This window comes from Rhodoferax sp. RT5P35, assembly GCF_056521385.1.
In genome coordinates, this window is record NZ_JBWMAX010000006.1 from 1 (window position 1) to 351,661 (window position 351,661).

At 62.0% G+C, this 351,661-nt stretch carries 329 protein-coding genes, 8 tRNA genes and 3 pseudogenes; 180 read left to right on the forward strand and 160 right to left on the reverse strand.

The window, feature by feature from the left end:
* The 3 genes and pseudogenes from AC097L_RS10600 to trhA form a co-directional block, all read left to right on the forward strand.
* Nucleotides 1–119: pseudogene (locus AC097L_RS10600) on the forward strand (histidine/lysine/arginine/ornithine ABC transporter ATP-binding protein); the annotation flags it as partial.
* A 26-nt stretch (nucleotides 120–145) separates the two neighbouring features.
* Entirely contained in the window at nucleotides 146–532 is a 387-nt protein-coding gene (locus AC097L_RS10605; RefSeq protein WP_479586340.1) for an ACT domain-containing protein, read from the forward strand.
* Nucleotides 533–664: 132 nt separating this feature from the next.
* Nucleotides 665–1,300, forward strand: coding sequence for a PAQR family membrane homeostasis protein TrhA (gene trhA, locus AC097L_RS10610; RefSeq protein WP_479586341.1), 636 nt, complete (start codon nucleotides 665–667; stop codon nucleotides 1,298–1,300).
* Between the two features lie 55 nt (nucleotides 1,301–1,355).
* Here the strand turns inward: trhA and AC097L_RS10615 are convergent, their stop codons facing one another.
* From AC097L_RS10615 to speB, 8 genes are all read right to left on the reverse strand, one after another.
* Nucleotides 1,356–1,913: an NAD(P)-dependent oxidoreductase gene (locus tag AC097L_RS10615; RefSeq protein WP_479586342.1), complete on the reverse strand. Its 558-nt coding sequence runs from the start codon at nucleotides 1,911–1,913 to the stop codon at nucleotides 1,356–1,358.
* Between the two features lie 18 nt (nucleotides 1,914–1,931).
* Nucleotides 1,932–2,309, reverse strand: a complete 378-nt coding sequence (locus AC097L_RS10620) for a Rossmann-fold NAD(P)-binding domain-containing protein (protein WP_479586343.1) — start codon at nucleotides 2,307–2,309, stop codon at nucleotides 1,932–1,934.
* A gap of 20 nt (nucleotides 2,310–2,329) precedes the next feature.
* Complete coding sequence (locus AC097L_RS10625) at nucleotides 2,330–3,070, reverse strand: class II aldolase/adducin family protein (protein WP_479586344.1); 741 nt, start codon at nucleotides 3,068–3,070, stop codon at nucleotides 2,330–2,332.
* A gap of 169 nt (nucleotides 3,071–3,239) precedes the next feature.
* Nucleotides 3,240–4,766 carry an amino acid ABC transporter permease/ATP-binding protein gene (locus AC097L_RS10630; RefSeq protein ID WP_479586345.1) on the reverse strand — a complete coding sequence of 509 codons (1,527 nt, stop codon included), beginning with the start codon at nucleotides 4,764–4,766 and terminating at the stop codon, nucleotides 3,240–3,242.
* Nucleotides 4,767–4,792: 26 nt separating this feature from the next.
* Nucleotides 4,793–5,587 carry a transporter substrate-binding domain-containing protein gene (locus tag AC097L_RS10635; protein WP_479586346.1) on the reverse strand — a complete coding sequence of 265 codons (795 nt, stop codon included), beginning with the start codon at nucleotides 5,585–5,587 and terminating at the stop codon, nucleotides 4,793–4,795.
* Between the two features lie 42 nt (nucleotides 5,588–5,629).
* Nucleotides 5,630–6,688 carry an isopenicillin N synthase family dioxygenase gene (locus AC097L_RS10640; protein WP_479586347.1) on the reverse strand — a complete coding sequence of 353 codons (1,059 nt, stop codon included), beginning with the start codon at nucleotides 6,686–6,688 and terminating at the stop codon, nucleotides 5,630–5,632.
* A gap of 2 nt (nucleotides 6,689–6,690) precedes the next feature.
* Nucleotides 6,691–7,554 carry a sugar phosphate isomerase/epimerase family protein gene (locus AC097L_RS10645; protein WP_479586348.1) on the reverse strand — a complete coding sequence of 288 codons (864 nt, stop codon included), beginning with the start codon at nucleotides 7,552–7,554 and terminating at the stop codon, nucleotides 6,691–6,693.
* A gap of 14 nt (nucleotides 7,555–7,568) precedes the next feature.
* Nucleotides 7,569–8,480 (reverse strand): agmatinase, encoded by a 912-nt coding sequence (gene speB / locus AC097L_RS10650; RefSeq protein WP_479586710.1) that lies wholly within the window; start codon nucleotides 8,478–8,480, stop codon nucleotides 7,569–7,571.
* 176 nt (nucleotides 8,481–8,656) lie between these two features.
* Here speB and AC097L_RS10655 point away from each other — a divergent pair, with 176 nt between their 5' ends.
* The 10 genes and pseudogenes from AC097L_RS10655 (at nucleotide 8,657) to AC097L_RS10700 (ending at nucleotide 21,182) form a co-directional block, all read left to right on the forward strand.
* Nucleotides 8,657–9,580, forward strand: a complete 924-nt coding sequence (locus tag AC097L_RS10655; RefSeq protein ID WP_479586349.1) for a LysR family transcriptional regulator — start codon at nucleotides 8,657–8,659, stop codon at nucleotides 9,578–9,580.
* Between the two features lie 33 nt (nucleotides 9,581–9,613).
* Nucleotides 9,614–9,782 (forward strand): annotated as a pseudogene (locus AC097L_RS10660) (IS3-like element ISKpn18 family transposase); the annotation flags it as partial.
* Between the two features lie 284 nt (nucleotides 9,783–10,066).
* Complete coding sequence (arcD, locus tag AC097L_RS10665) at nucleotides 10,067–11,524, forward strand: arginine-ornithine antiporter (RefSeq protein WP_479586350.1); 1,458 nt, start codon at nucleotides 10,067–10,069, stop codon at nucleotides 11,522–11,524.
* Between the two features lie 16 nt (nucleotides 11,525–11,540).
* Nucleotides 11,541–12,767 carry an arginine deiminase gene (locus AC097L_RS10670; protein ID WP_479586351.1) on the forward strand — a complete coding sequence of 409 codons (1,227 nt, stop codon included), beginning with the start codon at nucleotides 11,541–11,543 and terminating at the stop codon, nucleotides 12,765–12,767.
* A 14-nt stretch (nucleotides 12,768–12,781) separates the two neighbouring features.
* On the forward strand, nucleotides 12,782–13,780 hold the full coding sequence (gene argF / locus AC097L_RS10675; RefSeq protein WP_479586352.1) for an ornithine carbamoyltransferase: 999 nt from the start codon (nucleotides 12,782–12,784) through the stop codon (nucleotides 13,778–13,780).
* A complete protein-coding gene (gene arcC / locus AC097L_RS10680; RefSeq protein ID WP_479586353.1) occupies nucleotides 13,777–14,730 on the forward strand; it encodes a carbamate kinase in 954 nt (317 codons plus the stop codon). Before argF ends, arcC begins: the two co-directional genes overlap by 4 nt.
* Before the next feature lie 85 nt (nucleotides 14,731–14,815).
* On the forward strand, nucleotides 14,816–16,204 hold the full coding sequence (locus AC097L_RS10685) for an efflux transporter outer membrane subunit (RefSeq protein ID WP_479586354.1): 1,389 nt from the start codon (nucleotides 14,816–14,818) through the stop codon (nucleotides 16,202–16,204).
* 143 nt (nucleotides 16,205–16,347) lie between these two features.
* On the forward strand, nucleotides 16,348–17,340 hold the full coding sequence (locus tag AC097L_RS10690) for an HlyD family secretion protein (protein ID WP_479586711.1): 993 nt from the start codon (nucleotides 16,348–16,350) through the stop codon (nucleotides 17,338–17,340).
* The gene (rbbA, locus tag AC097L_RS10695) at nucleotides 17,337–20,060 is read left to right on the forward strand and encodes a ribosome-associated ATPase/putative transporter RbbA (RefSeq protein WP_479586355.1); all 2,724 of its coding nucleotides are present in this window, start codon (nucleotides 17,337–17,339) and stop codon (nucleotides 20,058–20,060) included. Before AC097L_RS10690 ends, rbbA begins: the two co-directional genes overlap by 4 nt.
* Nucleotides 20,061–21,182: an ABC transporter permease gene (locus tag AC097L_RS10700; protein WP_479586356.1), complete on the forward strand. Its 1,122-nt coding sequence runs from the start codon at nucleotides 20,061–20,063 to the stop codon at nucleotides 21,180–21,182.
* A 23-nt stretch (nucleotides 21,183–21,205) separates the two neighbouring features.
* Here AC097L_RS10700 and AC097L_RS10705 read toward each other — a convergent pair whose 3' ends face one another.
* From AC097L_RS10705 to AC097L_RS10740, 8 genes are all read right to left on the reverse strand, one after another.
* Complete coding sequence (locus tag AC097L_RS10705) at nucleotides 21,206–22,033, reverse strand: universal stress protein (RefSeq protein ID WP_479586357.1); 828 nt, start codon at nucleotides 22,031–22,033, stop codon at nucleotides 21,206–21,208.
* A gap of 34 nt (nucleotides 22,034–22,067) precedes the next feature.
* The gene (locus AC097L_RS10710; RefSeq protein ID WP_479586358.1) at nucleotides 22,068–23,165 is read right to left on the reverse strand and encodes an Acg family FMN-binding oxidoreductase; all 1,098 of its coding nucleotides are present in this window, start codon (nucleotides 23,163–23,165) and stop codon (nucleotides 22,068–22,070) included.
* A 41-nt stretch (nucleotides 23,166–23,206) separates the two neighbouring features.
* Entirely contained in the window at nucleotides 23,207–24,241 is a 1,035-nt protein-coding gene (locus AC097L_RS10715; protein ID WP_479586359.1) for a zinc-dependent alcohol dehydrogenase, read from the reverse strand.
* 28 nt (nucleotides 24,242–24,269) lie between these two features.
* On the reverse strand, nucleotides 24,270–25,730 hold the full coding sequence (locus AC097L_RS10720) for an NAD(P)(+) transhydrogenase (Re/Si-specific) subunit beta (protein ID WP_479586360.1): 1,461 nt from the start codon (nucleotides 25,728–25,730) through the stop codon (nucleotides 24,270–24,272).
* Between the two features lie 10 nt (nucleotides 25,731–25,740).
* Entirely contained in the window at nucleotides 25,741–26,115 is a 375-nt protein-coding gene (locus tag AC097L_RS10725) for an NAD(P) transhydrogenase subunit alpha part 2 (protein ID WP_479586361.1), read from the reverse strand.
* 23 nt (nucleotides 26,116–26,138) lie between these two features.
* On the reverse strand, nucleotides 26,139–27,269 hold the full coding sequence (locus AC097L_RS10730) for an NAD(P) transhydrogenase subunit alpha (protein WP_479586362.1): 1,131 nt from the start codon (nucleotides 27,267–27,269) through the stop codon (nucleotides 26,139–26,141).
* Nucleotides 27,270–27,283: 14 nt separating this feature from the next.
* Nucleotides 27,284–28,666, reverse strand: coding sequence for an NAD-dependent succinate-semialdehyde dehydrogenase (locus AC097L_RS10735; protein WP_479586363.1), 1,383 nt, complete (start codon nucleotides 28,664–28,666; stop codon nucleotides 27,284–27,286).
* A gap of 89 nt (nucleotides 28,667–28,755) precedes the next feature.
* On the reverse strand, nucleotides 28,756–29,253 hold the full coding sequence (locus tag AC097L_RS10740) for an ornithine carbamoyltransferase (RefSeq protein ID WP_479586364.1): 498 nt from the start codon (nucleotides 29,251–29,253) through the stop codon (nucleotides 28,756–28,758).
* 231 nt (nucleotides 29,254–29,484) lie between these two features.
* Between AC097L_RS10740 and AC097L_RS10745 the strand changes: the two genes are divergently transcribed.
* Entirely contained in the window at nucleotides 29,485–30,201 is a 717-nt protein-coding gene (locus AC097L_RS10745; RefSeq protein WP_479586365.1) for a Crp/Fnr family transcriptional regulator, read from the forward strand.
* Here the strand turns inward: AC097L_RS10745 and AC097L_RS10750 are convergent.
* Entirely contained in the window at nucleotides 30,188–32,269 is a 2,082-nt protein-coding gene (locus AC097L_RS10750; protein ID WP_479586366.1) for a PAS domain S-box protein, read from the reverse strand. The two genes, AC097L_RS10745 and AC097L_RS10750, sit on opposite strands and share 14 nt — an antisense overlap.
* A 37-nt stretch (nucleotides 32,270–32,306) precedes the next feature.
* Nucleotides 32,307–33,035, reverse strand: coding sequence for a winged helix-turn-helix domain-containing protein (locus AC097L_RS10755; protein WP_479586367.1), 729 nt, complete (start codon nucleotides 33,033–33,035; stop codon nucleotides 32,307–32,309).
* 205 nt (nucleotides 33,036–33,240) lie between these two features.
* Here AC097L_RS10755 and AC097L_RS10760 point away from each other — a divergent pair, with 205 nt between their 5' ends.
* Both AC097L_RS10760 and AC097L_RS10765 read left to right on the forward strand, forming a co-directional pair.
* Nucleotides 33,241–33,894, forward strand: coding sequence for a BON domain-containing protein (locus AC097L_RS10760; RefSeq protein ID WP_479586368.1), 654 nt, complete (start codon nucleotides 33,241–33,243; stop codon nucleotides 33,892–33,894).
* A gap of 60 nt (nucleotides 33,895–33,954) precedes the next feature.
* Nucleotides 33,955–34,458 (forward strand): DUF1269 domain-containing protein, encoded by a 504-nt coding sequence (locus AC097L_RS10765; RefSeq protein ID WP_479586369.1) that lies wholly within the window; start codon nucleotides 33,955–33,957, stop codon nucleotides 34,456–34,458.
* A gap of 133 nt (nucleotides 34,459–34,591) precedes the next feature.
* On the opposite strand, the gene glmS is transcribed toward AC097L_RS10765, so the two are convergent.
* Nucleotides 34,592–36,472 carry a glutamine--fructose-6-phosphate transaminase (isomerizing) gene (gene glmS / locus AC097L_RS10770; RefSeq protein ID WP_479586370.1) on the reverse strand — a complete coding sequence of 627 codons (1,881 nt, stop codon included), beginning with the start codon at nucleotides 36,470–36,472 and terminating at the stop codon, nucleotides 34,592–34,594.
* 135 nt (nucleotides 36,473–36,607) lie between these two features.
* Between glmS and AC097L_RS10775 the strand changes: the two genes are divergently transcribed.
* From AC097L_RS10775 to glcF, 5 genes are all read left to right on the forward strand, one after another.
* On the forward strand, nucleotides 36,608–37,096 hold the full coding sequence (locus tag AC097L_RS10775; protein WP_479586371.1) for an Lrp/AsnC family transcriptional regulator: 489 nt from the start codon (nucleotides 36,608–36,610) through the stop codon (nucleotides 37,094–37,096).
* Nucleotides 37,097–37,156: 60 nt separating this feature from the next.
* Nucleotides 37,157–37,384 (forward strand): hypothetical protein, encoded by a 228-nt coding sequence (locus AC097L_RS10780; protein WP_479586372.1) that lies wholly within the window; start codon nucleotides 37,157–37,159, stop codon nucleotides 37,382–37,384.
* A 228-nt stretch (nucleotides 37,385–37,612) separates the two neighbouring features.
* On the forward strand, nucleotides 37,613–39,106 hold the full coding sequence (locus tag AC097L_RS10785) for an FAD-linked oxidase C-terminal domain-containing protein (RefSeq protein WP_479586373.1): 1,494 nt from the start codon (nucleotides 37,613–37,615) through the stop codon (nucleotides 39,104–39,106).
* Complete coding sequence (gene glcE / locus AC097L_RS10790) at nucleotides 39,106–40,185, forward strand: glycolate oxidase subunit GlcE (RefSeq protein WP_479586374.1); 1,080 nt, start codon at nucleotides 39,106–39,108, stop codon at nucleotides 40,183–40,185. The genes AC097L_RS10785 and glcE overlap by 1 nt, the downstream gene beginning before the upstream one ends.
* Before the next feature lie 2 nt (nucleotides 40,186–40,187).
* Nucleotides 40,188–41,420, forward strand: coding sequence for a glycolate oxidase subunit GlcF (glcF, locus tag AC097L_RS10795; protein ID WP_479586375.1), 1,233 nt, complete (start codon nucleotides 40,188–40,190; stop codon nucleotides 41,418–41,420).
* Between the two features lie 53 nt (nucleotides 41,421–41,473).
* Here glcF and AC097L_RS10800 read toward each other — a convergent pair whose 3' ends face one another.
* Complete coding sequence (locus AC097L_RS10800; protein WP_479586376.1) at nucleotides 41,474–41,878, reverse strand: OsmC family protein; 405 nt, start codon at nucleotides 41,876–41,878, stop codon at nucleotides 41,474–41,476.
* A 168-nt stretch (nucleotides 41,879–42,046) separates the two neighbouring features.
* Between AC097L_RS10800 and rpoH the strand changes: the two genes are divergently transcribed.
* Complete coding sequence (gene rpoH / locus AC097L_RS10805; protein WP_295952440.1) at nucleotides 42,047–42,988, forward strand: RNA polymerase sigma factor RpoH; 942 nt, start codon at nucleotides 42,047–42,049, stop codon at nucleotides 42,986–42,988.
* A 44-nt stretch (nucleotides 42,989–43,032) separates the two neighbouring features.
* Here the strand turns inward: rpoH and AC097L_RS10810 are convergent, their stop codons facing one another.
* From AC097L_RS10810 to AC097L_RS10835, 6 genes are read right to left on the reverse strand one after another with little or no spacing between them, the layout of a single operon-like run.
* Nucleotides 43,033–43,644 carry an SCO family protein gene (locus AC097L_RS10810; protein WP_479586377.1) on the reverse strand — a complete coding sequence of 204 codons (612 nt, stop codon included), beginning with the start codon at nucleotides 43,642–43,644 and terminating at the stop codon, nucleotides 43,033–43,035.
* Nucleotides 43,645–43,654: 10 nt separating this feature from the next.
* Nucleotides 43,655–43,798 (reverse strand): hypothetical protein, encoded by a 144-nt coding sequence (locus AC097L_RS10815; protein ID WP_479586378.1) that lies wholly within the window; start codon nucleotides 43,796–43,798, stop codon nucleotides 43,655–43,657.
* Nucleotides 43,799–43,800: 2 nt separating this feature from the next.
* Complete coding sequence (gene cyoE, locus AC097L_RS10820; protein WP_479586379.1) at nucleotides 43,801–44,712, reverse strand: heme o synthase; 912 nt, start codon at nucleotides 44,710–44,712, stop codon at nucleotides 43,801–43,803.
* Complete coding sequence (locus AC097L_RS10825) at nucleotides 44,709–45,875, reverse strand: COX15/CtaA family protein (protein WP_479586380.1); 1,167 nt, start codon at nucleotides 45,873–45,875, stop codon at nucleotides 44,709–44,711. The genes cyoE and AC097L_RS10825 overlap by 4 nt, the downstream gene beginning before the upstream one ends.
* Complete coding sequence (locus AC097L_RS10830; protein WP_479586381.1) at nucleotides 45,875–46,600, reverse strand: hypothetical protein; 726 nt, start codon at nucleotides 46,598–46,600, stop codon at nucleotides 45,875–45,877. The genes AC097L_RS10825 and AC097L_RS10830 overlap by 1 nt, the downstream gene beginning before the upstream one ends.
* Nucleotides 46,542–47,273 (reverse strand): SURF1 family protein, encoded by a 732-nt coding sequence (locus AC097L_RS10835; protein WP_479586382.1) that lies wholly within the window; start codon nucleotides 47,271–47,273, stop codon nucleotides 46,542–46,544. The genes AC097L_RS10830 and AC097L_RS10835 overlap by 59 nt, the downstream gene beginning before the upstream one ends.
* A gap of 15 nt (nucleotides 47,274–47,288) precedes the next feature.
* Here AC097L_RS10835 and AC097L_RS10840 point away from each other — a divergent pair, with 15 nt between their 5' ends.
* Nucleotides 47,289–47,522, forward strand: a complete 234-nt coding sequence (locus AC097L_RS10840) for a twin transmembrane helix small protein (RefSeq protein ID WP_295952424.1) — start codon at nucleotides 47,289–47,291, stop codon at nucleotides 47,520–47,522.
* A 59-nt stretch (nucleotides 47,523–47,581) separates the two neighbouring features.
* Here the strand turns inward: AC097L_RS10840 and AC097L_RS10845 are convergent, their stop codons facing one another.
* From AC097L_RS10845 to AC097L_RS10880, 8 genes are all read right to left on the reverse strand, one after another.
* The gene (locus AC097L_RS10845) at nucleotides 47,582–48,463 is read right to left on the reverse strand and encodes a cytochrome c oxidase subunit 3 (RefSeq protein WP_295952423.1); all 882 of its coding nucleotides are present in this window, start codon (nucleotides 48,461–48,463) and stop codon (nucleotides 47,582–47,584) included.
* Nucleotides 48,464–48,549: 86 nt separating this feature from the next.
* Nucleotides 48,550–48,750 carry a DUF2970 domain-containing protein gene (locus tag AC097L_RS10850; RefSeq protein WP_479586383.1) on the reverse strand — a complete coding sequence of 67 codons (201 nt, stop codon included), beginning with the start codon at nucleotides 48,748–48,750 and terminating at the stop codon, nucleotides 48,550–48,552.
* Nucleotides 48,747–49,367 (reverse strand): cytochrome c oxidase assembly protein, encoded by a 621-nt coding sequence (locus AC097L_RS10855; protein WP_479586384.1) that lies wholly within the window; start codon nucleotides 49,365–49,367, stop codon nucleotides 48,747–48,749. Before AC097L_RS10855 ends, AC097L_RS10850 begins: the two co-directional genes overlap by 4 nt.
* A 6-nt stretch (nucleotides 49,368–49,373) precedes the next feature.
* Entirely contained in the window at nucleotides 49,374–49,490 is a 117-nt protein-coding gene (locus AC097L_RS10860) for a cytochrome oxidase small assembly protein (RefSeq protein WP_479586385.1), read from the reverse strand.
* Between the two features lie 2 nt (nucleotides 49,491–49,492).
* Nucleotides 49,493–51,133 carry a cytochrome c oxidase subunit I gene (gene ctaD, locus AC097L_RS10865; RefSeq protein ID WP_479586386.1) on the reverse strand — a complete coding sequence of 547 codons (1,641 nt, stop codon included), beginning with the start codon at nucleotides 51,131–51,133 and terminating at the stop codon, nucleotides 49,493–49,495.
* A 41-nt stretch (nucleotides 51,134–51,174) separates the two neighbouring features.
* Nucleotides 51,175–52,362 carry a cytochrome c oxidase subunit II gene (gene coxB / locus AC097L_RS10870; RefSeq protein WP_479586387.1) on the reverse strand — a complete coding sequence of 396 codons (1,188 nt, stop codon included), beginning with the start codon at nucleotides 52,360–52,362 and terminating at the stop codon, nucleotides 51,175–51,177.
* A 70-nt stretch (nucleotides 52,363–52,432) separates the two neighbouring features.
* The gene (locus tag AC097L_RS10875; RefSeq protein ID WP_479586388.1) at nucleotides 52,433–52,909 is read right to left on the reverse strand and encodes a DUF2244 domain-containing protein; all 477 of its coding nucleotides are present in this window, start codon (nucleotides 52,907–52,909) and stop codon (nucleotides 52,433–52,435) included.
* A gap of 158 nt (nucleotides 52,910–53,067) precedes the next feature.
* Nucleotides 53,068–53,973 carry a class I SAM-dependent methyltransferase gene (locus tag AC097L_RS10880; RefSeq protein WP_479586389.1) on the reverse strand — a complete coding sequence of 302 codons (906 nt, stop codon included), beginning with the start codon at nucleotides 53,971–53,973 and terminating at the stop codon, nucleotides 53,068–53,070.
* A 27-nt stretch (nucleotides 53,974–54,000) separates the two neighbouring features.
* Here AC097L_RS10880 and AC097L_RS10885 point away from each other — a divergent pair, with 27 nt between their 5' ends.
* Nucleotides 54,001–54,702, forward strand: coding sequence for a double zinc ribbon domain-containing protein (locus tag AC097L_RS10885; protein ID WP_479586390.1), 702 nt, complete (start codon nucleotides 54,001–54,003; stop codon nucleotides 54,700–54,702).
* Here AC097L_RS10885 and ltaE read toward each other — a convergent pair.
* The gene (gene ltaE / locus AC097L_RS10890) at nucleotides 54,699–55,721 is read right to left on the reverse strand and encodes a low-specificity L-threonine aldolase (RefSeq protein WP_479586391.1); all 1,023 of its coding nucleotides are present in this window, start codon (nucleotides 55,719–55,721) and stop codon (nucleotides 54,699–54,701) included. The two genes, AC097L_RS10885 and ltaE, sit on opposite strands and share 4 nt — an antisense overlap.
* 78 nt (nucleotides 55,722–55,799) lie before the next feature.
* A complete protein-coding gene (locus tag AC097L_RS10895) occupies nucleotides 55,800–55,952 on the reverse strand; it encodes a hypothetical protein (RefSeq protein WP_479586392.1) in 153 nt (50 codons plus the stop codon).
* A gap of 110 nt (nucleotides 55,953–56,062) precedes the next feature.
* On the opposite strand from AC097L_RS10895, the gene AC097L_RS10900 reads away from it, so the two are divergent.
* Entirely contained in the window at nucleotides 56,063–56,524 is a 462-nt protein-coding gene (locus AC097L_RS10900) for a tRNA (cytidine(34)-2'-O)-methyltransferase (RefSeq protein ID WP_479586393.1), read from the forward strand.
* A 138-nt stretch (nucleotides 56,525–56,662) separates the two neighbouring features.
* Here AC097L_RS10900 and AC097L_RS10905 read toward each other — a convergent pair whose 3' ends face one another.
* Complete coding sequence (locus tag AC097L_RS10905; RefSeq protein ID WP_479586394.1) at nucleotides 56,663–57,289, reverse strand: ParA family protein; 627 nt, start codon at nucleotides 57,287–57,289, stop codon at nucleotides 56,663–56,665.
* Between the two features lie 50 nt (nucleotides 57,290–57,339).
* Here AC097L_RS10905 and kefF point away from each other — a divergent pair, with 50 nt between their 5' ends.
* Together kefF and kefC are read left to right on the forward strand one after the other, a co-directional pair.
* Nucleotides 57,340–57,972, forward strand: a complete 633-nt coding sequence (gene kefF / locus AC097L_RS10910) for a glutathione-regulated potassium-efflux system oxidoreductase KefF (protein WP_479586395.1) — start codon at nucleotides 57,340–57,342, stop codon at nucleotides 57,970–57,972.
* A gap of 6 nt (nucleotides 57,973–57,978) precedes the next feature.
* Nucleotides 57,979–59,805: a glutathione-regulated potassium-efflux system protein KefC gene (gene kefC / locus AC097L_RS10915; RefSeq protein ID WP_479586396.1), complete on the forward strand. Its 1,827-nt coding sequence runs from the start codon at nucleotides 57,979–57,981 to the stop codon at nucleotides 59,803–59,805.
* A 9-nt stretch (nucleotides 59,806–59,814) separates the two neighbouring features.
* Here kefC and AC097L_RS10920 read toward each other — a convergent pair whose 3' ends face one another.
* On the reverse strand, nucleotides 59,815–60,837 hold the full coding sequence (locus AC097L_RS10920) for a helix-turn-helix transcriptional regulator (protein ID WP_479586397.1): 1,023 nt from the start codon (nucleotides 60,835–60,837) through the stop codon (nucleotides 59,815–59,817).
* A gap of 421 nt (nucleotides 60,838–61,258) precedes the next feature.
* Between AC097L_RS10920 and AC097L_RS10925 the strand changes: the two genes are divergently transcribed.
* Entirely contained in the window at nucleotides 61,259–61,693 is a 435-nt protein-coding gene (locus AC097L_RS10925; RefSeq protein WP_479586398.1) for a DUF1841 family protein, read from the forward strand.
* 56 nt (nucleotides 61,694–61,749) lie between these two features.
* Here the strand turns inward: AC097L_RS10925 and AC097L_RS10930 are convergent, their stop codons facing one another.
* Nucleotides 61,750–62,424, reverse strand: coding sequence for a c-type cytochrome (locus tag AC097L_RS10930; protein WP_479586399.1), 675 nt, complete (start codon nucleotides 62,422–62,424; stop codon nucleotides 61,750–61,752).
* Nucleotides 62,425–62,555: 131 nt separating this feature from the next.
* Here AC097L_RS10930 and AC097L_RS10935 point away from each other — a divergent pair, with 131 nt between their 5' ends.
* From AC097L_RS10935 to AC097L_RS10950, 4 genes are read left to right on the forward strand one after another with little or no spacing between them, the layout of a single operon-like run.
* Nucleotides 62,556–63,410, forward strand: coding sequence for an AAA family ATPase (locus AC097L_RS10935; protein ID WP_479586400.1), 855 nt, complete (start codon nucleotides 62,556–62,558; stop codon nucleotides 63,408–63,410).
* Nucleotides 63,411–63,432: 22 nt separating this feature from the next.
* Nucleotides 63,433–64,623 (forward strand): vWA domain-containing protein, encoded by a 1,191-nt coding sequence (locus tag AC097L_RS10940; RefSeq protein ID WP_479586401.1) that lies wholly within the window; start codon nucleotides 63,433–63,435, stop codon nucleotides 64,621–64,623.
* 3 nt (nucleotides 64,624–64,626) lie between these two features.
* A complete protein-coding gene (locus AC097L_RS10945; RefSeq protein ID WP_479586402.1) occupies nucleotides 64,627–66,453 on the forward strand; it encodes an autotransporter assembly complex protein TamA in 1,827 nt (608 codons plus the stop codon).
* A complete protein-coding gene (locus AC097L_RS10950; RefSeq protein WP_479586403.1) occupies nucleotides 66,450–70,325 on the forward strand; it encodes a translocation/assembly module TamB domain-containing protein in 3,876 nt (1,291 codons plus the stop codon). The genes AC097L_RS10945 and AC097L_RS10950 overlap by 4 nt, the downstream gene beginning before the upstream one ends.
* A 40-nt stretch (nucleotides 70,326–70,365) precedes the next feature.
* Here the strand turns inward: AC097L_RS10950 and AC097L_RS10955 are convergent, their stop codons facing one another.
* A complete protein-coding gene (locus AC097L_RS10955) occupies nucleotides 70,366–71,250 on the reverse strand; it encodes an EamA family transporter (protein WP_479586404.1) in 885 nt (294 codons plus the stop codon).
* Between the two features lie 87 nt (nucleotides 71,251–71,337).
* Between AC097L_RS10955 and AC097L_RS10960 the strand changes: the two genes are divergently transcribed.
* The 5 genes from AC097L_RS10960 to AC097L_RS10980 all read left to right on the forward strand — a co-directional run bounded on the left by AC097L_RS10960 (nucleotide 71,338) and on the right by AC097L_RS10980 (nucleotide 74,660).
* Nucleotides 71,338–71,835: an Lrp/AsnC family transcriptional regulator gene (locus AC097L_RS10960; protein WP_479586405.1), complete on the forward strand. Its 498-nt coding sequence runs from the start codon at nucleotides 71,338–71,340 to the stop codon at nucleotides 71,833–71,835.
* A gap of 185 nt (nucleotides 71,836–72,020) precedes the next feature.
* The gene (locus tag AC097L_RS10965; protein ID WP_479586406.1) at nucleotides 72,021–73,262 is read left to right on the forward strand and encodes an MFS transporter; all 1,242 of its coding nucleotides are present in this window, start codon (nucleotides 72,021–72,023) and stop codon (nucleotides 73,260–73,262) included.
* Between the two features lie 42 nt (nucleotides 73,263–73,304).
* Nucleotides 73,305–73,379: transfer RNA gene (locus AC097L_RS10970), tRNA-Arg, on the forward strand.
* Between the two features lie 142 nt (nucleotides 73,380–73,521).
* Complete coding sequence (locus AC097L_RS10975) at nucleotides 73,522–73,992, forward strand: OsmC family protein (protein ID WP_479586407.1); 471 nt, start codon at nucleotides 73,522–73,524, stop codon at nucleotides 73,990–73,992.
* Between the two features lie 8 nt (nucleotides 73,993–74,000).
* Entirely contained in the window at nucleotides 74,001–74,660 is a 660-nt protein-coding gene (locus tag AC097L_RS10980) for an FMN-binding negative transcriptional regulator (protein WP_479586408.1), read from the forward strand.
* A 53-nt stretch (nucleotides 74,661–74,713) separates the two neighbouring features.
* Here the strand turns inward: AC097L_RS10980 and AC097L_RS10985 are convergent, their stop codons facing one another.
* From AC097L_RS10985 to AC097L_RS11010, 6 genes are all read right to left on the reverse strand, one after another.
* Entirely contained in the window at nucleotides 74,714–75,457 is a 744-nt protein-coding gene (locus AC097L_RS10985) for a lysophospholipid acyltransferase family protein (RefSeq protein ID WP_479586409.1), read from the reverse strand.
* Between the two features lie 66 nt (nucleotides 75,458–75,523).
* Nucleotides 75,524–76,825 carry a dihydroorotase gene (locus AC097L_RS10990; protein WP_479586410.1) on the reverse strand — a complete coding sequence of 434 codons (1,302 nt, stop codon included), beginning with the start codon at nucleotides 76,823–76,825 and terminating at the stop codon, nucleotides 75,524–75,526.
* Between the two features lie 73 nt (nucleotides 76,826–76,898).
* A complete protein-coding gene (locus tag AC097L_RS10995; RefSeq protein ID WP_479586411.1) occupies nucleotides 76,899–77,864 on the reverse strand; it encodes an aspartate carbamoyltransferase catalytic subunit in 966 nt (321 codons plus the stop codon).
* A gap of 245 nt (nucleotides 77,865–78,109) precedes the next feature.
* Nucleotides 78,110–78,610: a bifunctional pyr operon transcriptional regulator/uracil phosphoribosyltransferase PyrR gene (gene pyrR / locus AC097L_RS11000; RefSeq protein ID WP_479586412.1), complete on the reverse strand. Its 501-nt coding sequence runs from the start codon at nucleotides 78,608–78,610 to the stop codon at nucleotides 78,110–78,112.
* Nucleotides 78,607–79,014, reverse strand: a complete 408-nt coding sequence (ruvX, locus tag AC097L_RS11005; RefSeq protein WP_479586413.1) for a Holliday junction resolvase RuvX — start codon at nucleotides 79,012–79,014, stop codon at nucleotides 78,607–78,609. The genes pyrR and ruvX overlap by 4 nt, the downstream gene beginning before the upstream one ends.
* Nucleotides 79,015–79,177: 163 nt before the next feature.
* Nucleotides 79,178–79,777, reverse strand: coding sequence for a YqgE/AlgH family protein (locus tag AC097L_RS11010; protein WP_479586414.1), 600 nt, complete (start codon nucleotides 79,775–79,777; stop codon nucleotides 79,178–79,180).
* A gap of 301 nt (nucleotides 79,778–80,078) precedes the next feature.
* Between AC097L_RS11010 and AC097L_RS11015 the strand changes: the two genes are divergently transcribed.
* The 16 genes from AC097L_RS11015 to AC097L_RS11090 all read left to right on the forward strand — a co-directional run bounded on the left by AC097L_RS11015 (nucleotide 80,079) and on the right by AC097L_RS11090 (nucleotide 99,900).
* Nucleotides 80,079–81,338: a sarcosine oxidase subunit beta family protein gene (locus AC097L_RS11015; protein ID WP_479586415.1), complete on the forward strand. Its 1,260-nt coding sequence runs from the start codon at nucleotides 80,079–80,081 to the stop codon at nucleotides 81,336–81,338.
* Nucleotides 81,339–81,500: 162 nt separating this feature from the next.
* Nucleotides 81,501–81,809 (forward strand): sarcosine oxidase subunit delta, encoded by a 309-nt coding sequence (locus AC097L_RS11020; protein ID WP_479586416.1) that lies wholly within the window; start codon nucleotides 81,501–81,503, stop codon nucleotides 81,807–81,809.
* The gene (locus tag AC097L_RS11025) at nucleotides 81,806–84,811 is read left to right on the forward strand and encodes a sarcosine oxidase subunit alpha family protein (protein ID WP_479586417.1); all 3,006 of its coding nucleotides are present in this window, start codon (nucleotides 81,806–81,808) and stop codon (nucleotides 84,809–84,811) included. Before AC097L_RS11020 ends, AC097L_RS11025 begins: the two co-directional genes overlap by 4 nt.
* Nucleotides 84,804–85,457 carry a sarcosine oxidase subunit gamma gene (locus tag AC097L_RS11030; protein ID WP_479586418.1) on the forward strand — a complete coding sequence of 218 codons (654 nt, stop codon included), beginning with the start codon at nucleotides 84,804–84,806 and terminating at the stop codon, nucleotides 85,455–85,457. Before AC097L_RS11025 ends, AC097L_RS11030 begins: the two co-directional genes overlap by 8 nt.
* Before the next feature lie 11 nt (nucleotides 85,458–85,468).
* Nucleotides 85,469–86,743: a serine hydroxymethyltransferase gene (gene glyA, locus AC097L_RS11035; protein WP_479586419.1), complete on the forward strand. Its 1,275-nt coding sequence runs from the start codon at nucleotides 85,469–85,471 to the stop codon at nucleotides 86,741–86,743.
* A gap of 12 nt (nucleotides 86,744–86,755) precedes the next feature.
* Nucleotides 86,756–87,727, forward strand: coding sequence for a dipeptidase (locus tag AC097L_RS11040; RefSeq protein WP_479586420.1), 972 nt, complete (start codon nucleotides 86,756–86,758; stop codon nucleotides 87,725–87,727).
* 175 nt (nucleotides 87,728–87,902) lie between these two features.
* The gene (locus AC097L_RS11045; protein ID WP_348004993.1) at nucleotides 87,903–88,436 is read left to right on the forward strand and encodes a DUF5943 domain-containing protein; all 534 of its coding nucleotides are present in this window, start codon (nucleotides 87,903–87,905) and stop codon (nucleotides 88,434–88,436) included.
* Between the two features lie 20 nt (nucleotides 88,437–88,456).
* Nucleotides 88,457–90,517 carry an oxidoreductase gene (locus AC097L_RS11050; RefSeq protein WP_479586421.1) on the forward strand — a complete coding sequence of 687 codons (2,061 nt, stop codon included), beginning with the start codon at nucleotides 88,457–88,459 and terminating at the stop codon, nucleotides 90,515–90,517.
* Nucleotides 90,517–92,403, forward strand: a complete 1,887-nt coding sequence (locus AC097L_RS11055) for a (Fe-S)-binding protein (protein ID WP_479586422.1) — start codon at nucleotides 90,517–90,519, stop codon at nucleotides 92,401–92,403. Before AC097L_RS11050 ends, AC097L_RS11055 begins: the two co-directional genes overlap by 1 nt.
* The gene (locus tag AC097L_RS11060; RefSeq protein WP_479586423.1) at nucleotides 92,400–93,494 is read left to right on the forward strand and encodes an FAD-binding protein; all 1,095 of its coding nucleotides are present in this window, start codon (nucleotides 92,400–92,402) and stop codon (nucleotides 93,492–93,494) included. Before AC097L_RS11055 ends, AC097L_RS11060 begins: the two co-directional genes overlap by 4 nt.
* Nucleotides 93,491–94,243, forward strand: coding sequence for a hypothetical protein (locus AC097L_RS11065; protein WP_479586424.1), 753 nt, complete (start codon nucleotides 93,491–93,493; stop codon nucleotides 94,241–94,243). The genes AC097L_RS11060 and AC097L_RS11065 overlap by 4 nt, the downstream gene beginning before the upstream one ends.
* A gap of 13 nt (nucleotides 94,244–94,256) precedes the next feature.
* The gene (locus AC097L_RS11070) at nucleotides 94,257–95,522 is read left to right on the forward strand and encodes an aromatic ring-hydroxylating oxygenase subunit alpha (RefSeq protein WP_479586425.1); all 1,266 of its coding nucleotides are present in this window, start codon (nucleotides 94,257–94,259) and stop codon (nucleotides 95,520–95,522) included.
* A 9-nt stretch (nucleotides 95,523–95,531) separates the two neighbouring features.
* Nucleotides 95,532–96,650, forward strand: coding sequence for an FAD-binding oxidoreductase (locus tag AC097L_RS11075; RefSeq protein WP_479586426.1), 1,119 nt, complete (start codon nucleotides 95,532–95,534; stop codon nucleotides 96,648–96,650).
* A gap of 247 nt (nucleotides 96,651–96,897) precedes the next feature.
* Complete coding sequence (locus tag AC097L_RS11080) at nucleotides 96,898–97,935, forward strand: quaternary amine ABC transporter ATP-binding protein (RefSeq protein ID WP_479586427.1); 1,038 nt, start codon at nucleotides 96,898–96,900, stop codon at nucleotides 97,933–97,935.
* Nucleotides 97,928–98,800, forward strand: a complete 873-nt coding sequence (locus AC097L_RS11085) for an ABC transporter permease (protein WP_295956749.1) — start codon at nucleotides 97,928–97,930, stop codon at nucleotides 98,798–98,800. The genes AC097L_RS11080 and AC097L_RS11085 overlap by 8 nt, the downstream gene beginning before the upstream one ends.
* Before the next feature lie 11 nt (nucleotides 98,801–98,811).
* Complete coding sequence (locus AC097L_RS11090) at nucleotides 98,812–99,900, forward strand: GlxA family transcriptional regulator (protein ID WP_479586428.1); 1,089 nt, start codon at nucleotides 98,812–98,814, stop codon at nucleotides 99,898–99,900.
* A 144-nt stretch (nucleotides 99,901–100,044) separates the two neighbouring features.
* On the opposite strand, the pseudogene AC097L_RS11095 reads toward AC097L_RS11090, so the two are convergent.
* Both AC097L_RS11095 and purN read right to left on the reverse strand, forming a co-directional pair.
* A pseudogene (locus AC097L_RS11095) lies at nucleotides 100,045–100,579 on the reverse strand (IS1595 family transposase); the annotation flags it as partial.
* 130 nt (nucleotides 100,580–100,709) lie between these two features.
* Complete coding sequence (gene purN, locus AC097L_RS11100) at nucleotides 100,710–101,303, reverse strand: phosphoribosylglycinamide formyltransferase (protein ID WP_479586429.1); 594 nt, start codon at nucleotides 101,301–101,303, stop codon at nucleotides 100,710–100,712.
* Here purN and AC097L_RS11105 point away from each other — a divergent pair.
* Nucleotides 101,293–102,009, forward strand: coding sequence for a YceH family protein (locus AC097L_RS11105; protein ID WP_479586430.1), 717 nt, complete (start codon nucleotides 101,293–101,295; stop codon nucleotides 102,007–102,009). The two genes, purN and AC097L_RS11105, sit on opposite strands and share 11 nt — an antisense overlap.
* 182 nt (nucleotides 102,010–102,191) lie before the next feature.
* A complete protein-coding gene (locus AC097L_RS11110; RefSeq protein ID WP_479586431.1) occupies nucleotides 102,192–103,589 on the forward strand; it encodes an alpha/beta fold hydrolase in 1,398 nt (465 codons plus the stop codon).
* Between the two features lie 144 nt (nucleotides 103,590–103,733).
* Here AC097L_RS11110 and AC097L_RS11115 read toward each other — a convergent pair whose 3' ends face one another.
* On the reverse strand, nucleotides 103,734–104,291 hold the full coding sequence (locus AC097L_RS11115; protein WP_479586432.1) for an HNH endonuclease: 558 nt from the start codon (nucleotides 104,289–104,291) through the stop codon (nucleotides 103,734–103,736).
* Nucleotides 104,292–104,454: 163 nt separating this feature from the next.
* Between AC097L_RS11115 and AC097L_RS11120 the strand changes: the two genes are divergently transcribed.
* The 9 genes from AC097L_RS11120 (at nucleotide 104,455) to AC097L_RS11160 (ending at nucleotide 114,682) form a co-directional block, all read left to right on the forward strand.
* Nucleotides 104,455–105,492 (forward strand): bifunctional riboflavin kinase/FAD synthetase, encoded by a 1,038-nt coding sequence (locus AC097L_RS11120; RefSeq protein WP_479586433.1) that lies wholly within the window; start codon nucleotides 104,455–104,457, stop codon nucleotides 105,490–105,492.
* Nucleotides 105,493–105,579: 87 nt separating this feature from the next.
* Nucleotides 105,580–108,465 carry an isoleucine--tRNA ligase gene (gene ileS, locus AC097L_RS11125; protein ID WP_479586434.1) on the forward strand — a complete coding sequence of 962 codons (2,886 nt, stop codon included), beginning with the start codon at nucleotides 105,580–105,582 and terminating at the stop codon, nucleotides 108,463–108,465.
* Nucleotides 108,465–108,974 carry a signal peptidase II gene (gene lspA, locus AC097L_RS11130; RefSeq protein WP_479586435.1) on the forward strand — a complete coding sequence of 170 codons (510 nt, stop codon included), beginning with the start codon at nucleotides 108,465–108,467 and terminating at the stop codon, nucleotides 108,972–108,974. The genes ileS and lspA overlap by 1 nt, the downstream gene beginning before the upstream one ends.
* A 128-nt stretch (nucleotides 108,975–109,102) precedes the next feature.
* Nucleotides 109,103–110,104: a LacI family DNA-binding transcriptional regulator gene (locus AC097L_RS11135; protein WP_479586436.1), complete on the forward strand. Its 1,002-nt coding sequence runs from the start codon at nucleotides 109,103–109,105 to the stop codon at nucleotides 110,102–110,104.
* Nucleotides 110,105–110,147: 43 nt separating this feature from the next.
* Nucleotides 110,148–111,158, forward strand: a complete 1,011-nt coding sequence (locus tag AC097L_RS11140; protein WP_479586437.1) for an ABC transporter substrate-binding protein — start codon at nucleotides 110,148–110,150, stop codon at nucleotides 111,156–111,158.
* Between the two features lie 31 nt (nucleotides 111,159–111,189).
* Nucleotides 111,190–111,999: an ABC transporter permease subunit gene (locus AC097L_RS11145; RefSeq protein ID WP_479586438.1), complete on the forward strand. Its 810-nt coding sequence runs from the start codon at nucleotides 111,190–111,192 to the stop codon at nucleotides 111,997–111,999.
* Between the two features lie 4 nt (nucleotides 112,000–112,003).
* Nucleotides 112,004–112,813 (forward strand): ABC transporter permease, encoded by an 810-nt coding sequence (locus tag AC097L_RS11150; protein ID WP_479586439.1) that lies wholly within the window; start codon nucleotides 112,004–112,006, stop codon nucleotides 112,811–112,813.
* Nucleotides 112,803–113,861 (forward strand): ABC transporter ATP-binding protein, encoded by a 1,059-nt coding sequence (locus AC097L_RS11155; RefSeq protein ID WP_479586440.1) that lies wholly within the window; start codon nucleotides 112,803–112,805, stop codon nucleotides 113,859–113,861. Before AC097L_RS11150 ends, AC097L_RS11155 begins: the two co-directional genes overlap by 11 nt.
* Nucleotides 113,858–114,682, forward strand: coding sequence for a phosphodiesterase (locus AC097L_RS11160; RefSeq protein ID WP_479586441.1), 825 nt, complete (start codon nucleotides 113,858–113,860; stop codon nucleotides 114,680–114,682). The genes AC097L_RS11155 and AC097L_RS11160 overlap by 4 nt, the downstream gene beginning before the upstream one ends.
* 27 nt (nucleotides 114,683–114,709) lie before the next feature.
* On the opposite strand, the gene AC097L_RS11165 is transcribed toward AC097L_RS11160, so the two are convergent.
* From AC097L_RS11165 to AC097L_RS11210, 10 genes are all read right to left on the reverse strand, one after another.
* Complete coding sequence (locus tag AC097L_RS11165; protein WP_479586712.1) at nucleotides 114,710–116,371, reverse strand: bifunctional 3-(3-hydroxy-phenyl)propionate/3-hydroxycinnamic acid hydroxylase; 1,662 nt, start codon at nucleotides 116,369–116,371, stop codon at nucleotides 114,710–114,712.
* Nucleotides 116,372–116,373: 2 nt separating this feature from the next.
* Nucleotides 116,374–117,237, reverse strand: a complete 864-nt coding sequence (locus tag AC097L_RS11170; RefSeq protein ID WP_479586442.1) for a fumarylacetoacetate hydrolase family protein — start codon at nucleotides 117,235–117,237, stop codon at nucleotides 116,374–116,376.
* 58 nt (nucleotides 117,238–117,295) lie between these two features.
* Nucleotides 117,296–118,246, reverse strand: a complete 951-nt coding sequence (locus tag AC097L_RS11175; protein ID WP_479586443.1) for a VOC family protein — start codon at nucleotides 118,244–118,246, stop codon at nucleotides 117,296–117,298.
* The gene (locus tag AC097L_RS11180) at nucleotides 118,243–119,295 is read right to left on the reverse strand and encodes an amidohydrolase family protein (RefSeq protein ID WP_479586444.1); all 1,053 of its coding nucleotides are present in this window, start codon (nucleotides 119,293–119,295) and stop codon (nucleotides 118,243–118,245) included. Before AC097L_RS11180 ends, AC097L_RS11175 begins: the two co-directional genes overlap by 4 nt.
* Before the next feature lie 18 nt (nucleotides 119,296–119,313).
* Nucleotides 119,314–119,739, reverse strand: coding sequence for a GlcG/HbpS family heme-binding protein (locus AC097L_RS11185; RefSeq protein ID WP_479586445.1), 426 nt, complete (start codon nucleotides 119,737–119,739; stop codon nucleotides 119,314–119,316).
* A 123-nt stretch (nucleotides 119,740–119,862) separates the two neighbouring features.
* On the reverse strand, nucleotides 119,863–121,365 hold the full coding sequence (locus AC097L_RS11190; protein ID WP_479586446.1) for a carotenoid oxygenase family protein: 1,503 nt from the start codon (nucleotides 121,363–121,365) through the stop codon (nucleotides 119,863–119,865).
* Nucleotides 121,366–121,381: 16 nt separating this feature from the next.
* Nucleotides 121,382–122,842, reverse strand: coding sequence for an aldehyde dehydrogenase (locus AC097L_RS11195; RefSeq protein WP_479586447.1), 1,461 nt, complete (start codon nucleotides 122,840–122,842; stop codon nucleotides 121,382–121,384).
* A gap of 11 nt (nucleotides 122,843–122,853) precedes the next feature.
* A complete protein-coding gene (locus AC097L_RS11200) occupies nucleotides 122,854–123,513 on the reverse strand; it encodes a glutathione S-transferase family protein (RefSeq protein WP_479586448.1) in 660 nt (219 codons plus the stop codon).
* A 10-nt stretch (nucleotides 123,514–123,523) separates the two neighbouring features.
* Nucleotides 123,524–124,726, reverse strand: coding sequence for an MFS transporter (locus AC097L_RS11205; protein WP_479586449.1), 1,203 nt, complete (start codon nucleotides 124,724–124,726; stop codon nucleotides 123,524–123,526).
* Nucleotides 124,727–124,736: 10 nt separating this feature from the next.
* Nucleotides 124,737–125,810 (reverse strand): porin, encoded by a 1,074-nt coding sequence (locus AC097L_RS11210; RefSeq protein ID WP_479586450.1) that lies wholly within the window; start codon nucleotides 125,808–125,810, stop codon nucleotides 124,737–124,739.
* Nucleotides 125,811–125,866: 56 nt separating this feature from the next.
* Here AC097L_RS11210 and AC097L_RS11215 point away from each other — a divergent pair, with 56 nt between their 5' ends.
* From AC097L_RS11215 to AC097L_RS11255, 9 genes are all read left to right on the forward strand, one after another.
* Nucleotides 125,867–126,019, forward strand: a complete 153-nt coding sequence (locus AC097L_RS11215; RefSeq protein WP_479586451.1) for a hypothetical protein — start codon at nucleotides 125,867–125,869, stop codon at nucleotides 126,017–126,019.
* The gene (locus AC097L_RS11220) at nucleotides 125,995–126,903 is read left to right on the forward strand and encodes a LysR family transcriptional regulator (RefSeq protein WP_479586452.1); all 909 of its coding nucleotides are present in this window, start codon (nucleotides 125,995–125,997) and stop codon (nucleotides 126,901–126,903) included. The genes AC097L_RS11215 and AC097L_RS11220 overlap by 25 nt, the downstream gene beginning before the upstream one ends.
* A gap of 159 nt (nucleotides 126,904–127,062) precedes the next feature.
* A complete protein-coding gene (locus tag AC097L_RS11225; protein ID WP_479586453.1) occupies nucleotides 127,063–127,737 on the forward strand; it encodes a response regulator transcription factor in 675 nt (224 codons plus the stop codon).
* Complete coding sequence (locus AC097L_RS11230) at nucleotides 127,712–129,130, forward strand: sensor histidine kinase (protein WP_479586454.1); 1,419 nt, start codon at nucleotides 127,712–127,714, stop codon at nucleotides 129,128–129,130. The genes AC097L_RS11225 and AC097L_RS11230 overlap by 26 nt, the downstream gene beginning before the upstream one ends.
* Nucleotides 129,131–129,141: 11 nt before the next feature.
* The gene (locus AC097L_RS11235; protein WP_479586455.1) at nucleotides 129,142–129,963 is read left to right on the forward strand and encodes a MipA/OmpV family protein; all 822 of its coding nucleotides are present in this window, start codon (nucleotides 129,142–129,144) and stop codon (nucleotides 129,961–129,963) included.
* Between the two features lie 85 nt (nucleotides 129,964–130,048).
* Nucleotides 130,049–131,452 (forward strand): efflux transporter outer membrane subunit, encoded by a 1,404-nt coding sequence (locus AC097L_RS11240; RefSeq protein WP_479586456.1) that lies wholly within the window; start codon nucleotides 130,049–130,051, stop codon nucleotides 131,450–131,452.
* The gene (locus AC097L_RS11245; RefSeq protein ID WP_479586457.1) at nucleotides 131,449–132,573 is read left to right on the forward strand and encodes an efflux RND transporter periplasmic adaptor subunit; all 1,125 of its coding nucleotides are present in this window, start codon (nucleotides 131,449–131,451) and stop codon (nucleotides 132,571–132,573) included. The genes AC097L_RS11240 and AC097L_RS11245 overlap by 4 nt, the downstream gene beginning before the upstream one ends.
* Nucleotides 132,570–135,641, forward strand: a complete 3,072-nt coding sequence (locus tag AC097L_RS11250; RefSeq protein WP_479586458.1) for an efflux RND transporter permease subunit — start codon at nucleotides 132,570–132,572, stop codon at nucleotides 135,639–135,641. The genes AC097L_RS11245 and AC097L_RS11250 overlap by 4 nt, the downstream gene beginning before the upstream one ends.
* Before the next feature lie 230 nt (nucleotides 135,642–135,871).
* Entirely contained in the window at nucleotides 135,872–136,195 is a 324-nt protein-coding gene (locus tag AC097L_RS11255; protein WP_479586459.1) for a thioredoxin family protein, read from the forward strand.
* A gap of 191 nt (nucleotides 136,196–136,386) precedes the next feature.
* On the opposite strand, the gene acnB is transcribed toward AC097L_RS11255, so the two are convergent.
* The 4 genes from acnB to AC097L_RS11275 form a co-directional block, all read right to left on the reverse strand.
* A complete protein-coding gene (gene acnB / locus AC097L_RS11260; RefSeq protein WP_479586460.1) occupies nucleotides 136,387–138,990 on the reverse strand; it encodes a bifunctional aconitate hydratase 2/2-methylisocitrate dehydratase in 2,604 nt (867 codons plus the stop codon).
* Between the two features lie 47 nt (nucleotides 138,991–139,037).
* Nucleotides 139,038–139,640, reverse strand: coding sequence for a hypothetical protein (locus tag AC097L_RS11265; RefSeq protein ID WP_479586461.1), 603 nt, complete (start codon nucleotides 139,638–139,640; stop codon nucleotides 139,038–139,040).
* On the reverse strand, nucleotides 139,637–140,647 hold the full coding sequence (locus AC097L_RS11270; protein WP_479586462.1) for an HpcH/HpaI aldolase/citrate lyase family protein: 1,011 nt from the start codon (nucleotides 140,645–140,647) through the stop codon (nucleotides 139,637–139,639). Before AC097L_RS11270 ends, AC097L_RS11265 begins: the two co-directional genes overlap by 4 nt.
* A gap of 123 nt (nucleotides 140,648–140,770) precedes the next feature.
* Complete coding sequence (locus AC097L_RS11275) at nucleotides 140,771–141,757, reverse strand: malate dehydrogenase (RefSeq protein WP_479586463.1); 987 nt, start codon at nucleotides 141,755–141,757, stop codon at nucleotides 140,771–140,773.
* A 186-nt stretch (nucleotides 141,758–141,943) separates the two neighbouring features.
* On the opposite strand from AC097L_RS11275, the gene AC097L_RS11280 reads away from it, so the two are divergent.
* The 13 genes from AC097L_RS11280 to asd all read left to right on the forward strand — a co-directional run bounded on the left by AC097L_RS11280 (nucleotide 141,944) and on the right by asd (nucleotide 153,756).
* Nucleotides 141,944–142,768: a GntR family transcriptional regulator gene (locus AC097L_RS11280; RefSeq protein ID WP_479586464.1), complete on the forward strand. Its 825-nt coding sequence runs from the start codon at nucleotides 141,944–141,946 to the stop codon at nucleotides 142,766–142,768.
* 116 nt (nucleotides 142,769–142,884) lie between these two features.
* Entirely contained in the window at nucleotides 142,885–143,331 is a 447-nt protein-coding gene (sdhC, locus tag AC097L_RS11285) for a succinate dehydrogenase, cytochrome b556 subunit (RefSeq protein WP_479586465.1), read from the forward strand.
* 21 nt (nucleotides 143,332–143,352) lie between these two features.
* Nucleotides 143,353–143,721: a succinate dehydrogenase, hydrophobic membrane anchor protein gene (gene sdhD, locus AC097L_RS11290; RefSeq protein ID WP_479586466.1), complete on the forward strand. Its 369-nt coding sequence runs from the start codon at nucleotides 143,353–143,355 to the stop codon at nucleotides 143,719–143,721.
* Between the two features lie 27 nt (nucleotides 143,722–143,748).
* Entirely contained in the window at nucleotides 143,749–145,557 is a 1,809-nt protein-coding gene (sdhA, locus tag AC097L_RS11295; RefSeq protein WP_479586467.1) for a succinate dehydrogenase flavoprotein subunit, read from the forward strand.
* A 29-nt stretch (nucleotides 145,558–145,586) separates the two neighbouring features.
* Entirely contained in the window at nucleotides 145,587–146,291 is a 705-nt protein-coding gene (locus AC097L_RS11300; RefSeq protein ID WP_348005694.1) for a succinate dehydrogenase iron-sulfur subunit, read from the forward strand.
* Nucleotides 146,292–146,300: 9 nt separating this feature from the next.
* Entirely contained in the window at nucleotides 146,301–146,624 is a 324-nt protein-coding gene (locus AC097L_RS11305) for an FAD assembly factor SdhE (protein ID WP_479586468.1), read from the forward strand.
* A gap of 12 nt (nucleotides 146,625–146,636) precedes the next feature.
* Nucleotides 146,637–147,947, forward strand: coding sequence for a citrate synthase (gltA, locus tag AC097L_RS11310; RefSeq protein WP_479586469.1), 1,311 nt, complete (start codon nucleotides 146,637–146,639; stop codon nucleotides 147,945–147,947).
* 256 nt (nucleotides 147,948–148,203) lie between these two features.
* Nucleotides 148,204–149,124 (forward strand): LysR family transcriptional regulator, encoded by a 921-nt coding sequence (locus tag AC097L_RS11315; protein WP_479586713.1) that lies wholly within the window; start codon nucleotides 148,204–148,206, stop codon nucleotides 149,122–149,124.
* A gap of 26 nt (nucleotides 149,125–149,150) precedes the next feature.
* On the forward strand, nucleotides 149,151–150,572 hold the full coding sequence (gene leuC / locus AC097L_RS11320; protein ID WP_479586470.1) for a 3-isopropylmalate dehydratase large subunit: 1,422 nt from the start codon (nucleotides 149,151–149,153) through the stop codon (nucleotides 150,570–150,572).
* A gap of 20 nt (nucleotides 150,573–150,592) precedes the next feature.
* Nucleotides 150,593–150,721, forward strand: coding sequence for an entericidin A/B family lipoprotein (locus AC097L_RS11325; RefSeq protein WP_479586471.1), 129 nt, complete (start codon nucleotides 150,593–150,595; stop codon nucleotides 150,719–150,721).
* Nucleotides 150,721–151,377, forward strand: coding sequence for a 3-isopropylmalate dehydratase small subunit (leuD, locus tag AC097L_RS11330; protein ID WP_479586472.1), 657 nt, complete (start codon nucleotides 150,721–150,723; stop codon nucleotides 151,375–151,377). Before AC097L_RS11325 ends, leuD begins: the two co-directional genes overlap by 1 nt.
* Nucleotides 151,378–151,447: 70 nt before the next feature.
* Entirely contained in the window at nucleotides 151,448–152,542 is a 1,095-nt protein-coding gene (leuB, locus tag AC097L_RS11335; RefSeq protein WP_479586473.1) for a 3-isopropylmalate dehydrogenase, read from the forward strand.
* 77 nt (nucleotides 152,543–152,619) lie between these two features.
* Nucleotides 152,620–153,756: an aspartate-semialdehyde dehydrogenase gene (gene asd, locus AC097L_RS11340; RefSeq protein ID WP_479586474.1), complete on the forward strand. Its 1,137-nt coding sequence runs from the start codon at nucleotides 152,620–152,622 to the stop codon at nucleotides 153,754–153,756.
* Between the two features lie 132 nt (nucleotides 153,757–153,888).
* On the opposite strand, the gene AC097L_RS11345 is transcribed toward asd, so the two are convergent.
* Nucleotides 153,889–154,041 carry a hypothetical protein gene (locus AC097L_RS11345; RefSeq protein WP_479586475.1) on the reverse strand — a complete coding sequence of 51 codons (153 nt, stop codon included), beginning with the start codon at nucleotides 154,039–154,041 and terminating at the stop codon, nucleotides 153,889–153,891.
* Here AC097L_RS11345 and AC097L_RS11350 point away from each other — a divergent pair.
* The 6 genes from AC097L_RS11350 to accD are packed head-to-tail and all read left to right on the forward strand — an operon-like array spanning nucleotide 154,040 to nucleotide 161,029.
* Nucleotides 154,040–156,481: a FimV/HubP family polar landmark protein gene (locus AC097L_RS11350; RefSeq protein ID WP_479586476.1), complete on the forward strand. Its 2,442-nt coding sequence runs from the start codon at nucleotides 154,040–154,042 to the stop codon at nucleotides 156,479–156,481. The two genes, AC097L_RS11345 and AC097L_RS11350, sit on opposite strands and share 2 nt — an antisense overlap.
* Before the next feature lie 25 nt (nucleotides 156,482–156,506).
* Nucleotides 156,507–157,289, forward strand: coding sequence for a tRNA pseudouridine(38-40) synthase TruA (gene truA / locus AC097L_RS11355; protein ID WP_479586477.1), 783 nt, complete (start codon nucleotides 156,507–156,509; stop codon nucleotides 157,287–157,289).
* A 2-nt stretch (nucleotides 157,290–157,291) separates the two neighbouring features.
* Entirely contained in the window at nucleotides 157,292–158,017 is a 726-nt protein-coding gene (locus tag AC097L_RS11360; protein WP_479586478.1) for a phosphoribosylanthranilate isomerase, read from the forward strand.
* The gene (trpB, locus tag AC097L_RS11365; RefSeq protein ID WP_479586479.1) at nucleotides 157,995–159,284 is read left to right on the forward strand and encodes a tryptophan synthase subunit beta; all 1,290 of its coding nucleotides are present in this window, start codon (nucleotides 157,995–157,997) and stop codon (nucleotides 159,282–159,284) included. Before AC097L_RS11360 ends, trpB begins: the two co-directional genes overlap by 23 nt.
* The gene (trpA, locus tag AC097L_RS11370; RefSeq protein ID WP_479586480.1) at nucleotides 159,281–160,102 is read left to right on the forward strand and encodes a tryptophan synthase subunit alpha; all 822 of its coding nucleotides are present in this window, start codon (nucleotides 159,281–159,283) and stop codon (nucleotides 160,100–160,102) included. The genes trpB and trpA overlap by 4 nt, the downstream gene beginning before the upstream one ends.
* 54 nt (nucleotides 160,103–160,156) lie before the next feature.
* Nucleotides 160,157–161,029, forward strand: a complete 873-nt coding sequence (accD, locus tag AC097L_RS11375) for an acetyl-CoA carboxylase, carboxyltransferase subunit beta (protein ID WP_295955508.1) — start codon at nucleotides 160,157–160,159, stop codon at nucleotides 161,027–161,029.
* Between the two features lie 103 nt (nucleotides 161,030–161,132).
* Here the strand turns inward: accD and AC097L_RS11380 are convergent, their stop codons facing one another.
* Nucleotides 161,133–161,687: a YggT family protein gene (locus AC097L_RS11380; protein WP_479586481.1), complete on the reverse strand. Its 555-nt coding sequence runs from the start codon at nucleotides 161,685–161,687 to the stop codon at nucleotides 161,133–161,135.
* Nucleotides 161,688–161,748: 61 nt separating this feature from the next.
* Between AC097L_RS11380 and AC097L_RS11385 the strand changes: the two genes are divergently transcribed.
* Genes AC097L_RS11385 through AC097L_RS11395 form a run of 3 tightly spaced genes read left to right on the forward strand, consistent with a single transcriptional unit; the run spans nucleotide 161,749 to nucleotide 165,860 of the window.
* Nucleotides 161,749–162,396: an LON peptidase substrate-binding domain-containing protein gene (locus AC097L_RS11385; RefSeq protein ID WP_479586482.1), complete on the forward strand. Its 648-nt coding sequence runs from the start codon at nucleotides 161,749–161,751 to the stop codon at nucleotides 162,394–162,396.
* On the forward strand, nucleotides 162,396–164,339 hold the full coding sequence (locus tag AC097L_RS11390; RefSeq protein WP_479586483.1) for a polysaccharide biosynthesis protein: 1,944 nt from the start codon (nucleotides 162,396–162,398) through the stop codon (nucleotides 164,337–164,339). Before AC097L_RS11385 ends, AC097L_RS11390 begins: the two co-directional genes overlap by 1 nt.
* Nucleotides 164,340–164,354: 15 nt before the next feature.
* Nucleotides 164,355–165,860 (forward strand): lipopolysaccharide biosynthesis protein, encoded by a 1,506-nt coding sequence (locus AC097L_RS11395; protein ID WP_479586484.1) that lies wholly within the window; start codon nucleotides 164,355–164,357, stop codon nucleotides 165,858–165,860.
* On the opposite strand, the gene AC097L_RS11400 is transcribed toward AC097L_RS11395, so the two are convergent.
* A complete protein-coding gene (locus AC097L_RS11400; RefSeq protein ID WP_479586485.1) occupies nucleotides 165,853–166,965 on the reverse strand; it encodes a glycosyltransferase family A protein in 1,113 nt (370 codons plus the stop codon). The genes AC097L_RS11395 and AC097L_RS11400 overlap by 8 nt on opposite strands.
* Nucleotides 166,966–167,150: 185 nt before the next feature.
* Here AC097L_RS11400 and AC097L_RS11405 point away from each other — a divergent pair, with 185 nt between their 5' ends.
* From AC097L_RS11405 to lysS, 6 genes are all read left to right on the forward strand, one after another.
* Nucleotides 167,151–168,278, forward strand: coding sequence for a glycosyltransferase family 4 protein (locus AC097L_RS11405; protein ID WP_479586486.1), 1,128 nt, complete (start codon nucleotides 167,151–167,153; stop codon nucleotides 168,276–168,278).
* On the forward strand, nucleotides 168,275–169,240 hold the full coding sequence (locus AC097L_RS11410; RefSeq protein ID WP_479586487.1) for a GDP-mannose 4,6-dehydratase: 966 nt from the start codon (nucleotides 168,275–168,277) through the stop codon (nucleotides 169,238–169,240). The genes AC097L_RS11405 and AC097L_RS11410 overlap by 4 nt, the downstream gene beginning before the upstream one ends.
* Nucleotides 169,241–169,260: 20 nt before the next feature.
* Nucleotides 169,261–170,010, forward strand: coding sequence for a glycosyltransferase family 2 protein (locus AC097L_RS11415; RefSeq protein ID WP_479586488.1), 750 nt, complete (start codon nucleotides 169,261–169,263; stop codon nucleotides 170,008–170,010).
* Entirely contained in the window at nucleotides 169,989–170,960 is a 972-nt protein-coding gene (locus AC097L_RS11420; RefSeq protein ID WP_479586489.1) for a UDP-glucose 4-epimerase family protein, read from the forward strand. Before AC097L_RS11415 ends, AC097L_RS11420 begins: the two co-directional genes overlap by 22 nt.
* Nucleotides 170,957–171,517 (forward strand): sugar transferase, encoded by a 561-nt coding sequence (locus AC097L_RS11425; protein WP_479586490.1) that lies wholly within the window; start codon nucleotides 170,957–170,959, stop codon nucleotides 171,515–171,517. Before AC097L_RS11420 ends, AC097L_RS11425 begins: the two co-directional genes overlap by 4 nt.
* 157 nt (nucleotides 171,518–171,674) lie before the next feature.
* Nucleotides 171,675–173,219: a lysine--tRNA ligase gene (gene lysS, locus AC097L_RS11430; RefSeq protein ID WP_479586491.1), complete on the forward strand. Its 1,545-nt coding sequence runs from the start codon at nucleotides 171,675–171,677 to the stop codon at nucleotides 173,217–173,219.
* 69 nt (nucleotides 173,220–173,288) lie between these two features.
* Here lysS and nagZ read toward each other — a convergent pair whose 3' ends face one another.
* The 22 genes from nagZ to AC097L_RS11540 all read right to left on the reverse strand — a co-directional run bounded on the left by nagZ (nucleotide 173,289) and on the right by AC097L_RS11540 (nucleotide 192,848).
* Nucleotides 173,289–174,347 (reverse strand): beta-N-acetylhexosaminidase, encoded by a 1,059-nt coding sequence (gene nagZ / locus AC097L_RS11435; protein WP_479586492.1) that lies wholly within the window; start codon nucleotides 174,345–174,347, stop codon nucleotides 173,289–173,291.
* A gap of 90 nt (nucleotides 174,348–174,437) precedes the next feature.
* Nucleotides 174,438–174,836, reverse strand: a complete 399-nt coding sequence (gene acpS, locus AC097L_RS11440; protein WP_295955475.1) for a holo-ACP synthase — start codon at nucleotides 174,834–174,836, stop codon at nucleotides 174,438–174,440.
* Nucleotide 174,837: 1 nt separating this feature from the next.
* Nucleotides 174,838–175,605 carry a pyridoxine 5'-phosphate synthase gene (locus tag AC097L_RS11445; RefSeq protein ID WP_479586493.1) on the reverse strand — a complete coding sequence of 256 codons (768 nt, stop codon included), beginning with the start codon at nucleotides 175,603–175,605 and terminating at the stop codon, nucleotides 174,838–174,840.
* Complete coding sequence (gene recO, locus AC097L_RS11450) at nucleotides 175,602–176,351, reverse strand: DNA repair protein RecO (RefSeq protein WP_479586494.1); 750 nt, start codon at nucleotides 176,349–176,351, stop codon at nucleotides 175,602–175,604. Before recO ends, AC097L_RS11445 begins: the two co-directional genes overlap by 4 nt.
* A 52-nt stretch (nucleotides 176,352–176,403) precedes the next feature.
* Nucleotides 176,404–177,351, reverse strand: a complete 948-nt coding sequence (era, locus tag AC097L_RS11455; RefSeq protein ID WP_479586714.1) for a GTPase Era — start codon at nucleotides 177,349–177,351, stop codon at nucleotides 176,404–176,406.
* An 86-nt stretch (nucleotides 177,352–177,437) separates the two neighbouring features.
* Nucleotides 177,438–178,139, reverse strand: a complete 702-nt coding sequence (gene rnc / locus AC097L_RS11460) for a ribonuclease III (RefSeq protein ID WP_479586495.1) — start codon at nucleotides 178,137–178,139, stop codon at nucleotides 177,438–177,440.
* 1 nt (nucleotide 178,140) lies between these two features.
* On the reverse strand, nucleotides 178,141–178,494 hold the full coding sequence (locus AC097L_RS11465; protein ID WP_479586496.1) for a DUF4845 domain-containing protein: 354 nt from the start codon (nucleotides 178,492–178,494) through the stop codon (nucleotides 178,141–178,143).
* A 17-nt stretch (nucleotides 178,495–178,511) separates the two neighbouring features.
* Nucleotides 178,512–179,477: a signal peptidase I gene (gene lepB / locus AC097L_RS11470; RefSeq protein WP_479586497.1), complete on the reverse strand. Its 966-nt coding sequence runs from the start codon at nucleotides 179,475–179,477 to the stop codon at nucleotides 178,512–178,514.
* The gene (lepA, locus tag AC097L_RS11475) at nucleotides 179,477–181,285 is read right to left on the reverse strand and encodes a translation elongation factor 4 (protein ID WP_479586498.1); all 1,809 of its coding nucleotides are present in this window, start codon (nucleotides 181,283–181,285) and stop codon (nucleotides 179,477–179,479) included. The genes lepB and lepA overlap by 1 nt, the downstream gene beginning before the upstream one ends.
* A gap of 558 nt (nucleotides 181,286–181,843) precedes the next feature.
* Nucleotides 181,844–183,271, reverse strand: a complete 1,428-nt coding sequence (locus tag AC097L_RS11480) for a DegQ family serine endoprotease (protein ID WP_479586715.1) — start codon at nucleotides 183,269–183,271, stop codon at nucleotides 181,844–181,846.
* A gap of 85 nt (nucleotides 183,272–183,356) precedes the next feature.
* Nucleotides 183,357–184,382 (reverse strand): MucB/RseB C-terminal domain-containing protein, encoded by a 1,026-nt coding sequence (locus AC097L_RS11485; protein WP_479586499.1) that lies wholly within the window; start codon nucleotides 184,380–184,382, stop codon nucleotides 183,357–183,359.
* A 26-nt stretch (nucleotides 184,383–184,408) separates the two neighbouring features.
* On the reverse strand, nucleotides 184,409–185,068 hold the full coding sequence (locus AC097L_RS11490) for a sigma-E factor negative regulatory protein (protein WP_479586500.1): 660 nt from the start codon (nucleotides 185,066–185,068) through the stop codon (nucleotides 184,409–184,411).
* A 49-nt stretch (nucleotides 185,069–185,117) separates the two neighbouring features.
* A complete protein-coding gene (gene rpoE / locus AC097L_RS11495) occupies nucleotides 185,118–185,762 on the reverse strand; it encodes an RNA polymerase sigma factor RpoE (protein ID WP_479586501.1) in 645 nt (214 codons plus the stop codon).
* Nucleotides 185,759–186,217, reverse strand: a complete 459-nt coding sequence (locus AC097L_RS11500) for a hypothetical protein (RefSeq protein ID WP_479586502.1) — start codon at nucleotides 186,215–186,217, stop codon at nucleotides 185,759–185,761. The genes rpoE and AC097L_RS11500 overlap by 4 nt, the downstream gene beginning before the upstream one ends.
* 24 nt (nucleotides 186,218–186,241) lie before the next feature.
* On the reverse strand, nucleotides 186,242–187,486 hold the full coding sequence (fabF, locus tag AC097L_RS11505) for a beta-ketoacyl-ACP synthase II (RefSeq protein WP_479586503.1): 1,245 nt from the start codon (nucleotides 187,484–187,486) through the stop codon (nucleotides 186,242–186,244).
* Nucleotides 187,487–187,623: 137 nt separating this feature from the next.
* Nucleotides 187,624–187,863: an acyl carrier protein gene (gene acpP, locus AC097L_RS11510; RefSeq protein WP_295955453.1), complete on the reverse strand. Its 240-nt coding sequence runs from the start codon at nucleotides 187,861–187,863 to the stop codon at nucleotides 187,624–187,626.
* A gap of 132 nt (nucleotides 187,864–187,995) precedes the next feature.
* Nucleotides 187,996–188,742, reverse strand: coding sequence for a 3-oxoacyl-ACP reductase FabG (gene fabG, locus AC097L_RS11515; RefSeq protein ID WP_479586504.1), 747 nt, complete (start codon nucleotides 188,740–188,742; stop codon nucleotides 187,996–187,998).
* Nucleotides 188,739–189,713 carry an ACP S-malonyltransferase gene (gene fabD / locus AC097L_RS11520; RefSeq protein WP_479586505.1) on the reverse strand — a complete coding sequence of 325 codons (975 nt, stop codon included), beginning with the start codon at nucleotides 189,711–189,713 and terminating at the stop codon, nucleotides 188,739–188,741. Before fabD ends, fabG begins: the two co-directional genes overlap by 4 nt.
* 52 nt (nucleotides 189,714–189,765) lie before the next feature.
* The gene (locus tag AC097L_RS11525) at nucleotides 189,766–190,746 is read right to left on the reverse strand and encodes a beta-ketoacyl-ACP synthase III (protein WP_479586506.1); all 981 of its coding nucleotides are present in this window, start codon (nucleotides 190,744–190,746) and stop codon (nucleotides 189,766–189,768) included.
* On the reverse strand, nucleotides 190,743–191,795 hold the full coding sequence (plsX, locus tag AC097L_RS11530) for a phosphate acyltransferase PlsX (RefSeq protein ID WP_479586507.1): 1,053 nt from the start codon (nucleotides 191,793–191,795) through the stop codon (nucleotides 190,743–190,745). The genes AC097L_RS11525 and plsX overlap by 4 nt, the downstream gene beginning before the upstream one ends.
* 162 nt (nucleotides 191,796–191,957) lie before the next feature.
* Nucleotides 191,958–192,140, reverse strand: a complete 183-nt coding sequence (rpmF, locus tag AC097L_RS11535; protein ID WP_295955448.1) for a 50S ribosomal protein L32 — start codon at nucleotides 192,138–192,140, stop codon at nucleotides 191,958–191,960.
* Between the two features lie 159 nt (nucleotides 192,141–192,299).
* Nucleotides 192,300–192,848 (reverse strand): YceD family protein, encoded by a 549-nt coding sequence (locus AC097L_RS11540; RefSeq protein WP_479586508.1) that lies wholly within the window; start codon nucleotides 192,846–192,848, stop codon nucleotides 192,300–192,302.
* Nucleotides 192,849–192,873: 25 nt separating this feature from the next.
* Between AC097L_RS11540 and AC097L_RS11545 the strand changes: the two genes are divergently transcribed.
* Together AC097L_RS11545 and AC097L_RS11550 are read left to right on the forward strand one after the other, a co-directional pair.
* Nucleotides 192,874–193,479 (forward strand): Maf family nucleotide pyrophosphatase, encoded by a 606-nt coding sequence (locus tag AC097L_RS11545; RefSeq protein WP_479586509.1) that lies wholly within the window; start codon nucleotides 192,874–192,876, stop codon nucleotides 193,477–193,479.
* On the forward strand, nucleotides 193,476–194,237 hold the full coding sequence (locus tag AC097L_RS11550; RefSeq protein WP_479586510.1) for an SAM-dependent methyltransferase: 762 nt from the start codon (nucleotides 193,476–193,478) through the stop codon (nucleotides 194,235–194,237). The genes AC097L_RS11545 and AC097L_RS11550 overlap by 4 nt, the downstream gene beginning before the upstream one ends.
* A gap of 4 nt (nucleotides 194,238–194,241) precedes the next feature.
* Here AC097L_RS11550 and AC097L_RS11555 read toward each other — a convergent pair whose 3' ends face one another.
* The 5 genes from AC097L_RS11555 to ppc form a co-directional block, all read right to left on the reverse strand.
* Entirely contained in the window at nucleotides 194,242–195,258 is a 1,017-nt protein-coding gene (locus tag AC097L_RS11555) for a S49 family peptidase (protein WP_479586511.1), read from the reverse strand.
* A gap of 2 nt (nucleotides 195,259–195,260) precedes the next feature.
* Nucleotides 195,261–195,632, reverse strand: coding sequence for a Rieske (2Fe-2S) protein (locus AC097L_RS11560; RefSeq protein WP_479586716.1), 372 nt, complete (start codon nucleotides 195,630–195,632; stop codon nucleotides 195,261–195,263).
* 9 nt (nucleotides 195,633–195,641) lie between these two features.
* Nucleotides 195,642–196,307, reverse strand: coding sequence for an HAD family hydrolase (locus AC097L_RS11565; protein ID WP_479586512.1), 666 nt, complete (start codon nucleotides 196,305–196,307; stop codon nucleotides 195,642–195,644).
* Between the two features lie 146 nt (nucleotides 196,308–196,453).
* Nucleotides 196,454–197,899, reverse strand: a complete 1,446-nt coding sequence (locus tag AC097L_RS11570) for a mannose-1-phosphate guanylyltransferase/mannose-6-phosphate isomerase (RefSeq protein WP_479586513.1) — start codon at nucleotides 197,897–197,899, stop codon at nucleotides 196,454–196,456.
* Between the two features lie 106 nt (nucleotides 197,900–198,005).
* The gene (gene ppc, locus AC097L_RS11575) at nucleotides 198,006–200,906 is read right to left on the reverse strand and encodes a phosphoenolpyruvate carboxylase (RefSeq protein WP_479586514.1); all 2,901 of its coding nucleotides are present in this window, start codon (nucleotides 200,904–200,906) and stop codon (nucleotides 198,006–198,008) included.
* Nucleotides 200,907–200,974: 68 nt separating this feature from the next.
* Here ppc and hemC point away from each other — a divergent pair, with 68 nt between their 5' ends.
* From hemC to AC097L_RS11595, 4 genes are read left to right on the forward strand one after another with little or no spacing between them, the layout of a single operon-like run.
* Nucleotides 200,975–201,931: a hydroxymethylbilane synthase gene (gene hemC / locus AC097L_RS11580; RefSeq protein ID WP_479586515.1), complete on the forward strand. Its 957-nt coding sequence runs from the start codon at nucleotides 200,975–200,977 to the stop codon at nucleotides 201,929–201,931.
* Nucleotides 201,932–201,933: 2 nt separating this feature from the next.
* The gene (locus tag AC097L_RS11585; protein ID WP_479586516.1) at nucleotides 201,934–202,719 is read left to right on the forward strand and encodes a uroporphyrinogen-III synthase; all 786 of its coding nucleotides are present in this window, start codon (nucleotides 201,934–201,936) and stop codon (nucleotides 202,717–202,719) included.
* Nucleotides 202,716–203,753 (forward strand): uroporphyrinogen-III C-methyltransferase, encoded by a 1,038-nt coding sequence (locus tag AC097L_RS11590; protein ID WP_479586517.1) that lies wholly within the window; start codon nucleotides 202,716–202,718, stop codon nucleotides 203,751–203,753. Before AC097L_RS11585 ends, AC097L_RS11590 begins: the two co-directional genes overlap by 4 nt.
* 2 nt (nucleotides 203,754–203,755) lie before the next feature.
* Entirely contained in the window at nucleotides 203,756–205,039 is a 1,284-nt protein-coding gene (locus AC097L_RS11595; RefSeq protein ID WP_479586518.1) for a heme biosynthesis HemY N-terminal domain-containing protein, read from the forward strand.
* 295 nt (nucleotides 205,040–205,334) lie between these two features.
* On the opposite strand, the gene AC097L_RS11600 is transcribed toward AC097L_RS11595, so the two are convergent.
* Nucleotides 205,335–208,565 carry an Rne/Rng family ribonuclease gene (locus AC097L_RS11600; protein ID WP_479586519.1) on the reverse strand — a complete coding sequence of 1,077 codons (3,231 nt, stop codon included), beginning with the start codon at nucleotides 208,563–208,565 and terminating at the stop codon, nucleotides 205,335–205,337.
* 558 nt (nucleotides 208,566–209,123) lie between these two features.
* On the opposite strand from AC097L_RS11600, the gene AC097L_RS11605 reads away from it, so the two are divergent.
* The 7 genes from AC097L_RS11605 (at nucleotide 209,124) to AC097L_RS11635 (ending at nucleotide 215,613) form a co-directional block, all read left to right on the forward strand.
* Nucleotides 209,124–210,122: an RluA family pseudouridine synthase gene (locus AC097L_RS11605; RefSeq protein ID WP_479586520.1), complete on the forward strand. Its 999-nt coding sequence runs from the start codon at nucleotides 209,124–209,126 to the stop codon at nucleotides 210,120–210,122.
* Between the two features lie 71 nt (nucleotides 210,123–210,193).
* Entirely contained in the window at nucleotides 210,194–211,927 is a 1,734-nt protein-coding gene (pilB, locus tag AC097L_RS11610; RefSeq protein ID WP_479586521.1) for a type IV-A pilus assembly ATPase PilB, read from the forward strand.
* Nucleotides 211,928–211,954: 27 nt separating this feature from the next.
* The gene (locus tag AC097L_RS11615; protein WP_479586522.1) at nucleotides 211,955–213,172 is read left to right on the forward strand and encodes a type II secretion system F family protein; all 1,218 of its coding nucleotides are present in this window, start codon (nucleotides 211,955–211,957) and stop codon (nucleotides 213,170–213,172) included.
* Nucleotides 213,172–214,020: a prepilin peptidase gene (locus tag AC097L_RS11620; RefSeq protein ID WP_479586523.1), complete on the forward strand. Its 849-nt coding sequence runs from the start codon at nucleotides 213,172–213,174 to the stop codon at nucleotides 214,018–214,020. Before AC097L_RS11615 ends, AC097L_RS11620 begins: the two co-directional genes overlap by 1 nt.
* A 4-nt stretch (nucleotides 214,021–214,024) precedes the next feature.
* Nucleotides 214,025–214,633 carry a dephospho-CoA kinase gene (gene coaE / locus AC097L_RS11625; protein WP_479586524.1) on the forward strand — a complete coding sequence of 203 codons (609 nt, stop codon included), beginning with the start codon at nucleotides 214,025–214,027 and terminating at the stop codon, nucleotides 214,631–214,633.
* Nucleotides 214,634–214,654: 21 nt separating this feature from the next.
* On the forward strand, nucleotides 214,655–215,410 hold the full coding sequence (gene zapD, locus AC097L_RS11630) for a cell division protein ZapD (protein WP_479586525.1): 756 nt from the start codon (nucleotides 214,655–214,657) through the stop codon (nucleotides 215,408–215,410).
* A complete protein-coding gene (locus AC097L_RS11635) occupies nucleotides 215,407–215,613 on the forward strand; it encodes a DNA gyrase inhibitor YacG (protein ID WP_479586526.1) in 207 nt (68 codons plus the stop codon). The genes zapD and AC097L_RS11635 overlap by 4 nt, the downstream gene beginning before the upstream one ends.
* 51 nt (nucleotides 215,614–215,664) lie before the next feature.
* On the opposite strand, the gene AC097L_RS11640 is transcribed toward AC097L_RS11635, so the two are convergent.
* From AC097L_RS11640 to secA, 4 genes are all read right to left on the reverse strand, one after another.
* Nucleotides 215,665–216,132: an NUDIX domain-containing protein gene (locus tag AC097L_RS11640; RefSeq protein WP_479586717.1), complete on the reverse strand. Its 468-nt coding sequence runs from the start codon at nucleotides 216,130–216,132 to the stop codon at nucleotides 215,665–215,667.
* 93 nt (nucleotides 216,133–216,225) lie between these two features.
* Nucleotides 216,226–217,092 carry an ATP-binding protein gene (locus AC097L_RS11645; RefSeq protein WP_479586527.1) on the reverse strand — a complete coding sequence of 289 codons (867 nt, stop codon included), beginning with the start codon at nucleotides 217,090–217,092 and terminating at the stop codon, nucleotides 216,226–216,228.
* Nucleotides 217,089–218,318 (reverse strand): bifunctional glutamate N-acetyltransferase/amino-acid acetyltransferase ArgJ, encoded by a 1,230-nt coding sequence (argJ, locus tag AC097L_RS11650; protein WP_479586529.1) that lies wholly within the window; start codon nucleotides 218,316–218,318, stop codon nucleotides 217,089–217,091. Before argJ ends, AC097L_RS11645 begins: the two co-directional genes overlap by 4 nt.
* Before the next feature lie 69 nt (nucleotides 218,319–218,387).
* On the reverse strand, nucleotides 218,388–221,144 hold the full coding sequence (gene secA, locus AC097L_RS11655; RefSeq protein ID WP_479586530.1) for a preprotein translocase subunit SecA: 2,757 nt from the start codon (nucleotides 221,142–221,144) through the stop codon (nucleotides 218,388–218,390).
* A 192-nt stretch (nucleotides 221,145–221,336) separates the two neighbouring features.
* Between secA and AC097L_RS11660 the strand changes: the two genes are divergently transcribed.
* Nucleotides 221,337–221,660: a hypothetical protein gene (locus AC097L_RS11660; protein ID WP_479586531.1), complete on the forward strand. Its 324-nt coding sequence runs from the start codon at nucleotides 221,337–221,339 to the stop codon at nucleotides 221,658–221,660.
* A 53-nt stretch (nucleotides 221,661–221,713) separates the two neighbouring features.
* Here the strand turns inward: AC097L_RS11660 and AC097L_RS11665 are convergent.
* The 6 genes from AC097L_RS11665 to petA form a co-directional block, all read right to left on the reverse strand.
* Nucleotides 221,714–221,789 (reverse strand) — tRNA-Thr (locus AC097L_RS11665).
* Nucleotides 221,790–221,842: 53 nt separating this feature from the next.
* Entirely contained in the window at nucleotides 221,843–222,331 is a 489-nt protein-coding gene (locus AC097L_RS11670) for a ClpXP protease specificity-enhancing factor (protein WP_479586718.1), read from the reverse strand.
* Nucleotides 222,332–222,353: 22 nt separating this feature from the next.
* Nucleotides 222,354–222,965, reverse strand: a complete 612-nt coding sequence (locus tag AC097L_RS11675) for a glutathione S-transferase N-terminal domain-containing protein (protein ID WP_056177195.1) — start codon at nucleotides 222,963–222,965, stop codon at nucleotides 222,354–222,356.
* A 98-nt stretch (nucleotides 222,966–223,063) separates the two neighbouring features.
* A complete protein-coding gene (locus tag AC097L_RS11680) occupies nucleotides 223,064–223,834 on the reverse strand; it encodes a cytochrome c1 (RefSeq protein ID WP_479586532.1) in 771 nt (256 codons plus the stop codon).
* Between the two features lie 16 nt (nucleotides 223,835–223,850).
* On the reverse strand, nucleotides 223,851–225,260 hold the full coding sequence (locus AC097L_RS11685) for a cytochrome b (protein ID WP_479586534.1): 1,410 nt from the start codon (nucleotides 225,258–225,260) through the stop codon (nucleotides 223,851–223,853).
* Nucleotides 225,261–225,267: 7 nt separating this feature from the next.
* Complete coding sequence (gene petA, locus AC097L_RS11690; protein WP_479586535.1) at nucleotides 225,268–225,867, reverse strand: ubiquinol-cytochrome c reductase iron-sulfur subunit; 600 nt, start codon at nucleotides 225,865–225,867, stop codon at nucleotides 225,268–225,270.
* A 151-nt stretch (nucleotides 225,868–226,018) separates the two neighbouring features.
* Here petA and mscL point away from each other — a divergent pair, with 151 nt between their 5' ends.
* The gene (gene mscL, locus AC097L_RS11695; protein WP_479586536.1) at nucleotides 226,019–226,447 is read left to right on the forward strand and encodes a large conductance mechanosensitive channel protein MscL; all 429 of its coding nucleotides are present in this window, start codon (nucleotides 226,019–226,021) and stop codon (nucleotides 226,445–226,447) included.
* Between the two features lie 66 nt (nucleotides 226,448–226,513).
* Here the strand turns inward: mscL and pdxA are convergent, their stop codons facing one another.
* From pdxA to AC097L_RS11710, 3 genes are read right to left on the reverse strand one after another with little or no spacing between them, the layout of a single operon-like run.
* Nucleotides 226,514–227,551, reverse strand: a complete 1,038-nt coding sequence (gene pdxA / locus AC097L_RS11700) for a 4-hydroxythreonine-4-phosphate dehydrogenase PdxA (protein WP_479586537.1) — start codon at nucleotides 227,549–227,551, stop codon at nucleotides 226,514–226,516.
* Nucleotides 227,551–228,312: a Nif3-like dinuclear metal center hexameric protein gene (locus AC097L_RS11705; protein ID WP_479586538.1), complete on the reverse strand. Its 762-nt coding sequence runs from the start codon at nucleotides 228,310–228,312 to the stop codon at nucleotides 227,551–227,553. Before AC097L_RS11705 ends, pdxA begins: the two co-directional genes overlap by 1 nt.
* A gap of 11 nt (nucleotides 228,313–228,323) precedes the next feature.
* Nucleotides 228,324–229,646, reverse strand: coding sequence for an MFS transporter (locus AC097L_RS11710; RefSeq protein ID WP_479586539.1), 1,323 nt, complete (start codon nucleotides 229,644–229,646; stop codon nucleotides 228,324–228,326).
* A gap of 285 nt (nucleotides 229,647–229,931) precedes the next feature.
* On the opposite strand from AC097L_RS11710, the gene AC097L_RS11715 reads away from it, so the two are divergent.
* On the forward strand, nucleotides 229,932–231,077 hold the full coding sequence (locus AC097L_RS11715) for a S1C family serine protease (protein WP_479586719.1): 1,146 nt from the start codon (nucleotides 229,932–229,934) through the stop codon (nucleotides 231,075–231,077).
* A gap of 58 nt (nucleotides 231,078–231,135) precedes the next feature.
* On the opposite strand, the gene tatC is transcribed toward AC097L_RS11715, so the two are convergent.
* The 7 genes from tatC to hisI all read right to left on the reverse strand — a co-directional run bounded on the left by tatC (nucleotide 231,136) and on the right by hisI (nucleotide 234,353).
* A complete protein-coding gene (tatC, locus tag AC097L_RS11720; RefSeq protein ID WP_479586540.1) occupies nucleotides 231,136–231,930 on the reverse strand; it encodes a twin-arginine translocase subunit TatC in 795 nt (264 codons plus the stop codon).
* A gap of 64 nt (nucleotides 231,931–231,994) precedes the next feature.
* On the reverse strand, nucleotides 231,995–232,462 hold the full coding sequence (gene tatB, locus AC097L_RS11725) for a Sec-independent protein translocase protein TatB (RefSeq protein WP_479586541.1): 468 nt from the start codon (nucleotides 232,460–232,462) through the stop codon (nucleotides 231,995–231,997).
* A 15-nt stretch (nucleotides 232,463–232,477) separates the two neighbouring features.
* A complete protein-coding gene (gene tatA / locus AC097L_RS11730; RefSeq protein WP_479586542.1) occupies nucleotides 232,478–232,720 on the reverse strand; it encodes a Sec-independent protein translocase subunit TatA in 243 nt (80 codons plus the stop codon).
* Nucleotides 232,721–232,805: 85 nt separating this feature from the next.
* Nucleotides 232,806–233,174: a histidine triad nucleotide-binding protein gene (locus tag AC097L_RS11735; protein ID WP_479586543.1), complete on the reverse strand. Its 369-nt coding sequence runs from the start codon at nucleotides 233,172–233,174 to the stop codon at nucleotides 232,806–232,808.
* Nucleotides 233,171–233,566 (reverse strand): DUF4870 family protein, encoded by a 396-nt coding sequence (locus AC097L_RS11740; RefSeq protein ID WP_479586544.1) that lies wholly within the window; start codon nucleotides 233,564–233,566, stop codon nucleotides 233,171–233,173. Before AC097L_RS11740 ends, AC097L_RS11735 begins: the two co-directional genes overlap by 4 nt.
* Nucleotides 233,563–233,943 (reverse strand): phosphoribosyl-ATP diphosphatase, encoded by a 381-nt coding sequence (locus tag AC097L_RS11745; RefSeq protein WP_479586545.1) that lies wholly within the window; start codon nucleotides 233,941–233,943, stop codon nucleotides 233,563–233,565. The genes AC097L_RS11740 and AC097L_RS11745 overlap by 4 nt, the downstream gene beginning before the upstream one ends.
* A gap of 5 nt (nucleotides 233,944–233,948) precedes the next feature.
* Nucleotides 233,949–234,353, reverse strand: coding sequence for a phosphoribosyl-AMP cyclohydrolase (gene hisI, locus AC097L_RS11750; protein ID WP_479586547.1), 405 nt, complete (start codon nucleotides 234,351–234,353; stop codon nucleotides 233,949–233,951).
* Nucleotides 234,354–234,454: 101 nt separating this feature from the next.
* Here hisI and gmk point away from each other — a divergent pair, with 101 nt between their 5' ends.
* From gmk to AC097L_RS11765, 3 genes are all read left to right on the forward strand, one after another.
* On the forward strand, nucleotides 234,455–235,075 hold the full coding sequence (gmk, locus tag AC097L_RS11755) for a guanylate kinase (RefSeq protein ID WP_479586548.1): 621 nt from the start codon (nucleotides 234,455–234,457) through the stop codon (nucleotides 235,073–235,075).
* A 50-nt stretch (nucleotides 235,076–235,125) separates the two neighbouring features.
* Nucleotides 235,126–235,329: a DNA-directed RNA polymerase subunit omega gene (rpoZ, locus tag AC097L_RS11760; protein WP_295955342.1), complete on the forward strand. Its 204-nt coding sequence runs from the start codon at nucleotides 235,126–235,128 to the stop codon at nucleotides 235,327–235,329.
* Between the two features lie 96 nt (nucleotides 235,330–235,425).
* The gene (locus tag AC097L_RS11765) at nucleotides 235,426–237,699 is read left to right on the forward strand and encodes a RelA/SpoT family protein (protein ID WP_479586549.1); all 2,274 of its coding nucleotides are present in this window, start codon (nucleotides 235,426–235,428) and stop codon (nucleotides 237,697–237,699) included.
* On the opposite strand, the gene greB is transcribed toward AC097L_RS11765, so the two are convergent.
* The 3 genes from greB to AC097L_RS11780 form a co-directional block, all read right to left on the reverse strand.
* Complete coding sequence (gene greB / locus AC097L_RS11770; RefSeq protein ID WP_479586551.1) at nucleotides 237,696–238,271, reverse strand: transcription elongation factor GreB; 576 nt, start codon at nucleotides 238,269–238,271, stop codon at nucleotides 237,696–237,698. The two genes, AC097L_RS11765 and greB, sit on opposite strands and share 4 nt — an antisense overlap.
* 75 nt (nucleotides 238,272–238,346) lie before the next feature.
* Nucleotides 238,347–238,423 (reverse strand) — tRNA-Arg (locus AC097L_RS11775).
* 89 nt (nucleotides 238,424–238,512) lie between these two features.
* A tRNA-Arg gene (locus AC097L_RS11780) sits at nucleotides 238,513–238,589 on the reverse strand.
* Nucleotides 238,590–238,720: 131 nt separating this feature from the next.
* Here AC097L_RS11780 and AC097L_RS11785 point away from each other — a divergent pair.
* The 14 genes from AC097L_RS11785 (at nucleotide 238,721) to hemP (ending at nucleotide 253,181) form a co-directional block, all read left to right on the forward strand.
* Nucleotides 238,721–239,869 (forward strand): alpha-hydroxy acid oxidase, encoded by a 1,149-nt coding sequence (locus AC097L_RS11785; protein WP_479586553.1) that lies wholly within the window; start codon nucleotides 238,721–238,723, stop codon nucleotides 239,867–239,869.
* A gap of 75 nt (nucleotides 239,870–239,944) precedes the next feature.
* Nucleotides 239,945–240,877 (forward strand): exopolyphosphatase, encoded by a 933-nt coding sequence (locus tag AC097L_RS11790; RefSeq protein ID WP_479586555.1) that lies wholly within the window; start codon nucleotides 239,945–239,947, stop codon nucleotides 240,875–240,877.
* 115 nt (nucleotides 240,878–240,992) lie between these two features.
* A complete protein-coding gene (locus tag AC097L_RS11795; protein WP_479586557.1) occupies nucleotides 240,993–242,144 on the forward strand; it encodes an imelysin family protein in 1,152 nt (383 codons plus the stop codon).
* A gap of 4 nt (nucleotides 242,145–242,148) precedes the next feature.
* Nucleotides 242,149–243,585 (forward strand): di-heme oxidoreductase family protein, encoded by a 1,437-nt coding sequence (locus AC097L_RS11800; protein ID WP_479586559.1) that lies wholly within the window; start codon nucleotides 242,149–242,151, stop codon nucleotides 243,583–243,585.
* 13 nt (nucleotides 243,586–243,598) lie between these two features.
* The gene (locus tag AC097L_RS11805) at nucleotides 243,599–244,606 is read left to right on the forward strand and encodes an imelysin family protein (RefSeq protein WP_479586561.1); all 1,008 of its coding nucleotides are present in this window, start codon (nucleotides 243,599–243,601) and stop codon (nucleotides 244,604–244,606) included.
* Nucleotides 244,599–245,699, forward strand: a complete 1,101-nt coding sequence (locus tag AC097L_RS11810) for a DUF1513 domain-containing protein (protein WP_479586563.1) — start codon at nucleotides 244,599–244,601, stop codon at nucleotides 245,697–245,699. Before AC097L_RS11805 ends, AC097L_RS11810 begins: the two co-directional genes overlap by 8 nt.
* 455 nt (nucleotides 245,700–246,154) lie before the next feature.
* On the forward strand, nucleotides 246,155–248,386 hold the full coding sequence (locus tag AC097L_RS11815; protein ID WP_479586565.1) for a TonB-dependent receptor: 2,232 nt from the start codon (nucleotides 246,155–246,157) through the stop codon (nucleotides 248,384–248,386).
* Nucleotides 248,387–248,595: 209 nt separating this feature from the next.
* A complete protein-coding gene (locus AC097L_RS11820; protein WP_479586567.1) occupies nucleotides 248,596–249,279 on the forward strand; it encodes a Fe2+-dependent dioxygenase in 684 nt (227 codons plus the stop codon).
* Nucleotides 249,276–250,430, forward strand: coding sequence for an alpha-hydroxy acid oxidase (locus AC097L_RS11825; protein ID WP_479586569.1), 1,155 nt, complete (start codon nucleotides 249,276–249,278; stop codon nucleotides 250,428–250,430). Before AC097L_RS11820 ends, AC097L_RS11825 begins: the two co-directional genes overlap by 4 nt.
* 183 nt (nucleotides 250,431–250,613) lie before the next feature.
* Nucleotides 250,614–250,871, forward strand: a complete 258-nt coding sequence (locus AC097L_RS11830) for a (2Fe-2S)-binding protein (RefSeq protein ID WP_479586571.1) — start codon at nucleotides 250,614–250,616, stop codon at nucleotides 250,869–250,871.
* A 110-nt stretch (nucleotides 250,872–250,981) separates the two neighbouring features.
* Nucleotides 250,982–251,683: an energy transducer TonB gene (locus AC097L_RS11835; RefSeq protein ID WP_479586573.1), complete on the forward strand. Its 702-nt coding sequence runs from the start codon at nucleotides 250,982–250,984 to the stop codon at nucleotides 251,681–251,683.
* A 21-nt stretch (nucleotides 251,684–251,704) separates the two neighbouring features.
* Nucleotides 251,705–252,421, forward strand: a complete 717-nt coding sequence (locus AC097L_RS11840; protein WP_479586575.1) for a MotA/TolQ/ExbB proton channel family protein — start codon at nucleotides 251,705–251,707, stop codon at nucleotides 252,419–252,421.
* Nucleotides 252,422–252,424: 3 nt separating this feature from the next.
* Nucleotides 252,425–252,838 carry an ExbD/TolR family protein gene (locus AC097L_RS11845; protein ID WP_479586577.1) on the forward strand — a complete coding sequence of 138 codons (414 nt, stop codon included), beginning with the start codon at nucleotides 252,425–252,427 and terminating at the stop codon, nucleotides 252,836–252,838.
* A 118-nt stretch (nucleotides 252,839–252,956) separates the two neighbouring features.
* Nucleotides 252,957–253,181: a hemin uptake protein HemP gene (gene hemP, locus AC097L_RS11850; protein ID WP_479586579.1), complete on the forward strand. Its 225-nt coding sequence runs from the start codon at nucleotides 252,957–252,959 to the stop codon at nucleotides 253,179–253,181.
* Between the two features lie 282 nt (nucleotides 253,182–253,463).
* Here the strand turns inward: hemP and betC are convergent, their stop codons facing one another.
* Nucleotides 253,464–254,984, reverse strand: coding sequence for a choline-sulfatase (gene betC / locus AC097L_RS11855; protein ID WP_479586581.1), 1,521 nt, complete (start codon nucleotides 254,982–254,984; stop codon nucleotides 253,464–253,466).
* A 108-nt stretch (nucleotides 254,985–255,092) separates the two neighbouring features.
* On the opposite strand from betC, the gene AC097L_RS11860 reads away from it, so the two are divergent.
* The gene (locus tag AC097L_RS11860) at nucleotides 255,093–256,037 is read left to right on the forward strand and encodes a choline sulfate utilization transcriptional regulator (RefSeq protein WP_479586583.1); all 945 of its coding nucleotides are present in this window, start codon (nucleotides 255,093–255,095) and stop codon (nucleotides 256,035–256,037) included.
* 42 nt (nucleotides 256,038–256,079) lie between these two features.
* Here the strand turns inward: AC097L_RS11860 and AC097L_RS11865 are convergent, their stop codons facing one another.
* Nucleotides 256,080–256,487 carry a GlcG/HbpS family heme-binding protein gene (locus AC097L_RS11865; protein WP_295959794.1) on the reverse strand — a complete coding sequence of 136 codons (408 nt, stop codon included), beginning with the start codon at nucleotides 256,485–256,487 and terminating at the stop codon, nucleotides 256,080–256,082.
* 211 nt (nucleotides 256,488–256,698) lie between these two features.
* On the opposite strand from AC097L_RS11865, the gene AC097L_RS11870 reads away from it, so the two are divergent.
* Both AC097L_RS11870 and AC097L_RS11875 read left to right on the forward strand, forming a co-directional pair.
* Complete coding sequence (locus tag AC097L_RS11870) at nucleotides 256,699–257,400, forward strand: Bax inhibitor-1/YccA family protein (protein ID WP_479586585.1); 702 nt, start codon at nucleotides 256,699–256,701, stop codon at nucleotides 257,398–257,400.
* A gap of 120 nt (nucleotides 257,401–257,520) precedes the next feature.
* Nucleotides 257,521–257,895, forward strand: a complete 375-nt coding sequence (locus AC097L_RS11875; RefSeq protein ID WP_479586588.1) for a hypothetical protein — start codon at nucleotides 257,521–257,523, stop codon at nucleotides 257,893–257,895.
* On the opposite strand, the gene rlmD is transcribed toward AC097L_RS11875, so the two are convergent.
* The 9 genes from rlmD to folC all read right to left on the reverse strand — a co-directional run bounded on the left by rlmD (nucleotide 257,892) and on the right by folC (nucleotide 265,311).
* Nucleotides 257,892–259,319 carry a 23S rRNA (uracil(1939)-C(5))-methyltransferase RlmD gene (rlmD, locus tag AC097L_RS11880; RefSeq protein WP_479586590.1) on the reverse strand — a complete coding sequence of 476 codons (1,428 nt, stop codon included), beginning with the start codon at nucleotides 259,317–259,319 and terminating at the stop codon, nucleotides 257,892–257,894. The two genes, AC097L_RS11875 and rlmD, sit on opposite strands and share 4 nt — an antisense overlap.
* 84 nt (nucleotides 259,320–259,403) lie before the next feature.
* Nucleotides 259,404–259,480: transfer RNA gene (locus tag AC097L_RS11885), tRNA-Asp, on the reverse strand.
* A 57-nt stretch (nucleotides 259,481–259,537) separates the two neighbouring features.
* Nucleotides 259,538–259,613: transfer RNA gene (locus AC097L_RS11890), tRNA-Glu, on the reverse strand.
* 49 nt (nucleotides 259,614–259,662) lie between these two features.
* Nucleotides 259,663–259,738: transfer RNA gene (locus AC097L_RS11895), tRNA-Ala, on the reverse strand.
* 82 nt (nucleotides 259,739–259,820) lie between these two features.
* The gene (gene gltX / locus AC097L_RS11900) at nucleotides 259,821–261,203 is read right to left on the reverse strand and encodes a glutamate--tRNA ligase (protein ID WP_479586592.1); all 1,383 of its coding nucleotides are present in this window, start codon (nucleotides 261,201–261,203) and stop codon (nucleotides 259,821–259,823) included.
* A gap of 14 nt (nucleotides 261,204–261,217) precedes the next feature.
* Complete coding sequence (purF, locus tag AC097L_RS11905) at nucleotides 261,218–262,744, reverse strand: amidophosphoribosyltransferase (RefSeq protein WP_479586594.1); 1,527 nt, start codon at nucleotides 262,742–262,744, stop codon at nucleotides 261,218–261,220.
* Nucleotides 262,745–262,771: 27 nt separating this feature from the next.
* On the reverse strand, nucleotides 262,772–263,257 hold the full coding sequence (locus AC097L_RS11910; protein WP_479586596.1) for a CvpA family protein: 486 nt from the start codon (nucleotides 263,255–263,257) through the stop codon (nucleotides 262,772–262,774).
* Nucleotides 263,258–263,269: 12 nt separating this feature from the next.
* The gene (locus AC097L_RS11915; RefSeq protein WP_479586598.1) at nucleotides 263,270–264,013 is read right to left on the reverse strand and encodes an SPOR domain-containing protein; all 744 of its coding nucleotides are present in this window, start codon (nucleotides 264,011–264,013) and stop codon (nucleotides 263,270–263,272) included.
* A gap of 8 nt (nucleotides 264,014–264,021) precedes the next feature.
* Entirely contained in the window at nucleotides 264,022–265,311 is a 1,290-nt protein-coding gene (gene folC / locus AC097L_RS11920; RefSeq protein WP_479586600.1) for a bifunctional tetrahydrofolate synthase/dihydrofolate synthase, read from the reverse strand.
* A 31-nt stretch (nucleotides 265,312–265,342) separates the two neighbouring features.
* Between folC and AC097L_RS11925 the strand changes: the two genes are divergently transcribed.
* The 3 genes from AC097L_RS11925 (at nucleotide 265,343) to ppnP (ending at nucleotide 266,781) form a co-directional block, all read left to right on the forward strand.
* Nucleotides 265,343–265,696, forward strand: a complete 354-nt coding sequence (locus tag AC097L_RS11925; RefSeq protein ID WP_479586602.1) for an ArsC family reductase — start codon at nucleotides 265,343–265,345, stop codon at nucleotides 265,694–265,696.
* A 41-nt stretch (nucleotides 265,697–265,737) separates the two neighbouring features.
* On the forward strand, nucleotides 265,738–266,340 hold the full coding sequence (locus tag AC097L_RS11930) for a hypothetical protein (protein WP_479586604.1): 603 nt from the start codon (nucleotides 265,738–265,740) through the stop codon (nucleotides 266,338–266,340).
* Nucleotides 266,341–266,463: 123 nt separating this feature from the next.
* Nucleotides 266,464–266,781: a pyrimidine/purine nucleoside phosphorylase gene (gene ppnP, locus AC097L_RS11935; protein WP_479586608.1), complete on the forward strand. Its 318-nt coding sequence runs from the start codon at nucleotides 266,464–266,466 to the stop codon at nucleotides 266,779–266,781.
* A 128-nt stretch (nucleotides 266,782–266,909) separates the two neighbouring features.
* Here ppnP and murB read toward each other — a convergent pair whose 3' ends face one another.
* On the reverse strand, nucleotides 266,910–267,959 hold the full coding sequence (gene murB, locus AC097L_RS11940) for a UDP-N-acetylmuramate dehydrogenase (protein ID WP_479586611.1): 1,050 nt from the start codon (nucleotides 267,957–267,959) through the stop codon (nucleotides 266,910–266,912).
* A 74-nt stretch (nucleotides 267,960–268,033) separates the two neighbouring features.
* Here murB and AC097L_RS11945 point away from each other — a divergent pair, with 74 nt between their 5' ends.
* Genes AC097L_RS11945 through AC097L_RS11955 form a run of 3 tightly spaced genes read left to right on the forward strand, consistent with a single transcriptional unit; the run spans nucleotide 268,034 to nucleotide 270,194 of the window.
* Nucleotides 268,034–268,519: a YajQ family cyclic di-GMP-binding protein gene (locus AC097L_RS11945; RefSeq protein WP_479586615.1), complete on the forward strand. Its 486-nt coding sequence runs from the start codon at nucleotides 268,034–268,036 to the stop codon at nucleotides 268,517–268,519.
* Entirely contained in the window at nucleotides 268,519–269,160 is a 642-nt protein-coding gene (locus AC097L_RS11950; protein ID WP_479586617.1) for a retropepsin-like aspartic protease family protein, read from the forward strand. Before AC097L_RS11945 ends, AC097L_RS11950 begins: the two co-directional genes overlap by 1 nt.
* A 53-nt stretch (nucleotides 269,161–269,213) precedes the next feature.
* The gene (locus AC097L_RS11955) at nucleotides 269,214–270,194 is read left to right on the forward strand and encodes an HD-GYP domain-containing protein (RefSeq protein WP_479586619.1); all 981 of its coding nucleotides are present in this window, start codon (nucleotides 269,214–269,216) and stop codon (nucleotides 270,192–270,194) included.
* A gap of 1 nt (nucleotide 270,195) precedes the next feature.
* Here the strand turns inward: AC097L_RS11955 and plsY are convergent, their stop codons facing one another.
* From plsY to AC097L_RS11970, 3 genes are all read right to left on the reverse strand, one after another.
* Nucleotides 270,196–270,843 carry a glycerol-3-phosphate 1-O-acyltransferase PlsY gene (gene plsY, locus AC097L_RS11960; RefSeq protein ID WP_479586621.1) on the reverse strand — a complete coding sequence of 216 codons (648 nt, stop codon included), beginning with the start codon at nucleotides 270,841–270,843 and terminating at the stop codon, nucleotides 270,196–270,198.
* 48 nt (nucleotides 270,844–270,891) lie between these two features.
* A complete protein-coding gene (locus AC097L_RS11965) occupies nucleotides 270,892–271,383 on the reverse strand; it encodes an aminoacyl-tRNA deacylase (RefSeq protein WP_479586622.1) in 492 nt (163 codons plus the stop codon).
* A 78-nt stretch (nucleotides 271,384–271,461) separates the two neighbouring features.
* Nucleotides 271,462–272,523, reverse strand: coding sequence for an aldo/keto reductase (locus AC097L_RS11970; protein WP_479586625.1), 1,062 nt, complete (start codon nucleotides 272,521–272,523; stop codon nucleotides 271,462–271,464).
* A 74-nt stretch (nucleotides 272,524–272,597) separates the two neighbouring features.
* On the opposite strand from AC097L_RS11970, the gene AC097L_RS11975 reads away from it, so the two are divergent.
* From AC097L_RS11975 to AC097L_RS12015, 9 genes are all read left to right on the forward strand, one after another.
* Entirely contained in the window at nucleotides 272,598–273,512 is a 915-nt protein-coding gene (locus tag AC097L_RS11975) for an alpha/beta fold hydrolase (protein ID WP_479586628.1), read from the forward strand.
* Between the two features lie 143 nt (nucleotides 273,513–273,655).
* On the forward strand, nucleotides 273,656–275,212 hold the full coding sequence (locus AC097L_RS11980; protein WP_479586630.1) for a methyl-accepting chemotaxis protein: 1,557 nt from the start codon (nucleotides 273,656–273,658) through the stop codon (nucleotides 275,210–275,212).
* 79 nt (nucleotides 275,213–275,291) lie between these two features.
* Nucleotides 275,292–276,396, forward strand: a protein-coding gene (gene prfB, locus AC097L_RS11985) for a peptide chain release factor 2 (RefSeq protein WP_479586631.1) whose coding sequence is annotated in 2 segments (ribosomal slippage) — nucleotides 275,292–275,372 and nucleotides 275,374–276,396 — 1,104 coding nt in all. Because the reading frame shifts where the segments join, the coding sequence is not laid out codon by codon here.
* Complete coding sequence (locus AC097L_RS11990; protein WP_479586633.1) at nucleotides 276,396–277,085, forward strand: HAD family hydrolase; 690 nt, start codon at nucleotides 276,396–276,398, stop codon at nucleotides 277,083–277,085. The genes prfB and AC097L_RS11990 overlap by 1 nt, the downstream gene beginning before the upstream one ends.
* The gene (pepN, locus tag AC097L_RS11995) at nucleotides 277,075–279,780 is read left to right on the forward strand and encodes an aminopeptidase N (protein ID WP_479586635.1); all 2,706 of its coding nucleotides are present in this window, start codon (nucleotides 277,075–277,077) and stop codon (nucleotides 279,778–279,780) included. The genes AC097L_RS11990 and pepN overlap by 11 nt, the downstream gene beginning before the upstream one ends.
* 14 nt (nucleotides 279,781–279,794) lie before the next feature.
* On the forward strand, nucleotides 279,795–280,802 hold the full coding sequence (locus AC097L_RS12000) for a class 1 fructose-bisphosphatase (protein ID WP_479586637.1): 1,008 nt from the start codon (nucleotides 279,795–279,797) through the stop codon (nucleotides 280,800–280,802).
* 14 nt (nucleotides 280,803–280,816) lie between these two features.
* Nucleotides 280,817–280,892, forward strand: a tRNA-Thr gene (locus AC097L_RS12005).
* A gap of 154 nt (nucleotides 280,893–281,046) precedes the next feature.
* Nucleotides 281,047–282,033 (forward strand): hypothetical protein, encoded by a 987-nt coding sequence (locus AC097L_RS12010; protein ID WP_479586638.1) that lies wholly within the window; start codon nucleotides 281,047–281,049, stop codon nucleotides 282,031–282,033.
* Nucleotides 282,030–282,536: a hypothetical protein gene (locus AC097L_RS12015; protein WP_479586640.1), complete on the forward strand. Its 507-nt coding sequence runs from the start codon at nucleotides 282,030–282,032 to the stop codon at nucleotides 282,534–282,536. The genes AC097L_RS12010 and AC097L_RS12015 overlap by 4 nt, the downstream gene beginning before the upstream one ends.
* Before the next feature lie 44 nt (nucleotides 282,537–282,580).
* Here AC097L_RS12015 and AC097L_RS12020 read toward each other — a convergent pair whose 3' ends face one another.
* Entirely contained in the window at nucleotides 282,581–283,081 is a 501-nt protein-coding gene (locus AC097L_RS12020; RefSeq protein ID WP_479586643.1) for a DUF4145 domain-containing protein, read from the reverse strand.
* 1,377 nt (nucleotides 283,082–284,458) lie between these two features.
* Here AC097L_RS12020 and AC097L_RS12025 point away from each other — a divergent pair.
* Entirely contained in the window at nucleotides 284,459–287,161 is a 2,703-nt protein-coding gene (locus AC097L_RS12025) for a hypothetical protein (protein WP_479586645.1), read from the forward strand.
* Between the two features lie 574 nt (nucleotides 287,162–287,735).
* Here the strand turns inward: AC097L_RS12025 and AC097L_RS12030 are convergent.
* The 5 genes from AC097L_RS12030 to imuA form a co-directional block, all read right to left on the reverse strand.
* Nucleotides 287,736–288,578 (reverse strand): SOS response-associated peptidase family protein, encoded by an 843-nt coding sequence (locus tag AC097L_RS12030; protein WP_479586648.1) that lies wholly within the window; start codon nucleotides 288,576–288,578, stop codon nucleotides 287,736–287,738.
* Between the two features lie 148 nt (nucleotides 288,579–288,726).
* Nucleotides 288,727–289,569, reverse strand: a complete 843-nt coding sequence (locus AC097L_RS12035; RefSeq protein WP_479586650.1) for a DNA/RNA non-specific endonuclease — start codon at nucleotides 289,567–289,569, stop codon at nucleotides 288,727–288,729.
* 54 nt (nucleotides 289,570–289,623) lie between these two features.
* Nucleotides 289,624–292,788, reverse strand: a complete 3,165-nt coding sequence (locus AC097L_RS12040) for an error-prone DNA polymerase (RefSeq protein WP_479586654.1) — start codon at nucleotides 292,786–292,788, stop codon at nucleotides 289,624–289,626.
* 12 nt (nucleotides 292,789–292,800) lie between these two features.
* Entirely contained in the window at nucleotides 292,801–294,114 is a 1,314-nt protein-coding gene (locus AC097L_RS12045) for a Y-family DNA polymerase (protein WP_479586658.1), read from the reverse strand.
* Nucleotides 294,059–294,883, reverse strand: coding sequence for a translesion DNA synthesis-associated protein ImuA (gene imuA / locus AC097L_RS12050; RefSeq protein WP_479586661.1), 825 nt, complete (start codon nucleotides 294,881–294,883; stop codon nucleotides 294,059–294,061). Before imuA ends, AC097L_RS12045 begins: the two co-directional genes overlap by 56 nt.
* A 663-nt stretch (nucleotides 294,884–295,546) precedes the next feature.
* On the opposite strand from imuA, the gene AC097L_RS12055 reads away from it, so the two are divergent.
* The gene (locus AC097L_RS12055) at nucleotides 295,547–296,149 is read left to right on the forward strand and encodes a hypothetical protein (protein ID WP_479586664.1); all 603 of its coding nucleotides are present in this window, start codon (nucleotides 295,547–295,549) and stop codon (nucleotides 296,147–296,149) included.
* A gap of 83 nt (nucleotides 296,150–296,232) precedes the next feature.
* On the opposite strand, the gene AC097L_RS12060 is transcribed toward AC097L_RS12055, so the two are convergent.
* The gene (locus tag AC097L_RS12060) at nucleotides 296,233–297,837 is read right to left on the reverse strand and encodes a GIY-YIG nuclease family protein (protein ID WP_479586666.1); all 1,605 of its coding nucleotides are present in this window, start codon (nucleotides 297,835–297,837) and stop codon (nucleotides 296,233–296,235) included.
* A gap of 209 nt (nucleotides 297,838–298,046) precedes the next feature.
* On the reverse strand, nucleotides 298,047–298,445 hold the full coding sequence (locus tag AC097L_RS12065) for a hypothetical protein (protein WP_479586667.1): 399 nt from the start codon (nucleotides 298,443–298,445) through the stop codon (nucleotides 298,047–298,049).
* A 355-nt stretch (nucleotides 298,446–298,800) separates the two neighbouring features.
* Here AC097L_RS12065 and AC097L_RS12070 point away from each other — a divergent pair, with 355 nt between their 5' ends.
* The 4 genes from AC097L_RS12070 to AC097L_RS12085 all read left to right on the forward strand — a co-directional run bounded on the left by AC097L_RS12070 (nucleotide 298,801) and on the right by AC097L_RS12085 (nucleotide 307,115).
* Nucleotides 298,801–300,354 carry a class I SAM-dependent DNA methyltransferase gene (locus AC097L_RS12070; protein WP_479586668.1) on the forward strand — a complete coding sequence of 518 codons (1,554 nt, stop codon included), beginning with the start codon at nucleotides 298,801–298,803 and terminating at the stop codon, nucleotides 300,352–300,354.
* Entirely contained in the window at nucleotides 300,344–301,660 is a 1,317-nt protein-coding gene (locus tag AC097L_RS12075) for a restriction endonuclease subunit S (RefSeq protein ID WP_479586669.1), read from the forward strand. The genes AC097L_RS12070 and AC097L_RS12075 overlap by 11 nt, the downstream gene beginning before the upstream one ends.
* Nucleotides 301,660–303,687, forward strand: coding sequence for an RNA-binding domain-containing protein (locus AC097L_RS12080; protein ID WP_479586670.1), 2,028 nt, complete (start codon nucleotides 301,660–301,662; stop codon nucleotides 303,685–303,687). Before AC097L_RS12075 ends, AC097L_RS12080 begins: the two co-directional genes overlap by 1 nt.
* A 218-nt stretch (nucleotides 303,688–303,905) precedes the next feature.
* Nucleotides 303,906–307,115: a type I restriction endonuclease subunit R gene (locus AC097L_RS12085; protein WP_479586671.1), complete on the forward strand. Its 3,210-nt coding sequence runs from the start codon at nucleotides 303,906–303,908 to the stop codon at nucleotides 307,113–307,115.
* A gap of 173 nt (nucleotides 307,116–307,288) precedes the next feature.
* Here the strand turns inward: AC097L_RS12085 and AC097L_RS12090 are convergent, their stop codons facing one another.
* The 6 genes from AC097L_RS12090 to AC097L_RS12115 form a co-directional block, all read right to left on the reverse strand.
* A complete protein-coding gene (locus AC097L_RS12090) occupies nucleotides 307,289–307,654 on the reverse strand; it encodes a hypothetical protein (protein WP_479586672.1) in 366 nt (121 codons plus the stop codon).
* A gap of 464 nt (nucleotides 307,655–308,118) precedes the next feature.
* Complete coding sequence (locus AC097L_RS12095) at nucleotides 308,119–309,444, reverse strand: tyrosine-type recombinase/integrase (RefSeq protein WP_479586673.1); 1,326 nt, start codon at nucleotides 309,442–309,444, stop codon at nucleotides 308,119–308,121.
* Nucleotides 309,445–309,771: 327 nt separating this feature from the next.
* Nucleotides 309,772–310,368, reverse strand: coding sequence for a hypothetical protein (locus AC097L_RS12100; protein WP_479586674.1), 597 nt, complete (start codon nucleotides 310,366–310,368; stop codon nucleotides 309,772–309,774).
* 32 nt (nucleotides 310,369–310,400) lie between these two features.
* Complete coding sequence (locus AC097L_RS12105) at nucleotides 310,401–311,414, reverse strand: tyrosine-type recombinase/integrase (protein WP_479586675.1); 1,014 nt, start codon at nucleotides 311,412–311,414, stop codon at nucleotides 310,401–310,403.
* Nucleotides 311,411–312,562 carry a replication initiation factor domain-containing protein gene (locus tag AC097L_RS12110; protein ID WP_479586676.1) on the reverse strand — a complete coding sequence of 384 codons (1,152 nt, stop codon included), beginning with the start codon at nucleotides 312,560–312,562 and terminating at the stop codon, nucleotides 311,411–311,413. The genes AC097L_RS12105 and AC097L_RS12110 overlap by 4 nt, the downstream gene beginning before the upstream one ends.
* Before the next feature lie 216 nt (nucleotides 312,563–312,778).
* Entirely contained in the window at nucleotides 312,779–312,997 is a 219-nt protein-coding gene (locus AC097L_RS12115; RefSeq protein ID WP_479586677.1) for a hypothetical protein, read from the reverse strand.
* A gap of 529 nt (nucleotides 312,998–313,526) precedes the next feature.
* Here AC097L_RS12115 and rpmB point away from each other — a divergent pair.
* From rpmB to AC097L_RS12150, 7 genes are all read left to right on the forward strand, one after another.
* Nucleotides 313,527–313,760, forward strand: a complete 234-nt coding sequence (rpmB, locus tag AC097L_RS12120) for a 50S ribosomal protein L28 (RefSeq protein WP_295958977.1) — start codon at nucleotides 313,527–313,529, stop codon at nucleotides 313,758–313,760.
* 11 nt (nucleotides 313,761–313,771) lie between these two features.
* Nucleotides 313,772–313,942 (forward strand): 50S ribosomal protein L33, encoded by a 171-nt coding sequence (rpmG, locus tag AC097L_RS12125; protein WP_076198758.1) that lies wholly within the window; start codon nucleotides 313,772–313,774, stop codon nucleotides 313,940–313,942.
* Between the two features lie 124 nt (nucleotides 313,943–314,066).
* Nucleotides 314,067–314,921: a 3',5'-nucleoside bisphosphate phosphatase gene (locus tag AC097L_RS12130; RefSeq protein ID WP_479586678.1), complete on the forward strand. Its 855-nt coding sequence runs from the start codon at nucleotides 314,067–314,069 to the stop codon at nucleotides 314,919–314,921.
* The gene (locus AC097L_RS12135) at nucleotides 314,918–315,808 is read left to right on the forward strand and encodes a DMT family transporter (protein ID WP_479586679.1); all 891 of its coding nucleotides are present in this window, start codon (nucleotides 314,918–314,920) and stop codon (nucleotides 315,806–315,808) included. The genes AC097L_RS12130 and AC097L_RS12135 overlap by 4 nt, the downstream gene beginning before the upstream one ends.
* 12 nt (nucleotides 315,809–315,820) lie before the next feature.
* Nucleotides 315,821–316,456 (forward strand): L-threonylcarbamoyladenylate synthase, encoded by a 636-nt coding sequence (locus AC097L_RS12140; RefSeq protein ID WP_479586680.1) that lies wholly within the window; start codon nucleotides 315,821–315,823, stop codon nucleotides 316,454–316,456.
* A gap of 27 nt (nucleotides 316,457–316,483) precedes the next feature.
* On the forward strand, nucleotides 316,484–317,152 hold the full coding sequence (locus AC097L_RS12145) for a site-2 protease family protein (protein ID WP_479586681.1): 669 nt from the start codon (nucleotides 316,484–316,486) through the stop codon (nucleotides 317,150–317,152).
* Nucleotides 317,153–317,157: 5 nt separating this feature from the next.
* On the forward strand, nucleotides 317,158–318,453 hold the full coding sequence (locus tag AC097L_RS12150; RefSeq protein WP_479586682.1) for a tryptophan--tRNA ligase: 1,296 nt from the start codon (nucleotides 317,158–317,160) through the stop codon (nucleotides 318,451–318,453).
* On the opposite strand, the gene AC097L_RS12155 is transcribed toward AC097L_RS12150, so the two are convergent.
* The 7 genes from AC097L_RS12155 to AC097L_RS12185 form a co-directional block, all read right to left on the reverse strand.
* Nucleotides 318,450–319,244, reverse strand: coding sequence for an SDR family oxidoreductase (locus tag AC097L_RS12155; protein ID WP_479586683.1), 795 nt, complete (start codon nucleotides 319,242–319,244; stop codon nucleotides 318,450–318,452). The genes AC097L_RS12150 and AC097L_RS12155 overlap by 4 nt on opposite strands.
* A 15-nt stretch (nucleotides 319,245–319,259) precedes the next feature.
* Nucleotides 319,260–320,162, reverse strand: a complete 903-nt coding sequence (locus tag AC097L_RS12160; protein WP_479586720.1) for a DMT family transporter — start codon at nucleotides 320,160–320,162, stop codon at nucleotides 319,260–319,262.
* 203 nt (nucleotides 320,163–320,365) lie between these two features.
* Complete coding sequence (gene tfpB, locus AC097L_RS12165; protein WP_479586684.1) at nucleotides 320,366–322,156, reverse strand: type IV pilus assembly ATPase TfpB; 1,791 nt, start codon at nucleotides 322,154–322,156, stop codon at nucleotides 320,366–320,368.
* Nucleotides 322,157–322,319: 163 nt separating this feature from the next.
* Nucleotides 322,320–323,090, reverse strand: coding sequence for a class I SAM-dependent methyltransferase (locus AC097L_RS12170; RefSeq protein ID WP_479586685.1), 771 nt, complete (start codon nucleotides 323,088–323,090; stop codon nucleotides 322,320–322,322).
* On the reverse strand, nucleotides 323,090–323,602 hold the full coding sequence (locus AC097L_RS12175; protein WP_479586686.1) for a DNA-deoxyinosine glycosylase: 513 nt from the start codon (nucleotides 323,600–323,602) through the stop codon (nucleotides 323,090–323,092). Before AC097L_RS12175 ends, AC097L_RS12170 begins: the two co-directional genes overlap by 1 nt.
* Entirely contained in the window at nucleotides 323,599–324,450 is an 852-nt protein-coding gene (locus tag AC097L_RS12180) for a TatD family hydrolase (RefSeq protein WP_479586687.1), read from the reverse strand. The genes AC097L_RS12175 and AC097L_RS12180 overlap by 4 nt, the downstream gene beginning before the upstream one ends.
* Nucleotides 324,451–324,480: 30 nt before the next feature.
* The gene (locus AC097L_RS12185; RefSeq protein WP_479586688.1) at nucleotides 324,481–325,860 is read right to left on the reverse strand and encodes a GNAT family N-acetyltransferase; all 1,380 of its coding nucleotides are present in this window, start codon (nucleotides 325,858–325,860) and stop codon (nucleotides 324,481–324,483) included.
* 126 nt (nucleotides 325,861–325,986) lie between these two features.
* Between AC097L_RS12185 and AC097L_RS12190 the strand changes: the two genes are divergently transcribed.
* Nucleotides 325,987–327,024, forward strand: coding sequence for a hypothetical protein (locus AC097L_RS12190; protein WP_479586689.1), 1,038 nt, complete (start codon nucleotides 325,987–325,989; stop codon nucleotides 327,022–327,024).
* A 175-nt stretch (nucleotides 327,025–327,199) separates the two neighbouring features.
* Nucleotides 327,200–328,852: a GGDEF domain-containing protein gene (locus AC097L_RS12195; RefSeq protein WP_479586690.1), complete on the forward strand. Its 1,653-nt coding sequence runs from the start codon at nucleotides 327,200–327,202 to the stop codon at nucleotides 328,850–328,852.
* A gap of 74 nt (nucleotides 328,853–328,926) precedes the next feature.
* Here AC097L_RS12195 and AC097L_RS12200 read toward each other — a convergent pair whose 3' ends face one another.
* The 6 genes from AC097L_RS12200 to AC097L_RS12225 all read right to left on the reverse strand — a co-directional run bounded on the left by AC097L_RS12200 (nucleotide 328,927) and on the right by AC097L_RS12225 (nucleotide 338,008).
* Nucleotides 328,927–329,598, reverse strand: a complete 672-nt coding sequence (locus AC097L_RS12200) for a TVP38/TMEM64 family protein (protein ID WP_479586691.1) — start codon at nucleotides 329,596–329,598, stop codon at nucleotides 328,927–328,929.
* Nucleotides 329,595–333,494, reverse strand: coding sequence for a non-ribosomal peptide synthetase (locus tag AC097L_RS12205; protein WP_479586692.1), 3,900 nt, complete (start codon nucleotides 333,492–333,494; stop codon nucleotides 329,595–329,597). Before AC097L_RS12205 ends, AC097L_RS12200 begins: the two co-directional genes overlap by 4 nt.
* Complete coding sequence (locus AC097L_RS12210; RefSeq protein ID WP_479586693.1) at nucleotides 333,482–335,284, reverse strand: cyclic nucleotide-binding and patatin-like phospholipase domain-containing protein; 1,803 nt, start codon at nucleotides 335,282–335,284, stop codon at nucleotides 333,482–333,484. The genes AC097L_RS12205 and AC097L_RS12210 overlap by 13 nt, the downstream gene beginning before the upstream one ends.
* A gap of 204 nt (nucleotides 335,285–335,488) precedes the next feature.
* Nucleotides 335,489–336,169: a lipoprotein-releasing ABC transporter ATP-binding protein LolD gene (gene lolD / locus AC097L_RS12215; protein ID WP_479586694.1), complete on the reverse strand. Its 681-nt coding sequence runs from the start codon at nucleotides 336,167–336,169 to the stop codon at nucleotides 335,489–335,491.
* Nucleotides 336,162–337,418 (reverse strand): lipoprotein-releasing ABC transporter permease subunit, encoded by a 1,257-nt coding sequence (locus AC097L_RS12220; RefSeq protein ID WP_479586695.1) that lies wholly within the window; start codon nucleotides 337,416–337,418, stop codon nucleotides 336,162–336,164. Before AC097L_RS12220 ends, lolD begins: the two co-directional genes overlap by 8 nt.
* 281 nt (nucleotides 337,419–337,699) lie before the next feature.
* Nucleotides 337,700–338,008 carry a BON domain-containing protein gene (locus AC097L_RS12225; RefSeq protein ID WP_479586696.1) on the reverse strand — a complete coding sequence of 103 codons (309 nt, stop codon included), beginning with the start codon at nucleotides 338,006–338,008 and terminating at the stop codon, nucleotides 337,700–337,702.
* Nucleotides 338,009–338,370: 362 nt separating this feature from the next.
* On the opposite strand from AC097L_RS12225, the gene AC097L_RS12230 reads away from it, so the two are divergent.
* From AC097L_RS12230 to AC097L_RS12275, 10 genes are all read left to right on the forward strand, one after another.
* Nucleotides 338,371–339,252, forward strand: coding sequence for a cupin domain-containing protein (locus AC097L_RS12230; protein ID WP_479586697.1), 882 nt, complete (start codon nucleotides 338,371–338,373; stop codon nucleotides 339,250–339,252).
* A gap of 103 nt (nucleotides 339,253–339,355) precedes the next feature.
* On the forward strand, nucleotides 339,356–340,453 hold the full coding sequence (locus tag AC097L_RS12235; protein ID WP_479586698.1) for an alcohol dehydrogenase catalytic domain-containing protein: 1,098 nt from the start codon (nucleotides 339,356–339,358) through the stop codon (nucleotides 340,451–340,453).
* Complete coding sequence (locus AC097L_RS12240) at nucleotides 340,450–342,057, forward strand: FGGY-family carbohydrate kinase (RefSeq protein ID WP_479586699.1); 1,608 nt, start codon at nucleotides 340,450–340,452, stop codon at nucleotides 342,055–342,057. The genes AC097L_RS12235 and AC097L_RS12240 overlap by 4 nt, the downstream gene beginning before the upstream one ends.
* A gap of 53 nt (nucleotides 342,058–342,110) precedes the next feature.
* Nucleotides 342,111–343,469 carry an ABC transporter substrate-binding protein gene (locus AC097L_RS12245; RefSeq protein ID WP_479586700.1) on the forward strand — a complete coding sequence of 453 codons (1,359 nt, stop codon included), beginning with the start codon at nucleotides 342,111–342,113 and terminating at the stop codon, nucleotides 343,467–343,469.
* A 174-nt stretch (nucleotides 343,470–343,643) separates the two neighbouring features.
* Entirely contained in the window at nucleotides 343,644–344,579 is a 936-nt protein-coding gene (locus AC097L_RS12250) for a carbohydrate ABC transporter permease (RefSeq protein WP_479586701.1), read from the forward strand.
* Nucleotides 344,579–345,400: a carbohydrate ABC transporter permease gene (locus AC097L_RS12255; protein ID WP_479586702.1), complete on the forward strand. Its 822-nt coding sequence runs from the start codon at nucleotides 344,579–344,581 to the stop codon at nucleotides 345,398–345,400. Before AC097L_RS12250 ends, AC097L_RS12255 begins: the two co-directional genes overlap by 1 nt.
* Before the next feature lie 32 nt (nucleotides 345,401–345,432).
* Nucleotides 345,433–346,521, forward strand: coding sequence for an ABC transporter ATP-binding protein (locus AC097L_RS12260; RefSeq protein ID WP_479586703.1), 1,089 nt, complete (start codon nucleotides 345,433–345,435; stop codon nucleotides 346,519–346,521).
* Nucleotides 346,522–346,539: 18 nt separating this feature from the next.
* On the forward strand, nucleotides 346,540–347,265 hold the full coding sequence (locus AC097L_RS12265; protein ID WP_479586704.1) for an SDR family oxidoreductase: 726 nt from the start codon (nucleotides 346,540–346,542) through the stop codon (nucleotides 347,263–347,265).
* A 28-nt stretch (nucleotides 347,266–347,293) separates the two neighbouring features.
* On the forward strand, nucleotides 347,294–348,169 hold the full coding sequence (locus tag AC097L_RS12270) for a sugar phosphate isomerase/epimerase family protein (protein ID WP_479586705.1): 876 nt from the start codon (nucleotides 347,294–347,296) through the stop codon (nucleotides 348,167–348,169).
* A gap of 256 nt (nucleotides 348,170–348,425) precedes the next feature.
* A complete protein-coding gene (locus AC097L_RS12275) occupies nucleotides 348,426–348,632 on the forward strand; it encodes a hypothetical protein (RefSeq protein ID WP_479586706.1) in 207 nt (68 codons plus the stop codon).
* Nucleotides 348,633–348,658: 26 nt separating this feature from the next.
* On the opposite strand, the gene AC097L_RS12280 is transcribed toward AC097L_RS12275, so the two are convergent.
* On the reverse strand, nucleotides 348,659–348,991 hold the full coding sequence (locus AC097L_RS12280; protein ID WP_479586707.1) for a hypothetical protein: 333 nt from the start codon (nucleotides 348,989–348,991) through the stop codon (nucleotides 348,659–348,661).
* A 180-nt stretch (nucleotides 348,992–349,171) separates the two neighbouring features.
* Between AC097L_RS12280 and AC097L_RS12285 the strand changes: the two genes are divergently transcribed.
* From AC097L_RS12285 to AC097L_RS12295, 3 genes are all read left to right on the forward strand, one after another.
* Nucleotides 349,172–350,644, forward strand: a complete 1,473-nt coding sequence (locus AC097L_RS12285) for an aminotransferase-like domain-containing protein (RefSeq protein WP_479586721.1) — start codon at nucleotides 349,172–349,174, stop codon at nucleotides 350,642–350,644.
* Nucleotides 350,645–350,770: 126 nt separating this feature from the next.
* Complete coding sequence (locus AC097L_RS12290) at nucleotides 350,771–351,019, forward strand: AbrB/MazE/SpoVT family DNA-binding domain-containing protein (protein ID WP_479586708.1); 249 nt, start codon at nucleotides 350,771–350,773, stop codon at nucleotides 351,017–351,019.
* Between the two features lie 11 nt (nucleotides 351,020–351,030).
* Nucleotides 351,031–351,453, forward strand: a complete 423-nt coding sequence (locus AC097L_RS12295) for a type II toxin-antitoxin system VapC family toxin (protein ID WP_479586709.1) — start codon at nucleotides 351,031–351,033, stop codon at nucleotides 351,451–351,453.
* The last annotated feature ends 208 nt before the right edge of the window (nucleotides 351,454–351,661 follow it).

The window sequence follows — 351,661 nt, forward strand, 5'->3', positions numbered from 1 at the left end:
CCAACCACCTGATTTTTCTGCACAAGGGCTGCATCGAAGAGCAAGGCGTGCCCCGCGAGGTCCTGACCCAGCCCAAGAGCGAGCGGCTGCAGCAGTTTTTGTCGGGTAGCTTGAAGTGAGCGCCCTCAACTCAGCAATCGGTGATTTGCCGACGCTGCTGGCCAGCATGGAGCCAACGCTGAACCAAGGCTGCTATGCGTTCTGCAGCGTGGAACCGGGCTGCGCCATCACCCTCGCCGACGTGATCGCCACGGTGCGCGAGCCCGAAGGCCTGTCCATCGTGCTGACCGAGACCCGGGCCAAAGCGCTGCAACTGACGGTGCTGTTCCGCTGCGCCTGGATCACGCTGACGGTGCATTCCGATCTGCAGTCCGTCGGCCTGACCGCCGCCTTTGCCACCGCGCTCGGTGCCGCCGGCATCAGCTGCAATGTGGTCGCCGGTGCCTGCCACGACCACATCTTCGTGCCGCTGCACCGCGCCGACAATGCGATGCAGGTGCTGCGCCAATTGCAGCATAACGCTACACTTTAAATAGCATCTAGCGCAGGTGGAATATGCGCTAGCGGCCTGTTTTCTTTAAATTCTGGAAATACGCCACCAGACGCGGTGGGGGTATGGACCTGGTTTTACAGTTCTGTAACGTCTGGGTGAGAAAATCGTGGGATGACTGAGCGCCCCCAAACCCTTGGCGAAGAAATCGCCAACAGCGTGAGCCACGGTGTGGCCCTGCTGGCCGCCATCGTCGCAACCCCTTTCCTGATTTTCTCGGCCCGCGACCTATCGGCTGCCAGCCTGGTCGGTGCCATCGTCTTTGCCGCCACCATGGTGTTGCTGTACTTGACCTCGACGCTGTACCACGCCTTGCCCGTGGGCCGCGCCAAACGCGTTTTCATGAAGCTGGACCACGGCGCGATCTACCTGTTCATCGCTGGCAGCTACACGCCGTTTGCGCTTGGGGCCCTCAGCGGGCCCTGGGGCTGGACGTTGTTTGGCCTGGTCTGGTCGATGGCCGCCACGGGCATCTTGCTCAAGGCCTTTAACCGCCTATCGCACCCCTGGCTGTCCACCGGCCTGTACCTGGGCATGGGCTGGCTGGTGCTGATTGCCGCTGTGCCGCTGGTGCAGCGCGTGCCCTCCGCCGGGGTCATGCTGCTGGTGGCGGGCGGCCTGGCCTACACCTTGGGTGTGGTTTTCTTCATGCTGGACAACAAGCTGCGCTACGCCCACACGGTGTGGCACGGCTTTGTGGCGGCCGGCACGGCCTTTCACTTTTTTGCCGTGCTGGGCTACGCCGCTTAAGCATTTAAAGGCGCGGGTCCCGTACCGAGCAGGGTCATCTGGCGCTACCGCTAGCTCAGTACCCTGCGCTGCGGTCCACGGTGTTCAGCACGGGTTGGCCGCTGCGCACCCGCTGCAGGTTGTCGAGGATCTGGCCAACGATGACTTCCGGGTGGGCGCCGGAAGCCATGTGCGGCGTGACCACCACGCGCGGATGCGCCCACAGCGCACTGGATACCGGCAAGGGCTCGTGGGCAAACACATCGAGCACGGCGCCACGCAGATGGCCCTGGTCCAGCGCCTGCAGCAAATCATCCACCACCAGATGCTCGCCACGGCCGCAGTGCACCAGCGCCGCGCCGGGCTTCATGGTGTCGAACAGCTGGCGGCCCAGCAAGCTGCGGGTTGCGTCGGTCAGCGGCAGCAGACACACCAATACATCGGGCGCGCGCAAAAAAGGTTCCAGCGCCTCCGGCCCGGCATAGGTAGTTACGCCGTCGATGGCGTGGGCCGAGCGCGACCAACCGCTGACCGCAAAACCCTGGGCCCGCAGCACCTGGGCCAAATGGCTGCCCAGCGCACCCAGGCCCATCAGGCCGACATGGGTCTGGTGGGCGGCTTTTTGTACCGGCATCTTCCAGACGCGCTGCGCCTACTGCTGCTGCGCCTGGTCCATCGCGCGGTGGTAGTACAGCACGGCCCACAGCACGTATTCGGCCATGCCGGCGGCCAGACCGGGATCGACGATACGGCAGACCGGTACCCCCGGGCGCGGCGCGGCGGCACCCAGCACATGGTCCACACCCGCCGCGATGGACGAGGCCAGGCGCAGGTTCGGCAAACTGTGCATCAGCCCAGCGGGCGGGTACCAGCCTGCCACGGCCTCGACATCGGCAGGGTCCGGCATGTCGGGCCACAGACGCACCTGCAGACCGGGCATGCCAGAGAAGCGACGAGCCGCCTCTTCACAAAAGAGCGTGTACAGATCGCCCAGGTCGTCGGTTTCACTACAGATCAGCAGAGTCGGCATAAAGCGGAAATCAATCTCGGTTAATCGCGGTAAGACGGGTCGATGCGGTCCAACTTGCGCAGCCAGGCTTGCCACAGGATCTGGCGTTCGTGCTCCACGCTTTGCAGCTGTTCGCAGGCGTGCTGGCTCAGGTGCGGGGGGATCTCGGTCACCGGGCCTGCGGTGCTTGCCAACTGGCTGGCAGCCAACTGGATTTCGCAGGCGCGGTTCAGGTAGAACATGATGCAAAACGCATCGGCCACGGTGGCACCCACCGACAGCAGGCCGTGGTGGCGCAGCACCAGCGCAATGTGGTCGCCCAGCGCCTGCTGGATGCGCACCCGCTCGCCCAGGTCAAAGGCCACGCCCTCGTAGGCATGCACCCCTACCCGGCCATAAAACTCAGTGCTGATCTGGTTGAGCTGCAGCAGCCCGCCCTCGCAGGCCGCCACGGCCATGCCCGCCAGGGTGTGGGTGTGGATGACGCAATGGGCATCGGCGCGGCCACCGTGCACCGCGCTGTGCACGGTGAAGCCTGCCACGTTGTAGTCGGCACTGCCCGACACCACGCGGCCCTGCATGTCCACCACCAGCAGGTCGCTGGCGCGTACCTCCTCGAAAAGGCGGCCAAACGGGTTGATCAAAAAACGCTCAGGTCCCCCGTCGGGCGGCAGCCGGGCCGAGAAGTGGGTGTAGAGCGTGTCGTCCCAACCGAACAGCGCGGCCAGGCGGTAGGCGGCGGCCAGATCGCGGCGCAGGGTGGCTTCGTCAGAGCTTGTCATATGGATGAGTGGTCTATGGGTGCTGCGCCATGTGCTGGTTACCCATGGCATCAGTGGCGAGAACGATCTGTTCCAGAAATACCGCGGAACCGGCTTCGCCGGGCCACCGGTATTGCCCCCGGCAAGGGGGTTGGTGGCCACGCGAAGCGGGCAAGCCTGGGGGTGTGCTTCATACCAGTCCCATGAAGCGGCGCACACGTTGCGTGGTGGCATCAGGTGCGTCGGCTTGTTGAATGTGCTTGGGTGCGGCATCCAGCTGGATCAACCCATTCTCCATGAAGAGCACACGGTTGGAGATGGCCAGGGCGAAGTCCATTTCGTGCGTCACGATGACCATGGTCATACCCTCTTGGGCCAGGTCCTGGATGACCTTCAACACTTCGCCCACCAGCTCGGGGTCGAGGGCAGAAGTCGGCTCGTCGAACAGCATCACATCGGGTTCCATCGCCAGCGCACGGGCAATCGCCACGCGCTGCTGCTGGCCGCCAGACAACTGGTGTGGATACTTATGCTGGTGCGCTAGCAGGCCGACCTTGTCGAGCAGCTGCAGCGCTTGCGTCTGGCGCACGGCGGCATCTGCGGGCTGGGCGTGGTAGCGCGGGGCCAGCAGCACGTTGTCCAGCACGCTGAGGTGGGGAAACAGGTTGAAGTTCTGGAAGGCCATGCCGATGCGGCGTATGCCGCCGCGCACCCGGCTGCTGTCCAGCGGCTCGTGGGCGTGGATATAGCTTTCGCCAAACAGGATGATCTCGCCCTGGTCGATGAATTCCAGCCCGTTGATGGTGCGGATCAGCGAGGTTTTTCCCGAACCCGACGGGCCGATGATGGAAATCACCTCGCCCACACCCACCTGCAGATGGATGCCCTTGAGCACCTGGTGGCTGCCGTAGGCTTTGTGGATGTTGCGCAGCTCCAGGGCCGCAGGCTGGCCGGGGGCCGCAGCTACAGGGTGCAGGGCCACCAGACCGCCCAGGGAGATGCGCAGCGTGGCGCAGGCTGCATCGTCCAGCGTGGTGGGATGGCGCTTTTGCAGGTCCAGCTTTTTCTCAACCCAGCCGAGCAGCGTGCTGAAGATGGTGACCAGCAGCACGTAGTACACCGCCACGCCCAGCAGGGTTTCCATCACCAGAAAATTCTGCGAATACAGGCGCAGCCCGGTCATCAACAGTTCGGGCAACGAGATCACCGACACCAGCGAGGTCAGCTTGATGATGGTCACATACTCGTTGATCAGCGTCGGCAGCGCGATGCGAAAGGCCTGCGGCACCACGATCAGCCGCATGGCTCCGAAGCGGCCAAACGCCAACGCCCGGCCCGCCTCGCGCTGGCCGCGCGCCACCGACAGCAGACCACCGCGGTGGATCTCGGCCATGTAGGCGGCTTCGGTCAGCACCATGGCGACCAGGCCCGCAAAAAATGGCTCGCCGATGACGCTGCGGCTCATCGGAAATATCTGCGGCAGGTTAAACACAAACACCACCAGTACCAGCAGCGGCACGCTGCGGAACAGCCAGATGTAGGCCCCCGCCAGCGCGCTGATCCAGCGGGTGGTGGAGATGCGGGCGCAGGCTAGAAAAAATCCCAGCACCAAGCCCAGCACCCAGGACAGCGAGCCCAGCTCCACCACTGTCACACACGCCCGCCAAAAGATCCCCATGGAAAACAAGGACCAGAAATACGACCAATCTAATTCCATGTGGATGCTCCAGGAGGCGGGGCTAGTTACTTGGCGGCCACAGGCTCAAGTTCGTACTTGGTGATCAACGCGGCGTATTCGCCATTGGCCTGGGCTGCGGCCAAGGCCTTCTCCAGCGCCTGGTACAGCGCCGTGTTGCCCTTCTTCACGTAGATGCCCAGGGTTTGCGGGTACACCAAGGCGGGCGAACTGATGACAATGCGGGCCTTGCTGCGTTCGGCCAGCATTTTGGCGGCACCGGCGATTTCCAGCTGGGCCTGGATGTTTTTCGACAGCAGGGCCTGCGATGCCTCGGGGGCGGTGGGAAATTCGCTCACCGCCACGGCCGATTTGCCGTTGGGCAGGCAGTACTCGGCCGACAGCTTTTTCAGCGCGTTGACCCAGCTGGTACCGGTTTGCAGGCCGACCTTCAGGCCACACAGGTCTTGCTCGGTCTTGGGACTGACGCCGCCGTCTTTGGCCACCATGATGGAGGCACCGGTGCGGGCGTAGGCAATGGCATCGGCCTGGGCGGTGCGCTCCGGGGTGATGTACATGCCCGAGATCACGGCATCAAACTGGCCGCTGCCCAGACCCAGAATCAGGCTGGGGAACTTGGTGTCTACAAACGCAGGCTTGGCCTTGATGACGCGCCCCAGCATCTCGGACACATCGGGGTCAAAGCCCACCACCTTATCGCCCTGCCAGGATTCAAACGGAGGATAGGTGATTTCCATGCCGACCTTGAGCTGGCCGGGGGCCATGGTTTGGGCCATGGCCGCCACGGGCAAGATGGCGGCCAGGGCAGCACCGAGGAAAGAAATGCGGGTGATTTTCAGCATGGGAATAACTCCTAGAGGTGGATGGACGGGAAACAAAAATCTTCAAACGGTTGGTGCCGTGGTCTTCATGTGGCCAAAGCTGCCGGGCTTCAACGCGCCCTGGGGCAGCGCGATTTCGCCCGCTTCGACCTTGCGTTTCAGGTACTGGTAGGTCTGTTGCGCCTGGGCATACATGTGCTCGCCAATCGACAGCTCCTCATAACTGGCGATGGCTTCGGCACTGGCAAACTGCGGCAGCGGCCGGATACGGGTGTGGTAGTCGCAGGCAAAAAACAGCGGAAAGGAATAGCGCTCGTGCTGTACCTTGCGCACCCGGTGCGAGGTGGCGGGAAAAGCCCCGGCGGTCATCACCTCCAGCATGTCGCCGATGTTGATGACGAAGGCCTCCTCGCCGTCTTCTGCGTACGGTGGCGCATCGACCCACACACCCTGGTCGTTCATCACCTCCAGGCCGGGCTGGTCGGCCAGCAGCAGGGTGAAGCACTCGTAGTCGGTGTGCGCGCCGATGCCGGGGGCATCCACTGCCTCGGTGTCCACGGGGTAGTGGATCAGCCGCAGCTTGGACGGCGGGCAGGTCACCAGCGCCTCGAACGCGTCTTCGGGCTGGCCCAGCGACAGCGCAAAGCCGCGGAACAACTGCCGTCCCAGCGCAAACACGGCGGCGTAGTAGCGGGCCACGGCTTCTTTGAAGCCCGGCAGATCGGGCCACTTGTTGTTGCCGATGAGGGGCGTACCTGCCAGCACCAGAGGGTGGTCGTCGGGGGCATCGAAGCCAATGTCGAAGGCCTCCTTGTGGTCGGGGCGGCCTTTGGAATAGCGCTCCTCGCCCTCGGGCACATAGCCCTTGTGGCCCCAGGCATCGCCGATGTAGTAGCGCATTTTCCAGTCCATCTGCTGGTCAAACAGCGTGCGGCTGGCCTGGCGCAGCTCGGCCACCAATTCCGGCGCAATCCCGTGGCCGACGATGTAGAAAAAGCCCACCTCGCGGGCGGCATTACCCAAGGCATCCGCCACGGTCTGGCGCTGTGCCAGGTCGTCGCTGTACAGGCCGCTGATATTGATGACGGGCAAGGCGGTGAAATTTCGGGTTCCGGGTTGCATGCTCAGGCTCCTGCGAAAAAAGAAGTGGACTCGGACCAGCGCTCAAAATGCCGCCGCTCTTCTTGCGCCATCCAGCGGTTGACCTGCCAGAGGTCGGCCACCGGGCTTTGGGTGTAGGGCAGTTGATGCATGTAGCCGTCGGCACCGAACTCGGGGGTCAGGGTGCTGGTGGTAGTGCCCTGGGCGCGTTGTGCCGCCCAGATGGATTCCCAAATGCCCTGATGGAAAGCCAGCTCGACCGCGTATTCGGGGGCCGCCGGGTGCGGCACCTGCGGGCCCTGGGCGTAGCCCACGCGGGCCTGCACATGGTGGACACGCTCGATGAAGCTGCTGAGGTCGTCCAGCGGGTCGTCCAGCAACCTCTCGCACACGACCACCCAGTGGCTGATGTCGGCGGTATAGCGCAACTGCGGCAACTGGCGAACGATGTCCAGCGTGACCCAGGGGCTGTACAGCGCGCTGGCGCGGTGGGTCTCAAAAGTGCAGGCCATGCCAACGCTATCGGCCAGGGCCTGGGCCCGGCCCAGAAAGTCCACTTGCTGGGCCAGCGGCCAACGGTCGTTACCGGCCAGCAGGTTCACAAAGCGCGGCGACAGCTCGGCCGCCGCGTCGAAGGCCCGCGCCAGGTACTGCAAATGCACCTCGGGGCCGTCTTGCTGGCGCGGAATCACGTCGGCACCGGTGAACACGGTGGCGATGTAGCCCAGGGCTTCGGCCTGCAGGCTGTTACGCAAGGCCAGCCGCCCTGGCGCGTCGAAGGGCACACGGGCTTCCACACCCACACAACCGGCTTCACGCAGTTGGGCGGCGCATGTGGCCCAGTCGCCTTGCCAGCCCCAGAGAGATCTGAATATGTCGAGTTGCATGGTGAAGCTATCGGTTAGCGGTACGCCACGCCTGGCAGCACACACAGCATTTCATAAAGCAAGTTCGCGGCCAGTTGCGAAGTGTTGCCGCTCACGTCGTAGGGGGGCGACACCTCGACCAGGTCGCAGCCCACGATGTTCAGCCCGCGGCAGCCGCGTACGATTTCCAGCGCCTGGATGGAGGTCAGGCCGCCCACTTCGGGGGTACCGGTACCAGGGGCCCAAGCGGGGTCGATGCCGTCGATGTCGAAGGTCAGGTACACGGGGGTGTCGCCGATCTGGGCGCGCACCTCGGCCATCAGCGGGGCCAGCGACCGGTACCAGCACTGCTCGGCCTGCACCAAACGAAAGCCCTGGTCCACACCCCACTGGAAGTCGCCACTGGAATAGCCCTGGGCGCGCTGGCCGATTTGCACCACTTTTTTGCAGTCCAGCAGGCCCTCTTCCACCGCGCGGCGGAAGGTGGTGCCGTGGGCGATTTTTTCGCCAAACATGTCTTCGTTGGTATCGGTGTGGGCATCTACGTGTACCAGCGCCACCGGGCCATGCTTGCGCGCCACAGCCCGCAGGATGGGCAGGGTAATGGTGTGGTCGCCGCCCAGGGTCATGGGCACCACCGGGTAGGCCATCAGCCGGGTGTAGCTTTCCTCGATGATGCGCACCGACTCCAGCAGGTTGTAGGTGTTGATAGCCACGTCGCCCATGTCGGCCACGCTGAGCGAGTCGAACGGGGCCGCGCCGGTGGCCATGTTGTAGGGGCGGATCATCACGGATTCGGCGCGGATCTGGCGCGGGCCGAACCGGGTGCCAGCGCGCAGCGAGGTGCCGATGTCCAGCGGCACGCCGATGAAGGCGGCATCCAGGCCCTCGGCGCTGTCCATGGCGGGCAGCCGCATCATGGTGGTGCGACCGGCAAACCGGGGCATCTCGTTGCCGCTTTGGGGTTGGTGCAAAACTTTGGACACGCTGTAAGACCTTTCCGTGGGGCAACACGGCTGCGTGCTGCAATGGTCCGCACTTTAGCCACTACGGGTTGTGGAAAAATAGCAGTAAACAAATAATCAGTTGCCCGTTTCCATAACTAACAAGGCAAGGTTTACCTATGGCACAAGCTGCTGATCTCAAGCTGTTGCGCATTTTTGCGGCCGTGGCCCGCCACCAGGGTTTTGCCAAGGCGCAGCAGGAGCTGAACCTAACCACCTCGGCCATCAGCACCTACATGACGCAGCTGGAAGCCGATGTGGGCTTCTCGCTATGCCGGCGCGGGCGCGGTGGCTTCGCGCTGACCGCCAAAGGCGAGCTGCTGCTGTCGGAAACCCTGCGGATGCTGGGCGAGCTGGACAGCTTTGCGCTGTATACCCGGTCGCTCAAGGGCGAGCTGGGCGGCACGCTGAAGATGGGTGTGCTCGACACCACGGTGACCGATGTGTCGCTGCCGCTGGCCCAAGCCATCGGGGTGTTTTCCAGCCGCTTCCCCGGCATGCACCTGAGCCTGCTGATCCGCAGCCCCTACGAGCTGCAAAAAGGCGTGCTGGACAACGAGCTGGACATTGCCGTGGGTTTCTTTCCGGCCAAGGCCAACGGCCTGGTCTACCACCCGCTGTACCGTGAGCAGCAGTGGCTGTACTGCAGCGACCGGCACCCCTGCTTTGCGCAAAAGCACATCCTGCCCGCGGTGGTGTCGGAGCTGAACGTGGTGGGCCGCAGCTACTGGAGCCAGACCGAGCTGGGCCGCCACGGCTTCAAACGCAGCGTGGCCACGGTGGAAAGTATGGAAGCCCAGTTGATCCTGATTTTGTCGGGCGGCTATGTGGGCTACCTGCCCGAGCACTACGCCCAATCGTGGGTGGACCAAGGGCGTTTGAAGGTGCTGCTACCCGCCGAATTTGGTTACCAGTCGCAGTTCTCGCTGGCCCTGCGCAGGGGCCGCAGCCGCGAACTGCCACTGCAGGCCATGCGCGAATTGCTGCAGCCTGCGAAAGCGGTGGCACGGCAGTTGGGGTCCACCGGCAGATCCAAAACATGATGCAGCATGTTTTAGGCATCTTGCGCTTATTCCATAAGCACAAGAAGCTACATACAAAACATGGGCCGTAAAGGCAACTGTTGGGATAACGCGGTGATGGAACGCTTCTTCCTGCACCTCAAGATTGGAACGGGTCTGGCAGCGTAACCATGCCAACCTTGCCGAAGTACAGGCCGATATTGCCGACTACATCGTGGGCTTCTAAAACCTGTCAAGCTGCATTCCAAAGCAGAGCAGGCCATCGACTCCACGCACCGAGCCGCCAACCCAGACCTCATTGCAGCAGCGCCGCGATCCACACGACCAGCACAGCCGGCATCGCCGCCATGCAGGATGCCAAGAGCATGTCTCCGGTGACCTCCAGCCCACTGCACTTTCAAAATCAACGCGAAACCTTGACATAGATCAGTCTGCGCAATGGCGGCCTGGGCAACATTAGTACAGGTACCAAATCACCCCCATTACGTCAACGCGAGATATTCCCCCATGAACGCAATCGCAGCAAGCTCGATTCCACAGCCGCGCGCCGCAACGCACGCGCCAGGTACCCTGGGCCTCAGTCTGCTGGTAGCCCTGGTGGTGGGTTCCATCGTTGGCAGCGGCATCTTCGGGTTGCCGCAAAACATGGCGGCAGGCGCGGGTGCGGGGGCCATCTTGATAGGCTGGGGCATCACCGGCGTGGGCATGCTCACCCTGGCCCGCGTGTACCAAATCCTGTCGTTGCGCAAGCCGGAACTGGACAACGGCGTGTACGCCTATGCCCGGGCCTTGTCCGGCGAATACGTGGGCTTCAACTCGGCCTGGGGCTACTGGATCAGCGCCTGGATTGGCAACGTAGGCTATCTGGTGGCCGCCTTTGGCGCGCTGGGCTACTTCTTTCCGGTGCTGGGCGAGGGCAATACGCCTGCCGCCGTGCTGGCGGCGTCGGTCGCGCTGTGGGTGATCCATGCACTGGTGCTGCGCGGCATACAGGGTGCGGCGGTGCTGAACGCCGTGGTTACGCTGGCCAAGGTGATACCGCTGCTGCTGTTCATCGTGCTGGTGGCCATGGCTTTTCAGGTGGATACCTTCCGGCTCGACTTCTGGGGCGATGCCAAACTGGGCTCGGTGCTGGACCAGGTCAAGAGCACCATGCTGGTCACGGTGTGGGTATTCATCGGCATCGAAGGGGCCAGCGTCTACTCGGCCCGGGCCCGTGAACGCAAGGATGTGGGCCGCGCCACCGTCATCGGCTTCTTGCTATGCCTGCTGCTGCTGATGGCGGTATCGCTGCTGTCGCTGGGTATCACCACCCAGCCTGAATTGGCCGCACTGAAAAACCCGTCGATGGCCGGCGTGCTGGAGAAAGCGGTGGGCACCTGGGGCGCGGTAGCCATCACCCTGGGCTTGATCGTGTCCGTCGGCGGCGGCTTCCTGGCCTGGACACTGCTGGCGGCAGAGTCGCTGTTCACCCCGGCCGGCGGCGGTGTCATGCCGTCCTGGCTGGCGAAGCAAAACCCCAAAGGCGTCCCCGCCAATGCCCTGTGGCTGACCAACGGCATGGTGCAGCTGTTTTTGCTGGTTACGCTGTTCTGGAAGGCCTCCTACCTGGCGCTGATCTCGCTGTCTACGGCGATGATTCTGGTGCCGTATCTGTTCAGCGCCGTTTACGGCCTGCTGCTGGCGTGGCGCGGCGAGGGGCCGCGCGCCGCGCAGCACCGCAGCGACATCGCCGTCACCGGCCTGGCCATGGTGTATTGCCTCTGGCTGCTGTACGCCGCCGGGCTGAAGTATTTGCTGCTCAGCGCCCTGCTCTACGCACCGGGTGCGGTGCTGTACATCGTGGCCAAACGCCAGCGCTCCGAGCAGGCATTCACCCCCTGGGAATGGCTGGTGCTGGCGCTGCTGGTGGCGCTGGCCCTGGTTGCCGCCTATCTGCTCAGCATGGGCCAACTCAGCTTATAGATCTGGACAAAACACCATGACAACCCCTTCCAAAGGCTTGCACTCCGAAGTTGGCCGCCTGCGCAAAGTGCTGGTCTGCCGCCCCGGCCTGGCGCAAAAGCGCCTGACCCCCGCCAACTGCCACGACCTACTGTTTGACGATGTGCTGTGGGTGGCGCAGGCCCGCAACGACCACGATGCCTTCACCTCGGCCATGGCAGAGCGCGACGTGGAAGTGCTAGAGCTGCACGACCTGCTGGCCGATACGGTCGCCATTCCCGCCGCCCGCACCTGGCTACTGGACCGCAAGCTCAGCCCCGACTTTGTGGACGCTGAAACCGCCGCGCAATTGCGCCCCTGGCTGGAAGCGCTGCCACCCGCACTGCTGGCCCAGCACCTGATCGGCGGTGTGGCCCGGGCCGAGCTGCCATTTGAGCTGGACGGCCTGCTGGCCCGCTGCGCCAGCCCCGCCGACCTGCTGCTGCCACCACTGCCCAACACCTTGTTCACCCGCGACAACAGCTGCTGGATTGGCTCGGGCGTGGTGCTCAGCCCCATGTACTGGCCAGCCCGCCGCCAGGAAACGCTGCTGATGGCGGCGGTGTACCGCTTCCATCCCCTATTTGCAGGACGCGTCACCGAATGGTGGGGCGACCCTGACACAGACCACGGCCTGGCCTCGCTGGAAGGTGGCGATGTGATGCCGGTGGGCCACGGCGTGGTACTGGTCGGCATGGGCGAACGCAGCTCGCCACAGGGTGTCAGCCAATTGGCCCGGCGCCTGTTTGCGCAGGGTGCGGCCACCCATGTGCTGGCCGCGCAGTTGCCCAAATCGCGTGGCGCCATGCACCTGGATACCGTGTTCAGTTTTTGCGATGTGGACCTGGTGACGGTGTTTCCTGACGTGGTGAATGCCATCCGCGTGCACAGCCTGCGCCCCGGAAAAACCAAGGGCACGCTGGACGTGCGCACCGAGACCCAGCCGTTTCTGGAAGTGGTCGCCGCAGCCATCGGCCTGCCCCGGCTGCGCAGCGTCGCCACCGGCGGCGACAGCTACGAGGCCGAGCGCGAACAGTGGGACGACGGCAACAACCTGTTGGCGCTGGCCCCTGGCGTGGTCATGGCCTACAACCGCAACACCTACACCAACACCTTGCTGCGCAAGGCCGGGGTGGAAGTCATCACCGTACCCAGCGGCGAACTGGGGCGTGGGCGGGGCGGCAGCCACTGCATGTCCTGCCCGATCGAACGCGACCCTATCTAACCAGAGAACCCCCCATGGCCTTCAACCTCCGCAACCGCAGCCTGCTGACGCTGCAAGACTTCAGTCCCGACGACATCCGCTACTTGCTGGACCTGGCCGCCGACCTGAAACGCGCCAAGACGGCCGGCACGGAACACCCCCGGCTGCAGGGCAAAAACATTGCGCTGATCTTTGAAAAAGCCTCCACCCGCACCCGCTGTGCTTTTGAGGTGGCGGTACACGACCAGGGCGGCCACGTAACCTACATCGACTCGGTCGGCTCGCAAATGGGCCATAAGGAATCGCTGAAAGACACGGCCCGGGTGCTGGGCCGCATGTACGACGGCATCGAGTACCGGGGCTTTCACCAAAGCGTGGTGGAAGACCTGGCGCGCTTCTCCCACGTGCCGGTGTGGAACGGCCTGACCGACGAAGCCCACCCCACCCAGGTGTTGGCCGACCTGCTGACCATGCAGGAGTTTGGCGAAAAGCCGCTGCACGAACTGTCGTTCTGCTACCTGGGCGATGCCCGCTTCAACATGGGCTGTTCATTGCTGATTGGCGGCACGCAGATGGGCATGGACGTGCGCATCGCCGCCCCCAAAGAGCTGCAGCCGCCGGCCGCGCTGGTGGCGCAAATGCGTGAACTGGCCCGCAGCACCGGCGCCCGCATCAGCCTGGAGACCGACCCGCTCAAAGCCGTGGCGCTGGCCGATTTTGTCTATACCGATGTCTGGGTTTCCATGGGCGAGCCCGACGAGGTGTGGAAGAAACGCATCGACCAGCTGCTGCCCTACCAGGTCAATGCCGCGCTGATGCAGGCCACGCACAAGCCGCGCTCGCGCTTCATGCACTGCCTGCCCGCCTTCCACAACCTGGACACCGAGGTAGGCCGCCAAGTCCACGAGCGCTATGGCCTGAGCGAGATCGAGGTGACCGACGAAGTCTTCGAGTCCGATGCTTCCATCGTTTTCAGCCAGGCCGAAAACCGATTGCACACCATCAAGGCGGTTCTCGTGGCCACGCTGGCATGAAGATCGTCGTAGCCTTGGGCGGCAATGCGCTGCTGCGGCGCGGCCAGGCGCTGAGCGCCGACAACCAGTTGGCCAATATCCGCCGCGCCGCCACCCAGCTGGCCCGCATCGCCCACACGCACACACTGGTGCTGACCCACGGCAACGGACCGCAAGTGGGTTTGCTGGCGCTGCAGTCCGCCGCCTATACCGCTATGGACAGCGCCGTGGAAAGCTATCCGCTGGACGTGCTCGGGGCCGAGACCGAGGGCATGATAGGCTACCTGCTGGAGCAGGAGCTGGCCAACCTGCTGCCCGCCACGCGCGCCATCACCACGCTGCTGACGCGGGTGGAGGTCGATCCGCTCGACCCCGCCTTTGCCCATCCCAGCAAACCCATAGGCCCGGTGTACACCGCCAGCCAGGCGGCGCAGCTGGCAGCCGACAAGGGCTGGAAGATGGCCGCTGACGGCGACAGCATGCGGCGCGTGGTCGCGTCCCCCCAGCCGCTGCGCGTGCTGGGGCTGGACGCCATCCGCTGGCTGCTGGAACACGACGCGCTGGTGATTGCAGCGGGCGGCGGCGGCATCCCCGTCGCCAAGGGTGCCGACGGCCACAGCCTGCGGGGCATGGAGGCGGTCATCGACAAAGATTTGTGCAGCAGTCTGCTGGCGCGCGAACTCCATGCCGACTGCCTGGTGATCGCCACCGATGTGGCCGCCGTCTACCTCGACTGGGGCCAGCCCAACCAGCGCGCCCTGGGCAAAGTCACACCGCAAGAGTTGGCGCAGCACAGCTGGCCCGCCGGGTCGATGGGGCCCAAGGTGGCGGCCGCCTGCGCCTTCGTCGTCGCCACCGGGCGCCGCGCCGTGATCGGATCGCTGGACGATATCGAAGCCCTGCTGGCCGGCAGCGCAGGCACCCAGGTCCGCCCCGACCCGGTGGGAAAGCCGCCCCGCCGTGATTTATAGAAAAAATGCCTCTAGCGCAGTATCCACCTGCGCTATATGCCATATAAAACATAGCAAATATAAACTGCATAAACACGCCTTGCTGGTGGCGGCCTTGCTTCTGGCGGGCTGCGCGTCGATGGCGCCGCCGTATGCAAGGCCCGCATTAACGGTCGCCGGCCGCTATGGCCTCGACACCGCACCAGACGGCGCGCAAGCCGCAGCCACTGGCTGGCGCGACTACTTCCGCGAGCCCGCGCTGCAAAGTCTGATCGCCCAGGCGCTGGCCAATAACCGCGACCTGCGCGTCGCTGTGCTGCGGGTCGATGAAGCCCGCGCCGCCTACGGCATCCAGCGTGCAGATGCCTACCCCACCTTGGCAGCCCAGGCCAGCGCCAGCCGCTCGCGCACCCCGGCGGACCTGAGCTTTACCGGCAAGCCGCTGCTGGGCAGCCAATACCAGGTGGGGCTGGGCATGGCCAGTTGGGAGATCGATTTTTGGGGCCGGGTGCGCAGCCTGCAAGACGCCGCACTGCAGAGCTACCTGGCCACCGATGCGGCCCGCCAGGCGGCCACCATCGCCCTGGTCGCCCAGGTGGCGAACAGCTACTTGGCCCTGCGCGAGCTGGACGAGCGCATCGCCCTGGCCCGGCAAACCACCACCAGCCGGGCCGAGAGCCTGCGCATCTTCCAGCGCCGGGTAGCAGTGGGTGCGACCTCGCGGCTGAACCTGACGCAGGTGGAGACGCTCTTCACCCAGGCCCAGGCACTGGCGGTTCAGCTGCAACAAGCCCGCGCCAGCCAGATGCACGCGCTCACGCTGCTGGTGGGCACACATGGCGAGCTCACTTACACAGCCGGTTCACCCGGCATGGCGCTGGAGCTGCGTGCCGGCCTGCCGTCCGACCTGCTGCTGCTGCGCCCCGACATCCTGGCCGCCGAGCACCAGCTCCAGGCCGCCAACGCCAACATCGGTGCCGCACGCGCCGCCTTCTTTCCGCGCGTGGCTTTGACCAGCAGCTGGGGCACGGCCAGCGCCGAGTTGGACGGCCTGTTTGCCGGCGGCAGCCAGGCCTGGAGCTTCGCGCCCAGCATCTCGCTGCCGATATTCGATGCAGGCCGCCGCCGCAACAACCTGGCGCTGGTCGAAACCCGCCGTGACATGGCGCTGGCCCAGTACGACAAGGCCGTACAGAACGCCTTCCGCGACGTCTCCGATGCCTTGTCAGCCCGCCGCTGGCTCACCGAGCAGACCGCCATCGCCCAGAACGCCCTGGCCACCCAGACCGAGCGCGCCCGCCTGTCGCAAATGCGCTTTGACAACGGCGCTGCCGCCTACCTGGATGTGCTGGATGCCCAGCGCGACCTGCTGGCCGCCCAACAGCAGCTGGTGCAAACGCGCTACGCCCTGCTGACCAGCCGGGTCAGCCTGTATGAAGCCCTGGGTGGCGGCGCTTTGGAAAACACCACTCTCACAGAACACGGCACGCCATGAACACCGCCCTCACCGTTGCCGCCAGCCCGGCGCCCCCATCGCCCAAGTTGCCACCTCCGCCAGCCATCCAGAAATGGAAACCCTGGTTGGTGACCGTGGCCATCGCAGCCACGCTGGCAGCCGCCGGCTACTTTGCCTGGCAGATGCTGCACCCGCAGGGCCCCGGCCCGGGCTTTGTCAGCAGCAATGGCCGCATCGAAGCCACCGAGATCAATGTGGCGGCCAAGCTCGGCGGCCGCGTGCAAGACCTGCTGGTGGACGAAGGTGCGTTTGTGCAGGCCGGGCAAGTGCTGGGCCACATGCAAGTGCAGACGTTGGAGGCGCAGCGCGATGAAGCCCGGGCGCACCAGCAGCAGGCCGTGACCGGCATCGATACCGCTGTGGCCCAGGTTGCCATGCGCGCCAGCGACCGCCTAGCCGCACAGGCCGTGGTGGTGCAGCGGATGAGCGAATTCGACGCGGCGCAACTGCGTCTGCAACGCTCACAAATTCTGGCGCACGAAGGCGCCTCGTCCGAGCAGGAGCTGGACGACGACCGGGCCCGGGTGCGCAGCGCGCAGGCCGCGGTGGATGCCGCCCGCGCCCAGGTGGCCGCCGCCAGCGCCGCCATCGCTGCAGCCCAAACCCAGGTAACTGCCGCCCGCTCTGCGGTGCTGGCGGCCAGCGCCACCGTGGTGCGCATCCAGGCCGACATGGACGACAGCGCCTTGACGGCACCCCGTGCCGGCCGGGTGCAGTACCGCATCGCCCAGCCCGGTGAGGTCGTGGCGGCCGGCGGCAAGGTCATCAGCCTGGTCGACCTGGCCGATGTGTACATGACCTTCTTTGTGCCCGAGGCCAACGCCGGTCGGCTGGCACTGGGCAGCGAGGTGCATCTGGTGCTGGATGCCGCACCGCAGTATGTGATCCCCAGCAAGATCTCGTTTGTGGCCAGCACCGCCCAGTTCACCCCGAAAACGGTGGAGACCGCCAGCGAGCGGCAAAAACTGATGTTCCGCGTGAAGGCACAAATCGACCCCGCCTTGCTGCAAAAACACCTGCAGCAGGTGAAGACCGGTGTGCCGGGCATGGCCTGGATCAAAACCGACGCACAAGCAGCGTGGCCCGCGGAGCTGACCGTCAAGGTGCCGCAGTGACAGCAGCCCCGGTTGCGCAGCTGGCCAACGTTCATCTGCACTACGGCAAGACGCAGGCGCTGATCGACATCACACTGGACCTCCCCGCCGGGTGCATGGTGGGGTTGATCGGGCCGGACGGCGTGGGCAAGTCTAGCCTGCTGTCTTTGCTGGCCGGCGCCCGGGCGGTGCAACAAGGCCATGTGCAGGTGCTGGGTGGCGACATGGCCCGCACCGCGCACCGCAACAGCGTATGCCCGCGCATTGCCTATATGCCCCAGGGTCTGGGCAAGAACCTCTACCCCACCTTGTCGGTAGAGGAAAACCTGCAGTTCTTCGGCCGCCTGTTTGGCCACAACAGCGCCGAGCGGCGCCGCCGCATCGACAGCCTGACACGCAGCACCGGGCTGCAAGAATTTCTGTCGCGCCCAGCGGGCAAGCTGTCCGGCGGTATGAAGCAGAAGCTGGGCCTGTGCTGCGCGCTGATCCACGACCCCGACCTGCTGATTCTGGACGAGCCCACCACCGGTGTGGACCCGCTATCGCGCCGCCAGTTCTGGGATCTGATCGACGGCATCCGTGGCGACCGCCCGGGCATGAGCGTGGTGGTGGCCACCGCCTACATGGAAGAAGCCGACCGTTTTGACTGGCTGGTGGCCATGGACGCGGGCCGCATACTGGCCCAGGGCACGCCCGCAGAACTGCGTGCGCGCACTCATACCGAGACGCTGGAAGCCGCCTTTATCGCCCTCTTGCCCGAGGCCCAGCGGCATGGCCATCATGCCATCCACGTGCCCCCGCTGGTGGAATCGGCCCAACCCGAGATCGCCATTGAAGCCCAGGGTTTAAGCATGCGCTTCGGCGAATTTTTGGCCGTGGACCGGGTGGACTTTCGTATCCGGCGCGGGGAGATTTTTGGCTTTCTGGGCTCCAACGGCTGCGGCAAATCCACCACCATGAAGATGCTGACCGGCCTGCTTCCCGCCACCGCGGGACAGGCCTTGCTGTTTGGCAGCAAGGTGAACCCCAAGGACATCGCCACCCGCAGGCGCGTGGGCTATATGTCGCAAGCGTTCTCGCTGTACGCCGAGTTGACGGTCAGGCAGAACCTGGTGCTGCACGCGCGTTTGTTCCAAGTGGCCGAGGCCGAGATTCCCGACCGCGTAGACGCGATGGTGCAGCGCTTCAAGCTGCGCGAGGTCTTGAACAGCCTGCCGGAAAGCCTGCCGCTGGGCATACGCCAGCGCCTGTCGCTGGCGGTGGCCATGGTGCACAAGCCCGAGCTGCTGATCCTGGACGAGCCGACCTCCGGCGTGGACCCGGTGGCGCGCGATATGTTCTGGCAGCTGATGATCGACCTGGCCCGCAACGACCTGGTGACGATCTTCATCTCCACCCATTTCATGAACGAGGCCGAGCGCTGTGACCGCATTTCGCTGATGCACGCCGGCCGGGTGCTGGTGACCGACAGCCCGGCCGGGCTGGTGCGGCAGCGTGGCACTGAAAATCTGGAGCAGGCCTTCATTGCCTACCTGGAAGAAGCCACCCCTCCCGCCCCCAAGGCCGATGTTGCACCAGAGCCCGCGAAGACGGCTGGAGCGGCGGCCCGCACACGAGGCTTCAGTTTTGCACGCGCCTGGAGCTATACGCTGCGCGAGTCGCTGGAGCTGCAGCGCGACCCGGTGCGGGCCGCACTGGCGCTTCTGGGCACGGCATTTTTGATGCTCATCATGGGCTACGGCATCAATCTGGATGTGGAAAACCTGTCCTACGCCGTGATGGACCAGGACCAGACAGTGCTGAGCCAGAACTACGTGCTCAACCTGTCCGGTTCGCGCTATTTCATCGAGAAGCCGCCCATCACCAGCTATGCCGAACTGGACCAGCGCATGCGCAGCGGAGAGCTGTCGCTGGCCATTGAGATACCCCACGGCTTCGGTCGCGACATCGCGCGCGGCACGCCGGTGCAAATGGGTGCGTGGGTCGACGGTGCCATGCCCGCCCGGGCCGAAACCGTGCGCGGCTATGTGCAGGCCATGCACACCATGTGGCTGGCCGACATGGCAAGCCACCGGCTGGGTCAGTCGATGGCAGCGCCCGCCAGTATCGAAAGCCGCTACCGCTACAACCCCGATGTCAGAAGCCTGCCCGCCATGGTGCCAGCGGTGATTCCCATGCTGCTGATGATGATCCCGGCCATGCTGACGGCGTTGTCGGTGGTGCGCGAGAAAGAGATGGGCTCCATCATCAACCTCTACGTCACCCCGGTCACCCGCAGCGAGTTTTTGCTGGGCAAGCAGCTGCCCTACATAGCGCTGGCCATGTTCAACTTCCTCTTGATGGCAACGCTGGCGGTGACGGTGTTTGACGTGCCCATCAAAGGCAGCTTTGCCACGCTGACGGTCGCGGCACTGGTATTTGTGCTCAGCTCCACCGGCATTGGCCTGCTGGCCTCCACTTTCACCAAGAGCCAGATCGCCGCGATATTTGTGACCATGATCGGCACCATCATCCCCTGCGTGCAGTTTGCGGGCCTGACGAATCCCGTGTCCTCACTCGAGGGCATGGGTGCGGTGGTGGGGCACATCTATCCCGCCACGCACTTCTTGACGATCTGCCGGGGGGTGTTCAACAAGGCGCTGGATTTCTCCGGCCTGGGCCCATCGTTCTGGCCTTTGCTGATCGCCGTCCCCGTGATCCTGCTGATGTCCATAGGGCTGTTGAAAAAGCAGGCAAGCTGAATGCGCATCCCCAATATCTACCGCCTGGGCATCAAGGAATTGTGGAGTCTGGCGCGCGACCCGATGATGCTGGTGCTGATCGCCTACACCTTCACCCTGTCGATTTACGTGGCGGCCACAGCCATGCCGGAGAGCCTGCACAACGCACCGATTGCCATCGTGGACGAGGATGGATCGCCGCTGTCGGCGCGCATCATTTCCAGCTTGTACCCGCCGCACTTCAAGCCCCCTGCCATGGTGTCGCTCACCGAAGTGGACGCGGGCATGGACAGCGGCCAGTACACCTTTGTGCTGGACATTCCGCCCAACTTCCAGCGTGATGTGCTGGCCGGCCGCGCGCCCGCCTTGCAGCTGAATGTGGATGCCACGCTGATGAGCCAGGCGTTTACCGGCAACGGCTACATCCAGCAGATCATTACCAGCGAGGTCAACGAATTTGTGCAGCGCTACCGCAGCACCGCGGCAGCCCCGGTCGACCTGGTGCTGCACATGCGCTTCAACCCGAATCTGGAGCAGGCCTGGTTCGGCTCGCTGATGGAGATCATCAACAACGTCACCATGCTGTCCATCATCCTCACCGGTGCGGCACTGATACGCGAACGCGAGCACGGCACGCTGGAGCATCTGCTGGTGATGCCGGTCACGCCCACCGAAATCATGCTGGCCAAGGTCTGGTCCATGGGCCTGGTCGTGCTGTTGGCTGCGCTGATGGCGCTGGTATTTGTGGTGCAAGGCGCGTTGGGCGTGCCAATCGAAGGATCGGTGGCCTTGTTCATGCTGGTGGCGGCGCTGCACCTGTTTGCCACCACCTCACTGGGGATTTTCCTGGCCACTTTGGCGCGCTCCATGCCGCAGTTCGGTATGCTGCTGGTATTGGTGCTGCTGCCGTTGCAGATGCTGTCGGGCGGGGCCACCCCGCGTGAAAGCATGCCGGCACTGGTGCAAAACATCATGTTGCTGGCGCCCACCACCCACTTTGTGTCTGCCGGTCAGGCGATTCTGTACCGGGGCGCGGGCCTGGCGGTGGTATGGCCGCAGCTGCTGGCCATTCTGGTGATCGGCACCGTATTCTTTTTTGCCTCCCTGGCACGCTTTCGCAAGACGATCAGCCAGATGGCTTGAGTCAGACGTGCCGACTGGCGCTGTCAATGCGACAGCAATGCGCACCGGCCGGTTTGCAGCAGCAAAGACCGGGTGACACCGCCCAGCGCCCACTCCCGCAGCCGGCTGTGTCCGTAGCCCCCGGCAACCACCAGATCCGCCTCATATTCCCAGGCAATCGCGGACAACTGGGCTGCGTCATCCCCGGTGGCCAGAGGTGCCAGGGACTCGGCCACCACACCATGGCGGTGCAACCATGCCACCACATCCGCAAGCCGCGCCCGTGCGGCGACCAGCCCGGGCTCTGCAGCCAACTCCACGACCCGGACATCGGTGGCGGTTTTCAGCAAAGGCAATGCGTCATAGACCGCCCGGCGGGTTTCACGGGTGTCTTTCCAGCCGACGACGACACGTTTGAGCTGCGCCTGTTCTGCGGTGGGCGGCACCACCAGCACCGGGCGTCCTATCTGCATAATGAGATCTCCGGTATCCACGGTTCGGGACGGATCGAACAAATCGCTTTTGGCAACGCTGGTGATGAACAAGTCTGCGCTGCGCGCCTCACTTGCCAGGTAGTCGCTGAGCGAAACATAGCCAGTGGTGGACCGCCACTCGACCCAGGGCACGTGGCTCTGCAGCGCGCTGCGGAACTCTGCCTCGGCCTGGGCCATCTCTTTGGCAATCTCTAAGCGGTTTTCCTCAATCAGGTCGCCATAGACATAGCCATCGCCATACACCAACTGCATGGGTTGGCAGGCAGCGATACCCACCACACCAGAGCGGAATCGTTGGGCAAGATTCAAGGTGACTTGCAGTAGCTCTGCATTCGATCGCCCCAACTCCAAATGCACCATCAAAGTAGCGTAGGACATAGTGTCTCCTGTTGAAAAAATTTCTTGGCAGGACTTACGCAAGTCCTGGTTGAATGACTGCGTTGATCGGTCGCCGCAAGGACTGCAGCGTTGCGGCACCGTAGCCAAAGCGCACCACCAAGTCTGGGCGACCGGTGCCGATGCCCAGGTAAATTGCAAACTGGGGGCGCAACTCAGCCACCTCTACTGGCTGGTTAAGCATTGCATTGCGCATGCCCAGCGCAGTCGCCTGGAGCGCGAACCGCTCGTAGCAACGGCCCACTTCAACCCAATGCGCCTTGTCGCTAACATCAGAGACAAAGACCGCCAGGCCGGAAGAACTTCGCACCTGCTTGGCGTACTTGTCGTTTTCATGGTCGGCGGTCATGAAAAAAGGCATGAGCCGTGATCCCAGCCAGTGCGGTAGCGTGGGGTTGCCGGAAGCGGCTGAGAACAAGCCATCCCCTGTGACCAAAGCTTCGTTCGTATTGAAGCGCACCCAAGAGCCGAGCTCCGCCATAAAGGCTGGATTGCCCATCTGTTGGGTGTTGCCGCGGGTCACGTACTCCAAGATCTGCTCCATCTGTGGCCTGCTGGTGAACAGCAGGGGCCGCACCCCTGTGCCGGTTCCCGCTTGCTCCAGCAGCCTCAAATCCCCAGCAGACAGGGTACGACCGTCGTACTCGGCCCGGGTCGATTGGCGCAGGGGAATTGCCTCAAAAAGAGGTGTGCGCAGAGCACGCGTAGCCGTCAGATCGATACGAACCGCACCACTGGCCTCCTGAAACACCACCTCACCATGCAAGCCCACCGCCAGGGCGGCCTGCACCAGGTTTTCAGCAGCGCAGCCAAGGCTCACATAGAGATGATGGTCATCCGGGTCCACCGCTGGGCAGCGCCGCGACAGATCCGGCAAGATGGTGATGCTGCCTTCGCCCAGCTTGAATATCCAGCACTGGGTGTTATGGCTGGAGGGAGCCAGCGTGGCGTAGCGCACCAATTCATGCAACGAGAAACCGCCCGCCTGGGGCTGCACCTGCAAAGGCCTCCGGATATCTTGCACCGCGTTCGCATATCTGTCGTCACCACCGGCGCAGGCCAGCGTCGCGACGGCGGCCGTACCTGAGACAAGGAATGTGCGTCGCTTTGACATGCCATGCTCCGGGTCAACTATCCACCATCCGCCTGGCAGGGTCAGCGATGGGAAAAATCCAGCACCACCCGCGAAGGCACTTCACCGTGGGCCAGCCGTTTGAACACATCGTTGATGGCGGAAAGCGGTTGCAATTCGAAATCCGCCTTCACTTTGCCATCGGCGGCAAACGCCAAGGCTTCGGCCATGTCACGGCGGTTGCCGACGAACGAGCCGCGGATGGTGATGCAATTGGCCACCACATCAAACAAAGGTGTCGGGAACTCCCCCGGTGGCAGACCGACCAGCACACAGGTGCCAAACTTGCGCGTCATACCTACACCTTGTTTGAAAGCTGCCAGCGATGGCGCAGTGATCAGCACCCCGTGGGCACCACCGCCGGTGGCTTTGATCACCTCGGCAATCGCATCGCCGTGCAGGGCATTCACTGTGGCATTGGCGCCAAGCCGTTTCGCGTGGGCCAGCTTGCCGTCGTCGATGTCCACCGCACAGACGTGCAAGCCCATGGCCTTGGCGTACTGGATGCCCAGATGGCCCAAACCGCCGACACCGGAAATAACCACCCATTCGCCCGGCTTGGCCTGGGTCTCTTTGATGCCCTTGTAAGAGGTGATACCAGCGCAGATCAAGGGTGCTGCCTCCTGGGCCGTCAAGCCGGCCGGTATGTGGGCCACGTAATTGGGGTCGGCAAGGATGTACTCGGCAAAGCCACCGTTCTGGGTATAGCCGCCAAACTGGGCTTCGGCACACACCGGTTCACGGGCGGCAAGGCAGTATTCGCAATGGCCGCAGGCGGAATACAGCCAGGGCACGCCCACGCGGTCGCCCTCCTTCACCGCCGTCACACCCGCACCCAGCGCAACGACCAGGCCTATGCCTTCGTGGCCCGGGGTAAACGGCAGCGATGGCTTGACGGGCCAATCGCCGTTGCCAGCATGCAGGTCGGTGTGGCAGACACCGCAGGCCTCGGTCTTGACCAGGATCTGGCCCGGACCTGGGGTCGGTATCGGTACCTCCCTCAGGACCAGAGGTTTGCCGAATTGCTCTACGAAAGCGGCTTGCATGCTGCGTGTCATGGTGATCTCCTTGATGGATGGATGGAAACTAGGCCGCGGCGGCGAGACCCAGGCCTCGCACCGCTTCGATCATCTGGACCAGCACAGCCTGAGCATCGCCATAGACCATGTTGCAGTTGTCGCCGTAAAACAGCGTATTGGCGATGCCTGCGTAGCCCTTGCCCTCGCCGCGCTTGATGACAAAAACCTGCTTGGTCTGGTCTACATTGAGGATGGGCATGCCGAAGATGGGCGAAGCCTTGTCGGTGCGGGCGGCAGGGTTCACCACGTCGTTGGCGCCGATGACCAGCGCGACGTCGGTAGCCTTGAAATCGCCGTTGATGTCTTCCAGCTGAAGGATCATGTCGTAGGGCACGCCAGCCTCGGCCAGCAGCACGTCCATCTGGCCCGGCATGCGCCCCGCCACGGGGTGCACGGCAAACCGGACCGACACACCGCCGGCCTGCAGCAGTTTGACGAATTCGAACAGCTTGCCCTGGCCTTGGGCCACCGCCAGGCCGTAGCCCGGCACGATGATGACCGACGTGGCGTAACGCATGGCGATGCCTGCGTCACCGGCCTGCATGGGTTTGAGCTCGCCCTGGATCTTGCCGGGCTTGTGCTTGGTAACCTCGCCAAAATTACTGAACACCACGTTTGCTACGGAGCGGTTCATGGCTCGGCCCATGAGCAGTGTCAGCAACAACCCGGCCGCGCCGACCACCATACCGGCCACCATCAGTGCCGGGCTCTGCAGCACAAAGCCTTCGAGCCCCACCGCCAGGCCGGTGAAGGCATTGAAAATGGAGATCACCACCGGCATGTCCGCACCGCCGATGTGCAGCGTCATCAAAACACCCAGGGCCAACGCGCAGCCAAAGAACAGGTACACAAAAGCCGGTGTCACCTGCAGCAGCGGGGCTATGTCCGCACGGATAGTCGCGATATAGGTGCCGATGGCCAGAGTGAGTACCAGCATCAGCGCGTTGAACGCCTGCTGCCCCTTCAGCCGCAACGGCTGCTGGATCACACCGTCCAGCTTGGCCCAGGCGATAAGCGAGCCCGACAGCGATACCGAACCGATCAGTGCACCCAACAGCGTCACGACGAGGATGGTCAAACTGTGGGCCTTGTCTGCCAGCAACTCCGCGGCAGCGATGGCTGCGGCTGCACCACCGCCCATGCCGTTGTAGAGCGCCACCATCTGCGGCATAGCGGTCATGGCCACCGTACGCCCGCTCCACCAGGCGACACCGCCCCCGAGGCTCAGCGCGAGCAAGGCCAAAGCGATGTTGGTCACCAGATAGGGCTGGGCCGCGGCGCTAACGCCAAACGCATGCAGAAAGCTGGCGGCAATCGCCATGGCCATGCCCACGCCAGCAACAAAGATACCCGAAGCCGCCGTGACCGGAGATGCCATGCGGTGCAAGCCGTAGAGGAACAGGAAGGCCGCAGTGATGTCGGCCGCGACGATGCCGAGTTGGGCCAGCTGAAGAACAATGATGGGCATGGTGCTGGTCTCAATGCTTTTTCTTCACCGGCAGGCGTTTGACCTTGCTCTGGGCCGCGAGGCTTTTGACCTTGCCGTGGGCCGCGGTGTGGCCACTGGGCTTGAACATGGCCAGCATGCGGTCGGTTACCGCATAGCCGCCGGCCGCATTGCCTGCCCCCAACAGGACCGCCAAAAAGCCCAGCACTTGCTCTTGCACGGAGCTCGCATTCAGCAGCGCGTAGATGCCGCCGACGACCACAATCCCGTGCACGAAGTTCGAGCCCGACATCAAAGGGGTGTGCAGGATGGCCGGTACGCGACCGATGATTACCCAACCTGCAAAGGCTGCGAGCAGAAAGATATACACGGCGACGAAGCCAGAAATTCCAATGGAGAATTCCATGATGGTGTCCTTTTGCGACTCTTTTAGGCTGATGCCAATGCGCGTTGTGGAGTGCTCAGCGATTTGTCCTGGCCCGCATGCGTGAGCACCGTCTTGGCAAGAATTTCGTCGCTCCAGTCGATGACGATGACGTTGTCCTTGAGCATCAGTGCGAGCAGGTTGTACTGGTTCTTGGCGTACAGCGCGCTCGCGTCTTCGCCCAGCAAGGATGCGACGTTCAGCGGTGCCAGGATGCGCACCTGGCCGATCTGTACAGTCTCTCCTGGGCGGGTGTCCTCGCAGTTGCCCCCGCCTTCTGCCGACAGGTCGACGATCACAGCACCGGCCTTCATGCCGGCGACTTGGGCGCGGCTGATGAGTTTGGGAGAAGCTTTACCGGGAATAGCGGCCGTGGTGATGACCAGGTCCGCCTTCTGGATGTGCGCCGTCAAGACGTCCGCCACCTTGGCTTTTTCTTCAGCACTCAGTTCGCGGGCGTATCCGCCTTTGCCTGTTGCGTCCACCCCGGTATCGACAAAACTGGCCCCCAGGGACAGTGCTTGTTCCCGTGTCTCTGGGCGAACGTCATACCCCTCCACGATGGCACCGAGCCGGTGGGCGGTGGCAATTGCCTCCAGGCCAGCGACACCCAGGCCCATCACCAGCACATGGGCCGGCCCGAGGGAGCCCGCTGCGGTAGTGATCTTGGGCAGCACCCGCGCCAGCTGCGTGGCCCCCAGCTGCACCGCGTAATACCCCGCCAAGGCTGACTGGCTGGACAGTGCATCCATCGCCTGCGCCCGGCTGATCCGCGGCACCCGCTCCATCGCAAAGCAGGTGATCTTTTTGTCCAGCAGGCGCTGCACCAGCGCCTGCTGGTTATGCGCGTAGACGAAGGAGATGAGGATCGCGCCCTCTTGCATCGCATCCACCACCTCCAGCGCGGGGGGCTGCACGCACAGCACCACGTCCGCATCACGAACCATGGCGATACGGTCTTCCATGATGGCGACGTCTTCGAACGCGGCATCGTCCAGGTGGATGGCTGCACCGGCGCCGGCCTGCATGTGCAGCCTGGCACCCAGCTTACGTAGCTTGACCACTACAGAGGGCACCAGCGCCACACGGCGCTCGTGCGGCTGGGTTTCCTTCAGAACGGCAACGTTGACGTACATGGCACTCTTCGGAGTCAGGCTGGTGCGTCCAGCACGGCCGTGCGCACCAGCTTCTTGTTGACGAACTCCTGGATGCCCATGTTGCCTAGCTCACGGCCGTAGCCGGAATACTTGATGCCTCCAAAGGGCAACTCCGCGTCGGCCCAGTCGATGTTATTGATGAAAACCATGCCGGTGTCCACGCGGCTGGCCACGCGTTTGCCGCGCGCCAGGTCTTTTGTCCATACCGAGCCGCCCAGGCCAAAGTCAGAATCGTTGGCCAAGGCAATCGCTTCATCCTCGTTCTTGACGCGGTAAAAAGAGACCACGGGGCCAAAAAATTCGTCTCTGAACGCCGGATTGCCGGGTGCGATGTCTGTCAGGATCGTGGTCTCCATGAACGCCCCTGGGCGGGCTATGCGCTTGCCGCCCATCAACAGCTTGGCACCATGGGCCACGGCAACGTCCACCTGCTTGAGGAGTTGCAGCAACGCCTCTTCGGTGGACAAAGGGCCATGCGTGGTCTTTTCGTCCATCGGATCGCCTGGTACCAAGGCCTCCAGCGCCGTCTTGAATTGCGCAAGAAACTTGTCCGCCACCGAGTCCAGCACAATGAAGCGCTTCGCGGCGCAGCAAGTTTGCCCGGCGTTGTACATCCGCCCCCACACTGCCCAAGGGATGGTCTTGTCCAGGTCGGCATCGTCTAGCACGATGAAAGCATCGCTGCCGCCCAGCTCCATCGAGGTCTTCTTGAGGTTCTGCCCGGCGCGCGAGGCCACACTTTTTCCCGCTGCGACGCTGCCCGTCAGGGCCACGCCTTTGATGCGCGGATCGTCAATCACCAGGTCCGACTGTTCATGTGAAATCAGCAGATTGGTATACGCGCCCACGGGTGCGCCCGCATCGATCAAAAGCTTTTCGAAAGCCATCGCGCACTGCGGCACGCAGCCCGCATGCTTTACCACCAGCACGTTGCCGGCCATCAACTGTGGCCCCGCCACACGCGCCAGTTGGTAGTAAGGGAAGTTCCAGGGTTCCACGCAGAACAGTACGCCGAAAGGGCTGCTCTCCATGTGGGCTTCGCCGACCTTGGGGTTCAGCTGCACAGGCGCCAAAAAAGCCTCGGCATGCTGGGCGTAGTAGGCCAGGATGTCGCCGCTGAATTTGACCTCGGCGCGCGCCTCGCCGATGCGCTTGCCCATCTCCATTGTTGCTAGCTTGGCAAAATCATCCGCTTGCGCATGCAGCAGCGCGCCGGCCTTTGCCAGTATCTTCGCCCGCTCCGCATAGCTGGTGTGCTTCCAGGCCTGGAAGCAGGACTCTGCCTGTGCCAGCGATACCTCTAGTTGCGGGCTGCTGAGATGCTCAAAGCTCTTGAGAATCTTGCCCGTGTTGGGGTTGGTGCTTTGGTAGGTCATGGTCTGGCTTTCGTGAGGGTGTTGGATAAGCCATTGTTCGGCCGAGTAGCTCGGCTGGGCTTGATCTAGCGCAAGCTAAGCCCAGCCACTCAAATATCCTTGATGCTTTGCAGCAATGCCGCCTGCAACACAAACCGGTGCTTGTCCTCAAGGGAAGTAGCACCGCCCAGTAGCGCAACACACCGTGCAACAGGATGGTGCAGCGACGCAATGCAGTGGTACACCGGAATGCCTGCATGCTTACGCACCTGCTGTACCAAGGGCAATGCCAAGTTTTGGCACTCCACCGCGTCGTACAAACGCCCCATCAGCTGCGCGGTGCGCTGCACCTCCAGCGGAGTACTCAGCTCTGTGAGGCTGGGTCGTATATGCGCCACATGCGCACCCAGCTCCTCTGCGGCGTGGCGAAAGAAAGTCGCTTCTAATCCATGCTCGTCTTCGCAGAGCAAAGCAGTTTTTTTACCCCCTAGCAACGGCTGGACGCAGCCAGCTTCAAAAGCCTGTTGCAGCCGATGCGCATCCACCAATAGCGCTAAGTACAGCTGGTCGAAAGCCTGTGCGCTACGGTGTTTTGGCAAGTGGGTCATGGTGCTTTGCGTGCGGCAGGCAATAGCACCTGCACGCTGCAGGCAGCTTAGCGATTCGCTCTCTTACGGGCTTGATGCACATCAAGATCGACCGTGCCGCCGAAGTGATCTGACGTTGTTACACAGCGGACACCTACCCGCGACACAACGTTACCGAGTGACGCACACGGTTGTCACCAGATTGCCTATCGCCGCCTAGCATCCACCCTACAAACTACACAGGCGTTCGAAATGCATACCACCAGCCAAGAAATTGCCGAAACTCTGCAACTGCTCCACGATGTACTGGCCCCGCAACGCCGCGTAGTGCATGCAGGCGACCGGGCCTACCAGGCAGGCTCGCCATTCCTCAACTTGTACATCCTGCATGCAGGCATATTCAAAGTGGTGAATCTGACACCAGACGGCCGCGAACAGGTCGTTGGCCTGAAATTCCGAGGCGATTGGCTCGGCTTTGACGGCATTGCCCACGGTCGGTACTCGTGTGAAGCTGTCGCCATGGACACCGGCGAAGTCTGGGTCATTCCATACGAAAAGCTGATCCATGCCTGCGCTGCACACCCGGTGCTACTCACGGTACTGCACGAAGCCATGAGCCGCGTGATTGCCCATGACCGCGACTCACTCATGTCGGTGTGTACGCTGACAGCCGATGCACGCGTGGCAGATTTCCTGCGTTTCTGGGCCGAATCACTGGCCAACCGCGGCATGCGGGCTGACCAGATCACTTTGCGCATGACACGTGCCGAGATTGGCAACTGTCTGGGTCTGACGCTAGAAACGGTCAGCCGCGCTTTGTCCAAGTTGGCACGCGACAAAGTGATTGCGTTCTCCACGCAGGGTCGGCGGGACGTCAACATCCCAGACGTTGGTGCTCTTTCCGCATTCATACAGCGCTGTCTTATGCCGCTGCCCAAAATTCGACATGAAGCTGCTATGGCGCATTGACCACGCGAACAATTGCCTGCAAAAGCTCATCGCGGGTAAATGGCTTGCGCAGAAAATCCCAATGCGAAGGCGATGAACGGTCGGCATCCAGCAGCTCTGACGAAAAACCCGACATCAGCAGCACCGCCATACGGGGAAACCGATGCTGGGCCTGCGTTGCCAGTTGGGTACCCCGCAAACCCGCGCCAAGCGCAATATCCGTCAGCAGTACATCGAACACGGCATCTGCATGCAAAGCCAGCAGGGCTTGCTCGCCGCTTGCCTCGGTAGTTACTGCACAGCCCATAGCCTCCAGAAAGGTCCGCACTACGGATCGCACTTCTGAATCATCTTCGACCAACAGCACCTTCAGACCATCGGGCAGAGCCCGAGATATACCGGGCTCCAATAGGCTGGCGAAAGTGTCGTTCTTGGCCACGGGCAGATACAGTGTCACCACGGTACCGACCCCCATCGTGCTGTCGATGCTAATAACGCCCTTTGACTGTTTCACAAATCCATACACCGTACTGAGTCCCAAACCGGTACCCCTGCCAGCTTCCTTGGTGGTGAAAAATGGTTCAAACGCGCGCTCCTTGACTTCGTCGGGCATGCCACTGCCCGTATCAACTACCGAAATCGCCACGAAGCTCCGGTCTGGCGTACCCAAGTCATCGACTTCATTGCGCAACTCGCTAGGCAGGGCACTGCGCACCTCGGCACGAAAGCGCAATTCCCCTCCCATCGGCATCGCATCGCGGGCATTGATCGCGATATTGAGCAACGCGGATTCAAGTTGGCTGGGATCTGCCAGTACCGGCGGGCATACCACGTTGATGTTGACATGGATGCGTATGCGCTGGTCTAGTGTCCTTCGCAGCATGTCAGACAAAGCATGCAGCAGCTCGCCGACATCTACGGGCGCAGGCTGCAGAACCTGTCGACGCGAAAACGCCAGCAGCTTGCCCGTGAGCTCGGCCCCGCGCTTGCTCGCCCTTGTGGCAGCCGCTACCAGTTGCTGGCCGTAGCTGTCATGCGCGAGTGACGGCAGTTCCTCCAGTACTTGCAAATTCCCCAGAATGACCGTCAGAAGGTTGTTGAAATCATGGGCAATCCCGCCCGTGAGTTGACCCACGCTCTCCAAACGCTGCGCATGGTTGAGCGCCTCCTCCGTTAAAGCCCTCTGCAAACTGGTCGCGAGCAGATTAGCCAATGACTGCAAAAAGCCCACTTCGTCCTCGCCAAAATGGCGTGGGCCGCGCGCACCTACCGAAAGCACGCCAATCATGCGGCCCCGGTCCAACAGCGGCACCGCGAGCGCGCTGGTCATACCGGCATCCAGATATGCCTGCGGCACACCAAAGCGGGTCTCGCTACGGTAATCCTCCACAGTCACAGGGCCAGCCTGCAAGAGAACAAAACCGGGTGGCGTATCAACAACATTCGGCACGCGCTGCCCCACGGCTTCACCGTCCACCAGGCCGACACCGCTGGCGATACGGAATTCGAGCAAATTGCGCTCCAACACAAATACCGTGCCCGCATCCACCTGCAGAGCCTCCACCGCCATCGCGGGCAGATGGTCCAGCAGCACCTGCGGATCTCGGGCATCCACGGCAAGCCGCCCCAGTTGCGCCAGGTGTTCGCTGTAGCGTGCCCGCTGCAGTGCCTGTTTCACGCGCGGGTAGGCACCAATACCCCGCACCGCCACCACCACGAATGGCAGACCGTGGTCTTGCAGGGGACTCAGCGCGATCTCTACGATCACCTCACTGCCGTCCTTGCGTTTGGCAACCAACTCCATTTGGGTCCCCATGGGCCGCGCACGCGGAGCCTGTCCATACGCCTCACGGTAAGAGGCATGCCGCGGACGGATGCTGTCGGGCACCAGCGCATCCACGTTCAAACCGGCCAACTCCTCAGTGCTGTAACCCAACAGACTGGCCGCGGAAGGGTTGGCGAGCACGATACTGCCGGTTTGGTCTACCAGCAGCAGTGCGTCGGGGTAGGCGACAAATAGCGAACGAAAGACGGTGTGCTCGTCAATGCCGAAAGGCAAGGTAGAAGTCTGCAGAAATGCGGAGGTCATGGCGTTCAAGATAGGCTGATTTGGTGCGCGCGCAGACTCATCCGCTTGTCACCGGTGGAACCAAGATATAGCCGGCCCCGCGTACGGACTTGATGATCTGCGGGTCTTCTGCATGCGCCTCCAGCTTTTTGCGCAAGCGCCCCACCTGCACGTCGATCGTCCGGTCAAACGGCGCCGCTTCGCGGCCCCGGGTGTGTTCCAGCAGCACGTCGCGCGACAGTACACGCCCCGGACGCTGCGCAAAAACACACAGCAGATCAAATTCGCCACGGGTCAAGGCCACGTCCTGCCCCTGCAGCGACGTGAGCCGCCGAGCCACAGTATCCAGTTGCCATCCGGCAAACACGAATGTGGTGCGCGGCACAATTGACGGGGGTAGCGCGGGCGTTCCACCCAAATTTGTCCGCCGCAGAACCGCGTGGATACGCGCCAGCAATTCGCGCAAATCAAACGGTTTGGTCACATAGTCATCGGCACCCACCTCCAGGCCGACCACCTTGTCCACGGCATCCCCCCGGCCAGTCACGATCACCAGGCCACACTGCCAGTTTTCGCGCAGCTTGCGGGCAATTGAAACACCATCTTCCCCCGCAAGCCCCAGATCCAACAGCACCAGAGCGGGTGTATCGGCCTGCATGACCTGCATCAACGCGCGGCCACTGTGCACTTGCGTGACACGGTAGCCACGGCTCTGCAAATAGTTCGCCAACAACTGGGTAATGTCTACTTCGTCGTCGAGAACGGCGATATGCAAGGTGATGGGCATGCAGGGCGGCTCACTGAGAACAACACGCCAGCCCCTTTGCCGGTCCAGACAAGCATAGCAGCAAGCCAAAACCAATCGGGCTTGCATCGCCAGGCTCTTGGAGGCTTGGTGCCATCAAAGATGCGGCGCTTGATGCATATCAAGACCATCCGCGTACCCACCGCGCATGCTGCAGTCTTCATTCACCCCCCAGAGAAAGCCGAATATGAAAACCGACACACAACTGCAACAGGATGTTCTCGCAGAGCTGAAATGGGAGCCGTCGGTCAACGCGGCCCAGATCGGTGTTGAAGTGAAAGATGGTGTCGTGACCCTGGCAGGGCACGTGGGTAGTTACGCGGAGAAGTGGCACGCTGAACAGGCCAGCCAGCGTGTATCGGGCGTAAAAGCCCTGGCTGTCGAAATGGACGTGGCACTCCCCGGATCGAGTGCGCGAACCGATGCGGACATTGCACGCACCGCCGGAAAGGTTTTGCAATGGATCAGCTTTTTGCCAACAGACGCAGTGAAGGTGCTTGTAGAGGGCGGCTGGATCACGCTGTCTGGCGACGTGGACTGGGAGTACCAGCGCCAGGCGGCTACCAATGCCGTGCGCTATCTCATGGGAGTGACCGGTGTCAGTGACCAGATCACGCTCAAAGACAAGGTGTCTCTAGATACCGTGCAGTCGGAAATAGAAGCTGCTTTGCGACGGCGCGCCGAGAGCGATGCACACAACATTGGCGTAGAAGTGATTGGCAACGATGTGACCTTGACGGGCACCGTCCACAGTTGGTCGGAACGTGAACTGGCCACACATTCCGCATGGAGCGCACCTGGCGTGCAAAACGTGTGGGACAGGATGACGGTTGCTTATTGAGCCCGCCCCAGCCCCAAACATTCAGTTCCCCTGCCAAAGAACCAAACCCAAGGAAACACCATGCAAACAGAGACTTCACCCGCTTATATATTCGCGACCCATACCAAAGCAGAACAGGCCATTCAGTTATTGAGCCGATCAGGCTTTGACGTGAAGAAGTTGTCGCTCATAGGCAAGGGGTACCACAGCGAAGAGCATCCGCTCGGCTTTTATACCGCGGGTGACAAGATCAAGTCTTGGGGCGGTATCGGCGCCTTCTGGGGAGGTATCTGGGGCTTGCTGCTGGCTCCAGCCGTATTTTTTCTGCCCGGCATAGGGCTTGTCGCGATGGCAGGCCCGGTGGTTGCATTGTTGGTCGGATTTCTGGAGGGTGCCGTACTGGGAGGAGGCTTATCCGCCCTAGGTGCCGCGCTGACACAGATTGGTGTGTCCAAAGACAAGGTCATCAAATATGAAACCGCGCTAAAAGTAGACAACTACGTGCTTTTGGTGCACGGGAGCGCGGAAGATCGAGAAAAAGTCGGCTCCATACTTGAAGATTCAAAGGTATCGGAAGTCGCCTGAATTTCACAGCACGCTCTTCGCCAGTTGCCGGGCCGTGTGCCGCCGCATCACTTCGCTGCACGAAATGAGCGGCATCCAAGCCCTGCAAGCTCGCGCCTACGGCGGCAGTGCGGCTTGGCCGCACGCGTGCCCGTCATTCGACGGTCACGCTCTTTGCAAGGTTCCGTGGCTTGTCAACATCCGTGCCCCGCGCGCAGGCCGTGTGGTACGCGAGCAATTGCAGCGGCACCACGTGCAAGAGCGGCGACAGCGCGCCGTAATGCTCGGGCATTCGGATGACATGGATACCTTCGCTACTTTCGATGTGCGAGTCGGCATCGGCCAGCACGTAGAGCACGCCGCCGCGGGCGCGGACTTCTTGCAAATTACTCTTTAATTTCTCGATCAGAGTGTCATTGGGGGCCACGGCAACCACCGGCATTTCGCTGGTCACCAGGGCCAGGGGGCCGTGTTTGAGCTCACCTGCGGCATAGGCTTCGGCGTGGATGTAGGTGATTTCCTTGAGCTTAAGCGCGCCTTCCAGGGCAATGGGGTAGTGCAGGCCACGGCCCAGGAACAAGGCGTTTTCTTTGGGCGCGAAGTCTTCGGCCCAGGCGATGAGCTGTGGCTCCAGCGCCAGCACCGCTTGCAGGGCGGCGGGCAGGTGGCGCATGGCTTTGAGGTGCCCGGCTTCTTCTTCGGCGCTCAGGCGGCCCTTGGTTTTGGCCAGGGCCAAGGTCAGCAGGAACAGGCCCGCCAACTGGGTGGTAAAGGCCTTGGTAGAGGCCACGCCGATCTCAACCCCGGCGCGGGTGATGTAGGCCAGCTCGCACTCGCGCACCATCGCCGAGGTGGAGACGTTGCAGACCGTCAGCGTGTGCTGCATGCCCAGGCCTTGGGCGTGGCGCAGGGCGGCCAAGGTGTCAGCGGTTTCGCCGGACTGGGTGATGGTGACCACCAGCGTCCTGGGGTTGGGCACCGAGTCGCGGTAGCGGTATTCGCTGGCAATCTCCACCTGGGTGGGCACCTTGGCGATGGATTCCAGCCAGTATTTGGCGGTGCAGCCGCTGTAGTAGCTGGTGCCGCAGGCCAGTATGAGTACCGAGTCAATGTCGGCAAACACTTTGGCTGCGTTCCCTCCATTGGGGCCATCGAACAAGCCAGGCACGATGGATGTCACGCCTTCCAGCGTGTCGCCGATGGCGCGGGGTTGCTCGAAGATTTCCTTTTGCATATAGTGGCGGTACGGGCCCAGCTCGGCCGCGCCGCTGTGGGCGTGCACGGTTTTGACGCTGCGGATAACCGGCTTGTGGGCCTTGTCCACGATCCAGTATTTGCCCAGTTGCACGTCCACCACGTCGCCCTCTTCCAGGTAGACGATCTGGTCGGTCACGCCGGCCAGCGCCATTGCGTCGCTGGCCAAAAAGATCTCGCCCTGGCCCACGCCCAGGATCAAGGGCGAACCGGCACGGGCGCCGATGATGCGGTGCGGCTCGTCTTTGCTGAACACGGCAATCGCGTAGCCGCCGCGCAGTTGCAGCACGGTGGCTTTCACGGCTTCAAACAGGTCGCCGTTGTACAGGCTATCGACCAGGTGGGCGATGACTTCGGTGTCGGTCTGGCTGGTGAACACGTAGCCCTTGGCTTGCAGGGCGGCGCGGAGTTCGTCGTGGTTTTCGATGATGCCGTTGTGAACCAGGGCGATGCGGCCCGGTCGGTCGGCCGAGTCCTTGCCGGGGCCGTGGCTGAAATGAGGGTGGGCGTTGTGCACTGCGGGCGCGCCGTGGGTGGCCCAGCGGGTGTGGGCGATGCCTGTGCCGCCTTCGATGTGGTCCTCGGCCACCTGGGACATCAGCTCGGCCACGCGCGAGGTGCTGCGGGCGCGGCGCAGGGCACCGGTGTTTTGCGTGGTCTGGCCGTTGTCCTGGATGGCCACGCCGCAGGAGTCATAACCCCGGTACTCCAGCCGTTGCAGGCCCTGGACCAGAATAGGGACGATATTGCGGGTAGAGACTGCGCCAACGATGCCACACATAGAAAACTCCGAGGTTGTTGAGTGTGCGGATATTAAGCCGATGCTCAACAACAAAGGTTTCAATATCTCCCGTTATTTGTAGTTTAATTTCTCAATCACAAATACAAGAAATTAAATTTCACATATATTTTATTTATGGAACAAATAGACCTTGATAGCACCGACCTGCGCCTGCTGCACCAGTTGCAGCTGGATGCGTCGTTGAGCAACCTGGCCCTGGCCGAGCGAGTGCATGTGTCCGCCCCCACCTGCCTGCGGCGGGTCAAGCGGCTGGTAGAAGCGGGGCTGATCGAGCGGCAGGTGGCTATTTTGAGTGCCGACAAATTTGCGGTGCTGCAGGGCCACGGCCTCACGGCCATTGTCGAGATCACGCTAGACCGGCAGGACGAGGAACGCCTGGCCGCCTTCGAGTTGCGGGTGGCAGCCGATGAAGCCGTGCAGCAGTGCTACCGCGTGTCGCCCGGGCCTGATTTCTGCCTGGTGGTGTTTGCGCACGACATGCCGGGCTACCTGGCGCTGGCGCAGCGGTTATTTACCAGCGATGCCAATGTGCGCAACGTGAAGGCATTTTTCAGCCTGAAGCGCAGCAAATTTGCACCGTTTGTGCCGGTGCTCCCGGCGTGACCTGGGGCTTTACAGCCTGTGGCCACAGAGTCAGCCTGTATGCATTTACATTACCGCACCATGACGCATTACAAAACGATTTACAAATGCAGCCAATGCGGTGCCACCAGTTACCAGCCCGTGATTGGCCGCGATGCCAGCGGCGCCCTCATGCCGACCGGTGTGTACCGCTGCACCGGCTGCCGGGTCACCTTCACCGATGCCAAAGACTGGTGGGGCCACCCTGGTGCCACCACCGCAGCACCCGTGCACACCAACCCGCATGCAGGCACCTCACCGGGTAGTTGATTGCTATACATTTAAGCCAAAATTTCAGGCATAAAAATAGCTACTAGCGCATATTAAATATACGCTAGTAGCTATTTTTTTAGGAGTAAAATTTTGTTATTGGCAGTGGAGCAAACATGGCCAAAGAATACGGGCCCCCCGACATTTCTGCAAACTTTGCCACCAGAAATTTCAATGCCATCGCGCGTCCGGGCTGCTTATAGTGCTTGATCTACTGCACGCCCCACGATGAACACCCCACCCCCTGAAGACCGCACCCCGCTACTGGCCCGCCGCGCCCAGGTCGCCAGCGCCCTGGCCGCCGCCCTGCCCCGCCACGCCATCCTGTCTCGCACCGAGGACACCACACCCTACGAGTGCGATGGCCTCACCGCCTACCGCGCCCAGCCGCTGGTAGTGGTGCTGCCCGAAACCGAGGCCCAGGTGGCGGCAGTGCTGCAGATCTGCCACCGCATGGGCGTGCCTGTGGTGGCCCGGGGCGCGGGCACCGGCCTGTCCGGCGGGGCTATGCCGCACACCCTGGGCGTGACGCTGTCGCTGGCCAAGTTCAACCGCATCCTGCAGGTAGACCCGCTGGCCTGCACCGCCACCGTGCAGTGCGGCGTGCGCAACCTGGCCATCAGCGAAGCGGCAGCGCCCCACGGCCTGTACTACGCCCCCGACCCCAGCAGCCAAATCGCCTGCACGATAGGCGGCAACGTGGCCGAAAACTCCGGTGGCGTGCACTGCCTGAAGTACGGCCTCACCCTGCACAACGTGCTGCGGGTGCGCGGCTTTACCGTGGAAGGCGAGGCGGTGGAATTCGGCTCGGAAGCGCTGGACGTGCCCGGCCTGGACCTGCTGCCGCTCATCATCGGCAGCGAGGGCATGCTGGCCGTGACTACCGAGGTGACCGTCAAACTCATCCCCAAACCGCAAATCGCCCGCTGCATCATGGCCAGCTTTGACACGGTAGAGGCCGCAGGCAACGCAGTGGCCAGCGTGATCGCTGCGGGCATCATCCCCGCCGGGCTGGAGCTGATGGACAAACGCATGACCGCCGCCGTAGAAGACTTTGTGCACGCCGGTTACGACCTGGATGCCGCCGCCATCCTGCTGTGCGAAAGCGACGGCACTTTGGCCGAGGTGGAAGAAGAAATTGCCCACATGCGCAGCGTGCTGGAGGCCAATGACGCGTCTGGCATCGCCATCAGCCGCGACGAGGCCCAGCGCCTGAAGTTTTGGAGCGGCCGCAAAAACGCCTTTCCAGCCTCGGGCCGCATCAGCCCCGACTACATGTGCATGGATTCCACCATTCCGCGCAAAAAGCTGGCCGAAATCTTGCGCGCCATCGAGGCCATGGAACAGCAGTACGGCCTGGCCTGCGCCAACGTGTTCCACGCGGGCGACGGCAACCTGCACCCGCTGATCCTGTTTGATGCCAATGACCCCGACCAGATGCACCGCTGCGAGCTGTTTGGCGCCGACATTCTGGAAACCAGCGTGCGCCTGGGCGGCACCGTCACCGGCGAGCACGGCGTGGGGGTGGAAAAGCTCAACTCCATGTGCGTGCAGTTCAGCGCGCCCGAGCGGGAGCAGATGTTTGCCGTCAAGCGCGCCTTCGACCCGGTAGAGCTGCTGAATCCCGGCAAGGTCATCCCCACGCTGCAGCGCTGCGCCGAATACGGCAAGCTCACCGTGCTGCGCGGCATGCTGCCCTTCCCCCACCTGCCCAGATTCTGATGAACGACCCCATCCTACAGCGCCTGATCGACCAGGTGCGCAGCACCCACAAGCCCTTGGCCATCCAGGGCGGCAACACCAAGCATTTTTATGGCGAGATATCCCGCGGCGAGGTGCTGGACATACGGCCTTTGAGCGGCATCAGCAGCTATGAGCCCAGCGAACTGGTCGTCACCGTCCGGGCAGGCACGCGCCTGGCCGAGCTGGAAGCCCGGCTGGCCGAGAAGGGCCAGTGCCTGCCCTTCGAGCCGCCCCGCTTCGGCCCTGATGGCACAGTCGGCGGCATGGTCGCTGCAGGCCTGTCCGGCCCGTCCCGCGCCAGCGTGGGCTGCGTGCGCGACTACGTGCTGGGCACCACGGTGTTGAACGGCCAGGGAGAGGTACTGAGCTTTGGCGGCCAAGTCATCAAGAACGTGGCGGGCTACGACGTGTCGCGCGCCATGGCCGGGTCGCTGGGCGTGCTGGGAGTCATCTGCGAGGTGTCGTTGAAGGTACTACCCATCGCCACGGCCACCGCCACGCGGATATTTGCCATGGACGAAGCCGCCGCTTTGAAACAACTCAACGCCTGGGCCGGCCAGCCGCTGCCCATCCACGCCAGCGCCTGGCACCACGGCCAGTTGCACCTGCGGCTGGCGGGTGCGCAGGCCGCCGTGAATGCGGCCTGCGCCACATTAGGCGGCACGATAGTGGAGCCCGAAATCGCCGTTAGTTGGTGGGACAGTGTGCGCGATCACCAGCATGCGTTTTTCCGCCTGGACAGCAACCACTTGGCCAAGGGCGAGCACCTGTGGCGCATCTCGGTGCCCGCCACCACCCCGCCGCTGGACCTGCCGGGCGTGCAGTGCATCGAATGGGGCGGGGCGCAGCGCTGGCTGCGCGGCCAGGCTACCGCCAAACAGGTCCGCGCAGCAGCGGTCAGGGCCGGTGGCCACGCCACTCTGTTCCATGCCGCCGCGCCACGGGCACAGATTTTTACCCCGCTGTCGGAGCCGCTGCAGCGCATCCACAAAGGCCTGAAAACCGCCTTCGACCCCCGGGGAATCTTCAACCCTGGCCGTATGTACCCCGGGCTATAAAAATGCAAACCACCTTATCGCCCGAGTTCAAGAACACCGCCGATGGCCAGGCCGCCGAGGCCATACTGCGCAAATGCGTGCACTGCGGCTTTTGCACCGCCACCTGCCCCACCTACCAGCTGCTGGGCGACGAGCTGGACGGCCCGCGGGGCCGCATCTACCTGATGAAACAGGTGTTGGAAGGGGCCGAGGTGACCCGCAGCACCCAGCAGCACCTGGACCGCTGCCTGACCTGCCGCAACTGCGAATCCACCTGCCCCAGCGGCGTGGAGTACGGCGCGCTGGTAGATATCGGGCGGCGCATCGTCGATGCCCGGGTAGAGCGCCCCACCCTGGAAAAGGCCGCCCGCTGGCTGCTCAAGGAGGGCCTGACTTCGCCGCTGTTTGCCCCGGCCATGAAGACGGGCCAGGCCCTGCGCCCGCTACTGCCCCCGGTGCTGAAGAAAAAAGTGCCTGCTGCCCAGCCCGTCAAGCCCTGGCCCACCCGCACCCATGCCCGCAAGGTGCTGATGCTGACCGGCTGCGTGCAACCGGTCATGATGCCCAACATCAACAGCGCCACCGCCCGCGTGCTGGACGCCGCCGGTATCCAGACCCTGGTGGCCGAAAAGGCCGGTTGTTGTGGCGCACTGCGCAGCCACTTGGGCGACCACGCCGGTGGTCTGGAGGACATGCGCCGCAACATCGACGCCTGGTGGCCGCTGCTGCAAACCCATAAGCCGGAGGCCATCGTAATGAACGCATCCGGCTGCGGCGTGATGGTCAAAGACTACGGCCACGCCCTGGCCGCCGACCCGGCCTACGCCCACAAGGCCACCTTGATCAGCGCGCTGACCCGCGACCTGAGCGAACTGCTACCCGATTTGGTAGAGGCCCTGCGTGACAAGGTGAAGGTCGGTGACGTCACCCAACTCGCCTTCCACCCGCCCTGCACCCTGCAACACGGCCAAAAGCTGCGCGGCGGGGTCGAGGCGCACTTAGGCGCGCTGGGCTTCAAGGTACAGATAGCCGGATCAGAAAGCCATTTGTGCTGCGGCTCGGCGGGCACCTACTCGGTGCTACAGCCCACGCTGGCATACCAGCTGCGCGACCGCAAGCTACAAAACCTGGAGCCGCTGGGCGCGCAAGTGATCGTCTCGGCCAACATTGGCTGCATCCAGCACCTGCAAAGCGGTACAGCCACGCCGGTACGGCACTGGGTGGAGGTGCTGGACGAAGCTATCGTTTCACACTAAATCGGCCTCTAGCGCATATTCTGCCTACGCTAGATGCTATAGAAACCGTAGTATCAATCCACCAGCGCCGTGGTGACGCTGATGTCGCCTTCTAGCACCCGGTGGATCGGGCATTTATTGGCGATCTCCAGCAGTTTGGCACGGTCTTCGGGCGTGATGTCGCCTTCAATGTGCAGGCTGCGCTGGAGCTGGTAGCGCACCCGTCCGTCTTCGGTTTTGCCTTCCACGTGGCTAATGTCCACCCGCAGGTCGGTCACGGCCAGCTTGCGGCGGCGGATGTACAGCTCCAGCGTCAGCACGGTGCAGGCGGCCAAGGCCGAATCCAGCAGGTCGTGCGGATCGGGGGCCAGGTCGTCCGAACCCAGGGTTTTATCGACATCGGCATGCCAGGCGTGGCGGCCGTTGGTGAGGGTGGTGAGTGCGCCTTGGGCGCGGTGCAGGCGGGCTTGGATGGGCATGGGGGAATTCTGGTAGGTGGATGGGTAGAGGCACTGTACAACCCACTATTGAACTTCGCGCCCCATCGCCACTCCTAGTAATTACCCGTATTGCAAGTGCAATAAAGCGCACTTAGCACTCGGACCCATAGAGTGCTAATATTGATGCTTAGAGAAAAGGAATCTGGTATGAACCTTCAAACTGGAACGATGTCTTCCGCGCTGGCAGCCCCCAATCCCTGGGCGATGGTGCCGCCGCTAGGCAACCTCGACGCATATATTTCGGCAGTCAACCGCATGCCCATGCTCACCCTGGAGCAAGAGCAGCAGTTTGCCCGCCAACTCAAGAACGACCACGACGTCGATGCAGCAGGGAAGCTGGTGATGTCCCACCTGCGCTTGGTCGTCTCCGTGGCCCGCCAGTACCTGGGCTACGGCCTGCCGCACGGCGACCTGATCCAGGAAGGCAACGTTGGCCTGATGAAGGCCGTGAAGCGCTTCGACCCCGACCAAGGCGTGCGTCTGGTCAGCTACGCGCTGCACTGGATCAAGGCCGAGATGCACGAGTACATCCTGAAAAACTGCCGCATGGTCAAGGTAGCCACCACCAAGGCGCAGCGCAAGCTGTTCTTTAATCTGCGGTCCATGAAGCAGGGTTTCAAGTCCGACTCGGCGGCTATGGATGGTGCCACCCACCGCGAGACCCTGAGCGAGTCTGAAATCGAGTCGATGGCGACCCAGCTCAAGGTCAAGCGCGAAGACGTGATCGAGATGGAAACCCGCCTGTCGGGTGGCGACGTGATGTTGGACCCCGGCCCGAGCGACGACGGCGAAGACAGCTACGGCCCGATCGCCTACCTGGCCGATACGCACCAGGAGCCCACCGCCCTGCTAGAAGCCCGCGACCGCGACTACCTGGCGGGCGACGGTATCCAAAGCGCCCTGGAAGGTCTGGACGAGCGCAGCCGTCGGATTGTGGAAGAGCGCTGGCTGAAAGTGGCCGACGATGGCTCCGGCGGTATGACGCTGCACGATCTGGCCGCGGTCTACGGTGTCAGCGCCGAGCGGATTCGCCAGATCGAAACGGCGGCCATGAAGAAGATGAAAAAGTCGCTGGCTGAATACGCCTGATCGTTGGATTGGCCCGGTAAAAAAAGGACCTCACGGTCCTTTTTTTACGCCTTCTGTTTCAGTAAAAGCTTCAAATCCCCAGCCAGCGCCGCCGCGCCGCCGCCGTAGCGGGCATACAGGCGCAAGCGGCCCTGGGTGTCGTACACATAGCTGCCCGCGGAGTGGTCCATGGTGTAGCTGGTAGGCGTGGGGCCGTCCACTTTTTTGTAGTACGCCTTATAGTCTTTGGCCACTTTGGCCAACTGCTCGGGTGTGGGGATCAACGCCAAAAACGTGGGATCGAAATTGGCCATGTAGGCCTTGAGCACCGCAGGTGTGTCGCGGGCCGGGTCTACCGTGACGAAGATACCTTGCAGCTTGTCGCCATCGGCACCCAGGGATTTTTTAACCTCGGCCAACTCGGCCATGGTGGTGGGGCATACGTCGGGACACTGGGTGTAGCCAAAAAACACCACCACCAGCTTGCCCGCGAAGTCTTTGATGCTGCGCGTCTGGCCGTTGTGGTCGGTGAGCTGGAAGTCTTTGGCGTAGTCGGCCCCGGTCAGGTCAATCGCAGCAAACTTGGGCGCAGGTTCAGAACAGGCAACGAATAGGCCGCTAACGCATACAGTACCTACGCCAGCAGCTATAAGTTTAAGAGCATTTCGTTTGTGCATAGTTAATTTCTTAACGCCCCAGCATGCGCAAGAACGCACCCCCGCCAGAGATGCCGTGGAACCGGCTTTGCCGGGCCACCAGCATCGCCCCCTGCAAGGGGGTTGGCGAAAAGCGCTTGCGCTGTAGCCTGGGGGTGAGAGCAGTTGCTTGCATGGTCAAAACAGGTAGTGGTCTACCAAGAGTGCGGCGAACAGCACGCTGAGGTGGATAAGCGAGAAGCGGAAGGTTTTGCGCGCCAGTGCATCCGAGTAGTTGCGCCACAGCGCAAAGCCGTAGCCGCAAAAGCCCAGGCTCAGCACCATGGCTACGGCCAAGTACAGCCAGGAGCTCATGCCGTAGATAAAAGGCATCAGACAGCCCGCGAACAGCACCAGGGTGTACAAAAACACCTGCAAACGGGTGAATTCGTTGCCGTGCGTCACCGGCAGCATGGGCAGGCCGGACTTGCGGTAGTCCTCCACCCGGTACAAGGCCAGCGCCCAGAAGTGCGGCGGGGTCCACAGGAAAATGATCAAAAACAGGATCAGCGCCTCGGGGCCGACGTTGTCGGTCATGGCGGCCCAGCCCAGCACCGGCGGCATGGCACCGGATGCCCCGCCGATGACGATGTTTTGCGGTGTCAAGGGCTTCAAAATCATGGTGTAAACCACGGCGTAGCCCACAAAGGTGGCAAAGGTCAGCCACATGGTTAGCGGGTTAATCCACACGTACAGCAGTACCGAGCCGGCCAGGCACAGCAGGGCTGAAAACAGCAAGGTTTGCCAGTCTTGCAGCTCGTTGCGGGCCGTGGGCCGCCACGAGGTGCGCTTCATGCGCGAGTCGATGCCCTTCTCCACCAGGCAGTTGAAGGCCGCCGCCGCGCCGGCCACCAGCCAGATACCCAGGCAGGCGATCAGCCCCCGGCGCACTTCATCCCAGGTGGGCACGCCGGGCACGGCCAGCACCATGCCGATCAGCGCGCAGAACACGATGAGCTGGATCACGCGCGGCTTGGTCAGCGCGTTGAACTGCCGCAGACGCGACGGCAGGCTGGTCACGGACGGGGCGGTGGATTCAACAACACTCATGCAGACAATCTCGATTCTTGAGGGGGAACAGCCAGTACGGCCACACTGGCCGTGCGCTTGGCCGTGCGCTGGGCGCAAACGGTCCAGGTCAGCACCACCACCAGTGCGGCGGCACCACCGGTATGGCCCACGGCGGCCAGCAGCGGCCAACCCAGCACCACGTTGCTCAGACCGGTAGCGAACTGTAGCAAGGTCAGCCCGGCCAGCCAGCGGGCCTGGCGACGCGTGGCTGGGCTGCGGTACAGGCACCAGGCCACCCATGCCAGCACCGCCAGCACCAAGTAGGCCATCAGGCGGTGGACGTAGTGGATGGCAGTCAGCCCCGCAAAACTCAGATAGCTACCGTCCTGCATCCGCCCCAGGGGCCGCCAGACTTCAAACGCGTGCTGAAAGTCCATCACGGGCCACCAGCTACCCTGGCACAGCGGGAAGGTATTGCAGGCCAGCACCGCGTAGTTGGTACTGACCCAACCGCCGAGCACGATCTGCGCCGCCAGCAGCACGCAGGCCAGGCCCAGCCCCACACGGGCCATACGGCCCACTGGCACAGAGCGTGCGCCGGTGAAGCCCACCGCTTGTGCGCACAGCAGGGCCAACAAGACCAGGCCGCCGACCAGATGCAAGGTGACGATGGCGGGAAACAGCTTCATGGTGACGGTCAGCGCGCCAAAAGCGCCCTGTACGCACACCCATACCAAGGTGAAGGTGGGCCACCAGGGGTTGATGGAGGCGTCTTTTCTGCCCATCCACCGATACCACCAGCTGGCGATGGCCAGGGTCAAAATCAGTACACCCACCGAGGTGGCCAGGTAGCGGTGAACCATTTCGACCCAGGCTTTGCCGTGGGTGACAGGGCCGGTAGGCATGGCGGTTTGCGCCTGGGTGATCTCGGCGATGGCCCCCAGCGGGCTGGCGTTGCCGTAGCAGCCTGGCCAGTCGGGGCAACCCAGGCCGGAGTCGGTCAGGCGGGTGAAGGCACCGAACAACACCAGGTCAAAGGTCAGGAACAAGGTCAGCACCGTAAGCGCCTGCAAGCGCCGGGCGGGAGAGGCATTTTTATTGCGCAGCCACAACCACAGCAAGGGGACGCACGCAATCAACAGGCCAGTCAGCATGACGCGGACGGCGGGCGACAGGTCGTACAAGGCTTGTGGGGTATCCATCAGCGCCCCGCTTCGTCCCAGGAGGCGGAGGCACGCAGCAGGCGGTCCAGATCCCGCTTGGCTTTGGAAGCGCCCTCCAGGTCCAACCCGGCGGGGAAACGCATCATCCAGTTGCCCATCGGGTCCACCACGTACAAATGCTCTTGCAGCAGATGGCCGACGGCGGGCGACAGCCATTGGGACAATTGCAGCTCGCCCACGCGCAACACGGTGGCACCCCTGAGCGCAGGGCGCAGAGCATCGGGAATGGGCGCATCATCGGTGACCAGCCAGACCCAATCGACGCGGTCTTTTTCCTTGCCCAGGGTTTCACGCAGCTGGCGCTGCAGGTACAAATGCTTTTGGCAGACTGCGTCGCAGGCTCCGCCCGCCGCACTGACCAGCAGCCACTGGCCCTTCAAGGCACGCAGATTACCGGGTTTACCGTCGATCGACATGGCGGCCTGGTCGGGCAGCGGTCGTTGCGGATCGATAAGTTCGCCCAAATTGCTCTGGCCTTGCGGGCGCACCACGTAGTAAGTGAAGTACGAAGCAATCACCGGCGCAGCGCAGGTCAGCAACACGGCCAGCATCTTCCAGCGGCCCACCACTGTGCGGCGGGCCGCACCCGCCACCGCTTCTTGGGGCGTGGGCAGGTTGTGGACAGTGAGCCCCAGCGGGTGGTCTTCAGGTAGGCCGTTTTTGGACCGGAAGGATGTAGCGTCGGACAATTTGGAACCAGACATAAAGGATTGCGATCAGGGCGCAGAGCCCAAACCATTGGAATGCGTAGCCATAGTGTTTTTCAACACCCAGATTGGCAGGCGGCCAGTCGCGCTGCATGCGGCCCTCGGCAGGGCCAGACTGCAGCACCGACAGAGGCAGCAGGGCCAGCCCGGTCTCGGCGCTAAAGTCAGCCAAATCAAGATTTTGCCGGATGGGGCCCGCCTCGACCCCTTTGAATGCATAAAGCTTGGACGGCGGCGGGGCCATCCGCCCCTGCACTTCGACCTCGCCCGCCGGACTCTCCACCACGGGCAAGACAGTGCGGTCCAAAAAGTTACGCGCCACCCATCCGCGCTGCACCAGGATGGCGGTATTGCTGCCCGCCAGCTTCAAGGGGGTGACGACATAAAACCCGGTCAGATCGTGCATCTGGCGGTTGTCCAGAAACACGGTGTTTTGGGGCACCCACTGGCCGCGCAGGCGCACCTGGCGGTGCAACAGATCATCGGCTTTGGCGGGTGCTGCCAACTCGGCCAGACCCACAGCGGGGCGCGTGTTTTGCGACTGGATCGCCGCGTACAAGGCCTCTTTCTGGGCGGCACGCGACAGCTGCCAGCGCCCCAGCGAGAAAGTGGCCGCCAGGCCTATCAAAGCCCCTGCGGTCAACAAGGCAAAACGCAGCTTCGGGCTCACAGGATAATACTGGGCATGACTTATCTCGCCCTTGTCGCTTTTGCGGCCATCTTCGCCAGCCTGGGCGCCGCCCTGTACTTCATGCTCAAAGGGGGCGGCAAAACCGAGGACGAGCAGGCGGCCAAATCCGGGCGTATGGCCAAAGCGCTGGCATTTCGTATCGGATTCTCAATAGTGCTGTTCATCTGCATCCTGGTGGGCTGGAAGTTGGGGTATCTACACCCGACGGGTATTTCGGCAGGCCAATAAATCACACCAACAAAAAAGCGCCGAGTGGCGCTTTTTTAGGTTTGGCGAAAGCAAGTCCATCAGGTCCAGTAGACGATGACGTATAGACCCAGCCACACCACGTCCACAAAGTGCCAATACCAAGCAGCACCCTCAAAGCCAAAATGCTTGGCAGGGGTGAAATGGCCCTTCATCAAACGCAAGGTGATGAACAGCAACATCAACATGCCCACAAATACGTGGAAGCCGTGGAAGCCGGTCAGCATAAAGAAGGTAGAGCCGTAGACACCCGAAGTGAGCTTGAGGTTCATTTCGCTGTAGGCGTGGGCATATTCGTAGCCCTGCACAAACAAAAACACCGTACCCAGCAACACCGTGGCCCACATGAAGGCAATGGTTTTGCCTCGCTCGCCCTTGACGAGTGCGTGGTGGGCAATGGTCAGGGTAACACCCGATGACAGCAGCAAACCGGTATTGATCGTCGGCAGCCAGAACGGGGTCATGGTCTGGAACGGTTCAATGATGTTGGCGGGCGATGCCGTCACGCCAGCGGCGATGCTGGGCCATACCGCTTTGAAGTCGGGCCAGAGCAAGGCATTGTCTAGGCTGCCCAAAGCCGGTACCGAATGGCCGCGCGCCCACCACAGGGCGGTGAAGAATGCGCCGAAGAACATCACCTCGGAGAAGATAAACCAGCTCATGCTCCATCGGTACGACAAATCGATCTTGTAGCTGTACAGGCCGCCTTCGCTCTCGTTTATGGCATCGCGGAACCACTGGAACAGCACGCCCCACCAGAACAGCATGCCGCAGGCCAACGAATACTTGCCCCATTCCTCGCCGTTGACCCACTGGCCCGCACCCAGAATGACAAAGAACAGACCCAATGCGGCCAGTGCCGGATGGCGCGACGGACCAGGTACAAAGTAGTACGGTGTTGCAGCGTGTGCAGTTGAACTCATGTCAGCTCCTTGCTCTCTCAATTCTTATTAAACACAACTTATGCAGCGCATAGCGCGGCATAAGTATTAGAAAAAACCAGGCAAATTTACTTTGCCACCACCCAATTCACCAAAATAACCAAACCCACCACGATCAACAGCACCGCCACCAAACCCACCGCAATCACATGCAAGGGGCTGATTTTGGCCAGATCATCCTCAAAACCGCTTTGCTTGCGGATACCGACAAAAGACCACGCAACCGCCTTGACAGTCTGCAGCAGGCTGGCTTTGCCAGACGCACTCATGACCCCTGCCCGGTTTCCAGATGTTTGCTAGCGTCGACAGTGGAAGTGGGCGCAGGGGGTGTTTTACCGCCCACTTCGAAGAAGGTATAAGACAAGGTGATGGTCGTCACATCTTTCGACAGCTTGGGATCGATCACAAAGGCTACCGGCCATTCTTTCTTTTCACCCGGATCCAGCGTGTACTGGTTGAAGCAAAAGCATTCCAGCTTATTGAAATGCGCTGCAGCCTGGCGGGGTGCATAGCTAGGAATCGCCTGCGCCGCCATACGCCGGTTTTGCGTATTTTGGAATTCGTACATCACTGTTGCCAGCTCACCGGGATGCACTTGCAACGAGCGCTTGGCGGGCTTGAATTCCCACGGGCCGCGCGCATTGGCATCGAACTCGACGGTGATGGTGCGGCTTAAGTCCACCTGCGTATTGGCAGGCAAGCTGACATTTTTACCCGCCGAACCTACGCCGGGCACCTGGCGCTCGGCGATCGACAGGATGTTGATGCCCGTCATCTCGCAAATGGCCTTGTACAGCGGCACCAGCGCATAGCCAAACGCAAACATGGCTATGGTGATGACGGCCAGCTTGCCGACCATTTTGAAATTTTCGTGGCGAACAGTCATGCAAGCTTAATGGTGGCTTTGCAGATACATCTTGGCGAAGAAGCCAATAAAAAACACCACGGCGATAGACGCAAGGATCAACCCGGTACGCAGGTTGCTTTTCTTTTGCTGGGGCGTCAACATGCTCAGCCGATCACGCGGGTGGCGGTGATGTCCAGTTTGGGCGGTGTCTCGAAGGTGTGGAACGGTGCAGGCGAAGGCACTTCCCATTCCAAACCTTCTGCAGCTTCCCAAGGCTTGGCAGAAGCTTTTTCACCCTTACCCATCATCGCAGGCAGCACGATGAAAAAGAAGAAGTAGATCTGCGCAAAGCCGAAGAAGAACGCGCCCACCGAGGCCACCGCATTGAAGTCGGCAAACTGCATGGGGTAGTCGGCGTAACGGCGTGGCATACCGGCCAGGCCCAAGAAATGCATAGGGAAGAAGGTGACGTTGAACGAAATCAGCGACCACCAGAAATGGATCTTGCCGCGGCGTTCGTTGTACATCACACCGGTCCACTTAGGGCACCAGTAGTAGAAACCGGCGAACATGGCGTAGAGCGAACCCGCTACCAACACGTAGTGGAAATGCGCCACCACGTAGTAGGTGTCTTGCAGCTGGATATCAATCGGTGCCACGGCCAAAATCAAACCGGTGAAGCCGCCCATAGTGAACACGAAAATAAAGCCTACCGCGAACAGCATCGGGGTTTCAAAAGTCATGGAGCCCTGCCACATGGTGGCGATCCAGTTGAAGATCTTCACAGCGGTCGGCACAGCGATCAGCATCGTGGCATACATGAAAAACAGCTGGCCCGTGACCGGCATACCCGTGGTGAACATGTGGTGCGCCCACACAATAAAGCTCAAAATCGCAATCGACGAGGTGGCGTACACCATGGAGGCGTAGCCAAACAGCTTCTTGCGGGCAAACGCGGGCACGATGTGGCTGATGATGCCGAAAGCCGGCAAGATCATGATGTACACCTCAGGGTGGCCGAAGAACCAGAAAATGTGCTGGTACATCACCGGGTCGCCACCGGCGGCCGGGTTGAAGAAGCTGGTACCAAAGTGGCGGTCGGTCAGCGTCATGGTGATGGCACCGGCCAACACAGGCATCACGGCGATCAGCAGGTAGGCGGTAATCAGCCAGGTCCAGCAGAACATCGGCATTTTCATCAGGGTCATGCCAGGGGCGCGCATGTTCAGAATGGTCACGATGATGTTGATCGAACCCATGATCGACGAAGCACCCAGGATGTGCATGGCAAAAATACCCGCATCCATCGACGGGCCCATTTGCAGCGTCAGCGGTGCGTACAGCGTCCAGCCTGCAGCAGGTGCGCCGCCGGGCATAAAGAACGAGCTGACCAGGGTGGCTGCCGCTGGAATCATCAGCCAGAAGCTGAAGTTATTCATGCGGGCAAAAGCCATATCGGACGCGCCGATTTGCAGCGGAATCATCCAGTTCGCAAAACCCACGAAGGCCGGCATGATGGCGCCGAACACCATGATCAGGCCGTGCATGGTGGTGAGCTGGTTAAACAGCTCCGGGTTCACAAACTGCAGGCCGGGCTGGAACAGTTCGGCGCGGATGATCAGCGCCAGAATGCCGCCAATCACCAGCATCGTGAAGCTGAACAGCAGGTACAGCGTGCCAATGTCTTTGTGGTTGGTGGCAAACACCCAGCGCCGCCAGCCGGTGGGAGCGTGGTGGTGGTCGTCATGACCGTGTTCGTCTTGAGCGTGATGACCGTGATCATGGGGATGGAGAACTGCACTCATCTTGGCTTTCCTTGGGAATCTTGTACGTTAACGAGTGCAGCTTATTTGCCGCGCTGGGCCTGGATGTCGGCGGGCTGTACCAGTTGGCCGGTCTTGTTAGACCAGTTGTTCTTGGTGTAGCTGATGACAGCGGCAATGTCGGTATCGCTAAGTTGCTTCCAGGATGGCATGGTGCCGTTGTTCTGGCCATTCAGCAGCACATGGATTTGCACGTTCTTGTCGGCATCCAGCACCTTGGGCGAACCGTCCAGCGGCTTGATAGGTCCACCACCCTTGCCATTGGCCTGGTGGCAGGCGGCGCAGTTGGATGCATAGACCTTCTCGCCGCGCTTCATGATGTCGTCCAGCGTCCATATCTTGGCAGGATCATCGGCCTTGGCGGCCATTTTCTTTTTCTCGCCATCAACCCAGGCGGAATAGTCTTCGGCCGACACCACTTTCACGTGGATAGGCATGTAGGCGTGCTCTTTGCCGCACAGCTCGGCACACTGGCCGTAGTAGCTGCCGATTTTTTCGGCACGGAACCAGGTGTCGCGCACAAAGCCGGGAATTGCATCCTGCTTGATACCGAAAGCAGGCACCATGAAGGCGTGGATAACGTCGTCAGCGGTGGTGATGATGCGGACCTTTTTGTTGACCGGCACGACCAGGGCGTTGTCTACCTTGAGCAGGTAGTCATCGACCGTTTCGCCCGCCTTGGGGCCGCCGTTGTTGGACATGGCGCGCTGGGTGCTGTCAAGCGTAGATACAAAGCCGATGCCCTCACCCTCGCCCTTGATGTAGTCGTAGCCCCATTTCCACTGCATGCCGGTGGCCTTGATGGTCAGGTCGGCGTTGGTGGTGTCTTTCATGGCCACCACCACCTTGGTGGCGGGCAAGGCCATCAGGATCACAATAACGAACGGAACAATGGTCCAAATGATCTCCACCGTGACCGACTCGTGGAAGTTGGCGGCCTTGTAGCCCTTGGACTTGCGGTGCTTCCAGATGGAATAAAACATCACCCCAAACACCGCGATGAAGATCACGGTGCAAACGATCAACATGAACCAGTGCAGCCACTGCTGCTCTCTTGCAATATTGGTCACGGCCGGTGCCAGATTGGTCTGCAGCACCGCAGGCCCGCCGGGCAGATCATTGACCGCGTAAGCAGCGCTGCTGAGCCACGCGCCCGCCCAAACGCCGAGCGTGGGGAGCAGTGAAGCCAACTTATTAGGAATCATCTTCATCGTTTTCACTTATTCAACACCTCAATTGAACCAATCTTGTTGCGCCAGCATCTGCCCCAGGGGGCCTGTCTCATGCGCTACGCAACGCCATCCGGATTTCCCGTGCCAGAGCCGACCGTAGCTCCGGGCTCACATACCGCCCCACTTCCACCGAACGCCCCTGGCCCGACACCTCGATCAAGGACCGGTCCCCCGTTTTGGGCTCGATACGGACCCATTCACGGCGAAACTCTGCCCGCTCCAACCGACCTGCGTTCTCCAGCTCGACCACCAGCTGCGAGCCTTGCAGCGAAATTCTTTCGCCGTCGGTCGCGTGCCGGGAGTACACCAAAAATGCCGCCCCCACCGCCGCCAGCTCCAGCCAGGCAAACGGCAGCACCAGCTTGGCACCCTGCACCCAAAAAAACGTCGCAATGCCCATGGACACCACACAGATTGATGCGTACATCCAGCCCAACTGGGCCGGTGTGACCGAACAGTTGCGCTTCAGGAACCAGTGGATGTTCTGGCCCGAAACTGTGGCGAAGCGAAATACCAAGTTCGGCACGTTTGGCACTCACAAAAATGAGGCAGATGCCACGGCGGACGTGCCGTTTATGGGTCTGCCTAGATGCGTGGGAAGATGCCCGAATTCATTTTTCTTCGTGTGAATTGTAGCCTTGCTTTCCAGGGCCGAGCCCGGTGGGGGCCTTGAAACTCCCCCTGTCAAACCCCATGTCCTTTGCCCTGGTGCAGCATGTCGCGCATGTCGCGCAGCGAAACCGCGCTGTGGGCACTGACCCGCAGCTTTGGCTTGGGCTTGAGGGCATGGCCATAAATCAGCTCAAAGGTCAGCGGCAAACGGCCATTTTCAGCCGCGTCGGCCAGTTGCAAGGCCAGTTCACGCTCCAGTTTTTCACGCCATTGCCGCCCGCGCAGGCCGGTAAAACGCTGAGGATGCAGGTTGCGCCCCACCTCGCGCAGCTCTTGCAGCAGGCGCGCCGGGCTCTCGTAGGTCAGGCGGATTCGCTCCATGTCCATCACCGGTTCGGCAAACCCGGCGTGCACCAGCATGTCGCCCCAGTCGTGCATGTCGGTGAACTGGTGTCCGGGCAAGGGCCAGCCCAGGGCACTGTAGACGCTGCGCAGCTCTTGCACCGTGTCTGGCCCCAGGCACGAAAACATCACAAAGCCATCCACCGCCAACGCCCGATGCCATTGGGCGATCAGCGCCTGCGGGTCGGCGGCCGAATGCAACACCATATTGGCCCACAGCATCTGCACGCTACCGTCTGGCGGCAAGCCGATTTGCTGCGCCGGAGCCCGCCAGCCACTGGGCTTCCACCACGGCTTTGCTACAGATTGAATAGCTGCCTGCGCTTGTTCTGCATGCGCTTCGACCACAAAACAGGATGAATTCGGGTACCGCTCGGTCAGCTTGGCATGGGCCTGCAGGCCGCCGCGCGTGGGCTCCCAGTGGGCCCAAGCCTCGGGTTGCAGCTTGATCCACTGCAGGCGGTCTTCCATGCGCCGGGCGACTTCTTCGTGCAGCCAGGGGGATTGGGCCGTGCGTAGCTGCGCCCAGCGGGCGGCGGCGGCGGGGTCGATAGTGGGGGGGAGTTGGGTCGTCATACGATAAGCAACGAGTATATTGAGGCGATGTTTCGCGCGCTTTTTCACCGGGTGACAACCCTGCTCCCCAGCCAGTGTGCTGTGTGCCGCGCCTGGCCGAGCCAGCCCGTGTGCGGGGCCTGCGTGGCGCGCTTTGCCCAGCCGGTGCCGCGCTGCCGTGCCTGCGCCCTCCCGGTACCCGAGGGCGTGGCGCGGTGCGGTGCCTGCATCCTGCATCCACCCGCGCTGGATGCCTGCCTGGCGGCGGTGGCCTATGCCTACCCGTGGTCGATGTGCATTGCCCAGTTCAAATTCAACCAGCAGGTGGGCTGGGCGGGCACCCTGGCAGACTTGCTGCGCCACAGCCCCTGGGTGGAACCTGCCCTGGAGCAGTGCGATAGCGTGCTGCCCATGCCTTTGTCGTCTCAGCGCCTGCGCGAGCGCGGCTTCAACCAGGCGCTGGAGCTGGCCCGCCACCTGGCCCCGCATAAAACCCGGACGCAGCTGCTGCTGCGCACCCGCCACACCGCGCCCCAGCCCACTCTAAATCGGGCCGAGCGCTTGCGCAATGTGCGGGGTGCGTTTGCGCTGGAGCCGCTGCGGGCCGATGCCCTGCGCGGCCAGCGCGTGGTACTGGTGGACGACGTGATGACCAGCGGCGCGTCGCTATTTGCCGCAGCAGCCGTGCTGAAACAGGCTGGGGCCGTGCACGTCACCGGGCTGGTGGTGGCCAGAACGCCAGTGGATTAAAACGCCCGAATCACCTCGGCCACGCGCCGCACATCGGCCTCACTGACATCCAGGTGCGTTACCAGGCGCAGCTTGTAGAGGCCAATCGCCTGCACCTGGTGGGCCTGCAAGTGCGCCACCAGGGCCTCTGCCCGCTCGGGAGTGGTCTGCAAAAACACCATATTGGTGGGGCCCGCCTCCACCTGCAGGCCCGGCATGTCGGCCAACAAAGCCGCCAGCAGCCGGGCGTTGGCATGGTCGTCGGCCAGGCGTGCCACGTGGTGCTCCAGCGCATACAGGCCCGCCGCAGCCAGCACTCCGGCCTGGCGCATGCCGCCGCCCAGCATCTTGCGCCAGCGGCGGGCCTGGACGATGAAGTCCATGGCACCCAGCAAGACCGAGCCAACCGGCGCACCCAGCCCTTTGCTCAGGCAGATGCTGACCGAGTCAAACCCCGCCACCAGGCGCCGCTCGGCCTGCGCCAAACCCTCGCCCGCGTGCTGCGAGGCCACCACGGCGTTGAAAAACCGCGCCCCGTCCAGGTGGCACTGCAGGCCCCGGCTGTGGGCCAGCGCCACCGCCGCCTGCACGTAATCCTGCGGCAGCACCTTGCCGCCGATGGTGTTTTCCAGCGCCAGCAGACGGGTGCGGGCATGGTGAAAGTCATCCGGTTTGATGGCCGCGGCAATGCGCTCCAGCGGCAGGCTGCCGTCGCTGGCGTGGTCTAGCGGCTGGGATTGCACGCTGCCCAGCACCGCCGCGCCGCCCGCCTCCCATTTGTAGCAATGCGCCTCCTGGCCGACGATAAATTCGTCGCCGCGCTGGCAATGGGCCATCAACGCCAGCAAATTGCTTTGGGTGCCGGTGGGGCAGAACAGCCCGGCCTCGAAACCCAGGCGCTCGGCCAGCGTAGCCTGCAGCAGGTTCACGGTCGGGTCGTCGCCAAACACGTCGTCGCCCAGCGGCGCGCGGGCCATGGCGGCCTGCATGCCAGAGGTGGGACGGGTCACGGTATCGCTGCGTAGATCGATGATTTTCATACAAGCACACGAAGTAGAAACAGGCGCTATTAAAGCCTGCTTCACGCCATCCGGCTACTGCCGAAGTAGATAGCCAATTCAGGGTGCCGGCCCGGGCGTATCGTCGCCCGGAACTAATGGGGTAATAGGCTGCGGCACGCCGGCATCGGGCTCAACCGGCATCGCGCCAGGCTCAGGGCCGTCGGGCACATCCTCGTGCGGCTGGGGTGGTTTGTGGGTAGTGATGTACACGGCGACTCCTCGAAATTGGTTTCTCATCTTGCTCCGTGCAGTGGCACATGGCGTACAGACTAAGCCGCGTCGACAGGTGGGCGTCGCCCTACAACGGATAATCCAGCCCTATGTTTAACATCGTCCTGGTCGAACCCGAAATCCCGCCGAACACCGGCAACGTCATCCGCCTGGCGGCCAACACGGGCTGCAACTTGCACCTGGTTGAGCCGCTGGGTTTCTCGATGGACGATAAGCACATGCGCAGGGCTGGCCTCGATTACCACGAGTACGCCACCCTCACCCGCCACGCCGACTGGCCGAGTTTTCTGGCCACCGCCCAGCCCGACCCACAGCGCCTGTTTGCCCTGACCACGCGCGGCACCGGCAGCGTGCACGGCACGGCATTTGCCTCCGGCGACTGGCTGGTGTTTGGCTCGGAAACCAAGGGCCTGGCCGACAGCGTGCGCGCCGCCTTCGCCCCGCTGCAGTGTTTGAAGCTGCCCATGCGCCCCGGCCAGCGCAGCCTGAACCTGTCCAACGCCGTGGCCGTGACGGTATTTGAGGCCTGGCGGCAGTGCGGCTTTGGATAAGCGGCTCACCCCCAGGCTTCAGTGCTACGCATCTTTCGCCACCCCCCTTGCAGGGGGCGATGCCAGTGGCCCGGCAAAGCCGGTTCCGCGGCACCTCTGGGTTGCAGGCGTTCTCGTTGAGGCGAATGTAGTGAAAATTTACGCGTCTAGCCACTCGGCTAGCGGAGCCCATTGCTCCAGGTCTTTTTCAACCCGGCTCGGGGCCACGTCAAACAAAGTGAGCCCGCCTGCAGCCAGGTGGACGTAGTTTTGCGTGTCGCGCAGGTTGGTGATCACCGGCACCTCCAGCCCGTCCAGGTATTCGCGCAGGCGGTCGGCGGCAAAGGTGCGCTCGTCCACCCGCATACCGACCAGGCCAACCTGCATCTTGTCGATGCGGCGGTGCTCGGCTAGACGGTCCAGAAATTTGCGCGTGGCAAAGATATCGAACACGCTGGGCTGCAGCGGCACCACGATCTTGTCGGCCAGGCGCATCACATCCTTGAAGCGCTTGCCGTCCAGCCCGCCGGGCGTATCCAGCACTACCACGTTGCCTGCTTTGCCACCCTTGGGTGGCTTGGCGATGTCGTCCGCGTCCACGTCCCAGGCCTGGATGGGGTTGGCCGTTGCCGGGCGCAGGCCCAGCCACAAGTGGGACGACTGCTGCGGGTCGGCATCGCCCAACAACACGGTATGCCCCTGCGAGGCGTAATAGCCTGCAATCTGGGTAGACAGCGTGGACTTGCCGACTCCGCCTTTGGGACTGGCAACAACAACGATGGGCATAAATGGCTCCTAGTAGGGGGAAACGCGTAATTCTTTGCTATGTTAGCGGCATGCACGATCCCAGCGCCGCGACCCCACCGCCCCCCACACCACCAAAGATCTACCTGCTCGCCGCCCACCCTAACTGGCGCGCCTCGCGCGTCAACCAGCGCCTGCTGGCGGCTGCCCGCAGCTTGGCAGACGGCAACCCGCAGCTCGACGTGCAAGACCTGTACGCCAACTACCCCGACTACGCCATCGATGTGGCCGCCGAGCAGGCCCGCATGGAAGCCGCCGACCTGCTGGTGCTGGTGCACCCCATCCAGTGGTATTCGATGCCCGCCCTGCAAAAACTGTGGATGGACGAGGTGCTGACCTATGGCTGGGCCTTTGGCGCGGTGTCGGCCGAGACCGAGGAAGCCGCCCCTACTGGCGCGCCCGGCACCGCCCTGCGCGGCAAGGCTCTGTGGCTGGTGGTGACCACCGGCGGACAAGAAGACTCGTACCACCCCGACAGTTACAACCGCTACCCGTTCGATGCGTTCTTGCCGCCCTATGCCCAGACCGCCGCCCTGTGCGGCATGCGCTTTTTGCCGCCGCTGGTGCTGCACGGTGCCCACAGCGCGGGCAAACAAGAGGTGCTGGACCACATCGCCCTGTTCAGCCAACGGCTGCAAACCTATCCCCACTGGACCACACCGTAAAAACGCATGGAACACGCACCCTCCTGGCTGATCAACAGTTTCATCTACCTGAGCGCCGCCGTCATCGCCGTGCCGCTGAGCAAAGCCCTGGGCCTGGGCTCCATCATTGGCTACCTGGCAGCAGGCATCGCCATCGGCCCCTGGGGCCTGGGCCTGGTCACCGAGGTCCAAGACATCCTGCATTTCGCTGAATTCGGTGTGGTGTTGATGCTGTTTTTGATCGGCCTGGAACTGGAGCCCAAGCGCCTATGGAGCCTGCGCCACCCGATCTTTGGCTGGGGCACGGCCCAGGTGGTGGGCTGCGCGGTGGTGATTCTGCTGGGGGCCATGGCCGCGGGCGTGCCGTGGCGGATTGCGCTGGTGGCGGCGCTGGGCCTGGCCTTGTCCAGCACGGCGATCGCACTGCAGGTGTTTGGCGAGCGCAACCTGCTGCCCACGCGCAGCGGGCAGGCGGGGTTTTCCATTCTTTTGTTCCAGGACGTGGCGGCCATTCCTATTTTGGCGCTGCTACCCATGCTGGGCAGTATTTCTGAACAAAATGAGGCTCTAGCGCAGACAGCACCTGCACTACAAGCTCTTAAAACCATAGCAGTTATTGCGGGCATTGTGCTCGGCGGGCGTTTGCTGTTGCGGCCACTGTTCCGCTGGATTGCGCGCTCCAAAACGCCTGAGATCTTCACCGCCGCGTCTTTACTGCTGGTGGTGGGTATCGCCTCGCTGATGCTGTCGGTGGGCTTGTCGATGGCGCTGGGGGCCTTTTTGGCCGGGGTTCTGCTGGCCGAGAGCGAGTACCGCCGCGAGCTGGAGACCGACATCGAGCCCTTCAAAGGCCTGCTGCTGGGCCTGTTCTTCATCGCCGTGGGCATGAGCGTGGACTTTGGCGTGCTGCGCCAGTCGCCGGGCTTGATGGCGCTGACCGTGGCAGGCTTTTTACTCGCCAAGCTGCTGGTCATCTACACCATTGCCAAATGCATGGGCGTGCCCTTCCAGGAGCGACCGGTGTTTACCGTGCTGCTGGCGCAGGGCGGTGAATTTGCGTTCGTGGTGTTCCAGACCGCTACGGCGGCGCATATTTTTTCCAACCAGACATCGTCGCTGCTGATTGGTTCGGTCGCGGTGTCGATGCTGGTCAGCCCGATGTTGCTGCTGTCCATCGACAAACTGCTGCTGCCCCGGCTGGCGCAGCGCGGCGGCAAACAGCTGGAAGAAATTGCCGAGCAGCAGGAAGCGCCCATCATCATTGCCGGCTTTGGCCGCTACGGCCAGATCGTGGGCCGCACGCTGCAGGCGCAGGGACTGCGCGCCACGGTGCTAGACCACGATGCCGACATGGTGGAGACCATCCGCCAGTTTGGCTTTCGCGTGTTTTACGGCGATGCCACCCGGCTGGACCTGCTGCGCCTGTCAGGCGCTGCGACCGCCAAAGTTCTGGTGGTGGCGGTAGACGACAAAGCGCAAAGCCTGAAGATTGTGGATATTGCGCGAGAGCACTTCCCGAACCTGGAGATCGTGGCCCGCGCCCGCGATGTGCCCCACTGGAACGCCTTGCGCGACCGCGGCGTGCTTCGGGTGGAGCGCGAACTGTTCGAGTCCAGCCTGCGCAGCGCCCGCTCGGTGCTGGAGATTCTGGGCTACCCGCCCCACGAAGCGCGGCAACAGGCCATGCGCTTTCGCCAGCACAACATTGCCTTGTTTGAGCAGATGTACCCGCACCGCAAAGACCGCGCCAAGCTCATTGCCGTGGCCACCGAAGGCCGCCAACAGCTGGAAGAGCAAATGGCCCAGGAGCGCGCGCAGCAGGCGCAGCGGCGCCCCAAGGGCTGGGGGAAATAAGCGAAAAGCTCAGTCGAGCGCTGTCTCGTCCAGCACGCCGTCTTGGTCCAGCGGCGCGGCCGATTGGTAGATGGTGGCCATCTGCGCCACTTCGTCGGTCAGCGCCTGGCGCAAGCTCGCCGGACCCAGCACCTCGCACAGCGCACCGTACTGGAGAATTTTCTCCATCAGTTCGCGTGGGTCCATGTACGGCACGCGCAGCAAGTAGCTGCCGTCGTTTTGCTGCTTGCCCTGTTGCAGCGGGTGCCATTGCACGTTGGCTACGCTGCTGGCCTTCTCACGGCTGAACTGCAGCCGGGCCCAGCGCACGCGGCCGCTGGCAAAGACCCCGTAGTCCGGGCCAAACTGGGTATCCAGCCTGTCGTCACCCACCTCGATGGCACTGCTGGGCAGTACCTGCGCATCGGTAATGGCATCCACCGCAAAACTGCGTAGCTCGGCCTGCGGGTGGCACCAGGCTTCCAGGTGCCAGCTACCGCGAAAATGCACCAGCCGCTGCGGCGAAACCTCCCATTCTTCGAGAGTGGTTCCATTGCCCGCACAGGCCAGCGCCAAGCGGTTGCGCCGCACCAGGGCCAAACCGATGCGCTCAAAATAGCGCGGTGTGGCGGTTTCCTGCACCAGCCCCGCAATGCGCACGCGCTGCCGCAATTCTTGCAGCTGCGGGTCGTCACTGGTCAAAAGGGCATTCAGACGGTCGGCCACCGGCACCGGGTTGATGATCAAGCCCCCCGTATCCAGGCAGGCCAACAATTGCTGCATCGTCAACAGCGCATGGATTTCGGTGGAAGAAAACCACAGGCCCGGGAGTTCATGGGTGCTGGTGGGTGGTTCACCGGTGGATGCCAACCGGTAGCCGCCAGCCGCGCGACTCCATTCGATGGGCAGCTTCAGGCGGGTGCGCAGGTCGTCCAGATCGCGTTTCAAAGTGGCCCGCGAAACATCCAATTCAGCCTGCAGTGCAGCAAAGCTAATGACCTTGTGTTGGCGCAGAAGCTGGTCAATTTTGTAGAGGCGCCCGGTCTGGTCCATGTCTTAACCGAAAGTTGGTTCGGATTTTATGTAATAGGTGTAACCATTTGATTTCATAGCGCAGCAGAGAGCAAGGCACTTTTGCACAGACAGCACGTATCAAGTCCATAGCGCCAGCCCGGCACGACATTTCTGCGCATGCCTGGGCCATTTATTGGATCTATTTTGGACTTCTGTAAAAGAACCAATACTTCACCACTCACCCCTGCAAAGGCCAGCCAAAAGGAACCAACCGACCCTCGCCAAAAAAGAGTCCAAATGCGACAAGCCGAAGCATTCAGCATGCACAAGACACCCTTTTAAAAATAGCGTCCATTACGCAACAGCTTGCTACCAGGCGCCTCAGACAAAGCCGGGCGAGTGAAGTGGGCGATTTGGAAGAGACTCCAAACCGCCCGTTTCACCGTGGTAGGCTCATGGCATGTTCAATCCCTCGCAGGCCGATGTACGCCGTTTTTTCTGCTCTGTTTACGCCAAAGCGAAGTCCGGGCAAGCGCTGGAAGCTATTGAAACAATAGCAAGTCAATGGCTGGACGAGCACCCCGAATACCATGCCGACATGCTGGATGCAGAAGCCGCAGTAGCCCGCAATTACGATGCAGAAGCTAGCAAAACCAACCCATTTCTACACCTTTCGATGCATTTGTCGATCAGCGAGCAATGCTCGATCGACCAGCCACGCGGTATCCGCCAGTCGGTTGAGTTGCTGACGCGCCGCCGCGACTCACTGCACGACGCCCACCACGAAACCATGGATTGCCTGGGACAGATGCTGTGGGAAAGCCAACGCGCTGGCCGCCCCCCTGACGGCGCGGCTTACATCGACTGCGTACAGCGCCGGGCCACGCAAGACTGATGCTACCGACGTAAAAAAGCCCGCATGCAGCGGGCTTTTGCTTGGGGCAGGCGGGTTTAACGGAAGCGCGACTGCGGAACCACCTTCAACTCGCCGTCCAGCGAATGCACATAGCCGGCCAATGCCTTGAGTTCTGCATTCGAGAATTGTTTGGCCACGCCGCCCATGATGGCGTTGGAGCGGCCAACCAAGGGATTGCCTTCGATTTTGTACGACTTCAAAGCCACATACAGGTAATCCGCATGCTGGCCTGCGATCTTGGGATAGGTCGGATCAATAGGTTTGGAGAAGTTGTCGCCATGACAGGACACGCAAGCGCCTTTGGTCAACAGCGCAGCCACTTGGGCACTGGGCTCTACCGTAGGTTTGGCGGGCAAGGTGGCACCGGCCACCACGCCGCTGGCGCTGTAGTAAGCCGCCACATCGGCCATATCCTGGTCACTCAGGGAATCGGAAATGCCGCGCATGGTGGGGTGCTTGCGATCACCTTTTTTATAGGCGTTGAGCGCTGAAATGATGTATTTGGCACCTTGTCCCGATATTTTGGGAACTTTATGCACTTCCGGGAAACTAGCTTGGTAGCCAACGATGCTGTGGCAGCCCAGGCACATATCCACCTTGGCATGTCCGGCTTTGGCATCCCCCACGATGTCCTGGGCACTGGCCATATTGGCAATGCCTGCTAGCGAAACAGTAGCAAACGCTAACACCGTGGTCAATAATTTATTCATTTTTTCGCGCACAATCTGGGGAAAAATCAAGCCTGCATTCAGCCTTGTTTAGCAGGCTTGCCATCGACCGCAGATTATATGCGGCCCCATATTCATTCTTTGCTTTCATTCCTTGCTGCTGACCCACCACCATGAAGTTCCAAGGCTCCCATAATTACGTCGCCACCCAAGACCTGATGCTGGCCGTCAACGCCGCAGCCACCTTGAAACGCCCGTTGTTGGTCAAGGGTGAGCCCGGCACGGGTAAAACCATGCTGGCCGAAGAAGTGGCTGCCACACTGGGCATGCCGCTGCTGCAATGGCACATCAAATCCACCACCAAAGCGCAGCAGGGCCTGTATGAATACGACGCGGTCAGCCGCTTGCGCGATTCGCAACTGGCCGGAATCGAAGATTCGGCCCGGGTCAAAGATATCCACAACTACATTGTCAAAGGCGTGCTGTGGCAAGCATTTACCGCCGACGAACCGGTAGCGCTGCTGATCGACGAGATCGACAAGGCCGACATCGAGTTTCCCAACGACTTGCTGCGCGAAATCGACCGCATGGAGTTTTATTGCTACGAAACGCGTGAGCTCATCAAAGCCAAGAACCGCCCGCTGGTGTTCATTACTTCCAACAACGAAAAAGAACTGCCTGATGCGTTTTTGCGCCGCTGCTTTTTTCACTACATCAAATTCCCCGACGCCACCACAATGCAGCAAATTGTGGATGTGCACTTCCCCGGTCTGAAAAAAGAACTACTGGCTGCGGCCATGAAGACCTTCTACGACATCCGCAATCTGCCAGGCCTGAAGAAAAAGCCCTCCACTTCGGAGTTGCTGGACTGGCTCAAGCTGCTGGTGGCCGAAGACATTTCAGCCGATGCTTTGCACAGCCAGGACAACATGGTGGCCGTGCCGCCGCTGGTCGGCGCACTGCTGAAAAATGAGCAGGATGTAAGCCTGTTCGAAAAACTGGTGTTCATGCAGCGCCACCACCGATAGCCGCTATAGCTAGCCTGCAACGATGCTGATCGACTTCTTCTACACCCTGCGCTCCGCCAAGCTGCCGGTTTCGGTGAAGGAGTATCTGAGCCTGCTGGAAGCGCTCAAAGCCGGTGTAGTGGGGCCAAACAGCGCAGATAGCTACAAGATAGACGACTTTTACTATTTAAGCCGCTGTACGCTGGTCAAAGACGAAAAGCACTACGACAAGTTCGACCAAGCCTTCGCCACCTATTTCAAGGGGGTAGAAGCGGTGACCGACTTCACGCAAGATATTCCGATGGAATGGCTGCGCAAAAACCTGGAGCTCGAACTCAGTCCCGAAGAAAAAGCCAAGATCGAGAAAATGGGCTGGGACAAGCTCATGGAAACGCTCAAACAACGCTTTGAAGAGCAAAAAGAACGCCACGAGGGCGGCAGCAAGTGGATTGGTACCGGCGGCACTAGCCCGTTTGGAGCCAATGGCTACAACCCTGAAGGCATCCGCATCGGGCAGGACAAAAGCCGCAACAAAAGCGCAGTAAAAGTGTGGGACCAGCGGGCCTTCAAAGACTACGACGACAGCCAGGAACTCGGCACGCGCAACATCAAGGTGGCGCTGCGCCGCCTGCGCAAATTTGCCCGCGAAGGCCATGCCGACGAACTGGACCTGGCCGACACCATCCGCTCTACCGCTGCCAACGCCGGTTATCTCGATATCAAAATGGTGCCAGAACGGCACAACAACGTCAAAGTGCTGCTGCTGATGGACGTGGGCGGCAGCATGGACGAGCATGTGCAGCGGGTAGAGGAACTGTTCAGCGCCAGCAAAAGCGAGTTCAAGTATTTGGAGTTCTACTACTTCCACAACTGTGTATACGACTTCATGTGGAAACACAACCGCCGTCGCTACACCGAAAAATTTTCCACTTGGGATGTGATCCGCAAGTACAACAAGGATTACAAGCTGCTGTTCATCGGCGACGCGACCATGAGCCCTTATGAAATTCTGCAGCCCGGCGGCAGTGTGGAATACAGCAACGAAGAGGCCGGTGCGGTGTGGCTGCAGCGCCTGACCAACGCCTTCCCCAAATTTGCCTGGGTCAACCCCGAACCCCAAGGCCTGTGGGAATACCGCCAAAGCATCAGCATCGTCCAGCAACTGGTGGGCCAGCGCATGTTTCCCTTGACCCTGAAAGGTCTGGAAGAAACTATGCGGCTGCTGTCGAAATAAGCAATGCGCGGATTCAGCTTGCGGGTGCGGGTGTTGTGCTGGCTGTTGTTACTGCCCGGCATGCTATGGGCGCAAGCTCCCACCACGGCAGCGCCTCCATTTTCTTTCGACCTGCAAGTCGTGGCTCCAGACAAAATCCGTGATCTGCTGCTAAAACACCTGGAATTGCAGCGTTACCGCAGTCTGACGGACCTGGACAACACTGAATTGGCGCGGCTCATGCAAGCCGCTGAACGCAATGCCCATGACCTGCTGGCCACGCAAGGTTATTTTGCAGCCCAGGTCACACTCAAGCTGACCCTGACTCCCCAAAGCACCAGCGCCCCGCGCGACATCACCCTGACCGTTGAGCCAGGTGAGCCCGTGCGGATCAACACCGTGCAGATTGACTTCACCGGACCGGTTGCCAACGGTTCTGCTGATGCATCGCTGCGCAATACCATCCGCACCGACTGGCCGCTTGCCCCCGGCACACCCTTTACCCAGGATGCCTGGGACGATGCAAAAACCCAGGCCCTGCGCAACTTGACGGTGCAACGCTTTCCCACCGGCGAGATCAGCAGCAGCCTGGCCGACATTGACACCGACACGCAAACCGCCCAGCTCAATGTCAGCTTGGCATCCGGCCCGGCCTACCGGTTTGGCCCGCTGGACCTGCGCGGCCTGCAGCGTTACAACGCCGAGCTGGTCAGCCGCCTGGCCCAGCTTCCCACTGGGGCCGACTACAGCCAGGCGCAACTGCTGCAAACCCAGCAGCGGCTGGCCGACAGCGGCTATTTCGATTCGGTATTTTTAACCCTGGACACCAGCAGCGACCCGCAAGACGCACCCGTGGTGGCCCAGTTGCGCGAGGCCAAACTGCAAAAATTGGTGCTGGGCGTGGGCTTCAGCACCGACAGCGGCCCGCGCCTGTCGGCCGAGCACACCCACCACCAGCTGCCTTGGCTGCAGTGGCGCGCCATCTCCAAGCTCAGCATCGACAAAAACACCCAAACACTGGGCACCGAGCTCACCGGCCCGCCCGATGCCAGCAACTGGCGCTGGGTCACTTCGGCCCAGGTGCAGCACCAGGACCTGAGCGACACCATCACCAACAGCCAGCGCCTGCGGGCCGGCCGCACCCAGGGCAACGACCACATCGACCGCAACGTTTACCTGCAATACGACCACGCGCTGACCACCAGCGGCACCGACCCCACGGTGGCGTCCAGCGCCATCAGCGCCAACTACGCCTGGACACGGCGCGACTTTGACGACATCCGCACCCCCACCCAGGGCTACGGTGTGGCGGTGGAGCTCGGCGGCGGCTTTACGCTGGGGTCTGACCGCCAGCCCTACACCCGCACCCTGACGCGCTGGCTGGGCTACTTCCCGCTGGGCAAGTTGCTGCCCGGCGATGGCCTGTTTATGCGGGCGGGCCGCCTGGCGCTGCGGGCCGAAGCGGGTGCCGTGGTGGCCAAAGCCGATGCCAACGTACCCAGTACCCAACAGTTCCTGACCGGCGGCGACACCACCGTGCGCGGCTACGGCTACCAGGAAATCGGCGTGGCGGGCAGCAGCGGATCGGTGACTGCCGGACGCTACCTGGCATCGGGCAGCTTTGAATGGCAGAGGCCCATCGTCCTCAATGGCAAGCCCAGCGCCTGGGAGACGGCGTTGTTTGTCGATGCCGGTGCCGTGGCCAATACCGTCAAGGCCCTGGAAGCCAAGGTCGGCATCGGCGGCGGCGTGCGATGGCGTAGCCCGGTGGGTCCGGTGCAAATGGACATCGCCTACGGTGTCGCCACCCACAAGGCACGTCTGCACATGAGCGTAGGGTTCAGCTTTTGAGCGTCGAAAAAGCCCCCGCCGCCCAGCGGCGCTGGATGCCCTCGGGCAAACGCCTGCTGTGGTTGCTGTGTGCGCCCCTGCTGGTACTGGCCGCACTGGCCATGGCAGCCGGCGCGCTCTGGGCGTGGCTGGGCACCGACACCTCGCTGGCCAGCACCCTGGCCCGTGCCGCTGCTTACCTGCCTGCAGGCCACACGCTGGAAACCAGCGAGGTCACCGGCTCAGTCCGCCAGGGGGGCCATATCGGCAGTCTGGCCTACCGCAGCCCCGGCCTGGAAGTCGTTGCCCAAGACATCGCCGTGGACTGGCAGCTCGACCGCCTGCTGCAACGCGAACTGCGCCTGGGTCGGCTGCACATCGCCCAGCTCAGCATTGCGCAAACCCCGTCCACCGAACCTACCGTACTGCCGACTGAGATCGTGCTGCCCCTGCAGGTAGACCTGCCGTTCGAGATTGCCGAGCTGCACTGGCAAGGCCCACCGGCGCTGCTTTTGACCCAATTAGCCGGGCACTACCGCTATGACGGCACGCAGCACCAGCTCACCGTCAACGGTGTACAAGTCGCCTCAGGCCAATACGCAGGCCAGGCCACCCTGCTGGCCCGCAGCCCCCTCACGCTGCAAGCCCACGTGCAAGGCAGCGTGGACACCACCCTGCCCGGCAACACCCGCCCCACTACCGTGGCGGCAACCGCGTCGGCCAGCGGACACTTAGCAGAACTAGTGGGACAAGACGCGCTGTTGCAGATCCAGGCCCAGCTCACGCCCAGCACGTCCACTGCCCTGCAGGCCACGCTGGCCGCGCAAATCCACCCCTGGGCGGCGCAACCGGTGTACCAGGCCGACGCCACCTTCCAACAACTCAACCTGGCCGACCTGTGGCCCGACGCACCGCACACCTTGCTCAGCGGCAGCGCCCATGTGCAGCCTGATCCCTTGGCCACGGGCACCGCTTGGCGCGCCGAGGCCAAGCTTGACAACCGCCTCAGCGGCCCCTGGGACAAAAACCGCATCCCGTTGGACCACGCTGACACCCGACTACAGTACCAGCAAGGGGCCTGGGTCATTGAGTCGCTGAGCGCCCAGCTCAGCAAGAGCGAGGTACAGCTCCATGGCCGCTGGACTGGCGCGGGCTCCACCGACTGGACGGCCGAGGCCAAGCTCTTGCGCATTAACCCCGCCGCCCTGCACACCCGCATGGCCCCCGCCTTACTAGACGGGCGGGTGACCGCCAGCAGCACCGCCACGGCCATCCGCTTCGATGCCGCCCTGCAGCCATCAGCCAAAGCGCCGGAGATCAAAGCTTTGCAAGGCCTGCGTATCCAGACGGCCCAGGCCACGGGCCGCTGGGCCGCGGGCACCCTGAGCCTGTCGGCCCTGAAGCTGCAAACCGACGATGCCCTGCTGCAAGGCCAGTTGGACCTGACCCTCGCCAACCGCGCCGCCAAAGGCCAGTTGCACCTAAGCCTGCCCGGTGCGCAAGCCGATGTACAAGGCCAGATCAGCGCGTCGCAAGGTGCGGGCGAGTTTGCCTTGCATGTACCCGACGCAGGCAAAGCCACCCGTTGGCTGGCCCGCCTGCCCGGTGTGGCCGCCAGCCTGCCCGGCGATATCCTGGGCCAAGCCGAGCTGACAGGGCGCTGGACAGGCGGCTGGGCCAGTGCCCTCGCTACCAGCCCTGGTAAAGCGGGCACGCCCCCTTTCCAGCTCACGGCCCAACTCGCCGTACCGACGCTGGAAATGCGCCCCGCCACCGGCAACCCCATCAGTCTGCACAAACTGCAGCTGGATGCATCCGGTAGCCTGGGGGCGCTGGATGTCAGCCTGCAAGGCGAGCTGGCCACCGGCACCCAGCGCGCCAGCCTCAGCACCCGCGCCACCGGCGGGCTCGGCACGGCCAAGCACTGGCAGGCCCGCATCGCCAGCCTGGCCCTGGAGATGCAGGACAGCACCCGCCCCGGCCCCTGGACGCTGCAGTTGGACCAGGCCCTGGCACTCCAAGGCACCAGTACCTCGGTGGATGCCGCGGCAGGCAGCGCCAGCGTCAAAGGCCCGGTCCCGGGCAGTGTTCGCATCGCCTGGCAGCCGGTGGCCTGGTCGCACGACGGCTCCCGCACTCTGCTGCGCACCCAGGGCACGCTGCAAGGCCTGCCCATGGGCTGGCTGGAAACATTGGCCGCAGGTAATGGGCAGTTGGCCCAGCTCGGCCTCAAAGGCGATCTGCTGCTGGACGGCGACTGGAACGTGCAGGCTGCCCAAACCCTGCAAGTTAGCGCCAACCTGTACCAAAAAAGCGGTGATCTGCAACTGCTGACTGGCGACGACTCCGCCAACGGTCCTTCCAATACATCCAGCACCATCAGCGCAGGTATCCGCACCGCCCGCATCGGCCTGCGCACCGACGGCGACAAGCTCAGCGCCAGCCTGCGCTGGGACAGCGAACGCGCGGGCCAGGCCGAAGCCGAGTTGAGCACCCAGTTGCGCCAGACCGACGGCACCTGGATATGGCCCGCCGACGCGCCGCTCAATGGCACGGTGCGCGCGTCGCTGCCCCGGGTCGGCATCTGGTCGGTACTGGCCCCGCCCGGCTGGCGGCTGCGCGGCACGCTGGGGGCCAACGCCACGCTCAGCGGCACCCGCCTGGCACCGCTGTGGACCGGCACGCTGCAGGCCGACGACCTGGCGCTGCGCTCGGTGGTGGAAGGCATCGAACTGCGCGATGGCCGCCTGCGCGCCAGCCTGGACGGCCAGCGCCTGAACATCACCGAATTCAGCCTGCGCGGAGCCCCCACCGCCGCTAACACCACCACCGCCATCCCCAGCAACGATGGCGGCAGCCTCACCGCCACCGGCAACGTGCGTTGGAACAACACCGCCCCGGCAGGCATCCAGATGGACATCCAGGCGCAGGCCAAAACCCTGCGCATCTCCGCCCGGGCAGACCGCCGCCTGACCGTATCCGGCACCCTGCAAGCTACCCTGTTGCAAGGCAAACTGGCGCTACAAGGCGCACTCAAGGCCGACCAAGCCCTGTTCATCCTGCCCGACGAGTCCGCGCCCACCCTGGGCAGCGATGTGCTGGTGCGCAAACGGTCCACCACGCCATCCAGCACCGCCACACCACCCACCGCCGCACCCGTGGCGGCCAGCAACACCCCCGAGGTCAACCTTAACCTCGACCTGGGCGATGATTTCCACCTGGTGGGCCGGGGCCTGGACACCCGCCTCACCGGCAAGCTGGTTTTGCGTGCCGGCCCTACCCTGGCCGGGCCGCGCGTCACCGGCGAGCTGCGCACCGCGCGCGGCAGCTTTAAAGCCTATGGCCAGGCGCTGGACATCGAGGAAGGCATCCTGCGGTTCTACGGCCCCTATGACAACCCGTCGCTCGACGTGCTGGCCATCCGGCCCAACCTCAGCGTGCGCGTGGGCGTGCAGATCAACGGCACGGCGCTTTTGCCCAACATCCGCCTGTATTCCGACTCCGACCTGTCCGATGCCGAAAAACTGGCCTGGCTGGTGCTGGGCCGCAGCGCCGCCAATGGCGGGGCCGAAGCTGCCGTGCTGCAACAGGCTGCGTTGGCTCTGCTGGGCGGCAACGGCAAGGGCCTGTCGGGCGGGCTGGCCTCGGCCCTGGGCCTGGACGAGTTGTCCTTTAGTGGCAGCGCCAACAAGTCCGACGGCACCACCAGCGCCGCCGCCGTCACCTTCGGCAAGCGTCTGTCGCGCAACTTCTACGTGGCCTACGAGCACAGCCTGGCCGGTACGCTGGGCACGCTGTACATCTTCTACGACCTGAGCAAACGCTTCACCCTGCGCGGCCAAACCGGCCAGCAAAGCGCGATTGACCTGATCTTCACGCTGCAGTACGACTGAACACGGCGCTGGCGGGGTGTGCCGCCAAGTACGTGTTTCCTTAAGCAATTACCGCCGTTGGCACCTGGGTCGCGGGCCGCTTGGCCGTGCAAGCACTGCCCATCGACGCGGCCATGATGCAGCCAATGGCTAGCCACTGCCGGTAGTCCAGGTGCTCGTCCAGCAGGCCCATGGCCAGCACCGCAGCCACCGCGGGCTCCATGCTGATCATGATGCCGAAGGCTTCTTTGGGCAGCCGCTTCATGGCCACCATTTCCAAAGATATCGGTATAGCACTGGAGATCGCCGCAACACACACGCCGACCAGCAGTACCGTGGGCGACAGCAGTGCCGCACCGGCGTGCGCAATGCCCACCGGCACCACCACGATGGCCGCCACCAACAGGCCCAGCGACACCGAATGCCCGGCATGCAAGTGGCCGACGCGCTTGCCAAACACAATGTACAAGGCCCAGAGCACGGCGGCAGCCAGCGCAAACAACACACCCACCGGGTCCAGATCGGCACCCCCTATCCCCAGCGGCAGCAACATACCCAGGCCCAGGCCAGCCAGCGCCAGCCAGACAAAGTCCACCATCCGGCGCGACGCAGCGATCGCCAAGGTCAGTGGTCCGGCAAATTCAATGGCCACTGCCAGCCCAAAAGGCAAGGTCTGCAACGACATGTAGAACATCAGGTTCATCACACCCAGCGTGGCGCCATAGCAAACGATGGAAATAGCATCGGCGCGCGACAAATGCCAGCGCCAAGGCCGCCACAGCAGCAGCAACAGCAGGGCCGCAAAACCCACCCGCACCGCGGTCGTGCCCTGTGCGCCTACCAACGGGAAAAGCTGCTTGGCCCAGGACGTGCCAATGCCCAGCGCCGTCACCGCGCCCAGAACCGCCAAAAAAGGAATTGCCCGCTGGTACCGTGTTGTCGTCATGGGTGAAAATATAAATCGCACCAAGCCTGTATTTCGCTGCAAATTCAGGCCATAAACGCAACATTCGCTCACCACCTCTGCACCCACATGCCCGCTGCCCTAGCCCTCGACGCGTTCGACATCGCCATCCTGGACATCCTGCAAAAAGACAACAGCGTGCCGCAACGTGCGATTGCCGCGGCGGTGCACCTGTCGGCACCGGCGGTACAGCGGCGCATCCGGCGGCTGCAGGACAGCGGTGTGATCCGCGCCAACGTGGCGGTAATCGATGCGGCCAAGGTAGGCCTGCCGCTGACCATCATCATCGAGCTGCATCTCGAGAACGAACGCCCCGACCGTACCGCCGCCATGCGCGCCCGCATCGCCACGGAGCCCGCAGTACAGCAGTGCTACAGCGTGACCGGCGAGGCCGACTACCTGCTGATCGTCACCGTCGCCTCAATGGCCGACTACGAAGCGCTGACGCGGCGGCTGTTCGAAGGCGACGACAACGTACGCCGCTTCCGCACCTCGGTCACCCTGGGCTGGCTGAAGTCCGGCCTGCAGCTCCCCCTAGACAAGGCATCGCCGCATAATTTCGTATAAAAGTGCCGCTAGCGCATATAAAAACTGCATGTGTAGCTACTTTTTTAATAGCAAATAGCCATCTTCGGGCACCAGCACCGGGCAAAGCGCTATCGACCTGGTATTCACCTTACAGTGCGACTAAGCTCCAGGTCTTGCGCTCTGTCCCCTGGTCGCTCCATGGCAGAAAGGAAATGAGGCCGAACTTGAAACGTCCTTTACTGCGTGATGCGCTGAAGCAACTCTATGGAGACCGCAATTTCCGGCTGTACAGCATCGCCTCCATCACCTCCTGGCTGTGCTTTTTTGTGCAAAACCTAGCGACCAGCTGGCTCACCTGGAACCTATCGCACTCGGCTGGAACCCTGGGGTTGGTTACCTTTCTCGACACCGTGCCGTATTTTCTGTTTGGCCCCTGGGCCAGTGTTTTGGCAGACCGGCACGACAGGTTCAAGATGCTTTTTGTGGCGTATTTTTTTGCGCTGATCCAGGCCTTGCTGCTGGTGGTAGCGTCCTTCACCGGTTTGCTCAACGTGGCGCTACTTGCCACGCTGGCATTTCTGCATGGCACCGTACACGCCTTCAGCGTACCGGCGGCTTATGGCCTGCTGCCGCGCGCCGTAGAGCGACGCAACCTTTCTGCAGCTATCGCTTTCAGCTCGTCTTACCGCACGCTGGCGCTGTTCATGGGACCGGCACTTGCGGGGGTGTTGCTCGCCAATTTTCCGGTCTATGTATCGTTTTTGGTGAACGCCATCGCCTACTTGCTGTATCTGGTCGTTCTCAAACGCATGCGATTGCCGCCCGCCGAGCCAGTAGCCCCCTCCGGCAACAGTGTCTACCGCGACTACACCGAAGGGCTTCGTTACGCTGCGCGGCACCCGTTGATAGCCGTACTGCTGGTTTTGACCTTCTTCAACGATGGGCTGCGCGGCCTGACCGGACGGCTGATGCCCCTCTTTGCCGACCGGCTTTTCAGCGTGGGCACCCACGGCCTGGCTGTGCTGGCAGGAGCCACCGGCCTGGGCGCAGCGATTGCCTCTGTGTCGCTGTCCAAAAACCGGGATCCACACACCAGCTGGCGCATCACCCAGCTCGGCTTTGCTGCGGCCATCGTGACTACGGTCATTTTCGTCAGCAGCACCGCCCCATGGCTTGCGGTGGTCAGCCGCATCCTGTTCGGACTGGCCGCAGAGGCAGCGCTGACATCCAACCTGGTGCTATTACAAAGCAAGCTGGACGACCGCTTCAGGAGCCGCGTGATGGGCAACGCATTTTTGGTGTCGCAAACCGCGTCGCTCTCCCTGGTGGCCATCGGCCCCATCTCCGACCTGATCGGCCTGAACCAGATGGTGTACGGATTTGCAGGCCTGGCTTTTATCGCGCTCGCCATGTTCTGGATATTCTTTCGCCGTACAGACCGCGACTCCACGGATTGGCAAGCCTAGCGTGGCGAGAATGGCCCACACCAGGCCCTACAATCCGCGCTCCCCCTTGTAGTTCAATGGATAGAACGAGTGCCTCCTAAGTGCTAAATACAGGTTCGATTCCTGTCGAGGGGACCACATTCAATGGCCTCCTGGCCTTGCAAGCGCCCACGCAGATTTATAGAAAATCAGCACCTCGTGCTTATCCAGTGAGCGTAGCAAGCGCTTATTTCAATAGCAACGGCAAACTGCCGAAGCAAGCGACCTGGAACCCCTGTGCATGGCCGAATTCACCGCCACCGTGGTCTGGCAACGTGCCACCGACCCACCCGAGCCCTTTACCGACCAACGCTACAGCCGCCGCCATGCATGGCAATTTGACGGCGGCTTTACGATGCCCGCGTCGTCATCGCCGCATTCGGTGCCGCTGCCGTTCTCGGACCCGACCGCAGTAGATCCGGAAGAGGCGTTTATCGCGTCACTCTCCAGCTGCCACATGCTGTGGTTTTTGCACCTGGCGGCCAAGGCGGGCTGGGTGGTAGACCACTACGCCGATGCGGCGGTGGGCCAGATGGCGCGCAATGCAGAGGGCCGCATGGCCATGACCCAGGCGCTGCTACGCCCGCATGCGCAATTCGCGGAGAGCCGTGCGCCGACCCGCGCCGCGCTGGAAGCGCTGCACCACGCTGCGCACGAGGCCTGCTACATCGCCAACTCGGTCAAAACCGAAGTCTTGTGCGAACCTGTATGAAAGACGCCATGACCTACCTGCCCCAACACTTCGAAGAAACCGACCCCGCCACCCTGCACGCACTGGTGCGCGCCCACCCGCTGTCCACTTGGGTGGTGCCGCAGGCGGATGGCGAGTTGCTGGTCAACCACATCCCGTTCATGTTGGATGCCGACCGGGGACCCCACGGCACGCTGGTCGGCCATGTGGCGCGGGCCAACCCGGTGTGGCGGGCCTTGACTGCCGCCACCACCGCTGCCGCCGCCACAGTGGCGGTGTTCCAGGGGCCTGAGGCCTACATATCGCCGTCCTGGTACCTCAGCAAGCCGGTCCACGGCAAGGTGGTGCCGACCTGGAACTACGCCGTGGTGCATGCCCGCGGAACCGCCCGGATATTCGACGACCGGGCACAGCTGCGGGCCCTGGTGACGCGGCTCACCGCCCTGCACGAAGCGCCACAGGCCCAACCCTGGCAGGTGGCCGACGCGCCCGCCGACTACATCGACACCATGCTGGGAGCGATTATCGGCATCGAAATCCCGGTACAGCGCTGGGTGGGCAAATGGAAAGTCAGCCAAAACCGCACGCTGGAAGACCGCTTGGGTGTGGTGGCCGGACTACAAGCAAGAAGCACGGCAGAGACGGATGCCATGGCCGCACTGGTGCAGAGCGCAGCAGACTCCAAATAAACCCATGAAATAAGCCGCTAACGCATGTATTAAATACGCTATTAGCTATTTATTTAGGAGTGGTTGGAGCGCAGTTGCTCCACCGTATGCTGCAGGTCGTGCGCCCAGGCGCGGCGGTCGCGGCCCTCGGCGCGTTCGGGCGTGCCAAAGCACACTTCGGCACCCAGCGTGCTGGCCCCCAGCGTGCGCCAAATCGAGCCCAGCAGGGTCTGGTTGCCCACAAAACTGGGGGCAAAGTGCAAGGCACCGGTGTGTACATCCACGAAGCGCAAGGCCAGCGGCAGCACCGGCACATCGGCCGATAGCGCCGACTGCAGCAAATTCGCGTGGAAGGGCAGCATGCTGCGGCCATCGCCCGTCGTGCCCTCGGGAAACACGGCCACCACCTCGCCCGCGCGCAGGCGCTCGGTCATGTGGTGGACCACGCGCATCGCGTCGCGGCGGGATGCACGCTCGATGTACAGCGTGCCCGCGCCGGTGGCCAGGGTGCCCACGATAGGCCAGTGCTTGACATCCGATTTCGACACAAACCGGCAGTAGCCCGCCGCATGGATGACGGCAATGTCCAGCCACGAGATGTGGTTGGCCACCAGCAGCAAGGGACCCTGGGCCGGGGGCGTGCCCTGCACCCGCAGCGTGATGCCGAAGACCCGCAGCACCTGCAGCGACCAGGCTTGCACCCGCTGGCCGCGCGCCGCATCGTCCATCTGGGGAAAGTGGCGGCGGATGGTCCACCAGCCCACGGCGATATGCCACATCAGGTGCAGCAGCTTGGCCAGGACGCGAAAGATACGCATGAATATTTATAAGAAATAGGCCACGAGCGCTTATTGAACCTACGCTAGCAGCTATCTATTTGATAGTTAAACTGAAATAGCCTCGAACGCCACGTGTCCGGCCACTACCGCGCACCGCACCCGGCCTGGCAGCTCATAACCGGAGAACGGAGTGTGCTTGCCTTGGCTGCGCAAGGTGTCGGCAGCCACCGTCCAGCGGGCCGCGGGGTCGTACATGCAGATGTCGGCCACACCGCCCACCACCAACTGGCCCACACTGGCCTGCAAAGTGCCCAGGCTGGTGCCCAGCACGGCGGCGGGGGCGCTGGTGACGGTGGCCAGAGCGCGGTGCAGGGGCACGCCGTCGTCTTCGCTCCACTTCAAGGCCAGGCTGAGCAGCAGCTCCAGGCCGGTGGCGCCCGGCTCGGCTTCGGCGAACGGCAGGGCTTTGGCATCGGCCTCGACCGGGGTGTGGTCGGACACCAGGGCGTCGATGGTGCCGTCGGCCAAGGCGGCGCGCAGGGCATCGCGATCGCGTTGCTGGCGCAGCGGCGGGGTCAGGCGGGCGCGGCTGTCGAAGTAGCCGATGTCGGTGTCCGTCAAATGCAGCGAGTTGATGCTGACATCGCAGGTGACGCGCAGGCCGTCTTTTTTGGCCTGGCGCACCAGGGCGATGCCCGCGGCGCTGCTGATGCGGCACAGGTGGACGCGCGCGCCCGTGGTCTTCAGCAGCTCGAAGATGGTGTGCAGTGCAATGGTTTCTGCGGCCACCGGCACACCGGCCAGGCCCATGCGGGTGGCCAACGCACCGCTGGCGGCCACGCCTTTACCCAGGTACAGCTCTTGGGGCCGCAGCCAGACCGGGTAGTCGAACGTGGCGGCGTATTGCAGCGCGCGCTGCAGCACCTGGGTATTGCCCAGCGGCACCTCGGCCTGGCCAAAGCCGATGCAGCCCGCCCCGGTGAGCTCGACCATCTCGGTCAGCACTTCGCCTTGCAGGCCCCGGGTGAGCGCGCCCAGCGGGAACAGTCGTGCCTGGTGGTTCTTTTTGGCGCGGAACTTCAGCATCTGCACCAGGCCGGGCTCGTCCAGCACGGGGTCGGTGTCGGGCGGACAGACCAGGCTGGTCACGCCACCGGCGGCGGCAGCGGCCATTTCGGACTCCATCATGCCTTCGTGCTCGTAGCCGGGCTCGCGCAGCCGGGCGCACAGGTCCACCAGGCCGGGCAGCACGATGCAGCCAGACGCATCAACCACGCGGTCAGGCTGGAAGTCAGGCAGATCGCGGCCCATGGCGATGATGCGGCCCGTGGCGATGGCGATAGAGCCGGTGGTGTCCAGCCCGCTGGCCGGGTCGATGATGCGACCGTGTTGGATCAGGGTTTTCATATTTTTATACCAAATAAGGCTCTAGCGTATGCAGAATATGCACTAGCAGCTATGGATTAAATAGCAATCACGGTCAGGCCTCGTTGCCCGCAACGATGCCCATCACCGCCATGCGCACCGCGATGCCAAAGGTCACCTGGGGCAGGATCACGCTTTGCTTGCCGTCCACGACCGCCGAGTCGATTTCCACGCCGCGGTTGATCGGGCCGGGGTGCATGACGATGGCGTCGGGCTTGGCCAGGGCGAGCTTTTCGGGGGTCAGGCCGAAACTGCGGAAGAATTCCTGGCTGGACGGCAGCAGTGCGCCGCTCATGCGCTCGTTTTGCAGGCGCAGCATGATGACCACGTCGCAGTCCTTGATGCCCTCTTCCAGCGTGTGGCAGACGCGCACGCCCATCTGCGCCATGTCGGCGGGCACCAGGGTTTTGGGGCCGACCACGCGGACTTCGGCGCAGCCCAGGGTAGTGAGCGCGTGGATGTCGGAGCGGGCCACGCGGGAGTGCAGCACGTCGCCCACGATGGCCACGGTGAGGTTGCTGAAGTCCTTCTTGAAGTGCCGGATGGTGTACATGTCCAGCAGGCCCTGGGTCGGGTGAGCGTGGCGGCCATCGCCTGCATTCACCACGTGCACGTGGGGTGCAACGTGCTGGGCGATCAGGTAGGGCGCACCGGATTCGCTGTGCCGCACCACAAAGATGTCGGCGGCCATGGCGCTGAGGTTGGCGATGGTGTCCAGCAGCGACTCGCCCTTGGCCGCGCTGGAGCGGGCGATGTCCAGGTTGATCACGTCGGCGCTCAGGCGCTTGGCAGCAATGTCAAAAGTGGTGCGGGTACGGGTGGAGTTCTCGAAGAACAGGTTGAACACGCTCTTGCCGCGCAGCAAGGGCACTTTTTTCACCTCGCGGTCGTTCACGCTGACGAAATTGGCGGCGGTGTCCAGGATCTGCGTGAGGATGTCTTTCGGCAGGCCTTCGGTGGACAGCAGGTGGACCAGCTCGCCGTGCTTGTTGAGTTGGGGATTGTTGCGTTTGTAGAGCATGTTTAACCTAGAAAAAGCGGTTGGACGCGCCCGAGTGTGCCGCTGGGGGTGTGGCTGCGTAGGCGAGACAACGCAGCGGGCTGATGCCCGCAAGGCGGAACAACGACCGTAGACGCGGCTCCAGTGGTGCAATCGGGTGTGTAGCGCGGTTCACCCAAGAGGCGCGCAGCTAGATAGCGACAAATCTCAATAAACATAACGATTCTCCAGAAGGTAGCAAGCGGTCAACCGCTTTTTCTAGGTTACTAGCCCTCCACATTGAAACTGAAGGCACCCGTGGCGCTGCGGGCAAGGGCTAGCTGCTGGGTGGCGGGCAAGATGACGCGTGCCGCCGCAAAGTCGGGCTGGATGGGCAGCTCGCGCCCACCGCGGTCTACCAGCACTGCCAGCTTCACGGCAGACGGGCGGCCAAAGTCAAACAGCTCGTTGACCACGGCGCGGATGGTGCGGCCGGTGTAGAGCACGTCGTCCAAAAGAATAATTTCGGCCCCATTCACATCGAAGTCCAGCGCAGTTTGCCCGCCGCCGCCCGACACCATGCCGCGCTGCGAAAAGTCATCGCGGTGCATAGCGGATGAGATCACACCGGGTTTACCGGGGAGCTGCAGGTCGGCCTGCAAGCGCTCAGCCAGCCAGGCTCCGCCGGAGGTGATGCCGACCAGGCGGGTGTCGGGCTGCAGCAAGGCGCGCACGCCCTTCAATAGCTCAAGGTAGAGCGCTTCGGCATCAAGCATGAGTGTGCTCACGGAATACTCCTCAAAAATTGTTCCAGGATGATGCAGGCCGCTGCGGCATCTGCGTCTTTTGCGCCCATCTCCAGCGCTTCTGTGGTGCTATAGCGCTCATCTACTTCGAAAACCGGTAAATTGAAACGCCCGCGCAACTGCCGGGCAAACTTTTGTGCGCGCCGGGTGTTGTCGTGGGCCGCACCGTCGGGGTGGAACGGCACGCCGATCACCAAGGCATCGGGCTGCCATTCCTTGACACGGACGGCGATGGGGATGAAGCGGGCATCGCCCTCGGCGGTAATGGTGCCCTGCGGCGTAGCGGTGCGGGTCAGGCGGTTGCCTACGGCCACGCCAGTGCGTTTTTGGCCGTAGTCCAAGGCCAGGAAGGATTGCAAATTTGCGGGAATTTCAACCAAACTCATTCAAATAGCCCGCAACATGCGGACCCAAACCACTGCATGAAACAAGAACCGCTCGTTCCAAAAATACCGCAGAACCGGCTTTGCCGGGCTGCTGGTATTGCCCCCTGCAAGGGGGTGGGCGGCCACACGCAGTGGGCAAGCCTGGGGGTGTGCCTCAGTGCAGTCATGCGTGACCCGCTTCGGGGGACAGCATCCAAGACTGCAGGCCCAGCAACAGCAAGGCTTGGTCGTATCGCTCGGCCACCGGGGTGTCAAAGATGACACCCAGATCGGCTTCCACCGTAAGCCAGCTGTTTTCGCCCAGCTCGGCTTCGAGCTGGCCCTCGCCCCAGGCCGAATAGCCCAGGGACACCAGCACCCGGCGCGGCCCGGCCCCGGTGGACAGGGCTTCGAGCACGTCTTTGGAGGTGGTCATCTCCAGCCCGCCGGGGATGGCCATGGTGGAGGCATAAACAGATTCCGAGGGGTCGATGTCGCTGCTGATAAAGGCCTCGTGCAGCACAAAGCCGCGCTCGGTCTGTACCGGGCCGCCCTGAAACACCGGGCTCTCGCTCAGGTCGGCGCGGCGTAGCGGTAGTTCGACCTTGTCAAACAGGCTTTTGAGGCTGATATCGCTAGGTTTGTTGATCACCAGGCCCATGGCACCGCGCGGGCTGTGTTCACACAGATACACCACGCTTTTGGCGAAAGCTTCGTCCTCCAGACCGGGCATCGCGATCAAAAAGTGATGCGTCAGGTTCATGGGGGCAGTGTCGGTGGTCATCTTCAGATTTTAAGGGGTCCAAGAGCACCGCCAGGATGGGGGGGTCAACAGACAAATTCGACGCAATTTGTCCGAATGTCGAATTTGAACAAGTGTGCGTCTGCAAGGCGCAAGGTGACCCGTGGGTGGCGCTTAACAATGAATGCAGATACGCAACGATCCACCTCCCGGTAACAGACAGAACGCACGCCATTCAGAAACACCGCAGAGCTGGCTTTGCCAGGCTGCTGGTGTTGCCCCCTGCAAGGGGGTTGGCGAAAGATGCGCAGCACTGCAGCCTGGGGGTGTTACTGGACACACTATGCGCGGCCAAAACTACTCCCTCTGGAGCCTGCTCAAGCACGGCTTTAAAAACCACCAAACCTGGGAACCTGCCTGGGAACGGGTGGCCTTGAAACCTTCCTACGACGTGGTCATCGTCGGTGGTGGCGGGCACGGCCTGGCCACGGCCTACTATTTAGCCAAAAACCATCCCGAGGTCGGCAAAATAGCGGTGCTGGAAAAAGGCTACCTTGGCGGCGGCAACACCGCACGCAACACCACCATCGTGCGCTCCAACTACCTGTGGGACGAGTCCGCGGCGATATACGAACATTCACTCAAGCTGTGGGAAGGCCTGACCGAAGACCTGAACTTCAACGTCATGTTCAGCCAGCGCGGCGTGTTCAACCTGGGCCACACCCTGCAAGACATGCGCGATATCGAGCGCCGGGTGAATGCCAACGCCCTGCAAGGCGTGGACGCCCATGTGCTGAACGCTAAGGAAGTCAAAGAAAAAATCCCCCAGCTCGACTGCAGCCGCAGCCGCCGCTTCCCGGTGCTGGGTGCCAGCTGGCAGCCCCGTGCGGGTGTGGCCCACCACGATGCGGTGGCCAGGGGCTTTGCCCGCGCCGCCAGCCGCCTGGGTGTGGACCTGATCGAGGGCTGCGAAGTCACCGGCATGGACATTGAGGGCGGCCAGATCCGTGGCCTGCAAACCAACCTGGGAGCGGTCAAGACCGACCGTGTGGGTTGCGTGGCCGCCGGGCACTCCTCGGTGCTAGCCAAGATGGCCGGGCTGCGCATGCCGCTGGAAAGCCACCCGCTGCAGGCCTTTGTGTCCGAATCCATGCAGCGAGTGATCGACACCGTGGTCATGTCCAACGCGGTGCACGGCTACCTCAGCCAGTCCGACAAGGGCGAGCTGGTGATTGGCGCGGGCATCGACAGTTACCTGGGCTACGGCCAGCGCGGCAGCCCGCACGTGATCGAGCACACCGCCGCCGCCATCATCGAGCTGTTTCCGCAGTTCTCGCGCGTGCGCATGAACCGCCAGTGGGGCGGCATTGTGGACGTGACCCCCGATGCCTGCCCGATCATCTCCAAGACCGCTGTGCAAGGCCTGTTCTTTAACTGCGGCTGGGGCACGGGCGGCTTCAAGGCCACGCCGGGCTCCGGCCACGTGTTTGCCGACATGCTGGCCCAGGGCGAAGCAGGCCCGCTGTCCAAAGCTTTCTCGGTAGACCGTTTCCATTCTGGCCACCTTATTGACGAACACGGCGCCGCTGGCGTCGCACATTAGGTATGACTAACACCCCCAGGCTACAGCGCAAGCGCTTTTCGCCAACCCCCTTGCAGGGGGCAACACCAGCAGCCTGGCAAAGCCAGTTCTGCGGTGTTTCTGGAAAGAGTCAGTCTCATTTATTGCGTTGCATCATGCGCAACGCGCTGTGGAGTTAACAAGATGTTTCTTTTGCACTGCCCCCACTGCGGCGAAACGCGGGACGAAGAAGAGTTCAGCAACGCCGGTGAAGCCTATATCCCCCGCCCTGCCAAGCCCGAAGAAGTGGACGATGCCACCTGGGGCGACTATGTTTTTATGCGCCGCAACACCAAAGGCTGGTTTTGGGAGCAGTGGCAGCACACGGCAGCCTGCCGCAAGGTGTTTGCCGTGAAGCGCAACACCGCCACCTACGAAATTGCCGGGAGCTGGACGCTGGCCGAAGGCAAAGCACTGTTTCTGGCCGATCTGGCACAGGAGAAATCAGCATGAGCGGTTCCCGCGTACCCCAGACCACCGCGCGCATCGACACCACGCGCACGGTGAAGTTCACTTTCGATGGCCGCGAGTTCACCGGCCACCCCGGCGACACGCTGGCTTCTGCCCTACTGGCCGTTGGCGTGCGCCGCATGGCCCGCAGCTTCAAATATGGCCGTCCGCGCGGCATCATCGGCGCGGGTGCGGAAGAACCCAACTCGCTGGTGCAAATGGGCGTGGGCGCACTCACCACGCCCAACGTCAAGGCCACCCAGGCCGAGGTGTACGACGGTCTGAGCGCCCGCTCCACCTCGGGCTGGCCATCGCTGGACTTTGATTTGAAGTCGGTCATAGCGGGATTAGGCCAGGGCTCGCGCTTCATGCCTGCGGGCTTCTACAGCAAGACCTTCAAATGGCCGCAAAAGCTGTGGCCGCTGTATGAGACCGTGATCCGCAAGTTCGCCGGGTTTGGCGATGCACCCACCGAGCCCGATCCCGAAAAATACGACCACCTGCACCACCATGTGGACGTGCTGGTGGTGGGCGGCGGAGCCTGTGGCCTGCTGGCCGCGCTGCAAGCCGGGCGCGCCGGGCTCAAGACCTTGCTGGTGGACGAGCAAAACGAACTGGGCGGCTGGTTGCTGTCCGATCCCACGGCGCAAATCGACGGCCGTACAAGCGATGCCTATATCCGCTCAGTGCAAGCCGCCCTGGCCGATATGCCGCACGTCACCGCGCTACCCCGCACCACGGCGTTTGGCATGTACGAGCAAAACCTGGTGCAGGCCGTAGAACTGGTCCAAGACCACATTGCCCCCGCGCAGCGCCAGGCCCACCTGCCGCGCCACCGCATGCACAAGATCCGCGCCCACCACGTGGTGCTGGCCACCGGTGCCATCGAGCGCCCCCTGGTGTTTGGCAACAACGACCTGCCCGGCGTGATGACCGTGTCGGCCGGCCAGACCTTCCTGGTGCGCTACGGCGTGCGGGTTGGCCACCGCATAGTGATCTGCGGCACCAGCGACCTGGCCCACGACTGCGCCGAGGTGCTGGCCAAGGCCGGTGCCGTTGTCACCGTGGCCGATGTGCGCCACGGCGCGGTGGCACGTAATAGTAGCTACACCGTGATGGCGGGCCACGGCATTGCCGAAGTCACCGGTGGCAGCGAAGTCAAGGGCGTACGCCTGGTGCCCTTGCATGCTACCAAGGACGAGGTAGCAGGCACCGGCACGCACATCGCCTGCGACGTGGTGCTGAGCTCTGGCGGCTTGTCGCCCACCGTGCATTTGTTCTGCCACGACGGTAGCCGCCCCACCTGGGATGAAGCCGTTGCCGCGTTTGTGGTGCCGCGCACGGGCCGCAAGGGTGTGGCCTGCGTGGGTTCGGTGACTGGCGCTTTCGAGCTGTCCGACGCGCTGGCGCAAACCACGCATGCCATGCAACAGGTGCTAGCCACCTGCGGCAAGCGCGAATCGCTGCAGGTACCCGCCTGCATCCAGCCCAAGCGCCTGGCAGCACGCCCCATGTTCCGCCTGCCCGATGGCAAGCAAGAAGGTGCCGGTGCCAAGGCCTTCGTGGACTACCAGAACGACGTGAGCGCTGCCGACATTGAGCTGGCCGTACGCGAGAACTACCACTCCATCGAGCACGTCAAGCGCTACACCGCACTGGGTTTTGGCACCGACCAGGGCAAGCTGTCCAACGTGAACGGTTTCGTCATCACCGCCCGCGCCCTGAAGCGCCCGGTGAACCAGGTCGGCACCACCACCTACCGCCCGGCCTACACCCCGGTGAGCCTGGGCGCGCTGGCGGGCACCATGACCGAAGAGCTGTTTGACCCCAACCGTTACAGCGCCATCCACGCCTCCCACGTGGCGCGCAATGCTGCCCTGGAGCCGGTAGGCCAATGGCAACGCCCCTGGTACTTTGCCAAGCCCGGTGAAGACCTGCACGCCGCCGTGAACCGCGAATGCCTGGCCGCCCGCAACGGTGTGGCCGTGATGGACGCGTCCACCCTGGGCAAGATCCAGATCGACGGCCCGGATGCCCGCGAATTCCTGAACCGCATCTACGCTAACGCCTGGACGCAGCTGGCCGTGGGCAAGTGCCGCTACGGCCTGATGCTGGACGAAAACGGCATGGTGATGGACGACGGTGTCACCGCCTGCATCCAGCAAAACCAGTTCTACATGACCACCACCACCGGCGGTGCAGCCCGCGTGCTGAACTGGCTGGAGCGCTGGCACCAGACCGAGTGGCCAGACCTCAAGGTGTGGATGACCTCGGTGACCGACCACTGGTCCACCGTGGCCCTGGTCGGCCCCAAGGCCCGCGCCGTGCTGGCCAAGCTGTGCCCTGACATCGACCTGTCGCCCGAGAACTTCAAGTTCATGGACTGGCGGGCTGGGACCGTCAATGGCCTGCCTGCCCGCGTGTTCCGCATCAGCTTCTCCGGCGAACTGTCGTACGAATTGAACGTCGAATCCGGCTACGGCCACGCCCTGTGGGAGGCCGTGATGGCCGCCGGAGCCGAGTTCGACATTACCCCCTACGGCACGGAAACCATGCACGTGCTGCGGGCCGAAAAGGGCTTCATCATCGTCGGCCAGGACACCGATGGCTCCATGAGCCCGATGGACCTGGACATGGCCTGGGCTGTGGGCATGAAGAAGCCGTTCAGCTTCCTGGGCAAGCGCTCGCTGGCCCGCAGCGACACCGCCCGCGAAGGCCGCAAGCAACTCGTGGGCTTGTTGCCAGAAGATCCGAACACCGTGCTGGTCGAAGGCGCGCAAATCATGGAAAGCGCCACCGTAGGCAGCAGCAACCAGATGCTGGGCCACGTGACCTCCAGCTACCACAGCGCCTTCCTGGGCCGCTCCATCGCCATGGCGGTGGTGGCCGGTGGCCTGCAGCGCAAAGAGCAGACCCTGTACGTGCATGCCCACGGCAAGGTGACGCCGGTGAAGGTGGGCGGCAGCGTTTTTGTTGATGTGAAAGGTGACCGTCAAAATGTCTAAAGATTTGAACGCGATGCTGGAATCCCCCCTGCACGCCTTTGACCTACCCGCCCGTGTGGCAACCCCCACCGCCCAAAACCGGGTGGTACTGAGCGAACTGGGCAACATGGGCTACCTCGTGCTGCGGGGCAAGGCGGATGACGCGGCTTTCATGCAGGCCGTGGCCAGTGTGCTGGGCCAGGCCCTGCCGACCCAGCCGATGACCGTGCTGCCTACCACCGCCGGTGTAGTGCTGTGGGTGTCGCCCGACGAATGGCTGCTGGTGTGCAAACGCTCCACCCGCGACAGCCTGCTAGCCGCGCTGACCGCCGCCGTGCAAGACCTGTTCGCCCAGGTGGTGGACAACAGCGGTGGCCTGACCGCCATGCGCCTGAGCGGCCCCGACCACCTCCTGCTGCTGCGCCAGATGGGGCCCTATGACTACGAGAGCCTGGCCGTAGGCCGCTGCGCCAGCACAGTGGTGTCCAAAACCGGACTCACTGTGGCCCGTACCGACGAAGCGGGCGTGGTGCTGGTCTTCCGCCGCAGCTTTGCCGACTACACCTGGCGCCTGCTGGAACGCACCTCCCTGCCCTACCGCATGTGCATCACCAGCCCGGCGCAATGCGCCGATCCGGTTTTTACCCCCTTGTTTGAAACCGTTTAGGACTTTTTCCAATGACAACCGAAAGCTTCTTTTCCGTGGGTGTGGCCCAGGCCGACCCCGCCGTCAGCATCGCCATGGAACATGAACTGCAACGCCAGCGCGAACAGATAGAACTCATCGCCTCGGAAAACATCGTCTCCAAAGCCGTACTCGAAGCCCAGGGCTCGGTGCTGACCAACAAGTACGCCGAAGGCTACCCCGGCAAGCGCTACTACGGTGGCTGCGAGCACGTGGATGTGGTCGAAGCGCTGGCCATCGAACGCCTGTGCAAGCTGTTTGGCTGCGAATATGCCAATGTGCAGCCGCACTCCGGCGCGCAGGCCAACACGGCGGTGATGCTGGCGCTGGTACAGCCTGGCGACACGGTGCTGGGCATGTCGCTGTCGGCGGGCGGCCATTTGACACACGGTGCCAAACCGGCGCTGTCGGGCAAGTGGTTCAAGGCCGTGCAATACGGTGTGCGCCGTGCCGATTCGCTGATCGACTACGACGAAGTCGAAGCCCTGGCCGTGGAGCACCAGCCAAAACTCATCATTGCAGGCTTCTCGGCCTACCCCCGCACTATTGACTGGGCGCGTTTTCGCGCCATCGCCGACAAAGTAGGTGCTTACCTGATGGTGGACATGGCCCACGTGGCCGGTCTGGTCGCCACCGGCGTGTACCCCAGCCCGGTGCCGCATGCCCATGTGACCACCTCCACCACCCACAAAACTCTGCGCGGCCCCCGCGGTGGCGTAATCTTGACCAACGACGAGGCCTTGTCCAAGAAGTTCAATTCCGCCGTGTTCCCCGGCTCGCAAGGCGGCCCGCTGATGCACGTGATTGCTGCCAAGGCCGTGGCCTTTGGCGAAGCCCTGCAACCCGGCTTCAAGGCCTACACCGAGCAGGTGGTGGCCAACGCCAAGGCCCTGGGCGCGGTGCTCAAGGCCGGTGGCCTGGACCTAGTCACTGGCGGCACCGACAACCACCTGCTGCTGGTCGATCTGCGCCCCCTGGGCTTGAAAGGCAACACCACCGAAGTGGCGCTGGAGCGCGCAGGCATCACCTGCAACAAAAACGGCATACCGTTTGACGACGAGAAGCCCACCGTTACCTCGGGCATCCGCGTCGGCACGGCGGCAGGCACCACGCGCGGCTTTGGCGTGGCCGAGTTTGAAGAGGTGGGCCGCCTGATGCTGGAAGTTTTCAACAGCCTGAAAACCAAACCCGAAGGCGATGCCGCCCTGGAGGCCTCGGTCTACGCCAGGGTCAAAGCCCTCACCGCCCGTTTCCCCCTCTACGCTTAAAGGAGTAACGCCATGAGCACCCTTCACCAGGACTCCATTGTCATCGACGGTCTCATCATTGCCAACCTGAACCGCAGCGTATTTGAAGACATGAAAAAGGGCGGTTTGGCCGCTGCCAACTGCACCGTCTCCGTGTGGGACGACTTCCCGAAAACGGTGGACAACATCGCCCAGCTAAAACAGTTGATCCGCGACAACAGCGACCTAGTGACCCTGGCCCGCAACACGGCGGACATCGTCCAGGCGAAGGCCGATGGCAAGACCGGCATCGTGCTGGGCTTCCAGAACGCCCATGCCTTCGAGGACAACCTAGGCTACATCGAGGCTTTCCACGATATGGGTGTGCGCGTGGTCCAGCTTTGCTACAACACGCAGAACCTCGTGGGCACCGGCTGCTATGAGCGCGATGGCGGGATTTCCGGCTATGGCCGCGAGGTCATCGCAGAGATGAACCGCGTCGGCATCATGGTCGATCTGTCGCACGTGGGCAGCAAAACCTCGGAAGAGGCGATTCTGGCTTCCACCAAGCCCGTGGCTTACACCCACTGCCTGCCCCTGGGCCTAAAAGACCACCCGCGCAACAAGAGCGACGCCGAGCTGAAGTTCATCGCCGACCACGGTGGTTTCATCGGCGTGACCATGTTCTCGCCCTTCCTCAAGCGCGGCAACCAGTCGACGGTGCACGACTACGTCGAGGCCATCGACTACGTCATCAACATTGTGGGCGAAGACTGCGTCGGCCTGGGCTCTGATTTCACCCAAGGCCACGGCCATGAGTTCTTCGACATGCTGACGCATGACAAGGGCCGCTGGCGCCGCCTGACCACCTTTGGCGAGGTGATCAATCCCGAAGGCATTCGCACCATCGGCGACTTCCCCAACCTCACGGCCACGATGCAGCAAACTGGCTGGTCCAATGCGCGCATTGCCAAGGTGCTGGGTGCCAACTGGATGAAGTTCTTCGACCAGGTGTGGGGTGGGTAAGGCACACCCCCAGGCTACAGTGCTGCGCATCTTTCGCCAACCCCTTTGCAGGGGACAACACCAGCAGCCTGGCGTAGCCAGTTTTGCGGTGTTTCTGGGCGGCACGCGTTCTGGCTGTGACCTGGGTGGTGCGTAGTTGGCATTCAATTCTAAAAACACACTCCACGGAACGCTCATGCAACCCCAACTCCCCATCGAAGTCAACGAAACCACCGGCGTGTGGACCACTGACAAGCTGCCGATGATCTACGTGCCGCGGCACTTTTTCGTCAACAACCACGTGGAAACCGAAGCCGTGGTGGGCCGTGAGGTCTATGCCCCGGCGCTTTACAAAGCCGGTTACCGCTCCGCCTACTTTTGGTGCCAGCAAGAATCTGCCACCCATGGCCTGACCGGCATGGCGGTGTACGAGCACTACCTCAAGCGCCTGTCACAGCGCGGCTGGGGCCTGTTCAAGTTCGCTAGCGCCGATGCCACCACCGGCCATGCGCAGATCCAGCTGGACCATTCGGTGTTTGTGCTGGCGCAGGGTATTGCCGGTGTGCCGGTAGACCGCAGCAAGGTCTGCTACCTGTTTGCCGGCTGGTTCTCGGGTGCCATGGACTGGGTGCTGGAAACCAGCGGCTCGGCGGTGCGTACCACCAGCACCGAGACCCAATGCGCGGCGGAAGGCCATGCCCACTGCGTTTTTACCGTCAGCCCCCTTTAATCTTTCTGTAGAACACCGCCATGCGCTATCCGCATTTGTTTGAGCCCATCCGCCTGAACCAGGTGCTGTTGCGCAACCGCATCGTCAGTACCGCGCACGCCGAGGTGTACGCCGAGGGCGGTAACCCCACCGAGCGCTACATCCGTTACTACGAAGAAAAAGCCAAGGGCGGCGTGGGCCTGGCCATCTGCGGCGGCTCCAGCCCGGTGTCGCGCGACAGCCCCTGGTCGTGGTGGAGTTCGATCAATCTGGCGACCAACAAAGTCATCGAGCCACTAGCCACCCTGGCCGAAACCATGCACAAGCACGGTGCCAAGCTGATGATCCAGGCTACCCACATGGGGCGGCGCAATGCCTGGCACGGCTTTGACTGGCCCCACCTGGTCAGCCCTTCGGGCATCCGCGAGCCGGTGCACCGTGGCAACGCCAAAACGATCGAGATCGAAGAAATCCGCCGCATCGCCGCCGACTACGGCCGCGCCGCCAAGCGCGTCAAAGACGCAGGCCTGGACGGCATCGAGATATCCGCCGCGCACCAGCAACTGATCGACCAGTTCTGGAGCCCCCGCGTAAACCACCGTACCGACGAATACGGCGGCAGCCTGGAAAACCGCATGCGCTTCGGCTACGAGGTATTGCAAGCCGTGCGCGAACAGGTCGGTAGCGATTTCTGCGTCGGCCTGCGCATGTGTGGCGACGAGTTCCACGAAGACGGCATCAGCCACGAAATGGCCAAGGAAATCGCCCAGTCGCTGTCGGAGAGCGGCATGATCGACTTCCTCAGCGTGGTCGGCTCCGGTGCCGACACCCACAACACCCTGGTGAACTGCATGCCGCCGATGGCGCTGCCACCCGAACCTTTTGTACACCTGGCCGCCGGTATTAAATCTGTCTCCAAAGTGCCGGTGATGCACGCCCAGAGCATCCGCGACGCATCGCAGGCCGAGCGCATCCTGGCCACCGGCATGGTGGACATGGTGGGCATGACCCGCGCGCAGATTGCCGACCCGCACATGGTCATCAAGATCCGCGACGGCAAAGAAGACCAGATCAAGCAGTGCGTCGGTGCCAACTACTGCATCGACCGCCAGTACAACGGCCTGGATGTCCTGTGCATCCAGAATGCGGCAACCAGCCGCGAAGAGACCATGCCCCACGTGATCGAAAAAACCACGGGCGTGCGCCGCAAGGTGGTGGTGGTGGGCGCAGGCCCCGCTGGGCTGGAAGCGGCCCGTGTGGCCCGCGAGCGCGGCCACGACGTGGTGCTGTTCGAGAAAAACACCCTGGTCGGCGGGCAGGTCAATCTGGCCGCCAAACCGCCCAAGCGCGAACAAATGGCCGGCATCATCCGCTGGTTCGACATGGAAACCGTGCGCCTGGGCGTGGACCGCCGCCTCGGCGTGGCCGCCACCCAGGAGATGATCCTGGCGGAAAAACCCGACATCGTGGTGATGGCCACTGGCGGCGTGCCCCACACCGGACAAACCCCGGCCTGGGGTGCTGCCGAAGGGCTGTGCGTCAGCGGCTGGGACATCCTGTCGGGTGCCGTCGCACCGCTTGATAACGTGCTGGTCTACGACAGCATCAGCACCCATGCCGGCACCGGTGTGGCCGACTTCATCGCCGCCCGCGGCAAGCTGGTGGAGATCGTCACCCCCGACGTGAAAGTGGCCGACGACGTGGGCGGCACCACCTTCCCTATCTTCTACCGCCAGCTCTACGCCAACGGCGTGATCCAGACCCCCAACCACTGGTTGGAAAAGGTGTACCGGGATGGCGATAAATTGATCGCCGTGCTGAAAAATGAGTACACCGAGGCACTGGAAGAGCGTGCGGTCGATCAGGTGGTCATTGAGAACGGCATCCTGCCAAATGACGGCCTGTACTGGCAGCTCAAGCCCCTGTCGATGAACAAGGGCCAGACCGACATCGAAGCGCTGTACGACGCACTGCCCCAGCCCGGTTTGAGCCAAGCTACCGGCAACGGCAACTTCCTGCTGTACCGCGTGGGCGACTGCGTGTCTATGCACAACATCCACGCCGCCATCTACGATTCGCTGCGCCTGTGCAAGGACTTTTGATGTTGCCGCACCTCGTAAGCACGATCTTCTGGCTGGCCGTGCTGGCCCTGACATGGGGTATGGCCCGCCGGGCGCTTATATGGAAAACAGGCCGCCAGCGCAGTGTGGACCTGGGCGGACTGCTACAAATACCGAAGCGTTACTTTGTGGACCTGCACGACGTGGTGGCGCGCGAGCCGTTTGTGGCCCGCGCCCACGTGGGCGTGGCAGGTGGTGCGATTCTGGCGCTGGCGCTGGTGGCGTTGAACTACGGCCTGGGTCTGTACTGGCCGGTGCTGGATGGCATTCTGCTGCTCGCCGGGCTGATGATGCTGGCGGGTACGATCGCCATGGCCTCGCGCCGCCGCAATGCCCCGGCGCGCCTGTCCAAAGGCCCATGGAGCCGCCTGCCCTACTCGCTGATGTTGTTCGCAGTTGCCGTGGTGCTTGTCGGTGCCCTTGCATTGACGGGCACTGCGCTCGCCCCCTGGCTAGCGGGTTTGATCAGTCTGGCGTTTGCCGCTGGCGCTGCGGAGCTGGCGTTTGGCATCGGCCTGGGCGGCCCCATGAAGCACGCCGTCGCCGGTCTGCTGCACCTGGGCCTGCACCCCCGGCCCGAGCGCTTTAGTGCGGACAAACGCTTCGCCACCGCCCTGCAACCCCTCACCCTCACCCCCGATGACATGGGTGTGGGCAAGCCCGCCGACTTTGCCTGGAACAAGCTACTGTCCTTCGACGCCTGCGTGCAGTGCGGCAAGTGCGAAGCCGCCTGCCCCGCGTTTGCCGCCGGCCAGCCGCTGAACCCCAAGAAGCTGATCCAGGATCTAGTGGTCGGCATGAGCGCCAAGACGGACGCCAACTACGCTGGCAGCCCCTACCCCGGCCAAAAGGTGGGCGAACACGCGGGTGCCCCCCATCTGCCCATCGTCAATGGTCTGATCAATTCCGACACGCTCTGGTCCTGCACCACCTGCCGCGCCTGCGTGCAGGAGTGCCCGATGCTGATCGAGCACGTGGATGCCATCGTGGACATGCGCCGCCACATCACCCTGGTGACCGGCGTGGTGCCCAACAAGGGCATGGAAGCCCTGGCACAGCTGCGCGACACCGACACCGTGGGCGGCTTCCCGCTCGCCGCCCGCCACCACTGGGCGGCGGACCTGAACCTGCCGGTGCTGGGCGAGGGCGATACAACCGACTGGCTGGTACTGGTGGGCGAAGGTGGTTTCGACATGCGCTACCAGCGCAGCCTGCGGGCCTTCATCAAAACGCTACAAAAAGCAGAGCTACAAATCGCCATCCTGGGTGCGGCAGAGACCGATTGCGGCGATTTGGCGCGGCGGCTGGGCGACGAGGCTGGTTTCCAGCGCCTGTCCCAGCAGCTCATCGCCACACTCAAGACCCGCAAGTTCGCGCACATCGTCACGCCAGACCCGCACATCTTCCATTCGCTGAAGAACGAGTTCCCTGCCATGGGTGGCAGCTTCGACGTGTGGCACCACACCCAGCTGCTGGCTGATCTGCTGGCGAAGAAGACTTTGAAGCCCACCCGTGCAGGCAGCCTGGAAACCGTGACCTACCACGACCCCTGCTACCTGGGCCGCTATGGCCGCGAAGTGGACGCACCGCGTGCTGTGCTCAAAGGCATCGGCATCAAAGTGGTGGAGATGGAACGCAGCCGTGAACGGGGCCGCTGCTGCGGCGGCGGTGGCGGCGCGCCTTTCACCGACATCCCCGGCACCACCCGCATTCCAGACATCCGCATTGCCGACGCGAAGAGCACCGGCGCAGGCGTGGTGGCTGTCGCTTGCCCCAACTGCACTGCCATGCTCGAAGGCGTGGTCGGCCCCCGGCCCGAGGTATTGGACATTGCCGAGCTGATGGCCCACGCATTGGAGGTTGCATGAACACCGTCACCCGCCGCGTAGACCCACGCCGCCCCGCGATCATTACGCCTGCGGGCCTGCGCCGCATCATCCTCGGCAGCAGCGAGGGCGAGCGTCTGACCGCCAGCGCAGCCCACGGTCCTGCCGTCAAACCCGTGCGCAGCCCCGGCCCGTTTAGCCGCTGCACCCTGGTGGTGACCCACGCCGAGCGCGGCGCGCTGACCGACGGCGCGCGCCAGGCAATTGCCGCCGCCGCCATCCTGGCCACGCCAGACACCGAAGTCGTCGTGGCCGTGCTAGGTGCCTGCGGTGACGATGCCGCCGCCCTGGGCGCGGACAAGCTGCTGGTGCTGGACAGTTTCGACCCCAGCGCCTACCAGCCCAGCGCCTGCGTGCAATGGCTGCAAGGCCTGCACGCCACGCTGGCCCCGGCGCAGTGGCTGTTGGCCGACAGCGCCGCCGATGGTCAGCTGGGCCGCCGTTTCGCAGTATCCACAGGCCTGGGCCTGCAATGCGGCGTTGTGGAATTGGCGGCAGACAGTCTGCGCGTGCCCGCTGATGTGCAGCAAGACTGGCTGCGCCCCCACGCGCCCGTGTTGCTGCTGGCCAAGGGGGTTGCCAGCACCAAGCTGCCGTTTGTCGGCCTGGGCCTGCGCGCCTCCGCTCCCGCTTTGCCCACGGTGCCCGATGCCGGTATCGAAGACCTCGGCATGAAGGCCGGTGACCCGCAAACCCTGGCGCTGGAAGAGGCCGACTTCATCCTCGCCGCAGGCAATGGCGTGACCGACCTGCCCCTGTTCCACGCTTTGGCGTTGGAGGTGGGCGCGGCGGTGGGCGCATCGCGCGTGGCGGTGGACGATGGCCGCTTTGCCCGCACGCAGCAAATTGGTGCCACCGGCAAAACCGTCTCCGCCTCGGGCTACCTGGCCTTGGGCATCTCGGGCGCAGTACAGCATCTGCAGGGCATCAAGGACTGCCGCCACGTGATCGCGGTGAACCTCGATGCCTCGGCCCCGATCGCCCGCCGTGCCGACCTGACCGTGGTGGAAGACAGCGCGGTCTTGATGCAAGCCCTGCTCGGCTTGGTGAGAAAAGAAAAGGAGGGCGTATGAGCCAGATCACGGTATTGGTCGCTCCCCGCAGCCACCCCACCAGCCAGCGACTCACACGCTGCCAGGCCGATGCCATGGCGGCCACGTTGGCCCTCGGTTTGTCGAAGTCCGTGCGCCTGCTGTGTGCAGGCCAGATGCCCGACGCGGTGGCCCGCGACTACCTAGCCCTGGGCGCGCCCGTGGTGGAAGTACTGGCATGTGCCAGCGATGCCCCGCTGGTCGACGTTTTGCTGCCCGCCCTGCGCGGTGCGGCCTTGGTGCTGACCGGCACGCGCTCTGACGCGGACCAGGGCTCGGGCGTGCTGCCCTACGCCTTGGCGGCAGCCCTGGGGCGGCCCGTGGTGACCGACGTGCTGCATGTACAGGCCGACGGCACGGGCTGGATCGTCACCCAGGCGCTGCCCAAGGGCGCACGGCGGCGTTTGAAGGTACAGGCCCCGGCGGTGCTGGCCATCAGCGCGGCAGCGCCGTTGTCGCTGCGCCATTCGCTGGCCGACGCGGTGGCTGGCAAGATCGTCCGCTCCACAGCCGCCACCGTGGCCTCTGCAAACCCGTCCGGCACCCTGGTCCCCACCCGCAAGCGCCGCAAGCTGCTCGAAGCCAAAACCGTGCAATCCGGCCATGCCCGCATGCTGGGTGCCATCGAATCGCCCTCTACCGGCGGCGTGGTGATCCAGACCGGCAGTGCCGACACCAAAGCCCAAGCGGTATTGGATTACCTGCGCACCCATTCTCTTGTGACCTTTTGAGGAGACACCCCCCATGACCACCACGAACGTCACCCTATCTGCGCAAACCCTGCTGACCCGTGAATTGCTGGCCCGCCGCCGCCCCGGCTACAGCCTGGAAGCCCCGTTCTACCTCAGCGAAACCATCCTGCAGACCGATATGGAGCACATCTTCGGCAAGCACTGGATCTTCGTTGCGGTGGAGCCGCAGGTGCCCGAAGCCGGTGACTACATCACGGTGGATTTCGGCACCAATTCGATCCTGATCGTGCGCGACGACGATATGAACGTGCAAGCCTTCCACAACGTCTGCCGCCACCGCGGCTCGCGCCTGTGCGCCGAGCCCAAAGGCATCGTGGGCAACATCGTCTGCCCCTACCACCAGTGGACCTACGACCTGACCGGCAAGCTGATCCATGCCAAGCACATGGGCGACGACTTCGACCCCAGCGGCCTGGGCCTCAAACCTGTGCACATCCGCAACATGGCCGGGCTGCTGTTCATCTGCCTGGCCGAGAAGCCGCCCGAAGACTTCGCGCAGATGGCTGCCGAGATGACCCCCTACATCGCTCCACACCAGCTCAGTAATTGCAAGGTAGCCGCGCAGATCGACATCGTGGAAGACTGCAACTGGAAGCTGACGATGGAGAACAACCGCGAGTGCTACCACTGCATGAGCAACCACCCCGAGCTGACCATTTCGCTGTACGAATACGGTTTTGGCTACCAGCCCAACGAAGACAACAAGGCCGACCTGCAGCGCTTCCAGGACATCATGGCCGCCAACCACGAGCGTTGGGAAGGCATGGGCCTGCCCTCGGCCGAGATTGACACGTTGGACGACCGCATCACCGGTTTCCGCACCCAGCGCCTGCCGATCGACCGTTCGGGCCAGTCGCAAACCATGAATGCCGAAGTGGCCTCCAAGAAATTGCTAGCAGACTTCGTAGACCCCGCGCTGGGTGGACTGTCTTTTTGGACCCAACCCAACTCCTGGCACCATTTCATGAGCGACCACATAGTCAGCTTCACCGTGCTGCCGATTTCAGCCACCAAGACCCTGGTACGCACCACCTGGTGCGTACACAAAGATGCGGTGGAAGGTGTGGACTACACCATCGATAACCTCACCGCCGTGTGGAACGCCACCAACGACCAGGACCGCCGCTTGGTGGAAGAGTCACAGATCGGCATCTCCACCGGTGCCTACCAGCCCGGCCCGTACTCGCCCTTCACCGAAGGCCTGGTGGAAAAGTTCTGCAACTGGTACGTGAACCGCCTGAGCACTCTCACCCGCTAATTTACCGACATGCCCACCCATTTCGCCTCCCATTCCTACGCCCCCGACTTCGCAGCCCCGGTGTCGTCGCCCTGGAACTCCGACCAGGACGAAACCCTGCGCTGCGTGCACATCCGCCAGGAAACAGTTGACGTGAAGACCTTTGTGCTGGCCGCCAACGGCCCGCGCAACTTTCGCTACCTGCCCGGCCAGTTCCTCACCCTGGAGCTGGAGATTGGCGGCGAAAAGATCAACCGCTGCTACACCTTGTCCAGCACGCCCACCCGGCCCGACCTGGTGAGCATCACCGTCAAGCGCGTACCCGGCGGCGCGGTGTCCAACTGGCTGCACGATAACGTGCGGGTGGGCATGGAATTGGGCGCAATGGGGCCGTCTGGCGAGTTCAGCTGCTTCAAGTCCCCGGCTAAAAGCTATTTGTTCCTGTCCGGTGGCAGCGGCGTCACGCCGCTGATGTCCATGGCCCGCGCCCTGCACGACTTGGGCAGCGATGCCGACATCGTGTTTGTGCACTGTGCCCGTACCCCTGCCGACGTGCTGTTTGCCGAAGAGCTGACGCTGATGGCGCGCAACATGCCGCACTTTCGCATTGCCTTGGTCTGCGAACAGCACACGCCGGGTAGCAACTACGCCGGGCACCTAGGTCGGCTGGATTCGGCCCGCCTGGCCCACATCGCCCCTGACTTCATGCAGCGTGATGTCTACACCTGCGGCCCGGCCCCGTTCATGGCCGCGGTGCGCGGCCTGCTGACCAGCGCCGGGTTTGACATGCCGCGCTACCGCGAAGAAAGCTTTTCTTTTGAAACCCTGGTGGCCGATGCGGCACATGCTCCGGTTAATCCAGAGGTAACAAAAGAAAATATCGAAGTCAATTACAAAATTGATCTACAGAAAATGGGTAAGTCATTTACTTGCCCTTCCGATCAAACTGTATTACAGGCCTCGGTAGCCGCCGGATTCCGATTGCCGTCGTCGTGCAGCGGTGGTGCATGCGGCACTTGCAAAACCAAAAAAATATCCGGCACAGTAGAAATGAAACACGCTGGCGGTATTCGCCAGCGCGAAATAGACCAGGGCTGGTTTCTGCCCTGCTGCAGCAAGCCGACGAGCGACATCGTCATGGATCGCTAGCCAAAAACAACGCATCCCCGCACAAGACAGTGCAAGAAATCCCGCCTGGAATTCTTTTTTGGCGGGTTTTTTACATTTAATGGATTAATCACAACCTCATATTTCTGCAATACCAATGCCATCTTAAATCTCTTATGGATTCACCCTATGTTCTAAGTAAAACTTTAGCCAGAAAATGGTGGCACGTTGTTTGCTAATAATAAATATTTCAACGTACTTTGTTGTACCCCATTCTCGGAGACCTGCGATGTCCCAGCCCAAGATCAGTGTTAAAAATTTATACAAGATATTTGGAAGCAATATAGCCCCCGCCCAAAAAATGCTGGCCGAAGGGCGCAGCAAGGACGAGGTGTTTGCCACCACCGGCCACGTGGTCGGGGTCAACAAAGTCAGCTTTGATGTGGCCGCGGGCGAAATCTATGTGCTCATGGGCCTGTCGGGCTCGGGCAAATCCACGCTGATTCGGCTAATCAACCGCCTGGTGGAGCCGTCGTCGGGCTCCATCAACATCGACGGTGAAGACATCGCCAAGCTGCCTCAACCCGAACTAGTGAAGTGGCGACGCAAGCGCGTGGCCATGGTGTTCCAGTCGTTTGCCCTCATGCCGCACCGCAATGTGCTGGATAACGCTGCCTTCGGCCTGGAAATGGCCGGAACAGACCGCAAGACCCGCGAAGCACGCGCCATGGAAGTGCTGGGCCAGGTCGGCCTGCAAACCTACGCTGCCAAGTTCCCCTCGCAGTTGTCTGGTGGCATGCAGCAACGCGTAGGCCTGGCCCGCGCCCTGGCGGTCGATCCCGACATCTTGCTGATGGATGAAGCCTTCTCGGCGCTTGATCCACTCAAACGCGTGGAGATGCAAGGCCTGATGCTGGAGCTGCAAAAGAAGCAGCAGCGCACCGTGCTATTCGTGTCGCACGATCTGGAAGAAGCGCTGCGCATCGGCACCCGCATCGCCATCATGGAAGGCGGTAATCTGGTGCAAGAGGGCACAGCCCACCAAATCATCACCCAACCCGCCAACGACTATGTGCGCCGGTTCTTCGAAGGCGTGGACACCTCGCGCTACCTCACCGCCGCCGACCTGCTCGACCCGGCGCTGAATGGCCACTCCTACACCGGCGGGCCGCGCCTACCCTGGTCCACCACCCTGCCCGAGGCCATGAAGATCGTGCTCGGCGGCGACCAACCCGTTGGCGTGTTCAACGATGCCGAACAATGTTTAGGCTGCATTTCTGCCCGCAGCCTGCTCGTCAAAATTTCGCAAGAGGCCCGCCATGTCTGATCTGCTCACCCAAGTCACCGAAGCCACCCACGACATGCTACCCCTAGGCAAGTGGGTCAACGCCGGGGTCAAAAGCCTGCTGGACAACAGCGCCGCCGTGTTCGACTCCATCGGCGTGGTGGTCGAAGGCTTTGCCCAATCCATTGAGCAAGGCATGCTGGCCATTCCCTTCTGGCTGGTGATTCTGGTCGCTACCGTGGTCGGCTGGCGCCGCCTCGGCTGGAAGTTTGGCGTGTTTGTTGCTTTGGCTTTGATGCTGATTGTGGTGACCGGTTTCTGGCCGCAAACCATGGTGACCCTGGCGCTGACGCTGTCGGCCACCATCATCAGCCTGATTTTTGGAATTCCGCTGGGCATCTGGTGTGCCCGCAACAACCATGTGAACGCCAGCGTGCGCCCCATCCTCGACTTCATGCAAACCATGCCTGCTTTCGTCTACCTGATTCCCGCCGCCATGCTGTTTGGCCTGGGCCGCGTGCCCGGCACGATTGCGACCGTCATCTTCGCCATGCCGCCGGTGGTGCGCCTGACCAGCCTGGGCATCCGCCAGGTCAGCTCGGAGCAGGTCGAGGCGGGCAACGCTTTTGGCTGCACCGCCACGCAGTTGCTGTTCAAGGTCCAGTTGCCGATTGCCCTGCCCACCATCATGGCCGGGGTCAACCAGACCATCATGATGGCCTTGTCCATGGTCATCATTGCGTCCATGGTGGGCGCTGGTGGCTTGGGCAACGACGTGCTGGCCAGCATCCAACGGCTGGACATCGGCCTCGGGTTTGAGAGTGGGCTGGCGGTGGTTTTGCTGGCTATCATTCTGGACCGCCTGACTGAGAGTTTTGGTGTCGCCCGAAAAAGCCGCGAAAGCTAAGGAACCGTACTGTGCCCCGCATCTCCCCAGAATCCGCCCCGGTTGTCGCATTTGGAGCCAATGACTCCAGTGCCAAGGCACGTGCAATCCACGTCGGCTTCGTTCTGCTGCCCGAGTATTCGATGATTGCATTTGCCAACGCGGTGGAAACCCTGCGCATGGCCAACTACATCAGCCGCCAGACCCTGTACCGCTGGAGCGTGGTCAGCCCTGGCGACCAGGCAGCCGTGGCCAGCAATGGCCTGGCGATCAGCGCTGTGGGCGCTACAGCAGGATCTGCCGGGCTGACCGACTGCGACATGGTGTTTGTCTGCGGCGGGGTCAATGTGCGCCAGGCCACCGACGACAACGTGCGCCAGTTGCTGCGCCAATGTGCCGCCACCGGTGCCACCATGGGTTCGCTGTGTACCGGGGCGTTTGCGCTGGCCCATGCCGGGCTACTGGACGGCTACCGCTGCGCCATCCACTGGGAAAACCTGGCTGCCATCAGCGAAGAGTTCCCCAAGGTGCAGTTCTCCACCGAAGTCTTTATCGTTGACCGTGACCGTATCACCTGCTCCGGCGGCACTAGCCCGCTGCACCTGATGCTGCACCTGATGCGCGAACGCTTTGGTGCCAAGCTGGTGATGGACGTGTCCGAGCAGTTCATCATCGAGCGCCTGCGCGCCAGCAAAGACCGCCAGCGCATCCCCCAGCCCGAATGCATCGGCCCTGGCTACCAGCACCTCACTGAGGCCGCCGAGATCATGGCCGCCAACATCGAAGAACCGCTGCCGCTGGCCGAACTGGCTGCAGCCATCCACCTGTCGCTGCGCCAGCTGGAGCGGCTGTTCCACCGCTACTTCAGCATGAACCCGGCGCAGTACTACATGAACTTGCGCCTGCGCCGCGCCCAGGAGTTGTTGACGCACAGCAGCATGCCCATCATGCAGGTCACGGTGGCCTGCGGCTTCCAGTCGTCGTCACACTTCTGCAAGGCCTACCGCAGCCTGTTCGGCCAATCCCCGAGCGAAGAGCGCCGCAGCCACACAGCCGCCACCACCAAGCCGCGCGCCAGCACTTGGCCAGAGCGCCCCGGACCGGTCATGCGGATGGCCTGATGTTATTTGCTACACTATTCATAGCTATTAGTGTATGCAGAATATACGCTAGAAGCCATTTTTCCCTGATTAGCTACCTGCCTCAGACCACTGAAGATCGCACAGAGGAAACGGCTTGGTGGTGACAGCCGCGCGCATGAAGCGTGGTTTGCCGTCCATGTCGGTTTGCACCGCTGCCACAAAGGCCGATTTGTTCAAGGCACCCCGGCCGCCGTTGATGCTGCCAGCCCGCTCACCGCCCAGATACGCATCATCGATCTCCACGCGTCCATCCAGACGGCGTGGCTCCTCTCGCAGACGCATTGTCTCCAGTAGCTTGTGTTTGACTAGCCAGGCGGTCTTGTACGTCACGCCAAGCTGGCGCATGAGCTCCAAAGCGCTGATGGAGTTCTTGCTCTGCGTCAACAGGTACATGGCCAGGAACCAGATGGTCAGAGGCAGCTTGGTGTGCTCAAACACTGTACCGACGATGCTGGAGGACTGGTAGCCGCAGATCAAGCACTCCCACAGTTGGCGACCTGTGCCGTTACGGGTTTGAAACGAGCGGGAACACCCGCAATGCGCACAACGCCAGCCCTTGGGCCAACGCGAGGCGAACACAGCACTCTTCACTGCCGTATTGACTTTGGAAGTCGTGCATGGACAGGCCGGGCTGGAACTGGATGCGGTTCATCGACATGGGGCGCCTCGCGAGTAACTGTTAATAACTACAATATTTACGCATTCGGCCCAAATTGTAAGTCGGTCTGAGGCAGGTAGCTAATCAGGGAAAAATCGGGCTCTAGCGCATAATTTATCTACGCCAATAGCTACATTTTTGATAGTAAATCTGCAATGACACGCGGATACAGCAAATGTTCCTGGGTGAGCACCCGGGCAGCCAGCATCTGGGCGGTGTCGCCCGGCAGCACCGGCACCACGGCCTGGCCCAGGATGGGGCCGTGGTCCAGCTCGGCAGTCACCTGGTGCACGGTGGCCCCGGCGAAGCAGCAGCCCGCGTCCAGCGCCCGCTGGTAAGTGTTCAAACCTGCAAAAGCCGGTAACAGCGAGGGGTGGATGTTGACCATCCGCCCCGCGTAGCGTTCCACAAAGCCCGGCGTCAGGATGCGCATAAAGCCCGCAAGCACCAGTAGCGCCGGTTCATAGCGGTCTATCACCTGCGCCAGCTGGGCATCGAAAGCCGCGCGCGGGTCGGGCGCATCGGCAAAGGCCTTGTGCTCCACCACCTCGGTCGCCAGGCCCTGCGCCCGGGCCAGTTCCAGACCCCCGGCAGCCGCCTTGTTGCTGACCACCGCCACCACTTTGGCGCCAAAACGCCGTGCCCAGTCGTCGCGAATCGACGCGCGCACGATGGCCTCCATGTTGGAGCCACCGCCAGAGATCAAAATAACAATGTTCTTCATACTGACTGGAATTATCCCTTTGACTACCCTCCTCTCGCCCATCGAAGCCCGCGTATTGGCCACCTTGATGGAAAAAGCCCGCACGGTGCCCGACAGCTACCCCCTGTCCATGGTGGCGCTGCTCAGCGGCTGCAACCAGAAAACCAGCCGCGAGCCGACCATGAACCTGACCGAGGCCGAAGTCGCCGAGGCCCTGGGCAGCTTGAAAGATTTGACCCTGGTGCGTGAATCCAGCGGCAGCCGGGTCACCCGCTTCGAGCACAACTTTCAGCGCGGCATTGGCGTGCCCGAGCAATCCGCCGTGGTGCTGGGCCTGTTGATATTGCGCGGCCCGCAAACCGCAGGCGAGCTGCGCCTGAACACCGAGCGCTGGTACAAATTTGCCGACATTTCCTCGGTGGAAGGCTTTCTGGACGAAATGCTGGAGCGCAGCGAAGAAAAAGGCGGCCCGCTGGTCGTCAAGCTACCGCGAGCGCCCGGTGCGCGCGAACAGCGCTGGGCGCATCTGCTGTGCGGCCCGGTCGATCTGGCGGCGCTGGCCGCTACCGATGCCGATGCGGCCCAGCCCGGCGCCGGCGCGTCGATGCGGCTGGAGGCCCGCGTCCAGGTGCTGGAGACCGAACTCGCGCAATTGCGCACCACGGTGCTAAAACTCTGCGAAGAACTTGGCTTGACGCCACCGCTGCCGCAGCCCGGACAAGACTGATTCCGCCCGTCTGCCAAGAGTGCGGCGCGCTGTGGGTGGTCGGACGCGCTGACGGCATAAAAATGCGGCCGGAGCGGTCCCGTTCGGCCTGCGGTGGTGGTCTGACGTAATGTGGTCATATGCGCCAGGCATGCTCGCGGACTCGCCTGTTTACGGGCATTTTTTATTTCAGGAGAAGCACCATGACCACAATTCACTTGCAGCGCCGGCGCTTACTGTTAGCCGCCGCAGCGGCAACCGGCCTGATGCTGACCGGCTGCATCACCTCCACGCAGGATGCCGACCAGGAGGCATTGCCCCCCATCGTCTTCGTGCACGGTAACGGCGACACGGCAGCGCTGTGGCAGACCACCATGTGGCGCTTCGAGTCGAGCGGCTGGCCACGCGAGCGGCTGTACGCCATCGATCTGCCCTACCCCCAGAGCCGCGATGAAGACGCCAAGGCCCAGCCCGGCCGCACTTCGACCGCCGAGCACATGGCCTACCTCAAGGCCGAGGTGGACAAGCTGCTGCTGGCCACCGGCGCCCGCAAGGTGGTGCTGGTGGGTAATTCGCGCGGCGGCTATGCCATCCGCAACTACATCCAGAACGGCGGCGGCGACCGCACCGTGAGCCATGCCATCCTGGGCGGCACGCCCAACCATGGCGTGTGGGCGATTCCCGGCTACCGCGAAGGCAATGAATTCGCGGGCACTGGCCCCTTCCTCACCGGACTGAACGCTCCCAAGAATGCGGCGGGCGACGAGGTGACCGGCCCGGTGCAGTGGATGACCGTCCGCTCGGACAGCAACGACAAGTTCGCCCAGCCCGACGGCCTGTGGATCGGCCTGAAGGGCACGCCCACCAACGTCAGCTTCGCAGGCCCCGAGCTCAAAGGTGCCCGCAACGTGGTGATTCCGCGCATCGACCACCGGGAGACTTCGTTCTCGGCCGCCGCCTTTGCCGCAGCCTACCCGTTCATCACCGGCCAGGCACCCGCCGCCGCCATCGCCACAGAGGCGCGCGTGGCGCTGTCGGGCAAGGTCACCGGCCTCGGTCTGGACCCGCTGGATGCAACCAGCGGCAACTTCAGCAACAACCTGCCCCTGCCCGGTGCCCGGCTGGACGTATACGCCACCGATGCGACAACCGGTGCCCGCACGGGGGAAGCCCTGCTGCGCACCACCGTGGCGGCCGACGGGCTGTGGGGCCCGCTGGTGGTGCCCACCAGCGCACCGCTCGAATTCGCCATCGCCGCAACCGGCTATGCCACCACACATATTTACCGCAGCGGCTTTCCGCGCAGCAGCAACATCGTGCACCTGCGCGCCGAACGCATCGCCGATGCCGACAAGACGGCAGCCGCCGTGGTCAGCATGACGCGCCCGCGCGGCTACCTTGACCCGGCACGCGACCAGATGCTGTTCGACGGCGCACCGCCACCAGACGTACCCGCCGGTGCGGGCGTGTCATCGGCCAAGATCAAACCCGCAGGCACGGCACAACGCAGCGTGGCGGCGCAATTCAACGGCGAGCGGGTGGTGGGGCAGACCTGGCCGGTGGCCGGCGGCCACCTGGTATTTCTGGAGCTGACGTACTAGGAAAACCCGATGCGCCTGCGGCGCTTCTTCCTCAAGGGGGCAGCACCAGTGGCCCGGCGAAGCCAGGTCCATGGTGTTTATGGGTTGGTCCGCGCCGCTTGCGTGCGGCGTGGGTGCCGCAATTGAAAGTGAAACTGGCTGTCGCTACGCCAGTAAGCGCGACGACTTGGGCACATGGGCGATCAGAAAATCCATCTGGTCGGCCAGGATGCGGCGGTTGCGCAAAATAAAGTCTTCCCACAGGCTGGGCACGTAGGGCGTGTACAGCAGCGGCATGTGGGCCTGCTCGGGTGTGCGGTTGCTTTTGCGGTGGTTGCAGGCGCGGCAGGCGGTGACCACGTTCATCCAGGTATCCGCCCCTTTCTGGCCCAGCGGCTTGATGTGCTCGCGGGTCAGATCGTCTTCATGGAAATGGTTGCCGCAGTAGGCGCAGACATTGCGGTCGCGCACAAACAGCTTGGTGTTGGTCAGGCTGGGGCGCAGGTCGAACGGGTTGATATTGGGCACGCCGCGGGTGCCGATGATGCTGTTGACCGTGATGATGGACTGCTCGCCGGTGATGGCGTTGTGCCCGCCGTGGAACACCGCCACCTGCGCGCCCATCTCCCAGCGCACCTCTTCGGCAGCGTAGTGGACAACGGCCTGCTCCAGCGATATCCACGACTGGGGCAGCCCTTGGGCTGAGAGCTTCAAAACCTTCACGAAACGCCTCCTGGATCAAATGAACGACCACTTACCGGAAATGCACCCAAGGCTTTGATGCCTTGACTCTGTCTGCTAAGTCACAATATACCTTGTTCCATGCGTTATTACGTGACAGCGCTTATTCGACGGGCGCAATCCGCTATCAAAAAGATACCATTCCATGCAGGTTTTTCGCGGCTTCCAACATCCGGGCATTGCACCCCACTGTGCGCTCACCATCGGCAACTTTGACGGGGTACACCGTGGCCACCAGGCCATGCTGGCGCTGCTGATCAACGAAGCCCGCCACCGCGGCGTGCCCAGCGGGGTGATGACCTTCGAGCCACACCCGCGCGACTACTTTGCCCAGGCCCACGGCCAGCCCAATCTGGCCCCGGCCCGCATTGCCACCCTGCGCGACAAACTCACCGAACTGCACCGCTGCGGCGTGGACCAGACCGTGGTGCTGCCCTTTGATGCACCGTTTGCCGCCCAATCGCCCCAGGCCTTCATCGACGACGTGCTGGTGCGCGGCATGGGCGTGCGCTACGTGCTGGTGGGCGACGACTTCTGCTTTGGGGCCAAGCGCGCGGGCGACTACGCCATGCTAGACCGGGCCGGGCTGGCCCTGGGTTTTGACGTGGCCCGCATGAACAGCTACGAGGTGCACGGCACCCGCGTGTCCAGCTCGGCCGTGCGCGCTGCCCTGCAGACGGGCCGCATGGAGGACGTGACCCGCCTGCTGGGCCGCCCGTTCAGCATCAGCGGCCACGTGGTGCACGGGCGCAAGCTGGGGCGGCAACTGGGCGAATCGGCACCGGGCCGCCAGGATGGCTTTCGCACCCTGAATTTACGCTTTGCCCACTGGAAACCCGCTGCCAGCGGCATCTTTGCGGTGCTGGTGCACGGCCTGGGTGAAACCGCCCTGGTGGGCGTGGCCAACTTGGGCATCCGCCCCTCGCTGGACCCGAACGACATCAACGGCGGCCGCGTGCTGCTGGAAACCCATTGCCTGGACTGGCCCGCCAGTCTGGGTGCCGAGGGGGCCTACGGTAAAATTATCCGTGTGGAACTGCTGCACAAACTGCATGACGAATTGAAATACGACAGTCTGGATGCCCTGCAAATCGGCATCGCCAAAGACTGCGACGACGCACGCGCGTACTTCGCCAGCCAACACGCAGAAACCAGCCGCCAGACGACGCGCGACCGAATTTAGACGATCTCGTTGCTGTCAGCAGACAGCCCGCCTGATCTTGCAGCCTGCGCCTGTCGGCTGCCTCCCCAACGTGCCCCCATACATCCCATGACCCCATCCGAAGCTTCCACCGCTCCCGACTACCGCAGCACCCTGAACCTGCCCGACACCCCCTTCCCCATGCGCGGCGACCTGCCCAAGCGCGAGCCGGGCTGGGTCAAGGAATGGGAAGACAAGGGCCTGTACAAGCGCCTGCGCGATGCCCGCCTGGGCGCGCCCAAGTTTGTGCTGCATGATGGCCCGCCCTACGCCAACGGCAACATCCACATTGGCCACGCCGTCAACAAGATCCTGAAGGACATGATCGTCAAGGCGCGCCAGCTAAAAGGCATGGACGCGACATACGTGCCCGGCTGGGACTGCCACGGCCTGCCGATCGAAAACGCCATCGAGAAGCTGCATGGCCGCAATCTGAGCCGCGACGAAGTGCAGGTCAAGAGCCGCGCCTTTGCCGCCGAGCAGATTGCAGGGCAAATGACCGATTTCAAACGCCTGGGCGTGCTGGGCGAGTGGGACAACCCCTACCGCACCATGGACTACGCCAACGAGGCCAACGAAATCCGCGCCTTGAAACGCATCATGGAACGCGGCTTTGTGTACCGGGGCCTCAAACCCGTGTACTGGTGCTTCGACTGCGGCAGTTCGCTGGCCGAGTTCGAGATCGAATACGCTGACAAGAAGTCGCAAACGCTGGACGTGGCCTTTGAATGCGCCGAGCCCGAAAAGCTTTTGTCCGCCTTTTTTCCGGATAGCCCTGAGTCGGTAACAACTCAGAAAGCCGCAATGCGGTTAACGGGAAAAAGTATCTTCGCCGTCATCTGGACCACCACCGCCTGGACCATCCCCGCCAACCAGGCGCTGAACCTGAACCCGGCCCTGACCTACGCCCTGGTGCAAACCGAGCGCGGCATCCTGCTGCTGGCCGAAGATTTGGTCGAAAAAGCCACGGCCCGCTTCGGCCTGACCGGCACCGTGCTGGCCACCACCCTGGGCGAAAAGCTCGCCCTCATCAACTTCAAACACCCGTTGTATGACGTAAAGGATGACAAAGGGGAATACGGCTACCAGCGCCTGAGCCCCATCTTCCTGGCCGACTACGCCACGGCCGACGACGGCACCGGTATCGTCCACTCCTCGCCCGCCTACGGCGTAGAGGATTTCAACTCCTGCGTGGCCAACGGCATCAAGACAGACGACATCCTCAACCCCGTGCAGGGCAATGGCCGTTACGTCGACGATTTGCCGCTGTTCGGCGGGCTGAATATCTGGAAGGCCGCTCCGCTGGTCATCGAGAAACTGCGCGAGCACAACCGCCTGTTTGCCACCGAGACCATCACCCACAGCTACCCGCACTGCTGGCGCCACAAAACCCCGGTGATCTACCGGGCCGCCGCCCAGTGGTTCATCCGCATGGACGAAGGCGTGGGCGTGTTCACCAAGGACAAGGCACCCCAAACCCTGCGCAAGCTGGCGCTGAATGCCATCGAGGAAACCAGCTTCTACCCCGAGAATGGCAAGACCCGTCTGCGCGACATGATCGCGGGCCGTCCCGACTGGTGCATCAGCCGCCAGCGCAACTGGGGCGTGCCCCTGCCCTTCTTTATCCACACCGCCACGGGCGAGTTGCACCCGCGCACCATGGACATCATGGACCAAGCGGCGGCCATGGTGGAAGCGGAAGGCGTGGAGGCCTGGAGCAAGGCCACGGCCGAATCCATCATCGGCGCCGATGCGGCCGACTACAGCAAGGTCAACGACATCCTGGACGTGTGGTTTGACTCCGGCACCACCCATGAACACGTGCTGCGCGCCAGCCACAAAGAGCAATCCGCTTGGCCCGCCGACCTGTACCTGGAAGGCCATGACCAGCACCGCGGCTGGTTCCACAGCTCGCTGCTGACCTCCTGCGCCATGTACGACCACGCGCCATACAAGGGCCTGCTGACCCACGGCTTCACCGTCGACGGGCGCGGACGCAAGATGAGCAAGAGCGAGGGCAATGTGGTGGCGCCGCAAGAGGTCAGCGACAAGATGGGCGCGGAAATCATCCGCCTGTGGTGCGCGTCTACCGACTACTCGGGCGACCTGGCCATCGACGCGAAGATTTTGGCCCGCGTGGTGGACACCTACCGCCGGGTGCGCAACACGCTGAAGTTCCTGATGGCCAACGTCAGCGACTTCAACCCCGCCACCGATGCAGTGCCGTTTGACCAGTTGCTGGAAATCGACCGCTACGCCCTGGGCCGCGCCGCCCAGCTGCAGGCCGACATCCTGACGCATTACGAGGTGTACGAATTCCACCCCGTGGTGGCCAAGCTGCAGGTGTATTGCAGCGAAGATTTGGGTTCGTTCTACCTGGACGTGCTGAAAGACCGGCTCTACACCACGGCACCCAAGTCACTGGCCCGCCGCAGCGCCCAAACCGCGCTATGGCAAATCACCCACGCCATGCTGCGCTGGATGGCGCCGTTCCTCAGCTTCACGGCCGAAGAGGCCTGGAAGATCTTTGGCAGCAGCGAATCCATCTTCCTGGAAACCTACGCCGAGCTGCCTGCGCCAAACAGCGCGCTGCAAGCCAAGTGGAGCCGCATTCGCGAGATCCGCGACGCGGTCAACAAGGACATCGAGGTATTGCGCGCCGACGGCAAGGTGGGTGCATCGCTGCAGGCCAATGTGGACCTGACCGTGCCTGCCGACGACTTTGCCCTGCTGTCCAGCCTGGGGGCAGACCTGAAATTCGTCTTCATTACCTCTGCTATTAATTTAATAGCTGGAAGCGCATTCAACATAAGCGCCAGGGCCAGTTCTGACGTGAAATGCGAACGCTGCTGGCACTACACGCCAGATGTGGGCAGCGATGCCGTCCACCCAACGATCTGCGGCCGCTGCAGCAGCAACCTGTATGGAGCCGGTGAAACCCGGGCGTTTGCGTAATGGCGACCAAAAGCAAATCCACCTTTGGCAAGTCCAGCGCCAGCCTGATTCCCTGGCTGGGCCTGGCGCTGATCATTTTGATCGCCGACCAGTTCACCAAAGTGCTGATCATGGGCTACTACCAGTTGGGTGACAGCACCTATGTCACCAGCTTCTTCAACATCGTGCGGGCCCACAACACCGGTGCGGCGTTCTCGTTCCTGGCGGGCGAAACCGGCTGGCAGCGCTGGTTCTTCACCGGCATTGGGGTGGTGGCGGCGCTGTTCATCATTTACATGCTGCGCGCGCACGCCGGGCAAAAACTGTTCTCGTTTGCCATGGCCTGCATTTTGGGCGGTGCCATTGGCAACGTGGTGGACCGGCTGCTGCACGGCTACGTGGTGGACTTTTTAGACTTCCACTGGCGCGGCATGCACTTTGCCGCCTTTAATCTGGCCGATGCCGCCATCACCCTCGGGGCCATCTGCCTGATTTTGGACGAGTTGTTGCGGGTCAAGCGCGGCAAGTAAGCCCTCGCCCTGCTTCTGAAGCCCGCTGATGCGGGCTTTTTTTCGCACTGCGTTTGCGCCGACGCGCATGTCATCACGGTGTCACGCCCAGCTTGTCCAATGAAAACGTTTTCAATCAGGACAACAACGTGAGCATCCGAGAAGTAGCAAAGCAGGCTGGCGTATCCATGGCCACCGTGTCGCGGGTTTTCAACCGCCCCGACACGGTGAATGCCGTGACGCGCGCCCATGTGCTGCAGATGGCGCACACCCTGGCCTATCTGCCCAACGCTAGCGCCCGCAGCCTGCGCACCCAGCGCAGCCGGGTGATTGGCGTGGTGCTGCCCACCCTGCTGAACCCGGTGTTCGCCGAGTGCCTGGACGGCATTGCCAAGGCCGCCAGCGCCGCAGGCTACGCCATCCTGCCCATCACCACCGACTACCGGCTCGATAGCGAAGAACAGGCCGTACAGCAGTTGCTGGCTGGCAATGTGGACGGCATGTTGCTGGTGGTGTCCAACCCCGCCACATCCACCGCGCTGGCCCGGCTGCGCGCGGCCCATCTGCCCTATGTACTCGCCTACAACCAGCACCCAGACCACCCCTGCGTGTCGGTAAACAGCGAACGGGCGGTGCGCGAGCTGGTAGCGCATCTAGCCGCCCTCGGCCACCGCCGCATCACGCTGATCAGCGGGCAGCTGGCGGCATCTGACCGGGCCCAGCAACGCCAGCGTGGCTTTTGCGCCGGTATGCAGGCGCTGGGGATGGATGGCACGCAATGGCTGGAAGTGCCGTTTGTCGAAACCGCCGTGCAAAACATCTGTGCACTGCTGCAGCACAGCCCCCGCCCGACCGCCCTGGTCTGCTCGAACGACTTGCTGGCTATCCGCAGCATCCGCGCAGCCTACCTGGCGGGCTTGCGCGTGCCGCAGGACATCAGCGTCACCGGCTTCGACGGCATTGCGCTGGGCGAAGACCTGACGCCCATGCTCAGCACCATCACCCAACCGAATGCGGACATCGGCCGCCACAGCGTGCAGCTGCTGGTGGCCGCCATGGCCGCAGGTACCACGGTAGCGCCCGACACCAGTGTGCTGCTGGCCCATGGTTTTCGCACCGGCGAGTCCTGCGCCCCGGTGCTGCAGTCATAACAAGAAGCTACGTCCCCCACCCATTTACTTCAACGGAGTCTTTATGCGTAAACATTTCCAAACCCTGGCGCGTGCCGCGCTATTGGCCCTCGGCCTGGCCGGTGCCAGCGCCATGGCGCAAAACGCCATCTGCTACAACTGCCCGCCCGAATGGGCCGACTGGGCCAGCCAGATGAAGGCCATCAAAGCCAAGACCGGCATCACCGTGCCGCCGGACAACAAAAACTCCGGCCAGTCGCTGGCGCAAATGGTGGCCGAGAAAGCCAGCCCGGTGGCCGACGTGGGCTACCTGGGCGTGACCTTCGCCATCCAGGCGCAAAAAGAAGGCGTGGTCAGCCCCTACAAACCCGCTGGCTGGGCCGATATTCCCGATGGGCTGAAAGACCCGCAAGGCCACTGGTTCACCATCCATTCCGGCACCCTGGGCTTCATGGTGAATGTGGATGCACTCAAGGGCAAACCAGTGCCGCAGTCCTGGGCGGATTTGCTCAAGCCCGACTACAAGGGCCTGATCGGCTACCTGGACCCGGCCTCGGCTTTTGTGGGCTACGTGGGCGCGGTGGCGGTGAACCAGGCGCGCGGCGGCACATTGGAAAACTTCGGCCCCGGCATCGACTACTTCAAGGCACTGCAAAAGAACGAACCTATCGTGCCCAAGCAAACCGCCTATGCCCGCGTGCTGTCGGGTGAGATCGCCATCCTGCTGGACTACGACTTCAACGCCTACCGCGCCAAGTACAAAGACAAAGCCAACGTGCAGTTCGTCGTCCCCACCGAAGGCAGCCTGGTCGTGCCCTATGTGATGGGCCAGGTGGCCAATGCGCCGCACGCCGACAACGCCCACAAGGTGCTGGACTTTGTGCTGTCCGATGAAGGCCAGGCCATCTGGGCCAACGCCTACCTGCGGCCGGTGCGCGCCACGGCCATGCCCAAGGAGATCCAGGCCCGCTTCCTGCCCGCCAGCGAATACGCCCGTGCCAAGACTGTGGACTACGCCAAGATGGCCGCCGTGCAAAAAGCCTTCTCGGACCGCTACCTGAAAGACGTGCAGTAACACTGCACAGAGTCCGCAAAAGGTGCTCCGCATGACCTCCCCATCCCGCCTGCTGGGCGCCTGCGCGGCACCGGCCGTGGCCTTTTTTGCGGCTTTCTGGCTGCTGCCGGTGGTGCGCCTGTTCGCACTGCCGGCAGACAAAGGCTGGGCCACCTATTTCGCGGTGCTGACCGATGGCCGTTACCTGCGCAGCCTGCTAAATACGCTGGGCCTGTCGCTGGCCGTCACCCTGGTCACGCTGCTGCTCGGCGGCCTGGTCGGCATCACGCTGGCGCGCCAGCGCTTCAAAGCCAAGCCGCTGCTTCTGTCGCTGTTGACATTGCCGCTGTCCTTCCCCGGCGTGGTCATCGGTTTCTTCATCATCCTGCTGGGTGGCCGCCAGGGCCTGGTGGCCGATCTGACCGAATGGCTGGGTCTGGGCCGCACCACGTTTGCCTACGGGCTGACCGGCCTGTTCCTGGGCTATCTGTATTTCTCCCTGCCGCGCGCTATCGCCACCTACACCGCTGCCGCCAGCGCCATGGATGCGCAGTTGGAAGAGGCTGCGCGTTCGCTGGGCGCGTCCCGCTGGCAGGTGGCAAAAGATGTATGGATTCCTGAGCTGGCGCAGACCACGCTTGCGTGTGGCGCTATTGTTTTTGCTACGTCCATGGGCGCCTTCGGCACGGCCTTCACCTTGGCCAGCAAGTTTGAAGTGCTGCCGATCACGCTCTATAACGAGTTCACCAACTACGCCAACTTCGCGCTGGCCGCCAGCCTGTCGATCACGCTGGGCATCATCACCTGGCTCAGCCTGTTCCTGGCGCGGCATGCGGCTGGCCCGGCGGCGGCGGGAGCCTGACACCATGGCCCCAAAACACCCAGTCCCTCGCCAACTCCCCTTCCTGCTGCCAGCGCTGACCGCCTTGGTAAGCGTCTTCATGCTCGCGCCCATCGCCTTGTCGGTGCTGGCCGGCCTGGTCAACAACTACAGCACCGGCCTGGCCAGCGGCCTGACGCTGCGCTGGATAACCGAGGTGCTGGACGTGTACGGCGGCACCGTGGCGGCATCGCTGCTGCTGGCGCTGCTCAGCGTGGTTGGCTGCCTGCTGCTGGGCGTGCCCTGCGCCTATGCGCTGGCGCGCAGCACGTCCCGCTGGGCACGGCTGTTTGAAGAGCTGCTGACCCTGCCGGTGGCCGTGCCCGGCCTGGCCACCGCGCTGGCGCTGATCCTGGCTTACGGGCAGTTGCGCGAATTCCGCCAGAGCTTTGCCTTCATCCTGGTCGGGCACCTGGTGTTCACGCTACCGTTCATGGTGCGCACGGTCAGTGCAGCGTTTCGCCGCCATGAACTGCTGGCGCTGGAGGAAGCCGCACGCTCGCTGGGTGCCAGCTTCGGCCAGCGCTTCATCGGCGTGCTGGTACCCGCCGTGCTGCCCGCCATCGTTGCAGGGAGCCTGATGGTCTTCACCCTGTCGGTCGGCGAATTCAACCTGACGTGGATGCTGCACACGCCGCTGACGCGCACCCTGCCAGTGGGCCTGGCGGACAGCTATGCGTCGATGCGCATCGAAATCGGCTCGGCCTACACCCTGGTCTTTTTGCTGGTCATCTTGCCCGTGCTCTGGGGCCTGCAATGGCTGGGACATTTGATTGAGAAACACCATGGAACTTAGCCCCATGCGCGTCGATGTGATCGACTGCGCCAAAACCTATGCCGACGGCACGCGCGGCCTGCAGCCGACCACGCTGGCGATTGAGCCCGGCGAGGTGCTGGCCTTGCTCGGCCCCTCCGGCTGCGGCAAAACCACCTTGCTGCGCCTGATCGCCGGGCTGGAAACGCCGGACGCGGGCAGCCGCATCCTGTTCGGCGGCGAGGACGTAACCGCATTACCCATCGAGCGGCGCGGCATCGGCATGGTGTTCCAGCACTACGCGCTGTTTCCGCAGATGTCGGTGGCGGCCAACATCGGCTACGGCCTGCGGATTCGCGGCGTGGGCGCAGATGAACAGCGCAAAACCGTCGGCGAGCTGGTCGATCTGGTGCGGCTGAACGGCCTGGAAAACAAGCGCCCGGCCGAGCTCTCCGGTGGCCAACGCCAGCGCGTGGCCCTGGCCCGCGCAGTGGCGGTGCGCCCGCGCGTGCTGCTGCTGGACGAGCCGCTGACCGCGCTGGATGCCAAGCTGAAAGAGTCGCTGCGCGACGAGCTGGCCGAGCTGCTGCGCCGCCTGCACATCACTGCCATCCACGTGACCCACGACCAGCAAGAAGCGCTGGCGATTGCCGACCGCCTGGCGGTGATGCAGGCCGGGCGCATCGTGCAGGTGGGCCATGGCGAAACCCTGTACCGCCGCCCGGGGCATCCGTTTGTGGCGGCGTTTCTGGGCCGGGTCAATACGCTGCAGCGCGACACGCAGGCACTCATGCGCAACCTGTTACCACTGGGCGGTGTGCTGCTGGAATGCCCGCCAGCCCGTGCAGGCCAAAAGGCCTTGCTGGTGCGCCCGGAAGATATCCAGATTGGCCCGGTGCAGGCTGGCACCGGACAGGCCGTTGTGCAACGCCGCAGCTTTCTGGGCAACCGCTTGCAGCTCACCCTGGCGCTGGCCGACCAGGCCCCGCTGCAGGCCGAAGTGGCACGCGACCACCCGGCCAAGGTGGGGGACACTGTGGGCATCTGCATTGCCCCGGAGCGCCTGATGTCCTGCGAAGAAAACCTATGAACACCCTGCTGTTGCAACTCTCCGACCTGCACATCCGCGAACCCGGTCGCCTGGCCTATGGCCGGCTCGACACCGCGCCCTACCTGCAGCAGGCGGTAGACAGCATCCTGCGGCTGCCGCAACAGCCCGATGCGGTGGTCATCACCGGCGACCTGACCGACTTTGGCCGCCCCGTTGAGTACGCGCACCTGCGCAGCCTGCTGGCTCCGCTAGCTATGCCGATCTACCTGATGCCCGGCAACCACGACAACCGCGAACAGATGCGCGCCAGCTTTGCCGACCACGGCTATCTGGGTGGCAGCGGCTTCGTGCAGTTCAGCGTGGCCGTCGGCGACCTGCAGCTGATCGCGCTGGACACGGTGGTGCCCGGTGCCAGCCACGGTAGCCTGTGCGCCGAGCGGCTGCAGTGGCTGGCCGACACTCTGGACCAGCACCGCGACCGCCCGGTGGTCATCGCCATGCACCACCCGCCGTTTGCTACGCTGATCGGCCACATGGACAACATCGGCCTGCTGCAAGGCGCGACCGAGCTGAAAGCGCTGGTGGCGCGGCACCCGAATGTGGAGCGCATCCTCTGCGGCCATCTGCACCGCAGCATCCAGGTGCGCTTTGGCGGCAGCATCGCCATGACTGTTCCCTCGACCGCCCACCAAGTCTGCCTGGATCTGGCACCCGGTGCAGCCTCCGCCTGGGCGCTGGAGCCGCCCGGCTTTGCGCTGCATGCCCTGGGCGATGGCGGGCCACTGGTCAGCCACCAGGTGGCCAGCGGCCAGTTTGCCGGGCCGTACCCGTTCCACGACGGTGGGCAATTGATTGACTGAGTACATCGGCTGCATGGATGGAAAGGGCTATGCCGCAACAAGCTCGGCATGGGTTGGCACCGACCGGTAGCCTGCGGCACTGGCGGCCAAGCGCAACATGTCCGCAATGCCCTCGTAGGTTTGCGCCACGGCGTAGACATAGTGGTCGGGCCGCTCCAGCACGGCCAGGCAGCCAAATTGGGCAAACCAGCGCTGGAATACCCCGTCGGCCTCCACATAAGTCGTGCAATTGCCCTCTTCACCACCATCGGCCACCGCATCGGACAGGCCACAGATGCGCAAGCATCGCAGCGGCATACCGGCAGCCCAGGCCTGCGGCACCGTGGCCACCCCGGCTGCCAGCACCAGCCGCCAGCCAAGTCCGGCCAGGCTGTCCAGCCGGACCCGGCCAGTGCCCTGCACGATCCACGGTTGTGGCGCGATGGTGCCCCGGGCGGCGTGGGGTTGGGGCGACAGCAGCCCGGCTTGCAGCGCAGGCTGCACATCTTGCCGGGGCACGGACGGCACCACGCCGCCGCAGGCGGCAAGCAGCTCGGCATCGCGCTGCCGGGCCAGGGCCACATCCCGCTGGCCGATGATCTGGCCAATGGCCTTGATGCGGGTGGTCAGCGCGGTGACGTGCAGCTTGCGTTCCACGCCATAGCTCTCCAGCAGGCCAGCGGCCGCCTCGCCGCGCAGCACCGCGGCCAGCTTCCAGGCCAGGTTGCTCGCATCGCGGATGCCCTGGCACATGCCCTGGCCCAAAAATGGTGGCTGCTGGTGGGCGGCATCCCCGGCAATGAACACCCGCCCCACCTGCCAGCGCTCGGCCACCAGCGCATGGAAGCGGTAGGTGGCCTGGCGCCACAGGGTGCCGTCGTCCGGCGTGATCCAGCGCGACAAAAGGGCCCAGGTGCCCTCGGGCGTGGCCATGGCCTGGGGGTCCTCGCCAGGGTTCAGGGCTATCTCCCAACGCCGGTGGTTCTGCGGGCCGATCAGGTAGGTGCAGGGGCGCGTGGGTTCGCAGTACTGCACGCTGGTCTGGGGCAGCTTGGCCGCGCCCTGCGGGTTGACCTGCACATCCACCACCAGCCAGGGCTCGTCAAAACCCAGGTCTTCGAGCGGGATGCCAACGCTTTGGCGCACCCGGCTGGAAGCACCGTCACAGCCGACCACGTAGCGGACCTGCACCTGGCGGGTGCTGCCATCGGCTTGGCGCAGATACAGGCGGGCACCGGCGGCATCCTGCTCAAGCTGGTGCAGCTCGCATTCCAGCGCCACGTCGACCGACGGCAAAGCCTGCACATGCGCGCGCAATAACCGCTCCACCGGCGGCTGGCTGAACACCAGTGACGGCGCATAGCCCAGCGGGTACGGCGGCGCGACCGTGGTGAAGCGCTTGATGAGTTGGCCGTCCACGCCGTAGAACTCCGACGGAGTGAACGGCTCGGCGCAGGCCAACACCGCGTCGGCGAGGCCCAACTGCTGGAACACGCGCATGATTTCGTGGTCCAGCGCAAAGGCCCTGGGCAGGGGGTAGACCTCGCGCGACTTGTCGCACACAAAAACGCGCAGGCCTTGCGCGCCCAGCAGGGCCGCGGCCACCGCCCCCGAGGGGCCAAAGCCGACGATGGCCACATCGTAGATTTCGTAGATTTCGTAGGTTGCGTTGATTTCGGCTGCAGCCGCGTTATCGTCCAGCGGTGCCACCTTCAAGCCGCCTCGTCCTGGATGGGGTTGGACAGCACGCCCAGGCCTTCGATCTCAACGTCGATGGTGTCGCCGTGGCGCATCCACACCGGCGGGGTGCGGGCCTGCCCCACCCCGGCGGGCGTGCCCATGATGACCACATCGCCCGGCTCCAGCGTCATACATTCGGTCAGCAGCACCAGGGTTTCGGCCACGCCCCAGATCATGTCGGTGGTGTTGGCGCTTTGCATTACCTGGCCGTTCAGGCGGCTTTCGATGTGCAGGCCCACGGCACCGGCGGGTAGGGCATCGGCAGGCAGTAAAAACGGGCCAAAGGCACCGGTGCCGTCAAAGTTCTTACCTATCGTCCACTGCGGGGTTTTCTTTTGGTAGTCGCGCACCGACATATCGTTGAAGCAGGCATAGCCGAACACGCAGTCCAGCGCATGGGCCGGGGTCAGGTGCCGGGCTTTTTTGCCGATCACCACGGCCAGCTCGGCCTCGTAGTCAAAGCGCTCGGACACCCGGGGGCGGATGCCGGGTTCGCCATGGGCAATCAAGGACGTGGCCCCGCGTAAAAAGAACCAGGGGTAGTCGGGTTTTTCGCGCCCGCCTTCCTTGGCGTGGTCGTAGTAGTTCAGGCCCAGGCAGACGATCTTGCCGGGGCGGGGCACGGGCGCGGCGTAAGCGATGTCGGCCAGCGGCAGGCGTGGCGCGCCAGAGGCTATGGCGGCCTGGGCGGCGGCGTGCACATCCACGCCTTGCCACAGCGCGGCACCCAGGTCGGCAGGCACCTGTGGCTGGGCGGCGTGCAGGTCGATCACACCGTCGGCGACCACCACGCCCAGGCGGATGCTGCCCTGGTGGTGAAAACTCACTAATTTCATACAAACTCCAAAAAGTGGGGGACGTACACAGCGGTGCGTCCGGGGGGATAAAAAAATGTCAAAGAGGGGTGACAAAGGCAATTTGCCGCTGGGCCTGTTTCAGCCGGGGCGATGGGGGGGCGGAAATGCCCCACTGGTCCACCCGGCCGGTGGGCCATTTCCAGTCGTTGGGGCCGCCCGCCACATAGGTGTCGTCCACCTGCTCCACCTCGGCCGTGTACTCGATGACGAAGCCCGCCGGGCCGACAAAGTAGTTGAAGGCGTTGTCGCCCGGCCCGTGGCGACCAGGGCCCCACTCGATACCGTAGCCCGCGTCTTGCATGCGCCCGCCACCGCGCATCACGGCTTCCAGGCTGGGCATGGCAAAGGCGATGTGGTTCAGGCAGTCGTTGTCGGCATCGGCCAGGGCAATGCTGTGGTGGTCGCCACGCGGCTGCACCGGGATGCGCAAAAAAGCCATGATTCGGGTGCGGTCCGACAGCTTGCAGCCCAGCACGTTCTCGTAAAACGGCAGGGCCAGCGCCACGTCGTGGCTGTTCAGCACCGCGTGGGCCAGGCGGATGGGTGCATCGGGCTGGTCGGCGGTGTCGGCATGTCGCGCATCGCCCCACACACATTCCAAAATGCGGCCTTGCGGGTCGCGCACCACCACGGCTTCGCCACCGCCAGGGGTTTGCAGCGGCGCGCGGGCGGCCAGCAGGCTACCGCCGTGCGCCACTGCGTGGGCGGCAATCTGGTCCAGCGCCTGGGCCGAACGGGCGCGCAGGGTGATATTTTGCAACACCGGCGTGGCGCTGGCGTGCAGCGCCAGCAGGTGGTGGTCGGCCCCGGTGCCGCGCAGGTACACGCTACTGCCCTGGCGGGCCACCACGCGGAGGTGCCAGGTGTGGGTGTAGAACTGCTCGGCGGCGGCCACATCGGGCACGCCCATGGCGACGCTGCGCAGGCTGGTGACAAGGGGTTCTGGGGTTATCAGGGATTCGGGGGTTATCAGGGATTTGGGGGTCATGGGGCTTCCTGTGTGCAGGGGCTAGAAATGGGGGTGGGCAGCCCTAAAAACCGCTGGGCATTCGACTGCAGCAGCAGTTGCCGGGTGGCGGCATCCCAACCGGCCAGGTCCATGCTGTCCACCGGTCGGCTGTCCTGGAAGTGGAACGGGTAGTCGGTGCCCAGCATCAGCTGCGTGGCCCCAAACTGGTCCACCAGGTAGCGCAGGGTCGGTGTATCGAACACCAGGCTGTCATAAAACAGTTTGCGCGCCTGTGCGGTGGGCGATGTGGCGATGGCCTCCTGCAGGGCCGGAAACACCTTGCGGGCCTGCTCCAGCCGGGGCAGCAGCAGCCCCAGCGTGCCACCGCCGTGGCTGAAGGCCATGCGCAGACCAGGGCGGCGCACCACCAGGTTGCTGGTGATGACCGAGGCCGCGGCCAGCCCCACCTCGCTGGGGTAGGCCAGCGCCTGTTGCAGCACGGGTGGCCCGACCAGGCGGTCCATGCCGGCGGGGCGCAGGGCGTGCACAAACACGGCGGCACCCAGGGCTTCGCAGGCTTCAAAAAACGGGTCGAAGCGCAGGTCGCCGATGGGCACGCCGTTGACGTTGCTGCCAATTTCCACCCCCGCAAAGCCGGGGGTCGCCATCAGGCGGCGCAGGGCACGCAAGGCCAGGTCCATGTCTTGCAGGGGCACCGCCCCCAACCCGACCATGTGGCCCGACGCGGCGTTCACCATGTCGGCAATCTGCGCGTTCAAAAAGTCAATCAGCTGGGCGGCATCCGCCGGGGCCATCCAGTACGACAGCAGCTCGGGCATGGGCGAGATGGCCTGCAGGTCCAGGCCCATGGCTTCCAGGTCGGCCAGGCGTTTGCCGGTGTCCCAGCAGTGGTCGGACACGGTGCGGTAGACCTTGCCCGACACCATCACGCTGCGGTGGCAGGCGTGGGCGGGCACCATGGACGGCCAGTCCGAAGGGACCGCCGAGCCCAGGTAGCGCGGAAAGTTTTCCGGAATCACATGGGCATGCACGTCGATGCCGCAGCGGCATGGCAGGGAATGGGGCATCGGTGGTAACTCCCGCCTTCAACCGCTGAAAAGGCCTGCATCGCAGATGCCCGCCAGGCAGATGGCCTCGTCTTCGTCGCCGGTGCCGCCGCTGGCACCCACCGCCCCCAGCACCGCCCCCTGGCCATCTTTGATGAGCACTGCACCGGTTTGCGGCAAAAATTTGCCCCCGGCGGTGGCGGCCAGCGAGACAAAGAAGTTGGGGTTGGTCTGCGCCCGCTGGCCCAGCACCCGGCTGGAGACGCCCATGCCCACCGCGCCCCAGGCCTTGGCCTGGGCGATCTCGCAGCGGAACATGCTGGCGCCGTCTTCTCGGACATAGGCTTTGAGGTGGCCCGCGCCGTCCAGCACCGCGATGCCCATGGGTGGGTAGCCTGCGGCCTGGGAGGCCGCCAGGGCGGCGCGGAGGATGTGCAGCGCTTGTTCAAGGCTCAGGCTGGGCATACAAAGTCTTTCCGGGCTTGCACGGCAGTGCCAACCCATTTGCTATTTAATTTATAGCTACTAGCGCATGCGATATATGCGCTAGAGGCCGATTTCTTATATTTTTTACCGTTAGAGACCATGCTAGGCCTCCCAGCCCAGCGCCTGGGCGCTGACCCAGATGCCGTGAAAGCCCTCGTGCACCCGGCACGGAAACTTCACCACCGCCACCGGGCCGCGCTCGATGTGGGCGGCATCCAGAATGACCAGGTCGGTGCGGTTCTCGGCGCGGCGGCCCACCATGGTCAGCAGCCAGCCTTCGCCTTCGGGCGCGTTCGGGCCCTTGGGCACGAAGCAGGGTTCCTCGGGCGCGGCGTCGGGGCCGGCGTAGAAGAAGTTCAGCTGGCTCTTCAGCTCGTCGTAGTGCCCGAGGCAGGTGAACGGCGGGCCCTTGGGGCCCATGGGCAGCATCGGGCCGAGGTCGCGGTTGCTGGTGCCGAAGTAGAACTGGCTGGCGCGGCGCATGGCAAAGCGCGGGTCGATCACCGGCATCTCGCCCACGTGGTTGATCAGCCGCTGGATGCGGAAGCTGTCCGCCGGGTCGGCCAGGTCGAAGGACCAGCGTTCGCCGAACGGCGGTTTCTCCTTCGCCTCGGGGTTGTGGATGTCAGGGAACTGGCTGAGCCAGCCGGAGCCGGTGATGAAATGGTCGAGGTGCAACGTGGTGCCGCCTTCCCCATCTGTTTTTTCTTCCTCCCAGGCGTTGAAGGTATGGGTCTGCATGGCCACCACCGGGCAGGTGTACCAGCGGATGGCCTGCACGCCTTCCTTGCGCGGGATGATGCCAATCTGGGTCTGCTTGGTCGAATCCCAATGCCAATACGGCTCGCCGCGCTGCACCCGCTCCCAGTCGCAGACCATGGGGCAGATGGTGAAGGCGATGTAGTTCCGCGACACGTGGTAGTCATGCACCATGGAGCAGTACGGGGCCTCGAAGGTCTCGGTGCGGACCAGCTCCCCGGCGGGCGAGATGGTGTAGATCTCGATGTTGCGGCTGGCGTGGCCCGGTGTGTTGTAGCCGAAGGCGATGAGCTCGCCGGTCAGAGGGTCCAGCTTGGGGTGGGCGGTAAAGGTTTTGCTGGTGAGCTTGCCGCCAAAGTCCCACAGGCCCCGGGTTTCCAGCGTCTGCGGGTCCAGCTCCATGGGCCGTTGCGATTCCTTCAGCGCGTACAGCTTGCCGTGGTGCCACAGCACCGAGGTGTTGGCCGTGCCGTTGTCCTGGCCCGCGACGCTCGGGTCATCGGTAAACGGGTTGCGGTAGGCCCCAAACAGCGCGCGGCGGGCCTTGCGTTCCAGCGCCAACTTTTCGGTGCGCACATAGCGGGTCTTCAGGTCGGCATGGCCGTTCTCGAAGCGCACCATGTGGACCATGCCGTCGCCGTTCAGGAAGATGTCTTTGCCCAGCAGCGGCGGGTAGCTGGGGTCGGCACTGTTGCGGTAGTAGGCGCCGTTGAGTTCGGGCGGGATCACACCCTCCACTTCCAGGTCGTACACATCGGCTTCGATGCGCACGGGCGCGGAATAGCCGCGGTAGACCAGTTGGTCGGGGAACTTGAGGCCGGGGGTGTCTGTGGTTTCAGTGGTCATGGTCGGTCTGGACAAGTTAAAAAGGGTAGTGGCGCGGCGTGGTTTGCAGCGTGATCCAGCGCAGCTCGGTAAACGCCTCGATGCCGGCCTTGCCGCCAAAGCGGCCGTAGCCCGAATCTTTGGTGCCGCCGAAGGGCATTTGCGCCTCGTCGTGCACGGTGGGGCCGTTGATGTGGCAAATGCCCGACTGGATGCGCTGGGCCACGCCCCAGGCGCGGGCGATGTCGCGGCCAAACACGGCAGCCGACAGGCCGTAGGCGTTGTCGTTGGCGCAGGCCACGGCGGCATCTACACCGTCTACCCGTACCACCGGCTTCACCGGGCCAAAGCTTTCCTCGGCGTAGATGCGCATGGCCGGGGTCACGTGGTCGAGCAGCGTGGCCGGCATGATGAGCGAATCCGACCGGCCACCACACACCAGGGTGGCACCTTTGGCGAGTGCGTCGTCCACCAGGGCGTTGCAGCGCGCCACCGTGGCCCGGTCGACCACCGCGCCCAGCACCTTGGGGCCGCCCGAAGTGTCGCGCGGGTCCCCCATGGGCAGGCTCTCGGCCTTGGCTTTGAGCTGGGCCACAAACGCGTCGGCAATGCGCTCGTCCACGATGATGCGTTCGGTAGACATGCAGATTTGCCCCGAGTTGGCGAATGCGCCAAACGCGGCGGCGGCCACGGCGGCGTTGATGTCGGCATCGTCCAGCACCACCAACGGGGCCTTGCCGCCCAGCTCCAGCACGGCGGGCTTGAGGTGGCGTGCGCAGGTCTCGGCGATGATGCGGCCCACCCGGGTGGAGCCGGTGAAGTTGACGCGGCGCACTGCCGGGTGCGCCACCATGGCCTCCACCACGGCGGCGGCATCGGCCGGGGCGTTGGTCACGAAGTTCACCACGCCGGGCGGTAGGCCGGCAGCCTCCAGCGATTCGACGATCAGTGCATGGGTGGCCGGGCACAGTTCAGAACCCTTCAGCACCACCGTGTTGCCGCAGGCCAGCGGCACGGCCAGCGCTCGCACGCCCAGGATCACCGGCGCGTTCCACGGCGCGATGCCAAGCACCACGCCCGCGGGCACGCGCAGGCCCATGGCCAGGTTGCCGGGAGTGTCGGACGGAATGACTTCGCCGCCCACCTGGGTGGTTAGCGCCGCCGCCTCCAGCAGCATGCCCGCGCCCAGGTGCACATTGAACCCGGCCCACAGGCGGGACGCGCCGGTCTCGTGCGCCATGGCATCGGCGAAGGCCTCGGCGCGGGCTTCCATGGCTTCTGCGGCGCGCATCAGCAAGGCGCGGCGCGCGCCCGGCCCCATGGCAGACCAGGCAGGGAAGGCCTGGGCAGCAGCATCCACGGCAGCGCGGGCATCGGCGGGCGTGGCGGCGGGGGCACGGCTGGCCACGGTCTCCGACAAGGGGTTGCGGCGCTCGAACGTTGCGCCGCTGGTGGCCTGCAGGCGCTGGCCGGCTATGGTCATCAGTACTTCAATCATCTTCTTTCCATTCACACAAACATCTTCAACAGGCCCAGGGGCGTGGGTGGCCGGGGGATGGAGAACTTCACGTCCTTCCAGTCGGCTGCCGCCGGTCTTTCCAGGCAGCGCTGGTGCCAGGCTGCCATGTGGGGCCAGGCATCCAGCGCAATACCGCACTGGGGTGCCAGGTCCATCACCGTGGCCACGTTCAGGTCGGCTACGGTGAAGCGCGCACCCAGCAGATAGGGCTGCTGCGCCAGCTGCGCGTTCAGCACCTTGAAAGGCCGGGCCAGCTTGGCAATCGCCATCTGCGCCTGTTCCTCGTCGCGTGCACCTTCTGCAAACAGCGCGCGGTTGGCCGAGGCGAAGAGCAGCGGCTTTTCCACCTCGGTGGTGACCCAGAAGCTCCACTGCGTGGCCAGGGTTTCTTCGCGCAGACCCTCGGGGGCCAGCGGCCCGCCGTATTTGCGGGCCAGGTAGAGGTTGATGGACAGCGATTCGCAGAGCAGCAAGTCGCCATCGACCAGCGCCGGTACGCGGCCATTGGGGTTGATAGCCAGAAAAGCGGGCGTGTGCGTGCTGCCGTCCATGAAAGGGGTTTGCACGTGCTCGAAGGGCTGCCCCAACTCCTTGAGCATCCACAGCACGCGGTGGGCACGGGAGGCGGTGGAACCGTAAAGTGTCAGCATGCCGTCCACCTCAAACGTGTGCCGCCCGGATGCCTGCCGCTTGCTCGGCCTGGGCCGAGGCCGCAGGCAAATGGCGGCGCACCTGCAACATGCCCACTACGGCCACGGTGGCCACCACACAGGCCGCCCAGCCCAGGCCGGGGTAGCCCAGGCCCTGCACGATGGCACCGCCCAGCGCCGGGCCGATGCACGAGCCCACCATCATCATGGCCGGGGTGGCCGCTGCCGCCCGGCCACTCGGGTCCAGCCGCGACAGCAGGCCGAACAGGAAGTTGTGCGTGAAGATCACCATGAACACATACAGGCTGGCGGCGATGGCATAGGGCATGAAGGTCGCTGCGCTGGTCATGGTGAGGGCCAGCACCGCCTGCCCCACCGGACCGCCCATACCCACTGCCACCGGCGACCACTTTTTCTGCAGCAGCGCAGCCAGCACACCAGGAGTCAGGTTGACCAGGCCGAGCGCAATCAGCACGCCGTTGACGCGTTCGACGCCAAAGCCCCGTTCAGCCCCGATGCGCTCCAGAAATGCGAACACCATCGACTGGTTCAACGTCAGGCAAACCACCACACCGATGATGAACCACGACACGCCCGGCATGCGCAGGCCCGCCAGCGGCACCGCCGTGCCCAGCACACGCGCCGTATCCGGAATGGTGGGGAAGGCCAGCGCCATCACCACCGCCGTCAACCCCATCAGCCAGGCGATCACCGAGAACAAGATGGAGGCGTCCAGGCGCTGGATCAATTGCGGCATGCCGCCCAGAAAAAGCACGGCAAAGCAGCCCAGCAGGATGTTGACCACGGCGAACATGCGGTGCGGGTTGGCACTACGGCCGATGCTGCCGTGGGTAAAGGTGAGTGCACAGCCAACGCCCAGCCCCGCCACGGCGTGCAGCAATGCCAGGGCCTGGAAGCTGCTGGCGGCCACCGGCTGCTGGCTGGCGAAGAAGAAGGCCCCCGCCGCCAGTGCAAAGCCCGCCGTGGCAGCCGCCTTGCGCGGCACGCGGTTGAAGCGCGGCGCAAAGAACACGCTGGCCAGCACCACACCCAGCAGGAACACGGTGACCGTGACCCCGGCCTGGGGCGCGCTGTACTGGTAGTGCTGCATCAGCGCGCCAACCCACACGGGCAGCGCCACCATGTCGATCATGCCCACCACATGGGCCAGGGTCAGGACGGCTTTGCCGCCCAAGGTATCAGGGGTTCTCATGGCGAAACTCCTAAAAGCGGTGGCGGATGCCGGCCACATAGCTGTTGGCGGTGCCCACGCTGACCTTGTCGGCCATGGCGAAGGTGTAGAGGTCGGTGCGCTTCGACAGGTTGTAGACGTAGCCCACCGAGCTGGTGGTGCGCTTGGCCACCGTGGTGCCGCTGGTCTTGTCCTGGCCGAACGCGACCTGCAAGTCGCCGTTACCCAGCCGGGCAGACACACCCAGGTCAGGAATCTTGTCGGTGGTACCGGTGCGGGCGTTCTTGACCTGGGTGTACTGGCCGAACAAGCGCACCGGGCCGATGCTGTAGGCCGCGCCCAGCATGTTCATACTCTGGTCGCGGTTGGTGTTGAGCGGCGCAAACGGAGCGACCAGCAGCGTGGTCGAAGCGGGCGGTGCCGCATGGCCGACATGCTGCGTGGCCGCGCTGACCAGCAAGGGTCCGTTCTTGTAGACCAGGTGGGCCGCGTAGTTAGAAGAGCCACGGCCTTCGTCGGCGGACACCACCGCGCTGAATTCGAAACCGGCGACCAGGGGCGAGATGTAGCGCACCGAGCTGACCATCGCCGTATCGACCTCGGACACACCGCGCGTGCTGCCGTTGTACAGCTGCCGGAACGCTGGCGAGAAGGTGGAATTGGTGCCCATGGCATTGGTCAGCAGCATCGTCACCCACATCGGGTTGTCGTTGTTGCCCAGCCGTATCTCGCCAAAGCCCCCAGCCAGGCCGACGAAGGCTTGGCGGGACCACATCAGATCGCCCACCGAGCTGGGGTTGCCGTCGAAGCGGCCGGTGACACCGGTGTCGGTTCGGAAAAAGCTTTCCAGCAGAAATTTGGCGCTCAGCCCGCCGCCCAGGTCTTCGGTGCCGCGCAGGCCAAAGTAGCTGGTTTGCAAGCCACCGCTGTGCACGCCGTTCACACTGGTGATAGGGGTGCTGGCCGGGCCGGGAGCCTGGGTGGCAATACGCCCCACGGCGGCATCCACGGTGCCATACAGCTGTACCTGGGCCAGGGTAGCGGTACTGGCCATAGTGGCCAGGGCGGCGGCCATTGCGTGGCCCCAACGGTTTTCTTTGCGCATTGTTGTCTCCAGTTTTTATTTGTGGGTGTCTGCCCATGGGTGCAGAGGAGTACCGCTTGGCAGACCCGTATGACCCTGAACAGGAGCCGAAGATAGTGAAGACCCGCTTGTTAGAAAAACAGTTTGTTGCGATGATTTCCATCGTTTCCACCAATACCAAGGGCAAACCCTTGGCACTTGAAAAATGCGCCTGGACCGCTTTGACCTGAACCTGCTGGTGGTGTTGGATGCCCTGCTGGAAGAAAAAAATGTGACCCGTGCCTCGCTGCGCCTGCACATCGGGCAGTCGGCCGCCAGCGGCAGCCTGGCGCGGCTGCGCGAACACTTTGGCGACGAACTACTGGTGCAGGTAGGTCGCAAGCTGGTACTGACCCCGCTGGCCGAAAGCCTGGTGGAGCCGGTGCGCGACACCCTGCTGCTGGCCCGCACCACGATTGCGCGCAAGCCCGATTTCGACCCGGCAACGGCAGAACGGCGCTTCCTGATTGCCGCCTCTGATTACGTCACTACCGTGCTGATGGCCGAGGTGGTGCGCCGCGCCGCGGAGCAGGCACCCGGGATCGTGATCGACCTGCGCAGCCCGCTGCCAGATGTGTTTGAGTCCTTCGACCGGGGCAATATCGACCTGCTGGTCATGCCCCAGCAGTACATGGCGCGCTTTGCCACGCCCCAGGTCGAACTCTTCCAGGACACCCAGGTGTGCATGGTCTGGACGGATAACAGCCAAGTTGGCACCTCCCTAACGTTTGATGCCTATATGGCCATGGGCCACGTCACCACCCACCTGGGCGATGAGCGCAGTCTGGCGTTTGAGGAATGGTTTCTGCCCAGCTACGGCAAGCAGCGCCGCATAGAGCTGAGCGTAGACAACTTCAGCGTGCTGCCCCTGGTGGTGCTGGGCACCAACCGCATTGCCACGCTGCACCGCAAACAGGCCGAATACTTCTCGCGCATCTACCCGCTGCGCCTGGTCAACACCCCGTTCGAGATGCCGCCCGTGGTTGAGGTGATGTCCTGGCCCCGGCACCTGGACAGCGACCCCACCCACCAGTGGCTGCGGCAACTCATCTGTTTGTGCGCGCAAACGACCTGATATGACGCACTAGCGCGTCCAGGCCATGCGGGCTGTTGTCACCAGCGGTGAAAATTCCGTCCGGGAAAGTCGGCAGTAAGAGAGGCCTGCGCACAATACCGTGCATGCACTTCATCTTTCGCTCCAGCCCGCGTCTTACCCACCGCTCGGCCTGACACCATGGCCCGTATCGCACTCGTGGAAGACCATGAACGCCTGGCCCTGCTGGTGTGCAAGGCCCTGGCCAACGTCGGCATACTGGTCGATGCTTTTCCGCGCATCGAATCTGCCTGGCCGTCCCTGCGCGACGGCGACTACGAGGTGGCCGTAATCGACCGGGGCCTGCCGGACGGCGATGGCATGGACCTGGTGCGGCGGCTGCGCGCAGCCAAGCAGTCCACCCCCTGCCTGATGCTGACCGCCCGCGACGCTTTGCACGACCGCGTAGATGGCCTGGAGTCCGGCGCAGACGACTATCTGACCAAACCGTTTGCGATGGAAGAGCTGGTAGCCCGTGTCCGCGCACTCACGCGCCGCCCCAGCCAGCGGCTGGATGCCATCCACAGCTTTGGCGACATTCTGGTGCGACCCGATGGCGGCATGCTGGTATGCGCGCACGAAGTCATCACCCTGGCCCCGGCCGAGATGCAGATCATGCTGAGCCTGCTGCGTGTCGGCGGCAAAACGGCACGCCGCTCGACCCTGGAGCTGGCCGCCTGGGGGTTGTCCGAAGCCGTCACCCCAAACGCGCTGGACGTAGCCCTGCACCGGCTACGCCGCAAACTGCTGGCGATTGGCTCGGCGGTGCGCATCGTTAATACGCGGGGGCATGGCTATGCACTGGTCGAGGTGTAGCTGGTTTCGCAGCCTGCGCGGGCGCTTGCTGGCAGCCTACGTGGTCGGCGTGGTGATTGTGGCAGCCGTAATCAGCGGGCTGTTCATGCTGGTATTTGTTTGGCAGGACGACTTAACGGCGCGCCACCGCATGCTGCAAGACATCGCATCCCGCACCGCCAGCCATTTGCTGCGCGATACCCACGGCACGCCCAGCAGCATCGAGCAGCCGCCAGAACTCCAGTGGCTGTACAACGCATTTCCGCGCGATGTCGAATTCCGCGTGGTGGACGAACAAGGCCTGGTGGTGCTGCGGGTCTACCCCCACGAGCAGCTGCTGCCGGTCGATTTCCACCGGCAGCCCGAGGTCGGCACCATCGATCTGCAAGTCAACGGCGCGGCAGTGCAACTGGCTACAGTGCTGGTGCCCGACACGCCGCCTGGCCAACGCTACTACCTGCAAGCTGTTGCCAGCCAACGCATCATCGAACTGGTCCAGCTGACGGCCCGCAAGCCGGTGGGCGGCAGCCTGGTGCTGACGCTGCTGGTGTCCATACCCGTGTTGATCGGATTGATGCTGCTGGCGCTGAAAAGCCTGCTGCGTCCCCTGCGTGAAACCTCCGAGGCCGCAGCGCACATTGATCCACGCAATCTGTCGGCCCGCTTGCCCATCACCCATGTGCCGACCGAGCTGGTGCCGCTGATCAACGCCTTCAACCAGGCACTGGAGCGGCTGGAACAGGGTTTTCGGGTGCAGCAGCAATTCCTGGGTGCCGCCGCCCATGAGCTGAAAACCCCGCTGACCCTGATGCGCGGCCAGATCGAACTCGACGGTGTGGCTGACCGCGAGACCCTGCTGATGGACATCGACGTGATGGCCCGGCAAGTCCACCAGCTGCTGCATCTGGCCGAAGTCAGCGAGGCCCACAACTACCAGATCGGCACCATGGACGCCGTGGAGGTAGCCGTAGAAACCGTGGGCTTTCTGTCGCGCATGGCCGACCACCGCCAGGTGCAACTGGACCTGCAGCTCCCGGAGCAAGCCGTGCATTGGCAGGGCGATAAAAGCGCACTGTTTACGCTGCTGAAAAACCTGCTGGAAAACGCCATCCACCACTCGGCCGCCGGGGATGTAGTCACGCTGTCCGTCTACAGCACGGGCCTGAGCGTGCGCGACGAAGGCCCGGGCATCGCCGCCGAACACCGGCCCCACCTGTTCGAGCGCTTCTGGCGCGGCCCAAGCCCGGGTGCAGCCGTGCCGCAAGGCGCGGGCCTGGGCCTGTCGATCTGCCAGGAGATTGCCCTCGCCCATGGCTGGCAACTCCGCCTGTGCGACACCCCCACAGGCACCCTGTTTCGGCTGGAAACCAGCTACACACTTTCCCCTACCACCCCTTCCAGCACCACTGTTTGAAAGAAAACCCCATGCGCATTGCCTTGTTCCTCCGCCATACCGCCTTTCTGGCCGCCTCCACCGTCTGGGCAGCCAGCTGTACCAGCGCCCTGGCCCAGGACGTACCAGACACCGGCAACACACCCGACAGCTGGAAGTTCTCTGCCGGTTTAGGGCTCATCAGCCAGCCTAAATACCCTGGCAGCGGTGAAAGCAAAACCTCGGTGCTGCCCATATTGAGCGCCAACTACGGCCGCTACTTCATCGGTGGTGTACCCGGTGCGGGTGTTCCGGCCGGTGTGGGTGCCTACCTGGTGCAAGATGCCCACTGGCGGCTGGGCGTGGGCCTGGGGGCCAACCTGGACAAGCCGCGCAAGGAGTCCGACTCCGCGCGCCTGGCAGGCCTGGGCGACATCGACGGGACAGCATTGGCTAGCATGTTTGCCAGCTACAGCGACGCATGGTGGAAAGTGGGCGGCAATGTCATCACCGATATCGGCGGCAAAAACCAGGGCACACGCATCTCCATGGACCTGGAAGGCCGTTACAGCCCCATGCCGAAGCTGATGCTCACGGCAGGCCCCAGCCTGACCTGGGCAGACAGCAAGTACACACAGACCTTTTTTGGGGTGGATGCCGCCCAAAGCGCCCGTTCCGGGCTGGCCCGCTACACAGCCAAGGCCGGCCTCAATACGGTCAGCCTCAACCTGGGAGCCCACTACCAGCTGACCCAACAATGGGGCCTGGGCGCACGTTTCACCGCCAGCAGCCTGCGTGGCGATGCCGCCGACAGCCCGATCACCGAAAAAAAATCACCCACCAGCTTTGGCGTGTTTGCCAATTACCGTTTTTAACAACCCGGGCTTGCACAACACCCTCGGTGTGCCAGCGGGCGACACAGAAGGCGCAGCGTAGGCCCTCACAACATTCCGCCTGCCTATGCTTTTCGTGCCGCTTTTGCACTACCGCCCCGCCCTGCTGCTGTGCTGCGCAGGTTTGACGGCCTGCGCCTCCGTGGGCCCCACCTACCAGCCCCCTGCATCGCAACAGCTAGCCGTGCCTGGCCAATGGCAGGCTGTATTGCCGCATGGCGGTAACCCGGGCCAGTTGCTGGCCTGGTGGCAACGGCTCAACGACCCGGCTTTGACCGCCCTGCTACAGGCCGCAGAGACCCGCAACCCGTCATTGCAAAAAGCCAGTGCCAACATCGCCTCGGCCCGCGCCAGCGCCAGCACGGCGCGGGCATCGGGACTGCCTGCGGTGACCGGCGCGGCATCGGCCACCCGCAGCAACACCCTTGGGTCCGCGCAGACCAGCGTGACCGGTGGGCTGGATGCCAGTTGGGAGATTGACCTGTTCGGCAGTGTGCGCCGCTCCGCCGAGTCGGCCGACGCACTGCTGCAAGCCCGCCAGGCCGACTGGCACGAAGCGCGCGTCACCCTGGCCGCCGAAGTGGCTACCGATTACGTAACCTACCGTGCTTGCCAGCTGACGCTGCAGACGACCCAAATGAGTGCCCTCTCCAACCAGGCCACGGCGCGCATCACCCAGCGCTCTCTGCAGGCCGGTATGACGGCGCGGGCCGATGCCGACCTGGCCGATGCCAGTGCCGCCAGCGCCTCGGCCAGCGCGATTGCCCAGCAGGCCGAGTGCGATGTCACCCTCAAGGCCCTGGTGGCGCTGACCGGGCTGGCTGAGCCTGCGCTGCGCCAGCAGCTGGATGCGCAGCCTGCCCGGTTGCCGCTGCCCGACAGTCTGGCGGTGCAGACCCTGCCGGTCGACATGCTGAGCCAAAGGCCCGATCTGGTTTCGGCAGAGCGCGCGCTGGCCGCCGCCAGCGCCCAGATCGGCGTGGCTGAGGCCGACCGCTATCCGCGCCTGTCGCTGACAGGTTCGCTGTCACGCAGCCGCACCGCAGGGGTAAATACGACGCCCTGGTCTTTCGGCCCCAGCCTGTCGCTGCCGCTGCTCGATGGCGGCAGCAAACGCGCCGCAGTAGACAGCGCCCAGGCAGCCTATGACCTGGCGCTGGCTACCTACCAGCAATCTGTGCGCACGGCGGTGCAGGAGGTTGAGCAAAACCTGGTGCAGCAAGACAGCGCCGAGCGCCGCACCGCCGATGTACGCCGCAGCGCCGAGGGCTACCGCAGCTACGCCAACGCCGTGGAAACCAACTGGCGCGCCGGCGGCGACAGCCTGCTGAACCTTGAAGTCGCCCGGCGCAACGCGATTGCCGCCGAGCAAACCCTGATCACCGTGCAGCGCGACCAGCTGCTGTACGGCATTGCCTTGTACAAAGCCGTCGGCGGCGGCTGGTCGGTATCTGTTGGAGAAGTGAAGTGAAATTAGCAAAGATCAGCTTGATTGCAGCCGCCGTGCTGTTGGTCGTTGTGGGTGGCGTGTGGGTAGTCAAGTCGCGCGCCGCACCCGCTGCGACTGTGGCCCCGGCCGCCAATGCCGGCCTGACCGTCAGCGCCGTCACGCCGCAGCAAGCCACCTGGGGCCGCAGCCTGCAATTGTCTGGCGGGCTGTTTGCCTGGCAGACCGCCAGCATCGCCAGCGAAGAAGCCGGGCTGCGCCTGGCTGAAGTGTTGGTGGACGTCGGCAGCGTGGTCAAGCGCGGCCAGTTGCTGGCCCGCCTGAACGACGACAGCGTGCAGGCCGATCTGCGCTCACAGCAGGCCACGGTGGCCCAGGCCCGCGCCAAGCTGGCGCAGGCCAAGGCCGAAGCCGACCGCAGCCGGGCGGTGAAAGACAGCGGCGCTCTGTCGGACCAGCAGGTCACTTCCTACCTGATTGCCGAACAAACCGCCCAGGCCACCCTGGATGCCGCCCTGGCCACACTGGACAGCCAGCGTATCAAACTGGGCCACACGCGCATCCTGGCGGTGGACGACGGCATCATCTCCAGCCGCAGCGCTACGCTGGGCAATGTGGTGGCCTCGGGTACCGAACTGTTCCAGCTGGTGCGCCAGCGCCGCGTGGAGTGGCGCGCCGAGGTTACCGGACAGCAGATCAGCGCTTTGAGACCCGGCCAGACTGCCAAGATCACCCTGCCTGACGGCAGCCAGGTGGCAGGCCACCTGCGCCTGGTGGGCCCGACGCTGGACGCCGGCACCCGCAATGGCCTGGCCTATGTGGATGTGCCCGTGGGCAGCGCTGCCAGCGCCGGCATGTATGTGCGCGGCGAGATCGATACCGGCCAGGCACCCGCCCTCACCGTGCCCACCAGCACCGTGGTGCTGCGTGACGGCAATAGCTACGTTTTTGAGAAAGACGGTACCAGCAAGGTCGCCCAGCGCCAGGTGCAGACCGGGCGCCGCGTCGGTGACCGGGTGGAAATCACCAGCGGCATCGGTGCGCAGGCCCAGCTGGTGCTCAGCAGCGGTGCCTTCCTGAAAGACGGTGACCCGGTGCAGTGGACCAATGCACCCACGGCCAATACCGCAGAGGCCAAGCCATGAATGTTTCGAGCTGGTCGATACGCAATCCGGTTCCGGCAATCCTGCTGTTCATCATCCTCACCGGGGCCGGGCTGTTTGGCCTGCACAAGCTAGGCATCCAGAACTTTCCGGACCTCGATTTACCGACCATCGTGGTCTCGGCATCGCTGGAAGGCGCTGCACCGGCGCAGCTGGAAACCGAGGTGGCGCGCAAGATCGAGGACAAGCTGGCGTCGATTGCCGGGGTCGACCACGTCGCCACCACCATCACCGACGGCGCTGCCAGCATCAGCGTTAGCTTCGACATCGACAAAGACAGCGAGGTCGCACTCAACGAGGTGCGCAATGCCGTAGACAGTGCCCGTGCCGACCTGCCTACCGAGATGGCCGCGCCGGTAGTCTCCAAGCTCACCCGCTCCAATGGCGCGCTGCTGACGTACACCGTGGCGGGCGCGCACCTGAGCGAGTCCGACCTGTCCTGGTTTGTCGACAACGACATCAGCAAGGCTTTGCTGTCGGTCAAAGGCGTGGGCGGCGTCACCCGCATCGGTGGGCTGGAACGCGAGATGCATGTGACGCTGGATGCCGCACGCATGGCTGGCCTGGGGGTGACTGCGGGCAGCGTGTCCAGCCAGATCAAGGCGGTGCAGACCGATGCCTCGGGCGGGCGCGGCACCTTGGGTGGCAGCAACCAGTCGGTGCGCACGCTGGGCCGACTGGACCAGCCCGAGCAGCTGGCGGCGCTGGCGATTCCGGTCACCACCGCCAATGGCACACCGACCTCCACCAGCGTGCGGCTGGACCAGATTGCCACCGTCAGTGACACCGCGGAGGAACGCTTTGCCTTTGCCGCGTTGAACGGCAAGCCGGTGGTCGGCTTCCAGGTGCTGCGCCAGATCGGCAGCAGCGAAGTATCGGTGGCGGCTGCGGTACGGGAAGCAGCCAAAACCTTCAGCGCCAACCATCCGCAGGTACAGCTCACCGAAGTGATCGAAACCGTCAGCCCTACCCAGGATAACTACGACGGCTCCATGCACCTGCTGTACGAAGGTGCGGTGCTGGCGATCATTGTGGTGTGGCTATTTTTGCGCGACTGGCGGGCCACGTTTGTGTCTGCCGTGGCGCTGCCGCTGTCCATCATCCCGACCTTCATCGTGATGCATTTGCTGGGCTATTCGCTGAATCTGATCACGCTGCTGAGCCTGTCGCTGGTGGTGGGGGTGCTGGTGGACGATGCCATCGTCGAGGTGGAGAACATCGTGCGCCACCTGCGCATGGGCAAGACACCGAAGCAGGCAGCCATGGAAGCCGCAGACGAGATCGGCCTGGCCGTCATCGCCACCACCTTCACGCTGGTGGCGGTGTTCCTGCCCACGGCCTTCATGAGCGGCATACCGGGCAAGTTCTTCCGCCAGTTCGGTATCACCTGCTCGGTGGCGGTGCTGGCGTCTCTGCTGGTGGCCCGGCTGCTGACGCCGATGATGGCCGCCTACATCCTCAAGCCCAGCCCGGCGCACGAAGAAAAAGACGGCCCGCTGATGCGCCGTTACCTGGCCATGGTGCACTGGTGCCAGACGCACCGGCTCAGCACCATCGTGATGGCCGGCTTGTTCTTCATCGGCTCGATCAGCCTGGTGCCGCTGCTGTCGACCTCGTTCATCTCCGCGTCCGACAACGCGCAGACGACGATTTCGCTGAAGCTGCCGCCCGGCAGCACGCTGGACCAGACCCGCGCCGCCGCCGTACAGGCCCAGGCGCTGATCGCCAAAATGCCCGAGGTGACGCAGGTCTTCACCGTCATCGGCGACACCACCAGCGATGCCAGCAGCAGCACCGTCAACGAGGCCGCGCTGACCGTCAGCCTGACGCCGCGCACCAGCCGCGCACGCTCCCAGTCGGACATGGAAAACGCCATCCGCCAGGCGCTGCGCGCACTGCCCGGCACCCGTGTCGGCGTGATGGGCATGGGCAACGGCCAGTCGCTGGACATCACGCTGGCCAGCGACGACGCGGTGGCGTTGAACCAGGCCACCGCCGCGGTCATCAAAGACCTGCGCACCCTGCAGGGCATCGGCAACATCACCGACAGCTCCAGCCTGCAGCGCCCGGAAATCCATGTGCGGCCCGACCCGGTGCGCATGGCCGAACAGGGTGTGACCACTGACGCGCTGGCCAGCGTGGTGCGCATCGCCACCTACGGCGACTACGCCACGAATCTGGCCAAGTTCAACCTGCCGCAGCGGCAGATCGCCATCCGCGTGCGCTTTGACGACAGCGTGCGCTCCAACCTGGAAGCCATCGGCCAGCTGCGGGTGGACGGCCGCACGGCGGCCGTGCCGCTGGCCGCGGTGGCCGATCTGTCGCTGGGCGGCGGCCCGTCGCAGGTGGCCCGGCTGGACCGCATGCGCAATGTCACGCTGAGCATCGAGCTGGGCAAGCTGAGCACCGGCGATGTCAACAAGATGGTGCAGGCCCTGCCCAGCATCAAGAACCTGCCCAGCGGTGTTCAGCAGATCGCCACCGGCGACGCGCAGCGCATGGCCGAGCTTTTCACCAGCTTTGGCGGCGCGATGCTGGTCGGCATTCTGTGTATCTACGCGGTGCTGGTACTGCTGTTCCACGACTTCATGCAGCCGGCCACGATTCTGGCTGCCTTGCCCTTGTCGATCGGCGGCGCACTGATGGCGCTGCTGATCACCGGCAGCGGCTTTTCGATGTCGTCGGTGATCGGCCTGCTGATGCTGATGGGCATCGTCACCAAAAATTCGATCCTGCTGGTCGAATACGCCGTGGTGGCCTACCACCAGCAGGGCATGGGCCGCTACGAGGCGTTGGTGGATGCCTGCCACAAGCGGGCCCAGCCGATCCTGATGACGACCATTGCCATGGTGGCCGGCATGCTGCCGATCGCGCTGGGCTGGGGCACCGATTCCAGCTTCCGCGGACCGATGGCCATCGTGGTGATCGGCGGCCTGTTGACATCTACGATGCTGAGCCTGCTGGTGATTCCTGTGGTGTTCACCTATGTGGACGATCTGCTGCTGTGGCTGCGCAAGCATTTGCGGCGCAAGCACCACGCCGCTACTTAAATCATAGCTACCAGCGCATGTGGAATATGCGCTAGCGGCTTATTTTTTATAAATTTCCGCTTGTACCACGTCGACAAAGCGCGCGACCACCGGATTCGCTGCCGCAGTGCCGGTGGGCCAGCGCTGGCTGCGTGGCCGCCGCCCCGCGCTGTACCCGCTGCAGGCCCGGTTTCCGAAGCGCCGACTCCTACACTGGCAGCCTGAATCTCACCGCAACCCGAAAGGACACTATGCGCCCAACTTACAGCCAGGAAGCCCCAACCCGCGCCGACATCGAAACCCGCTCCGGCCCCCTGGTGCTGGAGTTTGGCGACGACTATTGCGGCATCTGCAAAGCCGCCCGGCCTGCCATCGACCTGGCACTCGCCACCCGGCCCGATGTGCGGCACCTCAAGATCGCCGATGGCCGAGGCCGCCCGCTGGGCCGCTCATTTGGTATCAAGCTGTGGCCGACGCTGGTGTTTTTGCAAGATGGGCATGAAGTGGCGCGGCTGGTGCGGCCCATGCAGGCGCAGCAAGTGGCCCAGGCCTTGCAGGCACTGGCACCACGTTAATGGTGGCACACGAATTGATGTTTGGGGGTGCTGCCACCCGACCGGTGCGCAGAAGTCCCGCGCCATCCCCGCCGAAGGTGTAAATGCAATGGCACTAACAGCAACGGCCTGCCGCTATCTTAACCATAGCGGCAGGCCGTTGCATTCCCACCAGAAGACGCAAACCCTCCGGTATCCCCGGGGTCCGTCGTTTAGACGGCGGCGGTGTCTTTCACTGTGTCGGCCAGGTCGGTGTAATCCTTCACCTTGTCGAAGTTCAGGTACTGGTAGATCTTCTCGCTGTCTTTGGTGAGCACGCCCATGTCGGCCATGTATTCGGCCTTGGTGGGGATGCGGCCCAGCTTGGAGCAGATGGCGGCCAGCTCAGCCGACCCCAAATACACATTGCTGTTCTTGCCAAGGCGGTTCGGGAAGTTGCGGGTGGAGGTAGAGAACACGGTAGCGCCCTCTTTCACCTGCGCCTGGTTGCCCATGCACAGGCTGCAGCCCGGCATTTCCATGCGCGCACCGGCGCTGCCCAGCACACCGTAATGGCCTTCTTCGCTGAGTTGCTTGGCATCCATCTTGGTGGGCGGTGCCATCCACAGCTTGACAGGGATGTCGCGCTTGTTTTCCAGCAGCTTGGAGGCGGCACGGAAGTGGCCGATGTTGGTCATGCAGGAGCCGATGAACACTTCATCGATCTTGCTGCCTTCGACTTCGGCCAGGGTCTTCACGTCGTCCGGATCGTTCGGGCAGGCCACGATAGGCTCGTGGATGTCGGCCAGGTCGATTTCGATCACGGCTGCGTATTCGGCATCGGCATCGCCGTGCATCAGCTCGGGGTTGGCCAGCCAGGCTTCCATCGCCTTGATGCGGCGGTTGATGGTGCGCACATCTGAATAACCGGTGGCGATCATCCACTTCAGCATGGTGATGTTGCTGTTGATGTACTCGATGATCGGTTCCTTGTTCAGGTGCACGGTGCAGCCGCCCGCGGAACGCTCGGCCGACGCATCGCTCAACTCAAATGCTTGCTCGACCTTCAGGTTCGGCAGGCCTTCGATTTCCAGGATGCGACCAGAGAAGATGTTGATCTTGCCTTGCTTGGCCACGGTCAGCAGACCCGCCTTGATGGCGTACAGAGGAATCGCGTTCACCAAATCCCGCAGGGTGATGCCAGGCTGCATTTCGCCCTTGAAACGCACCAGCACGCTCTCGGGCATGTCCAAAGGCATCACGCCCGTAGCGGCACCAAAGGCGACCAGACCGGAACCGGCGGGGAAGCTGATACCGATGGGGAAACGGGTGTGGCTGTCGCCGCCGGTGCCCACAGTGTCGGGCAGCAGCATGCGGTTCAGCCAGCTGTGGATGATGCCGTCACCGGGGCGCAGGGGCACGCCGCCACGGGTGCTCATGAAGTCGGGCAGCTCGTGGTGCATCTTCACGTCCACCGGCTTGGGGTAAGCCGCCGTATGGCAGAAGGACTGCATTACCAGGTCGGCGCTGAAGCCCAGGCAGGCCAGGTCTTTCAGCTCATCACGGGTCATGGGGCCGGTGGTGTCTTGCGAGCCAACCGAGGTCATCTTGGGTTCGCAGTAGGTGCCAGGACGCACGCCCTGGCCCGCAGGCAAGCCGCAAGCACGGCCGACCATCTTTTGCGCCAGGGTGAAGCCCTTCTTGGTGTCCACCGGGTTTTGTGGCAGGCGGAACAGGGTTGACACAGGCAGGCCCAGCGCTTCCCGCGCCTTGGCGGTCAGGCCACGGCCAATAATCAAGGGAATACGGCCACCGGCGCGCACTTCGTCGAACAGCACTTCGCTCTTGAGTGTGAATTCGGCGATGACTTTGCCGTCTTTCAGCGCTTTGCCTTCGTACGGCAGCAGTTCCACCACGTCGCCCATGGCCATCTGGCTCACGTCGAGTTCGATCGGCAGTGCGCCCGAATCTTCCATGGTGTTGTAGAAAATCGGAGCGATCTTGGAGCCCAGGCAGACACCGCCGAAGCGCTTGTTCGGCACGAACGGAATGTCTTCGCCGGTGAACCACAGCACCGAGTTGGTGGCCGACTTGCGACTGGAGCCGGTGCCGACCACGTCGCCCACATAGGCCACCAGGTTGCCCTCGGCGCGCAGGTCTTCCAGGAACTTGATGGGGCCGCGTTTGCCATCGTCTTCCGGGACGATGCCAGGACGGGCATTTTTGTGCATGGCCAGGGCGTGCAGCGGAATGTCGGGGCGGCTCCAGGCATCGGGCGCGGGCGACAGGTCGTCGGTGTTGATTTCACCGGCCACCTTGAAGATGCTGACGGTGATGCTCTTGGGCACTTCGGGGCGGCTGGTGAACCATTCGGCATCGGCCCAGCTTTGCAGCACCGCTTTGGCGTAGCTGTTGCCCTTTTCGGCTTTTTCCTGCACGTCATGGAACTGGTCAAACATCAACAGGGTTTTCTTCAAACCGGCAGCAGCGGCCTCGGCCACGGTGGCGGATGCGTCGTCCAGCAGGTCGATCATCGGGCTGATGTTGTAGCCGCCCAGCATGGTGCCCAGCAGTTCGGTGGCTTTTTCACGCGCCAACAGCGGGCATTTTTCGGTGCCGTGGGCCACGGCGGCCAGGTAGCTGGCTTTGACCTTGGCGGCATCGTCCACACCGGCGGGAATGCGGTGGGTGATCAGATTGAGCAGGTTGGCTTCTTCGCCTGCGGGCGGGTTCTTCAGCAGCTCGATCAGCTCAGCCGTCTGCTTGGCAGACAGGGGCAGCGGCGGAATGCCGAGGACGGCGCGCTCAGCAGCATGGGCGGCATAGGCTTGCAACATGGTTTTCTCCTGGTTCAAATAATCGTGGGGGCAGACGGAAGGTTTTTTTATTTGGCGGCAACTTCGGGCTGCGGTACGGCTTGCGGCTCAGGCTGAGATACTGCCTGCGCAGGCAGCGGAGCAGGGGCGTTAAGCACGCTTTGTGCCGGATTCAGCTTCAAGGACTCGGCCACGGCAACCTGCTGCGGGCTCATGCAATCGTCGGCCAGGCGCTGGCCCAGCTTTTGGTTCATCAGCATGGACTTATTGCCCAGCTGCAGCCACACGGCCCCGGCTTTCTGGTCTTCCAGGCGGATGGCACCGGTGCTGGTCTCCACCGGGAACATGCGGTACTTGAGGTTTTTGACCTGTACGTTGAAGTAGCCGGGGTATTTGGCATCGGCCACCAGCGTGACGGTGGTGCCCAGCTCACAGGGCACGGTGCCGACTTGCACGCGCTCGCCAATCGCCATTTCGGCGGGGGTCAGGGCAGCTTCGGCGGCTTCAATACCTGCGGCCACATTTTTGGCGGCACTTTTGAGCTGAACGCGGCTGCTGGTCGACTTGGGGGCAGCTTTGGCCGTGGCCTTGAGCGGTTTTTTGGGTACGTCTTGGGCCCACACCAAAGCGGGGGCCACAGCCAACAGGGCGGCAGAGAGGATCAGTTTCATACAGTTTCAGGGGTAAGAGTGAGGGCCGGTAGCTTGAAATACACCGCCATCTCGGGCGGCAAGGCACGCCCGGTCTGGTGGGCACGCTCAAGCACCTGCCAAAAATAACGGTAGCTGGCACGGTCGTGCAGCTGGCCCGCAAAAGAAATCGGGGCCCACTGGGCGACTACTGCGGCGGCAATGATGCGGGCGGCGGTTTCGACCTCGGCCTCGCCCGGCGTAAACGCAGCCAGAATGGGCCGAATCTGGCCGGGGTGGATGCTCCACATGCGGGTGAAACCCAGCGTGCGGGCCGCACATTCGGCAGCGGCCTGCAAGGCCTGGGTGTCGGCAAATTCGGTCACCACGCAGTGGGAAGGCACCTTGCCGTGGGCATGGCATGCTGAGGCAATCTCCAGCTTGGCGCGCACCACCAGAGGGTGGGTAAATTGGCCGGTAACGCCCATGGCATCGCCCGGGATGGCCCCGCCGTGACTGGACACAAAATCCATTAGCCCAAAGCTCAGGGACTGCACCCGTGGCTGGGCGGCAATTTCAAAAGCGCGCTGAACGGCGGCGGGCGACTCAATCAAAACATGTAGCGGCAGATGCAGAGCAGACGCGCGCTGGAGTGCTTTTTCGACCTGAATGATGTCGCGCACCGATTCGATCTTGGGCACCATGATGTGGGTCAGCCGGTGGCCCGCCTGGGCGGCGATGGCGGCCATGTCCTGCTCAAAAGCCGGGTGGTCTATCGCGTGGACCCGCACCGCAACACGCGCTTCGGGGGCGGAGGCCAGCGCCAACGCCACCACCATGGCGGCGTGCTCGGCCTCGCCGCCGACGGGCGCACCGTCTTCACAGTCTAGGGTCACGTCGAACACGCAGGCCCCGAATTCTTCAGTCATCTCGGCCTGCAATTGCAGGCTTTTGCGCATCCGCGCTTCCACACCGCTGTAGTGGTCACAGACCGGCAGGAAACACTGCGCAGCCTGGGCACCCAGCAGAACTTGGCGGGGATGCTGCATGGTGGTGCCGCCGCCGAGCCGCCCCAAGGCTGGCACAGCCTCCCCCTGGGGGGGTGGCGTAGCACCTGAGTCATCGACCACCCTCGATGCCGGGGCAGTGGCAAACCGGGAGGCCGACATCATTTAGAGCAGGTGGGCTACGCCGGCTTGCTCGTCTTGCAGCTCTTTCAGCGTGATGTTGATGCGCTCCTGGCTAAATGCATCCACTTCCAGGCCTTCCACCACCTTGTATTCGCCGCCTTCGCAGGTTACGGCAAAGCCGAACATGGTGTCCTTGGGAATGCCGTACTGGCCGTCCGACGGGATACCCATGGTGACCCACTTGCCATTGGTGCCCAGGGCCCAATCGCGCATGTGGTCGATGGCGGCATTTGCGGCCGAGGCGGCCGACGACACACCGCGTGCCGCGATGATGGCTGCGCCGCGCTTGCCCACCGTGGGCAGGAAGGTGTTGGCGTTCCATTCCTGGTCGTTGATCATGGACTTGACGCTCTCGCCGTGGATGGTGGCGAAACGGTAGTCGGCATACATGGTGGGCGAGTGGTTGCCCCAGACGGTGAGCTTTTCAATATCGGCCACAGCCTTGCCGGTCTTGGCAGCCACCTGGCTCAGTGCGCGGTTATGGTCCAGACGCAGCATGGCGGTGAAGTTCTTGCGTGGCAGGTCGGGCGCGCTCTTCATGGCAATGTAGGCATTGGTGTTGGCGGGGTTGCCGACCACCAGCACCTTGACATTGCGGCTGGCCACGGCGTTCAGGGCCTTGCCTTGGGCGGTGAAAATCTCGGCATTCACGGCCAGCAGTTCGGCGCGTTCCATGCCCGGGCCACGGGGGCGCGAACCGATCAGCAGCGCGTAGTCCACATCTTTAAAGGCGGTCATCGGGTCGCCGTGGGCTTCCATGCCGACCAGCAGCGGGAAGGCACAGTCTTGCAATTCCATCATCACGCCCTGCAGGGCTTGCTGGGGCTTTTCCATCGGCACTTCGAGCAATTGCAGAATCACCGGCTGGTCTTTGCCCAGCATTTCGCCGGAGGCGATACGGAACAGAATGGCGTAACCAATTTGACCAGCGGCACCGGTAACAGCAACGCGAACAGGCTTCTTGCTCATGGGGGAAAACTCCAGAAAGTTGTGAAAAAGGAGGTTGACATGTGCCAAGCCTGGGCCTGAGCACTGGAAATCAGCGCAGAGTTTACTCTCGAAAACCCGCATGCGCCAATTTGTCTTATGTCTTATATAAGATATGATCCAAGAGGTTTCAAGATGTAGTTTTTATGCCATCCACCCTGCTTGCCCATGGCCCACATTGCCCCCTCCTCTGCTGACTCCACTGCTGATTCTTTGCCCGCCACTACCGAGTCCGGTGCGGCCGCTGCATCGACCACCCCGGCCTTCAGCCCGCTATACCAGCAGATCAAGGGGCTGATCCTGCAGAGCCTGCAAGCGGGTGAATGGAAGCCCAGCGAAGCCATTCCCAGTGAAATGGACCTGGCAGTGCGCTTTCGCGTCAGCCAGGGCACGGTGCGCAAGGCGATTGACGCGCTGGCCGCTGACAATCTGCTGGTGCGCCGCCAGGGCAAGGGCACTTTTGTGGCTACCCACGCAGCACAGCACATGCCCTACCGGTTTTTGAAGCTCAAACCCGATGTGGGCAACGCCACCGACGAAGGCCCGGCCCAGCGCGACATCATCGACTGCAAGCGCCAGCGTGCCAGTGCCGATGTGGCCCGCGCCCTGGCTTTGCGGCCCGGCGACGCGGTGCTGCAGGTGCGCCGGGTGCTGTCATTCCAGGACAATGGCTTGTTTGTACCCACCATTCTGGAAGATCTGTGGCTGCCCGGTGGCCCCTTCAAAGGCCTGACGGCCGAGCGACTGGCGGGCTACCAGGGCGCGATGTATGCCTTGTTTGAAACCGAATTCAACGTGCACATGGTGCGGGCCGATGAAAAAATCCGCGCTGTGCACCCCGATGCCGAGCAGGCCCGCCTGCTCAAGGTGGCAGCCACCGCCCCGCTGTTGAGCGTGGAGCGCGTGGCCTACACCTACAACGATGTCCCTATGGAACTGCGCCGCGGCCTCTACACCACCCTGACGCACCACTACCACAACGAACTTAGTTGAACCAGAGTCGGGGCCAATATTGCCGTGACTTATTCCCTTATGCTGCATTGCAATAGAATTTTGCAAGCAGAATTCTTAAAAATTACAACGCAGTTACACACCACGAAAGCGAACCCATGACAGAGATTGCCTCCACCGCCCGCCCCAAACGGCCCGAATTTCGCAACATCCATGCGTTGAAAGACCTGCCCACCTACCGCATGGCCCCGGCGGCCTGGGTGTCTATCCTGCACCGCATCAGTGGTTTCATCATGTTTTTGCTGATGCCCTTCATCATCTGGATGTTCGACACCTCGGTCTCCAGCGAAATCTCGTTTGCCAAATTCAAACATGTGTTCAACCAAGGCGCCGGTTTTGTGCCTGGCTTCTTCTTCAAACTGGTCGCATTGGCACTGATTTGGGCTTACTTGCACCACTTTATTGCCGGCCTGCGCCACTTGTGGATGGACACCAGCCACGACGCGGTGACCAAAGAATTCGGTGCCTCGTCGGCCAAATTCACCTTGGCACTCAGCATCGGCCTGACCATCGTGCTGGCAGCCAAGCTGTTCGGCCTGTACTAAATTCCCTCGGAGCAATTCAAAATGTCGGTTAATTACGGATCCAAGCGCGTCGTCGTCGGCGCACATTACGGCTTGCGCGACTGGTTGGCGCAGCGCGTCACCGCAGGCATCATGGCCTTGTTCACGGTAGTGGTGCTGGCGCAGCTGCTGCTTTCCAAAGGACCCATCGGCTACGACCTGTGGGCAGGCATCTTTGCCGCGCAGTGGATGAAGATCGTCACCTTCTCGGTCATCATCGCCTTGCTGTACCACGTTTGGGTGGGCATGCGCGATATCTGGATGGACTACGTGACATCCATGGTCTGGCTGCGTCTACTGCTCCAAATTTTCACGATGGTTTGGCTGATCGGCTGCGCTGGCTGGGCCATCCAGGTCCTCTGGCGCCTCTAAAGCACATTCGACAAAAGCAACATAAAAATGACCTATACCAAAGCCCACATTTCCAAGCGTAAATTTGATGTCGTGATCGTCGGAGCCGGTGGCTCGGGCATGCGCGCCGCACTCGAACTTTCCAAAGCCGGCCTGAACGTGGCCTCGCTGTCCAAAGTGTTCCCCACCCGCAGCCACACCGTGGCAGCACAGGGCGGCGTAAGCGCCTCGCTGGGCAACATGAGCGAAGACAACTGGCACTACCATTTCTACGACACCATCAAGGGCTCCGACTGGCTCGGCGACCAAGATGCCATTGAGTTCATGTGCCGCGAAGCCCCCAAGGTGGTCTACGAACTGGAACACTTCGGCATGCCGTTTGACCGCAACCCCGACGGCACGATCTACCAGCGCCCCTTCGGTGGCCACACCGCCAACTACGGCGAAAAGCCGGTGCAACGCGCTTGCGCCGCTGCCGACCGTACCGGCCACGCCATGCTGCACACCCTGTACCAGCAAAACGTCAAGGCCAAGACCAACTTCTTCGTCGAATGGATGGCACTGGACCTGATCCGCGACGAGGCAGGCGATGTGGTCGGCGTGACCGCGCTGGAAATGGAAACCGGCGACCTGCACATCCTGCAAGCCAAGACCGTGCTGCTGGCCACCGGTGGCGCAGGCCGTATCTTTGACGCATCGACCAATGCCTACATCAACACCGGCGACGGCCTGGGCATGGCAGCGCGTGCCGGCATCGCCCTGCAAGACATGGAGTTCTGGCAGTTCCACCCCACCGGCGTGGCCGGTGCAGGCGTGCTACTGACCGAAGGCTGCCGCGGCGAAGGCGCGATTTTGCTCAACAGCAATGGCGAGCGCTTCATGGAGCGCTATGCGCCCACCATGAAAGACCTGGCCCCGCGCGATTTCGTGTCACGCTGCATGGACCAGGAAATCAAGGAAGGCCGTGGCTGTGGTCCCAACAAGGACTACATCCTGTTGAAGCTGGACCACCTGGGTGCCGACACCATCCACAAGCGCCTGCCTTCGGTGTATGAGATCGGCGTGAACTTCGCCAACGTTGACATCACCAAAGAGCCTATCCCCGTGGTACCTACCATCCATTACCAAATGGGTGGCGTGCCAACCAACATCCACGGCCAGGTGGTCGAACAAAAGGGCGATGTCAACAATTCAGTGGTCAACGGCCTGTACGCGGTAGGCGAATGCGCCTGCGTCAGCGTGCACGGCGCGAACCGCCTGGGCACCAACTCGTTGCTGGATTTGCTGGTATTCGGCAAAGCCGCGGGCCGCCACATCGTCGAATTCAACCAGAAGAACAAAGAGCACAAACCCCTGCCTGCCGACGCAGCCGACCGCACTTTGGAGCGCCTGAACCAGTTGGAAAGCTCTGCCGAAGGCAGCTACTGCCAAGACGTGGCCGCTGAAATCCGCACCACCATGCAATTGCATGCCGGTGTGTTCCGCACCCAGGCCAGCATGGACGAAGGCGTGGAAAAAATCGCCGCCATCCGCAAACGTGTGGCCAGCATCACGCTGAAAGACAAGTCCAAGATCTTCAATACCGCCCGAATTGAAGCCCTGGAAGTGGACAACCTGATCGAAGTGGCCCAGGCCACCATGGTCTCGGCTGCGGCCCGCCGCGAATGCCGCGGTGCCCACACCGTGTACGACTACGAACACCCGGCCGACCACGACCAATTCCCGCTGGGCCGCAACGACAAGGAGTGGATGAAACACACCCTGTGGTACAGCGACGAGAACCGCCTGAGCTACAAGCCCGTTAACCTCAAACCCCTGACGGTAGACAGCATTCCACCCAAAGTGCGTACGTTTTAAACCAGCTACTGCACGATTAGGAACCCAAAATGACCAAACGCACCTTCCAGATCTACCGCTACGACCCGGACACCGATGCCAAGCCGTACATGCAGACCATCGAGATCGAACTCGACGGCCATGAGCGTATGTTGCTGGACGCGCTGATCAAGCTCAAAGCCCAAGACCCCACCCTGTCGTTCCGCCGCTCCTGCCGCGAAGGCGTGTGCGGCTCGGATGCGATGAACATCAACGGCAAGAACGGTTTGGCTTGCCTCACCAATATGCTTACGCTGCCGGGCACCATCGTGCTCAAGCCGCTGCCGGGCCTGCCGGTGATCCGCGATCTGATCGTGGACATGACCGACTTCTTCAAGCAGTACAACTCGATCAAGCCCTACCTGGTGAACGAGAGCCTGCCGCCCGAGCGTGAACGCCTGCAAAGCCCCGAAGAGCGCGACGAGTTGAACGGCCTGTACGAATGCATTCTGTGCGCTAGCTGCTCCACCAGCTGCCCCAGCTTCTGGTGGAACCCGGACAAGTTTGTCGGCCCCGCCGGTCTGTTGCAGGCCTACCGCTTTATTGCCGACAGCCGCGACGACAGCACCGCTGCCCGCCTGGACAATCTGGAAGACCCGTACCGCCTGTTCCGCTGCCATACCATCATGAACTGCGTGGACGTGTGTCCCAAGGGCCTGAACCCCACCAAGGCTATCGGCAAGATCAAAGAGCTGATGGTGCGTCGCGCCATCTAAGGGCTGTTGGTGCAGCCACTTTCCCCCTCTACCGCAACGGCTGCTCTTGTCGCTGCTGCCGGTTCGGACTTGCTCGGCGAGCGGGCTCTGAGCAAACTGCGCTGGCGCTGCCGCCGCGGTTTGCTGGAAAACGACTTGTACATCGAACGCTTCTTTCAAAAGTTTGCCGACACGCTGACTGTCAGCCAGGGGCAAGCCATGTTGGATCTAATGGATTTGAGTGACAACGATTTGCTGGACCTACACTTGGCACGGAAACCGCTTGCCGATGTCGAACCCGCGCTGGACCGCAGTGACGTGCACGAAGTTTTGAGTATGTTGAGAAACCGCTGAAAGGGCAATGAAATGAAGTTAGCAGATAACAAAGCCACTCTGTCGTTTAGTAACGGCAGCCCGAGTGTGGATCTCCCCGTGTACTCGGGCAATGTGGGCCCGGATGTCGTGGACATCCGCAAGCTCTACGCCCAAACCGGCATGTTCACCTACGACCCGGGCTTTTTGTCCACCGCGTCGTGCCAGTCCGCCATCACCTACATCGACGGCGACAAGGGGGAACTGCTGTACCGCGGTTACCCCATCGAGCAACTGGCCACCGGCTGCGACTTCATGGAAACCTGCCACCTGCTGCTGTACGGTGAGCTGCCCAACGCGACCCAAAAAACCGACTTCACCAAGCTCGTGACCAACCACACCATGGTCAACGAGCAGATGCAGTTCTTCCTGCGCGGTTTCCGCCGTGATGCCCACCCCATGGCCATCATGACCGGCCTGGTGGGTGCGCTGTCGGCCTTCTACCATGACAGCACCGACATCACCAACCCGGCGCACCGCGAGATTTCCGCGATCCGCCTGATCGCCAAGATGCCCACGCTGGTGGCCATGGCCTACAAGTACACCATCGGCCAGCCGTACATGTACCCCAAGAACAACCTGAGCTACGCAGGCAACTTCTTGCACATGATGTTCGCCACGCCGTGCGAAGAATATGTGGTCAGCCCGGTGCTGGAACGCGCCCTGGACCGCATCTTCATCCTGCACGCCGACCACGAGCAAAACGCCTCCACCTCCACCGTGCGGCTGTGCGGCTCGTCCGGCACCAACCCGTTTGCGGCCATTGCCGCCGGTGTGGCCTGCCTGTGGGGCCCTGCCCATGGCGGCGCCAACGAAGCCTGCCTGAACATGCTGACCGACATCCAGAAGATGGGCGGCGTGTCCAAGGTCGGCGAGTTCATGGAAAAGGTCAAGGACAAGAACTCCGGCGTGAAGCTGATGGGTTTTGGCCACCGCGTGTACAAAAACTACGACCCGCGCGCCAAGCTCATGCAAGAGACCTGCAAGGAAGTGCTGGCCGAGCTGGGCTTAGAGAACGACCCGCTGTTCAAGCTGGCCATGGCGCTGGAAAAGATTGCCCTGGAAGACGACTACTTCGTCTCGCGCAAGCTCTACCCCAACGTCGATTTTTACTCCGGCATCGTGCAGCGCGCCATCGGCATCCCCACACCGCTGTTCACTGCCGTGTTCGCCCTGGCCCGCACCTCCGGCTGGATCGCCCAGTTGAACGAAATGATTGGCGACCCCGAGTACAAGATCGGCCGCCCACGCCAGCTTTTCACCGGCTCGGAGAAGCGCGACGTGTTGCCTATCGCTACGCGTTGAGCCACACGCTGATCTAATTCGCTAGACCGCTTCCCCCAAAACCCGCCGGACAGCCATGTCGGCGGGTTTTTGCATGTCCGCACGCAAATGCTATTAATTCAATAGCTGCTAGCGTAGGCAGTATTTGCGCTAAAGTCCTAAAACATATAAATTCATGCGCACACGTGGGCGATGACAGTCATCGCGAATCAAGACGACACAGACCCTCTAAAGGCGGGAAAATAACTATCCATCGCACACCGCGATGCCCACCCCGATGCAACCCACCGAACGCAACTTCGCCCGCCGCATGGACCTGACCTCGCTCCAGCTCTTTGTAGCCGTGTGCGAGCTGGGGAGCATTGGCCGTGCGGCGGAGCGCGAGTTCATTGCGGCCAGCGCCGTCAGCAAGCGCATCAGCGACCTGGAAGCTACCCTGGGCACTCCGCTGCTGGTGCGCCACACCCGCGGCGTGGACTTGACGCCGGCGGGCGAAAGCCTGCTGCACCACGCGCGCAGCATGCTCTACAGCCTGGAAAAAATGCAGGGCGAGCTCAGCGAATACGCCTTTGGCGTGCGCGGCCACGTGCGCATCCACGCTAGCATTTCCGCCGTGGTGCAGTTTTTGCCCGAAGACTTGGGTGCGTTTTGCCGCGAACACCCGCAGGTCAAGATCGACCTGGAAGAACATCTCAGCTCCGAAGTCGTCCGCGCAGTGCAAGAAGGCGCGGCCGATCTGGGCATCTGCAACACCGCCGGGGGCGTGGGCAGCCTGCAAACCCTGCCGTACCGGCAAGACAATTTGGTATTGATTGTGCCGGTAGCGCACGTTCTGTCTGCACAAGCAGCTATTCATTTTGATGAAACCCTGGATTTCGACCAGGTCGGCCTGCAGGCCAATAGTTCGATCTACCAGGCCATGCACCAGGCCGCCGCCGCCCAGGGCCGCAGCATCAAACTGCGCATCCACGTGGCCGGGCTGGATGCCATGTGCCGCATGATCGCCAACGGCCTGGGCATCGGCGTGATGCCGCAGCGGGCCTTCGAGCTGCTGCACAGCAGTGGCCAGCTCAGAGCCGTTCCGCTATCAGACCCATGGGCCACCCGCCAGATCGGGCTGGTGGCCCGCGATTTCTCGACCCTGCCCATCACCGCCCGGCTGCTGCTAGACCACCTTAGCGCCCGCCCAGAAGCATAAAATTGAATCCCACGAAAGAAGTAAAAATGGCACGCACCCTGTACGACAAAATCTGGGACGAACACGTCGTCCACTCCGAAGAAGACGGCACTGCCATCCTCTATATCGACCGCCACCTGGTCCACGAAGTCACCAGCCCGCAGGCCTTTGAAGGCTTGCGCCAGGCGGGCCGCAAGGTCTGGCGCATCAGCTCCATCGTCGCCACCGCCGACCACAACACGCCCACCACCGGCTGGGAACTGGGCTACGACGGCATTACCGACCAGGTGAGTAAAGAGCAGATCACCACGCTGGACGCGAACATCAAGGAATCCGGCGCGGCGGCGTACTTTCCGTTCTTGTCCAAACGCCAGGGCATCGTCCACGTCATTGGCCCAGAAAACGGTGCCACCCTACCCGGCATGACCGTAGTCTGCGGCGACTCGCACACCTCCACCCACGGCGCGTTTGGCGCGCTGGCGCACGGCATCGGCACCAGCGAAGTCGAGCACGTCATGGCCACGCAAACCCTGCTGGCCAAAAAGGCCAAGAACATGCTGGTGCGGGTGGAAGGCACCCTGCCCAAAGGCTGCAGCGGTAAGGACATCGTGCTGGCCATCATCGGCAAGATCGGTACCGCGGGCGGCACCGGCTACACCATCGAGTTCGGTGGCTCGGCCATCCGTGCCCTGAGCATGGAAGGCCGCATGACGGTCTGCAACATGGCCATCGAAGCCGGTGCCCGCGCCGGCCTGGTGGCGGTGGACGAAAAAACCGTGCATTACGTCAAGGGCCGCCTGTTGGCGCCCAAGGGAGCCGAGTTCGATGCCGCTGCGGCCTACTGGCGCACGCTGCACAGCGACCCCGGCGCGCATTTCGACGCGGTGGTCGATCTCGATGCCAGCCAGCTCATTCCGCAAGTCACCTGGGGCACCTCGCCCGAGATGGTGCTGGGCATCGACGGCCGCGTGCCCGATCCCGAGAAAGAAAAAGACAGCAACAAGCGCCTGGCCATCGAACGCGCGCTGACCTACATGAACTTAGCACCCGGCAAGGCGCTGAACGATATCTTCGTAGACAAAGTGTTCATCGGCTCCTGCACCAACAGCCGCATCGAAGACATGCGTGAAGCCGCCGCCGTGGTCAAAAACCTGGGCCAAAAAATCGCTAAGAACATCAAGCTGGCGTTGGTGGTGCCCGGCTCCGGTCTGGTCAAGGAACAGGCCGAGCGCGAAGGCCTGGACAAGATTTTCATCGCCGCCGGTTTTGAGTGGCGCGAACCCGGCTGCTCGATGTGCCTGGCCATGAATTCCGACAAGCTGGAGCCTGGCGAGCGCTGCGCCTCTACCAGCAACCGCAATTTCGAAGGCCGCCAAGGAGCCGGTGGCCGCACCCACCTGGTCAGCCCCGCCATGGCCGCCGCCGCCGCCGTGCACGGCCATTTTGTAGACATCCGCCAATTTTCTTAAACCATCCCTGAAAGACTCCCATGAAAAAATTTGCCACCCTGATCGCCATCGCATTTGCCCTGACCCTGGCCGGTTGCAACACCGTGCGCGGCGTGGGCCAGGACGTGCAAAAAGCGGGTGAAAAAATCGAAGGCGCGGCGACCAAATAATGCAAAAATTTACCGTTGTGCAGGGCCTGGTGGCCCCGATGGACCGTGAAAACGTGGACACCGATGCCATCATCCCCAAGCAGTTTCTGAAGTCGATCCGCAAGACCGGCTTTGGCCCGAATCTGTTTGACGAATGGCGCTACCTGGACGCGGGCTTCCCCGGCCAGGACCCCGCCACGCGCCGACCGAACCCCGACTTCGTGCTGAACCAGCCGCGCTACCAAGGCGCTTCGGTGCTGCTGGCGCGCAAGAACTTCGGCTGCGGCTCGTCGCGCGAACACGCGCCTTGGGCGCTCGACCAGTACGGATTTCGCGCCATCATCGCGCCCAGCTACGCCGACATCTTTTTCAACAACAGCTTCAAGAACGGCTTGCTGCCTATTCAACTGCCGGAAGCGCAAGTCGCCGCGCTGTTCGATGCCTGCCTGGCCTTCCCCGGCTACACGCTGACCATCGACCTGGAGCGCCAGGTGGTCATGATGCCGCAGGGCGAAGAGCTGCCATTCGAGGTGCAGGCTTTCCGCAAATACTGCCTGCTCAACGGTTTTGACGACATCGGCCTGACGCTGCTGCAGTCCGACAAGATCAAGGCCTTTGAAGCCGAGCGTCTGGCCACCAAGCCCTGGTTGGCGCACACTACGGTCGTGGGCGCTTAACTATACTTTTCATAGCTACTAGCGTAGATAGAACCTGCGCTAGAGGCCTATTTCTTATAAATTTTTAAATATGACGTCCCTTAAAATCGCAGTCTTGCCCGGTGACGGCATTGGCCCGGAAATCATGGCCGAGGCCATCAAGGTGCTGAACGTGCTGGAACTGCCGTTCGAGATGGAAACCGCCCTGGTCGGCGGTGCGGCCTACGACGCGTTTGGCCATCCGCTGCCCGATGCCACCTTGAAGCTGGCCAAAGAGTCCGATGCCGTGCTGTTCGGTGCCGTGGGCGACTGGAAATACGACACGCTGGACCGCCCGCTGCGCCCCGAGCAAGCCATTCTGGGCCTGCGCAAGAACCTGGGCCTGTTCGCCAACTTCCGCCCCGCCATCTGCTACGAGCAGCTGGTGGATGCGTCCAGCCTCAAGCCCGAGCTGGTGGCGGGTCTGGATATTCTGATCATCCGCGAGCTGACCGGTGACATCTACTTCGGCCAGCCGCGTGGCCGCCGCACCGCGGTGGACGGGCATTTCCCCGGCTCCGAAGAAGCCTTCGACACCATGCGCTACAGCCGCCCGGAGATCGAGCGCATCGCCCACGTCGCCTTCCAGGCCGCCCGCAAGCGAGACAAAAGGGTCACCAGCGTGGACAAGGCCAACGTGCTGGAAACCTTCCAGTTCTGGAAAGACGTGGTCACCGAGGTGGGCAAGGAATACCCCGATGTGGCGTTGGACCATATGTACGTGGACAACGCGGCCATGCAGTTGGTCAAAGCCCCGAAGAAGTTCGACGTGATCGTGACCGGGAACATGTTTGGCGACATCCTCAGCGATGCGGCGGCCATGCTTACCGGCTCCATCGGCATGCTGCCCTCGGCCAGCCTGAACGCGCACAACCAGGGCCTGTACGAGCCCAGCCATGGCAGCGCGCCGGACATCGCGGGCAAGGGCATCGCCAATCCACTGGCTACAATCCTGTCCGCTGCCATGATGTTACGTTTCTCACTCCAACAAGCCGACGCTGCCGACCGTATCGAGTCTGCGGTGCAATCCGTGCTTGCCCAGGGTTTGCGCACCGTGGACATCTATTCCGCAGGCACGGCGAAGGTGGGTACGCGGGAAATGGGCGACGCTGTGGTCGCTGCAATTACCAAGACAACCAAAGGCTGATCCAGCCCGGTTCGTCACGCCCTCCCCCGGCTCGACGAGCCAGGGCTAAAAAACTCATTTTTTAAAAGGGCGATGGTATGAAAGTAGGTAACTTAGTAGGTTTGGTAGGCTGGCGCGGCATGGTCGGCTCGGTGCTGATGGACCGCATGCAGGCAGAGGGCGACTTCGCCCTGATCGAGCCGATGTTCTTCTCCACCTCCAACGCCGGTGGCCCAGCCCCCGCAGAGGCCAAGAATGAACCCACGCTGCAAGACGCGTACAACATCGACGCGCTCAAGCGCTGCGACATCATCCTGACCGCCCAAGGCGGCGACTACACCAGCGAAGTCTTCCCCAAGCTGCGCGCTGCCGGCTGGAACGGCCACTGGATCGACGCTGCCAGCACCCTGCGCATGAACGACGATGCCGTCATCGTGCTCGACCCGGTGAATCTGCCGGTCATCCAAAACGCCTTGGCTAAGGGCGGCAAGAACTGGATCGGCGGCAACTGCACGGTGAGCTGCATGCTGATGGGCGTGGGCGCGCTGTACAAGGCCGGTCTGGTCGAATGGATGACGAGCATGACCTACCAGGCTGCATCTGGCGGCGGTGCCCAGCACATGCGCGAACTGCTGACACAGTTTGGCACGCTGAACGCCGAAGTCCGCACTCTGCTGGACGACCCCAAATCCGCCATCCTGGAAATCGACCGCAAGGTGCTGGCCAAGCAGCAGAACCTGAGCGCGGCGGAAATCGCCAACTTTGGCGCGCCCCTGGGCGGCTCGCTGATCCCCTGGATCGACAAAGACCTGGGAGACGGCTCCAGCAAGGAAGAATGGAAAGCCGGGGCCGAGACCAACAAGATCCTCGGCCAGGGCCCCAGTTTCGGCACGGCCATCACCCCAGTCGACGGCTTCTGCGTGCGCGTGGGTGCCATGCGCTGCCACAGCCAGGCGCTCACTTTCAAGCTGAAAAAGAACGTGCCCCTGGCCGATATCGAAGCCCTGATCGCCCAGGACAACGACTGGGTCCGCGTGGTGCCCAACACCCGCGAGGCGACGGTCAAAGACCTGACCCCCGTAACGGTGACCGGCACCATGGGCATCCCGGTGGGCCGCATCCGCAAGCTGGCCATGGGACCCGAGTACCTGGGTGCGTTCACGATTGGCGACCAGCTGCTGTGGGGCGCAGCCGAACCTTTGCGCCGCATGCTACGGATCTTGCTTGCTGCTTAACGCAGCTACCGACTGTTAACCGACATTTGGTAGTATGTAACCTGATGCAACGCCAGTGAAAACCGGTGTTGCAACCGTAAGAGCCTTACGTCATCTTGTCAGCCTAAGACATTGATGTTATGGTGATTTTTCCTATTTCAGTGTCGCAGTGCATGCCCGAATGATGAACAAAAATTGCCCGGTTGATAGCGCCAGAAGCTCTGTTTCTGCACCCCGCTGGAAGACGTCTGCCACCACGGCAGCTGTGGTGGCAACATTGGTAGGCTTGGCCAGCAGCAGTGCCATGGCGCTGTCCTTGGGCCGCATGACGGTGTTGTCCGGTTTGGGCGAACCTCTGCGCGCTGAAATTGAACTGCCTGACATCACCGCCGACGAGGCCAGTAGCCTCAAACCCGAGGTGGCCCCGGCGGAAGCCTTTCGTGCGGCTGGGCTGGAATACAACGCGGCACTGACCGACCTGCGCATCGTGCTGCAGCGGCGGGCCGACGGCAAATCATTTTTGCGGCTGAGCAGCAACCGCACTGTCACCGATCCCTTTATCGACCTGATTTTGCAGGTCAACTGGGCCTCAGGCCGGATCGTGCGCGACTACACCATCCTGTTGGACCCGCCTTCAACGCGCCCGGCCCCGGCAGCGGCGGCTATCGCACCGCAGATCACCGCGCCCGCTGCGCCAGCCCCGGCAGTTGCCCCACAGGCTGCAGCCACCGTGTCGCCCGCCCCGCCCGCTGTAGCCGCTCCTGCGCGCACCGCCCCAGCTAAACCCATCGCCCCCAGTGCAGCCGCCAAACCCGCTGCCAGCGATGCAAAACAGGTCACCGTGAAAGCGGGCGACACCGCCAGCAAAATTGCCAGCGCCAGCAAGCCCACGAGCGTGTCGCTGGACCAGATGCTGGTCGCCATGTTGCGCGCCAACCCGAATGCCTTCATCAACGGCAACGTGAACCGGGTGAAAGCCGGTGCGGTACTGAACCTGCCCGATGCCACCCAGGCAAGCAGCACTGCGCCCGTAGAAGCCACGCAGATCATCACGGCGCAAAGCCGCGACTTCAACGCCTTCCGAAACAAGCTGGCGACTGGTGTACCGGCGGTACAGGTAGCCGAAGCTGACCGCAAAGCCAGCGGCAAAGTGCAAGCCCAGGTCGATGAGAAAAAACCGTCCACTGCCGCACCCGACAAGCTGACGCTGTCCAAAGGCGCGCTCAAGAGCAAAACCGACGAAGACAAAATCGCCCGCGACAAAGCCGAACAAGAATCCAAGGCCCGTGTCGCCGAACTCGCCAAAAACATCACCGCACTGAACAAGTTGGGGGCGTCCACCGTGGTGCCGCCCGCACCGGCAGCCAGTGTGGCCAAAGCGCCGGTACCTGAACTGCCCGCGATACCCGTGGCCGTGCCCGCACCCGCAGTGGCGTCGGCCCCTGCACAACCCGCACCTGCACCCGCCGTACCCGCTGTGTCTGCGCCCGCGTCCGAACCGGCAGCGCCCGTAGCCGCTCCGGCATCCGCTGCCAGTGCACCATCCGCCTCCCCTGCCGAAGACTCTGGCAGCTGGACAGATACGCTGCGCGATAACCCGCTGGTGTGGGTTGCCGCGGGTTTGCTTGCTCTGCTGGGCGGCCTGGGCATCTACAGCGCCCGCAAACGCAAGCAATTGGCCAGTGCCGACAGCTCGTTTCTGGAAAGCCGCCTGCAGGCCGATTCGTTCTTTGGTGCCAGTGGGGGACAGCGCGTGGACACCCATGCCGACGATGCACCTGCATCCAGCATGTCGTATTCGCCTAGCCAGTTGGATGCCGCCAGCGATGTCGATCCAGTGGCCGAAGCCGATGTGTACCTGGCCTATGGGCGCGATTTGCAAGCCGAAGAAATCCTCAAGGAAGCCTTGCGCGCCACGCCAGAACGCATTGCCATCCACAGCAAACTGCTGGAGATTTACGCCAAGCGCCGCGATGCCGTCAACTTTGCAGGCTTGGCCGCTGTAGCCCATGCACTCACTGGCGGCCAGGGACCCGAATGGGACCGCATCGCCGCAATAGGCCACGGGTTGGAGCCCGGCAACAGCTTATACCAATCGGCTGAGCAGAACGCCGTCAGCACCGCGGCCGATAGCCCCGCCTGGATGGACAGTCTGCGTGCAGAACCATCTGCCGAGGATTTTGCCCCCGTGTCGGAGCCCCCTGCCGGGCTGGAAGGTCTGGACCTTGATCTGGACCTGGACTTCATGGACAGCGATCTGCGTGCGATATCCGATAGTCCCGATGCACTTGCCACCCCGGCGGTGTCTGATCCATTGGCTTCATCACTCACCGTACCCGCAGCCCTAGAACTGCCCGATGCGGTCGAAGATGCATCCATCGACGGCCTGGACTTTGACCTGGACCTGAGCACGGCATCCAGCCCGCTTTCGGGTGTCGCTGCTGCGGCACACCCGCCTTTGGCAGAAGACACGACAGGGCCTCTTGCATTCGACCTGGGCTCCTTGTCACTGGATCTAGAAGATCCGCTGCCCGCCGCTGCCGCGGGGTTGGACCCCGAGGCCGATACAGCGGGCACCAACAACATTGACGAAGGCGACCCTTTGGCCACCAAACTCTCGCTGGCCGAAGAGTTCAGCTCCATCGGCGACGAAGACGGTGCCCGCGCTCTGGCCGAAGAAGTGCTGGAAGAAGCCACCGGCGCGCTGCGCGCCAAAGCGCAGAAATTCCTGGACAGCCTGTCCTGATGCCTCTGCACCGAGGGGCTGCAAGGTGCGGATAGCCCTGGGCGTGAGCTACAACGGCCAGGGCTACGAGGGATGGCAGAGCCAGTTGTCGGGCAACACCGTACAAGACAAGTTAGAGGCCGCCCTGGCCGCGTTTAGCCAGCGCAAGGTGTCCACTCTGTGCGCGGGCCGCACCGATGCCGGGGTGCATGGCCTGATGCAGGTGGTGCACTTCGACACGCCCCTGCAGCGCCCCACCGCTTCGTGGGTACGCGGCGTGAATGCATTTTTACCCCGCGATATCGCGGTGCAGTGGGCCCAGGAAATGCCCGATAGCTTCCACTGCCGTGCCAGCGCCGTAGCCCGACGCTATGTGTACGCGCTGCTGGAGTCGCCGGTGCGCCCCAGCGTGGAGGGCGGACGGGTGGGCTGGGTCTACCGCCCACTGGACCTGGCCGCCATGCAGCAGGCCGCCGCGCATTTGGTGGGCGAGCACGACTTTTCATCGTTCCGGGCGGCGCGCTGCCAGGCCTTGTCGCCGGTCAAAAATCTGACCCGCATCGACATTGCCCAACGCGGCGTGTATTGGCGTTTTGAATTTGAAGCCAACGCATTTTTGCACCACATGATCCGCAACCTGATGGGCTGCCTGGTGGCGGTGGGCCAGGGCTTCCAGCCACCCGAGTGGATTTTGGAAGTGCTGGCCGCGCGCGACCGCAACGCTGCCGCGCCCACCTTCTCGCCAGACGGTTTGTATTTCATGGGGCCGGTGTATCCCGCACACTGGGGCCTTCCCACCCGAACCGCCGCTTTTGACTGGATGCCATAGAAATGACCTACCACCGCACCCGCATCAAAATTTGCGGCCTGACCCGCGAGCAGGACGTGGACGCAGCGGTAGCCGCTGGGGCCGATGCGGTCGGCTTTGTGCTGTACCCGCCCAGCCCGCGCTACGTGACGCCCCAGCGTGCCGCAGAACTGGCTAAGCGCCTGCCGCCTTTCGTCACGCCGGTTTTATTGTTCGTCAACGAGACCGCTATTAATGTAATAGCTGCTTGTGCAGTCGTACCCTGCGCTACAGTGCAATTTCATGGTGAAGAATCGCCTGCGGAGTGCTGGGCGGCCAGTGCCAACGGCACGCGGCCGTTTTTACGGGCGGCCCGGATTCCCCTGGATGACAGCCAGCCATTTGACTTGCTAAAATTCGTATCCGATTACGCAACAGCCCAAGCCATCCTGCTCGACGCACACGTCGATGGATATGGCGGCGGCGGAAAAACATTCAATTGGTCACGTCTTCCTCCAAGCGTCAGCTCTCACCTCGTCTTAAGTGGTGGACTCACGCCTGCAAACGTGACCGATGGCATTTTGCAGGTTCTGCCACGCGCTCTGTCGCTGTCCGTTGATGTGAGCTCCGGTGTCGAGATCTCCGCTACCGGAGGGGCAACCCTCAAAGGGATCAAAGATGCCGCAAAAATCCACCAGTTTGTCGCCGCTGTGCGCGCGGCAGACGACCAACTTGCAAAGTTAAACCATGACAACCTACCAACAGCCTGATGTCTCAGGCCACTTCGGCATATATGGCGGCAGTTTCGTTTCCGAGACGCTGACCCACGCCATTGAAGAGCTGAAAGACGCTTACGCCCAGTACCAGCATGACCCGGCCTTTCTGGCCGAGTTTGAATCGGAACTGGCGCACTTTGTGGGCCGGCCTTCGCCCATCTACCACGCGGCCCGCACCAGCCGTGAAATGGGCGGCGCGCAGATCTTTCTCAAGCGCGAAGACCTGAACCACACCGGCGCGCACAAGATCAACAACACCATCGGCCAGGCCATGCTGGCCAAGCGCATGGGCAAGCCGCGCATCATTGCCGAGACGGGAGCGGGCCAGCACGGCGTGGCCACGGCCACCATCTGCGCCCGCTACGGCCTGGAATGCGTGGTCTACATGGGCAGCGAAGACGTGAAGCGCCAAAGCCCCAACGTCTACCGCATGAAGCTGCTGGGTGCCACCGTGGTGCCGGTGGAGTCGGGCAGCAAAACCCTGAAAGACGCGCTGAACGAAGCCATGCGCGACTGGGTGGCCAATGTGGACAACACCTTCTACATCATCGGCACGGTGGCGGGCCCGCACCCCTACCCGATGATGGTGCGCGACTTCCAGAGCGTGATCGGCAATGAATGCCTGGTGCAGATGCCCGAGATGCTGGCGGCCGCAGGCTGCACCAGCCCCCAACCCGATGCCGTGGTGGCCTGCGTGGGCGGTGGCAGCAATGCCATGGGCATTTTCTACCCCTACATTAACCATGCAGCTACCCGGCTGATCGGTGTGGAAGCGGCGGGCGAGGGCCTGGAATCGGGCAAGCACTCGGCATCCCTGCAAAAAGGCAGCCCTGGCGTGCTGCACGGCAACCGCACCTATCTGCTGCAAGACGCGAATGGCCAAGTCACCGAAACCCACAGCATCAGCGCCGGGCTGGACTACCCCGGCGTCGGCCCGGAGCATGCGTTTCTGAAGGACATTGGCCGCGCCGAATACGTGGGCATCACCGACGCGGAAGCTTTAGCTGCCTTCCACTACCTGTGCCGCACTGAGGGCATCATCCCCGCGCTGGAATCCAGCCACGCCTTTGCGTATGCCATGCAGCTGGCCAAAACCATGCGGCCCGACCAGTCGATTCTGGTGAATCTGTCGGGCCGGGGCGACAAGGACATTGGCACGGTGGCCGATTTGTCCGGCAGCGACTTTTACGACCGCCCTTCCATGCGCGGCCTGACCGTCAAGGGCGCTAGCACTGCAAACGCCGCCAAGGAGGCCGTATGAGCCGTATTGCCACGACCTTCGCCCAGCTCCAGAAAGCGGGCCGCAAGGCGCTGATCCCGTATGTGACTGCAGGCTTTCCCTTCGCCGACATCACGCCCGCGCTGATGCACGGCATGGTGGCCGCCGGAGCCGATGTGATCGAGCTGGGCATTCCGTTCAGCGACCCCATGGCCGACGGCCCGGTGATCCAGAAAGCGGGCGACAAGGCCCTGGCTTTTGGCATCGGCATGGCCGAGGTGCTGGAGATGGTGCGCCAGTTTCGCCTGCAAGACGCGCAAACACCCGTGGTGCTGATGGGCTACGCCAACCCGGTGGAGCGCTATAACCACGTACATAGCCAGACCCGCGGCAAGGACGCCTTCATCCAGAATGCATCCAAGGCCGGTGTAGACGGCGTGCTGGTGGTGGACTACCCGCCCGAAGAATGCGTGGACTTTGCCGCCAAGCTCAAGGCCCACCACATGGACCTGATCTTCCTGCTGGCACCCACCTCCACCGAAAAACGCATGCAGCAGGTGGCCCAGGTGGCCAGCGGCTATGTGTATTACGTGTCGCTCAAGGGCGTGACGGGTGCAGGCACGCTGGACACCGGCGCGGTCGGGGCCATGCTGCCGCGCATCCGCCAGCACGTGCACATTCCCGTGGGCGTGGGCTTTGGCATCCGCGACGCGGAAACCGCCCGCGCCATTGGCCAGGTGGCCGACGCGGTGGTGATCGGCAGCAAGATCATCCAGCTGATCGAAAACCAGCCGCACGACCAGGTGGTGGCCACCGCCGCCGACTTCCTGCGCGGTATCCGCACAGCGCTGGACGCATAATCCCTGGCGCGCCCCTGGATGGCCAGGGCGCGCCACTAGTACAGAGGAAACCCCATGTCTTGGCTTGAAAAACTGCTCCCCACCAAAATCCAGCGCTCCGACCCAGCCGACCGGCGTAGCGTGCCCGAGGGGCTATGGATCAAATGCCCAAGCTGCGAAACCGTGCTGTACAAGACCGACCTGGAGCAGAACCAGAACGTCTGCCCCACCTGCGGCCACCACCACCGCATCAGCGCCCGCGCGCGCCTGAATGTGTTTCTGGATGCCGAAGGCCGCTACGAGCTGGGCCAGGAGGTAGTGCCGGTCGACCCGCTGAAGTTCAAGGACAGCCGCAAGTACCCCGAGCGCATCAAAGAAGCGATGGAAAACACCGGCGAAACCGATGCGCTGGTGGTGATGGGCGGGTCGGTCCACGGCATCAACGTGGTGGTGGCCTGCTTTGAGTTTGAATTCATGGGCGGCAGCATGGGCAGCGTGGTGGGCGAACGCTTTGTGCGCGCCGTGCACGCCGCCATCGAGCAAAAAGTGCCCTTCATCTGCTTTACCGCCACCGGCGGCGCGCGCATGCAAGAAGGCCTGCTGAGCCTGATGCAAATGGCTAAGACCAATGCCTCGCTGACCCGCCTGGCCAAGAAAGGCTTGCCTTACATCAGCGTGCTGACCGACCCAACCATGGGCGGCGTAAGCGCGGGCTTTGCGTTTGTGGGCGACGTGGTGATTGCCGAGCCCAAGGCGCTGATCGGCTTTGCCGGCCCCCGCGTGATCGAATCCACCGTGCGCGTAACACTGCCCGAAGGCTTCCAGCGGGCCGAGTTTTTGCAGCAAAAGGGTGCGATCGACCTGATCTGCAACCGCAAAGAACTGCGCAAAACCATCGCCCACACGCTGGCTATGCTCCTCAAGCAGCCGGTGGATGCAGTAGTTTAGGTTTTCAAGCCTTTTTTAAGAGGCAAAATCGGCAGCTAGCGCAATTTCTACCTGCGCTAGCTGCTACTAGAAAGATAGTAAAAATAGATAGCAACGTGCGGGCCTACACCATTGCCAGCACCGCAGGCAGCGCGTAGTTCATCACGATGGATGCAACCTGCAGCAGCACCAGCAGCACCAGCGCCGACAGATCAAAGCCCCCAACCGGCGGCACGATGCGCCGCACCGGCAGCAGCAAGGGCGCGCACAGGCGCTCCAATACGTCCGACAACGGTGAGCGGGTTTGCATCCACGACAGCACGCTGTAAACCAGCAGCATGCCGATCAGGCCGGTAATCACCATCGACACCACGCCAAACAACGCCAACACCGGCACCGCCAGTATCCCCGCCACACCGCCAGCCCATAACCATAGCAAGAAGAACTGCAGCAGTTTCAACAGAATGGGGGCAATCACACTGGCCAGATCCCAGCGTCCTACTGCAGGCACCATTCGCCGCAGCGGCAGCACCAGCCAGTCACTGAGCGCAAACACCAGGTTGCCGACAGGGTTGCGAAATGAAATGCGTTGGTATTGCATATACAGGCGCAACAGGCAGGCACTACCGACCAGGCCGGTGGCGACTTCTAACAAAAACGAGATGATTTGGTACAGCATGCAAACGCCTATTCGGGTCGTGGGATGATAGCGCCTGTATTTGTCGTCTTAGAGCCCCCTTGTGTCCACACCCCGCGCCTACCCCAACCTGCCCTTGTTCCCCCTGGAAACCGTGCTGTTCCCCGGTGGTCTGCTGCCCTTGCGTATTTTTGAAGTGCGCTACCTGCACATGGTGGAGCAATGCCGCAAGGCGGGCACGCCCTTCGGCATCGTCTCGCTGTTGAAGGGCTCCGAAGTACGCCGCCCCGGGATGGCGAATGAAAGCTTCTACCCGGTGGGTACGCTGGCCCGAATCAACCATTTCGACGCTCCCCAAGCAGGTTTGATGGAAATTGACTGTGTGGGCGCCGAGCGTTTTCGTATCCAATCCAGCCGCCAGCTCGCCCATGGCCAATGGGTGGCGGATGTGGAGCTGCTGGACGACGATGCCGCCACGCCCGTCCCCAGTGACCTGGCGCACGCATCCACAAGCTTGGGCCAACTGATCCAGACACTGCGCGCGCAACATGTCGCAGAAAACCGCTTCCCTATTCTGCCGCCGCTGCAGTTGGAGGATTGCGGCTGGGTGGCCAACCGCTGGTGTGAAATGCTGCCGCTGTCGGTGCAGGTGAAGCACAACCTGCTGGCCCTGGACAGCCCCCTGGTACGTTTGGAACTTGTGGCGGATGTGCTGGCCAAGGCCCATCCAGCCCCACCGCGTCCCGAATAATGCCGGTATTTATCCTGAACCACCACGCGATTCTGGAATGGTCCCGCTCGACGAAACGTCTGGTGGTGGTCACGCTCGATGTCATCTTGGGCCTGTTTGCCATGTGGCTGGCGTTCACTCTGCGGCTGGACAAGCTGCATTGGCCCGCCGGTGCGCAATGGGCGGTGTACGTACTGTGTCCGGTGCTGGCGGTGCCGATTTTTGTGCGCTTTGGCCTGTACCGCGCGATATTTCGCTACACCGGTATGGCGGCCCTCACGGCCACCGCCAAGGCTGTGGGGATTTACACCGTATGGCTGTTTGTTCTTTTGCAATGGATGCAATGGATGCAGTGGGAAGTGATTCCGCGCAGCATCGGGATTTTGCAGCCCCTGATTTTTTTGCTGCTGGTGGGGGCTAGCCGCTCGGTCGCCCGCTTCTGGCTGGCGGGCCTGGACAGCGATGTCCGGCGCACCGCCAGTGCACGCCTGTTGATTTATGGCGCAGGCAACGCCGGGGTGCAAACCGCCGCCGCGCTGGTCAGCACGCGCACCTACACCATTCTCGGTTTTGTTGACGATGATCCGGCAAAAGCTGGTCGTAGCATCAATGGCGTGCCGGTGTACGGGCCACAGCAGATCCCCGGCATCGTCAGCCGAGAAAATGTCACCGACATCTTGCTGGCCATCCCCAGCGTGAGCCGGGAGCGCCGCAACGAGATTTTGCAAACCCTGCAAACGCTTCCCGTGCATGTCCGAACCTTGCCTGGCTTATCGGATTTGGCCAGCGGCCGTGTCACGGTGCAAGACATCCGAGAACTCGACATCGAAGACCTCTTGGGCCGCGAACCCATCCCGCCCCACCCCGAGCTATTGGCCCGCAACCTCACCGGCAAAACCGTGCTGGTGACAGGTGCAGGCGGCAGCATTGGCAGCGAATTGTGCCGGCAGATTGTGGTGGAACGGCCCCTGCGCCTGGTACTGGTGGACCACAGTGAATTTGGCCTCTACACCATCCATGCTGAGCTGCAAGCTTTGTGTACGAGCTGTGATCTGGCAGTAGAACTGGTGCCCCTGCTAGGCAGTGTAGGCAACTATGCGCGGATGCTAGCTATCTGCACCCAGTACCGGCCTGCCACGGTCTACCACGCCGCCGCGTACAAGCACGTGCCGCTGGTAGAAAGCAATCCGGCCGAAGGCATACTGAACAACGTGTTTGGCACGCTAAACATGGCACGTGCAGCCGTCACCACCTCTGTTGCACATTTTGTGCTGGTCTCCACCGACAAGGCCGTGCGCCCCACTAATGTGATGGGTGCCACCAAGAGGATTGCCGAACTGATCCTGCAAGCCCTGGCCGCCAGCCCAGTGGTGCAGTGGGATGAGCACACCAGCAGCCCCAACAACACCGTCTTCGCCATGGTGCGGTTTGGCAATGTGCTTGGCTCCAGCGGCAGCGTTGTGCCCTTGTTTCGGCGGCAATTGGCCAATGGCGGACCGCTGACCGTCACCCATGAAGAGGTGACCCGCTACTTCATGACCATTCCCGAAGCCGCACAACTGGTGCTGCAGGCCGGTGCGATGGCGCATGGGGGGGATGTATTTGTGTTGGAAATGGGCAAGCCGGTAAAGATATTAGACCTTGCACACCGCATGCTTGCTCTATCCGGCCTGACGCTGCGTGATGCCCTCCGTACCGATGGCGATATTGAAATATGCATTACCGGCTTGCGCCCAGGTGAGAAACTGTATGAAGAGCTGCTGATCGGCGAAAATCCTGAGCCTACCGCACATCCTCGCATCACGAAAGCGCAGGAAGACTTTGTAGGCTGGGGGCTTTTAAAGCAAAAGTTACGCCGTCTCGAAACTGCGGCTGCGCGGGGTGACTTGGAAACCATGCAGGATGTGCTGGCGATGCTGGTACACGGCTACATCCCAACTGCAACCATCCGTCATACCGCTTGATGCACGGCCATTGGCATGTCGCTTAAAAAAAATATCTTAGCTAACTACCTGGGCCAAGCCTGGACAGCGCTCATGGGGCTTGCGTTCGTGCCGGTGTATATCCAGCAATTGGGTATGGAAGCCTATGGCATTGTTGGCCTTTATACGCTTCTTCAAGCGGGCTTAGTGCTGCTGGATATGGGTATTTCCCAAACACTGAATAGAGAAATGGCACGCTATACCGCGGGCCAGTACACAGAGCGTGAAATACACATATTTTTGCGTAGCGTCGAAATCGCAGCAGCAGGAGCAGCTTTATTTTTCGGCAGCACTATTTTTCTCGGTGCCCATGGAATAGCAGGCTATTGGGTACGGGCACAACATCTTCCTATTTCTGAAATTCAAACAGCCGTCAGCACGATGGGGCTAATCGTTGCATTGCGGGTTATGGAGGGGCTTTACAGAGGTGGCATAGCAGGCTTGCAGCAACAGATTGTGTTGAATATGGTCGGTGCCAGCGTTGCTACCGGACGTTGGGCTGGTGCTGCATGCATCGTCTTATGGGTACAACCGAGCATCACTGCCTTTTTTACTTGGCACGCATGTGTATCGGTAATCGCCGTCATGGCATACCGGTATATTTTGTATCGCTCTTTGCCCACAACGGAAAATAAAATTGGATTTTCAATCCATGCCCTGAAAAAAGTCCAGCGCTTTACAGGAGGTATGCTGCTTACTACAGCATTAGCACTCGTACTGACGCAATCAGACAAGCTATTACTCTCCCGGATACTGAGCCTTGAAGCATTTGGCTACTATACATTAGCAACTTTGGTATCCAGCGGACTCAGCTTGGCTGGAGGGCCTGTGACCCAAGCGCTTTATCCCCGTTTCACCGAACTGGCAACCCAAAGAGACACTGCAAATTTAGCACGCTCTTATCACATGGGCGCTCAATTAATGAGTGTCATCACCATGCCACCGGCCTTGCTACTCATTTTTTTTGGCCAAGACTTGATCACCGCATGGACTGGAAATTCTGCACTGTCAACCCAAGTCGCGCCGATTCTTACTCCATTGGCTATAGGAACCATGCTAAACGGACTCATGGGCATACCGTATATATTGCAATTAGCCCATGGGTGGACTGGATTTGCCTCACGCATGAATATGGTGGCCGTTACTATTTTAGTACCTTTGATTATCTGGATAGCCCCCCACTATGGTCCAATTGGCGCTGCCTGGGTATGGGTCGCCTTAAATACCGGATACATTTTTTTGGGTATACACTTTATGCACCGACGCCTATTACCTCAAGAAAAATGGCGTTGGTACTGGCACGATATCGCAATGCCCGGAATACCCATATCAGTGGTAATGTTCATAAGCCGAGCTATCCACCCCACTGCACTTGGCAGAGAAGTCGAATGGTGCTGGTTGATTGGAAGTGCGTTGTTGGCGTTTATAATTGGTTGCCTTTTTTCCAGATACATACGCGAAAAATTAAATATAATACACTACAAGTGCAATCAAATTAATTGAGAATTTTTGAAATTACCTGGGTGGCATCATAAATATCTTTTGTATCAGAAGGCATTTTTAATATTTGACTACTTTGGTATGCAACTTCAGTCGACACAGGAGCAGATGGATGAAAAATCTTGTGCGCAATACTTCCAATCAAGTCTGCACCCGTACTAAGCAAAACCCCATGGCGATGGGCGGCTTGCAACGCAAACTTAATTTCTTGCGCACGTAATCCGGGTGCGATCAAACGAGCCTCTCTGATCACTCCCGAAAAATGTGCCGCATAGTCAATTTTGGACAACAAGTCGGGTTGGTTAAAATGTTCTGAGACTTCGACCAAAGCATCCAGCAATGCCATTTGTATCGAAACACCCTCATATCTTGGCGCATAAAAAGCTTTTGCTTCTGCCAGAAATCCACTACCTTTACCCAACTGCACAGCGGCACCGTTTGCCTTGGCCCCCTGCCCAGAAAGTGTGAGCAATTCTTTAGAGGAGAAAAAATGGGGCGTATTCGCTGCAATTGCGATGGATGAATAAAGGTCGGGACTCGAACGGCAGAAAAAAACGCCATCAACAACAAGTCGGCGTAGCAATGTCGTCGGAATAAAATTATGGTAGACCATTGGGCCATCCACATAACGAGCACGGCCTTTAGCAATTTTTCCTAAAAACGTGTCTGACTGCACCATCCCCCCCCCCAAACCTGATGCATGTATAAATGCCACGGTATTGCGCTTACTCTCGTTGGAAAAATCAGGCCAACAGTAATTTGCAAGTGAATGGTGAATAGGTATATCGCCAACTTGAGTAATAATATTTTTTACTTTTTTTATGCAATCTGGCATTAAACCATCATCATCTCCAATGAATGTCAAAAAATCACCGGTTACTTCACTTAAGACAAAATCCCAATGTGCAGACATTGCCAAATATCGATGAGGTGTAATATAACGAATTCGAACGTCATTAAATGACTCTACAATATCACGGGCAGTGCTTCCTGGATTATCAGAAACGAGAATTTCAAAATCTTCATCTTGAGAAATGCATGTTCGCAAACATGCTTCCAAATAAGTAGATCTTCCTTCAATGGTGGGGATGGCAACCGTAATTTTCATTTTTTGAGTCTACACCGCCGACAGAGCTGAATACGCTTGCTCGACAGCAAAGTCTGCTCAGTCAATTACAAAGATCGACTACGCCCAAGCGAATATACCCAGCCTCATACTTGCATCCGTGATCCCGCTTCTATCTTGAGCCTCTGTAGTTTTTTGAATTCAACTGCACCAACTAATTTCTCTCAATGCGCGTAAATTTCGACTCACAAATCTTCTGCTCGCAAGCCGTGGGGGGTATTTCGCGCTACTTTGCGAGCTTGGCGGCAGAAATGGATCGTATCCAGGATGTGCAGCCACGTATCGTGGCGCCCTACCATGTCAACAGTTATCTGCAAACGCTGCCGCATAACATCGTCCGTGGCCACCACGCGCCACAGAGCCGCGTGCCCAAAGCCTTGCTACGGATCGCCAGCCTGGTCGCAGGAGGACTCATGGAAGGCGTGATGCCAGCCGACATACTGCACAGGACGTATTACTACCCTTTCTGCCACCTGCCGAGCCGTGCCAAAAACGTACTCACCGTTTACGACATGATTCATGAAAAGTTTCCGCAGCACTTTTCACCCCATGATCCGATAGCACGCTGGAAAAAACGTGCGGTGGCTGCTGCCGACGCAATCATCTGCATCTCTGAGCAAACCCGCCAAGATCTGCTGTATTTCAATCCGCAGATTCCACCTGAAAAAGTGTCTGTCACCTATCTGGGCTTTGACGACCTGGGCCAACTGCTCACCGACGAACCGGCCCAGGCATTTCGAACACGGGCGCTGGGCATTGATACCCCTTACATCCTTTTTGTGGGAAGCCGAATCGGCTACAAGAACTTCGAAGGCCTGCTGCAGGCCTACCAGACATCGCCCTGGCTCAAAGACAACTTTGGCTTGTTGTGCTTTGGCGGCGGCGCGTTCACCCAGGCCGAGCAAGCACTTATTGCGCGCGGCGGAAGTGCGTCGAGGGTGCGGCAGATTGGCGGAAATGATGCCGTCCTGGCAGCCTGTTATCGCCATGCAACCTTGTTCGTTTATCCTTCTTTTTACGAGGGGTTCGGTATACCACCACTGGAAGCCATGTCATTGGACTGCCCAGTGGCTTGCAGCCAAACCAGTTCCATTCCAGAGGTCGTAGGTGATGCTGCGGCTTTTTTTGATCCTACTAATATTCAAGCCATGCAAGCGACACTGGAAACGCTATTGAATTCGCCCGACTCCGCGGCCGTCCTGGTGGAACGAGGACGAATCCGCCGCATGCAATTTTCATGGCGCCAATGTGCGGAAGAAACCATCGGCACCTACCGTACAGCGCTCGCCCAATGAAAGCGCTCATCTGCGGCATCAGCGGCCAGGATGGCGCATTTCTGGCTAGGCATTTGCTTGCCAAGGGCTACGAAGTGTGGGGTACCTCGCGCGACGCGCAGTTATCCACCTTCAACAACTTGCAACGCCTGGGCATCCACGAGCAAGTCAAAAAATTGTCCATGGCCACCAACGACTTCCGCAGCGTGCTCCAGGCCGTGACACGCTGCCAGCCCACAGAAATCTACAACCTGGCGGGCCAGAGTTCGGTAGGGTTATCGTTCGAGCAACCGGCAGAAGCCCTGGAGAGCATTGCCACGGCAACGCTCAACCTGCTGGAGGTGATCCGCTTCCTGGGCCTGCCCATACGCTTTTACCAGGCCGGCTCCAGCGAATGTTTTGGTGACCTCGGTGATGTGGCAGCCACCGAAACTACCCCTTTTGCGCCGCGCAGCCCTTATGCGGTGGCCAAATCAACGGCCCATTGGCTGGTCACCAACTACCGGGATACCTATGGCCTGTATGCCTGCAACGGCATCTTGTTCAACCATGAATCGGCATTGCGTCCGCCGCGGTTTGTGACCCGCAAAATCACGCAGGGCGCCGTGCAGATTGCGCGCGGTGCCAGCCAAAAATTAGTGCTGGGTGATCTCAGCATCCGGCGCGATTGGGGCTGGAGTCCGGAATATGTAGACGCCATGTGGCGCATGCTGCAGCAGGACCAGCCCCAGGATTTCGTCATCGCCACTGGCATCTCGCGTTCCCTACAAGAGTTTGTCGAAGCGGCGTTTGTCGCGGTCCTTCTCGACTGGAAAGACCATGTAGTGCAAGATGCCCAATTTTTCCGCCCTACCGAAATTCGCCAGAACCGTGGCGACGCGTCCAAGGCCTATCAGATCCTGGGCTGGAAGGCTACTATGATGATGCACGAAGTGGCATGCACAATGGTGCGGCACGAGTTGGATGCCAGCCTCACGCTGTGAGGACGCATGGGTCGCCGCATATGAAATTCAGCATCATCACTGTCGCCTTCAATAGTGGTGCCACCATCGTTGAAACCCTGCATTCGATCGCCGCACAAAGCCATGCCGAGATCGACCACATCATTGTGGATGGCGGCTCCAGCGACAACACAATAGATGCCGTGCGTGCGCACGGAACGCGTGTCAGCCATAGCATGTCCGAGCCCGACCGCGGCATCTACGATGCCATGAACAAAGGCATTGCCGCCGCCACCGGCGACATCATCGGCTTTCTGAATGCGGACGACCACTATGCCCATCCCAGAGTTTTGGCCCAGATCGCCCAGGTGTTTGGCGATACCTCGGTCGATATGGTTTTCGGAGACGTGGCATTCTTCCACCCAGCCAAGCCGAACCAGCCCATCCGACGCTACCGCTCCGACCGCTTCCGGCCCAGCCGCATCAGTTGGGGCTGGATGCCTGCCCACCCAGCCCTGTTTGTGCGACGCAGCGTGTTCGAAAGTACTGGGCTCTTCCAAATACACTTCCGCATCGCAGGCGATTTTGAATGGGTTGCACGGGCTTTTCAAAACAAAACGCTACGCTATAGGCATCTACCCGAAGTGTTGGTGCACATGCAAACGGGCGGCATCAGCACGCAAGGCTGGCGCAGTACGTTGCTGCTGAACCGTGAAGTCATTCGTGCCTGCCGAGATAACGGCATTGCCACCAACTGGTTCAAGATTTTGTCGAAATATCCGTTCAAGTTATGGGAGTATGTTCGTCCGTGAAAGTACTGGTTACTGGCGCCACTGGCTTTGTAGGGCGCGCACTACTCATGCATTTGCAAACGCTGCCTCAATTCAGCGTGCGTGCCGCTGCACGGTCGTCTACGGTGCAGAGATTTCCCCCTGGAATCGAACACATACTGGTAGGAGACTTGGATGCACACACCGATTGGCAAGCCGCCTTGGCAGGTATGGATGCAGTGGTCCACTTGGCAGCACGCGTCCATGTAATGCACGAGCACGCCAATGACCCTCTACAGGCATTTAGACAAGTCAACGTCGCTGGCAGCATAAGATTGGCGCAAATGGCCGCGCAAGCGGGCGTACAACGGCTGGTGTTCATCAGCTCCATCAAAGTCAACGGCGAAGCCACATCCGCCCACCATGCGTTCAATGAGAGCAGTCCCTGCGCCCCCCTAGACGGTTACAGCATGAGCAAACTGGAAACCGAAAAAGGCTTGAGCAACGTAGCCCAGGCCAGCGGCCTGCAGCTCACCATTCTGCGGCCTCCCCTGGTCTACGGCCATGGTGTAGGGGCCAATTTCGCTGCATTAGCACGGGCTGTCGCGCGTGGCATACCGCTGCCACTGGGCAGCATTGATAACCAACGAAGCTTGCTCGCGGTAGACAACCTGGTAGATCTCATCACCACCTGTCTCACCCATCCTGCAGCCGCCCACCAGACATTTGTGGCCAGTGATGGCGAAGATTTGTCCACCACCGCCTTGATCCAACGTATCGCCCGCGCCATGGACCGCCCAGCCTATTTGCTTCCAGCCCCCAGCTGGATGTTGACGGCCGCAGCCACACTGCTGGGCCAACGCGCGGCAGCGCAACGCTTGTGCGGCAACTTGCAAGTCGATAGCCGCAAAGCCCGCACACTGCTGGGCTGGACCCCACCTGTCACGGTCAATGAAGGTCTGCGCAGGGCCCTGTTGGCATACCGGCGATGAAGCGGCTTGTCGATTTGCTGCTGGCAATGCTGGCCCTGCTTTTACTGGCGCTGCCTTTGCTTGTCGTTGCTTTGGCGGTACGGTTGACTTCGCCAGGCCCGGTGCTGTACTGGTCGGACCGTGTTGGCAAAAATAATAGCATTTTCTCTATGCCAAAGTTCCGCTCTATGCAGGCAGGTACACCGGCAGTAGCTACACATTTACTAGCAAATCCTGCGAATTACCTGACCCCCATCGGCAACTTTCTGCGCAAAAGCAGCCTGGACGAGCTGCCCCAGCTGTGGAGCATTCTGAAAGGCGACATGGGCTTTGTGGGGCCGCGGCCTGCGCTGTTCAACCAGCACGACCTGGTGGCCCTGCGCACGGCCCAGGGTGTGCACGCACTTGTGCCAGGCCTGACAGGCTGGGCGCAGATCCACGGGCGCGACGAATTGCCGATTCCGGCCAAGGTGGCGCTAGATGCCTACTACCTGCAACACCGCTCCTTGGGGCTGGATTTTCGGATTCTGGTGATGACCTTCTTCAAGGTACTGCGCCGCGACGGCATTACGCACTAACGGCCACTGACGGGCACTGACGGGCACTGACGGCGTTTTAGAATGGTGGGTTAGGCGCAATCCGCCTTTTCCCCACAGGACTTACGCGACACCCCTGTCTGCCCAGAGGGCATCAGGGGTGCCGCGTAAGTCCTACACACTATTGCAAAACGCCTCCATGTCTGAAAACACCCTACCCCCCGCACCCGTCCAAGACGAAAACCAGCTGATTCTGGAGCGCCGCGAAAAGCTCAAAGCCATCCGCCAGCAGCAAGCCGAGGGCAAGGGTGTCGCGTTTCCCAACGATTTCAAACCCTCCGACCACGCCGCCAGCCTGTTTGAGCGCTTCAACGGCCAGTCCACCGAAGAGCTCACCGCCCTGGGCGCGACGGCCAAGGTCGCGGGCCGCATGATGCTCAAGCGCGTGATGGGCAAGGCCAGCTTTTGCACGCTGCAAGACGCGTCGTTTGGCGACACCGGCGGCCGCATCCAGATTTACATCAAGGGCGAAGACGTGGGTGCCGAGCTGTACGCCAGCTTCAAGCACTGGGACCTGGGCGACATCGTGGCGGCCGAGGGCACGGTGTTCAAAACCCGCACCGGCGAACTCTCGCTGCATGCCACCAGCATCCGCCTGCTCACCAAGAGCCTGCGCCCCATGCCCGACAAGTTCCACGGCATGGCCGACCAGGAAACCAAGTACCGCCAGCGCTACGTTGACCTGATGACCGACGTAGAGGCCCGCCAGCGCTTCATGGCACGCAGCAAGGCCGTCAGCGCCCTGCGCGAATTCATGGTGGCCCACGACTTCCTGGAAGTCGAAACACCCATGCTTCACCCCATTCCCGGCGGTGCCAATGCCAAGCCGTTCAAGACGCACCACAACGCGCTGGACCAGGAGATGTTTCTGCGCATTGCGCCCGAGCTGTACCTGAAGCGCCTGATCGTCGGCGGCTTCGAGCGCGTGTTCGAGATCAACCGCAGCTACCGCAACGAAGGTATCTCGGTGCGCCACAACCCCGAGTTCACCATGATGGAGTTCTACGCGGCCTACTGGAACTACCAGGACCTGATGGACTACACCGAAAAGCTTATCCGCGATGCCGCCCAGCGCGCTACCGGTTCGCTGCAGCTGACCTACGCGGGCAAGCCGGTCGATCTGAGCCAACCCTTCGAGCGCCTGACGATTGTGGAAGCCATCCAGAAGTACACCGAAGCCGGTGACAACGTGTTCGACCCCGTATGGCTGACCAATGCGATGAAAAAGCTCGGCCTGACCGAGGCCAAGAACAAGCTCGCCGGCCGCACCCTGGCCAGCCTGCAGGTGCTGTACTTTGAGGAAACCGTGGAAGACAAGCTCTGGCAGCCCACCTTCATCATGGAGCACCCCACCGAAATCTCGCCCCTGGCCCGCGCCAACGACGACCGCCCCGAGGTCACCGAGCGCTTCGAGCTCTACATCACCGGCCGCGAGTTCGGCAATGGCTTCAGCGAATTGAACGATGCCGAAGACCAGGCCGCCCGCTTCCAGGCCCAGGTGAATGCCAAGGACAGCGGCGACGACGAAGCCATGCACTTCGACCACGACTTCGTGCGCGCCCTGGAATACGGCATGCCCCCCACCGGCGGCTGCGGCATCGGCATCGACCGCCTGATGATGCTGCTAACCGACAGCGCCAGCATCCGGGATGTGATCCTGTTCCCAGCACTCCGAAAAGAGTAATTTATATACTTTTTAGGCTGTTAGCGCTTATTCATTAAGCGTTAGCAGCTACAAAAACCGCAGCAATCGTCAGGGTACCAGCCACAGCGCCTGCATGTAGGCGGGCTGGACCATCAAAGCATCCCATTCGGGCGCGGGGCCCACGGGCAACAGGGCCTGGCGGCGGGCTTCGCTGGCCTCGTCGGGGTGCCACTGGCCCTTGAGTTGGGCTTCGGCCAAACCTCCAAGCAAGGCATCGACCTCCTGGCCATCGCCCAGGCTCTGATTGCACAGCAGCACCAGGTCGCAACCGGCTTGCAGCGCGACGACGGCGGCCTCGGTGTAGGTCACGTCTTGGCCGTCGATCTGGCGTGCCCCTGCCATGCTCAGGTCGTCGCTGAAAATCGCCCCCTGGAAATCTAGCTTGCCCCGCAGAATCTCTTGCAGCCACTTGGCGGAAAACCCCGCCGGGCGCTTGTCCACCTTAGGGTAGACCACGTGGGCGGGCATCACGCTGGTAAGGGACGTATTGAGCCAGCCGTAGGGCGCGGCATCGTCCGCCAGGATGGCTTTCAGGCTGCGCTTGTCCACCGGAATGGCGGTGTGCGAGTCGGCGGTAACAAAGCCATGGCCAGGGAAATGCTTACCGCAGTTACCCATACCGGCCTGCAGCAAGCCGTGCATCAGGCTCTTGGCCAGCATGCTGACCACGCGCTGATCGCGGTGGAAGGCGCGGTTGCCAATCACGCTGCTGTCCCCGAAATCCAGGTCCAGCACGGGCGTGAAGCTGAAATCGACACCACAGGCGCGCAGCTCGGAGGCCAGCACGTAGCCGCAGGCGGTGGCGATGTTGGTGGCTTGCAAGGCATCGCGCATCCACAGCTCGCCCAGCACATGCATGGGCGGCAGGTGGGTGAAGCCGTCGGTCTTGAAGCGCTGCACCCTGCCCCCCTCGTGGTCCACGCAGATCAGCACGTCGGGGCGGGCTTTTTTGATGGCGCGGCACAGGGCGGTGAGTTGCGCCCGGTCTTGCCAGTTGCGGGCAAACAGAATCAGGCCGCCGACCAGCGGGTGCTTAAGGCGCTGGCGGTCGGCCTTGGTCAGGCTGGTGCCGGCAATATCAATAATGAGGGGTGCGTGTTGGGACATGGCAATAATTTATAAAAAATAGGGCTCTAGCGCAGGTAGAGCTTACGCTAGTAGCTATCAACACTATAGCAAATCGATAACCAATTACTCTCAGGCGGAAGCCTGTTCCACCACCACAAAACTCGCAGCGTAGTCCGTCTCATCGGTCACGGTCACATGCGCGCTCAGCTGGCGCTCCTCGAACCAGGTTTTCAGCACGCCGTGCAGCACGATCACCGGCTGGCCGCTGGGCAGGTTGCCGATCTCGCACAGCCGCCAGGTCATGGGCATGCGCATACCCATGCCGATGGCTTTGCTGAAGGATTCCTTGGCGCTGAAACGGGTGGCCAGATAGCGCACACCGCGCTCGACGTTGCGTTCACTGCGGCGGCGCCAGACCGCCAGCTCGGCATCGCTGAGCACCTTTTCGGCAAACCGGTCGCCGTGCCGCCCCAGGCTGGCCCGGATGCGGCGCACGTCGCAGATGTCGGTGCCGATGCCGTAAATCACCTCAAGCCCCCGGGCTGAAGGCTGCGTCAATGCAGCGCAGGTAGTCTTGCACGGTGGCGGCGTAACCGAGTTCGAGCGCGTCGGCCACCAGGGCGTGGCCGATGGACACTTCTTGCACCATGGGGCAGCCGTGCAGGAAGGTGGTGAGGTTGTCGCGGTTCAGGTCGTGGCCGGCGTTTACTCCTAGATTAATAGCTGCTGCCGCCCGTCCTGTCTGCACAAACTGCCCGACAACCTCTTGAAAATTCGGCTGACCAAAGGCGCGGGCAAAGGTTTCGGTGTACAGCTCGACGCGGTCGGCCCCCACGGCTTTGGCCAGCGCCATGGACGCGGGCACCGGGTCCATGAACAGGCTGACGCGCACACCAAGGCTTTGCGCCTCGGCAATCAACGGGCGCAGGCGCTCGCCGTCTTGCGCCAGGTTCCAGCCGTGGTCGCTGGTGAACTGGTCTTCGCCATCGGGCACAAAGGTGCACTGCTGGGGGCGGCACTGGCGAACGAAGTCCATCAGGTTCTGGAACGGATTGCCTTCAATGTTGAATTCGCGGCCGGGCCAGGCTTTAAGCAGCGCTGACAGCTCGGTCACATCTTCCGCTCGGATATGCCGCGCATCGGGCCGGGGGTGCACCGTAATGCCCTGCGCCCCCGCCTGCAGGCACAGCGTGGCCGCGCGGGCAACGCTGGGGATGCCCAGGTGGCGGGTGTTGCGCACCAGGGCCACCTTGTTGACGTTGACGGAAAGCGCGGTGCGCGCAAAAGAATTACTCATAGGGCTTGGAGGTCCATCATCAATTGCCGAGTATGCAGCGTTGCCATGCCGCAATGGTAGTGCAGCACCGCCCGCAATTGGGGCTTCAGGCCATTGAGCACCTCGGCGCAGGCGCGCAACGTAGCGGTAAACGGTGTGCCGGGCTGCAGCGATTGCTGCAGCGCCAACCACTGCGCGCCGCTGAGGCTGGCGCGGTCGTCCGCCTGGCTTTGGCGTAGGCCACCCTCGGCCACCAGGCTGTAGCGGCCTGCGGGGTCCAGCGGTTCCAGCGTCATGGTTTGCGCGTCCAGCGAGGGCAGTAGACCGATTTCGCGCAGCAGCAGCAGCTCGAACGCCCTCAACGCGGGTTGCAAGGCCTCACCATGTTCAGAGGCCAGTACTTGCACCGCGATGACGTAGGCATCGAACAGCACGGCGTGCGGGTCGTCGCGGGCCAACAGGCGCATCAGCAATTCGTTGAGGTAGTAGCCCGACAGCAGCGCGTCGCCGGTCGGCATCACATGGCCGCCCACCCACTCTGCCGCCTTGAGGGTGCGGATCTCGGCATCCCCGCCAAACGACAGCCGCAGGGGCTGCAAGGGCAGCAGGATGGGGCGGAAGTTGGAGGTGGGCTTTTTCACGCCCTTGGCCACGATGGCCATGCGGCCCTGGTGGCGGGTAAACACCTCCAGGATCAGGCTGGACTCACTCCAGTCGTAGCGGTGCAGCACATAAGCCGGTTCATCAAGCGTGCGTTTGGTGGCCATGGTAGACAAAAATTCACGCCTAGGCCTGTCGGTAGCCTGAGGGTGCTCTTGGTCAGTCTCCGTAGCCGAAAGAGCGCACGCGGGCTTCATCGTCCGCCCAACCGGAGCGGACCTTGACCCAGACCTCAATGAACACCTTGGCATCCATGAGCTTTTCCAGTTCGACGCGGGTTTCCATGCCGATGCGCTTGATGCGCTCGCCCTTGTCGCCGATCACCATGGCTTTGTGGCCATCGCGCTCGACCACGATGGTGGCGGCGATTTTCAGCAGACGCTTCTGGCCTTTGCGGGCGGGCGGCTCTTCTTCAAACTTGTCGATGATGACGGTGGAGGTGTAAGGCAGCTCGTCGCCGGTCAGGCGGAACAACTTTTCGCGCACCGTCTCTGCCGCCTGGAACTTCTCGCTGCGGTCGGTAAGCTCGTCTTCGGCGTACCACCAGCCCTGCTCGGGCAGGTACTTGGCGCAGATGGCGAACAGGCGCTCGATGTCCTTGGCGTTCTTGGCCGACATGGGCACAAATTCAGCAAATTTGTGGCGTTCTTGCATGGATTGCAGCCAGGGCGCAATCTCGGCCCGGCGGTGCACGTTGTCCAGCTTGTTGGCAATCAGCAGCACGGGGATGTCTTGCTTGAGCAGCGAAAGCACCTTGGCATCGGCCAGGGTGAAGCTACCGGCTTCCACCACAAACAGAATCAGGTCCACATCGCCCACCGCACCCAGCACGGTCTTGTTCAGCGAGCGGTTCAGGGCGTTGTTGTGGTGGGTCTGGAAACCGGGGGTGTCCACAAATACGAACTGGGTGTTTTCGCGGGTGCGGATGCCGGTGATGCGGTGGCGCGTGGTTTGCGCCTTGCGCGAGGTAATGCTGATCTTTTGGCCTACCACGGCGTTGAGCAGAGTGGACTTGCCTACGTTGGGCTTGCCGACGATGGCCACCAGGCCGCAGCGCTGGCCCGTGGTGTCGCCACCGGGAGCCACGCGTTTCAGCCCGGCCAGCATGCCTTCCAGTGAGGACAGAGCATCTTCCGGGGTGTCGGCGGATTCGGGAACGGAATCGGGAAGGGATTCGGGGTGTTGGCTTGCAGTCATTTGGAGGCTTTCACGGCGACGGCTTTGGATTGAAGTTTGACCAGCATGGCAGCCGCCGCAGCCTGTTCACCAGCGCGGCGCGAGCCGCCAATGCCGCGCTCGGCCAAGCCGAGTTCAACAATTTCACATTCCACATCGAAGGTTTGCCGGTGGGCAGCCCCCAAGGTGCTGACCACGCGGTAGGCGGGTACTTTCATTTTGCGGCCCTGCAGCCACTCCTGCAACTCGGTTTTCGGGTCTTTGCCGATCGCCTGCATCTGGGGGTTGATTTCCACCTCTTTGAACAAGCGGTGCACCAGCGCCTCGGCGGCCACATAGCCCGCATCCAGGTATACCGCGCCAATCACGGCTTCCAGGGCATCGGCCAGGATGGACGGGCGTTTTTGGCCGCCGGAGCGGGCCTCGCCCTCGCCCAGGCGCAGCACGCTGGGCAAATCCAGCACCACGGCCAGTTGGTGCAAGGTGTCTTGCTTGACCATGTTGGCCCGAACGCGGGACAGATCGCCCTCGGGCAGGTCTTTGAGGCGGGTGTAGAGCAGGCCGGCCACCGACAGGTTCAGGACCGAGTCGCCCAAAAATTCGAGCCGCTCGTTGTGGTCGGCAGAAAAGCTGCGGTGGGTGGTGGCACGCACCAGCAATTTGCTATCGGAAAAGACATGCTGCAACCGTTGCTGCAGCGCTAGAAGGCCATCGTTCACGCTATTTGCTGGTTCCGCGGTACTTGATGAGCAGATACGCAGGGCCTACCAACTCAATTTCTTTGTTGTAGGCGACGGACACCACAACCTTGTCGCCGTTCTTGGTCACTTCCAAATCCTTGCCAGATACGGACGAGATATCGTCGATGGTGGCGGCTTTGTCAAAAATAGTGCGCACTTCGGGTACGGTGTTACCAGCCTTGGATTTTTCCAGGGCTTTCAGAATTGCCTGGTGCTCAATCACGGTCGGCACCAGCTTGGCACCCACCACAAACACCGAGAAGATCACCACGCCAAAGAAAACGACACCGATGAAAGACAGGCCGCGCTGTTTGGATTTCAATGCATATTGCATAACTTACCCTTTTAAACCTAGTGGAACGCGCCGATGCGTTTGATGTTGCCAAAATTCATCCACACAAAGAAGGCCTTTCCGACGATGTTTTTGTCAGGCACAAAGCCCCAGTAGCGCGAATCCAGCGAGTTGTCGCGGTTGTCGCCCATCATGAAATACTGGCCTTCGGGGACTTTGCAGACCACGCCTTCGACGCTGTACTGGCAGTTTTGCCGAAACGCAAAGTCATCGGCCCCCTGCACAAAGGCGGGGCGGCTCTCGTCGTTGAGCAGGCGGTGCGGCTTGTCGCCCAGGATTTCTTCAAATTGCTTGAAGTAGCGCATCTGGTCTTCGTCGAAGAAGTCTGGAATCGCCTTGGTATCCAGCACTTTGCCGTTGATGGTCAGCCGCTTGTTGATGTAGGCCACTTCGTCACCCGGCACGCCCACCACCCGCTTGATGTAGTCCAGGCTGGGTTTCGGCGGGTAGCGGAACACCATCACGTCGCCACGCTGGGGGGCGGTGCCGTCGGTGATCTTGGTGTTGAGCACCGGCAAACGCACGCCGTAGTGGAATTTGTTCACCAAAATCAGGTCGCCCACCAAGAGAGTGGGGATCATAGAACCCGAGGGGATTTTGAACGGCTCAAACAAAAATGAGCGCAACAAAAACACCGCCAAAATCACCGGGAACAAGCCGGCGGTCCAATCCAGCCACCAGGGCTGCATCAGCAAACGGGCGTTGGCATCGGGCACGACCTGGTCTACCTGCGTGATACCCATTTTTTGCAGTTCGGCCAGGCGTTGAGCCGAAGCGGCCTCCAGCCGCAGCACCGCCTGCTGGCGACGGGGAAAGAAGTAAAACTTCTCCGCCAGCCAATACAAACCCGTCACCAAAGTCGCCAGAAACAGCAGCAAGGCAAAGTTGCCCTCCAGCATGCCCATGTACCAGGCCCCACCGTAGGCGACAAAAGCCGCCAGAATCATCGCCGTTAGAACTTGCATCAATCTTCCACCTGCAGAATTGCCAGAAAAGCCTCTTGCGGCACTTCTACCGAGCCGATTTGCTTCATGCGTTTTTTACCTTGTTTTTGCTTGTCAAGCAGCTTGCGCTTGCGGGAAATGTCGCCGCCATAGCACTTGGCAATGACGTTTTTCCGCAGCGCTTTGATTGTCTCACGGGCAATAATGCCCGAACCAATGGCCGCCTGGATGGCCACGTCGAACTGCTGGCGCGAAATGATCTCGCGCATCTTGGCCACCACGGCCCGGCCGCGGTACTGCGACTGGCTGCGGTGCACGATGATCGACAAGGCATCGACCTTTTCGCTGTTAAGCAAAATGTCCACCTTCACCACATCGGCCGCGCGGTACTCCTTGAACTCGTAGTCCATCGAGGCATAGCCCCGGCTCACCGATTTGAGCTTGTCAAAAAAGTCCAGCACGATCTCGGCCAGCGGCATCTCGTAGGTCAGCACCACCTGGCGGCCCTTGTAGGCCATGTTCATCTGCACGCCGCGCTTCTGGTTGGCCAGCGTCATCACCACGCCCACGTACTCTTGCGGCATGTACAGGTGCACGGTGACGATGGGTTCGCGGATTTCCTCCATGCGGCTGGAATCCGGCAACTTGGAAGGGTTTTCGACCATGGTGATGGTGCCGTCCGAGCGCGCCACCTGGTAGACCACGCTGGGCGCCGTAGTGATCAGATCCTGGTCAAATTCGCGCTCCAGGCGCTCTTGCACAATTTCCATGTGCAGCAGGCCCAAAAAGCCGCAGCGGAAGCCAAAGCCCAACGCCTGCGATACCTCGGGCTCGTAGTGCAGCGAGGCATCGTTAAGCTTGAGCTTTTCGAGCGCATCGCGCAGCGACTCGTATTCGCTGGCTTCGGTGGGGTACAGCCCGGCAAACACCTGGGGCTGGATTTCCTTGAAACCGGGCAAGGCCTCTTCGGCCGGGCCAGCGTTGTTGGGCAGCTTTTTGTCCAGCGTGACGGTATCGCCCACCTTGGCCGCCTGCAATTCCTTGATGCCCGCGATGATGAAGCCCACCTCGCCCGCCTCCAGCGACTGGCGCACCTCGGTACCGGGTGTAAACACGCCCAGATTGTCGGCGTTGTAGCAAGCGGCCGAAGCCATCATACGGATGCGCTCGCCCTTGGCCAGGCGGCCATCGACCACCCGCACCAGCATCACCACGCCCACATAGGCATCGAACCAGCTGTCGATGATCATGGCGCGCAAAGGAGCATTGGGGTCGCCCTTGGGTGAAGGCACCTTGGCCACGATGGCTTCCAGAATTTCGTCGATGCCGACGCCGGTTTTGGCCGAGCACGCAATCGCATCCGTGGCATCGATGCCAATCACGTCTTCGATTTCCAGCTTGGCGTTGTCCAGGTCGGCGTTGGGCAGATCAATCTTGTTCAACACCGGCACCACTTCCACACCCAGCTCCAGCGCGGTGTAGCAATTGGCCACGGTTTGGGCTTCCACGCCCTGGCTGGCATCCACCACCAGCAACGCACCTTCGCAGGCCGACAGCGAGCGGCTGACCTCGTAGGAAAAGTCCACGTGGCCGGGGGTGTCGATCAGATTCAGGTTGTAGATCTGCCCATCCTTGGCCTTGTAGTGCAGGGCCGCGGTTTGCGCCTTGATCGTGATGCCGCGCTCTTTTTCGATGTCCATCGAATCCAGCACCTGGGCTTCCATTTCGCGTTCGGCCAGACCGCCACAGCGTTGGATCAAGCGGTCTGCCAGCGTTGATTTGCCATGGTCGATGTGCGCGATGATTGAGAAATTTCTGATGTTTTTCATCAACGAAAAGCTTTACTTAAAGTGAAATCACTTGCGCGGCCCTGGCTGCACTGAGCCCCAGGTCCATGCAAATCATGGGGAGTAAACGAAAAAAGGGCGCGTCGAAAACGAACGCGCCCTGAACCAACAATCTTTGGCAACTGCGATAGCTGGAGCTTTATTGTAGGCAAAAAGCCTGGCTTGCAAAGTCCGGACAACCGGGCAGGTCATGCGTTGCAGCGCCACAACATAGATCTTATGCACAATGTATTCACAGGGCGGTGGATAGGTTTCTGGACAACTTGTGGGTGGTTTGTGGACCACCTGCGCACCATGGGGAGGCTTCCCGCATCGTGGTTTCCAGCATTTTTGATATGTCCAAAACCTACCAAGCAGACCGCTGATTCTATCCAAAATCGTTACTAGACCTTTTTAAAGTTAGTGATCGCAAACTTCCAACCTATTTCTAAGGGCCAGAAGAAATTTGCATAGCAGTGCGGTTTCCCTGGATTTCCCTTGAATATGGGCTCCAAAACCCCAGCAGTCTGTACGGATTAGGGGTTTGGGGGCCCACCGCACTTACTTCACAGGCCGGATCAATGCGTATTGAGCCCACTCCCCGCGGCGCAGCAGGAGGTTGATGGGCTTGTTTTTGTCCATCTTGGCCACAGCAGCCTCAAACTCCTTGACACTGTTGACCTCGGCGTTGGCAATCGCCACGATCACGTCGCCCTCTTTGACACCGGCACGGGCGGCACCTTCAGTGGCGCTATCGACCTTGACACCTCCTTTGAGCTTGAGCTCTTTCTTTTGCGTATCGGTCAGCTCGCTCACCACCAGGCCCAGTTGCTGCCCAGCAGACGAGGCCTTGGGCTTATCTTCTTTGCCAGAAGCTTTTTTGACGGGTTTATCGTCTTCAATCTCGATGATGGACACCGTCAGTTCCTTGGTGGCCCCGCGGCGGAACACGGTCAGGCTGCTCTTGGAGCCGGGCTTGGTATTGCCCACCAAGCGCGGCAGGTCGGAAGATTTTTCGATCGTCTTGCCGTCGAATTTGGTGATGATGTCACCGGCTTCCACACCGGCCTTCTCTGCCGGTGAACCGGTTTCGACACCGCGCACAAACGCACCCTGCGCCTTGCCCAGGCCGACCGATTCCGCCACTTCCTTGGACACGGTTTCAATCTGCACACCAATACGGCCACGCGAAACACGGCCCGAGGCGCGCAACTGGTCGCTCACACGCGAAGCTTCGTCGATGGGAATGGCAAATGAAATGCCCATGAAGCCGCCCGAGCGCGAATAGATCTGGCTGTTGATACCCACCACCTCACCACGCATATTGATGAGCGGCCCGCCGGAATTACCGGGGTTGATGGCCACGTCGGTCTGGATAAAGGACAAATAGTCACCCGTATCGCGCTGTTTGGCGCTGACGATGCCCGCGGTAACAGTGTTGTCCAGGCCAAAGGGCGACCCAATCGCCATCACCCACTCGCCCACTTTAAGGCGGCTTACATCACCCAGCTTGACGGCGGGCAAACCAGTCGCGTCGATCTTGACCAGGGCCACGTCGCTGCGCTTGTCAAAACCGATGATCTTGGCCTTCAACTCACGTTTGTCGGTCAAAGTGACCACAACCTCGTCCGCACCTTCGACCACATGGGCGTTGGTCATGATGTAGCCATCGGTGCTCAGGATGAAACCAGAACCCACGCCGCGCGGTACCTCTTCTTCAGGCTGCTGCTGGGGCTTTTGCGGGCGCGGCGTTTGGCGCGGCATGTTCGGCGCATTAGGGATCGGCACGCCGAAACGCTTGAAGAATTCCAGCATGTCTTCGTCCATGCCATTGCCTTGCGCCGCGTGGGCCGAGGCTTTTTCCAGTGTGCGGATATTGACCACCGACGGCCCCACCTGCTCCACCAAATCGGTGAAGTCCGGCAAAGTGCGGGTTTGGGCCCACACCGGTGCGCTCGGTAGCAAGCTTGCCACCGACACCAAAGCCATGCTGCACACCACAGCAGCGGAACGGATATTTTTCAAACTGACTTGGAGCATCGTCCATCCCTTCACAAAAAATACAAGAAAAGCCCTACTTCGCCCGCGTGAGCCCTTGGACAAACACCTTTAAGGTGGTTTGTGGAGCCTCGCCCACGGCCGTCAACCACCATGCGCCCATACGGCGGGTGAGTGATTGGGTCGCGCCTACAGCCATCGCACCCTCTTGAACATGGCGCTGGGGCTCGTAGGCCTCGGCAAACAAGGACACCGAGGCCAGGCCATCCGAGAAAATCCACTGCACCGTGCTGTCAGCAGACCCACCTACCGAACGGCGGAAGCAGCTCATAGGTTTGAAGCCAGGTACACCATTTTTCAAGACCCAGCCCTCTGACAAGGCCGTGGTTTTGACCATCGCTGCCGTCTCCACCTTGTAGCCCGCCGTGTTGGCCATCATTTGGCCCAGTTTGTCCATCTTCACGGGCGCGTCGAGTTGCAGCTCCGAGAAGGCCGCCTGCTCCAGCACCTGGCCCTCAACATCCAGGGTCTGCAGCTTGACCACCAGGCCGCTCTTCTTTTCGCTCCAGATGCGGTAGCCGTAGCGCAGGCTGTCTTTGGGCTTGAGAACCACCACATCGGCGTCGAAACCGGCAACCCGGTCACTACCGACCAATTTGGCCGCATAAAACGCGGGGATAGAGAAATCCCCCGCCTCCAACAAATTAGGGAACAGGCCCAGGGATTCGCGCTTTTCAGCCACCGCCACCTTGGTTTCAGGCAAAAAAGTGATGACCTGGTCGTTGTGGCGGAAGGTGGAGCGCGGCGCACCGGTCAAGGATTCGACCCGCTCCATCTGCTGCGCACCATCGCACACATGCCAAATCCGCGCGCTCGACATGCTGCCCGGGCCATAGGACACCACAAAGGTGCCGATGTAGGCGCGCTTGCCTGAAGCCTCGTGCATGCGCATCAGCCATTCGCTGACCGTGCGCTCGGCGGCGGAAACGGCAGCAGCCGACTCTGCGGGCAATGGCGGCGCGGCGGCATGGGCCAGAGGCAATAGAGTCGGCCATAGTGCCGCCCAAAGTGCAGCCAGCAGCAATCCTTGGCGGGTTTTCATGGACATATTGCGGGTGTACTGCCCCTTTAGCGGGCGGGAATCTCGTACGTGGCATTGCTGATAAAGCCCGCAGGCATCTGCAAGGCCGAAGTGCCACCAAACTGTTTATGCGCCGCCATCAGCGCGTCCAGGCGCGCATCGCGCAACATGGTCTGGGGGGCTGCGACCGCGGTATTGGCCTGCGCCACAGCTTGCAGCACAGGCGCGGCGGGTGTCACTTGCGCCAGTTGCTGGCCAATTGGTAAGACTCCCAAACCACCGGCAACATTCCAGCCCACAGCGACAACAGCCAACAAAGAGGCTACGCCTGCCACCATCTTCCAACCAAAGCTGGGTGCATTGGCAGCAACATCGTCAGATTTATCTTGGGCATCAACCAAGGCCTTAGCGCTTGATTCATATGCGGCTATAGCTATCAAATTAGTAGTATTAACGGTGGGAGCCAAAACCGGCTCCAAAGCCAGTCGGCTCTGGAAGCGGGCCAAAAAGCCCTGGTCATCGGCACAAAAAGCCAGGTCGTTGGAGCGCAACACATCGCCCACCACGTGGTAGGCGTGCCAGGTGGCCTGGGCTTCGGACTGCTGCGCCACGCGCTCGACCGCCAGCGCAAACGCCTCGCCGCGCAGCTGCCCATCGGCCAATGCCGACAGGGCATCTTGCGGTGTGTCAATGTGTTTTTTGGTCATGTTCTTCACCTTGCTTACTAATTTGTGCTCACCAACTCATCACTAACTCTTACCAACGCTTGCCGGACTGGTTTTCCAGCAAGGGCTTCACCCGCGCTGAAATCGCCTCCCGGGCGCGGAAAATGCGCGACCGCACCGTACCAATCGGGCACTGCATCATTTCTGCAATGTCCTCGTAGCTCATGCCTTCAATCTCACGCAAGGTCACGGCTTGGCGCAAATCTTCGGGCAGCGCCTCCAGGGCGACGTTGACTGCATTCGAGATTTGCTTGGCTGCCAGCATCGTGTCCGGAGTGTCGGGACTGGTTGGTTCATTCTTTCGGTAGTAAGTTTCATCCTCGTCATCAGAAGGTCGCATCGCGGCCTCGGACACTGTGGGATCGCGCTTGAAATCCATCAAAGTCTTCTTAGCAGTATTGATGGCAATGCGGTACAGCCAGGTGTAGAACTGCGCATCACCCCGGAATTTGGGCAGTGCGCGGTAGGCGCGGATGAAGGTTTCCTGGGCAATGTCCTCCACCAGGTCCACATCACGCACCATGCGGCCGATCAGGCGCTGGATACGGCGCTGGTACTTGACCACCAGCAGGCCGTAGGCCCGTTGGTCGCCCGCCACGGTGCGCTCGACCAGCATCAGGTCGCTATCGGTGGCCGTGGCCGGGGTGGTCAGAAGAGGCGGGGGTAGTGCAGTCATGGTTCAGATCCGAGCGCACTATTGGTTTCATTTTGCGGTCTGGCGGGCGAATATACCGCACGGCGCAGGGCGTGCCAGTACAGGGGCTGGCTTGCCCGCTCAGCCCAGCACCACAGCGGCCGTCCTGCATCCGGGCGCAGCCGCAGCAGCAGATGGTGTTGCAAATCAAGATGGGCACTGACATGCACCGTGCAAGCCACGTCGTTAGCGGTCCAGAACCATTGCTGGCCGTCCCAGCGCAGGGCCGCTACGGGTGTTTTCCACCATCCAAACACGGCCAGCAGGCCCGCACCCACCACGGCCAGAACTGCGACACCCTGCCGCCAGCCCAGCACGTCCACCTGCCAGCACCAGAGCGCTACGGTGGCCGCGCCCAGCAGCCACAGCGCAGCCTGCACACCCGCCTGAAAACGCGAACGCCCCACCGGATAACTTACCGGTGGGGCGTTGTGCATCGGGATGGTAGCTTCAGGGGCGGCTTAAACGCGCTTGAACACCAGCGTACCGTTGGTGCCGCCGAAGCCAAAGTTATTCTTCACCGCCACGTCGATCTGCATGTCCCGGGCTGTGTTGGCGCAGAAGTCCAGGTCACATTCCGGGTCCTGGTTGAAGATGTTGATGGTGGGCGGACTTTTTTGGTGGTGCAGCGCCAGCACGGTAAAGACGCTTTCAATGCCGCCCGCGCCGCCCAGCAAGTGGCCGGTCATGGATTTGGTGGAGTTGACCACCAGTTTCTTGGCATGGTCGCCAAACGCCAGTTTGATGGCATTGGTTTCGTTCGCGTCGCCCAGGGGCGTAGAGGTGCCGTGGGCGTTCAGGTAATTGACCTGGTCGGGATTGACACCGGCGTTCTTCAAGGCCATCTGCATGGAGCGGCGGGGGCCGTCCACATTGGGTGCGGTCATGTGGAAGCCGTCGCCACTCAGGCCAAAACCAACGATTTCAGCGTAAATCTTGGCACCGCGCGTCTTGGCGTGTTCGTATTCTTCGATCACCAGCACGCCTGCGCCTTCACCCAGCACAAAGCCATCGCGGTCTTTGTCCCAGGGGCGGGAAGCGGTGGCAGGGTCGTCGTTACGGGTGCTCAGGGCACGGGCGGCGGCAAAGCCCCCCAGGCCCAGCGGCGACATGGTGGATTCGGCACCGCCCGCCACCATCACGTCGCAGTCACCGTACTCAATCATCCGGGCCGACACGCCGATCGCGTGCAAGCCGGTGGTGCAGGCCGTCGCAATGGCAATATTCGGACCTTTGAATCCAAATTTGATCGACACGTGGCCCGAGATCATGTTAATGATCGAGGCCGGTACAAAAAATGGGGAAATGCGCCGCGCGCCCCGGCTGGTGTACTCGGCATGCGTCTGCTCGATCATCGGCAAACCGCCAATGCCGGAGCCAATGTTGCAGCCGATGCGCGTGGCCTCTTCGGGATCCAGTGCGTCGCCGGTGGCCAGACCAGCATCAGCCACCGCTTCAATCGCCGCCGCCAGCCCGAGGTGGATGAAGCGATCCATGTGGCGCGCTTCTTTCTCAGGGATCAGGGTATTGATGTCAAAGCCTTTGACTTCGCCGCCAAATTTGCATGAGAAAGGGCTGGCATCAAACGACTTGATCAAGTCAATACCCGACTGGCCGGCCAACAAAGCCGACCATGCATCGCCCGCAGTATTACCTACGGGGCTGATGCAACCTAAACCTGTGACGACGACACGACGACGGGACATAAATGTGGGGGGTGTGGTGGGCAGCGAGATGCTGCAATGTGCTGCAAAAAACGGCACTTGGTGCCGTTTATGTCTACTGGTGTCAAACGGCTGCATCCACACGCGGGTGGTAAACAGCCAGTCGATACAGAGGCGGGTTAGCCCTTGGGATGGCTGGTCGCGTAGTCGATGGCGTTTTGCACGGTGGTGATCTTCTCGGCATCTTCATCCGGAATCTCGATGCCAAACTCATCTTCCAGTGCCATCACCAGTTCGACGGTGTCCAGCGAGTCGGCACCCAGATCGGCCACAAAAGACTTTTCGCTGGTGACTTGGGCTTCTTCCACACCCAGTTGTTCGGCAATGATTTTTTTAACGCGTGCTTCGATATCGCTCATAGTTCCCTCTGAGGGTTGTAAAAGAATCCGTGATTTTAGCCGGGCTGCAGAAGATCCCCTGCCCAGACTGCCGTACGGATAGAACGGCTGGATTTTGTGTGACTAAGTCCCTTGACCGCAGCCACAGAATGCTTACATGTACATGCCGCCGTTGACGTGCAGCTCCTGGCCCGTCACATAGCCCGCCTGGGGCGATGCCAGATAGGCCACCGCATGCGCCACATCGGCGGGCAAGCCCAGGTGGCCCAGCGGAATTTGCGCCAGCAAAGCGGCTTGTTGCGCTTCGGCCAGGCTTGCCGTCATCTCGGTGCTAATAAAGCCCGGTGCTACGCAGTTGACCGTTATGTTGCGCGAACCGAGTTCACGCGCCAAGGCCCGCGTCATGCCCGCCACACCGGCTTTGGCGGCGGCGTAATTGGCTTGGCCCGGGTTGCCCGAGGCCCCCACCACGGAGGTGATGCTGATGATGCGGCCATAGCGCTGCTTCATCATGGTGCGCATCACCGCGCGGCTCATGCGGAACACGGCTTTCAAATTGGTGTCCAGCACGTCGTCCCAGTCGCTGTCTTTCATGCGCATGGCCAGCGTGTCGCGGGTGATGCCCGCGTTATTGACCAGCACCTGCAGGCCGCCAAACTCTTTGGCGATGCTACCGATGACGGCCTCGGCCTCGGCCAGGTCGTTGACGTTGAGCTTCTTGCCGCTGCAACCGGGAAAGGCGGCCAGCGCTTGGCTGATCGCTGCGGCACCCGCATCGCTGGTGGCAGTGCCAACGACCTTCAGGCCGCGCTGCGCCAGTTCCAGCGCGATGGCCGCACCGATGCCGCGCGAAGCGCCTGTGACCAAGGCCACCTGGCCAGAAAATTCAGCGGCGCTCATTCGGCGGCTCCTAATAGTCGGGACTGGACCTCGGCCATGCTGGCGGGGTCGAACAAAGGCAGGCCAACCAAACCCGCATCGATCCGCTTGACCATACCGGCCAGCACCTTGCCGGGGCCGCACTCGACCAGAGTGGTCACGCCGCGGGCCTTAATGGCCGCTACGCACTCGACCCAGCGCACCGGACCAAAAGCCTGGCGCACCAGGGCATCGCGGATACGGTCGGCATCCGACTCCACCGCCACATCAATATTATTGACCACCGGAATCTGCGGCGCGGCAAACGCGGTCTGCGCCAATTTCTCGCGCAGCTTCATGGCCGCGGGCTGCATCAGGCTGGAATGGAACGGGGCCGACACCGGCAAAGGCAGGGCCCGCTTGGCACCGCTGGCCTTGAGGACTTCGCAGGCTTTGTCCACCGCAGCCTTGCTGCCCGCAATCACGGTCTGGCCGGGGTCGTTGAAGTTCACTGCCTCCACCACCTCGCCCGCAAATTCGGGGCCTAAAGCACGCATCGCGCTGGTCACATCTGCGCAACCAGCTATCACTTTAGTAGCATCCAGTCCCAGAATGGCGGCCATGGCACCGACACCTACCGGTACCGCGTCTTGCATGGCCTGGGCCCGAAAACGCACCAGCGGCGCGGCCTGGGCCAGCGTCAGTACGCCAGAAGCCACCAGAGCAGAATATTCGCCCAGCGAATGGCCAGCCACCACGACAGGCACTGCGCCGGTCTCGTCCATCCAGGCACGGTAGGCGGCGACGGCGGCCACCAGCATCACCGGCTGGGTGTTGGTAGTCAGGGCCAAAGCTTCCTTGGGGCCGTCCTTGATCAGCAAGGCCACGTCTTCGCCCAGGGCATCGGAGGCTTCTTGCAGGCTCTGGCGCACCACGGGGTGGTCGCCCCAAGCATCGAGCATGCCAACGGACTGGGAACCCTGGCCGGGAAATATAAAAGCGAAATGGTTCATGGATTTTATAGGTCAAAAATGCCGCTAGCGCTTATTCAGCTTGGGCAGAATGCTACAAATTAAGCAGCACCGCGCCCCAGGTAAACCCGCCACCCACACCTTCGAGCATGAGGGTCTGGCCCTGTTTGATCTGGCCGCTGCGCACGCCCGCGTCCAGAGCCAGGGGAATCGACGCAGCCGAGGTGTTGCCGTGCTGGTCCACGGTCACGATAACCTTGTCCATGGACATCTTCAGTCGCTTGGCCGTGCCCTGCATGATGCGGATATTGGCCTGGTGCGGAATCAGCCAGTCGATATCGTCGTGGGTTTTACCGGCCTTGGCCAAGGTGGCGCGGGCGGCTTGTTCCAGCACGCCCACCGCCAGTTTGAATACTGCCGGGCCGTCCATGGTGAGCATGGCGTTACCCACTACCGCCCCGCCCGACACTTGGCCGGGCACACACAAGATGCCCACGTGCTTGCCATCCGCATGCAGGTCGCTGGCCAGAATGCCCGGCGTGTCCGAGGCTTCCAGCACCACCGCACCCGCACCGTCGCCAAACAATACGCAGGTGGTGCGGTCGGAGAAATCCAGAATGCGCGAGAACACCTCGGCCCCGATCACCAAGGCTTTGCGGGCTGTGCCGGTGCGAACCATCGCATCGGCCACCGTCAGGGCATAGACAAAACCGCTGCACACGGCCTGCACATCAAACGCTGGGCAACCGTGGATGCCGAGCTTGTTTTGCACGATGCAGGCGGCCGAAGGGAAAATCATGTCGGGCGTGGATGTGGCGACGATGATCAGGTCGATGTCCTGGGCCTGGATGCCGGCTGCCTCCAGCGCCTGCCGGGCGGCATGCACCGCCAGATCGCTGCAGGTGACATCGGCATCGGCAAAGTGGCGGGCCCGGATGCCGGTGCGCTCCACAATCCACTCGTCCGAGGTCTCCACGCCTTTGGCGGCCAGTTCGGCCACCAAATCGGCGTTGGTTAGTCGAAGGGGGGGAAGGTAGCTACCGGTGCCGGTGATGCGGGAATAAAGACTCGTCATGCGCTCATGGTTGCGGTCGTGTCCAGTGCACTGGCCGCAGATGCCGCCAAAAGCGGCGCTGCATGCGCAATGCGGGCCTGGACACGGTCCAGCAGGTTGTTTCGGGCTGCATCATACGCCCGGTGCAACGCCTGCTCAAACGCAAATGCGTCGGCCGAACCATGACTTTTGAACACCAAACCACGCAAACCCAAAAGGGCCGCGCCGTTGTAACGCCGGTGGTCCATGCGTTTTTTAAGCGCTGTTAGCACCGGAGTGGCGAGCAATGCCGTAAATTTGGTAAAGATATTGCGCGAGAACTCGGCGCGCAAAAAATTGACGATCATATTGGCCAGGCCTTCGCTGGTTTTCAGCGCCACATTGCCCACAAAACCGTCACACACGATGATGTCGGTAGTACCGACAAAAATATCGTTGCCTTCGACGTTGCCGTAGAAGTTCAAATCGCCCGCGCGCGCAGCCGCGCGCAGCAATTCACCCGACAGCTTGATGGTCTCATTGCCCTTGATGGCCTCTTCGCCAATATTGAGCAGACCGACCGTGGGATTTTCGTTATCGCTGAGCACCGACACCAGGGCCGAGCCCATCACCGCAAACTGCAGCAAATGCTCTGCCGTGCAGTCCACATTGGCACCGAGGTCCAGCACCGTGGTGGCACCGCCTTTGGCATTGGGAATTTGCCCGGCAATCGCGGGGCGGTCGATGCCGTCCAGGGTTTTGAGCAGATACCGTGCAATCGCCATCAAGGCACCGGTATTGCCCGCCGATATCGCCGCCTGGGCCGCACCGAGCTTCACCTGGTTGATCGCCACGCGCATGGAAGAGTCTTTCTTCTTGCGCAGGGCGATTTCAATCGAGTCATCCATGCCCACCACTTCGCTGGCCGCCACAATCTGGGCGCGCGGATGCACAAAACCCGCCAGACTGGTAGGCAAGCCCACCAACAGCAGCGAAACCCCAGGAGTATTGTCCAGAAAATGGCGACAGGCAGGCAGCGTGACGCTGGGGCCGTGGTCACCACCCATGCAGTCCACAGCGAGTGTAATCATGGTGTGGCAGTGCCGAAGGGCGCACTAACTTTCATGGAATCGGGTGCAGAGCACCCCGAACCATGAAAGTTGTTTCACATTGGGCCTGGAAAGTGCAAACATCAAAACAAAGGCCCGTGGCTACGGGTTGCGTAGCACCGGGCCTTGGATGGTGAGCGCAGATCAGGCTTCAGATTTGTTCTTCAGCACCTGGCGGCCACGGTAGAAACCGTTGGGGCTGATGTGGTGGCGCAGGTGGGTTTCACCGGTGGTGGATTCCACTGCAATACCGGGCACGTTCAGTGCGTTGTGCGAACGGTGCATACCGCGCTTGGAAGGGGACTTTTTGTTTTGTTGGACGGCCATGGTGGGCTCCTATATCAATTTGGTTCAAATACGTTTAAAACTAAACGCTAGAAGATTAGACAATCACGACAGGCCACTCAACTTTGAAGTCAAAATGCTCAAAGCCTTTTCGCGCTGAGCCTTAGATTATAGCCCAAGCTTGCCGGGTAAGGCTAGCCACTAGTCAGCACCCTCGCCACGCAGCTTGGCCAGCGCAGCAAAAGGATGGGGCTTTTCTGACAAAGCCGCCTCAAAAGCCGGGTCCGCTACCGCCAGCGTCACCTCTACCGGACACTCGTCGTGGCGGGGTACCAGGGGAATTTCCATTAAAAGCTCGTCTTCCACCAAAGTGGCCAGATCGAATGCGGGGTCGAGCGCCAGGATGTCCTCTTCGGACTCGTCGTCCAGTGCGGCAGCGGTTTCTTCGTCGGCGACAAAACGAAACGAACGGTCAATGGCCAAAGGAATATGGATCGGGGTCAGGCAGCGCTGGCAGGTCATGGGCAGGCAGGTATCGGCCTGGATATGCAGCCAGATTTCAGGCTCGCCGCTGGACACGGGGCGAAGCTCGCCTTGGGCGCTCCAATTAACAGTCAAATCAGCCTCTGGCCCAGACGCTTCTTGCGCAAGTCGCTCGTATTTTAGTAGCAATTCCTGGGCGGAGCGGGTGCCTGCCGCTTGCGCGAAAGCGCGCACGTCCAGGGGGGTGGAAGCAATCTCGGTTTTCATGGGCACAGTGTAAGAGAATCCTTGGATGCATTCCCCTTTGCCCTCCCCTCCCCCCCGCGCCCTGGTCTTGGGCTCGACTTCGCGCTACCGCAGCGAGCTACTGCAGCGCCTGCGCATCCCCTTTGAAATTGCTGCGCCGGACGTAGATGAAACCCCGCTGGCCGGGGAATCGCCCAGGGACCTGGCCATGCGCCTGTCCCTGGCCAAAGCCCGCGCCGTGGCCGCCCGCTTTCCGCAGGCTGTGGTCATCGGTTCCGACCAGGTGGCGGATTTGCACGGTGAGCCGCTGGGCAAGCCCGGCAACCACGCCAATGCTGTAGCGCAATTGCGCCGGATGCGTGGCCACACCGTGGTGTTCCAGACCGCGCTGTCGGTGGTCTGCCTGGACACCGGCTTTGCCCAAAGCGCGCTGGCCCCGGTGCAGGTACGCTTTCGCGATCTCAGCGATGACGAAATCGAAACCTACCTGCAGGCCGAGCAACCCTATGACTGCGCGGGCAGCGCCAAAAGCGAAGGCCTGGGCATCAGCCTGCTGGACAGCATAGACAGCGACGACCCCACCGCCCTGATCGGCCTGCCACTGATACGCACCTGCCAATTGCTGCGCGCTGCGGGTGTGGTACTGCTATGACCCCCGGAAAACTCTACTTAGTCCCCGCACCGCTGGACTTCGGCTGCGCCACGCTCACGCCGCTGGAGGAGGTAATGCCGCTGGGCACACTGCGTGTGGCCGCCCGCCTGCAGCACTGGGTCTGTGAAAACGCCAAGACCACCCGCGCCTACCTGAAACGGGTGGACGCGCTGGTGCCCCTCGCTCAGCCGCTCCAAGCCTTGCAGATCCAGGAACTGCCACGCGAAGTGCACAAAAAAGGCGACCACAGCGGCAACTTCGATGCCAAACCCCTGCTGGCCGCCGCCCTGCGGGGCGCAGACATCGGCCTGGTCAGCGAAGCGGGCATGCCTGCGGTGGCCGACCCGGGCTCGTCGGTGGTGCGTGCGGCGCACGAGCTGGGGCTGGAGGTGGTGGTACTGGTAGGCCCGGTGTCGCTGCTGCTGGCGCTGGCAGCCAGCGGTTTGAACGGGCAGAACTTTGCGTTTGTGGGCTACGTGCCCCAGGCCGAGCCAGAACGCGGCCAGAAAATCCGCGAACTGGAAGCCTTGGCTTTGAAAACCGGGCAGACCCAGATATTCATCGAAACACCCTACCGCAACATACCCCTGCTGCAGGGATTGCTACAGACTTTGCAGCAAAACACCCGCTTGGCCGTCAGCAGCGGAATGACTTTGGCCGAACCCCGCACGGTGAGCGACACGGTGAAAGGCTGGCAGCAAAAAAACAAGGCGGGTCTGGTCACTGACCAGCCCGCCGTGTTTGCGATTGGCCGCTAAAGGCTTAGCGCAATGCCGAAACGCTCTGCAAGGCGCGGATAGAACCTTCGCCGATGGCGGCACCGAAGCGCTTGGCCAGACGTTCCGCCACGTTTTCGCGGCGGGTGTAATCCACCAGCTCTTCGGCCTTGACGACCTCGCGGGCCACGTAATCCAGGTTACCCAGATGGTCGGCCAGACCCATTTCCACGGCCTGCTGGCCGCTCCAGAACAGGCCGCTGAAGGTTTCCGGGGTTTCTTTCAGGCGTTTGCCACGCCCAGCCTTCACCGCGTCGATGAACTGGGTGTGGATCTGGTCCAGCATAGTTTGGGCGTAGGCCCGTTGTTTTTCGGTTTGCGGGCTGAACGGGTCCAGAAAACCCTTGTTTTCACCGGCGGTCAACAGGCGGCGTTCCACGCCCAGCTTGTCCATCAGGCCGGTGAAGCCAAAGCCGTCCATCAGCACGCCAATGCTGCCGACGATGCTGGCCTTGTCGACAAAAATCTGGTCTGCTGCCACGGCAATGTAGTAGGCGGCCGAGGCGCAGCTTTCTTCCACCACGGCATACACCGGCTTGTTGTACTTCTTTTTGAGGCGCCAGATTTCGTCGTTGATGATGCCGGCCTGCACCGGACTGCCGCCGGGCGAGTTGATCAGCAAGACCACGGCCTGGGCACCCTCGTCCTCGAAGGCACTGCGCATTGCAGCCACCACAAATTCGGCCCCGGCATCGGCACCCGAGGCGATTTCGCCCTTGATTTCCACTACCGCGGTGTGGGCGGTGGTTTTGTCGGTGCTGGGCGCGGTGCGCGACAGGCCGATCCACGCTGCCGCCACCAGACAGACCAGCCAGGCCAGGCGGACGAAATTGCGCCAGCGGCGGGCGGTTTTTTGCTCGGCCAGCGCGGCAAAAGCCAGTTTCTCCAGCGTGGCGCGCTCCCAGCTCGGGGTGTCGGTGGGGTTGCGGCCTGCCGCGCTCCCAGAACTTCGCTCAGGCGGCGCGGGGGCGTGGGGTTCACTGGGAAGGATCGGGTCGGTCATGGTTAAAACTCAACAGGTTGCAGTTGGGCGCGAGTATGCCAGTGCACCACTCCGCCGGACTCGGACAGGGCTATCTTCACCAGCCCTCCGCGGCAGGGGCCACCGCCACATTCGCCAGTGTCGGGCCGGTAAGCCGCGCCGTGGGTGGCGCACAGCAGCCATTCGCCGGAATCGTCGAAGATGCGGTTCGGCTGGTAGTCCAGCTCCATGGGCACATGGGTGCAGCGGTTCAGGTAGGCATGGGCCTGGCCGTTGTAGCGGATGGCAAAAGCCCGGCAGGTCTCGCCCCGGTAGGCCACATCAAACGGCACGGCATCGCCACCGTCGCTCAGCTCAGTCGTATTGCAAAGGAGAATTTCTTGCACGGTGTACAGCTCCCAAAATCAGCCATGCGCCAGCAGCCAGGCGTGTAGTTCGGCTACCGAATGCGCCACAAAGCGTGGTTTCAATGCCGCAAACGCCTCGGTGGTGTGCGCACCGTAGCCCACTCCCACACTGGCGCAGCCGGCGTTGACGGCCATCTGCAGGTCGTGTGTGGTGTCGCCCACCATCAGGGTGCGTTGAGGGGGGACGCCAAATTCGCGCATCAGCTCCTGCAGCATGCGGGGGTGCGGTTTGCCTTGGGTTTCGTCGGCGGTGCGGGAGCCATCAAACAGGCCGTGCAGCTCCACCGCCTGCAAGGTTTCATCCAGACCGCGGCGCGATTTGCCGGTGGCGACCACCAGGCAGTGCTGGCGGGCCTTCAACGCGGCCAGCATGGGCAACACTCCGGCAAACAGGCTGATGTCGTGCTGGTGCGCCAGGTAATGGTGGCTGAAGCGCGCACCCAACGCAGCGTGCTGGGCGGCAGGTACATCGGGCGCCGCATGGGCCAGCGCAGGAATCAGGTCCATGCCGATCACGTACGAGGCCGCCGCATCGCTGGGCACGGTGCCGCCCACGTCGCGCACCGCCTCTTGGATGCTGCGGGTAATGATGGCCGTGGAATCGAACAGCGTACCGTCCCAATCGAAGGCAATCAGGTCAAACTGACGCATTGCGTTAGACATGCGACGGGCTCCATATTTTTACTATGTAGTTAACGAGAGCGCACCCACCAGAAACACCGTGGAACCAGCTTTGCCGGGCCACTGGTGTTGCCCCCTGCATGGGGGTTGGCGGCCACATGCAGTGGGCAAGCCTGGGGGTGTTCAAATTACCTGCCATAGACATCCTCAAAGCGCACGATGTCGTCTTCGCCCAGATAGCTGCCAGACTGCACTTCGATCATTTCCAGCTCGACCCGGCCCGGGTTCTCCAGCCGGTGGGTCGTGCCCAACGGGATGTAGGTGGATTCATTCTCGGTGACCAAAAAGGTCTCGGTGCCGCGCGTCACCTTGGCGGTACCGGACACTACGATCCAGTGCTCGGCGCGGTGGTGGTGCATTTGCAGCGACAGGGTGCCACCAGGTTTAACCACGATACGCTTGACTTGAAAGCGGGCACCGTTGTCCACACTGTCGTACCAGCCCCAGGGACGGAACACCTTGCGGTGCAGTTGCCCTTCGGAACGGCCTTGTTTCTTGAGGCTTTCGACGATCTTTTTCACGTCCTGGGTCTTGTCCTTATGGGCCACCAGGATCGCGTCGGCGGTTTCCACCACCACGATGTCGTCCACGCCCACGCAAGCGATCAGACGGCCTTCGGACAGGGCCAGGGTGTTGCGGCAGTCGTGCAGCAGCACATCGCCCTGGGCCACGTTGCCCGCGCCGTCCTTGGGCAGCACTTGCCACAGCGCATCCCAGGCCCCCACGTCGGACCAGCCCGCCGCCAGCGGAATCACCACGCCGGGCGGCAAACCGGCTTGACCCGAGGCGATGCGTTCCATCACCGCGTAGTCGATGGAGTCGCTGGGACAGGCGGCAAACAGCTCTTTGCCCACGCGCACGAACTCGCCGTCGGTGCTACCCGCATCCCAGGCGGTCTGGCAGGCCGCCAGGATGTCGGCCCGGCACACGGCCATGGCCGCTAGCCACAACGAGGCTTTGACCATGAACAGGCCGCTGTTCCACGAGTAGGTGCCCGCGTCCAGATAGCTTTGGGCCGTAGCCTGGTCGGGCTTTTCAACAAACCGGGCGATGGTGAATGCGCCGCCGCTGCCGTAGGGTGCACCCGATTGGATGTAGCCGTAGCCTGTCTCGGGGCTATCGGGCGTGATGCCAAAAGTGACCACCGCCCCTTCAGCCGCCAATAACGCACCCTGGCGCACCACGGCCTGGAAGGCGGGCTTGTCCACGATGACGTGGTCGGCCGGCATGACCAGCAGCACCGGGTCGGCCCCTTCACTCCCCTTGCGCAGTGCGGCCAATGCCGCCAGGGTCAAGGCGGGTGCCGTGTTGCGGCCACAGGGTTCCAGCACGATGCTGCCAGGCTGGCCCATCAGGCGCAGCTGCTCGGCAATCACGAAACGGTATTCCTCGTTGCAGACCACCATAGGGGCGGCCAAGCTGCCTGCACCCAAACCTTCAACCCGGCGCACGGTGGCTTGCAAGAGCGAGTCGTCACCAATCAGAGGCAGCAGCTGCTTGGGGTACTTCTCACGCGACAGAGGCCACAAGCGGGTGCCAGAGCCACCGGAAAGAACGACGGGTTGAATCAGCATAAAACTCCACACAAAATAAAAACAAAGGCCCTAAAAACATGTTCTCAGACCGTTGGTTTTCATTATTGCAGAGCAACATAGCGCAATTCAGCGCCGCCGGGCGGTTTCAGCCCGTATTGCGCAGCGCCGCCGCAATTCCATTGATAGAAATGTGGATACCGATTTGCACCCGCTCGTCGCCCTGCCCGGCCCGGTAGCGCCGCACCAGCTCTACCTGCAAATGGTGCAGCGGGTCGATGTACGGGAAACGGTGGCGGATGGAGCGCTGCAGCGAGGCATTGCCCGACAGCCGCTGCTTCTCGCCGGTGATCTGGGTCAGCGCGTTGGCGGTGCGGTGCCACTCGGCTTCAATGCTGGCAAAAATACGCTTACGCAGCTTGGCATCGCTCACCAGCTCCGCATAGCGCGAGGCCAGGGCCAGGTCGCTCTTTGCCAGCACCATATCCATATTGCTCAGCAGGGTGCTGAAGAACGGCCACTGGCGGTACATTTTTTGTAGCACGGCCAGCGCGTCTTTCTTGCCTGCAGGGCCGTTTTCGTTCAAAAACGACTCTACCGCCGAACCAAAGCCAAACCAGCCCGGCAGGGTCAGGCGGCACTGGCCCCAGCTGAAGCCCCAGGGAATGGCGCGCAGGTCTTCGATCTTTTGCGAGGGCTTGCGGGCGGCGGGGCGTGAGCCGATGTTCAGCTCGGCAATCTCGCGCAGCGGTGTCGATTCAAAAAAGTAAGTGGTGAAACCGGGTGTTTCGTACACCAGCGCCCGGTACGCGGCCATGCTGGCGGTGGACAACTGCGCAGCCGTCGCCAAAAAGGCCGGGGTAGCCGACTTGGTGGGCTGCAGCAGCGTGGCTTCCAGGGTGGCGGCCACCAGGGTTTCCAGGTTGCGGCGGCCGATCTCGGGGTTAGCGTATTTGGAGCCGATGACTTCGCCCTGCTCGGTCAGGCGGATCTGGCCGCGCACCGTGCCGGGGGGCTGGGCCAGAATGGCCTGGTAGCTCGGGCCACCACCGCGGCCCACTGTGCCGCCCCGGCCATGGAACATGCGCAGGGTGATGTTGTGGCTGTTGGCCAGCTGGTCGAACAGGTCCACCAGCGCAATTTCGGCGCGGTACAGCTCCCAGTTGCTGGTGAAGATGCCGCCGTCCTTGTTGCTGTCGGAGTAGCCCAGCATGATGTCTTGCTCGGCCCCACTGCGCTGCACCAGCTCGGCAACAAAGGGCAGGGCATAGAACTCGCGCATGATGGGTGCGGCGTTGCGCAAATCTTCGATGGTTTCAAACAGCGGCACCACGATCAGGTCGGTAGTGGCCTTGTTGTCCAGCGTGCGGTGCATCAGGCCGACTTCTTTTTGCAGCAGCAGTACTTCCAGCAAATCGCTCACCGTTTCGGTGTGGCTGATGATGTAGTGGCGGATGGCCTGCGCGCCATAGCGGGCGCGGGACTCGCGGGCGGCTTCGAAAATCGCGATTTCCTTGCAGGTGTGCTCGGAGTAGGTAGCCCCCACCACGCGCAGCGGGCGCGCGTCATTGAGCAAACCCATCAACAGCGTGCGCTTGGCTATCTCGTCCAGCGCGGAGTAGTCCAACTGGATGCGTGCCGTGGCCAGCAGCTCGGCCACCACTTCCTCGTGCTTGTCCGAGCTTTGGCGCAGGTCCACCGTGGCCAGATGGAAGCCAAACACCTCCACCGCGCGGATCAGCGGGTGCAGGCGCTCGGCCGCCAGGCTGGCGCCGTGGTTGGCCAGCAAAGAGGCTTCGATGGTGCGCAGGTCGGCCAGAAAATCTTCAGCCAGCAAATAGGCGTTTTGCGGCGCGACGGCATGGCGGGCGGCATCGCCCCCGGTCAGACCCTTCAGGGTCGCGGCCAGGCGGGCGTAGATGCCGGTCAGCGCCAAACGGTAGGGCTCGTCCTTGCGGTGCACATTGGTGTCGGGCGAGCTGGCGGCCAGCGCCTGCAGTTGGGGTGTCATACCCGCCAAACCGGCGGATAGCGACAGCTCGCCGCCCAGGTAATGCACCTCGGTCAGGTAGTGGCGCAGGGCCACGTCGGCCTGGCGGCGCAGCGCGTATTCCAGCGTCTGGGCGCTCACATTCGGGTTGCCGTCGCGGTCACCGCCAATCCACTGGCCCATGCGCAGGAAGCTGTGTACCGGGTGGTCGCCCAAAGCGCTCTCCAGGTCGGCGTAAATCTTGGGGATTTCGCGCAGAAAGGTTGATTCGTAGTAGCTCAGCGCATTTTCGATCTCGTCGGCCACGGTCAGCTTGTTCATGCGCAGCAGGCGGGTTTGCCACAATTGCATGACGCGGGCACGTAACTGCGCCTCGTTGGTGGCCAGTTCGCGCGGGGCCAGGGCATCTTTGCTGGTGCCGGCCAGGGTGCGTTCACGCAGGGTGTCGCGCACCGTCAGCAGCCGGGCGATGTCGCGCTCGGCATCCAGAATGCTCTTGCGCTGCACTTCGGTGGGGTGGGCGGTAAGCACCGGAGCCACGTAGGCGTGGGCCAGGGTCTGGGCGATGGTTTTGGGCGCGATACCCGCCCAGCGCAAGCGCGACAGCGCCACTTCGATACTGCCTTCCTGGGTGTCGCCCGCACGCTCGTGCACGGCGCGGCGGCGGATGTGGTGGCGGTCTTCGGCCAGGTTGGCCAGGTGGCTGAAATAGGTGAAGGCGCGCATCACGCTCACCGTCTGGTCGCCGGTCAGGGCCTTGAGCAGCTTCTTCAGCGCCTTGTCAGCCTCGGCATCGGCATCCCGGCGGAAGGCCACCGACAGCTTGCGCACCTGCTCCACCAGCTCGAACGCAGCCACGCCTTCCTGCTCACGGATCACATCGCCCAGAATGCGGCCCAGCAGGCGGATATCTTCTACCAGGGGGCGCTCGTTGGCCTTGTCGCGGCTGGCCGAACGGGCCGCCGGGGGGATAGCCTTAGGTGCGGACTTGGATGAAGGTGCCTTGGCCCCTACCGCTTTGGCGGACTTGGGAACGCTGGGAGAATCTGCCGTGGTCATGCGTGGATTTCCTAAATGTGCTTAAAAGTACCGGACTCACCCCATGCTAGCATCCAACTTCCCCTGAAATGCCTTCAATTTCCCCCAAAAATTACCAACAGGTTACCGGTTTGAGCACCCCCTCCTTGCACATTACAATCGCCACCCGCGAGAGCCGTTTGGCCCTTTGGCAGGCCGAACACGTCCAGTCCCTGCTGCTGCAGCGCGGCCACACTGTCACCCTCTTGGGCATGACCACCCGTGGCGACCAGATCCTGGACCGCTCGCTGAGCAAGGTCGGCGGCAAGGGCCTGTTTGTGAAAGAGCTAGAGGTGGCGTTGGAAGAAGGCCGTGCCGACATCGCTGTGCATTCCCTCAAAGACGTGCCCATGGACCTGCCCGAGGGCTTTGCCCTGGCCTGCGTGCTGGAGCGCGAAGACCCCAGCGATGCCTTCGTGTCCAACCGCTACCCCACCCTGGCCGATGTGCCGCAGGGCGGCGTGGTCGGCACCTCCAGCCTGCGCCGAACCGTGCTGCTGCGCGCCCTGCGGCCCGATCTGCAGATAGCCCCGCTGCGCGGCAACCTGGACACCCGTCTGCGCAAGCTGGATGAGGGCCAGTTCGATGCCATCGTGCTGGCCAGCGCCGGGCTGCTGCGCCTGGGCCTGCCCGAACGCATCCGCAGCCGCTTTGCATCCAAGGACATACTGCCCGCCGCAGGGCAAGGTGCCTTGGGCATCGAAATCCGCGCCGACCGGGCCGACCTGGTGGCCGCCCTGGCCCCGCTGGCCCACACCACTACCTGGCAGGCCGTAGCCGCCGAGCGCGCCGTCAGCCGCAGCATGGGCGGTAGCTGCTCGATGCCGCTAGCCGCGTTTGCCACCTGGGTGGATGGGCAATTGGTTATCCATGCCGCCTGGGGCGATGCCGAGCAGCCCGCGCCGCTGGTCACCGCCCGGGCGCAGGCAGCCATTACCGATCTGGCCAGCGCCACGGCCCTGGGCGAACAGGTGGCGGCGCAGTTGCGTGCAGGCGGCGCGGTCTAAGCTTGGCCCAAGTCATCGTCACCCGGCCCTCGCAAGATGCCCAGCGCTGGGTGCGTGAGCTGCTCAAACAGGGCCTGCAGGCCGTCGCCCTGCCGCTGATCGCTATCGCACCTGCGGCCAACCCGCTGCCGGTGCAGCAGGCCTGGAAAGCCCTGACCGATTACCAGGCAATGATGTTTGTCAGCGGCAACGCCGTGCAGCATTTTTATGCATCAAATAGGCCTCTAGCGCATGTTTTACCTGCGCAATTAGCTATAAAAATAAGAGCATGGGCTACCGGGCCCGGCACCGTGGCGGCGCTGCACCAGGCGGGCGTGGCGGCCCACCAGATCGACGCGCCCGATGCGGGCGCAGGCCAGTTCGATTCCGAAGCCCTCTGGCACATCGTCGCCCCCCAGGTGCAGCCGGGCAGCCGCATCCTGGTGGTGCGCGGCAGCGACCACACCGGTGAAGCGGCAGGGCGCAGCTGGCTGGCCGAGCAACTGGCTGCCGCCGGGGCGCTGCTGGACACCGTGGTGGCCTACGAGCGCCGCCTGCCGGTGTTTAGCGTCGACCAGCTCCACCAGGCCCGGCAAGCCTGTAGCAACGGCAGCGTGTGGCTATTTAGCAGCTCGGAGGCCATTGCCCACCTGCAAAGCCTGCTGCCCGGCCAGGATTTCCGCTCCGCCCGCGCCGTGGCCACCCATGGCCGCATCGCACAGGCCGCCCGCAGTGCGGGTTTTGGTGTTGTTTGCGAGTCACGCCCCCTGCTGGCCGACATAGTGGCCTCGATAGAATCGCTGGCATGAATGCCGAGCTGCCCCCCGAAAATTCCGCCCCGCCCATCCCGGCAGTGAATCCGACTTCCAAAGGGTCCGGCATGCTGACCCTGGTAGCGGGTGGCGTGGCCGTGCTGGCCCTGGTCAGCAGCGGCATGCTGTGGCAAAAGCTCAGCCATATCCAGGAACAACTGGCCCGCCAAAGCGCCGACGCTGGAACCCAGGCGGTCGAAGCCCGAACCATTGCCCGCCAGGCCCAGGACCAGGCCCGCGACATTGCCGCCCGCCAGGCCGTCACCGATGCCCGCGTCAGCGAAACCACACTGCAGCGCAGCCAGCTCGAAGACCTGATGCAAAGCCTGTCGCGCTCGCGTGACGAGAACATGGTGGTTGATATCGAATCCGCAGTGCGCCTGGCCCAGCAGCAGGCCCAGCTCACCGGCAGCATCGAACCCCTGCTGGCCGCCCTGAAAAGTGCCGACGACCGCGTCAGCCGCACCGCCCAGCCCCGCCTGGCCCCGCTGCAGCGCGCCATCGCCCATGACACCGATCGCATCAAGGCCAGCACCACCACCGACACCCCCGGCCTGCTGGTCAAGCTGGACGAACTGGTGCGCCAGGTGGACGAGCTGCCCACCGCCAACGCCGTGGTGGCCGCCTCCGCCGTGGGCGCGGGCAAAACTGCACCGCCGCTGGCCGCCGAATGGTGGCAGCGCGCGCTGGACGTGGTGCACCAGGAAGCCCGCAAGCTGCTGCGCGTAAGCCGCATCGAACAGCCCGAGGCCGCCCTGCTGTCACCCGAGCAAACCTTTTTCCTGCGCGAAAACCTCAAGCTCAAGCTGCTGAATGCCCGCCTGGGCCTGCTGGCCCGCCAATTGGCCTCGGCCCGTGCCGACCTGAGCGCCGCCGCCGCTGCGCTGAACAAATACTTCGACCCCGCCTCGCGCAAAACCCAGACCATGGCCACCCTGCTCCAGGAAGTGCAGGGCCAGATGAAGGCCGTGGAGCTGCCCCAGGTCGATGAAACCCTGGCCGCCCTGGCCACGGCTGCGGCAGGAAGATAAACATGCGTGCAATCACCTGGCTTCTGGCCCTGTTTGGCGTGGCGGTGGCGGTGGCCCTGCTGGCAGGTAACAACCAGAGCACAGTCACCGTGTTCTGGCCGCCGTACCGGGTTGATCTTTCGCTGAACCTGGTGCTGCTGCTCGCTGTGGCCAGCTTCATCGTCTTGCACTACGCCTTGAAAGCCTTGTCGGCCCTGTTTGCCATGCCGCAGCAGGCCCAGCGCTGGCGGCTGCAGCAAAAGGAACGGGCCACCCACTCTGCGCTGCTGGACGCTTTTTCGCACCTGCTGGCCGGGCGCTTTCTGCGCGCCCGCAAGGCCGCCGAAGTAGCCCTGCGCCAAGAGCAGGCCCTGCTGGCCAGCGGCCACCCCCTGGCCCACGGCGACAAACTGCGCGCCCTGGCCCACCTGGTCACCGCCGAAAGCGGCCACTCGCTCCAAGACAAAGCCACCCGCGACAACCATCTGCAGCAGGCCCTGGACAGCACCGCCCAGCGCAACACTCTGGAAACCCAGGAAACCCGCGAAGGCATCCAGTTGCGCGCCGCCCACTGGGCCCTGGCCGACCGCGATGCCGATGCCGCCATGCAGTGGCTCGATGCCCTGCCCCAAGGCGCGGCCCGCCGTACCCTGGCCCTGCGGGTACGTCTCAAAGCCACCCGGCTGGCGCGCCAAACCCTGCCCGCACTGGAAACCGCCCGCTTGCTGGCCAAGCACCGGGCCTTCTCGCCCGCCGCCGCACAAAGCATTCTGCGCGGTCTGGCACTGGAGCTGCTGGCCACCGCACACGACCCGGCCCAGTTGCAACGCGCCTGGGCCGAGCTGGACCCGGCCGAGCGCCTGGTGCCCGACGTGGCCATCCAGGCCGCCCAGCGCCTGGCGACCCTGCAGGGCGACACTGCCACCGCCCGCCTATGGCTGCTGCCCATCTGGGAACAGATGGTGGCCCACCCCGAGCAGGAACACGCGTTTGGCACCAAGCTGGTCCGGGCACTGGAGGCTGGCTTCTCCGCCACCGACAGCCCCGCCGATCTGCCCTGGCTGCACCGCATCGAAGCCGCCCAGCAACGCAACCCCCGCGATGCCCGGCTGCAGTACCTGGCCGGCATGGCCTGCCTGCGCCACCAGCTCTGGGGCAAGGCCCAGCAACTGCTGTCGCAATCGGTCCACCAACTGGAAGACAGCGGCCTGCAACGCAGCGCCTGGCGCGCCCTGGCCGACCTGGCAGAGCAACGCGGTGACACCGCGGCTGCGCAAGCCGCTTACCGGCAAGTTGCAGGGCTGTAGGAACACCCCCAGGCTACACACTTCGTGTTTCCGCCAGCCCCCTTGCAGGGGGCAACACCAGCAGCCTGGCAGAGCCAGCTCTGCGGTGTTTCTGAAAGGCGTGCGTTCCGCCTCCCACCCTGTTTAATTCTTTGGATTTTGGCTAATTTTTATAGACTGAAATAAAGCTCAAGCGCAATATTTATATACGCTATTAGCTACAAAAATCATAGTTAAAAAATATAGCAAATAGCAACCCGAAACCACCAAAAGAAATGGACCCGAAGGTCCATTTTTTGATGGCCGGGTCAGCGGCTTAGAACGGCAAATCCATCTTGCCCAGGTCGCGTTTGGTTTCCACCATCACCAGGGGTTCGGCCTGGACCGGGGCTACCGCAGGACGCACACGGGGCACGTGGGCCACGATGGGCTCGGCGGCGATGGCGGCCTGGACGGCTGCGGCGCGTTCGGGGCTGGTGCCTACCCACTGCAGACCGGAGCTCTGGGCCAGTTGGTCCAGCTCGGCAGTCGGCAGGGCAAACACGGGCTTGGGAGCCACCACCGGTGCAGACACTATTGCAGCCACCGGTGCCGCCACAGGGGCTACCACAGCAGGTGCGGCGACTTCGGCCGCCACGGCAGCGGTATGTACCGGCGCGGTTGCTGGCACCGGCGTGGGTGCCGCAACCGGCTCCGCCACCACCGCTGCAGCGCGCTCCACCAGGGATTCGGCTTGCGGCTGTGTATCCGACTCGACCGACTCCACGGGGTTGGGCACAAAGGCGGCGGGTTCACCGGCGTTGTCACGTGGCGCACGGTCCTTGCGGTCGCGGCCATAGCGGTCGCGGGAACGCTTTTCGCGGCGCTGGGGCTCTTCACCTTCAGGACGGGCTTCATCGCTGCGCTCGGCAGCAACATCTGCCTGCTCCGCTACCGGCAAGGCGGCACTGGCTTCTGCTGCTGCCTGGGCCGCTGCGAAGTACGACGGGCGCTCTGGGCGCTCGGCGGGCTCGCGGTCCATGCGGGTCTCGCGCTCGGCACGGGGTTCGCGGTCAGCGCGCGGTTCACGGGGTTCACGAGATTCCCGCTCTGGGCGGGGCTCACGTTCGGCACGCGGTTCGCGCTCGGGGCGGGGGGCACGGGCGGCTTCGGCCACGGGTTCACCGTTGGCATCCAGCTGGGGTTCACGGGGTTCGCGCAGGTCGGGACGGGGCTCGTCCTGGCGGTCACGGCCTTGGGCGGGGGCACCGTCTTCACGCGGGCCACGGCCTCCACGGCCACCACGTGGGCTGCGTTCTCCACGCTCTCCGGCGTTGCGGGGGGCGCGCTCAGCACCACCGACTTCGACGTTGCCAGCAGCTTCGTTCACCACGCCCTCACCGAACTGGGCGGCCTGGGCATCCACTTCGGAGCGCTCACGCGGACCCTGGGTGCGCTCGCCACGGCCACGGCCACCACGGCTGCCACGGCCGGCGGCTTCGCCGTCGGCGCGCGGTGCGTCGTTGCGGTCTGGGCGCTCGGCGCGCTCTGGACGGTCTGCCGCATTGCGCGGAGCACGTTCTGGACGGGCTTCCTGGCCTTCACGGGGCTCGCGGGATTCGCGGCCTTCGGCGTTGCGGGGGCCCCGGTTGCGGCCCTGGCCTTCACCACGTTCCGCACGGCCTTCGGGCGCTTCATCGCGTCCGCCTCGGCCATTGCGGCCACCACGGCTGGCACCGTCACCACGCGGGTTGCGGGGTTCGCGCTTGTCGTCAGACTTGCCGGTGGCAGACGCTGGTGCGGGGGCAGGCGGAGCCACCACCACAGGCGCTGGCGCAGCACCAAACAGGTTTTTCAACCAGCCGAAGAAGCCGGTTTCTACCGGTGCGGCCACCGGTGCAGGCGCTGCAACCGGTGCCACCACAGGTGCCGGGGCCACGGCCTTGGGCACAGCCTGGGGCGCGGGTGCATCGGGCAGCACGCCCTTGATCACCGGGGTTTGCTTGTTGGTGGGCTCTTGCGAACGGCGCGTGACCGAGGTGGCATCTTCCACCACGTCGGCCATTTTGTAGCTGGCTTCGATGTGGTCCAGGCGCGGATCGTCGTGCTTCAGGCGCTCCAGCTTGTAGTTAGGCGTTTCCAGCGTTTTGTTGGGCACCATCAGCACGTTGATGCGCTGTTTCAGCTCGATCTTGGCGATCTCGGTGCGCTTCTCGTTCAGCAGGAACGAAGCCACGTCCACCGGCACCTGGCACATGACCGAGGCGGTGTTGTCCTTGAGCGACTCTTCCTGGATGATGCGCAGAATTTGCAACGCGCTGGATTCGGTGTCGCGGATGTGGCCGGAACCACCGCAGCGTGGGCAGGGAATCGAAGCACCTTCGCTGAGCGCCGGGCGCAGGCGCTGGCGACTCATTTCCATCAGGCCAAACTTGCTGATGGTGCCGAACTGCACACGGGCGCGGTCTTGGCGCAGCGCGTCGCGCAGGCGGTTTTCCACGTCGCGGCGGTTGCGGGACTCTTCCATGTCGATAAAGTCGATCACGATCAGGCCGCCCAGGTCGCGCAGGCGCATCTGGCGGGCCACTTCTTCGGCGGCTTCCAGGTTGGTGCGGGTGGCGGTTTCTTCAATGTCGCCGCCGCGGATGGAGCGGGCGGAGTTGACGTCCACCGAGACCAGGGCTTCGGTGTGGTCGATCACGATGGCACCGCCCGAGGGCAGTTGCACGGTGCGGGCGTAGGCCGATTCGATCTGGTGCTCGATCTGGAAGCGGCTGAACAGCGGCGCGTCGTCGCGGTAGCGCTTCACACGGGCGGCGTGCTCGGGCATCACGTGGGCCATGAACTGCTGGGCCTGCTCGTACACGTCGTCGGTGTCGATCAGGATGTCGCCGATGTCGGTGTTGAAGTAGTCGCGGATGGCGCGGATCACCAGGCTGGATTCCTGGTAAATCAGGAAAGCGCCCTTGCCCTGCTTGCCTGCGCCGTCGATGGCGGTCCAGAGCTTGAGCAGGTAGTTCAGGTCCCATTGCAGTTCGGGTGCGCTGCGGCCGATACCGGCGGTGCGGGCAATGATGCTGGAGCCGTTGGGGTATTCCAACTGGTCCATGGCTTCCTTGAGCTCGGCCCGGTCGTCGCCTTCGATGCGGCGCGATACGCCACCGCCGCGGGGGTTGTTGGGCATCAGTACCACATAGCGGCCCGCCAGCGACACAAAGGTCGTCAGGGCAGCACCCTTGTTGCCGCGCTCTTCTTTTTCTACCTGGACCAGCAGTTCCTGGCCTTCGCGGATGGCATCCTGGATGCGGGCTTGGCTGGCAGACACGCCCTGGGCGAAGTATTGCTTGGAGATTTCCTTAAACGGCAAAAAGCCGTGGCGGTCTTCGCCATAGTCAACGAAGCAGGCTTCCAGCGAAGGCTCGACGCGGGTAACGACGGCCTTATAGATGTTGCCCTTGCGCTGTTCGCGCCCCTCGATTTCAATTTCGTAGTCGAGCAGTTTTTGCCCGTCCACAATCGCCAGCCGACGTTCTTCCGACTGGGTTGCGTTAATCAGCATCCGTTTCATGGTGCGCTTCCTTTGACTGGACCAGCAAGGGTCCAGAAATGTTCTTCAATTCAATACGGCCCAAATCGGGCCTATTGATGCCTGAACCAACGCGCGGAAACAGCCGGAATGACCCAAGACTGCACTAGGTAAGCCGGAGCTCACAGGGTGACAGTGGGGGAAAGTGGAGGGAAGCGGGAAGGGGTGTGCTGGTTTGAATAGCTATTGATTTAATAGCTGCTTGCGCACAGTAGATGTGCGCCAGGGGCGATTCCATGCCAAAAACCGGGGCCATAGCCGGAGCCATGAGCCACCGCCAGCAGGTTTGAAGTATCGCCATCAACACAAGAGTTCTCGCTTCGATCCGTTGCACAACATGCGCCTTCGGCACAGGTTGGCAAGTGAGGTGTATTCCGTATGTAGTTTCCATCGCGTCAGCCCGCCCCATCAACTTATGCTGCCAACGGAGCCTGGGTTGCTCGGGTTGGCAGCAGATCGCCTTGGGTGGCATCGACTTCGCAGCGGCGTAGATGCAATGCTCTAAACTGTGGTGAATCAAGCACTTACGGCACGACGCTGGTGAAAAATATTATAGGGGCTAACAACCCACCCCCCATGCCAGAAGTCAAATTCATTACGGTGGACCCCGACGATGCCGGGCAACGGCTGGACAATTTCCTCATGCGCCACCTCAAAGGTGTGCCCAAAACCCATGTCTACCGCATCATCCGCAGTGGTGAAGTACGGGTCAACAAAGGCCGCGCATCCGCCGACACCCGCGTCAACGGCGGCGACGTGGTGCGCCTGCCGCCGACCCGCATTTCCGAGCGTGTGGCCGAAAAAGCCGAAGCCATGGCCGCCTCGCCCGCCCCGGCGCGCGAATTCCCCATCCTGCTGGAAGACGAGCACCTGCTGGCCATCGACAAGCCGGCGGGCGTGGCGGTGCACGGCGGCAGTGGCGTGAGCTTTGGCGTGATCGAGCAACTGCGCATGGCCCGCCCGAAAGCCCCGTTTCTAGAACTGGTGCACCGGCTGGACCGCGAAACCTCGGGCATTCTGCTGCTGGCCAAAAAGCGCAGCGCACTCAAAAACGTACAAGACCAGTTCCGCGACCGGGAAACCGGCAAGACCTACCTGGCGCTGGTGATCGGCCAGTGGCCCGCCAATAAAAAGGTTCTGGACAAGTCTTTACACAAATACCTGCTGCCCAATGGCGAGCGCCGCGTCAAGGTAGTGGCCCGGGACGACCCAGATGGCATGCGCTCGCTGACACTGGTCAAGGTGGCGCAGCATTTCGAAGCTTTTAGCCTGCTGGAGGTGACCATCAAAACCGGCCGCACCCACCAGATCCGCGTGCACCTGGCATCCGAAGGCTTCCCGATTGCCGGAGACGATAAATACGGGGATTTCGAGGCCAACAAGGCCTTGGTGAAACAGGGGCTCAAGCGCATGTTTTTGCATGCCTGGCGTTTGCAGTTGAGCCACCCCGCCAGCGGCGAAACTGTTGTCCTCAATGCGGCTTTGCCAGACGAGTTACAGCAGTTTTTACCAGCGAAAACCGTACCCGCCAACCGCTGATGCCGGTTTACAGCCCACCCTGAATCGGTGATGATCCCGTTACCTTTTGCTACCTGCTACATTTTGGGCTTATGGCAGCTGTTGAACCCTTCACCAAAGAAACCTCTTCTGTAGCGCTTCCCGGCCTGGGAAGGGTTCTGATATCTGCCGGCAAACTCGGCCAACGTGCAGCCGAAGACATCTACCGCAAAGCCCAGACTAACCGCACCAGCTTCATGGTCGAAGTCATGGCCTCTGGTGCCGTGTCTGCATCGGACCTGGCCCACACCATGTCCACCGCGTTTGCGGCCCCACTGCTGGACATGGATGCAGTAGACCGACACCGCCTGCCCAAAGACTTGCTGGATGTCAAAATTTGCCAAGCCTACCGTGTGGTCGTGCTGAGCAAACGCAGCAACCGGCTGATCGTGGCCACCGCCGACCCCTCGGACCAGGAAGCTGCCGAAAAAATCAAGTTCTCCACCCAGTTAGGTGTGGACTGGATCATTGCCGAATACGACAAGCTGTCGCGGATGGTGGATGCCAATGCCGTCACCGCGGGCGAGGCGATGGACAACATTATTGGCAGTGATTTCGACTTTGACGATACGGCCCTCGGTGGCCAGGTCGAGGCCGCTGAAATCAATATGGCCGAGGTGGAAGATGCCCCGGTCGTCAAGTTTTTGCACAAAATGCTGCTCGATGCCTACGGCATGCGCGCATCTGATTTGCACTTTGAGCCCTACGAGCACAACTACCGTGTGCGATTTCGGATTGACGGCGAATTGCGCGAAATCGCCTCGCCGCCGGTGGCGATCAAAGACAAGCTGGCCTCGCGCATCAAGGTGATCTCGCGCCTGGACATTTCAGAAAAGCGTGTGCCGCAAGACGGCAAGATGAAGCTCAAGATCGGCCCCGACCGGGTGATCGACTTCCGGGTTAGCACCCTGCCCACACTTTTTGGCGAAAAGATCGTGATCCGGATTTTGGACCCGAGCAGCGCCAAGCTGGGCATTGATGCGCTCGGCTACGAGCCCGAAGAAAAAGAACGGGTGATGCAGGCCATTGGCCGCCCCTACGGCATGGTGCTGGTGACCGGCCCCACGGGTTCTGGCAAAACCGTGTCGCTGTACACCTTCTTGAACCTGCTGAACAAACCCGGCGTGAACATCGCCACGGCCGAAGATCCGTCCGAAATCAACCTGCCGGGTGTGAACCAGGTCAATGTGAATGAAAAAGCGGGCATGACTTTTGCCGTGGCTCTGAAATCGTTTCTGCGCCAGGACCCGGACATCATCATGGTGGGCGAAATCCGCGACCTGGAAACCGCCGACATCTCCATCAAGGCCGCGCAAACCGGCCACTTGGTCTTATCCACCCTGCATACCAACGATGCGCCTACCACCCTGACGCGTATGCGCAACATGGGTATTGCACCGTTCAATATTGCCTCCAGCGTGATTCTGATCACGGCCCAGCGTTTGGCGCGGCGGCTGTGTCCCGCATGCAAGACCCTGATCGATATTCCGCAAAAGACTTTGCTGGAATCGGGTTACAAGCCCGAGGAATTGGACGGCTCGTGGAAACCCTACGGCCCAGTGGGCTGCAACGCCTGCAACAACGGCTACAAAGGCCGGGTCGGCATCTACCAGGTGATGCCGATCTCTGAAGAAATCCAGCGCATTATTTTGCGCGACGGCAGTGCGCTGGACATTGCCGAACAAGCCAAGAGCGAAGGGGTTCGCACCTTGCGCCAAGCCGGCTTGCACAAGGTAAAGCTGGGCATGACCTCGCTGGAAGAAGTGCTCGCCGTGAGCAATGAATAGACGCAAATAGTCGCATTAAGGCACTCCATGGCAACAGCATCGTCCAGAGACGTCAAAGAATTTGTTTTCGAATGGGAGGGCAAGGACCGCAATGGCAAGCAGGTACGCGGCGAAACCCGTGCCTCCGGCGTCAACCAGGTAACAGCGTCTCTGCGCCGCCAGGGGGTGTTCCCCACCAAAATCAAAAAACGCCGCATGAGTTCGGGCAAGCGCATCAAGCCCAAAGACATTGCCATCTTTACCCGCCAGCTCGCCACCATGATGAAGGCCGGTGTGCCGCTTTTGCAGGCTTTTGATATTGTGGGGCGCGGCAACGCCAATGCCAGCGTCACCAAGTTGCTCAACGACATCCGCCAGGATGTGGAAACCGGCAGCTCCTTGAGTGCGGCCTTTCGCAAATTTCCGCTGTACTTCAATAGCCTCTACTGCAACCTGGTCGAAGCGGGTGAAGCCGCAGGTATCTTGGAAGCTTTGCTGGACCGCTTGGCCATCTACATGGAAAAGACCGAGGCCATCAAGTCCAAGATCAAATCGGCCCTGATGTACCCGATCTCGGTGGTGGTGGTGGCGTTTGTGGTGGTGGCGGTGATCATGATTTTTGTGATTCCAGCCTTCAAGGAGGTGTTCAGTAGCTTTGGTGCAGACCTGCCCGCCCCTACACTTTTTATCATTGCGATCAGCGAGGTTTTTGTCAAATACTGGTGGCTCATTTTTGGTGGCATTGGCGGTGGGTTGTACTTTTTCATGCAGGCCTGGCAACGCAATATCAAGATGCAGCAGGTGATGGACAGGGTGATGCTCAAGTTGCCGGTATTTGGTGCCCTGGTGGAAAAATCCTGTATTGCCCGCTGGACCCGCACCCTGTCCACCATGTTTGCTGCGGGCGTACCGCTGGTGGAAGCACTGGATTCGGTGGGCGGCGCTTCAGGCAACTCGGTATTTCAGCTCGCCACCGACAAAATCCAGCAAGAAGTCTCCACCGGCACCAGCCTTACCACGGCCATGGGCAACGCCAAAATCTTCCCGTCCATGGTGCTGCAAATGTGCTCCATCGGCGAAGAATCCGGCTCCATCGACCACATGCTGGGCAAGGCGGCCGACTTCTATGAAGCCGAGGTAGACGACATGGTAGCCGGGCTGTCCAGCCTGATGGAGCCCATCATCATCGTGTTTCTGGGCACCATCATTGGTGGCATCGTGGTGTCGATGTACCTGCCGATTTTCAAGCTGGGCCAAGTCGTCTGATGCCGGAAATGCAATGGGTGGCCGCCCTGCTAGGTGGTTTGTTTGGGCTGATGCTGGGCAGTTTTCTGAATGTGGTGGTCTACCGCATGCCCAAAATCATGGAGCGGCAATGGGCGGCAGATTACGCCGAGATGCAGGGAAGCGAGCCCGCCGCCCCTGCCGCCGAACCATTCAACTTGGTGGTGCCTCGCTCGTGTTGCCCGCACTGCGGCCACCAAATTCGCTGGTTTGAAAACATCCCCGTAGCCAGCTACCTGGCCCTGCGCGGCAAGTGCTCGGCCTGCCGTGCAGCCATCAATCCGCGCTATCCGGCAGTTGAAATCGCCACCGCCGCCCTGTTCTTCTTTTGCATCTGGACCTGGGGGCCTACGCTTACCGGCCTGGCCTGGTGCGGTTTTGCGGCTGCGCTGCTGAGTCTGGCCCTGATCGACTGGGACACCACCCTGCTGCCCGACGACATCACCCTGCCGCTGCTATGGGCCGGGCTGATCGCCTCGTCGCTGCACTGGACCGGCGTGCCCTTGTTTGCCGCCTTGTGGGGCGCCGTGGCGGGCTACCTGTCGCTGTGGACGATTTACTGGCTCTTCAAGCTGCTCACCGGCAAGGAGGGCATGGGTTATGGCGACTTCAAGTTGTTTGCCGCGCTGGGTGCCTGGTTTGGCTGGGAAGCGCTGGTGCCGATGATTTTGATGGCCTCGGTGATCGGCGCTATCGTTGGCGTTGCCATGAAGTTCAGCAGCGGGTTGCGCGAAGGCGGTTACATTCCGTTTGGCCCCTTCTTGGCCGGGGCCGGCCTGACCGCCATGGTCTTTGGGCCTAACGCCATCCTGCATTTTGTCGGTTTGTAAGGCCATGCCGCACTGCCTTCGGCTTGGGCTCACCGGCGGCATTGGCAGTGGAAAAAGTACGGTAGCGCAGATGCTGCAAGCACGAGGCGCTATCATTATTGATGCAGATGCAATTTCGCGCCAAACCACGGCCGCTAAGGGTACGGCTATTTCGGCCATCCGCGCCGCTTTTGGTGACGATGCCATCACCGCCGAAGGTGCGATGGACCGGGAGCGCATGCGCAGCCTCGTCTTTACCGACCCCGGCGCGAAAAAGCGCCTGGAAGCCATTGTCCACCCCCTGGTCGGCCAGAAAATCGAGACGCAATTCCAGCGGGCCCTCGCCCAAGGTGCCCGCTGCGTGGTGTTCGACATCCCCTTGCTGGTTGAGTCCGACCACTGGAAAAACCGGCTGGACCAAGTGCTGGTGGTGGACTGCACGGTAGACACCCAGGTGGCCCGCGCCATGGCCCGCAACGGCATGGCAGAGGCGGCAGTGCGCGCCATCATCCAGACCCAGGCCAGCCGAGCCCAGCGCCTGGCGGTGGCGGACGTGGTCATCCTCAACGAAGGCCTGACGCTGGAGCAGTTGCGCCTGGAGGTGGAAAAAATCGCCCCCCTGTTCGGGCTATGATGCCGCCACTGGAAAAACCGCGTGATCCTCTACGAATACCCCTTTAACGAACGTATCCGCACCTATTTGCGGCTGGAGCACCTGTTTCGGCGCTTGGGGGAACTTGTGCCCCGCAGCCATCCGCTGGACCACCATTACGCGCTAACCACCATCTTTGAAGTGATGGACGTGGCGGCCCGCGCCGACCTCAAATCCGATGTAATGCGCGACCTGGAGAAGCAAAAAGTGGTCCTCAACGGCTACCGGGGCAACCCGTCGATTGCCGAAGAGGTGCTGAACGATGTCATCGCCCAGCTCGACCGCTGCTACACCGCCCTGCACGAGCAACCTGGCAAGGCCGGCCACGCGCTGACCGAAAACGACTGGCTGATGGGCCTGCGCAGCCGCGTGGGCATCCCTGGCGGCACCTGCGGCTTTGACCTGCCCGCCTACGCCGCCTGGCAGCACAAACCCGCCGAAGTGCGCCGCCACGCGGTTGAGCAATGGGCTTCCACCCTGGCCCCGCTGGCCGAATCCATCCACCACCTGCTGAAGATGCTGCGCGACTCAGGCGCGCCGCAAAAGGTCATCGCCCCCGGTGGCCAGTTCCAGCAAAACCTGCCGCAAGGTCGTACCTATCAGCTGCTGCGCCTGCGCATCGACCCGGACCTGGACTTGATTCCCGAGATCAGCGGCAACCGCCTGATGGTGTCGGTGCGCATGATGCGCCACGGGGCCGACGACCGCCTGCATGCTTGCAGCGAGGATGCTTCTTTTGAACTCACACTCTGTGCATGAACATGGCAGACACACCGCAAAAATGGGTCGCCTGCCCCACTTGTAAAGGCAAAAGCCTGTTTGCCCCGAGCAACGCCTTCCGCCCGTTTTGTAGTGAACGCTGCAAAAACATCGACTTCGGCGCCTGGGCCAGTGCCAGTTTCAGCCTGCCCGCCGACGCGCCGCCAGATGACCAGGTATTTGGTGATGCACGCCTGCAATAGGTTTATATAAAAACAGGCTCTAGCGTAGGTAGCGCCTTCACTAGTAGCTACTTAATATGTAGCACCCGCGAAATTGCGCTCTGCAGCCAGCCAACCCAGCACCGGCACGGTTCCCGGCAGTACCGGGCCGACTTGCAGCGGCAAAGACTGCCACGCCGAGGTCTGGCCTTCGCGCATCTCCAGCGCGCCGCTCCAAGTAAACACCTTGCAGAAATGCAGCCGCACCAAAGAGTGCGGATAGTCCACCAGTTCCACCTTCCACGGCTGGGCGGGACCGATGGTAATGCCGAGTTCTTCCTCCAACTCGCGGCGCAGGGCTTGCTCCACAGTTTCGCCCTGTTCCAGCTTGCCGCCCGGGAATTCCCAGTAGCCCGCATAGACCTTGCCTTCGGGCCGCGAAGTCACCAAAAAATCGCCATTGGGCTGCACCAGCACGCCCACGGCCACGTCCACGATGGCACGGTCAGGCCCGCCTTCGCGGGGGCGGTCGGCATCGGCAACCAGCGGCTGGGCGGTCATGGCATCAACCATGGCCGCCGCGCCGGGCCGCCCCAAGCAAAGCCGCTCCCCCTCGGGGGGCAGCGCAGTACACGCAGTGACAAGCGTGGGGGCTCATGTTCTGCCCGCGTAATCACGCGCAAACTGGTAAGCCACGCGGCCACTGCGCGAACCGCGCTCCAGCGCCCAGACCAGCGACGCACCCCGGGCCGCGGCAATCGCTGCTGCGTCCACGCCAAACGACTGCAACCATTGGGCCACGATGGCCAGGTACTCGTCCTGGGTGAAGGGATAGAAGCTAACCCACAGGCCAAAGCGCTCGGACAGGGAAATCTTCTCTTCTACCACCTCGCCGGGATGGACTTCGCCATCGTCCGTGTGGGTGTAGGTGAGGTTTTCCTTCATGTACTCAGGCAGCAGGTGGCGGCGGTTGCTGGTGGCGTAGACCAGCACATTCGGCGTGGAGGCGGCCACCGAGCCGTCCAGGATGGACTTCAGCGCCTTGTAGCCAGGCTCGCCGTCTTCAAAGCTCAGGTCGTCACAGTAGACGATGAACTTCTCGGGCCGGTCGGCCACCACATCCACGATATCGGGCAGATCCACCAGGTCGGCCTTGTCCACTTCAATCAGGCGCAGACCCTGGGGCGCGTAGGTGTTCAGGCAGGCTTTGATGAGCGAGGACTTGCCGGTGCCGCGCGCGCCCGTCAGCAGCACATTGTTGGCCGGTTTGCCCTCGACAAACTGCAAGGTGTTGCGCTGGATCTTGTCCTTTTGAATGTCGATTTCTTTCAGGTCGCCCAGGGCCATGTGGCCGATGTGGCGCACCGGCTCCAGCACGCCGTGGCCGTTTCCCCGGCGGCGATAGCGGTAGGCGATGGCGGCATCCCAGTCGGGGGCGGAGACCGGCTGGGGCAAGGCCGCTTCGATGCGCTGCATCAGCTGTTCGGCGCGATCCATCAGGCGTTCAAATGCGGCGTTCATGACCGGTAATCTGCATTGATGGTGACGTACTCGTGGCTGAAGTCGCAAGTCCATACCGTGTCGAACGCGGTGCCACGGCCCAGGCCCACGCGCACGGTGATTTCGCTTTGCTTCATCACGCGCTGGCCATCTTCTTCGCGGTAGCTGGGGTTGCGTCCGCCGTTGACCACCACGTGTACGTCGTCGAGAAACAGGTCGATCTGGGTTTGGTCCAGGTCGGTGATGCCTGCGTAACCCACGGCAGCCAAGATACGGCCCAGGTTGGGGTCGCTGGCGAAGAAGGCGGTTTTGACCAGCGGCGAGTGGGCGATGGCGTAAGCGGCCAGGCGGCACTCCTCAGCAGTCTTGCCACCTTCCACGCGCACGGTGATGAACTTGGTGGCACCCTCGCCGTCGCGCACAATGGCTTGGGCCAGTTGCTGGGCGACTTGCTGCATGGCCGCCTTCAGCGCGCGGCCATCGGCGCTGTCCATGGAGGTGATGGGCGCGTGGGCGGCCTTGTTCGTGGCAATCACCACGAACGAGTCGTTAGTGGAGGTGTCGCCGTCGATGGTGATGCGGTTGAACGACGCATCGGCCAGGTCTTTGGCCAGTTGCCCCAGCAGCGCCTGGTCCACACAGGCATCGGTAGCCATAAAGCCCAGCATGGTGGCCATGTTGGGGCGGATCATGCCCGCGCCCTTGCTGATGCCGGTAACGGTGACCGTCTTGCCACCGATCTGCACCTGGGTACTGAAGGCTTTGGCGATGGTGTCGGTAGTCATGATGGCCTCGGCCGCGCGGCCCCAGTGGTCGGCGCGGGCATCGGCCAGGGCGGCGGGCAGTCCGGCGTTGATGCGCTCGTGCGGCAGGGTTTCCATGATCACGCCGGTGGAGAAGGGCAAAATTTGCTCGGGGGCCAGGTCCAGGTGCTGGGCCAGCGCAATGCAGGTGGATTTGGCGCGCATCAGGCCGTCATGGCCGGTGCCCGCATTGGCATTGCCGGTGTTGACCAAGATGGCTCGGATGCCCACACCCAGTGCCAGGTGCTCGCGGCAGATCTGCACCGGGGCGGCGCAGAAGCGGTTTTGGGTGAACACGCCCGCCACCGAAGCGCCCTCTTCCAGCAGCACCACGGTCAAGTCCTTGCGGTTCACCTTGCGGATGCCCGCCTCGGCGATGCCCAGCAGTACGCCGGGAACAGGGTGCAGGCCAGCGGGATCGGGAGCAGACAGGTTAACGGGCATGGTGGGCTTTCAAAATGGCATGAACATGTGAAAAACGGGCCGAAGCCCGTTGCAAAACCAGAGTGGCGCTTAAGCTAGCTTGCCATGGCACAGCTTGTATTTGTTGCCACTGCCGCAGGGGCAGGGGTCGTTACGGCCAACACGGGGCAAGTCGGCTGCGGTCTGCTGGCCGCGCGGTGCGGCATCGGTGCGCACCTCGACTTCGCCGGTTTCGGTGGGCGCGGTGTAAGTCACGTTGGCGATGCTTTCGCCCCGGTTTTCCATAGCCTCGGCGGCTTCGCCGAGCTGCTCGTTGGACTGCACTTTGACCGTCATCAGCACCTTGGTCACGTCGTTTTTCACCGCGTCCAACAACTGGCCGAACAACTCGAAGGCTTCGCGCTTGTATTCCTGCTTGGGCTGCTTTTGCGCATAGCCGCGCAAATGGATGCCCTGGCGCAGGTAGTCCAGTGAGCTCAGGTGTTCGCGCCAGTGGGTGTCGATGCTTTGCAGCAACACCATGCGTTCGAACTGGGTGAAGTTATCACCACCCACTTGCTCCACCTTGGCGTGGAACGCGGCATTGGCCGCTGTCAGCACGGTTTCCAGAATGTCTTCGTCGGTGATGGCACTGGCGGACTCCACCTGCGCACGCAAAGGCAGGATCAGTTGCCATTCGTCCTGCATGGTTTTTTCCAGGCCGGCAATGTCCCACTGCTCTTCCACCGTCTCGGGCGGCACAAACTGGCGCACCACATCGTCTACACACCCTTCGCGCAAGGAGGCGATCTGGGCGGTCAGGTCCTGCGCATCCAGAATCTCGTTGCGCTGCTGGTAAATCACTTTGCGCTGGTCGTTGGACACGTCGTCGTATTCCAGCAGTTGCTTGCGCACATCGAAGTTGCGGGCTTCGACCTTGCGCTGGGCACTTTCGATACTGCGGGTGACGATACCAGCTTCGATGGCTTCGCCATCGGGCATCTTCAGGCGGTCCATGATGGACTTGACGCGGTCACCGGCAAAGATGCGCATCAGCGGATCGTCCAGGCTCAGGTAGAAGCGCGAAGAACCAGGGTCGCCCTGGCGGCCAGAACGGCCCCGCAGCTGATTGTCGATACGGCGGGATTCGTGGCGCTCGGTGGCAATGATGCGCAGGCCGCCGAGGGCCTTCACCGCTTCGTGGTCGATGGCCCATTGCGCACGTACCCGCTCCACCTCTAACGCCTTGGCGGCATCGTCGAGCGCCGGGTTGGCCTCTACCGCTTTGATCGCCATTTCCAGGTTGCCGCCCAGCACGATGTCGGTACCGCGCCCGGCCATGTTGGTGGCGATGGTGATCATCTTGGGCCGACCAGCCTGGGCCACGATATCGGCTTCACGGGCGTGCTGCTTGGCGTTCAGCACCTGGTGCGGCAGCTTGGCGTCGTTGAGCAGGCGGTCGATGATTTCCGAGTTCTCAATCGAGGTGGTGCCCACCAGCACGGGCTGGCCGCGCTCATAGCATTCGCGGATGTCTTTGATGGCGGCTTCGTACTTCTCGCGTGTGGTTTTGTAGACGCGGTCGAGCTGGTCTTCGCGGCGGCTGACGCGGTTGGGTGGAATCACCACGGTCTCTAAACCGTAAATTTCCTGAAACTCGTAGGCTTCGGTATCGGCCGTGCCGGTCATGCCCGACAAACGGCCATACAGGCGGAAGTAGTTCTGGAAGGTGATGGAGGCCAGCGTCTGGTTCTCGGCCTGGATTTCCACACCCTCTTTGGCTTCCACCGACTGGTGCAGACCTTCGCTCCAGCGGCGGCCCGACATCAGGCGGCCAGTGAATTCATCGACGATGACAATTTCGCCGTCTTGCACCACGTAGTGTTGGTCGCGGTGGTACAGGTGGTTGGCACGCAGCGCGGCGTACAGATGGTGCATCAGGGTGATGTTGGCCGGATCGTACAGCGACGCGCCTTCGGGCAGCAGGCCGTGCTCGACCAGAATGCGCTCGGCGTTTTCATGGCCGTCTTCGGTCAGGAACACCTGGTGCGACTTTTCGTCCAGGGTGAAGTCGCCGGGCTTGGTGACGCCCTCGCCAGTGCGTGGATCGGCCTCGCCTTCCTGGCGGGTCAGGAAGGGGATGATCTTGTTGATCGCAACGTAGGTGGCGGTGTGGTCTTCTGCCTGGCCGCTGATGATCAGCGGCGTGCGTGCCTCGTCAATCAGGATCGAATCCACCTCGTCCACGATGGCGTAGTTCAGGCCGCGCTGCACGCGGTCGCGTACCTCGTAGACCATGTTGTCGCGCAGGTAATCAAAGCCGTATTCGTTGTTGGTGCCGTAGGTGATGTCGGCGGCGTAGGCGGCCTGCTTTTCTTCCCGCGGCATATTGGGCAGGTTGACACCGACGGTCAGGCCCAGGAAGTTGTAGAGGCGTTCCATCCAGCGCGCGTCGCGGTTTGCCAGGTAGTCATTGACCGTGACCACGTGCACGCCCTTGCCGGACAGCGCATTCAGGTAAACCGGCAGCGTAGCGGTCAGGGTCTTGCCTTCCCCGGTGCGCATTTCTGAAATCTTGCCGTTGTGCAACGACATGCCCCCCAGCATCTGCACATCAAAATGGCGCATCTTCATCACGCGCTTGGAACCTTCGCGCACCAGGGCAAAGGCCTCAGGCAAGATGGCATCCAGTGTTTCACCCGCCGCCACCCGCTGCTTGAAGGACAGCGTTTTCTCACGCAGCGCCTCGTCGGACAGCTTTTCATACTGCGGCTCCAAGGCATTGATACCTTCGAGCGTCTTGCGGTACTGTTTCAACAAACGCTGGTTACGGCTGCCGAAAATTTTGGTCAGAAAGTTGGTGGTCATGGATGCGAGACCGCCACCGCCACAGAAGCCGGGGGGAAGCGATCGAAATTCCTAAATGTAATCTTGGAGTCAGATGAGGCTTTGACAGCAAAAGTCAAGCCACAAGGGCCAGTTTGCAATCCACAGCCTTGGGATTTTACTATCTGCCAGCACAGGCCAGAAACCAGTGCCACGGTGATAATCAAGCCCACTATGCGCCAAAGCAACCGTTCCTTCACGCTGCTGCAAGCCGCAGCCGACTCGCCCACCTTGGCCCGCTTGTCAGCTTTAGCGCAAGACTCCAGTGACCGGCTCAAAGCTATCAAGACCTTGATCCCCGAAACCCTGTGGTCGGCCATCCAGCCTGGGCCGATTGACGGTGCCAGTTGGTGCCTGCTGGTGAACAGCAATGCCGCATCGGCCAAGCTGCGGCAGCTGAGCCCGGCACTGTTGGCGCATTTGCGCTCCAAGGGCTGGGATGTGACGGACCTGCGCATCAAGGTGCAAATGCGTGCCGCTGTGCTGCGCGGCCCATAAAAAAAGGTTCTGGCCATTTCTGGACAGAACCTTTTACATAACCATTCTCAATATGGTGCCGATTGTCGGAGTCGAACTGACGACCTTCCGCTTACAAGGCGGGTGCTCTACCAACTGAGCTAAATCGGCGAATCTCTTATTTTACAGAACCGAATGGGTCATTTTGGTGACCGTAAGATTTTTTACTTGATGCGTTTGAGCGCCGGGCGGGGCCCGGAAGCGGGCCGCGGCGGCTCGGGTGGCTCGTCGTCGCTGGATTCCACCGGCGACAACGGGACCACTTTCGACGAAGCATCGGGTACCCCTGCCAGCGCAAAAGGCTTCGCGGGCTCGTCCGTGGATGCGCTGGCAACCGGCGACGGGAAGGCCATGCCCTGCCCGTTTTCACGCGCATAAATGGCAATTACCTGGCCAATCGGCACCAGAATCTCGCGGGGTGTGCCAGCGAACCGTGCTTTGAATTCAATGAAATCGTTCCCCAGCTTGAGTGAGCTGGTCGCATCAAAGCTAATGTTAAGAACGATCTCACCGTCTTTCACATATTCACGCGGCACCTGAACCGAGTCGTCTACCAGCACCGCCACGTACGGTGTCAGACCGTTGTCGGTACACCACTCGTAGAGCGCGCGGATCAGGTAGGGACGGGTGGAGGTCGAATCCAGGGCTTGCATGATGGACAACAGCGGCTCCGAATTACTTGCGCATCACTTTTTCAGACGGTGTCAGCGCTTCGATGTACGCTGGGCGCGAGAAAATGCGCTCGGCATACTTCAGCAACGGTGCCGCGTTCTTGCTCAGGTCGATGCCGTAGAAGTCCAAACGCCATAGCAGCGGTGCAATCGCTACGTCCAGCATCGAGAAATTCTCGCCCAGCATGTACTTATTCTTCAGGAACACGGGAGCCAATTGGGTCAGGCGGTCACGGATGTGGGCGCGGGCTTTTTCCAGGGCTTTTTCGTTACCCTTGGAAGCACGGGACTCCAGCAGGCCTACATGCACAAACAGTTCCTTCTCGAAATTGAGCAGGAACAGGCGCACACGGGCACGGTCCACCGGGTCGCCGGGCATCAACTGGGGATGCGGAAAGCGCTCATCGATGTACTCGTTGATGATGTTCGACTCGTACAAAATCAGGTCGCGTTCCACCAGAATCGGCACCTGGCCGTACGGATTCATTACGCTGATGTCTTCGGGCTTGTTGTAGAGGTCCACGTCGCGGATCTCAAAGTCCATGCCTTTTTCAAACAAGACAAAACGGCAGCGGTGGGAAAAAGGGCAGGTCGTGCCTGAGTACAACACCATCATGATGGGGGCTCCTAAAAATCAAAAAGAGTGGGATGCCAATGCAGCCCACTCCGTGTGGCCCAAACAGAGTGTCCGGACCTCGTTGGGGTAGATGGGGTCTACTTCACGTCTTTCCAGAACGCGGCATTCAATCGCCAGGCAAAGAAGGTAAACACCAGCAAGAACAACAGCACCCACACGCCCACCCGCACGCGGGTGTTTTGGGCGGGCTCAGCCATCCATTGCAGGTAGCTGACCAGATCGCCCACGGCTTGTTCGTATTGCAGCGGGGTCATGGTACCGGGAGACACTTGCTCCCAGCCCTTGAACACCTGGACCTCGTGGCCGTGCTGCTCGACCTCTTCATACACCGGCTTGCGGTTGCCTTGCAGCTCCCACAACACGTGTGGCATGCCCACATTGGGGAAGGCCAGATTGTTCCAGCCGGTGGGCTTGGAAGGGTCGGGATAGTAGCTGCGCAGATAGGTGTAGAGGTAATCGGCACCGGTACCGCCGTGGCCCGAACGCGAACGCGTGATCAAAGTCAGGTCGGGTGGATTGGCGCCAAACCATTCCTTGGCCTGCTTGGGGTCAATCGACGCCTTCATCGTGTCGCCCACCTTGTCGGTGGCAAACAGCAGGTTGTCCTTGATCTGCTGCTCGGTCAAGCCGATGTCGCGCAGGCGGTTGTAGCGCATGAAGGCCGCCGAATGGCAGCTCAGGCAGTAGTTGACGAACAGCTTGGCACCGTTTTGCAGCGCGGCCAGGTCGTTGGTTTTGTTCGGCGCTTTGTCCCAGGCCAGTTCATTGCCTTCAGAAGCATGTACCGCCGAAGTCGCCGCGAAAGACAAGGTCAGGGCTGCGAAGATGCCGAGAATCAGTTTTTTCATAGTCAGAGTCTCCGGCTTAGTGCGCAGTGAAAGTAATGCGACTGGGCACGGGCTTGGGTGTACCCAAACGGCTCCACCACGGCATCAACAAGAAGAACCCGAAATAGAACAAGGTACCCACCTGGGAAACACGTCCACCGATATCGGAAGGAGGTTGCACACCCAGGTAACCCAAAACCAGAAAGTTAACGACAAACACTGCGTACACGTATTTGTGCCAGCTGGGACGGTAACGGATCGACTTCACCGGGCTGTTGTCCAGCCAGGGCAGGAAGAACAGAATCACCACCGCGCCGCCCATGGCCACCACGCCCCAGAACTTGGCATCAATGTTCAGCATCATCGCCACCACACCGGCAGCCACAACCACAATGATCGCCTTGAACAACGCGGGTATCTTGAACTTGACCACCGCCAGCAGCCCGCCGCCCACCACACAGGCGATCAGCGCGTACATCATTTCACTGGTGATGGCCCGCAGCATCGAATAGAACGGCGTGAAGTACCAGACCGGCGCAATGTGCAACGGTGTCTTCAGCGAATCGGCAGGAATGAAGTTGTTGTATTCCAGGAAGTAGCCGCCAAATTCGGGAGCAAAAAAGATGATGGCAGTGAACACCATCAAAAACACGCTGACCGCAAAAATGTCGTGCACCGAGTAGTACGGGTGAAACGGAATGCCGTCCAGCGGATGGCCTTCGGCATCTTTGGGGGCGTTAGGGCCCTTGATTTCCACGCCGTCGGGGTTGTTGGAGCCCACTTCGTGCAGCGCAATGATGTGCGCCGCCACCAAGCCCAGCAGCACCAGCGGCACGGCAATCACGTGGAAGCTGAAGAAGCGGTTCAGGGTGGCATCGCCCACCACGTAGTCGCCGCGGATCAGCAAGGCCAGATCAGGACCAACAAATGGAATGGCAGAGAACAAATTGACGATCACCTGGGCACCCCAGTAGCTCATCTGGCCCCAAGGCAGCAGGTAGCCCATGAAAGCCTCGGCCATCAGGCACAGGAAAATCGCGCAGCCAAACACCCACACCAGTTCGCGTGGTTTGCGGTACGAACCGTACAAAAGCCCACGGAACATGTGCAAATACACCACCACAAAGAAGGCCGAGGCCCCGGTGGAGTGCATGTAACGGATCAGCCAGCCCCAGGGCACATCGCGCATGATGTATTCGACCGAGGCAAAGGCCAGGGTCGAATCGGGCTTGTAGTGCATCACCAGGAAGATGCCGGTGACAATCTGCAGCACCAGCACCAGCAGCGACAGCGAGCCAAACACGTACCAGAAGTTGAAGTTCTTCGGCGCGTAGTACTCGGACATGTGCTCTTTGTAGAGCTTGCTGGCCGGGAAGCGGTTGTCCACCCAGTTCATCAGCTTTTCAGGCGCGCTGGCGTTGGGGGAGATTTCTTTGAAAGTTGCCATATATCCCTCAAGCCTTCTTGTCTTCGCCAATCAGCAGCCGGGTATCGGAGAGATACATGTGCGGCGGCACCGGGAGGTTGTCGGGAGCGGGTTTGTTCTTGAACACGCGGCCCGCCATGTCGAACGTGGAGCCGTGGCAGGGGCACAGGAAGCCGCCCTCCCAGTCGTTGGGCAGAGAAGCCTGGGGACCCGGAGTGAACTTATCCGATGGCGAGCAACCCAAGTGCGTACAGATGCCCACCACCACCAGAAATTCAGGCTTGATGGAGCGGCCTTCGTTACGGGCGTACTCCGGCGTGAACTCGGAAGGGTTGCGCAGCGATTTAGGGTCGGCCAGTTGACCGTCCAGCTTGGGCAACTCGGCAACTTGCTCGGGCGTTCGGCGCAAGATCCAAACGGGTTTGCCGCGCCACTCCACGGTCATCTTCTCGCCGGGTTTGAGGGTTGAAATATCGGCTTCAACGGCAGCTCCGGCGGCTTTGGCGCGCTCTGAGGGCTGGAATGTACTCACAAAAGGGATGGCGGTAGCTACGCCACCCACTGCACCGGCACAACCGGATGCGATCAACCACGTCCGCTTGCTGGTGTCGACTGGGGTGTCACTCATGGGGGTCCTCAAAATCATCGCTCGTTTGGGTCAACGACGGATTGTAGCGGAGCGGTCCTCGGCGACTTCACCTGCCTGCAACACTTTATGCCGGGTGTCGAGGGCATTTTGTGGACAATACGGCGGTCAATTAACTAACAAGGGGACTTTTATGGGCATGATGGCCGAATTCAAGGAGTTTGCAGTCAAGGGCAATGTGATCGATCTCGCCGTAGGTGTGATCATCGGTGGTGCTTTCGGCAAAATTGTGGACTCGGTGGTGGCCGATCTGATCATGCCCGTGGTCGGCATGGTGTTTGGCAAGATCGATTTTTCCAGCCTGTTCATCGTGCTGGGCAAGGTCCCCGAAGGCACGGGCATGGCGCTGGCCGATCTGAAAAAAGCCGGTGTACCGGTGTTTGCTTACGGCAATTTCCTCACCGTGGCGGTGAACTTTGCGATTCTGGCCTTCATCATCTTCATGATGGTCAAGCAGATCAACCGCATGAAGAAAGCGGAGCCCGCCGCTCCGGTCGCCGCACCCGCTACTCCAGAAGACGTGCTACTGCTGCGCCAAATCCGCGACAGCCTGCAAAAGTAAGACCGCTTTAAGCACTACATTTTTGGTAGCTGCTCACGCCCTCTGCTGTCACGCCAGAGGGCTTTTTTACGCCTGAAACCCACTCAGCTTGCGTGCCATGCGCAGCGCGGCGATCAGGCTCGACGCATCGGCTACACCCGTGCCCGCAATGTCAAACGCCGTGCCATGGTCCGGGCTGGTGCGCACCAGGGGCAGGCCCAGGGTGACGTTCACGCCCTGCTCCACGCCCAGGTATTTCACCGGGATCAGCCCCTGGTCGTGGTACATGGCCACCACCACATCGAACTCCCCCGCTTGGCCGTGTTTGGCCCGGGCGCGCATGAACACCGTGTCGGGCGCATACGGGCCGTGCACATCCAACCCTTCGGCGCGGGCGGCCTGGACGGCAGGAAGGATGGTGTCGATTTCTTCACGGCCAAACAAACCACCCTCCCCCGCGTGCGGGTTCAGCCCGGCCACGCCTATCCGCGGTGCCCGCCCCAGCGCCGCGCCGACCGAGCGGTGGGTGATGCGCAGGGTTTGCAACACGTTGTCGAACGTCACGGCCTCGATGGCCTGGCGCAGTGACATATGGATGCTGACCAGCACGGTGCGCAACTCGTCATTGGCCAGCATCATGCGCACCGGCACGTCCTGCAGCGGTTGGCTCAAGTAGGCTGCAGCCTCGAACTGCAGCAGCTCGGTGTGGCCGGGATACGGCAGGCCGGCCGCTGCCAGCGCCTCTTTGTGCAGCGGCGCGGTGACCAATGCGGCCAACTCACCGCGCAGCGCGGCGCGGCTGGCCCAGAGCACGCAATCGGCGGCCACTTTACCGGCCAAAGCACTCACCAGACCATACGGGATATGCGCGAGTAGCTCGGTTATTTGGAGCACGGGTATGCAGCGCGGTGGCACGCTTCCCAGCTCTGCGGGCGATGCGATCAGCGCCACCGGCAGCGCGGGCTGGCCGGGGCCGCTGACCAGGACGCTGGCGCGGCGCAGGGTGCCCACATCGCCCGCCACGAAGCAGCCCCGCGTGGCATCCGGCGCGTCGCGGAAGGCTTTGGCGATGGTTTCGGGGCCGATCCCCGCGGGGTCGCCCAAGGTGATGGCAATGGGTTTCATCAGGCGGGGTTGTCGATGTCAATGAAAGTGTGTTCCAGCCCGAGCTGGGCGGCAACAAAGGCCGCCACCGCCGGAGCCCCGTAGCGCTCGCTGGCGTGGTGGCCGCAGGCGATGAAGGCCACGCCGCATTCGCGGGCATAGTGGGCTTGCGGTTCGGAGATTTCACCGGTGACGAACGCATCGGCCCCGGCAGCGATGGCGGCTTCAAAGTAGTCCTGTGCGCCGCCCGTGCACCATGCTATATTTTTAATAGCTTTAGGTGTAGGTGATATATACACGGGAGGCCGATTTAACTGTTTTTCTATGTGTGCAGCCAATGCCTGGGCGGAAGCGAATGCGCCGCCGTCGCTGCGCTGCCCCAGAAAGCCCAGGTTGTTGTCACCGAAGCTACCCACACCCTCCAGCCCCAGTTGCACGCCCAGCTGCGCGTTGTTGCCCAGCGTGGGGTGCGCGTCCAGCGGCAGGTGGTAGGCGTAGAGGTTGATGTCGTGGCGCAGCAGCAGGGCCAGGCGCTGCTTCATCCAGCCAGTCACCGTGCCGCTCTGGCCGCGCCAGAACAGGCCGTGGTGCACAAAAATCGCGTCGGCCTGCGCGGCTACGGCGGCTTCGATCAGGGCCAGGCTGGCGGTGACCCCCGATACAACGCGGCGGATATCGGTCTTGCCCTCGACCTGCAGGCCGTTCGGCCCGTAATCTTTGAAGCGGGCGGGTTGCAACAGGTCGTCAAAGGCCTGCAGCAGTTCCAAGCGGGAAGTGGTCATCCCGCATTCTCTCAAGCTTTGCGTTCCACGTAGCCGCGGCCCGACATCGGCACCAGCGCCAGCAGCATGCCCAGCACGGCCAGGCCGCCCACGTAGTAGGCGGGGGCCAGCGGGTCTTTTTGCAGCCACAACGTGATGATGATGGGTGTCATGCCGCCGAAGATCGCGTAAGCCATGTTGTAGGCAAACGAAAGCCCCGAGAAGCGCACCGCCGCCGGGAAGGCGCGCACGCCGACGATGGGTACCAGCGCGATCGAGCCGACGAAGAAGCCGACCAGGCCATAGCTCCAGACCAGCGAGGCTGGCGTGCCCGGCAACCCGGTGTAGAACCAGACGGTAGTCACCAGCAGCCCCCCAAAGCCCAGCAGCATCACCGGCCGGGTGCCGACGCGGTCGGTGGCCCAGCCCATCACGATACAGCCGATGGTCAAGGTCAGCGTGGCAAGCGCATTGGCTTGCAGCGCCAGCGCGGGAGCGATGCCGTGCATTTTTTGCAGGTAGTTGGGGGTGATCAACACCACCACCACGATGGCGGCCGACAGCACCCAGGTCAGCAGACCGACCAGAACGCAGGCGGCGCGGTGTTCGCGCAGGATGGTCTTCAGCGGCAACTCACGCGCCACGGTGCGGCGCTTTGCCAGCTCCTGGAACACCGGGGTTTCGTGCAAAAACCGGCGCAAATACACCGACATCAGGCCAAACACGCCACCCAAAATGAAGGGCATGCGCCAGGCGAAATCGGCCACTTCGGCCGGGCTGTAGTGGGTGTTGATACCGACGGCCACCAGCGAACCCAGCAAGATGCCGCCGGTGATACCCGCCGTGAGCGTGCCCACGCCCAGGCCGTAGCGGCTGGCGGGCACATGTTCGGCCACAAATACCCAGGCACCAGGCATTTCGCCGCCAATTGCCGCGCCTTGCAGCACGCGCATGGCCAGCAGCAGCAGAGGCGCAGCCACGCCGATGCTGGCGTAGTTGGGCAACAGACCAATCACCAAAGTGGGCACGGCCATCATGAAAATGCTCAGGGTGAACATGCGTTTGCGCCCGAGCAGATCGCCAAAATGCGCAATGATGATGCCGCCCAAAGGCCGCGACAGGTAGCCGGCCGCAAAGATGCCAAAGGTCTGCAGTTGGCGCAGCCAGTCGGGCATGTCCACCGGGAAGAACTGCTTGCCCAGCACGGCGGCAAAAAACACGTAAATCACAAAGTCATAAAACTCCAGCGTGCCGCCCAGGGCGGACAGGCCCAGGGTGTTCACGTCTTTGCGCGACAGGCCGGTGGAAGAAGACGGCAGGGGTGCGCCTACGGGCAAGGGAAGGGAAGAAGGCATGGGTTCTTTGGGCAATAGAGGAAACTGCTGCGGGCGGGGAGTGCAGGCCCGCGGTGGCTTGCAGGCAAGGGTTCAAGGCAGCCCAGGGTGCGGGCTGGGCGGGCGGCGCAGCGGGTTCAGCAGGGCCGCCAGGAACAGCGGTGCTGGCACAGACGAAGACGGCATTCTAAGGGCCGGCCCTGGTGTACGCAGGCCAGGGCCCTCTAAATTCTCTCTGGCATGGGAGACAATGTGGCCTTGTCGCGCCTGATTCGGCTGCATTCCACCACCCCACACCCCACCACCATGAAGCGCCTCTGGCTCCTGTTCGCCCAAACCGCCACCATTTTGCTGGCAGCCTATTTTGTTGTGGGCACGCTCAAGCCCGAATGGATGGGCAAGCGGCCTTTCAGCGGCTCCAGCATTTCACTGATCGAAGCTCCGGCCAATACCTCCAGCTTTCCCGCCAGCGGTAGTTTCAGCGCGGCCGCCAAAAAAGCCTCGCCCGCCGTTGTCAGCATCAACACCAGCAAAATGGCCGATCGCGACCCGCGCAGTGATGACCCGTGGTTCAAATTCTTCTTTGGCGAGCGCGGCGCGCAAGCCCAGGTGGGCCTGGGCAGCGGCGTGATCGTCAGCCCGGACGGCTACATCCTCACCAACAACCACGTGGTCGAAGGCGCAGACGCCATCGAAGTTACGCTCAACGACAGCCGCCACGTCCAGGCCCAGGTGATCGGTACCGACCCCGATTCCGACCTGGCCGTACTGAAGATCAAGCTCGACAAGCTGCCGGTGATGGTGCTGGGCAGCTCGGACGCGCTGCTGGTGGGCGACCAGGTGCTGGCCATCGGCAACCCGTTTGGCGTTGGCCAGACGGTCACCAGCGGCATCGTCAGCGCGCTGGGCCGCAACCAGCTGGGTATCAACACCTTCGAGAATTTCATCCAGACCGACGCGGCCATCAACCCCGGCAACTCGGGCGGCGCGCTGGTAGACGTGAACGGCAACCTGATGGGCATCAACACCGCCATCTACTCGCGCTCCGGCGGCAGCATGGGCATTGGCTTTGCCATTCCCGTGTCTACCGCCAAGCTGGTGTTGGAAGGAATCGTTGCCGATGGCCAGGTCAAACGCGGCTGGATCGGCGTAGAGCCCAGCGACCTGTCGCCCGAGCTGGCCGAAACCTTTGGTGTCAAGGCCGACCACGGCGTGATCATCACCGGCGTGCTGCAAAACGGCCCCGCGGCGCATGCCGGCATCCGGCCCGGCGACGTGATTGTGCAGGTAGGCAGCAAAACGGTAAACAACGTGTCCGAGCTGTTGACCAGCGTCGCCATGCTGCAGCCCGGCAAGGCATCGCCTTTCAGCGTGCTGCGCCAGGACAAGCAGCTCGCGCTGGAGGTGACCCCGGGCTTGCGTCCCAAACCCGCGGCACGGGTAGAACGCTAACCACTACACATTTAATAGCTACCAGCGCAGGTAGAACATGCGCTGGAGGCCGATTTGGCTAAGATTTTGGTGAAACGGCTTCTTCGTCTGGGGCCTGGGTGTGCTTGATGAAAATCTGCGCAGCCCAGATGCCCACCTCGTACAAGATGCACATGGGAATAGCCAGCGCCAGTTGCGACACTACGTCTGGCGGGGTCACGATGGCGGCGACGATAAACGCCAACACCACAAAGTAGCCGCGAAAGCTCTTCAGCTTGTCGATGCTGACCAGGCCCATGCGGGCCAGCACCACCACCACGATCGGCACCTCAAAAGCCATGCCGAAGGCCAGGAACATGGTCAGCACAAAGCTCAGGTAGGCCTCGATGTCGGGCGTGGCCTTGATGCTTTGCGGCGCAAAGTTCTGGATGAATTTGAACACCTGGCCAAACACGAAAAAGTAGCAAAACGCCACGCCGATGAAGAACAACAAAGTGCTGGACACCACCAGGGGCAGCACCAGCTTTTTTTCATGCGTGTACAAGCCCGGAGCCACAAAGGCCCACACCTGCCACAGCACCACCGGCAAGGCCAGCATCAGCGCCACCATGAACATCACCTGCAGCGGCACCAGAAACGGCGAGATCACAGAAGTGGCGATCAAGGTACTGCCTGCAGGCATAGTCGCCACCAGAGGCGCCGCCAGCATGTCATAGAGCCGGGCCGGTCCAGGGTACAGCGCCAGGCCACCGGCGGCCACCATCACGGCAATCAGCGCCTTGACCAGGCGGTCGCGCAGCTCCACCAGGTGCTGCACAAAGGGCTGCTCGGTTCCGGCTAGTTCGTCATCTGTGCTTTTGTGGGGATCGGACATGGGGCTTTAAACAGGGCCAGGCCCAGAATGACACCGAGGCCAAAAGGCCCCAGGTTGTTGATTTTTAAATAATGTGAGAGCTTGGCTTGGGCCGGAATCGGGCCACACGGGCTGCACCCGACAACGCCTTGGTACGCACCCCGGCGCGGGCCTTGTACCACTGCGGCGTGGCACCCAGCTTGGTGCGCCAGCGCTTGTGCGGGAGCTTGTATTCGGGGTAGCTGGTGTAGGCATCGTCGGCCACGGCAGGGGTGGCATCGGTTTCTGACCATTGCTTCTCGAAGTCGCTGGCGTTGGTTTGGATGGACTGGTGCACGTCGCGCGCCGCACCTTCCATGGTTTCCTTCATCTTCTTGAGCTCGTCCAGGTCCATGGAGCGGCTGACTTCGGCTTTCACATCAGACACGTAGCGCTGGGCCTTGCCCAGCAACGTGCCGACGGTGCGGGCCACACGTGGCAGCTTTTCCGGCCCGATGACGATCAACGCCACCGCGCCAATCAGCGCCATTTTGGAAATGCCGAGATCAATCACGGAGTGCGCGCCAGATCAGGACTTGGTCTTGGCTTCGACATCGATGGTGTTCTTTTGCGCCGCTGCAGCTGCGCTGGCAGACACCTGGGCGGTGGGCTTTTCGTCGTCCACCGATGCAGCACCGTCCTTCATGCCGTCTTTAAAGCCCTTGACCGCGCCACCCAGGTCGCTGCCCATGTTCTTCAGTTTCTTGGTGCCAAACACCATCACCACGATCAACAGCACGATCAACCAATGCCAAATAGAAAAAGAACCCATGGAATAACTCCTAACAAAGTATTTCTGATTTTAGACGGCGCAGATGACGGTCTACACCGTAGCCTGCGATGCCCTTGCGCTGTCACTAACCCTTGAGCCAGGGGCGCGGCCCACCAATGACATGCAGGTGCAGATGGTGCACTTCCTGCCCGCCATCATCCCCCGTATTCACCATCACCCGAAAACCACCCTGCGGGTAAGGTCTGCAGCCCTCTTGGGCTGCCAGCTGGGGGGCCAGCACCATCATGCGCCCCAACAGGGCCGCGTGCTCGGGCTGCAACTGCGCCATCGACGGGATATGCAGCTTGGGGATCAGCAAGAAATGCACCGGCGCCCAAGGATGGATGTCGTGGAAGGCCAAAAGTTCGGCATCTTCATAGACTTTTTTAGAGGGAATCTGGCCTGCAATGATTTTGCAAAACAGGCAATTCGGGTCATGTGCAACCACGGTCATACCGCATCTCCTACTGCCTGGCTGGCGTTCATGGCCACCATGCCGCGCACGATGCGGTACAAGAACCACAGCGAAATCAGGCCCCAGGCAATCCAGCCCGGCAAGATGAACAGAAACCACAGTGGTGCCGTGACCACATACAGCACTCCGGCCCACAGCACAGAGCGGATGCGCCAACTGAAATGGCTGGCCTGCCAGGTGCCTACGGCTTCGTTCTTTTTCACCAGATCGATCACCAGCGCCACGATCAGCAGCAATGCGCCCGGCTGCGCGCCTGGCACCACTGCGCCCACGGCCACGATAAGGTGCAGCACATAGCTGACCCAGCCCACGGTTTTCAGGTCTTGGGCCTTTTCGCTGTCGATAGCGCGCACGTCAATGATGTCGTTCATGGGGATTCCGCCTCTCGGGTTAAAACTTTGCGCAAGGCCTTTTCTTCGATGCCGCTGGTGCCTTCGCGGCGCTCCAGTTCGGCCAGCACGTCGGCGGGGCTAAGGCCAAAGTGCGCCAGCGCCACCATGGAGTGGAACCACAAATCGGCCACCTCGCCCACCAGCTTGGCCTGCAGCTCGGGGGTGTTGCCACCGTATTCGGCATCCTTGGCGGCCATCACGGCCTCTGTGGCTTCTTCGCCGATTTTTTTCAGAAAAGCATCCGGCCCCTTGTGCAGCAGGCGGGCCACGTAGCTGGCGCTGGGGTCGCCACCAAAGGCTGGTTTGCGGCTTTCGATGGTTGCGGCCAGCCGGGCCAGGGAATCGTTAGAGGTCATAGCCATTACTTGTAGATGGATTCCGGGTCTTTCAAGACCGGTTCGGTGGCTTTCCAGGCCTTGCCGCCTGCGGCATCGGTGTCCAGCAGGCTGAAAAAGCAGCTGTGGCGGCCCGTGTGGCAGGCAATGCCGGGGGTGTGGCCAAGTTGCGTCACCTTGAGCAGGACCACATCGTTGTCGCAATCGAGGCGGATTTCGTGCACGGTTTGCACATGGCCCGACTCTTCGCCCTTGAACCACAGCCGGTTGCGCGAGCGGCTGAAATACACCGCACGCCCCAGGGCGGCGGTTTGCTCCAGCGCCTCACGGTTCATCCAGGCGAACATCAGCACGTCGCCGCTGCCCGCCTCTTGCGCAATCACCGGGACCAGCCCTTGGGCGTCCCATTTCACATCATTTAGCCAATTCATAGGCCGTATTGTGAGCGATTGCACAAGCCGACCCCCAGCCTTAGGAGATGGGGCAAATATAGAATGTGCCATTTTTTGACCACCTTAATGGTGAACACAGCATGGACTACCCCGGAAATTTGATCGTCGTGGCCGCCCCCAGCGGTGCCGGTAAGTCCAGCCTGGTCAAGGCCTTGATGGAGCTGGATGCCAAAGTACAGCCCTCGGTCTCGCACACCACCCGCGACCCACGCGGCCAGGAAAAACACGGGCGTGAATACTTCTTCGCCTCGCAGTCGGAATTTGATGCCATGGTGGCGGCCGATGCGTTCGTGGAATGGGCGGAAGTGCATGGCAACCGCTATGGCACCTCCAAAAAAGCCATTGAAGAACGCATGGCCTTGGGCTCGGACGTGATTCTTGAAATCGACTTCCAGGGTGCAGTGCAGATCAAGGAAATTTTCGCCAACGCGGTGCTGATTTTCATCCTGCCGCCCAGTTGGGAAGAGTTGCGCTCGCGGCTGGAGCGACGCGGCGAAGATGCCCCCGATGTGATCGAATTGCGCTTGGCCAACGCCGCGATTGAGATGGCACAAGCCCATAAATTCGACTTCGTTATAATCAATGAGCTATTTGACCGGGCAGTTTTCGACCTGAAAACCATTGTTCATGCCCAGCGGCTCAAATTTACGGCCCAACGCCGTGCCCGAGCCGACACCTTCAAATCCCTGGGTATCTTTTAGGACTCGCACTGCGGTGCAAGTCGTGTTGCAATAGTTTTCTGGAGAAATTCATGGCCCGTATCACCGTCGAAGATTGCCTGGTGCAAATCCCTAACCGTTTCCAGCTGGTGCTGGCCGCAACCTACCGCGCCCGCATGCTGAGCCAAGGCCACGCGCCCAAGATCGAAAGCAAGAACAAGCCGGTGGTCACCGCCTTGCGTGAAATCGCCGCGGGCAAAGTCGGCATCGAGATGCTCAAAAAAGTACCCAACTGATTGCATCGGGCCCAAACCCGCTTTAAAAGGCACCGCATTGCGGTGCCTTTTTTGTTGCGCGCAAGGCAGACACAAGGCGCAAGCTATATTCAAGCCATGAGTGACAAGCATTTCCCTGCCGACGGTTCGCACCCCAAACCTCCACATAAAAAAGGCGGGCATACGCCCAGCCCCGCAGCAGCCAACGCCGCTGCCGCCAGCTTTGCCGCACTCATGGCCAACCTGCACTACCTGGATGCCGCCAGCGTGGAGCAGGTCCGCCAAGCCTACCGGTTTGCCGATGAGGCCCACCTGGGCCAGTTGCGCAACAGCGGCGAGCCCTACATCACCCACCCGATTGCCGTCGCCGCCCAGTGCGCTGCCTGGAAGCTGGATGCGCAGGCGCTGATGGCCGCCCTGCTGCACGACGCCATGGAAGACTGCGGTGTAACTAAGCCAGAGCTGATTGAACGCTTTGGCGCACCGGTGGCCGAACTAGTGGATGGTCTGACCAAACTCGACAAACTTCAGTTCAACACCCGCGAAGAAAACCAGGCCGAGTCGTTTCGCAAAATGCTGCTGGCCATGGCCCGCGACGTGCGGGTGATCTTGATCAAGCTGGCCGACCGCACCCACAATATGCGCACCATGGGTGACATGCCGCGCTCCAAGTGGGCCCGCATTGCCTCGGAAACCCTGGACATCTACGCGCCCATCGCCCACCGCCTCGGACTGAACCAAACCTACCGCGAACTGCAAGACCTGTCGTTTCGCCATCTGCGGCCCTGGCGCTACGCGATTTTGGCCAAAGCCGTGGCCAAAGCCCGCAACCGACGGCGCGACTTAGTGCAAAAAGTGCAGCAAGAAGTCGAGGCAGCGTTTGCGCAAACAGCCATTTCGGTGCGTATTGCCGGACGCGAAAAGACCATGTATTCCATCTACCAAAAGATGGACGACAAGCACCTGACCTTCGCCCAGGTGACCGATATTTACGGCTTTCGGGTCATTGTGCAGAACGTGACCGACTGCTACACCGCCCTGGGCATACTGCACCAGCTCTACAAACCGGTACCCGGCAAGTTCAAGGACCACATTGCGATTGCCAAGCTCAACGGCTACCAGTCGCTGCACACCACACTGGTCGGGCCGTCCAGCGTGAACGTTGAATTCCAGATGCGCACCGAGGCCATGCACCTGGTGGCCGAATCCGGCGTGGCGGCGCACTGGCTGTACAAGAACAACGAAACCGACAGCGCCACCGCCGAGCGCCTGGGCACCAAATGGCTGCAATCGCTGCTCGACATCCAGGACGAAACCCGCGATGCCGCCGAGTTCTGGGACCACGTCAAGGTCGATCTGTTCCCCGATGCGGTCTATGTGTTCACCCCCAAAAGCCAGATCATGGCCATGCCGCGCGGTGCCACGGTGGTGGACTTCGCTTACGCCATCCACAGCAATGTGGGCGACCGCACCGTAGCCGCCAAAATCAACGGCGAACAGGTGCCCCTGCGCACCGAACTGCGCAACGGCGACATCATTGAAGTGATTACCGCGCCGGTGTCGGCCCCGAACCCCGCCTGGCTGGGTTTTGTACGCACCGGCCGGGCGCGCTCCAAGATTCGCCACCACCTGAAAAGCATGGCGCAAACCGAATCCGAAAGCATGGGCGAAAAGCTGCTGACCCAGGCTTTGCGTGCCGAAGGGCTGGAGCGATTGCCTGAGGCAACTGCAGAAGGCCAGCCGATTTGGGACAAGCTGCTGCGCTTTACCGGCAACCGCACGCGGATCGAATTGCTCACCGACATCAGCATGGGCAAGCGCGTGGCCAGTATCGTCGCCAAGCGGCTGGTGGCGTTGCTGACCGAAGCCGGCGAAAAGCCCGATGCCTTGCTGCTGACCCGCGAGCGCTACACAGCGCACGAGCGCCTGTCCCAGGGTGCCGTGGTACTGGACGGTAGCGAAAACACCTCTGTTCAGTTCGCCCGCTGTTGTCGCCCGATTCCGGGCGATGCGATCGTGGGCTACCTGGGCCGCGGCGAAGGGTTGGTGGTGCACACCGACGATTGCGCAGTGGCCAAACGCCTGCAGTACAAAGACAGCGAGCGCTTCATCGCCGTGGACTGGGCGGATGAGCCGGTACGGTCCTTCGAGACGGGGGTGGTTGTCACCGTTAAAAATAGCAAGGGTGTGCTGGCCAAGGCCGCAGCCGCACTGTCTGCGGCCGAGGTGGACATTACCCATGTCGATATGGGGCAAGAGGGCGAACAGGAAGCCACCGACATGCGGTTTTTGGTGTCGGTGCGCGACCACGCCCACCTGGAAGTGGCCCTGCGCCAACTCAAACGCACGCCCTCGGTGTTGCGGGCGGTGCGGGCCAAGCCGGCAACTTAAACCGGCTGCGGGGCAGGGTAGTCCACACGCAGCACTTCAATCTCTTGCACCCCTACGGGGGACTGCATGCGCACCACGTCGCCCACCCGGCCTTTGAGCAGGGCGCGGGCGATCGGCGACACCCAGCTGACCTGCCCCTGTGCGGTGTCGGCCTCGTCAATCCCGTAAATGGTGATGGTGCGCTCCTGGCCCGTGGCGTCTTCATACGCCACGGTGGCACCGAAAAAAATTTGGTCGTTGCCGAAGTGCACGCTGGGGTCCACCACCTCGGCGATTTCCAGGCGCTTGGTCAAAAAGCGGATGCGCCGGTCGATCTCGCGCAGGCGCTTTTTGCCATAAATGTAATCGCCGTTCTCAGAGCGGTCGCCATTGCTGGCCGCCCAGTAGATCACGTCCACGATCTTGGGGCGCTCCACCTCCATCAGCTCGGTGAATTCAGCCCGTAGGCGGGCGTAGCCCTGGGGTGTCATATAGTTTTTGCTGCCCGCAGGCAAGGGCAAGGGCGCGGGTGCCGGGGCATCGCCGTCGTCGTCCTGGTCAGCATCGGTTTCACGGGTAAAAGCTTTGCTCATAAGCCGCGTACCTTAACGTGAAGTGGGTGCAAAAAGTAAAAAGCCCGTCATCTTGCGATAACGGGCTTTTACATTTGGTGCGGCTGGCAGGAATTGAACCCACGACCCCTTGGTTCGTAGCCAAGTACTCTATCCAACTGAGCTACAGCCGCTAAGCAATTGATTTTACAACGGGCTCTAATCCGTTTCGTATAAGTTCAGGTAAAAAGCCCCTTACCTTGCGGTAACGGGCTTCTACATCTGGTGCGGCTGGCAGGAATTGAACCCACGACCCCTTGGTTCGTAGCCAAGTACTCTATCCAACTGAGCTACAGCCGCTAATCTTACGATTCTACAATGGATTTTAGCCTGCAGTAAAGCGGTTTGAGAAAAATGCGGTGTGCACCAAAATTTCTTCAGCCCAGGCACTGCCCAAGCCCGCTAGCATCTAGGGCATTCAGGAGATACTTTTGCCCCACGTCATTACCAACATCGAAGACCTGCGTGTACTCGCGAAAAAACGCGTACCGCGCATGTTTTACGACTACGCCGACTCGGGTTCTTGGACCGAAGGCACCTACCGCGCCAACTCGGCCGACTTCCAAAAAATCAAGCTGCGCCAGCGGGTGGCCGTGAACATGGCCAACCGCAGCACCCGGGTGAAGATGGTTGGGCAGGATGCCGCCATGCCGGTGGCGATTGCGCCCACCGGCTTGACTGGCATGCAGCATGCCGATGGGGAAATTCTGGCGGCGCGTGCAGCCGAGAAGTTTGGCATCCCGTTCACCCTGTCCACCATGAGCATCTGCTCGCTGGAAGACATCGCTGCCCACACCAAGGCACCATTTTGGTTCCAGCTCTACTGGATGCGCGACCGCCCCTTCATGGAGGCGCTGATGGACCGCGCCAAAGCCGCTGGCTGCTCGGCACTGGTGCTGACGCTGGACCTGCAGGTGCTGGGCCAGCGCCACAAGGATCTGAAAAACGGCATGACCGCACCGCCCAAACCCACGCTGGCCAACATCCTGAACCTGATGACCAAGCCGCGCTGGTGCCTGGGCATGGCGGGCACACGCCGCCACACTTTTGGCAACCTGGTGGGCCACGCCAAGAACGTCAGCGACATGTCGTCGCTCAGCGCCTGGACCAAAGAGCAATTCGACCCCCAACTCGACTGGAACGACGTGGAGTGGATCAAGAAGCGCTGGGGCGGCAAGCTGATCCTTAAAGGCATCATGGACGCAGAGGATGCCCGTCTTGCGGCAAATAGCGGCGCAGATGCAATGGTCGTGTCCAACCACGGTGGCCGCCAGCTCGACGGTGCTCCCAGCGCTATCGAAGCACTGCCCGCGATTGTGGACGCAGTAGGCTCACAGATCGAGGTGTGGATGGACAGCGGTATCCGCTCCGGCCAGGACGTTTTGAAAGCCTGGGCCCTGGGTGCCCGCGGCACCATGATTGGGCGCAGCTTTTTGTACGGCCTGGGTGCGATGGGCGAAGCCGGGGTCACCAAATGCCTAGAGATCCTGCACAAAGAGCTGGATGTGACCATGGCTTTTTGCGGCCACACCCAGATTGCCACCGTGGACAAAAGCATTCTGTTGCCAGGGACGTTTTAACTGCGCATCTTTGCCCATAGCGGCATAATCGTTACACATTTTGTAACCGCCAACACGGCAAAAAGGATGGACCCTATGGGCACAGAAAAATTTCGCTTGGTCACCCGCAGTGATTTCGACGGGCTGGTGTGTGCGGTGCTGCTCAATGAGCTGGACATGATTGACGAGATCAAGTTCGTCCATCCCAAGGACATGCAAGACGGCAAGATCACCATCACCGACCGCGACATCACCACCAACCTGCCCTACGTGCCAGGTGCCCATATCGCGTTTGACCACCATGCGTCCGAAACCATTCGCAACCAGAGCGGGCTCAAAAATCATGTGATAGATGCCACAGCCCCGTCGGCGGCGCGCGTGGTGTTTGACTACTACGGGGGCGAAAAAGCCTTTCCCAACATCACCGTGGACATGATGGACGCAGTGGACAAGGCCGATTCCGCCCAGTACGTGCGCGAAGAAATCATGCAGCCCGAAGGCTGGGTGCTGCTGAACTACCTGATGGACGCGCGCACCGGCCTGGGCCGCTTCCGCGAATTCCGCATCAGCAACTACGCTCTGATGATGGATTTGATCCAGTACTGCCGCGACCATGGCATTGAAGACATCTTGTCGCTGCCGGATGTCAAAGAGCGCATCGACATCTACCAGGAACACGCCGTCAAAGCCAAGGCGCAGATCGAACGCTGTGCCACGGTACACGGCAATCTAGTGGTGCTGGACCTGCGTGAAGAAGAAACCATCTGGGCCACCAACCGGTTCATGGTGTATGCGCTTTTTCCGCAGTGCAACATCTCCATCCACGTAATGTGGGGCGTGCAAAAGCAAAACACCGTGCTGGCTACCGGCAAGTCAATTCTGGACCGCAGCAGCACAACCAATGTGGGCGAACTGATGCTGGCCTACGGCGGGGGCGGCCACCATGCTGCGGGCACCTGCCAGGTAGAAAACGACCAGGCCGCCACGGTGCTGCAAAAGCTCATCACCCAGATCAACCTGGACGGATAAAGCAATCTGCACAAACGGTATCGAGAATCAATCTCATTACAATAGGTTTTTGCCCTGCCCGCGTCAACTGCAAAATTCTTGCGATTCGCGGGTAGGAACACCAAGGACCTGCGCCGTGAAATCTCTTCTGCTGAGTGCTGCCCTGTTGACGGCTTTTGCCGCCACCGCCCAAACCACTGCCCCCGTCACCGCCGCTGCGGTCGCCGTCGACTACAGCAAGCTGGTCTACGCCAGCTACGAAGACACGCTGACTACGGCCCAGACACTCCAGGCCGCGATTACCGCATTCAATGCCGCCCCCAGCGCCGAAGGCCTATCCAAGGCCCGTACCGCCTGGCTAGCTGCCCGCGAGTTTTATGGCCAAACCGAAGCCTTCCGTTTCTATGCCGGTCCCATTGACGACAAAAACGGCCCCGAAGGCCGCATCAACGCCTGGCCGATGGACGAAGCCTATGTGGACTACGTCGTGGGCAAACCCAAGTCCGGCATCATCAACAACCCCAAGGTAAAAATCACCGCCAAAGCCCTCTCGGCCCTGAACGAGCGCGGCGGCGAAGAAAACATCGCCACCGGCTGGCACGCCATCGAGTTTTTGCTCTGGGGCCAGGATCTGAGCGAAACCGGCCCCGGCGACCGTTCGTTTGAAGACTTTGTGGATGGCAAGACCCCCAATGCCAACCGCCGCCGCGAATACCTGAAAGTGGTGTCCGATTTGCTCATTAGCGATCTGGCCAGCCTGACCAAAGCCTGGGCCCCCGATGCCAAGAACTACCGCGCCAAGTTTGAAAAATCCGGCACCAGCGCGGTGCGCAACATGCTGGTCGGCGTGGGCTCCTTGTCGCGCGGTGAACTGGCCGGTGAACGCATCGAAGTCGCCCTGGCCTCCAGGAACCAGGAAGACGAGCATTCCTGCTTCTCCGACAACACCCACCGCGACATCGTGGCCAACGCCACCGGCATTGAAAACGTCTGGCTGGGCCGCTTCAAACGTGCCGACGGCAGCCTGCTGCAAGGTGCTTCGCTGCGCGACTTGGTAGCGTTGAAAGATGCCACCACCGCCGAGCGCACCAGCGGCCACATTGCCGCCAGTGTGAAAGCTGCCGAGGGCATCCACGCCCCGTTTGACCGCGAGATTGTGGATACCGAAGGCCGCAAGCGCGTGCAGGCCGTGGCCGATGCGCTCAAGCTGCAAAGCAAGGACTTCCTGGATGCTGCCAAGGCCGTGGGCATTACCAAACTCACCTTGGTAGATCCCGCCAAAGAATAAGCCGATGCGTCAGCCGAACCTGCAAAAAAACCGCTGGCGCACCCTCACCACCACCGCCCTGGCCTCGGCCGGGGTGGCGGTGGCGTGGTTGGCCCTGGCAGCCCCCCCCACCATCGACACCTCGGAAGAAAAACCCGGCGGCGACACCACCGTGTTCGAAGAAGGGCTGAACGCCTTCTCTTTCCCTGCCGCCAACCTGGACGAAGAAGGCCGCACCAACTTCGCCATCGGCAATTCGTTCTTTCGGCGCAACTGGGTCGAAGCCCCTTCCTCCACCTCGGCGCGCGACGGCCTAGGGCCGCACTTCATCGCCCGTTCCTGCGGCGGCTGCCACACCCAGGACGGGCGCGGTGCACCGCCCAACACCTTTAAAAACGGCATCACTGCCGAGCAACCGATCGGCCTGCTGTTTCGCCTGTCCGTGCTGGATGCGCAGGGCACACCGCAGCATGAGCCTACCTACGGCGAACAGTTCACCAACTCCGCCACACAAGGCGTGCGCGCCGAGGGCAAGGTCCGCATCCGCTACACCGAGCTGCCCGGCCAGTTTGCCGACGGCACTCGCTACAGCCTGCGCCAGCCGCACTACCGCTTTACCGACCTGGGCTACGGTCCCATGCAGCCCGGCATCCTGGTCAGCCCGCGAATAGCGCCGCAAATGCCCGGCGTGGGCCTGATCGACGCGATCACCGAGGCCGACATCCTGGCCAATGTGCAGCAGCAAGCCAGCCGCAGCGACGGCATCCAAGGCATGGTCAACCGCGTTTTCGACCCGTTTGCGGGCAAGGAAGTGGTGGGCCGCTTTGGCTGGAAGGCCAACACCGGCAGCCTGGCGCACCAGTCGGCCGCAGCCTTCAACGGCGACATCGGCATCACCTCCGAGAGGTTTCCGCGCGAAGACTGCACGCCCAAGCAAAAAGACTGCGCCGCCGCACCAAGAGGCGGAGAAAAGGGCGGGCCCGAAATCGACAACGCCACCCTCACCAAGGTCATCCAGTACCAGGCCACGCTGGCTGTGCCGGCCCGGCGCAACTATGACAACGTGGACGTACGCCGCGGCCAGGCCCTGTTTGCCCAGGCCCAGTGCGCCGTCTGCCACCGCCCCAGTTACACCACCGGCGCCTCGCCGTTTCCGTCACTGCGCGAGCAAAAGATCACCCCCTACACCGATCTGCTGCTGCACAACATGGGCAAGGGCCTGGCCGATGGCCGCCCGGACGGCCTGGCCAACGGCCAGCAGTGGCGCACCCCGCCGCTATGGGGCATCGGCCTGATCCCCGACGTAAACGACCACAGCTTTTTGCTGCACGATGGCCGCGCCCGCAATACGCTGGAAGCCATTTTGTGGCACGGTGGCGAAGCCGATGCGGCCCGCCAGCAGGTGCTGAAAATGCCCAAAGCCGACCGTGATGCGCTGGTGAAATTTGTGAATTCCCTCTGACAGGACACCTGCCGTGACCCTTTTGATCGACCGCCGCCAGTGGATGGCACTGGGCCTGGGCACCCTGTGCAGCGCCGCCGGGGCCGCACCCCTGCCACAGCGCATTGCCAGCCCCGCCATCACACAGACCGACTGGGTGCGCAACGCCCTGCGGCTGCACTTTGTGCCCGCGGCGCAAGCCTTTGCCCAATCCAGCACCGCCCTGCACGGCGTGCTGGCAGCGGGCTGCAGCCCGGCCACTGCCCGCCCAGCGTGGCGTGCGGCCATGCTCGACTGGGAACGCCTCAGCGCCGTCTCCGTTGGCCCTTTGCTGGAGCGCCGCAGCGCCCGCAGCATCGACTTCTGGCCCACCCGCCCGGCCATGGTCAGCGCCGCCGTGCCTAACCCGCCGCTCACCGCAGCCGCGCTAGACGACCTGGGAGCCCCCGCCAAAGGCCTGCCCGCCCTGGAATGGTTGCTGTGGCAGCCCACCACCGATGCCGCGCAATGCGCCTATGCAGCCGCGCTGGCCCAGGGCTGTGCGGCCGAAGGCCAAGCCCTGCTGGCCGACTTCCAAACCCTGGCGGCCCGCGCCTGGACCCCCGACACCGCACTCGCCGCCTTCAACGAATGGTTTAGCCAGGCCGTAGGGGGGTTGGAGCAACTGCGCTGGAAGAAGATGGGCAAACCCGCCCGCAGTGGCCGCGCCAGCGACTGGCCGCGCGCCACCAGCGACAGCACCCGGGCGGCATGGCAGGCCAGTGAGGCCAGCCTGCAAAACTTCCTGGTCGGCACCGGCCGCAGCCAAGAGCAAGGCAGCCTGAACGGCTACCTGGCGGGTGAAAACCAGCTCGCCCTGTCAGCCCAGCTGGAAGCCGCCATGGCATTGCTGCACACCCGCATACTCGCGGCTGACCCGGCCCGCCCCGCCGGCGTCACCGCCGCGATGCAGGCCCTAGCCCAGGCCAAGAAGCTGCTCGAAGACAAAGTCGCCCCCGAGCTGAAAACCATGGTCGGCTTCTCGGAGTCCGATGGTGATTAATCCCACACTGCACCGCCGCGATTGGCTGGCCTTCAGCACAGCCTTCGCTGCCAGCATCGCACTTCCCGCCAACGCCGCATCCGCTCCGGGCCTGCTGACCTCTTGGGTCATCGACGACCAGGCCTGGGCCGGTGTCTGGCACCTCGGCAGCGCACCGCGGGGTGTGGCCCTGCCCAAGCGCGCCCACGAAGTGCAAATGCTGCACCCGGCGCTGGGCCTGCCCGGCCAGGCGCTGGCAGTGGCCCGCCGCCCCGGCGAATACCTGCTGCGCTTTGACACCCGTACTGCCCGCGCCGTGCTGTGGCATGACATCGAAGACGACCGCGTGCTCTGCGGCCATGCCAGCTATGCGCTGGACGGCAGCGCCCTGTACACCACCGAGACCAGCACCGACACCGGGGCCGGGTTCATCGCCGTGCGCGACCCGGTCAGCCTGGAAAAAATCCGCGAATTCTCCAGCGGCGGCCTGGACCCGCACATGGTGCTGGTGGAGCCCGACGGCACGCTGCTGGTGGCCAATGGCGGCCTGCTCAACCTGCCCGAAACCGGCCGCACCAAGCTGAACCTGCAGCAGATGGATTCGTCTGTCGTTCGCCTGGATGCCACCACCGGCACACTGCGCCAGGCCTGCCGTGCCAGCGACCCGTATTTGAGTCTGCGCCACCTGGCCCGCGCGCCCAACGGCACCGTGGCCATCGCCATGCAGGCCGAACACGCCGATGCCGCCGCGCGCCGCAGCGCCCCGCTGCTGGCGCTGCTGGATGCCAACGGCCTGCGCACCATTGCCTTACCCGAACCTTTGGCGCTGGGCGGATACGGCGGCGATGTGGCTTATGTACCCGGCCGCCACAGCCCGGCTGACGACCGCTTTGTGGTCAGTGCCACCCGCGCCGGGCAACTGGCCTGGTGGTCGGCCCAAGGCGGCGATCCGCGCCAGCTTGCACTGCCCGAAGTCGGTGCGCTGGCCGCCCGCGGCTCCGACTGGTTGGCCAGCGGTGCCCAAGGCGGCGTGCGCGGCGAAGTGGCCGCCCAGAGCCTGGACCGGCAACTGGCCAACGTGCACTGGGACAACCACGGAAAATGGCTAGTTTAGCCAAGAAATGCTATTAAAAGCAGAGCACATAGCGCATACACCGCATGCGCTAAAGCCTTCTTTCTTCTAAATTTTATTTCCAGTTACCTGCCTGGGTGCAGGGGGCCATGCGCACACCAAAACAGGTACAACCACACAGTCCCCGTTGTGCACATGCAACAAAATGTTCTGGGTTTTGGATTTTTCTGGCCGGTTACGGGTTTTGCAGCCAGGCTGTAACAAGAATGATTCGCATTAATTTACAATAGTGCGGTATTTCTCAACCTAGCCAGCCAAGCATTCCGGACCTCTTCAGCGTTCCGTGCGTTAGCCAGCCGTCCATTGCAAAACCTCCCAGGCTGACCTCCATGTCCCGACGCAAAAATTTCAAGCAAAAACCAGCTCTAGCGCATATTCAATATACGCCATTAGCTATCAAAACCGCAGCACCTTACGCAGTACTGCCCCTCGGTGCCATGCTGTTGGCAGGCTCTATGGGTGCGATGGCGCAAACCGATGCCAACACCGCTGCCGAAGCCAAGGCCAAAACCCTGGCCCCTGTCACGGTGAAAGAGCAAGCCGAGGGCAAAGACACCCTGCGCGCCACCACCACCACCATCGGCAAGGGCAAGCAAGAGCTGCGCGACATCCCCCAGTCGATCACCGTGGTGACCGAAAAGCTGATCAACGACCGCAATCTCGACACCCTGAAGGAAGTGCTGCACAGCACCGCTGGCGTGACTTTCCAGGCAGCCGAAGGCGGCGAAGAAGACATCCGTTTGCGCGGTTTCTCGCTGGCCACCACCGGCGACATCTTTCTGGACGGCATCCGCGACCCGGCTTTCTACGACCGCGACACCTTCAACAACGACCGCATTGAGCTGCTGCGCGGCTCGGCTTCCATGCTGTTTGGCCGGGGCTCCACGGGCGGTGCCGTCAACCAGGTCAGCAAGCAAGGTTTGTTGAAAAATGAGTCCGAAATCGCCACCACCCTGGGCAACCACAACTTCCGCCGCCTGACGGGTGACTTCAACATCAAAACGGCGGACGATGCGGCCTTGCGCATCAACGCCATGTACACCAACGCCGACAACAACGGCGCCGGCAGCAGCATCGACAAAAATGGCCTAGCCGCCAACTACCGCTTTGGCATTGGCTCCAGCAACGAGTTCTCGGCCAGCCTGTATGCCCTAGACAACCGCAACGGCATGAACTATGGCATCCCATGGATCAGGCCCAAAGCCACCGACACCAGCGCCGCCAACACCATCATCAGCAGCCTGGACCCCAGCGCCTACTACGGCCTGGACAGCGACGGCAACAACGGTAGCGCCAATATCGGCACCCTTTCGCACACCCACCGCTTCAGCCCCGACAGCGAGTTGAAGACCTCTTTCCGCAAAGGCCGCTTCACCCGCGACCAACGGGCCAGCGCCATTCGCTTTGCCGCAACAGCCTTGCAACCCGGCGCTCAGGCCCAGGACCTGGGCAACTTTGGCCCCAACACAGTGTTCTTGCGTCAAAACCAGCTCAAAATCCAGAACCTGGAAACCCTGAACCTGCAAAGCGACTTCAGCACCAAGTTTGACGCGCTAGGCGTGGGCCACTCGGTATTGGCAGGTGTGGACTACGCCCGCGAAGAAAAAGTCGTGCAAGGCGCTCGCACCGCACTCCAAGGCGGCGTGGTGCCCGCCAAACCCAATACCCTGGCAGGCCGCCCCGATGACGGCGCATCGGTGAATGAGTCCGTGCGGGTGCTGCGCGACACCAGCGGTTTCGTCAACGACACCTACGGCATTTACGCCCAGGACCTGGTGCAAATCGCGCCTGCCTGGAAGATTCTGGGCGGCCTGCGCTACGACAACATGGACGGCAAGTACGAGGCGTACAGCATTCCCACTGCCGCAGCCGGCCCGGTCACCACCACCACTTACCAGCAAAAGGTCTCCAACATCAGCAAGCGTTTCGGCGTGCTGTTCCAACCCAATGCACTGGATTCGTACCACTTCTCGTACGGCACCTCATTCAACACCTCTGGCGACACCTATTCGTACAGCGCACAAAGCGCCAACACCGATCCAGAAGAAAGCGCCAATATCGAATTTGGCGCCAAACTGGATTCGGCTGATAAGCGCTTCACCACCCGACTGGCGCTGTTCCACTCCACCAAAAAGAACGAACGCAACACCGACCCCGACACCGCTGCGAGCCGCGCCTTGCTTTCGGGTAAGCGCCACACGGCCGGTTTCGAACTGGACATCACCGGTCGCCTGACCAACGAATGGGAAATCTACGGTTCGTACATGTGGATGCCGGTGGCCCGCGTCGATGCGGCCGCGCCTTGCCCCACCACCGGCAACTGCACGCAAAGCACCGTGGGTAACCGCGCAGGCGACCGCCCCGGCCTGAGCCCCAAACACAGCGGTACAGTGTGGAACACCTACCAGTTCACCCCCGCGTTCCGCGCGGGTGTTGGTGTCAACTTCCGCAGCGCGCAAGCCCCTGCCGACGTGACCGCCCCCGCCTGGGAAGCGCCTAGCTATGCCACCGCCGACCTGATGGCCGAATACACCATCAACGACCGCTTCAGCGTCAAGGCCAACCTGAGCAATGTGACCAACAAGCTGTACGCCGATGCGCTGTACCGTGGCCATTACGTGCCCGGCGCAGGCCGCATCTTCCAAACCATGCTGACCGCCAAGTTCTAAATAGGCACACCCCCAGGCTGCAGTGCTGCGCATCTTTCGCCAACCCCCTTGCAGGGGGCAACACCAGCAGCCTGGCGGAGCCAGTTCTGCGGTGTTTCTGGCGGGCGGCCGCTGTGGCTGAAGACGGGTTGTCACCTTTACCGAAACACACAAGCCGCCCTTGCCACCATGGTGAGGGCGGCTTTTTCACGACATACGACAATCGCTCCATGTTGCTGCACATCCCCCACATCCTGAGCCCCGACGAAGTCCAACACGCCCAGGGCCTGCTGGCCAACGCACCCTGGGGCGATGGCCGCGCCAGCGCGGGCAGCCAGGCACAGGCGGTAAAAAACAACGAGCAACTGCCGCACGACTGCGAGGCCGCCACCCAGATCCGCGCCCTGCTGCTGCGCGGGTTGGACCGCAACCCGACTTTCTTTTCCGCCGCCCTGCCCAAGCGCGTGTTCACTCCGCGCGTGAACCGCTACAGCGGTGCCAGCAACTTCTACGGCAACCACGTAGACAACGCTGTGCGCTTTGCCCCCGACACCGGCCAACGCGTGCGTACCGACATCTCCTGCACCTTGTTTTTGACCGACCCCGCCGACTACGACGGTGGCGAACTGGTGGTGCAGGACAGCGCAGGCCCGCAGCGCGTCAAGCTGCCCGCAGGCAGCCTGGTTCTGTACGCGGGCACTAGCGTGCACCAGGTCGAGCCGGTCACCCGCGGCGCGCGGCAGGCCTGCTTTTTCTGGATCGAAAGCATGGTGCGCAGCCAGGAGCAGCGCCAGTTGCTGTTCGACCTGGACATGCACCTGCTGCGCCTGCGCCAGCAGCACGGCGAAACTGCGGAGACCACCGGCCTGACCGGCACCTACCACAACCTCCTGCGCATGTGGGCTGACACATGAATGCTCCCACTGTCGCCCAAATCCCCCCCGGCATCGTCACCCTGGACGACCACGCCCGCCACGCCCAAACGGTGCTGGATGCAAATGCCTGGGCCTATTTCAGCGGCGGTGCGGGCGACGAGATCACCCTGCGCGCCAACCGCAGCGCCTGGGACACGCGGCAGCTCCATCCCCGGGTGCTGCAGCCCCTGGCCGGTGGCCACACCCGCGTGGAGCTGCTGGGCCGCACGCTGGCGCATCCGATTCTGCTGGCCCCGGTCGCCTTTCAACGCATGGCGCACCCGGACGGAGAGCTGGCTAGCGCTTACGCAGCGGCGGCGCTGGGCGCAGGCATGGTGCTGAGCACACAATCCAGCATTGCTATTGAAACAATAGCTTCAGCCGTAGTAAGTGAAAGCGCTAGAGGCCCATTTTGGTTCCAACTGTATTGGCAGCACGACCGGGACTTCACCCGCGATCTGGTAAAGCGCGCCGAGCAATCCGGATGTGAAGCCCTGGTGCTGACGGTGGATGCGCCCACCCACGGTGCCCGTGACCGCGAGCGCCGTGCGGGTTTCAAACTGCCGCCGGGCGTATCGGCGGTGCATCTGGCCGGGCTGGCACCCGCACCTGGCGTGGCGCTGCAGCCAGGCCAAAGCGCCCTGTTCGACGGCCTGCTGGCCCACGCCCCCACCTGGGACGACGTGGCCTGGCTGCAAACCCAGACCCAGCTGCCAGTGCTGCTCAAAGGTATCCTGCACCCCGCCGACGCACGCCAGGCCGCGGCGCTGGGGTTGGCAGGCATCATCGTCTCCAACCACGGCGGGCGCACGCTGGACACCACGCCTGCTACCGCCGCCGTGCTGCCGCGCATCAAAGATGCCGTGGGCAACCTGCCGGTGCTGGTGGATGGCGGCGTCCGCCGCGGCACCGACGTGCTCAAAGCCATGGCCTTGGGGGCCCATGCCGTGCTGGTCGGACGACCTTACGTCTATGGTTTGGCCAACGCAGGCGCGGTAGGCGTGGCCCATGTGCTGCGCCTGTTGCGCGACGAGATGGAGATCGCCATGGCTTTGTGTGGCTGCAAAACCCTGGCCCAGGCCAGCCCGGCCTTGTTGTTTGAAGGGAAATCCACGACAGGTATTGCAAATGCGATGGATTCGTATTTATAATTGGCTATCTTTTAACCAAGGTAACGAAGCAGCTCCCAGGTTCAGCAAGAACGCTCGCATCCAGAGATACCGTGGAACCGGCTTTGCCGGGCTACTGGTATCGTCCCCTGCAAGGGGGTTGGCGAAGCGCAGCGCAGCCTGGGGGTGAGCCAATTACTTCCGCCAGCCAATGTGCTTGCCGCCATGATTGTTTGTGTTTGCCAACGCGTATCTGACCGCGAAATTGCCCGCCACGCGCGTGCCGGTTTCGGGTTTGACGACATTCAGCTCGAATTGGGTGTGGCCACCCAGTGCGGACGCTGCGAAGGCTGCGCGCGCGACATCGTGGCGCAGTGCAACGCGTCGCACCCCGTTGCGGCCATCCAGCTCGCCAGCAGCATTTTGGAAAGCAGGGCATGGAACTCCTCGGCGCAACCCTCTACGCATTTGGCGGCAGCCTGATCCTGGTCGTAGGCTCGGCCTGGTGGATCTTTCGTAAATAACTTTTAGTTGCGCCCAGCGCTGTACGTCCGTTTGCAGGAACGGCGGCGGTTGTCTGTGGCCCACTCCGTATGAATAGCACCTTGCCCCCACCCCCACCCTTCGCTCCCCCGCCCCGCTTTAGCCGCAACGCCGTCATCGTGGGCAGCGTGCTCGCGTTCCACGGCGCTGCGCTGTGGGCCCTGCAAAGCGGGTTGGTGCGCCAGGCCATCGAAATCATTGTGCCGGTCGAAATGCTGGCCCAGATGGTGGAGCCGCCCAAACCCAAGCCACCGCCGCCCGCACCACCCGTACCGGTGAAACAGCAAGTGGTCAAAACCAAAGCCCCCACGCCCCCGCCCGCACCCCGCCCCATGGCGATTGCCGACCCAACACCCACACCCAACGCGCCCACCGGTGTGACCACGCCGCAACCACCCGCGCCGCCTATCGCCGAACCCGTAGCCGTGGCACCAGCCGCCCCGCCCGCAGCCCCCCCTGCGCCACCCAAAATCGTGCTGCCTTCCAGCGATGCGGACTACCTGAACAACCCCAAACCCAGCTACCCGGCCATGAGCAAACGCCTGGGCGAGCAGGGCAAAGTGCTGGTACGGGTGTTTATTGGTATCGACGGCATCCCCGACAAAGCCGAGTTAAAGCGTAGCAGCGGCTACGAGCGGCTAGACAAATCGGCGCTGGAATACATCCTGAAATGCCGCTTCGTCGCAGGCAAGGTGAATGGTGTGCCCCAGCCCATGTGGTACGAGGCGCCGGTCAACTACGTTCTCGAATAATTTTTACTTTTGGAGTTTTTAATGGAATCGCAATTCGGTATCGCCAACGTCTGGACACAAGGCGACTTTGTCACCAAATCCGTGGCCGTCATCCTGCTTGCCATGTCTCTGGCCTCGTGGATCGTCATCATCATCAAGGCGCTGGATGTCTTCAAGTTCAAGAAGCTGGCGGGCAGCGCAGCCGACTTCTGGCACAGCGAAGACTTCGCCACCGGCCTGAAAAAGCTGGGGGATGACCCGAGCAACCCGTTCCAGCAGTTGGCCCTGGAAGGCCGCGAAGCCACCGCCCACCACCGCAACACCAAGGCCCATTTGCACGACAGCCTGGACGTGAGCGACTGGATCACACGCTGCTTGCGCAACAGCATGGACGAGTTCACCGCCCGGCTGCAATCTGGCCTGGCCATTCTGGCATCGGTGGGCTCCACAGCCCCCTTCATCGGCCTGTTTGGCACGGTCTGGGGCATTTACCACGCGCTGCTGAGCATCGGCCTGTCGGGCCAATCGACTATCGACAAGGTGGCCGGCCCCATCGGCGAGGCGCTGATCATGACCGCGCTGGGCCTGGCCGTGGCGATTCCTGCCGTGCTGGGCTACAACGCTCTGGTGCGCGGCAACAAGTCCATCCTGATCAAGCTGGGCAGCTTCGCCCACGACCTGCACGCCTTCTTCGTCACCGGTGCGCGCGTAGCCACCGGCAGCGCGGCCAACGTGGTGCCCATGAAAAAGGGGAGCTAAACCATGGCTTTCGGAACCCAAGACGAACCCGATGAAGTAATGAACGAGATCAACATGACACCCCTGGTGGACGTGATGTTGGTGCTGCTGATCATCTTCATCATCACCATCCCGGTGATGAAGCACGCCGTCAACATCGACCTGCCCCGCGCCACTAACCAGGTGCAAGAGGTCAAGCCCGAAACCATCCGCCTCAGCGTGGATGCCCAGGGTGCCTACTGGTGGAACGAGAACCAGGTGGCCGAAGCCGCTCTGGTCCCTATGCTGCAAGCCGAAGCCGCCAAGGAACCGCAGCCCGAGCTGCACATCCGTGGCGACAAGGACGTGCGCTACGAGCGCGTAGCCCAGGTGATGGCCGCTGCCCAGCAGGCGGGGGTGAAAAAGATCGGTTTCATCACCGAGCCCAAAACTCCGTAAACCTTGTGAAGCCCGCTGAAAAGCGGACTTACAAAATATTTCACGAAAGGTGTTGCGATTTAATTGAGAATGGTTATCATTAACTTCATCGCACACACCCTTCAACAAGGAATTCACCATGTACGCAACCCTCTCAGTCCGCCCCCAGTTCAACCCCACCTCGGGCGAGAACGCCAACAGCGTGCTCGAAGGCATGGACATGGGCAAGTCGGCCCCCAAACTGGCCTCCGCCGTAGAAAGCCGTGACCTGCTCAAAGGCCAAAAGGCCGTGGAGATCATGCACAACGGCTCTATTTACCGCCTGCAGAACACCAAGCTAGGCAAGCTCATATTGACTAAGTAAGCAAATACTGACCACCCGCTACGAGCCAGAACGCATGCCGTCCAGAAACACCGCAGAGCTGGCTTTGCCAGGCTGCTGGTGTTGCCCCCCTGCGAGGGGGTGGCGTAAAGCGCTTGCGCTGCAGCCTGGGGGTGAGTTATTACATATAGGTTTCATCGTGGGGCGATCCGCAGACTTGCACCTTGAAGTCTGAGAGGATCGTTTTTGCTAGCCAACGGCAAGGGGTTTAGGCCCCGCGCCGACTAGCCATGCTTTTTTTCCCCACTCTCCCGCTCTCCTGATTCAAGCCTTCACTACGGGATACCGGGCACGTGCCTCCAGCGTATCCAGATCAATGTGGTTGCGCATGTAGCGCTGGCTGGCCGCCTGGAAGGGCTGGTGGTCCCAGTACTGGGGCACGCCCCGGTTTTGCGCCGCGTAATGGAAGCGGCGGCGGCGCTGGCTGGCCACCACCTCGGCACGTAACTGCGGCATGTTCCAGCGCGCAGCCACCTCGGCGCGGAAGGTCTGCAACAGGTCCGCAGCCGCCGGATCGGTGGCCAAATTCTTCAACTCATTCGGGTCGGCCTGCAGGTCGAACAACTGGTCCGGGTCGCCCGGGGAATGCACAAACTTGTGCACGCCGCGCCTCAGCATGATGAGCGGTGCCACGGCCCCCTCGCCCAAATACTCGCCCACCACTTCGTCGTGTCCACCCTTGCCCAGCAGGTGCGGCCAGACGCTGCGGCCATCCAGTGCCTCGGGGGCAGCCGGGGCCGCACCTTCAAACGCCATGTCCACCAGTGTGGGCAAGATATCCACCAGCGACACCGATGCGGCCACGCGGTGCGGCTGGAAGCGGCTGGGCGCGTGCACGATAAACGGCACACGGCAGGCGTTTTCAAAGAAATTCATCTTGTACCAAAGCCCGCGCTCGCCCAGCATGTCGCCGTGGTCGGACAGCAGGATGACGATGGTGTTGTCGGCCAGGCCGGTCTGCTCCAGCGTGCGGCGGATTTTGCCGATCTGCTCGTCCACGTACGACACCGCGCCGTAGTAGGCGTGGCGGGCGTGGCGGGTCTGCGCGGCGCTGATGGGTGTGTTGTCCATGTCGCTCACATGGCGCAGGCGCTGGGAGTGCGGGTCCATCTGCGCCGGGTCAATCGGCGGCACGCGTGGCATGTCGATATCTTCATCGCGGTACAGATCCCAGTACTGCTGCGGAATGGCGTACGGGTCGTGCGGGTGCGTCATCGACACCACCATGCAAAAGGGCCGCGCATCGTCGTCGCGCACGATATCAAACAGCTTTTGCTGCGCCAGAAACACCACTTCTTCGTCGAAATCGAGCTGGTTGCTGCGGATGCAGGTACCTGCGTCGGTGACGGAACCCATGTTGTGGTACCAGCTGGGGCGCACCTCGGGCTGGTCCCAGTCGGGGGTCCAGCCGAAGTCGGCCGGGTAGATGTCGGTGGTCAGGCGCTCCTCAAAGCCGTGCAACTGGTCGGCCCCGCAAAAATGCATCTTGCCCGACAGAATCGTGCGGTAGCCCGCGTGGCGCAGGTAGTGGCCAAAGGTCAGCACCTCGGATGGCATCTCGGCGGCATTGTCATACGCGCCAATGGCCGAGGGCAATTTGCCCGCCATGAACACATAGCGCGACGGGGCGCACAGGGGGCTATTGGTATAAGCCGATTCAAACACCACGCCAGCGGCGGCCAGTGCGTCGATGTGCGGAGTTTTGCTGACGGTGTTGCCGTACGCCGCCAGCGCCGAGGGCGTGAGCTGGTCGGCCATCAGGATCAAGATATTGGGTTGTGCCATGTTTTTCTTATTCCAAACATAATGGAGATTTATGTAACGAATGCAGTCTACGCAGGTGCAACCTGCGCGTGAAGACTTTCATTTCTTATATATCCATAAACATTCGTTATGGCAACACCGCGCCGACTTCCACCCCTGCAAAGCCTGGTCTTTTTTGAGGCCGCGGTACGCCACCTGAGCTTTACCGCCGCGGCCCTGGAGCTGGGCACCAGCCAGCCCGCCGTAAGCCAGCGCATCGGCCTGCTGGAAGAAGACCTGGGCGTGCCGCTGTTCAAGCGCGGGCATCGGGGCGTGTCTCTCACCGCTGACGGCCTGCAGCTTTTCAACGCGGTGCGCGACAGCTTGGCCAGTATTGGCGAGGCCTCCGCCCACATCCGCGCCCGCCGTGCCCGCCAAGTGCTCACCGTGGCCACCGATTTCGGCTTTGCCGCCTACTGGCTGATGCCTCGGCTGGCGGCGCTGCGGGCGTTGGTGCCGAACCTGGACGTGCGCATCCTCACCACCCAGGACCCGTTCGACATCCGCGGCGAGCCGGTGGACATCGCCATTGCCTTCGGCGCGGGCCAGTGGCCGGGCTGCACTGCAGTGGCGCTTTTTCCCGAGATCGTGGTGCCGGTGTGCAGCCCCGGCTTCTGGGCCACCCACGGCCTGACCGGCCAGGCCGCCGATCTGGCCAAGCTGCCCCTGCTGCATCTGGAAAGCGCCGAGCCGCTGCGTTGGCTGGGCTGGCAAAACTGGTGGGCGCTGCACGGCGTGGCGGCCAGCGGCGAGAGCCACGACCTGACGCTGAACAACTACCCGCTGGTGATCCAGGCCGCGATTGCCGGGCAAGGCTTGGCCCTGGGCTGGACCCCGCTGGTGGACGAGCTGGTGCGCAACGGCCAACTGGTGGCCGCCTGTGCCCAGCCCACCACCACGGCCCACGGCTACTTTTTGCTGGAGCCCAATGCACAGCGTACGCCCGAGCCAGTGCAACGCTTCAGGCAGTGGATTGTGGGCGAATGCGAACAGGCTTTGCTGCACAGCCCATTTTTAGATAAAAAAGGCCTCTAGCGCATATATCGTCTACGTCAATAGCTATAAAAATAGTAGCTATTACAAACCGATGGCGGCGATACCGGCCTTGGCGATTTGCGCGTCTTCGGGCGACTTCACGCCGCTCACACCCACCGCGCCGATGCACTGGCCATCTTTGATGATGGGCACGCCACCTTCGAGCATGCCTTCGATGAAGGGAGCGGTCAGGAACGCAGTGCGGCCGCCGTTGATGATGTCCTCGTACACCTTGGATTCGCGGCGGGCCAGCGCAGCGGTATGGGCCTTGGCGGGCGCAATGTGCGACGACAGCGCAGCTGCACCGTCCAGGCGCTGCAAATGCAGCAGATGGCCGCCGTCATCCACAATGGCGATGGTCACTGCCCATTGGTTCTTCAGCGCTTCGGCTTCGGCCGCGGCGGCAATGGTTTTCACGTCGGCAAATTCGAGTACGGATTTGGTTTTCAAGGCAGATTCCCAGTGGGTGGTTAAAGCCAGAAGCATAACGGCAGCATCCAATTTTTGCCGCATTGCAGCATGAAAATCAGCCCTTTCGGACTGGGGTTTGTCCAGTACCCCCATGAAAAATAGGTCTCGCTTGCGGCAATATTTTTGCTTTGCCCTTGAATCGCCCTAGAATTTCCCCATCTGCATTGCAGAATTTGAAGGACAAATCTCTATGAACGACCGTTACACCAGCGCAGGCTTCGGCATCAGCCCCGACACCGGCGTCTTGCAAGAGCAGCGCAACCGCGTCATGCGCAACACTTACTGGCTGCTGGCCTTGAGTCTGTTACCTACGGTGCTGGGCGCGTGGCTGGGCGTGGCCACAGGCATCACCCAGGCACTGCACGGCGGCTTGGGGTTGGTGGTCTTCATGGGCGGCGCGTTCGGCTTCATGTACGCGATCGAAAAAACCAAGAACTCGGCTGCCGGTGTGCCGGTATTGCTGGGCTTTACCTTTTTCATGGGCCTGATGCTGTCGCGCATGATCGCCCAAGTGCTGGGCTTTAAAAACGGGCCCGACCTGGTCATGACCGCCTTCGCGGGCACGGCGGGCGTGTTCTTCGTGATGGCCAGCGTGGCCACCGTCATCAAACGCGACATATCCGGCATGGGCAAATGGCTCTTTGTCGGCGTGCTGGTGCTGATGGTCGGCAGCATCGTCAACATCTTTGTCGGCTCCACTGCGGGCATGATGGCTATTTCGGTGGCTGCTATCGGCATCTTCAGCGCCTACATGCTGTACGACCTGAAGCAAATCATCGACGGCGGCGAAACCAACTACATCACCGCCACTCTGGCCCTGTACCTGGACCTGTTCAACATCTTCCAGAGCCTGTTGTCCCTGCTGGGCATCATGGGCGGCGAACGCGACTGACCACACGGTCAGCTCCCTACCAAGGTCCTTCGGGGCCTTTTTCTTTGGCGGTGGTCGAAGTAAAGTTCAATCTTGGGGGCCAGAAGCCGATAATTCAACTACTGCCCGTTACATATGCCCATGTCCACCCGCCACCTCCTCGTCTCTTGCGCCGTCCTGCTCCTGGCAGGCTGCGAGATCCCGGGTGTCTACCCCGACCCCAAGGTGCTGGCGCGCGAGGCCGATGCCAAAGCCACGGGCGGTGCCTGCCGCCACGCGCTGCGCGGAATCGAAGACTGCTACACGCTGAATCCCAAAGCCTCCAAGGCCGCGGTGTTCGCTGGCTGGAAGGAAATGGACACCTACATGCGCGAGAACAAGATCGAGGGCGTGGCTTCGGTGGTCAAAGTCCCGGTCGAAGGCGTGGCCCCGGCCGAAGAAGCCGTGGCCGCCACCAAGGAAGAAGCGGCCCCCAAGGCCAAAGAGCCCCGCAGCGGCAAGGCCAAAGCGTCTTAAGCTTCTAGTTCAAATACCGCCATGCTCTCCACGTGGGCGGTGTGCGGAAACATATTCACCATCCCGGCCGACACGCAGCGGTAACCCGCCTGGTGCACCAGCACGTCGGCATCGCGGGCCAGCGTGGCCGGGTTGCAGCTCACGTACACGATGCGTGTCGGCGGTGTCCAGTCCTGGCGCAGCGTGGGGTCCTGGTGCAACGCGGCCAAGGCCTGCACCAGCGCAAAAGCACCTTCGCGCGGTGGATCGATCAGCCATTTGTTGGCACTGCCGTCAGCCATCAACACCTCGGGGGTCATCTCGAACAGGTTGCGTGCTACAAACTTCGTAGCTGCTAGTGCAGCCGATTCATGCGCTAGAGACTGATTTAGCTTGTAATTTTCACGCGAGCGGGCCACCAGGGCCTCGCTGCCCTCAATGCCCAGCACCTCGCCCGCCAGGGTGGCCAGCGGCAAGGTGAAATTGCCCAGGCCGCAGAACCAGTCGATCACGCGCTCGGTCTTTTGCACTTCCAGCAAACGCAGCGCCCGGACCACCAGCACGCGGTTGATCTGCGGGTTCACCTGGGTGAAATCGGTGGGCTTGAAGGGCATGGTGATGCCGAATTCCGGCAGCGCGTAACTGAGTGGGTCGCCGCCCTCCTCCAGCAAATGGATGGTGTCCGGCCCCTTGGGCTGCAACCACCACTGCACCTTGTGCAAAGTACCAAACGCCCGCAGTTGCGCCAGATCGCCCGCGCTCAGCGCCTCCATATGGCGCAAGACCATCGCCGTGACCGTGTCGCCGCAGGCCAGTTCGATCTGCGGCAGGGTTTCACGCGCGTCCATGCCGCCAATCAGGGCCCGCAGCGGCAGCAGCAAGGCGCTGACATGCGGCGGCAGCACCGGGCAGACCTTCATATCAGCCACGTAGCCGCTCTTGCGTTCGTGGAAACCCACCAGCACTTCGCCTTTTTTGCGCACATAGCGCACCGACAGCCGCGCCCGGTAGCGGTAGGCCCAGGCCGGGCCTTCGATAGGACGCAAAATACTGTCGGCCTTGAGCTTGCCCAGGTGCCAAAGGTTGTCTTCCAGCACCCGTTGCTTGATGGCCACCTGCGCACCGACGTGCAAATGCTGCATCTTGCAGCCGCCGCACGCGCCTTCGTGCAAACCAAAGTGCGGGCAGCCGGGCCGCACACGCTGGGACGACTCGCGGTGGATGGCCCCGACAGTGGCCTGCTCGAAACTGGCTTTTTTGCGGTTGATGTTGGCCGTGACCACCTCAAACGGCAGCGCACCCTTGATGAACACGACTTTGCCGTCGGGTTTGTGGGCTACGCCCTGGGCTTCGATGTCGAGCGATTCGACCAGCAAGCTGTCTGCAGGGTAATTTGGCCCGTTGGGGGGCATATCGAGAAGCGTGGTTTCCGTGGTGTCGGTCATGCAGGTGTCCCTGGGGGATCTCAAAATAATTTCACCAAGCAAAAAGCCTTCTAGTTCTTGCGACCTAGAAGGCTTTTTTCATTGTGGCGGAGTGGACGGGACTCGAACCCGCGACCCCCGGCGTGACAGGCCGGTATTCTAACCAACTGAACTACCACTCCTGGTAGATAGCTTTCGGCACACAACTCTTGCGAGCAACATACCCAAGCGCTACAACTTGGCGACCCTACGGGGATTCGAACCCCGGTACCTACCGTGAAAGGGTAGTGTCCTAGGCCTCTAGACGATAGGGTCAAAACCTTGGAACAACGTTATCAGAAATAACTTCCACACTTGAAAGAAGTGGTGGAGGTAAGCAGGATCGAACTGCTGACCTCTTGCATGCCATGCAAGCGCTCTCCCAGCTGAGCTATACCCCCCAACTTTGTTTCCAACTCTGCTTGTGCTTTGTAAGCCCTGCTTTGTCGTTAACCTTCCAAGCCTCAAATTATAGCGCGAGAATTACGTGGTTTGCAAGCGTTTCGAAACTTTTTCGCGAGAACTTAAAAAAAGCACCGCGTCCAGCGAGGGCGTCTGGGCCGTGCCCATCACCAGCACGCGCACCGGCATGGCCAGTTGGGGCATCTTCAGGCCCTGCGCCGCCAGCACTTCCTTGATGGCCGCCGCAATGCTGAGCTTGTCCCAAGTGCAGACGGCCAGCTTCTCGCGCAGCAAGGCCAGCGCGGGTTGGATGGCCAGTGTGACGTGCTGGGCCAGCTCTTCGGCTTTGGGCGTGACATCGGCGTAAAACGCAGCGGCCCAATCGGCCAGCACCACGGTGGTGTCGCAACGGTCTTTGAACAGACCGCAGATGGCAGGCAAGCGCTCGTCAGCGGCGATGCCTTTGGCCTGCAGGTACACCGCCACCAGCGCCGCCAGTGCGTCGTCGGCCATGCCCTTCAAATGTTGGGCGTTGACCCAGCGCAGCTTGGCTTCGTCGAATTGCGCGGCGCTCTTGCCCAGGTGGTCCAGGTTGAACCACTGCAGGAACTGTTCGCGGCTGAAGATTTCGTCGTCGCCATGGCTCCAGCCCAGACGGGCCAGGTAATTGACCATGGCATCGGGCAGGTAACCTTCCACCGCGTACTGCGTCACCGGCTTGGCACCATTGCGCTTGGACATTTTCTCGCCCAGCTCATTGAGCACCGTAGGCAAATGGGCGTACACCGGCGGCTCTTTGCCCAGGGCGCGGAAGATGTTGATCTGGCGCGGCGTGTTGTTGACATGGTCGTCGCCCCGGATGACGTGGGTGATGTCCATGTCCAGGTCGTCCACCACCACGCAGAAGTTGTAAGTGGGCGTGCCGTCGGGGCGGGCAATCACCAGGTCGTCCAGCTCGTCGTTGCTGATCTCGATGCGGCCCTTGACCTTGTCTTCCCACACCACCGAGCCGCCCTGCGGATTTTTGAATCGCAGCACGGGCTGCACGCCTGCGGGAATGGCCGGCAGGGTTTTGCCGTCTGCGGGCCGCCAAGTGCCGTCGTAGCGGGGCTTTTCCTTGGCTTCCATCTGCGCGTCGCGCAGGGCATCCAGCTCGGCCACCGACATATAGCAGGGGTACACATGCCCGGCCGCCACCATGTCGGCCAGCACGGCTTTGTAACGGTCCATGCGTTGCATCTGGTAAAACGGGCCTTCGTCGTAGTCCAGGCCCAGCCACTGCATGCCTTCGATGATCACATCCACCGCGACCTGGGTGGAACGCTCGACATCGGTGTCCTCGATGCGCAGGATGAAATCACCGCCGGTGGCGCGGGCAAAGGCCCAGGGGTACAGGGCGGAACGGATGTTGCCCAGGTGGATAAAGCCGGTGGGCGACGGGGCGAAACGGGTACGGGTCTTCATAACGTTCTCGAAAATTAGGCGGGTTCGGCATTCGGCAGGGCCAGTCGGGAGTTGTCGCCACCCGACTCTTGCTCCACCGGGCGGTTGTCGCGCATGCGCTGGATGTCGTCGGTGGTGATGTCGCCAGTGACATACACGCCGTCAAAGCAGGAGGCATCGAAGCCGCTGATCGGCATGTTGGGCGAACCCGTAGCGGTGTCGGTGGCGGCCCAGATGGCGCGCTTCATGCCGTCCACGTCCTGGTAAATCAGCGCGTCGCAGCCGATCAGCTCGCGGATCTGCTCCACGGTGCGGCCATGCGCCACCAGTTCGTCCTTGGTCGGCATGTCGATGCCGTAGACATTGGGGAAGCGCACTGGCGGCGCGGCGCTGGCCATGTAGACCTTGCGGGCACCGGCATCGCGGGCCATCTGCACAATTTCTTTAGATGTGGTGCCGCGCACGATGGAGTCGTCCACCAGCAGCACGTTGCGGCCCTTGAATTCGCTGGCGATGGCGTTGAGCTTTTGGCGTACCGACTTCTTGCGTACTTCGTGGCCGGGCATGATGAAAGTGCGGCCCACGTAGCGGTTTTTTACAAAACCTTCGCGGTACGGCAGGCCCAGCAACTGCGCCAACTGCATGGCGCTGGGGCGGCTGGACTCAGGAATGGGGATCACCACGTCAATATCTTGCGGCGGTACGGTAGAAATCACCCGCTTGGCCAGGGTTTCGCCCAGGTTCAGGCGCGCCTGGTAGACCGAGATACCGTCCATCACCGAATCCGGCCGGGCCAGGTAGACGTACTCGAAGATGCAGGGGTTCAGCGTGGGTGCCTCGGCACACTGCTGGGCATGCACATTGCCCTCCAGGTCGATGAACACGGCTTCACCCGGGGCCAGATTGCGCTCCAGGGTGTGCATGGTGCCTTCCAGGGCCACGGATTCGCTGGCAAACATCACCGAGCCGGGCGCGCGGCCCATGCACATAGGGCGGATGCCGTATGGGTCGCGGAACGCCAGCAGGCCGTGGCCCGCGATGGAGGCGATCACGGCGTACGAGCCCCGCACCCGGCGGTGCACATTGCGCACGGCGGCAAACACGTCCATCGGCGACAGTGGCAAACCACGGGTGGATTTTTCGATCTCGTGCGCCAGCACGTTGAGCAGCACTTCGGAGTCGCTCTCGGTGTTGATATGGCGGTGGTCGGTGGTGAACAGCTCGGCCTTCAGTGCGTGGGCGTTGGTCAGGTTGCCGTTGTGCACCAGCACGATGCCAAAGGGCGCGTTAACGTAGAAGGGCTGGGCCTCTTCTTCGCTGTAAGCATTGCCCGCCGTGGGGTAGCGCACCTGGCCCAGGCCGCAATTGCCCGGCAGGCCGCGCATGTCGCGGGTACGGAACGCGTCGCGCACCATGCCCTTGGCCTTGTGCATGAAGAACTTGCGGTCCAGCTGGGTGGCGATACCGGCTGCATCCTGGCCCCGGTGCTGCAGCAGCAACAAGGCGTCATAGATCAACTGGTTCACAGGGGCGTTGCTGACAACTCCAACGATTCCACACATGGTTTATTCCCTAGCGAGTGACTCGCGTCACGGTAAAAATTTAGAAAAAGCCTCCGGCAACAAGGGCCGGGCGGTGTGCAGCACCTCGGTGACCACACCGGCGCTGCGCGATTCTTGCCACCATGCACCCTGGTGCATGCCGGTCAGGTGGACGACGACACCGCCAATCAACACCAAAATGGCACCGCGCAGCAGGCCAAACACAGCCCCCAGCACGCGGTCTACCGGTCGCAGGCCCACGGCCTGCACCAGCGTTTTGATCAAACGGGCGATCAGCCCCGCGGCAAACGCAGCCGCTACAAATACCAGCACAAACCCGGTCGCAAACCGCAGCGTGGCCGATGCCGTGCCCATGGGCAACTTGGCGGCCACGTCGGCGGCAAACCACTGGGCCGCCACAAACGCCGCTATCCAGCCCAGCACCGACAACACCTCGAACACCAGGCCACGGACCGCGCCCAGCACCAGGGACATCAGCAAAATGGCCAACACTGCCCAGTCCAGCAGTGCCACGTAAGCCAGCACTTACAAGGACAAGATCGAGGCGGACAAAGCCAGGCCCTTGATCTTGTTAGCGGCTTTTTCAGCCTCGGTCTTGCTGGTGAACGGGCCTACCCGTACCCGGGTGCGCGGGCCGTCCTTGGTATCTACGACCTGGGTGTAGGTTTTCAAGCCTGCATGCTCCAGTTTCAGACGGGCTTCGCGGGCCTTGTCGGCATCGGCAAAAGCCCCCACCTGGACGATGAATCGGCCATCACCGGCGTCGGCAACGGCTTTGCCATCCAACAGCGCGCGGGCTTTGGCCGCGTCGTCATCGGGCTTGTGGACGGGCTTGGGTTCCGCTTTGGGTTCAGGCTTGGATTCGGGTTTGGGTTCTGGCTTGGGCTCAGGTTTGGCAGGTTTTTCGGCCTTGGCCACGGGCCGGGGTGCCACCACTTCTTCTTTGGCATCCAGGCTGGATTCGGTCGAGACCTTGGGTTCCTGGGCGGTGGCGACCACGGGCGCTTCGGTTTCCACGGCTTTTTCAACCTTGACCGTGCCCACACTGAGTGGCTTGACCTTGGCTCTGTCGGGAATGTCGATCGGGATATCGGACGCCACCGGACGCGGCTGGGTGTCAAACAACAGCGGGAAACCGACCACGCCCACCAGCACCAGCAAGGCCGCGCCAATCAGGCGGTGCCGGGCGCGACGGCGCATGCCGTCGATGGTTTCAGCGGGGCCTGACGACGGTTCATCGCCCTGGGAACGAAACTTGAAAAAAGCCATGCGGAGTGTCAGGAGCCGAGGTGTTTGGCGGTCAGCCGGGGAATGCCGCCCTCCAGCACCCCGCCAACGGTATAAAACGAACCAAAGACCACGATTCTATCAGCGGGGTCTGCGGCAGCGATGGCCGCCTGCAGCGCTTGCATAGGGTCGGCATGCACCGTGCTCGCGGCATCTTTGCGGGTATTTTGGGCCAGCCACTGGGTTTGCAAGTGCGCCGCCGTGGCCGCACGGGGGGTGGGCATGTCGGTGAAATACCAGCGGTCGATCAGTGGGCCGATGCGGGCCAGCATGGGCAGCAAGTCTTTGTCGGCCATGGCCCCGAACACGGCGTGGGTGGTGGGGTAAAAGCCCATCGCGTCCAGGTTCGCCGCCAGCGCCGCCACGGCGTGTGGGTTGTGCGCCACATCCAGCACCAGGGTGGGCTGGCCAGGCACGATCTGGAAGCGGCCCGGCAGTTCAACCATGGACAAACCCGTGCGTACCGCCTGGGCGGTGATGGGCAACTGCTCGCGCATCGCGGTCAGCGCCGCCAGCACGCCCGAGGCGTTCATCAGTTGGTTGGCCCCGCGCAGCCCGGGGTAGCCCAGGCCCGCGTATCTGCGCCCGCGCCCGGCCCAGCCCCACTGCTGCTTGTCGCCCGAAAAATTAAAGTCCTCGCCAAAACGCCACAGGTCGGCACCGATGGCCTGGGCATGGTCCAGCACGCTTTGCGGCGGCATAGGGTCGCTGACCACCACCGGCTTACCCGCGCGCATAATGCCGGCCTTCTCGAAGCCTATGGCTTCGCGGGTGGTGCCCAGAAACTCCATGTGGTCCAGGTCGATGCTGGTGATGATGGCGCAGTCGGTGTCGATGATGTTGACGGCATCCAGCCGACCACCCAGGCCGACCTCCAGAATCGCCACGTCCAGCTTTGCCTGCGCCATCAGCGCCAAAATCGCCAAGGTCGTGAACTCGAAATAGCTTAAGGAAATATCGCCTCTAGCGCTTTCCACATCTGCAAAGTGCGCTACAAAATCAGCAGCATCTGCAATCTCGCCACCAATCCGGCAGCGCTCTTCAAAATGCACCAGGTGCGGCGAGGTGTAAACCCCCGTGCGGTAGCCCGATTGCAACAAAATAGCCTCCAGCATCGCGCAGGTCGAGCCCTTGCCGTTGGTGCCCGCCACGGTGATGACGGGGCAGGTCAGCGCCAGGCCCATGCGCTGGGCCACGGTGCGGACCCGGTCCAGGCCGAGTTCGATGGTGGTGGGGTGGAGCCGCTCGCAGTGCGCCAGCCAGTCGTTCAAAGTGTCCATAACCTCTATTGTCGCAAACGATAATCTGTCCATGATTACCCTCTACGGCATTCCCAATTGCGACACGGTCAAAAAGGCCCGCGCCTGGCTCGACAGCCATGCCTTGCCCTACCGCTTCCACGACTTCAAAAAGGCCGGTGTGCCCGCCGAGCGGCTCATCCTCTGGACCCAGGCTTTGGGTTGGGAGAAAGTGCTGAACCGCCAGGGCACTACCTGGCGCAAGCTGGATGCGGCTACCCAGGCTTCGGTGGTCGATGCGGCAAGCGCCCAGGCGATGATGCTGGCGCATGCCAGCACAGTCAAGCGCCCCGTGGTGGAATGGGGTGGCGATATCCTTACAGTGGGCTTTAGCCCGGATACCTGGGCCGACAAGATTCCCGGTTAATCCCTAGACTGGATGGTCTTTCATTAACCCAACCAGTCACCATGATCAAACACCTCATAGCCACTCTGGCCCTGGGCAGCGCCAGCGCCCTCGTATTCGCCCAAGCCACCGCCCCTACCGTGCGTTTGCGCGGCACCATCGAGAAGGTGGAAGCAGGCAGCATCACCCTCAAGGAGCGCAGCGGCGAGGTGGTGCAACTGGCGATCACCCCAGCCACACCAGTGTCCGAGGTCTTGCCGATCGCCCTGTCCGAGATCAAAGCCGGTAGCTTCATCGGCACCGCCGCCATGCCACAGGCCGACGGCAGCCAGTTGGCGTTGGAGGTGCTGGTGTTCCCCGAAGCCGCGCGCGGCGCGGGCGAAGGCCATTACCCCTGGGACCTGCAGCCGCAAAGCACCATGACCAACGCCACCGTGGCCGACCTGGTGACCGCGGGCGACGGTCGCACGCTGACACTGAAGTACAAGGACGGCGAAAAGAAGCTGCTGGTGCCCGCCAACGTGCCGGTGGTAACCTTCCAGCCCGCCGATGCCAGCCTGCTGGTGCCCGGTGCCAAGGTACTGGTGAACGCCCAGGAGGTAGACGGCAAGCCCACCGCGCAGCGCATTCTGGCGGGCCGCAACGGCTTCACGCCCCCCATGTAAGCCAGGAGAGCACGCTTAAAATCCCGGTGCGCGTAGCTGCAAAATTTAGATAAAAAGTGCCTCTAGCGCACTATTTACCTTCGCAAACAGCTATATAAACCATAGCAAACCCTCTTTTTGCCCATGACCACTACCCATATCTCTAGCGTCACCGTCACCACCCAGGCCAGCGTCTATTTCGACGGCAAGTGCATCAGCCATGGCATCACCTTGGCCGACGGCACGAAGAAGAGCGTGGGCGTGATCCTGCCCGCTACGCTGACCTTCAACACCGGTGCGCCAGAGATTATGGAAGGCGTGGGCGGCGAATGCGAATACATGCTGGCGGGCACCGACGTGTGGCTGAAGTCGGGCGCAGGCGAAAAATTCAGCGTCGCAGGCAACACTTCATTCCAGATCCGCGTCAGCACGCCTTACCACTACATTTGCCATTTTGGTTGAACACCCCCAGGCTACAGTGCTTCGCATCTTTCGCCACCCCCCTTGCAGGGGGCCATACCAGCAGCCCGGCAAAGCCGGTTCTGCGGTATGCCTTGGTAAGGCCGTTCTCGCCCCATGAACCGGGTGGGCTAAACCACCACCGGCTCGGGCTCCAGGCGGATGCCGAAGCGCTCGTAAACGCTGGTCTGGATGGCCTTGGCCAGGGTCATGACCTCGCCGCCGGTGGCGGGGTGCGCGGCCCCGCCGCGGTTCACCAGCACCAGCGCCTGCTTCTCGTACACGGCGGCGTTGCCTACCGATTTGCCCTTCCAGCCACACGCGTCGATTAACCAGCCTGCGGCCAGCTTCACGGTGCCGTTGGCCAGCTGGTAATAGACCACACGGGGCTCGCGGGCGATGATGTCGGCGCACTGCTCGGCGCTGACGGTGGGGTTCTTGAAGAAGCTGCCCGCGTTGCCCAGCACCTGCGGGTCGGGCAGCTTGGCGCGGCGGATCTCGCAGATCCAGTCGAAGATCTGGCGCGCGCTGGGCGCGGTGATGCCGGTAGCGGCCATTTTCTTTTCCAGATCCAGGTAACCCAGCACGGGTTTCCAGGCTTTCGCCAGATAGAAACGCACGCGGGTGATCAATGCCCGGCCCTCCAGGCCCCTATTCACGCCCTCGCCCTGGTGCTTGAAGACCGAATCGCGGTAGCCAAAGGCGCACTGGGCGGCATCCAGGGTAAAGCTGTTGCCGGTTCGCAAATCCACCGCGTCCAGCGCCTCGAAGCGGTCTTGCAGCTCCACGCCGTAGGCACCGATGTTTTGCACCGGAGTAGCCCCCACGGTGCCAGGGATCAGGGCCAGGTTTTCCAGCCCCCAATAGCCCTGGTCCAGCGTCCAGGCCACGAACTCGTGCCAGTTTTCTCCGGCTCCGGCTTCCACAATCCATGCCTTGTCGGTCTCGGACACCAGGCGCTTGCCGGGCACTTCGACCTTGAGCACCAGGGGCTTCACATCACCGGTGATGACGATGTTGCTGCCACCGCCCAGCACGAACTTGGGCTGCGCATGCAGCGTGGCATCGGAGCGCAGCGCTTGCAGATCGGCCTCGCTGCAGATGCGCACCAGGGTGTGGGCGCGGGCATGGATGCCAAAGCTGTTATAGCCGCGCAGGGGAACATTTTTCTCGATTAACATGGCTAGATTGTCCCACCGGGCGGCGGGCCATTGGTCTATTTCGCCCTCGCCCCCACCTTATTTCCGAGAAAACCATGCCCTCATTCGATACCGTTTGCGAACCCGACATGCCCGAAGTGCGCAATGCCGTGGACAACACCACCAAAGAAATCACCACCCGCTTCGACTTCAAGGGCACCTCGGCCAGCATCGCTCTGAAAGACAAGGAAATCACCCTGGTCGGCGATGCCGAGTTCCAGCTCGACCAGATCATGGACGTGCTGACCAACAAGCTCACTAAGCGCAATGTGGACGTGAAGTTTTTGGACAAAGGCGACGTGCAGAAGATGGGCGGTGACAAGGTCAAGGTAGTCATCACGGTGCGCAGCGGCATCGAGACCGAAGTGTCGAAAAAAATCACCCGCGCCATCAAGGACAGCAAGCTCAAGGTCACCGCCGCCATCCAGGGCGATGCCGTGCGCATCACCGGTGCCAAGCGCGACGATCTGCAATCGGCCATGGCGCTGATCCGCAAAGAGATTACCGACCTGCCCCTGAGCTTCAACAACCAAAGGGATTGATGCACACCCTGCGCCGCCTTGGCCTGACCGCGTTTTGCGCGGCCGTGGTTGCGGGCGCGCAGGCCCAAACCGTGGCGCTGAGCGGCATGATGGGCGGCAAGGCCTTGCTGCTGGTGGATGGCCGCGCCCCCAAGAGCGTGGCACCGGGCGAAACCTATCTGGGGGTGAAGCTGGTGTCGGCGGCCAACGACGAGGCCGTGGTGGAGATTGCGGGCAAGCGCGCCACGCTGCACATGGGCGAGTCGCCGGTCAGCGTCAAGGGCAAGGGGGCGGGCAACAAGATCATGCTGACCGCCGACAGCCAGGGCCACTTCATCGGCCCCGGCAAGATCAACGGCCAGGCCATGCAGTTCATGGTGGACACTGGAGCTACCGCAGTGGGCCTGGGGGTCAGCGATGCCGAGCGCATGGGGATCAACTACAAAAACGGCGAACAGATCCGCATGGGCACGGCCAACGGCAATGTGGTCGGCTGGCGCATACGGTTGGCCTCGGTGCGCATCGGCGATGTGGAGCTGCCCGGTGTGGAGGCGGTGGTCACCCCCGCGTCCATGCCTTACGTGCTGCTGGGCAACAGCTTTTTGACCCAGTTCCAGATGACCCGCATCAACGACCAGATGGTGCTGGAACGGCGCTATTAGAGGCTAGTCTCTGATAAATTCGGCTTGACCCTCCATAGACTGCTCCCCGCTACATGCCCACCACCCCACTGCCCCACCTGCAGGAAGCCGATTACGAAGACCTGCTCAGCCTGTGGGCCGACCTGGAATCGGGCCTGGCCATGGTGCTGGCCAATCCGCGCAACATCCCCGACTTTGAATCCAAGATCCGGCAGTACGACCGCTGGATGCAAGACCTTCTGCAGCAAGACACCGACACCGCCCTGTATCTGCTGTTCCAGCTGGCCACCAATGCGTCGGTAGGCTACAGCGCCCTGCACGCCCTGGTATGCGCCGTGCTGTGCCACATCACCGCCCATGAGCTGCGCCTGGTGGACAGCGAGCGCGACAGCCTGGTGTTTGCCGCCATGACCATGAACATCGGCATGACCCAGTTGCAAGACAGCCTGGCCGTGCAAACCAGCCAACCCAGCGACACCCAGCAGGCGCAGATCCGTAATCATGCCGCCACCAGCCGCGAGGTGCTGACCGACGTAGGCATCGCCGACACCGACTGGCTGGATGTGGTGGCCACCCACCACAGCGCGCACGACCCGCGCAGCGACATCCAGACTCTGGGCCTGGTGCCCCGGCTGGCCCACACCCTGCGCGTGGTGGACCGCTATGCCGCCATGGTCAGCCCGCGCAAATCACGCAATGGGCGCAGCGTGACAGATTCGGTGCGCAGCATCATGGCCAGCGCCCTGGGCGCGCACGACCCAGTAGGTTTTGCCCTGGTGCGGGCCATTGGCCTGTGCCCGCCCGGCACCTACGTGCGCATGGACAGCGGCGAAACCGCCGTGGTGTTGCGCCGCAGCGCCAAGGCCAACCACCCGCTGGTGGCCATGCTGCTGAACCGCAAGGGCGAGCCTTTTGTGCCGCCCCGCCTGCACCGCACCGCCACCAGCAGCCCGTTGATCCAGGCCGCGCTGACCCAGGACGCGGTGAAGGTGCGCGTGAACCACCAGAGCCTGCTGCGCCAGGGCATCTACGCCGACCGGGCCGCAGCCCGCTAGTTCAAGCCGGTTTTTTGCCTTTGCCCAAGCGGGATTCCTTACCGCCCAGCAAACGCACGATGTTTTCGCGGTGCCGGTAAAACAGCAGCGCGCCCATCACGCAGATCGACACCAGCACCGCCGTTTCGCTGTACCAGGCCCCACCGCTGCCCAGCACATAGACCACCGGTGCCAGGGCTGCAGTGACCAGCGAGGCCAATGACGAAAATCGGAAGATGAAGGCCACCAACAGCCAGGTCAGCATGGCCACCAGGCCCAGCAGCGGGTGGATGCCCAGCAGCACGCCCAGTGCGGTGGCCACGCCTTTACCGCCCACGAACTTGAAAAACACCGGGTACAAATGGCCCAGAAACGCCGCCAGCCCGACCAGAGCGATGGTGCCGTCTTCCATGCCGTACGGAGCGCCGTACCAGCCCACCAGCGCCACCGGCAGCCAGCCCTTCACACCGTCCAGCAGCAGGGTGGCGATGGCGGCGGGCTTGCTGCCCGAGCGCAGCACGTTGGTGGCTCCGGGGTTTTTGCTGCCAAAGGTGCGCGGATCGTTCAGGCCCATTACCCGGCTGACGATGACGGCAAACGACAGCGAGCCCAGCAGGTAGGCGGCCAGGGTGGCCAAAACTGGATAGATGGTCGGGTAAATCGTGGTCAAAACTTTGTCTCCAAACGGTGGCGCATTTTGCCAGCCGATTTTTCTGATTCACAGCGGAATGGCGCAATCCACCGGCTTTGCATCCAATAGCCGCACGCACACCTGCGGGTCCAGCCCCACCAGGTAGCCGCGCCGCCCGCCGTTGATGGCAATGCGGGGCAGTTCCAAAATGGCGGCCTCGATGTACACCGGCATGGTTTTGCGGGTGGCAAACGGCGAGGTGCCGCCCACCAGGTAGCCGCTGTGCCGGTTCGCCACTTCGGGTTTGCAGGGCGTGACGGATTTGCAGCCGATCTGCCGCGCCAGGTTCTTCAGCGAAACCGCGCGGTTGCCGTGCATCAGCACGATCAGAGGCTTGGCGTGCTCGTCCTCCATCACCAGGGTTTTGACGACCGTGAACGGGTCCAGCCCCAGCACCTCGGCGCTGTGCTGGGCCCCACCGTGCTCCACGTAGGCGTAGGGGTGCTCGGTGAAAGCCACGCCCTGCGCTTTGAGAAACTGGGTGGCCGGGGTCTCGGAAATATGCGCAGCTTTGGCCATACTCAAAAATTTATACAAAAAGTGCCTCTAGCGCATATATTACCTACGCTAGTAGCTACTTAAATAATAGCAGACCAATTATTGTGCGGGATCACGCAGTTCCCAGCGGATTTTGTCGATAGCGGTCAGCAGGTCGGCGGGCAGGGTCTTGCCCCAGGCATCCAGGCATTCGTCCAGCTGGGCCACAGACGTGACCCCGATGATGGTGCTGGCCACCTGCCATTTGGAGTGGCAAAACGCCAGCGCCATTTGCGTGGGGGTCATGCCGTTGGCGCGGGCCAGGGCGTTGTAGCGGCGCGCGGCTTCCAGCGACTCGGGGCGGCCCCAACGCTGTTTGCGCATCGACTCGAACTGGGACATGCGGCCAGCCGGTGCATCCGGGCCGGTGGTGCCGAATGCATCGTATTTGCCCGTCAACAGGCCAAAGCCCAGCGGCGAATAGGCCAGCAGCGACACGCCCAGGCGGTGCATGGTTTCGTCCAGGCCGTTTTCCAGCGTGCGGTTGATCAGGCAGTACGGGTTTTGCACGGTGGCCACGCGCGGCAGGCCATGCTGCTCGGCCAGGTGCACAAACTCGTGCACCCCAAAAGGCGTTTCGTTCGACAGGCCAATCGCCTTGATCTTGCCCTGCTTGACCAGCGAGGCCAGGGCTTCCAGCTGCTCGTGGATGCTGGAGACCGGCAGGTCTTTCTCGGGGTCGAAGTACACGCTGCCAAACGCGGGCACGTGGCGCACCGGCCAGTGGATCTGGTAGAGGTCGATCACGTCGGTGTGCAGGCGGTGCAGGCTGCCGTGGCAGGCATCGATGATCTCGGCGCGGGTCAGGTCGGCGCTGCCGTTGCGGATCCAACCCATGCCGCGCGCCGGGCCCGCCACCTTGGTAGCCAGCACCACTTTGTGCCGCGCGCCGGGGTTTTTCATGAACCAGTGGCCCAGGATGGTTTCGGTGGCGCCGTAGGTTTCAGCACGGGCGGGCACGGAATACATCTCGGCCGTGTCCAAAAAGTTCACGCCGCGCTCCAGCGAGCGGTCGAGGATGGCGTGGGCGTGCGCCTCATCCACCTGCTCGCCAAAGGTCATGGTGCCCAGGCAAACGGCGGTGACTTGCAGGTCGCTTTGACCGAGTTGGATTTTTTTCATGGATGGTACGTAGTCAGAGAGGTGTCAGAAGTGAATTTTCCATCCTACAACATGGCTATCGCTAATATCGTGGCATGTACGCCGTCCAACGCCCCTCGCGCAGCGAGTTCATCCCCATCCGCACTATTTCCTACCACGTACGCCAATGGGGCCAGCCCCGCCCCGGCCAGCCGCCGCTGGTGCTGCTGCACGGCTGGATGGACGTGGCGGCCAGCTACCAGTTCATGGTGGACGCGATGAACCAGGACCGCCACATCCTCGCCCCCGACTGGCGCGGCTTTGGCCAGACCGGCAGCGGCGGGGCCGACAGCTTCTGGTTCCCCGACTACGTGGCCGACCTGGACTTTCTGCTCCACCACTACGCCCCCGGCCAGGCGGTGGACCTGGTGGGCCACAGCATGGGCGGCCACGTCGCCATGCTGTTTGCGGGCATCCGCCCCGAGCGCATTCGCCGCCTGGTGAACCTGGAAGGTTTTGGCATGCCGGCCACCACACCAGCCCAGGCACCGGGCCGCCTCGCCCAGTGGATGGACGGCCTGCACAGCCTGCGCCAGGGCGAGATGGGACTGAAAACCTACCCCGACCTGCGCGGCGTGGCCCAGCGCCTCATGAAGACCAACCCGCGCCTGCCCCAGGACAAGGCTGACTGGCTGGCCCAGCACTGGGCGCAACCGACCGTCCAGGCCGATGGCACCCGGCCCTGGCAAATTCTGGGCGACCCGGCCCACAAGTTGCGCAACCCCCAGCTCTTTCGCGTCGATGAAGCGCTGGCCGTGTACCAGCGCATCACCGCGCCCACGCTGTCGGTCGAAGCCTCCGACGACAGCCTGGCCCGCTGGGGCATGGGGTACACGCTGGCCGAATACCACCAGCGCCTGCAGTCCGTGCCCAACGCCACGGTGGCCGTTATGCAGGACGCGGGCCACATGCTGCACCACGACCAGCCGCAAGCCCTGGCCCGGTTGGTAGAGGATTTTTTGGCCAAATAATATAAGCTTTTTAGGCCTCTGGCGCATATATAACCTACGCATACTGCTATAAATTAAATAGCAATTGACTCCGTGGCGCCTGGCGGCAATTTGTGCCAATATGTAAGCATTTTGGCTATACAGGCGCTGCAAAGCGGTTAAACATGAAATTGAGCTTCAAACTTCCCCTGGCGTTTGCTGTCGCCATGGTGCTGGTGCTGTGCGCCGCGCTGTTTGGCATCTACCAACTGAACCAGTCGCTAAACACCTACCAGACCACGGTGCAGTCCAGCCACGCCAACGAACGCGCCATTTCCCAACTGCTCAACGACTTCAAGGTGCAGGTGCAGGAATGGAAAAACGTCTTGCTGCGCGGCAAAAACCCCGAGCAATTGGCGCGCTACTGGAAGTCGTTTGAAACCCAAGAAAGCGACATCGCCCAAGCCACCAGCGCGCTGCAGCAGGCCCTGCCGCCAGGTGAAGCACGCAGCCTGGTCGAGCGTTTTGCGCAGGCCCACCAGACCATGGGCGCGGCCTACCGCAAGGGATTAGAAGCTTTCAAAACCGCCGACTTTGACCCCACTGTGGGCGACAAAGCCGTGCAAGGCATGGACCGGGACCCCAGCAAACTACTGGACGATGCGGCAAAAGCCATCGGCACCGACAGCCGCGCCGTAGCCGATATGGCCGCCCAGACCGGCCAACGCGCCACCACCATCAGCCTGAGCGTCATGCTGATGGTCTGCTTGGCCGTGATGCTGGCAAGCTGGCGCTTCAGCCGCACCATCACCACCCGCATCGGCCATGCGCTGGGCGTGTCGCAGTCGGTGGCCAGTGGCGACCTGACCGCCGCCAAAGCCGTGGCGGGCAAAGACGAGCTGGCCGACCTGCTCAACGCCCTGAACCGCATGCAAACCAGCCTGGCCCAGGTGGTCGGCAGCGTGCGCGCCAGCGCCGAAAGTGTCTCTAGCGCCAGCCAGGAAATCGCCATGGGCAACCACGACCTGAGCGCCCGCACCGAAGCCCAGGCCTCGGCCCTGGAAGAAACCGCCTCCAGCATGGAAGAGCTGGGCGCCACCATCCAGCAAAACACCGACGGCGCCCAGCATGCCAACCAATTGGCCCTACAGGCCTCCAGCGTGGCCGTGCGCGGCTCCGAGGTGTTCACCCGCGCAGCAGACACCATGACCGGCATTGCCCAGGATTCCAGCAAGATCGCCGATATCGTGGGCGTGATCGACGGTATTGCCTTCCAGACCAATATCCTGGCGCTGAATGCCGCGGTGGAAGCCGCCCGCGCCGGAGAGCAAGGCCGGGGCTTTGCGGTGGTGGCCAGCGAGGTGCGCCTGCTGGCCCAGCGCAGCGCCGATGCCGCCCGCGAGATCAAGGGACTGATCCAGACCAGCGTGCAGCGCATGGCCCAGGGCACAGCGCTGGTGATTGAAAGTGGCGCCGCCATGCAGGAGGTGGAAACCTCCATCCGCCGCGTCACCGACATCATGGGCGACATCAGCGCCGCCAGCCGCGAGCAGACCCTGGGGGTGCAGCAAATCAGCGAAGCCATCACCCAGATTGACCAGACTACCCAGCAAAACGCTGCCTTGGTCGAGCAAAGCGCTGCCGCCGCCGACAGCCTGAAACACCAGGCGTCCGAGCTGGTGCACACTGTGTCAGTGTTCCGGCTGGGGGGTGCGGGCCTGGGCACACGGCTTTTGGCTTGAAGTGGTGCAGGCAGGAGAGCCGTATGCGGCATGAGAAAATAACAGGCTAGCCACCGGCACCCACCCAAGGAAGAATCTCATGGACGCAGAACGTATCAATACCATTGGCAACCAACTCAGCACCCTGAGCGTGCGCACGGAAGACCTCCGGAGGTATCTTTGACGTCGATGCCAAAGCCGAACGCCTGCGCACCGTCAATGCCTCGCTAGAAGACCCCAGCGTCTGGAACGACCCGAAAAAAGCCCAGGAATTGGGCAAGGAAAAGAAGTCGCTCGATGCCGTGGTGCTGATGCTGGAAAAGCTCACCCGTGAACTGGCCGACAACACCGAACTGTTCGAAATGTCGAAGGACGAAGGCGACGAAGACGGCCTGCTCACCATCGAAACGGACACCGCCGCGCTGGCCACCGAGGTCGAAACCCTCGAATTCCGCCGCATGTTCAACAACCCCGCCGACCCCCTGCCCTGTTTTCTGGACATCCAGGCCGGTGCCGGGGGCACGGAAGCCTGCGACTGGGCCAGCATGCTGCTGCGGCAGTACCTGCGCTACGCCGAACGCAAGGGCTTCACCGCCACGGTGGAAGACATCACCGACGGCGACACCGCCGGTATCAAGGGGGCCACCATCAAGATCGAGGGCGAATACGCCTTTGGCCTGCTGCGCACCGAAACCGGCGTGCACCGCCTGGTGCGCAAGAGCCCGTTCGACAGCTCGGGTGGCCGCCACACCAGCTTTGCCAGCGTGTTTGTGTATCCGGAAATCGACGACTCGATCCAGATCGACATCAACCCCAGCGACGTGCGCACCGACACCTTCCGTGCGTCCGGCGCAGGCGGCCAGCACATCAACAAGACCGATTCGGCCGTGCGCCTGACGCACATTCCCACCGGCATCGTGGTCCAGTGCCAGGATGGCCGTAGCCAGCACAGCAACCGCGACGTGGCCTGGAAACGCCTGCGCAGCCGCCTGTACGACTTCGAGCTGCGCAAGCAGCAAGAAGCGCAGCAAAAATTGGAAGACACCAAGACCGACGTGGGCTGGGGCCACCAGATCCGCAGCTATGTACTGGACAACAGCCGTATCAAAGACCTGCGCACCAACGTCGAAGTCTCGGCCACCCAAAAAGTGTTGGACGGGGATTTGGATATCTTTATTGAAGCCTCTCTCAAGCAAGGCGTGTAATGCAAGCTCTTCTGTCGCAGCCCACCAAGGCCATCCTCTTCGACATGGACGGCACCATGATCGACTCCATGCCGCACCACACCTCCACCTGGCTGGACTTTGCCGAGAAGCACGGTGTGTCCATGGACATCAACGAGATCATGCGCCGCACCACGGGCCGCACCGGGCTGGAATGCGTGCGCCTGATTCTCGACCAGCCGGAAATGGACGAGGCACACGCCTGGGCGCTGGTGCACGAGAAAGAGCAGCTCTACCGCGATATCTTTGGACCGATCTTCCAAGAGGTCAGAGGCTTCACCGCCTTCCACAAAGCCACCCGGGCGCGTGGCCTGAAAGTGGCCGTGGGCACGGCGGGCGACATCCACAATGTGGAATTCGCACTGGGCCATTTGCAGATGGAGCCGCCGCCCGATGCGATTGCGCGCGGCGACGAGGGCCTGAGTGGCAAGCCCACACCCGCTATCTTTTTAGCAGCAGCACAGCGCATTGGCATTGCGCCAGAGCACTGTATCGTGTTCGAAGACGCACCCTTTGGCATAGAAGCTGCACGCCGGGCCGGGATGCGGGCTGTGGCCATCTGCACCAGCAACACACCTGAAGAGCTGGCCGGGCCGCACGTCATTGCCACTGTGCACAATTACGAAGAACTTTTGCAATCGAATTTTTTGGAGACCCTCCATGTACCGTGAAGGACAGGCTACAGCCATCCACCGGGCCGACTACACCGCGCCTGCTTTCTGGGTCGACACGGTAGAGCTGTGCTTTGACCTAGACCCTGCCAAAACCCGCGTGCTCAACAAGATGCGCATGCGCCGCAACCCTGACGTGCCCGCCCAGGCGCTGCGCCTGGACGGCGAAGAGCTGAACCTGGCGCGCGTGCTGGTCAACGGCCAGGGGGCCTCTTTCAAAATCGAAGGCAGCCAACTGGTGCTGGAGAACCTGCCTGCTGCGGGAGAAGGGGTGGACGACGGCGCGTTTGATCTGGAAATTTTCACCACCTGCGCGCCCATCAAGAACACCAAGCTGATGGGCTTGTTCGTCAGCAACGACACCTTTTTCACCCAGTGCGAGGCCGAGGGCTTTCGCCGCATCACCTACTTCCTGGACCGCCCGGACGTGATGGCCACCTACACCGTGACCCTGCGCGCCGACAAAGCCAAGTATCCGGTGCTGCTGAGCAACGGCAACCTGGTGGACCACGGCCCGCTGGACGATGGCCGCCACTTTGCCAAGTGGGAAGACCCGTTCCGCAAGCCCTGCTACCTGTTTGCGCTGGTGGCAGGTCAGCTGGTGAGCCGTGAGCAGCGCATCACCGCGCGCAATGGCAAAGACCACCTGCTGCAGGTGTTTGTGCGCCCCGGCGACCTGGACAAGACCGAGCACGCCATGCACTCGCTGATGGCATCCATCGCCTGGGACGAAGCCCGCTTCAACCTGCCGCTGGACCTGGAACGCTTCATGATCGTCGCCACCAGCGACTTCAACATGGGCGCGATGGAAAACAAGGGCCTGAACATCTTTAACACCAAGTACGTGCTGGCCAACCAGGCCACCGCCACGGACACCGATTTCGCCAACATCGAGTCGGTGGTGGGCCACGAGTATTTCCACAACTGGAGCGGCAACCGCGTCACCTGCCGCGACTGGTTCCAGCTGAGCCTGAAAGAAGGCCTGACCGTCTTCCGCGACCAGGAATTCAGCCTGGACCTGTGCCGCGACCCGTCGGCCAAGGCCGTCAAGCGCATCGAAGACGTACGCGTGCTGCGAACCGCCCAGTTCCCCGAAGACGCAGGCCCCATGGCGCATCCGGTGCGGCCCGACAGCTACATCGAGATCAACAACTTCTACACCGTCACCATCTACGAAAAAGGTGCCGAGGTCGTCCGCATGATGCAGACGCTGGTCGGTAGAGACGGCTTCGCCAAGGGCATGACCCTGTACTTCGAGCGCTTCGACGGCCAGGCCGTGACCTGCGACGACTTCGCCCAGGCCATCGCCGATGCCAACCCGCAGTCCGACCTGGCCCGACTGCTACCCCAGTTCAAGCGCTGGTACAGCCAGGCCGGTACGCCGCGCGTGCAGGCCTCTGGCGTGTATGACGCAGCCTCGCGCAGCTACACGCTGACCTTGGCGCAAAGCTGCGCGCCTACGCTGGGCCAGGCCACCAAAGAGCCGTTCGTGATCCCGGTCGGCCTGGGCCTGCTGGCGCAAGACGGCACCGAGCTCGCCCTGCACAGCGCCGACGGCTCCACACTCACCGCGCCCTACACCTTCGTGGTGTCGGAAGCCGAAGAAACGCTGACCTTCGTCAACCTGGATGCCGAGCCCGTGCCCAGCATCCTGCGCGGCTTTTCGGCCCCGGTGGTACTGGCCTTCGACTACAGCGACACCCAGCTGCTGACCCTGCTGGCGCATGACACCGATGCCTTCAACCGCTGGGAAGCCGGGCAACGCCTGGCCGTACGTTCTGCTATTACATTAATAGCTGGAAGTGCAGACATTGCCAGCGCCAAGCCCCTAAATGATGCCTATATCGAGGCGATGCGCAGCGTCTTACGCCACCCCGGTCTGGACGCGGCTTTCAAGGAGCTGGTGCTGACCTTGCCGTCGGAAACCTACCTGGCCGAGCAGCTGGAGGTGGTCGATCCGCAGCGCATCCACGCGGTGCGCGAAGCCATGCGCAGCCAGCTCGCGCAGGCTTTGGTCGCTGACTGGGCCTGGGTCTACGCCACTTACAGCGATACCGGGGCCTACTCGCCCGATCCGCTGTCCAGCGGCCGCCGTGCCCTGACTGGCATGGCCCTGAGCCAGCTCTGTCTGGCAGCGCTTGCCAGTGGCGATACGGTCTGGCCCGGCAAATCGCTGCAGCGCTTCAAGGATGCGGGCAATATGACCGACCGCTTCAACGCGCTGGGCGCCCTGGTCTCCAGCGGCCACCCGCTGGCGGCGCAGGCCCTGCCCCGCTTCCACGCGCTGTTCAAGGACGAGCCGCTGGTGCTGGACAAATGGTTTGCCCTGCAAGCCGGTGCCACCGACCGCAACGGCGACATCCTGCCCGCCGTGCGCCAGTTGCTCAAGCACCCCGACTTCAGCCTGCGCAACCCGAACCGCGCCCGCAGCGTGGTGTTCAGCTATTGCAGCGCCAACCCGGGGGCCTTCCACCGCAAGGATGCAGCGGGCTATGTGTTCTGGAGCGAACGCGTCATTGAGCTGGACGGCATCAACCCCCAGGTGGCCGCCCGCCTGGCGCGCGCCCTGGACCGCTGGAAAAACCTGGCCGAGCCCTACCGCACCGCCGCCCGCGAAGCGCTGGGCCGCGTAGCCGCCAAGACCGACCTCAGCAACGACGTACGCGAGGTGGTTTCGCGCGCACTGGCCGACTAAACGTAAGGAACTCCATGTCCCAACACATCTCACTCACCCGCTACCTGGTCGAACAGCAACGCGTGGACGGCCTGATTCCGGCGCAACTGCGCCTGCTGATCGAAGTGGTGGCCCGCGCCTGCAAAGGCATCAGTCACGCCGTGAACAAGGGCGCGCTCGGCGGCGTGCTGGGCTCGGCCGAGTCCGAAAATGTACAAGGCGAAATCCAGAAAAAGCTGGACATCATCGCCAACGAAGTGCTGATCGAAGCCAACGAATGGGGCGGCCACTTGGCGGCTATGGCCTCGGAAGAAATGGAAGAAATCTACGCCGTGCCCAACGGCTACCCGCAGGGCGAATACCTGCTGCTGTTTGACCCCCTTGACGGCTCCAGCAACATCGACGTGAACGTCAGCATCGGCACCATCTTCAGCGTGCTGAAAAAGCCCCAAGGCGATGCCGCCGTGGTCGAGCAAGACTTCTACCAGCCCGGCAAGAACCAGGTGGCCGCAGGATATTGCCTCTACGGCCCGCAAACCACGCTGGTGCTGACGGTGGGCAACGGTGTCGCCATGTTCACCCTGGACCGCGAGCAGGGCTCGTTCTTCCTGACCCAAGAAAACGTCCAGATCCCGCCCGACACGCAAGAATTTGCCATCAACATGAGCAATATGCGCCACTGGGACACGCCGGTGAAACGCTACATCGACGACTGCCTGCAAGGCACAGAAGGCCCGCGCGGCAAAGACTTCAACATGCGCTGGATCGCCAGCATGGTCACCGACGTGCACCGCATCCTCACGCGCGGCGGCATCTTCCTCTACCCCTGGGACAAGCGCGAACCCGGCAAGCCCGGCAAGCTGCGCCTGATGTACGAAGCCAACCCCATGGGCTGGCTGGTCGAACAAGCCGGTGGTGCCGCCAGCACCGGCACCCAGCGCATCCTCGACATCGTTCCGCAAAAGCTCCACGAGCGCGTAAGCGTGGTGCTGGGCTCCAAAAATGAAGTCGCCCAGGCCGAGACCTATTTCAGCAAGCTATAATCATTGGCTAATGTGCCGGTGTAGCTCAGTCGGTAGAGCAGCTCATTCGTAATGAGAAGGTCGGGTGTTCGATTCATCTCTCCGGCACCAGAATAGATAAGGGTTCATTGCTATGAAAATAGTAGTGAACCCTTTTTCTTTGGTGTGCATGTAAGGGCAGATGTAAGACGATTCCCCAGATCGAACGCAAGTCGTTGTTGCCGATGCAGACCTCATGTAAAGGCGCCGATGATTGCCAATAGGCATGATCGATTCAAAGGTAACGCTGGACAAGCGCCCCAAATGGCGGCAGGGGGCGTGGGAGCTCGCTGATGAGTTCGAAACCAATGCCACTGCAATCCACTTACCGCCCATCCGACCTGTGAAGCGTGACTTCCGGCCCGTTTCGTTTTTTCATAAGCGCACCTGTGCCGACATACGTCAGCTGGTGCCCTCGTACGCGGCATGGGAGAATGACTGTATGGAATCGGTCAGCATCACAATTGCCTTGGAAGACGAGTCGCGTGGTTACGCGATTTCGCCTCGGCGCGTGCCGCTGGCGCTTCTGAGCAGCTTCACCGCCGACGTTAGGGATTTCGTTCGCGGCAGCGAGAAAGAGGTTGATCCGGCCGATCTGGACGTAGCCGTGGTGGAGGGCTCGTTTGCGGTGGCCATTCCTCCGGTTTTCGCACCGCAGTTGCTGCACGATATCCAACTGCTACAAGGATCAGTCGACTTGTCAAAGATTGATGCCAAGCGGCGATCCATCATGGAACGCTGGCAGAGCGGTGCTAAGGCTTCGCTCTCGCGTGCAATTCGTATCGCCTCCAACGCGCTTGATCGCGTGATAGTGATCGACCACACTACCAACTTTCACACTGTCGAAATCGAGAAGTGGGTAGACGTGGAACGCTACATCCAAGGCGAGCTGATGGACTTGGGCGGAGTCAGGGAATCGAACGCTCATATCAAGCTGCCCAATGGTAAGACGCTCACGGTGCGCACCGACAAAGATCTGATTAGGGCGAAAGCCGACAACATGGTCTATCGGGTTGTGCATCTACGCATTCGGGCAAAGTACAACCTCGACACTGGCGAGCTTAAGGACCCCACGCTGATCGAATTCGTGAACTATGCGCCGAAGTTTGATGCAGACGCCTTCGACCGGCTCATTCGCAAGGGCGCCGAGGCATGGAAAGGTGTCGACGACCCGGCGCAGTGGGTGCGTCAGCTACGGGGCTCTCACGAATGAATGGTATTTTGCTCGACACGAGCTACCTGATTAGCCTCAGCGACCCAACGCGTGCGAACCACGCCACTGCCAAGCGGTACTTTTTCGAGTTGATCCGTCGGGGTGTGATGATGTACTTGTCTACCATTGTGGTGTCGGAGTTTGAGGTCAAGCAGCAGGTTGACGATCTGGGCCTTCACAACTTTGTTGTACTTCCCTTCAATATCGACGACGCGAAAGCCGCCGCGAGCCTCTCGCTGGCTGCAGTCGCCGCGCGCTCAGAGGGGTATCCGCGCAACACAGTCAAGGATGATGTCAAGCTGCTCGCGCAGTGCGAGATATCGGGCATCTCCCACTTCCTGACCGACGACGATAAGTGCGTTACCCAGATTCAGACCCTTCGGAAGACCTACGGCGCGCGCGCGCTGCCGTTTGGCGTCTTCTGCGGTGACGCGTTTGACGATTCGTGGTTCAACCCAGGCAACCAAAATGTGCTGCAATTGGATGACGAGGCGGCAGCCTGAAGCGATGTATTGCCTGAGTGGAATCCGGCTTAGATTGGGTGGCGTCAACAGAACAAGTCGTCCCGCGATGATGAGTGGCGCCTTGCCTTCGTTGGCCCTTTGCGTAAGTTGATCGTGGCTATGAGACGGTCGATCCGCTTTGCGTGTCCGACATACAACTCTTGCAATGCTAGCTCCAAGATGTCAAAGGCGTTGAACAGATCCTCTCGGCTCAGTTCGTCCGTGTGGCTGCCGACGTTACCTAGCCATTTGATCGCCATCAATGCGGCGTGGGCTTTGGGCTGACTATCCTTGATCCGCTCTATGCGGTCGTGCAGCACCATTCGTTTCTTACTCTTCGAGTGAGTCTTAGGAATGCGTCGCGCGTCCAGGAGGCGCTCGACCGCTGTACGGATGTGATTGGCTGCCGCGGGTTGATCGCCCCATGACGACACAAACGCAAGCTTGATCTCTGCCTTGGCTGCTTCGGGACAGGCATCGGGGATTGCGATCAGCGGCGGCGATGGGTTGAAGTGGGTCGGCCAGAAGACGGCCGTGTAGTCCATCTGCTGTTGTTCATAGTCCGGGTCCTCAACCCACTTGCCTTCGGCCGCGATGGTGGCCGATTATTTGCACTTGGGATTGTCGCAGATCACGAGGGCGATCCCCTTCAGCCTGTCCCATTCCGGTTCGTGCGCCTCGTGTTTCTGAGCCTCTCTCGAGGCAGCGGTCGCTTGGTGTTTGAGGGAGTCAGGATAAAGCCGAAAGTGCCCGCCGCGGCATGTCGTACACGGCCAATTGGGCGCACCATCCTTATTGAACAAAGCGGTGAAGAGTGAGCGGTCTACTGGCATTGTTCGATGTTACCTGCCGGTCTGCCGACGACGAAGCGGACTGAGAGCATCCACGTTGGACGCCAGCAACACCGATCCACCCGAACACAAATCATGACTTGAATTAACTACTTGTTAATCGCTACTTCAGCAGATCCAGCGGTCGAATGTCGTGGACTTCTGCAATCAGTCTTAAGCGACTGTCGCCGTTGTGGTCAACACCTGCTGGCGCGTTTTCTCAAATTGGTCTTTTGATGCCGGTATGGGCGCTCAGTTTGTCCGAAATCCGGAGCATCAGCCATTTCCGAGCGAGATAGACGTTGGCCAGCGCCAGGACAATAAACGAGCGCATTGGATTGTTCTGCACCACACTGGAGCGTCACTTGGTAAGACACCTGTATGCAGCTCATGTGTAGTCCAAGACCAAGAATGAGAAAAATGTGTCCAAAATAGGAAACTGCCTCACTATAATTTTCCAAGTCAGGCAGCGCTGACTGAGCAAATAGTTAGGACTTTGGTTTGTGACTCAACCTCACAACAACAATTTCGCAAAATTACAGCTTTTCAGCGCAGTCCAGGGATTAACTCCTTTTGATCTTTTGTCTGTGCCTTGCCGGGCCTTACAAGCATCAATAAAGTTATAGCTGGGGATTGCCTGCCAAGCCTATGCATGAAATGGGAAACGAGCGCGCGAGTGCTTGTCCGCACCCTGTGACGCCTTGACCCACTAAAACGCACCTAAGCGAAAGCAATCGCTACCGGCCTTTGACGTAACCGTCAAAGGCTTTTTCGTTTCGATAAGCCTTTGACAATAAAGGAAATCAGAATGAAACCCGAGATTGCAGATTCTTTCATCCCGCTAGATCAAGAGACCCGAACCGCAGTTAGTACCGCTGAAGCAGCGATCCATTTGAATCGGCGACCGCAAACACTCAGGTCCTGGGCCTGCTTCGAGAACGGGCCACTTCGCCCCATACGAATCAACGGTCGGCTAGCATGGCCAGTCAGCGAATTGCGTCTCATGCTTGGATGCCGTCCACTCTCGAAGTCAAGCCAAAGTCGAGACGATTCACGTAGTGGATCGACCGTAGGCAGCGAGGGAGTACACGCATGACTCATACAGCACTGAGCTTCACGGTGTTCACCAGCATTCAGCCCAAGCTACTTTCAAAATGCTTCTCGTTGATAGACGGCAAGCTGACTAAGACTTCGTCGGCCGACATGAGCGAAGGCCAATCGCAGCTGGTGACATGTAGTGACCTGGAAGAATTCGACCACTACCTAAATCACCTATCAGGATCACAGGCGTTGGCCTATGGGGTAGCTCCAGGCCATCCGAACGTCACAATACGGGCTACTGACAAGCTACGCCCAGGAGACATCGCACGAACCAAATCGTATTTTGAATTTAGCTCCGGGCCTGGCATCATGATGCTGGACCATGACAGCACCGTCGATGGAATTCCGGTCCCCGCGGAGGTCTTACGCGAGCGACTGGTTCAGGTAGTGCCCGAACTGGCCGGTATTCAAATATTGTGGCGGGTGTCGGCGTCCAGTTGCATCTTCAACACGACCACGGGAGAACCCCTCATCGGGATCAAAGGCCAACGCCTCTACATTCCTGTGCAAGATGCATCGTTGATTCCTGAAGCCGGGAGAGCGCTGATCGAACGACTCTGGGCTGCGGGCTTGGGCTGGATCGAGGTTGGCAAGTCAGGGCAAGCGCTGAAACGAACGCTCTTTGACCATTCAGTTTGGCAGGCAAACCGTCTTGATTTTGCCGGTCCACCAGAATTAGGTGAAGGCTTGTCGCGGCTGCCCCCGGCAGCACGGATATTTGGCGGTGCAATGCGTTTTTTTGACCTGAGACACATTAGGGCTGACGCCGACATCACCCGCAAAGCCCATGTTGCACAAGCAACGGCGAAGAGTGAAGCAAAGCCAATATTGAAAGTGGCCCGCGCGGCATATATAGCTATTACCGCACCAGAAATGGCAGGTCGACGCGGAATCAGTGTTGAGGCAGCTCAGAATCTTCTACAGACAGCAACAGACCACATGGTACTTACTGGCGACTTTGAACTAGTCTCACAAGACGCTTCAATCGTGACGGTTGATGAGCTGCTGGAACAACCAGCGAAATGGCATGGCAAAAACTTTGCCGACCCACTCGAACCCGACTATGGAGGTGGTAACCGTACAGTTGCACGAGCCTATCTCAAGAGGGGTACCACACCAATGATTCACTCGTTCGCACACGGCGGCATGAGCTATAGATTGACGCGACCATGCAAGCGCATTCTTTTGGCAGTTGGTGAACGAGCCCGCGTCAATGACAACATCATGGCGGTTATCCGCGAGCGGGGCGAAGTCTACGATTTCGGCGAAGGCGCAGGAATGGCTCGGGTTTCCAAATCATCTGCAGTACCAGTTAGCAGGGATTGGCTTGTGGACCACATTGACCGAACCTGCCAGTTCTACAAAATAAAGACTTCGCGCAATGGCGAGATGGTCGAGGTAACACAGGACGGACCGTCGTTCGCAGCGAACGCGATCATGGCTAAACATGGTGAACGCAGTCTCCCTCGACTGGATGCAGTGGTGACAGCACCAACCCTGAGGCGTGACGGTTCGGTGATTGACGAACCAGGCTATGACACGCACTCCGGGCTCCTGTATTTGTGTTGTGACGAAAGCCTGAAGGTGCGCAGCGCACCAACTCCAGACGATGCTCTGCAGGCATTAAGGCGACTTTGGGCGCCAGTCGCACTGTTTCCATTCGTGGGACCAGAAGACCGAGGAGTGGCGCTAACTGCGATGTTGACTGCAGTGCTGCGCGGCTCATTACCCACAGCACCAGGATTCGCCTTTGACGCCCCCTCTGCAGGTAGCGGCAAGACACTGCTCGCGAAGGTTATCGGCATACTAGCCACAGGCAGCGACCCTTCAATTTCATCACCTTCGGGTCAAGAAGAGGAAATGCGCAAGCGACTTTTTGCCTCGCTACGTGAGGGAGCAAAAGTGGTTCTCTGGGACAATCTGCGAGAGCCCTTAGGTGGTGCTTCAATCGACTCGTTCCTGACCGCCTCGACCTATACCGACCGCATACTTGGGGCAAGCGAAACAGCGAGTCTGCCCAATCGCGCTTTGTTCATCTGCACCGGCAACAACTTGCGCTTGCTTGGTGACACATGTCGCCGCGTCTTGCTGGCCCGCATCGACCCGCAGTCCGAACAACCTTTCGCCCGAGAGTTTGGCTTCGATCCAGCCGCAGTGGTTGCTCGTCAACGACAGCAACTTGTTGTCGATGCACTGACCATCATCCGCGCGTACATCACTGCAGGATCACCCAAAGTAGGGAAAGGCAGGACGGCAAGTTTCGAGTTGTGGGACGACCTCGTTCGACAACCCGTAATATGGGTTGCAGCCATGGCGGCAACCGCCAGCGATTTGCCAGACTTTTCGGACCCTCTCGCAGTCGTGAATCGTCAATTCGACAACGACCCGGAAACGCAAAAGCTCGGAGCCTTCATGACAGCCTGGTACAGCGCCTTTGGTAGCTCGCCAACCACCGTGGCAAAATCCATTCAGACTGCCAGCCTTTCCGACGAGCTGCTACGTGAAGCTCTGGAGGAAATCGCCGGCCAAAATGGCAGACTCAATCCCAGAATTTTGGGGCGCTGGATAGAAAAGAATCGTGGTCGGCCGCACTATGGATATCGAATTGACCGCGGCACACTTCGCGATGGGCGTCAATCATGGATTATCACTAAAGAAATTGGCGTAAGACTGATGCCGGAAATAACCCACTGAAAGGCACTAACCCACTGGGGCCTGCTCCATGGTTTGAACTTTGATGGGTTGTAATGCTCTAAACAGCGGGGCCATCATGTTCTGGCCGCCCGACTGGTGGGCTCCAATCCCTTTTCCGATTCTGGTTTAACTTCAGTGTGTTCAGTGTGTTCAGTGGGTTGGATATCGCTCGCTGTATTTGGCAAGTTCCAATTGCCGGACACCCTATGACACCCACATCACATTTGTGTGGAATTAAATGGCCTAAGAGTCTGGGCGGCAGAGATGCTCTTTCCCAAACAGGGCGCCGCTGCTTCCAAGTGGTGGCTGACATACGTATGAGCAGAACCACTTTCTTTTTATCATCGGGGTATGCAGGGTCCAACAGCTCAATGGAGTCCCTAAAATCAACGCGTCATCAAGATATTCCGCGCCGCCGCTGGGAAAAATATATTCACCACCGACATGAATTTCGTAACGTCCAAAAAAGTACGGCAGTTAATATTCCGTCCGGTTTACTATGTGGAAACACATAGCTTTTTGAGCTGCTTTATCAAAACTGAGCAAGGATTAGCAGTTCGAAACCTTCTCGAATCTAAAACAGTTCCCTAGACTCACCTTCTGCGCTGGGCTGCCCAGTTGTCAGATCCAGTTGCACCTGCGTGGCGGGGTCTTCTGGGCCATGGTCGAACAGCTCCAGCGCCGGCAACCGGATCAGCGCTCTAGCCTGCTCGACGGTCCCGTACAGCCAGGCATCCCATTCTTCCTGCTCAATGGGCACCACCGCCCGCTTGTCCTGCACCGCCAGCGGTTCCTTGGTTTTGGGATCGACCTCAGGACGGTGCATGAGGCGTAGCAGCGGGTGCGCGTCGCAATTCTGGGTCAGCATGGAATAGCTAGGCCAAACCTCGCCAGTGGCTGGGTCTGTCCATTCATTCCAAATCCCGGCCAGCGCCCAGGGCAGGCCGTCGGCCCGTTCGAACTTCCACCAGATGTTCTTGTTGCGATATCCCCAATACGGCTCGATGAAGCTCTGCGCCGGTATCAGACAGCGCTGGCTGTGCGCCCACGGGCCGCGGTAGGTCAAGGCGCTAGTCACGCAGTCATCCCGCGCATTGTTTGTGTTCAGTCGGGTGCCGTCGCGCTTGCGCGGCTCATGTGTTTTTGAGTCCGGCGGAATCATTCCCCACTGTCCTACTTCCAGGGTACCGCCAGGCTTGATGTACGGCCCCAACCGCAATGGCGCAAGTACCGGCTCCCACCACCGCGGTGGATTGCGCGCGCCGATGTGCCAGGTCCGTTCGATGTCTAACTCCGTTGGCGCGGTGTATCTGTTGCACATCGAGACATCGTAGCGCCATTTTCTGCCTCTGCCTGCAGGTATTTTATGTGAATGGCTTCTTGTGTCTGCCTGGATTTCTCCCCTGGGCGATGACATCCCCGGCGCATAGGACCGCAGCTGGATGCTTCACCGTTTCTCCGATACGGTCGTGCCGTGGCGCTGGTTTTACAGCAAGCAAGGCGGTGCCGTCTGACGCACGGAAGCCGTGTCTTCAGCATAGCCATGGCAGAAACAAGCCGGAGCCTTACCGAATAGACGCCCCCGGCAACCATTCCATGCCCGTGCGTTGCTCCAACTCGCCATAGCTGATGGGCGGCCCTGGACGGGCCTCCGCCGCGTTTTGTTTCCAATGGGCCCAGGCCCTCTGTGTCGTGGCGTCGTAGACCAATTTGAACAAATGCGTGGGCACGCGCACCTGGTTGGCACCTATCACTGGACTTCCCGGGGCGAACACCGGGCCAGTGATGACATACACATCCCCCTGGGCTCGCAGGACATAGGCACGCGTGTCTGCTTCAATTTTGGCCCAGGCACCGGCATTCTGTTGCGGGTTCTGCGGCACCATGTTGGCCAGGCTGAACGACTGTGCCATGGCCGTCGCATTCGGCATATCGGCGGCTGGCGCCATATGCCCTCGGGAATAGCCAGACCCCTTGTAATCGCTGAGTTCGGCGCGTTCGCCTTGGGGCAGCCGCGCATCCGCAAAAAACCTGTCGCTGCGCTTTTGGACATGGGCCTGCAGCAGGAGTTGCCGATTCAAACGTTCTGCCACGAAAGCCGGCGTTCGTGTGCTGCCGTTGTGCAGCACGGCGAAACTCTCGTAGCAGAGCTCACGTTGCTGGGGGATGTCCGGAGCCAGGGGCGAGATCCCATGGGCAAAAAACTGCGGACAGGCGGTGAAACGTGGTGAGGCGGTGTCAGGGTTGTGCGCGGCGGGTGGCCCCGAGACGGTGGGCTGCAATCCGCAACTGGTGGTCTGCAACGCCACCACCGTGGCAGCGATCAACGCAACACCAAATCGACGCACTATTGCGGATGGTAGATTCTGGCGCAGGCTGCGCGATTTACGAGGTTTCTTCTTATTCATGCGGCGCTGAGTTTAGGTGGGCATTTTGTGCAAGGGTTTTTAACTGCGGCTTTGCTACTTGAAGTTTCGACTCGAGGTGGTCAGACTGCCCAGCATGGGTGTCAGGTCCACCAGCTTCCGGGCAATCAGGTTCATAACGTCGCCCTCCCGCTGCCATTTCCCATACACGGCCAGCAGCCGTGAATTCAACAGGTCCTTGCGCTGTGTCTCCCGGACGCTCTTCCAGCAGATAACCTGCACGACACCGGTTTCGTCTTCCAGGCTGATGAATACTGTGCCTTTGGCCGTCTCCGGTTGCTGCCGCAGCGTCACGATGCCGCAGTACCGGACCATCCGACCGTCCGGCACCTCCAGCAGGTCGGAAGCCCGCAGCAACCGCTTTTTTGCCAGCTGCGGTCGCAGGAGCGCCAGCGGATGGCTGCGCAGCGTCAAACCCAGGGACGCATAGTCCCAGACCACTTCCTCACCCTCCACGGCCGGAGGCAGCTCCAGCTGGTCTTCTTCCACCGGCGCATCCCGCAATAGCAGGGGCGTAGCGCGCAGCGCCGAGGCATCCCAAACCTGCTGCCGTCGATGGCCGGAAAGACTCATCAGCGCATCGGCCGCGGCCAGCAGCTTCATCTCATGGTGCTCCAGGTGGGCGCGGCGCGCCAGGTCCTCGGCACTGTCAAACAGCGCTGTGGCACGGGCCTGGACAATGCGATGGGCAGAGGCCCCTTTCAGCTTGTCGATGAGCCGCAGTCCCAGCCGCACCGCGGGCGGGTGCGGCAGCCCTTCCAGCGTGCAATCGACATCGCTGTGCATCACGTCCGGCGGTCGCACCTCTACCCCATGGCGTTGGGCATCCTGGACCAGCTGCGATGGACTGTAGAAACCCAGGGGCTGGCTGTTCAGCATGGCTGCCAGGAATTCGGCCGGATGGTGGCGCTTTATCCAGCAACTGGCATAGACCAGCAAGGCGAAGGACGCCGCGTGGGATTCGGGGAAACCGTATTCCGAGAAGCCCTTGATTTGCTCGAAGATGTTCTGCGCAAAGGATTCTTCATAGCCTCGCGAAGTCATGCCGTGGACGATTTTGTCGTAATATTTTTCCAACCCACCTTTGCGCTTCCAGGCCGCCATGGCCCGGCGCAACCCATCGGCCTCTCCGGCCGTGAAGCCTGCCGCCAGGATAGATATCTGCATTACCTGTTCCTGGAACACCGGGATGCCCAGGGTGCGGCCCAGGGCCGTCTCCAGGTCGGCACTCGGGTAGGTCACCGGCTCAAAGCCTTGCCGCCGGTTCAGGTAGGGATGGACCATACCGCCCTGGATAGGCCCCGGCCGCACGATGGCCACCTCGATGACCAGGTCGTAGAAACAGCGGGGCCGCAACCTGGGCAGCATGCTCATCTGCGCCCGGCTCTCAATCTGGAACACCCCCACGGTGTCTGCCTTGCAAATCATGTCGTATGTGACCGAGCACTCGGGGGGAATGTCCTGCATCTCGAATACATAGCCCTTGCGGTCGCTGATGAAGGCCAGGGACTTACGTATCGCTGTCAGCATGCCCAGCGCCAGGCAGTCCACCTTGAGCAGCCCCAGGGCATCCAGGTCATCTTTATCCCACTCGATGACCGTGCGGTCGGCCATCGAGGCGTTTTCAATTGGGACCATGCGCGACAACAGCCCTTTGGTCAGCACAAAGCCGCCGGTGTGCTGCGACAGGTGGCGCGGGAAGCCCAGCAATGCCGCAGTCAGTTCCAGCAGTTGCTTGACTGCCAGGTCGTCCAGCTTTAAACCGGCTTCCAACAGCCGTTCCGGCAGCACTTCCTTGCCGTCCCACCAATGGTGGCCTTTGGCAACGGTGTCCATTGTTTCTAAAGAAAAGCCCAATGCCTTGCCCACATCCCGGATGGCCGATTTCGGCCGGTAGGTGATAACCACCCCTGTCAGGCCCGCCCGCTCCCGTCCGTACTTGGCATACAGGTACTGCAGCACCTCTTCCCGGCGTTCGTGCTCGAAATCGATGTCAATGTCCGGTGGCTCGTTGCGTTCTTTCGAGATAAAGCGCTCGAACAGCACGCTCATGCGGGCAGGGTCAACTTCGGTCACCCCCAGGCAGTAGCAGACCACCGAGTTAGCTGCTGACCCGCGACCTTGGCACAGGATATGTTGGCTGCGAGCGAAGCGGACGATGTCGTAGACCGTGAGAAAGTAGTGCTCGTAGTGCAGTTCGGTGATGAGGTCCAGCTCATGCTCAATCTGGTTCTGCACTTTGGCGATGAGTCCGTGCGGCCAGCGCCGCCCGGCGCCTTCATACGTGACACGGCGTAGGTAACTGGCCGGGGTCTCGCCTGCCGGCACAACTTCGTCCGGATACTGGTAACGCAACTCCTCCAGTGAGAAGTCGCAGCGGGCTGCCACCTGCAGCGTTTCCGCCAGCAGGTCGGCCGGATAGGTCTGCACCAGACGCAGTCGGCTGCGCAGGTGCCGCTCGGCATTGGGCTGCAGGGCCAGTCCACATTCGGTCAGAGGCTTACCGATCCGCGTCGCGGTGAGCACGTCCTGCAAGGGTTTTCGGGACCGTACATGCATGTGCACATCGCCCGCGGCGACCAGGGGAATGGCCGTCAGCTCGCTAACCCGGCGCAGCTGGTACAGCCACATTTCATCACCCAGGACTCGCAGCATTTGCAGCGCCAGCCAGCAGCGCCCGGTGAAGGCGGTGAGCAGCCAGCGAGCCACAGTCTCCATCTGCACAACATTTGAATCCCGGTCGGGTGCGGCCAGCACCACGCAGTCGGCCAGGGCCTGCGGGTCGATACCGTCCCGGGTCAGGTGGTAGGTGCCCTTTTCCGATGAGCGCCGCAGCCTGGTTATGAACTCGCACAGATTGCCATAGCCGTTCAGGTTACAGGCCAGCACAATGAAGGTAAACGGTGCGTCTCCGTCCACCTGAAACTGGCTACCCACCAGCAGCGGCAGTTGCTGCTCCTTGGCGGCGACATGGGCGCGGACGATGCCGGACATGGAGCATTCGTCGGTCAGCGCCAGGGCTGTGTAGCCGAGCTTCTTGGCCCGGGCCACCAACTCGCTGGGTTGGCTGGCGCCGCGCAGAAAGGAGAAATTGCTCAGGCACCACAACTCCGCATACGCCGGAATACCCTCGGACCCAGGCCCAGAAGGGGACCCCGGAAGTGAACCAGGAGCAGGCGAAGCGGCGAAAGACGAGGACATGGCCGCGCCTGTTCACGCAAAGACGCCATGCAGAAACCAGGCGGTGGCTTCATCGGCCAGGCGGGTCTGGTAAATCCACAGCACCCCCGCGTGTTCGCTCAATGCCACCCAGTAGTCGCGGACCGTGGTCTGGGCATGGCTGTCGCCTGCTGCGTCAGGGATGCGGTGCCACCAGCCGCCCTCGACCCGGTGCGGGCCGGACAGTAAATACAGGGTCCCCTGGTACAAGGGCCGATTCGCGCGCGCGGCCAGCCGCAAGGGCTCGGGCAGGATGAAAGTGGGTTGCGGCAAGCCTGGACGCCGTGGACTGGGACGTGGCAGCGGGTTCGGTGCTGCCTGCCAGTGCACAGCCCATTCCATACGGTGCTCTTCGACCAGCACCGGGCGCAGCACTTTCGCGGGGCCCAGACGGGCCGCAATACGCTCCAGCACCAGCGCCAACGACTCCCCGTCTTCCTGGCTGTCGGGCAGTAAAGAGGCGGTTTTTTCCTCGAACGCACGGACATCGACGGCCAACAGTTCCAGGTCACCCACCGGAGCGAGCAGTTCTACCTTGGCCAGGTTTTCTGCCAACAGGCGGCTCAGGTGTTCGATACTGCGAGTGGGTTCAGACGTACGTATGGTCAGCTCGCCGCCATCCCCCGCAGTCTTTGCGCGCATGGCGTCATGGCACCAGCGCAGGGTGAAAGCGGATACACCACACCGCCGGGCGGCCAACCAGGCACACAGCTGCAGCAACAGGCGGCGGGCGCCGAACAGGATGGCCGGAGCATGTTCTACCCGGGACATCAACTCCAGCTTCGCGTGGAACGTGTCCGGCAGCGCAACCCAGGGGTAGCCGCTGGGGCGCAGACCGTAGGCTTCGTCCAGTGCAGCCAGCAGCTCCTTATCAAAGCGTCGGCTGATGCCGCCGCGCGGCAAGGCCCGTACCTGGCCCAGGCTGGTGCAGCCCAGGCGTGCCAATGTTGGGGCGTGCGCCGCGACGGCAGTCAGCACCTCCAGCGGCAGCGCATCCAACAATTGCTCCAGTGGTTGGGCGAAACCGTTGCGCACGCCGGCACGGGCCAGGGCCAATGCCGCCAGGCTGGTCGGAGCCCAGCTCAAGAAGTTCACGCCCATACCGTCGCATTCCTCGCGCACCCGGGCCGCCAGCTTCCGTTTGCCGCCGAACAAGCGCGCGCTTCCCTCCACCTCCATCAGCACAGCACCTTGCACCAGGGCTACACGGGGGGTGAATTGCAAACACCATACCGCCAGCCCCTGCAGAGCGTCAGTGCGTAACGGGTCGGGGGACGGCGCGTCGGGGAGCAAGGCTGCCCACAACATGGCTGGCACTTTCACTGGGAAGGAGAGACTGGCTGGGGTGCTGCAGCCGCGGCGTCAGTACCGAGACCAAGCCACCGGGTACCGACGGCAGGCGGACCCGGCCATCGTGCACGGCACCGCGGCGCTTGAAGAGCTGGACGCGGAGTTCCCAGTCCAGACCATAGGTCGCATGCACCCGCAAAGGAGCCGCCGAGGCTTCGTGCTGCGCGGCTTCAGGGCGACACAAGAAGACCAGTCCAGGGCAACTCTGCGCACAGACCTGCAGGCGGCGAATCTGCTCTTGCCGGGCCTGCGGCACCCAGGCGACCAAGGCACCGGCGGAGCCGGATTTGATGAGCTGCTCGGTTACCCAGAGGCGTTCCGCCGGGGTATCGGTCTGAATCCACACCAGTTGGCGCTGGTCCAAGCCTTCGTGCAGCAAACCCGGCAAATGGGGTTGTTTGGGCGGGCCGACCACGACCACCTGGCCGCCCTGGGCCACTACCTGGCGCAATGCCGGACCCAATAGCCGCCATTCCAAGACTGACGGCTGTGGGCTCAGGATTTCCGACAGCGAGTGGCAAGGCCAGCCACCACCGGGGAGCTCTTGGTCGAGCAGCGACCAGCCTGACGCAACTACCGAGGACACGGGGGAACCCAATGCATCGCCGCGCCAGATAGCCGCGGCTACAGCCGGTGGCAGCGCGCCGGCAACCCGGAGCGGGCGGGCGGGATGGATGGGAGATAGGGGGACGATGGGGGCATCGAACCACTCGGGTTGGGCTTGCATAGGGACTTCGAGGACTGGGGATGGCATTTAAACACTGTTTTTTCATACAGTAAACCATGCCCAGGCACTGGTCCAGGTAATACTGGACTTCGAACCGATATCGTTGCCGTGGGGTAGTGTAAACAGCCCGCTACCAGACTCGTCAAGCTGGTGTATGACCAAACCAACAAACGGGCCTGGGCTTATGTGCTGCCCAATACTACGAAGGAGCCCATCATCCGGCCGATGGACTAGGTGGCATTTGTGACGGAGACCGGCTGGAGGGGTTGGAGGTCCATTGATTGCAGCCTAAGCTTTTGCGACGGTCACCGTGCTGAACGCGTCGGAGTCGATGTTGCCCGAAAGGAAGCAGACTGGGTATCGACAATGATGTGTTCAGATTAAACTGCCATACTCGGCAAAAAGCCGCCATTGACTTACCGCCGTCAAACTACTGCTACAAGCCGGTCTGCGGCATTTGTCTTGAGATGACAACGGCCGCGTCAGCGGCAAGCGGACATTGAGCCCGTCGACGACTGACCAGCCGACCTATATGTTGCACCGGTCGTTCAGCGTGGCGCCAATGCCCGCAGCGACCGAGATCATCACCCGCTTTACGTTCATGCCAATCAGGCTAGTCCGCTAGGACATCTGCGTTAAATTTAAATTAAGTTAGACATTCAAATGATTCACTGGCGCCAGATTCCCCATTGGCTCTTTCGTGCGTGGCCTATTTTTGCGCTCTTGCCCTTATTTGTGATTCATTTTTTCGCACTCAGACAATTCGCCGAGTCATTTACCATAGTAAATAAGTTTGCCGGAATGATTCTGCAGCTAACCGGTGGACTACTCATTCTTTTCTCGATTAATGACAATCTTGGCCTATTTCGGCGTCAGTCCTTATTGATTGCAACAATGGATTGGTTCAAGTCTTTTCCAATCGTGCGAAATTCGGCAACCGTTACGCTCAGCGGAGTTTGCGTCTCGGGAACGGCCGGTTCTGCCAGCGCTTCCGTAGGTTCCAAACCGCAGACAGTTGAAGAGAGAATTGCGCATCTGGAGGAAGGTTTTAGCTCTTTGCGGCAAGAAGTTGCCGCAAACGCCACGTTAGCTCAGCAGCAGTTGTCGAAAACAAAGGAAGAACTAGAAGGCCGTATCGACACCACTGCCAATAAGGTATCTGATCTAAGCAAAAAAGTTGAGTATGCGGCGGTAGGCGGCTTCAAATTGCAGGCATTCGGCGTATCACTTGCAATCTATGGCGCGGTGACAAGTGTCTTCGCTTAGGGCCTGAACGAATGTCTGCTAGGTCGTTCGCCCCAAGCACCGCCAGCTCGTGTCGAACTGCCCTTCAAACCTAACAGGCGGGCTCAGTATGCGCCTGTGCTGAAACGGTATTTAGCTTGGTTTTCGGTAAACCCACGGGTCGTCGCGATATGGAGAATCGCCTGTCGTTTTGACCTGAACACCTTGTCATCAACCATAATCGACTGGTCAGCTTGCTTGTATGACGTAACCCCAAGCGGCACTGCTACCGCTTGCTCGACAGTCATGCCCTGTTCGTTTATGCGGTTCTTCAACGTGCTTACCCCGATACCGAATGCCTCAGCGACCGTCTTTAGCGATGGATACGACACTCCACGGACCAATAGCGCCGTGCCGTGAACTCTCTCAACCTTGGTCTTGGTATCGATCCACTCGAAGTTGTCAGGCCCCCAGGGTTCGTCAGACGCCTTACGCACCAGTTCTAAGCCAGATGGCACTGGCGATACATCGGATTTGAACTTGTCGTAGTCTGACACCCATTCGATGGCGATGACACCAGGGTGACGTTTGAGCATGGCAAGCCAGCGTCTGAAAAGGTTTGATCCGGCATCAGGGTGGCGGCTCCGTCTCCGAATCTTGTCTGCCTTTGGCAGCAGCTTTCCTTGCTGAAGCCTGCTCCGAACAACATGTTGTGCGATGCCGAGGCGTTTGCCCAACACGTCTGCCGCTTCCTCGATGGAGCGAAAACTTTCATCTTCGTATTGGACAGGCTTTCCGCGTGGACTCCCCATGCCGCCGGGTTTTGCAGAGTTGAGGCCCATCGCCCCCAAGGCCCCCAATCGATCTACCCAAAAGGCTTCACGGGCGGGAAGTAGGTTCGGGTCGGTAATGCCGTTCTCAAGCACATCAATGTCAAAACCCTCTCGTCCGTCTTCTTGGATTGCAATATGGATCTTGGTAGTAGAGCCCTGTGCCGCTCTGCGTAAGTGAAAAGCCCAGCGCTGCTTCACAGATGTAACGGTGAGGCCCACATACACGGCACTTGTCTTCAGACGAGTAATACGGTAGATCAAGCCCGCACGATGACTGGCGAATGCAGTTGGAATGGCGAGGGCATCGTCCAAGCCCCAACCGGCCTTCAGACGAGACCAGATTAGTGCGCGATCCGTATATCTGCCCACGGTTCGCAGGAGCGCCGCGACGCTATGGAAATGCGCGCCGGCATATTCGGGATACTCCATGCCGTCATATACGATGCCCTTGCGACGGCCACCGCCATAAAAGCTGCACCAGGACGCTGTGGGCATGGACATGGCGTGAACCATGCTGTCGCTGGATAGTTGGCTACTCTTAATAAGAGCGCGGATACGCTGCCAGAAGACGCGATAGTCAATAGACCCATCTATCGAATGAGATGCGTAATAGGCCAGTAAGTCAATCGATTGGCCGTCCACCTCGACGAGGGTGCGGCGCGCACCGAACTTGCGTTTGAATTCGTCGGGTTTTAGCCAGAGGGCTTCATCTATGCTGGCATCAGAAATAGCGTTACCACCCACCAGACGGCTGAATCGTGTGGAGAACGTTGCCAGCGACACTACCGGCGCGCGCCTTGCTGTCCAATAGATGCTAATTGGACCGAAATGCTCAACGCCGTCGTACCTGACCACGTAATGCACCTTTGAGTTGCTTGATCGACGGCCAGTGACCATTGTGTGCCTTTTCCTGCTAATTAGTTTCCATGCCACACCGTGGGCGATCAGAGTTCGTGCGTTTAGCTAATGAGCCATTGAGGGCAGACAGTAAACCGGCCATCGACATCCAACCAGGGAGAGCAGCGGCGAAGACCACACCCAAGCGTGGATGGTCGGGGCGGTGGCGAGATCTACGCTGTTAACCCAGCTCCTGGGCAACGATCGCGTCAGGCAGCCACCAGGGCGACGACTCCATTTCCATCAAAAACGATAGGGGCAACTTTGCGGTTGCCAGCGAGCTTGCGCAGATGCTTGACCAGCGCCACTTCTGCCGCATTTAACCCAAGTGGATTCAACACCTCTTTGATGACCTGCCACAGCACGGGGTCTGACTCGTGAACCAAGGCCGCCATTAGGGCAGCAGGGTCGAGTTCAAGCGCCACTGCAAATGCATGTACCTTACTCAGTGGTATCTTTATCGCGCCCTGCTTGATCAGCGCAAGTATGTTGACGCGCTCGAAACCAACTGCCTCGCACAATGCTGCGTCTGACAACCCCAGTGCGGCCTGCTGAGCCTCGATTTGATTGATGACCGTGGTGGTAGTTAGTGGTTGATGATGTGCCATGAATTTTCCCAGTCAAGCTGGTCTGCGGTGTGCATCCCATACAGAAATTGTAGGTAGGGACACCCGGATATTCAGTGGCAAAGTTAAGTGAAATCAGTGGGAACCATAGATGCAGGGAAGCATCTGCAACGACGATAGAGAAGGCCGCGACCGAACTTTACGGCTGCTACAGGCCGACACAAGCGTCTAGAACTGGGCTGTACACGCGCGATGGAGGACCCGCCTAAAGCGCGAAGACATGGGCAATGCAGTTTGTTCATCCGCGTGTAGCCGACGTTGGGGCAGAAGGCCGTGATTCGGATCGCATAATCCATACAGATAAAGCGAAACCATCACCCAGGAACATAGCGACTGCATGCTCGACGACATTAAAAAAACACTCTGGGCTACCGCCGACAAACTGCGCGCCAACATGGACGCCGCCGAATACAAGCACCTGGTGCTCGGCCTCATCTTCGTCAAATACATCTCTGACACCTTTGCCGCCCACCACGCCAGCCTGGCCCTGCGCCTGGTGGATCCAGACGATGCCTACTTCTACGGCCAGGCCAGTGCCGAAGACGTGGCCGCCGAGCTGGAAGACCGCGACTACTACACCGAGGCCAACATCTTCTGGGTGCCCGAAGCGGCCCGCTGGGAAACCCTGCGAGCCGCCGCCAAGCAGCCCGAAATCGGCAAACACATCGACGACGCACTCACCCTGATCGAGGCCGAGAACCCCCGCCTCAAAGGCATCCTCGACAAGCGCTACGCCCGCGCCCAGCTGCCCGACGGCAAACTCGGCGAGCTGGTCGATCTGGTGTCAACCATCGGCTTCGGTGCCACCCCCGACGTGGCCCGCGACACCCTGGGCCAGGTGTACGAATACTTTTTGGGCATGTTCGCCAGCGCCGAAGGCAAGCGTGGTGGCCAGTTTTACACCCCGGCCAGCATCGTCAAAACCCTGGTCGCCATCCTCAACCCGCACACCGGCAAGGTCTACGACCCCTGCTGCGGCTCGGGCGGCATGTTTGTGCAAAGTGAAAAATTCATAGCAGCTCATGGCGGCAGGATGGGCGACGTGGCCATTTTTGGCCAAGAGTCCAACCCCACCACCTGGCGCCTGGCCGCCATGAACCTGGCCATCCGCGGCATCGACTTCAACCTGGGCAAAGCACCCGACGACAGCTTCACCCGCAACCAGCACCGCGACCTGCGCGCCGACTTCATCCTGGCGAATCCGCCCTTCAACATCAGCGACTGGTGGCATGCCAGCCTCGGCGGCGACCCGCGCTGGGCCTATGGCGAGCCGCCCGCAGGCAACGCCAACTACGCCTGGCTGCAGCACATGCTGTACCACCTCAAGCCCACGGGCCGCGCCGGCATCGTGCTGGCCAACGGCAGCATGAGCAGCAGCCAGAACAGCGAGGGCGAAATCCGCGCCGCCATGGTCGATGCCGACGTGGTGGAAGTCATGGTCGCCTTGCCCGGCCAGCTGTTCTTTAACACCCAAATCCCCGCCTGCCTATGGTTTCTGGTGAAGCAGAAGACACAGCGCAAGGGCGAAGTGCTGTTCGTCGACGCCCGCAAGCTCGCCACCATGATCAGCCGCGTGCAGAGCGAGTTCACCGACGCGGTGATCGACCGCATCGCCGCCACCGTCGCCGCCTGGCGCGGTGAACCCGGTGCCGAGGTGTACGTGGACAAGCCTGGCTATTGCCGCAGCGTGAAGCTGGCCGAAATCGCCCAGCACGGCCATGTGCTCACCCCGGGCCGCTACGTGGGCGCGGAAGAGGTGGAAGACAACGACGCGGACTTCGCGACCAACATGCAGCTGATGACCGACAAGCTGGGCGAGCAGATGGCCAAAGGGGCGGAGCTAGACCAGTTGATCCGCAGGAAGCTGGGGGGGCTGGGGTATGAGTTTTGATTGGACGACTACCACCCTCGGTCAAATTTGTGATGCCCAGGGCGGCGCAATTCAGACCGGCCCTTTTGGCAGCCAACTGCACACGTCGGACTACACCGAAACAGGTATTCCGGTGGTTATGCCAACCAACATTGGTGACGGTGGCATCGTGGAAGATGGCATTGCACGCATTGCCCAAGCCGACGTAGATCGTTTGTCGCAGCACATTCTGCGGTTGGATGACATCGTGTTTAGTCGTCGAGGCGATGTGACCAAAAACGCGTTGATCCGCCCGCATGAAGTAGGGTGGTTTTGCGGCACAGGTTGCCTGAAGGTAAGGTTGGGCAGCGGGGCTGTTGCGGATGCCAAATTCATTTCGCATTGTTTGCGTTTGCCCGAAACCAAGGACTGGCTGATTCGCCATGCCGTGGGGGCAACGATGCCGAACCTGAACACCGGCATTTTGTCGGCGGTTCCTATCTTCTTGCCACCGTTGCATGTTCAGCTTGACATTGCAGCCATGCTGGGAGCCCTCGACGACCGCATCACCCTCCTGCGCGAAACCAATGACACGCTGGAGGGCATCGCCCAGGCGCTGTTCAAGTCGTGGTTTGTAGATTTCGACCCGGTGCGCGCCAAGATGGAAGGCCGCGCCCCCGAAGGAATGGATGAGGCCACGGCGGCTCTGTTTCCCGATGGATTGGAGGATTCGGAGCTGGGGTTGGTGCCGAAGGGGTGGAGTGTCCGCTCCTTGGATGAAATCGCCGAATACCTTAATGGTTTGGCGTTGCAGAAATTTCCTCCCTCAGACGACTCTTGGCTCCCCGTGATCAAAATTGCGCAACTGAGAAAGGGCGACACAGTTGGCGCGGACCGTGCGGGTCGCAACATAAAGCCCGCTTACGTGGTTCAAAACGGAGACGTACTATTTTCGTGGTCCGGCAGTCTTGAGGTGGATATATGGTGTGGTGGCGAAGGCGCTTTGAATCAGCATCTGTTCAAAGTCACTTCCGATACGTATCCGAAATGGTTTTATTTTCTTTGGACGAAATACCACCTGGATCACTTTCGGCAGATAGCAGCAAGCAAGGCGACAACGATGGGGCATATTCAAAGGGTGCATCTCAGTCAGGCAAAAGTCGTCTCTCCACCGGATGATGTTGTTTTGGCGGTTGGCGAGTATTTCGCGCCGTTGCTTGATCGCTGGATTTCTAATGCTTTGCAAGCCCAAACCCTCGCCACCCTCCGCGACACCCTGCTCCCGCGCCTGATCTCCGGCCAGTTGCGGTTGCCGCAAGTAGATGCCTTGATCGAGGAGACAGCCTGATGTTCGAGGTACGTACCCTGGACGATTTGCAGTTGCTGCGCGAGACGGTCGAGCTTGAATGCAAGCTCGCACAGGGGCAGGACGGCCATGGCGAGGTGCCGAAGGATTTCTGGCCGACCTATTCCGCCATGGCAAACGCCCACGGCGGTGTGGTGCTCCTGGGTGTGCGAGAGAAAGACGGCGTGTTCAGCATCGCAGGCTTGAAGAACCCGGCCAAGGTGCGTGGCGACTTGTTCAACAACCTGAACAACCGTGCCAAGGTCAGCTTCAACCTGTTGACCGATGCCGATGTGCAAGAGGTGTCGTTGGATGGCAAGGTGATTCTGGTGGTGTGCATTCCAGCGGCGATGCGCAAGCAAAAGCCGGTGTTTTTGCATGGTCAGCCGTTCGGTAATACCTATCGGCGATTGAATGACGGTGATCGTCATAGTGATGACGAAGCCGTCAAGCGCATGCTGGCCGAGCAAGTTGAAGACGAGCGGGACCGGCGCATTCTGCCGAACTACGGGCTGGGTGACCTGGATACGGAGAGCCTGCGCGTATACCGGCAGATGCTGAAGGACGAAAAGCCGGGCCATCCTTTCCTGGAGCAGGAGGATCTGGAGTTCTTGCGCAGCATTGGCGGTTTTAGACGTGACCGCGAGAGCGGTGTTGAAGGGCTGACCCTGGCGGGTTTGCTTATGTTTGGAGCTTGGGTCTCAATCCAGGAGGCGGTGCCGCATTATTTTGTGGACTACCAGGAACGTCCGGAAGCCCGTACGGAGCGTCGTTGGATCGACCGACTGGTGCCCGACGGCACCTGGTCAGGCAATGTTTTCGATTTTTACCGGCGGGTCTATCGCAAGCTGGTGGCCGATTTGAAGGTGCCCTTTGACCTGCAAGGTGGCCAGCGCAAGGACGATACTCCTGTGCATGAGGCCCTGCGTGAGGCTTTGGTGAACACCCTGGTGCATGCCGACTACACCGGGCGTATCTCGATACTGGTGGTGAAAAGGCCCGATATGTTCGGTTTTCGCAATCCGGGTGGACTGCGCTTACCTCTAGAGCAGGTGATTCAGGGTGGGGAGAGTGATTGCCGCAACCGTTTGATGCACCAGATGTTCTTGATGGTGGGCCTGGGGGAACGTGCGGGCTCGGGTATGCCCAAGATTTACAGTGGCTGGCGGAGTCAGCACTGGCGTCCGCCGGCACTGGTGGAAAAAGACGAACCGGACCAGACCCTTTTGGCGCTGCAAATGATGGATTTGCTGCCGATGTCCATCCTGAAGGATTTGCGGCTCCGGTTTGGGCCCGGTTTTGACTCCTTGCCCGAAACTGCGCGCTTGGTGCTGGCGACGGCGGCTGTCGAGCGGGTGGTGCGGCACAGCCGCTTGCTGGAGCTGTGTGCAGAGCATCCCCATGATTTGAGCCAACTGCTGTCCAAGCTGGTGAAAGATGGCTTTCTGGTGTCCGATGGTCGATCTCGGGGGATGGTTTATTTCCTGCCAGGGGAGAGTTTGCCGACACCTGAGCAGGTTTTTGAGGGGCCTTTGCAGCCGGGCAAGAGCTCCGCACATTTGAATGCGAGCTCCACAGATTTGGTTTTCAGCTCCGCACATTTGGACGCGAGCTCCACAGATTTGCTTTTTAGCTCCGCACAATTACCGGGTGCAGACGCGGCCCGGGATGTCCATGGTTGTTTATTGAGCCCACACCTTGACGCGCCCCTGATCGATTTTCTAGATCGGCTGACGCCTGCCTTGCGCCATGAACTCGAAGTTTTAGCTGAGTCTCCCCGACGCAGTAAGAGATTGCGCTTGGAGGTGATGCAGGAGGTCATACTTTCTCTGTGTCGCAACCGCTTTCTGATGTTGGGAGCACTGGCTGCACTCGTTGCAAGGAACCCTAATGCGTTGCGGCAGCATTACTTGAACGATTTGCTCAAGTCGGGCAGGCTGGAGCTGGCCTTTCCCACGAAGCCAACTCATGAAAAGCAAGCATATCGGGCTGTTCAGGGGGTCACGGGACCAGCGGACCCCAGTACCTAAATCACTGATTGCTACTTTTTGTATAGCTGCTGGTGCAAGTGCAGTAAGCACAAAGAGCTTGTTTTTCTGGAAATTTCCAGGCGGTACGATGCCTTGCAGCGCAACGCACATGTATAGAAAACCGGATTTTCTATACATGTGCGGGCTAGCATGTATGGATATTTGGGTTTTCTATACATTTCCATCCAACCCGCTATGGCGCAACACGAAACTCTTGCATGACGGAAGACCAGCTAGAACGCGAAACCCTGGCCTGGCTGCAAGACGTGGGCTACACCCATGCATATGGCCCCGACATCGCCCCCGACGGCCCCGCGCCCGAGCGCGGCAACCACCGCCAGGTGCTGCTGGTGGGCCGGTTACGGGCGGCGATCGACCGGCTGAACCCTGCTGTGCCTGCCGGTGCCAAGGAAGACGCATTACAGCAGGTGCTGGACCTGGGCTTGTCGGTGCTGCTGGCGGCCAACCGGCACTTCCACCGCCTGCTGGTCACCGGCGTGCCAGTGCAGTACCAGCTAAACGGCGACACGCGGGGCGACTTTGTGCGGCTGGTGGACTGGGCAAACCCTGCGCAGAACGATTGGCTGGCGGTCAACCAGTTCAGCATCCGCGGCCCGCGCCACACCCGGCGGCCCGACATCATCTTGTTCGTCAATGGCCTGCCGCTGGTGCTGCTGGAGCTAAAGAACCCGGCGGATGTGAACGCCGATGTGTGGAAGGCGTACGAGCAAGTCCAGACCTACAAGGAGCAGATCCCGGATGTGTTCAAGACCAATGAGATTTTGGTCATCTCCGACGGCACCGAGGCGCTGCTGGGCTCGCTGAGCGCTGACCCCGAGCGTTTCATGGCCTGGCGCACCATCGACGGGGCCACGCTGGACCCGCTGGGCCCCTTCAACGAACTGCAAACCCTGGTCCGCGGCGTGCTAGCCCCAGCCTATCTGCTGGACTACCTGCGCTACTTCGTGCTGTTCGAAGACGACGGCACGCTGGTGAAAAAGATTGCGGGCTACCACCAGTTCCACGCCGTGCGCGCGGCCATTGGGCAGGTGGTGGCGGCATCCCAACCGGGCGGCAGCCAAAAGGGTGGCGTGGTGTGGCATACACAGGGCAGCGGCAAGAGCATCACCATGACCTGCTTTGCCGCCAGGGTGATGCAAGAGCCCGCCATGCAGAACCCGACCATCGTGGTCATCACCGACCGCAACGATCTGGACGGGCAGCTGTTTGGCGTGTTCAGCCTGGCGCAGGATTTGTTGCGCGAGCAGCCGGTGCAGGCGCGTACCCGGCAGGAGCTGCGGGCGCTGTTGGGGAATCGCCCGTCAGGCGGCATCGTGTTCGCCACCATCCAGAAGTTCATGCCGGGGGAGGACGAAGACACTTTCCCCGTGCTGTCCGACCGCCACAACATCGTGGTGATTGCCGACGAAGCGCACCGCACGCAGTACGGGTTTGAGGCTAAATTAAAAGAACGAAAAGTGCCTCCCGTTTCGAATGGATGGGTGCAAGCAGCTACGAATGTCATAGCAACAGGCGACGGCGTACCCAATCCCCACCACGCGGCCTTCGAGCCACCGCCTTTCGTCACCCAGCGCTACCAGGTCGGCTATGCCCAGCACCTGCGCGACGCACTGCCGCACGCCACTTTCGTGGCCTTCACCGGCACGCCCGTGAGCAGCACCGACCGCGACACCCGCGCCGTGTTTGGCGACTACATCCACGTCTACGACATGCAGCAGGCCAAGGAAGACGGTGCTACGGTGGCCATCTATTTCGAAGCCCGCTTGGCCAAGCTGCGACTAAAAGACGATGACTTATTGCAGATCGATGACGAGGTCGACGCGCTAACCGAGGACGAAGAAGACAGCCAGCAAGCCGCCCTTAAAAGCCGATGGGCCGCGCTGGAGAAGGTGGTGGGCGCGGAGCCCCGCGTGGCGAGTGTGGCGGCAGACCTGGTGGCGCACTTCGAGACCCGCAACGCGGCCCAGCCTGGCAAGGCCATGGTGGTGGCCATGAGCCGCGACATCTGCGTGCACCTGTACAACGAGATCGTGCGCCTGCGCCCAGGTTGGCACGACTCCGACCCTGAAACGGGTGCGATCAAGATCGTGATGACCGGCAGCGCTAGCGACCGTGCCCTGCTGCGCCCGCACATCTACAGCTCGCAAACAAAGAAGCGGCTGGAAAAGCGCTTCAAAGACCCCACCGATCCGCTGCAGATCGTCATCGTGCGCGACATGTGGCTCACCGGCTTTGACGCGCCTTGCGTGCACACCCTGTACGTGGACAAGCCCATGAAGGGCCACAACCTGATGCAGGCGATTGCCCGCGTCAACCGGGTGTTCAAGGACAAGCCTGGCGGCCTGGTGGTGGACTACATCGGTATCGGCAACGAGCTGAAAGCCGCCATGAAGGAATACACCCAGGCCCAGGGCCGGGGCCGCCCCACGGTGGACGCGCTTGAAGCGTACAGCGTGCTGATGGAGAAGATTGACGTGCTGCGCAGCCTGCTGCACGGCTTTGACTACAGCGGCTTCCTGACCGGCGGCCACAAAACCCTGGCCGGGGCCGCCAACCATGTACTGGGCTCACAGACCGGGCCCACCCGCGACGGCAAGAAACGTTTTGCCGACAACGCCGTGGCCATGGCCCGCGCCTTCACCCTGTGCTGCACGCTAGACGAGGCCAAGCTGGTGCGCGAAGAAGTGGCTTTTATGCAGGGCGTGAAGGTCATCCTGACCAAGAAGGATGCCACCGCGCAGAAGCGCAGCATGGAATCCCGTGACCTGGCTGTCCGCCAGATCATCAACCAGGCGGTGGTGTCTGATGCAGTGGTCGATATCTTTGATTCCGTGGGCCTGGACAAGCCCAACATTGGCCTGCTGGACGACGCATTCTTGGCCCAGGTACGCAACCTGCCCGAGCGCAACCTAGCCGTGGAGCTGTTGCAGCGCTTGCTGGAGGGCGAAGTCAAAAGCCGCTTTGCCAGCAACGTGGTGCAAGACCGCAAGTTTTCCGAAATGCTTGCGAACGTGATCACCCGCTACCAAAACCGATCCATCGAGACCGCGCAGGTGATGGAAGAGCTGGTGCAGATGGCCAAGGAGTTTCGTGCAGCGTCTTCACGCGGTGAGACCTTGGGCTTGACCGAAGACGAGGTACGTTTCTACGACGCGCTGGCCGCCAACGAGTCCGCCGTGCGCGAACTCAGCGACGAGACCCTGAAGAAGATCGCCCACGAGCTGACCGAGAACCTGCGCCAAAACCTCAGCGTGGACTGGTCCGAGCGCGAGAGCGTGCGCGCCAAGCTGCGGTTGATGGTGAAGCGCATTCTGCGCAAGTACAAGTACCCGCCGGACCTGCAAGACAGTGCGGTGGAGCTGGTTTTGCAGCAGATGCAGGTGATCGGGGAGGACTGGGTGGTGTGACCATTCAGACCTTCATACCCCTATGGGCAGTAAGTGGACACCCAAGCCCTTCGTGGCGTTTTTCCGAGTCTGCCGTAAGAAGTACTTATAGAGCCGTGCCCAGGCTACCGCTCTCATGACGTGCCGAATTCCGATTTCAATGACTTGCTAATCGGTATATTTATAAGTTTCGGTTATTGGTTTGACTTTTTTCTAGCGCACTGAACTATTGTCTCCGCAACATTCAACGCCCTATTCGCCGATGCCATTACTTCCAGATTATTCACGGCAATTTCGTCTAGTCGAGCGTTGATATGCAATAGGTGCTCCATTATTTCATCTTGAATATTTTGATTCATTCTTACCTCTCTTAGTCTTAAACTAGCAGCCTCATATCTGAAGTTCAATGCTTTTTTAAAAAGTATGCGGCCACGCAGATCTGAAATAAAAAATAGCTCAAATAGGAAGATTGGATAACCATTGCGAAAGTTCACCATAGGCAGTGCAGCATTCAGGCTATGGCCGGCAAGTTGCGCCACACGCATTTGACTTTCACTCATGAGCGTGTTTGTACCGCATGTTCAAAAAAGTTCTACCACTTCCACATGACGCAGCAATCGTTCCAGACATGCAACATGACTTGCGCCCAGGCGGTTAATCGGGGGCACTACCTGGGGAATCATGCTCACGACGCGGCAAAGAAGGTGATTGGTCCTATGCACACCTTGGCTAAACAACTCTCAACTTAGATTCATTAGCCCTGCTCTTACGCTTAGGGCCTAAAAGCACCTGCTATAACTGCGTACTGCATCCATAAGAATAACAAAAATTTGATAGGTATTGAGAGTTTAAAAACAACAGATTTTTCCAAAACGCCTCAATCTCTCGAAAAACAGATGACAAACAACATAAAACAACGAAGAACACGAAATTTATTAAAATTACCACCAATAAAACCGCAATAAATCCGCAAATTTAAAGCAAATAAGTCGCAATAAATATACAACAACGGGCCTCGGATCAACTATTCAGCAGCCGCCTTCGCGTCTTCAGCGCTTAACTCCAATTCGCCCAAACTGGAACTACCAATAGATGACACTCCAGCTTTTTCAAGAATATATTTTTCAATATTTGAAAGAAATGGACGCAGAGCGTCGACACTTCGAGGCCGGTAGCCTTCAGCAGTCGCACTTGGAAGATGGCCCATTATTTGGGCAATGGCACCCGCAGGGGCACCTGCGGCTTCGCCAAACAGTGAGAATGAACGCCGCAATCCGTGATTGGTCAGCCGGTCAATTCCAGCGATTCCCAACACCTTGGCATGGCTGGCACGAGGATCAGTGAGGTGCCCACTTTCGGACCTACTTGCAAAAACGAACTGATTAATCCGTGGCAACCTTTTGAATTGCGCTGCAAGGTAATTCGTTATGGGAATGGTGCGAGTCGTTTCGACTTTGTCCGCGAGCTTCATTTTTTTCCAACGAAAATCTACATCCACCCATTTGAGAGCGGCCATTTCCTCACGCCGCGCACCAGTTAAGAGCAGCGCTTTTAGATAGACACCCACAGTCAGGTTGGTAAGTCTTTCGATTCCGGAAAACCATCCAGGTAACTGAGCTACCTCTATGCAGTCGGTGCGTTTAGTCACCTGAGGTAAGACTTCAACAATGGCTGCCGCTCGACCAGCTTCACGATCAGTCAACTCACGATATTCGGGACGCGCAGAGCACCACCGCAAAAACCCACGAAACATCATCAGAGCTCGGGCGGCCTGATGCTTGCCTTTCAACTCCTCGCTGTCATACCAGTACTTAAGAGAGTCTGCACTAACATCTGCCAGTCGCAACGCAAGCAGAGGGTAAATAGGACCGGGCCGGGTCAATCCTTGACCGCGTTTCTTCTTTAGTCCACCCGGTGCCGCCATCAAATCCAAGTCAGCACGATAGCGAGGCTTCCAGGCATCCCTGCGCTTGGGGCGTCCCTCGCTTAAGTACCTAGGCCAGACGGCTCCAACCGTCAAACTACTGCGCTTATCGGCCTCATTCTTTGCAAGATCACTCGCAATATTTTCAGCCTTCACTTTACGCGGATCACGTCCTTCGTCAATTTGGCGTTGTAGCTCGCGAGCCTTAACTTGCGCATCAGAAATACTCCATGCGGAAGGACTACCAATAGTCAGGCGGACTGTCTTCCCCTGGTATTCAGCTTGAAATACATAAGCGGGCTTCCCTGAGACAGTCATACGCAATCCGAGCCCTGGGGTTGATAGATCCCAAAGAAACGCCTGCGTCTTACCAACCGGACACTTAAACGAGCCCACCCTACTGGCCGTAAATGCGATCTTTGCCATGCTGCTCCCTAGAAGCCTTACGTCACTCAGGATGTAAGGGCTGATGTAAGGATATTTAACCAAAACAGATCAACATTCATGGATTCTTGCCGCAGCAAAAATAAGAAAAAGTTGTTGATTTTTAACGATTTTATACCAAAATACCAACACGCATGAATGATCATAGAAAGTACACACTGCTCATTCGTAATGAGAAGGTCGGGTGTTCGATTCATCTCTCCGGCACCACTCTTAAAAAGCCCCTGGCTGTCATGGTCAGGGGCTTTCTTTATGTAGCTGATGTGTAGCCCTGCGAGAATTATTATCTCGCCCACAGGTTCTTACAACCTAACCGCCCAAAGTCGATGGCGTTTTGAGCACCAAAAACTGCACCAGCAGCAACGCCAAATACACGGCCGCGCCCATCCCCAAAAAATTAAATATCCTGAAAGTGTTTCTTTTCAGCGGAGACATAGCCGGATGTTGAGTCAACGTAACGTCATTCGCTGGCCCTTCGTCGCTTCGAGCATGAACGAACCCTGGCAAAGCAACATTAATCGAGCACATCTCGATTCCAACAAACTCCCCTGGTGCTAACGTGTCGTAGATAACAACATAGCGGTTGTCATCTTGCGGCTTTATAGTTTTGTCCCGAAGCGGCCAAAAGTTGATGAACATTGGTGGGAAATTAAGAACAATTTCAACGTTGTTGGCCGTTTTATTACCCAAATTGTGAACCACGACTGAAGCCGTTTGCAGTTGTTGATTCGGTGAAATTTGCACCCCTTGGGGATTGACCAAAGGCTCGTTGATATGAAAAGTGTGCGCATGCCTAACAGCTTTGATCAACTTAGGCTTCCCTCGTTGGGGGGAATTCAACAACCAAGCAATAAACGGCACCAAAAGTGAAACTATCTCCTTGGCGTTAGTTTGAAAAAACTCCATTCCTACCTTTCATTGGTTTAATTTTCACAAGTTCAAATCCTCGACTCCCTCAACAGCGAGTCTAGGCGAGATGCTGCAAGAGATAGGCCATCTGGCGCGACATGGGCATACCTCTCGACCATTGATTGTGTTTTCCACCCACCCAAACGTTGCAGTTCATGCGTTGGAGTACCCGCCTCTCTGTGCCAAGTGGCGAACGTGTGGCGTAAGTCGTGCCAGCGAAAATCCTCAATTCCAGCCCGCTGCAGTGCATTGCGCCAAGCCTTCGTATTTACCTGATCGACCGGCTTACCGTCGTATGTAAAAACATAGGTCGAATGGTCACCCTTCCGCTTGAGCAGCACAGCCATAGCTGCTTCATTCAACGGCACAGCGTGTGCTCTACCGTTTTTGTGCTGGTCTGCTGAAATCCATAGGTGACGACGCTCCAGGCTGATTTGTTTCCACTGGAGCCGCTTCACGTTTGCCTGGCGCATGCCGGTGGCCACTGAAATTCGGGCCATGTCCGCCAGGTGCTCGGGCAACTCAGCCAGCAACCGGGCGTACTCATCCCGCGTCAATGACCGCAGTCGTCCAGCGCCATCGCGCAGCATGCCGACCTTGGGCACGCGATCAAGCCACTCCCATTCGATACATGCCTGCCGAAGAATCGCCCGAACCAAGGCCATGTAGCGATTGCAAGTTCCAGGCGCAACCTCCTTAGCGCGCAACGCTTTGACCTGGTCGAGCAGCGCCCGATTAATATCGATCAAGGCTTTCCCCCCTAGATGGGGGTGGAACCATCGCAACATCGAAATATCCCAGGCCTGCGTTTTCTTGTGGGTTGTCTCCAGCAGCCATTTAGCCGCAGCATCGTCCCAGGTGTGGCGCGGCTTCACGCCTAATTTGTCCTGTTCCCAGCGTTCAGCTTGGAGCTTGTCGTGGTACTGCTGTGCGGACCGCTTATTGGCCGTTCCCGTGCTAATTTGTAGCGGCTTTAGCTCGCCCTTGATCGGCGACAGTTTCAACCACCAAAACGAGGAATTAGGGCGCTTGTAGAGGCTCATACAAACCCTTCCTGCATGTCCCTATCCAACATCATTGGATCGCCCTTGATGTGATAACTGTAGGGCTTGATGCGTGTGGGGTAACCGGGGCGAATCAAGCGGTCCACGACCTCATGGTAATCACCACCAACTACCGATAGCAGCAGGTTGACCAACTTACCGCAATGTTGCTTGGCGTTTTCAACGGCAGCATCGAACGTAATTTGTGCCCCCTTAGCAATGGTTTTTATGACCGACTGCTCTTCCGAGAGGAAGGCTAAACAGGGATAGGCACCCGCCAGGTAATGTCCTGGCCGCGTCAAGATGTCATAGGGGATCAATCGATCCTGTGCCCGCCATTCAACCTCGAACCGAGCCCAAGGGCTAGACGCATCGCCGAGCTGCTTTCCTTTCTCGTAGATGCGTGCGTATTTGCCGCTTTGGCGGTTGCCGATGCCAAGGGTGCGGCCCTTGCTAGATTCATCACCATCTAGCCAATCGCCCATGCATTGATTGGATGGTTTGCGACCACCCGCCGTGAATCCGCCATCCCGATACTGTTGCACTGCCCAAGCGATATTGACGATCTTGCCGTCGAAGTCGTCATAGCAGGCATCCGCACGTTTGATAACGGCCCGATTGGCCTCAAGCCAAGCAGACAATTTCGGCCAGGAACTAACCATTGAGCAGCCTTTGCCCATCAAGCTGAAATAGACGCGCCCACGCTGGCTCTCACCGCCCCAAGCAATCATGCCCGCACCATCGCCAAATTGCGCGGAGTGGCGAAAACCGAACAAGCCTCGACGTTGCTCCAAAGTGCCAACCTCGATAAATTGGCTCATCTGCTCCACCACCCAGACGTAGGAATGCTCGTCAGGTGGTACTACCGAAAAGGCAAGCGCATCGATCAATGCCACGCCAGGCGACGAAGAAGCCAAAGGCTCCAAGTGCCGAAGAATGGAAATTTCATTACTGCGGCTGGCGACAAATTCGATCCGTTCACCGGTATCGCTATCCACAGGATACGGTCTTGCCTGATCGTCGTTTCTCCCCGTGGTTACTACACGGGGCATCGGCTGCGCGTCGTCGCAGTCCCCCGCGAGCGGGACCCTCACGCCGCGCGCGCAGCCTTGCTCTTTTGTCGAATCTTGAGAATTTGGGTAAAACATGCGAACTCCAGATGTGGGGTTCGCAGCAATGCAGCAGCGAACCCGGGTTAAGGGATTCGCAAAAGCATTGGTTACCAATGGTCCGGTATCAGGGCTATTCGCCCACACGATACAAATGTCAGACCGGGTGTTTTTGTGACCGGGACACCAGACCCGTTATTTGCAACCTAGATGCTATGCGAACCTCTTGATGAACGTCAAGGGTGTGTTGTGAAATCACACCTGACTGGCATCTGCATCGTCAGGATCGTTGTCTTCTGGTCGCCGAAAAGAGTACGTCACACGCTTACCTGGGAGATCGTAGGTAGCGATGACTTTGAAGCGCCCACCAAGCAGGCGGGTCAACATTGGATCGTCGGAAAGCTTGTCTGCAATACCCATCACGTAAGGTTGCGCTGCTTGGGTTGATAGTGGGATGGTGGCCTTTTTTTTCATAACGCATCTTCCGAGCCGATAGTGTCATGGGCTGGTGTCGAAAGACCCACTTGCTTAACAATGGAAAGGACTTCCGCGACGCTTCGCTGCATGGGGGCCACAGCCCCCATACCCCCAATGTGCGATGCCCCTTTACGCCTTAAAAAATGTCCAAACATATGTAGCTCCGATGTTGCCAAGTGACAGCAAAAAATTCGGAATACACATCAAGGCCCCTTGTGGAGCACCGCCGGGAGGCCTTCGTAATGAGAAGGTCGGGTGTTCGATTCATCTCTCCGGCACCACATACCAAGAAGCCCGCTACGGTTAAAAGTAGCGGGCTTTTTCATGCCTGAAAGCAAGTCAGACAAGCTTTTCTCTGACAAGGCTATAATCATAGGCTTTACTGAATTTTGCGGGTCCCTTCAAGGGTTGGCAGGACGAGGTAAATTACTTTTACCGCCACCTTCATGGATGGCGAGGTGCGGCATCTGCCGTTAATTGGCTAGGATGGCTTGTCTGCTGCCCCGGCTCTGATTGGAGTGTCCTCATGGCACGCGTATGCGAAGTAACGGGCAAAGGCCCGATGACGGGGAACAATGTCTCCCACGCCAACAACAAAACCAAACGTCGGTTCTTGCCGAACCTGCAATACCGCCGCTTCTGGGTCGAAACAGAAAACCGTTGGATCCGCTTGCGCATCTCCAACGCCGGTCTGCGTTTGATCGACAAAAACGGTATCGACTCTGTGCTCGCCGATCTGCGCGCACGTGGCCAAGCATAAGGAGCTGAATCATGGCAACCAAAGGCGGACGCGAAAAAATCAAGCTGGAATCTACAGCGGGTACGGGGCACTTCTACACCACGACCAAAAACAAGAAAACCATGCCCGAGAAAATGTTGATCAGCAAGTTTGATCCCAAAGCTCGTAAGCATGTGGACTACAAAGAAATCAAGCTGAAGTAATTCAGACTGGTCTTTGTACCCAACGAAAACCCGCCCGATACGCAAGTGTCCCGGCGGGTTTTTCATTGCCTGCCGATTGCTGCTGTCGGGGACAGGGAAAACCCATACCGCCTAAAATCAATCCGTGACATCCATACTCAACGCCGACCTCCATTGCCACTCGGTCGTATCCGACGGCACGCTTACTCCCGAACAACTCGCGGCCCGCGCCAGCGCCAACGGCGTCGAGCTGTGGGCCTTGACCGACCACGACGAGGTGGGTGGGCAGCAACGTGCTGCGGCGGCCGCCAAAGCACACGGCATGAAGTACCTGACCGGAGCCGAGATTTCAGTCACGTTTGCCAATGAAACCGTGCACATCGTCGGCCTGGGTTTTGATGCCAACAGCCCGCTGATGCGCCAAGGCCTTGAAGCCACCCGAGGCGGTCGCGGGCAGCGTGCCATGGAAATGGCGGCGGGCCTGGCGGCAGTGGGTATTCCCAACGCCTACGAGGGCGCACTTAAGTTTGTGGGCAACCCAGAACTGATTTCACGCACCCATTTCGCCCGCTTTCTGGTCGAGTCCGGCGCGTGCACCGACACCTACGAGGTGTTTCGTAAATACCTGACCGAAGGCAAACCCGGCTACGTGCCGCACCGCTGGGCCTCGCTCAGGGATGCCGTTAACTGGATTACCCAAACCGGCGGTATCGCCGTGATTGCCCACCCCGGCCGCTATAAATTTACCGCCAACGAAGAATACGCCCTGTTCAGTGAATTCAAGGCCCACGGCGGGCGCGGCGTCGAGGTCGTCACGGGCAGCCATACCGTGGCGGAATACGTGGAATATGCCGATGTGGCCCGTGAATTTGGCCTGGCCGCTTCGCGTGGCAGCGACTTCCACAGCCCGCTGGAGAGCCGTACCGATCTGGGCACCCTACCCTACTTGCCCGGAGATCTCACTCCGGTGTGGGAACTGCTGGCGGACCGTATTCAGTGAGCCGACCCGGCTCTGCCCTCACCGGCATTGCGCTGGTGATGGCGGCAGTGGCGTGCTTTGCCACACTGGACACCACCACCAAATGGACCACCGCCAGCGTGCCTTTGCTGATGGCATTGTGGTTCCGCTACGCCTTCCAGGCCGTGGTGACCACGGCCACCATGCTGCCAGTGCGTGGCCGGGCTTTGCTGCGCACGGCGCATCCTAAATTCCAGTGCCTGCGCGGCGTACTGCTGCTGCTGACCAGCCTGTTTGCGTTCTTCAGCCTCAGGTTCATGCCGGTAGGCGAGTTCACTGCGATTGTGATGGTCACGCCACTGGTCATCACCCTGGTGGCTGCGGTGCTGGGCGAACGCGTGTCGGGCCTGCGCTGGCTGCTGGTGGCGGGCGGCTTTGTGGGAACGCTGGTCATCATCCGGCCCGGCGGCGATACCTTTGCCTGGGCCATGCTGCTGCCGCTGGCGGTGGTGGTGTGCAACGCCTGGTTCCAGGTGCTCACCAGCCGCCTCGCCCGCTCCGAAAACCCACTGACCATGCATTTCTATACCGGCTGGATTGGCACCGTGGTAGCCTCGCTGGCTGTGCCTTTCGTGTGGGAAACCATCACCGACTGGCATTTGTGGCTGGGCATGGTGGTGATGGGCCTGACAGCCAGCATCGGCCATTTGCTGCTGATCCTGGCCTACGCCCGCACCCCGGCGGCCACGCTGATGCCGTTTTTGTACGGGCAGATTGGTTTTGCCATGATGGGCGGTTGGCTGGTGTTTGACCATGTACCCGACCTGTGGGCCACACTGGGCATTATCCTGGTGGCTATTTGCGGCGCTGCCGGAGCCTGGCTGACCGTGCGGGAAAGCCGCATTACCGTGCAACCCGCCGAATCTTAAAATCAAAACTCTATGGCACAGCATTTCGAAATCCACCCCGACAACCCCCAGGTCCGCTTGCTCAAACAAACCGTGGCCCTGCTGGGCCAGGGCAAACTGGTGGCGGTGCCTACCGACTCCAGCTACGCGCTGGTGTGCCACCTGGACGACAAAGCCGCGGCTGACCTGCTGCGCCGCACCCGGGGCGTGGACGACAAGCACCACCTGACCCTGCTGTGCCGCGACCTCAGCGAGCTGGCCAACTATGCGCGGGTGGACAACAAACAGTACCGCCTGCTAAAGGCCGCCACGCCCGGCCCGTACACCTTCATTCTGGAAGCCAGCAAGGAAGTTCCGCGCCGCCTGAGCCACCCCTCGCGCAAGACCATTGGCCTGCGCGTGCCAAACCACAAAACCCTGCAAGCCTTGCTGGAACTGCACGGCGGCCCGCTGCTGGCCACCACGCTGATTCCGCCGGGCGAAACCGAGCCGCTGAACGACGCGCACGCCATCCGCGACATGTTCGAGCACCAGATTGCCGCCGTGCTGGATGCCGGAGCCTGCCCGCTGGAGCCCACCACCGTGATCGATCTGACCGAGATGGGAAGCGGCGGCGACCCGGTGCTGGTACGCCAGGGCCGGGGCGACTTGGCTTCCATCGGTTTGTAATTTTTCACCTTTCTGAGACACCTCCCCGTGGATATTGCCAACCTGATCCAGACCGTCCTGGTCTATGCCCTGCCCGTGCTGTTTGCCATTACCGTGCACGAAGCCGCACACGGCTATGTGGCCCATTACTTTGGCGACAGCACAGCCTACCGTCTGGGCCGCATCACGCTCAACCCGATGAAGCACATCGACCCCATCGGCACGATTCTGATGCCACTGATGCTGTACTTCGCCACCTCCGGCACTTTTTTGTTTGGCTACGCCAAGCCGGTGCCGGTCAACTTTGGCAAGCTGCGCAACCCCAAACGCGACATGGTGTGGGTGGCCCTGGCGGGTCCGGGGGCCAACCTGATCCAGGCCTTTTTGTGGGGCGTGTTGATGTATGTGCTGGTGGCTACCGGCACCACCGAGCCGTTCTTCCTGAAGATGTGCAAGGCAGGCATGCTGGTCAACGTGGTGATGTTTGCCTTCAACCTGTTCCCGCTGCCGCCGCTGGACGGAGGCCGCATTCTGGTAGGGCTGCTGCCCTACCGCCAGGCGGCCATGGTGTCGCGCATTGAGCCCTGGGGGTTTTTCATCGTGATGGCCCTGGTGATTTCCGGCATCGTCAGCACGCTGTGGATGCAACCGGTGATGGGCCTGACCTTTGGTCTGCTGGACATTTTGCTAAGCCCGTTGAACTTTTTGATCCGCTGATTTTTATGACCACCTCCCGTGCGACTTCCCGCGTCCTCACCGGCATCACCACCTCCGGCACTCCCCACCTGGGCAACTACGTGGGCTCCATCCGTCCCTCGGTACGCGCCAGCCTGGCCCCGGGGGTCGAGAGCTTCTACTTCCTGGCCGACTACCACGCGCTGATCAAGATCGACGATCCGGCGCGCATCCAGCGCTCCACCTTGGAAATTGCCGCCAGCTGGCTGGCCGCCGGGCTGGACCCGAGCCGCGTGGCCTTCTACCGCCAGTCCGACATCCCCGAAATCCCCGAACTCACCTGGCTGCTGACCTGTATGACGGCCAAGGGCCTGCTCAACAGGGCCCACGCTTACAAGGCCTCGGTGGACAAAAACACCGCTGCCCTGGCCGACCCGGATGCCGACATCAACGCCGGCCTGTTCATGTACCCGGTACTGATGGCCGCCGACATCGTGATGTTCAACGCCCACAAAGTACCGGTAGGCCGCGACCAGGTTCAGCACATCGAGATGGCCCGCGACATCGCCCAGCGCTTCAACCACGCTTACAAGGGCGACTACTTTGTGCTGCCCGAGGCGCTGATCGAAGAGTCGGTAGCCACCCTGCCCGGCCTGGATGGCCGCAAGATGAGCAAGAGCTACGACAACACGATTCCGCTGTTCGCGCCAAAAGCCGAGTTGCGCCGGCTGATTGCGGGAATCAAAACCGACTCGCGCGCCCCCGGTGAGGCCAAGGACACCGAGGGCTCGGCCCTGTTCCAGATCTACCAGGCCTTCGCCAGCGAAGCAGAAACCGCCCAGCTGCGCCAGGCCTATGCCGACGGCATTGCCTGGGGCGATGCCAAGCAGGTACTGTTCGAGCGCATCGACCAAGAAGTCGCCCCCATGCGCGAGGCCTACCAGCGCTACATGGACAACCCCGGTGAGGTGGAAACCATTCTGCGCGCCGGAGCGCTCAAGGCCCGCCAGACCGCCACCCCGTTCATCGCCCAGCTGCGCCACGCCGTGGGCCTGCGCGACCTGAACGCTCAAGCCACGCACAAATCTGCCAAGGCCGCTAAAACTGCATTACCCAGCTTCAAGCAGTACCGCGAGGCGGACGGCAAGTTCCACTTCAAGCTGGTCGATGCCCACGGGCGCTTGCTCATGCTCAGCGCCGGGTTTGATGCGCCCAAGGATGCGGGCACGGCGGTCCGCCAGTTGCAGACCGAAGGCATTGCCGCCCTGGGCACGCTGCAACCTGCCGACGGAGTCACCTTGGACGAGGTGACCCAGGCCTTGGAAGCGCTCCAGGCGGCTTAAAAAGTGCCTGGGTAGGCACCTCCATCGGCCAGCACGTTCTGGCCGGTGATGTAGCCCGCATGCGTGCTGCACAAAAATGCGCAGATAGCCCCAAATTCTTCCGGCGTACCGAAGCGCTGGGCCGGAATGGCCTGGCGGCGCGCATCGGCCAAGGCCTCCAGGCTTTGGCCGGTCTTGGTGGCTGCGCTCTGCATGTTGCCGCGCAGGCGATCGGTGTCGAACGCGCCCGGCAGCAGGTTGTTGATGGTCACGCCCTGCGCCGCCAGCGGACTGCGCGCCACACCGGCCACAAAGCCCGTCAGGCCGCTGCGCGCACCGTTGCTAAGGCCCAGCACGTCGATGGGCGACTTCACCGCGCTGCTGGTGATGTTGACAATCCGCCCAAAGCCCCGCGCCGCCATGCCGTCCACCGTGGCCTTGATCAGCTCGATGGGGGTCAGCATGTTGGCATCCACCGCTTTAATCCAGGCCTCGCGGTCCCAGCTGCGGAAGTCGCCCGTGGGCGGACCGCCCGCGTTGGTGACCACGATGTCAAAGTCAGAGCGGATGGCGAACACGGCCGCCCGGCCTTCTGGCGTGGTGACATCTGCAGCACAAAATAGCACGCTAGCGCAGGTGGTGCCTACACTATCAGCTATTAATTGCGTAGCAACCGCTTCCAGCACCGCTGCGCCGCGCGCCACGATGAGCACGTTCACCCCCTCGCGCACCAGCGCCTGCGCGCAACCCAGCCCCAGGCCTTTGCTGGCCCCGCACACCAAGGCCCAGCGGCCTGCTATCCCGAAGTCCATTCGTTTCTCCTTGATTCAACGCCCGCTGCGGGTAAACACATAAATCCCGGCGACCACCAGCACCGTGCCGGCCGCCACCCAGGCGGTAAACGGCTCGCCCAAAACCACCACGCCCATCAGAATGGTGGACAGCGGCCCCACCATGCCCACCTGCGCGGCCAGTCCGGAGCCCAGGCGTTCGATGGCCATCATCACCATCAACACCGGGGCGGCGGTGCAGGCAGTGGCGTTCAGCACCGACAGCCAGATGACTTCGGGTGCCACCAAGGCCGCCGACATTGGCCGCAGCAGCACAAACTGCAACAAACACAGCAGGCAGGCCACGGTGGTCGCCAGGCCAACCAAGCGGATGGAGCCCAGGCGCTGCACCATCTGGCCGCTGTACACCAGGTAAATGGCGTAGCTGATGGCGCTGCCGAACACCAGCGCTGCGCCTAGCCCGGCGTTCGTGCCCTGGAGGTTGATCTCGTGGCCAAACACCAGCACCACACCGCCGTAGCACACGGCCATGCCTAGGGCCTGGATGCGGGTGATCGGCTTGCGGTACAGCAGCCAGCCCAGGGCGACGACGATGGTGGGGTTCAGGTACAGGATGAGCCGCTCCAGCGAGGCGCTGATATAGCCCAAGCCCGCAAAATCCAGGAAGCTGGCCAGGTAGTAGCCGGTAAAGCCCAGGCCCAACACGCCCCACCAGTCTTTGCGCGTCAGCGGCGGTTTGCCACGGCTGGACCACCAGGCCATGGCGGCAAAGATGGGCAACGCAAACAGCATGCGGTACATGATGAGGGTGACCGCATCCACCCCGTAGCGGTAGGCGAGCTTGACGATGATGGCTTTGCCGCTGAAGGCGATAGAACCGATGAGGGCGAGCAACAAGCCCGATGCTCTATTTTTTGTAGCCACTGGTGTAGGTAGGATATGCGTTAGAAGCCTATTTTAGGATCAATGGCAACACCCCTGCATCGTGTTTGGCGTGGCCCGCCATCGCCAGAAACACCGCAGAACTGGCAATGCCCGGCTGCTGGTGTTGCCCCCTGCATGTCGTATCGGTTTTTCAAACCGATACGAGGGGGGGGGTGGCGAAAGATGCACAGCACTGCAGCCTGGGGGTGAATAACTATCTACTCTAGTGGCGGCGTGGTGGACAGCACTTCGTCTAGTGTTGTTAAGCCCTCTGCCACGCGCAGCGCACCGGCCAGGCGCAGCGGGCGCATGCCGTCGGCTACGGCCTGGCGGCGCAGCGCGTCGATGCTGGGGCTCTGGTTGACCAGGCCCTTGAAAGCTTCGGACACGGTGAGCAGCTCGTACACGCCCATGCGGCCTAAAAAGCCGGTCATTCGGCAGTCCACGCAGCCCACCGGCTTGTAGGGCGTGTACCCGGCGTTGATCTTCCAGGGCTTGATGGCGGCGGCCAGAGTGTCGCGGGCCAGGGCCTCGTCGGGGGCGCGGCAGGACTTGCACAGGGTGCGCACCAGGCGCTGGGCCAACACGCCCAGCACGGTGGCGTTGAGCAGGTAGGCGGGCACGCCCAGCTCCATCAGCCGGGTGAGGGCCGAGGGCGCGTCGTTGGTGTGCAGGGTGCTGAACACCAAGTGGCCGGTGAGCGCCGCCTGGATAGCCATCTCGGCGGTGGCCAGGTCACGGATTTCGCCCACCATGATGATGTCCGGGTCTTGCCGCATCAGGGCGCGCAGGCCTTCGGTGAAGCCAAAGTCGAGTTGCGGCTGCACCTGGGTCTGGTTGAAGCTGGGTTCGATCATTTCGATCGGGTCTTCCACCGTGCTGACGTTGACTTCTTCGGTGGCGACGCGCTTCAGGGTGGAATACAGCGTGGTCGTCTTGCCCGAGCCGGTGGGGCCGGTGACCAGGATGATGCCGTGCGGGCGTTTGACCAACGCCTCCCAGCGCTGGGCATCGTGCGGGGTGAAGCCGAGTGCGTCCAGGTCTTTCACCGCAGTGTCGGGGTCAAAAATCCGCATCACCATCTTCTCGCCAAACGCCGTGGGCAGGGTGGACAGGCGCATTTCCACCTCGTCGCCGCGCGGGTTGCGGGTTTTGATGCGGCCGTCCAGCGGGCGGCGTTTTTCCACCACGTCCATGCGGCCCAGCAGCTTGATGCGGGCCACCATGGCGTTCATCACGGTCATGGGCATTTGGTAGACCGGGTGCAGCACGCCGTCGATGCGGAAGCGGATCACGCCCTGCTCGCGGCGCGGCTCCAGGTGGATGTCGCTGGCGCGCTGGTTGAAGGCGTACTGCCAGAGCCAGTCCACCACCTGCACGACGCCCTGGTCGTTGGCGTCCAGCTGCTTGCTGGTTTTGCCCAGCTCCACCAGTTGCTCGAAGCTGCCTGCGCCGACGTTGCCACCGGCCTTCTGCACCGCCTTGACCGACTTGGCCAGGGCGTAGAACTCGGCGGTGAACTTGTGGATCTCCAGCGGGCTGGCCACCACCCGGCGCACGGTGCGGCGCGCCTGGCGCTCCACCTCGCCGACCCAGTCGGTGATGAACGGCTCGCTGGTGGCCACCACCACCTCGGAGGTGGTGACCTGCACCGGCAGCACCTTGTGGCGCTCGGCGTACACCGCGCTCATGGTGTCGGCCACCTTACCTACTTCCACCTTCAGCGGGTCGATGCGCAAATACTGCAGCCCGGCGCGCCCGGCCAACCATTGCGTCAGCAGCTCCATGTCCAGCGGTTTGCCGTCGCGCTCGCGCAGCATGGCCACGCTGGCCAGGCGTACCAGGGCGGGCTGGGCGCTTTCGGCCTGGGAGCAGCGGGCGATGGTGCGCTGCTGCTCGCTGGGGGCGATCACGCCGTCTTCGGCCAGCCAGCCGACCAGCAAACGCCAGGTGACGGGGCCTTGGTAGCCATCAGCGGAAGATGTTTTCAATGGCTCTAAGGTCTTCATATTTAGTTCCAAAATAGGCAATAAGGCTCGCCGAATCACACCTCAGCGTCATCGCCACCGTTCCAGAAATACCGTGGAACCGGCTTTGCCGGGCCACTGGTATTGCCCCCTGCAAGGGGGTTGGCGCTGCCACACGCAGTGGGCAAGCCTGGGGGTGTTCCGTTCACGCAATGACGGGTTTAAAAACTTTGAGCCATTTCGCGGCAGGCAGGCCCCAGCGGGTCTGGATCACATCGGCGCGCTCCACCATCGCCTCGCGGCTGGGCCGGGTGGGGTTGCGCTGGGCCAGCACCACGGTGTTGCCTTCGCGCGTGGGTTTGAAGGCCCACACCGACTCGGCCCCAAAGGCGACGGTGATTTTTTCCAGGCTAGCGGAGTAGCTGCTGGATTCGCCGAACAGGTTGACGGTCATGCAGCCTTCCTCGGTGAGCAGCTTGCGGCAGTCGGCGTAGAAGTCGGCACTGTCCAGCACGGGGGCGGCGGCATCTTCGTCGTACAGGTCCACCTGCAGCGCGTCCACGGTGCCCGCCCAGTCGGTGTTCTGGATTTTCAGGGCCGCGTCACCCAGCACGATGTGCAGGCGCTCGTCGTCGGGCGGCAGCTTGAACCAGAAACGGCAGGCCGAAACCACCTGCGGGTTCAGCTCCACGGCGGTGGTGTTCATGCGCAGCTTTTTGCGGCAAAACTTGGTCAGCGCCGCTGCGCCCAGGCCCAGCTGCATGGCGTGGCGCTTGGCCACGCTGCTGGGCGGCACAAACAGCAGCCAGGCCATCATGCGCTGCACGTATTCCAGCTCGATCTCGTACGGCGTGTCGAGCAGCATCGAGCCCTGGACCCACTCGGTGCCCAGGTGCAGGGTGCGCACATCGCCGTAGTCGCAAAAGTTGACTTCGGGCAGGGTGGAGGTTGCGCTTGCAACAGATTTACGGGCCATCAAATTAATCCAAATTGTTCAAATACATCCCGCCACGCGGCCAGTTTGCGCTCAAAGCTCCAGCTGGCATTGGCCGGACTGGTGGATGGCAGGCGCACCGTGGGCAGGCCCCAATCTTCCAACTGCCCTGTGTGGCGAAAACTCTCGGCCCCATTGTGCGCGACGGCCCGCAGCTGAGGGCAGCGATGACGCAGGGCTTTGAAGTCATTCACCTCGGCATTGCGAATCTTGGCATCCAGGCTGCCCTGGCGCTCGCAACTGGCGTACACGTCCCACAGGCCCACGCCGTGCGACAGCATCCATTCGCTACGTTTTTCATAGCTGCTAGCGTAGATACTCTCTGCGCCCGAGGCAAAAATGGCTTGCAAAATCCGCCAGAAATGGTTTTGCTTGTGGCCGTAGTACTGCTGCGCCGCCAGCGATGCCGCGCCCGGAAAGCTGCCCAGCACCAGCAAACGGGTGTCGGCGGATACGAGCGGCGGCAGACCGACCAGCCGCATTGATCGACTCATGGCAACAGGGCTTTCAAACGCGGCAAGGCGGCCAGTGCGTTGGCGGTGGTGGCGGCTTCGATTTCAGCCACCGGCACCCCGCGCAACCCGGCCAGCACAGCACCGATGCGCGGCAACTCCAACGGTGAGTTGATGCCCTGCGGCTGGCCCGCGGCGCGCTGGGCGGCGGTGGTGTACAGCCACTGGGGCGGAATATCGGGCGCGTCGGTTTCCAGCACCAGGGAGTCGAGCGGCAGGCTGGCAGCCAAGCGGCGCAGCTGGTTGGCTGCCTCGAAGGTCATGGCCCCGCCAAAACCGAGCTTGAGCCCGATGTCGATACAGGCCTGCGCCTGCTGCGGGCTGCCATTGAAAGCGTGCGCAATCCCGCTCCAGCGCCCGCCTGGCCCGGCCACGGCACGCAGGTGTTTCAGCACATGGTCGGCGCTGCGGCGCACATGCAAGATCACCGGCAGGCCGTGCTTTTTGGCCAGCTTGAGCTGGGCGCGGTAAAAGTGCTGTTGGCGCGCCAGCAGCGCAGGCTCTTGCAACGCGGGCACAAAGTAGTCCAGACCGATCTCGCCCACCGCCACCAGGTGCGGATCGCCACGGTGGGTGGTCAAAGCGGCATCCAGCAGGTCCAGGTCGCCATCCTGGGCGCGGGCCACAAACAGCGGGTGGATGCCCAGCGCGTAGGCATCGCCCGTTTGGTGGGCCAGCAGCCGCACGGTGTCGAAGTTGGCGGCCAGCACACCCTGCAAAACACATAACGCTACATTTTTGATAGCTGCTTGCGCACGTAAATCATGCGCCAGCGTATGATTTTCTTTAAATTCTGGGGCATCCAGATGGCAGTGCGTGTCGATCCACATAAGGGGCCGACTGTACCCCTTACCTCCGCATCAGGGCCGGGTGTCGTCCAACTCCGGCATCTCCAAACCGTGTGGCACGGTGATGGCATCCAGGTCGTGGTGGCCGTGCAAAAACAGGGTGGCGTTGTCCAGGTCTTTGGCGGTAACGCCAGACTTCAGCGCCGACACAAACTTGCGCCAGGCCAGGTCTGGCTGGCCCAGTTGGAAGCCGTAGTGGTGGTAGTCGCCATGCAAGCCACCGCGTACCGCCATCACCTGCATGTGCGATACCTCGGAACTGCCGAGCTGGATCTGTACCCCCGACCAGACGCGCAAGGGCACGTCGCTTTTCGCATGGGCCTGGAAACCATCGTCAGACAACTCGACCACCTGCAGGTCGATGGTCTGGTCGCCCACCACCAAGCTGCCCCGGCACTTCAACGAATAACGCTGGTGCTGGCGCAGCCCCTGCCCCCCTGCGCTGGGCGCGGCCACGGCGGGTAGCACGGCCTGGTAGTCCGGCATGTGGGGCGTGCCATACGTGGCGGCCAGCAACATCTTTTCACGCTCGGACAAATGGGCAAACACCTGGGTCCGCTGGTTGAAAAAATAGTCCAGCATCTCGGGGGTCATTACCGGATCGTTGGTAGTGAAATACCGGCGGGTCGGCAAGATAATATTTTTAAGCTTGGTTTTAATGAAATAAAAATACAGGTTTTTACGTTTCGGTTTACCGCCGTATATTTTTTTGAATAGTTTGGGGGCCTGGGTCAAATTCAGCGTGGCCCCAATCGCCGGTGCGCCATTGGCAAAGTCGTAGTTTTGCACTGCGTGTTTTTGTAGCCGCTTGAAAAACAGCAGCGACTCGTACATCTCGATCCGGTCCGGGTTCACCGCAATCACCAGGTGGCTGGTGTCGAAAAATGCGGTGCTGTACTGGTACATGAACTTCATCAGCGGGAACAGGATGGAGCCACCACTTTTGCGGAACCGGGGGTGCACCGCCAGAGCCGATATTTCGGCGATCTTGCCGCGCTCGGCATGGACCGCGTTCAGGTCAAAAATCGCCTGCATGGGGAAACCAAAACTGCTCTGGCGGATCAGTGAAATGGTGCCCACCACTTCACCGTCAAACTTGGCGCACAGTGTGGTGGTGGTCGGCAGCGCGTGGTACACCGTAGCCCGCAACCCGGATGGGTCGGGTTGCATGAAACCACTGCCCACATAGGCATCGTGCAGCAGCTTGAAACAGGCTTCCAACTCGTCCTGGGTGTCGGCGATTTTCAGCACCAGCCGCGCATCGGGATTTGGGTCGCAATCCACAAAAGACCGGTAAATGGAAAACCGCAGTGGACGGGGTAAAAAGGCAAAGGCCTTGCGCAGGCTATGGCGGACGGCTGTGCGGGTACGGGATGCGCGCGAATGCTTCATGGATACGGTATCTAATTATTATTAATATGCGGTGCTTATTTTTTAAATCAACTATTATTTTATTTGGCCCATATTTTTACATAATCAACACATACCACACAAAATATAACAATTAATACCCGCACCATGGATATACGATTTTCCCATGCCCGCTCCCGGCTTTTAGGCGCAGGCTTGCTGCTGGGGCTGCTGTGCCCATCGCCGGTGCTGGCAGATGCACCCACAGACTGCGCGGCCGCCGCATCTACCGCCTGCTACTTCGCCTTCACGCCTGCGGGCGGCGCCGGGCGCATGCATTTTTATGCCTCGCTGGCTCCCGGTGCGCGCACGCCCACCGCGGCGCTGGTCGCCGTGCACGGCCATCCGCGCGATGCCAACAAAACCTTTAATGCCGCTCTGGCTGCCGTGCAGCACGGTGGCGGATTAGACCGCAGCATGGTAGTGGCACCGGTGTTCCAGGTCGATGCGGCAGATGCCGCCCCATGCCATACGGCAGGCGTGCCCGAGGCGCAAGACGGGGATCTGCTGTGGATCTGCGCCTCGTGGATGGCCGGTGGCCGGGCGCACAATGCACGCAATGAAGCAGGGCTAACCTCGTTCGCCGCGCTGGACGCGCTAGTGGTGGAGTTGCACCGGCAGTGGCCCAGTCTGCAAACCATCACCATCGCCGGGTTTTCTGCCGGGGCGCAGATGGTGCAGCACTACATCGGTTTCGCAACTGCGCCGCCGCCGGGTGTCGCGCTGCGCTACGTGGTGGCCTCCCCCGGCACCTGGCTGTACTTTGACCCTGGGCGGCCCTTCGCCGATGGGGCCTGCGCCGCGCAAAACCGTTGGAAATACGGCACCGACGATCTGCCCGCCAGCCTGCCCCGCAGCGCAGCCCAGGCACGTGCCCACTACGCCCAGGCCGACATCCACTACCTCGCTGGCGCGCTGGACAGCAGTGCGGCCCGCGGCAGCTTCTACCCCATCCTGGACACATCCTGCGCCGCCAACGCCCAGGGGCCGTACCGGCTGCAGCGCGCGCTGGCCTATGCTGCGTACGACCGGGCTCAGGTGGCACCAGCCCTGCAGCGCACGGTGACGGTGGTACCGGGCTGCGCGCACGATGTGGGCTGCGTGTTTGGCGCGGCAGAGGCGCGGCTGGTGTTGCTGGGGCCATGACGACCCCAGCACCCTGGCACGCAAAAAACACATCTACAGAATGGTGAAGCTATCGCCACAAGGACCCACTACGATAGGTTGCAAATCGATCTCTTGGACGGTAATGCGGCTTTAATTGCAATGAAAACGTTCCAACGCCGCGCTGGTATAAAGGCGTAACAGTCTCGTAAACCCTATGCCAAGCCTCAAATTCTCAATTCGCCACCAGTTGCTCATCCTCGGTGCCGTAGCCACAGCGTCAATTTGGACGGGTGCGCTGCTCCAGTATCTGCAACTGCGCGCGCAATCAGCGCAATTGACCGCCGTGCGCGCGGACCTGGCCAGCGCCACCCTGTATTCAGAAGCCGCACGCATAGCCGCGCAGGAACGCGGGCTCAGCAACGGCTGGCTGTCGCAAACGGCACGCACGAGCCCGGCCGAGTTGGGCGTCGTGCGCCAGCGGCTGGACGAGCGTGTGGCGACCCTGTTTGTTGCGCCCCTGGCCGCAGACCCGGCCCGCGCCACACCGCCGCCAGCGGTCAGCGCGCGAACCGACCAGCTCGCCCAAGTGCGCGCGCAAATCGACCGGCGCGAGCTGGTGCCTGCGGATGCTTTCAACTTCTACACTGCGTTGACAGCGGCCATCCAGGACACCGCGGCTGGGCGCCTGGCCAGCGGTATGGTCACCGTCGGATTGCCCTACGAGCACGTCAACCACCTGCAGCGCACGGCGGAGCTGCTGGCGCAGATGCGCGGCACCACCAACGGCGCACTACGCGCCGCGCAACTGCTGCCGCAAACCGAAGCCACGCTGGCACGCGAGCTCGTGCTGTACGACGAATCTCTGCACCTCTACCAACGCTCGGTGCCCGATGCCAGGCGCGTGCAACTTGCTGCTGCGCTCGACGCACCCGCCGTGCACAGCGCGGTCGACCGCGTGCGCAATATGCTGTCGACGCACGGTCTGGGCGCCGTCGGTCTCGACGCGACAGGGTGGTGGTCTCTGGCCACGGAGGCAGTTGACACGCTGCAGCAGGCTGCCGAGCACGAGTCGGCGTCGATGTCGGCGCTGGCGGACCAGCGCATCGACGAATTGGAGCGGCGCTTGCGCTGGACCGTGGCGGCGCTGGTCATCCTGGGTATCGTCACGGTGGTGCTGGTGCTGAGCACGGTCGGCCGCATCGTCAGCGGCCTGGACCGTCTCATCGAAGGCCTGGACACCGTGGGCGACCGCCGCAATTTCAATGCCCGCATCGACGAGAGCAGCCGTGACGAATTCGGCACCATCTCCGGCAGCATCAACAGGCTGATCGCCATCGCAGGCAGCGTCGTTGATGAGCAAGAAGTCCTGAGCCTGACCGATCCGCTTACCGGTGCGGTCAACCGGCGCGGCTTTGACCAGCAATTGGCTGCGCGCACCACCACCGCACGGGTCCATACCACCCCGCTGTCGGTCGTGATGATTGACGTTGACCACTTTAAGTCGGTGAACGACACGCTGGGCCATGCATGCGGAGACGAAGTACTGAAGGGGCTGGTACAAGTGTTGCAAAAAGTACTGCGGCCAGACGATGTGCTCGCTCGGTTTGGCGGCGAAGAATTTGTGGCCTTGCTGCCTGGTTGCCCGCTAAAACAAGCGCTCGGTGTGGGCGAGAAGATGCGCGCGGCCGTCGAAGCCCACGACTTCGATATCGGCCGCAAGGTGACGGCCAGCTTCGGCATCGCGCAATGGACGCACGCCCAAACGCCGGCTGCGTTGATCGCCAGCGCCGATGCCTGCCTTTACGCCGCGAAAGCGGCCGGTCGCAACCGGATCAGTTCCACCGCAGAAGCTGAGGCCCCGCACTGAACCGCGGTCCCAGACATCCATCGACCTAGACAGTCCCGATGGGAGGCGTTACACCGCCAGGGTGTGGCACAGCCTCAAGGATTCTTACGCAGCCAGCGCCGCAGCGCCCAGCCCCCCAAGGCCAGCAGCACCAGAAGGCCCAACCCGATCGCCACCGTCTGCGGGCCGGGCTGGCGCAGCGCGGCGATGATCTGGTCCACAAAAAACGCCATCACCACCGTGCCCGGGGCCATGCCCAGGGCCGTGCCCAGCACCATGTCGCGCAGGCGGATGTGCGAGGCACCGGCGACCATGTTGACGATGGCAAACGGGGCAATCGGCACCATGCGCACCGCCACGACCGCCAGCAGACCACGCTCGGCCAGACGGCGGCTGACCGTATTGACCCGCGCACCACCGAGCTTTTGTAGCACCTGGTTGCCCAGCACATGCCCCAGGCCGTAGCTGGCCATAGCCCCCAACAAGGCACCTGCAAACGTGGTGGCCATTCCTGTCCAGGGGCCAAACGCCACCAGCGCCACCAGGGTCAGAAAGCCCAGCGGCACCACCAAAATACTGGCCAGCGCAAAGCCCAGCACCGCCGCCCCCGGCCCGAACGAGGCCCCCAGTTGCTGCAGCCCGCCAACAATGCGGTCGGCATCCAGCCACAGGCGCAGTGGCGAGGCGCTCCAGGCCACCGCCAAGGCCACCAGCGCTACCAAAGCCAGCACCAGACACAGCAGCCGCCAACGCAGCGAACGGCTCAAGGCGCGGCCTTTTCCATGCTCTCGGCGATCACTGTGGCCAGCTCGGTGACATTGCCTGGTTCAAAAATCGAGCCATGCAGCCCCCGTATCTGGTGCTCGTACAGGTGCTTGGGCATCAGCCGCCGCCAGGGGCGGAACAGCCAACGGCTCCAGCTGGACAGCCCGGACGACTTGAGCAACAGCGTTGGCCCCTCAAAGCCTGCGGGACGGTAACCCTGGAGTGCCATCACCTGGCTGACCAGGCCGGGGTCGTTGAACATGGCCCCCATGCGGCGGCCATTCAGGCTCAGTTCCTGGATGCGAAAGCGCTTCACCAGCCAGCCCGACAAGCGCCAGAACGCTGTGCCGCCCAGGCGCGATGCCGGGTAGGTGGTGTCGATCAAAAACAGCCCGCGTACCGGAAAACCGCGCTGCTGTAGCAAGCGGCTGGCCTCCAGAGCGGCAATGCCCCCTACCGAAAATCCGGCCAAAAACCCCGGCCGTTTGCCATGCGCCTGGATGGCATCGGCGTACAGGGTGGCCAAGTCGTGGATGCTCTCTATCGGCTCGGTAAACGGCGGTTGCAGCATGTGCACATCGCAGGCATTGCCCAGAGCCCGCGCCAGGTTTTGAAAGCGCAGCAGATCGCCGTGGCCAGACGCCGCCAGGTACAGCGGCACCCGCCCGGTGTCGGCCCCCAGGTTGAGCATCACGCTGGGGCCCTTGCTTTTGTCGGCCAGCGCAACGGCCAGACTTTCGATGGTCGGGTGCTCGGTAATCAGGTACATCGGCACCTTGTGGCCGACCAGCTTCTCGATACTGCCCAGCATGGTGACGGCGGCCAGCGAGTCGCCGCCCAGGTCGAAAAAGTTGTCAAACACGGTGATGGGCCGGGTGTCCAGCACGTCTTCCCACAACGCCAGCAGCTCGGCCTCGTAGCGGCGGTGCGCCTTGCGGGCCTGGCTGGAAGTAGCGATGTAGCTGGGATCGGGCAGTGCGTCGTAGTCGGTCTTGCCCGCTACGCTGGCAGGCAGGCCCGGCAAAATACTGATACCGCTGGGCACCATGTAGTCGGGCAGGCGCATGCGCAGCACGGCCTGCAGGCTCTCCACCGAAGGGGTGCCCGTGGCACCACCCGCAACCGCCACCCAGGCGTGGATTTGTGGCTTGCCCTTGCGTTCGATCAGCTTGGCCGCCGCCTGCAATACACCTTCAATCGCCGACAGCGCCGACTCGATTTCGCCCAGCTCGATGCGGTAGCCGCGCAGCTTGACCTGCCGGTCCAGGCGGCCCAAAAAGTGCAGATTGCCGTCGCTGCCCAGCCAGCCCCGGTCGCCGGTGCGGTACATGCGGTGGCCGGACCCGAGTGGGCTGAACGGGCGGAAGGGGTCTGGCAAAAACACCTGCACATCCAGCTCCGGGCGGTTCAGGTAGCCGCGGGCAATCGCCTCGCCGCCGATATAGATCTCGCCCGGCACGCCCAGCGGCATGGGGCGCAGAGCGTGGTCCAGCACGTAGATGCGGGTGTCGTCGATCGGGCGACCGATGGGCAGGGCGGTGTCGGTACGGTGGTTTTCGCACTCCCATGCGGTGGCAAAAATCGCAGTTTCGGTGGGGCCGTAAACGTTGTACAGACGGCCGCCGGTTTCCTTTAAAAAGCGCTGCGCCAGCTCGGGGGACAGCACCTCGCCGCCGCAGCAGGCCACACGCAGCTTCAGGTCCTTGCGGTGCCCGGCCGAATCCAGAAACCGGCTCAGGGTGCTGGGCACAAAAGCCATGATGGTGACCTGGTGGCGCACCGCAAAGTCGGCCAGCGACTCGGGCAGCAAGCGCCCGGGTGGTGGCAGGGCCACGCTGGCACCGTGCACCAGCGGCAACAGCAACTCGATCAGCGACGGATCAAACGTCACCTGGGTGGCCTGGGCCGAGCGGTCGTGCCATTCCACCGCGTAGGCCCGCGACAGCCAGCCCAGCCGCCGCGCCAGCGTACCGTGCTCGATCATCACGCCCTTGGGCCGTCCGGTGGAGCCGGAGGTAAACAGCACGTAGGCCAGATCCTCCGCAGCGGGCTGCACCGTCAGGCGCTGTGAGCCGTGCTGGGCCACCTCGGCCAGGGCCTGGGTCCAGTCCACCAGCAGGGTACGGGCGTGCAGGCTGCCCAGCCGCTCCTGGGTGTGCGGCTGGACCAGCACGGCGATGGCACCGGCTTCTTCCAAAATCGCCGCCAGCCTGGCCAGCGGAGCCTCGGGGTCGAGCGGCAAAAACGCGGCCCCGGCCTTGGCAATGGCCAGCATGGACACCACCCAGTCGGGCGAGCGGTCCATTACCACCGCGATGATCTGGTCCTTGCCCGCGCCCACCGCCAGCAGACGCCAGGCCAGGTGGGTGGCCACGGTGTCCAGCGTGGCGTAGTCCATTCCCCCCACACCCTGGCCCGTGCCCTGGTCTTCGTTCCAGACCAGCGCATTCGACTCGGGGCGCAGCCCGGCATGGTGCTCAAACTGGGCTACAAAGGGCTGCACCACGGCCATGGCAGCCACGTCTTTGTGCAGCCCTTCCACCACCATCCAATGCTCTTCAGGCGGCAGCAGCGGAATACTGTCCAGCCGGGTTTCGGGTGCGCCCATGGCGGCCTCCACCAGATGCCACAGACGGCGGCCCAACAGTTCGACCTCGCCCACCGCAAAACAGGCGGCACTGGCCTCCAGCGCCAGCTCCACGTCCTGGTCGGCGTGGAACTCGCACACCGTCACACCCAGCGGAAAGCGGGCCTTGCCCGAAAACAACTGTCGCGACTCGACCAGCTCGGCAGCGCCAAACGACACCGCATAGTCTTGCCGCTCAAATGACAGCAGCAGGTCAAACAAGCCGTCGCGCCGGTTGCGCGCCACCTCCAGGTTGCGGCCTAGCTCGCTCAAAGGGTAACGCGGGTGGCGTAGCGCCGAGCGCATCGCCGTGCCCACGGCGGCCAGCAGCCCGCCCAGGGTCATGTCGGGGGCCATCTGTACCGTAACCGGCATAACGCCAACAAACATGCCCAGCGTGTCGGTAAAACGCCGCCCGCCCCGGTTCAGGCTGGGCACGCCTACCACCACATCCTGGCGGTTGTTGACGCGGCCAAAATACAAAACCAGTGCGGCTAAAAAGAAATTGAACGCGCTGGAGCCGCGTTCTGCAGCAACCTGGGCCAACCGGTTGTAGGCCGCACGGGGAATATGCTGCTGGCCCATGCGGGCGGCGGGCAGCTCGTGCTGGCGGGTGCTGGCGTAACGGCGTTCGATCAGGGCCGGACGCAGCACCGGCATTTGCCCACGCCAATAGGCGGCATCGCGCTCGAACGCGGGCGACTGGTGGTACTGGGTCGATTCTTCAATGAACTTTTTGTAGCCCGGGTCGCTGCGTAACTCCGGGGCCTGGCCCGCCTCCAGCGCGTTGTACAGCTCGCTCCAGCGCCGCATCACCTGCGAAGTGCCCCAGCCGTCCATCACCAGATGGTGGAACTGGATGGTCAGCCCGTGCAGTACGTTGCTGGCGCGCAGCAGGGCAAAGCGCCAGGGCGGCGTGCCATCCAGCACAAAGGGCACGGCCATGCGCTGCTGCCACCAGATGCGCATGGCCTCTTTGGGGTTGGCTTCGGCCGCCAGGTCCACCACTTCCAGGTTCGAGACACTGTGCGACAACAGAGTTTGGCGACCGTCGGGCAAGGGGGCCAGGCGCAAGGCATCGCTTTCGGCGACCAATTGGGCCAGGGCTTCCTTGAAGCGCGGCAGGTCCAGCGCGCCGAGCAAAAACGCCCCACCGCCAATATTCAGATGCGCACTGCCCGCCCAGGTGCGTTGGTCGAGCCAGACTTCGCGCTGGCTGAGCGACAAACCCAGGTCTTCATGGCGGCGCTCTAGCGGCGTTACAGCATCCATTGTTCGATGGTCTCCATTGCGTGGCGGTAGCCTACTTCGATAATTTCGTCGGCCCGGCTGTAGGCCATGAGAGGGAAGCCCGCCACCGGTGGTTCTAAATAGTGGTCGGCCTGGGCCATGGTGGCCGCCCGTTGGTGCAGCCCGCCAATATGCCCGGCACGGTACAAAATCTCGGTAATGCGTGGCGTGCGGCGGGGCTTGCGCGACACCAGCCCTTGCAAGGTGCTGCGCACCGACAGGCGTTCCAGCGTTGGGTCTACAGCCATATCGACCTGCACGTCCACATCGATGGCGACGATGCTGCCGTTGCCGCGGCGCTTCTCCAGCGGCACGCCCAGGCGCATGCGCATCGCCTCCACCGGCACGTTTTCCAAAATCGCCCCGTCCACCAGCAAATTGCCGTCCACCAGCACCGGTGGGAACAGACCCGCTGGCGAATTGCTGGCCAGCACGGCGCGCCACAGCGGCCCGGTCTCCTGCACAGTGGTGCCGCCCTTGGTGAGGTTGCAGGCCGCCGCAAAGTACGGGGTCCACAGGGCATCGACATGGGTGTCGCCAAACATGGCCCGCAGGTCGCGCTTGACCCGCCCTCCCGAGACAATAGACACCAGCGGCAGGGTCGGCCACTCGCCGCCTTCGGCAAAAGCCCGGGTTTGGTCGCGGATTTGCTGCAACGGCAGGCCGCAGGCAAACTGCGCCCCGATCAGCGCGCCCATGCTGTTGCCGCCCACCAGATCGACCGGAATGTTCGCCTCCTGCATGGCCCGCAGCACCCCCAGATGGGCAAAACCGCGCGCCCCGCCACCGCCCAGTACCACCCCCACGGCGTGCCCGGTCAGAAACCGCGAGAGCCGCCCGTAGTCGCCCGCATGCGCGTGGCGCGTGGGGTAAACGCGTTCTATCTGGCGGCCCGCGCGCCACACGCTGCGGCCGTCCGGGACCACCGCCGAGGCGGGGTACAGCACCACCAGATGCTGGCGTTTCATCCCAAAGCCGGGCTCTTCGCTAAGCCGCTGCTCCAGGGTCCCCAGGTGGTGCGACGACCCCGTATCGGCCACAAAAATCACTTGGTCGGCCTGCCGAAAAGCCCGCAGCGTCCACGGTGACGGCGTGGCATCGGCCTCGTACACCAAAAAATCGAATGCGTCTTCAAGTGCATCAAACCGGTCTGTGCCGCCGCCCGCGTCAGGGTTGTGCAAGCCACGCTCCAGCCCGGCCGAGGGCGTGATGTGGTGCGCACGGCCCATGCGGCCCAAAGCCTCGGCCAGGCCGCGCGCCACCTCGGCCGCGCCCGCACCGGCGTGCAGCGGCACCACCACAAAGGTTTGGGCCTGGTGCCGGTCTACCACCCGGGTGGTGTGGCGCAGATGGTCAAAAATCGCCTGGGAAAACACCCGGTTCAGGGCCAGTGGCTGGCGCACCAGCAAGGCCTCGAAATGGCTGCGGTCCAGCACCGCCAGGGTGGAGTCGCGCACGGCGGTCACGTCGGCGGTGCGCGGCTGGCGCAAGATCAGGCCCATTTCGCCGACGCTCTCGCCAGGTCGGATCTCGTTGTACAACAGGATGCTGCCGTCGTGGTTGCGGCGCGAGGCCCGCAGGCGGCCGGTGATGACGAAGAACATGCTTTCGGCCACCGCGCCTTCTTGCAGCACCAGGCTGCCGCCGCGCACCTCTTGCTGCTCCAGAACGCCCGCCAGATCGTTCAACACCGACGCGTCCAGGCTGCCAAACACGCGGCTGTCCCGCAGCACCTGGATGACCCGCGCGTGGAATTTACCCTCACCTGGCATGGACTCGCCCTTTGCTTTGTATTGAACTCTGTGAACGCTGGCCCGCGCAGCCGCGTGGCGCTGGCATGGCACGGACGTGGACCATGGCAGGCTCGCGCTTGTGCCGCATTCTGATACATAAATACACAAATCCAGGAGTCTATGCCTGCCCTGGAATGGTGCGAAGCGGGGTTTACACAGGGAAATACCGGTAGCGCAGCGGTATCAGGCGGTGGCGAACTGCCCTTGGTTGAGGCGCAAAGTGCGTCCGCAGCGGGCCGCCAAAGTCTCGTCGTGTGTCACCAGTACAAAGGCGGTGCCCTGGTCGCGCGCCAGTTGCAGCATCAGCGCAAACACGCCGTCTGCCGTGCTGCGGTCCAGGTTGCCGGTGGGCTCGTCGGCCAGCACGCAGGCAGGCTGGGCCACCAGGGCGCGGGCAATGGCGACGCGCTGGCGCTCGCCGCCAGAGAGCTCGGCAGGCCGGTGGTGCACGCGGTCTTGCAAGCCCACCAACGCTAGTATTTTCATAGCATCTTGTGCAGCCTGGTCGCGCGGTAGCCGCCGAATCCACAAGGGCATGGCAACGTTATCGAGCGCACTGAATTCAGGCAGCAGGTGGTGGAACTGGTAGACAAAGCCCAGGTGCTGGTTGCGCTGGCGACCCTGCTCGGCTGCGTCCCACTGGGCCATGTCGTGGCCGTGGAGTTGCACCGTGCCGCTGCTGGGGGCATCCAGCCCGCCCAGCAAGTGCAGCAGCGTGCTTTTGCCCGAGCCGGACGCGCCGACGATGGCCACAGTTTCGCCCGCAAACACCTGTAGGTCCACACCTTTGAGCACGGTCACATCCAGGCGGCCTTCGGTGAAACGCTTGGTCAGGCCAGTAGCTTGTAAAACGGGCTTATTCATAACGGAGCGCTTCAGCGGGGTTGACACGGCTGGCGTGCCAGCTGGGGTAAATGGTGGCCACGAAGGCCAGGATTAGCGAGATCACCGCAATCGGCACGATGTCGGCCTGCTGCGGCTCGCTCGGCATGCGGCTGATGAAATACACCTCCCGCGGCAAAAAGCTGGCGTGGAACAACTGCTCCAGCGCGGGCACGATCACGTCGATGTTGAAGGCAATGCCCAGGCCCAGCAGCAGCCCGGCCAGCGTGCCCATCACCCCCACCATCGCGCCCTGCACCATGAAGATGCCCATGATGCTGCGCGGGCTGGCGCCCAGGGTGCGCAGGATGGCGATGTCGGCGCGCTTGTCGGTCACGGTCATGACCAGGGTGCTGACCAGGTTGAACGCGGCCACGGCCACGATCAGTGTGAGGATAATGAACATCATGCGTTTTTCCAGCTCTACCGCCGCAAACCAGGTTTTGTTTTGCTGCGTCCAGTCGCGGATCAGCAAATTTCCGCTGAGGCTGCCCGCCAGTTGCTGGGCCACCTGGCGTGCCTGGTGCAGGTCTTGCAGCTTGACGCGGATGCCGGTGGGGCCCTCCAGGCGGAAGATGCGCTCGGCATCCTCCATGTGCAGCATCAGCAGGGCCGAGTCGTACTCAAAATGGCCGGACTCGAAGGTGCCCACCACCGTCATCTGCTTCAGGCGCGGCACCACACCCGCCGGGGTGACCTGGCCGCTGGGGGCGATCAGCGTGACCGGGTCGCCCACACGCACCCCCAGGCTGCGCGCCAGGTCAATGCCCAATACCACGCCAAACTGGCCAGGCACCAGCTTGGCCAGGGTTTCCTTGGGCAGGGCCACGGCCAGGTCGGTGACTTCGCCTTCATGCGCCGGGTCGATGCCGCGCACTATCGTGCCTTTCATGTCCTCGCCGCGCGCCAGCAGTGCCTGGCTTGCTATAAAAGGTGAAGCACCCACCACCGCCGGGTTTTGCTTCACCTCGGCCAGCGTTTTGGCCACGTCGGGCAACGCCTCGCCGTTAGGGGCGAAGATTTCAATGTGCGCCACCACCGACAGCATGCGGTCGCGCACCTCTTTCTGGAAGCCGTTCATCACGCTGAGCACGATGATCAACGCCGCCACGCCCAGGGCGATGCCGAGCATGGACACGCCAGAGATGAAATTGATAAAGCCGTTGCGCCGGGTGGCCCGGCCCGCCCGCGTATAGCGCCAGCCGACCAGGAGTTCGTAAGGGATTTGCATGGAGCAGGTGAGAGAAGAAACAGGGGTGATTGTGGCAGCTTGGACGCAAACACCTGTTCCAAAGCCCAAAGCGGCTACAGCTATCTTTTATATAGCTGTAGCCGCAGATGGAATATACGCTAGAGGGCTAAAACATCTTTAACGACATAACACCCGGTATCGGGCAGAACGTCCGCCCTCCAGAAACACCGCAGAACTGGCTTTGCCAGGCTGCTGGTGTTGCCCCCTGCAAGGGGGTTGGCGAAAGATGCGAAGCACTGCAGCCTGGGGGTGAGCAACGTTTATTCGTCGTTGTCGGTGGAGAAGGTACGCACGCTGCTGTAGGCATTCGTTACACCAGGCACCGTGCTGGCGACCAGGCGGGCCTTGGCTTCTTCCACGGGGCCTTGGGCCCAGCCGTGCAAGGTTACGCTGCCGTTGCTGGCGGTCACCGTCAGGTCCTTGGCATCGCTACCGAGTTGGCTGCTGATGGCGGATTGGACCGAGCTGGCCAGGTCCGCATCGTTGCCTGCAGCGTGGGCGGGGAGGAACGCGCCAGCGGCCAGGGCAAACAGGGCAGAAGTGGCGATGCGGTTGAAAGTGCGTGTCATGGTGGACTCCTTTGGGTTGTTGCACCGAGATTGGTGCGTTGTTTTGGGGTGAAGTGATCTTCCCAAGCGCAGGGGACGGCTGTGTGTCGGATGGCGTGTGGCTATGTTGCATGTGCAATTTGCCAGAAAAAAACCAACGCCTTTTTTTGCTACTTAATCAATAGCTAGAAGCGCATACGGAATATGCACCAGAAGGCTAAAAGACCTTCTTATTTCCAACCGGGTGATACAAACTAAGTACTTACCCTAAAAGCCAAAAAAGTATCAGTGATGGGCTGCTCGCGCAGTAGTAAGTGCGCAACCGGCTCCCTAAACTAAGTCCATGACAGGTTGGTAAACACAAGAACACAAGGAGATGGCGGATGTCACCTTACCTCGAACTGGTAGGTATCCAGCAGCAGGAGTCGTTCAAGGTCTGGACGCACGGCTACCCGTATGAAACGGTGCGCTGGCATTTCCACCCCGAGTACGAGCTGAACTACATCAGCCACACCTCAGGCCGGTTTTATGTGGGTGACCACACCGGCACCTTCGAGCCCGGCCAGCTGGTGATGATGGGCCCGAACCTGCCGCACAACTGGATCAGCGAAGTGCCCGAAGGCACCTCCGTGCCCGAGCGCTGCGTGGTGCTGCAGTTCTCCGGCAAAAGCATTCTGGGTGGCATCGAGGCCTTTCCCGAGCTGGGCCAGCTGGAGCGGCTGCTGGCCGACTCGCAACGCGGCATCCTGTTCTCGCCCGAAGTCACCCGCAAGGCCGTGCCCATGCTGACCCACTTGCTGGAGGCGCGCGGCTTCCAGCGCGTCTACCAGTTCCTGGCATTGCTGGAGGCCCTTTCGCATGCGCAGGACAACACCCTGCTGGCCACGCCCACCTTCCGCCCCGACCCGCAGGGCTACCAGTCGTCCACCATCAACCAGGTGCTGGCCTATCTGGCCGAACACCTGAACGAGCGGCTCAACGAATCCGGTATGGCGCGTTACGCCGGTATGGAGCCCAGCGCCTTTTCGCGCTTCTTCCGCCGCCATACCGGGCTGCCGTTCGTGCAGTACCTGAACCGGCTGCGGGTCAACCGGGCCTGCGAGCTGCTGATCTCGTCCGAGCAGTCGGTCACCGACATCTGCTACGCCTGCGGCTTCAACAACGTCTCCAATTTCAACCGCCAGTTTCTGGCGCAAAAGTCCGTTCCGCCTTCGCAGTTCAGGCGCTACTACCTGCTGAACGATGAATGCGAGGCCACCGGCTAGCCGCCCCGCCCCCGCCCCTTTTTTCACTTTTCCACGCCTTGCAGCGGGAGCTTTTTAGCCACCGTGTGGCAGCGCTTGGCCTTTTTTTAACCTATGGACATGTATGAGCACAACACCCGCACCTGACATGCAAGCCGTGGTCTGCCACGGCCCGAAAGACTACCGCCTGGAACGCGTGGGCAAACCCGTGGCCGGCCCGAACGAACTGGTCATCGAGATCGTGGCCTGCGGCATCTGCGCCAGCGACTGCAAATGCCATTCCGGCGCGGCCATGTTCTGGGGCGGCGACGGCAAGCCGTCCTGGGTCAAGGCGCCGGTGATCGCCGGCCATGAATTCTTTGGCTATGTGGTGGACGCCGGCCCCGGCGCGCTGGAACACTTTGACCTGACCATCGGCCAGCGCGTGATCGCCGAGCAGATCGTGCCCTGCGGCAAATGCCGCTACTGCACCAGCGGCAGCTACCACATGTGCGAGGTACACAACATCTTCGGCTTCCAGCGCGTGGTGGCCGATGGCGGCATGGCCGACTACATGCGCCTGCCGCCCACGGCCCGGGTGCACAAGATCCCCGAGAGCATTTCGCTGAACGACGCTGCCATGATCGAGCCGATGGCCTGCGCGGTGCACACCGTCAACCGCGCCGACATCCAGCTCGACGACGTGGTGGTGATCGCCGGCGCCGGCCCGCTGGGCCTGGGCATGGTGCAGATCGCCAAGCTGAAAACGCCGAAGAAGCTGGTTGTCATCGACATGGTGCCGGCCCGGCTGGCCCTGGCCAAGGCCTTCGGTGCTGACGTGACCATCAACCCCGCCACCGACGATGGCCGCGCCATCATCGACAGCCTGACCCAGGGCTACGGCTGCGATGTCTACATCGAAACCACCGGCGTCCCGGCCGGCGTGACCCAGGGCCTGGAGCTGATCCGCAAACTCGGCCGCTTTGTCGAGTTCAGCGTATTCGGCAAGGAAACCAGCGCCGACTGGTCCATCATCGGCGACCGCAAAGAGCTGGACGTGCGCGGCTCCCACCTCGGCCCCTACTGCTACCCGGTGGTGATCGACCTGATGGAGCGCGGTCTGTTGACCTCGCGCGGCATCGTCACCCACGACTTCACGCTGGACGAGTGGGAAGAAGCCTTCAAGCTGGCGAATTCGCTGGACTCGATCAAGGTCTTGCTCAAACCCGGACGCGCCGCATGAAGCAGCACCCCGCCGCCTGCGTGATCGGGGTCGACATCGGCACCCAAAGCACCAAGGCTGTGTTGGTGCGGGCCGACGGCCAGATCCTGGCGCAGCACGCCAAAAGCTACCAGGTTGAAACGCCGAAACCGCTGTGGGCCCAGCAGTGGCCGGATGTCTGGCTGGACGCGGTAGTTGCGTGCATCAAAGGGGTTCTAGCGCAGCTAGATCCTGCGCAGGCTGCTATCAAAAGCATATGCGTCAGCAGCCTGTACGGCGGCAGCGGCATCCCCGTCGACACCCAGGGTGAGGCGCTCTACCCCTGCCTGATCTGGATGGACCGCCGCGCGCAAGACGAGGTGCGTTGGGTGCGCGACAACATTGACCTGGAGCGCCTGTATGACATCACCGGCAACGGCGTGGACAGCTACTACGGCTACACCAAGATGCTATGGCTGCGCGAGAAAGAGCCCGCCATCTGGGCCCGCACCCAGCAGTTCCTGCCACCGAACAGCTACGTGAATGCGCGCCTGACCGGCGAAGTCGCGGTGGACCACAGCTCGGCCGGGAATATCGGCGGCGTCTACGACGTGAATGCACGCGGCTGGTCCGCCGAGGCGCTGCAGATGCTGGGGATTCCACTGCACATGATGCCGGCGCGCCTGGTCGAGTCCAGCGGCGTGGTCGGCCCGCTGCTGCCGGCCTGGGCCGAGCGCCTGGGCCTGCCCGCAGGTATTCCCGTAGTGGCCGGTGGCGTCGATGCCGCCGTAGCCACGCTGGCCGCCGGCGCAGCCCAGCCCGGCAACCACGTGGCGATGATAGGCACCAGCATGTGCTGGGGCACGATACGCCCCAGCGTGGATGCGCGCCACGGACTGATCAGCATGCCGCATGTGTTCAATGGTGATAACAACGGTACAAAGGACCTGTATGTGTTCGGCGGCGCCATCGCCGCGGGCGCATCCGTGACATGGTTCCGCGAAACTTTCTGCCAAGCCGAAATCGCCGCCGGCAAGGCCCTCGGCGTGGACCCGCACAGCCTGCTGGAAAAAGACGCCGCACCGTTGCCGCCAGGCAGTGACGGCCTGCTGTTTCTGCCGTATCTGATGGGCGAGCGCAGCCCCGTGTGGGACGCACAGGCCAGCGGCGCCTTCGTCGGCCTGGGCCTGCACCACGGCCGCGCCAACCTGTACCGCGCGGTGCTGGAGGGCGTGACGTTTGCGCTGCGCCACAACATAGAAGCCGGCGTCCGCGGGCTTGCCCAGCTGGACCACCGCCTGGTGGTAGTCGGCGGCGCCAGCCATTCGGATCTGTGGATGCAGATCATCGCCGACGTCACCGGCCGCCCGGTCTACACGCTGGTCGAAGATGTGGAAGCCTCGCTGGGCGCAGCCCTGCTGGCGGCCTTTGGCGCCGGCCTAATCGACGCCGACGCGGTGCGCCGCGGCTGGGTGACGCCGGTGCTGCGCACCGAGCCGAACGCCGAAGCCCACGCCGCCTACAACGACTTGTTTGCCCAGTACGTAGACCTCTACCCCGCGCTGAAGCCGGCGATGCACCGCTTACGCGCAGTCCGTCCACTGCAACGCCCACCACCCCGATCACCAGGAGACCCGCCAGCATGAAAAAAACAGACTTTCTTTTCCCTCACCATAGCAACCACAAGGAGACAGACAACATGAAAAAATTTGTATTAGGTGCCATCGGTGCCGCCATGATCGCACTGACCATGCCCGCCACCACGGCGCTGGCGCAGACCGCCGCACCCTGGGCTATCGACAAGGCCGCCGCTCCCTTGAAAGGCACCAAGATCAAAGTGCTATTCCTGGACCGGCCCGGCTACCGCGCCATCATCAAGCTGCTGCCCGAGTTCGAGAAAAAGACCGGCTTGAAGGTCGAGTATGAGATCGTGCCTTATGAAAACGCCCGTGAGAAACAGGTGCTGAACTTCAGCGCCAAGGGCGACCTGACCATGGCCCTGGTGGACCTGGTGTGGATCGGCGAGTTTGCCGAAAGCGGCTGGATCGTGCCGGTGGATACCTTTACCAAGGATGCCGCCATCACCGACCCGAACCTGGACCTGAAAGGCTTCTTCCCGCTGCTGCTGAATGCGTTTGGCTCGTGGGATGGCAAGGTCTATGGCCTGCCGTTTGACAACTATTCCGGCCTGATGTTCTACAACCAGTGCATGCTCAAAGATGCTGGCTTCAGCGGCCCGCCGCAAACCTGGGACGAGCTGAAAAACGTCTACGCCCCCAAGCTGACCAACCCGGCCAAGAAGCAGTACGCCTATGCGCTGCAGTCGCTGCGCGGCGAAACCCAATCGGCCGACAGCTTCATGCGCTTCCTCTGGCCCTTCGGCGGCAGCCTGCTGGACAAAGACTTCAAGTCCAACCTGGCCTCCAAGGGCAGCCAGGACGGCCTGAAGTTCCGCCAGGATCTGATGAAATACATGCCCCCCGGCGTGGTGAGCTACGACCATGCCGAAGCGGTGAACGCCCTGGCCCAGGGCCAGGTGGCGATGCTGACCGAGTGGTCGGCCTTCTACGGCACGCTGACCGACCCCAAGACCTCCAAGCTCGGCGACTGCCTGGCCGTAGCGCCCGAGCCCAAAGGCCCCGCCGGCCGCCTGCCCGCACTGGGCGGCTTCTCGCTGGCCGTGGCATCGCAGGCCACACCGGCGCAGCAAAAGGCTTCGTGGATCTTCACCCAGTGGGCCACCTCGGATGCCATCGCCAAGCAGTATGTGGAAGCCGGTGGCGTGTCCGGGCGCATGGCGGTGTACAAAGACCCTGCTATCCAGGCCAAGTTCAAGTACGTGAAACCGATGGTCGAGTCGTGGCAGCAAGGTGTGCCGGAATTCCGTCCACGCTTCCCAGCCTGGTCGTCGATTACCGAAACCGTGGCCGAGTTCGGCAGCAAGATCATGCTGGGTGAAACCAGCATCGAGCAGGGCACGAAGGAGATCAGCACCCGCATGGAATCGGTGCTGGACAAAGAAGGCTACTACAACGGCAAGAAGAAAAAACTGCAATAGCAACGGCTCACCCCCAGGCTCCACACTGCGTGTTTCCGCCAACCCCCTTGCAGGGGGCGAACCCTGTGGCCCGGCAAAGCCGGTTCCACGGGTTCCCTGGTATGGGACCGTTGTGCCCGTTGCTTGGGTCGTACGAACTGTATTGATCTCTTCCGCTGTCGCCTTGGAAATTGCATGAACACACACGCCTCTGTTGACACTGCGTCAACCCTCCCCTCCAAGCGGGCATCGCGGTTGGCCCATGGCCGCTGGACACCGCTGTGGTTTCTGGCCCCGGCCGTCATCACCCTGTTTGCCATCGGCATCTACCCCACCTTGTTTGCGCTGGTCACCTCGATGCGCAAATACAACCTGACCCGCGCCCGCGATGGCTTTCCCTTCGTCGGGCTGGACAACTACAAGGCGGTGCTGAGCGACAGCACTTTTTGGGAAACGCTGTGGCGCACCGCCAGCTTCTACCTGACGGTGATGCCGGTGGAGCTGGCCCTGGGCATGGCGATCGCGCTGATGCTGCACAAGCCAGGATGGTCGATGGCGCGCGCGATGGTGCGGGTGTCGCTGGTGGTGCCGCTGGCCACCACCTATGCGGTGGTCGGGCTGATCGGCCGGTTGATCTTCAACCGGGACTTCGGCGTGGCGAACCAGTTTGCCTCGTGGCTGGGCTTTGCGCCGTTCGACTGGCTGGGCAACCAGGCGGGTGCGTTCGCGGCCATCGCCACCATGGACATCTGGCAATGGACGCCGTTTTGCGCGCTGATCTTTCTGGCCGGTCTGTCCATGGTGCCCAACGAGGTAGAGGAAGCCGCGCGGCTGGAAACCTCGTCGCACCTGAAGCTGCTGCGCTATGTGCAGCTGCCCTATTTGCTGCCCGGCTTCACCGCGGTGCTGATCCTGCGTTCGGCCGACATCCTGAAACTGTTCGACATGGTGTTCACCATGACGCGCGGCGGCCCAGGCGCAGCCACCGAGCTGGTGTCGATCTACATCCAGCGGGTGGGCTTTCGCATCTTCGACATGGGCACGGCATCGGCGCAGGCGATTTTGCTGCTGGTGCTGACCATCCTGCTGAGCCGCCTTTTCATCTCCGTCTTCTACCGGGAAATCGACTAATGAACTCCAAAAAACTCGGCAAAGGGCTGCACCTGCTGGGGCTGCTGGCCTTCCTGGCCTTCACCCTGTTTCCGTTTTACTGGATGGTGGCCAGCAGCTTCAAGGACCAGACCGATCTGCTGGCCTCGCCGCCTGTGTGGACCTTTATCCCCACCATCGCCAACTACGCCGAAGTCTGGCAGGACGACAAGGTGTTCGGTGCCATCCGCAACTCGCTCATCGTCGCCAGCTGCACCACGCTCCTGGCAGTGGCCATGGGCGCACCGGCGGCGTATTCGCTGGCCCGCTTCCAGTTCAAAGGCAAGAAGGACCTGTGGTTCTGGTTCATCTCGAACCGCATGATCAGCCCCATCGTGCTGGCGCTGCCGGTGTACCTGCTGGCGCAGAGCGCGGGCCTGCTGGACACGCACCTGGTGCTGATCCTGATCTACCTGTCGTTCTGCCTGCCGATCGTGGTGTGGATCTGCACCGACCAGTTCCGCTCCATCCCGCCTGACCTGGAACAAGCCGCGCGGCTGGACAACGCGAATCAATGGGACATCTTCTGGCGCATCTACCTGCCGCTAGGCCTGCCGGGGATTGCGGTGTCGGCCATCTTCAGCTTCATCTTCTCGTGGAACGAGCTGCTGTATGCGCTGGTGCTGACGCGCAGCGCGGTGCAGACGGCCCCGGTGATCGCCACCAGCTACATGTCGGGCTACGAGTTGCCCTGGGGAAAGATCATGGCCACCGGCACCATCATCGTTTTGCCCGTGACCATCTTCGCCTTGTTCGTGTCGCGCCACATGGTGCGCGGCCTGACCATGGGTGCCACCAAATAAAGCCAACAAGACAAACAACGGGAGACTAGTGAATGGCATTTTTGAAAATCGACCATGTGGTCAAGAAGTACGGCGAAGCCACCGTCATCGGCGGCGTCAGCTTGGAGGCGCGCGAGGGCGAGTTCGTAGTCTTCGTGGGCCCCTCGGGCTGCGGCAAATCCACGCTGATGCGCCTCGTGGCCGGCCTGGACGAAGTGACCGACGGCAGCATCCACATCAACGGCGTGGACGTGACCGAGGTGGAGCCGGCCGCGCGCGGCGTGTCCATGGTGTTCCAGTCGTATGCGCTGTACCCGCACATGTCGGTGCGCGAGAACATGTCCTTCGGCCTGAAGATGATCAAGACGCCGCCGGACGAGATCTACAAGCGCGTCTCCGACGCGGCCGCCATCTTGAAGCTAGAGCACCTGCTGGAGCGCCGGCCCAAAGACCTGTCCGGCGGCCAGCGCCAGCGGGTGGCGATCGGCCGGGCCATCGTGCGCAAGCCCAAGCTGTTTCTGTTTGACGAGCCGCTGTCCAACCTGGATGCCGAGCTGCGCGGCGAGATGCGGGTGGAGATCGCCCGCCTGCACCGCGAGCTGGGCGTGACCATGGTCTACGTAACCCACGACCAGGTCGAGGCCATGACCCTGGCCGACCGTATCGTGGTGCTGCGTGCCGGCCAGGTCGAGCAGATCGGCTCGCCGGCCGAGCTGTACGACCACCCGGTGAACACCTTTGTGGCCGGCTTCATCGGCTCGCCGAAGATGAACTTTCTGCCGATGCAGGTGCAAGCGGTAGAGGGCGGGCGGGTGCACCTGGCCCACGCTGCGCTGCAGGCGGGCACAGTGGCGCTGCCGGTGCGCGCCGCGGCCGCAGTGCGCCCGGGCGACACGTTGACCCTGGGCCTGCGCCCGGAGCACATCGCCATCGGTGGTGCATCGCCGCTGGCCCTGTCGGTCAGCGCCCACTATGTCGAAAACCTGGGCGGCACATCGCAGTTCTATGTGCAGACCGCCGACAAAGTACCGCTGATCGCCATGGCCCAGGGCCGCCACACCGTCACGCCGGGCGAGGCCCTGGTGATGACGGCGGCGCTGGAACATGCCTACCTGTTCGATGCCCAGGGCCTGGCGCTCTAAACCCGCAAGGAGACAAGCATGGATTTGAGCGGAAAACGCGTGCTGGTCACCGGCGCGGGCAAAGGCATAGGCCGCGCCACGGCGGTGCTGCTGTCGCAACGCGGCGCCACCGTGGTGGCCCTGAGCCGCGATCCCATCGACCTGCAACAGCTATCTGCAGACATCGGCTGCGAAACCCTGGCCGTGGACCTGGCCGATGTTGCCGCCACCCGCACGGCGGTGCGTTCAGCCCTGCCGCTGGACGGGCTGGTGAACTGCGCCGGCATCGCCCAGCTCACGCCCTTCATGGACACCACGGTGGAAGACCTGGACCGGCTGATGGCCACCAACACCCGCGCACCCATGGTGGTGGCGCAGGAGGTGGTGCGTGACCTGCTGCGCCGCGGCGTGCCGGGGGCCATCGTCAATGTGTCCAGCATCGCGGCCCAGGTTGGCATCACCGGCCACACCGCCTACTGCGCATCCAAGGCGGCGCTGGACGCCATCACCCGGGTGATGGCGGTGGAGCTGGGCCCCATGGGCATCCGCGTCAACAGCGTCAACCCGGTTGTCACCCTCACGCCCATGGCGGTGCTGGCCTGGAGCGACCCGGTCAAGTCCGCCGGCATGCTGAACCGCATCCCGATGCAACGCTTCGTGCAGCCCGAAGAAGTGGCCTCGGTGATCGCCTTCTTGCTCAGCGACGACGCCCGCATGGTGCACGGCACCTGCGTGGATGTAGACGGCGGCTTTCGCGCAAGCTGAACCAAAAAACTGTTCAAGGAGATATGCAATGAATCCACTCGGCGTACACGCACTGGTCTGGGCTGGTGATCTCGGTCCCGCATCCACCCGCAAAGTGATGGAGCAGACCCGGCTTGCCGGTTACGACCTGATCGAGCTGTCACTGCACGGCCCCAAGGTGATGGACCTGGCGCTGACCCGCGACCTGCTGCAGGAAAACCAACTGCAACTGGGCTGCTCGCGCGGCCTTACCTTCGAGGCCGACATCTCCAGCGAAGACCCGGCCTGCGTGGCGCGGGGCATCGCCCTGCTGGAGGAAGGCGTGAACATGACTGCCGCGCTTGGCGGCGCCTACTTCGGCGGCATCCTCTACGGTGCCATGGCCAAATACCCCGGCCCGCTAAGTGCCCAGGGCCGGCAAAACGCCAGCGATGCGCTCAAGCGCATGGCCGACTTTGCGCTCACCAAAGGCGTGACGCTGGGCCTGGAGGTGGTGAACCGCTACGAGAGCAACCAGCTCAACACCGCCGTGCAGGCGCTGGAGCTGATCGACCGCATCGACGCGCCCAATGTGGTGGTGCACCTGGACACGTACCACATGAACATCGAAGAGGCCGACTTCATGCAGCCGGTGCTGGCCTGCGGCAAGCGCCTGGGCTATGTGCACATCGGAGAGAGTAACCGCGGCTACCTGGGTTCCGGCACGGTGGATTTCGCGCAGTTCTTCAAGGCCCTGGCCATGGTGGACTACCAGGGCACCATCACCTTCGAGAGCTTTTCGTCCACCGTGGTGAACGAAGACCTGTCCAACGCCCTGGCGATCTGGCGCAATCTATGGGACGACGGCTTGGACCTGGCCATCCACGCCCACAGCTTCATGGCGCAGGGGGTGCAAGCCGGTCGTATGGCCCTGGCGCATGCTTGAGCGCTGACCGGCCACTCCGGTTTGCCTTTTGGGGTGTACGGACTGGTATTCGGCGTAGTCTTTAGGAGTACCCCATGGCGAATGACCCGTTGGCAGACCGGAAGCAGCAACAGCGCACCACCTGGGCATCGTTCACACCCATGGCCGTGTTCACCCTCTCCGAAGGGGCCCCGCCCCGCCGCAATGGGGCCACCACGCCACCATCGCCGAGCGCCTGGGCGATGGGTTCAGCCCGCCGTCTTTCGCCCGCGGCACGATGCACCTGCCCGCCCTCAGCATCCCCCACTACCGGATGTTTCTGGAGCCGACCATCGGGCCGATGCAAAAGCTCGTTGCCAAGCTGGCCGGCACGCCAGAGCAGCTCCAGCAGTTCCGTACCGAATTCGAAGCCATCGCCGCCGACTACTTTGCCGACAACCACGTGCACCAGGATGACCTGCTGACGCGTGCGCCAACCCGGTAAAGTCAATATTTGGATAAAAAGTGCCTCTAGCGCATATAGAGTCTACGCAAGGCGCTATCAAAATAGGAAAATATCCAAGGGACAGCAGCCCCCCAACCTGGCCGCGCTATGCCGCTGATCTTTGCTGCGCCCACAGCCTCCATCTGCATCCAGCCCGTCGCCTCCACGCGGTGCCGCTCCCCGGCGCGCAGCAGCACAGACAGCTCTACCCACATGCCCGCCAGGTAGGCCATCACATGCAGGCGTACCGCCCCGTGCAAAACGGCAATTTCGGCCCCACGGGGCACACGTTCCCAGGCCCGCTCAGTGGCTTGCAGGTGCAGGGTAAACAGGGGTTCTGGCGTTGCGGTGTAAGGCATACAAGACCTTTGTGTGAAAGAGCCTGTAGCGTAAAAATTTCGGCCCGTTCCGAACAGCCACAGACCCACCCCATCTGTACCGCAACAGTGCAGAAAATATGCATCTGTTATGGTCTGTTTTGATCCGTTCTGTACCTGTTCAGCCCGCGCCCGAGCCCGCATGATGGGCAGGCCATGACCATGACCACCCAGCCCAAATACCAGCACCTTGCCGACCATTACCGTAGCGCCATCCACGCGGGCAGCCTGCTGCCGGGCCACCGCATGCCGTCGCTGCGTGAGGTGGTACGCCAGCATACGGTCAGCCTGTCCACGGCGATGCAGGTCTGCCGCCTGCTGGAAAGCGAAGGTTGGCTGGAGGCACGGCCCCGCTCCGGCTACTTTGTGCGGCCCGCCCAGGCAGCGGCCACACTGGCCCCGGTCAACGACCCGCCGATGCAGCGCGCCCCCGACCCGGCGCAGTACCTGGGTATCCACGCCAAAGTGTCTGAATTTCTGGCGCTGGGGCGCATGCAGCGCTTCACCACCAACCTCTCCATTGCCCGCTGCGCCCCCGCGCTGTATCCCGCCAAAGCCCTGCAACAAGCGGCCCAGCGCAGCCTGCGCCTGGACCCCGAGCAACTGGTGCGCGCAGCCCCCCCGCAGGGCTGTCTGGAATTCCGCGAAGTGCTGGCCCAGCGTGCGCTGCTGGCGGGCATGCGGCTGTCTGCCGCCGACATCCAAGTTACCAACGGCTGCACCGAAGCCCTGAACCTGGCTTTGCGCGCCGTGGCCCAGCCCGGCGACACCATTGCGGTGGAGTCGCCCACGTTCTACGGCCTGCTGCAAACGCTGGAAAGCCTGGGTTTGAAGGCGCTGGAAATCCCCACCAGCCCGCGCACCGGCATCTCGGTGGATGCGGTGGAGCTGGCCCTGCGCAATACCCCGGGTATCAAGGCCGTAGTGGTTGTGCCCTACCTGCAAAACCCCACCGGCAGCATCATGCCCAGCGCCCACAAACAGGCCCTGCTGCGCCTGTGCCAGCAGCACGATGTGGCCCTGATTGAAGACGATACCTACAGCGCCCTCGTGGATGACAGCGTGCTGCGCATGGAGCCGCTGCGCGCCATCAAGTCCTGGGACGACAGCGGCCACGTGGTGTATTGCGCGTCGCTGCACAAATGCCTGGCCCCCGGCCTGCGCCTGGGCTGGGTCAGCGCCGGGCGCTGGCAGGCGCGGGTAGAGATGCTGAAGTTTGCCGCCTCGCGCAGCAACGAGCGCCTGGCCCAGCGCGCCGCCGCCAGCTTCATCGCCTCGCCCGCTTACGACCGTTACCTGCGCCACCTGCGCGCCACCCTGGCCACCCAGCGCACCCAGACCGCCCAGGCCGTGGCCACCTACTTCCCGCCCGGCACGCGGCTGACCGTACCGCGCGGCGGCCTGTCGCTGTGGATAGAGCTGCCCCACGGCCTGTCCGCCACCGCCCTGTTCCACGCCGCCCTGGCCGAGAACACCGTGATCGCCCCCGGTACCATCTTCACCAATTCCAACCGGTTCGAAAGCCACCTGCGGATCAACTGCGGCTGGCCCTTCACGCCCGAGGTAGACCGGGCGTTTGCGCGGCTGGGGGAGCTGGTGGGGGAACTGGCGAGAGCGCCTAAGGCGCTGATATGAAAGGGATTTCAGGAAGAATGGGCGGTTTTTCCAATTCACCTGAAACGTAAATTATTGCAACGCAGCTGGTTTCCACACACCAAAAATATTTAAAATGTAGAAACATCTACGTATATCCAAATCACCATGATGCATCTCCAAATTTCCAAATGGGGCAACAGCCTGGCCGTCCGCATTCCCGCCGACACGGTGCGGCAAATGGGAGCCAAAGAAGGCGACCAGTTGCAGGTTCACGTGGGGGCCGACGGGGGCCTGAACCTGCGGTCTAACACCTGGAGCCGCGCAAGTTTCGCGCAAGAACTGGAACAAGGCCGCCAGGCCCTACCACTGGGCACGTCGGTGATCGCGCAGCTGCGTGAAGAAGCCCGTTACTGAGCCCGCTACCAATGCTGTACGTAGATACCAGCGTTCTCGTAGCCCTGTGTACCCACGAGGCCACCACGGCAGGCGTGCTACGCTGGTACGCGGCGTGCACCGAAGAACTGGCCTCGGCCGCGTGGTGCGTCACTGAATTCGCCAGCGCCCTGGCGCTGAAGCAACGCACCGGGCAACTTACCGCGCCCCAGGCGCAAGCCGCCTGGATGCAATTCGAGCGCGTGTGCGCTAATGACTTGCAACTGCTGCCGGTGGAAAGCACCACCTTTCACAGGGCGGCTGTGCTGACGATGGATGCAAGCACGGGTCTGCGCGCCGGGGATGCTTTGCACCTGGCTTGCGCACTGGCGGCCAAGGCACAGGGGTTGGTAACGCTGGATGGGGTACTGGCCAAAAATGCCAAGCGAGTGAAGTTGAAAGCAGTCCCGATTTAGCCTGAAATGATGCTTATGAACCAACTCTGTTTTTTCACCAATTTGACAAGCTCAGATATAGCGGCATGGGCTCAAGCCATCGTGAGCTCTATGTAAGCGTCCGGCGAACCCATCTTGAACTGAGCCCTTTCCACTCGCAAGATCGTGTGCACGCAACAGATCGTGCACACCATGCTTAAAGATTCAGAGATTTCCAGAGATACAACCC

Bases quoted from the DNA above. Each gene is read 5' to 3' on its own strand.
- greB (WP_479586551.1), bottom strand. From the start codon at position 238,271: ATGAGCAAAGCTTTTACCCGTGAAACCGATGCTGACCAGGACGACGAC.
- AC097L_RS11545 (WP_479586509.1), top strand. From the start codon at position 192,874: ATGCATTCCCCTTTGCCCTCCCCTCCCCCCCGCGCCCTGGTCTTGGGC.
- AC097L_RS11445 (WP_479586493.1), bottom strand. From the start codon at position 175,605: ATGAGTAATTCTTTTGCGCGCACCGCGCTTTCCGTCAACGTCAACAAG.
- AC097L_RS12225 (WP_479586696.1), bottom strand. From the start codon at position 338,008: ATGACACGCACTTTCAACCGCATCGCCACTTCTGCCCTGTTTGCCCTG.
- AC097L_RS10670 (WP_479586351.1), top strand. From the start codon at position 11,541: ATGACAACCCCTTCCAAAGGCTTGCACTCCGAAGTTGGCCGCCTGCGC.
- AC097L_RS11055 (WP_479586422.1), top strand. From the start codon at position 90,517: ATGTTGCCGCACCTCGTAAGCACGATCTTCTGGCTGGCCGTGCTGGCC.
- hemP (WP_479586579.1), top strand. From the start codon at position 252,957: ATGTACGCAACCCTCTCAGTCCGCCCCCAGTTCAACCCCACCTCGGGC.
- AC097L_RS12270 (WP_479586705.1), top strand. From the start codon at position 347,294: ATGAATCCACTCGGCGTACACGCACTGGTCTGGGCTGGTGATCTCGGT.
- AC097L_RS11745 (WP_479586545.1), bottom strand. From the start codon at position 233,943: ATGACCTCTAACGATTCCCTGGCCCGGCTGGCCGCAACCATCGAAAGC.
- AC097L_RS10900 (WP_479586393.1), top strand. From the start codon at position 56,063: ATGTTTAACATCGTCCTGGTCGAACCCGAAATCCCGCCGAACACCGGC.
- sdhA (WP_479586467.1), top strand. From the start codon at position 143,749: ATGACCTATACCAAAGCCCACATTTCCAAGCGTAAATTTGATGTCGTG.
- AC097L_RS10725 (WP_479586361.1), bottom strand. From the start codon at position 26,115: ATGGAATTCTCCATTGGAATTTCTGGCTTCGTCGCCGTGTATATCTTT.
- AC097L_RS11390 (WP_479586483.1), top strand. From the start codon at position 162,396: ATGCCGGTATTTATCCTGAACCACCACGCGATTCTGGAATGGTCCCGC.
- sdhC (WP_479586465.1), top strand. From the start codon at position 142,885: ATGACAGAGATTGCCTCCACCGCCCGCCCCAAACGGCCCGAATTTCGC.
- AC097L_RS11300 (WP_348005694.1), top strand. From the start codon at position 145,587: ATGACCAAACGCACCTTCCAGATCTACCGCTACGACCCGGACACCGAT.
- AC097L_RS11620 (WP_479586523.1), top strand. From the start codon at position 213,172: ATGCCGGAAATGCAATGGGTGGCCGCCCTGCTAGGTGGTTTGTTTGGG.
- AC097L_RS11550 (WP_479586510.1), top strand. From the start codon at position 193,476: ATGACCCCCGGAAAACTCTACTTAGTCCCCGCACCGCTGGACTTCGGC.
- AC097L_RS11200 (WP_479586448.1), bottom strand. From the start codon at position 123,513: ATGCTGACACTTTACGGTTCCACCGCCTCCCGTGCCCACCGCGTGCTG.
- rpmG (WP_076198758.1), top strand. From the start codon at position 313,772: ATGGCAACCAAAGGCGGACGCGAAAAAATCAAGCTGGAATCTACAGCG.
- AC097L_RS11070 (WP_479586425.1), top strand. From the start codon at position 94,257: ATGACCACCACGAACGTCACCCTATCTGCGCAAACCCTGCTGACCCGT.
- AC097L_RS10715 (WP_479586359.1), bottom strand. From the start codon at position 24,241: ATGACACGCAGCATGCAAGCCGCTTTCGTAGAGCAATTCGGCAAACCT.
- acnB (WP_479586460.1), bottom strand. From the start codon at position 138,990: ATGTTGCAAGCCTATGCCGCCCATGCTGCTGAGCGCGCCGTCCTCGGC.
- AC097L_RS11120 (WP_479586433.1), top strand. From the start codon at position 104,455: ATGCAGGTTTTTCGCGGCTTCCAACATCCGGGCATTGCACCCCACTGT.
- AC097L_RS11220 (WP_479586452.1), top strand. From the start codon at position 125,995: ATGCGCCTGGACCGCTTTGACCTGAACCTGCTGGTGGTGTTGGATGCC.
- AC097L_RS11025 (WP_479586417.1), top strand. From the start codon at position 81,806: ATGAGCGGTTCCCGCGTACCCCAGACCACCGCGCGCATCGACACCACG.
- AC097L_RS11595 (WP_479586518.1), top strand. From the start codon at position 203,756: ATGCGTGCAATCACCTGGCTTCTGGCCCTGTTTGGCGTGGCGGTGGCG.
- AC097L_RS11735 (WP_479586543.1), bottom strand. From the start codon at position 233,174: ATGACCGTGGTTGCACATGACCCGAATTGCCTGTTTTGCAAAATCATT.
- AC097L_RS12260 (WP_479586703.1), top strand. From the start codon at position 345,433: ATGGCATTTTTGAAAATCGACCATGTGGTCAAGAAGTACGGCGAAGCC.
- AC097L_RS12265 (WP_479586704.1), top strand. From the start codon at position 346,540: ATGGATTTGAGCGGAAAACGCGTGCTGGTCACCGGCGCGGGCAAAGGC.
- AC097L_RS11675 (WP_056177195.1), bottom strand. From the start codon at position 222,965: ATGATGGTGTTGTACTCAGGCACGACCTGCCCTTTTTCCCACCGCTGC.
- AC097L_RS11105 (WP_479586430.1), top strand. From the start codon at position 101,293: ATGTTCTTCATACTGACTGGAATTATCCCTTTGACTACCCTCCTCTCG.
- AC097L_RS11860 (WP_479586583.1), top strand. From the start codon at position 255,093: ATGGCAACACCGCGCCGACTTCCACCCCTGCAAAGCCTGGTCTTTTTT.
- AC097L_RS11970 (WP_479586625.1), bottom strand. From the start codon at position 272,523: ATGAAAAAAATCCAACTCGGTCAAAGCGACCTGCAAGTCACCGCCGTT.
- AC097L_RS11240 (WP_479586456.1), top strand. From the start codon at position 130,049: ATGCTTTTCGTGCCGCTTTTGCACTACCGCCCCGCCCTGCTGCTGTGC.
- AC097L_RS12100 (WP_479586674.1), bottom strand. From the start codon at position 310,368: ATGGAGTTTTTTCAAACTAACGCCAAGGAGATAGTTTCACTTTTGGTG.
- AC097L_RS12040 (WP_479586654.1), bottom strand. From the start codon at position 292,788: ATGTCCTCGTCTTTCGCCGCTTCGCCTGCTCCTGGTTCACTTCCGGGG.
- AC097L_RS11615 (WP_479586522.1), top strand. From the start codon at position 211,955: ATGGCAACAGCATCGTCCAGAGACGTCAAAGAATTTGTTTTCGAATGG.
- ileS (WP_479586434.1), top strand. From the start codon at position 105,580: ATGACCCCATCCGAAGCTTCCACCGCTCCCGACTACCGCAGCACCCTG.
- AC097L_RS11010 (WP_479586414.1), bottom strand. From the start codon at position 79,777: ATGACCACCGACACTGCCCCCATGAACCTGACGCATCACTTTTTGATC.
- plsX (WP_479586507.1), bottom strand. From the start codon at position 191,795: ATGATTACACTCGCTGTGGACTGCATGGGTGGTGACCACGGCCCCAGC.
- AC097L_RS11065 (WP_479586424.1), top strand. From the start codon at position 93,491: ATGAGCCAGATCACGGTATTGGTCGCTCCCCGCAGCCACCCCACCAGC.
- tatA (WP_479586542.1), bottom strand. From the start codon at position 232,720: ATGGGTTCTTTTTCTATTTGGCATTGGTTGATCGTGCTGTTGATCGTG.
- AC097L_RS10645 (WP_479586348.1), bottom strand. From the start codon at position 7,554: ATGCAACTCGACATATTCAGATCTCTCTGGGGCTGGCAAGGCGACTGG.
- AC097L_RS11570 (WP_479586513.1), bottom strand. From the start codon at position 197,899: ATGCTGATTCAACCCGTCGTTCTTTCCGGTGGCTCTGGCACCCGCTTG.
- AC097L_RS10690 (WP_479586711.1), top strand. From the start codon at position 16,348: ATGCTGCACCCGCAGGGCCCCGGCCCGGGCTTTGTCAGCAGCAATGGC.
- AC097L_RS11150 (WP_479586439.1), top strand. From the start codon at position 112,004: ATGGCCCCAAAACACCCAGTCCCTCGCCAACTCCCCTTCCTGCTGCCA.
- AC097L_RS10630 (WP_479586345.1), bottom strand. From the start codon at position 4,766: ATGGAATTAGATTGGTCGTATTTCTGGTCCTTGTTTTCCATGGGGATC.
- AC097L_RS12170 (WP_479586685.1), bottom strand. From the start codon at position 323,090: ATGGCCCGTAAATCTGTTGCAAGCGCAACCTCCACCCTGCCCGAAGTC.
- AC097L_RS12185 (WP_479586688.1), bottom strand. From the start codon at position 325,860: ATGAAGCATTCGCGCGCATCCCGTACCCGCACAGCCGTCCGCCATAGC.
- pilB (WP_479586521.1), top strand. From the start codon at position 210,194: ATGGCAGCTGTTGAACCCTTCACCAAAGAAACCTCTTCTGTAGCGCTT.
- betC (WP_479586581.1), bottom strand. From the start codon at position 254,984: ATGGCACAACCCAATATCTTGATCCTGATGGCCGACCAGCTCACGCCC.
- leuD (WP_479586472.1), top strand. From the start codon at position 150,721: ATGCAAAAATTTACCGTTGTGCAGGGCCTGGTGGCCCCGATGGACCGT.
- AC097L_RS10815 (WP_479586378.1), bottom strand. From the start codon at position 43,798: ATGCAAGCAACTGCTCTCACCCCCAGGCTACAGCGCAAGCGCTTTTCG.
- ruvX (WP_479586413.1), bottom strand. From the start codon at position 79,014: ATGAGTTTGGTTGAAATTCCCGCAAATTTGCAATCCTTCCTGGCCTTG.
- AC097L_RS11395 (WP_479586484.1), top strand. From the start codon at position 164,355: ATGTCGCTTAAAAAAAATATCTTAGCTAACTACCTGGGCCAAGCCTGG.
- ppnP (WP_479586608.1), top strand. From the start codon at position 266,464: ATGACCACTACCCATATCTCTAGCGTCACCGTCACCACCCAGGCCAGC.
- AC097L_RS11020 (WP_479586416.1), top strand. From the start codon at position 81,501: ATGTTTCTTTTGCACTGCCCCCACTGCGGCGAAACGCGGGACGAAGAA.
- sdhD (WP_479586466.1), top strand. From the start codon at position 143,353: ATGTCGGTTAATTACGGATCCAAGCGCGTCGTCGTCGGCGCACATTAC.
- fabF (WP_479586503.1), bottom strand. From the start codon at position 187,486: ATGTCCCGTCGTCGTGTCGTCGTCACAGGTTTAGGTTGCATCAGCCCC.
- AC097L_RS12085 (WP_479586671.1), top strand. From the start codon at position 303,906: ATGACGGAAGACCAGCTAGAACGCGAAACCCTGGCCTGGCTGCAAGAC.
- glcF (WP_479586375.1), top strand. From the start codon at position 40,188: ATGCAAACCACCTTATCGCCCGAGTTCAAGAACACCGCCGATGGCCAG.
- AC097L_RS10705 (WP_479586357.1), bottom strand. From the start codon at position 22,033: ATGTCCTACGCTACTTTGATGGTGCATTTGGAGTTGGGGCGATCGAAT.
- AC097L_RS12210 (WP_479586693.1), bottom strand. From the start codon at position 335,284: ATGCCAGGTGAGGGTAAATTCCACGCGCGGGTCATCCAGGTGCTGCGG.
- AC097L_RS11230 (WP_479586454.1), top strand. From the start codon at position 127,712: ATGGCTATGCACTGGTCGAGGTGTAGCTGGTTTCGCAGCCTGCGCGGG.
- trpA (WP_479586480.1), top strand. From the start codon at position 159,281: ATGAGCCGTATTGCCACGACCTTCGCCCAGCTCCAGAAAGCGGGCCGC.
- AC097L_RS10990 (WP_479586410.1), bottom strand. From the start codon at position 76,825: ATGAAAACCCTGATCCAACACGGTCGCATCATCGACCCGGCCAGCGGG.
- AC097L_RS10845 (WP_295952423.1), bottom strand. From the start codon at position 48,463: ATGAGTTCAACTGCACACGCTGCAACACCGTACTACTTTGTACCTGGT.
- AC097L_RS10745 (WP_479586365.1), top strand. From the start codon at position 29,485: ATGCATACCACCAGCCAAGAAATTGCCGAAACTCTGCAACTGCTCCAC.
- purF (WP_479586594.1), bottom strand. From the start codon at position 262,744: ATGTGTGGAATCGTTGGAGTTGTCAGCAACGCCCCTGTGAACCAGTTG.
- AC097L_RS12250 (WP_479586701.1), top strand. From the start codon at position 343,644: ATGAACACACACGCCTCTGTTGACACTGCGTCAACCCTCCCCTCCAAG.
- lepA (WP_479586498.1), bottom strand. From the start codon at position 181,285: ATGAAAAACATCAGAAATTTCTCAATCATCGCGCACATCGACCATGGC.
- AC097L_RS10885 (WP_479586390.1), top strand. From the start codon at position 54,001: ATGTTTCGCGCGCTTTTTCACCGGGTGACAACCCTGCTCCCCAGCCAG.
- AC097L_RS12235 (WP_479586698.1), top strand. From the start codon at position 339,356: ATGAGCACAACACCCGCACCTGACATGCAAGCCGTGGTCTGCCACGGC.
- AC097L_RS11015 (WP_479586415.1), top strand. From the start codon at position 80,079: ATGCGCGGCCAAAACTACTCCCTCTGGAGCCTGCTCAAGCACGGCTTT.
- acpP (WP_295955453.1), bottom strand. From the start codon at position 187,863: ATGAGCGATATCGAAGCACGCGTTAAAAAAATCATTGCCGAACAACTG.
- AC097L_RS11555 (WP_479586511.1), bottom strand. From the start codon at position 195,258: ATGACCGACCCGATCCTTCCCAGTGAACCCCACGCCCCCGCGCCGCCT.
- rpoE (WP_479586501.1), bottom strand. From the start codon at position 185,762: ATGACTGCACTACCCCCGCCTCTTCTGACCACCCCGGCCACGGCCACC.
- AC097L_RS11825 (WP_479586569.1), top strand. From the start codon at position 249,276: ATGAATGCTCCCACTGTCGCCCAAATCCCCCCCGGCATCGTCACCCTG.
- glyA (WP_479586419.1), top strand. From the start codon at position 85,469: ATGACAACCGAAAGCTTCTTTTCCGTGGGTGTGGCCCAGGCCGACCCC.
- AC097L_RS11670 (WP_479586718.1), bottom strand. From the start codon at position 222,331: ATGCAAGCCCTGGATTCGACCTCCACCCGTCCCTACCTGATCCGCGCG.
- AC097L_RS11280 (WP_479586464.1), top strand. From the start codon at position 141,944: ATGGCCCACATTGCCCCCTCCTCTGCTGACTCCACTGCTGATTCTTTG.
- AC097L_RS11315 (WP_479586713.1), top strand. From the start codon at position 148,204: ATGCAACCCACCGAACGCAACTTCGCCCGCCGCATGGACCTGACCTCG.
- AC097L_RS11225 (WP_479586453.1), top strand. From the start codon at position 127,063: ATGGCCCGTATCGCACTCGTGGAAGACCATGAACGCCTGGCCCTGCTG.
- AC097L_RS11410 (WP_479586487.1), top strand. From the start codon at position 168,275: ATGAAAGCGCTCATCTGCGGCATCAGCGGCCAGGATGGCGCATTTCTG.
- AC097L_RS11790 (WP_479586555.1), top strand. From the start codon at position 239,945: ATGGGCACAGAAAAATTTCGCTTGGTCACCCGCAGTGATTTCGACGGG.
- AC097L_RS10755 (WP_479586367.1), bottom strand. From the start codon at position 33,035: ATGCCCATCACCTTGCATATCGCCGTTCTCGACGACGAAGTAGACATT.
- AC097L_RS10625 (WP_479586344.1), bottom strand. From the start codon at position 3,070: ATGACAAGCTCTGACGAAGCCACCCTGCGCCGCGATCTGGCCGCCGCC.
- era (WP_479586714.1), bottom strand. From the start codon at position 177,351: ATGCTGGCCGGGCTGAAACGCGTGGCTCCCGGTGGCGACACCACGGGC.
- AC097L_RS12105 (WP_479586675.1), bottom strand. From the start codon at position 311,414: ATGAGCCTCTACAAGCGCCCTAATTCCTCGTTTTGGTGGTTGAAACTG.
- AC097L_RS11925 (WP_479586602.1), top strand. From the start codon at position 265,343: ATGATTACCCTCTACGGCATTCCCAATTGCGACACGGTCAAAAAGGCC.
- AC097L_RS11500 (WP_479586502.1), bottom strand. From the start codon at position 186,217: ATGCACAACGCCCCACCGGTAAGTTATCCGGTGGGGCGTTCGCGTTTT.
- AC097L_RS11030 (WP_479586418.1), top strand. From the start codon at position 84,804: ATGTCTAAAGATTTGAACGCGATGCTGGAATCCCCCCTGCACGCCTTT.
- AC097L_RS11740 (WP_479586544.1), bottom strand. From the start codon at position 233,566: ATGAACGACATCATTGACGTGCGCGCTATCGACAGCGAAAAGGCCCAA.
- rlmD (WP_479586590.1), bottom strand. From the start codon at position 259,319: ATGACCGACACCACGGAAACCACGCTTCTCGATATGCCCCCCAACGGG.
- AC097L_RS11185 (WP_479586445.1), bottom strand. From the start codon at position 119,739: ATGCCCAGCCTGAGCCTTGAACAAGCGCTGCACATCCTCCGCGCCGCC.
- AC097L_RS12150 (WP_479586682.1), top strand. From the start codon at position 317,158: ATGACCACCTCCCGTGCGACTTCCCGCGTCCTCACCGGCATCACCACC.
- rpoH (WP_295952440.1), top strand. From the start codon at position 42,047: ATGAACCTTCAAACTGGAACGATGTCTTCCGCGCTGGCAGCCCCCAAT.
- AC097L_RS11265 (WP_479586461.1), bottom strand. From the start codon at position 139,640: ATGAAACTGATCCTCTCTGCCGCCCTGTTGGCTGTGGCCCCCGCTTTG.
- AC097L_RS10945 (WP_479586402.1), top strand. From the start codon at position 64,627: ATGCGCGGATTCAGCTTGCGGGTGCGGGTGTTGTGCTGGCTGTTGTTA.
- rpoZ (WP_295955342.1), top strand. From the start codon at position 235,126: ATGGCCCGTATCACCGTCGAAGATTGCCTGGTGCAAATCCCTAACCGT.
- glcE (WP_479586374.1), top strand. From the start codon at position 39,106: ATGAACGACCCCATCCTACAGCGCCTGATCGACCAGGTGCGCAGCACC.
- AC097L_RS10775 (WP_479586371.1), top strand. From the start codon at position 36,608: ATGGAACAAATAGACCTTGATAGCACCGACCTGCGCCTGCTGCACCAG.
- AC097L_RS10765 (WP_479586369.1), top strand. From the start codon at position 33,955: ATGCAAACAGAGACTTCACCCGCTTATATATTCGCGACCCATACCAAA.
- AC097L_RS10735 (WP_479586363.1), bottom strand. From the start codon at position 28,666: ATGACCTACCAAAGCACCAACCCCAACACGGGCAAGATTCTCAAGAGC.
- AC097L_RS12055 (WP_479586664.1), top strand. From the start codon at position 295,547: ATGATTCACTGGCGCCAGATTCCCCATTGGCTCTTTCGTGCGTGGCCT.
- speB (WP_479586710.1), bottom strand. From the start codon at position 8,480: ATGCCCCGGTTTGCCGGTCGCACCACCATGATGCGGCTGCCCGCCATG.
- AC097L_RS10740 (WP_479586364.1), bottom strand. From the start codon at position 29,253: ATGACCCACTTGCCAAAACACCGTAGCGCACAGGCTTTCGACCAGCTG.
- AC097L_RS10825 (WP_479586380.1), bottom strand. From the start codon at position 45,875: ATGGATACCCCACAAGCCTTGTACGACCTGTCGCCCGCCGTCCGCGTC.
- AC097L_RS11170 (WP_479586442.1), bottom strand. From the start codon at position 117,237: ATGAAATTAGTGAGTTTTCACCACCAGGGCAGCATCCGCCTGGGCGTG.
- AC097L_RS11915 (WP_479586598.1), bottom strand. From the start codon at position 264,013: ATGGCTTTTTTCAAGTTTCGTTCCCAGGGCGATGAACCGTCGTCAGGC.
- AC097L_RS11400 (WP_479586485.1), bottom strand. From the start codon at position 166,965: ATGAAAATTACGGTTGCCATCCCCACCATTGAAGGAAGATCTACTTAT.
- trhA (WP_479586341.1), top strand. From the start codon at position 665: ATGACTGAGCGCCCCCAAACCCTTGGCGAAGAAATCGCCAACAGCGTG.
- AC097L_RS12095 (WP_479586673.1), bottom strand. From the start codon at position 309,444: ATGGCAAAGATCGCATTTACGGCCAGTAGGGTGGGCTCGTTTAAGTGT.
- ppc (WP_479586514.1), bottom strand. From the start codon at position 200,906: ATGACCACGGCAGATTCTCCCAGCGTTCCCAAGTCCGCCAAAGCGGTA.
- AC097L_RS10975 (WP_479586407.1), top strand. From the start codon at position 73,522: ATGGCCGAATTCACCGCCACCGTGGTCTGGCAACGTGCCACCGACCCA.
- AC097L_RS11110 (WP_479586431.1), top strand. From the start codon at position 102,192: ATGACCACAATTCACTTGCAGCGCCGGCGCTTACTGTTAGCCGCCGCA.
- coxB (WP_479586387.1), bottom strand. From the start codon at position 52,362: ATGAAGATGATTCCTAATAAGTTGGCTTCACTGCTCCCCACGCTCGGC.
- AC097L_RS11145 (WP_479586438.1), top strand. From the start codon at position 111,190: ATGACCTCCCCATCCCGCCTGCTGGGCGCCTGCGCGGCACCGGCCGTG.
- AC097L_RS10855 (WP_479586384.1), bottom strand. From the start codon at position 49,367: ATGACTGTTCGCCACGAAAATTTCAAAATGGTCGGCAAGCTGGCCGTC.
- AC097L_RS12110 (WP_479586676.1), bottom strand. From the start codon at position 312,562: ATGTTTTACCCAAATTCTCAAGATTCGACAAAAGAGCAAGGCTGCGCG.
- AC097L_RS11140 (WP_479586437.1), top strand. From the start codon at position 110,148: ATGCGTAAACATTTCCAAACCCTGGCGCGTGCCGCGCTATTGGCCCTC.
- AC097L_RS12045 (WP_479586658.1), bottom strand. From the start codon at position 294,114: ATGTTGTGGGCAGCCTTGCTCCCCGACGCGCCGTCCCCCGACCCGTTA.
- AC097L_RS11175 (WP_479586443.1), bottom strand. From the start codon at position 118,246: ATGACCCCCAAATCCCTGATAACCCCCGAATCCCTGATAACCCCAGAA.
- AC097L_RS10730 (WP_479586362.1), bottom strand. From the start codon at position 27,269: ATGTACGTCAACGTTGCCGTTCTGAAGGAAACCCAGCCGCACGAGCGC.
- AC097L_RS12075 (WP_479586669.1), top strand. From the start codon at position 300,344: ATGAGTTTTGATTGGACGACTACCACCCTCGGTCAAATTTGTGATGCC.
- lolD (WP_479586694.1), bottom strand. From the start codon at position 336,169: ATGAATAAGCCCGTTTTACAAGCTACTGGCCTGACCAAGCGTTTCACC.
- AC097L_RS12195 (WP_479586690.1), top strand. From the start codon at position 327,200: ATGCCAAGCCTCAAATTCTCAATTCGCCACCAGTTGCTCATCCTCGGT.
- AC097L_RS11045 (WP_348004993.1), top strand. From the start codon at position 87,903: ATGCAACCCCAACTCCCCATCGAAGTCAACGAAACCACCGGCGTGTGG.
- hisI (WP_479586547.1), bottom strand. From the start codon at position 234,353: ATGAATTGGCTAAATGATGTGAAATGGGACGCCCAAGGGCTGGTCCCG.
- AC097L_RS10760 (WP_479586368.1), top strand. From the start codon at position 33,241: ATGAAAACCGACACACAACTGCAACAGGATGTTCTCGCAGAGCTGAAA.
- AC097L_RS12280 (WP_479586707.1), bottom strand. From the start codon at position 348,991: ATGCCTTACACCGCAACGCCAGAACCCCTGTTTACCCTGCACCTGCAA.
- AC097L_RS10700 (WP_479586356.1), top strand. From the start codon at position 20,061: ATGCGCATCCCCAATATCTACCGCCTGGGCATCAAGGAATTGTGGAGT.
- AC097L_RS11680 (WP_479586532.1), bottom strand. From the start codon at position 223,834: ATGAAAAAACTGATTCTCGGCATCTTCGCAGCCCTGACCTTGTCTTTC.
- AC097L_RS11705 (WP_479586538.1), bottom strand. From the start codon at position 228,312: ATGACCACTTCCCGCTTGGAACTGCTGCAGGCCTTTGACGACCTGTTG.
- AC097L_RS10955 (WP_479586404.1), bottom strand. From the start codon at position 71,250: ATGACGACAACACGGTACCAGCGGGCAATTCCTTTTTTGGCGGTTCTG.
- AC097L_RS12065 (WP_479586667.1), bottom strand. From the start codon at position 298,445: ATGGCACATCATCAACCACTAACTACCACCACGGTCATCAATCAAATC.
- lysS (WP_479586491.1), top strand. From the start codon at position 171,675: ATGTCTGAAAACACCCTACCCCCCGCACCCGTCCAAGACGAAAACCAG.
- AC097L_RS12180 (WP_479586687.1), bottom strand. From the start codon at position 324,450: ATGTGGATCGACACGCACTGCCATCTGGATGCCCCAGAATTTAAAGAA.
- gmk (WP_479586548.1), top strand. From the start codon at position 234,455: ATGGACTACCCCGGAAATTTGATCGTCGTGGCCGCCCCCAGCGGTGCC.
- AC097L_RS12090 (WP_479586672.1), bottom strand. From the start codon at position 307,654: ATGAGTGAAAGTCAAATGCGTGTGGCGCAACTTGCCGGCCATAGCCTG.
- AC097L_RS11820 (WP_479586567.1), top strand. From the start codon at position 248,596: ATGTTGCTGCACATCCCCCACATCCTGAGCCCCGACGAAGTCCAACAC.
- AC097L_RS10785 (WP_479586373.1), top strand. From the start codon at position 37,613: ATGAACACCCCACCCCCTGAAGACCGCACCCCGCTACTGGCCCGCCGC.
- ctaD (WP_479586386.1), bottom strand. From the start codon at position 51,133: ATGAGTGCAGTTCTCCATCCCCATGATCACGGTCATCACGCTCAAGAC.
- AC097L_RS11870 (WP_479586585.1), top strand. From the start codon at position 256,699: ATGAACGACCGTTACACCAGCGCAGGCTTCGGCATCAGCCCCGACACC.
- AC097L_RS10635 (WP_479586346.1), bottom strand. From the start codon at position 5,587: ATGCTGAAAATCACCCGCATTTCTTTCCTCGGTGCTGCCCTGGCCGCC.
- AC097L_RS11525 (WP_479586506.1), bottom strand. From the start codon at position 190,746: ATGACGAGTCTTTATTCCCGCATCACCGGCACCGGTAGCTACCTTCCC.
- AC097L_RS11840 (WP_479586575.1), top strand. From the start codon at position 251,705: ATGGAATCGCAATTCGGTATCGCCAACGTCTGGACACAAGGCGACTTT.
- AC097L_RS11965 (WP_479586622.1), bottom strand. From the start codon at position 271,383: ATGGCCAAAGCTGCGCATATTTCCGAGACCCCGGCCACCCAGTTTCTC.
- AC097L_RS12020 (WP_479586643.1), bottom strand. From the start codon at position 283,081: ATGGACTACACGGCCGTCTTCTGGCCGACCCACTTCAACCCATCGCCG.
- AC097L_RS11490 (WP_479586500.1), bottom strand. From the start codon at position 185,068: ATGACCAAAAAACACATTGACACACCGCAAGATGCCCTGTCGGCATTG.
- AC097L_RS10980 (WP_479586408.1), top strand. From the start codon at position 74,001: ATGACCTACCTGCCCCAACACTTCGAAGAAACCGACCCCGCCACCCTG.
- AC097L_RS11600 (WP_479586519.1), bottom strand. From the start codon at position 208,565: ATGAAACGGATGCTGATTAACGCAACCCAGTCGGAAGAACGTCGGCTG.
- AC097L_RS11950 (WP_479586617.1), top strand. From the start codon at position 268,519: ATGCACACCCTGCGCCGCCTTGGCCTGACCGCGTTTTGCGCGGCCGTG.
- AC097L_RS11405 (WP_479586486.1), top strand. From the start codon at position 167,151: ATGCGCGTAAATTTCGACTCACAAATCTTCTGCTCGCAAGCCGTGGGG.
- AC097L_RS11420 (WP_479586489.1), top strand. From the start codon at position 169,989: ATGGGAGTATGTTCGTCCGTGAAAGTACTGGTTACTGGCGCCACTGGC.
- kefC (WP_479586396.1), top strand. From the start codon at position 57,979: ATGGAACACGCACCCTCCTGGCTGATCAACAGTTTCATCTACCTGAGC.
- AC097L_RS11345 (WP_479586475.1), bottom strand. From the start codon at position 154,041: ATGGCACTGCTGCTGGCCAAGCCTACCAATGTTGCCACCACAGCTGCC.
- AC097L_RS12190 (WP_479586689.1), top strand. From the start codon at position 325,987: ATGGATATACGATTTTCCCATGCCCGCTCCCGGCTTTTAGGCGCAGGC.
- AC097L_RS11205 (WP_479586449.1), bottom strand. From the start codon at position 124,726: ATGAGAACCCCTGATACCTTGGGCGGCAAAGCCGTCCTGACCCTGGCC.
- AC097L_RS11190 (WP_479586446.1), bottom strand. From the start codon at position 121,365: ATGACCACTGAAACCACAGACACCCCCGGCCTCAAGTTCCCCGACCAA.
- AC097L_RS10655 (WP_479586349.1), top strand. From the start codon at position 8,657: ATGGCACAAGCTGCTGATCTCAAGCTGTTGCGCATTTTTGCGGCCGTG.
- AC097L_RS11180 (WP_479586444.1), bottom strand. From the start codon at position 119,295: ATGCCCCATTCCCTGCCATGCCGCTGCGGCATCGACGTGCATGCCCAT.
- tatC (WP_479586540.1), bottom strand. From the start codon at position 231,930: ATGTCCGATCCCCACAAAAGCACAGATGACGAACTAGCCGGAACCGAG.
- AC097L_RS11830 (WP_479586571.1), top strand. From the start codon at position 250,614: ATGATTGTTTGTGTTTGCCAACGCGTATCTGACCGCGAAATTGCCCGC.
- AC097L_RS10920 (WP_479586397.1), bottom strand. From the start codon at position 60,837: ATGGACCAGACCGGGCGCCTCTACAAAATTGACCAGCTTCTGCGCCAA.
- rpmB (WP_295958977.1), top strand. From the start codon at position 313,527: ATGGCACGCGTATGCGAAGTAACGGGCAAAGGCCCGATGACGGGGAAC.
- pdxA (WP_479586537.1), bottom strand. From the start codon at position 227,551: ATGAAACCCATTGCCATCACCTTGGGCGACCCCGCGGGGATCGGCCCC.
- AC097L_RS11990 (WP_479586633.1), top strand. From the start codon at position 276,396: ATGCAAGCTCTTCTGTCGCAGCCCACCAAGGCCATCCTCTTCGACATG.
- AC097L_RS11040 (WP_479586420.1), top strand. From the start codon at position 86,756: ATGAGCACCCTTCACCAGGACTCCATTGTCATCGACGGTCTCATCATT.
- AC097L_RS12290 (WP_479586708.1), top strand. From the start codon at position 350,771: ATGATGCATCTCCAAATTTCCAAATGGGGCAACAGCCTGGCCGTCCGC.
- AC097L_RS11645 (WP_479586527.1), bottom strand. From the start codon at position 217,092: ATGAACGCCGCATTTGAACGCCTGATGGATCGCGCCGAACAGCTGATG.
- leuC (WP_479586470.1), top strand. From the start codon at position 149,151: ATGGCACGCACCCTGTACGACAAAATCTGGGACGAACACGTCGTCCAC.
- secA (WP_479586530.1), bottom strand. From the start codon at position 221,144: ATGACCACCAACTTTCTGACCAAAATTTTCGGCAGCCGTAACCAGCGT.
- gltA (WP_479586469.1), top strand. From the start codon at position 146,637: ATGAAGTTAGCAGATAACAAAGCCACTCTGTCGTTTAGTAACGGCAGC.
- hemC (WP_479586515.1), top strand. From the start codon at position 200,975: ATGCCTTCAATTTCCCCCAAAAATTACCAACAGGTTACCGGTTTGAGC.
- AC097L_RS11195 (WP_479586447.1), bottom strand. From the start codon at position 122,842: ATGATTGAAGTACTGATGACCATAGCCGGCCAGCGCCTGCAGGCCACC.
- AC097L_RS12240 (WP_479586699.1), top strand. From the start codon at position 340,450: ATGAAGCAGCACCCCGCCGCCTGCGTGATCGGGGTCGACATCGGCACC.
- AC097L_RS11590 (WP_479586517.1), top strand. From the start codon at position 202,716: ATGAATGCCGAGCTGCCCCCCGAAAATTCCGCCCCGCCCATCCCGGCA.
- AC097L_RS11235 (WP_479586455.1), top strand. From the start codon at position 129,142: ATGCGCATTGCCTTGTTCCTCCGCCATACCGCCTTTCTGGCCGCCTCC.
- pepN (WP_479586635.1), top strand. From the start codon at position 277,075: ATGTACCGTGAAGGACAGGCTACAGCCATCCACCGGGCCGACTACACC.
- AC097L_RS12205 (WP_479586692.1), bottom strand. From the start codon at position 333,494: ATGGATGCTGTAACGCCGCTAGAGCGCCGCCATGAAGACCTGGGTTTG.
- AC097L_RS11255 (WP_479586459.1), top strand. From the start codon at position 135,872: ATGCGCCCAACTTACAGCCAGGAAGCCCCAACCCGCGCCGACATCGAA.
- arcD (WP_479586350.1), top strand. From the start codon at position 10,067: ATGAACGCAATCGCAGCAAGCTCGATTCCACAGCCGCGCGCCGCAACG.
- AC097L_RS11945 (WP_479586615.1), top strand. From the start codon at position 268,034: ATGCCCTCATTCGATACCGTTTGCGAACCCGACATGCCCGAAGTGCGC.
- AC097L_RS10960 (WP_479586405.1), top strand. From the start codon at position 71,338: ATGCCCGCTGCCCTAGCCCTCGACGCGTTCGACATCGCCATCCTGGAC.
- AC097L_RS12140 (WP_479586680.1), top strand. From the start codon at position 315,821: ATGGCACAGCATTTCGAAATCCACCCCGACAACCCCCAGGTCCGCTTG.
- AC097L_RS12285 (WP_479586721.1), top strand. From the start codon at position 349,172: ATGACCACCCAGCCCAAATACCAGCACCTTGCCGACCATTACCGTAGC.
- glmS (WP_479586370.1), bottom strand. From the start codon at position 36,472: ATGTGTGGCATCGTTGGCGCAGTCTCTACCCGCAATATCGTCCCTATT.
- AC097L_RS11765 (WP_479586549.1), top strand. From the start codon at position 235,426: ATGAGTGACAAGCATTTCCCTGCCGACGGTTCGCACCCCAAACCTCCA.
- AC097L_RS10985 (WP_479586409.1), bottom strand. From the start codon at position 75,457: ATGCGTATCTTTCGCGTCCTGGCCAAGCTGCTGCACCTGATGTGGCAT.
- lspA (WP_479586435.1), top strand. From the start codon at position 108,465: ATGGCGACCAAAAGCAAATCCACCTTTGGCAAGTCCAGCGCCAGCCTG.
- AC097L_RS11955 (WP_479586619.1), top strand. From the start codon at position 269,214: ATGCCCACCACCCCACTGCCCCACCTGCAGGAAGCCGATTACGAAGAC.
- AC097L_RS11715 (WP_479586719.1), top strand. From the start codon at position 229,932: ATGAAGCGCCTCTGGCTCCTGTTCGCCCAAACCGCCACCATTTTGCTG.
- AC097L_RS11800 (WP_479586559.1), top strand. From the start codon at position 242,149: ATGCGTCAGCCGAACCTGCAAAAAAACCGCTGGCGCACCCTCACCACC.
- purN (WP_479586429.1), bottom strand. From the start codon at position 101,303: ATGAAGAACATTGTTATTTTGATCTCTGGCGGTGGCTCCAACATGGAG.
- imuA (WP_479586661.1), bottom strand. From the start codon at position 294,883: ATGCAAGCCCAACCCGAGTGGTTCGATGCCCCCATCGTCCCCCTATCT.
- AC097L_RS10840 (WP_295952424.1), top strand. From the start codon at position 47,289: ATGACTTATCTCGCCCTTGTCGCTTTTGCGGCCATCTTCGCCAGCCTG.
- AC097L_RS11845 (WP_479586577.1), top strand. From the start codon at position 252,425: ATGGCTTTCGGAACCCAAGACGAACCCGATGAAGTAATGAACGAGATC.
- coaE (WP_479586524.1), top strand. From the start codon at position 214,025: ATGCCGCACTGCCTTCGGCTTGGGCTCACCGGCGGCATTGGCAGTGGA.
- AC097L_RS12220 (WP_479586695.1), bottom strand. From the start codon at position 337,418: ATGCAAATCCCTTACGAACTCCTGGTCGGCTGGCGCTATACGCGGGCG.
- AC097L_RS11415 (WP_479586488.1), top strand. From the start codon at position 169,261: ATGAAATTCAGCATCATCACTGTCGCCTTCAATAGTGGTGCCACCATC.
- tfpB (WP_479586684.1), bottom strand. From the start codon at position 322,156: ATGAAGACCTTAGAGCCATTGAAAACATCTTCCGCTGATGGCTACCAA.
- AC097L_RS11155 (WP_479586440.1), top strand. From the start codon at position 112,803: ATGGAACTTAGCCCCATGCGCGTCGATGTGATCGACTGCGCCAAAACC.
- AC097L_RS11275 (WP_479586463.1), bottom strand. From the start codon at position 141,757: ATGAGCAAGAAGCCTGTTCGCGTTGCTGTTACCGGTGCCGCTGGTCAA.
- AC097L_RS10830 (WP_479586381.1), bottom strand. From the start codon at position 46,600: ATGTCTGGTTCCAAATTGTCCGACGCTACATCCTTCCGGTCCAAAAAC.
- AC097L_RS10850 (WP_479586383.1), bottom strand. From the start codon at position 48,750: ATGAGTGCGTCTGGCAAAGCCAGCCTGCTGCAGACTGTCAAGGCGGTT.
- folC (WP_479586600.1), bottom strand. From the start codon at position 265,311: ATGGACACTTTGAACGACTGGCTGGCGCACTGCGAGCGGCTCCACCCC.
- AC097L_RS11685 (WP_479586534.1), bottom strand. From the start codon at position 225,260: ATGGCAACTTTCAAAGAAATCTCCCCCAACGCCAGCGCGCCTGAAAAG.
- AC097L_RS11060 (WP_479586423.1), top strand. From the start codon at position 92,400: ATGAACACCGTCACCCGCCGCGTAGACCCACGCCGCCCCGCGATCATT.
- AC097L_RS12035 (WP_479586650.1), bottom strand. From the start codon at position 289,569: ATGAATAAGAAGAAACCTCGTAAATCGCGCAGCCTGCGCCAGAATCTA.
- trpB (WP_479586479.1), top strand. From the start codon at position 157,995: ATGACAACCTACCAACAGCCTGATGTCTCAGGCCACTTCGGCATATAT.
- AC097L_RS11425 (WP_479586490.1), top strand. From the start codon at position 170,957: ATGAAGCGGCTTGTCGATTTGCTGCTGGCAATGCTGGCCCTGCTTTTA.
- AC097L_RS12245 (WP_479586700.1), top strand. From the start codon at position 342,111: ATGAAAAAATTTGTATTAGGTGCCATCGGTGCCGCCATGATCGCACTG.
- AC097L_RS10620 (WP_479586343.1), bottom strand. From the start codon at position 2,309: ATGCCGACTCTGCTGATCTGTAGTGAAACCGACGACCTGGGCGATCTG.
- AC097L_RS12060 (WP_479586666.1), bottom strand. From the start codon at position 297,837: ATGGTCACTGGCCGTCGATCAAGCAACTCAAAGGTGCATTACGTGGTC.
- fabD (WP_479586505.1), bottom strand. From the start codon at position 189,713: ATGAACCATTTCGCTTTTATATTTCCCGGCCAGGGTTCCCAGTCCGTT.
- AC097L_RS12000 (WP_479586637.1), top strand. From the start codon at position 279,795: ATGTCCCAACACATCTCACTCACCCGCTACCTGGTCGAACAGCAACGC.
- AC097L_RS10905 (WP_479586394.1), bottom strand. From the start codon at position 57,289: ATGCCCATCGTTGTTGTTGCCAGTCCCAAAGGCGGAGTCGGCAAGTCC.
- AC097L_RS11975 (WP_479586628.1), top strand. From the start codon at position 272,598: ATGTACGCCGTCCAACGCCCCTCGCGCAGCGAGTTCATCCCCATCCGC.
- AC097L_RS12230 (WP_479586697.1), top strand. From the start codon at position 338,371: ATGTCACCTTACCTCGAACTGGTAGGTATCCAGCAGCAGGAGTCGTTC.
- AC097L_RS10935 (WP_479586400.1), top strand. From the start codon at position 62,556: ATGAAGTTCCAAGGCTCCCATAATTACGTCGCCACCCAAGACCTGATG.
- AC097L_RS12275 (WP_479586706.1), top strand. From the start codon at position 348,426: ATGCACCTGCCCGCCCTCAGCATCCCCCACTACCGGATGTTTCTGGAG.
- AC097L_RS11210 (WP_479586450.1), bottom strand. From the start codon at position 125,810: ATGCGCAAAGAAAACCGTTGGGGCCACGCAATGGCCGCCGCCCTGGCC.
- AC097L_RS12115 (WP_479586677.1), bottom strand. From the start codon at position 312,997: ATGAAAAAAAAGGCCACCATCCCACTATCAACCCAAGCAGCGCAACCT.
- kefF (WP_479586395.1), top strand. From the start codon at position 57,340: ATGCACGATCCCAGCGCCGCGACCCCACCGCCCCCCACACCACCAAAG.
- AC097L_RS11980 (WP_479586630.1), top strand. From the start codon at position 273,656: ATGAAATTGAGCTTCAAACTTCCCCTGGCGTTTGCTGTCGCCATGGTG.
- AC097L_RS11480 (WP_479586715.1), bottom strand. From the start codon at position 183,271: ATGGCTTTGGTGTCGGTGGCAAGCTTGCTACCGAGCGCACCGGTGTGG.
- fabG (WP_479586504.1), bottom strand. From the start codon at position 188,742: ATGAGCGCCGCTGAATTTTCTGGCCAGGTGGCCTTGGTCACAGGCGCT.
- nagZ (WP_479586492.1), bottom strand. From the start codon at position 174,347: ATGTCCCAACACGCACCCCTCATTATTGATATTGCCGGCACCAGCCTG.
- AC097L_RS11640 (WP_479586717.1), bottom strand. From the start codon at position 216,132: ATGACCGCCCAGCCGCTGGTTGCCGATGCCGACCGCCCCCGCGAAGGC.
- AC097L_RS10930 (WP_479586399.1), bottom strand. From the start codon at position 62,424: ATGAATAAATTATTGACCACGGTGTTAGCGTTTGCTACTGTTTCGCTA.
- AC097L_RS11360 (WP_479586478.1), top strand. From the start codon at position 157,292: ATGACCTACCACCGCACCCGCATCAAAATTTGCGGCCTGACCCGCGAG.
- asd (WP_479586474.1), top strand. From the start codon at position 152,620: ATGAAAGTAGGTAACTTAGTAGGTTTGGTAGGCTGGCGCGGCATGGTC.
- arcC (WP_479586353.1), top strand. From the start codon at position 13,777: ATGAAGATCGTCGTAGCCTTGGGCGGCAATGCGCTGCTGCGGCGCGGC.
- AC097L_RS11050 (WP_479586421.1), top strand. From the start codon at position 88,457: ATGCGCTATCCGCATTTGTTTGAGCCCATCCGCCTGAACCAGGTGCTG.
- AC097L_RS10720 (WP_479586360.1), bottom strand. From the start codon at position 25,730: ATGCCCATCATTGTTCTTCAGCTGGCCCAACTCGGCATCGTCGCGGCC.
- AC097L_RS11250 (WP_479586458.1), top strand. From the start codon at position 132,570: ATGAATGTTTCGAGCTGGTCGATACGCAATCCGGTTCCGGCAATCCTG.
- AC097L_RS10940 (WP_479586401.1), top strand. From the start codon at position 63,433: ATGCTGATCGACTTCTTCTACACCCTGCGCTCCGCCAAGCTGCCGGTT.
- AC097L_RS11085 (WP_295956749.1), top strand. From the start codon at position 97,928: ATGTCTGATCTGCTCACCCAAGTCACCGAAGCCACCCACGACATGCTA.
- AC097L_RS12030 (WP_479586648.1), bottom strand. From the start codon at position 288,578: ATGTCATCGCCCAGGGGAGAAATCCAGGCAGACACAAGAAGCCATTCA.
- AC097L_RS10860 (WP_479586385.1), bottom strand. From the start codon at position 49,490: ATGTTGACGCCCCAGCAAAAGAAAAGCAACCTGCGTACCGGGTTGATC.
- AC097L_RS12070 (WP_479586668.1), top strand. From the start codon at position 298,801: ATGCTCGACGACATTAAAAAAACACTCTGGGCTACCGCCGACAAACTG.
- AC097L_RS11465 (WP_479586496.1), bottom strand. From the start codon at position 178,494: ATGCAATATGCATTGAAATCCAAACAGCGCGGCCTGTCTTTCATCGGT.
- AC097L_RS12080 (WP_479586670.1), top strand. From the start codon at position 301,660: ATGTTCGAGGTACGTACCCTGGACGATTTGCAGTTGCTGCGCGAGACG.
- argF (WP_479586352.1), top strand. From the start codon at position 12,782: ATGGCCTTCAACCTCCGCAACCGCAGCCTGCTGACGCTGCAAGACTTC.
- leuB (WP_479586473.1), top strand. From the start codon at position 151,448: ATGACGTCCCTTAAAATCGCAGTCTTGCCCGGTGACGGCATTGGCCCG.
- AC097L_RS10880 (WP_479586389.1), bottom strand. From the start codon at position 53,973: ATGACGACCCAACTCCCCCCCACTATCGACCCCGCCGCCGCCGCCCGC.
- AC097L_RS11350 (WP_479586476.1), top strand. From the start codon at position 154,040: ATGGCGCTGTCCTTGGGCCGCATGACGGTGTTGTCCGGTTTGGGCGAA.
- AC097L_RS11875 (WP_479586588.1), top strand. From the start codon at position 257,521: ATGTCCACCCGCCACCTCCTCGTCTCTTGCGCCGTCCTGCTCCTGGCA.
- AC097L_RS10800 (WP_479586376.1), bottom strand. From the start codon at position 41,878: ATGCCCATCCAAGCCCGCCTGCACCGCGCCCAAGGCGCACTCACCACC.
- cyoE (WP_479586379.1), bottom strand. From the start codon at position 44,712: ATGAGTGTTGTTGAATCCACCGCCCCGTCCGTGACCAGCCTGCCGTCG.
- AC097L_RS10810 (WP_479586377.1), bottom strand. From the start codon at position 43,644: ATGCACAAACGAAATGCTCTTAAACTTATAGCTGCTGGCGTAGGTACT.
- AC097L_RS12025 (WP_479586645.1), top strand. From the start codon at position 284,459: ATGACTCATACAGCACTGAGCTTCACGGTGTTCACCAGCATTCAGCCC.
- mscL (WP_479586536.1), top strand. From the start codon at position 226,019: ATGGGCATGATGGCCGAATTCAAGGAGTTTGCAGTCAAGGGCAATGTG.
- AC097L_RS12295 (WP_479586709.1), top strand. From the start codon at position 351,031: ATGCTGTACGTAGATACCAGCGTTCTCGTAGCCCTGTGTACCCACGAG.
- petA (WP_479586535.1), bottom strand. From the start codon at position 225,867: ATGAGTGACACCCCAGTCGACACCAGCAAGCGGACGTGGTTGATCGCA.
- AC097L_RS10750 (WP_479586366.1), bottom strand. From the start codon at position 32,269: ATGACCTCCGCATTTCTGCAGACTTCTACCTTGCCTTTCGGCATTGAC.
- AC097L_RS10615 (WP_479586342.1), bottom strand. From the start codon at position 1,913: ATGCCGGTACAAAAAGCCGCCCACCAGACCCATGTCGGCCTGATGGGC.
- AC097L_RS10995 (WP_479586411.1), bottom strand. From the start codon at position 77,864: ATGCTCTACAAACGCAACAATCCCCAACTCAACAAGCACGGCGAGCTG.
- AC097L_RS11540 (WP_479586508.1), bottom strand. From the start codon at position 192,848: ATGAAAACCGAGATTGCTTCCACCCCCCTGGACGTGCGCGCTTTCGCG.
- AC097L_RS11160 (WP_479586441.1), top strand. From the start codon at position 113,858: ATGAACACCCTGCTGTTGCAACTCTCCGACCTGCACATCCGCGAACCC.
- accD (WP_295955508.1), top strand. From the start codon at position 160,157: ATGTCTTGGCTTGAAAAACTGCTCCCCACCAAAATCCAGCGCTCCGAC.
- AC097L_RS10640 (WP_479586347.1), bottom strand. From the start codon at position 6,688: ATGCAACCCGGAACCCGAAATTTCACCGCCTTGCCCGTCATCAATATC.
- AC097L_RS12015 (WP_479586640.1), top strand. From the start codon at position 282,030: ATGAATGGTATTTTGCTCGACACGAGCTACCTGATTAGCCTCAGCGAC.
- rpmF (WP_295955448.1), bottom strand. From the start codon at position 192,140: ATGGCCGTCCAACAAAACAAAAAGTCCCCTTCCAAGCGCGGTATGCAC.
- AC097L_RS11815 (WP_479586565.1), top strand. From the start codon at position 246,155: ATGCTGTTGGCAGGCTCTATGGGTGCGATGGCGCAAACCGATGCCAAC.
- AC097L_RS11325 (WP_479586471.1), top strand. From the start codon at position 150,593: ATGAAAAAATTTGCCACCCTGATCGCCATCGCATTTGCCCTGACCCTG.
- AC097L_RS12255 (WP_479586702.1), top strand. From the start codon at position 344,579: ATGAACTCCAAAAAACTCGGCAAAGGGCTGCACCTGCTGGGGCTGCTG.
- AC097L_RS11635 (WP_479586526.1), top strand. From the start codon at position 215,407: ATGAACATGGCAGACACACCGCAAAAATGGGTCGCCTGCCCCACTTGT.
- lepB (WP_479586497.1), bottom strand. From the start codon at position 179,477: ATGCAAGTTCTAACGGCGATGATTCTGGCGGCTTTTGTCGCCTACGGT.
- AC097L_RS11075 (WP_479586426.1), top strand. From the start codon at position 95,532: ATGCCCACCCATTTCGCCTCCCATTCCTACGCCCCCGACTTCGCAGCC.
- AC097L_RS10780 (WP_479586372.1), top strand. From the start codon at position 37,157: ATGACGCATTACAAAACGATTTACAAATGCAGCCAATGCGGTGCCACC.
- AC097L_RS10925 (WP_479586398.1), top strand. From the start codon at position 61,259: ATGTTCAATCCCTCGCAGGCCGATGTACGCCGTTTTTTCTGCTCTGTT.
- AC097L_RS11270 (WP_479586462.1), bottom strand. From the start codon at position 140,647: ATGCAGCATCCCCGCCAAGTTCTGCTGGGTGCCCAGGCTGCGCAGTGT.
- ltaE (WP_479586391.1), bottom strand. From the start codon at position 55,721: ATGAAAATCATCGATCTACGCAGCGATACCGTGACCCGTCCCACCTCT.
- AC097L_RS12010 (WP_479586638.1), top strand. From the start codon at position 281,047: ATGATCGATTCAAAGGTAACGCTGGACAAGCGCCCCAAATGGCGGCAG.
- AC097L_RS11660 (WP_479586531.1), top strand. From the start codon at position 221,337: ATGCGCCAAAGCAACCGTTCCTTCACGCTGCTGCAAGCCGCAGCCGAC.
- AC097L_RS11080 (WP_479586427.1), top strand. From the start codon at position 96,898: ATGTCCCAGCCCAAGATCAGTGTTAAAAATTTATACAAGATATTTGGA.
- AC097L_RS12155 (WP_479586683.1), bottom strand. From the start codon at position 319,244: ATGGACTTCGGGATAGCAGGCCGCTGGGCCTTGGTGTGCGGGGCCAGC.
- AC097L_RS12175 (WP_479586686.1), bottom strand. From the start codon at position 323,602: ATGAGTCGATCAATGCGGCTGGTCGGTCTGCCGCCGCTCGTATCCGCC.
- argJ (WP_479586529.1), bottom strand. From the start codon at position 218,318: ATGCCCGTTAACCTGTCTGCTCCCGATCCCGCTGGCCTGCACCCTGTT.
- recO (WP_479586494.1), bottom strand. From the start codon at position 176,351: ATGGCCACCAAACGCACGCTTGATGAACCGGCTTATGTGCTGCACCGC.
- AC097L_RS11565 (WP_479586512.1), bottom strand. From the start codon at position 196,307: ATGTCTAACGCAATGCGTCAGTTTGACCTGATTGCCTTCGATTGGGAC.
- murB (WP_479586611.1), bottom strand. From the start codon at position 267,959: ATGTTAATCGAGAAAAATGTTCCCCTGCGCGGCTATAACAGCTTTGGC.
- AC097L_RS11485 (WP_479586499.1), bottom strand. From the start codon at position 184,382: ATGAAAACCCGCCAAGGATTGCTGCTGGCTGCACTTTGGGCGGCACTA.
- AC097L_RS11710 (WP_479586539.1), bottom strand. From the start codon at position 229,646: ATGCCTTCTTCCCTTCCCTTGCCCGTAGGCGCACCCCTGCCGTCTTCT.
- AC097L_RS11930 (WP_479586604.1), top strand. From the start codon at position 265,738: ATGATCAAACACCTCATAGCCACTCTGGCCCTGGGCAGCGCCAGCGCC.
- AC097L_RS11835 (WP_479586573.1), top strand. From the start codon at position 250,982: ATGAATAGCACCTTGCCCCCACCCCCACCCTTCGCTCCCCCGCCCCGC.
- AC097L_RS10710 (WP_479586358.1), bottom strand. From the start codon at position 23,165: ATGTCAAAGCGACGCACATTCCTTGTCTCAGGTACGGCCGCCGTCGCG.
- AC097L_RS11380 (WP_479586481.1), bottom strand. From the start codon at position 161,687: ATGCTGTACCAAATCATCTCGTTTTTGTTAGAAGTCGCCACCGGCCTG.
- gltX (WP_479586592.1), bottom strand. From the start codon at position 261,203: ATGAAGACCCGTACCCGTTTCGCCCCGTCGCCCACCGGCTTTATCCAC.